Annotated in this window: 438 protein-coding genes, 2 tRNA genes, 3 rRNA genes and 3 pseudogenes (2 of these 446 only partly in view); 196 read left to right on the top strand and 250 right to left on the bottom strand. The window is 73.0% G+C overall.

From position 1 onward, the window contains the following. Nucleotides 1-327, bottom strand: partial view of a polysaccharide deacetylase family protein gene (locus BLASA_RS12695; protein WP_014376560.1) — the beginning only. It extends 546 nt beyond the left edge of the window; only the first 327 of its 873 coding nucleotides appear in the window; its start codon is at nt 325-327; its stop codon lies beyond the left edge, outside the window. A 116-nt stretch (nt 328-443) separates the two neighbouring features. Here BLASA_RS12695 and BLASA_RS12690 point away from each other — a divergent pair, with 116 nt between their 5' ends. Beyond that, entirely contained in the window at nt 444-1,310 is an 867-nt protein-coding gene (locus BLASA_RS12690) for a sulfite exporter TauE/SafE family protein (protein ID WP_231839460.1), read from the top strand. An 89-nt stretch (nt 1,311-1,399) separates the two neighbouring features. Then, the gene (serA, locus tag BLASA_RS12685) at nt 1,400-2,608 is read left to right on the top strand and encodes a phosphoglycerate dehydrogenase (RefSeq protein ID WP_014376558.1); all 1,209 of its coding nucleotides are present in this window, start codon (nt 1,400-1,402) and stop codon (nt 2,606-2,608) included. A gap of 9 nt (nt 2,609-2,617) precedes the next feature. Here the strand turns inward: serA and BLASA_RS12680 are convergent, their stop codons facing one another. From BLASA_RS12680 to BLASA_RS12670, 3 genes are read right to left on the bottom strand one after another with little or no spacing between them, the layout of a single operon-like run. Next, entirely contained in the window at nt 2,618-3,127 is a 510-nt protein-coding gene (locus BLASA_RS12680) for a hypothetical protein (protein ID WP_014376557.1), read from the bottom strand. A gap of 24 nt (nt 3,128-3,151) precedes the next feature. Continuing rightward, nucleotides 3,152-3,790, bottom strand: coding sequence for a response regulator (locus BLASA_RS12675; protein ID WP_014376556.1), 639 nt, complete (start codon nt 3,788-3,790; stop codon nt 3,152-3,154). Beyond that, nucleotides 3,787-4,686 (bottom strand): sensor histidine kinase, encoded by a 900-nt coding sequence (locus BLASA_RS12670; RefSeq protein WP_014376555.1) that lies wholly within the window; start codon nt 4,684-4,686, stop codon nt 3,787-3,789. Before BLASA_RS12670 ends, BLASA_RS12675 begins: the two co-directional genes overlap by 4 nt. A gap of 116 nt (nt 4,687-4,802) precedes the next feature. On the opposite strand from BLASA_RS12670, the gene BLASA_RS26305 reads away from it, so the two are divergent. Together BLASA_RS26305 and BLASA_RS12660 are read left to right on the top strand one after the other, a co-directional pair. After that, nucleotides 4,803-4,934, top strand: a complete 132-nt coding sequence (locus BLASA_RS26305; protein WP_269446672.1) for a hypothetical protein — start codon at nt 4,803-4,805, stop codon at nt 4,932-4,934. A gap of 875 nt (nt 4,935-5,809) precedes the next feature. Then, a complete protein-coding gene (locus tag BLASA_RS12660) occupies nt 5,810-6,985 on the top strand; it encodes a Fic family protein (RefSeq protein ID WP_014376554.1) in 1,176 nt (391 codons plus the stop codon). 86 nt (nt 6,986-7,071) lie between these two features. Here the strand turns inward: BLASA_RS12660 and BLASA_RS12655 are convergent, their stop codons facing one another. Continuing rightward, complete coding sequence (locus BLASA_RS12655; RefSeq protein ID WP_014376553.1) at nt 7,072-8,043, bottom strand: zinc-binding dehydrogenase; 972 nt, start codon at nt 8,041-8,043, stop codon at nt 7,072-7,074. A 116-nt stretch (nt 8,044-8,159) separates the two neighbouring features. Here BLASA_RS12655 and BLASA_RS12650 point away from each other — a divergent pair, with 116 nt between their 5' ends. Then, complete coding sequence (locus tag BLASA_RS12650) at nt 8,160-8,771, top strand: peroxidase-related enzyme (protein ID WP_014376552.1); 612 nt, start codon at nt 8,160-8,162, stop codon at nt 8,769-8,771. 112 nt (nt 8,772-8,883) lie between these two features. Continuing rightward, nucleotides 8,884-9,630: an HpcH/HpaI aldolase family protein gene (locus tag BLASA_RS12645; RefSeq protein ID WP_014376551.1), complete on the top strand. Its 747-nt coding sequence runs from the start codon at nt 8,884-8,886 to the stop codon at nt 9,628-9,630. Nucleotides 9,631-9,651: 21 nt separating this feature from the next. On the opposite strand, the gene BLASA_RS12640 is transcribed toward BLASA_RS12645, so the two are convergent. Beyond that, entirely contained in the window at nt 9,652-10,365 is a 714-nt protein-coding gene (locus BLASA_RS12640) for a DsbA family oxidoreductase (protein WP_197536219.1), read from the bottom strand. Nucleotides 10,366-10,717: 352 nt separating this feature from the next. Between BLASA_RS12640 and BLASA_RS12635 the strand changes: the two genes are divergently transcribed. After that, complete coding sequence (locus tag BLASA_RS12635; protein WP_014376549.1) at nt 10,718-12,847, top strand: DEAD/DEAH box helicase; 2,130 nt, start codon at nt 10,718-10,720, stop codon at nt 12,845-12,847. Nucleotides 12,848-12,895: 48 nt separating this feature from the next. Here BLASA_RS12635 and BLASA_RS12630 read toward each other — a convergent pair whose 3' ends face one another. From BLASA_RS12630 to BLASA_RS12615, 4 genes are all read right to left on the bottom strand, one after another. Further along, complete coding sequence (locus BLASA_RS12630) at nt 12,896-14,206, bottom strand: class I SAM-dependent methyltransferase (RefSeq protein WP_014376548.1); 1,311 nt, start codon at nt 14,204-14,206, stop codon at nt 12,896-12,898. A 52-nt stretch (nt 14,207-14,258) separates the two neighbouring features. Further along, complete coding sequence (locus BLASA_RS12625) at nt 14,259-15,572, bottom strand: D-arabinono-1,4-lactone oxidase (RefSeq protein WP_014376547.1); 1,314 nt, start codon at nt 15,570-15,572, stop codon at nt 14,259-14,261. Between the two features lie 106 nt (nt 15,573-15,678). Beyond that, the gene (locus tag BLASA_RS12620; RefSeq protein WP_014376546.1) at nt 15,679-15,876 is read right to left on the bottom strand and encodes a DUF6186 family protein; all 198 of its coding nucleotides are present in this window, start codon (nt 15,874-15,876) and stop codon (nt 15,679-15,681) included. Next, nucleotides 15,873-16,262 carry a hypothetical protein gene (locus tag BLASA_RS12615; RefSeq protein ID WP_166486543.1) on the bottom strand — a complete coding sequence of 130 codons (390 nt, stop codon included), beginning with the start codon at nt 16,260-16,262 and terminating at the stop codon, nt 15,873-15,875. The genes BLASA_RS12620 and BLASA_RS12615 overlap by 4 nt, the downstream gene beginning before the upstream one ends. Nucleotides 16,263-16,264: 2 nt before the next feature. On the opposite strand from BLASA_RS12615, the gene BLASA_RS12610 reads away from it, so the two are divergent. Then, nucleotides 16,265-16,981, top strand: coding sequence for a CPBP family intramembrane glutamic endopeptidase (locus tag BLASA_RS12610; RefSeq protein WP_041775742.1), 717 nt, complete (start codon nt 16,265-16,267; stop codon nt 16,979-16,981). A gap of 14 nt (nt 16,982-16,995) precedes the next feature. Here BLASA_RS12610 and BLASA_RS12605 read toward each other — a convergent pair whose 3' ends face one another. Continuing rightward, nucleotides 16,996-17,991, bottom strand: coding sequence for a YihY/virulence factor BrkB family protein (locus tag BLASA_RS12605; protein ID WP_014376543.1), 996 nt, complete (start codon nt 17,989-17,991; stop codon nt 16,996-16,998). Nucleotides 17,992-18,133: 142 nt separating this feature from the next. Between BLASA_RS12605 and BLASA_RS12600 the strand changes: the two genes are divergently transcribed. From BLASA_RS12600 to BLASA_RS12580, 6 genes and pseudogenes are all read left to right on the top strand, one after another. Further along, nucleotides 18,134-18,439 (top strand): hypothetical protein, encoded by a 306-nt coding sequence (locus BLASA_RS12600; RefSeq protein WP_014376542.1) that lies wholly within the window; start codon nt 18,134-18,136, stop codon nt 18,437-18,439. A gap of 105 nt (nt 18,440-18,544) precedes the next feature. Then, nucleotides 18,545-18,730: pseudogene (locus tag BLASA_RS26435) on the top strand (patatin-like phospholipase family protein); the annotation flags it as partial. A gap of 88 nt (nt 18,731-18,818) precedes the next feature. Next, nucleotides 18,819-19,433, top strand: coding sequence for a patatin-like phospholipase family protein (locus BLASA_RS25580; RefSeq protein WP_014376540.1), 615 nt, complete (start codon nt 18,819-18,821; stop codon nt 19,431-19,433). Nucleotide 19,434: 1 nt separating this feature from the next. After that, complete coding sequence (locus BLASA_RS12590; RefSeq protein WP_014376539.1) at nt 19,435-20,478, top strand: lysophospholipid acyltransferase family protein; 1,044 nt, start codon at nt 19,435-19,437, stop codon at nt 20,476-20,478. Nucleotides 20,479-20,550: 72 nt separating this feature from the next. Beyond that, entirely contained in the window at nt 20,551-21,834 is a 1,284-nt protein-coding gene (locus BLASA_RS12585; protein WP_014376538.1) for an ATP-grasp domain-containing protein, read from the top strand. Beyond that, nucleotides 21,827-23,866, top strand: coding sequence for a CocE/NonD family hydrolase (locus BLASA_RS12580; protein WP_014376537.1), 2,040 nt, complete (start codon nt 21,827-21,829; stop codon nt 23,864-23,866). The genes BLASA_RS12585 and BLASA_RS12580 overlap by 8 nt, the downstream gene beginning before the upstream one ends. Before the next feature lie 146 nt (nt 23,867-24,012). On the opposite strand, the gene BLASA_RS24585 is transcribed toward BLASA_RS12580, so the two are convergent. Then, nucleotides 24,013-24,687 carry an endonuclease V gene (locus BLASA_RS24585; protein ID WP_014376536.1) on the bottom strand — a complete coding sequence of 225 codons (675 nt, stop codon included), beginning with the start codon at nt 24,685-24,687 and terminating at the stop codon, nt 24,013-24,015. Nucleotides 24,688-24,729: 42 nt separating this feature from the next. Between BLASA_RS24585 and BLASA_RS24580 the strand changes: the two genes are divergently transcribed. The 7 genes from BLASA_RS24580 to BLASA_RS12540 all read left to right on the top strand — a co-directional run bounded on the left by BLASA_RS24580 (nt 24,730) and on the right by BLASA_RS12540 (nt 32,060). Next, complete coding sequence (locus tag BLASA_RS24580; protein ID WP_014376535.1) at nt 24,730-25,518, top strand: hypothetical protein; 789 nt, start codon at nt 24,730-24,732, stop codon at nt 25,516-25,518. A gap of 255 nt (nt 25,519-25,773) precedes the next feature. Beyond that, nucleotides 25,774-26,865: a methionine ABC transporter ATP-binding protein gene (locus BLASA_RS12565; protein WP_014376534.1), complete on the top strand. Its 1,092-nt coding sequence runs from the start codon at nt 25,774-25,776 to the stop codon at nt 26,863-26,865. Further along, nucleotides 26,862-27,521 (top strand): methionine ABC transporter permease, encoded by a 660-nt coding sequence (locus BLASA_RS12560; protein WP_014376533.1) that lies wholly within the window; start codon nt 26,862-26,864, stop codon nt 27,519-27,521. Before BLASA_RS12565 ends, BLASA_RS12560 begins: the two co-directional genes overlap by 4 nt. Before the next feature lie 65 nt (nt 27,522-27,586). Continuing rightward, complete coding sequence (locus tag BLASA_RS12555; protein WP_014376532.1) at nt 27,587-28,411, top strand: MetQ/NlpA family ABC transporter substrate-binding protein; 825 nt, start codon at nt 27,587-27,589, stop codon at nt 28,409-28,411. Between the two features lie 337 nt (nt 28,412-28,748). Next, entirely contained in the window at nt 28,749-29,555 is an 807-nt protein-coding gene (locus tag BLASA_RS12550; RefSeq protein ID WP_014376530.1) for a sulfotransferase family protein, read from the top strand. Between the two features lie 64 nt (nt 29,556-29,619). After that, entirely contained in the window at nt 29,620-31,197 is a 1,578-nt protein-coding gene (locus BLASA_RS12545) for a phospholipase D-like domain-containing protein (protein ID WP_083878167.1), read from the top strand. Nucleotides 31,198-31,265: 68 nt separating this feature from the next. Continuing rightward, nucleotides 31,266-32,060, top strand: coding sequence for a crotonase/enoyl-CoA hydratase family protein (locus tag BLASA_RS12540; protein WP_014376528.1), 795 nt, complete (start codon nt 31,266-31,268; stop codon nt 32,058-32,060). Here the strand turns inward: BLASA_RS12540 and BLASA_RS12535 are convergent. Further along, nucleotides 32,007-33,302, bottom strand: coding sequence for a GAF domain-containing protein (locus BLASA_RS12535; RefSeq protein ID WP_014376527.1), 1,296 nt, complete (start codon nt 33,300-33,302; stop codon nt 32,007-32,009). The genes BLASA_RS12540 and BLASA_RS12535 overlap by 54 nt on opposite strands. A gap of 134 nt (nt 33,303-33,436) precedes the next feature. On the opposite strand from BLASA_RS12535, the gene BLASA_RS12530 reads away from it, so the two are divergent. Together BLASA_RS12530 and BLASA_RS12525 are read left to right on the top strand one after the other, a co-directional pair. After that, on the top strand, nt 33,437-35,260 hold the full coding sequence (locus BLASA_RS12530; RefSeq protein WP_014376526.1) for a flavin-containing monooxygenase: 1,824 nt from the start codon (nt 33,437-33,439) through the stop codon (nt 35,258-35,260). A 55-nt stretch (nt 35,261-35,315) separates the two neighbouring features. Continuing rightward, nucleotides 35,316-35,744, top strand: coding sequence for an SAM-dependent methyltransferase (locus tag BLASA_RS12525; protein WP_166486542.1), 429 nt, complete (start codon nt 35,316-35,318; stop codon nt 35,742-35,744). Between the two features lie 97 nt (nt 35,745-35,841). On the opposite strand, the gene BLASA_RS12520 is transcribed toward BLASA_RS12525, so the two are convergent. Further along, the gene (locus BLASA_RS12520) at nt 35,842-36,210 is read right to left on the bottom strand and encodes a hypothetical protein (RefSeq protein ID WP_231839459.1); all 369 of its coding nucleotides are present in this window, start codon (nt 36,208-36,210) and stop codon (nt 35,842-35,844) included. Nucleotides 36,211-36,436: 226 nt separating this feature from the next. Here BLASA_RS12520 and BLASA_RS12515 point away from each other — a divergent pair, with 226 nt between their 5' ends. After that, the gene (locus BLASA_RS12515; RefSeq protein WP_197536216.1) at nt 36,437-36,694 is read left to right on the top strand and encodes a nickel-binding protein; all 258 of its coding nucleotides are present in this window, start codon (nt 36,437-36,439) and stop codon (nt 36,692-36,694) included. Between the two features lie 11 nt (nt 36,695-36,705). On the opposite strand, the gene BLASA_RS12510 is transcribed toward BLASA_RS12515, so the two are convergent. Then, the gene (locus BLASA_RS12510) at nt 36,706-39,585 is read right to left on the bottom strand and encodes a helix-turn-helix transcriptional regulator (RefSeq protein ID WP_014376522.1); all 2,880 of its coding nucleotides are present in this window, start codon (nt 39,583-39,585) and stop codon (nt 36,706-36,708) included. A 161-nt stretch (nt 39,586-39,746) separates the two neighbouring features. On the opposite strand from BLASA_RS12510, the gene BLASA_RS12505 reads away from it, so the two are divergent. Together BLASA_RS12505 and BLASA_RS12500 are read left to right on the top strand one after the other, a co-directional pair. Continuing rightward, nucleotides 39,747-41,117: an FAD-binding oxidoreductase gene (locus BLASA_RS12505; RefSeq protein ID WP_014376521.1), complete on the top strand. Its 1,371-nt coding sequence runs from the start codon at nt 39,747-39,749 to the stop codon at nt 41,115-41,117. 41 nt (nt 41,118-41,158) lie between these two features. Next, entirely contained in the window at nt 41,159-41,521 is a 363-nt protein-coding gene (locus BLASA_RS12500; protein ID WP_014376520.1) for a hypothetical protein, read from the top strand. A gap of 171 nt (nt 41,522-41,692) precedes the next feature. On the opposite strand, the gene BLASA_RS12495 is transcribed toward BLASA_RS12500, so the two are convergent. Further along, nucleotides 41,693-42,514 (bottom strand): alpha/beta fold hydrolase, encoded by an 822-nt coding sequence (locus BLASA_RS12495; protein ID WP_014376519.1) that lies wholly within the window; start codon nt 42,512-42,514, stop codon nt 41,693-41,695. 72 nt (nt 42,515-42,586) lie between these two features. Beyond that, nucleotides 42,587-44,101, bottom strand: a complete 1,515-nt coding sequence (locus BLASA_RS12490; protein ID WP_014376518.1) for a flavin-containing monooxygenase — start codon at nt 44,099-44,101, stop codon at nt 42,587-42,589. Between the two features lie 197 nt (nt 44,102-44,298). On the opposite strand from BLASA_RS12490, the gene BLASA_RS12485 reads away from it, so the two are divergent. From BLASA_RS12485 to BLASA_RS26295, 14 genes are all read left to right on the top strand, one after another. Then, entirely contained in the window at nt 44,299-45,108 is an 810-nt protein-coding gene (locus tag BLASA_RS12485) for an alpha/beta fold hydrolase (protein ID WP_041776460.1), read from the top strand. A gap of 168 nt (nt 45,109-45,276) precedes the next feature. Beyond that, nucleotides 45,277-46,443 (top strand): MFS transporter, encoded by a 1,167-nt coding sequence (locus BLASA_RS12480; RefSeq protein ID WP_041775741.1) that lies wholly within the window; start codon nt 45,277-45,279, stop codon nt 46,441-46,443. Nucleotides 46,444-47,041: 598 nt separating this feature from the next. After that, complete coding sequence (locus BLASA_RS12470) at nt 47,042-47,824, top strand: AfsR/SARP family transcriptional regulator (protein WP_231839458.1); 783 nt, start codon at nt 47,042-47,044, stop codon at nt 47,822-47,824. 220 nt (nt 47,825-48,044) lie between these two features. Next, a complete protein-coding gene (locus BLASA_RS12465; protein ID WP_014376513.1) occupies nt 48,045-50,336 on the top strand; it encodes a hypothetical protein in 2,292 nt (763 codons plus the stop codon). Nucleotides 50,337-50,520: 184 nt separating this feature from the next. Beyond that, nucleotides 50,521-50,754 (top strand): hypothetical protein, encoded by a 234-nt coding sequence (locus BLASA_RS12460; protein ID WP_014376512.1) that lies wholly within the window; start codon nt 50,521-50,523, stop codon nt 50,752-50,754. A 104-nt stretch (nt 50,755-50,858) separates the two neighbouring features. Next, on the top strand, nt 50,859-52,067 hold the full coding sequence (locus BLASA_RS12455) for a patatin-like phospholipase family protein (RefSeq protein WP_051004977.1): 1,209 nt from the start codon (nt 50,859-50,861) through the stop codon (nt 52,065-52,067). Further along, nucleotides 52,064-53,953, top strand: coding sequence for a hypothetical protein (locus BLASA_RS23490; protein ID WP_014376510.1), 1,890 nt, complete (start codon nt 52,064-52,066; stop codon nt 53,951-53,953). Before BLASA_RS12455 ends, BLASA_RS23490 begins: the two co-directional genes overlap by 4 nt. Beyond that, nucleotides 53,950-55,206 carry a hypothetical protein gene (locus BLASA_RS12445; protein WP_014376509.1) on the top strand — a complete coding sequence of 419 codons (1,257 nt, stop codon included), beginning with the start codon at nt 53,950-53,952 and terminating at the stop codon, nt 55,204-55,206. The genes BLASA_RS23490 and BLASA_RS12445 overlap by 4 nt, the downstream gene beginning before the upstream one ends. A gap of 203 nt (nt 55,207-55,409) precedes the next feature. After that, nucleotides 55,410-57,536, top strand: a complete 2,127-nt coding sequence (locus tag BLASA_RS24575) for a S8 family serine peptidase (RefSeq protein WP_014376508.1) — start codon at nt 55,410-55,412, stop codon at nt 57,534-57,536. A gap of 30 nt (nt 57,537-57,566) precedes the next feature. Then, a complete protein-coding gene (locus BLASA_RS25065; RefSeq protein ID WP_166486541.1) occupies nt 57,567-57,878 on the top strand; it encodes a hypothetical protein in 312 nt (103 codons plus the stop codon). 296 nt (nt 57,879-58,174) lie between these two features. Then, nucleotides 58,175-60,529, top strand: coding sequence for a CHAT domain-containing WD40 repeat protein (locus BLASA_RS12430; RefSeq protein WP_014376506.1), 2,355 nt, complete (start codon nt 58,175-58,177; stop codon nt 60,527-60,529). Beyond that, nucleotides 60,526-61,014: a hypothetical protein gene (locus tag BLASA_RS12425; RefSeq protein WP_014376505.1), complete on the top strand. Its 489-nt coding sequence runs from the start codon at nt 60,526-60,528 to the stop codon at nt 61,012-61,014. Before BLASA_RS12430 ends, BLASA_RS12425 begins: the two co-directional genes overlap by 4 nt. Beyond that, on the top strand, nt 61,011-61,484 hold the full coding sequence (locus tag BLASA_RS23480; protein ID WP_014376504.1) for a CD225/dispanin family protein: 474 nt from the start codon (nt 61,011-61,013) through the stop codon (nt 61,482-61,484). The genes BLASA_RS12425 and BLASA_RS23480 overlap by 4 nt, the downstream gene beginning before the upstream one ends. After that, entirely contained in the window at nt 61,484-61,891 is a 408-nt protein-coding gene (locus BLASA_RS26295; protein ID WP_041775739.1) for a DUF2752 domain-containing protein, read from the top strand. The genes BLASA_RS23480 and BLASA_RS26295 overlap by 1 nt, the downstream gene beginning before the upstream one ends. An 88-nt stretch (nt 61,892-61,979) precedes the next feature. On the opposite strand, the gene BLASA_RS12410 is transcribed toward BLASA_RS26295, so the two are convergent. The 3 genes and pseudogenes from BLASA_RS12410 to BLASA_RS24255 form a co-directional block, all read right to left on the bottom strand. After that, nucleotides 61,980-62,900, bottom strand: a complete 921-nt coding sequence (locus BLASA_RS12410) for a hypothetical protein (RefSeq protein WP_014376502.1) — start codon at nt 62,898-62,900, stop codon at nt 61,980-61,982. A 32-nt stretch (nt 62,901-62,932) separates the two neighbouring features. Then, the gene (locus BLASA_RS12405) at nt 62,933-64,021 is read right to left on the bottom strand and encodes a hypothetical protein (RefSeq protein WP_014376501.1); all 1,089 of its coding nucleotides are present in this window, start codon (nt 64,019-64,021) and stop codon (nt 62,933-62,935) included. Nucleotides 64,022-64,118: 97 nt separating this feature from the next. Then, nucleotides 64,119-64,313 (bottom strand): annotated as a pseudogene (locus BLASA_RS24255) (type II toxin-antitoxin system Phd/YefM family antitoxin); the annotation flags it as partial. Between the two features lie 212 nt (nt 64,314-64,525). On the opposite strand from BLASA_RS24255, the gene BLASA_RS12400 reads away from it, so the two are divergent. Continuing rightward, nucleotides 64,526-65,434 carry an NAD-dependent epimerase/dehydratase family protein gene (locus BLASA_RS12400; protein WP_014376499.1) on the top strand — a complete coding sequence of 303 codons (909 nt, stop codon included), beginning with the start codon at nt 64,526-64,528 and terminating at the stop codon, nt 65,432-65,434. A 280-nt stretch (nt 65,435-65,714) separates the two neighbouring features. On the opposite strand, the gene BLASA_RS24570 is transcribed toward BLASA_RS12400, so the two are convergent. The 3 genes from BLASA_RS24570 to BLASA_RS12385 form a co-directional block, all read right to left on the bottom strand. Next, the gene (locus BLASA_RS24570) at nt 65,715-66,455 is read right to left on the bottom strand and encodes a LuxR C-terminal-related transcriptional regulator (protein ID WP_051004971.1); all 741 of its coding nucleotides are present in this window, start codon (nt 66,453-66,455) and stop codon (nt 65,715-65,717) included. 101 nt (nt 66,456-66,556) lie between these two features. After that, complete coding sequence (locus BLASA_RS12390) at nt 66,557-66,922, bottom strand: DsrE family protein (protein ID WP_014376497.1); 366 nt, start codon at nt 66,920-66,922, stop codon at nt 66,557-66,559. 1,035 nt (nt 66,923-67,957) lie between these two features. Continuing rightward, entirely contained in the window at nt 67,958-69,253 is a 1,296-nt protein-coding gene (locus tag BLASA_RS12385) for an acyl-CoA dehydrogenase family protein (RefSeq protein WP_014376495.1), read from the bottom strand. A 217-nt stretch (nt 69,254-69,470) separates the two neighbouring features. Here BLASA_RS12385 and BLASA_RS25060 point away from each other — a divergent pair, with 217 nt between their 5' ends. The 3 genes from BLASA_RS25060 to BLASA_RS12370 all read left to right on the top strand — a co-directional run bounded on the left by BLASA_RS25060 (nt 69,471) and on the right by BLASA_RS12370 (nt 70,515). After that, nucleotides 69,471-69,608, top strand: coding sequence for a hypothetical protein (locus BLASA_RS25060; RefSeq protein ID WP_166486540.1), 138 nt, complete (start codon nt 69,471-69,473; stop codon nt 69,606-69,608). Between the two features lie 287 nt (nt 69,609-69,895). Beyond that, nucleotides 69,896-70,102 (top strand): hypothetical protein, encoded by a 207-nt coding sequence (locus tag BLASA_RS12375; RefSeq protein WP_014376493.1) that lies wholly within the window; start codon nt 69,896-69,898, stop codon nt 70,100-70,102. Then, nucleotides 70,099-70,515, top strand: coding sequence for a PIN domain-containing protein (locus BLASA_RS12370; protein WP_014376492.1), 417 nt, complete (start codon nt 70,099-70,101; stop codon nt 70,513-70,515). Before BLASA_RS12375 ends, BLASA_RS12370 begins: the two co-directional genes overlap by 4 nt. Nucleotides 70,516-70,733: 218 nt before the next feature. Here BLASA_RS12370 and BLASA_RS12365 read toward each other — a convergent pair whose 3' ends face one another. The 3 genes from BLASA_RS12365 to BLASA_RS12355 form a co-directional block, all read right to left on the bottom strand. Then, nucleotides 70,734-71,789: a DUF2293 domain-containing protein gene (locus BLASA_RS12365; RefSeq protein WP_014376491.1), complete on the bottom strand. Its 1,056-nt coding sequence runs from the start codon at nt 71,787-71,789 to the stop codon at nt 70,734-70,736. A gap of 61 nt (nt 71,790-71,850) precedes the next feature. After that, nucleotides 71,851-72,693: an SWIM zinc finger family protein gene (locus BLASA_RS12360; protein ID WP_014376490.1), complete on the bottom strand. Its 843-nt coding sequence runs from the start codon at nt 72,691-72,693 to the stop codon at nt 71,851-71,853. Next, the gene (locus tag BLASA_RS12355) at nt 72,690-75,755 is read right to left on the bottom strand and encodes a DEAD/DEAH box helicase (RefSeq protein ID WP_014376489.1); all 3,066 of its coding nucleotides are present in this window, start codon (nt 75,753-75,755) and stop codon (nt 72,690-72,692) included. The genes BLASA_RS12360 and BLASA_RS12355 overlap by 4 nt, the downstream gene beginning before the upstream one ends. Before the next feature lie 162 nt (nt 75,756-75,917). Here BLASA_RS12355 and BLASA_RS24245 point away from each other — a divergent pair, with 162 nt between their 5' ends. Further along, on the top strand, nt 75,918-78,488 hold the full coding sequence (locus BLASA_RS24245; RefSeq protein ID WP_014376488.1) for an SEC-C metal-binding domain-containing protein: 2,571 nt from the start codon (nt 75,918-75,920) through the stop codon (nt 78,486-78,488). A gap of 41 nt (nt 78,489-78,529) precedes the next feature. Continuing rightward, nucleotides 78,530-79,285: a hypothetical protein gene (locus tag BLASA_RS12345; RefSeq protein WP_014376487.1), complete on the top strand. Its 756-nt coding sequence runs from the start codon at nt 78,530-78,532 to the stop codon at nt 79,283-79,285. A 145-nt stretch (nt 79,286-79,430) separates the two neighbouring features. Here BLASA_RS12345 and BLASA_RS12340 read toward each other — a convergent pair whose 3' ends face one another. The 5 genes from BLASA_RS12340 to BLASA_RS12315 all read right to left on the bottom strand — a co-directional run bounded on the left by BLASA_RS12340 (nt 79,431) and on the right by BLASA_RS12315 (nt 83,135). Continuing rightward, on the bottom strand, nt 79,431-79,847 hold the full coding sequence (locus BLASA_RS12340; RefSeq protein ID WP_014376486.1) for a hypothetical protein: 417 nt from the start codon (nt 79,845-79,847) through the stop codon (nt 79,431-79,433). Continuing rightward, a complete protein-coding gene (locus BLASA_RS12335; protein ID WP_014376485.1) occupies nt 79,844-80,269 on the bottom strand; it encodes a hypothetical protein in 426 nt (141 codons plus the stop codon). Before BLASA_RS12335 ends, BLASA_RS12340 begins: the two co-directional genes overlap by 4 nt. Before the next feature lie 708 nt (nt 80,270-80,977). Then, nucleotides 80,978-81,964 (bottom strand): NAD(P)-dependent alcohol dehydrogenase, encoded by a 987-nt coding sequence (locus BLASA_RS12330; protein WP_014376483.1) that lies wholly within the window; start codon nt 81,962-81,964, stop codon nt 80,978-80,980. A gap of 616 nt (nt 81,965-82,580) precedes the next feature. Next, the gene (locus tag BLASA_RS12320; protein WP_014376481.1) at nt 82,581-82,859 is read right to left on the bottom strand and encodes a hypothetical protein; all 279 of its coding nucleotides are present in this window, start codon (nt 82,857-82,859) and stop codon (nt 82,581-82,583) included. A 6-nt stretch (nt 82,860-82,865) separates the two neighbouring features. Further along, nucleotides 82,866-83,135: a hypothetical protein gene (locus tag BLASA_RS12315; RefSeq protein WP_014376480.1), complete on the bottom strand. Its 270-nt coding sequence runs from the start codon at nt 83,133-83,135 to the stop codon at nt 82,866-82,868. A gap of 227 nt (nt 83,136-83,362) precedes the next feature. Between BLASA_RS12315 and BLASA_RS12310 the strand changes: the two genes are divergently transcribed. Further along, nucleotides 83,363-84,520, top strand: a complete 1,158-nt coding sequence (locus BLASA_RS12310; protein ID WP_014376478.1) for a hypothetical protein — start codon at nt 83,363-83,365, stop codon at nt 84,518-84,520. 78 nt (nt 84,521-84,598) lie between these two features. Here the strand turns inward: BLASA_RS12310 and BLASA_RS25055 are convergent, their stop codons facing one another. Next, nucleotides 84,599-86,950 carry a TOTE conflict system archaeo-eukaryotic primase domain-containing protein gene (locus BLASA_RS25055; protein ID WP_014376476.1) on the bottom strand — a complete coding sequence of 784 codons (2,352 nt, stop codon included), beginning with the start codon at nt 86,948-86,950 and terminating at the stop codon, nt 84,599-84,601. Between the two features lie 142 nt (nt 86,951-87,092). Between BLASA_RS25055 and BLASA_RS12300 the strand changes: the two genes are divergently transcribed. Further along, entirely contained in the window at nt 87,093-87,410 is a 318-nt protein-coding gene (locus BLASA_RS12300) for a hypothetical protein (protein ID WP_014376475.1), read from the top strand. After that, on the top strand, nt 87,394-87,660 hold the full coding sequence (locus tag BLASA_RS12295) for a hypothetical protein (protein ID WP_014376474.1): 267 nt from the start codon (nt 87,394-87,396) through the stop codon (nt 87,658-87,660). Before BLASA_RS12300 ends, BLASA_RS12295 begins: the two co-directional genes overlap by 17 nt. 43 nt (nt 87,661-87,703) lie before the next feature. Here the strand turns inward: BLASA_RS12295 and BLASA_RS12290 are convergent. Beyond that, nucleotides 87,704-87,791: transfer RNA gene (locus BLASA_RS12290), tRNA-Leu, on the bottom strand. A gap of 67 nt (nt 87,792-87,858) precedes the next feature. Next, nucleotides 87,859-88,896, bottom strand: a complete 1,038-nt coding sequence (locus tag BLASA_RS12285; RefSeq protein ID WP_231839457.1) for a GGDEF domain-containing protein — start codon at nt 88,894-88,896, stop codon at nt 87,859-87,861. Between the two features lie 90 nt (nt 88,897-88,986). On the opposite strand from BLASA_RS12285, the gene BLASA_RS12280 reads away from it, so the two are divergent. Continuing rightward, nucleotides 88,987-90,312 carry a M20/M25/M40 family metallo-hydrolase gene (locus BLASA_RS12280; RefSeq protein ID WP_014376472.1) on the top strand — a complete coding sequence of 442 codons (1,326 nt, stop codon included), beginning with the start codon at nt 88,987-88,989 and terminating at the stop codon, nt 90,310-90,312. Nucleotides 90,313-90,741: 429 nt separating this feature from the next. Next, on the top strand, nt 90,742-91,545 hold the full coding sequence (locus BLASA_RS12275) for an SDR family oxidoreductase (protein ID WP_014376470.1): 804 nt from the start codon (nt 90,742-90,744) through the stop codon (nt 91,543-91,545). Between the two features lie 3 nt (nt 91,546-91,548). On the opposite strand, the gene BLASA_RS12270 is transcribed toward BLASA_RS12275, so the two are convergent. Next, nucleotides 91,549-92,151 (bottom strand): class I SAM-dependent methyltransferase, encoded by a 603-nt coding sequence (locus BLASA_RS12270; RefSeq protein ID WP_231839456.1) that lies wholly within the window; start codon nt 92,149-92,151, stop codon nt 91,549-91,551. A gap of 95 nt (nt 92,152-92,246) precedes the next feature. Between BLASA_RS12270 and BLASA_RS12265 the strand changes: the two genes are divergently transcribed. Then, nucleotides 92,247-93,203 carry an NADPH:quinone oxidoreductase family protein gene (locus BLASA_RS12265; RefSeq protein WP_014376468.1) on the top strand — a complete coding sequence of 319 codons (957 nt, stop codon included), beginning with the start codon at nt 92,247-92,249 and terminating at the stop codon, nt 93,201-93,203. Nucleotides 93,204-93,398: 195 nt separating this feature from the next. Here BLASA_RS12265 and BLASA_RS12260 read toward each other — a convergent pair whose 3' ends face one another. Beyond that, the gene (locus BLASA_RS12260) at nt 93,399-93,602 is read right to left on the bottom strand and encodes a DUF5703 family protein (protein WP_014376466.1); all 204 of its coding nucleotides are present in this window, start codon (nt 93,600-93,602) and stop codon (nt 93,399-93,401) included. Nucleotides 93,603-93,737: 135 nt separating this feature from the next. Here BLASA_RS12260 and BLASA_RS12255 point away from each other — a divergent pair, with 135 nt between their 5' ends. From BLASA_RS12255 to BLASA_RS12230, 6 genes are all read left to right on the top strand, one after another. Then, nucleotides 93,738-94,010, top strand: a complete 273-nt coding sequence (locus BLASA_RS12255; protein ID WP_014376465.1) for a hypothetical protein — start codon at nt 93,738-93,740, stop codon at nt 94,008-94,010. Nucleotides 94,011-94,414: 404 nt separating this feature from the next. Then, entirely contained in the window at nt 94,415-95,512 is a 1,098-nt protein-coding gene (locus BLASA_RS12250) for a quaternary amine ABC transporter ATP-binding protein (protein ID WP_014376464.1), read from the top strand. Beyond that, a complete protein-coding gene (locus BLASA_RS12245) occupies nt 95,505-96,503 on the top strand; it encodes an ABC transporter permease (RefSeq protein ID WP_014376463.1) in 999 nt (332 codons plus the stop codon). The genes BLASA_RS12250 and BLASA_RS12245 overlap by 8 nt, the downstream gene beginning before the upstream one ends. 84 nt (nt 96,504-96,587) lie before the next feature. Next, nucleotides 96,588-97,502 (top strand): glycine betaine ABC transporter substrate-binding protein, encoded by a 915-nt coding sequence (locus BLASA_RS12240; protein ID WP_014376462.1) that lies wholly within the window; start codon nt 96,588-96,590, stop codon nt 97,500-97,502. A gap of 130 nt (nt 97,503-97,632) precedes the next feature. Then, entirely contained in the window at nt 97,633-97,947 is a 315-nt protein-coding gene (locus tag BLASA_RS12235) for a hypothetical protein (RefSeq protein WP_014376461.1), read from the top strand. Between the two features lie 73 nt (nt 97,948-98,020). Further along, nucleotides 98,021-98,806, top strand: coding sequence for a DUF2470 domain-containing protein (locus tag BLASA_RS12230; protein ID WP_014376460.1), 786 nt, complete (start codon nt 98,021-98,023; stop codon nt 98,804-98,806). A gap of 2 nt (nt 98,807-98,808) precedes the next feature. On the opposite strand, the gene BLASA_RS12225 is transcribed toward BLASA_RS12230, so the two are convergent. After that, complete coding sequence (locus BLASA_RS12225) at nt 98,809-100,758, bottom strand: AAA family ATPase (protein ID WP_014376459.1); 1,950 nt, start codon at nt 100,756-100,758, stop codon at nt 98,809-98,811. After that, on the bottom strand, nt 100,758-101,723 hold the full coding sequence (locus BLASA_RS12220; RefSeq protein WP_231839455.1) for an aldo/keto reductase: 966 nt from the start codon (nt 101,721-101,723) through the stop codon (nt 100,758-100,760). The genes BLASA_RS12225 and BLASA_RS12220 overlap by 1 nt, the downstream gene beginning before the upstream one ends. A gap of 176 nt (nt 101,724-101,899) precedes the next feature. Here BLASA_RS12220 and BLASA_RS12215 point away from each other — a divergent pair, with 176 nt between their 5' ends. Further along, on the top strand, nt 101,900-102,760 hold the full coding sequence (locus BLASA_RS12215) for an undecaprenyl-diphosphate phosphatase (protein ID WP_014376457.1): 861 nt from the start codon (nt 101,900-101,902) through the stop codon (nt 102,758-102,760). Between the two features lie 210 nt (nt 102,761-102,970). Here the strand turns inward: BLASA_RS12215 and BLASA_RS23465 are convergent, their stop codons facing one another. Continuing rightward, a complete protein-coding gene (locus BLASA_RS23465) occupies nt 102,971-104,536 on the bottom strand; it encodes an AMIN-like domain-containing (lipo)protein (RefSeq protein ID WP_014376456.1) in 1,566 nt (521 codons plus the stop codon). A gap of 146 nt (nt 104,537-104,682) precedes the next feature. Here BLASA_RS23465 and BLASA_RS25050 point away from each other — a divergent pair, with 146 nt between their 5' ends. The 6 genes from BLASA_RS25050 (at nt 104,683) to BLASA_RS12185 (ending at nt 107,785) form a co-directional block, all read left to right on the top strand. Continuing rightward, a complete protein-coding gene (locus tag BLASA_RS25050; RefSeq protein WP_166486539.1) occupies nt 104,683-104,856 on the top strand; it encodes a hypothetical protein in 174 nt (57 codons plus the stop codon). Further along, nucleotides 104,853-105,551 carry a histidine phosphatase family protein gene (locus BLASA_RS12205; RefSeq protein ID WP_014376455.1) on the top strand — a complete coding sequence of 233 codons (699 nt, stop codon included), beginning with the start codon at nt 104,853-104,855 and terminating at the stop codon, nt 105,549-105,551. Before BLASA_RS25050 ends, BLASA_RS12205 begins: the two co-directional genes overlap by 4 nt. Nucleotides 105,552-105,621: 70 nt before the next feature. After that, on the top strand, nt 105,622-106,173 hold the full coding sequence (locus tag BLASA_RS12200; protein ID WP_041775736.1) for a DUF3090 family protein: 552 nt from the start codon (nt 105,622-105,624) through the stop codon (nt 106,171-106,173). Nucleotides 106,174-106,187: 14 nt separating this feature from the next. Next, on the top strand, nt 106,188-106,937 hold the full coding sequence (locus BLASA_RS12195; RefSeq protein ID WP_014376453.1) for an SCO1664 family protein: 750 nt from the start codon (nt 106,188-106,190) through the stop codon (nt 106,935-106,937). Between the two features lie 129 nt (nt 106,938-107,066). Further along, complete coding sequence (locus BLASA_RS12190; RefSeq protein ID WP_014376452.1) at nt 107,067-107,453, top strand: VOC family protein; 387 nt, start codon at nt 107,067-107,069, stop codon at nt 107,451-107,453. Nucleotides 107,454-107,509: 56 nt separating this feature from the next. After that, the gene (locus tag BLASA_RS12185) at nt 107,510-107,785 is read left to right on the top strand and encodes a hypothetical protein (protein ID WP_014376451.1); all 276 of its coding nucleotides are present in this window, start codon (nt 107,510-107,512) and stop codon (nt 107,783-107,785) included. Nucleotides 107,786-107,822: 37 nt separating this feature from the next. Here the strand turns inward: BLASA_RS12185 and BLASA_RS12180 are convergent, their stop codons facing one another. Beyond that, on the bottom strand, nt 107,823-108,539 hold the full coding sequence (locus tag BLASA_RS12180) for a maleylpyruvate isomerase family mycothiol-dependent enzyme (protein ID WP_014376450.1): 717 nt from the start codon (nt 108,537-108,539) through the stop codon (nt 107,823-107,825). Nucleotides 108,540-108,658: 119 nt separating this feature from the next. Here BLASA_RS12180 and mshC point away from each other — a divergent pair, with 119 nt between their 5' ends. Continuing rightward, on the top strand, nt 108,659-109,909 hold the full coding sequence (mshC, locus tag BLASA_RS12175; RefSeq protein ID WP_014376449.1) for a cysteine--1-D-myo-inosityl 2-amino-2-deoxy-alpha-D-glucopyranoside ligase: 1,251 nt from the start codon (nt 108,659-108,661) through the stop codon (nt 109,907-109,909). After that, entirely contained in the window at nt 109,909-110,955 is a 1,047-nt protein-coding gene (locus tag BLASA_RS12170) for an HD domain-containing protein (protein ID WP_014376448.1), read from the top strand. Before mshC ends, BLASA_RS12170 begins: the two co-directional genes overlap by 1 nt. A 121-nt stretch (nt 110,956-111,076) precedes the next feature. Here the strand turns inward: BLASA_RS12170 and BLASA_RS12165 are convergent, their stop codons facing one another. Continuing rightward, on the bottom strand, nt 111,077-111,946 hold the full coding sequence (locus BLASA_RS12165; protein WP_014376447.1) for a PAC2 family protein: 870 nt from the start codon (nt 111,944-111,946) through the stop codon (nt 111,077-111,079). Between the two features lie 197 nt (nt 111,947-112,143). Between BLASA_RS12165 and metH the strand changes: the two genes are divergently transcribed. Next, a complete protein-coding gene (metH, locus tag BLASA_RS12160) occupies nt 112,144-115,944 on the top strand; it encodes a methionine synthase (RefSeq protein ID WP_014376446.1) in 3,801 nt (1,266 codons plus the stop codon). A 10-nt stretch (nt 115,945-115,954) separates the two neighbouring features. On the opposite strand, the gene BLASA_RS12155 is transcribed toward metH, so the two are convergent. Together BLASA_RS12155 and BLASA_RS12150 are read right to left on the bottom strand one after the other, a co-directional pair. Continuing rightward, nucleotides 115,955-117,253 carry a copper resistance D family protein gene (locus BLASA_RS12155; protein ID WP_051004967.1) on the bottom strand — a complete coding sequence of 433 codons (1,299 nt, stop codon included), beginning with the start codon at nt 117,251-117,253 and terminating at the stop codon, nt 115,955-115,957. 107 nt (nt 117,254-117,360) lie between these two features. After that, nucleotides 117,361-117,978: a copper resistance CopC family protein gene (locus BLASA_RS12150; protein ID WP_014376444.1), complete on the bottom strand. Its 618-nt coding sequence runs from the start codon at nt 117,976-117,978 to the stop codon at nt 117,361-117,363. Nucleotides 117,979-118,346: 368 nt separating this feature from the next. Here BLASA_RS12150 and BLASA_RS12145 point away from each other — a divergent pair, with 368 nt between their 5' ends. The 3 genes from BLASA_RS12145 (at nt 118,347) to BLASA_RS12135 (ending at nt 120,683) form a co-directional block, all read left to right on the top strand. After that, nucleotides 118,347-119,114 carry a hypothetical protein gene (locus BLASA_RS12145; RefSeq protein ID WP_014376443.1) on the top strand — a complete coding sequence of 256 codons (768 nt, stop codon included), beginning with the start codon at nt 118,347-118,349 and terminating at the stop codon, nt 119,112-119,114. Nucleotides 119,115-119,196: 82 nt separating this feature from the next. Continuing rightward, the gene (locus tag BLASA_RS12140; protein WP_014376442.1) at nt 119,197-119,895 is read left to right on the top strand and encodes a class F sortase; all 699 of its coding nucleotides are present in this window, start codon (nt 119,197-119,199) and stop codon (nt 119,893-119,895) included. A gap of 44 nt (nt 119,896-119,939) precedes the next feature. Then, entirely contained in the window at nt 119,940-120,683 is a 744-nt protein-coding gene (locus BLASA_RS12135; RefSeq protein WP_014376441.1) for an HAD family hydrolase, read from the top strand. 18 nt (nt 120,684-120,701) lie between these two features. Here BLASA_RS12135 and BLASA_RS12130 read toward each other — a convergent pair whose 3' ends face one another. Further along, nucleotides 120,702-121,667 (bottom strand): RecB family exonuclease, encoded by a 966-nt coding sequence (locus BLASA_RS12130; RefSeq protein WP_014376440.1) that lies wholly within the window; start codon nt 121,665-121,667, stop codon nt 120,702-120,704. Between the two features lie 194 nt (nt 121,668-121,861). Here BLASA_RS12130 and BLASA_RS12125 point away from each other — a divergent pair, with 194 nt between their 5' ends. Both BLASA_RS12125 and arc read left to right on the top strand, forming a co-directional pair. Continuing rightward, nucleotides 121,862-122,686, top strand: a complete 825-nt coding sequence (locus tag BLASA_RS12125; RefSeq protein WP_041776441.1) for a tRNA (adenine-N1)-methyltransferase — start codon at nt 121,862-121,864, stop codon at nt 122,684-122,686. Between the two features lie 176 nt (nt 122,687-122,862). Next, on the top strand, nt 122,863-124,641 hold the full coding sequence (gene arc, locus BLASA_RS12120) for a proteasome ATPase (protein WP_014376438.1): 1,779 nt from the start codon (nt 122,863-122,865) through the stop codon (nt 124,639-124,641). 179 nt (nt 124,642-124,820) lie between these two features. Here the strand turns inward: arc and BLASA_RS26290 are convergent, their stop codons facing one another. Next, on the bottom strand, nt 124,821-125,669 hold the full coding sequence (locus tag BLASA_RS26290; RefSeq protein WP_014376437.1) for a transglycosylase family protein: 849 nt from the start codon (nt 125,667-125,669) through the stop codon (nt 124,821-124,823). A gap of 289 nt (nt 125,670-125,958) precedes the next feature. On the opposite strand from BLASA_RS26290, the gene dop reads away from it, so the two are divergent. Next, on the top strand, nt 125,959-127,464 hold the full coding sequence (dop, locus tag BLASA_RS12110; RefSeq protein WP_014376436.1) for a depupylase/deamidase Dop: 1,506 nt from the start codon (nt 125,959-125,961) through the stop codon (nt 127,462-127,464). A gap of 76 nt (nt 127,465-127,540) precedes the next feature. On the opposite strand, the gene BLASA_RS12105 is transcribed toward dop, so the two are convergent. After that, nucleotides 127,541-128,569, bottom strand: coding sequence for a hypothetical protein (locus BLASA_RS12105; RefSeq protein WP_041775734.1), 1,029 nt, complete (start codon nt 128,567-128,569; stop codon nt 127,541-127,543). Nucleotides 128,570-128,907: 338 nt separating this feature from the next. Here BLASA_RS12105 and BLASA_RS12100 point away from each other — a divergent pair, with 338 nt between their 5' ends. From BLASA_RS12100 to pafA, 6 genes are all read left to right on the top strand, one after another. Further along, nucleotides 128,908-129,117, top strand: a complete 210-nt coding sequence (locus BLASA_RS12100) for a ubiquitin-like protein Pup (RefSeq protein ID WP_014376434.1) — start codon at nt 128,908-128,910, stop codon at nt 129,115-129,117. 32 nt (nt 129,118-129,149) lie between these two features. Further along, entirely contained in the window at nt 129,150-129,812 is a 663-nt protein-coding gene (locus BLASA_RS12095) for an endonuclease VII domain-containing protein (protein ID WP_014376433.1), read from the top strand. A gap of 97 nt (nt 129,813-129,909) precedes the next feature. Beyond that, the gene (gene prcB, locus BLASA_RS12090) at nt 129,910-130,767 is read left to right on the top strand and encodes a proteasome subunit beta (RefSeq protein ID WP_014376432.1); all 858 of its coding nucleotides are present in this window, start codon (nt 129,910-129,912) and stop codon (nt 130,765-130,767) included. Nucleotides 130,768-130,770: 3 nt separating this feature from the next. Continuing rightward, nucleotides 130,771-131,646, top strand: coding sequence for a proteasome subunit alpha (gene prcA, locus BLASA_RS12085; protein ID WP_014376431.1), 876 nt, complete (start codon nt 130,771-130,773; stop codon nt 131,644-131,646). A gap of 28 nt (nt 131,647-131,674) precedes the next feature. Further along, a complete protein-coding gene (locus BLASA_RS12080) occupies nt 131,675-132,022 on the top strand; it encodes a hypothetical protein (RefSeq protein WP_014376430.1) in 348 nt (115 codons plus the stop codon). A gap of 66 nt (nt 132,023-132,088) precedes the next feature. Further along, nucleotides 132,089-133,447, top strand: coding sequence for a Pup--protein ligase (gene pafA, locus BLASA_RS12075; RefSeq protein WP_014376429.1), 1,359 nt, complete (start codon nt 132,089-132,091; stop codon nt 133,445-133,447). A gap of 125 nt (nt 133,448-133,572) precedes the next feature. Here pafA and BLASA_RS12070 read toward each other — a convergent pair whose 3' ends face one another. Beyond that, the gene (locus tag BLASA_RS12070) at nt 133,573-134,721 is read right to left on the bottom strand and encodes a DUF3866 family protein (protein WP_014376428.1); all 1,149 of its coding nucleotides are present in this window, start codon (nt 134,719-134,721) and stop codon (nt 133,573-133,575) included. Between the two features lie 76 nt (nt 134,722-134,797). Here BLASA_RS12070 and BLASA_RS12065 point away from each other — a divergent pair, with 76 nt between their 5' ends. The 8 genes from BLASA_RS12065 to BLASA_RS12030 all read left to right on the top strand — a co-directional run bounded on the left by BLASA_RS12065 (nt 134,798) and on the right by BLASA_RS12030 (nt 142,909). Continuing rightward, the gene (locus tag BLASA_RS12065) at nt 134,798-135,817 is read left to right on the top strand and encodes a helix-turn-helix transcriptional regulator (RefSeq protein WP_014376427.1); all 1,020 of its coding nucleotides are present in this window, start codon (nt 134,798-134,800) and stop codon (nt 135,815-135,817) included. Continuing rightward, nucleotides 135,814-136,797, top strand: a complete 984-nt coding sequence (locus BLASA_RS12060; protein ID WP_014376426.1) for a helix-turn-helix transcriptional regulator — start codon at nt 135,814-135,816, stop codon at nt 136,795-136,797. The genes BLASA_RS12065 and BLASA_RS12060 overlap by 4 nt, the downstream gene beginning before the upstream one ends. A gap of 9 nt (nt 136,798-136,806) precedes the next feature. Continuing rightward, complete coding sequence (locus BLASA_RS12055; protein WP_014376425.1) at nt 136,807-137,013, top strand: hypothetical protein; 207 nt, start codon at nt 136,807-136,809, stop codon at nt 137,011-137,013. A gap of 89 nt (nt 137,014-137,102) precedes the next feature. Next, the gene (tatA, locus tag BLASA_RS12050; protein ID WP_014376424.1) at nt 137,103-137,429 is read left to right on the top strand and encodes a Sec-independent protein translocase subunit TatA; all 327 of its coding nucleotides are present in this window, start codon (nt 137,103-137,105) and stop codon (nt 137,427-137,429) included. Nucleotides 137,430-137,448: 19 nt separating this feature from the next. Beyond that, nucleotides 137,449-138,363: a twin-arginine translocase subunit TatC gene (gene tatC / locus BLASA_RS12045; protein WP_041775733.1), complete on the top strand. Its 915-nt coding sequence runs from the start codon at nt 137,449-137,451 to the stop codon at nt 138,361-138,363. Between the two features lie 26 nt (nt 138,364-138,389). Continuing rightward, on the top strand, nt 138,390-139,295 hold the full coding sequence (locus BLASA_RS12040; protein WP_231839454.1) for a YegS/Rv2252/BmrU family lipid kinase: 906 nt from the start codon (nt 138,390-138,392) through the stop codon (nt 139,293-139,295). Between the two features lie 94 nt (nt 139,296-139,389). After that, nucleotides 139,390-142,224, top strand: coding sequence for a DEAD/DEAH box helicase (locus BLASA_RS12035; RefSeq protein WP_014376421.1), 2,835 nt, complete (start codon nt 139,390-139,392; stop codon nt 142,222-142,224). Between the two features lie 88 nt (nt 142,225-142,312). Next, nucleotides 142,313-142,909 (top strand): DUF4333 domain-containing protein, encoded by a 597-nt coding sequence (locus BLASA_RS12030; protein WP_014376420.1) that lies wholly within the window; start codon nt 142,313-142,315, stop codon nt 142,907-142,909. A gap of 6 nt (nt 142,910-142,915) precedes the next feature. Here BLASA_RS12030 and BLASA_RS12025 read toward each other — a convergent pair whose 3' ends face one another. Next, nucleotides 142,916-143,833 carry a 5'-3' exonuclease gene (locus BLASA_RS12025; protein ID WP_041776436.1) on the bottom strand — a complete coding sequence of 306 codons (918 nt, stop codon included), beginning with the start codon at nt 143,831-143,833 and terminating at the stop codon, nt 142,916-142,918. Between the two features lie 138 nt (nt 143,834-143,971). Between BLASA_RS12025 and BLASA_RS12020 the strand changes: the two genes are divergently transcribed. Genes BLASA_RS12020 through BLASA_RS12010 form a run of 3 tightly spaced genes read left to right on the top strand, consistent with a single transcriptional unit; the run spans nt 143,972 to nt 146,755 of the window. After that, nucleotides 143,972-145,126, top strand: a complete 1,155-nt coding sequence (locus BLASA_RS12020; protein ID WP_231839453.1) for a M24 family metallopeptidase — start codon at nt 143,972-143,974, stop codon at nt 145,124-145,126. Continuing rightward, the gene (locus tag BLASA_RS12015; protein WP_014376417.1) at nt 145,101-145,574 is read left to right on the top strand and encodes an Lrp/AsnC family transcriptional regulator; all 474 of its coding nucleotides are present in this window, start codon (nt 145,101-145,103) and stop codon (nt 145,572-145,574) included. Before BLASA_RS12020 ends, BLASA_RS12015 begins: the two co-directional genes overlap by 26 nt. A gap of 41 nt (nt 145,575-145,615) precedes the next feature. Continuing rightward, nucleotides 145,616-146,755: an Rv2578c family radical SAM protein gene (locus BLASA_RS12010; RefSeq protein WP_014376416.1), complete on the top strand. Its 1,140-nt coding sequence runs from the start codon at nt 145,616-145,618 to the stop codon at nt 146,753-146,755. Nucleotides 146,756-146,762: 7 nt separating this feature from the next. Here the strand turns inward: BLASA_RS12010 and BLASA_RS12005 are convergent, their stop codons facing one another. Next, complete coding sequence (locus BLASA_RS12005; protein ID WP_014376415.1) at nt 146,763-147,608, bottom strand: hypothetical protein; 846 nt, start codon at nt 147,606-147,608, stop codon at nt 146,763-146,765. A 160-nt stretch (nt 147,609-147,768) separates the two neighbouring features. Here BLASA_RS12005 and BLASA_RS12000 point away from each other — a divergent pair, with 160 nt between their 5' ends. Beyond that, nucleotides 147,769-148,944 carry a carboxylate-amine ligase gene (locus tag BLASA_RS12000; RefSeq protein WP_014376414.1) on the top strand — a complete coding sequence of 392 codons (1,176 nt, stop codon included), beginning with the start codon at nt 147,769-147,771 and terminating at the stop codon, nt 148,942-148,944. Between the two features lie 9 nt (nt 148,945-148,953). Further along, a complete protein-coding gene (locus tag BLASA_RS11995) occupies nt 148,954-149,814 on the top strand; it encodes a lysophospholipid acyltransferase family protein (RefSeq protein WP_014376413.1) in 861 nt (286 codons plus the stop codon). A gap of 3 nt (nt 149,815-149,817) precedes the next feature. Here BLASA_RS11995 and BLASA_RS11990 read toward each other — a convergent pair whose 3' ends face one another. After that, entirely contained in the window at nt 149,818-150,342 is a 525-nt protein-coding gene (locus BLASA_RS11990) for a GNAT family N-acetyltransferase (RefSeq protein WP_014376412.1), read from the bottom strand. A 183-nt stretch (nt 150,343-150,525) separates the two neighbouring features. On the opposite strand from BLASA_RS11990, the gene BLASA_RS11985 reads away from it, so the two are divergent. The 4 genes from BLASA_RS11985 to BLASA_RS11975 all read left to right on the top strand — a co-directional run bounded on the left by BLASA_RS11985 (nt 150,526) and on the right by BLASA_RS11975 (nt 154,914). Then, nucleotides 150,526-152,070: an amidohydrolase gene (locus BLASA_RS11985; protein ID WP_014376411.1), complete on the top strand. Its 1,545-nt coding sequence runs from the start codon at nt 150,526-150,528 to the stop codon at nt 152,068-152,070. Nucleotides 152,071-152,608: 538 nt separating this feature from the next. Then, nucleotides 152,609-154,198, top strand: coding sequence for an apolipoprotein N-acyltransferase (gene lnt / locus BLASA_RS11980; RefSeq protein ID WP_014376409.1), 1,590 nt, complete (start codon nt 152,609-152,611; stop codon nt 154,196-154,198). Further along, the gene (locus tag BLASA_RS26285; protein ID WP_014376408.1) at nt 154,195-154,326 is read left to right on the top strand and encodes a hypothetical protein; all 132 of its coding nucleotides are present in this window, start codon (nt 154,195-154,197) and stop codon (nt 154,324-154,326) included. The genes lnt and BLASA_RS26285 overlap by 4 nt, the downstream gene beginning before the upstream one ends. Before the next feature lie 63 nt (nt 154,327-154,389). After that, entirely contained in the window at nt 154,390-154,914 is a 525-nt protein-coding gene (locus BLASA_RS11975; protein WP_014376407.1) for an FxsA family protein, read from the top strand. Between the two features lie 61 nt (nt 154,915-154,975). On the opposite strand, the gene BLASA_RS11970 is transcribed toward BLASA_RS11975, so the two are convergent. The 6 genes from BLASA_RS11970 to BLASA_RS11945 all read right to left on the bottom strand — a co-directional run bounded on the left by BLASA_RS11970 (nt 154,976) and on the right by BLASA_RS11945 (nt 160,574). Further along, on the bottom strand, nt 154,976-155,320 hold the full coding sequence (locus tag BLASA_RS11970; RefSeq protein ID WP_014376406.1) for an RNA polymerase-binding protein RbpA: 345 nt from the start codon (nt 155,318-155,320) through the stop codon (nt 154,976-154,978). A 189-nt stretch (nt 155,321-155,509) separates the two neighbouring features. Further along, nucleotides 155,510-156,265 carry a thymidine kinase gene (locus BLASA_RS11965; RefSeq protein ID WP_014376405.1) on the bottom strand — a complete coding sequence of 252 codons (756 nt, stop codon included), beginning with the start codon at nt 156,263-156,265 and terminating at the stop codon, nt 155,510-155,512. Then, on the bottom strand, nt 156,262-157,635 hold the full coding sequence (locus BLASA_RS11960) for an MFS transporter (RefSeq protein WP_014376404.1): 1,374 nt from the start codon (nt 157,633-157,635) through the stop codon (nt 156,262-156,264). Before BLASA_RS11960 ends, BLASA_RS11965 begins: the two co-directional genes overlap by 4 nt. 52 nt (nt 157,636-157,687) lie before the next feature. Beyond that, nucleotides 157,688-158,578: a lysophospholipid acyltransferase family protein gene (locus BLASA_RS11955; RefSeq protein WP_014376403.1), complete on the bottom strand. Its 891-nt coding sequence runs from the start codon at nt 158,576-158,578 to the stop codon at nt 157,688-157,690. Beyond that, on the bottom strand, nt 158,575-159,351 hold the full coding sequence (locus tag BLASA_RS11950) for a glycerophosphodiester phosphodiesterase (protein ID WP_014376402.1): 777 nt from the start codon (nt 159,349-159,351) through the stop codon (nt 158,575-158,577). Before BLASA_RS11950 ends, BLASA_RS11955 begins: the two co-directional genes overlap by 4 nt. 44 nt (nt 159,352-159,395) lie before the next feature. Then, entirely contained in the window at nt 159,396-160,574 is a 1,179-nt protein-coding gene (locus BLASA_RS11945) for a MalY/PatB family protein (RefSeq protein ID WP_014376401.1), read from the bottom strand. A gap of 195 nt (nt 160,575-160,769) precedes the next feature. Here BLASA_RS11945 and BLASA_RS11940 point away from each other — a divergent pair, with 195 nt between their 5' ends. Next, a complete protein-coding gene (locus BLASA_RS11940) occupies nt 160,770-161,054 on the top strand; it encodes a hypothetical protein (protein WP_014376400.1) in 285 nt (94 codons plus the stop codon). A 10-nt stretch (nt 161,055-161,064) separates the two neighbouring features. Here the strand turns inward: BLASA_RS11940 and BLASA_RS11935 are convergent, their stop codons facing one another. The 3 genes from BLASA_RS11935 to BLASA_RS25945 form a co-directional block, all read right to left on the bottom strand. After that, nucleotides 161,065-161,295, bottom strand: coding sequence for a hypothetical protein (locus tag BLASA_RS11935; RefSeq protein WP_014376399.1), 231 nt, complete (start codon nt 161,293-161,295; stop codon nt 161,065-161,067). A gap of 488 nt (nt 161,296-161,783) precedes the next feature. After that, nucleotides 161,784-162,158, bottom strand: a complete 375-nt coding sequence (locus BLASA_RS11930; RefSeq protein WP_014376398.1) for a type II toxin-antitoxin system VapC family toxin — start codon at nt 162,156-162,158, stop codon at nt 161,784-161,786. Further along, on the bottom strand, nt 162,155-162,400 hold the full coding sequence (locus BLASA_RS25945) for a type II toxin-antitoxin system Phd/YefM family antitoxin (RefSeq protein ID WP_014376397.1): 246 nt from the start codon (nt 162,398-162,400) through the stop codon (nt 162,155-162,157). Before BLASA_RS25945 ends, BLASA_RS11930 begins: the two co-directional genes overlap by 4 nt. 214 nt (nt 162,401-162,614) lie before the next feature. Here BLASA_RS25945 and BLASA_RS23460 point away from each other — a divergent pair, with 214 nt between their 5' ends. The 5 genes from BLASA_RS23460 to BLASA_RS11905 all read left to right on the top strand — a co-directional run bounded on the left by BLASA_RS23460 (nt 162,615) and on the right by BLASA_RS11905 (nt 164,782). After that, entirely contained in the window at nt 162,615-162,821 is a 207-nt protein-coding gene (locus BLASA_RS23460) for a hypothetical protein (RefSeq protein ID WP_014376396.1), read from the top strand. 49 nt (nt 162,822-162,870) lie between these two features. Next, nucleotides 162,871-163,206 (top strand): hypothetical protein, encoded by a 336-nt coding sequence (locus BLASA_RS23455; protein ID WP_014376395.1) that lies wholly within the window; start codon nt 162,871-162,873, stop codon nt 163,204-163,206. A 72-nt stretch (nt 163,207-163,278) separates the two neighbouring features. Next, on the top strand, nt 163,279-163,674 hold the full coding sequence (locus tag BLASA_RS11915; RefSeq protein ID WP_014376394.1) for a hypothetical protein: 396 nt from the start codon (nt 163,279-163,281) through the stop codon (nt 163,672-163,674). A 38-nt stretch (nt 163,675-163,712) separates the two neighbouring features. After that, on the top strand, nt 163,713-163,907 hold the full coding sequence (locus BLASA_RS11910) for a hypothetical protein (RefSeq protein WP_014376393.1): 195 nt from the start codon (nt 163,713-163,715) through the stop codon (nt 163,905-163,907). A gap of 200 nt (nt 163,908-164,107) precedes the next feature. Further along, on the top strand, nt 164,108-164,782 hold the full coding sequence (locus tag BLASA_RS11905) for a M50 family metallopeptidase (RefSeq protein ID WP_014376392.1): 675 nt from the start codon (nt 164,108-164,110) through the stop codon (nt 164,780-164,782). On the opposite strand, the gene BLASA_RS11900 is transcribed toward BLASA_RS11905, so the two are convergent. Both BLASA_RS11900 and BLASA_RS11895 read right to left on the bottom strand, forming a co-directional pair. Further along, nucleotides 164,775-167,189 carry a glycoside hydrolase family 65 protein gene (locus BLASA_RS11900; RefSeq protein WP_014376391.1) on the bottom strand — a complete coding sequence of 805 codons (2,415 nt, stop codon included), beginning with the start codon at nt 167,187-167,189 and terminating at the stop codon, nt 164,775-164,777. The genes BLASA_RS11905 and BLASA_RS11900 overlap by 8 nt on opposite strands. After that, entirely contained in the window at nt 167,186-167,935 is a 750-nt protein-coding gene (locus BLASA_RS11895; RefSeq protein WP_014376390.1) for an HAD family hydrolase, read from the bottom strand. The genes BLASA_RS11900 and BLASA_RS11895 overlap by 4 nt, the downstream gene beginning before the upstream one ends. Before the next feature lie 181 nt (nt 167,936-168,116). Between BLASA_RS11895 and BLASA_RS11890 the strand changes: the two genes are divergently transcribed. Together BLASA_RS11890 and BLASA_RS11885 are read left to right on the top strand one after the other, a co-directional pair. Further along, nucleotides 168,117-168,662: a YbhB/YbcL family Raf kinase inhibitor-like protein gene (locus BLASA_RS11890; RefSeq protein ID WP_014376389.1), complete on the top strand. Its 546-nt coding sequence runs from the start codon at nt 168,117-168,119 to the stop codon at nt 168,660-168,662. Between the two features lie 110 nt (nt 168,663-168,772). Further along, the gene (locus BLASA_RS11885) at nt 168,773-169,690 is read left to right on the top strand and encodes an LppW family protein (RefSeq protein ID WP_014376388.1); all 918 of its coding nucleotides are present in this window, start codon (nt 168,773-168,775) and stop codon (nt 169,688-169,690) included. 13 nt (nt 169,691-169,703) lie between these two features. Here the strand turns inward: BLASA_RS11885 and BLASA_RS11880 are convergent, their stop codons facing one another. Further along, entirely contained in the window at nt 169,704-170,519 is an 816-nt protein-coding gene (locus tag BLASA_RS11880; protein WP_014376387.1) for a GNAT family N-acetyltransferase, read from the bottom strand. 115 nt (nt 170,520-170,634) lie between these two features. Between BLASA_RS11880 and coaA the strand changes: the two genes are divergently transcribed. Then, complete coding sequence (gene coaA / locus BLASA_RS11875; RefSeq protein ID WP_051005173.1) at nt 170,635-171,597, top strand: type I pantothenate kinase; 963 nt, start codon at nt 170,635-170,637, stop codon at nt 171,595-171,597. Between the two features lie 206 nt (nt 171,598-171,803). Beyond that, nucleotides 171,804-172,007: a DUF5999 family protein gene (locus BLASA_RS11870; RefSeq protein ID WP_041776431.1), complete on the top strand. Its 204-nt coding sequence runs from the start codon at nt 171,804-171,806 to the stop codon at nt 172,005-172,007. 93 nt (nt 172,008-172,100) lie between these two features. On the opposite strand, the gene gcvP is transcribed toward BLASA_RS11870, so the two are convergent. The 12 genes from gcvP to BLASA_RS11810 all read right to left on the bottom strand — a co-directional run bounded on the left by gcvP (nt 172,101) and on the right by BLASA_RS11810 (nt 184,209). Continuing rightward, nucleotides 172,101-175,139 carry an aminomethyl-transferring glycine dehydrogenase gene (gene gcvP / locus BLASA_RS11865; RefSeq protein ID WP_014376384.1) on the bottom strand — a complete coding sequence of 1,013 codons (3,039 nt, stop codon included), beginning with the start codon at nt 175,137-175,139 and terminating at the stop codon, nt 172,101-172,103. Between the two features lie 223 nt (nt 175,140-175,362). After that, nucleotides 175,363-175,899 carry a MerR family transcriptional regulator gene (locus BLASA_RS11860; RefSeq protein WP_051005171.1) on the bottom strand — a complete coding sequence of 179 codons (537 nt, stop codon included), beginning with the start codon at nt 175,897-175,899 and terminating at the stop codon, nt 175,363-175,365. A 234-nt stretch (nt 175,900-176,133) separates the two neighbouring features. Continuing rightward, a complete protein-coding gene (locus tag BLASA_RS11855; protein ID WP_014376382.1) occupies nt 176,134-176,628 on the bottom strand; it encodes a bifunctional nuclease family protein in 495 nt (164 codons plus the stop codon). Nucleotides 176,629-176,744: 116 nt separating this feature from the next. After that, nucleotides 176,745-177,479 carry a MerR family transcriptional regulator gene (locus BLASA_RS11850; protein WP_014376381.1) on the bottom strand — a complete coding sequence of 245 codons (735 nt, stop codon included), beginning with the start codon at nt 177,477-177,479 and terminating at the stop codon, nt 176,745-176,747. Nucleotides 177,480-177,555: 76 nt separating this feature from the next. Further along, a complete protein-coding gene (locus BLASA_RS11845) occupies nt 177,556-178,071 on the bottom strand; it encodes an FHA domain-containing protein (RefSeq protein WP_014376380.1) in 516 nt (171 codons plus the stop codon). Between the two features lie 265 nt (nt 178,072-178,336). Beyond that, a complete protein-coding gene (gcvH, locus tag BLASA_RS11840) occupies nt 178,337-178,741 on the bottom strand; it encodes a glycine cleavage system protein GcvH (protein ID WP_014376379.1) in 405 nt (134 codons plus the stop codon). 82 nt (nt 178,742-178,823) lie between these two features. Next, nucleotides 178,824-179,609 (bottom strand): DUF881 domain-containing protein, encoded by a 786-nt coding sequence (locus tag BLASA_RS11835; protein ID WP_014376378.1) that lies wholly within the window; start codon nt 179,607-179,609, stop codon nt 178,824-178,826. Beyond that, entirely contained in the window at nt 179,606-179,938 is a 333-nt protein-coding gene (locus BLASA_RS11830) for a small basic family protein (protein WP_041775731.1), read from the bottom strand. Before BLASA_RS11830 ends, BLASA_RS11835 begins: the two co-directional genes overlap by 4 nt. Nucleotides 179,939-179,942: 4 nt before the next feature. Further along, nucleotides 179,943-180,848, bottom strand: coding sequence for a DUF881 domain-containing protein (locus BLASA_RS11825; protein WP_041775730.1), 906 nt, complete (start codon nt 180,846-180,848; stop codon nt 179,943-179,945). Next, complete coding sequence (locus tag BLASA_RS11820; protein ID WP_166486536.1) at nt 180,845-181,510, bottom strand: CDP-alcohol phosphatidyltransferase family protein; 666 nt, start codon at nt 181,508-181,510, stop codon at nt 180,845-180,847. Before BLASA_RS11820 ends, BLASA_RS11825 begins: the two co-directional genes overlap by 4 nt. Before the next feature lie 158 nt (nt 181,511-181,668). Continuing rightward, nucleotides 181,669-183,750, bottom strand: coding sequence for an elongation factor G-like protein EF-G2 (locus BLASA_RS11815; protein WP_014376374.1), 2,082 nt, complete (start codon nt 183,748-183,750; stop codon nt 181,669-181,671). A gap of 144 nt (nt 183,751-183,894) precedes the next feature. Beyond that, nucleotides 183,895-184,209, bottom strand: coding sequence for a DUF2243 domain-containing protein (locus BLASA_RS11810; protein ID WP_014376373.1), 315 nt, complete (start codon nt 184,207-184,209; stop codon nt 183,895-183,897). A gap of 54 nt (nt 184,210-184,263) precedes the next feature. Between BLASA_RS11810 and BLASA_RS11805 the strand changes: the two genes are divergently transcribed. Beyond that, nucleotides 184,264-184,464: a hypothetical protein gene (locus BLASA_RS11805; RefSeq protein ID WP_014376372.1), complete on the top strand. Its 201-nt coding sequence runs from the start codon at nt 184,264-184,266 to the stop codon at nt 184,462-184,464. Between the two features lie 201 nt (nt 184,465-184,665). Here BLASA_RS11805 and purU read toward each other — a convergent pair whose 3' ends face one another. Continuing rightward, entirely contained in the window at nt 184,666-185,538 is an 873-nt protein-coding gene (gene purU, locus BLASA_RS11800; protein ID WP_014376371.1) for a formyltetrahydrofolate deformylase, read from the bottom strand. A gap of 241 nt (nt 185,539-185,779) precedes the next feature. Then, a complete protein-coding gene (locus BLASA_RS11795) occupies nt 185,780-186,943 on the bottom strand; it encodes a 5-methyltetrahydropteroyltriglutamate--homocysteine S-methyltransferase (RefSeq protein WP_014376370.1) in 1,164 nt (387 codons plus the stop codon). Between the two features lie 260 nt (nt 186,944-187,203). On the opposite strand from BLASA_RS11795, the gene BLASA_RS11790 reads away from it, so the two are divergent. Next, complete coding sequence (locus BLASA_RS11790; protein ID WP_231839452.1) at nt 187,204-187,833, top strand: antibiotic biosynthesis monooxygenase family protein; 630 nt, start codon at nt 187,204-187,206, stop codon at nt 187,831-187,833. A gap of 18 nt (nt 187,834-187,851) precedes the next feature. Here the strand turns inward: BLASA_RS11790 and BLASA_RS11785 are convergent, their stop codons facing one another. The 7 genes from BLASA_RS11785 to BLASA_RS11755 form a co-directional block, all read right to left on the bottom strand. Beyond that, complete coding sequence (locus BLASA_RS11785) at nt 187,852-188,871, bottom strand: amidohydrolase family protein (protein ID WP_014376368.1); 1,020 nt, start codon at nt 188,869-188,871, stop codon at nt 187,852-187,854. Further along, nucleotides 188,868-189,692 (bottom strand): DUF1932 domain-containing protein, encoded by an 825-nt coding sequence (locus BLASA_RS11780; protein ID WP_014376367.1) that lies wholly within the window; start codon nt 189,690-189,692, stop codon nt 188,868-188,870. The genes BLASA_RS11785 and BLASA_RS11780 overlap by 4 nt, the downstream gene beginning before the upstream one ends. After that, the gene (locus BLASA_RS11775) at nt 189,689-190,687 is read right to left on the bottom strand and encodes a VOC family protein (RefSeq protein WP_014376366.1); all 999 of its coding nucleotides are present in this window, start codon (nt 190,685-190,687) and stop codon (nt 189,689-189,691) included. Before BLASA_RS11775 ends, BLASA_RS11780 begins: the two co-directional genes overlap by 4 nt. 90 nt (nt 190,688-190,777) lie before the next feature. After that, nucleotides 190,778-191,854 carry a 4-oxalomesaconate tautomerase gene (locus tag BLASA_RS11770; RefSeq protein WP_014376365.1) on the bottom strand — a complete coding sequence of 359 codons (1,077 nt, stop codon included), beginning with the start codon at nt 191,852-191,854 and terminating at the stop codon, nt 190,778-190,780. 37 nt (nt 191,855-191,891) lie between these two features. Then, the gene (locus BLASA_RS11765) at nt 191,892-192,593 is read right to left on the bottom strand and encodes a 4-carboxy-4-hydroxy-2-oxoadipate aldolase/oxaloacetate decarboxylase (protein WP_014376364.1); all 702 of its coding nucleotides are present in this window, start codon (nt 192,591-192,593) and stop codon (nt 191,892-191,894) included. Continuing rightward, nucleotides 192,590-193,243, bottom strand: a complete 654-nt coding sequence (locus BLASA_RS11760) for a GntR family transcriptional regulator (RefSeq protein WP_014376363.1) — start codon at nt 193,241-193,243, stop codon at nt 192,590-192,592. The genes BLASA_RS11765 and BLASA_RS11760 overlap by 4 nt, the downstream gene beginning before the upstream one ends. A gap of 107 nt (nt 193,244-193,350) precedes the next feature. Then, nucleotides 193,351-194,625, bottom strand: coding sequence for a CynX/NimT family MFS transporter (locus tag BLASA_RS11755; protein WP_014376362.1), 1,275 nt, complete (start codon nt 194,623-194,625; stop codon nt 193,351-193,353). A gap of 450 nt (nt 194,626-195,075) precedes the next feature. Here BLASA_RS11755 and ligM point away from each other — a divergent pair, with 450 nt between their 5' ends. Further along, nucleotides 195,076-196,476: a vanillate/3-O-methylgallate O-demethylase gene (ligM, locus tag BLASA_RS11750; RefSeq protein ID WP_014376361.1), complete on the top strand. Its 1,401-nt coding sequence runs from the start codon at nt 195,076-195,078 to the stop codon at nt 196,474-196,476. Between the two features lie 251 nt (nt 196,477-196,727). Beyond that, the gene (locus BLASA_RS11745; RefSeq protein ID WP_014376360.1) at nt 196,728-198,089 is read left to right on the top strand and encodes an aminomethyltransferase family protein; all 1,362 of its coding nucleotides are present in this window, start codon (nt 196,728-196,730) and stop codon (nt 198,087-198,089) included. Nucleotides 198,090-198,190: 101 nt separating this feature from the next. On the opposite strand, the gene BLASA_RS11740 is transcribed toward BLASA_RS11745, so the two are convergent. The 7 genes from BLASA_RS11740 to BLASA_RS11710 form a co-directional block, all read right to left on the bottom strand. After that, entirely contained in the window at nt 198,191-199,048 is an 858-nt protein-coding gene (locus BLASA_RS11740) for a class III extradiol dioxygenase subunit beta (protein WP_014376359.1), read from the bottom strand. Further along, on the bottom strand, nt 199,041-199,409 hold the full coding sequence (gene ligA, locus BLASA_RS11735) for a protocatechuate 4,5-dioxygenase subunit alpha (RefSeq protein ID WP_014376358.1): 369 nt from the start codon (nt 199,407-199,409) through the stop codon (nt 199,041-199,043). The genes BLASA_RS11740 and ligA overlap by 8 nt, the downstream gene beginning before the upstream one ends. A gap of 55 nt (nt 199,410-199,464) precedes the next feature. Continuing rightward, nucleotides 199,465-199,743, bottom strand: a complete 279-nt coding sequence (locus tag BLASA_RS11730) for a muconolactone Delta-isomerase family protein (protein ID WP_014376357.1) — start codon at nt 199,741-199,743, stop codon at nt 199,465-199,467. Nucleotide 199,744: 1 nt separating this feature from the next. Then, on the bottom strand, nt 199,745-200,482 hold the full coding sequence (locus BLASA_RS11725; RefSeq protein WP_014376356.1) for an alpha/beta hydrolase: 738 nt from the start codon (nt 200,480-200,482) through the stop codon (nt 199,745-199,747). Nucleotides 200,483-200,703: 221 nt separating this feature from the next. Continuing rightward, the gene (locus BLASA_RS11720) at nt 200,704-201,003 is read right to left on the bottom strand and encodes a 2Fe-2S iron-sulfur cluster-binding protein (protein ID WP_014376355.1); all 300 of its coding nucleotides are present in this window, start codon (nt 201,001-201,003) and stop codon (nt 200,704-200,706) included. 158 nt (nt 201,004-201,161) lie between these two features. Further along, nucleotides 201,162-201,824 (bottom strand): response regulator, encoded by a 663-nt coding sequence (locus tag BLASA_RS11715; RefSeq protein ID WP_014376354.1) that lies wholly within the window; start codon nt 201,822-201,824, stop codon nt 201,162-201,164. Next, complete coding sequence (locus BLASA_RS11710; RefSeq protein ID WP_014376353.1) at nt 201,821-203,407, bottom strand: ATP-binding protein; 1,587 nt, start codon at nt 203,405-203,407, stop codon at nt 201,821-201,823. Before BLASA_RS11710 ends, BLASA_RS11715 begins: the two co-directional genes overlap by 4 nt. A 489-nt stretch (nt 203,408-203,896) precedes the next feature. Here BLASA_RS11710 and BLASA_RS11705 point away from each other — a divergent pair, with 489 nt between their 5' ends. The 6 genes from BLASA_RS11705 to BLASA_RS11685 all read left to right on the top strand — a co-directional run bounded on the left by BLASA_RS11705 (nt 203,897) and on the right by BLASA_RS11685 (nt 208,977). Beyond that, nucleotides 203,897-204,760, top strand: a complete 864-nt coding sequence (locus tag BLASA_RS11705) for a methylenetetrahydrofolate reductase (protein WP_014376352.1) — start codon at nt 203,897-203,899, stop codon at nt 204,758-204,760. Between the two features lie 109 nt (nt 204,761-204,869). Beyond that, nucleotides 204,870-205,730, top strand: a complete 861-nt coding sequence (gene folD, locus BLASA_RS11700) for a bifunctional methylenetetrahydrofolate dehydrogenase/methenyltetrahydrofolate cyclohydrolase FolD (RefSeq protein WP_014376351.1) — start codon at nt 204,870-204,872, stop codon at nt 205,728-205,730. Beyond that, entirely contained in the window at nt 205,730-205,858 is a 129-nt protein-coding gene (locus tag BLASA_RS26280; protein WP_269446669.1) for a hypothetical protein, read from the top strand. The genes folD and BLASA_RS26280 overlap by 1 nt, the downstream gene beginning before the upstream one ends. Beyond that, a complete protein-coding gene (locus tag BLASA_RS11695) occupies nt 205,855-206,496 on the top strand; it encodes a cyclodeaminase/cyclohydrolase family protein (protein ID WP_014376350.1) in 642 nt (213 codons plus the stop codon). Before BLASA_RS26280 ends, BLASA_RS11695 begins: the two co-directional genes overlap by 4 nt. 34 nt (nt 206,497-206,530) lie before the next feature. Further along, on the top strand, nt 206,531-207,403 hold the full coding sequence (gene folP / locus BLASA_RS11690; protein ID WP_041776422.1) for a dihydropteroate synthase: 873 nt from the start codon (nt 206,531-206,533) through the stop codon (nt 207,401-207,403). 80 nt (nt 207,404-207,483) lie between these two features. Next, complete coding sequence (locus BLASA_RS11685) at nt 207,484-208,977, top strand: aldehyde dehydrogenase family protein (protein WP_014376348.1); 1,494 nt, start codon at nt 207,484-207,486, stop codon at nt 208,975-208,977. Between the two features lie 40 nt (nt 208,978-209,017). Here BLASA_RS11685 and BLASA_RS11680 read toward each other — a convergent pair whose 3' ends face one another. Further along, nucleotides 209,018-209,614 (bottom strand): 5-formyltetrahydrofolate cyclo-ligase, encoded by a 597-nt coding sequence (locus BLASA_RS11680; protein WP_014376347.1) that lies wholly within the window; start codon nt 209,612-209,614, stop codon nt 209,018-209,020. A 186-nt stretch (nt 209,615-209,800) separates the two neighbouring features. On the opposite strand from BLASA_RS11680, the gene BLASA_RS11675 reads away from it, so the two are divergent. Further along, nucleotides 209,801-209,980: a hypothetical protein gene (locus BLASA_RS11675; protein ID WP_041775729.1), complete on the top strand. Its 180-nt coding sequence runs from the start codon at nt 209,801-209,803 to the stop codon at nt 209,978-209,980. Nucleotides 209,981-210,080: 100 nt separating this feature from the next. Here the strand turns inward: BLASA_RS11675 and BLASA_RS11670 are convergent, their stop codons facing one another. Next, entirely contained in the window at nt 210,081-210,992 is a 912-nt protein-coding gene (locus tag BLASA_RS11670) for an alpha/beta hydrolase (RefSeq protein ID WP_231839451.1), read from the bottom strand. Between the two features lies 1 nt (nt 210,993). Continuing rightward, on the bottom strand, nt 210,994-212,097 hold the full coding sequence (locus BLASA_RS11665; protein ID WP_014376344.1) for an LLM class flavin-dependent oxidoreductase: 1,104 nt from the start codon (nt 212,095-212,097) through the stop codon (nt 210,994-210,996). Nucleotides 212,098-212,573: 476 nt separating this feature from the next. On the opposite strand from BLASA_RS11665, the gene BLASA_RS11660 reads away from it, so the two are divergent. From BLASA_RS11660 to BLASA_RS11630, 7 genes are all read left to right on the top strand, one after another. Then, nucleotides 212,574-213,332 (top strand): ABC transporter ATP-binding protein, encoded by a 759-nt coding sequence (locus BLASA_RS11660; protein WP_014376342.1) that lies wholly within the window; start codon nt 212,574-212,576, stop codon nt 213,330-213,332. Next, nucleotides 213,319-214,029, top strand: coding sequence for an ABC transporter ATP-binding protein (locus BLASA_RS11655; protein WP_014376341.1), 711 nt, complete (start codon nt 213,319-213,321; stop codon nt 214,027-214,029). Before BLASA_RS11660 ends, BLASA_RS11655 begins: the two co-directional genes overlap by 14 nt. Beyond that, on the top strand, nt 214,030-214,911 hold the full coding sequence (locus tag BLASA_RS11650) for a branched-chain amino acid ABC transporter permease (protein WP_014376340.1): 882 nt from the start codon (nt 214,030-214,032) through the stop codon (nt 214,909-214,911). Continuing rightward, the gene (locus tag BLASA_RS11645; protein ID WP_014376339.1) at nt 214,911-215,972 is read left to right on the top strand and encodes a branched-chain amino acid ABC transporter permease; all 1,062 of its coding nucleotides are present in this window, start codon (nt 214,911-214,913) and stop codon (nt 215,970-215,972) included. The genes BLASA_RS11650 and BLASA_RS11645 overlap by 1 nt, the downstream gene beginning before the upstream one ends. Nucleotides 215,973-215,998: 26 nt before the next feature. After that, nucleotides 215,999-217,261 carry an ABC transporter substrate-binding protein gene (locus BLASA_RS11640; RefSeq protein ID WP_014376338.1) on the top strand — a complete coding sequence of 421 codons (1,263 nt, stop codon included), beginning with the start codon at nt 215,999-216,001 and terminating at the stop codon, nt 217,259-217,261. A gap of 198 nt (nt 217,262-217,459) precedes the next feature. Continuing rightward, nucleotides 217,460-217,873, top strand: coding sequence for a PaaI family thioesterase (locus BLASA_RS11635; RefSeq protein WP_014376337.1), 414 nt, complete (start codon nt 217,460-217,462; stop codon nt 217,871-217,873). A 170-nt stretch (nt 217,874-218,043) separates the two neighbouring features. Further along, on the top strand, nt 218,044-218,970 hold the full coding sequence (locus tag BLASA_RS11630) for a DMT family transporter (RefSeq protein WP_014376336.1): 927 nt from the start codon (nt 218,044-218,046) through the stop codon (nt 218,968-218,970). On the opposite strand, the gene BLASA_RS11625 is transcribed toward BLASA_RS11630, so the two are convergent. Next, nucleotides 218,946-219,806 carry an amidohydrolase family protein gene (locus BLASA_RS11625; protein WP_014376335.1) on the bottom strand — a complete coding sequence of 287 codons (861 nt, stop codon included), beginning with the start codon at nt 219,804-219,806 and terminating at the stop codon, nt 218,946-218,948. The genes BLASA_RS11630 and BLASA_RS11625 overlap by 25 nt on opposite strands. Nucleotides 219,807-219,958: 152 nt before the next feature. Here BLASA_RS11625 and BLASA_RS11620 point away from each other — a divergent pair, with 152 nt between their 5' ends. After that, the gene (locus BLASA_RS11620) at nt 219,959-220,411 is read left to right on the top strand and encodes a MaoC family dehydratase (protein ID WP_014376334.1); all 453 of its coding nucleotides are present in this window, start codon (nt 219,959-219,961) and stop codon (nt 220,409-220,411) included. Here BLASA_RS11620 and BLASA_RS11615 read toward each other — a convergent pair. Both BLASA_RS11615 and BLASA_RS11610 read right to left on the bottom strand, forming a co-directional pair. Continuing rightward, complete coding sequence (locus BLASA_RS11615; protein ID WP_014376333.1) at nt 220,392-220,928, bottom strand: gamma carbonic anhydrase family protein; 537 nt, start codon at nt 220,926-220,928, stop codon at nt 220,392-220,394. The genes BLASA_RS11620 and BLASA_RS11615 overlap by 20 nt on opposite strands. 43 nt (nt 220,929-220,971) lie before the next feature. Continuing rightward, a complete protein-coding gene (locus BLASA_RS11610) occupies nt 220,972-221,769 on the bottom strand; it encodes an enoyl-CoA hydratase-related protein (RefSeq protein WP_014376332.1) in 798 nt (265 codons plus the stop codon). Between the two features lie 128 nt (nt 221,770-221,897). Here BLASA_RS11610 and BLASA_RS11605 point away from each other — a divergent pair, with 128 nt between their 5' ends. Continuing rightward, nucleotides 221,898-222,656: an SDR family NAD(P)-dependent oxidoreductase gene (locus BLASA_RS11605; RefSeq protein WP_014376331.1), complete on the top strand. Its 759-nt coding sequence runs from the start codon at nt 221,898-221,900 to the stop codon at nt 222,654-222,656. After that, nucleotides 222,653-223,210, top strand: coding sequence for a RidA family protein (locus BLASA_RS11600; RefSeq protein ID WP_014376330.1), 558 nt, complete (start codon nt 222,653-222,655; stop codon nt 223,208-223,210). Before BLASA_RS11605 ends, BLASA_RS11600 begins: the two co-directional genes overlap by 4 nt. A 19-nt stretch (nt 223,211-223,229) precedes the next feature. On the opposite strand, the gene BLASA_RS11595 is transcribed toward BLASA_RS11600, so the two are convergent. Next, nucleotides 223,230-224,072 (bottom strand): PaaX family transcriptional regulator C-terminal domain-containing protein, encoded by an 843-nt coding sequence (locus BLASA_RS11595; RefSeq protein WP_014376329.1) that lies wholly within the window; start codon nt 224,070-224,072, stop codon nt 223,230-223,232. Between the two features lie 131 nt (nt 224,073-224,203). Between BLASA_RS11595 and BLASA_RS11590 the strand changes: the two genes are divergently transcribed. From BLASA_RS11590 to BLASA_RS25395, 3 genes are all read left to right on the top strand, one after another. Beyond that, nucleotides 224,204-225,811 carry an AMP-binding protein gene (locus BLASA_RS11590; protein WP_014376328.1) on the top strand — a complete coding sequence of 536 codons (1,608 nt, stop codon included), beginning with the start codon at nt 224,204-224,206 and terminating at the stop codon, nt 225,809-225,811. A gap of 81 nt (nt 225,812-225,892) precedes the next feature. Continuing rightward, nucleotides 225,893-228,247: a bifunctional salicylyl-CoA 5-hydroxylase/oxidoreductase gene (locus BLASA_RS11585; RefSeq protein WP_014376327.1), complete on the top strand. Its 2,355-nt coding sequence runs from the start codon at nt 225,893-225,895 to the stop codon at nt 228,245-228,247. A gap of 156 nt (nt 228,248-228,403) precedes the next feature. Beyond that, a complete protein-coding gene (locus BLASA_RS25395; protein WP_014376326.1) occupies nt 228,404-228,961 on the top strand; it encodes a DUF6158 family protein in 558 nt (185 codons plus the stop codon). A gap of 8 nt (nt 228,962-228,969) precedes the next feature. On the opposite strand, the gene BLASA_RS11575 is transcribed toward BLASA_RS25395, so the two are convergent. After that, on the bottom strand, nt 228,970-229,803 hold the full coding sequence (locus BLASA_RS11575) for a PaaX family transcriptional regulator C-terminal domain-containing protein (RefSeq protein WP_231839450.1): 834 nt from the start codon (nt 229,801-229,803) through the stop codon (nt 228,970-228,972). A gap of 196 nt (nt 229,804-229,999) precedes the next feature. On the opposite strand from BLASA_RS11575, the gene BLASA_RS11570 reads away from it, so the two are divergent. From BLASA_RS11570 to BLASA_RS25570, 5 genes are read left to right on the top strand one after another with little or no spacing between them, the layout of a single operon-like run. Beyond that, the gene (locus BLASA_RS11570) at nt 230,000-231,229 is read left to right on the top strand and encodes an ABC transporter substrate-binding protein (RefSeq protein WP_014376324.1); all 1,230 of its coding nucleotides are present in this window, start codon (nt 230,000-230,002) and stop codon (nt 231,227-231,229) included. Between the two features lie 40 nt (nt 231,230-231,269). Next, complete coding sequence (locus BLASA_RS11565; RefSeq protein ID WP_014376323.1) at nt 231,270-232,151, top strand: branched-chain amino acid ABC transporter permease; 882 nt, start codon at nt 231,270-231,272, stop codon at nt 232,149-232,151. Continuing rightward, a complete protein-coding gene (locus tag BLASA_RS11560; RefSeq protein ID WP_014376322.1) occupies nt 232,151-233,191 on the top strand; it encodes a branched-chain amino acid ABC transporter permease in 1,041 nt (346 codons plus the stop codon). The genes BLASA_RS11565 and BLASA_RS11560 overlap by 1 nt, the downstream gene beginning before the upstream one ends. Then, nucleotides 233,188-233,979 carry an ABC transporter ATP-binding protein gene (locus BLASA_RS25575; RefSeq protein ID WP_014376321.1) on the top strand — a complete coding sequence of 264 codons (792 nt, stop codon included), beginning with the start codon at nt 233,188-233,190 and terminating at the stop codon, nt 233,977-233,979. Before BLASA_RS11560 ends, BLASA_RS25575 begins: the two co-directional genes overlap by 4 nt. A gap of 1 nt (nt 233,980) precedes the next feature. Further along, a complete protein-coding gene (locus tag BLASA_RS25570; RefSeq protein WP_014376320.1) occupies nt 233,981-234,682 on the top strand; it encodes an ABC transporter ATP-binding protein in 702 nt (233 codons plus the stop codon). 92 nt (nt 234,683-234,774) lie between these two features. On the opposite strand, the gene BLASA_RS11545 is transcribed toward BLASA_RS25570, so the two are convergent. Further along, complete coding sequence (locus tag BLASA_RS11545; protein ID WP_014376319.1) at nt 234,775-235,422, bottom strand: GNAT family N-acetyltransferase; 648 nt, start codon at nt 235,420-235,422, stop codon at nt 234,775-234,777. 202 nt (nt 235,423-235,624) lie between these two features. Here BLASA_RS11545 and boxC point away from each other — a divergent pair, with 202 nt between their 5' ends. The 6 genes from boxC to BLASA_RS11515 all read left to right on the top strand — a co-directional run bounded on the left by boxC (nt 235,625) and on the right by BLASA_RS11515 (nt 242,551). Further along, nucleotides 235,625-237,355, top strand: coding sequence for a 2,3-epoxybenzoyl-CoA dihydrolase (boxC, locus tag BLASA_RS11540; RefSeq protein WP_014376318.1), 1,731 nt, complete (start codon nt 235,625-235,627; stop codon nt 237,353-237,355). A gap of 2 nt (nt 237,356-237,357) precedes the next feature. Further along, on the top strand, nt 237,358-238,839 hold the full coding sequence (boxB, locus tag BLASA_RS11535; protein ID WP_014376317.1) for a benzoyl-CoA 2,3-epoxidase subunit BoxB: 1,482 nt from the start codon (nt 237,358-237,360) through the stop codon (nt 238,837-238,839). A gap of 87 nt (nt 238,840-238,926) precedes the next feature. Further along, nucleotides 238,927-240,609, top strand: a complete 1,683-nt coding sequence (locus tag BLASA_RS11530; protein ID WP_197536212.1) for a benzoate-CoA ligase family protein — start codon at nt 238,927-238,929, stop codon at nt 240,607-240,609. Further along, complete coding sequence (locus BLASA_RS11525) at nt 240,606-241,673, top strand: NAD(P)/FAD-dependent oxidoreductase (RefSeq protein ID WP_014376315.1); 1,068 nt, start codon at nt 240,606-240,608, stop codon at nt 241,671-241,673. The genes BLASA_RS11530 and BLASA_RS11525 overlap by 4 nt, the downstream gene beginning before the upstream one ends. A 30-nt stretch (nt 241,674-241,703) precedes the next feature. Continuing rightward, the gene (gene fdxA / locus BLASA_RS11520) at nt 241,704-242,036 is read left to right on the top strand and encodes a ferredoxin (RefSeq protein ID WP_014376314.1); all 333 of its coding nucleotides are present in this window, start codon (nt 241,704-241,706) and stop codon (nt 242,034-242,036) included. Next, entirely contained in the window at nt 242,033-242,551 is a 519-nt protein-coding gene (locus BLASA_RS11515; protein WP_014376313.1) for a gamma carbonic anhydrase family protein, read from the top strand. The genes fdxA and BLASA_RS11515 overlap by 4 nt, the downstream gene beginning before the upstream one ends. 6 nt (nt 242,552-242,557) lie before the next feature. On the opposite strand, the gene BLASA_RS11510 is transcribed toward BLASA_RS11515, so the two are convergent. Beyond that, nucleotides 242,558-243,271: an SDR family NAD(P)-dependent oxidoreductase gene (locus tag BLASA_RS11510; protein ID WP_041775727.1), complete on the bottom strand. Its 714-nt coding sequence runs from the start codon at nt 243,269-243,271 to the stop codon at nt 242,558-242,560. Nucleotides 243,272-243,349: 78 nt separating this feature from the next. On the opposite strand from BLASA_RS11510, the gene BLASA_RS11505 reads away from it, so the two are divergent. From BLASA_RS11505 to BLASA_RS11495, 3 genes are all read left to right on the top strand, one after another. After that, entirely contained in the window at nt 243,350-244,267 is a 918-nt protein-coding gene (locus tag BLASA_RS11505; protein WP_014376311.1) for an LLM class F420-dependent oxidoreductase, read from the top strand. 73 nt (nt 244,268-244,340) lie between these two features. Further along, nucleotides 244,341-245,489 carry an acyl-CoA dehydrogenase family protein gene (locus tag BLASA_RS11500; RefSeq protein ID WP_014376310.1) on the top strand — a complete coding sequence of 383 codons (1,149 nt, stop codon included), beginning with the start codon at nt 244,341-244,343 and terminating at the stop codon, nt 245,487-245,489. 333 nt (nt 245,490-245,822) lie between these two features. Further along, on the top strand, nt 245,823-246,854 hold the full coding sequence (locus BLASA_RS11495) for an ornithine cyclodeaminase (protein ID WP_014376309.1): 1,032 nt from the start codon (nt 245,823-245,825) through the stop codon (nt 246,852-246,854). On the opposite strand, the gene BLASA_RS11490 is transcribed toward BLASA_RS11495, so the two are convergent. Continuing rightward, nucleotides 246,837-247,757: a LysR family transcriptional regulator gene (locus BLASA_RS11490; protein WP_014376308.1), complete on the bottom strand. Its 921-nt coding sequence runs from the start codon at nt 247,755-247,757 to the stop codon at nt 246,837-246,839. The two genes, BLASA_RS11495 and BLASA_RS11490, sit on opposite strands and share 18 nt — an antisense overlap. Before the next feature lie 191 nt (nt 247,758-247,948). Between BLASA_RS11490 and BLASA_RS11485 the strand changes: the two genes are divergently transcribed. Genes BLASA_RS11485 through BLASA_RS11460 form a run of 6 tightly spaced genes read left to right on the top strand, consistent with a single transcriptional unit; the run spans nt 247,949 to nt 255,217 of the window. Continuing rightward, nucleotides 247,949-248,701: an amino acid ABC transporter ATP-binding protein gene (locus tag BLASA_RS11485; RefSeq protein ID WP_041776409.1), complete on the top strand. Its 753-nt coding sequence runs from the start codon at nt 247,949-247,951 to the stop codon at nt 248,699-248,701. Nucleotides 248,702-248,745: 44 nt separating this feature from the next. Next, the gene (locus BLASA_RS11480) at nt 248,746-249,627 is read left to right on the top strand and encodes an amino acid ABC transporter permease (RefSeq protein WP_051004956.1); all 882 of its coding nucleotides are present in this window, start codon (nt 248,746-248,748) and stop codon (nt 249,625-249,627) included. Between the two features lie 55 nt (nt 249,628-249,682). Then, nucleotides 249,683-250,657, top strand: a complete 975-nt coding sequence (locus tag BLASA_RS11475) for a transporter substrate-binding domain-containing protein (RefSeq protein ID WP_014376305.1) — start codon at nt 249,683-249,685, stop codon at nt 250,655-250,657. 2 nt (nt 250,658-250,659) lie between these two features. Next, nucleotides 250,660-251,928 carry an amidohydrolase gene (locus BLASA_RS11470; RefSeq protein WP_014376304.1) on the top strand — a complete coding sequence of 423 codons (1,269 nt, stop codon included), beginning with the start codon at nt 250,660-250,662 and terminating at the stop codon, nt 251,926-251,928. 29 nt (nt 251,929-251,957) lie between these two features. Then, nucleotides 251,958-253,595, top strand: coding sequence for an amidohydrolase (locus BLASA_RS11465; protein ID WP_014376303.1), 1,638 nt, complete (start codon nt 251,958-251,960; stop codon nt 253,593-253,595). Nucleotides 253,596-253,633: 38 nt separating this feature from the next. Next, nucleotides 253,634-255,217, top strand: coding sequence for an amidohydrolase (locus BLASA_RS11460; RefSeq protein ID WP_014376302.1), 1,584 nt, complete (start codon nt 253,634-253,636; stop codon nt 255,215-255,217). Nucleotides 255,218-255,541: 324 nt separating this feature from the next. Here BLASA_RS11460 and BLASA_RS11455 read toward each other — a convergent pair whose 3' ends face one another. The 6 genes from BLASA_RS11455 to BLASA_RS11430 form a co-directional block, all read right to left on the bottom strand. Next, the gene (locus BLASA_RS11455) at nt 255,542-256,810 is read right to left on the bottom strand and encodes an ABC transporter substrate-binding protein (RefSeq protein WP_014376300.1); all 1,269 of its coding nucleotides are present in this window, start codon (nt 256,808-256,810) and stop codon (nt 255,542-255,544) included. Next, on the bottom strand, nt 256,807-257,943 hold the full coding sequence (locus BLASA_RS11450) for a branched-chain amino acid ABC transporter permease (protein ID WP_014376299.1): 1,137 nt from the start codon (nt 257,941-257,943) through the stop codon (nt 256,807-256,809). Before BLASA_RS11450 ends, BLASA_RS11455 begins: the two co-directional genes overlap by 4 nt. After that, on the bottom strand, nt 257,936-258,826 hold the full coding sequence (locus BLASA_RS11445) for a branched-chain amino acid ABC transporter permease (RefSeq protein ID WP_014376298.1): 891 nt from the start codon (nt 258,824-258,826) through the stop codon (nt 257,936-257,938). The genes BLASA_RS11450 and BLASA_RS11445 overlap by 8 nt, the downstream gene beginning before the upstream one ends. Continuing rightward, the gene (locus BLASA_RS26585) at nt 258,823-260,442 is read right to left on the bottom strand and encodes an ATP-binding cassette domain-containing protein (protein ID WP_014376297.1); all 1,620 of its coding nucleotides are present in this window, start codon (nt 260,440-260,442) and stop codon (nt 258,823-258,825) included. The genes BLASA_RS11445 and BLASA_RS26585 overlap by 4 nt, the downstream gene beginning before the upstream one ends. A 138-nt stretch (nt 260,443-260,580) precedes the next feature. Next, nucleotides 260,581-262,359: a feruloyl-CoA synthase gene (locus BLASA_RS11435; protein ID WP_014376296.1), complete on the bottom strand. Its 1,779-nt coding sequence runs from the start codon at nt 262,357-262,359 to the stop codon at nt 260,581-260,583. Between the two features lie 50 nt (nt 262,360-262,409). Beyond that, nucleotides 262,410-263,594 carry a thiolase family protein gene (locus BLASA_RS11430; protein ID WP_014376295.1) on the bottom strand — a complete coding sequence of 395 codons (1,185 nt, stop codon included), beginning with the start codon at nt 263,592-263,594 and terminating at the stop codon, nt 262,410-262,412. A gap of 95 nt (nt 263,595-263,689) precedes the next feature. Here BLASA_RS11430 and BLASA_RS11425 point away from each other — a divergent pair, with 95 nt between their 5' ends. Beyond that, nucleotides 263,690-264,250 (top strand): helix-turn-helix domain-containing protein, encoded by a 561-nt coding sequence (locus tag BLASA_RS11425; RefSeq protein ID WP_014376294.1) that lies wholly within the window; start codon nt 263,690-263,692, stop codon nt 264,248-264,250. A gap of 25 nt (nt 264,251-264,275) precedes the next feature. On the opposite strand, the gene BLASA_RS11420 is transcribed toward BLASA_RS11425, so the two are convergent. Continuing rightward, nucleotides 264,276-264,698, bottom strand: a complete 423-nt coding sequence (locus BLASA_RS11420) for a MarR family winged helix-turn-helix transcriptional regulator (protein ID WP_014376293.1) — start codon at nt 264,696-264,698, stop codon at nt 264,276-264,278. Nucleotides 264,699-264,818: 120 nt separating this feature from the next. Here BLASA_RS11420 and BLASA_RS11415 point away from each other — a divergent pair, with 120 nt between their 5' ends. From BLASA_RS11415 to BLASA_RS11380, 8 genes are all read left to right on the top strand, one after another. Then, a complete protein-coding gene (locus BLASA_RS11415) occupies nt 264,819-265,763 on the top strand; it encodes an SDR family NAD(P)-dependent oxidoreductase (protein ID WP_041775726.1) in 945 nt (314 codons plus the stop codon). Beyond that, on the top strand, nt 265,760-266,638 hold the full coding sequence (locus BLASA_RS11410) for a 4-hydroxyphenyl-beta-ketoacyl-CoA hydrolase (RefSeq protein ID WP_014376291.1): 879 nt from the start codon (nt 265,760-265,762) through the stop codon (nt 266,636-266,638). Before BLASA_RS11415 ends, BLASA_RS11410 begins: the two co-directional genes overlap by 4 nt. Beyond that, the gene (locus BLASA_RS11405; RefSeq protein ID WP_014376290.1) at nt 266,631-268,178 is read left to right on the top strand and encodes an acyl-CoA synthetase; all 1,548 of its coding nucleotides are present in this window, start codon (nt 266,631-266,633) and stop codon (nt 268,176-268,178) included. The genes BLASA_RS11410 and BLASA_RS11405 overlap by 8 nt, the downstream gene beginning before the upstream one ends. Beyond that, a complete protein-coding gene (locus BLASA_RS11400) occupies nt 268,175-268,633 on the top strand; it encodes a MaoC family dehydratase (RefSeq protein ID WP_014376289.1) in 459 nt (152 codons plus the stop codon). Before BLASA_RS11405 ends, BLASA_RS11400 begins: the two co-directional genes overlap by 4 nt. Before the next feature lie 225 nt (nt 268,634-268,858). Next, the gene (locus BLASA_RS25040; protein ID WP_014376288.1) at nt 268,859-269,053 is read left to right on the top strand and encodes a hypothetical protein; all 195 of its coding nucleotides are present in this window, start codon (nt 268,859-268,861) and stop codon (nt 269,051-269,053) included. Nucleotides 269,054-269,055: 2 nt separating this feature from the next. Further along, a complete protein-coding gene (locus tag BLASA_RS11390; RefSeq protein WP_014376287.1) occupies nt 269,056-270,462 on the top strand; it encodes an amidase in 1,407 nt (468 codons plus the stop codon). A 278-nt stretch (nt 270,463-270,740) separates the two neighbouring features. After that, a complete protein-coding gene (locus tag BLASA_RS11385) occupies nt 270,741-271,022 on the top strand; it encodes a type II toxin-antitoxin system Phd/YefM family antitoxin (RefSeq protein WP_041776406.1) in 282 nt (93 codons plus the stop codon). Next, nucleotides 271,019-271,300, top strand: a complete 282-nt coding sequence (locus BLASA_RS11380; protein WP_014376285.1) for a type II toxin-antitoxin system RelE family toxin — start codon at nt 271,019-271,021, stop codon at nt 271,298-271,300. The genes BLASA_RS11385 and BLASA_RS11380 overlap by 4 nt, the downstream gene beginning before the upstream one ends. A gap of 418 nt (nt 271,301-271,718) precedes the next feature. On the opposite strand, the gene BLASA_RS11375 is transcribed toward BLASA_RS11380, so the two are convergent. From BLASA_RS11375 to BLASA_RS11315, 13 genes are all read right to left on the bottom strand, one after another. Further along, entirely contained in the window at nt 271,719-272,615 is an 897-nt protein-coding gene (locus BLASA_RS11375) for a mycofactocin-coupled SDR family oxidoreductase (protein WP_014376284.1), read from the bottom strand. Between the two features lie 194 nt (nt 272,616-272,809). Continuing rightward, complete coding sequence (locus BLASA_RS11370) at nt 272,810-273,196, bottom strand: nuclear transport factor 2 family protein (protein WP_014376283.1); 387 nt, start codon at nt 273,194-273,196, stop codon at nt 272,810-272,812. Beyond that, nucleotides 273,193-274,083 carry an NAD(P)-dependent oxidoreductase gene (locus BLASA_RS11365; protein WP_014376282.1) on the bottom strand — a complete coding sequence of 297 codons (891 nt, stop codon included), beginning with the start codon at nt 274,081-274,083 and terminating at the stop codon, nt 273,193-273,195. The genes BLASA_RS11370 and BLASA_RS11365 overlap by 4 nt, the downstream gene beginning before the upstream one ends. A gap of 139 nt (nt 274,084-274,222) precedes the next feature. Then, nucleotides 274,223-275,299, bottom strand: a complete 1,077-nt coding sequence (locus BLASA_RS11360) for a maleylacetate reductase (protein ID WP_014376281.1) — start codon at nt 275,297-275,299, stop codon at nt 274,223-274,225. Beyond that, nucleotides 275,296-276,234: an intradiol ring-cleavage dioxygenase gene (locus BLASA_RS11355; RefSeq protein ID WP_014376280.1), complete on the bottom strand. Its 939-nt coding sequence runs from the start codon at nt 276,232-276,234 to the stop codon at nt 275,296-275,298. The genes BLASA_RS11360 and BLASA_RS11355 overlap by 4 nt, the downstream gene beginning before the upstream one ends. After that, complete coding sequence (locus BLASA_RS11350; RefSeq protein ID WP_014376279.1) at nt 276,231-277,298, bottom strand: zinc-dependent alcohol dehydrogenase; 1,068 nt, start codon at nt 277,296-277,298, stop codon at nt 276,231-276,233. The genes BLASA_RS11355 and BLASA_RS11350 overlap by 4 nt, the downstream gene beginning before the upstream one ends. Continuing rightward, nucleotides 277,295-278,275 carry a zinc-dependent alcohol dehydrogenase gene (locus BLASA_RS11345; RefSeq protein ID WP_014376278.1) on the bottom strand — a complete coding sequence of 327 codons (981 nt, stop codon included), beginning with the start codon at nt 278,273-278,275 and terminating at the stop codon, nt 277,295-277,297. Before BLASA_RS11345 ends, BLASA_RS11350 begins: the two co-directional genes overlap by 4 nt. Before the next feature lie 134 nt (nt 278,276-278,409). Then, a complete protein-coding gene (locus BLASA_RS11340; protein WP_014376277.1) occupies nt 278,410-279,480 on the bottom strand; it encodes an SDR family oxidoreductase in 1,071 nt (356 codons plus the stop codon). Nucleotides 279,481-279,547: 67 nt separating this feature from the next. Beyond that, nucleotides 279,548-280,003 (bottom strand): VOC family protein, encoded by a 456-nt coding sequence (locus BLASA_RS11335; RefSeq protein WP_014376276.1) that lies wholly within the window; start codon nt 280,001-280,003, stop codon nt 279,548-279,550. 24 nt (nt 280,004-280,027) lie between these two features. Next, nucleotides 280,028-281,092, bottom strand: a complete 1,065-nt coding sequence (locus BLASA_RS11330; RefSeq protein WP_014376275.1) for an alcohol dehydrogenase catalytic domain-containing protein — start codon at nt 281,090-281,092, stop codon at nt 280,028-280,030. Nucleotides 281,093-281,140: 48 nt separating this feature from the next. Further along, the gene (locus BLASA_RS11325) at nt 281,141-283,657 is read right to left on the bottom strand and encodes an ATP-binding cassette domain-containing protein (RefSeq protein WP_014376274.1); all 2,517 of its coding nucleotides are present in this window, start codon (nt 283,655-283,657) and stop codon (nt 281,141-281,143) included. 92 nt (nt 283,658-283,749) lie between these two features. After that, nucleotides 283,750-284,859, bottom strand: coding sequence for a substrate-binding domain-containing protein (locus tag BLASA_RS11320; RefSeq protein ID WP_014376273.1), 1,110 nt, complete (start codon nt 284,857-284,859; stop codon nt 283,750-283,752). 70 nt (nt 284,860-284,929) lie between these two features. Continuing rightward, nucleotides 284,930-285,874, bottom strand: a complete 945-nt coding sequence (locus tag BLASA_RS11315) for an ABC transporter permease (protein WP_197536286.1) — start codon at nt 285,872-285,874, stop codon at nt 284,930-284,932. A 754-nt stretch (nt 285,875-286,628) separates the two neighbouring features. On the opposite strand from BLASA_RS11315, the gene BLASA_RS11310 reads away from it, so the two are divergent. The 4 genes from BLASA_RS11310 to BLASA_RS11295 all read left to right on the top strand — a co-directional run bounded on the left by BLASA_RS11310 (nt 286,629) and on the right by BLASA_RS11295 (nt 290,581). Further along, nucleotides 286,629-287,381 (top strand): helix-turn-helix domain-containing protein, encoded by a 753-nt coding sequence (locus tag BLASA_RS11310; protein ID WP_014376270.1) that lies wholly within the window; start codon nt 286,629-286,631, stop codon nt 287,379-287,381. Nucleotides 287,382-287,547: 166 nt separating this feature from the next. Further along, the gene (locus BLASA_RS11305; RefSeq protein WP_014376269.1) at nt 287,548-288,330 is read left to right on the top strand and encodes an SDR family NAD(P)-dependent oxidoreductase; all 783 of its coding nucleotides are present in this window, start codon (nt 287,548-287,550) and stop codon (nt 288,328-288,330) included. Nucleotides 288,331-288,420: 90 nt separating this feature from the next. Further along, on the top strand, nt 288,421-289,269 hold the full coding sequence (locus tag BLASA_RS11300; RefSeq protein ID WP_014376268.1) for a fumarylacetoacetate hydrolase family protein: 849 nt from the start codon (nt 288,421-288,423) through the stop codon (nt 289,267-289,269). Between the two features lie 4 nt (nt 289,270-289,273). After that, nucleotides 289,274-290,581: a DUF3500 domain-containing protein gene (locus BLASA_RS11295; RefSeq protein WP_014376267.1), complete on the top strand. Its 1,308-nt coding sequence runs from the start codon at nt 289,274-289,276 to the stop codon at nt 290,579-290,581. 265 nt (nt 290,582-290,846) lie between these two features. Here BLASA_RS11295 and BLASA_RS11290 read toward each other — a convergent pair. The 19 genes from BLASA_RS11290 to steA form a co-directional block, all read right to left on the bottom strand. Then, nucleotides 290,847-290,920: transfer RNA gene (locus tag BLASA_RS11290), tRNA-Pro, on the bottom strand. A gap of 86 nt (nt 290,921-291,006) precedes the next feature. After that, nucleotides 291,007-292,353, bottom strand: a complete 1,347-nt coding sequence (gene der / locus BLASA_RS11285) for a ribosome biogenesis GTPase Der (RefSeq protein WP_014376266.1) — start codon at nt 292,351-292,353, stop codon at nt 291,007-291,009. Continuing rightward, complete coding sequence (gene cmk, locus BLASA_RS11280; RefSeq protein WP_231839610.1) at nt 292,350-293,051, bottom strand: (d)CMP kinase; 702 nt, start codon at nt 293,049-293,051, stop codon at nt 292,350-292,352. The genes der and cmk overlap by 4 nt, the downstream gene beginning before the upstream one ends. Before the next feature lie 178 nt (nt 293,052-293,229). After that, a complete protein-coding gene (gene aroH, locus BLASA_RS11275) occupies nt 293,230-293,592 on the bottom strand; it encodes a chorismate mutase (RefSeq protein ID WP_014376264.1) in 363 nt (120 codons plus the stop codon). Between the two features lie 92 nt (nt 293,593-293,684). After that, a complete protein-coding gene (locus tag BLASA_RS11270; RefSeq protein ID WP_014376263.1) occupies nt 293,685-294,530 on the bottom strand; it encodes a pseudouridine synthase in 846 nt (281 codons plus the stop codon). Between the two features lie 50 nt (nt 294,531-294,580). Then, entirely contained in the window at nt 294,581-295,414 is an 834-nt protein-coding gene (gene scpB / locus BLASA_RS25565) for an SMC-Scp complex subunit ScpB (protein WP_014376262.1), read from the bottom strand. Further along, complete coding sequence (locus tag BLASA_RS11260; RefSeq protein ID WP_014376261.1) at nt 295,411-296,253, bottom strand: segregation and condensation protein A; 843 nt, start codon at nt 296,251-296,253, stop codon at nt 295,411-295,413. The genes scpB and BLASA_RS11260 overlap by 4 nt, the downstream gene beginning before the upstream one ends. Nucleotides 296,254-296,372: 119 nt before the next feature. Continuing rightward, nucleotides 296,373-296,891, bottom strand: coding sequence for a hypothetical protein (locus BLASA_RS11255; protein WP_014376260.1), 519 nt, complete (start codon nt 296,889-296,891; stop codon nt 296,373-296,375). Nucleotides 296,892-296,964: 73 nt separating this feature from the next. Further along, nucleotides 296,965-297,870 carry a ParA family protein gene (locus BLASA_RS11250; RefSeq protein ID WP_014376259.1) on the bottom strand — a complete coding sequence of 302 codons (906 nt, stop codon included), beginning with the start codon at nt 297,868-297,870 and terminating at the stop codon, nt 296,965-296,967. Between the two features lie 209 nt (nt 297,871-298,079). Further along, nucleotides 298,080-298,997, bottom strand: coding sequence for a site-specific tyrosine recombinase XerD (locus BLASA_RS11245; protein WP_231839609.1), 918 nt, complete (start codon nt 298,995-298,997; stop codon nt 298,080-298,082). A 38-nt stretch (nt 298,998-299,035) separates the two neighbouring features. Continuing rightward, on the bottom strand, nt 299,036-300,151 hold the full coding sequence (gene ald, locus BLASA_RS11240; protein ID WP_014376257.1) for an alanine dehydrogenase: 1,116 nt from the start codon (nt 300,149-300,151) through the stop codon (nt 299,036-299,038). A gap of 252 nt (nt 300,152-300,403) precedes the next feature. Then, nucleotides 300,404-300,997: an NUDIX domain-containing protein gene (locus BLASA_RS11235; protein ID WP_014376256.1), complete on the bottom strand. Its 594-nt coding sequence runs from the start codon at nt 300,995-300,997 to the stop codon at nt 300,404-300,406. A 154-nt stretch (nt 300,998-301,151) separates the two neighbouring features. Further along, nucleotides 301,152-302,858: a CTP synthase gene (locus tag BLASA_RS11230; protein ID WP_041775724.1), complete on the bottom strand. Its 1,707-nt coding sequence runs from the start codon at nt 302,856-302,858 to the stop codon at nt 301,152-301,154. Next, complete coding sequence (locus BLASA_RS11225) at nt 302,851-305,271, bottom strand: membrane protein (protein ID WP_014376254.1); 2,421 nt, start codon at nt 305,269-305,271, stop codon at nt 302,851-302,853. The genes BLASA_RS11230 and BLASA_RS11225 overlap by 8 nt, the downstream gene beginning before the upstream one ends. Further along, the gene (locus BLASA_RS11220; protein ID WP_014376253.1) at nt 305,268-306,413 is read right to left on the bottom strand and encodes a glycosyltransferase family 4 protein; all 1,146 of its coding nucleotides are present in this window, start codon (nt 306,411-306,413) and stop codon (nt 305,268-305,270) included. Before BLASA_RS11220 ends, BLASA_RS11225 begins: the two co-directional genes overlap by 4 nt. Further along, nucleotides 306,406-308,031 carry a murein biosynthesis integral membrane protein MurJ gene (gene murJ, locus BLASA_RS11215; protein ID WP_014376252.1) on the bottom strand — a complete coding sequence of 542 codons (1,626 nt, stop codon included), beginning with the start codon at nt 308,029-308,031 and terminating at the stop codon, nt 306,406-306,408. Before murJ ends, BLASA_RS11220 begins: the two co-directional genes overlap by 8 nt. A gap of 97 nt (nt 308,032-308,128) precedes the next feature. Continuing rightward, complete coding sequence (locus BLASA_RS11210; RefSeq protein ID WP_014376251.1) at nt 308,129-308,968, bottom strand: hypothetical protein; 840 nt, start codon at nt 308,966-308,968, stop codon at nt 308,129-308,131. Then, nucleotides 308,965-309,912 (bottom strand): copper transporter, encoded by a 948-nt coding sequence (locus BLASA_RS11205; protein WP_014376250.1) that lies wholly within the window; start codon nt 309,910-309,912, stop codon nt 308,965-308,967. Before BLASA_RS11205 ends, BLASA_RS11210 begins: the two co-directional genes overlap by 4 nt. Further along, nucleotides 309,909-311,096, bottom strand: a complete 1,188-nt coding sequence (steA, locus tag BLASA_RS11200) for a putative cytokinetic ring protein SteA (RefSeq protein ID WP_014376249.1) — start codon at nt 311,094-311,096, stop codon at nt 309,909-309,911. Before steA ends, BLASA_RS11205 begins: the two co-directional genes overlap by 4 nt. A 333-nt stretch (nt 311,097-311,429) precedes the next feature. Between steA and BLASA_RS25030 the strand changes: the two genes are divergently transcribed. Continuing rightward, nucleotides 311,430-312,263 (top strand): TetR/AcrR family transcriptional regulator, encoded by an 834-nt coding sequence (locus BLASA_RS25030; protein ID WP_231839608.1) that lies wholly within the window; start codon nt 311,430-311,432, stop codon nt 312,261-312,263. 231 nt (nt 312,264-312,494) lie between these two features. Here BLASA_RS25030 and BLASA_RS11190 read toward each other — a convergent pair whose 3' ends face one another. From BLASA_RS11190 to BLASA_RS11170, 5 genes are all read right to left on the bottom strand, one after another. Continuing rightward, nucleotides 312,495-313,205 (bottom strand): methylase, encoded by a 711-nt coding sequence (locus BLASA_RS11190; RefSeq protein ID WP_014376247.1) that lies wholly within the window; start codon nt 313,203-313,205, stop codon nt 312,495-312,497. Nucleotides 313,206-313,268: 63 nt separating this feature from the next. Further along, nucleotides 313,269-315,053: a DNA repair protein RecN gene (recN, locus tag BLASA_RS11185; RefSeq protein ID WP_014376246.1), complete on the bottom strand. Its 1,785-nt coding sequence runs from the start codon at nt 315,051-315,053 to the stop codon at nt 313,269-313,271. Further along, nucleotides 315,028-316,080, bottom strand: a complete 1,053-nt coding sequence (locus BLASA_RS11180) for an NAD kinase (protein ID WP_014376245.1) — start codon at nt 316,078-316,080, stop codon at nt 315,028-315,030. The genes recN and BLASA_RS11180 overlap by 26 nt, the downstream gene beginning before the upstream one ends. Further along, on the bottom strand, nt 316,077-316,874 hold the full coding sequence (locus BLASA_RS11175) for a TlyA family RNA methyltransferase (RefSeq protein WP_014376244.1): 798 nt from the start codon (nt 316,872-316,874) through the stop codon (nt 316,077-316,079). The genes BLASA_RS11180 and BLASA_RS11175 overlap by 4 nt, the downstream gene beginning before the upstream one ends. After that, the gene (locus BLASA_RS11170; protein ID WP_014376243.1) at nt 316,874-317,161 is read right to left on the bottom strand and encodes a hypothetical protein; all 288 of its coding nucleotides are present in this window, start codon (nt 317,159-317,161) and stop codon (nt 316,874-316,876) included. The genes BLASA_RS11175 and BLASA_RS11170 overlap by 1 nt, the downstream gene beginning before the upstream one ends. Before the next feature lie 207 nt (nt 317,162-317,368). Between BLASA_RS11170 and BLASA_RS11165 the strand changes: the two genes are divergently transcribed. Beyond that, on the top strand, nt 317,369-317,686 hold the full coding sequence (locus tag BLASA_RS11165) for an SCP2 sterol-binding domain-containing protein (protein WP_231839607.1): 318 nt from the start codon (nt 317,369-317,371) through the stop codon (nt 317,684-317,686). Nucleotides 317,687-317,698: 12 nt separating this feature from the next. On the opposite strand, the gene BLASA_RS11160 is transcribed toward BLASA_RS11165, so the two are convergent. Together BLASA_RS11160 and BLASA_RS11155 are read right to left on the bottom strand one after the other, a co-directional pair. Beyond that, nucleotides 317,699-318,817 carry an HAD-IIA family hydrolase gene (locus BLASA_RS11160; RefSeq protein WP_014376241.1) on the bottom strand — a complete coding sequence of 373 codons (1,119 nt, stop codon included), beginning with the start codon at nt 318,815-318,817 and terminating at the stop codon, nt 317,699-317,701. Further along, the gene (locus BLASA_RS11155) at nt 318,814-319,239 is read right to left on the bottom strand and encodes a tetratricopeptide repeat protein (RefSeq protein ID WP_014376240.1); all 426 of its coding nucleotides are present in this window, start codon (nt 319,237-319,239) and stop codon (nt 318,814-318,816) included. The genes BLASA_RS11160 and BLASA_RS11155 overlap by 4 nt, the downstream gene beginning before the upstream one ends. Before the next feature lie 105 nt (nt 319,240-319,344). On the opposite strand from BLASA_RS11155, the gene BLASA_RS11150 reads away from it, so the two are divergent. Continuing rightward, nucleotides 319,345-320,655, top strand: coding sequence for a DUF1015 family protein (locus tag BLASA_RS11150; protein ID WP_014376239.1), 1,311 nt, complete (start codon nt 319,345-319,347; stop codon nt 320,653-320,655). 19 nt (nt 320,656-320,674) lie between these two features. Here the strand turns inward: BLASA_RS11150 and BLASA_RS11145 are convergent, their stop codons facing one another. The 18 genes from BLASA_RS11145 to BLASA_RS11060 all read right to left on the bottom strand — a co-directional run bounded on the left by BLASA_RS11145 (nt 320,675) and on the right by BLASA_RS11060 (nt 344,467). Beyond that, a complete protein-coding gene (locus BLASA_RS11145) occupies nt 320,675-321,034 on the bottom strand; it encodes a single-stranded DNA-binding protein (RefSeq protein WP_014376238.1) in 360 nt (119 codons plus the stop codon). Nucleotides 321,035-321,133: 99 nt separating this feature from the next. Further along, the gene (locus BLASA_RS23450; protein ID WP_014376237.1) at nt 321,134-322,114 is read right to left on the bottom strand and encodes a hypothetical protein; all 981 of its coding nucleotides are present in this window, start codon (nt 322,112-322,114) and stop codon (nt 321,134-321,136) included. A 1,426-nt stretch (nt 322,115-323,540) separates the two neighbouring features. Continuing rightward, a 5S ribosomal RNA gene (gene rrf, locus BLASA_RS11135) occupies nt 323,541-323,657 on the bottom strand. A 112-nt stretch (nt 323,658-323,769) separates the two neighbouring features. Then, nucleotides 323,770-326,896: ribosomal RNA gene (locus BLASA_RS11130) — 23S ribosomal RNA — on the bottom strand. A gap of 491 nt (nt 326,897-327,387) precedes the next feature. Beyond that, nucleotides 327,388-328,906 (bottom strand): 16S ribosomal RNA (locus BLASA_RS11125). The 16S, 23S and 5S rRNA genes sit together here, the layout of an rRNA operon. A 373-nt stretch (nt 328,907-329,279) precedes the next feature. Beyond that, on the bottom strand, nt 329,280-330,557 hold the full coding sequence (gene tyrS, locus BLASA_RS11120) for a tyrosine--tRNA ligase (RefSeq protein WP_014376234.1): 1,278 nt from the start codon (nt 330,555-330,557) through the stop codon (nt 329,280-329,282). Further along, a complete protein-coding gene (locus tag BLASA_RS11115) occupies nt 330,554-331,222 on the bottom strand; it encodes a DNA-3-methyladenine glycosylase (RefSeq protein WP_014376233.1) in 669 nt (222 codons plus the stop codon). The genes tyrS and BLASA_RS11115 overlap by 4 nt, the downstream gene beginning before the upstream one ends. A gap of 7 nt (nt 331,223-331,229) precedes the next feature. Further along, nucleotides 331,230-332,678, bottom strand: a complete 1,449-nt coding sequence (argH, locus tag BLASA_RS11110) for an argininosuccinate lyase (RefSeq protein ID WP_014376232.1) — start codon at nt 332,676-332,678, stop codon at nt 331,230-331,232. Then, nucleotides 332,675-333,211, bottom strand: a complete 537-nt coding sequence (locus tag BLASA_RS11105; RefSeq protein WP_014376231.1) for an arginine repressor — start codon at nt 333,209-333,211, stop codon at nt 332,675-332,677. The genes argH and BLASA_RS11105 overlap by 4 nt, the downstream gene beginning before the upstream one ends. Before the next feature lie 55 nt (nt 333,212-333,266). Beyond that, nucleotides 333,267-334,211 carry an ornithine carbamoyltransferase gene (gene argF, locus BLASA_RS11100; protein WP_014376230.1) on the bottom strand — a complete coding sequence of 315 codons (945 nt, stop codon included), beginning with the start codon at nt 334,209-334,211 and terminating at the stop codon, nt 333,267-333,269. Further along, nucleotides 334,208-335,395, bottom strand: coding sequence for an acetylornithine transaminase (locus BLASA_RS11095; RefSeq protein WP_014376229.1), 1,188 nt, complete (start codon nt 335,393-335,395; stop codon nt 334,208-334,210). The genes argF and BLASA_RS11095 overlap by 4 nt, the downstream gene beginning before the upstream one ends. Next, nucleotides 335,392-336,396 carry an acetylglutamate kinase gene (gene argB, locus BLASA_RS11090; protein ID WP_014376228.1) on the bottom strand — a complete coding sequence of 335 codons (1,005 nt, stop codon included), beginning with the start codon at nt 336,394-336,396 and terminating at the stop codon, nt 335,392-335,394. The genes BLASA_RS11095 and argB overlap by 4 nt, the downstream gene beginning before the upstream one ends. Next, nucleotides 336,393-337,544 (bottom strand): bifunctional glutamate N-acetyltransferase/amino-acid acetyltransferase ArgJ, encoded by a 1,152-nt coding sequence (argJ, locus tag BLASA_RS11085; protein WP_014376227.1) that lies wholly within the window; start codon nt 337,542-337,544, stop codon nt 336,393-336,395. The genes argB and argJ overlap by 4 nt, the downstream gene beginning before the upstream one ends. Further along, complete coding sequence (gene argC, locus BLASA_RS11080; RefSeq protein WP_014376226.1) at nt 337,541-338,581, bottom strand: N-acetyl-gamma-glutamyl-phosphate reductase; 1,041 nt, start codon at nt 338,579-338,581, stop codon at nt 337,541-337,543. The genes argJ and argC overlap by 4 nt, the downstream gene beginning before the upstream one ends. Nucleotides 338,582-338,635: 54 nt before the next feature. Continuing rightward, the gene (locus BLASA_RS11075; RefSeq protein WP_014376225.1) at nt 338,636-339,442 is read right to left on the bottom strand and encodes an SDR family NAD(P)-dependent oxidoreductase; all 807 of its coding nucleotides are present in this window, start codon (nt 339,440-339,442) and stop codon (nt 338,636-338,638) included. Next, on the bottom strand, nt 339,435-341,930 hold the full coding sequence (pheT, locus tag BLASA_RS11070) for a phenylalanine--tRNA ligase subunit beta (protein ID WP_014376224.1): 2,496 nt from the start codon (nt 341,928-341,930) through the stop codon (nt 339,435-339,437). Before pheT ends, BLASA_RS11075 begins: the two co-directional genes overlap by 8 nt. After that, entirely contained in the window at nt 341,927-343,009 is a 1,083-nt protein-coding gene (gene pheS, locus BLASA_RS11065; RefSeq protein ID WP_014376223.1) for a phenylalanine--tRNA ligase subunit alpha, read from the bottom strand. Before pheS ends, pheT begins: the two co-directional genes overlap by 4 nt. 177 nt (nt 343,010-343,186) lie before the next feature. After that, nucleotides 343,187-344,467 carry an IS110 family transposase gene (locus tag BLASA_RS11060; RefSeq protein ID WP_014376222.1) on the bottom strand — a complete coding sequence of 427 codons (1,281 nt, stop codon included), beginning with the start codon at nt 344,465-344,467 and terminating at the stop codon, nt 343,187-343,189. A gap of 313 nt (nt 344,468-344,780) precedes the next feature. Here BLASA_RS11060 and BLASA_RS11055 point away from each other — a divergent pair, with 313 nt between their 5' ends. Together BLASA_RS11055 and BLASA_RS11050 are read left to right on the top strand one after the other, a co-directional pair. Continuing rightward, nucleotides 344,781-345,629 (top strand): EamA family transporter, encoded by an 849-nt coding sequence (locus tag BLASA_RS11055; protein WP_014376221.1) that lies wholly within the window; start codon nt 344,781-344,783, stop codon nt 345,627-345,629. Between the two features lie 78 nt (nt 345,630-345,707). Further along, the gene (locus BLASA_RS11050) at nt 345,708-347,996 is read left to right on the top strand and encodes a diguanylate cyclase domain-containing protein (protein ID WP_014376220.1); all 2,289 of its coding nucleotides are present in this window, start codon (nt 345,708-345,710) and stop codon (nt 347,994-347,996) included. 30 nt (nt 347,997-348,026) lie between these two features. Here BLASA_RS11050 and BLASA_RS25025 read toward each other — a convergent pair whose 3' ends face one another. The 6 genes from BLASA_RS25025 to BLASA_RS11020 form a co-directional block, all read right to left on the bottom strand. Then, a complete protein-coding gene (locus BLASA_RS25025) occupies nt 348,027-348,686 on the bottom strand; it encodes a TetR/AcrR family transcriptional regulator (RefSeq protein ID WP_014376219.1) in 660 nt (219 codons plus the stop codon). A gap of 182 nt (nt 348,687-348,868) precedes the next feature. Next, complete coding sequence (locus BLASA_RS11040) at nt 348,869-349,690, bottom strand: TrmH family RNA methyltransferase (protein ID WP_014376218.1); 822 nt, start codon at nt 349,688-349,690, stop codon at nt 348,869-348,871. Between the two features lie 46 nt (nt 349,691-349,736). Next, nucleotides 349,737-350,126 carry a 50S ribosomal protein L20 gene (gene rplT / locus BLASA_RS11035; RefSeq protein WP_014376217.1) on the bottom strand — a complete coding sequence of 130 codons (390 nt, stop codon included), beginning with the start codon at nt 350,124-350,126 and terminating at the stop codon, nt 349,737-349,739. A 40-nt stretch (nt 350,127-350,166) separates the two neighbouring features. Further along, entirely contained in the window at nt 350,167-350,361 is a 195-nt protein-coding gene (rpmI, locus tag BLASA_RS11030) for a 50S ribosomal protein L35 (RefSeq protein WP_014376216.1), read from the bottom strand. Between the two features lie 100 nt (nt 350,362-350,461). Next, on the bottom strand, nt 350,462-351,100 hold the full coding sequence (infC, locus tag BLASA_RS11025; RefSeq protein ID WP_014376215.1) for a translation initiation factor IF-3: 639 nt from the start codon (nt 351,098-351,100) through the stop codon (nt 350,462-350,464). 360 nt (nt 351,101-351,460) lie between these two features. Continuing rightward, nucleotides 351,461-351,967 (bottom strand): PH domain-containing protein, encoded by a 507-nt coding sequence (locus BLASA_RS11020; RefSeq protein WP_051004952.1) that lies wholly within the window; start codon nt 351,965-351,967, stop codon nt 351,461-351,463. A gap of 44 nt (nt 351,968-352,011) precedes the next feature. Between BLASA_RS11020 and BLASA_RS11015 the strand changes: the two genes are divergently transcribed. The 3 genes from BLASA_RS11015 to BLASA_RS11005 all read left to right on the top strand — a co-directional run bounded on the left by BLASA_RS11015 (nt 352,012) and on the right by BLASA_RS11005 (nt 354,708). Continuing rightward, the gene (locus BLASA_RS11015) at nt 352,012-353,061 is read left to right on the top strand and encodes an MBL fold metallo-hydrolase (RefSeq protein ID WP_014376213.1); all 1,050 of its coding nucleotides are present in this window, start codon (nt 352,012-352,014) and stop codon (nt 353,059-353,061) included. Beyond that, the gene (locus BLASA_RS11010) at nt 353,040-353,600 is read left to right on the top strand and encodes a uridine kinase family protein (protein WP_014376212.1); all 561 of its coding nucleotides are present in this window, start codon (nt 353,040-353,042) and stop codon (nt 353,598-353,600) included. The genes BLASA_RS11015 and BLASA_RS11010 overlap by 22 nt, the downstream gene beginning before the upstream one ends. Nucleotides 353,601-353,667: 67 nt before the next feature. Further along, nucleotides 353,668-354,708 carry a uroporphyrinogen-III synthase gene (locus BLASA_RS11005; protein ID WP_014376211.1) on the top strand — a complete coding sequence of 347 codons (1,041 nt, stop codon included), beginning with the start codon at nt 353,668-353,670 and terminating at the stop codon, nt 354,706-354,708. A 194-nt stretch (nt 354,709-354,902) separates the two neighbouring features. Here BLASA_RS11005 and BLASA_RS11000 read toward each other — a convergent pair whose 3' ends face one another. Beyond that, complete coding sequence (locus tag BLASA_RS11000) at nt 354,903-355,475, bottom strand: GNAT family N-acetyltransferase (RefSeq protein WP_014376209.1); 573 nt, start codon at nt 355,473-355,475, stop codon at nt 354,903-354,905. A gap of 126 nt (nt 355,476-355,601) precedes the next feature. Between BLASA_RS11000 and BLASA_RS10995 the strand changes: the two genes are divergently transcribed. Continuing rightward, entirely contained in the window at nt 355,602-356,420 is an 819-nt protein-coding gene (locus BLASA_RS10995; protein ID WP_014376208.1) for a hypothetical protein, read from the top strand. On the opposite strand, the gene BLASA_RS10990 is transcribed toward BLASA_RS10995, so the two are convergent. Further along, entirely contained in the window at nt 356,406-357,056 is a 651-nt protein-coding gene (locus BLASA_RS10990) for a class I SAM-dependent methyltransferase (RefSeq protein ID WP_014376207.1), read from the bottom strand. The two genes, BLASA_RS10995 and BLASA_RS10990, sit on opposite strands and share 15 nt — an antisense overlap. Before the next feature lie 73 nt (nt 357,057-357,129). Continuing rightward, nucleotides 357,130-358,077 carry an NAD(P)/FAD-dependent oxidoreductase gene (locus BLASA_RS10985; protein WP_014376206.1) on the bottom strand — a complete coding sequence of 316 codons (948 nt, stop codon included), beginning with the start codon at nt 358,075-358,077 and terminating at the stop codon, nt 357,130-357,132. 67 nt (nt 358,078-358,144) lie between these two features. On the opposite strand from BLASA_RS10985, the gene BLASA_RS10980 reads away from it, so the two are divergent. The 5 genes from BLASA_RS10980 to BLASA_RS10960 all read left to right on the top strand — a co-directional run bounded on the left by BLASA_RS10980 (nt 358,145) and on the right by BLASA_RS10960 (nt 362,033). Beyond that, complete coding sequence (locus tag BLASA_RS10980) at nt 358,145-358,735, top strand: helix-turn-helix domain-containing protein (RefSeq protein WP_014376205.1); 591 nt, start codon at nt 358,145-358,147, stop codon at nt 358,733-358,735. A gap of 84 nt (nt 358,736-358,819) precedes the next feature. Further along, nucleotides 358,820-359,614: a TetR/AcrR family transcriptional regulator C-terminal domain-containing protein gene (locus BLASA_RS10975; RefSeq protein ID WP_014376204.1), complete on the top strand. Its 795-nt coding sequence runs from the start codon at nt 358,820-358,822 to the stop codon at nt 359,612-359,614. Nucleotides 359,615-359,753: 139 nt separating this feature from the next. Next, entirely contained in the window at nt 359,754-360,857 is a 1,104-nt protein-coding gene (locus BLASA_RS10970; protein ID WP_014376203.1) for a DUF2382 domain-containing protein, read from the top strand. After that, on the top strand, nt 360,836-361,294 hold the full coding sequence (locus tag BLASA_RS10965) for a hypothetical protein (protein ID WP_231839606.1): 459 nt from the start codon (nt 360,836-360,838) through the stop codon (nt 361,292-361,294). The genes BLASA_RS10970 and BLASA_RS10965 overlap by 22 nt, the downstream gene beginning before the upstream one ends. A gap of 79 nt (nt 361,295-361,373) precedes the next feature. After that, nucleotides 361,374-362,033, top strand: coding sequence for an N-acetyltransferase (locus BLASA_RS10960; protein WP_014376201.1), 660 nt, complete (start codon nt 361,374-361,376; stop codon nt 362,031-362,033). Here BLASA_RS10960 and arfB read toward each other — a convergent pair. Both arfB and yidD read right to left on the bottom strand, forming a co-directional pair. Next, entirely contained in the window at nt 362,030-362,464 is a 435-nt protein-coding gene (arfB, locus tag BLASA_RS10955) for an alternative ribosome rescue aminoacyl-tRNA hydrolase ArfB (RefSeq protein ID WP_041775721.1), read from the bottom strand. The two genes, BLASA_RS10960 and arfB, sit on opposite strands and share 4 nt — an antisense overlap. A 33-nt stretch (nt 362,465-362,497) precedes the next feature. Beyond that, entirely contained in the window at nt 362,498-362,992 is a 495-nt protein-coding gene (yidD, locus tag BLASA_RS26580) for a membrane protein insertion efficiency factor YidD (protein WP_014376199.1), read from the bottom strand. Here yidD and mmuM point away from each other — a divergent pair. Beyond that, nucleotides 362,982-363,920: a homocysteine S-methyltransferase gene (gene mmuM / locus BLASA_RS10945; RefSeq protein ID WP_231839605.1), complete on the top strand. Its 939-nt coding sequence runs from the start codon at nt 362,982-362,984 to the stop codon at nt 363,918-363,920. The genes yidD and mmuM overlap by 11 nt on opposite strands. Nucleotides 363,921-364,000: 80 nt before the next feature. Here the strand turns inward: mmuM and BLASA_RS10940 are convergent, their stop codons facing one another. Both BLASA_RS10940 and BLASA_RS26275 read right to left on the bottom strand, forming a co-directional pair. Continuing rightward, on the bottom strand, nt 364,001-364,858 hold the full coding sequence (locus BLASA_RS10940) for an SDR family oxidoreductase (RefSeq protein WP_014376197.1): 858 nt from the start codon (nt 364,856-364,858) through the stop codon (nt 364,001-364,003). Nucleotides 364,859-364,962: 104 nt separating this feature from the next. Continuing rightward, the gene (locus BLASA_RS26275; RefSeq protein ID WP_269446694.1) at nt 364,963-365,094 is read right to left on the bottom strand and encodes a hypothetical protein; all 132 of its coding nucleotides are present in this window, start codon (nt 365,092-365,094) and stop codon (nt 364,963-364,965) included. Between the two features lie 166 nt (nt 365,095-365,260). On the opposite strand from BLASA_RS26275, the gene BLASA_RS10935 reads away from it, so the two are divergent. Further along, entirely contained in the window at nt 365,261-367,822 is a 2,562-nt protein-coding gene (locus BLASA_RS10935; RefSeq protein ID WP_014376195.1) for a DEAD/DEAH box helicase, read from the top strand. A 128-nt stretch (nt 367,823-367,950) separates the two neighbouring features. Here the strand turns inward: BLASA_RS10935 and BLASA_RS10930 are convergent, their stop codons facing one another. Then, nucleotides 367,951-369,615, bottom strand: a complete 1,665-nt coding sequence (locus BLASA_RS10930; protein WP_014376194.1) for an alpha-amylase family protein — start codon at nt 369,613-369,615, stop codon at nt 367,951-367,953. A 15-nt stretch (nt 369,616-369,630) separates the two neighbouring features. Continuing rightward, the gene (locus tag BLASA_RS10925) at nt 369,631-370,674 is read right to left on the bottom strand and encodes a TIGR03885 family FMN-dependent LLM class oxidoreductase (RefSeq protein WP_014376193.1); all 1,044 of its coding nucleotides are present in this window, start codon (nt 370,672-370,674) and stop codon (nt 369,631-369,633) included. Nucleotides 370,675-370,827: 153 nt separating this feature from the next. Here BLASA_RS10925 and BLASA_RS10920 point away from each other — a divergent pair, with 153 nt between their 5' ends. Together BLASA_RS10920 and BLASA_RS10915 are read left to right on the top strand one after the other, a co-directional pair. Further along, nucleotides 370,828-371,604 carry a sulfite exporter TauE/SafE family protein gene (locus tag BLASA_RS10920; protein ID WP_014376192.1) on the top strand — a complete coding sequence of 259 codons (777 nt, stop codon included), beginning with the start codon at nt 370,828-370,830 and terminating at the stop codon, nt 371,602-371,604. 119 nt (nt 371,605-371,723) lie between these two features. Continuing rightward, the gene (locus BLASA_RS10915; protein ID WP_014376191.1) at nt 371,724-372,497 is read left to right on the top strand and encodes a sulfite exporter TauE/SafE family protein; all 774 of its coding nucleotides are present in this window, start codon (nt 371,724-371,726) and stop codon (nt 372,495-372,497) included. A gap of 22 nt (nt 372,498-372,519) precedes the next feature. Here BLASA_RS10915 and BLASA_RS10910 read toward each other — a convergent pair whose 3' ends face one another. Continuing rightward, complete coding sequence (locus tag BLASA_RS10910) at nt 372,520-373,104, bottom strand: hypothetical protein (protein ID WP_014376190.1); 585 nt, start codon at nt 373,102-373,104, stop codon at nt 372,520-372,522. Nucleotides 373,105-373,346: 242 nt separating this feature from the next. Here BLASA_RS10910 and BLASA_RS10905 point away from each other — a divergent pair, with 242 nt between their 5' ends. After that, nucleotides 373,347-374,264 carry an AEC family transporter gene (locus BLASA_RS10905; protein ID WP_014376189.1) on the top strand — a complete coding sequence of 306 codons (918 nt, stop codon included), beginning with the start codon at nt 373,347-373,349 and terminating at the stop codon, nt 374,262-374,264. A gap of 46 nt (nt 374,265-374,310) precedes the next feature. On the opposite strand, the gene BLASA_RS10900 is transcribed toward BLASA_RS10905, so the two are convergent. The 6 genes from BLASA_RS10900 to BLASA_RS10875 all read right to left on the bottom strand — a co-directional run bounded on the left by BLASA_RS10900 (nt 374,311) and on the right by BLASA_RS10875 (nt 380,722). Continuing rightward, on the bottom strand, nt 374,311-375,816 hold the full coding sequence (locus BLASA_RS10900) for a tripartite tricarboxylate transporter permease (protein WP_014376188.1): 1,506 nt from the start codon (nt 375,814-375,816) through the stop codon (nt 374,311-374,313). 7 nt (nt 375,817-375,823) lie between these two features. Beyond that, nucleotides 375,824-376,279 (bottom strand): tripartite tricarboxylate transporter TctB family protein, encoded by a 456-nt coding sequence (locus tag BLASA_RS10895; RefSeq protein WP_041776391.1) that lies wholly within the window; start codon nt 376,277-376,279, stop codon nt 375,824-375,826. 85 nt (nt 376,280-376,364) lie between these two features. Next, nucleotides 376,365-377,435: a tripartite tricarboxylate transporter substrate-binding protein gene (locus BLASA_RS10890; protein WP_014376186.1), complete on the bottom strand. Its 1,071-nt coding sequence runs from the start codon at nt 377,433-377,435 to the stop codon at nt 376,365-376,367. Between the two features lie 95 nt (nt 377,436-377,530). Then, on the bottom strand, nt 377,531-378,199 hold the full coding sequence (locus tag BLASA_RS10885; protein ID WP_014376185.1) for a response regulator: 669 nt from the start codon (nt 378,197-378,199) through the stop codon (nt 377,531-377,533). Continuing rightward, complete coding sequence (locus tag BLASA_RS10880) at nt 378,196-379,830, bottom strand: ATP-binding protein (RefSeq protein WP_014376184.1); 1,635 nt, start codon at nt 379,828-379,830, stop codon at nt 378,196-378,198. Before BLASA_RS10880 ends, BLASA_RS10885 begins: the two co-directional genes overlap by 4 nt. A 490-nt stretch (nt 379,831-380,320) precedes the next feature. After that, on the bottom strand, nt 380,321-380,722 hold the full coding sequence (locus tag BLASA_RS10875) for a tautomerase family protein (RefSeq protein WP_014376183.1): 402 nt from the start codon (nt 380,720-380,722) through the stop codon (nt 380,321-380,323). A gap of 158 nt (nt 380,723-380,880) precedes the next feature. On the opposite strand from BLASA_RS10875, the gene malQ reads away from it, so the two are divergent. The 4 genes from malQ to BLASA_RS10855 all read left to right on the top strand — a co-directional run bounded on the left by malQ (nt 380,881) and on the right by BLASA_RS10855 (nt 384,348). Then, nucleotides 380,881-382,710 (top strand): 4-alpha-glucanotransferase, encoded by a 1,830-nt coding sequence (malQ, locus tag BLASA_RS10870; protein ID WP_014376182.1) that lies wholly within the window; start codon nt 380,881-380,883, stop codon nt 382,708-382,710. Nucleotides 382,711-382,844: 134 nt separating this feature from the next. Continuing rightward, complete coding sequence (locus tag BLASA_RS10865) at nt 382,845-383,147, top strand: hypothetical protein (RefSeq protein ID WP_014376181.1); 303 nt, start codon at nt 382,845-382,847, stop codon at nt 383,145-383,147. A 79-nt stretch (nt 383,148-383,226) separates the two neighbouring features. Continuing rightward, a complete protein-coding gene (locus BLASA_RS10860) occupies nt 383,227-383,427 on the top strand; it encodes a hypothetical protein (protein ID WP_041776389.1) in 201 nt (66 codons plus the stop codon). 138 nt (nt 383,428-383,565) lie between these two features. Continuing rightward, the gene (locus BLASA_RS10855; RefSeq protein ID WP_051004949.1) at nt 383,566-384,348 is read left to right on the top strand and encodes a DUF998 domain-containing protein; all 783 of its coding nucleotides are present in this window, start codon (nt 383,566-383,568) and stop codon (nt 384,346-384,348) included. A 148-nt stretch (nt 384,349-384,496) separates the two neighbouring features. On the opposite strand, the gene BLASA_RS10850 is transcribed toward BLASA_RS10855, so the two are convergent. Next, on the bottom strand, nt 384,497-385,243 hold the full coding sequence (locus tag BLASA_RS10850) for an SDR family oxidoreductase (protein ID WP_014376178.1): 747 nt from the start codon (nt 385,241-385,243) through the stop codon (nt 384,497-384,499). Nucleotides 385,244-385,374: 131 nt separating this feature from the next. Here BLASA_RS10850 and BLASA_RS10845 point away from each other — a divergent pair, with 131 nt between their 5' ends. Then, entirely contained in the window at nt 385,375-386,919 is a 1,545-nt protein-coding gene (locus BLASA_RS10845; RefSeq protein ID WP_014376177.1) for a helix-turn-helix domain-containing protein, read from the top strand. Between the two features lie 103 nt (nt 386,920-387,022). Here the strand turns inward: BLASA_RS10845 and BLASA_RS10840 are convergent, their stop codons facing one another. The 3 genes from BLASA_RS10840 to BLASA_RS10830 form a co-directional block, all read right to left on the bottom strand. Then, entirely contained in the window at nt 387,023-387,781 is a 759-nt protein-coding gene (locus tag BLASA_RS10840; protein WP_014376176.1) for an SDR family NAD(P)-dependent oxidoreductase, read from the bottom strand. A gap of 103 nt (nt 387,782-387,884) precedes the next feature. After that, on the bottom strand, nt 387,885-388,622 hold the full coding sequence (locus BLASA_RS10835) for a DUF5995 family protein (protein ID WP_014376175.1): 738 nt from the start codon (nt 388,620-388,622) through the stop codon (nt 387,885-387,887). A gap of 8 nt (nt 388,623-388,630) precedes the next feature. Continuing rightward, nucleotides 388,631-390,496, bottom strand: a complete 1,866-nt coding sequence (locus BLASA_RS10830) for a PucR family transcriptional regulator (protein ID WP_014376174.1) — start codon at nt 390,494-390,496, stop codon at nt 388,631-388,633. A gap of 337 nt (nt 390,497-390,833) precedes the next feature. Between BLASA_RS10830 and BLASA_RS26270 the strand changes: the two genes are divergently transcribed. Then, nucleotides 390,834-391,835 carry a DUF2877 domain-containing protein gene (locus BLASA_RS26270; protein ID WP_014376172.1) on the top strand — a complete coding sequence of 334 codons (1,002 nt, stop codon included), beginning with the start codon at nt 390,834-390,836 and terminating at the stop codon, nt 391,833-391,835. 9 nt (nt 391,836-391,844) lie between these two features. On the opposite strand, the gene BLASA_RS10820 is transcribed toward BLASA_RS26270, so the two are convergent. From BLASA_RS10820 to pyrR, 27 genes and pseudogenes are all read right to left on the bottom strand, one after another. Then, nucleotides 391,845-392,333 carry an SSI family serine proteinase inhibitor gene (locus tag BLASA_RS10820; RefSeq protein WP_014376171.1) on the bottom strand — a complete coding sequence of 163 codons (489 nt, stop codon included), beginning with the start codon at nt 392,331-392,333 and terminating at the stop codon, nt 391,845-391,847. 50 nt (nt 392,334-392,383) lie between these two features. Continuing rightward, on the bottom strand, nt 392,384-393,250 hold the full coding sequence (hisG, locus tag BLASA_RS10815) for an ATP phosphoribosyltransferase (protein WP_014376170.1): 867 nt from the start codon (nt 393,248-393,250) through the stop codon (nt 392,384-392,386). 41 nt (nt 393,251-393,291) lie between these two features. Beyond that, on the bottom strand, nt 393,292-393,555 hold the full coding sequence (locus tag BLASA_RS10810; protein ID WP_014376169.1) for a phosphoribosyl-ATP diphosphatase: 264 nt from the start codon (nt 393,553-393,555) through the stop codon (nt 393,292-393,294). Then, nucleotides 393,552-394,082, bottom strand: a complete 531-nt coding sequence (ribH, locus tag BLASA_RS10805) for a 6,7-dimethyl-8-ribityllumazine synthase (RefSeq protein WP_014376168.1) — start codon at nt 394,080-394,082, stop codon at nt 393,552-393,554. The genes BLASA_RS10810 and ribH overlap by 4 nt, the downstream gene beginning before the upstream one ends. Then, on the bottom strand, nt 394,079-395,398 hold the full coding sequence (locus BLASA_RS10800) for a bifunctional 3,4-dihydroxy-2-butanone-4-phosphate synthase/GTP cyclohydrolase II (RefSeq protein ID WP_014376167.1): 1,320 nt from the start codon (nt 395,396-395,398) through the stop codon (nt 394,079-394,081). Before BLASA_RS10800 ends, ribH begins: the two co-directional genes overlap by 4 nt. Further along, the gene (locus BLASA_RS10795) at nt 395,395-396,018 is read right to left on the bottom strand and encodes a riboflavin synthase (protein WP_041775719.1); all 624 of its coding nucleotides are present in this window, start codon (nt 396,016-396,018) and stop codon (nt 395,395-395,397) included. Before BLASA_RS10795 ends, BLASA_RS10800 begins: the two co-directional genes overlap by 4 nt. 1 nt (nt 396,019) lies before the next feature. Further along, entirely contained in the window at nt 396,020-397,204 is a 1,185-nt protein-coding gene (gene ribD / locus BLASA_RS10790; RefSeq protein ID WP_014376165.1) for a bifunctional diaminohydroxyphosphoribosylaminopyrimidine deaminase/5-amino-6-(5-phosphoribosylamino)uracil reductase RibD, read from the bottom strand. After that, on the bottom strand, nt 397,201-397,872 hold the full coding sequence (gene rpe / locus BLASA_RS10785; protein WP_041776385.1) for a ribulose-phosphate 3-epimerase: 672 nt from the start codon (nt 397,870-397,872) through the stop codon (nt 397,201-397,203). The genes ribD and rpe overlap by 4 nt, the downstream gene beginning before the upstream one ends. 195 nt (nt 397,873-398,067) lie before the next feature. Further along, the gene (locus tag BLASA_RS10780; protein WP_014376163.1) at nt 398,068-399,453 is read right to left on the bottom strand and encodes an RsmB/NOP family class I SAM-dependent RNA methyltransferase; all 1,386 of its coding nucleotides are present in this window, start codon (nt 399,451-399,453) and stop codon (nt 398,068-398,070) included. After that, nucleotides 399,450-400,382 (bottom strand): methionyl-tRNA formyltransferase, encoded by a 933-nt coding sequence (gene fmt / locus BLASA_RS10775; RefSeq protein ID WP_014376162.1) that lies wholly within the window; start codon nt 400,380-400,382, stop codon nt 399,450-399,452. The genes BLASA_RS10780 and fmt overlap by 4 nt, the downstream gene beginning before the upstream one ends. After that, entirely contained in the window at nt 400,379-400,924 is a 546-nt protein-coding gene (gene def / locus BLASA_RS10770) for a peptide deformylase (protein ID WP_014376161.1), read from the bottom strand. Before def ends, fmt begins: the two co-directional genes overlap by 4 nt. A 43-nt stretch (nt 400,925-400,967) precedes the next feature. Continuing rightward, nucleotides 400,968-401,645: pseudogene (locus BLASA_RS24220) on the bottom strand (aspartate/glutamate racemase family protein); the annotation flags it as partial. Nucleotides 401,646-401,653: 8 nt separating this feature from the next. Further along, nucleotides 401,654-403,615 carry a primosomal protein N' gene (locus tag BLASA_RS10760; protein ID WP_014376160.1) on the bottom strand — a complete coding sequence of 654 codons (1,962 nt, stop codon included), beginning with the start codon at nt 403,613-403,615 and terminating at the stop codon, nt 401,654-401,656. 80 nt (nt 403,616-403,695) lie between these two features. Further along, entirely contained in the window at nt 403,696-404,892 is a 1,197-nt protein-coding gene (metK, locus tag BLASA_RS10755) for a methionine adenosyltransferase (RefSeq protein ID WP_014376159.1), read from the bottom strand. Nucleotides 404,893-405,038: 146 nt separating this feature from the next. Beyond that, complete coding sequence (gene coaBC / locus BLASA_RS10750) at nt 405,039-406,277, bottom strand: bifunctional phosphopantothenoylcysteine decarboxylase/phosphopantothenate--cysteine ligase CoaBC (RefSeq protein ID WP_014376158.1); 1,239 nt, start codon at nt 406,275-406,277, stop codon at nt 405,039-405,041. A gap of 92 nt (nt 406,278-406,369) precedes the next feature. Next, entirely contained in the window at nt 406,370-406,633 is a 264-nt protein-coding gene (rpoZ, locus tag BLASA_RS10745; protein ID WP_014376157.1) for a DNA-directed RNA polymerase subunit omega, read from the bottom strand. A gap of 60 nt (nt 406,634-406,693) precedes the next feature. Continuing rightward, complete coding sequence (gene gmk / locus BLASA_RS10740) at nt 406,694-407,293, bottom strand: guanylate kinase (RefSeq protein ID WP_014376156.1); 600 nt, start codon at nt 407,291-407,293, stop codon at nt 406,694-406,696. Nucleotides 407,294-407,334: 41 nt separating this feature from the next. Further along, complete coding sequence (gene mihF / locus BLASA_RS10735; protein ID WP_014376155.1) at nt 407,335-407,691, bottom strand: integration host factor, actinobacterial type; 357 nt, start codon at nt 407,689-407,691, stop codon at nt 407,335-407,337. A 344-nt stretch (nt 407,692-408,035) separates the two neighbouring features. Continuing rightward, a complete protein-coding gene (locus BLASA_RS23445) occupies nt 408,036-410,126 on the bottom strand; it encodes a GAF domain-containing SpoIIE family protein phosphatase (RefSeq protein ID WP_014376154.1) in 2,091 nt (696 codons plus the stop codon). Beyond that, nucleotides 410,123-411,289 carry an acyl-CoA dehydrogenase family protein gene (locus BLASA_RS10725; protein WP_014376153.1) on the bottom strand — a complete coding sequence of 389 codons (1,167 nt, stop codon included), beginning with the start codon at nt 411,287-411,289 and terminating at the stop codon, nt 410,123-410,125. Before BLASA_RS10725 ends, BLASA_RS23445 begins: the two co-directional genes overlap by 4 nt. 98 nt (nt 411,290-411,387) lie before the next feature. After that, the gene (gene pyrF, locus BLASA_RS10720; RefSeq protein WP_014376152.1) at nt 411,388-412,278 is read right to left on the bottom strand and encodes an orotidine-5'-phosphate decarboxylase; all 891 of its coding nucleotides are present in this window, start codon (nt 412,276-412,278) and stop codon (nt 411,388-411,390) included. 73 nt (nt 412,279-412,351) lie between these two features. Then, nucleotides 412,352-413,725: a dihydroorotate oxidase gene (locus BLASA_RS10715; RefSeq protein WP_014376151.1), complete on the bottom strand. Its 1,374-nt coding sequence runs from the start codon at nt 413,723-413,725 to the stop codon at nt 412,352-412,354. Further along, complete coding sequence (gene carB, locus BLASA_RS10710; protein WP_014376150.1) at nt 413,722-417,051, bottom strand: carbamoyl-phosphate synthase large subunit; 3,330 nt, start codon at nt 417,049-417,051, stop codon at nt 413,722-413,724. Before carB ends, BLASA_RS10715 begins: the two co-directional genes overlap by 4 nt. Then, a complete protein-coding gene (carA, locus tag BLASA_RS10705) occupies nt 417,051-418,217 on the bottom strand; it encodes a glutamine-hydrolyzing carbamoyl-phosphate synthase small subunit (RefSeq protein ID WP_014376149.1) in 1,167 nt (388 codons plus the stop codon). Before carA ends, carB begins: the two co-directional genes overlap by 1 nt. Nucleotides 418,218-418,314: 97 nt before the next feature. After that, complete coding sequence (locus BLASA_RS10700; protein ID WP_014376148.1) at nt 418,315-419,604, bottom strand: dihydroorotase; 1,290 nt, start codon at nt 419,602-419,604, stop codon at nt 418,315-418,317. Further along, nucleotides 419,601-420,521 carry an aspartate carbamoyltransferase catalytic subunit gene (locus BLASA_RS10695; RefSeq protein WP_014376147.1) on the bottom strand — a complete coding sequence of 307 codons (921 nt, stop codon included), beginning with the start codon at nt 420,519-420,521 and terminating at the stop codon, nt 419,601-419,603. The genes BLASA_RS10700 and BLASA_RS10695 overlap by 4 nt, the downstream gene beginning before the upstream one ends. Next, nucleotides 420,518-421,129, bottom strand: coding sequence for a bifunctional pyr operon transcriptional regulator/uracil phosphoribosyltransferase PyrR (pyrR, locus tag BLASA_RS10690; protein ID WP_014376146.1), 612 nt, complete (start codon nt 421,127-421,129; stop codon nt 420,518-420,520). Before pyrR ends, BLASA_RS10695 begins: the two co-directional genes overlap by 4 nt. 233 nt (nt 421,130-421,362) lie before the next feature. On the opposite strand from pyrR, the gene BLASA_RS10685 reads away from it, so the two are divergent. The 5 genes from BLASA_RS10685 (at nt 421,363) to BLASA_RS10665 (ending at nt 424,843) form a co-directional block, all read left to right on the top strand. Continuing rightward, entirely contained in the window at nt 421,363-421,920 is a 558-nt protein-coding gene (locus BLASA_RS10685) for a transcriptional regulator (protein WP_014376145.1), read from the top strand. A gap of 232 nt (nt 421,921-422,152) precedes the next feature. Beyond that, nucleotides 422,153-423,076 (top strand): ABC transporter ATP-binding protein, encoded by a 924-nt coding sequence (locus BLASA_RS10680; RefSeq protein ID WP_014376144.1) that lies wholly within the window; start codon nt 422,153-422,155, stop codon nt 423,074-423,076. After that, entirely contained in the window at nt 423,073-424,104 is a 1,032-nt protein-coding gene (locus BLASA_RS24565; protein WP_014376143.1) for an ABC transporter permease subunit, read from the top strand. Before BLASA_RS10680 ends, BLASA_RS24565 begins: the two co-directional genes overlap by 4 nt. 65 nt (nt 424,105-424,169) lie before the next feature. After that, nucleotides 424,170-424,406: a ribbon-helix-helix protein, CopG family gene (locus tag BLASA_RS10670; RefSeq protein WP_014376142.1), complete on the top strand. Its 237-nt coding sequence runs from the start codon at nt 424,170-424,172 to the stop codon at nt 424,404-424,406. Then, nucleotides 424,403-424,843, top strand: coding sequence for a TA system VapC family ribonuclease toxin (locus BLASA_RS10665; RefSeq protein WP_014376141.1), 441 nt, complete (start codon nt 424,403-424,405; stop codon nt 424,841-424,843). The genes BLASA_RS10670 and BLASA_RS10665 overlap by 4 nt, the downstream gene beginning before the upstream one ends. A 29-nt stretch (nt 424,844-424,872) precedes the next feature. Here BLASA_RS10665 and nusB read toward each other — a convergent pair whose 3' ends face one another. The 15 genes from nusB to BLASA_RS10590 form a co-directional block, all read right to left on the bottom strand. Further along, nucleotides 424,873-425,280: a transcription antitermination factor NusB gene (gene nusB / locus BLASA_RS10660; protein WP_014376140.1), complete on the bottom strand. Its 408-nt coding sequence runs from the start codon at nt 425,278-425,280 to the stop codon at nt 424,873-424,875. Nucleotides 425,281-425,317: 37 nt separating this feature from the next. Continuing rightward, nucleotides 425,318-425,878, bottom strand: coding sequence for an elongation factor P (efp, locus tag BLASA_RS10655; protein WP_014376139.1), 561 nt, complete (start codon nt 425,876-425,878; stop codon nt 425,318-425,320). Then, on the bottom strand, nt 425,879-427,009 hold the full coding sequence (locus tag BLASA_RS10650; protein WP_231839604.1) for a M24 family metallopeptidase: 1,131 nt from the start codon (nt 427,007-427,009) through the stop codon (nt 425,879-425,881). It abuts the gene before it with no gap. A 23-nt stretch (nt 427,010-427,032) separates the two neighbouring features. Further along, complete coding sequence (aroQ, locus tag BLASA_RS10645; RefSeq protein ID WP_014376137.1) at nt 427,033-427,467, bottom strand: type II 3-dehydroquinate dehydratase; 435 nt, start codon at nt 427,465-427,467, stop codon at nt 427,033-427,035. Next, entirely contained in the window at nt 427,464-428,522 is a 1,059-nt protein-coding gene (aroB, locus tag BLASA_RS10640) for a 3-dehydroquinate synthase (protein WP_014376136.1), read from the bottom strand. Before aroB ends, aroQ begins: the two co-directional genes overlap by 4 nt. Beyond that, nucleotides 428,519-429,052 carry a shikimate kinase gene (locus BLASA_RS10635; protein ID WP_014376135.1) on the bottom strand — a complete coding sequence of 178 codons (534 nt, stop codon included), beginning with the start codon at nt 429,050-429,052 and terminating at the stop codon, nt 428,519-428,521. Before BLASA_RS10635 ends, aroB begins: the two co-directional genes overlap by 4 nt. Then, complete coding sequence (gene aroC / locus BLASA_RS10630; protein ID WP_014376134.1) at nt 429,049-430,233, bottom strand: chorismate synthase; 1,185 nt, start codon at nt 430,231-430,233, stop codon at nt 429,049-429,051. The genes BLASA_RS10635 and aroC overlap by 4 nt, the downstream gene beginning before the upstream one ends. Nucleotides 430,234-430,279: 46 nt before the next feature. After that, nucleotides 430,280-430,942, bottom strand: a complete 663-nt coding sequence (locus BLASA_RS10625) for a prepilin peptidase (protein ID WP_014376133.1) — start codon at nt 430,940-430,942, stop codon at nt 430,280-430,282. Between the two features lie 8 nt (nt 430,943-430,950). Beyond that, on the bottom strand, nt 430,951-431,757 hold the full coding sequence (locus BLASA_RS10620) for a shikimate dehydrogenase (protein ID WP_041776379.1): 807 nt from the start codon (nt 431,755-431,757) through the stop codon (nt 430,951-430,953). Further along, nucleotides 431,750-433,330: an endolytic transglycosylase MltG gene (mltG, locus tag BLASA_RS23440; RefSeq protein ID WP_166486534.1), complete on the bottom strand. Its 1,581-nt coding sequence runs from the start codon at nt 433,328-433,330 to the stop codon at nt 431,750-431,752. Before mltG ends, BLASA_RS10620 begins: the two co-directional genes overlap by 8 nt. Nucleotides 433,331-433,488: 158 nt before the next feature. Next, nucleotides 433,489-434,163 (bottom strand): Holliday junction resolvase RuvX, encoded by a 675-nt coding sequence (gene ruvX / locus BLASA_RS10610; RefSeq protein ID WP_014376130.1) that lies wholly within the window; start codon nt 434,161-434,163, stop codon nt 433,489-433,491. A gap of 6 nt (nt 434,164-434,169) precedes the next feature. After that, on the bottom strand, nt 434,170-436,872 hold the full coding sequence (alaS, locus tag BLASA_RS10605) for an alanine--tRNA ligase (protein ID WP_014376129.1): 2,703 nt from the start codon (nt 436,870-436,872) through the stop codon (nt 434,170-434,172). 51 nt (nt 436,873-436,923) lie between these two features. Beyond that, entirely contained in the window at nt 436,924-437,205 is a 282-nt protein-coding gene (locus tag BLASA_RS10600) for a hypothetical protein (protein ID WP_014376128.1), read from the bottom strand. Continuing rightward, the gene (locus BLASA_RS10595; protein ID WP_014376127.1) at nt 437,205-437,630 is read right to left on the bottom strand and encodes a DUF948 domain-containing protein; all 426 of its coding nucleotides are present in this window, start codon (nt 437,628-437,630) and stop codon (nt 437,205-437,207) included. Before BLASA_RS10595 ends, BLASA_RS10600 begins: the two co-directional genes overlap by 1 nt. 240 nt (nt 437,631-437,870) lie before the next feature. After that, entirely contained in the window at nt 437,871-439,220 is a 1,350-nt protein-coding gene (locus BLASA_RS10590; protein WP_014376126.1) for a replication-associated recombination protein A, read from the bottom strand. A gap of 188 nt (nt 439,221-439,408) precedes the next feature. On the opposite strand from BLASA_RS10590, the gene BLASA_RS10585 reads away from it, so the two are divergent. Beyond that, on the top strand, nt 439,409-440,269 hold the full coding sequence (locus BLASA_RS10585; RefSeq protein ID WP_014376125.1) for an aldo/keto reductase: 861 nt from the start codon (nt 439,409-439,411) through the stop codon (nt 440,267-440,269). 37 nt (nt 440,270-440,306) lie between these two features. On the opposite strand, the gene BLASA_RS10580 is transcribed toward BLASA_RS10585, so the two are convergent. From BLASA_RS10580 to BLASA_RS10555, 6 genes are all read right to left on the bottom strand, one after another. Next, nucleotides 440,307-441,245 (bottom strand): hypothetical protein, encoded by a 939-nt coding sequence (locus tag BLASA_RS10580; RefSeq protein ID WP_014376124.1) that lies wholly within the window; start codon nt 441,243-441,245, stop codon nt 440,307-440,309. Nucleotides 441,246-441,311: 66 nt separating this feature from the next. Then, on the bottom strand, nt 441,312-442,403 hold the full coding sequence (locus tag BLASA_RS10575; protein ID WP_014376123.1) for a pyridoxal-phosphate-dependent aminotransferase family protein: 1,092 nt from the start codon (nt 442,401-442,403) through the stop codon (nt 441,312-441,314). A 129-nt stretch (nt 442,404-442,532) separates the two neighbouring features. Then, entirely contained in the window at nt 442,533-444,308 is a 1,776-nt protein-coding gene (gene aspS, locus BLASA_RS10570) for an aspartate--tRNA ligase (protein WP_014376122.1), read from the bottom strand. 28 nt (nt 444,309-444,336) lie between these two features. Beyond that, nucleotides 444,337-445,320, bottom strand: a complete 984-nt coding sequence (locus tag BLASA_RS10565) for an aldo/keto reductase (RefSeq protein ID WP_041775717.1) — start codon at nt 445,318-445,320, stop codon at nt 444,337-444,339. A gap of 8 nt (nt 445,321-445,328) precedes the next feature. Next, entirely contained in the window at nt 445,329-446,594 is a 1,266-nt protein-coding gene (gene hisS / locus BLASA_RS10560; RefSeq protein ID WP_014376120.1) for a histidine--tRNA ligase, read from the bottom strand. Next, nucleotides 446,591-447,274: an MBL fold metallo-hydrolase gene (locus BLASA_RS10555; RefSeq protein WP_014376119.1), complete on the bottom strand. Its 684-nt coding sequence runs from the start codon at nt 447,272-447,274 to the stop codon at nt 446,591-446,593. Before BLASA_RS10555 ends, hisS begins: the two co-directional genes overlap by 4 nt. A gap of 162 nt (nt 447,275-447,436) precedes the next feature. Between BLASA_RS10555 and BLASA_RS10550 the strand changes: the two genes are divergently transcribed. Beyond that, nucleotides 447,437-448,291 carry a peptidylprolyl isomerase gene (locus tag BLASA_RS10550; protein ID WP_014376118.1) on the top strand — a complete coding sequence of 285 codons (855 nt, stop codon included), beginning with the start codon at nt 447,437-447,439 and terminating at the stop codon, nt 448,289-448,291. Between the two features lie 171 nt (nt 448,292-448,462). Here the strand turns inward: BLASA_RS10550 and BLASA_RS10545 are convergent, their stop codons facing one another. The 11 genes from BLASA_RS10545 to pdxS form a co-directional block, all read right to left on the bottom strand. Continuing rightward, the gene (locus BLASA_RS10545; protein WP_014376117.1) at nt 448,463-450,916 is read right to left on the bottom strand and encodes a RelA/SpoT family protein; all 2,454 of its coding nucleotides are present in this window, start codon (nt 450,914-450,916) and stop codon (nt 448,463-448,465) included. Nucleotides 450,917-451,011: 95 nt separating this feature from the next. Further along, nucleotides 451,012-451,599: an adenine phosphoribosyltransferase gene (locus BLASA_RS10540; RefSeq protein ID WP_014376116.1), complete on the bottom strand. Its 588-nt coding sequence runs from the start codon at nt 451,597-451,599 to the stop codon at nt 451,012-451,014. Further along, nucleotides 451,596-452,930, bottom strand: a complete 1,335-nt coding sequence (gene secF / locus BLASA_RS10535) for a protein translocase subunit SecF (RefSeq protein ID WP_014376115.1) — start codon at nt 452,928-452,930, stop codon at nt 451,596-451,598. Before secF ends, BLASA_RS10540 begins: the two co-directional genes overlap by 4 nt. Then, a complete protein-coding gene (gene secD / locus BLASA_RS10530; protein WP_014376114.1) occupies nt 452,927-454,513 on the bottom strand; it encodes a protein translocase subunit SecD in 1,587 nt (528 codons plus the stop codon). Before secD ends, secF begins: the two co-directional genes overlap by 4 nt. Before the next feature lie 14 nt (nt 454,514-454,527). Beyond that, the gene (gene yajC / locus BLASA_RS10525; RefSeq protein ID WP_014376113.1) at nt 454,528-454,839 is read right to left on the bottom strand and encodes a preprotein translocase subunit YajC; all 312 of its coding nucleotides are present in this window, start codon (nt 454,837-454,839) and stop codon (nt 454,528-454,530) included. A 149-nt stretch (nt 454,840-454,988) separates the two neighbouring features. Beyond that, nucleotides 454,989-456,065 carry a Holliday junction branch migration DNA helicase RuvB gene (gene ruvB, locus BLASA_RS10520; RefSeq protein ID WP_085972538.1) on the bottom strand — a complete coding sequence of 359 codons (1,077 nt, stop codon included), beginning with the start codon at nt 456,063-456,065 and terminating at the stop codon, nt 454,989-454,991. A gap of 44 nt (nt 456,066-456,109) precedes the next feature. Next, entirely contained in the window at nt 456,110-456,742 is a 633-nt protein-coding gene (ruvA, locus tag BLASA_RS10515) for a Holliday junction branch migration protein RuvA (protein WP_014376111.1), read from the bottom strand. A gap of 64 nt (nt 456,743-456,806) precedes the next feature. Further along, nucleotides 456,807-457,376, bottom strand: a complete 570-nt coding sequence (ruvC, locus tag BLASA_RS10510; protein WP_014376110.1) for a crossover junction endodeoxyribonuclease RuvC — start codon at nt 457,374-457,376, stop codon at nt 456,807-456,809. Nucleotides 457,377-457,455: 79 nt separating this feature from the next. Next, a complete protein-coding gene (locus tag BLASA_RS10505; RefSeq protein ID WP_014376109.1) occupies nt 457,456-458,214 on the bottom strand; it encodes a YebC/PmpR family DNA-binding transcriptional regulator in 759 nt (252 codons plus the stop codon). After that, nucleotides 458,211-458,903 (bottom strand): pyridoxal 5'-phosphate synthase glutaminase subunit PdxT, encoded by a 693-nt coding sequence (gene pdxT / locus BLASA_RS10500; RefSeq protein ID WP_014376108.1) that lies wholly within the window; start codon nt 458,901-458,903, stop codon nt 458,211-458,213. The genes BLASA_RS10505 and pdxT overlap by 4 nt, the downstream gene beginning before the upstream one ends. Next, a protein-coding gene (gene pdxS / locus BLASA_RS10495; RefSeq protein WP_014376107.1) for a pyridoxal 5'-phosphate synthase lyase subunit PdxS crosses the window boundary here: on the bottom strand, nt 458,900-459,300 show its final stretch. The gene runs 508 nt beyond the window's last position; the window shows 401 of its 909 coding nt (coding positions 509-909); its start codon lies off the right edge, out of view; the stop codon is at nt 458,900-458,902. The genes pdxT and pdxS overlap by 4 nt, the downstream gene beginning before the upstream one ends.

The raw sequence follows: 459,300 nt of genomic DNA, 5'->3' as shown, positions 1-459,300 counted from the left end.
ACCGCCGTCGCGCAAGGCCTGCAGCTGGGCCCGGAAGACGGACGGCGGGGTGATGATCGTGCGGGCGTACGCGCTGTCCCCGGCGCGGAACTCGCGCAGCTGGTGGAAGCACAGCACCGGCACGGTCGAGCGGGCCAGCACCTCCTCGGCCGTCGCGGGGGTGGGCGGGGCGCTGGTGGCCGGCGGCGTGCTGGGGGAGGGCGACGGGCTCGGCGCCGGCGAACGCGGGCCGCGGGTCGTCGGGGCGGTCGACCGGTCGCTGGTCGGGGCCGAGCAGGCCCCGAGCAGCACCGTCCCGGCTGCGGCGAGGAACGTCCGTCTGCGCATGCCTGCCACCTTCACGGGTGGCCGACGGAGGAGCAAGATCGTCGACCGTCGGCCGCGCGTGTCGGCCGGAACCCGCCGTCCGGCGGGGGGCCGGCGCGTCCTACCGTTCTGCTCGCGTGCCCGGGGCGGGCCGCGGAGACGAGGGGGGCGGCCGCGGGATGGTGGATGCCTTCCCGGCCGACCTGCTGCCCGCCGACCTGAGCGGCGGCGTCCTCCTGCTCCTGCTGCTCGCCGCGCTCGCCGCCGGGTGGATCGACGCCGTCGTCGGGGGCGGCGGGCTCCTCCAGCTGCCCGCGCTGCTGCTGGTCCCGGGGATCGGCCCGGTGCAGGCGCTGGCGACGAACAAGCTCGCGTCCCTCTTCGGCACCACCACGAGCGCGACCACCTTCTACCGCCGGGTCCACCCCGATCTGCGCACCGCCCTCCCGATGGCCGCGGTGGCCCTGGTGGGCAGTTTCGCCGGCGCGTCGGTCGCCGCGGCCCTGCCGGCCAGCGTGTTCAAGCCGATCATCGTCGTCGCGCTCGTCGGCATCGCCCTGTTCACCGCGCTGCGCCCCTCGCTCGGCGAGGTGACGGCGCTGCGCCACAGCGGCCGCCGGCATCACGGCATCGCGGCAGCGCTGGGGGCCGCCATCGGGTTCTACGACGGCATCCTGGGCCCGGGCACGGGGTCGTTCCTGGTGTTCGCCATGGTCTCGTTGCTGGGCTACGACTTCCTGAACGCCAGTGCCAAGGCCAAGATCGTCAACGTCGCCACCAACGTGGGGGCGCTGCTGTTCTTCGTTCCCCACGGCGCGGTGTTCTGGGGCCTCGGGATCCTGATGGGCCTGGCCAACATGCTCGGCGGCTACCTCGGCGCCCGGGCGGCGACCGCGCGCGGGACCCGCTTCATCCGGGTCGTCTTCCTCGTCGTCGTCACCGCGCTGATCTGCCGGCTGGGCTGGGACGTGTGGACGGAGAACCTCCGCCCGCTCCTGTCCTGACAGCGGTCGGGCATGCTGGAGGTGCCTCCGGACGCTGGGCGGGCAGACGCCCACCGTCGATGGAGGTGCGGATCAGCAGGGGAGAACGGGTGAACGACTTGAAGGCACTCCTGGTCGAGGGGATCCATCCCGTCGCCGCGGACGTGCTGGCCTCGTCCGGTATCGAGGTCGACCGGGAGAGCCGGGCCATGGGTGGCGAGGAGCTGGTCTCGCGGCTGGCGGGGGTCCAGGTGCTGGGGCTGCGCTCGGGCACGCACGTGACCGCCGAGGTGCTCGCGCAGGCGCCGGACCTCCGGGTCATCGGCGCCTTCTGCATCGGCACCAACCAGATCGACCTGCGGGCGGCGACCGAGCGCGGCATCGCGGTGTTCAACGCCCCGTTCTCGAACACCCGCAGCGTTGTCGAGCTCGCCATCGCCGAGATCATCGCGCTCACCCGGCGGCTGACCGTCCAGGACGACGCCATGCACGCGGGGCAGTGGCGGAAATCGGCGAAGGGCAGCCACGAGCTGCGCGGCCGGCGGCTGGGCATCGTCGGGTACGGCAAGATCGGCAGCCAGCTCTCCGTGCTGGCCGAGGCGCTCGGCATGCACGTGCGCTTCTTCGACACCGCCGACCGGCTCGCCCTCGGCAACGCCCGCCGGTGCGCCACGCTCGAGGAGTTGCTGGCCGACTCCGACGTCGTGTCCCTGCACGTCGACGGCCGTCCCGGCAACAGCGGCATGTTCGGCGACGCGCAGTTCGGGCTGATGCCCCGGGGCGCGATCTTCCTCAACCTCTCCCGCGGCTTCCTCGTCGACCACTCCGCCCTGCGCGAGCGGATCGTCAGCGATCACCTGGCCGGCGCCGCCGTCGACGTCTTCCCGAACGAGCCGGCCGGGCCGGGTGACCCCTTCGAGTCGGAGCTGCGGGGGCTGCCCAACGTCATCCTCACGCCGCACGTCGGCGGCTCCACCGAGGAGGCGCAGCAGGACATCGGCGACTTCGTCGCCGGCAAGCTGCTGGGCTACCTGCGCGCCGGGGCCACGGGGTTGTCGGTGAACCTCCCCGAGGTGCAGCTGCCCCGGCTGGACGGCGCCACCCGGCTGCTGCTCCTGCACCGGAACCAGCCCGGGGCCCTGGCCCACCTCGCCGGGGTGCTCGCCGACGGCGGGCTCAACGTCGAGCAGCAGCTGCTCACGACCTCCGGGACGGTGGGGTACGCGGTGACCGATGTCCGCGGCACGGTCGGGGACGGCGTGGTGGACCGGCTGCGCGGGCTGCCGGAGACCATCCGGCTCGACCTCCTGACCGGCTGAGGCGCTGGGTCAGACGAGGATGCGGCAGCCGTGCAGGCGGTCCGCGGCCTCGGCGGCGAGCAGGATCCGGCGGGCCGGCCGGTAGCGGCCCTCCCGCAGCGTGCGGGCCTTGTCCGGGTCGTGCTCGGCCAGCGCGGCGCTGGCGGCGAGGTCGTGGCTGTTGGCGACGAGCTTCACCAGGCGGCCCAGCGGATGGGTGGCCGCGCGGCGGATCAGGCCGGACATGTACGGCTCGCCGGGGCGCGGGGTCACCGCGTCGACGGCCTCGACGACGACCTCCGGCACCCCCAGGAGACGCAGCCGGTCGAGGTCGTAGCGCCGGGCGGGGTCCGGGTGGTCCCGGGTGCTGCCGACGATGTCGCGGAGCAGGCCGGCCATCACCGCGTCCGGTCCGTACGGCCGGAGCAGCTCGGCGACGGGACGCAGGTGGGCGAGGTAGTGGTCGCGGCCGTGCTCGTCGAACTGTCCCTCGTGGGCGTCCAACGCGAGCAGGTGCGCGTCGGGAACGGTGAAACCCACGCCCCCGAGGCTAGGCGGTCCGGGTCAGCGCGCGCCCCGGAACCGGAGGGCCAGCTCCACCCGGTTGCGGGCGTCGAGCTTGACCAGCATGCGCGAGACGTGGTTCTGGACCGTCTTGACCGTGAGCCCGAGCCGGCGCGCGATCACGGCGTTGTCGTGGCCGTCCGCCAGCAGGCGCAGCACCTCGCTCTCCCGATCGCTGAGCCCGGGGACGGAGACCGGCCGGGGACGGCCTCCCGCGCGCACGCTGCCGAGAACCCGGGCGGTGAGGCCGCGGCCGAACACCGCGGCTCCGCTGCTGACCGCACGGACCGCGGCCAGGAGCTCCTCCTGGCCGGCTCCCTTGAGGACGTAGCCCCGGGCACCGGCCTCGATCGCGGACACGAGGGCGTCGTCGTCCTCGACCATCGTGATCACGAGGACGGCGGTGTCGGGGCTGGCGCGCAGCACCTGACGGGTGGCCTCGACACCGGACATGCCGGGCAGGTTCAGGTCCATCAGGACGACGTCCGGCCGGTGCTCGGCGGCCAGCCGCACGGCCTCCTCGCCGGAGGCCGCCTCCCCGACCACCGTGGTGTCGCCGACGGACTCGAGCAGACCCCGCAGCCCGCGCCGGAACATCGGGTGGTCGTCCACGACGCCGATGCGGATCGGCGTGGTCATGCGGTGCCGCCGGATGCTGCGGCCAACGGGAGCGTGGCCCGTACGACGGTCCCGCCGCCGGAACGGCGGCCGACGACGAGGGCGCCGCCCAGCTCCTCGGCCCATTCCCGCATCGTGGCCAGTCCGTTGCCGCCGCCCGGTCGTCCGGGTGCCGTCCTGGGGCCGCAGCCGTCGTCCTCGACCACGAGGGTGAGCGACCGATCCGTGTCCGTCCCGACGCGGACCCGGACCTCCGCGGCCGTGGGCCCGGCGTGACGGACGGCGTTGGTCACCGCCTCCTGGGCGATCCGGTACGCCGCCACCTCGGTGGCGGCGGGGAGCGGTGGCAGCAGGCCGTCGGCCTCCACCGCCACCCGCAGGGGGCCGGCGCCCATCCGCCGGGCGAGGGCGTCGATCGCGCCCACCAGGCCCAGATCGTCCAGGGCCGCCGGGCGCAGGTCCTCGACGATGCGGCGCACGTCGGCCACCGCCTCCTGCACGTCGTCGCGCAGTCCCCTCAAGGCCCGGTCGACCGCGGGATCGCGGCCGACGGTGTTGCGCGCGGTGTCCACCCGGAGCGTCAGCCCCGCCAGAGCGGGCCCCAGACCGTCGTGCAGCTCTCGGCGCAGGCGACGCCGTTCCTCCTCGCGGGACAGCACCAGCCGCTCCCGGGAGGCCTGCAGCTCCCGGGACAGGTCCAGCGCGCGGACGACCGGAGCCAGCTGGTGCGCGAGGGCACCGAGCACGGGCCCCACCACGGGGCCGCCGCGGACCCCGGCCAGCCGGAGCACGCCCACCACCAACCGCTGGTGGACCAGGGGGACGTCGTCCACAGGGGTCACGGGGACACCGCGGGACGCCAGGACCGAACCGTCGATCCCCAGCACGGCGACGTAGGGGAGGCGCAGCGACTCCACGAGCGCGTCGACGACCGACGGCAGCGTCTGGTCCGGGGCGGCCGCGCCGGACCAGCCGGTCGCCGAGCCGCCGGCTGATCTCGGTCGGCCGCTCCCAGGCGCCGTAGGTGATCCGGTTGACCGAGCGCTGGACCGCGTCGCGCAGCGGGAGGAAGACCACCGCGACGACGGCCGCGGCCACCAGCGAGAGCCACCCGGAGAGCTCCGCGCTCAGCGCGGCGCCGACCCCGCCCACGATGACCACGTAGACGGTGACCACGACGCCGGTCAGCAGCCCGTAGACGAGGGTGCGGTTCACCGCCCGGCGCAGGTCGTAGAGATCGTGCTGCAGCACGGCGGTGCCGACGGCGAGGGGGACGCCCGCGACCGCCAGGGGGAAGGCGATCGCCGTCTCGCTCAGGTCCACGACGATCCAGACACCGATTAGCAGCGACGCGGCGGCGGCGAGGACGAGTGCGCCGATCTGCTGGCGCGTGAGCGCGTCGGCCCGCCGCCAGCGGTGGGCGACGGCCAGGAGACCGACGAGCGCGCTCAGGACCGACAGGGCCAGACCCGCGACGGGGAGCAGGTCCACGGCCGGGCGCCAGCCGGTCGGCAGGCCGATCGGGTTGCGGACCCCGGCCAGCCGGTAGTCGAGCGGCTAGCAACGACACCATCATCGCGACGGCGATGCGTGTCGAGCCGGCCGAGTAGAAGGCGGCCACGGCTGCGGCGTCCCCGTGCAGGGCGGGGGTGCTGCCCTGGAGGGCGTTGCCCGCCACGGCGAGGACGGCGAAGGCGACGCCGGCGGCGACGGGCATGCGGTCGGTGAGTGGAGTGGACACGGGTCTTCCTCTTCGCTGCGCGGGCGGCGACACGGCGGACCGGTGACCGGGTCGCTGCCACCCGGCTCCGGCCGTGCCTTCTCGGACGCCGCAACGGTCGGCGAGAGAGGTTCCCGTGTCATCCGGCGCCTTCCCGGCCGGACGGGAGGAACTCCCGGGATCCGGACCACCGAGCCGGGCGTTCCGTCGACCGTGCGGCAGCACGGCCGGCCTCGCCAACGACCGCGCATGCGGCAACGTAATATCGAACGGATAGCGCGATATCGGTTCGAAAGGGGAAGTATGTGAAACGGGCCGGCATGGAGGTACCCGTGGTCTGGCGGGGCCGCCGTGTTCACGCGTTCGTTCCCCAACTGCTCGCGGACCGCGATCTGAGCCTCGACCACCAGGCAGCCAGCCGCTGCGGCGCGGCCGGGACGAGCGTGGACCGCGGAGCCGAGGCGTTGCCCGACGACTACGCGCCGCTGGCCCGGCTGCTGCTGCGCGCCGAGGGAGTCGCGTCCAGTTACATCGAAGGAGTCGCGGCGCCGGTCGTCGACGTCATCCTGGCCGAGCACGCCGGCCCCGGTGGGCACACTCCGGCGGCCTGGGTGGCGGCGAACCTCGCCGCCACGGAACAGGCGATCGTCCACGCCGGGGGCACCGAGCGGCTCACCGTCGAGGAGTTGTGCCGCTGGCACGCGGCGCTCATGGCCGGCAGCCCCACGCCGGCGCAGCACGTCGGTCGCCTCCGCGAGGAGCAGGGCTGGATCGGTGGCACCAGTCCCCTGGACGCGCACCTGGTCACCCCGCCGCCCGGAGAGCTGGCCGGGCTGCTGGAGGATCTGGTCGTGTTCGTCAACGACGCGGGCATCTCGCGCAGCGCCGTGGACCCGATCGCGGCGGCCGCGATCGCCCATGCCCAGTTCGAGGTGATCCATCCGTTCGCCGACGGCAATGGCCGGATCGGGCGCGTGCTGGTCTCCTGGCTGCTCACCCGCCGGCTGCGGCTGCTCACCCCACCCCCGGTCAGCGTGCACCTGGCCGCTGACGTCGGCGGGTACACCGCGGGGCTGACCCAGTACCGGTTCGGTCAGACCAGCGCCTGGGTCACGTGGTTCGCCGACGCTGTCTCCGGAGCCGGACGCGCCCAGTCCGAGCTCGTCGGGGCGGTGGACCGCATCCGGGCCGGCTGGCAGACGAAGCTGGCCGCGCACGGCCGGGCGAGGGCGCTGCGCGCGGACGCGGCCGCCTGGCGCGTGCTGGCGCTGCTGCCGCGGCATCTGGTCCTCACCGCGCCGGTTGTTTCCGAGGCGCTCGGGGTGACCGGTAAGGCAGCCCGAGAGGCACTGCGGACGCTGGCCGACGTCGGCGTGCTCACGGCCTACGACTCCGCCTCCGGCACCATCGGTTCCCCCGGGCGGGGGCGGCCGGCGCGCCTGTACGTCAGCGAGGAGCTGCTGGGCCTGGCCGGATCCAGCCCACTGCGCCGCTGACCGGGCCGAACCCGCCCAGCTGCTGATCGTCCGACGGTGCCACGCAGGCGGGGCGTCCCCGCACAGCGGAACCCACGCCCGCCGCATCACGCCATGTCGAGGGCGACCTTGTACTGGCCGGCCCGCGGCTGGATCGCCGCGGTGAAACCCTGCTGCACGTCGCCGGCCCGGTGGACGTCGGTCACGTAGACCTCCCGGAGCGCGGGGTGCGCCGCGAGGTAGCTCCCGGCGTCCCGGAGCACCCGGCGCCGCTCGAGGGTGACCCCCGCGCGCAGCGTGATGTTCTTCCGCAGGAACGTCAGCATGTCCAGCGGGTAGACCGCGTCGTCGGGGATGCCGAAGTAGAGGATCTCCCCGCCGGCGGCGACGCTGTCCAGGCAGTCCTTCAGCGTCGTGACCTGGTGCCCCACCGCCTCGACGACCACGCTGGGGCGGTCGGTCTCGCCGAGGGTGGCCGACCACAGGTTGGCGCTGGCGGTGACGGTCTCGTCCACGCCGAAGACGTCGGCATCCCGGCTCCGGTCGATCCGGTCCACCCCGACGACGTGGCCGGCTCCGCGCTGCTTGAGCACGTGGCTGAACAGCAGCCCGATCGGCCCCTGGCCGACCACCGCCACCGTGCGCCCGCGCACGTCCCCGACCTGCTCGACGGCGTAGAGCACGCACGCCAGCGGTTGCAGCATGACCGCGGTGGTGGGCGCCATCGTGGTGTCGTAGCCGGCCAGCCCCTCGCCGTCGCTGACCACGAGCTCGGCGATCGCGTCGAACGCCGACGCCCAGCCGACGACCAGGTCGCCGGCGGCGTGCGCCGGATGCCGGCTGGCCACGACCTCGCCGACGACCTCGTGCAGGGGGAAGCCCGGCGCGGGCGACGCCGGGGTGCCCCGGTTGGCGGCGTGCAGGAACGGTGCGCCCTTGAAGAACGGCAGGTCGCTGCCGCAGATGCCGCCGGCGCTGGTGGCCAGCAGGACCTGGCCGTCGGCGAGCTGCTCGGCGCGCGGCGCCTCGACCTCGACCTCCCGGAAGGTGAACGGTCCGTCCAGCACCTGGGCCCACATGTCAGTCGTCTCCCGTTTCGATCAGCGGCGTCCCGGAGAGTCTCTCCCGGCGGCCGGGAGTCGCGCGGGCGGGCGCCATGGGTGCGCGCGCGGTCAGCCGCTGCCAGAGTGAGGCGATGACCGAGACACCCCTCAGCCGCTTTCCCCTCCGGCCACCGGACGAGCTGCCGGCCGACCTCGCCGAGCGGTACGCGGAGGTGGCCGAGCGGTCGGGCTTCCTGCCCAACGTCTTCGCGGCGCTGGCCTGGCGGCCGGACGAGGCGCGGGCGTTCTTCGCCATGCACGACGCCCTGATGGACAAGGAGACGCCGGGGCTGTCGAAGGCCGACCGCGAGCTGATCGTGGTCGCGACCAGCGCCGGCAACGACTGCCTGTACTGCGTCGTGGCGCACGGTGCGGTGGCGCGGATCCGCGCCCGCGACCCGTACATCGCCGACCAGGTCGCCGTCGACTGGCGCAAGGCACCGCTGTCGCCGCGGATGCACGCCGTGCTCACCGTGGCGACCCGCCTGGCCGCCGATCCGGCCGCCGTCACCGCGGACGACCTGGCGAGCCTCGCCGAGCACGGCCTCACCGAGGACGACGTCTGGGACGTCGGCATGATCACGTCGTTCTTCGCGCTGTCCAACCGGCTGGCGCACTTCGCCGCGCTCGCGCCCAACCCCGAGTTCTTCCTCATGGGCCGGCTGCCACGGGGCACAGAGGGCGCCGCCGGGTCGGCGGGCTGAGCCGGTGGCGCGCCGGTGCGGTCGCGGGCACCGGGGCTGACGAGCAGGATCGTCGGGCGACGGCTGACGACACCGCCGCGGACGCAGAACTCGACGAAGGGAGCGGCCGGGCATGGCGATCAGCGAGGGCGACCTGCGGCGGCGGTGGTCGGAAGGACAGCCGTGCCACGGCCTGTGGAGCGCCTTGCCGGGCGCCGTGACCGGCGAGATCCTGGCGCGGACCGGCGCCGACTTCGTCGTCGTCGACCTGCAGCACGGGGCCCGGTCCGAGGCCGAGCTGCCGGGGGTGGCGGCGGCGATCACCGCGGCGGGATCGGTGCCGCTCGTCCGGACCCGCAGCTCGCTGTTCCCCGACGTCGGACGGCCGCTGGATCTCGGCGCCTGCGGGGTCATCGTGCCCAACGTGCGCGATGCCGAGCACGCCCGGGAGGTCGTCGCCACCTGCCGGTACGCGCCGGCGGGCAGCCGGTCGATCGGCCGGTTCTCCGGCGGCGCCGAGGACCCGCTCGCGATCGTGATGGTCGAGACCGCGACGGCGCTGGAGGACCTCGACGCCGTCCTGGCCGTCGACGGGCTGGACGGGGTGTTCGTCGGTCCGGGCGACCTCGGGCTGGCGCTCGGCCTGACCGGTGCGGACCGGCGGGCGGAGCTGCGCGGGGTCCTCTCGTCGATCGTCGCCCGGGCCGGCGCCGCCGGCGTACCGGTGGGCGTGTACGCGCACAACGGCGAGGAGGCCGCCGGCTACGCGGCCGAGGGAGCGACGATCGTCACCGCCGCGGCGGACGCCGCCACCCTCGCGCAGGCCATGGCGCAGCACCTACGGGTCGCGCGGGACCGCCCGGGGCCGGAGCGCCCGTGACCGGCGCCGGGCCCGGGGACCTCAGGCGGTGCAGCCGTCCGGTCCGCAGACGGCGCCGTCGCTCGCCACGGAGATCAGCGGGGAGCGCTCCGACCACGCCCGCTCCAGCACCTGGAGCAACGCGTCGGCCGACTGGGCCCCGTTGACGCCGTACTTCCGGTCGACGACGAAGAAGGGCACCCCGCTGATGCCCAGCGCGGCCGCCTCGGCCTCGTCGCCGCGGACTGCACCGGCGTACCGCTGGTCCTCGAGCGCCGCGCGCACCTCGTCAGCGTACAGACCGGCGTCGGCGGCCAGCCGGACCAGGGTCTCGCGGTCGCCGACGGCCTCGCCCTCGCTGAAGTAGGCGGTCAGCAGCCGCTCCTTCACCGCGTCCTGCACCCCGCGCTCGGCGGCCAGGTGGATCACCTGGTGGGCGTCGAAGGTGTTGGCGCGCACCGCCCGGTCGAACCGGAAGTCCAGCCCCTCCGCGGCGGCCTGCTGCGTCATGTGGTCGGTCATCTGCTGCGCGCCGGCGACCGAGGTGCCGTACTTGCGGGCCAGCCGCTCCGCGTAGCCGGTCGCCGAGACCCCGTCCCCGGCAGCGGCCGACCGCGCCCCGGGGTCGAGCTCGAACGCCTTCCACTCCACCTCCACCTGGTCACGGTGGGGGAACCGCGCGAGGGCGGCCCCTAACCGGCGCTTGCCGATGTGGCACCAGGGACAGACGACGTCGGACCAGATCTCGACCTTCACGACCGGCGCAACCACGGCGGCCGGCGGCGGCATTCCCGCACGTTCCGCGGCGCGACGGAGCTCCGTGGGCCGGCAGGGTCTAGCATCGGACCAGCACCGTTCATCGGCAGACGGCGCTCGTCCGGTGACGACGCCCCGTGTGCGCTCGTCGCCCCGGCCATCGACCGGCCGCTCCGGGTTCCTCCCGGAGGGCGGGCTGCCTCGCCCCCGGGCGTGGGTCCCCCAGGGCTCCAGGCGCGCAGTCGCGGCTGGAGCACCCGGCCCGCTGCCCGGGACGTCCGTCGCCCGCGACCGCGGGCCGGTGCGCAGCACTCTGCCCGGCTCCCGTGCCGGGCATCCGGAGGAGGAGTCCGTGGCTCGACCAGGGCAGCGCCAGGGGCGCACCCGCCGCACCGCCCCGCGCAACGAGCGGCGCGGCCGCGGCGCGAACGACGTCAGGTCGGTGATCGCCCGCGCGATCCGCGAGGTCGAGACCGCCGCCCAGCGCGGCCGCGTGACGCCCGCGGTGCGTACGAAGTTCCAGGTGGTCGCCCTGCTGCTGCGCGAGGAGCGCGAGCGGGTGCGGGCGGACGAGACCGGCAGCGCCGCCTCCCGTGCCGACCAGCTCAAGCGCCTGGACGGGTTCGCGACGACGCTGGCGAGGACCGCCGTGCGCGACTCCGGGCTGCTGTCGCTGCTGAGCGAGGACGCCGTCGTCTCCGAGGCCGCCCGGTCGATGAAGCGGGAGATGCTGACGGACCTCGGTATCGAGCCGGAGCCCGAGGAGGAGCCGCCGGCGCAGCCGGCGGTCTTCTCCGCCGCTCCCGAGCGCCGCGTGGTGCCCCAGTCGGTCATCTCCCGGCAGCTGGCCAACCCGTTCCTGGCCCCCGACTTCTCCGCCACCCCGCCGCCCCAGGCCCGCCCGCGGCGGCTGGTCGGCTGGGAGCTGCTCGACCCGCTGCTGAACTCCTTCGAGCGCGCCGGTGGCGGGGTCCCGGCGTGCATGCCCCTGCCCGCGCCGTCCTCCCTGCAGGCGGCGGGCGGCCGGCAGCTGATGCCGCACCAGGCGCAGGTGGTCGCCGCCGCCGCGGCCGGCCACCGGACGTTCCTGCTCGCCGACGAGCCGGGCCTGGGCAAGACGGCGCAGGCGCTGCTCGCCGCGGAGGCGGCGAACGCCTATCCGCTGCTCGTGGTGGTGCCGAGCGTGGTCAAGACCAACTGGGCCCGCGAGGCCGGCATCTGGGTGCCGCACCGCGCGGCCACCGTCGTGCACGGCAACGGGGAGACCGTCGACGGGTTCGCCGACATCGTCGTCGTCAACTACGAGGTGCTCGACCGCCACATCGGCTGGTTCGGCGACTTCGGGTTCCGCGGCATGGTCGTCGACGAGGCGCACTTCATCAAGAACAAGACCTCGCAGCGCTCGCAGCACGTCCTGGAGCTGTCCGACCGCATCCGGTCGCGGTTTCCGCGCCCGCTGCTGATGGCCCTCACCGGCACCCCGCTGATCAACGACATCGACGACTTCCTGGCCATCTGGCAGTTCCTCGGCTGGATCGACGAGAGCAAGCCGCTCGGCGACCTGATGAACGCGCTGGAGGAGACCGGCCTGACGCCGGCGGACCCGGGCTTCTACCCCGCCGCCCGTGGGTGCGTGATCGACCAGGGCATCGTCCGTCGGCGCAAGGTCGACGTGGCCGCCGACATCCCCGCCCGGCGCATCGCCGACCTGCCCGTCGAGCTCGACGACAAGGCCGGCCGGTCGATCCGGGCGGCCGAGCAGGAGCTCGCACGCCGGCTGGTGAAGCGGTACGAGAGCGCGCTCGCCGCCCGCGAGTCCGCCGACGTCGTGGAGGGCGTCGACGCCGACCTGGTGCGCAAGGTGGCCAGGTGGGAGCTGAAGGACGCCACCGCGTCGGCCACCGGCGAGAACGTGTTCAGCATGATGCGGCGCATCGGTCAGGCGAAGGCCGGCCCGGCCGCCGACTACGCGGCACAGCTGGCCCGCAGCGCGGGCAAGGTCGTGTTCTTCGCCAAGCACGTCGACGTGATGGACGCCGCCGAGGAGTCGTTCAGCCGGCAGGGGATCGGCTTCTCCTCGATCCGCGGCGACCAGACGCCGTCGGCGCGGCAGAAGCAGATCGACGCGTTCGTCACCGATCCCGGCGTCGCCGTCGCGGTCTGCTCGCTCACCGCGGCCGGGGTGGGGCTCAACCTGCAGGTCGCCTCCAACATCGTGCTGGCCGAGCTGTCCTGGACCGACGCGGAGCAGACCCAGGCCATCGACCGCAGCCACCGCATCGGGCAGACCGAGCCGGTCACCGCGTGGCGGATCATCGCCGCGCAGACCCTCGACTCCCGGATCGCCGAGCTCATCGACAGCAAGGCCGGGCTGGCCGCCCGCGCGCTCGACGGATCGGACGAGGAGATGTCGTCCTCGGCCGACGTGCAGCACGAGGCGCTCGTCGCGTTGCTGACCGACGCGTTGGCGGCGGCGTCGTAGCGACGGGCGGCCGATCCGCCGGGGGCCGACGCCGGCGGCTCTCCGCGATCAGCCCGCACCGGGCCGCCGGTCGTCCGACGTGGCCTGGCGGCTCCAGTCCGGGCGGAGCAGCGGCAGCGGGTCGGCTCCACGCCGTCCCGGCTTGACGGCCAGGAGCTGGTTCACGCCGGTCCGGTGGCGTTCGAACGCCAGCGCCGAGCCCGCCAGGTAGAGCCGCCACACGCGGGCCCGGCCCGGGGAGGACCAGCGGACCGCGTCGTCCCAGCGCTGCTCGAGGTTGCGCACCCAGGACCGGCAGGTGAGCGCGTAGTGCCGGCGGAGGGCCTCGACGTCGCGGACCTCGAAGCCCGCCTCCTCGAGCACCTGGACGTGGGTGGCCAGCGACTGCAGCTCGCCGTCGGGAAAGACGTACCGCGTGAGGAACGACCCGGGGTCGGGGCGGTCGGGGCCGGCCGCCGGGCCGCGTGCGATGGCGTGGTTGAGCAGCCGGCCGCCGGGGCGCAGGAGCCCGTGGAGCCTGGCGGCGTAGCCCGGCAACGAGGCGTGACCGACGTGCTCGGCCATGCCGATGGAGGCGATCGCGTCGAACGGCCCGTCGTCGACCTCGCGGTAGTCCTGCAGCCGGACCTCGACGCGGTCGGTCAACCCGGCGTCGGCGATGCGCCGGCGGGCCAGTCCGGCCTGGGCATCGGAGATGGTCACGGCGACCACCGAGACGCCGTACCGGGACGCCGCGTGGAGGGCGAACGAGCCCCAGCCGCAGCCGACGTCGAGCAGCCGCATCCCCTGCTCCAGGCCGAGCTTGCGGCAGACCAGGTCGAGCTTGGCCTCCTGCGCCTGCTCCAGCGTCGCGCCCGGCTCCGGGAAGTAGGCGCAGCTGTAGACGAGCGAGGGGCCCAGCAGCAGGCGGTAGAAATCGTTGCCGACGTCGTAGTGGTGGCTGATGGCGCTCCGGTCGCGACCCAGCGAGTGGCGGCTCCCGCGCAGACGCGCCTCCTCCGGCGGGGGCGCCGGTGGGGGTCCCAGGACCCGCAGCCTCAGGAGCGGGCCGGCCAGCCGGGCGAGGGCCCGCCGGTCGAGGGCCAGCTCCGGCCGGGACGGCAGGTCGTCCGGGAAGCCGAGCGCCGCGAAGAGGTCACCCTCGATGTCGAGATCCCCGCTGACGTAGGCACGGGCCAGCCCGAGCTCCCCGGGCGCGTACACCAGGCGGCGGAGGGCCCGCGGGTGGCGGACGACGAGGGTGGGCGCCCCGTCGACGACGGTCCGGGAGCCGTCCCAGCACCGCACGGACATCGGCAGCGGTGCACCCAGCAGGAGCCGACCGAGCTCGCTCACCAGCTCGGCAGCCCTCGGGGTCACCCCGCCACCCTGGCACGGTCGTCCCGGGCGCGGGCCCCTTCGCGCCGCCGGATCAGCCGAACGCCGCCACCGTCCGGTCCAGGAAGTCGTTGCGGAATGCGCCGCGCGGGTCGAAGCGGCGGACGAGGGCCCGGAAGTCCGGGATCCGCGGGTACAGCCGCTCCAGCTCGTCGGCGTCGGCCGTGAAGACCTTGCCCCAGTGCGGGCGGGCGCCGTACGGACGCAGTGCTGCCTCGATCTCCGGGAGCAGCGCGCGCACCCGGGTCTCGTCGCGGAACCAGGTGAAGTGCAGGGCCAGGACGTCGGCGCCGTAGGCCGGACTCAGCCACAGGTCGTCCGCGGCCACGGTGCGCAGCTCGCTGACCTGGAGCAGGGGCGCGATGCGGGGGCCGAGCGAGCGCAGCGCGTCGCAGACCTCCCGCACGTACCGGCGGGGCACGAAGTACTCGGTCTGCAGCTCGTTCCCGTTGCTCGGCGTGAACCCGGTGCGGAAGTGGGGCAGCCGCTCGTGCCACTCACCCGGGACGCCCAGTTGCTCCGTGAGGTTCTCGACCGGGGTGTTCGTCAGCATGTGGGTCGGCACGGTCGCTGCGCGGGCCCCGAAGAACTCCTCCGGGGCCGTGTTCTCCTGCGCGGCGTTGCCGAGCTCGTCGGTGCGCGACTTCACCCAGACCTGGGTGACCTCCTGCCAGTCGGTGAACACGCTGACGCTGTAGGCCGCGTCCGTCACGGCCTGGAAGTCGGTGACGAGCCGGTCCCAGGTCAGCCCCACGTAGACGTTGGTGCGGACCTGGAACGTCGGCTGGAACCGCAGGCCGATCCGGGTGACGACACCCAGGGCGCCGAGGTGGACGACGGCGCCGGGGAAGTCCGGGTCCCCGGGCGTGAGCGTGACGGTCCCGCCGTCGGACCGGACCAGGTCCATGCCCACCACGGACGTGCTGAGCGAGCCGTTCCGGTTGCCGGATCCGTGGGTGCCGGTGGCGGTGGCGCCCGCGACGGTGATGTGCGGCAGGGACGCGAGGTTCGGCAGGCCGTAGCCGCGCGCCGCCAGGTCGGGGACCAGCTGGCTGTACGGCATGCCCGCCGGGATCCACGCGGTCCCGCCGTCCGCACCGGGGGACCCGTCGATCTCGACGTCGGAACCGAGGCCGTCGAGGACCACGAGGTCCCCGGTGGTGTCGGCGATGTCGTTGAAGCAGTGCCGCGAGCCGAGGACCTTGACCCGCTCGCTCCTCGCCACGACGTCCTGGAGCTCGGCGGTGCTCGTCGGCCGGTGCAGCCGCGCCGCCCGGTAGGTGACGTTCCCCGCCCAGTTCGTCGCAGGCCGGGCCCGCGCTGCGGCCTCGGACGTCTTCTGCTGCATGCTCGCTCGCGATCCTGGTCGGGCACGGACCCCGTGCCACCCGTCGTGGTGCCTGTGCCGCGTCGGCTCGCTGCGCGGTCGGAACCTCCGTACCACTCCGCCGGCGTCAGCGCGCCAGGAAGTGGACGCCGAGCCACACCCACGCCGCCAGGACGGCCAGCCGGCCCGGCGTGGTGCGCATGGCGGCGGCCACCGCGTCGGCCGCGGTCACCGGGCCCGTTCCGCGGCGGGCGCGGACCTCGATGACCGTGGCGAGCAGGGCCAGCACCGTGAACCCGGTGATGCTGGTCGCGGTGCCGCTCACGACGCCGTCGTCCGCCGTCGGGGGCGGGCGAGCAACCAGGCACCGACCGCCAGCCAGCCGAGGGTGGCCAGCCCCCGCACGGCGGGGGAGGCGAGCAGGGGATCGGCCAGGTCGCTGACCGTCGGCAGGTCGTCGTCGGCCAAGGTCACCAGCTCCCACCCGAGGACGGCGGCGAACCAGCCCAGCCAGGGCAGCCCCCGCCGGCCGACGGGGGCAGCCGCCCCGCCGGAGCGCCGGGCGACGCCCACGGCGGCCATGGCGGCCCCCGTGAGCCCGACGGCGACCAGGGCGCCGGTGGACAGCTCACCCCAGACCACGACGGCCGTGACGCAGGCCACGGCCAGGGCGGACGACGTGAGCCGGCGCGCGCACGGGGAACACCTCACGGGTGCATGCTCGTCGCTCCGGGCGCCGGAGGGTCGTTCTCCTCACCGGTCCGCTCGTCCTCGTCCTCGTCGCGTGGAACAACGTCGTCGTCCCCCGTCTGCCGGGCTACCCGGGGTCCTACGTGCCGGCCAACGTGGTGGCGACGGCCCTGGTCCTGGCGGCCGCCCGGACCGCGGGCCTGTCCTGGGCCGAGCTCGGTCTGCACCGCCGGGACCTCGGGGCGGGGCTGCGGTGGGGCGGGGCCTGCGCCGCCCTGATGGCGGCCGGGCTGGTCGCCGGCCTCGCGCTCCCGGCGACCCGCCCGCTGTTCGCCGACGCCCGCGCCGCCGGAACCGACGGCGGTGAGCTCGCCTACCAGACGCTGGTCCGCATCCCCCTCGGCACCGTCGTCTGGGAGGAGGTGGCGTTCCGCGGCGTCCTGCTCGCCGGCCTGGCGCGGCTGCTGCCGCTGCGGGCGGCGGTCGGGGTGTCGGCCGTCGTCTTCGGGCTGTGGCACGTCCGACCCACGTTGAGCGCGGCCGCGGCCAACGACCTGTCCGACGGCCTCCTGGGACCGGTCGTGGCGGTGGCCGTCGGCTGCCTGGTCACCGCGGCTGCCGGTGTCCTGTTCACCTGGCTGCGGCTGCGCAGCGGGAGCCTGCTGGCGCCGCTGCTCCTGCACCTGGCGACCAACACCCTGGGCCTGGTCGCCGCCGCGGCGGCCCACCGGCTGGGCTGAGCCGCTCCACGTCCTCATCCATCGGGGTACGGCGGGGTGCTGTCCGCCACGACCGCACCCCGGTCACCCACGGGCCGTTCCGGCCCGACGGTGGAGTCGCACACGGTCTGGCGCTCGGCCTCCGCGTTCACCGCTGCCCCGAGGAAGACCAGGGTGACCGTCGTCCACAGCCAGAACATGCTGATCGCCACCCCGGCGAGCGAGCCGTAGGTGGACTGGTAGTTGCCCAGGTTCTGCACGTAGGCGAAGAAGCCCAGGGTGGTGGCCAGCCAGACGGCCGTCGCGAGCACCGAACCGGCGGTGATCCACCGCCACTGCGCGTGCGTGCGGTCGGGGGCGAACCGGTAGAGGACGGCGAGGGCCACGGCCATGAGGGCCGCCACCGCGACCCACGACCCCACGGTGGCGGCCGCACGGACCGGCCCGGTGGCCCCGGCGAACGCCCCCGCCACGACACCCGACACGGTGATCAGACCGGCGAGCACCCCTGCGCCGCCGAGGACGAACAGCAGGGCGAGCCCGCTGCGCCGCAGGAGGCCGCGCGTCTCCGTCTGGTGGTAGGCGATCCCCACGCCGTCGATGAGGTACGTCATCGCGGTCGTCGCCGTCCAGAGGGCCACGAGCAGCCCGGCGAGCCCGCGCCAGGTCAGCACCTGCGCCGAGGCGGCGGTGATCGACGTGAGCTGGTCGGCCACGACGGACTCGAGATCGGCGGGCAGCATCTCCGCCACCTCCGACAGTTGCCGGCGCGCCGACTCCGGGGTGTTCACGAAGCCGTAGATGGACAGCGCCGTCACCAGCACCGGGGCGACGGACAGGACGGCGAAGAACGCCACCCCGGCGCTCTGCACCATGAGGCGATCGCTGAGCATGTGGCGGACGACGCGCCGCAGCACGTGGCGCCAGCCGGCGGCAGGGATCGCGCGCGGGGAGTCCGCGTCGTTGCCCGCGCTCTCCAGGCCGTGGCCTCCCGGGTCGGCCGGGGGCCGGTCCTCCCGAGCCAGAGCCATGACACATCCCACCCCCGGCGGCGCGGTGCCGCAACGTCGGAGGGAATCCGCGCAAACGGTTTATCGCCAGAAGGTCGCGATCGGGTGACGATGCCCGCACCGCTGTGTAACCGACGCGGGATCGGGCAGCCATCCACCCGTGATGTACCGCGCCGCCGCCGCCGTGCCGTTCGACGACCCGGATCGGGTGACCGCGGGGCTCCGCGGACAGCTGCGCGTGATGGCCGCTGCCGCAGGGGCGGACCCGGACTGGTCGACGCTCCGGGTGCAGGGACCGGTCCGACGGGGCGCGCACCGCGGCACGCGGCTGTCCGAGTGGACGGCGACCGTGGTGGTCACCGGCGCGTCCCCGGCAGTCGACGACCGGTGGATCGATGCGCTCGGGCCGGCCGTTCCGCGGCGGATGGCCGCGACCGCCGAGATGACCTCCCCGCTCGTCGACCGCTGAGCCCGCCCCGCGTCGCGGGAACCGGCGACAGCGCTGCCACCTGATCGCCGGGTACCCGGAGCCGGGGCCGCGCACGTCCTGCCGGGCTCGTCCCGGGTTGGCACGATGCCTCCCATGGCCGCGACAGAGATACCGGGGCAGGGCGGCCGCACGGCGTTCGTCCTCGGTGGCGGGGGAGTGCTCGGCGCCGCCGAGATCGGGATGCTGAGTGCCCTGTTCGAGCGCGGGATCAGGCCGGACGTGATCGTGGGCACCTCGGTGGGCGCGATCAACGGTGCGCTGGTCGCCGCCGATCCGACCCCCCGCGGGGTGGACCGGTTGCGCGCGGTGTGGGCGGAGCTGACCTGTGAGGGCGTCTTCGCCGGGTCCGTGCTCGCCCGTGCGCGGACGCTGGTGCGCACCCGCACCCACCCACCTGCACGCGCGCGAGCCCCTGCGGGACCTGCTGGCGGCGCATCTGCCGGTGCGCACGTTCGCCGAGCTGACCGTGCCGTTCCAGTGCGTCGCGGCCAGCATCGAGCGGGCTGCCGAGCACTGGTTCACCGACGGTGACCTGATCGAGGCGGTGCTCGCCTCCTGCGCCGTCCCCGGGCTGCTGCCCCCGGTGGAGCTCGACGGCGAGCACTACCTGGACGGCGGGCTGGTGCACAGCATCCCGGTCGGCCGGGCGGTGGCGCTCGGTGCGGACACGATCTACGTGCTGCACGTCGGCCGGATCGACCGTCCGCTGCGTCCGCCGGCCCGGCCGTGGGAGGTCGCGCTGGTGGCCTTCGAGATCGCCCGGCGGCACCGGTTCGCCGCCGACCTGGCCGCGCTCCCGTCCGGCGTCACGCTGCACGTGCTGCCGTCCGGGAACGCGGGCCCGGCCGCGGCCGGGGACCTGCGGAACCTGCGCTACCGCGACTTCTCCGCCGTTCCGGGGCGGATCGACCGGGCGTACGTCGCGGCCGGCGACTACCTCGACCGGTCCGGCGGGCCCGAGGGCGGGGCCTGAGGTGCTGCCGCCCCGGCCCGTCCGCCGGCTCACCGGACCGCTGCTGATCGGTGCGCTGGCGGTCGGGGTCGTCCTGCTGCCGGTGCTCGTGATCGTGGCGGCGGTCGTCTCCGCGTGGTTGCCGGGGCGCTGGCGCGCGCTGCGGCTGCTGTGCTTCACGCTGGTGTACCTCGGGCTGGAGGTGGCCGGGCTCGTGGCCGCGGGGGCCCTCTGGGTGCTCAGCGGCTTCGGTCGCCGGCTGGCCGCCCCGAGGTTCCGCGCGGCGCACTACACCCTGCTGCGGCTGCTGCTCGACGTGCTCCTGCGGGTCGCGCGGCGGCTGTTCGTCCTGGAGCTGGTCACCGACGGGGAATCCTGGTCACCGCTGGACGACGGGCAGCCCGGCTCCACGAACGCCATGCTGGTGCTCTCCCGGCACGCCGGTCCGGGTGACTCGTTCCTGCTCGTCCACACCCTCATGAACCGGGATCACCTCCGCCGGCCGCGGATCGTGCTCAAGGACGTGCTGCAGTTCGACCCGCTCATCGACGTCTACCTCAACCGGCTGCCCAACCACTTCGTCAGCCCCGGTGGGCCGGCCGGGTCCAGCTCCGCGGAGGCGATCGCGGAGCTCGCCCGCGACCTGGGCGACGAGGACGCGCTGCTGATCTTCCCGGAGGGCGCCAACTTCACCCCGCGACGCCGGATCCGGGCCATCGCGCGGTTGCGCGACCGGGGGCTGCTGCGCGCGGTCCGCCGGGCCGAGGCGATGCGGCACGTGCTGCCGCCGCGCCCGGCCGGGGTCACCGCGGCGCTGCGGGCGGCCCCCCACGCCGACGTCGTCTTCGTCGCGCACACCGGACTCGAGCACCTGAACACCGTCCGCGACCTGTGGCGGAGCCTGCCGATGGACAAGACGCTGCACCTGCGCTGGTGGAACGTCGCGGCCGCCGACGTGCCGCGCGACGAGAAGGGGCAGACCGAGTGGCTCTACCACTGGTGGGAGACCATCGACGAGTGGATCGAGGCCATGCGGCGGCAGGAGTCGGCGAAGGGCGGTGGGTGACGAGCCGGGGTCGATGCCACCGGTTCCGCGCTCCGCTGTGTGATCCCCGAGGCGGCGGGTAGCGCAGCCGTGATGGCTGCCAACGTGTTCGTACTGGGAATGGACGACCTCAACGCAGAGATCCTCCGGGACCTGCCCGAAGACCGGTACCGGTTCCATCCGCTGCTGAGCAAGGACGAGTTGATCGGGATCGAGGACATCGACCTGCCTGCGCTGCTCGACCGCGCACAGGCGCACCTCGAGGCCTTCGACGGCCCCATCGACGCGATCATCGGCTACTGGGACTTCCCAGTGAGTTCCATGGTTCCGATCCTGTGCCGCCGGTTCGGGGTGCCGGGCCCACCGCTCGAGGCGGTCACGAAGTGCGAGCACAAGTACTGGAGCCGGCTGGAGCAGCGGAAGGCGATCGAGGAGGTGCCCGAGTTCGCCCTCATCGACGTCGACGAGCCGGCGCGGCTGCCTGCCAACCTCCGCTACCCCGTGTGGGTCAAGCCGGTGAAGTCGGTCTCCTCGGAGATGGCCTTCCGGGTGGAGGACGACGACCAGCTCTCGGGGGCGCTCGAGGAGATCCGGGACGGCATCGGGAAGTATGCCGAGCCCTTCGAGTTCGTGATGGACCAGCTCGACGAGCTGCCGCCCGAGATCGCCGAGGTGGGCGCCCGGGTCTGTCTGGCCGAGGAGGCCGCGGTGGGGCGGCAGGTGACAGTGGAGGGCTACCGGACGGCGGGCCGATCGCACGTCTACGGCATCGTCGACTCCCTGCACTACCCGGGTACGTCGAGCTTCCTGCGCTACCAGTACCCCTCCCGGCTGCCGGAGGAGATGCAGAGCCGGCTGGCGACGCTGTCGGAGCGGGTCATCGACCAGATCGGGCTGGACCAGATGACCTTCAACATCGAGTACTTCTGGGACCCGGATACCGACCGCATCCGGCTGCTGGAGGTCAACCCACGACACTCCCAGTCGCATGCGCTGCTGTTCGAGCGGGTCGACGGCGTCTCCAACCACGAGGTACTGGTGAAGCTGGCGCTCGGTGAGGAGCCCACCGAGCCTCGGGGCGACGGCGACTACGGGGTCGCGGGCAAGTGCTTCCTGCGGGCCTTCGACGACGCCCTCGTGGTTCGCGCCCCGTCACCGGAGGACGTCGCGCGCGTCGAGCGAGAGGTGGATGGCGTCACCGTCGAGGTGGTGGCCGAGCAGGGGCACCGGCTGTCGGAGCTGTCGCAGCAGGACAGCTACAGCTACGAGCTCGCGCTGCTGTTCATCGGCGCGCAGGACGAGGCGGAGCTGAACACCAAGTACGACCAGTGCGTGCGGATGCTGCCCTTCGAGTTCGAGGAGGTCTCGCATGGCTGACGCCGGGCTACGCTTCGTGCGGGAGTTCCCGCGCGAGGTCGTCCAGGACGAGCACGTGTGGATCCCGATGTCGGACGGGACCCGGTTGGCCGCCCGGATCTGGCGGCCGAGCGACGGCGAGGAACGGCCGGTGCCGGCGGTGCTCGAGCTGATCCCGTACCGCAACCGGGACCTCACCGCCTACCGCGACTCCATCCACCACACGTACATGGCCGGCCACGGCTACGCCTGCGTGCGGGTGGACCTGCGCGGGAGCGGCGACTCCGAGGGCGTGCTGACCGACGAGTACCTCGAGCAGGAGCTGCAGGACGCGGAGGAGATCCTCGCCTGGCTGGCCGAGCAGCCCTGGTGCGACGGCTCGACCGGCATGATGGGCATCTCCTGGGGCGGCTTCAACGCCCTGCAGGTGGCGGCCCGCCGTCCGCCGGGGCTGGGCGCGGTCGTGACGGTCTGCTCGACCGACGACCGGTACGCCGACGACGTCCACTACATGGGCGGTTGCCTGCTCAGCGACAACCTCTCCTGGGCCTCGACGATGTTCGCCTACAACTCGTGCCCGCCCGACCCCGCAGTGGTGGGGGAGCGGTGGCGCGAGATGTGGCTGGACCGGCTGCACGACAGCGGCCTGTGGCTCGAGGAGTGGCTGCGCCACCAGACCCGGGACGACTACTGGCGGCACGGATCCATCTGCGAGGACTACTCGGACGTCCAGTGCGCCGTCCTGGCGGTAAGCGGCTGGGCCGACGGGTACTCCAACGCCGTCTTCCGGATGATCGAGAGCCTCGAAGGACCGCGCCAGGGGCTGATCGGCCCCTGGTCGCACAAGTACCCGCACCTGGGCCAGCCCGGCCCGGCCATCGGCTTCCTCCAGGAGGTCGTCCGCTGGTGGGACCGCTGGCTGAAGGGCATCGACAACGGGGTTCCCGAACAGCCGGCGCTCCGGGTGTGGATGCAGGACAGCGTGCCGCCGCTGACCGCCTACGAGGAGCGCCCCGGCCGGTGGGTGGGGGAGCCCAGCTGGCCCTCGCCGCACATCCGCCAGGTCGCCCACCCGCTGGCCCGCAACCGGATCGCCGTCGACGGGGAGGTGCTGCCCGAGGAGTCGCTGGGCATCGAGTCGCCGCTGTCGGTGGGGCACTTCGCCGGCAAGTGGTGCTCGTACAACGCGCCGCCGGACCTGCCGTACGACCAGCGCGAGGAGGACGGCGGCTCGCTGGTGTTCGACAGCGACGTCCTGGAGGAGCAGTACGAAATCCTTGGCGCCCCGGCGGTGGACCTGGACGTGACCAGCAGCCACCCGAACGCGATGGTGGCCGTCCGGCTCTCGGACGTCGCCCCGGACGGACGGGCCACCCGGGTCACCTACGGGCTGCTCAACCTCACCCACCGGGACGGGCACGCGGACCCGCGGCCGCTGGTGCCGGGGGAGCGCTACCGCGTGCAGGTCCAGATGAACGGTGTCGCCCACGCCTTCGCGGCCGGTCACCGCATCCGTCTGTCGCTCTCGACGTCGTACTGGCCGCTGGCCTGGCCCTCACCGGAGTCACCACGCCTGGAGGTGACGACCGGTTCGAGCCGGCTGCTCCTGCCGAACCGTCCCCTCGCGGAGTCCGACGAGGTCTCGGTGCAGCCCTTCGGGGAGCCCAAAGGGGCCGAGCCGATCCCGGTGACGAACGTGCAGCCCGGCGAGCACCGCTGGCAGGTCACCCGGGACCTGATCGGCTACGGGTCCGCACTGGAGGTCGTCAACGACCTCGGGGTCGTGCGGTTCGACGACATCGACCTGGAGGTGACCCGTCGGGCCGAGGAGCGGTACAGCTCCGTGGGGGACGACGTGGGGTCGGTCTGCGGGGAGACGACGTGGCAGGTGGCGTTCCGCCGGGGGGACTGGCACGTCCGTACGGTCACGCGGACCGTGCTGACGTCCACCGCGACGGACTTCTGCCTGCATGCGCAGCTGGATGCCTTCGAGGGTGAGCGGCGCGTCGTGTCGCTGAACTGGGACCGGACGGTGCCGCGGCAGCTGGTGTAGTCCCTGGCCGGGGGAGAGCCCTGGCTCTGGACGGAAGAGCGGCCACCTGCGCGGATGTGGGCGATCAGCCCGCCGGAGGCGAGGAGGGCGTGTTCGCGGTGGATACGGGCGTAGCTGCGCGGGGGGTCGGGTCGCCGGCACGACGATCAACCGTCTGCGCGCGCCTGCCGGGCCAGCCGGCGTGCCTCCCGCAGCGGCCACGGCGTCCGCACGCTCGTGGTGGCAGCGAGGACCAGCGCTGCCGCCACGCCTCCGGTGGTGCGCCAGGCGGCATGGGCGACGACCGGCCGGACGCCGGGCGCGGTACGTACCCAGCGAGCCACCTCGGCGCCGTCGAGCACGAGTGCCGACGCGTCGCCGCGCCCGGGACCGGGTGGCGGTCCTGCTGCTCTCAGCGGCCGGTCGGTCACCCCGGCGCTCGGGACGCCGAGCACGGCGCCCACGTGCAGCGCGAGGCCTGCGTGCCGCGGGTGGTCCCGGCCGGCGGCAGCGAGCAGGAGCACGTCGGGGCGCCCCCCGAGGGCCTCCAGAGCGGCGACCAGCAGCGGACCTTCACGGGCGGACAGCTGGGTGGGGACATAGGGAGCGCGCACGGCCCCGACGACGACCTCCGCCGCCAGGACGTGCGGACCCCGCGTGAGCACCGCCCCGGCCCAGGCCCGCTCACCCCGGTCCGGGTCGTGGACGACGGCGGCGGCCGCCAGCTCGGGGGCCGACGTCCCCGGATGCCAGGGCGGCGGCTGGAGCGCCCCGAGCCGCCGTTGGAGGTCGTGCAGCACCTCGGCGTCCGCCGGCCAGGACGGGTCGCAGCTGGGGGACATGGCGCCATCGTGGGCCACCACGACGTGGCAGCATCCGGTGGCATGGAGGCTCCCGCGCCGCACCGCTTCGTCGCCCGAGTCATCGAGGAGGCCGAGAACAAGATCCACGAGGACGGCGTCGCCCGCCGGTTCGGCTTCTCCGGCGCGCTCGTGCCCGGGGTGGAGCTGTTCGCGCGCACCACCACGCCCCTGATGGCGGCGTGGGGGGAGGAGTGGCTGTCCGGCGGGCGGGCCGACGTGCGCTTCCGCCGGCCGGTGTACGACGGCGAGGAGTTGCTCGTCGACCTGACCGACGGCCGGCTGACCGTCACCGGCCCGGACGGCGAGGTGCGCTGCCTGGGCTCGGCCGATCGCACGGGGGACCGGCCCTCCCTCGCCGGTTTCGCGGAGGCGTCGGCTCCCGCCGAGCGGGTGGCCGACCCGGTGCCGGGCCCGTTCGGCAGCGTCCACGAGGCCGGCACCGTCGAGGAGAACGAGTGGTACCTCGACGCCGTCGGGGAGCCACTGCCGCTGTACCGGGAGAACTCGTGGGCGCATCCCGGCCTGCTGCTGCGCCTGGTCAACAGGCTGCTCATGCACAACGTCGCCCTCGGACCGTGGATCCACACCTCCAGCGACTGCCGGTTCCTCGGGGTCGCCCGGTTGCCCGCGCAGATGACGGTGCACGGGCGCGTCACCGACGTCGGTGAGCGTGGCGGGCACGAGGAGGTCCGTTACGACGCACTGGTCCTGGCCGACGCCGAGCCGGTGCTGCACGTCCACCACACCGCGCTCTACCGGCTGGCCACCGGCGACCGAGCACATCGGCGCCCAGCCGCCGGCCCTGGTTGAGCGTTCTCTCACAATCCGCAGGCGAGCTGGCAGGCGGGCCGCCGGCGGGGGATGCTCGAACGGTGCGGAGGAGTGTTGCGTTGACGCGTCGTCGCGCCGTCGACCTGCTGCGCACGGCCAGCCTGCTGTAGCCCGGAGCCGCCGAGCCCGCGCGGATCCACCCGCGCGACGCGACGCCGGTGGCGCGCCACCGGTTCTCCGACCGGGGCTCGCTGCCGCCCGTGCCACCCGCTGCCGAGCCACCCCGAGGTCCCTGTGATCGAGCTGTCCGACGTCCGCAAGGTCTTCCCCGCGCGCCGCGGGGCGGCCGAGGTCGTCGCCGTCGACGGCGTCAGCCTGTCGGTCGCCGACGGCGAGTTCGCCGGTGTCGTCGGCCCCAGCGGCTCGGGCAAGAGCACGCTGGCCCGGCTGGTCAACCTGCTGGAGCGGCCGACCTCGGGCGGGGTGACCGTCGACGGCCAGGTGCTCACCGACCTGGACGCCGACGGCGTGCGCCGCGCCCGCCGCACCGTCGGCATGGTCTTCCAGCACTTCAACCTGCTCGACTCGCGCACCGCGGCCGGAAACGTCGAGCACCCGCTGGAGCTGGCCGGCGTCGGCAAGGCGGAGCGGCGCCGCCGGGTGGCCGAGCTGCTGGACCTGGTCGGGCTGGGGGACCGGCACGCCTCCCGGCCGGCGCAGCTCTCCGGCGGCCAGAAGCAGCGCGTCGCCATCGCCCGCGCCCTGGCCGCGCGGCCGAAGGTGCTGCTCTGCGACGAGGCCACCAGCGCACTGGACCCCACGAGCACCACCGGCGTGCTCGACCTGCTGCGGCAGGTGCGCACCGAGCTCGGCCTCACCGTCCTGCTCATCACCCACGAGATGGCCGTCGTCCGGGCGGTGTGCGACAGCGCCGTGCTGCTGGACCGCGGCCGGGTCGTCGACGGCGGACCCCTCTCCGAGGTGCTCACCCGGCCGCACTCGCCGCTGGCCGCGCAGCTGCTGCCGGCCCCGCCGGTCGCGGGGGCGACCGGCGACCTGATCCGGGTCACCGTCACCGAGTCCGCGCCGGAGGGCCGGGTGCTGCGCACGCTCGCCGGTGACCTGGGGCTGGACGTCGAGGTCGTCGGCGGATCGGTGGAGACCGTGGCCGGCCGGCGCTTCGGTCGCCTGCTGCTGTCGGTGACCGGCGACGACGGCCGGCTGGACGCCGCGCTGCACCGGCTGCGGGACGGCGGGTCGCTGGTCGAACGCGCCGCCTCCGGCGACGAGCCACCGCCCTGGCAGGAGCAGGAGGAGCCGGCGCCGGAGCCGAACCGCGAGCCGGACGAGCCCCGGTTCCTCGACGCCCCGGACGTGCAGCGATGAACGAGTGGTCCCGCATCGCCCCGCAGCTGACCGAGGCCACCTGGGAGACGCTCTACATGGTCGGTGTCAGCACGCTGCTCACCGTGCTGATCGGCGTGCCGCTGGGCGTGCTGCTCACCACCACCGCGCCCGGCGCGCTGTCGCCGAGCCCGGCGGTGCACCGGGTCCTCGGCCTGCTGGTCAACCTCGGCCGGTCGCTGCCGTTCATCATCCTGCTGGTGCTGGTCGCGCCGGTGACCCGCGGGATCGTGGGGACGACGATCGGCTCCACGGCGACGATCGTGCCCCTCACCATCGGCGCCGTCCCGTTCCTCGCCCGGCTGGTGGAGACCAGCCTGCGCGAGGTCGGGCACGGCAAGGTCGAGGCGACGCTGGCCATGGGCGCCCGCCGCCGCGACGTCGTCCGCACCGTGCTGCTGCCCGAGGCGCTGCCGTCCGTGGTCGCCGGCGTCACCGTCACCGTCGTGGCCCTGGTCAGCTACTCGGCGATGGCCGGCGCCATCGGCGGCGGCGGGCTGGGCGACTTCGCCATCCGCTACGGCTACCAGCAGTTCCGCACCGACATCACCGTGGCCACCGTCGTCCTGCTGCTCGTCCTCGTCCAGCTGCTGCAGTGGGCCGGCGACCGCTGGGCGCGCCGGCTCGCGCACGCCTGAGCTGCCTCCCACCCTCCCCCCGAACCTCCCGCACCACCCGACCCATCGCAAGGAGAAATACCCACATGCTTCGCCCCACCCGGTCCACCCTGGCCGCCGTCGCCACCGCCACCCTGCTCGGGCTCACCGCCTGCGGGGGTGGCGAGGCCGAGCTGTCGGCCGCCGACGAGCCGCTGCGCGTCGGCGCCTCCCCGGTGCCGCACGCCGAGATCCTGCGGTTCGTCGACGAGGAGCTCGCCGACGAGGCGGGGCTGGACCTGGAGATCGTCGAGTTCACCGACTACGTCCAGCCCAACGTCGCCCTCGACGACGGCTCGCTGGACGCCAACTACTTCCAGACGGTGCCCTACCTCGAGGAGCAGGAGGCGAGCGCGGGCTACGACTTCACCGCGCTGGATCCCGTGCACATCGAGCCGCTGGGCCTCTACTCCGAGTCGCTCACCGACCTGGCCGACCTGCCCGACGGCGCCACGGTCGCGATCCCGAACGACCCGACCAACGCCGCCCGCGCGCTGCGGCTGCTCGAGGCCAACGACCTGATCACCCTGGCCGACACCGGGGACGCCGCCCCGACGGCCCTGGACATCGACGGCAACCCGAAGAACCTGGAGATCGAGCAGGTGGAGGCCGCCCAGCTGCCCCGCTCGCTGGCCGACGTCGACGCCGCGGTGATCAACGGCAACTACGCCATCGACGCCGACCTCTCCCCGGCCGAGGACGCCCTCGCGCTCGAGGAGGCCGACGGGAACCCGAACGCGAACCTGCTCGTGGTCCGCAGCGGGGACGAGGACGCCGAGCGGATCGGCCAGCTCGAGGAGCTGCTGCACTCCGCCGAGGTCCGCCAGTTCATCGAGGAGAACTACTCCGGCGCCGTCCTGCCGGCGTTCTGAGCCGGTCGCCCGGCTGCGGGCGGTGAACGGTGCGGCCGCACGGCCGGCTCCCGTCACCTCCGGCGAGGGCGATCCGGACATGATCGACGACGGATGTGGGTATGCCTCTCCTTTCGATCCGAGGAGGCAAACCCCATGGGACTCGTGTCCGGGCTCATCAAGTTCAACCTGCTCAAGCGACTGTTCAGCCGTTTCAGCGGCCGTCGCCGCTAGCAGTTCCATCGGACCCGGCCGGGTGCCCGCGTGCTGCGGGCACCCGGCCGGAGCCGGCTGGTGACCATCACCGCCGCCCCGCACGGATCGTCCCGTCACGGCGTCGGCGCGGACGGGAGGTTCGATGCGGCGGATCTTCGTCGTGGGCTGCCCGCGGTCGGGCACCACGCTGCTGCAGTCGTTCCTGGCCGCGCACCCGGACATCCATTCGTTCCCGGAGACGCACGTCTTCCACCGGTTGCGCGCACCGCGGGGCCTGCGACGTGCGGCCGGGCTGGCCGCGGCCGGTGCGACGCAGCGGCTCGACGACGCCGCCGGCTGGCTCGGGGTTCCGCGTGCCCGGCCTCTGCTGCCCACGGTGCGCCGCCACGGAGCGGCGTTCCTCGCCATGGCCGACGCCGCCGCGCGAAAGCACGGCGCCGGTGCCTGGGTCGAGAAGACGCCGGCGAACCTGTACGCGCTGGACCTGATCGAGCGGCTGGTGCCCGGCGCCCTGGTGGTGCACATCGTCCGGGACGGCGCCGACGTCGTCGCCAGCCTGTGCGCCGTCGCCGGCAACTGGGGCACCACCTACTCGGTGGACACCGCCATCGACCAGTGGACCGAGTGCATCGCGATCACCGACCGGTACCGCGGCCGGGAACGGCACTCCGTCGTGGGCTACGACCGGCTGGTCCGTGACCCCGAGGGGACGCTGACCGAGCTGTGCGCCGCCCTCGGCCTGCCCTACACGGAGGCGATGATCACCGGCCGCGAGGCCGCCGCCCGCGACCTGGTCAAGGACTTCGAGCACTGGAAGTCCGACAACGCCGGACCGCTGCGCGACGGGGCGGGACGACGGCTCGACGAGGTCTTCGACGGCGCGACGCGCCGGTACGTCCGCGAGCGGGTCGCCGCGGTACCGGTGCGGGAGGTCGGTTCCGGCGGGTGAGGAGGTGTACCACGGAACGTCGGTCATTGGTTCGGTCGGCGACGACGGGCACACTGCGGATGTGATGGACGGCAGCCAGGTGACGACGGAGCCCGATACCGATCCCGGTATCGCGCTCCCTGCCCCGTGCGACGCCGCTGCGGAGGCCCGGCCGGAGCAGGGCGCGCCGCTGCTCGTTCCCGGGGAGACCTGCTGGCGGATCGAGCGGGCCACCCGTTTCGCGATCTTCGTCGACGCCGCCGGCTACTTTGCCACCCTCAAGCGTGCCGTGCTGCGCGCCGAACGGCGGGTGCTGTTCATCGGCTGGGACTTCGACCCGCGGATCCGGCTGGACCCGCTCGCCCGCGGCCGGCCGAAGGACGACCGGCTCGGCACTGTGCTCGAGCGGGCGGTGGAGCAGAACCCGCGGCTGGAGGTCGGCGTCCTCCAGTGGGATCTCGGCATGCTGCGCGCCCTCGGCCGGGGTCTGCAGCCGATCGTGCTGCTGGACCGGCGCACCCCGGATCGCCTCACCCTGGCGATCGACACCCAGCACCCGCTCGGTGCTGCACACCACCAGAAGATCGTGGTCATCGACGACTGCCTGGCCTTCGCCGGCGGCATCGACGTCACCGCCGACCGGTGGGACACCTCCGACCACGCCGACGGCAACCCGCACCGGCGTCGACCGGCAGCCGGGCGCGCGCAGGGCCGGCTGACCGGGCCGTGGCACGACGCGACCAGCATCATGACCGGGCCCGCCGCCCGTGCGGTCGCCGAGCTCGCCCGCGAGCGGTGGGAGAGCGGCACCGGGGAGCGGCTGCAGCCGCTGTCCGAGGAGCGGGAGTGCTGGCCCGAGGACGTCGAGCCCCTGTTCACCGACGTCGACGTCGCGATCGCCCGAACCCGACCGGAGCACGGCGGCGCGCCCCTCGTGCACGAGGTCGAGCTGCTGTGGCTGGCCGCGATCGCCGCGGCCCGCCGCTCGATCTACCTGGAGAGCCAGTATTTCGCCAGCCGCCGGATCGCCGAGGCGATCGCGGAGCGGCTGCGCGAGCCCGATGGCCCCGACGTGGTTGTGGTCAACCCGCGGACCGCCGACGGCTGGCTCTCGGAGAAGGCCATGGGCACCGCGCGCGCCCGCGTGCTGGAGATCGTCCGCGAGGCGGACGTGCACGACCGGTTCCGGCTCTACACGCCGGTGACCGAGCGGCGCGAGCACATCTACGTGCACGCCAAGGTGACCGTGATCGACGACCGCCTGCTGCGCATCGGTTCCAGCAACGTGAACAACCGCTCGATGGGCCTGGACACCGAGTGCGACCTGGCGATCGAGGCGGTGGAGGGGCGGCCCGGGGCCGGCCGGCTCGCCGCGACCATCGTCGGCATCCGCCACCGTCTGCTCGCCGAGCACCTGGGCTGCACGCCGGACGACGTCGCCGCCGCCATCGCCGACACCGGCTCGCTCGTGCAGGGCATCGAGCGGCTGCGCCGGCCGGCGGGCCGCTCGCTGGTGCCTTTCGAGCCGCCCGAGCTCGGCCCGGCCGACCGGGTGCTCGCCGAGACGGAGGTGATGGACCCGGAGAAGACGCCGAACCGGTGGCGCCGGGTCGAACGGTTCTTCGCCCGCCGCCGGCGGCCGCGGAGCCGGGTCCGCGCCTGACCCGGCGGCCGACGCGGTCCCGCCGCCGTTCGTTGACACGAGCGGCAGCGGGACCGTAGACAGCGCCGGTGACCGATGTCCCGCGCCGGGTGGCGCTCGAGGTGACCGAGGGCGTGGCGACCGTCCGGCTGGACCGCGCGGAGAAGCTCAACGCACTGGATGCGGCGATGTTCGATGCGCTCATCGCCGTCGGCACCGAGTTGATCGACCGCGACGACGTCGGTGCCGTCGTCCTCACCGGGGCAGGCCGTGCCTTCTGCGCGGGGCTCGACCTCGGGTCCTTCGCCGCGCTGGCCGAGGACGGGGCCGGCCGCGTCGTCGCGCCCCGCGAGCCGCTGGGTGCTGCCCGGGCACGTGGCCAGCAGGCCGTGCACGTCTGGTCCCTGGTGCCGGCGCCCGTGATCGCCGCCGTGCACGGCGTCGCTCTCGGTGGCGGCCTGCAGATCGCCCTCGGGGCCGACATCCGGATCGTGGCACCCGATGCGCAGCTGTCGGTCATGGAGGTCCAGTGGGGACTGGTCCCGGACATGTGCGGTACGCAGCTGCTGCCCGAGCTGGTCGGCCGCGACGTCGCCAAGGAGCTCACGCTCACCGGGCGGCGGATCTCGGGCACCGAGGCCGCGCGGCTCGGCCTGGCCACCCGGGAGGCGGACGAACCGCTCGTCCAGGCGCTCGCGCTCGCCGCGGAGATCGCCGGTCACAGCCGCAACGCCACGCGCGCCGGCAAGCGACTGCTCGACCTCGCCGGGCGGGTGCCGTTCGCCGAGGGGCTCCAGGCCGAGCAGGACGAGTTCCGCGCGCTGATCGGGTCATCCGAGCAGGTCGCCGTCGTCCGGCAGCGGCTCGGCGCGCGCGGTCGCTGACCCCGCGTCCAGCGGGAGGTGCGCGTCCGTTCGGTGGACGGTGCGTTCCTCGTCGTCGGGGCGGACCACTCTCAGGGTGACGCCGGCCGCGAGTCGGTAGGGGGTCGTGGTGACGAGGCCGCCGATGACCTTCCGCAGTCGCGACATCTCTGCCCGGACCGTCACGCAGTGCTGCTCGTCGCCGAACAGGGCGGTGCTCAGTTGCGCGGCGCTCAGCCCCGGCCGGCCGGCCTGCTGCAGCAGGCCGAGGACACCGGCATGCCGCCGGCTCAGCGGGGTCACCCACAGGTCGGTGTGCGACTGCAGCCGGAGCACCGGTGGGCCGGTCAGGTCCAGCTCGGCGACGATGTCGTCCCCGGACCCACGCGGCCGGACCAGCCAGCCCTCGCCGACCCGTTCCGGCGCGCACAGCCCCAGGCCCGGGACGGCGAGCAACGTGCCCCCGCGCGGCACCGCGACCCGGTCGCGTGCGGCGATGCCCGCCTGGTGGGCCACCCAGCCGTGGTCGTCGACGAGCAGCAGCGGGCCGGAGACGGTGGCCAGCACACCGCGGGCCGACTGGCGCACGCGCTCCAGCCGCAGCTCGTGGTGCCGCCACAGCTGGGACTCCGCCAGCTTGACGGCGGTCTCGACGAGGGCGCCGATGACGGGGTGCAGGGTCAGCGCAGGCCCGCTGACGTCGACGATGCCCAGCAGGTCCCCGCTGACCGGGTGGTGGATGGGGGCGGCGGTGCAGTACCAGGGGTGCTGGGCCTGCTCGAAGTGCTCGGCGGAGAACAGCTGCACCGGGGCCGCCTCGGCCAGCGCCGTCCCGATGGCGTTGGTGCCCACCGTCCCCTCGGTCCACCGGGCGCCCTCGGTGAAGCCCAGGGCGTCGGCGCGCAGCCGTATCCGGGCCGATCCCTCGCGCCAGAGGATGACGCCGTCGGCGTCGGTGACGACCATGAGGAAGGCCGAGGCGTCGGCGACGCCGCCCAGGACCTGCCGGAGCTCGCCGATCACCGGTAGCAGGGGGGAGCACCGGCGTCGTCGCTCGACCTCGTCGGGGAGCAGCGGCTCGCGGGCGTTCGTGCGGGACGGGTCGAGTCCGAGACCGAGGACGCGTGACCACGAGCGGGCGACGACACCCCGGGGACGCACGGGTGGCCGGCCGCCCCCGAGCACCGCGTCGTGCACGCGCACCAGCACCCGGGCGTACTGCGACAGGTCGGTGCCCGGGGCGATCGCCGAGTAGCCGGTCATGCCGCACCTCCACCTCGGGCCTCCCGCGCCCGGGCCGGCTGCGTGCAACACGCTGCAACGCTTCCCCAGCCGGGCGACGGGCGGTGTGCTCCCCATCACACCACGCCGAACGGTGCCCGCAGGAGGCAGACCGCATGACGCAGACCCTCGACACGACCACGCAGGCCCCGGCGCAGCGGGCGGAGCGCTGGCTCGCCGACTTCGACGACGCGCTGCGCGCCCGCGACGTCGAGCGCGCGGCCGGGATGTTCGCCACCACCAGCTTCTGGCGCGACCTCATCGCCTTCACCTGGAACATCACGACCGTCGAGAACCCGGCCGGGGTGACCGACCTGCTGACCGCGACGCTCGAGCGCACCGATCCGTCGTCCTTCGCTCTGGCGGAGCCGCCCGAGGAGGCCGACGGCGTCACCACCGGGTGGTTCACCTTCGAGACCGCCGTGGGGCGCGGCCGGGGCCTGCTGCGGCTCGTCGAGGAGGACGGCGCGCCGAAGGCGTGGACGTTCCTCACCACGGTGCACGAGCTGAAGGGGTTCGAGGAGCCGCGCGGGCCGGCCCGGCCGATGGGTGCCGTGCACGGCGCCGACAAGCACCGCCGCACCTGGCTGGAACGACGGCAGCAGGAGGAGGCCGAGCTCGGCGTCGGCATCCACCCCGAGGTGCTCGTCATCGGCGGCGGGCAGGGCGGCATCGCGCTCGGGGCCCGGCTGCGCCAGCTCGGCGTCCCGGCCCTCGTCGTCGACAAGCACCCCCGGCCGGGCGACCAGTGGCGCGGGCGGTACAAGTCCCTCTGCCTGCACGACCCGGTCTGGTACGACCACCTGCCGTACCTGAAGTTCCCGGACAACTGGCCGGTGTTCGCCCCCAAGGACAAGATCGGTGACTGGCTCGAGTCCTACGTGCGGGTCATGGAGGTGCCCTACTGGGGCAGCACCACCGCGACCTCGGCCGCCTTCGACCCCGAGCTCGGCGAGTGGAAGGTGGAGGTGGAGCGGGAAGGCACGCCGCTCACCCTGCGCCCGAAGCAGCTGGTCCTGGCGACCGGGATGTCCGGCAAGCCGAGCATCCCGGTCATCCCCGGGCAGGAGGTGTTCCGCGGTGACCAGCAGCACTCCTCGGCGCACCCGGGCCCAGACGCCTACGCGGGCAAGCGGGTCGTCGTCATCGGCAGCAACAACTCCGCCTTCGACATCTGCGGGGCGCTGTGGGAACACGACGCCGACGTCACCATGGTGCAGCGCTCCTCGACCCACATCGTCAAGAGCGACAGCCTCATGGAGATCGGGCTGGGCGCCCTGTACTCGGAGGAGGCGGTGGCCGCCGGGGTGACGACGGAGAAGGCGGACCTGATCTTCGCCTCGCTGCCGTACCGGATCATGCACGAGTTCCAGATCCCGCTGTACGAGCAGATGAAGCAGAAGGATGCCGCCTTCTACGACCGCCTGGAGAAGGCCGGCTTCTGGCTCGACTGGGGCGACGACGGCTCCGGACTGTTCATGAAGTACCTGCGCCGCGGCTCGGGCTACTACATCGACGTCGGCGCAGCGGAGCTCGTGGCCGACGGCCAGGTGAAGCTCGTGCACGGCCAGGTGGTGCGCCTCACCGAGGACGCCGTCGTCCTGGACGACGGCACCGAGCTGCCGGCCGACCTGGTGGTGTACGCGACCGGCTACGGGTCGATGAACGGCTGGGCCGCGGACCTGATCAGCCAGGAGGTGGCGGACAGGATCGGCAAGGTGTGGGGCCTCGGCTCCGACACCACGAAGGACCCGGGGCCGTGGGAGGGGGAGCAGCGCAACATGTGGAAGCCCACTCAGCAGGAGGCGCTGTGGTTCCACGGCGGCAACCTGCACCAGTCACGTCACTACTCGCTCTACCTCGCGCTGCAGCTCAAGGCCCGGTACGAGGAGGTGTCGACCCCGGTGTACCGCCTCCAGGAGGTGCACCACCTGGCGTGATCGGTGCGGACGGGTGCTCCCGCGGCAGCCGACGCAGGATCTCGTCGCTGTCCGCGTGGAGCATCCCCATCCGCGCCGCTTCCTCCAGGATCGGGCCTGCGGTCGCGGGGACGAGGTGCGGTTCATCGAGGGGGACGTCACCCACCTGCGACGGGACGAGGTGGGCGAGACCGACTTCTTCCTCGACGTCGGGTGCTTCCACGGCCTGACGGACGCCCAGCGGGCGGCGATGGGGGAGAGGCTCACCGCCGTCGCGACGCGGGAGGCCACGCTGCTGGTCCTCGCCTTCCGACCCGGACGGCGCCCGCTCCTGCCCCGCGGCGCCAGCCGTACGGACGTCGGGTCGACCTTTCCCGGCTGGGCGGTCACCGATGAGGAGCCCGCCGACGTGACCGGGATGCCCGGCCCGCTCAAGCGGACCGCGCCGCGCTGGTACCGCCTGCGGCGCACGTCACCGACGCGGCCGGCGACTGCTGGGCCATGAGTCCACCAGGGTTTTGTCCGGAGGACGCGGGCACGGTGATCTCCGAGGGGCACGTAGCCCGACGCATCCAGTTGTGGCTGGTCCCAGCCGGATCGGGTCACTGCCCGGCGGTGCCAGCCCCGTCCGGGCCTCGCCCTTTCTGCTCAGGCCCCGCTGCCGAGGCCTGCGGGTCCGTGCGCTCGAGACGCTGACGGATCGCCGCGACGTTGAGCGCCAGGTCCTCGAGCGCCTCGACGGCCCGCGTGGCCAGCGCGAACGTGAGGTTCTCGCGCTGCCGCTCGGCGCTGAGCTCGCGGTTGGCGTGCGGGGTCCCGGCCCGCTCGGGTGGGCGACGCGTCGCCTCCGCCCACGGCTCGTCATCGCTCCCCGGATCGCCGAACAACTCGCGCAGCATCCGCTGCGCCAGGTCGAAGAACTCTCCTGGGTCAGGCCGGTTGCCCGCCATCCGCTTCCCCTCTCGACTCATGTCGTGCACGCCGCGCGGACCCCGGGATGGCTGTTCCGCGGCGACGCGACCAACCTACGGCCAACCGACCGCCCTCGGTGGCCGGGACGACAGGAGGTCAGTGGTGCACCGCGATGTCCGTCGCCCGAACGTCGCAGGCCGGACCCGGAGACGGCGCGCGGTCCGCGACGGGCATTCGCGAGTACGGTCGGAACCCCGTCGAAGGGCCCGCCCGATGCCTGTCTTCATGATCGAACGCCGATACGCCGACGACCTCGAACTCACGGCTGACGACGCGGACGGCGTCAACCGGATCAACTCCGACGAAAGCGTGCAGTGGCTCTACTCGTTCCTGTCCGCCGACAAGCGCAAGACGTACTGCCTCTACGAGGCGCCCTCGGCCGAAGCGATCCGCCGCGCCGCAGCCCGCGCCGGACTGCCCGCCGACGTCATCGTCGAGATGACCGGGACGCTCCGCCCGGACGGCTCGCTGACCCCTATGTGAGCGGGCGTCGGCTACTCCAGCAGTCCGTGAGCCGCGGCGAACATCGCGGCCTGGGTCCGGTTCCCGGACCCGGTCTTGGCCAGGATGCTGCGCACGTGGTTGGCGGCGGTGTTCTCGCTGATGACCAGGCGCCCGGCGATCTCCCGGTTCAGCAGCCCCTCGCCGAGCAGTTGCAGCACCTCGGTCTCCCGAGCGGTCAGGCCGGCGGGACCCCGGGGCGACGGGAGCCGCAGCACCGGCCCCTCGAGGAGCCGAAGGACGCGCCGGAGGTCGAGTAATTCAGCCAGCCGGCGAGCCTGTCCGGCCAGGTCGTCCAGCACCTGGGCGTCGGCACCCGCCCGTCGGCCGTGGACCACCTGTGCCACCAGGGTGTGGGCCTGGTGCAGGGGCGAGCCCATCCGGGCGTCCATCTCCAGGGCCGCGGCCAGTTCCTCCTCCGCGGGGTCGCCCAGCAGTGAGTCGAGGGCCCCGAGGTACCGATCGGCGCTGCCGAACACGGCGACGAACTGACCGGCCACCAGGTTGGTGCCGGCGTACTCGGCCATCATCGGGCGCAGCGCCCGGGCGGCCGCCTCATCCTCGAGGAACAGCGCCGCCTCGACGGCGTACGCCAGGACGCACGGCCACTGCGCCGAGTCCTCGAAACCCGCCAGGCGGCCGTCGAGCAGCCAGGCCAGCAGCCGCGCGGCCGGCCCGGCCAGTTCCAGCTCGGTGTAGAGGGCGAGCAGACCCGGCGCCCAGTGCTCCTCGGGTCGCTCGTCGCCGGTGACCAGACCCCGGACGTGCCCGACCACCCCGCGTTCCCGCCGGATCATGTAGCTCTGCACCGCGCACGGCCCTTCGGTGTCGTCGCTGCCGAAGGACGTGCCCAGGTCCAGCAGGGCCCCGCAGGTGCGGTGCGCCGTGGCGAAGTCCCCGGCGGTGAACTGCCGGGCGTAGCTCACGCAGCCGGCCATGTAGTCGAAGAACGCCTGCCCCGTGCCGCGGGCCATCCGGACCAGGTCGTCATGGGCCTGCGCGAGGGCGACCGGCTCACCCTGCAGATAGGCGATGACGCCGCGGTAGTAGGCGGCGGGGCCGAGATGCCCCAGCGCCCCCGTCCGGTCGGCCAGCCGGGACAGCTCCCCGGCTCGGGCGAGCTTGTCCGGCGCGTCCTTCGGGCGCAGGCCGTTCCAGAGACTGGCCTGCAGGGCGTGGGCGAGCAGTTCGTCGTCCCCGTGTTCCCGGGCCAGGTCGACCGCCCGGCGGCCCAGGGCCCCGGCCTCCTCCGTGGCACCGGTGAAGGCCATGGCCCGGCCGAGGCTGGCCAGGCCCCGGACGTAGCGGGGATCGGCCGGGTCCGGGTGGGTCCCCGCCAGGGCGTCGGTGAGCAGCTGCACCGCCCTGTGCCCGGGGAGCCCGGGGCGCCAGGACGCGTCCTCGTAGGCGATGGCGCCGGCCAGCCGTTCGGCAGATCCGCCGGCGCCGATCGCCACCTGCTCGGCGAGCGCCCGAGCGCGGGCGAAGTCGCCGGCGAGCAGGTGACTGCCCGCCGCCGAGAGCACCAGCCGGCTTCGTTCGGCGTCGTCCTCGCTGAGGGCGGCGGCCTGTTCGAACCATCGCGTGGCGTCCTCGTGGGCGAGGCTCCGCGCCGCGGACCGGGCGGCGTCGGTCAGGTACCGCACCGCTCTGCCCGCGTGGCCGAGGGCCTGCGCCTGCGCGTAGTGGAAGGCCAGTTGCTGGGTTCGCCGCTCGGACGCGGGCACCGTCGACTCGACCGCCTGCGCGACCTCCGCGTGCAGCTGCAGGCGGCGGGAGGCCGGCATGAGGTCCAGGACGGCCTGCCGGGACAGGGCGTGCGGGAAGCGCAGCACGTCGTCCGACGGCGGCACGGGCTCGAGCAGACCGAAGGCGACGGCCTCGTCCAGGCCGGCAAGAGTGGTCTCCCGGCCCCACTGCGCCGCGGCGAGCACCGTCGCGACGTCGACGTCCTCGCCCACGACGGCGGCCAGCTCGGCGGTCTGGCGCCCGGGCAGGGTGAGGCGTTCCAGCCGGGCGAGGATCGTGTCGCGGACCGACGCCGGTGCCTGCCGCCCGATGAGGTCCGCCCCGCCCCGCGCCGAGTGGTCGCGCCACAGCTCACGCAGGAAGAAGGGGTTGCCGCCGGTCTGGTCCCGCAGCACCGTGGCGGCGCTGCGCGCTGCGCGTGGGGAGAGGTGTCCCTCCTGGACCAGGTACTCGGCAATGTCCTCGGCGGCCAGGCCGGCCAGGTCCAGGCGGCGCACCCCGTCGAGCCGGTACAGCTGCGCCACGGCGCGGACGAGCTCCGGTGACCGGTCCGGCGCCGTGGTGCGGTGGGTGCCGAGCAGCAGCATCGGGCAGTCCGCGGTCCGCTCCACGAGGTGCGCGAGCAGCTGCAGCGAGGACGGCCCTGCCCAGTGCAGGTCCTCCAGCGCGAGGACGAGCGGCTGCCGAGCGGCGATCGCGCAGAGCGCGTCGACCGCCGCGTCGTACAGCGCCCGGCGGTGCTCGTGCGAGGGCCCGTCGGCGTCCTCCGGCGAGCCCCGCCCCGCGAGGGTGGACAGCCGCTCGTCCTGGGCGGTGTCGCCCCGGGCGCCGATCAGCGCCTCGAGCGGCTGCCCGAAGGGCTGGTAGGGCGGCCCGAACTCGGCGGCGCAGGTCCCGACCAGGACGGCGGCACCGTGCCGGTGCACCGCCGTCGCGACCTCGGCCAGCAGCCGGGACTTGCCGGCCCCCGGCTCACCGCCGACGAAGACGACCTGCCGGCTCCCGGCGAGGACGGCCGACCAGACCTCCTCGAAGGTGGCCAGCTCCGCCCACCGGCCGACGAAGGACGGACGCGCGGGCGACGACCAGCGCGCCGGCAGCGGTGGTGGCGCCCAGCCGGACACGAACCCGACGCTAGCCCCGTCGCGGCCAGGCGTCGATGACCAGATCTGACCATGCCCGGCCGGCGGGAAGTCGCGCACTTCTGGTCATGTGCCGGCCATCCGGCGGTCCCTAGCGTCGGTTGCGTCCCGCCGGAGCAGCGGACCGATCCCGAGGAGCAGCCATGGTCATGTCAGCACTCGACACCCTCGCCGAGCGGGTGAGCGGGCCTCTGGTCCGCCCCGGGGACGAGGACTACGAGGACGCCCGGCACGTCTACAACGCCATGATCGACGCGCACCCGGCGGCGGTGGTCCGGTGCACGAACACGGCCGATGTGGTGGCCACCGTCCGGTACGCCGCCGACACCGGCAGTCCGCTGGCCGTGCGCGGCGGCGGGCACAGCGTGCCGGGTTTCGGCACGGCGGACGACGCGATCGTGGCCGACCTGTCGGCCATGCAGGCGGTGGACGTCGACGACGACGTCCGTACGGCCACGGCCGGGGGAGGGACCACGTGGGGGCGCTTCAACGACGTCACCGCCGCCCACGGCCTGGCCACGACCGGCGGCATCATCTCCACCACCGGCGTCGGGGGCCTGACCCTCGGCGGTGGCATCGGGTACCTCTGCCGCGGCTACGGGCTCTCCTGCGACAACCTGCTGTCGGCCGAGGTGGTGACCGCCGACGGGTCGGTCGTGACCGCGAGCGATTCCGAGCATCCGGACCTGTTCTGGGCGCTGCGGGGCGGTGGCGGCAACTTCGGTGCGGTCACCCGGTTCACCTACCGGCTGCACCCGGTGACCACCGTCTACGGCGGCCCGATGTTCTTCGAGCTGTCCGACGGCGCGGCGATCCTCACGCACTTCCGGGAGTTCATCCGGACGGCGCCGCGCGAGTACGGGGGCTTCCCGGCCTTCCAGATCGCACCCCCGCTGCCGTTCGTGCCGGAGAACCGGGCCGGGGAGCCGTTCGTGGCCCTGGTGTCCTGCTGGACGGGCAGCCCCGCCGAGGGCGAGCGCATCCTCGACGGCTTCCGGCAGGTGGCCCGCCCGGTCGCCGAGCACATCGGCGAGATGCCGTACGCGGCGCTCAACAGCGCGTTCGACGGCCTGGTACCGCCGGGGCTGCAGCACTACTGGAAGGCCGCCTTCGTGCGCGAGCTGACCGACGAGGCGATCACCGCGCACATGGCGCACGGGCCGAAGGTGCCCACCGTCAACTCCACGGTGCACCTCTACCCGATCAACGGCGCCGTCCACGACGTCGCGGGCGACGCCACGGCGTTCGGGCACCGCGACGCGTCGTTCGCGCCGGTGATCGCCGGGATGTGGCCGGACCCGGCCGACAACGAGCGGAACACCGCGTGGGTCCGCGACTACTACGCAGCGATCGCCCCGCACTCGGAGGCGGGCGGCTACGTCAACTTCGCGTCGGCCGACGACCAGTCGCGGGCCGGCGCCAACTACGGCAGCAACCACGCCCGGCTGCGGGAGGTGAAGCGACGCTACGACCCCGGCAACCTGTTCCACCTGAACCAGAACATCGAGCCCTGATCCGATCAGCGCAGCCGCGCCGCCAGAACCGAGGAGACATCATGCGCGTCATCGACCGCACCGACCTGCCCATGGCGATCGAGGAAGGAGGTGTCGAGTTCCGGACCGACCGGGCCGGCGAGAACAACATCGCCTGGGTTCGCCTGCCTGCGGGAGCGGACCTCCGGCCGGGCCTGGCCGGCCTGCCGGGTGACCTCTGCCCCTGTCCGCACTGGGGCTACATGATCTCCGGCCGACTGGTCATGCACACCAAGGACGGCGACTCGACCTACGAGGCGGGGCAGGCCTTCTACTGGGCCCCCGGGCACGCTCCGGAGGCGCTCGAGGACTGCGAGTACCTCGACGTCTCGCCGACCGCCGAGCTCGAGGAGGTCGTCCGCCACCTGCAGGGCGGCTCCGCATAGGCGTCGCCGTCCCCCCATGGGAGGTAGCGGCCGCACCGCACCAGGGTGCGGCCGCTGCCCCCACCCAGGTGGGGCTCACCTCCGTGTCCGGACGGCGACACGGCGCATGCGCACACGGCTGTGCCCCGGCCGGTCCGAGCACGGCTGACCGTCCCGATGCAAGTCGGGCAGTCAGCTCGACTGCAGCAGGGTGTGCTCGCTCAGGAAGCCGGTCACGATGCGCACCACGTCCTCGGGGCGCTCGACGTGCACGCCGTGGCTCGATCCCGGTCCGGTCAGCAGCTCGAAGCGCGCCCCCGGGACTGCGTCCGCGACCTTCTTCGCCTGCCAGGGCGGCGTCAGCAGATCCTGCTCGCCCACGATCACCAGGGTGGGGGCGGTGATCCCGCCGAGCCGGTCGAGGGTGTCGTGCGCCAGATCGGCGTCCCACTGCTCGACGGTGACCTGCATCTGGTCCTCGGTCTGCGGGAACGCCGGCAGCATCGGCTCCAGCATCTGCTCGAAGTCCGGGTGGTCGAGCAGCTGCGGTGAGAAGGCGATGCCGGCCGCGGCCAGCGCCGCCTCCATGTCCCTCGTGGCGTAGGGGTGCCGCAGCGCGGCGAGGACGGACCGCTGGAAACCGTCGCACCGGCCCCAGCTGGCGTACATGACCGCGGTGGCGACCTGCTCCGGGTGGGCCAGGGCCAGCTCCTGCAGGATCGCGGAGCCGAGCGACCAGCCCATGACGTGCGCGCGAGGGACGTCGAGCGCCTCGAGCAGTGCCGACGCGTCCTCGGCCAGGGAGGCCACGGAGATCGGCCCGTTTCCGCGCTCGCTGCCACCCAACCCCCGGTTGTCGTAGGCGATCACCCGGTACCGCTCGGCCAGCCGGGGGACGATCTCGCCCCAGAGCGGGATCGATCCCGACGTCCCCATGATGAGCAGCAGCGGATCGCCCTCGCCGCTCACCTCGTAGTTCAGCGTGACTCCGGTCCGGACGGCCGTCTGCGGCATGGGGACTCCTCACCTCGTCGGGGCCCGGCGGGCACGGCGCCCGCCGGGAGTTCTTGGGCAGGCCGGACTGGGTCACCGGTAGAGGAGCGAACCGTCCTCGAGGTCGGCCTTCGGCAGGATCTCCATCTCGGCCCCGTGCTCGAGCATGTGCGTCCACGGCTCGCGGTCGCCCTGCTTGAACAGCACGTGCTGGGAGCGCATGACGTAGCCGGCGTTGAAGTCCTCCGGGTCCGACCACGGGCGCAGCTGCATGCCGGCGTCCTCGTCGCGCAGCGTCGGGACGACCATGGTCGCGTCCTTGAGCTGCATGGTCTCCATCAACCGGATCACGAGGTCGCTGACCAGGTCCACGCGCAGCGTCCAGCTGTGCCGGAAGTAGCCGAAGACGTAGGCCATGTTGGGGACCCCGCTGATCATCAGGCCGCGCCACGTGACGCGTTCGGTGAAGTCCACCGCCGCGCCGTCCACGGTGAAGGCGACGTCCCCGAGGACCGACAGGTTGAAGCCCGTGGCGGTGACGACGACGTCGGCCTCGAGCTCCTCCCCGGAGCTGACCCGGATCCCCTTCTCGGTGAAGGTCTCGATGGTGTCGGTGACGATCGAGGCCTTGCCTTCCCGGAGCGCCGCGAAGAGGTCGCCTTCCGGGACGATCGCGATGCGCTGCTGCCACGGGCGGTAGCGGGGGGTGAAGTGCTTGTCGACGTCGAAGTCCTCGGGGAGCAGCGGCTTCATGGACTCCATGAGGAACGCGTGCAGCTCGTCCGGCGCCTCGTGCGCCAGCCGGGCCAGCTCGTTGAACTGGGCGGTGTAGGCGCGGCGGAGGATCTCGTGGGTCCACTCCTCGGGGATCTCCAGCTGGCGCAGCGTCACCGCGAGCTCGTGCGTGAGCGGCGGGGCGAGGAAGTAGGACGGCGAGCGCTGCAGCATGGTCACGTGCGCCGCCTGCTGGGCGATGGCCGGGATCAGCGTCGCAGCGGTGGAGCCCGAACCGATGACGACGACGCGCTTCCCGGTGAGGTCCAGGTCGTCGGGCCACTGCTGCGGGTGCAGGACCTGCCCCTCGAAGCGGTCCATGCCCTCCCAGCGTGGCTGGTAGGGCTGGGCGTGGTTGTAGTAGCCCTGGCACATCCAGAGGAAGTCGGTGGTGAACCGGAGGTCCTCGCCGGTGTCCACCCGGGTGACCTGCACCGTCCACCGCCGGTCCTCGCTCGACCAGCTGGCTGCGGTCACCCGGTGCTGGTAGCGGATGCGCGACGCCAGGTCGTCCTCGGCGATGACCTCGTCCAGGTAGTTGAGGATCTCCTCGCCGGCCGCGATGGAGGGACCGCGCCAGGGCTTGAAGCGGTAGCCGTAGGTGAACAGGTCGCTGTCGGACCGCACGCCTGGGTACCTGTGGGTCCACCACGTGCCGCCGCGGTCGTCCTGCGCGTCGAGGAGCAGGAACGACTTCTCCGGAAAGCGCTCCTGCAGGTGGTGTGCGGCGCCGATACCGGAGACGCCGGCCCCGACGATGAGGACGTCGACGTGCTGCGGGTGGGACGGGTCGTCGCGTCGCTCCGGGGCGGTGCGCTGCTCGGTCACGGTCATGGGCCGACCTCCACAGTGATGCTGTGATGTGAGCCACAGACGGTACCGGTGTGTCGACTGCTGCGGGAAGTCCCTGGCACGGCTGTCCGCACGCGGGCTCGGGATGTGGTCGGGTCCGGGATGGAGTTGTCAGAGCGCACGGTCGCTGAGACAGTGCGGTCTCCTGTCCCACTCTGGATGAGGGAGCTCCTGTGACCATGGTCTCCGTGAACGGCACCGAGCTCTACGTCCAGGACGTCGGTCCGCGCGACGCGCCCGCCCTCGTCTTCTGCCATTCACTGTTCTTCAACGCCGACATGTTCGCCGCCCAGGTCGGGCGCTTCTCCGGTGAGTACCGAGTGGTCACCTACGACAACCGGGGCCAGGGGCGGAGCGCCGCGGCACCGGTCGACCAGCTGGACATGGACACGTTGGCCGACGACGCCGCCGCTCTGATCGAGACCCTCGGCCTCGCGCCCTGCCACTTCATCGGCAACTCGATGGGCGGCTTCGTCGCCCTGCGCCTGGCTGCGCGACGTCCCGAGCTGCTCCGGTCGGCGGTCGCACTGGGGTCCTCCGGCGACGAGGAGGGCAAGAAGGCCGAGTTCGGTCCGCTCGTCGAGCACATGCAGGGACATGGGGCGCGCGACGTCATCGACACGTTGATGTACATCATGTTCGGCGACACCAGCCTGGCGGAGCGTCCGGACCTGACCGGGCCGTGGCGCGAGTACATGGTGGATCTCGGTCCGTCCATCGGCGACGCCGCCCACGGAGTCGTCTACCGCACCGCCGTGCGGGAGGAACTCGCCGGGACGTCGGTGCCGGTGCTCGCCATCGCCGGCGCGGAAGACCACGCCTACGAGGTGCCGCTGTCGGAAGGGATCGCCGCCACCGCGCCGAACGGACGCTGCGTCGTGGTCCAGGGGGTCGGCCACTCCGTCGCCCTCGAGGCGGCCGACGAGGTCAACCGGATCCTCGCCGAGCACGTCGCGAGCGTGGATTCGGGAGTGCCCAGCCGCACCTGAGGTGCCCGTTCAGGCCGGCCTGGGCCGTCCAGCCGGCCGTCACCTCTTCCCGGGCCGGTCGGAGGGTGTGTCCTCGACCGACGGTCCGGGGCGTCCAGGACGCTGAGCGCCGGGATCTGGTTTCGCGGTTCCCGGCGGTCGTGTGCGGGTCTCGTACCCTCCTCCGGCATGCGACCCTCTGCATCGGTCGACTCGATCCGTGGCTGGGTGATGGTCGCCGCGGCGTTCGCCGCGATGTTCGTCTCGTTCGGGATCGCCTACTCCTTCGGCGCGTTCCTCGAGCCGATGGCGGAGGAGTTCGGATCCGGTCGTGGCACGACGTCGGTCTTCTTCGCCCTGACCTCGCTCACGTACTTCGGCCTCGGCGCCCTCAGCGGCGTTGCGGTGGACCGCTACGGCCCTCGGCGGGTGCTGCTGGTCGGTGGCCTCGCCCTCGGCGCCGGACTGGCCGCGACATCGCAAGCCGGTGAGCTGTGGATCGGACTGGTCACCTATGGCCTGGGGGTCGGCATCGGAGTGGCCTGCGCGTATGTCCCGATGGTGGCTGTGGTCAGCGGATGGTTCGAGCGACGTCGCACGCTCGCGATCGGGGTGGCGGTGACCGGGATAGGCCTGGGCACACTCACCGTCGCGCCGCTGGCCGCCGCGCTGATCGGCGAGTTCGGGTGGCGGAACACCCACCTCGTGCTGGGCCTGGCCGGCGCGGTGGTCCTCGTGGCCTGCTCCCTGGTCGTCAGCCGCCCGCCGGTGCAGGCCGGCCCGGCGGCGCTGACGCTGCGCGAGGCCGTGCGCAACCGCGACTACCGCCGGCTGTATCTGGCGTCGGGCCTCATGGCCGTCGCGCTGTTCGTCCCGTTCGTGTACCTGCCCGGATACGCCGAGGAGGCCGGGGTCGACCCGGTCGCGGCGGCGGCGTTGGTCGGCGTGATCGGCGCGGCGAGCACCGCCGGTCGACTGCTGCTCGGGCTGGTGGCGGCGAGGACCGGTACGTTGCGCACCTTCCAGGGCTGCTTCCTGACCATGGGCCTGAGCTTCGTGCTGTGGGGCCTCGGTGGCGGTTACGGCGTGCTGGTCGCCTTCGCCGTCGTGCTGGGTGTCGGCTACGGGGGGTTCGTCGCGATCGGTCCCGCAGTCGTCGCCGAGCGCTTCGGCACCACACGCCTGGGTGGACTGCTGGGGGTGCTCTACACGAGCGCGGGGATCGGGTCGGCGTTGGGCGCTCCGCTCGCAGGTGCGGCTGTCGATGCCTTCGGTTCCTACGTCCCGGCCATCGCCGGATGCCTGGCCCTCGGGCTGGCCGCCTACCTGACCGTGCTCAGCGTCGGTCGCTCATGAGGCCGCGGCGCGCCGTGCTGGGCCCTGGGCGGCGGACGTGCGGCATGCATGACTGATCAGCGAGGGTGCTCAGCTGTGTCCGAGGGGCGACCCGGTCATGCGCATCCGGCTTCGGCCCTGAGGTCGGCCACCGGAGAGGGTTCCCGGCGTCCATTCCGGGATGCCATTGACTTCATCAGGTCGGGGGAGTGCACTCGCGGTTCCTCACGGAACAGCAGGATCATTCTCGGTCGGCGGCGTAGGACGCCCGTGCAAGCCGTGCAGTCCGACGCTGCATGACCGACCATGCGAAGGATGGCCGTGCCCGAGGACCGAAGCGCTGCGCTCCTTCTCCGGGTCTGGCTCGAGGACGGCACTGATCAGTTCCGGGCTCGCGTGACCGCGGTCGGACTCGACGAGTCAGAGGAAGACCGCTTCGTCGCTCTCGCATCGTCACCCCGTGAGGTCGTGGATGCGGTCGGTGATTGGCTGGACGGTTTCGTCCGTCGCGGGACAGCAACGGATTGACACGTGGGGCGAGCGCTCGGAGCATCTCCACTCCGAGGCCTTCGCCTCATCGCCCCACAGCCAGCAGGTGCCCCGGGGGGTGTTCCTCGCCGTGACTGTCGTCCTGACCCCGCGGATCTCGTTGCTCGATGGCTTCTCCGTCCACCTCGGTGAGGGAGCCGGCGGGGGACCGGTGGACAACCTCCCGCGCGGGGTCCAGCGCCTGGTGGCACACGTGTGCCTGGCCGGCCGACCTCCGCGGGCCTCCATCGCCGGGCACCTGTGGCCCGACGTTCCGGAGGAACATGCCCACGGCAGTCTCCGCTCGGCCCTGTGGCGCCTGCACCGGGTGGCTCCGGGCCTGCTGCACGCGTCCGGCAGCGTTCTCACCCTGGCCGCCGGCGTCCGGGTGGACGTGCAGGACCTGGGGGACTGGGCCCGGCGGGTCGGGGACCCCACCTGCTGCCTGGCCGACGTCGACGTCCCCGGTCTGGGGCTGCGCGGCGAGTTGCTGCCCGGTTGGTACGACGACTGGGTCCTGCTCGAGCGTGAACGTCTGCGGCAGCTGCGCATGCACGCGCTGGAGGAGGTCGCCGCCCGGCTTGCCGCGGCGGGGCGGTACGGCGATGCGCTGCAGGCCGCCTACGCAGCCGTCCACGCCGAGCCGTTGCGGGAGAGCGCCCACCGCACTGTCGTCCGTGTGCACCTGGCGGAAGGCAATGCCGCTGAGGCGCTGCGGGCCTACGAGCAGTTCCGGGTCGTCCTCGCCGATGAGCTGGGAGTGCAGCCGAGCCAGCACATGACCCGGCTCGTCGCGGGGCTTCACCCGGCGCCGCGACCTGCGGGCGGCTCCTGGCCGCGCGCCCGTGGCCTATCGGTGACGGCCGCGTCCTAGCGTCAGGGAGACGACCGTCGTCGTCCGCGTCCGCGACGACGCCCCGTTCTCGTGGACGACGCGCACGTCGAGTACTGGCTGGCTCCTCCGGCACTCGCCTCCTGCGTCCCCTCCTGGCTCAGCCATGGCCGGCCCTTCGACGCGCCGATGACGGCGGGGTGACGACGCCGTGACGGCATCCGCAGACGCTGGAACCGTCGCGGAACCAGGGAGGCCCGTCATGACGACGACGCTCGACCCGACCGGCCGCGACGGCGGGGTGGCTGCATCCGAGGACGTCCTCGACCCCGGCGCCCCGGTTCCCCGAGGTGGGGCGTCCGACTCGTCCGGCCCCGAGCTGCCCGCCGAGGACCGCACGGCCATTCCCGAGGGGACCACCGCCCGGACCGCGACCGCGGTGAGCGGCCGCTACCAGGGCTCGGTCACCGGGTGGCAGGTCGAGCTGCGCGTCGACGTGGACGGTGGCCGGCCGACGCACCGGCTGAGCGGCGACCTCTTCGCCACGACGGGTGCGACGACGAGCTACTTCGGCTCCTTCGTCGTGGACACGCCCGAGACCACCGTCACCTCCGCTGAGGTCTCCGTCCGGGGGTGGGGTCGGTTCACCTGGGATGCGACCCCCCATCAGGTCTCGGTCGTCCTGCCTCGTGTCCCGGTCGGGTCCGCCCAGGCGCCGGCGGAGCTGCGGTTCTCCACCGTGGCGCACACCACCGGGGATGCCATGGCCGGCGATGGCGCCACCGACGGCCCGGCCACGTCCTTCCCCTGCACGTACGTGTCGCCCTGGTTCCGCACCGTCGTATGGGAGCAGGACTCGGTCGCGGGAGCCGTGCCGCTCGTCTCCTACGACACCGACCTGCTGCCGTGTCCGCCCGATGTCCCGGCCCGGGGACTCACCGTGTCGCAGGCGTACGCCGACGCCGGGATCCAGCTGCTGTCCTCCGGTGCGGTCAACGTGCTGCCGGTCTCGGACGCCGGGGTCGAGGCGTCCCCCCGGTGGAGCGACAGCGAGTTGCACAACGCGATGGTCAAGCATTCGAGCCTGTTCGCGAACGCACCTCGCTGGCAGGTGTGGCTGCTGGTCGCCACCGCCCACGACCAGGGCTACCGGGGAATCATGTTCGACCATGCGGACGCGTTCCAGCGGCAGGGCTGCGCGGTTTTCTACGACGCCGTCAAGGGGGACGACCCGGCCAGCCGGCGCGCCGCGCTGCGCACCTACGTGCACGAGCTCGGACACGCGTTCAACCTCCTGCACTCCTGGCAGAAGATCGTCCCCAGTCCCCACGGGGGACTGGCCGATCTGTCCTGGATGAACTACCCCTGGCGGTACCAGCCGCCGCCGCCGGCCCCGGGCGGTGAGCAGGCGTACTGGGGTGCCTTTCCCTTTTCCTTCACGGCGAACGAAGTGGTGCACCTGCGACACGGCTTCTACCGGGACGTCGTGATGGGAGCGCACCCGTTCGGCACGGGCGCCGCGGAGACCGAGATGGACCCCGAAGTCTTCGCCGACCCGGTGGTCGACCGGTCCGGTCTCGCGCTGGAGCTGCGGGCCAAGCGCACGTTCGCCTACGGCGAGCCGGTCGTGGTGGAGATCAAGCTCAGCGCGACCGACCTGCGGGGCACGGCCACGCACGGCTACCTGCACCCCAACGACGAGTTCGTGTCCGTCGCCGTCCGCCAGCCCTCGGGCCGAACGGTGCTCTTCCGGCCGCTGCTCCGCCACTGCGTCGACGGCGACCGCCGGGTCCGTCTGGACCCGGACCGACCGGCCGTCTACGACAGCGCCTACATCGGGTTCGGGGGCGATGGTCACCTGTTCGAGCAACCCGGCCGGTACGCGCTCCGCGCCGTCTACCTCGGCGACGACGGGTCCCGTGTCCTCTCCGCCCCGTTGGAGCTGCGCGTCCGCCGGCCGCTGACGGCCGAGGACGAGGAGATCGGCGATCTCCTGCTGGGGGAGGAGCAAGGACAGGTGCTGGCCCTGCTGGGGTCGAGCAGCGACCTGCTGCGGCACGGCAACACCGCGATCGACACCGTGCTCGCGGAGCACGCCGCGCACCCGCTGGCCGTCTACGCCCGGCTGGTGAAGGGCGTCGACGCCCAGCGGGACTTCAAGGACCTCGGCGCGGACGGGATCCTCCGGGTGCGATCTGCTGATCCGCAGGAGAGCATCCGGTTGCTGTCCGAGGTCGAGCAGGCGTCCGTCGGTGAGGGTGGGGTCGACAACATCACCCTGAACACCGCGATGCGGACCCTCGCCCTGGCCGAGGCCAAGGCCGGCAACCCCGACCGAGCCCGGGAGGTCACCGAGCGCATGGTGGGCGTCTTCGAGCAGAAGCACCTCAACTCGGCGGTGCTCCAGACCATCCGGCGGCAGGCCGACGCGACGGCGGTCGCCATCACGGCACTGACCGGCGACGACGGGGGGACGCGGCGGGCGGGGGGCCCGGGTGGACGGGACGGGAAGCCGGCACGCCGCTCGAGGGCGAAGAACTCCGCGAGCCCGTAGGTCCCGCTGGAGGTCCACGATGGCCGGGTGACCGCCCCAGCCGCCACCGGCGGCGCCGGCGTGGCGCTCGCCCTGCACGCCGGCGCGGGGCCACACCGCGTCGGGACCTGTGCGTCCCGAGCACCTCCGGTGGCTGGGACCGGCCAGTCGTTCGAGCCGACCGCCAGTTTCGGCCTGCGGATGCATGCCGTTGTCCACCTTCACCACGTTCCGTCCGGACCGGCCCGGCTCCTATCGCTACACGCTCCTCCTGGACACCACCGGCGGCGCGGAGGAATGGACGGGCCGCTTCGGCCAGGAGCAGTACCGGGACGTCGTGCTGTCGATGCTCTCCGAGGTCCCGGAGGTCGTCCGCCGCGGACGGACTGGGTCGCGTCCCCCGAGGCGGGACAACCGTCGCCGCACCGGGATCCGGTGATGCAGCGGTGACGGTGCTGTGACGGTGTCGCTGACACCGTGGTCGGGGACGCGCGATCGAGGCCGCGTCGAGCGTCGACCATCGGACTGGATCGGGGCTTCCGCATGTCTGACGTGGGGACGAGCACGTCGGCACCGGTGCTCGAGGAGGTCGAACTCGTCGACGAGCCGGTGCGGCGGCTCCCCGGGGAGTCGCCACCCACGACCCGTCGGGGCACCGCCCTGTGCCTGTCGGGCGGCGGATATCGGGCGATGGTCTTCCACGTCGGCGTCCTCTGGCGGCTCAACCAGGCGGGTCTGCTGGCCCGGCTGGACCGGGTCTCCAGTGTCTCCGGCGGCTCGCTCGCCGCCGGCGTGCTCGGGTTGCACTGGTCGCAGCTGAGATTCGACGCGGCCGGGATCGCCCCGGAGGCGGACGTCATCGAGCACGTCGTCGAGCCGGTCCGCCACATGGCGCGCCAGCACGTCGACGTCTCGGCGGTCCTGACCGGCGCGGTGCTGCCGTTCACGTCGATCTCCGACCGCGTCATCAGGGCGTACCAGAAACACCTGTTCGGCGAGGCCACCCTGCAGGACCTGCCCGACGAGCCACGGTTCGTCATCAACGCGACGAACCTCCAGTCCGGCGTGCTCATGCGCTTCAGCAAGCCGTACCTGGGCGACCACCGCGTCGGGCGGGTGGTCGCACCCGACCTGCCACTGGCCGTGGCCGTCGCCGCATCGTCGGCCTTCCCGCCGGTGCTGTCGCCGTGCACGGTCGATCTCGGGCACGAGGAGTGGGTGACCGACGACGGCAACGACCTGGCCCACCCGTCCTTCCGGGGCGAGGTCCGGCTGTCCGACGGCGGGGTCTACGACAACCTCGGTCTGGAGACGGCCTGGAAGCGCTGCGCGCGGGTGCTCATCAGCGACGCCGGCGGGCGCATGGCGGCGGACGACGACCCGCCGGACAACTGGGCCGGGCACATGCACCGGGTGCTCGACGTCATCGACAACCAGGTGCGGTCGCTGCGCAAGCGTCAGGCGATCGCGGCCTTCGCGGCCGGGCGTCGGACGGGCATGTACGTCGGCATCCGCAGCCAGGTGGGCGACTATCCGGTGGCGGAGGCGCTCCAGGCAGCGCCCTCGGTGACCGCCCGGCTGGCCGCCATCCCGACCAGGCTGGACCGGTTGGACGACGACGCGCAGGAACGGCTGATCAACTGGGGTTACGTCATCTGCGACACGGGGCTGCGGTCCTTCGTCGACCGCCACCTGGAGCCCGGCTCCCTGCCGTACCCGGAGCACCCCCTGACCGAGGAGCAGCGGGGATGACGATCGCCACCCGCAACACGCCGTACGTGCGGGCTCCCGACCGCCGCCGGCTGCGCGCCTTCGCGTTCGACCCGATGACCAGCCGGCTGTCGGGGCGGTACCTCACCCTGGACGTACCGTTCGAGCACGACCTGCAACCGGGCCCCTGCGGTGAGCTGGTGCAGGTCGTCGACTTCGACGCCACCCGCGACACCTGGTACCAGCCGCTGGTCCTGGACGACCTCGCCGTGCTGGCGCAGGACGGGCTGCTCCCGATGGAGAGCGATCCGCGGACCCACCAGCAGATCGTCTACGCCGTGGCGATGAGCGTGATCGAGCGGTTCGAGCGGTTCGTCGGCCGGCGCTTCCGGTGGCGGGGCGAGCAGAAGCTGCGGCTGGTGCCGCACGCCTTCGAGGGCCGCAACGCGTTCTTCGACCCGGGCCGCCGGGCGGTGCTCTTCGGCTACTACAAGGCCGACCGGCGCGACCCCGGACCCAACCTGCCGGGCCAGGTCATCTTCACCTGCCTGTCGTCGGACATCGTGGCGCACGAGGTGACGCACGCGATCGTGCACCGCATCCGGCCGTACTTCATGGAGCCGACCAACCCCGACGTGCTGGCCTGGCACGAGGCGTTCGCCGACCTCGTGGCGCTCTTCCAGCACTTCGTGCACCGTGACGTCGTCGTCCGCGCGGTCACCGCGACGTCGGGGGACATCGGCAAGAGCGAAGCCATCGTGGACCTGGCCCGCGAGTTCGGTCAGTCGACCGGCCAGGGTGCCGCGCTGCGGTCGGCCATCGGCACCCCGCGGACGCCGGACCGCTTCCAGACGGCGACCGAGCCGCACGAGCGTGGCGCCTGCTTCGTCGCCGCCGTGTTCGACGCCTACCTCGACCTCCACCAGGCCGCGATCGCCGACCTGCTGCGCATCGCCACCGGTGGCACCGGCGTCCTGCCGGCCGGCCGGCTGCACCCGGATCTGGTGGACCGTGTCGCCGCCGAGGCGGTGAGGATGGCCGACCGCCTCCTCGGGATGGTCGTGCGCGCCTTCGACTACCTGCCGGTCGTCGACGTGACGTTCGGCGACGTGGTGCGGGCCGTCGTCACCGCCGACCGCGCGCTGTTCCCCGACGACACCGACAACCTGCGCGGCACGCTCGTGGAGGCCTTGCGACGCCGCGGCATCTACCCGCCCCGCGTGACCTCGCTGGCGGACTCGGCCCTGTCCTGGCCGTCCCCGGACGGCCTCCACCTGCACGGCCCCGGGACCTCCATCGACCTGCAGGGCTGGATCCTCTCGGCGACGATGGACCTCGATCCCGGGGGCGCGGCAGGCCCCACGCGGTCGGTTCCCCCCGGTGTCGACCCCGACGACCCGGCACCGTCGGTCACCTCGGCCGCGCCGGACGAGGACGAGTCGATGTACGGCCAGGTCGTGGCATGGGCGCGGGAGCACGCCGCCGACATCGGTTTCGACCGCCGGTACCGGATCGCCTTGCGCGGGGTCCACGTCGCCTACCGACGGGCGGCCGACCGGCAGCCCCGGCCGGAGATCATCCTCGTCCTCACCCAGCGCCGCAGGGACCTGGAGGACCAGTCGCTCGACGAGAACCGGCGGCCCGTCTTCCGGGCGGGCACCACCCTGATCGCCGGCGTCGACGGGCGGGTGGAGTTCATGGTCGCCAAGCCGCTGCCGTTGACCCCGGAGACGTTGGCGGGCTTGCCGCCGGAACACGCAGGGCGCAGGCATCACGAGGCCGGGGAGGAACGCCTCCGCGCCCTGTGCGACTGGATCGAGCAGGTCGAGCAGTCGGATGCGCTCAGCGCGTGGACCGACGAGCCGGCGCTCAACCGACTGGACTTCGCCGCGCTGCACGGCGACGAGGCGGGGAGAACGCCGTCATGACGACCACGGTCGCGGTGCGCATGTACAACGTCGGATTCGGCGATGCCTTCCTGGTCACGGTCGACACCGACGGCCGCCCCTGGCGGATGCTCGTCGACTGCGGGGTGCACAGCCAGGGGCAGGTCCGGAGCATCGCGAAGTCGGTCGAGGCGATCATCGGCGACCTGTCCGCGGCCGGCCCCGACGGCGTCCCGCGGCTGGACGTCGTCGTGGCCACGCACCACCACGCCGACCACATCTCCGGCTTCACCCAGGAGGCGTGGGAACAGGTGCACGTCGGCGAGGTCTGGTTGCCGTTCGTCGAGGACCCGCAGGACGAGGACGCGATCGCCCTGCGGCGCAAGCAGTCCGACACCGCCCGCCGGCTGACCGCGCTGATCGACCGCCGCACGCTCGGCGTCGATCCGGGGAGATGGCCGGCCGCCCTCGCGGAGGCCCGATCGTTCGCGCTCAACTCGCTCCGCAACGCCGACGCGGCCGACCGGCTCCTCGGGCGCAACGGCCGACGCTTCGCACAGCCGCACAGCGTGCGCTTCCTGCCCCGGCCGGACCAGCGGCGCAACCGGATCTCCGTGGCAGACGGCGCCGCGGTCGCCCATGTGCTCGGTCCCTCCCGAGACCCCGACGACCTCAAGCGGATGGACCCGCCGAAGAACGCCGGCTGGTTACGACTCGACGACGACGGTGCCGACGACGTCGAGTTGAAGGGCACGCCGCTGTTCGAGCCGCGCTTCGCCGTGCCCGAGGATGGACGGGTGCCGGAGCACCTGGCCGAGGCGAAGCGTTCGCTGCGGCTCGCGAAGATCACCAGCGACGAGGACTTGCTCGGCGCGGCGTCCATCCTGGAGCGGTCGGTCAACAACACGAGCCTGTTCTTCGTGCTCGACGTCCACGGGACGCGGCTGGTCTTCCCGGGCGACGCGCAGGAGGGCGCCTGGCAGCACGTGCTCCGTGATCCGGAGAAGGCGGCTCTCCTCCAGGACGCCGTCCTGTACAAGGTCGGACACCACGGCTCGCACAACGCCACGCCGAAGGCCTTCGTCAACGACGTCTGGCGCGACGGGCACGTCGCCATGCTCCCGTGGGGGCTGGTGAAGCGCTGGCAGGACAGCATCCCGAAGAGGCAGCTCCTCGATGCCCTGGCCGAGCACAACCACACGGTGGTCCGGGCCGACGCCCCGGTCGCGTGTCCGGGGCAGGTCACCGTGCACGGGGACCTGTGGAGCGAGGTGGTCTTCCCCGTTCCCGCCTAGCTGGTGGACGCGCGGCGACAGCCCGGACGTCGCCGCCCCGCCACCGGACCAGCGTCGAGAGGACATGTCGACAGGACGCGGTGGATCGGGGAGTGGTCTGCGCAGGCCCGACCAGCGGCGACGCCACCTGTGACGGCGCGGTGACGCCGCCTGCGGAGGCTGGCGCCGCACCGATGCCCCGATCGGTCGAGGAGGAGCTGACCATGGACGATCGCGAGATGCCGGCTGCGGCCATGAACGCCGGCCGGGACGAGTCGGAGTCGGAGATGCCCCGCAGCACCATGGGGGCGGAGCCTGCCGAGGGGGCGGCCGCGCAGGAGACGGCACCGGCCATGGGGGAGATGCCGATGAGCGGGACCGCCGGCGCCTCGGGAGCCCGGCAGTTCCTGGTCGAGCTGCGGCTGCCGTCCGGGAACGGCGAGCAGGCCACCGCGGACTCGCTCGGGGCGACCGTCGAGTCGCTCGACCTCCCCGGGATGCACGCGGAGCCCGGGTTCCCGCCGGTTCCGCTGACGTCGGCCCCCGGCGGCCTCGCCGGGGACGCCGGAGCGGATCTCGCGGATGCGAACACCGTCGTCGTCCTCGCCACGGTCGACGACGACCGCGTGGCCGAGCTCGAGCAGCACCCCGCCGTCGTGAAGGTGTACGTCAACGGGCCGGTCGCCGCGTTCAGCGTCACGGCCGAGCGGACCGGCACGGCGCCCCCCGCGGAGGCACCGGAGGAGATCCACGGCACCGCGCCTTTCCTGAAGGTGACCGAGGCCATGGCGGCCTGCCCCATCGGCACCTGCGACTACTCTCCGCGCACCGCGAAGGGCACGATCGCCGACGTCGCCACGTACCTGGGTGTGAACGGGATCTGGGGCAAGGGCATCGACGGCAGCGGCATCGTCGTGGGCGTGGTGGACGGCGGCATCCGCGCCGCGGGCCGGCCCATCAAGCAGGGTGAGTCGGGAGCCCAGCTCGCCCGCGTGATCGGCGGGTGGCCGGTGGCCAGCTGGGGCACGACGGCCGCGGCCTGGGGTGACCACGGCATGATGTGCGGCACCGACGTCCTGGGCATGGCGCCGAAGGCGCAGCTGTACGACCTGCGCATCTCCGACGGCGGCGCGCTGTCCGACGCGCTCCAGGCGTTCCAGTGGGCCATCGACCGGCACCGCGCCGACGGCACCCCGCACGTGCTGACCAACAGCTGGGGCATGTTCCAGGAGACCTGGGCACCGGACTACGTGAAGAACCCCACCCACCCGTTCACGCGCAAGGTGCTCGAGGCGATCGACGAGGGGATCCTCGTGCTGTTCGCGGCCGGCAACTGTGGCGGGTCCTGCCCGGACGGCCGCTGCGGTGGCGACACCGGACCGGGCCGCAGCATCTGGGGCGCCAACGGGCACGAACGCGTCATCACGGTGGGGGCGGTCAACCGCAACGAGCAGTTCGTCGGCTACAGCAGCCAGGGACCGGCGGCCCTGCACCCCGACAAGCCCGACTTCTGCTCGGTGACCCACTTCAAGGGATGGTTCGACAGCGACAGCGGCACCTCGGCGGCCACGCCCATCGCGGCCGGCGTGGTGGCGCTGATGAAGCAGGGAGTTCCCGGGCTCACGCAGAGCCAAGCCCTGTCGGCGATCAAGTCCACCGCCAAGGACATCGGGCCGGCCGGCTTCGACCGGCACTCCGGCGCCGGCATCCTGCGGGCCAAGGCCGCCTACGACGAGGTCGCCCGGCCGGCGGCCTGGTCGGGCTGGGAGAGCCTGGGCGGGTTCTGCACCGACGGCGTGGGGGTGTCGTCCTGGGCACCGAACCGGCTGGACTGCTTCGTCGTCGGCAACGACCGGCAGCTGTTCCACAAGTGGTGGGACGGCAGCGTCTGGACGCGGCTGGGAGGGCCTGGGCGGGCACCTGTACAGCAACCCGCGCCGTCTCCGTGGGGGCCCGACCGCATCGACGTCTTCGCCAGTCGGCGGCGACCACGCCATGTGGCACCGGTGGTGGGACGGCAGCGTCTGGCGCGGCTGGGAGAGCCTGGGCGGGTTCTGCACCGACGGCGTGGGGGTGTCGTCCTGGGCACCGAACCGGCTGGACTGCTTCGTCGTCGGCAACGACCGGCAGCTGTTCCACAAGTGGTGGGACGGCAGCGCCTGGCGCGGCTGGGAGGGCCTGGGCGGGCACCTGTACAGCAACCCCGCCGCCGTCTCCTGGGGGCCCGACCGCATCGACGTCTTCGCCATCGGCGGCGACCACGCCATGTGGCACAAGTGGTACGTCTGACGGCCGCTGGGCGGCCCGGTCGGGCCGCCCGGCAGCGCCGGGCGGCCCTCCGGCACGGCTAGGCTCGGCGCGTCGTCCCCCCAGGAGGCACAGTGTCCGCGCCGGGCTCCCCATTGACCGTGATGGTGGAGCTCAGCGCGCCGCCGGTCACCGCGCCGCTGGCCGCGCTGGACCTGGGGGCGTCCCTGCCGGGCTTCACCCGCGATCCGGACTTCGACCCGGTGCCGATGTCCTCCGGGGGCGCAGCCGGTGGCCCGACGGTGGTCATCCGGGGCACGGTCGACACGCAGGACGCCATCGCGTCCATCGAGCAGCGGCCGGGGGTGGTGCAGGTCTGGGCCGAGGGCCGGGTCGATCCCTTCCGTACCTCCACACGGCCACCCCCTCAACCGAGCGCCGGGTGACGGTGCGAGTCGGCTCCTGGCGGGGCTCGGACCGAGATGGCCGCGCCGAGGTGCGGCAGTGCGGCGGCGGTGACGCGGCGGTGACGCGGCCGGTGTTTCCTGTCAGGAACCGGGCCGCCGGACAGCGCCGGCCCGGGTCGTCCAGTGCACCAGCACTGGAGCGGGTCCACGCGTCCTCCGCCGTCCCCACGTGGAGACGCCCGTCCCGATGCGGGTGGCAGTTTCGGGACACCTGTCGCCGTCCCTCCGTCACCGGGCGGCATCGGCACTCCACTGACCGTCGGAGGGGGCATGCGGTGGGGGATATCTCCTTCCGGCTCGACGTCGTCGAGTCCGATGACACCTGGGTCGTCTTCTGCGACTCACCCTTCGGCCGGACCGTGCAGAAGCTGCCCGCGCCCTTCTCCGGCCCCGAGCTGGAGCGGCGGCTCACGGCGGTCGAGAAGTCCCTCGTTCGCTCGTCGGCTCACCTCGTCACCCGCCGGGCCGCCGCACCGGAACGGACGGCGCAGGACTTCGGTGCGGAGCTCTCCCGGGCACTCCTGACGGGCCGGATCCGGATCCTGTTCGCCCGGTGCCGCGAGAAGGCGCGGGAGCAGGGGGTGGACCTGCGGGTGCTGGTGAACCCCGACGGTCCCGGTGTCTCGCGAATCCCCTGGGAGTTCGTGATCGATCCCGACCGGGACGACGACTACCTGGCGCTGCGACTGCCAGTCGCACGCTCCCCGCATCTCATGGAGCCGGTCGCGCCGCTTCCGTTCGCCCCACCCCTCCGAGTCCTCGGCATCCTCTCCCGGCCGGCCGACCTGCCGGCGCTGGATGCGGAACGCGAGCGAGCTGACCTCACCCGCGCACTCAACCGGCTCAGCACCGACATGGTGGAGATCCAGTGGCTGCCGGGAGACCGGTGGAGCGACCTCGCCGAGGCGATCCGCTCCCGGCCCTGGCATGTGCTGCACTTCGTCGGCCACGGCGGCTTCGACGAGGATCAGGAATCCGGATACCTGGAACTCTCCGACGACCAAGGCCACGCCCGTCCCATCCTGGCCACCGACCTCGGGCGACTCCTCGCCGCCAACCACGACCTGCGCCTGGTGGTGCTCAACGCGTGCGAGTCGGCGGTCACCGGTGCCGGGGGCTTCTTCTCCAGTACCGCCGCCAAGCTGATGCGCGAAGGCGTGCCCGCTGTCGTCGCCATGCAGTACGAGATCACCGACGCCGCCGCCTTGGCCTTCTCCAGCTCCTTCTACGAGGGGCTGGCCCGAGGGCTGCCGGTCGACCAGGCCGTCAGACTGGCACGAGAGAGCGTCAAGATGACGATGACCAGTCTCGAGTGGGCCACACCCGTCCTCTTCCTGGCCTCGGAGGAGACCCATCTCTTCAGCCCACCCAGCCGGTCCGACGAACGGGGCGTGGTGCCCGCCGCGACCGGGACGTACGGCGGGAGCGGGATGGTGCAGGCCGGCGCCGACTGGCTCGGCGCCACGCGCATGCGGCTGGCTCAGACCCTGCGGGCCGGCGAAGCCTCCGGCTCCAGGACGGCCACCGGCTCGGGCCCATCGGCGGGACGCGACAGCCCATCCGGCGCCGGCACCGCCGCGGCGCCCTCCCTGCCGCCGCGGCCGGCAGCCGCGCGTGACTGGGTGGATGGCCCGGACCTACGCGGCCGGCCGGAGGCCATGGGGCAGACCGGAGCAGGACGCCTCGGCACTCCGGACGTCCGAGAACCGGACGGGGGAGCCTCTGTACCGGCGGCGGACCGGATCGGGGCGCTGCAGGGCGTGGGCTCGTGCAGCCACGCCGCGGTCGGGCCGCGTGACCTCGTCGCTCTCGCTTGCTCTGACGGCGTCGTCCGGATCGTGTCGCCGCGGTCAGGGCGGTGTCTCGCCCAGTGCGCGCTGCCGGGCAGGGAGCCCGCTCGGCGCGTCGCCTGGGGCCCCTGGCCCCGGCACGTGGCCAGCACCCATGACGGCGGGCTGGTGGTGGTGTGGGATCTGGAGACGGAGGTGCCGGTCCGGGTGCTGCGCGCCGCGAGCCGGCGAGTCGAGGCCGTCGCCTTCAGCGGCGACGGCCGTTGGCTGGCCGCGGCGGGGGAGCGACGGCTACGTGTCTACGACAGCAACGGTGCCCAGGTCCGCGACCTCCCGGTCCCGCCGGACGCCAGCGTGCATGGGGAGTCCCGCGGGCTGCGCGAGATCTCCGCCGTCGCCTTCTCCCCCGACGACCGGCACGTCTGCATGGCCGGCGACGACGGGATGGCTCGCCAGTTCGACGTCCAGGGGCGCGTCACCGCCGTCTGGCGGCATCCGACCGCGCTCCGGTGCATGGACGTCGCTCCCGACCGGCTCGTCACCGGATCGGCAGCCGGGCGGGCCAGCGTCTGGGGGTGGTCCGGCGCTCTGCTGCATCGCACGGAGCAGGGCGCCAGCGTCGACCTGGTTGCCTTCGCGGCAGACGGGGGTCTCCTCGCCACGGCAGGCGCCGACCGCACGCTGTGCGTGTGGGGCCGCCATGGTCAGGCCTTCAGCCGCACCACGCTGTCCCGGTCGCTGAAGGGGCTGCGCTTCCGCGTCGACGGCTCCCTCCTGACGGTCGACTCGGCCGGTCGGCTGGAGATCTGGCGTTCGTCGTCCGAAGGGAGCCCTGCATGACCGCGACGACGCCGACGGTGGAGATCTACTGGCCCGCGAGCCTGTCAGCAGACCCGGCTCTCGACGCGGTCGCCGAACTCGAGCGCGCCGGTCTGGACGTCGAGTGCCGCGTGCAGCCGGTGCGGCGCAGCGCCGACCTGTCGGTCGTCGTCCTGCTCTGCGGCTCGGTGGTGGGCCCGTTTCTGAAGACCGTGTTCGAGCGGTTGGCCGGCGACACCTACGCCGCGCTGCAGTCCTGGGTGCAGCGGCTGCTCGGCCGCGAGCGCGATGGGGTCGGCCGGGCTCCGGCCAGCGTGATCTTCGAGAGCGAGAGCACGGGAGCGCAGTTCGTCTTCACGCCCGGCCTGCCGGACGAGGCGTTCCGGCAGGCCCTCGCCCTGGATCCGGGGGAGGAGCCGGGCCGCTGGGTGTGGGACCCGCAGGAGCGCGCCTGGCTGCGGTTCGAGCCACGGACGGGTGCGCCGGCCAGGGAGGGGACACCGTGACGATCCCGCACGACCCGGATCGGGAGAACGACTGGGGCGGCTCCACCGACTGGCAGCGACCGGCGCAGGAACCGGGGTCCGCCGGTCCTGCGTGGACCACGCCGCACGAGGCCCCGCCACAGCAGGGCTACGGGGGCCAGGGGTATGTGACCCCGCCTGGCTACGGTGGGCCGTCCCCCTACCAACCGGCGCCCCCGTGGCCGCACCACTCCGGCTGGCCGATGGCACCGCCGCCGAACTACCTGGTGCAGGCAGTCCTGGTGACTCTCTTCTGCTTCCTGCCGACCGGAGCGGCCGCGATCTACTTCTCCAGCCAGGTCGCCAACCGGCACAGCGGGGGCGACTACGCGGGCGCGCTGGAGGCGTCCAACAAGGCCAAGATGTGGTGCTGGATCTCCCTGGGCATCGGCGTGGTGGTCTGGCTGATCCTCATAGGGAGCACGGGCACCGATTCGGGCACCTCCTTCTGATGTGCTCGCCCCAGGGCCGCGCCGGGGCGCGCCCGTGGCGGAGAGTTCCGGCTTGGGCGGCGGCGCTCGGTCTCGTGGCGGCGCTCACCGGGCTGGTCGACCCGTCACGGCCCGGGACCTATCCCACCTGTCCGTTCCTGGCGGCGACCGGGCTCGCCTGTCCTGGCTGCGGCAGCCTCCGCGCGATGCACGCCCTGACCCACGGCGACCTCCTGGTCGCGCTGGACCGGAACGCACTGCTCGTCGTGGTGCTCGTGGCCTCCGCCGTCATCGGGATCAGAACTCTGGCCGACCGCCCTGCCACCCGCCCGCGGCGGTGGGCCGGCCCGCTGGCCGGCCTCCTGCTGATCCTCTGGACCGTCGCCCGCAACCTGCCGGTACCGCCGTTCTCCGTGCTGGCGCCGTGACCCGGCGGTCTCGTCCGACCGGTCCTCGGAAGCCGGTGCTCGCACGGGCGTAGTGCCCACGAGCGGTGTCGGCAGCCCGTCGGCTCGTTCAGCCGGAGGCCGTGAAGGCCGCCCGCAGCGGGTCGTGGTCGGAGACGCTCGAGCTCGTCGCATCGCCGGCGTAGTCGGTGGCCAACCGCCGGCCGGGGGCGAAGACCAGGTCGATCTTCGCCGAGCCCAGGGTGTCCTCGTCGTAGACGCCGTCCCCGCCGGAGCGGTAGCGGTCGGCCTCGTGCATGTCTCCGGAGCCGGAGTAGCAGCGGGTCTTGCCGGCACCGAACCGGCCCGCGTACCAGCCCTTCAGACCGGTGGAGACGTTGCTGTTGCGGCACCGGCGCACGTCGAGGTTGAAGTCGCCACCGACGACCACCAGCATCCCGGCGGCGGTCCACTCGTCGACCAGGCGGTCGGCCGTGACGGCCTGCGATGCGGCCCCGCTCTGCGACGACGACGTCAGGTGTGTCGTGCACAGCCGCATCCCGATGCCCACCGTGACGTCGGCGCACAGCAGCGTCCGCTCCTCCCCGCTCGTCTCCACCCCGAGCGTGTGGTGCACCGGACCGGTGAGGACGTCGCTGCGGGCGAAGACGGCGATGCCCCACGCGGGATCGGCGGACTGGCAGCGGGTGTCGGTGGTCGTGTAGGTCGAGTGGAAGGCGCCGACCCACCCGGGCGGGAGGTCCGCGAGGGCCATGTCGAAGGTCGAGCGGCACATCTCCTGGAGGGTCGCGGCGTTCGGTGTCCAGGACGTCGAGCCGAGGCTCGCCGCGATCGCGGCGGCGCGCTGTTCGGGGGTCACCTGGCAGTCGGGGAAGTTGCGCCCGTACTGGTCGCAGGCGTTGAAGTCCCACAGCTGCAGGCGCACCGTCGCCGCCGTGGCCGGCACGGGAGCCAGCAGGGTCAGCCCCAGGGCGAGGGCCAGGGCAACCGCCAGCCCGCGTCCGGATGACCTGCCTGCCCGGGTGGACATGGGGCCCGTCCTCCTCCGCTCCGTTCTGGAGCTCATCGGTAGCTGCACGTCGCGACGGAGATGTCCTGGGCCCCTCGGCCGATGGCCAGCGGACGGCCCGGGCCACCGCCCCGATCCCACGCGACCAGCGCGCGGGACGGATCGTCCTGCCCGGCGGCGGGGACCACGCCGAGCAGCCGGCCGGCGTCCGGGGCCACCGGCGTGACGTCCTGCGCGTAGCCCTCCGAGACCGTCGTCGCACCGCTGGTCACGTCGTGGCGCACCGTCCGGAACCGGGGCGGGGACTCCACGGTGTCGCCCGCGGCCTGGTGCCGCACGGCCGCGACGACCGTGCTGCCGTCGGCCGACCACCCCACGTCGGCGTGGAAGTCGGTCCCGTCCGCCGTGTGGACGACGGCGTCCGCGTTCGTCGCCACGTCGCGGATGCGCAGCGTGTGCGCGACCGAGCCGCGCGCGATCTCGATCACCTGTGCATAGGCCAGGCGGGCGCCATCGGGACTCAGCGCGACGGCGGTGACCGCGCTGAACAGGCCGGCGGCGGCGTCGGGTGCCCGCGGCAGCGTCCGGGTGACGCCCGGCGAGACGAGGTCGACCACGGTGACGCTGTTGACGTCGTGCCCGGCGCCCGGGCGTTCCTCGACGGTGTGCGCCGCGGCCAGCCACCGGCCGTCGGCGGAGACGCCCAGGTCGACGATCCCGCCGAGCTCGACGAGCCGGGTGACCCGCCCGGTGGTGAGGTCGTGGGTCTCGACCAGGCCGGCGGACTCGAGTGACTCGCCGAGGACGCGGCCGCTGCTCCGCAGCTGGTAGACGGTGCGGGCGTCGGGAGCGATCACCGCGCCCGTGTGGACGCCGTCGTCCGTGAGGCGCCGCACGTCACCACCCACCGACAGCGTCCACGTGTCGACGCCCTGCACGGTCGGGCCGTCGCCCGCATCGGCGGTGGGCCCGGCGCCGACGAACACCCCGATGACCGACCCGGCCGCCGGGCAGGCGCGCAGGCCGTCCAGCGGAGCGCCCGGATCGTCGACGGGCCGCGCGCAACCGGCGGTGACCGCCAGCAGCAGGCCGCACCCGGCCAGCGCCCGGCGCGGTCGTCCCCGTCCGTTGCAGCGAAGCACGGGTGCCCCCTCCACCGTGGTGCGGTGCCGGGACGGCGGCCCCCGCGGGGAGCTCCCCGCGTCCACCCGCCGCCCGGTCGGCGTCCCCGGCGAGGCATCACTGTGCCCCTCGTGCCGTCGGCGGGACAGGGGCGATGGTCCTCGCGGCGGACCGGGTGGTCCCCGGATGCCGAGGATCACGTCGTCGTTCGTGGTCCTCGGCAGCGAGGAGTACGGCCACCGGGCTGCCGTGCTTGGTGATCGTCACCCGCTCATGGGTGCCGGAGACCTCGTCCATGACCTGGCTGAAGTGAGCCTTGACCGCGGCACGTCGTCATGACCGCGATCGTGGTCGGGTGAGCCGATCATGGTGAAGGAGTCCGTAGGGGATCCGCCTGCTACTCGTCCGGGGCGACCTTCGTCGAGAAAGCCTCCGGCACGGGGGCGTAGCGCGCTTCTCGCGGGAGGCGCTGCGCCGTACCGCGCAGTGGGCGCCGTCGTGTGGTCGCTGGCAGGGTGGGCGGCATGGTCAGGTCCTCTCCTGTCGTCGTGGTGACCGGTGCGAACGGGTTGGTGGGCACCGCGGTGTGCCGGGCGCTCGTCGAGCGGTCGGCGCAGGTGCGCGCCGTCGTCCGCCGTGCCGCCAGCGCGCCCGCGCTCGACGGAGTCACCGAGCACGTCGGCGACTTCGCCGACGAGGGCCTCGCCCGGGCGGTGACGCAGGGCGCCGACGCGGTCGTCACGACGGTCCACCCGATGGGCTCGTCCCGAGAGGTCCAGCACCGGGTGGGCGTGGAGGGCACGCCGGTCCTCGCTCGGGCTGCCCGGGACGCCGGCGTCGCCCGGCTCGTGCACGTGTCCACGGCCGGGGTCTACGACCGCTCGGCCGGTGTCGGGGACGTGGCCGAGGACGGCGCCCTCCTGCCCGAGGGCAGCGGTGACTACCCCGACACCAAGAACGCCACCGACGCCGCGCTTGCGCAGGTCGGCGGGCTCACGACCGTGCTGGTCCGCCCGCCGGCGATCATGGGCGCCGGCGACACCTCGGTCTGGAACACGCTGCGACCGCAGGAGATCCGGAACGGTGAGCGCCGGGTGAACCCGGCGAAGACCTGGGCCTGGGTGCACGTCGACGACCTGGCGGCCTTGATCGCGGACGTCGCCACGGGCGCCGTCGCGACCGCCGGCGACGCGGAGCGAGGCCCCGTGGCCGGTGGCACGACTCCGGTCATCGTCGCGGGCGAGCCGGCGACGTGGCGGAACTACTTCGGCACGGTGGCCGACGCGCTGGGTGTCGTGCCCGAGTGGACCGACGAGCCGGTCTGGACCGGGCAGTTGCTCACCGACCGGGCGAGCGGGTGGGGTTGGGCGCCGCGGGTGAGCCTCGCGCAGGCCATGGACGAGCTGCGGGAGGGCCTGACGACGCGCGCGTGACGGTTTCGCGGGTTCCTTGAGGCTTCCGACGTTCCCTGGAGGGGGACGCGCTGTCGTCGGCGGAGCGCGAGCAGGGCGTCGCGACGAACATTGCTACGAGCCACCGACGACGGTCACCGGTCGCCGCGTATCGACGTCCAGCGCGCCCCGGCCCGGCCGGCCACCGTCGAGCAGTAGGCATCGCCGATCTGTGGAGCGTGGTCCTGCGGCTGAGCGCGGATGACGGTTCTCCACTACGACAGCGACGTCGACTGGATGCGCAAACCCTGGAGCGAGATTCTCAGCACACGGGATCAATCAGGCCGTGGTGGATGGCGAAGCGTGTCGCCGCAGCACGGCTGGTGACGGCGATCTTGGCGTAGATGCGTTCGATGTGCGTCGCTGCGGTCTTGGGCGTGATGCCAAGCATGCGAGCCACCTGCTTGGCGGACGCTCCTGTGGCGATCAGCACCAGCACTTCGGTCTCCCGCGGAGTCAGGCCCGCCGGTCCGGAGAGCCGTCTCGATCTCCGGCTGACCGCGCTCAGGACGATCTCCACGGCCGCACCGTCGAGCCGACCGGCGCGGGCGTCGGCCCGCAGTTCCGCGACGGCGTCCGTACGGATACCGCGGTGACCGCGGGACGGTCGTGCCGGTTCGGCCATCCGGCGGTAGGCATCACCGGCGGCGATGAGGTGGCTGTAGTCACCGGAGAAGTCCACGAGTGCACACGGGTCGTCGCCCACGGTCCAGGCGTCGTGGCCTGGGGGGATCACGACGGCATCGCCCTCGCCGAGCTTCAGGTCGGCGTCCTCCATCACGACCTGCATCCGTCCGGACACGATGTAGAGCCTGTGGCCGGCTTGGCAGAGGTCGGTGCCGACCACGGGCTTGACGTCGTCCGACCACCGCCAGCCGGGTTGCATCACCTCACGGGTGATCGTCGTCTCGCCGAATGCCACGTCGGTCAGGGCGGTACGCCCGACGAGACGTGTCCGGTCCGGCGTGCCGGGATCGAGGGGACGGACATCGACTTGCCGCACAGAGCCATCGTGGCTGGCGAGGTAGGTGGCAGCGAAGACGGGTCCCCGCCTTGCTGCCACCGCACGCCCCCTCACCGTGTGCCGCGCGGCCCAGTAGCCGCTCAGTAGCTGAAGGTCGTGGCGCCCTCGTCGCCAATCCATGCCCACATGGGCACCGTTCCCTGAACCTCGGCGGCGCCGATGAGGGTCGCCTGGTCGAGCCGCTTGGCGTTGAGGCAGATCGGGCACACGTAGTACCGGCCGCCGGCAACCTCGTAACGCTTCATGAGGTCCGTCAGCGACGGGCAGCCGTCACAGGCAACGGCGACTGCGACACCGTCGACGGCGAGTCGAACGGCCTCCTTGGTGAGGAACATCAGGGTCGGCCGCCCCGACTCGGCGGCCCCGACCGCGACCAGGAACGCGACCGTCACCTTCTCGCTGTCCTCCAGTCCGGTGCTCAGGCTTATCACGGCTTTTCCGCTCATGGCCTTCTCCTGTCCGCTCGTGGTGGCGTTCGCGGCTCCTGTGTGAACGCATCTCGCACGCTAGGGACAGGGCCCGACTGGGACATCCGGTGTTCTCCCTACGACTGCCCGGCTTCGACGTCATGCCCGCCGTGGTTCACGAGCCCGTCGAGGGGGCCTCCGCAGGATGTGGCCGTCCCTCCCCGGCCGTCGACCACCCGCGGGCGCCCAGCGGCATGACCGGTGGCGAGTCCGGCGCGGGCCTTGGTCGGCCCCGGCAGGGAGACGGTGACTACGCCTGACGTCGCGACGCAGAAACAGCAGAACCCCCATCGGCCAGTGGCCGTGGGGGTTCAACTCGGTGTCCGAGGGACGACTCGCTACATGCGCACACGGTTGCACCCGGTCCGCGATGACCGTGCGGCTGAGTGCGAGCAGGGCTGTGATGTGCGCGCTTCAGTGCAGGGGGATGCTCTGGTCGTCGAACTCCGCAACGACACGCAGGTCGACCACGTCGCCCGGTCCGGCCGAGCCCCGCCTCGCGGATGCGCTCGAGGAGTTCATCCGCCAGCACGAGCAGGCGTGGCTGGACGAGTCGATCCCGGCGCTCTCCGGTGTCACGCCACGGCGGGCGGCGGCAGACCCGAGTCGGCGCGAGGTAGATGAATCCCGACCGGCTGCGTGCCGCTCTCGGCCTGTGAGGCGCCGCCACCAGAGACAGAAGAACCCCCGCACGCCGCCGCTGCGCCGCAAACGGCGGGCCGGCGCAGTCCCCCTTACCACCGACGAAAGGGCCCGGCCACCACGGTGACCGGGCCCTTTCGTCGGTGGGCTCGAGAGACGTCCATCGGAAGCGTCTGCCGACCCGTCCGGCCGCGACGCTGCGACTGAGCGTCGGAGACGACGAACTCGGTAGCCGTCTACCGGCCATCCATGCCGAGCGGTCGGCTGGACCGCTCGGCAGCATCGACGCCCCTGCCGGGAACGCGTGCTGGTAGGTGGCCACCGCGACGCCGTGGTCCGCGTGCCCGTGGCGCTCCGCTCGCGGGCCTGTGCTCAGGGGCCGGCGAAGACCCCGTCGCCGAGGGCCTCGGAACGACCAGGGGCGGGTTCGGCGTAGCGACCGGCCTCGTGGCGGGCGACGACGAAGTGGTGCACCTCGTCGGGGCCGTCGGCCAGGCGGAGGGTGCGCTGGCTGGTGTACATGCCGGCCAGCGGCGTCCACTGCGACACCCCGGTGGCGCCGTGGATCTGGATCGCCTGGTCGATGATCTGGCACACCTTCTCCGGCACCATCGCCTTCACCGCCGAGACGTAGACGCGGGCCGAAGAGTTGCCGAGCACGTCCATCGCCTTGGCGGCCTTCAGGACCATGAGCCGGCAGGCATCGAGTTCGATGCGCGCCCGCGACACCAGCTCCATGTTCTTGCCGAGGTTCAGGATGGGCTTGCCGAACGCCTCCCGGAACTTGCCCCGGCGGACCATCAGCTCGAGCGCCTTCTCGCCCTGGCCGATGGCTCGCATGCAGTGGTGGATGCGCCCGGGCCCCAGGCGCACCTGGCTGATCTCGAAGCCACGGCCCTCCCCGAGGAGCATGTTGGAGGCGGGCACGCGCACGTCGGTGAACCGGATGTGCATGTGGCCGTGGGGTGCGTCGTCGCGGCCGAACACCTGCATCGGGCCGAGCACGTCGACGCCGGGGGTGTCCATCGGCACGAGGATCTGCGACTGCTGTGCGTGCGCCGGCGCGTCCGGGTTCGTCTGGCACATGACGATCATGATCTTGCAGCGGGGATCGCCGGCCCCGGAGATGTAGTACTTCTCGCCGTCGAGGACGTACTCGTCGCCGTCGCGTACCGCCTGGAGCCGGACGTTCTTGGCGTCGGAGCTGGCGACGTCGGGCTCGGTCATGGCGTAGGCGGAGCGGATCTCGCCGTTGAGGAGCGGCTCGAGCCACTGGGCCTTCTGCTCGGGGGTCCCGACGCGCTCGAGCACCTCCATGTTGCCGGTGTCGGGGGCCGAGCAGTTGAGCGACTCGGAGCCGAGCGGGTACTTGCCGAGCTCGACGGCGATGTAGGCGTAGTCGAGGTTCGTCAGGCCGCCGACCTCGGAGTCGGGAAGGAAGAAGTTCCAGAGGCCGGCCTCCTTGGCCTTGGCCTTGGCCGCGTCGAGCGCCTCGACCTGACCCGGCGCGTACGTCCACGGGTCGGCGCGCCCCTCGCCGAGCCGGAAGTACTCCTCCTGCATCGGCGCGACCACGTCCTCGAGGAACCGGACGACGCGGTCGTAGAGCGGCCGGGCCTCCTCGCTCATGCGTAGGTCGAACAGCTCCGTTGGCTCAGCGGTCTGCATCAGGTGTCCCTCTCAGCTGGTTCGTTCGACGGCCGGGTGGTCTCCGCCGGGAGTGAGGTGAAAAGCGCGGCACGACATGGTCCCGGTAGGACGGCACTTCGAGCGTGGCATAGCGGCGGTCAGCCGCTCGAACCGGATAGGAGCCTTCGAGCGAGACGGGTCCCGATGCGCCGAGAACCACCTGCCGCCCGATACGCCGCAGTCCCTGCCCCTGCAGGTGTCGGACCAGATCGTCGCCTGCCTGACCGGCTCCGATGCAGCGGAGCCGCAGCAGGTGCGCGGCCCCGCCGCGGCGCCCCGGCTGATTCGCACGCCGCACGAGGCTGTACAGACCGTCGCCGAGTGGATGCGCTGACTCGGCTGCACCAGCGTGGGCGTGACACCCGTCGGCGCGCAGGCCGAATCGACGTGTACTCCGACGAGACGGCTCCGCCGTCGTGACGACGGGAGCGACGCCGTTCCCCGGAACGACGGAAGCCCCACGGGTCCCACCGTGGGCTTCCGTTCCGTGTCCGAGGGCGGACACGCTACATAGGCACACGGCTTCGAGCCTGAGGACGGCTGGTATTCGATTGATTGTGCGGCACTGCCGCTGCATATATATTGCTATAGATCGGTATATACGCGGAGAGGACTTGGCTGATGACGAAGCGCTTGATCGACCTCGACGACGATTTGCTGGCGCTGGCTCAACGGGAGCTGAACACGACCGGAGTGTCGGATACGGTCCGCGCCGCCCTGCGCCAGGCGGCGAGCGCGGCCGCCCGTGCGCGGCAGGTCGCCTGGCTGCGTGAGGGTGGTGTGGAGACGCTGGCAGACCCCGGTCAGCGGGCTGACGTGTGGCGGTGATCGCGCGGTTCCTCATCGACACGAGCGCCGCGGCCAGGATGCGGCTGCCGGCCGTAGCGGATCGGCTGGAGCCCCTCATCATCGGTGGCCTCGTGGCGACCTGCGCCACCCTCGATGCCGAGGCGCTCTACAGCGCCCGCGGTCCGGCGGAGTACGAGCAGGTGCGCTCCGACCGCCGCGACGCGTACGAGTACCTGCCGACCGACGACGTCCACTGGCAGCGCGCCTTCGACGCGCAGCGCTCATTGGCTCTGACCGGGCGCCACCGGGCGGTGGGCATCGCCGATCTGCTGACCGCAGTGCTCGCGGGCGAGCACGGGTCGATGGTCCTGCACTACGACAGCGACTTCGAGATCGCCGCCGAAGTGCTCGACTTCGAACACCGATGGGTTGTGCCACGAGGGTCCGTGTAGGCGCACTCCCACGGGTGCATGAGCTGGTGTCCGAGGGGCGACACGCTACATACGCACACAGCTGCCGCCGTGACACTCTCCGGTGTCGCCTGCTGCTTCTTGCTCTCAGCGGAGTGCGGACCAAGACGCTACCGGGCCGCATGATGCCGCGAAGGTCTCGAAGGCGAGCCTCGCCGGCATCACGTTCCCGCCGGACGCCGGTGTCCGCCTGCCTCTCCTCAGTGCCTGCGCCAGCGGTCGAGGGCAGCGGCAAGGTCTCCGTGGATGCGCTCGCGGGCCTCGTTGCGCGGCACGCCGGCCATGAGCAGCGCGTCGTAGTCGGTGTCGTGGTGGCGAACGGCGGCCACGACCGCCAACTCGACCGCCTGCTCGTCCAGGCGCTGGCCCGCGGCGGTGCGGCCGATTCGCCCGCTGCACCGTGCCGCGGTGTGGGCGGCGATCGCGGCGGCGCGCTCCGGCGGGCATCGCGGAAACAGGCGCCTGATCTCCTCGGCCAATTGCTCGGCGAGCTCGCTGTCCGCTTCGCGCCGTCGCTGCTCATCGCGGGCACGCCGGCGGGCGCGCGCCTCTGCATCGGCCAGGCACGATGACTCGGCCTCGGCCAACGCCTGCTCGTCGACGAGGATCCCCTGGCCCTCGTAGCGCTGCCGGGACCTGCTGAAGCGGACCACCACCGCCGACAGGCGGCTGGCCTTCCTCGCGCGGCGGGTCAGGGTGGCATCGCCGGCGGGCAGGTAGGCCAGGTGGTCGAGGCCGGCGCAAACCAGGCACAGCGGTGCGTCGTCCGCCATCAGCAGCAACTCCCCGGTCCCGCCACACGTCGCGCACGTCCAGTCCTTCAGCGGCGAGACGACGACGAGGTCCGGCGGCCGGCTGGCCTGCTCGGTGACGCGAGTGCGCTTGGCCTCCGACAGGGCCGTGGAAACCCAGTGCGTGCGGTAGGCCCGCTCGATGGACGGGTCACCGCTGGCGGAGAACCGCAGCGTTCTGCGGTCGCGGGTTCGGGCGAGGTAGGCGGTCTCGCTCGGCTGCAGTCCCTGTTCGCGGGCCCAGCGCGGCAACGCCCGCATCGCCGTCGAGGTCTTGCCCAAGCCGGCCTGCACCACCCGCTCGAGGTAGGGCACCCGACCCTGCCGCCACTGATCGCGGTGCACCGGCTGCAGCCAGCCCATGCCGATGAGCACGTCGACGGCGGCCACGTAGTCGTGGTCCTGCAACGCGGCCTCGGCCGCCCGGGCGACCCGCTGCTCGATCGACGTCCCCACAGCGTGCATACCTCCGCGCATCTGTCCGCCGACAGCGGCCCGAAGACGTGAACCGTCTCAGCATCGAGGATCACCGTTCGGCGGGTGGAGGCGCGGTTGCCGCGCGATCGCCCAACGCCCGGTACGCGGGCCGGAGCAGTTCGACGACGTCCCGCCCGCGGACAGCGATCCCGCCCGCGGGTACCTGGTCCAGCAGACTGTCGATGGCGACCGCGGCCGGCGACGGGCCCGCCGGCGGTCGCGGTGCCGTGTAGAAGGTATCCAGGACCTCCGACAGCGGGGGAGGACCCGGCGCCTCGACGGAGCCGGCGCCCGCTGCCGTGCCGCCGCGGCGGGCACCGAGGTTCGCCAGGAGCTCGTCCCGGGACCGGCCGCGCAGCGCGAGGACGGCGAACGGATCGTCATCGAACGATTCGGCGAGCAGGTACAGGGTGGCGGCGAGGTGCTTGCACGGGACCTCGCTGTCCGGGCAGCTGCAATCCATGGCGAGGTCGCGGACCCCCGCCGGGAACAGGTCGAGCCCCGCGGCGGCGAAGACCTCCTCGATGTCCGGCGGCATTTCACCGGCCAGCAGCTTCGCCGTGTACCAGGCGTCGGCGGCGAGGGCCTGCTCGATGCCGGCCCACTCCCTCTTGCCGAAGGCGACGACCCCGACCCGCACCCGGTACGGCCGGGCCCGGCTGCCCTGGACGAGCGCGACCGCGGCCCCGGCATCGATGCGCAGCTCGACCACCTGCCCCGCCCGGGCGTACCGCTTGCCACGGGAGAGCCGGCCGCCCACACCGATCGACTCCAGCCCTTCGATGAACCGCGCCGACCACCAGTGCTGCCCGATGTGGCCGCGCCGGCTGCGGGCCCGCACGCCGCCGTCTACCGGGCGCGGCCGCGAAGGCGGGTACCAGTCGTAGCTCATTCGCCGACCGCCTCGGCACCGAGAGTGAACAGCTGCCGCAGTTCCGCCGAGGACAGCTCGGTCAGCCAGCCCTCGCCGTCACCGACCACGAGATCGGCGAGCGCGCGCTTCCTCTGGATCATCGCGTCGATGCGTTCCTCCAGGGTGCCCGCGCAGCAGAACTTCCGGACCTGGACGGTGCGTCGCTGACCGATGCGGAACGCCCGGTCGGTCGCCTGGTTCTCCACCGCCGGGTTCCACCAGCGGTCCAGGTGGACGACATGGTTGGCAGCGGTGAGGTTCAGCCCGGTGCCGCCGGCCTTGAGCGAGAGGAGAAAGACCGACGGCCCGTCGGCGGACTGGAAGCGGGCCACCATCTCGTCGCGCCGGCGCCGGGAGACGCCGCCGTGCAGGAACAGCACCTCCTGGTCGAATCGGGCCGACAGGTGCGGCACCAGCATGTCGCCGAATTCGGTGAACTGCGTGAAGCAGATGACCTTGTCGCCCTCGGCCAGGATCTCGGTGAGGATCTCCTCGAGCCGGGTCACCTTGCCCGACCGGTTCCCGACCGGCGAGCCGTCGTGCAGCAGCTGCGCTGGGTGGTTGCACACCTGCTTGAGCTTGGCCATTGCGGCCAGTACCCGGCCGCGCCGTTCGATTCCGTCGGAGTCCTCGATCTTCTCCATCATGTCGTCGACGACGGTCTGGTAGAGCGAGGCCTGCTCGGGGGTGAGCCGGTAGTCCTGGACGACCTCGATCTTCTCGGGAAGGTCGTCGATGATCGTCGGGTCGGTCTTCACCCGGCGCAGCAGGTACGGCCGGGTGATCCGCCGCAGCAACTGCGCTGCCTCGTCGTCCCCGTGCCGCTCCACCGGGATCGCGAACCGGGAGCGGAACCGCTCCGGGGCGCCGAGCAGCCCGGGGTTGAGCACGTCCATGATCGACCACAGCTCGGACAGGCGGTTCTCCAGCGGCGTGCCGGTCAGGGCGATCCGGTGGCGTGCGCTGATCCGGCGCACAGCCCGGCTCGCGGTCGCTTGACTGTTCTTGATCGCCTGGGCTTCGTCGAGCGCCAGCCGGTGCCAGTTATGGGCGGCCAGTTCCTCGACATCGCGGACGGCGGTCCCGTAGGTGGTGACCACGAGATCGACCTCGGCGAGCTGGGCCGTCAGTTCCTCGCCGTGCAGGCGGCCGGGGCCGTGGTGTGCGTAGACACGCAGCTCGGGGGCGAATCGGCTCGCTTCCCGCTGCCAGTTGCCGACCAGTGACATGGGGCACAGCAGCAAGGTGGGAGCGGCAGCGCCGGGCGCGGCGCGATCGGTGGCCTCCAAGGCGAGGAGCTGGATCGTCTTGCCCAGCCCCATGTCGTCGGCCAGGCAAGCGCCGAGGCCGAGCGCCGAGAGGAATGCCAGCCACGACAGGCCGCGCCGTTGGTAGGGCCGCAGCTGCGCGGTGAACGTGGCCGGTGGGTCGGCCGGACGGAGGGTGCGGTCGGCGGTGCCGGCCAGCACGTCGCCGACCCAGCCGGTGACGTGGACATCGACGAGGGGGAGCGGCAGGTCGAGGTCGTCGGTGTGGGTCGCGGCGAGCGCCAGCACGTCGGCCGCCGACACGGTGGTCCGGGGTCGGCGGAGGAACTCCAGGCCGCGGCGCAGCCGGTCGGGGTCGACGGCGATCCACCGGCCGCGCAGCCGCACCAGCGGCGCCTTGGCGGCGACCAGTTCGGCGATCTCTTCCTCGTCGAGCACGTCCTCGCCCACGGCCATCGACCAGCGGAAGTCGGCCAGCGCCTCCCGATGCATCCCGCCGGAGACGACAGCGGCGTCGGCGGGGGTGCTCTGCCCGGAGGCGACCAGCCCGATCCTCCGCTTGCGGTCCCACCAGGCCGGCAGCTGCACCCCGAAGCCCGCGGCGTCCAGCAGCTCGGCGCCAGTGGTCAGGAAGTGGTGGGCGGCATCGACGTCGAGATCCCAGCCGGACGGCTCCGGTGCGCGCAGCGCCGCACCCAGGTCCGGGTAGACCGAACTGGCGCGTCCCAGCTCGCCGAGCAGCAGGTGCTGAGGGCGGTCGATCCAGCGCTGCAACCCCGCCGGGGCCGACCACACCTGCTCCGCGCCGACCTGCAGACTCGGGTCGGTGGTCGACTGGAGGACGAACTCCAGCCGCCACGACTCGGGGTGCAGGGCCGTCTCATCCCGTCCGGACGGGTCCACCGGCGGTTCGGTCAGGCGGAAGAGGGCACGCGCCGGGCCGGTGGCTTCGGCGCCGACGGCATCCCAGGCGGACAGCCTCTCGGCCAATGCGGCGACGTCCGCCTCCGAGACGGGCCAATCGGCGGGGAACCGGGCATCGGCGGTGGTCAGGGCGGACAGCCATGCCTCGGCCGCGGGTGCCTGGCGGGGGCGGCGACCGCGACGAGCTGGGAGCAGGGCGAGCGGAGACGCTGACCGGGCGAGGGACTCCCGCACCGCCCGGTCGACGAGGACGGCGAGGGCGTCGGCCACCAGGCGGGACGGATCCTGCCCGGCGGTTCCGTTCGGCCCCTCCTGTTCGGCGCGCGCCACCGGCGGCATCGTGGCGATCAGGCCATGCATCCGCACCGCGTCCGGGCCGGTCACGACCGGCCGCCAGCGCGCCGCGGGCTGCCCCGTCTCGAAGTCGACGGACGGCAGGACGCGGCCCCGCGCGGCAAGGTCGTCGGCGAAGGTCGCCAGTGCCCGGAGATGAACGACCGAGGCTCCGTATCGGACCCGCGGAGATGCCTCGGCGAGATCGGCCACGTCCACCAGCAGCGCCGGCACGACCCATGGCAGCAGGGCAGGAGGCCGCTGCGGCGAGGGACGTGGGGTGCTGCGCACCAGCTCCGGGGAGTCGAGCGGCGCCGTCCGCAGTGACGGAAGCAGCAGCATGGCAGTGGCGGGCTTTCCGGCGTGGACCTCGGTCAGTACCTCCGCAGCCGCCGCGAACGGGTGCGCACGCGCCGACCGGACGGCCTGGCTGGTGCTCTTGACGGCCCGATCGCTGTCCAGGCCCCACATCAGCGGCCCACGGCCGGGCGACCACAGGGCGTGGACGACGAGCATGCGCCGCTTTCCCCTTTCGGCCGGACGTCGCAGCCAGGCTACCGGCAGCCGACGCCGCGACGGGAATGCCGTCGGCCCTCGGGTGCTGTCCGCGACCCTCCGCCCCACGTGCAGTTCACCGCCGGTCCTGCCGGCGAGTGACGGGCAGTAGCGTCAGCTGTCGTGCGCATCCCGACCACGCTGCCCGAGATCGGCGCCGCGATCCGCGAGGTCCTCGGCGACCAGGCGACCATGTCGAGGGAAGGCCTGCTCGCAGAGCTGCAGCGGCGCGGTTTCGACCTGGGTGTCGACCCTGCGGACATGCTCGAGGAGGCCCTGGAATCCGACGAGGCCGGAGTGGTGCTACCGCTCGCCGACGAACGGGTCACCTACCTACCGGCGCTGCTCGACGGCCGCACGTTCACCCACCGGCTCACCGCCCCCGAGGTGGCGCATGGATATCTCCAGCTCGGCGCAGACCTGCGTCCCCTGGAGGCGCTCACCGAGGACCCGCGCTACGAACGTCTGCGCGACGGCTCGCCCGTCATCGAGGTTCTCGCGGGTATGGACGACGAACTCCTGCGGGAGCGCGGCCTCCCCGTGGACGCGATCCCGGACGCCGTCTGGCTGCTCGCCCCCGGGGCGCTCCGTGGGAGGGCCGGAGGCGATCTGGTCGGCGTCGCCGTCCGTCCCGACGGTTTCGAACTGGGCCTGGTGACGTCCACGCAGCCGCCGGCGGATCTCGTCGAGCGCCTCACCGCCGCGATCGCGAGGGCAGGGCACGACGAGCCGGCGATGCTCGACGACGTCGTCTGGGAGCTGTGCGCCGACGACCAGACGCTGTTCACGACTCCGCTCCCGCCGCTGCGTGAGCTGCTCGACGAGCACCTGTTCGTGCACGACGACGATCAGGTCGCTGCGCCCGGCTTCGACCTGCCCGGCTGGCGCGCCGAGCGGCAACGGGAACACATTCAGCGCATCCACGGCATAGACGGGGATGCGGCTCTCGCCGTTCTCGTCCTGAAGCGGTTGCACGAGAACGCCGGCGAGCTCCTGCAGCTTGCGTCGGACATGGCTGACCCGTTTGACGCGGCCGGGCAGGAGCCGCACGAGCCGGAGGTCCGTGAGCCCCAGGCGGAGGACGACGACGGCGAGGTCGTCCACGCCGCGTTGGAGTTCCTGGCCGAGCCGGGCGTCGCCGAGGCGGTTGCCGCCGAGGCGATGGGCACCGGGCGCGCCGGCGCGGCGGCGCTCGGCATGCTGGCCGAGTCGCTGGAAGCCCGCGCGCCACGCCGGGCGCGCCCGGGTTTGCGCTGGCTGAGGGGCAAGGCCCTCGACCGGCTCGGCGACGCCCTCCAGGCGGAGGATGCGTACCACAGCGTGCTGGCGCTGGACCCCGAGTGGCCGCCGGCGCTGTTCGACCTGGCCCGCATCGCGAGCGACCGCGGCGACGCCGGGCGTGGTCTGGCGCTGCTGCGCCGGGCCGACGCTCGTCCCGATGACGAGCTGGTCGTTCTGCTGCAGCACTTCCGTCCGGTCGAGCGCACCGACATCGGCCGCAACGAGCCCTGCTGGTGTGGTTCGGGTCGCAAGTACAAGGTCTGCCACCGCAACCGCGAGCAGCTGCCGCTGGCGGAGCGCGCGGCGTGGCTGTATCAGAAGTCCGGCATGTACGTCTCGGACGGACCCTGGCGTGGCGACGTCCTCGACCTCGCCGCGGTCCGCAGCCGGTACCGGGCCGACGTGCCGCTGTGGCAGGCGACCCAGGACCCGACGGTCATGGACGTGCTGCTGTTCGAGGGCGGCGCCTTCGAAGCGTTCCTCGGCGAGCGCGGCCCGTTGCTGCCCGACGACGAGCGGCTGCTGGGCGAACAGTGGCTGCTCGCCGAACGTTCCCTGTACGAGATCGAGGACGTCACGCCCGGCTCGGGCTTCCGCGCTCGCGACCTGCGCACCGGCGATCGCGTCGACGTCCGCGAACGGGCCGGGAGCACCGCCGTCCGGAAGCACATGCTGGTGTGCGCACGGTTCGTGCCCGCGGGCGAGACGATCCAGTGCTTCGGCGGCATGGAGCCCGTCCAGCTGCACGAGCGCGACGCCCTGCTGGACCTACTCGATCGTGAGCCCGAGCCGCAGGCGCTCGTCGAGTTCCTGTCGGCGCGCTTCGCCCCGCCCGAGCTGCGCAACACCGAGGGCGACCCGATGGTGCAGTGCGAGGCGACGTTGCGCAGCGCCGAGCAGGACGAGCTCGCCGAGGCGCTCGACGAGACCTACGAACGCGACGGGGCCGAGCCGCGCTGGCACGACTTCGTCCGGATGCACGGCATGCAGCGCGTTCGAGGGATCATCACGCTCGACGGCGCGGAGGTGACGGTCGAGGCGAACAGCGAGCGCAGGTTCGACCTCATCCTTGACGTGCTCCGGGCGATGGACCCCGAGCTCCAGGTGCTGCGCGAGACTCGGCAGCCGGTGGCCGACGTGCTCGAGGCAATGGAGCGTGCGCCCGCGCAGCCGGCTGTGCCGTCGCCTCCGGCCGACCCGCGTCTCGCGGCGGCGCTCGAGCAGTTCATCCGCCAGCACGAACAGGCGTGGCTGGACGAGTCGATCCCCGCGCTCTCCGGCGCCACGCCGCGCGAGGCCGCGGCCGACCCGAGCCGGCGCGAGGATCTGGTCCGACTGCTGGCCAGCTTCCCGCCGGCGGGTGGTCCGGGACAGATGGGTCCCGATCGGTTGCGTGCCGCTCTCAGCCTGTAAACCGCGAGACAGCTCCTGTCCGGAGGCTCTACCGTCGCGCTGTGGGAGACCTGTACTTCGTCGACCTCGGGGACGACGAGGAGCGTGCCCGTCACCGTACCGAGCGCGAGGCCGAGCGGGCCCGCGTCCGGCGAGCCTACGTCGAGCGGCTGATCGTCCGCGCCGGTCTGGACGAGGCAACTGCGGAGCGTGCGGTGGCCGCGGTCTTCGACCATTTCGAGGACGACGGGTCCCGGTGCCTGTGCGGCTGCCACCCGCAGCTCACGCCGCAGCACGGCGACGGCATGGACTGCCCGTGCACCTGGGGCCGGCAGCAGCGCGAGGCTACGCGGCGCACGTGGTTGACCGATCTTCGCGACAGCGACTGGGCGAAGGAAGCGCGTGCGCGGCACGCGGCGGAGGAGCGCGAGATCCGCGAATGGCTGGCCGGCCAGGTCGACGTGACGGCGCAGCGCACCACCTCCTACGCGCCGGAGCAGTGGGAAGGGACCGTCGACGGTCACAGCTTCTACTTCCGCGAGCGGCACGGCGAGTGGCGTATCGAGCTGGACCTGCAGCCGTCCGGAAGGTTCGCGGAGCGCGTCGCCGGTGTGGACGAGCGCGGTCGACCCGTCACCGAGCCGGTGGAGCTGACCGAAGGCGGGGTCATCGCCGAGGGCCTCGAGGGAGCGCTGGGCTCGGACCCCGTCGCACACCTCGATGTCATCGTGCGCACCATCCGGGAACATCTGTGGCAGCGGTCCTGCTCGCACAGCGGCGCGTTGCTCTACTGCCCGGGCTGCGGCACGCGGATGTGACCGCGCAGTGAACCAGCCGATGCCCGATAGCTGGACCCAGGGCGCCGGGAGCGCGCTGCTGTCAGCGGCCGGTGGTGACCGGCTTCTCCTTGCCGACCACAGGCATGCTTTCGGCTGCTGGGTGGTGGACAGCCGGGCAGCGGCGTCAGATTCGCACCACGCGGACGCCAGCTGGCCCGGCGGCTCGGGTGATGTCCTGTGGGTCACTGGTCAGCACCAGGACGTCGTCGCCAGAACGGGCCAGCGACCGCACGACAGCGCCGATGTGTGCGTCGGCGACGCTGACGCGGGTGTCAGCCACGATGTGCGCGGCGACATCGGCGGAGGCCCCGTCGAGCAGAACGTCGACGATGCGCAATCGATTGATCACAGCCGCCGTAGGGACAGTGCGGTCCCAGCCGGCCTCGACCCGCACCGCGGTGGGCACGACGACGCCTGTGGCGACCCCTCGCCGGCGGCGGTCGACCACGCCGGCGAGGTGGGCGAGCATCGGGCGGTGCTTGTGATGCCCGGGATCGGACAGCGCGCCGACTGCCTCGTTGTCCAGGACAACCGTCTTCACGCGCTACGCCGCTCGAGCACCAACTGTTGTGCCTCTGCCCACAGCAGCACGTCGTCGGCGTCGGCGTCCGGATGACGTGCGGTGACCTCAGCAGCCGCCTGCTCGAGCAGATCCGGCCGGTCGGCCAGCGGCGAGCCGTCCTGAGCGGCGAGTGCGCGTGCCACCTCGGCGAGTTCGGGCCGGGCGTCGGGATGTGCGCGGTAGTGGGCGCGCAGGGCCGCGTCCATCACCGCTGTCTCGATCGCGGCGCGCAAGGCCGTCGCGGTCAGGATGGTTGTGGACGGCGCAACCCCCAATCCATCGACGGCAAGGGCCGCGGCGTCACGCAGCGCCGTCGGCAGCCGCATGGAGGTGTTCACCGTCGCCTCGCTCGGGGCATCGAGCAGCGCCACGATCCTGTCGACGATCACGCTGGCATCCACGCCGGAGACTGTACCACGCAGACGTGGTACATCAGGATCTCTCGCCGTAGCTGATGTGGAGTCCACTGGCCGCAGGTGACGATCTCCAGCGGATACATTTTCCTGCGATGTCCGGCTGGCCAGTGCTGAATTCGGGTGGGTCTGCGGGCTCTCCGCGATGACAGCATCGAGCCGATCGTGTGGGGCCGGCTGGCAGAGCGCAGCCGTACGAGGGCCAAGTCCAGCCCGGGCGTGGCCGGGCCGGGAACGGCTGCAGGCCCATGTAGTGGCGGTAGGCGGCGTGGACCCAGGCAGCGACCGTGTCCGGTGGAAAGGCGAGGTCGGCGAGAGAGACCTCGCCGACCTCCTGCGGTCCCTGACATATCGCGACCAACCCTCGCGTCGGGGCGATGTAGCGAGAGTGGGTGACCCTGACGGGGATGCCCGGCAGCGTCGCGACGGCCGGGACTGGGCACTCCTCGTCGAGAACAGCGAGGAAGGCTGATTGTGCTCATCTTCGCCGTAAGCGTCGACGAGGATCGTCTCGACGAGATGGTCGAGGTCGCAGCGCTGTTCCATGCAGTGCCGAGTGTGAACGCCGCGACCGCCGGGCGACCGGTGTGCCTATCGCTGGTGTCCGCGGGGCGACACGGTACATACGCACACGCTTGGCTGCGTCCAACCGCCAGCCATGCGGAGATGGCGCGGGGCGGCGCGGGCCGATGACGCTCAGGGGACGGTGACGACGACCTTGGCACGGGCGTGCTCGGTTTCCAGGTAGCGGATCGCGATCGGCACCTCGGCCAGCGAGTAGGCGCGGTCGATCACCGGGCGGACTCGTCCGGACTCAGTCAGCTGAGCCAACGCGGTCAGCCGCTCCGTGGTCGGCGTCGCAGTGAACGGCGCGATCCGCTGACGGACCACTCGGCCGACCAGTCCGCCGCCGATGATCAGTCCCATCGGACCGACCAAGGTGCCGCCGTCGAACACCCCTCCGCCGGCCAGGACCAGGGTTCCGTGCTCGGTGAGCACCCGCCGCAGTTCACCGAGGCCTCGGTTGCCCACCAGATCGAGGACGACGTCGAAGCGCTGACCGGCCGCGAGGATGTCCTCGGTCGTGTAGTCGATGACGGCGTCTGCGCCGAGCGAGCGCACCAGATCCAGGTTCCGGGTGCTGCAGACGGCCGTGACGTGGGCGCCGAGGGCCTTGCCGATCTGGACGGCGAACGTGCCGACCCCACCCGAGGCGCCGTTGACGAGCAGCCGCTGGCCAGGCTGTACGCGCGCGACGTCGCGGAGCCCCTGCAGGGCGGTACAGCCGGCCAGTGGCAGGGCTGCGGCCTGCTCGAACGTCAGGCCGGCGGGCTTGGGCGCCACCTGGCTGGCCGGCGCACAGACGTACTCGGCGAAGGCGCCGTCGATCATGCCCGTCTCGCCGTACACCTCGTCGCCGGGCAGCACGTGGCTCACTCCGGCGCCGGCCTCGACGACCTCGCCGGCGAAGTCTCGGCCGCGGATCGAAGCCTTGGGGCGGCGAAACCCGAGCTGCAGCCGGGCCAGCTTCGGATCACCGCGCATGACGTGCCAGTCAGCCGCGTTCACCGAGGCGGCGCGGACCCGCACCAGGACGCGGCCCGGGGCGGCGTCCGGGCGGTCGACGTCCTCGAGTCGCAGAATGTCGGGGGATCCGTACTCGTGCTGGACGATCGCCTTCATCGCTGCCCCTCGGTGCGTCCTGGTCATTGCGCGGAACGCTAGATCCGGGTGGGGGCACGATCATCAGGGAGGACCCTGAACCGCACCCTGATCACCCGAGTCGGCACGCCCCGGGCCCCAACCGCGCCACTGTCCAGGCCTCGTGCCCCAGGGAGTACGAGCAGCTGGCGGCTGACCCGCCGCGAGGCCCATGAGTACAGGCCCATGAGTAGCTGCCGACGAAAGACGGTCACTGGCAGCGTGCACGCGCAGCGCCGCTTGGCGGGCACCGGGCGGTATCGAGCGGTCGGCATCGCCGTCCTGCTGACCGCCGTGCTGGCAACTGAGCACGAAACGACCGTCCTGTACTCCGACAGCGACTCCGAGATCACTGCCGAGGTTCCCGACCTTCGAGTACCGGTGGGTCCTGCAACGCGGACGGTGTAGAGCGGTACCCATCGGTGTGCATCAGTTGGTGTCCGAGGGGCGACACGCTACTTGCGCACACGGCTTCGGCGGCTCGAGTAGTGAGTCGGTGCACCGGGTTTGTGCGACAGCTCTGCCCGTGCGGGGCGCGTCGCGTCTTGCAAGTTGAGACCTGCCGCCGCGTTCCCGACGTCGTCGACCGCAGCGTTCCTCACGCGGGGCGCTGGCCAACCACCTTGCCGTATCGCTGGCGTGCGGCTTCCCCGGAGGTGCCCACCGCCGCCCCGATCACCCGCCAGGAGTGACCGGCACGAGCAGCCTCACCGACCGCCTCGGCTACGTCGGTCTCGGCCAACGCTCGCCGGTGAGCCGCTGCGCGGAGCTTGGCGATCGCCGGGGGAGTGTCGGAAACGAAGCCGTGCTCGAAGTAGTCGGCGAGTTCCTCCGCCTGGTTGATGATGTCTTGGCTGCTGCGTCGCAAGGTGATCACCGCTCCTCAGAGGTAGCTGTCTCGGGCTCGCATGGCGTGCATGACGAAGGACTGTCCGTCCCGGATCACGACACCGATTTCAAGGATCGTCACGCCGTTGCGGGCGGCCCCGGTCAGCATGATCAATGAGTGGTCGCCGCGGTCTTCAACGGACCGGTAAGCGTTGCGGTACGCGTGCAGGATGTCTGGTTCTTCGATGCCATGGCGGAAGGCGCTCGGGAGGATGATCGGCTCCCGAACCCCTGGCAAGTTACTTTGCAGCCTGCCGAGTGTCAAGGTTACTTGCTTCCTGGAGCGAGAACCCGGTGTGCATCAACTGGTGTCCGAGGGGCGACACGCTACATACGCACACGGTTGCGGCGGTGATCGATACAGTGCTTCCTGCCCGGGCCTACCCGCCCCGTTACCCCCGGCCTCGCGGCCAGAGGCACAGGGGTTCTCAGCGGTGGCCCTGGAACCGATCGTCAATCTGTCAGCCCGGTAGCCCCGGAGGACTGGCTGCGATGAGCGAGTACCAGTACTACGAGTTCGCGGCCATCGACCGGCCGCTGTCCGTCGACGAGCAGGCCGGCCTGCGTGCCATCTCGACACGGGCCCAGATCACGCCGACGAGTTTCGTGAACCACTACGAGTGGCGTGACCTGAAGGCCGATCCGCGCCGGCTGGTCGAGCACCATTTCGACGCGTTCCTCTACCTGGCCAACTGGGGGACGCACCGGTTGATGTTCCGGCTGCCCGCCGAGGTGCTCAGGGCCTCGGTCACGGCCGGGGTGGGGCAGTACCTGGTCGGCGACTGTTCGACCGCGTGGACGGCCGACGGGTTCGTCGTCATCGACCTGCTCGCCGAGGACGAGGACGGCGAGTACGACGCGGAGTGGCTGGACGGCTCCGGCCTGCTGGCCTCGATCGTCCCGGTCCGCGCCGAGCTGATGGCCGGGGATCTCCGACTGCTCTACTTTGCCTGGCTGCTCGCCGTCCAGAATCACGAGGTCGAGGAGGACGCGGTCGAACCGCTCGTCCCACCGGGCCTCGGACAGTTGAGCGCCGCCCTCAGTGCGGTAGCCGGATTCCTGCGCATCGACCCGGATCTGGTCGCTGTCGCAGCAGAGTGCAGTGCGCCGCTGAATGCCGCCGACACGCTCGCGGAGCTGCCCGGCTGGTTGACGCAGCTACCGGCGGAGAACAAGGACGATCTCCTGCTGCGGGTCGCCCGGGGGGACGGGGTGAGGGTGCGCGCCGAACTGTTGGCCGGCTGCCGGCGGGCGGCCGCGCCGATCGAGACCGGCGACGTCTCCGGCCGGTCCGCGGCGGACCTGCTCACGGCCTCCCGGTGGCGCCGTGAAGACCGGCAGCGTGCGGCCGCGGAGCACGCCCAGCGACGGGCAGAGGAGCGCCGTCGCGCCGCTGAGCTCGCCCGCGAGAACCACCTGAGCGAACTCGCGGGGCGCCAGGACCAGGCGTGGCGCGAGGTCGTCGAGCTTGTCGAGCGACGTACGGCGGCCGACTACGACGCGGCGGCGGGTCTGCTCCACGAACTGGCTGAGGTCTGCCGCCGCGAGGGGACGAGCGAGGCATTCGCCGTCCGGGCTCAGCAGCTTCGCCGGGAGCAGCGCCGCAAGATCTCGTTCATCCAGCGGCTCGACCGGCTCGGCATGGTCTGACCCGGCGTGGGGCCGGCTACCGGACGAGGCGGCGCGGGTCCGGAAAGCCGAGGCTGGTGTAGCCGGGGGCGCGCTTGATCAGTGATGAGGCGAGGACGCCGGTCGCGACGTCGTGGTAGTCGTGGACCTCGGCGGTGGTCTTACCGGGGAACGGGCGGAGGATGCGGCCGGTGTACTGCACGAGTCGGCCCTTGAAGGCGATCGGTGCGGCGAGGAAGAGGGTGTCGAGCGCCGGGCAGTCGAAGCCCTCGCCGACGTAGGGACCGGTGGCCACGACGAGCAGTGGCGGCCCGTTCGGCCGTGGCTCGAGTTGTGCGAGGGCGGCGGCGCGGGACTTCGCGCCCATCCCACCACGGAGCACCACCGGCTTGTGGCCCCGCTGGCTGAGTGCGGCGACGAGCCGGTCCAGGTGTGCGGTCCACTGGGTGAGCAGGAGGCATGCCTGCCACGGGAGAGGGCGGCGACGACGTCGTCGGTGATCTGGCCGGTGCGGGCGTCGTCCGCGACCAGGTCGCGGTAGATCGCCGCGATGCCGCCGGGTGCGGCCGGATCTGCGTCGCCGGTGTAACGGTAGTCGGTGGGGTGGAGGTGCAGGACCGGTTCCGGTGTCTGGGCGTTGGGCGACCGGCCGCTGAGAGCGCCGGCGGGTGGGGGCGCGATTGTGTGGCGAATCGGTCCCAGCTGCAGGGTGATGAGGTCGTCGAGCTGGTCGCGCCGGTACGGGGTGGCGGTCAGCCCGAGCCAGCGGCGGGCCGGGATCTGCCGCACAGCCTGCTCGAACGCGGCGGCGGGCACGTGGTGACACTCGTCGACCACCACCAGCCCGTAGTCGCTGGTCCAAGCGGCGACGTCCTCGTCCCGGGCGAGGGTCTGCAGGGTGGCAACGTCGATGATGCCGGTGGTCTTGCCGCGTCCGCCGCCGCGCTGCCCGGCCTTCACGCCGAGCAGTTCGCCGATGCGGGCCCGCCACTGGTCGGCGAGAGCTTTTCGGTCGACGAGCACGAGTGTGGAAACTTCGTGGTGAGCGATCAGTGCGCAGGCCATGACCGTCTTGCCGGCTCCGGGCGGGGCAACCAGCACGCCAGATTCTTGGTCCGCGAGGGCTGTGAAGGCTGGTTGCTGCTCGGGATCGAGTGCTGCGGTGAACTCGAAGGACTGCGTTTTGCCGGCGGTCCGTTCGTCGGTGAGTTCAAGGCGGCTGCCGGCCTGTTCGACGAGTGCGGTGAGCCGGGCCTGCAGTCCACGTGGCAGGAGCAGGTCCCCGGTAAGTGTCTCGTCGTAGTTGCGCAGGAACCGCGGGGTGCCCCAGGTCGAGGCCCGGCGCCGCTGGCGCTCGTAGAAGATGGGGTTGGGCATCGACGCGGCGTGCTTCAGTGTGGCCAGCAACGCGGGGGGCAGTTCTGCCGCGTTGACGGTGATGGTGGCACCGAGCCGGGCCTGCACGACGGCAGGCGGTTGCACAGCGATCTTCGTGGAGGTGGGGGAGCGGAGCCGGTTCACCTCCGCGCCGACGGCGACCTGGCCGAGCCGCTGCGCCAGCCGGTTGACCTCCTTGGGCGTGAGCCGGCCGAGGCTGGACAGGTAGGCCCACTGATCCTCGTGCGGCTCCATGGTGGTGAGGTCGAGGAAGACGGTGGCGCCGCGGCGGCGGGCACGGCCTTGCAGCGGAGCGGCGATCAGGTTGCCGAAGCCGCCGGTTCCGACGACGTCTTGTGAAGGGAAGAGCCGGTCGTAGCTGGCCAGGCTCATCCGCCCGCGCACGGCGATCGCCTCGCGCAGCAGACCGGTACCGACGTGGCGGGCGGTGGCCGCGGGGACGGGGGCGGTGAAGAACAGCCAGACGTGCGCGCCGAGGCCCGAGCGGGACACCTCCAGCGCCGCGGAGGCGCCGACCGTGCGGGCGGCCTTGAGGTAGGCCAGCGCATCTAGCATGGCGGTGGAGCCGTCGAAGTCGGCGGCCAGCCAGTGGCAGCGTCCGCCGTGCAGGAGCGGATACAGGCCCAGCTCCAGCTCGCTGGACAGGTGCGCGGTGATGATCTCGTCGGTCAGCGGCAGGTACTCGCGCTCCGCAGCGGGCGTGCCTTTGCGCCACCCGCCGCGCACGGCGGGGACCCAGCCCGCGCGCCCGGTTCGAGCGTTCTCCCACCGCAGCGCGTACACGTCGGTCCGGGCGGCGAACAGGTTGGCGAAGAAGGCGACCTTCGCCGCCGCCGGGGAGCCGGCGTCTACCAATCCCGGCTCGCCGTCGAAGACGCCGGTCTGCACGGGACCGGGCGGGCGCGCCTGCCGCGGCGTCAGTTCCAGCAGTCGGAGGAGTCGGGCGTTCTCCGTCCGTAGCCGGGCGACCTCTTCACGCAGCGCCAACAGCTCGTCGTCCAGACCGATCAACGGCAGCGTGCCCTGAACAGCGGACCCGGACGGAATCGGCACGACTCCATACTGTCCCGGGAGCGCGACCTCGCGGCAGGGCCCGTAGCTGCCACATGCCGCGGACGGGTCAGTGCCCGGTCGTGAGCAGCTTCTCGCCGTGGAAGGAGGCCCGCTCCGTAAATCGCCGTCTTACACTGCCGCAGTGGGGCTGCACTGGGCGGACGAAGACGCCGCCTACATCCGGTCCCGCTCGACTCGGTACGCGGGCGCGCTCGACATCGAGCCGGCCTGGACGGTGGAGGTGATGGCCGATGCACGGCTTGTCGAACTCTCGCCGTACCCGACGTCTCGGGTTGGCGCGACCGGCTTCATCGGATATTCGCCGTCCGCCGACAAGGTGATCGTCGTCATCGTCTATCGCGATCTCGACGGCGATCTCCACGGCATGAACGCCTGGCCGGCCAGCGGCCGGGATCTCGCGACCTACCTGAAGGAGGGTGACGATGGCGAAGAAGCTTGATCCTCACGAGGCTAGCGCCGCGCGCGAGGACGCTCGGCGACTGGAAGCGGAGGCCGATACCAGGGAGCCGTACCCGGACGGCACGGTCGTCACCCGTCCCAACCAGGCGAGTCGGATGTTCAATGTCCGCCTCTCGGACGAACAGTTCGCTGCAATTCAGGAGATCGCCGAGAGCCAGCACCTGCCGATGTCCACGATGGCCCGAGCGTGGCTCCTGGACCGACTCGACAAGGAACGCCGCGCGTCCTGACGACCGCCACTGGCCGCCTGGGAAGACGCCGGTGTGCATCACATGGTGTCCGAGGGGGGACTTGAACCCCCACGCCCGATAAAGGGCACTAGCACCTCAAGCTAGCGCGTCTGCCATTCCGCCACCCGGACGAGTGCGAGCAGAAGACTACCTGACCGCCCGGCCCTGATCACGCACCCCCCGAGGCGCCGTGGCAGGTCACACGGGAGCCAGCGCTACCTGTCCGCGACCGGCGCGCTTGGCGTCGTAGAGAGCCCCGTCCGCCGAGGTGTACAGCGCCCGCCGGTCTCGCGAGGAGGCCGGCACGTGCGCGACGCCCAGGCTGATCGACAGCGACAGCAGCGTGCCGTCGGGCAGGGGGAGCGGCTCGGCCCGTACCGCGTCGAGCAGCTCCTCGGCCCGGCGGGCGGCGACCTCACGGTCGCACCCGGGCAGCAGGACGGCGATCTCGTCGCCACCGAGCCGGGAGAGGACGGCGTCGTCGGTGCGGATCCGGCCCCGCATGATCCGGGCCAGGTGCACCAGGACGTCGTCGCCGACCGGGTGGCCGTGGGTGTCGTTGATCGACTTGAACGAGTCGACGTCGATGAGCACCAGTGCCGTCCCTCCGGCGATCGACCGGGTCAGCGCGGCCTCCAGTGCGTCGTCGAACGCCCGCCGGGTGGCCAGGCCGGTCAGCGAGTCGACGGTGACCTGCCGCTGGAGGGCGCCGACCAGGCGCTCCTGCACGGTGTTGCTCCGTACCAGTGTCACGGCCATCACGACCAGGACGGCGCCGAAGAAGGCGACGTCGGTCAGCGCCGCGGCCGGCGGCAGGAGATGCAGGAGGGTGGCGCACTGGGCGGCCAGGGCCGTGGCCGTCACGAGCGCGACGGCGGGCGCCCGGAGATTGGACGCCGCCCAGAGGATCGGGAAGGCGAGGAAGGCCTGGGCCGCAACCGAGGTGTCGCGGCTCAGCAGGTTCAAGCCGCAGGTGAGCAGCACGCCCAGCAGCGCCGCGGTGACGCCGAGGCAGAGCCGATCCACCACCCGGGGGTCCGCGGCCCGGCAGGCCAGCGCACCCAGCAGGAGCGCGGCGGCGCCCAGCCAGTGGGCCGCGAGCGTGGCGGTGGCGGTGCCGGCCGGCTGGAACCACGCCCACCCGGCGATCGCGGGCGCGCAGACCAGCATGATCAGCCACATTCCGTGCGCCGCCGCCTGCGGGTCCCGTGCCCGGAGCGACTGTCCGATCGTCACGGGGGTGTCAACGGGAGCCGGAATCGGACGGTGTAGGCACGTTTCACCCGTCCGGGGCATCCGGCCTCGACGTGCGGCACCATCGGACGCATGGCCGACACCCCCGCCCCGCTGGCCGGCGCCCAGGACGAGGTCGCCGAGTTGCTCAGCGACCTCATCCGGATCGACACCACCAACACCGGCAGCACGGCGACCAGTGCCGGGGAGCGGGCCGCCGCCGAGTGGGTCGCCGGCAAGCTGGACGAGGCCGGCATCGGCTCGCAGATCTTCGAGTCGGAGCGGGGGAGGGCCAGCCTGGTCGCCCGCATCCCCGGCGCGGACCGCAGCCGTCCGGCCCTGCTCGTGCACGGCCACCTCGACGTCGTCCCCGCCGACCCCGCCGAGTGGAGCGTGCACCCGTTCTCCGGGGAGGAGCGCGACGGCTACATCTGGGGCCGGGGCGCGGTGGACATGAAGGACATGGACGCCATGGTGCTGGCGCTCGTCCGTGACTGGGCCCGCACCGGTGTCCGGCCGCCGCGGGACATCGTGCTCGCCTACGTCGCGGACGAGGAGGCCGGCGGCACGCTGGGCGCGCACTTCCTGGTCGACGAGCACCCCGACCTGTTCGAGGGCTGCACCGAGGCGATCAGCGAGGTCGGCGGCTTCAGCATCACCGTCCGCGACGACCTGCGCCTCTACCTCGTGCAGACCGCCGAGAAGGGCCTGGCCTGGATGCGGCTGACCGCCGCCGGCAAGCCCGGCCACGGCTCGATGCTGCACGACGACAACGCCGTCACCCGGCTCTGCGAGGCGGTCGCCCGCGTCGGTGCCCACCGCTTCCCGCTGACCCTCACCTCGCCGATGCGCCAGTTCATCGCGGCGGTCGAGGACGCCTACGGCGTCGAGATCGACCCCGCGGAACCCGAGGTGGCGCTCGCCCGCCTGGGCAGCATCAGCCGGATGATCGGCGCGGCGCTGCGCAACACCGCCAACCCCACGATGCTCGACGCCGGCTACAAGGCCAACGTCATCCCGGGGACGGCGAGCGCCACGGTCGACGGCCGTTTCCTCTACGGCCAGGAGGATGAGTTCGAGCGCCAGCTGGTGGCGCTGATCGGCGAGGGCGTGCAGCGCGAGTGGCTGGTGCACGACCAGGCCGTGGAGACGACGTTCGACGGCCCGCTGGTCGACCAGATGGTCACCGCGCTCAAGGCCGAGGACGACGGCGCGCGCCCGGTGCCGTTCACGATGAGCGGCGGCACCGACGCCAAGAGCTTCCAGCGCCTCGGCATGCGCTGCTTCGGCTTCTCCCCGCTGCGGCTGCCGGCGGACCTGGACTTCGCCTCGCTGTTCCACGGGATCGACGAGCGCGTTCCCGTCGAGTCGCTGCGGTTCGGCGTCCGCGTGCTCGACCGGTTCCTCCGTCACTGCTGAACCCACCCGCGGGACGGGCCGCGTGCTCCATGCTGGGCCCCGCCTATCCACCCGCGACCGGGTGGAGCTGCACCTCTGGCCGGCGAACTCGCCCGGCGTGGCGGGAACAGAGCCGCACCTGGCGGGGAGCGCCTCCTTCCGAGTCGCGGTCGCCGACGTGGTGACGCTTACGCGGAGCTGCGCGCCAGCGGGGTGGTGCACCCGGACGGCGGCCTGGACGACGGTCGGTGGGGCCGGGCTTTCACCGCCCTGGACGCCGACCGCAACGCGGTCACCTTCTCGGCCCGAGCGCCCGGGGCCGGGCTGACCCTCGCCGGTTCCGGGGCGGCCGGACGTGATGTGATGCGCCGCGACCGAACGTGCGAGGCTCGCGCAAGGGCAGCGCACCCCGGGGGAGCGCGCCGGACGAGCGCCAGCGAGGATGGGCGCGTGACCGACACCACTCCCGCCCCCGGTTCCGTCGCCCTCGTCACCGGAGGGACCGGTGGCTTCGGCCGCGCGCTGGCCACCAAGCTGCGCGCGCGCGAGGTCACCGTCGTCCTGGCCGACCTCGACAGCGAGCGCAACCGCCAGGTCGCCGCCGATCTCGGCTGCGAGTTCGCCGTTCTCGACGTCACCGACCGCGCGGCCAACGAGGCCCTGGTCGCCCGGATCGAGGCCGACCACGGCCGGTTGGACGCGGCCTACCTCAACGCCGGCATCTCCGCCGCGAAATCCGACGACGCCCTCGACCTGGACGAGTTCATGCGGGTCGTCGACATCGACCTCTTCGGCGTCGTCTACGGCGTCCAGGCCGCTCGCCCGGCGATCAAGCGGGCCGGCGGCGGTGCCATGGTCGTGACGGCGTCGCTGGCCGGGCTCTCCCCGATGGCCGGCGACCCCGGCTACAGCGTGGCCAAGGGCGGTGCCATCGCGTTCGTCCGGTCGATGGCGCCCCGCCTCCAGCGCGAGGGCATCATCATCTCGGCCATCTGCCCGGGCTTCGCCGACACCGCGATCATCGACCGGATCCGCGACCAGTTCACCGCGGCGAACTTCCCCGTGCTCTCCGCCGAGGAGGTCGCCGACGCGATGATCATGGCGTGGGTCTCGGGCGAGCCCGGTGCCGCCTACGTCATCCAGCCCGGCGTCGGTACGGTGCCCTACCGGTTCAAGGGCGTGCCGAGCGCCAAGACGGCGGCCGGTGAGACCGCCGTCGTCCCCGAGGCGCTGCGCCCGCCGTCGATGCGCTGAACGTCAGTCCTGCCGGCAGGCGAACAGGAACGCCGGCGGGACGTTCCACGGGGTCACCCGCCACCGCACCGTGGTGAACCGCTTCCGCAGCTCCGGCAGCAGCAGCGGCGAGTACTGGATGACGACGGTGGTGCCCCCAGGCGCCATCGAGCGGGGGAGCACGTCGAGGATCCGCCGCCGCAGGCCCGGCTCCAGCGAGGTGTAGGGCAGCGCCGAGACGACGACGTCGGCACGCGCCTCGCCCAGGTGGGCGTCGAGGTTCTCCGCGGAGTCGCACACCACCTGGACCCGCGGGTCGTCGAACCGCTCGTCGAGCAGTTTCGCCAGCCGGGGGTCGATCTCCAGCGTGATCAGCCGTGCCGTGGGGCCCAGCCGGGCGAGGATCTCCTGGGTCTGCACCCCGGTGCCCGCTCCCAGCTCGACCACCAGATCGGCGGCCGGCACATCGGCCATGTCCAGCATGTCCCGTACGGCGGCACGCGAGGTGGGCAGCACGGCGCCGACCTGTCGCGGGTTGGCCAGGAATGCGCCCAGGAAGCGCAGCCGGTCGGTCAGGTGCTCGATCATCAGGTCCTCTCTTCGGCCACCGACGCGGAGGGTGGCCACCGCTACGCACCCTGACACGACGTGCCCTCCCGGGGCCAGGGGCACCGGGGAGCCCCCGTGACGGCGGTCACCGGGCATCTGGCAAGGTCGGGCTCATGCGTGCATGGCGGGTCCACGAACTCGGTGATCCCTCGAAGGTCATGAGCCTCGACGAGGTCGACCAGCCCACTCCGGGGGAGGGGCAGGTGCTGGTCAAGGTGAAGGCCGCGGCCCTGAACTTCCCCGACGTGCTCATGGCCATGGGCACATACCAGGAGAAGCCGCCGCTGCCCTACACGCCCGGCGTCGAGCTGTGCGGGGAGATCGTCGGCACCGGACAGCGGGTCATCGGCTCCCCGGCCGGCGGCCCGGGCGCCTTCGCCGAGTACGCGCTGATGGACGCCGCCGCCGCGTTCCCCGCGCCCGAGGGGCTGTCGGACGAGAAGGCCGCCTCGCTCCACCTGACCTACCAGACCGGCTACGTGGGGCTGCACCGCCGCGCGAACATCGCGGCCGGTGACTGGGTGCTCGTGCACGCCGGAGCGGGCGGGGTCGGGACGGCGGCCATCCAGCTGGCCAAGGCCGCCGGAGCGAAGGTCATCGCCACCGCCGGCGGCGGCCGCAAGACCCAGGTGTGCAGCGACCTCGGCGCCGACCACGTCATCGACTACACGGCCGAGGACTTCGTCCCCATCGTCAAGGAGGTCACCGACGGGCACGGCGCGGACATCGTCTACGACCCGGTCGGTGGCGACGTCTTCGACAAGTCGCGCAAGTGCATCGCCTTCGAGGGTCGGATCGTCGTCGTCGGTTTCACCTCCGGACGGATCCCCGACGCGCCGGCCAACCACCTGCTGGTGAAGAACTACAGCGTCGTCGGCCTGCACTGGGGGCTGTACCGGAAACACGACCCGGCGGTGTTCGGCATGGTGCACGAGCAGCTGACCCGGCTGGTCGACGAGGGCCACGTCGACCCGCTGGTCGGGGCGGTGCACCCGCTGAAGGAGGCGCCGCAGGCGCTGGCCCAGCTGGCGTCCCGTGACACCGTGGGCAAGGTCGTTCTCGTCCCGTAGCCGCCGCGAGCGTGTGCGCCGGCGCCCCGTTCCCTGCCGTGGAAGGGGGCATCGGCCACGCGCTCCCGCCTGGGCGTCGCCGTGCCGTCAGCCCCGCTCCCCGTCGTCGACGACCGGTCGCACCTGCGGGCGGACTGCTCGCGGTGCGCGGCGCCGACCCGCGCGCCGCCGACGTCCGGCGCTAGATGACCGGCGCTAGATGACCGGCTTGGGCAGGTAGGACAGCCGCGCGCGGCGGCGGAGGATCACCTTGCGGGTGCCGTCGGCGTGCAGCTGCAGCCGGGCCAGCTCCCACCCCCCGACGTCGGACTGCAGGCTCAGCATGGTGGCGGCGGCGGACCGGGAGGTGCCCGGCGGGATCCGCAGCGGCGCGAACTCGTAGTCCCCGGCGGTGTCCATCGCCAGCGATTGTGCCTGCCGTTCCCCTTCCGGTCACGCGTCCGTCGTCCCCCTCACACCGTTCGCCCTGCCGGGGCGGCGGCGGGGCGGCACGATGGGGACCGACCGGAACCGCCTGCACCAGGGGAGGACGACGTGACCGAACCCGCATCCTCGAGCGACGTGCCCGACGCCGACCGCGCGGAGCAGGAGGCGCTCCTCGAGCCGTCCGCGGTTGTCCGCACCGCGGATGCGACGCCGCCGGCCGGGGACGTGCCCGAGGCCGACGCCCTCGAGCAGCAGCTGGCCGCCCGGCCCGGCGAGGCCGGCGGGCCCCGTGGCCCGGTGGGCTACCGGGAGGCCGACGACGCCGACGTGCTCGAGCAGGAGACCGACGTCCCGATCGAGGACGACCAACCGGGGGAGTGACCTCCGGAGAGCCATCCACCGGCAGCGCCCCGGCCGCGTCCCCGGACGCCGGCCGGGGCGCTGCCGTGTGAGCGATCCCTCAGGAAACCACTCGTCGGGGTCGCCGGGTATGACGGTTCCATGACGAAACCACTCCGGTGACGCCGCTGTGACCGTTTCGTTTTCCGCGGCCGGTTAGGTGGGCGCAGACAGAGACGGATCGAGGGGTGCCCGCGGGCCCGTCCCGGCTGCGTCCCAGCGACGCGGTGGCACTCCTCCCGGGCGGCGCACCACAGCGCCGCACGCGTCCTGACCCCGCCGTGCCCTGCGCCGGTGCGCGGTCGCGACCGGGGCACCGGATGACCAGCACACCTGCTGCGACGGCGCCTGCCCGGGATCCGCACGACGATCGCTGGAGGTAATGCGTGCCTGTCCTGAGAGTGGAAGGCCTCTACAAGGTCTTCGGTCGACGACCGCACGAGGTCGTCGACCAGTTGCGAGCCGGCGCCTCCGCCGCCGAGGTGCAGGCGTCGGGCGCCACGGCAGCGGTCATCGACGCCGCCTTCGACGTCGAACCGGGCGAGATCTTCGTGGTCATGGGGCTGTCCGGTTCGGGCAAGTCGACGCTGATCCGGATGCTCAACGGCCTGGTCACGCCGACCGCCGGGCACGTGCTCGTCGGGGACGAGGACGTCGCCGCGCTCGACCCCAAGGGCCTGCGCGACCTGCGGCAGCGGCGGATCAGCATGGTGTTCCAGCACTTCGCCCTGCTGCCGCACCGCAGCGTCGTCGAGAACACCGCCTACGCACTGGAGGTACGCGGGGTCGACCGCCGGACCCGGCTGGCGGCGGCCCGCGAGGCGCTGGAGATGGTCGGCCTGGAGGCCTGGGCCGACCACCGCCCGGACGAGTTGTCCGGCGGCATGCAGCAGCGGGTCGGGCTGGCCCGCGCGCTGGCGGCCGAGACCGACATCCTGTTGATGGACGAGGCGTTCAGCGCGCTCGACCCGCTCATCCGGCGCGAGATGCAGGACCAGCTCATGGAGCTGCAGTCACGGCTGGGCCGCACCATCGTCTTCATCACCCACGACCTCAACGAGGCCATGCGGCTGGGTGACCGGGTGGCCGTCATGCGCGACGGCCGGATCGTCCGGCTGGACACGCCCGAGGCGATCCTGGCCGACCCGGGCGACGAGTACCTGGAGCGCTTCCTCGCCGATGTCGACCGGTCGCGGGTCTTCACCGCCGGCGACGTCATGAGCGCACCCGTGGACGGCGCCGACGGCCGTCCCGTGGCCACCGCCGTCACCGTCGCCCCCGACACCCCGCTGGCCGACCTGCTCGAGCCCTCCGCGCTGTCCGACGCTCCGCTGCTGGTCGCCGACGACACTGGCGAGGCGCTCGGCGTCGTCACCCGCAGCGACGTGCTCGCCGCACTCGGCGGCCTGAGCAGCGACGACCTCGCCGCCCGCGGCGGGCCGGCCGGCGCTGACACGCACTCCCTGGAGGCGCCCCGTGCCTGAGACCCTGCTCATCACCGCCGCCGAGAACGGCGCGCTGCCCCGCGTGCCGGTCGGCGACTGGATCGACACCGGCTTCGACTGGCTGAAGGAGAACTTCGACCCGTTCTTCGATGCCCTTAGCGACGGCATCGAGACCGTGGTCGAGGGGCTCACCGAGGTGCTGCTCGCCCCGCCGGCCCTGCTGTTCGCCGTCCTGCTGGCGCTGCTCGGGCTGGCCGTGCGCTCGGTGACCTTCGGCATCGGGTCGCTGCTCGGGCTGTTCCTCATCCAGAGCATGGACCTGTGGGGCGCGGCCATGGAGACGCTGTCCCTGCTACTGGTCGCCACCGTCATCGCCGTCCTGATCGCGGTACCGCTGGGCGTGGCTGCGGCCAAGAACGACCGGGTCAGCGCCGCCGTCCGGCCGGTGCTCGACTTCATGCAGACGATGCCGGCGTTCGTCTACCTGGTGCCGGCGGTGATCTTCTTCAGCATCGGGGTGGTCCCCGGCGTGATCACCACGATCGTCTTCGCGCTGCCCCCCGGCGTCCGGCTCACCGAGCTCGGCATCCGGCAGGTCGACGCGGAGACCGTGGAGGCCGGGCACGCCTTCGGCAGCTCGCCGGGGCAGATCCTGCGCGGCATCGAGCTGCCCCTGGCCAGGCCGACGATCATGGCCGGGATCAACCAGGTGATCATGCTCGGCCTGTCGATGGCGGTCATCGCCGGGCTGATCGGCGCCGGGGGGCTGGGCAGCGTCGTGGTCACCAGCATCTCCCGGCTGGACGTCGGCCTCGGCTTCGAGGCCGGCCTGGCGGTCGTCATCCTCGCCATCTACCTCGACCGGCTGACCGGCGCGTTCGGCCGGACCGACCAGAAGTCGCCCCTGTGGCGGCTGCGCCGGCGGCGGACGGCGACCGCCCCCGCCAACGCGGTGCACGGCACCGCCCCCGCACCCGAGACCGACCCGGCCGTGCCGGCTGCGTCGGCTCCCAGGCTCCCGCGCGTCTGATCCGACGGCCCGCAGGGGTCGACCAGGCACGTGGATCCGGTCCGCGACCTTCGTGGGCCAGCAGTAACGAGAGGAGCACCACCTGTGCGCAAGCACGCTTTCCGGCTCGCCGCCGGGCTCGCCGCCGTCTCCCTGAGCGCCACCGCCTGCGGCGGTGACGCGACCGGTGAGGAGACCACCGCCGCGGGCGAGAGCGGCAGCAGCTGCGACTCGGTCACCCTCGGCTTCATCCCCTCCTGGACCGACGGGCTGAGCAACGCCTACCTGTGGCAGAACGTCCTGGAGGACCGGGGCTACGAGGTGGAGTTCGAGGAGATCTCCGACGCCGCGCCGCTCTACACCGGCCTCGCCGAGGGCGACGTGGACGTCTACCCGTCCGCGTGGTCGGAGGTCACCCACGCCCAGTACATGGAGGAGTACGGCGACAGCATCGAGGACCTCGGCGCCTGGTACGAGGGCGCGGTGCTCACCTTCGCCGTCCCCGAGTACACCGAGATCGACTCGATCGCGGACCTGGCCGAGAACCCGGAGATGTTCGACAGCCGGATCGTCGGCATCGAGCCCGGAGCCGGCCTGACCGACACCACCAAGAACAGCGTGATCCCGGCCTACGGGCTGGACGAGGCCGGCTACGAGCTGGTCGAGTCCTCCACCACGGCGATGCTGGCCGAGCTGCAGTCGGCCGTCGACGCGCAGGAGGACATCGTCGTCACCCTGTGGCACCCCTTCTGGGCCTACAGCCAGTTCCCGCTGAAGGACCTCGAGGACCCGGAAGGCGCCCTCGGCGAGCCCGAGGCGCTGCACATCCTCGCGACCGAGGGCTTCAGCGACCGCTGCGCCGAGGTGGCCGATCTCATGGGTGAGCTGCAGCTGACCGACGAGCAGTACGCAGCGCTGGAGAACACGGTCGTCAACGAGTACGGCGAGGGCCAGTACGCCGAGGGCGTCGAGGCCTGGCTCGAGGCCAACCCGGAGGTCGCGGAGACCTTGAAGGGCTGACGCGCGTCGCTCCTGGGAGCGGTTCCCGACGGGGCCCGGCGGTGCATCCGCCGGGCCCCGTCTGCCGTCCGGCTCGTGCCCGCGCGGGTGAATTTCGCCTTCTGTGCTGCCGCGATCGTCACGCTCCGTCATGGTGGTGCAGGTGGAGCGAGCGGCGACGAGCGAGGACAGCCGGAGCGAGCACGGCACCGAGGTGGAGGCCGCCGTCGCGCGCTGGGCAGCCGCCGCCGGCGTGCCCGAATCCGTCGCCCAGGGGTACGAGTCCCGGACGTCGCTCGCCCGGCGCTTCCTGCGCGGCTTCCTGCTGGGGGGCCTGATCGGGGTGCCGATGCTCGTCTTCAGCTCGCTCGACGAACCCGCCGACGGTCTGTGGCTCGTGGTCGCGCTCGCCGTCGTGCTGCTCGTGCGGCGGATCGGCCGGCACCGGACCGGCTCCGCAGGCTGACCGCACCGAGCACATCCCTGGCTCCTCGACGGTTCATATGGTTAGGCTGCCCTAACTGAATCGAGGAGGGGTCATGCCGAGCCACCCTGCGCCGCAGCGCCGCCCCGGGCCGGTGGCCTGCCGGCCGGACCCCGCCGAACGTGCCCGCACGGTCGCCATGCGCCAGGCGGCCACCGTGTGCGCCCCCGGCCTGCAGGGCGGGCGGGTGCTCACGCACACGGTCACGCGCGCCGGGCAGGTGCTGCTCGTGGTGCCGCACGACGGAGACCTGGCCGCCGCCGTCCGCGGCGCCCCGGATCAGGACCTCTCCGCACTGCTGATGGTCAGCGACCACGCCCCGGTGCCGGTGCGCTCACCGGTCCGGGCGCAGCTGTGGCTCTCGGGCTGGGCGACGCCCGTCCGGCCGGCGGACCGGCGCGCCGCCGCCCTCGCCTTCGCCGAGACGCGTCCCGACGCGTCGCTGCTCGACGTCGGGCGGACGGCCGACCTGCTGCGCCTGGACCTGGCCGAGGTGGTGCTCGGGGAGGCCGGGACAGCCGTCGACGTCGGGCTGCAGGAGTTCCTCGCCGCCCGGCCCGACCCGCTGGCCGGCATCGAGTCCGACCACCTGACGCACCTGGCCGCCGACCACGCCGACGTGCTGGCGCTCCTCGCCGCCCGCCTCCCGGCGGACCTGCTCGGCCCGGGCGACGTCGTCCGGCCGCTGGGCCTGGACCGGTTCGGCTTCCGGCTGCGCGTGGAGCGGCGGTTCGGGCACGTCGACGTGCGGGTGCCCTTCGCCCGGCCGCTCACCTGCGCCGGGCAGCTCGGCGCCGCCGTTGCCCGGGTGCTCTGCGCCGCCCGAGCCGCGCCGAGCTGACCTCAGCCCGCAATCTCGCGCAGCAGCTCGGCCAGCCGGGTGCGGCGCGGCCGGACGTCGACGTCGCGTACCGCCCGGGCCAGCGCGGCGCCACTGGCGTGCACGATCGACAGGTGCCGCTGTGCCCGGGTGAGCGCCGTGTAGACCAGCGGCCGGGAGAGCATCCCGCCGGCCTCCGGCGGCAGCACCACCACGACTCCGGGCCACTCCGAGCCTTGCGCCCGGTGCACGGTGATCGCCCAGCCGTGCCGCAGGTCGAACAGCGCCTGCCCGCTGACCGTGACCGGCCCGGAGGCGAATGCCACGTCCATCGACCCGTCGCCGGTCTTGGTGACCACGCCGACCTCGCCGTTGGCGAAGCCGGTCGGCTCCAGATCGAGGTGGTTGGCGGTGGCTACCACCCGGTCGCCCGGGTCGAAGCCGAACACCGCGCCCTCGCCCGGGTTCAGCTGCGCCTTCAGCGCCTTGTTGAGCTCGATGGTCCCGGCCGGCCCGCGGTGCACCGGGGTGACCACCTGCACCGCACCCGGCTCGATACCCAGCGCGCGGGGGATGGAGTCGGTGACCAGCTGCACCACCCGGCGGGCGGCCTCGGCGCTGCCGGTGGCCGGCACCACGACCACCTCTCGGTCGGGGGAGTCGACCGGCGGCAGCTCACCGCTGCGCACCGCCGAGGCCAGCCGGGCGATCGCACCGCCCTCGGCCTGCCGGTACAGGGTGGTCAGCTCGGTCACCGGGACGATGCCGGAGTCGATCAGGTCGCCGAGCACGTGCCCGGGCCCGATCGAGGGCAGCTGCGCCGGGTCGCCCACCAGCAGCAGGTGCGTGCCGTCGGGGCAGGCCTCCAGCAGCGCCGCGGCCAGCTCGACGTCGAGCATCGAGGCCTCGTCGACCACCACCACGTCGGCGTCCAGCGGCCACTCCTCGCCGCGGGCGAAGCCGCCCGAGGCGCCCTGGGCGCCCAGCAGCCGGTGCACCGTTCCCGCCGGGTGGTCGGTGAGTTCCTCCAGCCGCTTGGCCGCCCGCCCGGTGGGCGCCGCCAGCGCCACGTCGGTGCCCTTGGCCTTCAGCAGCTTCACCACCGCAGCCACGGTGCGGCTCTTGCCGGTGCCGGGGCCGCCGGTGAGCAGGCTGACCCCCGCCGTCAGCACCTGGGCCACGGCCTTCTTCTGCGCCTCGTCCAGGCCCTGGGCCACCGTGCGCACCGAGGCGGGGTCGGCGATCTGCTCGGCCGCGGCGGCCAGCCGGGCCACGTTCTCGGCCACGGCCTCCTCGGCCATGCCGAACCTGGCCAGCGACAGCGTGCGCAGCGCCGGATCAGGTTCAGGCGGTTCCTCCGCGTCCTCGTCGAACTCCGGCTCCGGCGGCTCGTGCTCGAGCACCTCCCCGGAGTCGACGGCGGCCACCACGGCGGCCACCGGATCCGCGATCCGCTCGGCCTGCAGCGCGGCGACGACGAGGTCGAGCGGGAGGACGGTGTGCCCGTCGCGGGTCGCGGTGCGCAGGGTGAGCGCCACGATCGCGCGGCCGCGCCGGGTGTCCTGCCGGTCGGCGCCCTTGAGGACGGCGATGGCCAACCGGTCGGCGTCGGCCAGGGTCACCCCGGGCAGCCCCAGCAGCCCCCACGGGTCGTCCCGCAGCCGGCGGGCGGCGTCGGGCCCCAGCCCGTCGGCGACCCCGGAGGCGAGCTTGGCCGGCAGCCCGGCCGCCACCAGCATCTCCACCACCTCGTAGGTGGGGGCGGCGGCGAGGAAGCTCGAGAACAGCCGCTCGGCCCGCTGCCGGCCGACCCTGGGCAGCTTCACGAGCCGGTCGGCCGAGACGTCGTCCGGCGTGGTGATGCCGGCGGCCGGCAGCTCCGCGGCGGTGCGCTTGCCGAGACCGGGCCACAGACCCGCGGTGCAGAACGCCGCGAAGATCAGGTCCGGCCCGGGGGTGGGAGGTTCGCCCATCACCGGTCCGACCGGTGCTCGGGGTAGCTGAACGGGGGCGCGGACACGTCCTCCAGCGCGGTGCGGATCGCCGCGGGCAGCCGGACGATGTCGGCGTCCAGGGACGCCTGCAGCTGCTGCGCCGTCCGGGCGCCCACCACGGGGGCGACGACGCCGGGCCGGTCGCGCACCCAGGCCAGCGCGACGGCGAGCGGGCTGGTGCCGAGCCCGTCGGCCGCGGTGATCACCGCCTCGACGATCCGGTCGGACTTCGCCGACCGGAGCCCGTCGATGAAGCCCTGCCACTGCGCAGAGGCGCCGCGCGACTCCGAGGGCGTGCTGTGCCGGTACTTCCCGGTGAGGATCCCGCGCCCCAGCGGCGACCACGCGAGCACGCCGAGCCCGAGCGCCTCGACGGCGGGCACGACCTCCCGCTCGACGCCGCGCTGCAGCAGCGAGTACTCCACCTGCGTGCTCACCAGCGGGGTGCGGCCGGGCCAGGCCTTCTGCCACGTGGCCGCCTGGGCGGTCTGCCAGCCGGTGAAGTTGCTGATCCCGATGTAGCGGGCCCGGCCCGACCCGACGGCGAGGTCGCAGGCGGCGAGGGTCTCCTCCAGCGGCGTCGTCTCGTCCCAGGCGTGCAGCTGCCAGAGGTCGACGTGGTCCAGGCCCAGCCGCTCCAGCGAGGCGTCCAGCGCGGAGATGAGGTGGCCGCGGGAGGCGCCGCGGCCCATCGGTCCGGGTCCGGTCCGGCCGACGGCCTTCGTGGCCACCAGCACGTCGGATCGGGGGACGACGTCGGCCAGCAGATGCCCGAGGATCCGCTCGCTCTCGCCCTCGCAGTAGACGTCGGCGGTGTCGACGAGCGTGCCGCCGGCGTCGACGAAGGCCGTGAGCTGCATCGCGGCCTCGTCCTCGTCGGTGTCGCGGCCCCACGTCATCGTGCCCAGCGCGAGCCGGGACACGATCAGTCCGCTGCGTCCCAACGCCCGTTGCTCCACGACCGGCCAACCTACCGGCGCCGGCCGGCCGGCACCCGGGAGCGCCGGAACGTTCGGGGTGCCGCACCGGGCGTCACCTGCCCGGCACCTAAGGTCAGCGGTCGTGCCTGCCCGACCCTTCTCCCATTCAGCCGCCCCAGTCCCGCCCGAGGGGTGCTGACGTGGGCTGGGTCGAGGCCGTCGTCCTGGGGCTGGTGCAGGGACTGACCGAGTTCCTGCCGATCTCCTCCAGCGCGCACCTGCGGGTGGTGGGGGAGGCGTTCGGCTGGGGCGACCCCGGCGCGGCGTTCACGGCGATCACCCAGATCGGCACCGAGGCCGCCGTCCTGCTGTACTTCCGGCACGACATCTGGCGGATCATCACCGCCTGGAGCGCCTCCCTCGGCGGCCGCCGGAAGGGCGACCCCGACGCCCGGATGGGCTGGCTGATCATCATCGGCACCCTGCCCATCGTGGTGCTCGGGCTGCTGTTCCAGGACTCGATCGAGACGACGTTCCGCGACCTGCGCATCACGGCCACCGCGCTGATCGTCTTCTCGCTGGTGCTGTTCTGGGCCGACCGGGCCGGTGCCAAGCGTCGTGAGCTCGACCGGCTGACCGTGGGCCACGGCATCGCCTTCGGCTTCGCCCAGGCGATGGCGCTGATCCCCGGCGTCTCGCGGTCCGGCGGCACGATCACCGCGGGGCTGTTCCTCGGCTACACGCGGTCCGCGGCGGCCCGGTACTCGTTCCTGCTCGCCGTCCCCGCCGTCCTCGGTGCCGGTTTCTTCCAGATGTACGAGGCGCTCAGCGGCGACGTCGCCGGGCCACCCCTCGCGTGGGGCCCGACGATCCTGGCCACCGTGCTGGCGTTCGGCGTGGGCCTGGTGGTCATCGCCTGGCTGCTGCGCTACCTCGACCGCGGCAGCTACGTGCCCTTCGTCGTCTACCGGATCGTGCTCGGTGCGCTGATCCTGGCGCTCGTCTTCGCCGGCGTGCTGGATCCGGGAGGGTCGGTCGAGGTCGACCCGGTCCCGCTGTAGCGACGGCCCGCCCCGCAGCAGCCGGCCGGGCCGCACGCCGGTGAAGCAGGCGGTCGGGTCCAGCCCGAGCGTCCCGGCGGCGTTCTCGGAGTGCGCGACGACGACGTTCTTCCGGCTGCGGCCGGCGGCGAGCGCTCCGACACGCCGCCGGAGCAGGGCAGTGGCGACCCGGAGCCGGACCGGCTCCGGGTCGCCACGGGTGCCGGGGGCTCAGCCCTCCGTGCCGGTGTCGAGGTCCAGCGTCCCGATCATGGCGTCGAGCACCGCGACGTTGCGCTGGTAGTCGAACCCCGGCAGGCCGACGGTGTCGGCGACCAGCGTGCGCGGGCCGTCCGCACCGTCCGCGAGCCGGATGGCGTACCGGGTCGAGGGCGTGCCCTCGGCCCAGAGGCCCTCACCGGTGGCGGTCCGCTGGATCCGCACCGACTCCCGGCCGTCCACGGTCAGCTCGCGGCGCGCCTGCTCCCCGGGCTGCTCCTGGGTCACCCGGTCGAAGGCCACCGACTCGATCGAGAAGGCGATCGCGGCCACGCGCACGTCGGTGGCGTCGGGCACGTCGAAGTCCTGCGGGGAGAACCGGCTGCAGGACGGCACGGTCTCACCGGCGTTGACCGACCAGTCCGAGGGATGGTCGACGGCGTACCCGGCCGGGCTGGTGCACGTCTCGCCGAGGGAGACGCCGGTGCCCGGTTCCCGGTTCAGCACGTCGATCACGATCCGCTGTGGATCGGACAGTCGGGTGACGGCGAACGGGCGGCGCTGGTCGAGGCCGGCGAAGAACGAGTACCGCCCCTCGAAGAGGGCATCGGCGACGAGGGCCTGCAGGGTGCTCGTCCCGGCTATCTCGAGCTGCTCCCGGCCCGCCCAGGGCGTGACCGCCTCGGGGGCGTCGCCCGGGAGCAGCAGGTTGGTCAGCGTGATGCCCAGGGTCGCGTCGCCGGGGACCTGCACCGGCTCGCCGGAGCCCTGGCTGCGCGGGTCCTCGGTGTAGCCGACCTCGTAGCCGGCCGTCCCCTCCCCGGCCAGCTCGAACACGATCCGGTCGAAGTCGTCGTGCGCGCCCAGCCGGACGTCGGTCAGCGTGACCGGCGACCCGGTGGCGTCGACGTCGACGTCGGCGGTGCCGCCCTGACCGACCGGCTCGAGGCCGCCGGAGCCGCCGTCCCCACCGGGCTGGTGCAGGACGTCGACGACCAGCCGGGCCGGGTCGGGGAACGTGGTGACCCCGAAGGGCACCCGCTCCTCCAGCCCGATCGTCCAGGCCAGCATCGACTCGAAGTCCCCGGTCTGGACCGCCTCGGTGATCACCTGGCCGCCGGGGGCGGTGAGCTGCTCGCGCCCGGTGTAGGTCTCGCGGGGCTGGTCGCCGGAGAGGTCGACGCCGCTGGCCGGGCTGACCCGCACCTCCAGGAAGGCCGAGCCGTCCACGTCCACCTGCCGGCCCGAGCCGTCCTCGGTGATCGGCGGCTCGACGTAGCCGACCCGGTAGCTGGGCACCTCCTCGCCCTCGAACTCGAGGACGAACCGGTCGAAGCTCTCGTGCCCGGCGGCACGCACGTCGGTCAGGTAGGTCGCGAAGCCACCGGCGGGAAAGTCCTCCGTCTCCACCGCCTCGCTACCCGGGGTCCCGACCGGCGGCAGCGGCTGGTCGACGAGCTGCACCGGCGCGGGTGCGGCTGGTCCGGTCGGGGCGGCGGACGGAGGGGGGACTGTCGGTGCGCCGGTGGTCACCAGCAGCGAGCTGGCGCCCAGCCCGGCGAGGAGGAGACGCATCATCGCGGTCTCGCCTTCCGGTTTCGAGGGTTCCGGTCATCGAGGGCCTGCCCACGACGGGCGGGCGCGAACGTGCTCCGGCGTCCCTTCACCGGATCGTCATGCCCGCCGGTCGCCGGCGCGCCCCGGGTCGGACTCGGCCGGCACCCGTGAGGCCCGGCCCGCTGATCGATGCGACGACCGCCGTCCTGGAGGCCCGGACCGCGGACGAACGAGGGGTGATCGATGCCTTCCTCGACGACATGCTGGCCGCGGTGGGCGGTGTGGCCGGGCAGCCGCAGAACCGGGGAGCGGTGAGGGCACCGCCTAGGCTCGCCCCGTGACCACCGTGATCCTGCTCCGGCACGGCCGGACGACCGCCAACACCGGTGGCGTGCTCGCCGGCTGGACGCCCGGTGTCCAGCTGGACGAGACCGGTCAGGCGCAGGTACGGGCGGTGGGGGAGCGGCTGGCGAAGGTCCCGCTGGCCGCCGTCGTCAGCAGCCCCCTGGAGCGCTGCCGGCAGACCGTCGGCGCCGTCGTCGCCGGCCGGGAGCTGGAGCCGCAGACCGACGACCGGCTGGGCGAGGCGCACTACGGCGACTGGACCGGGCGCAGCATCAAGGAGCTGGTCAAGGAACCGCTGTGGAAGGTGGTTCAGCAGCACCCCTCCGCCGCGGTCTTCCCCGGGCCGGAGGGGGAGGGGCTGGCCCAGACCCAGGCCCGGGCGGTGGCCGCCGTGCGGGCGTGGAACGCCCGACTCGGCCCCGACGCGGTGTGGCTGGCGTGCAGCCACGGCGACGTCATCAAGGCGATCCTCGCCGACGCCTTCGGCCTGCACCTGGACTTCTTCCAGCGCATCGTCGTCGACCCGGCCTCGATCTCGGTGGTGACCTACACCGAGACCCGGCCGTTCGTCGCCCGGATCAACGACACCGGCGGTGACGTGTCCGCCCTCATCCCGCCGCCCCGCAAGGCGCGCCGGCGCAAGGCGTCGTCCGACGCGGTGGTGGGTGGCGGGGCCGGTGCACCGGCCTGAGGCCGTGACGTCGGCTTTTCCGGCCGGGTCGTCCCGGCGGGCCGTCGGCGTCCCCGCGTAACCTGGGCGCGTGCCCCGTCAGCTCCATCTCTTCGATCGCCCCACCCGGTTCGTCACAGGGACGGTGGGTCAGCCCGGGGACCGGACGTTCTACCTGCAGGCCACCGACGACTCCGGCCGCACGGTCAGCGTCGCCCTGGAGAAGACGCAGGTCCAGGTGCTGGCCGACCGGATGGACGATCTGCTCGACGAGATCAGCAACCGGGCGGACGCGGCCATCCCCGCGGAGGCCGACGTCGACGACCTGGAGCCGCTGAGCGCCCCGGTCGACGAGGAGTTCCGGGTCGCCGCGATGGGCCTGGCCTGGGACGGCACGGAGGAGGCCGTGGTCGTGGAGGCCGTCGCCGCCGGCGAGGAGCCGATCGAGGAGGACGCGATCCTCTCCGACAGCGACGAGGGTCCGGACGCGCTGCGGGTCACCATCACGCCGATGGCCGCGCGCGCCTTCGTCGCGCGGGCCCGCCGGGTCGTCGCCGCCGGCCGCCCGGCCTGCCCGCTGTGCTCCCTGCCGCTGGACCCGGTCGGCCACGTGTGCCCGCGGCAGAACGGCTACCGCCGCTGAGCGGCGGCTCCTCGATGAGCGAGCAGCCCGTCGAGCCCGACCTCCGCCCTCCTGCCGACGACGCCGAGGCCGCCCAGCTGCTCACCGAGGGCGTGATCGACCTCGAGGGCCGGATGCTCGAGGCGTCGAACGTGACGCTGGTGGGCGCCATCCGTACCGACGAGCTGGCCGCTGAGTGCGTCTACAAGCCGGTCGCGGGGGAGCGGCCGCTCTGGGACTTCCCCGACGGGACGCTCGCCGGGCGGGAGATCTCCGCCTATCTGGTGTCGGAGGCCACCGGCTGGCACGTCGTGCCGCCGACCGTGCTGCGCGAGGGCCCGTTCGGTCCCGGGATGGTGCAGCTGTGGATCGACGGCGACCCGGAGGTCGACCTCGCCGCGTTCGTCCGCCGGGACGACCCCGCGCTGCAGCGCATGGCGGTGTTCGACGCCGTGGTCAACAACGCCGACCGCAAGGGCGGGCACATCATCCCGATGCCCGACGGCCACGTCTACGGGGTCGACCACGGCATCTGCTTCTCCGTCGACCCGAAGCTGCGCACCCTGCTGTGGCGGTGGGCGGGCACGCCGCTGACCGCGGAGGCGCTGGACGTGCTCGACCGGCTGGCCCACGACTTGCGCGGCGACCTGGGTGAGCAGCTGCACGAGCACCTCACCCGCACCGAGGTGCGCTGCACGCAGCGCCGGGTCGCCGAGCTGCTGCGCACCGGCCGCCACCCGGAACCGAGCGGGGAGTGGCCGGCCCTGCCCTGGCCGCCGTTCTGACCGGCTGTTCCGCGCGATCTTCCCGCGAGTGCGACGAACTCGTGGCCATCGGACGCTGATCGCCACCACGTCGTCGCACTCGCGCCGCTGGCCGGCGCCCTGTCGGTGCCCTGCGCCAGTATCCCGTTCATGCCGCATCGCAGCCGCTTGTCGATCCTGTTGCTGGACCTGCCGCCGGAGCACCATTCCGCGGGTAGCGGGTTCTGGGCCGGCGCCACCGGGCGCACCGCCACCCCTGATGCAGACGACGAGACGTGGGCCTCGCTCGGCTCGTTCACCGACGGCTGGCACGTGGAGATCCAGCGGACCGGCGAGGGGACGCCGCCACGCTGGCACGTCGACATCGAGACCGACGACATCCCGGCCGAGGTCGCCCGCCTGGAGGCGCTGGGAGCGAGGCGGCACCGGGACATGGGCTCGATCTGGCAGCTGCGCGACCCGGCCGGCCTGGTGTTCTGCGTGGTCGGCGTCCAGACCGGCGAGGAGTTCGACCGTCACGCGGTGAGCTGGCCGTGAGCCCGAAAAAGCGCAGCCGCCGCCCGGGTGCCCGACGACCCGCGCCCCGTGGCCACGTGTGTCGACCGACGGACCCGCTGTCGATCGTCTCCACGCGCATCCTCAACGGTTCGGAGCCGCTACGCCTGGTGGTCCGCAATGACGACGGCAGCTGGCAGTTCCTGTGCGGCACTCCGGTCGACGTCGACCACCTCCTCACCACGCACGCCCACCATCTCTTCGACGAGTTGCCCGACGACCTCCGGCCGCTCGCCGGGCTGCCGGTCGGCCACCTCGCCGAGCGCTACGGGCCCGGCTTCCCCTGGCGGATCGAGCCGTACGAGGAGGAGTGACACCGCACCCGCCCGTGCGCCGCCGTGGGCCGGCCCCTCACTCCAGGCGCACGAGGCCGATCATCGCCGCGGCCTGCAGGCCGTCGCCGTCCACGGTGAGCAGGTCCAGGGGCGCCCGGCGCCAGACGGCCAGCAGCAGGTCGCCGGCGGTGCCGGTGAGCGCCGCGATCGGGAACGGTTTCGTCCCGGGGAACAGGGTCCGCTCGGCGTCGGCGTCCACGGCGTGCAGGACGACGGGGTGGGCGTCGGCGGGCGGGCCGTCGGGGAGCGCGGCCGGCACCATGACCTCCAGCCACTCGTCGAGGCCGTCCAGGGCGACCGCCGGCGGGATCGGCCGGACGTCACCGACCACCTGCTCGACGTCGACGGTGTGCACGGTGACCTCCTGCAGCTGGCGGCGCAGCACGAAGGCGACGTCCTGCTGCGGCGCCCAGGTCCACACCCGTTCGGCCGGGCCGGCGCCGGCCAGCGCCGTCTCCAGCTCGGCGCTGCGCGCGGCCACGTAGCCCAGCAGCTCGTCGTCGGGGTGTCGGTGTGGTGGCACGTAGGCGGAGCGGTCCACCGCCCGGGTGCGCACCACCCAGGCCCAGAACCGCTGCACCTCCGCCAGGTGCCACACCAGGTCGGCCAGGCTCCAGCCGGGACAGCCCGGCACGCGGGCGCCCCACCCCGAGGCGAGCACCGCGGCCGCGGCGGCCTCGGCGAACCGGGCGTCGGCCCGCTGCAGGGCCGGCAGGTACTCGTCGAGCTCCATCGCTCCTCCTCCTGCGGCCGGGCCGCGGACGGGGAGGACGGCGGTGCGTCCCCTCCGACGTGATGATCCGCACGGACGTGCGGGACGGCGTCGTCGGACCTCGCCTCTAGGCTCGTGCCGTGCTCTCCTGGCCCGCTCCGCTGCTGCCGACCCTGCCCGGCACCGGCTCCGTCCTCAAGGTCTACGACACCGCCCGTGGCGAGACGGTCGCGACGACACCGGACCGGACCGCGCGCATGTACGTCTGCGGCATCACCCCCTACGACGCCACGCACCTCGGCCACGCCGCCACCTACCTGGCCTTCGACCTCATCAACCGGATGTGGCGCGACGCCGGGCACGCGGTCCACTACGTCCAGAACGTCACCGACATCGACGACCCGCTCCTCGAGCGCGCCGACCGCGACAACGAGGACTGGGTCGTCCTCGGCATGCGGGAGACGGCGCTGTTCCGCGAGGACATGACGGCGCTGCGCGTGCTGCCGCCGGAGAACTACGTGGGCGCGGTCGAGGCGATCCCGCGGATCGTCGGGCACATCGAGCAGCTTCTCGACGCCGGCCTGGCCTATGTGCTCGACGACGGCACCGGCGACGTCTACCACGACGTGGCGCCGGCGCCGGGGTTCGGCTCGGAGTCGGGTTACGACGAGGAGACCATGCTGGGGTTCTTCGCCGAGCGCGGTGGAGACCCCGACCGCGCCGGCAAGCGGAACCGCCTCGACCCGCTGCTGTGGCGCGGGCGGCGCGACGGCGAGCCCTCCTGGCCGGGCCCGCGCGGCGCCGCCGGCCGCCCCGGCTGGCACATCGAGTGCGCCACCATCGCGCTGGACACCATCGGCATGGGTGTCGACGTGCAGGGCGGCGGCAGCGACCTGGTCTTCCCGCACCACGAGTTCTCCGCCGTGCACGCCGAGGCGCTCACCGCCACCAAGCCGTTCGCCAAGGCGTACGTGCACGCGGCGATGATCGGGCTCGACGGCGAGAAGATGAGCAAGAGCCGCGGCAACCTGGTCTTCGTCTCGAAGCTGCGCGGCGAGGGCGTCGACCCGATGGCGATCCGGCTGGCCCTGCTGTCCGGTCACTACCGCACCGACCGCGCCTGGACCGCAGGCCTGCTCAGCGAGGCGGAGCACCGGCTGGCCACCTGGCGCCGGGCGGTCGCCCGCGACGCCGGGGCACCCGCCGGGCCGGTGCTCCACGGTCTGCGTGACCGGCTGGCCGACGACCTGGACAGCCCCGGTGCCATCGCCCTGGTCGATGCGTGGGCGGCGCAGACGCTGGCCGGCGGCGACGACCTCGAGGAGCAGGCGCCGAGCGTCGTCTGCGACGCCATCGACGCGCTGCTGGGCGTGGAGCTGCAGGGCTGCTGATGACCAGTGCGCCCTCCGGCTCGTTCCGGCTGACCGACCGAGCGGCCCGCGAACGGGCCGAGGAGCAGCTCGCGCCCGCGGCCACCCGGTCGGCGACGTCCCGCGGTCGGGCGCGTCCCGAGCCGGAGGACGCGCTGCGCACCGCCTTCGAGCGCGACCGCGACCGGATCCTGCACGCCAAGGCGTTCCGGCGGCTCAAGCACAAGACCCAGGTCTTCCTGAACCCCGAGGGCGACCACTTCGTCACCCGGCTGACCCACACGCTGCAGGTCACGCAGGTGGCGCGGTCGCTGGCCCGGGCGCTCGGCCTCAACGAGCCGCTGGCCGAGGCGATCGCGCTGGCGCACGACGTCGGGCACTCACCGTTCGGGCACATCGGGGAGGAGGCGTTCGACCCCTACGTCCCCGGCGGCTGGCACCACGCGGCGCAGGGCGTGCGGATCGTGGAGATCCTCGAGGACCTCAACCTCACCTGGGAGGTCCGCGACGGCATCCGGGCGCACAGCTGGAAGATCGCCCCGCCGCCGGCCACCCGCGAGGCAGAGTGCGTGCGATACGCCGACCGGATCGGCTACCTCTCGCACGACGCCCTGGACGCCGCCCGCGCCGGCGTCATCCGCACCGCCGACCTGCCGGCGCGCGCCGTCGCCGTGTTCGGGGAGCCCGGCAGCCAGATGGTCGGTGCCATGATCGGCGCCGTCGTCACCGGATCGCTGTCCCCGGCCAACGCCGCGGGCGCCGTGGTGATGGACCCCGAGGCCCTGCAGGCCATGCACGAGCTGCGCGATTTCATGTTCGCCCGCGTCTACGCCTCCGACGTCGCCGCCGGGCAGAAGCACCTGGCGATCGGCGTCATCCGCCGGCTGGTCGACCACCACCTCGCGCACCCCGAGCTCATCCCGGTGTCCTACCGCGACACCGCGGCGGACGAGCTCACCCAGGTCGTCGACTACGTGTCCGGGATGACCGACCGGTTCGCCCTCGCCACCCACGACCGGTTGTTCGACGCCGACGCAGCCGCGAGGATGATCTCCCTGCTGTGTTGAGGCGCGTTGTCGCGAGGAGTGGAGGCCCGGAGGGTCTCCGCGATCGAGCGACGCAGCGGCTCAGCGACGGCCGGGACGGCACCTGGCCGCGGTGCGGTCCGGAGGACCGCGGTGTCGCCGCTCAGGTGCCGCCTGCGGAGCCGCCGCGGCGGCGCAGATACCTTTCGAACTCCCGGGCGATCTGGTCGCCGTTGGCCTGGGAGAGGTCGACCTCGGTGGCCCGCTCCTCGAGGGAGCGCACGTACTCCACGACCTCGGCGTCCTCGTTCGCCATCTCGTCGACGGTCGTCACCCACTCGTCGGCCTGCTGCGGCAGGGCGCCCAGCGGCACGGCGGTCTCCAGCACCTCCTCGACGCGCTGCAGCAGCGCGACGGTGGCCCGCGGGGACGGCGGCTGGGACACGTAGTGCGGGACGGCGGCCCAGAAGCTGATCGCCGGCAGCCCGGCCTGGACGCAGGCGTCCTGGAACACCCCGAGGATGCCCGTGGGGCCCTCGTAGCGCGAGGTCTCCAGGCCGTAGGCCCGGGCGGACTCCTGGTCGTAGGCGGACCCGGTGACCGGTGTGGGCCGGGTGTGCGGGGTGTCGGCCAGCAGGGCACCCAGCCCGACGACCATCGACACGTCGAGCTCGTCGAGGATCTCGAGGAGCTCCTCGCAGAAGCCGCGCCAGCGCATGTTCGGCTCGATGCCGCGGACGAGCACGACGTCGCGGCCCAGGCCCTCGGGGTGCGCCACCGAGATGCGGGTGGTCGGCCACTCGATGCGGCGGCTCACGCCGCCGACCAGCGAGACCGTGGGCCGGTTCACCTGGAAGTCGTAGTAGTCCTCGGGGTCCAGCGCGGCCAGTGGCTTGGCGTCCCAGATCAGCTCCAGGTGCTCCACGGCCCCCGTGGCGGCGTCCCCGGCGTCGTTCCAGCCCTCGAACGCGACCACGACCAGCGGGTCGGTCAGCTGCGGAAGGTCGTCGGCGCCGGACTTCGGATCGATCACCCGTGTCAGCCTACGTCGGTCCGGCCGTCCACCTCGGATGCTCGCGCATGCCCGGGGCACGGCCTTGCTGTGCTCGACGGCGGTGAGGTGAGATGATGACAGGCGACATCGGGAACGCCCAGGCCTGGGCCAGCCCGCCGGGGTGACGGAGCGCGAGGCCCGCACGCCCAATCAAGATGAGCCACTGGGGATCTTCTGTGTCCGAGTCACCCACCCTCCGTCCTGACGTCACGGCCCAGCTGACGGATCTGCTGCGGCAGCGCATCCTGGTGCTCGACGGCGCGATGGGGACGGCCATCCAACGGGACCGCCCCGACGAGGCCGGATACCGCGGGGAGCGGTTCGCCGACTGGCCGAGCGACGTGCAGGGCAACAACGACCTGCTCAGCATCACGCAGCCGCAGATCATCGCCGCGATCCACCGCGAGTACCTCGAGGCCGGCGCCGACCTCATCGAGACCAACACCTTCAACGCCACGACGATCTCGCTGTCGGACTACGGCATGGGGGACCTCGCCTACGAGCTCAACGTCGCCTCGGCCCGGCTGGCCCGCCGCGAGGCGGACGCGATGGCCGCACGCACCCCGGGCAAGCCGCGCTTCGTGGTCGGTGCCATCGGGCCGACCAGCCGGACGGCGTCGATCTCGCCCGACGTCAACGACCCCGGCGCCCGCAACGTCAGCTTCGACGACCTGGTGGCGGCCTACCTCGAGCAGGCCAACGGGCTGGTCGACGGCGGCTCGGACGCACTGCTGGTCGAGACGATCTTCGACACGCTCAACGCCAAGGCGGCGATCTTCGCCCTGGAGACGCTGTTCGAGGAGCGGGGGCGCCGCTGGCCGGTGCTGATCTCCGGCACGATCACCGACGCCTCCGGCCGGACGCTGTCCGGTCAGGTGACCGAGGCGTTCTGGCACTCGGTGCGGCACGTCCACCCCCTGCTGGTGGGGCTCAACTGCGCCCTGGGCGCCAAGGAGATGCGGCCCTACGTCGCGGAGATCTCGCGGGTGGCCGACACCTTCGTGTCCTGCTACCCGAACGCCGGCCTGCCCAACGCGTTCGGTGAGTACGACGAGGCACCCGACGAGACGGCCGCGATCGTCGGTGAGTTCGCCGAGAGCGGGTTCGTGAACATGGTGGGCGGCTGCTGCGGCACCACGCCGGCGCACATCGCCGCGATCGCCCGGGCCGTCGAGGAGCAGGCGCCGCGCACGCCTGCCGAGGTCCGGCCGGCGCTGCGGCTGTCGGGGCTGGAGCCGCTGACGGTCACCGAGGAGTCGCTGTTCGTCAACGTCGGCGAGCGCACCAACATCACCGGCTCGGCCCGCTTCCGGAACCTGATCAAGGCCGGTGACTACCCGACCGCGCTCACGGTCGCGCGTCAGCAGGTCGAGGCGGGCGCGCAGGTCATCGACATCAACATGGACGAGGGGATGATCGACGGCGTCGAGGCGATGGACCGCTTCACCAAGCTGATCGCCGCCGAGCCCGACATCTCCCGCGTGCCGGTCATGGTCGACTCCTCCAAGTGGGAGGTCATGGAGGCCGGCCTCAAGAACATCCAGGGCAAGGCGATCGTCAACTCGATCTCCCTCAAGGAGGGCGAGGAGAAGTTCGTCCACCACGCGCGCCTGTGCCGGAAGTACGGCGCCGCGGTCGTCGTCATGGCGTTCGACGAGGCCGGCCAGGGCGACACCCTGGAGCGTCGCACGCAGATCTGCCGGCGCGCCTACGACATCCTCGTCGAGCAGGTCGGGTTCCCGATCGAGGACATCATCTTCGACCCGAACATCTTCGCCGTCGCCACCGGCATCGAGGAGCACGCGAACTACGGCCTGGACTTCATCGAGGCCACCCGCTGGATCAAGCAGAACCTGCCGGGTGCGCTGGTCTCCGGCGGCGTCTCCAACGTCTCGTTCTCGTTCCGCGGCAACAACCCGGTGCGCGAGGCGATCCACTCGGTCTTCCTCTACCACGCCATCGCGGCCGGGCTGGACATGGCGATCGTCAACGCCGGCCAGCTCGAGGTCTACAGCGAGGTGCCCGAGCTGCTGCGCGAGCGGATCGAGGACGTGATCCTCAACCGCCGTCCGGACAGCACCGAGCGCCTGCTGGAGATCGCCGGGGACTTCGCCGGCGACGGGTCGGTCAAGGAGGTGGCCACCGAGGAGTGGCGGTCGCTGCCGGTGGGGGAGCGGATCACCCACGCCCTGGTGAAGGGCATCGACGAGTTCGCCGAGAGCGACACCGAGGAGCTGCGCGCCGAGATCGCCGCCCGCGGCGGCCGGCCCATCGAGGTGATCGAGGGCCCGCTGATGGACGGCATGAACGTCGTCGGCGACCTGTTCGGCGCGGGCAAGATGTTCCTGCCGCAGGTGGTGAAGTCCGCGCGGGTCATGAAGAAGGCCGTCGCCTACCTGATCCCGTACATCGAGGCGGAGAAGCAGCCGGGCGACGCCGAGCGCACGAACGGCAAGGTCGTCATGGCCACGGCCAAGGGCGACGTCCACGACATCGGCAAGAACATCGTCGGCGTCGTCCTGCAGTGCAACAACTACGACGTCGTCGACCTCGGCGTCATGGTTCCGCCCCAGAAGATCCTGGACGCCGCCAAGGCCGAAGGCGCCGACGTCATCGGGCTGTCCGGGCTGATCACGCCGTCGCTGGACGAGATGGTCACCCTCGCCACGGAGATGGAGCGGCAGGGCTTCGAGGTCCCGCTGCTCATCGGCGGGGCGACGACCTCGCGTGCGCACACGGCGGTCAAGATCGCGCAGAAGTACCACGGGCCGGTCATCTGGGTGAAGGACGCCTCGCGGTCGGTGCCGGTGGTCGCCGCGCTGCTCTCGGACGAGCAGCGCCCCAAGCTGCTGGCCGAGACCGACGCCGACTACGCAGCGCTGCGCGAGCGGCACGCAGCACGCCAGGACAGCCGGAAGCTGCTGCCGATCGCCGCGGCCCGGGCCGCGGCGACCCCGATCGACTGGAGCGACTACCTCCCGCCGCGGCCGCGGATGCTGCTGCAGCAGGCGCTCGACACCTGCTCGGGCGCGGGGTGCGACCACCTGCGGCACACCGCGACCCAGTTCGGGAAGACGTTCCCGGACTACCCGCTGGAGGAGCTGCGCGGCTACATCGACTGGCAGCCGTTCTTCAACGCCTGGGAGATGCGCGGCCGGTTCCCCGACATCCTGCACAACCCGACGACCGGCGAGGCGGCGCGCCGGCTGTACGAGGACGCCCAGGCGATGCTCGACCGGATCGTCGAGGAGCGGTGGCTGCGGGCCAGCGGCGTCTTCGGGCTGTTCCCGGCCAACCAGGTCGAGGGCGACGACATCGAGGTCTACACCGACGAGTCGCGCACCGGGGTCCGGACGGTCCTGCACCAGCTCCGGCAGCAGACGGAGGGACGTGAGGGCTCCCCGCGCAAGTCGCTGGCCGACTTTGTGGCGCCGAAGGAGACGGGGTTGCGCGACTACGTCGGCGCATTCGCCGTCACCGCCGGCCTGGGGTCGACGGAGCGCGTGACGGCGTTCAAGAAGGACAACGACGACTACAGCGCGATCATGCTGGAGGCCCTGGCCGACCGGCTGGCCGAGGCATTCGCCGAGCGGCTGCACGAACGGGTGCGCCGCGAGTTCTGGGGCTACGCCGCCGACGAGACCCTGGACAACCAGGCCCTCATCGCCGAGAAGTACACCGGCATCCGGCCGGCGCCCGGCTATCCGGCCTGCCCGGAGCACACCGAGAAGCGGACCATCTGGGACCTGCTCGACGTCGAGGCGGCCACCGGCATCGAGCTCACGGAGAGCATGGCCATGTGGCCGGGGGCCGCGGTCAGCGGCCTGTACTTCTCCCACCCGCAGTCGCGGTACTTCGTCCTCGGCCGCGTGGGCCGCGACCAGGTCGAGGACTACGCCGGGCGCAAGGGCTGGAGCGTCGGCGAGGCGGAGAGGTGGCTCTCGCCGAACCTCGGGTACCGCACCGAGGACGAATGAGCCGCTGGCCTCACTCGACGACGAGCACATCGCCGAACGTCGTCGAGTGGCGGTTGGTGAACGGGTAGGTCCCCGGCTCGGCCGGGGCCAGGAAGGTGATCAGCGAGCGCCCCGGGACGACGACGTCGAAGGACCCGTCGGCCGCGGTGATGGTCCCCTCCTGCACGGTGCTGTTGTGCACGGTGACCCGCGAACCGGCGGCGACCGGGCCGGCGACGTGGAAGCGCTCGCCGTCGATGAGCACGGCGACCGACAGCTCCCCGTGGTCGTGGCCGGCCATGGGGTCCGCAGCTGTCCCCGGCGCCGCGGCGACCGGGCTGCCCGACCCGGTGGCGGCTGCCGCGGCCGACTGCGGGGGAGGGGAGGAGGCCAGGGCGACGGCCAGCGCGAGGGTCGCCAGCATGACCAGCACCTCGACGGCGGCGAACCGGCGGAAGCTGCCGGGTTCCCCGGCGTGCAGCCGGGGCAGCGTGCGCCGCCGGTGCTGCCACCCGAGCAGGCCCAGGACGACCAGCGCCGCTGTCTTGGCGACCAGCAGCCATCCGTAGCCGCTGTCCAGCGCGCCCAGCAGCGCCGCGGCGCCGCCCAGGACGGCCCCGGCGGCGACCACCCCGGAGAGGGCGGTGACCAGCAGGCACAGCAGCGCTATCGGGCTGAACCGGGCGACGGCTCCTGCCAGTTCCCCGCTGCGCCGGCCGTGGGCGACCAGGGCCAGCAGCCCGCCGACCCATACGCCGGCGGCGACGACGTGCACGGCCAGGGTCGTCGCGGCGAGGGCGTGGTCCCCGGCGCCGGAGGAGTGCCCGGTGAGGACCACCGGCACGATCAGCGCCACGAGGGCGCCGGCCAGCAGGATCCGCGCGACCACCGGGCGGCTGCACCGGCGGGCGCCGAACGCGAGCACCGCGGTCAGCGCGACGACGAGCAGTGCGGCCCGTCCGGCTCCGGTGTCGCCGACGAACACGCGGACCGCGGACCAGGTCAGGGCCGTCGGCGGCGCGCCCACCAGCCGGCTGAGCGTCAGGACCGCGCCGAGCGCGGTCGCCGCGGCCCAGCCGACGGCCCACCAGGACGCCGCCACGGTCGCCCGCCGGCCGGCGGATGACAGGCCCACCCGTCCGCCGGGGAGCAGCACCGCCGCGAAGAGCAGCGTGCCGATGGTGCCCACGGCCGCGATCCGGCCGGCCAGCGTGACGACCGGCAGGCTCCACTCGACCAGCTGGCCGGCACCGGCCAGGCCCGGCGACCCCGCCGCGGAGCCGTCGCGACCCAGCTCGATCGCCCCGAGCAGCAGCGCGGTCAGAGCCACTCCCGCCAGCGCGGCGACGGGTCCCCGGGAGGTGGCCGGACCGGCCGGGGAGACCGCTGCCGGAGCGTGCTCCGGCGACGGCGTGCGAGTCGCCGGGGCGGCGCTGCTCACGCCCGCCCACGCAGACGGCGGGCGAGCAGGACCCCGAGTGCACCGAGCACGACGACACCGGCCGCGACCCAGCCGATCGCCGCGCCGCTGCCGTCCGACCGCTCGGCTGCGGCGGCCTCCACCAGCGGCGCCGCAGGGACCTCCGGGAGGGGGGTGGCGGCAGCAGCCGGGGCCGGCACCGGCGGCGGGCCCGATCCGGTGACGGTGAAGGTGTAGGAGCCCGAGAGCGGGTGCCCGTCGGACGACGTGCTCCGCCACTGCACGGTGTACCGGCCCGGCGCCGGCGTCCCGGCCAGTTGCTGCACCACCGCCGTGTCGCGGATCTCGGCTGGTCCCTCCGCGATGTCCGCGCCGTCGGGGCCGGCCACCACCACCTCCGTGCCGAGGGGGAGCGGGGGCCCGCTGAACCGCAACTGGATCTCCGGCGGTGCCGTGTCCAGCGTGGCATCGGCGGCAGGGGAGGTGCTGACCAGCCCGTCGTGCGCTGCGGCCGGTGCCACGCCCGACCCGAGCAACAGGGCCGTGGCCGCTCCGACGCCGAGCAGCAGCGCCGTCGTCCGTCGCAGGGCGGAGGATCGCTGCCGGCCGGGGAACTCGAGTCCTGAAGCGGTCATGACCATCCTTCGTGCGCGTGGGGGCTGCCGGTTCGGTCGGCCGGGGCAGAGGACGGCGGAGGCGGCGAAGATCCGCTCAGCGTCGAGCGGGACAAGATAGGACGCAACTCGTGGGCACACGATCGGGTGTGTGTGCATGGAAATGAACCGCTCGGGCACCTGGTGCGAATACCGGACGGTCAGCGTGGTCGGCGGGGGAGTCCTCTCCCGCCGGGGGAACCCGCCCGCTGGTCAGGGTCCTCCCGGACCCCGTTCCACGGTGGATGCACCAGTGCGTCCACCGGCACGACGGGCGAACGGTTCCCAATCGCCGCCCGCCGGCACCGCCCCGGGGCGGTGTCGACTCTTCCGACCATGAGGAGCTCACCTTGCGCAAGGCATTCGCACTCCCGACCGTGGCCATCGCTGCCGCGGCCTTCCCGCTGCTGACCATGTCCGCTGCCTCGGCCGCGCACGACGGCAGCTACCAGGGTGACCTGGGCGCGCTGAACGGATCCGGCGTGTCCGGCACCGGGATGGTCACCCTCGAGGGGAACTCGGCCACGGTCATGATCGAGGCCTCGGGTCTCCTGGCGGGTTCCCCGCATGCCCAGCACTTCCACATCGGCGCCAAGGGCGAGTGCCCCACCGACGCCGCTGACACGGACGGCGACGGCTTCCTGAGCACGACCGAGGGCGCGCCCGCCTACGGCGCCATCGGCACGTCGCTGACCACCGAGGGTGACACCAGCCCGGACAGCGGCCTGGCCATCGACCGGTTCCCGACCGCCGAGGGGGGCACGGTCTCCTACGAGCGGACCTTCGAGATCTCCACCGAGGTCCAGGAGTCCTTCGCCGCCGGCACCGCGGTGCTGGTCCTGCACGGCGTCGACAAGAACGGTTCGGGTGCCTACGACGGCGACGTCATGAGCGACCTGGACCCGTCGCTGCCCATGGAGGCGACCGCTCCGGCCGCCTGCGCGCCGCTGACGATGGCCCAGATGGGCACGACTCCTGCGGGCGGCGCCGAGACCGGTGCGGGTAGCACCGCCGGCGTCGAGGAGCAGGCGGCCATGGGCGTCGGCGCGCTGGCGCTCGCCGGTGCCGCCGGTGCCGGTGCGCTCGCGTACCGCCGCCGCCAGGCCGACCAGGCCTGATCCGGCCGCGGAGCCGCGCGGGAGGCATGATCTTCCGCGCGGCTCCGCGCTCGCCCCGCACCCCCCTCGGAAGGAACCTCGCGTGACCGAGCAGAGCAGACGTCGACCGGGCGCGCGGACGTGGACGGCACTGGCCGTTGCGCTCGCCCTCCTGGGGGTCGTGGCCCTCGTGGTGGCGATCACCGGGCAGCAGCAGGCGCCGCGGCCCGCGGCGACCAGCGACCGGATCGAGCCGCCGGCTGAGCAGTCCGCCACCCAGGACCCGGCCGCGGGCGAGGCGGTGGCCCCGGCGACCGCGCCGCCCGCCGAGGTGCAGGTGGCCGAGCCCGTGTCGGTGACCATCCCGGCGATCGACGTCACCAGTGACCTGCTGCGGCTCGGGCTCAACGACGACGGCACGGTGGAGGTGCCGCCCCTGGAGGCGGACGACCGGGCCGGCTGGTACGAGCCCGGCCCGGCACCCGGTGAGGTGGGGCCCGCGGTCCTCCTCGGGCACGTGGACTCCGCCGAGCACGGCCCCGGGATCTTCTTCGACCTCGGCGCCCTGCAGCCCGGCGACGAGGTGACCGTGGCACGCGAGGACGGCACGGTCGCCGTCTTCGCCGTCGACCGCATCGAGGTGCACCCGAAGGACGACTTCCCGACCCTCGAGGTCTACGGCAACACCGACGACGCCCAACTGCGGCTGATCACCTGCGGCGGGGACTTCGACTCCTCGGTCCGCAGCTACGAGGACAACGTCATCGCCTTCGCGTCCCTGGTGGGGACCCGCCCGGCCTGACCGTGCCCCGCGGTCGTCGACGGCCCGCCGACTACGCTGACGGAGTGCCGGTGGAGCCCGTGGGTGGACGCACCGCACCCCCAGCCCCGCAGCTGCGCGCGGTGCTGTTCGACATGGACGGCACGCTGGTGCAGACCGAGGAGTACTGGGGCGAGGCGATGTTCGAGCTCGCCGATGCGCTGGGCGGACAGATGTCGACCGAGGCACGCGCCGCCACCGTCGGCACGAGCATGCGCCACTCGATGCAGGTGCTGTACGCCGACCTGGGGGTCGTGCGCACGGAGGAGCAGCTCCAGGCCGACGCCCGCCGTGTCGAGGACCGGACCGGGGAGCTGATGGCGACCGCCGGCATCCCGTGGCGGCCGGGCGCCCGTGACCTGCTGGCCGACGTGCGCGCGGCCGGGCTCGCCACCGCCCTGGTGACGACGACACCGCGACGCCTGGCCGACATCGTGCTGGCGAGCATCACCGCCGATCTGGGGGCCGATCCGTTCGACGTCACCGTCTGCGGCGACGAGGTGCCGGCCCGCAAGCCCGACCCGGCGCCCTATCTGCAGGCCGCCACCGCGCTCGGTGCCGATGTTCTTTCCTGCGTGGTGGTCGAGGATTCGTTGGTGGGCGTCACCTCGGGGCTGGCCGCCGGGATGGCGGTGCTCGGTGTCCCGGCCCTGCAGCCGGTGCCGCCGGCCCGGGGACTGACGCTGCGCGACAGCCTCGCGGAAATCGGTGCGCCCGAGCTGGCGGCGGTGCTGGCGGCCGGCCCGGCGATGGAGAACGTCGGCCGCTGACCCGGCCGCTGGGCGTCGTCAGGCCGGGGTGACCGGCAGCGTCGTCCGCCAGCCGGCGGCGGCCGCCGCTTCGGCCGGGAACGGCGGGGGAGTGCCACCGAAGGACGGGCACAGGGCCTGGTGGTCGCACCAGCCGCACAGCCGGGTCTTGTTCGGCCGGAACTCACCGGTGGCCACCGCCCGCTCGATGGCCGACCAGATGGCCAGCAGCGTCCGCTCGAACCGGATCAGCTCCTGCTCGTCCGGCGCGTAGGTGAGCGCGTCGCCGTCGCCGAGGTACAGCAGCTTCAGTTGGGCGGCCACGACACCGCGGGTGCGCCAGAGCACCAGGGCGTAGAACTTCATCTGGAACAGCGCCGTGGACTCGAACGCCTCACGGGGCATCGAGCCGGTCTTGTAGTCAACCACCCGCAGCGCGCCGTTCGGGGCGACGTCGAGCCGGTCGACGTACCCGCGCAGCAGCAGCCCGTCGGGCAGGGTGACCTCGACCAGCTGCTCGCGGCCCTCCGGCTCGAGGCGGCGGGGGTCCTCCAGCGTGAAATACCGCTCCACGAGCTTCCCGGCCGAGGCGAGCCACGCCTCCACGGACTCCGGGGCCTTGGCGGCGGTCTCCGCGCCGTCGGCGTGCGCGGTCGCGAACAGCTCCGCGACACCCGGCTCGTCGCGCAGCTCGGCCCAGGCCGGCTCGAGCAGCTTCAGTGCGCTCTCGGCCGTGCGCCGGGCCGCAGGCAGGTCGTACAGCCGTTCCAGCACCGAGTGGACCAGCGTGCCCCGCACCGCGGCGCGGCTCTTGCGCTCGGGCAGCCGGTCGATGGTGCGGAAGCGGTAGAGCAGCGGGCAGGTCTTGAAGTCGGCCGCGCGGCTGGGGGAGAGCGACGGCCGGCGGGGCGCGGACGGGTCCGCCGTGGGCGGGACCACCACGGCGACGGAGTCGTCTGCCACGTCGTCGGTCTGCAGCATGTCGGTCCGCACCATCGCCGTCATGCGCCCGAGGCTAGGTCGCGGCTCCGACAGTTCCGAGCGCCCGCGCCGAGTCGAGGACACGGGTCACAGCAACGCCGTCCGTACGCTGGTCGCCCGTGGAGCATTCGCAGGAACCGGCAACCGACGTCGTCGACGAGGCGCAGCACACGCCGGAGGAGACGCCGCAGGAGCCACCGGCCCAGCGGGCGGAGCCGGTGGAGGGCGCCTTCGTCGCCGGCGACCGGGTGCAGCTCACCGACCCCAAGGGCCGGCTGCACACCGTCGTCCTCACCCCCGGCAAGCAGTTCCACACCCACCGCGGTGCCATCGAGCACGACGACCTGATCGGGGCGCCCGAGGGCTCGGTGGTGCACTCCACGGCGAACACCGGCTACCTGGCGCTCCGCCCGCTGCTGGCCGACTACGTCCTCTCCATGCCGCGCGGCGCCCAGGTCATCTACCCCAAGGACGCCGCCCAGATCGTCGGCTTCGGCGACATCGGCCCCGGCATGCGGGTGCTCGAGGCCGGCGCCGGCTCCGGTGCGCTGAGCTGCTCGCTGCTGCGCGCCGTCGGCTCGGGAGGGTCGCTCACCAGCTACGAGCGGCGGGAGGACTTCCTCGACGTCGCCCGGTCCAACGTGGGCGCTTTCTTCGGGGAGGTGCCGGGCAACTGGACCTTGCGCCTGGGCGACCTGGCCGACCACCCGGCCGAGGAGGTCGTCGACCGAGTCGTCCTCGACATGCTGGAGCCGTGGGCGGTGCTGCCCACCGTCGCCGCGGCGCTGCGCCCCGGCGGCGTCCTGGTCGGCTACGTCGCCACGGTCACCCAGCTGTCCACCTACGTCGAGGCGCTGCGCGCGCAGGGCGTCTGGACCGAGCCCTACGCCTGGGAGTCGCTGTTGCGGCCGTGGCACGCCGTCGGCCTGGCCGTTCGCCCGGAACACCGGATGGTGGCGCACACCGCCTTCCTCGTCACCGCCCGCCGGCTCGCCGAGGGGGCGGTCGCGCCCATCCGCCAGCGGCGCGCGCAGAAGCACTGAACGGACGCTCCTGCCCCCACCGCTCGCACGCTCGCGGCGGGTCCCTGCAGGAGGGCCGCTGCAGCACGTCCCGGGCGTCCTAGCAGCCGCCGACGACCTCCGCGAGCCCACGGCGAACTGTCGCCGCCCGTGTATAGATTTGCGTCCTGGCTCCCCCGACTGTGCGGAGGTGCGTGATGGGCCTGGGTCCTGACGAGCTGAAGGCGCGGCGTGAGCGCGACGTCGCCGCGCTGCTCAGCCAGATCTCCTACCTCGAGGAAGAGATCGGCCTGCTCCGCCGCAAGGTGGCCGACAGCCCGCGCCAGGTGCGCGCGCTGGAGGAGCGGATCGCCGAGGCGGAGGGCCGCGCGGCCTTCCTCTCCGAGCGCAACGACAAGCTCGCCGGCACCCTCCGGGACGCCCGCGAGCAGCTGGTGACACTCAAGGAGGAGGTCGACCGCCTCGGCCAGCCGCCGTCGGGCTACGGGGTCTTCCTCACCGGCTACGCCGACGGCACGGTCGACGTCTTCACCGGCGGGCGCAAGCTGCGTGTCTCGCTGTCGCCGAACGTGCCGGCCGAGGACCTGCGCCCAGGCCAGGAGGTCATGCTCAACGAGGCGATGAACGTCGTCGAGGCGCGCGGCTACGAGAAGCAGGGCGACGTCGTCATGCTCAAGGAGCTGCTCGAGCCGATCGACGGCGTCACCCAGCGCGCCCTGGTCATCGGGCACACCGACGAGGAGCGGGTGGTCTACCTCGCCGACTCGCTCACCGACCAGCCGCTGCGCGTGGGCGACTCGCTGCTGCTGGAGAGCCGCTCGGGCTACGTCTACGAGCGGATCCCCAAGAGCGAGGTCGAGGAGCTCGTCCTCGAAGAGGTCCCCGACATCGACTACACCGACATCGGTGGCCTGTCGCGGCAGATCGAGCAGATCCGCGACGCCGTGGAGCTGCCGTTCCTGCACGCCGACCTGTTCCGCGAGTACGAGCTGCGCCCGCCGAAGGGCATCCTGCTGTACGGCCCGCCCGGGTGCGGGAAGACGCTGATCGCGAAGGCCGTCGCCAACTCGCTGGCGAAGAAGGTCGCCGCGGCCACGGGGGACGGCGACGCGAACCAGGGGAAGTCGTACTTCCTGAACATCAAGGGCCCGGAGCTGCTCAACAAGTACGTCGGCGAGACCGAGCGGCACATCCGGCTGGTGTTCCAGCGGGCGCGGGAGAAGGCCAGCGAGGGCACGCCGGTCATCGTGTTCTTCGACGAGATGGACTCGATCTTCCGGACCCGTGGCTCGGGGGTGTCCTCCGACGTCGAGTCGACGATCGTGCCGCAGCTGCTCAGCGAGATCGACGGCGTCGAGGGGCTCGAGAACGTCATCGTCATCGGTGCCTCGAACCGCGAGGACATGATCGACCCGGCCATCCTGCGGCCCGGCCGGCTGGACGTGAAGATCAAGATCGAGCGTCCGGACGCCGAGGCCGCGCGCGACATCTTCAGCAAGTACCTGAGGACGTCGCTGCCGATCAACCCGGACGACCTCGCCGAGCACGGCGGCAGCCGCGAGGCGACCATCGCCGGGATGATCCAGCGCACCGTCGAGCGCATGTACACCGAGAGCGAGGAGAACCGCTTCCTCGAGGTCACCTACGCCAACGGTGACAAGGAGGTCCTGTACTTCAAGGACTTCAACTCCGGCGCCATGCTGCAGAACATCGTCGACCGGGCGAAGAAGATGGCGATCAAGGAGCACCTGGAGACCGGTACGTCGGGTCTCCGGGTCAGCCACCTGATGCAGGCCTGCCTCGACGAGTTCAAGGAGAACGAGGACCTGCCCAACACCACCAACCCCGACGACTGGGCGCGGATCTCGGGCAAGAAGGGCGAGCGGATCGTCTACATCCGCACGCTCATCAGCGGCAAGGGCAACGAGGCGGGCCGGGCCATCGACACGGCCACCAACACCGGCCAGTACCTGTAGCAGGACGACGAACGGCCCGGCCACGCACGTGGCCGGGCCGTTCGACTGTCGATGGCTCGCTGATGATCAGGTCACCTGATCGAGCGGGGTCCTGGCTCACGGTCGACCGTGAGCCAGGACCCCGTGCGTTGAGCCAGGACGGCGGCGGGGAACGCGCCCCTGTGCGCCGATCGTCCGCGTCAGCCCAGCCGCAGCACCTGGCCGGGCACGATGACGGCGGGGTTCGGCCCGATGACGTCGCGGTTGGCCGCGTAGAGGCTCCGCCACTCGAGGTCGTGCGTCGCCGCGATCCCGGACAGGGTGTCGCCGGGACGCACGGTGTACGACCGGCCCGCGTCGGCGGCGGGGGCCGCTGCGGGGGGAGCCGCCGAGGGGACGCCACCCAGCGTCAGCACCTGGCCGGGGAAGATCACCGCGGGATCGGCGAGCACTGCGCGGTTGGCCGCGAACACCTCTCGCCAGTCGAGGCCGTGCGCCGCGGCGATCCGGGACAGCGTGTCGCCGGAACGCACCGTGTACGACCGGCCCGGAGCAGCCGTCGCAGGCGCCGGGGCCGGGGCGGCAGCGGCGACCCGAGGCGCCGGGGCGGGGGCAGGTGCCGGTGCGGGCGCAGGGGCCGGTGCGGGGGCCGCGGCGCTGCCTGCCTTGTCGGCCTCGCCGAGGCCCAGCTTCGCCGAGCACGCCGGCCAGGCGCCCCAGCCCTGGACGGCCAGCGTCTTCTCGGCGGTGGCGATCTGCTGCTCGCGGGTGGCCAGGTCGGCCCGCGGGGCGTAGGCGGTACCGCCGAAGCCCTCCCAGGTCGACTGGGAGAACTGCAGGCCGCCGTAGTAGCCGTTCCCGGTGTTGATGGACCAGTTGCCGCTGCTCTCGCACTGCGCGAGGCGGTCCCAGGTGGACCCGTCGGCGGCCCCGGCGGTGCCGGCACCGATGAAGGGTGCCAGCAGCACGGCACCGGTAGCGGCGAGTCCCGCGGTGCGGCGCCGGAGAGAGCGGGTGGACGGGCGGGAGGTGGTGCTCGGGTTCGTCATGATCCTCTCGAACGGCGGGCGCCCGCGTGATCGCCGGCCATCGGCGGCAGCACGCTCCGCCCACGGAGCCGGAGAGACGAGAGACGATCACCGCAGGGCGGAACGGGGCGCGCGGCGTGTCCGGTGGGTGCAGGGAGCGACTCGACGGCCGCGGTACCCGTGCGCATCCCGTGGCCATTCTGCTCAGGCCCGGGCAGTCCCGAGGCTACGGAACCGATCCGGTACGTGCCACCCGCCGGCTCCGGTGCCGACGCCCGGGCGGGAGCGGCGGGCCGCCTAGGGTTGGGGCATGAGCGTGCGGCGGGTCATGGGCACCGAGGTGGAGTACGGGATCTCGGTCCCCGGGCAGCCGGGCGCCAACCCGACGACGTTGTCCAGCCAGGTGGTGAACGCCTGGGCGGTGGCCGAGGCACCCATTCCACGCCGGCCGCGCTGGGACTTCGAGGAGGAGTCGCCGTTGCGCGACGCCCGCGGCTTCGACCTCACCCCGGCGCAGGCGCTGGACCACAACGACTTCGACGAGGACCACGGGATGGCCAACGTCATCCTGACCAACGGCGCCCGGCTCTACGTCGACCACGCGCATCCGGAGTACTCGACTCCGGAGGTCACCACGCCGCGGGACATCGTGCTGTGGGACAAGGCGGGGGAGCTGGTGATGGCCGAGGCGGCGCGTCGAGCGGCCCGCATCCCGGGCAGCCAGCCCATCCAGCTGTACAAGAACAACACCGACGGCAAGGGCGCCTCCTACGGCAGCCACGAGAACTACCTGATGGACCGGCGCACCCCGTTCCTCGACATCATCCGCGGGCTGGTGCCCTTCTTCGTGACCCGGCAGGTGTTCGCCGGGTCCGGTCGCGTGGGGATCGGCACGGAGAGCCGCGCCGACGGGTTCCAGCTGTCCCAGCGGGCCGACTTCTTCGAGGTCGAGGTGGGGTTGGAGACGACCCTCAAGCGGCCGATCATCAACACGCGGGACGAGCCGCACGCGGACGCCGACAAGTACCGGCGGCTGCACGTGATCATCGGCGACGCGAACCTCGCCGAGCTCTCGACCTACCTCAAGATCGGGACGACGTCGCTGGTCCTGGCCATGATCGAGGCCCGTGCGCTGCCGCACGACCTCGCCATCGAAGAGCCGGTCCGGGAGCTGCAGGCGATCAGCCACGATCCGACGCTCACGCACCGGGTGCTGCTGCGCGACGGGCGGCGGATGACCGCGGTCGAGGTGCAGCGGAGCTTTCTGGAGAAGGCCGTCCACTTCGTCGAGACGCGCGGGGAGGCCGACGAGCAGACGGCCGACGTCCTGCGCCGCTGGGCCGAGGTGCTCGACGACCTCGAGGCGGATCCGATGCGGCTGGCCGACCGGTTGGACTGGCCGGCCAAGCTGCGGTTGCTCGAGGGATACCGCTCCCGCGACGGGCTGGCCTGGGGCGACTCGCGGCTGCGGCTGGTCGATCTGCAGTACTCCGACGTCCGGCCCGACAAGGGGCTGTACAACCGGCTGGTCGCCCGCGGGGCCATGCAGCGGTTGCTCGGCGACGAGGAGGTGCAGCGGGCGATGGTGACGCCACCGGGCGACACCCGCGCCTTCTTCCGGGGCGAGTGCCTGCGTCGCTTCCCCGGTCAGGTCGCCGCGGCGTCCTGGGACTCGGTGGTGTTCGACCTGGGCCGGGAGAACCTGGTGCGGATCCCGACGATGGAGCCGCTGCGCGGCACCCGGGAACACGTCGGCGCGCTCTTCGAGGCCTCCGCGACGGCGGAGGAACTGGTCGACACCATCACCGGCGGCTGACTGCCGGCCGGTCCGGGCCCTCGCCGGTGGGGCGGTGCGGACACCGTTCCTGGGCGAGGGCCGGCCGGATGATGTGTCAGTTGCTGCCCCCGAGCCGGTTCTGCATCTCTTCCAGGACGTCGTTCGGGATCCGCTGCAGGACGTCCTCGGGGATCCGGTCCATGAGGTTGCCTTGCATGTCGTCCATCATGTCGCCCGGCATGTCCATCGGGACCTCGGACATGTCCATCGGGGCGCCCTGGATGGCGCGGGCCAGGTCCCAGCGCTGCGCGGTCTCCCGCAGCCAGTCGGCCCACTTCTCGGCGTCGGCGCCGTACTCGCCGTCGACGGCGCCCTCGACGATCTGCCGGACATCGGCACGCGCCTCCTCCGGCTCCTGGCCGAAGATGGACTGGATGTCCTGACGCAGGTTCTGCGGCATCGACGAGATCAGACCGCCGATCCGCTCGGTCCAGCTCTCGACCTCGTCCCCGTAGTCCCCGCTGAGGCCGGACTGCACGATGTCCTGCAGCTCCTGGGCCCGCTGTGAAGCCGGCAGGTCCTGCAGGCCCTGCAGATCCTGCTGGAGGTCCTCGGGCAGCCAGTCGCCCATGTCGACCTGGGGCACGTCGCCGAAGACGTCGTCGACCTGCTGCTGCGCCTCGTCGAGCGCCTGCTCGGCCTGCTGCTGGGCCTCCTCCAGCGCCTGCTCGGCTTCCTCGACGGCTTCCTGGGCCTCCTGCTCGGCCTGGTTGCTGCCGTCCTCGGCGGCCTGCTCGGCGGCCTGTCGAGCATCCTCGAGCTCCTGCTCCGCCGCCCGCACCGCCTCCTGGGCCTGCTCCTGGACCGCCACGGTGGCTTGCTGCCGGGTCTCGTCGAGTGCCTGCTCGGCTTCCTCGACGGCTTCCTGGGCCTCCTGCTCGGCCTGGTTGCTGCCGTCCTCGGCGGCCTCCTCAGCTTCCTGCTGGGCGTCCTCGAGGGCCTGCTCCGCCTCGTCGACCGCCTGCTGCGCCTGCTCCTGGACCGCCTCGGCGGCCTCCCGCACCTCGTCGGCCGGGGCGGCGGCCGCGGCCGGGGCCATGAACACCGCCGCAGCGGTCAGGGCCGCGGCGCCGGCCCCGGTCACGGTGCCTCGTCGTCCTCGAAGTCGCAGATTCACGGTGGATCTCCTCGTGTACTGGTCCGGGTTCCTGCCGGCCGCGCCGTCCTTGGCGGGCGCCGCGGTGGAGAGGCCGCCTCCGCGCGGTCCGGGTGGACCGGGGCGGTGGCTGGCGCATCCCTGGTGTTCCCAGCGGGCGACCATCGGACGAGTGCAAACCCGTGACAGTCCCATGACGTCGGCGCAACATGGGCGCCGACGGAGCTCCGCGCAGCCCTGCGGGTGCTCGGTCGGCAGCCGCAGAATGTCGGTGCCGGCGGGTAGCTTTCAGCCAGCAGCGGATCCGAGGAACCGGAGGGCACACCATGGCCACCAGAGACACCGGCGGGCAGCAGAAGGCGACGCGGTCGCGCGAGGAGACGGACGAGGTCGAGGCCTCGGTCGACACCGAGGTCGCCGAGCGGCACAAGGAGATGACTGAGGACGTCGACTCGTTGCTGGACGAGATCGATGGCGTACTTGAGGAGAACAGCGAGGACTTTGTGCGTGCTTACGTACAAAAAGGGGGGGAGTGACCAAGATCATTTAGCCTCGAGGATCGCATGCCGTGAAGACGAAGTTCTGTCGGGACTGCGGGGTGCATCGCCCGGTTGCCGAGTTCAGCAACAACAGAAGGTCGCGTGACGGTCTGGCGTTCTACTGCCGTGAGCACCTCGCCGAGCGCTCCGCGAGAAGCCGTGATGCTCGGCGCCTCCAGCCGCGCAAGAACCGTCTCGCCCCGTCGGAGCTCCGCATCCCGGAGGGGTACAAGTGGTGTCCAGACTGTGCCGAGGTAAAGCCCTTCGAGCAGTTCCCGCGCACGGTGGCTTCACGTTCGGGGCGAGCCACCTATTGTCTTCCGTGTCACAACCTCCGCGGACACAAGTCGAGGGAAAAGGTGGGTGGCGCACGGACGTACCACCTCACGCGGCGCTACGGCATCACCGTCCAGGAAGCCGATGCCATGCTGGCCTCGCAGGACGGGAAGTGCGCCATCTGCCGGACAGCGCCCGCGGCACATGTGGACCATGATCACGCGACCGGCCGTGTGCGAGCCCTCTTGTGTTTCAACTGCAACGGTGGGTTGGGGCAGTTCAAGGACGATCCGTACGTGTTGCGTGCCGCTGCCGATTACGTCGGCTTCCACACGCTGAGTCAGTACCTGGTCACTGCCTTCGAGGCTGTTGGCATAGGACCGGTCCGAGCCATCCGCCCGGGAAGCCACCGGTAGGGTCGCAGCGACGTCCGGAGAACCGCGGCACTGACTCGCGCGGGTCCGGTCGAGGACAGCGGTCACGCCGGCGAAAGACGGCGGGAGAGGTGGATACGTGAACGAATCGTCAGCCGGCCGGAGCGGGTTCGCGCCCGCCTACCTGGACCGGGTGGGCTCCTCGTTCACCGACTTCCTGTCCTCGGCCGCGCCGGATCTGCTGCCCGGCCGGCGCCCGACGCCGCAGCTGCCCGTGGGTGACATCGCGCCGCACGGCACCACGATCGTCGCGGCCGCCTACGACGGCGGCGTGCTCATGGGCGGCGACCGCCGCGCCACCATGGGCAACCTGATCTCCAGCCGCGACATCGAGAAGGTCTACCCGGCCGACTCCTACAGCGTCATCGGCATCGCCGGGGCCGCCGGCATCGCCATCGAGATGGTGAAGCTCTACCAGGTGGAGCTCGAGCACTACGAGAAGATCGAGGGGCTCACCATGTCCCTGGACGGCAAGGCCAACCGGCTGGCCCAGATGATCCGCGGCAACCTCGGCGCGGCCCTGCAGGGTCTCGCCGTGGTCCCGCTGTTCGCCGGCTTCGACCTCGACGCCGTGCCCGGCACCGCCCCGGGGCGGATCTTCAGCTACGACGTCACCGGCGGGAACTACGAGGAGCGCGGCTACGCCGCCGTCGGCTCCGGATCGCTGTTCGCGAAAAACTCGCTGAAGAAGACCTGGCGGTACGGACTCCCCGCCGACGAGGCCACCCGCACCGTCGTCGAAGCGCTCTACGACGCCGCCGACGACGACTCCGCCACGGGTGGTCCCGACCCGGTGCGCCGGCTGTACCCGATCGTCTACCGCGTCGACGCCGAGGGCGCCGTCCGCCTCACCGACGCCGAGGTGGCCGCGGTCGCCGACCAGATCGTCACCGAGCGCGCGGCCGCCGACCGCCAGAACACCCAGCGGGAGGCCTGAGCCATGACCATGCCCTACTACGCCTCCGCCGAGCAGGTCATGCGGGACCGCTCGGAGTACGCCCGCAAGGGCATCTCCCGCGGCCGCAGCGTCGCCGTCCTCACCTACGCCGACGGCGTCCTGCTCATCGCCGAGAACCCCAGCTCCACGCTGCACAAGATCGGTGAGATCTACGACCGGATCGGCTTCGCCGCCGTCGGCCGCTACAGCGAGTTCGAGAGCCTGCGCGTGGCCGGGGTGCGGCTGGCCGACGTCCGCGGCTACTCCTACAACCGTCGCGACGTCACCGGCCGGGTCATCGCGAACGCCTACGCGCAGACACTCGGCGCGATCTTCACCGAGCAGATGAAGCCCTACGAGGTCGAGCTCTGCGTCGCGGAGGTGGGGGAGACCCCGGAGCAGGACCAGCTCTACCGGCTGACCTTCGACGGCTCCGTCGTCGACGAGCCCGACTTCGTCGTCATGGGCGGCCAGGCCGACTCCGTCACCTCGCACCTGCGCGACCACTTCCACGCCGGCATGGGCCTGGCCGACGCGCTGAAGGTCGGGGTCGACGCGCTGTCGGCCGTCAGCCCCGCCACCGCCGGGGCGGGCAACGGCGGCCCCAGCCGGCTGGGGGCCCAGCAGCTCGAGGTCGCCGTCCTCGACCGGCGGCGGCCCAAGCGCGCCTTCCGCCGGATCGTCGGCGCGGCCCTGCACACCCTCCTGGGCGACGGCGAGACCGGCCCGGCGCCGGCACCGGCGCACACGCATCCCCCGAGCCACCCCGCGCCGGGGACGCCCGCGGGTCTCGGCGACCCGGCGGCCCCGGACACGGCCGGCGGTGCCGCCCACACCGGCGAGGCGCATCCGCAGACCGGGGACGACACGGGGGACTGATCCGCGCTCGTGGGGTAGGGGAGCCGGCATGCCGGACTACGAGGTCAACGACGACGCCGTCGCCCATGCCCGGACGCTGATCGGCAACGGCGCCTACGACGACCGGACGGAGTGGTCCGACGCCGCACCCTCGGCCGACGACGGCAACACCGAGATCGAGAAGCACGGCTGGGACGACTACGCCGCCTGGCACCTCGGCGTCGACCCGGAGGCGAACGAGGAGACCAAGAAGCGCTACCACTTCCCGTACGGCGACTTCTCGACGGTGAACCGGGCCGCGCTCATCCACGGCAAGCAGCGGGCGTCCCAGAACGGGCACGACCAGATCGAGCAGGCCTTCGACGACCTGCTGCAGCGGCTCGACGCCCAGCGGTAGCGGGATCCGGGCCGGTCCGCGGTCCGGTGCCGGGCCACTGTCGCTCCCGGCGCCTAGTCTCGGAGCGTGGACCGACGGATCTTCGGGATCGAGACCGAGTACGGCGTCACGTGCACCTTCAAGGGTCAGCGCCGGCTGTCGCCGGACGAGGTCGCCCGGTACCTGTTCCGGCGGGTGGTGTCGTGGGGGCGCAGCTCCAACGTCTTCCTGCGCAACGGCTCCCGGCTCTACCTCGACGTGGGCAGCCACCCGGAGTACGCCACCGCCGAGTGCGACGACCTGGCCGAACTGGTCGTCCACGACAAGGCCGGCGAGCGCATCCTCGAGGGCCTGCTGGTCGACGCCGAGCAGCGGCTGGCCGAAGAGGGCGTCACCGGCGACATCTACCTGTTCAAGAACAACACCGACTCGGCCGGCAACAGCTACGGCTGCCACGAGAACTACCTCGTGGGCCGGCACGGCGAGTTCGCCCGGCTGGCCGACGTGCTCATCCCGTTCCTGGTCAGCCGGCAGATCGTGGTGGGCGCCGGCAAGGTGCTGCAGACGCCGCGCGGCGCCATCTACTGCGTCAGCCAGCGCGCCGAGCACATCTGGGAGGGCGTCTCCAGCGCCACCACCCGGTCCCGGCCGATCATCAACACCCGCGACGAGCCGCATGCCGACGCCGAGCGCTACCGGCGGCTGCACGTCATCGTCGGCGACTCCAACATGAGCGAGACGACGACGCTGCTCAAGGTCACCATGACCGACCTGGTGCTGCGGATGATCGAGTCCGGCGTCCCGATCAGGGACATGACGCTGGAGAACCCGATCCGGGCCATCCGCGAGATCAGCCACGACATCACCGGCCGCCGCAAGGTCCGGCTGTCCAGCGGCCGCGAGATGTCGGCGCTGGAGATCCAGTCCGAGTACCACAGCCGCGCGATGGAGTTCGTCGACCGCGAGGGCTGCACGCCGGTGCACCGGCAGATGCTCGAGCTGTGGGGCCGGGTGCTCAAGGCGGTCGACAGCGAGGACCTGAGCCTCATCGACCGCGAGATCGACTGGGCCATCAAGTACAGCCTGCTCGAGCGGTACCGCGCCAAGCGCGAGCTGCCGCTGAGCTCCCCGCGGATCGCTCAGATGGACCTGGCGTACCACGACATCAGCCGCACCCGCGGGCTGTACTACCTGCTCGAGCGGGCCGGCCAGGTCGAGCGGGTCGCCCACGAGCCCCAGGTGTTCGAGGCGAAGAACGTGCCGCCGCAGACCACCCGGGCCCGCCTGCGCGGGGAGTTCATCCGCAAGGCCCAGGAGAAGCGCCGCGACTTCACCGTCGACTGGGTGCACCTGAAGCTCAACGACCAGGCCCAGCGCACCGTGCTGTGCAAGGACCCGTTCAAGTCCGTCGACGAGCGCGTGGAGAAGCTCATCGCCTCGATGTGAGCTATGACATCGCGGTCCTCCGGACCGCACCGCGGCCAACTGCCGTCCCCGACGGCCGTCGAGCCGCTGCGTCGTGCCTGCGCGGACCCCTCCGGGGCCCACTCGGCACGATCACCGTGGTTGTGTCAGTCACTCGTCCCTAGCGCCGCCGGTTCCTTCTCGGCATCCTCCGGCAGTGGGACTTGCAGAGCTGCGTAGCGGCCCGCCGCCGCCGCGGCCAGGAAGTACGCTCGCTCCTCGGGGTAGCCGCGGCCCATCGTGCGCAGCGGCACGGGCGACAGCCCCAGGGCGGTGTCCAGCCCGTCGGTGTCCACCCAGACGACGACGTTGCGCTCCGGCTGGCCCGCCAGGTCCTCGTCCACCTGGCCACCCAGCTCCGAGGAGAGGCCGCGCGGGGCGACCAGCGAGACCCCGCCCAGCGCCACCCGGCCGAACGCGGTCAGCGAGTGGTGCGAGACGCCACGGTGCCGGGGGCGCGGATCGGCGTCGGAGATGCGCAGCGCGCCCACGGGCAGGCCGCCGAGCACGCTCACGGCGTTGCACGCCTCGCCCGCCGCGACGCCGGAGAAGCCCCACGGCGTCCCGGTGCCCAGGTTGCCGGGCCCCTGCGTGACGATCGCCAGGTCGGCGTTCAACACGTGCTTGGCCGCCAGCAGCCCGGTGTGCAGGGTGACCGCCTCGAGGTCGCCGCCGAACGCCTGCCCGACGGTGACCACCCCGGCCAGCGAGTTCTTCAGCGCACCCACCGCGCGGGAGAACGCCGCGGGCAGCGCGCCGCCGTCGGTCATCACGTAGGCCACCCGCAGGTCCGGGTCGGTGGCGAGCATGCCGATGAGCACCGCCGGCAGCGCCGAGTGGAGGTCGGCCACGACGACGGGCATGCCGGCCAGGTCGTCGGCGGCGGCGATCGCCGCGTGGTGCTCGGTGTCCTGCTCGTCGACGCCCTGCACGGTCACCTGCAGCGGCGTGTACCGCGCCTTGACCAGGTGCCCGGGGATCTCGGGGTCCGGCGGCAGCCGGTCGGGGACGGCGACGACCAGCGCGTAGCCGCCGGTGCCGAGGTTCTGCGCCAGCGCCGTCGTGTTGAGCAGCACGTCGTCGCCGACCTCGGGAACGCCGACCAGCGACGGGTAGGCGAGCGCCTGCAGCTCGCCGTCGCCGGGCACCTCGACGGTCAGCTCGAGGGCGTCGCGCCACGACCGGCCGGTGGCGCTGACCCGCCCGCGGCGCCACCGGATGCGCGAGGTGGGCACGGATCCGGCTGCGCTGCTCATACCGGCAGGCTAGCGAGCGCGCCCGGAGGTGGCCGGGCGACGACGGCGGGCCGGCCGCGGCACTAGCCTGAGGGGCATGGCGGCCAAGCGGGCGGAACGACTGGTCAACCTGGTCATCGCGCTGCTCAGCACCCGGCAGTTCGTCACGGCCGCGCGCATCCGGGCCACCGTGCCCGGTTACGAGGCCGACGACGGCTCCGCCCGCGCCGACGAGGCGTTCAAGCGCATGTTCGAGCGGGACAAGGCCGAGCTGCGGGAGATGGGCGTGCCGCTGGAGACCGGCCGCACCAGCGTCTTCGACACCGAGGACGGCTACCGCATCGCGCGCGCCGACTACGAGCTGCCAGAGATCCACCTGACCGGCGAGGAGGCGGCCGCGGTGGCCCTGGCCCTGCGTCTGTGGGAGTCCGCGCAGCTGGCCGGCGCCGCCCAGAGCGCGCTGGTGAAGCTCCGGGCCGCCGGCGTCGACGTCGACACCTCCGGGACGCTTCCGATCCAGCCGCGGCTGGACCGGGGGGAGGCCGCGTTCGAGCCCTGCTACGCCGCGGCCCGCGACCGCCGCCGGCTGCAGTTCGACTACCGCCGTCCCGACGAGGACACCGCCGTCCGCCGGGACGTGCAGCCGTGGGGAGTCGTCGCCTGGCACGGGCGCTGGTACCTGGTGGGGCACGACCTGGACCGGCAGGCCCCGCGGGTGTTCCGGCTCGGGCGCGTCGTCGGCACCCCGAAGGCCGTCGGGCCGGCCGGAGCGTTCGAGCCCCCCGCCGACCTGGACCTCACCGCGGTCGTGGCGGGTCAGGCCGGGGGAGAGGAGCAGCTGGTCGTGGTGCGGGCACGGCCGGGCACCGCCGTGGGCCTCCGACGGCACGCCACCTCGCTCGGCCCGGCCGACGACGGCGAGGACCGGTTGCAGCTGCGCACCACCGAGCCCTGGGCGCTGGCCGACCAGCTGGCCGCCTACGGGGCCGACGTGGTGGTCGAGGCGCCCACCGGGATGCGCGACGCCGTGATCGCCCGGCTGACCCGCCTGGCCGCGATGGGCGCAGCCCGAGAGAGCGCGCCGGAGCCGGCCGGTTCCCCTGCGGAGCAGCGATGACGACCTCGGGCACCACCGACCGGATGACCCGGCTGCTCGCCCTGGTCCCGTACCTGTCCGCCCGGGCGGGCGGGGTGGCCGTGGCCGAGGCGGCCCGCGACTTCGGCGTGACCGAGCGCCAGCTCCGCAGCGACCTGGAGCTGCTGTGGATGTGCGGCCTCCCCGGCTACGGCCCCGGTGACCTCATCGACGTCGCCTTCGAGGGCGACCGGGTGCGGGTCACCTTCAGCGCCGGCATGGTCCGGCCGCTGCGGCTGACCACCGACGAGGCGGTCGCCCTCGTGGTGGCGCTGCGCACCCTGCTCGAGCTGCCGGGTCTCGCCGAGCGGGATGCGGTCAGCCGGGCCCTGGCGAAGGTCTCGGCGGCGGCCGGCGCGGCGGCCGACCGGGTCACCCCCGTGGCGGTGAGCGTCGACGCCCGCGAGGAGACGCTCGCCGTCGTCCGGACCGCACTGGAGGGCGGCCGCGCCCTCCACCTGCACTACTACGTGCCCACCCGGGACGAGCGGACCGAGCGGACCGTCGACCCGATGCGGCTGCTGCTGGTCGACGGCCGGTGGTACCTGGAGGCCTGGTGCCGCCGGGCGGAAGGGGTCCGGCTGTTCCGCCTGGACCGGGTGGACGACGCCGCCGTGCTCGACGAGCCCGCGGCGCCGCCGCCCCAGGCCACCGGCCGCAACGTCGACAACGGGGTCTACCAGCCCGGCGCCGACGCGCCCCAGGTCCGGCTCCGCCTCGCCCGCAGCGCCCGCTGGGTGGCCGACTACTACCCGGTGGAGGACGTCACCCCGGTCGATGACCCCGCCGGCGGCCTGGCGGTCACCGTGCGCACCGCCGACCTGGCCTGGGCCCGTCGGCTGGTCGCGACGCTCGGCGGGAACGCCGTCGTCGACGAGCCGGCCGAGATCGGCACCCAGGTCGCTGCCGAGGCCCGGGCCGCGCTGGCCCGATACGGCATCGCTCCGGGCGCGGACGGCTAGGGTTCCGCCGTGGTGTTCTGGATCGTGCTCGCCGGAGTCGTCGTCCTGGCGCTGGTCGTCCTCGGCGTCGTCGCGTACGGGGTCCTGGGGGCTTTCGGCCGGCTGGACCGCGAGGTCGCGGCGGCCGAGCGCGACGTGGCGCCGGTGCTCGCCCAGGTGCAACGGGCATCGGACCGGGCCACCCAGCTGCGGGACGGGCGCTCGTCCGGCAGCTGAACGCCGCCCGGACCATCCGCGTGCAGCCCGGGAGCGAACGCTCCGCGGCGTAGCATCGCCGGAGCCACCCGACTTCTGGAGGACGCGCCATGGGACTCGGCCCGCTCGAGATCGGCCTGATCATCCTGGCCATCCTGCTGCTCTTCGGCTACAAGAAGCTGCCCGACGCCTCGCGCTCGCTGGGCCGGTCGCTGCGCATCTTCAAGGGCGAGATGAAGGGCATGAAAGAGGACGACGTCCGCACCCGGGACGCCGCCACCACCACCCCGGTCCGCGGCGAGATCGTCGCCCCCGCGTCCGCCCCGTCGGACGAGCTGAACACGCGCCTGCAGGACGAGGCCCGGGCAGCCGAGGTCCGGGCCGCGGAGCTGCGGGCCCGCGCCGACCAGGCGCGCACGACCGACGGCCCCCGCTGATCTCCCGGGAGTTCGAGCGGTGAGCGAGGCGACCCGCGGGGCACGCCGCCGACGGCGCCCTCCCCGGGACGCCGAGGCGGCGATGACGCTGATCGCGCACCTCACCGAGCTGCGCAACCGGATCGCCAAGGCCCTGCTCGCGCTGGTGGTGGTCACGGCGGTCTGTTTCTGGTGGTACGAGCACGGCCTCGGCGAGTTCATCCGCGCCCCGTACTGCGGGCTGCCGGAGGACCTCCGGTTCACCAACGGCGACCGGTCCGAGTGCGGGCTGCTCATCACCAACGTCCTGGGCGGGGTCTTCATCCGGCTCAAGGTCGCGTTCCTCGCCGGGGCGGTGCTCTCCTCCCCGTTCTGGCTCTACCAGCTGTGGGCGTTCGTGACCCCGGGGCTGAAGAAGAACGAGAAGCGCTACGGCATCGCCTTCGTGGCGGTCTCCTCGACGCTGTTCGGCCTGGGCGCGGCGCTGGCCTACATCTCGCTGTCCGCCGGCCTCGAACTGCTGCTCGGTCTGGCCGGCAGCGGCACGGTCATCGCGCTGACCGCGCAGGACTACATCGGCTTCGCGATCTCCCTGCTGATCGCGTTCGGGGTCAGCTTCGAGGTGCCGCTGATCGCCGTCGCGCTCAACCTGGTCGGCGTCCTGAGCTACGACGTGCTGCGGAGGAGCCGCCGGTGGATCTTCTTCCTCACCATCGTCTTCGCCGCCTTCGTCACGCCCACCCAGGACCCGTTCACCATGCTGGTCATGGCCGGGCCGATGATCGTGCTGTTCGAGTTGGCCATCCAGGTGGCCCGGTTCGTCGACCGGCGGCGCGCCCGGCGGGACGCCCTGGCGCACTTCCACGACCTCGGTGACGACGAGGCCTCGCCGCTGGACACCCGCCCCTCGCCCCTCGACGCGCCGGTCGACTCCTCGCCGTCCCCGCGCGGCTGAGGCTGGCGACGGCTGACCCCGTGGACGTGACCGTCATCATCAGCCCGGTCGCCGGTCGCGGCCGGGCCCGCGCCGTGGCCGCCTCGGCCCTGGACGTCCTGCGGGACGCCGGGCTCACCCCCCGGGTCCTCGGGGCCCTCACCCGTCCCGACGCCGAGCGGCAGGCCACCGAGGCGATCCGCGACGGCGCCGCTGCCGTGGTGGCGGTGGGGGGAGACGGCGTCGCGCACGCCGGCCTGCAGGCGGTGGCCGGCACCGCGACGCCGCTGGCGCTGATCCCGGCCGGCACCGGCAACGACCTGGCGTTCGCCCTGGGCGTGCCGATCGATCCCACGGCGGCTGCGCGTGCCGCTGCCGCCGACCTGCGGGCCGGCCGAGCCCGGACCGTCGACGCCGGACGCACCGCCGGCCGGTGGTGGGCCACGGTCCTCGCCTGCGGATTCGACTCCGCGGTCACCGACCGGGCCAACCGGCTGCGCTGGCCGAAGGGACGACGTCGGTACGACGTCGCCGTCCTGGCCGAGCTGGCCCGGCTGCGCCCCTACGAGGTGACGCTCACGCTGGACGGGGTGGCTCGGACACTTCCGGCGACGATGGTCGCCGTCGGCAACACCGCCTGGTACGGCGGCGGCTTGATGGTCTGCCCGGCCGCCGACCCGGCCGACGGGCTGTTCGACGTCACGGTCGTGGGCGCCACCAGCCGGCTCGAGCTGATCCGCACCAAACCGCGGCTGGCCGACGGCACCCACGTGGCGCACCCGGCGGTGACGGTGCACCGCGCCGCCCGCGTGGACCTGTCCTGCGCCGGCGTCACCGCCTACGCCGACGGGGAGCCGGTGGCACAGCTTCCAGTGCGCAGCGAGTGCGTTTCCGGGGCGCTGCGGGTGGCCGGCGCGAATCCCGCCTCATGCCGCTTTGATCAAGTGACCTGATCATTCGGGGTCCTGGCTCACCACCGGTGCTGAGCCAGGACCCGAAACGATCAGCTGACCTGATCATCGGTCGCCCAGCGCCTAACGTGGGGGCATGTCCAGCCCCGCAGAGCGGTACGCCGCTGCCCGCAGGCGGACCTCCCACCCGACGCTGGCCGACTTCACCGCTGCGCTCGGCTTCGCCCTGGACCCCTTCCAGGTGGCGGCCTGCGAGGCGCTGGAGGACGGCTCCGGCGTCCTGGTCTGCGCGCCTACCGGGGCCGGCAAGACCGTGGTGGGCGAGTTCGCCGTGCACAAGGCTCTCGCCGAGGGGCGCAAGGCGTTCTACACGACGCCGATCAAGGCGCTGTCCAACCAGAAGTACAACGACCTGGTCCAGCGGTACGGGGCCGACCGGGTGGGCCTGCTCACCGGTGACAACGCGGTCAACGGCGACGCCCCCGTGGTGGTCATGACCACCGAGGTCCTGCGCAATATGCTCTACGCCGAGTCCCCGGCGCTGCGCGGTCTGGGCTACGTCGTCATGGACGAGGTCCACTACCTCGCCGACCGCTTCCGCGGCGCCGTGTGGGAGGAGGTGATCATCCACCTCCCACCGTCGGTCACGCTGATCTCACTCTCCGCGACGGTCAGCAACGCCGAGGAGTTCGCCGACTGGCTGGTCACCGTCCGCGGCGACACGAGCGTCGTGGTCAGCGAGGTCCGGCCGATCCCGCTGTGGCAGCACATGCTCGTCGGCAACCGGGTGTTCGACCTGTTCTCGCTGCGCCCGGCCGCGCACGCCGCTGAGCAGGGGGACAGCCCACGGCCGCTGTCCACCCGGGAGCGCGGCGCCTCCGTCGTCGATCCGGAGCTGGTCCGGTACGTGCGCGAGCACGAGCGGCGGATCGACAGCTGGGGCGGCGACCGGCGCCGGGACTCCGGGCACCGGCCCCGGTACCGCCCGCCGGCCCGGTCCGACGTCGTCGAGCGGCTCGACCGCGCAGGGCTCCTGCCGGCGATCACCTTCGTGTTCAGCCGCAACGGCTGCGACGCGGCCGTGCACCAGTGCCTCCTGAGCGGGCTGCGGCTCACCGACGAGGTCGAGCGGGCGGAGATCGCCGCAATCATCGACGAGCGCACCGGCTCGCTGCCGGAGGAGGACCTGCACGTCCTCGGCTTCTGGGAGTGGCGCGAGGGCCTGCTCGCCGGCCTCGCCGCCCACCACGCCGGGCTGGTGCCGGCCTTCAAGGAGACCGTCGAGGAATGCTTCGTCCGCGGCCTGGTCAAGGCCGTCTTCGCCACCGAGACGCTGGCGCTGGGCATCAACATGCCGGCCCGCACGGTCGTCCTCGAGCGGCTGGTGAAGTGGAACGGCGAGGCGCACGTCGACGTCACGCCGGGGGAGTACACCCAGCTCACCGGGCGGGCCGGACGCCGGGGCATCGACGTCGAGGGCCACGCGGTGGTCATCTGGGCGCCGGGCATGGACCCCTCGGTGGTCGCCGGCCTGGCCAGCACCCGCACGTACCCGCTGAAGTCCTCCTTCCGGCCCAGCTACAACATGGCGGTCAACCTGGTCAGCTCGTTCGGTCGGGCGCGGGCCCGGGAGCTGCTGGCCAGCTCGTTCGCGCAGTTCCAGGCCGACCGGTCGGTGGTGGGCCTGGCCCGGGCAGCGGCCCGCCACGAGCGGGACGCCGCACAGTCCGCCGCCGAGATGCGCTCGGACCGGGGGGACGTCGGTGCCTACGCCCAGCTGCGCCGGCAGATCGCCGACCGCGAGAAGGAGCTGTCCCGCGACTCCCAGGCCAAGCGCCGGATGGAGGCCGCCGACGCGCTGGCCGCGCTGCGTCCGGGGGACGTGATCCGGGTGCCGTCGGGCCGGCGGCAGGGGCTGGCGGTCGTCCTCGACCCGGGCATCACCGACCTCGCCGACCCGCGGCCGCTGGTGCTCACCGAGGACAAGTGGGCCGGGCGGCTGGGCTCCGTCGACTTCCCGAGCCCGGTGTCGGCGCTGGCGCGGGTGAAGGTGCCCAAGAACTTCAACCACCGGAGCCCGCACTCCCGCCGCGACCTCGCCTCCACGCTGCGGAACGCCCGCGTCGAGCACGACCTGGGCGCCCGGCGGATCAAGCACCGCTCGGCGGCCGCCGACGACCCGGTGCTCGCCGACCTCCGGCAGGCGCTGCGCAACCACCCGGTGCACCAGCTGCCCGACCGCGAGGAGCGGGTGCGGGTGGCCGAGCGCTGGCTGCGAGCCGTGCGCGAGGCCGAGTCGTTGCAGCGGACCATGGCCGAGCGCACCGGCTCGCTCACCCGGCAGTTCGACCGGACCTGCGACGTGCTCGAGGAGCTCGGCTACCTCGTGCCGGAGCCCGCGCCGCTCGTGCCGGCCGACACGGAGGTCGTCGGCGCGGTCGACGACGTCCCCGTGGTCACCGACGACGGCCGCCGGCTGGCCAGGATTTGGTCGGAGTCGGACCTGCTGGTCGCCGAATGCCTGCGGGCGGGGGTGTGGCGCGGGCTGACCCCACCCGAGCTGGCGGCCGTGGTGTCGACCCTGGTGTTCGAGGCCCGCCGGGACACGCCCGGCCTGCCCGCGGTGCCGGCCGGCACGGTGGCCGCCGCGATCGGTGAGATGCGCGGGATCCGCGCGCGGCTGCTGGACGTCGAGCTCGACCACGGGGTGCCGCCCAGCCGCGACCTCGACCTGGGTTTCGCCTGGGCCGCCTACCGCTGGGCCGACGGGCAGGGCCTGGACCGGGTGCTCGCCGGCGCCGAGCAGGCGGGCACGGAGCTCTCCGGAGGCGACTTCGTCCGCTGGACCCGGCAGCTGCTGGATCTGCTCGACCAGCTCGGGAAGGTCGCCGACGACGCCGTCGCCCGCACCGCCCGGACCACCGTCGAGCGGGTGCGGCGAGGAGTGGTCGCCGTCGCGGTCGGCGGCTGACCGGCGGGTCGCCGCCCGTGGACCGGGCGGTGGGTGCGACAGAATGCCGGCACGTCCCGACGGGGGCGTCAGGCACCCGGGAGCGACGATGACCAACCTGCCGCACGGCGACGCCGAGCCCGATCGCTCGCCGGGGCCGGACGGCCGGCCCCCGGAGGCCGGTCAGCCGCCGGCGGGGCCCCCTTCGTACGGGGCGTCCCTCTGGAGCCAGCAGCCCTGGCCGCAGCCCGGTGCCGCTCCGGGTGGGCCGCCGTTCGGCGCCACCCAGCCCTACGGGCAGCTCCCGGCGAACTTCGGTCCGCCGGGGCAGGTCCCGCGGCCCCCGTGGGGGCAGCAGTACGGCGCGCCACAGCAGTACGGGCAGCCGCCGGCGCGGCGGCGGAGCCGAGCGGGCCTGGTCGCCGCCCTGGCCACCGTCGCGGTCGCCGTGCTCGCGGGCATCGCCGTGCTGGCCCTGTCCACGGGTCCCACGGTGCTGTCCCGGACCGCGGTCGAGCAGGACGTCGCGGCGCAGTTCGAGCGGCGCGAGGGCGTGGCCGTCGATCTCCAGTGCGCGCAGGAGATGCCGGTGGAGGAGGGGGCCGCCTACGAGTGCACCGGCGTCACGTCCGACGACGAGCAGGTCACCCTCCGGATCGAGATCACCGACGAGGACGGCGCCCACTACACCTGGACCGAGCCCTGAGGGCGCTCAGCCCAGGACGTCCTCCGGCCAGCCGAGGGCCGCGCCCAGCCGGCCGAGCGAGGACCGCAGCCCGTGCGCCTCGGCCAGCGCAGCGAGGGCGCCGGCGTCCGCCGGGGTGCGGGGCAGGGGACCCTCGACCGGGGGCAGGTCGATGTCCTTGGCCACGGCTACCACGACCGGCGCCGCGTCGAGGTAGTCCGCCGCCGCGTGCAGCTTCTTCAGGACGGCCGCGGTGAGCGGCGGCTTCGGGACGACCGTCCGCGCGACCGCCGCCCGGATGCCGGCCAGGTCGCCGAACTCGTCGATCAGCGCCGCGGCGGTCTTGGCGCCGACGCCGGCCACGCCGGGCAGCCCGTCGCTGGGGTCCCCGCGCAGCACGGCGAAGTCGGCGTAGGCCCGCCCCGGGATGCCGTACTTGGCGGTGACCGCGGACTCGTCGACGAAATCCAGGTCGGAGATGCCGCGGGCGGTGTAGAGGATCCGCACGCCGCGGGCGTCGTCGACCAGCTGGAACAGGTCCCGGTCACCGGTGACGACGTCGACCGGCCCGCGCGACCGCGTCGCGAGCGTCCCGATCACGTCGTCGGCCTCGTAGCCGGGGGCGCCGACCCGGGCGAGACCGGCCGCGGCCAGCACCTCGACGAGGATCGGCACCTGCGGCCCCAGCTCGTCGGGGGTCTCCTCACCGCCGTCGGGCGCCAGCCGGTGGGCCTTGTAGGACGGCAGCGCCTCGACGCGGAAGGCCGGCCGCCAGTCGTCGTCCCAGCAGGCGACGAGGCGGTCGGGGCCGTGCGCCGTCACCAGGCGGGCGGTCATGTCCAGAAAGCCGCGGACGGCGTTGATCGGCCGCCCGTCGGGGGTGGTGACGCTCGTGGGCACCCCGTAGAACGCGCGGAAGTACAGCGACGCGGCGTCCAGCAGCATGGTGGTCACGAGCGCTGCCCGCGCACGCTCGCCCGTCCCGTGCTCCTGCCTGGCCTCGCCCACTCGCTCACGATGGCGGACGGTAGCGGTCTGGCAACGATTGCGGGCAACGGCGGTCCCCGTCGCTACTCTGCGCTGGTGGGAAACCCGACAGCTCCGCACGGATCCGACCCGCTCGTGACCATCGACCGGGTGCACGCCGCCCGGTCGGTCGCCGCGGAGCTGGGGGTGGACCTGCTCGTGCTCACCCCCGGCGCCGATCTGCGCTACCTGTGCGGGTACGACGCCCACGCGATGGAACGCCTCACCGCGCTGGCCGTGCCGCGCAGCGGGGAGCCGTTCCTGGTGGTGCCGCGGCTGGAGGCACCGATGGTCGACGCCGGCCCGGCCGGCGCGCTGGGGCTGGAACTGCTGGCCTGGGACGAGACCGACGACGCGTTCGCGGTGCTCGCCGGTGCCGCCACCGCACGGCTCGGCACCGCACCCGCGCGGGTCGCCGTCGGTTCGCGGACGTGGGCCGAGCACGCCCTGGGCGTGCACCGGGCGCTCCCCGGCTCGGCCCTGGAGCTGGCCGCACCCGTCGTCGACCGGCTGCGCATGGTGAAGACGCCCGCCGAGATCGAGGAGCTGGCCCTGGCCGGCGCGGCGATCGACCGGGTCCACGCGCGGATGGGGGAGTGGCTGACCGTCGGCCGCACGGAGGCCGACATCGGGGCCGACATCGCCGCGGCGATCCGCGCCGAGGGGCACGTCGGGGTCGACTTCACCATCGTCGGCTCGGGGCCGAACGGGGCCAGCCCGCACCACGAGCTCTCCGACCGCACGGTGCAGGCCGGGGAGCTCGTCGTCGTCGACATCGGTGGGGAGACGGCCACCGGCTACCGGTCGGACTGCACCCGCACCTACGTCGTCGGAGGCAGCGCGTCCGCCGAGGTCGCTGAGTGGTACGGCGTGCTGCACGCCGCGCAGCAGGCCGCGACGGCGGCCGTGCGGCCGGGGGTGACCGCCGAGCAGATCGACGCCGCCGCGCGCGAGGTGATCAGCAGTGCCGGGTGGGGCGAGTACTTCATCCACCGCACCGGCCACGGCATCGGTCTGGACACCCACGAGGCGCCCTACATCGTGGCCGGCAACGACCTGCCGCTGGAGCCGGGCATGGCGTTCTCCGTGGAGCCCGGCATCTACCTGCCCGGCCGCCACGGCGCCCGCATCGAGGACATCGTGGTCTGCACCGACGACGGCGTCCGCGTCCTGAACAACGGTCCCCGTGGGCTCGTCGAACTCCCCGGCTGAGGCCGGCGGCGTCGCCGTGGACGTCGACCACGCGCTGATGGCGGCCCTCGCCCGGGACGGGCGGGCGAGCTACACCGACCTCGCGGAACGGGTCGGGCTGTCGGTCTCGGCGGTGCACCAGCGGGTGCGCCGGCTCGAGCAGCGCGGGCTGATCACCGGCTACCGCGCGACCCTGGACGCCAAGCAGCTGGGGCTGCCGCTGACCGCCTTCGTGTCGATCACCCCGTCCGACGCGCAGACCGACGACGCGCCGGCCCTGCTCGCGCACCTCGACGCGATCGAGGAGTGCCACGCGGTCGCGGGGGTGGAGAGCTACATCCTCAAGGTGCGGGTCGCCTCGCCCGACGCCCTCGAGGTGCTGCTCAAGGAGATCCGGTCCGCGGCGAACGTGACGACCCGGACGACCGTCGTCCTCTCCACCCCCTACGAGGCCCGCCCGCCGCTCTGATCCGCTGGACAGCCGCTCGAACATGTGTTCGGATAGCTGTCGTGCGGTGGGAGGCCCAGCGGATCGACGTCGAGGACCCCTCGGCGCTGCCGGGCATGCCGTCGATCCGCGGTCTGCTGCGCAGCGTGCAGGTGCCGGAGTTCCCGGGGCTGACCTTCCACGAGGTGCGGGCGCGCAGCGCCCTCAACAAGGTGCCCGGCGATTCGGCCGTGCCGTTCCCGTACACGATCAATCCGTACCGGGGGTGCAGTCATTCGTGCCTCTACTGCTATGCGCGCCGGACCCACGAATGGCTCGAGTTCGACTCCGGCCGCGACTTCGACACGCAGGTCGTGGTCAAGACGAATCTCGCCGACGTGCTGGGCAAGGAGCTCACCCGGCCGACGTGGCGGCGCGAGCACGTGGCCCTGGGCACGAACACCGACCCGTACCAGCGCGCGGAGGGGCGGTACCGGCTGATGCCGGGCGTCATCCGCGCCCTCGCCGACTCCGGCACGCCCTTCTCGATCCTGACGAAAGGCACCCTGCTGCGCCGGGACGTGTCGCTGCTGGCCGAGGCCTCGCGCCAGGTGCCGGTCGGGCTCGGTATCTCCATGGCGATCTGGGACGACGCACTGCACGCGGGTCTGGAGCCCGGTGTGCCCACGCCGCGCGCCCGGCTCGACCTCGTCCGCACCCTGGCCGACGCCGGCCTGCGGTGCGGGGTATTCCTGGCCCCGGTCCTGCCCGGACTCACCGACGACGAGGCGAGCCTGGACGCGGCTCTCGGCGCCATCGCGACCGCCGGCGCGACCGGGGTCACCGTCATCCCGCTGCACCTGCGCCCGGGTGCACGGGAGTGGTTCATGGCCTGGCTGGCCGGCGCCCACCCCGGGCTGGTGCCGCGCTACGAGCGGTTGTACGCCCGCCGGGCCTACGTGCCGGCGGAGTACCGCAGCTGGCTGTCGCGGCGGGTGGCCCCGCTGCTGGCGCGGCACGGTCTGGACCGCCGTTCCGGGGGCGCCGCACGGCAAATCGACCGTCCGGTCGCCACCGCGGTGCCCGGCGACGAGGGGGTCGGGTTCCCCGACGGCAGCCTCCCGACGGGCGGCTTGCCCGGCATCCGGCCGCCTGACCCGCCGCGCCCGGCCGGGGTCGCGCCCGAGGACACCGGTGGACCGGAGCAGCTGACCCTGCTGTGAGGACCGGTCAGCCGGCCTCGCGGGCGGCCCGGGCCGTGGCCCGATTCGCCCGGACCACGCCGCGCGCGGCCACCGGCGGAGCGCCCGCGGCCAGCGCCAGCCGGCGGTAGGAGTCGTAGGAGAGCGTCCGGTAGGCGGCGGCCAGCTCCTCGACGGCGTCCCGGCGGGACGGCGGGGCCGCCGCCCGCAGCTCGCGCACCGTGTTCCGCGCGTGCTTGGTGAACGTGACCTGCAGCGCCTGGTTGGAGAGCCGTCCACCGATCCGGGACTCCAGCCCCGGGCCGCGGCGCAGCGCCGGCAGCACCCAGGGGCTGGCCGCCAGCGCGGGATACCGGTTGCGTGCCGCCTCCCACGCGTGCCAGGCGGTGTTGGCACCGGGCACCGCCCAGTCGCCGTCGTCGCTGGAGATCAGCAACCGGCGCGCCGTGGCCCGCACCTGGTCCCGGCGCAGGGACCGGAACATCCCCACCGGGGCGGGCCACCTCAGCGCGAGGGCGCACCAGGCCGCGGAGCGGAGGTGCTCGGGGTCGTCACCGCGCAGCTGGGTGAGCGGCCGCAGGTCCAGCGCCGGCGGATCCGGCTCCGGCGTGGCAGGGAGAGGCAGCGCGAGGCCGCCGTAGCGGGCGACCTTGCTGTACAGCGCCACGGTCGCCGGCTTCCAGCCGCGGGCACCGGCGATGACGTCCAGGCCCACACCCGCCACATCCTCCGGACCGAGCCCCAGCTCCAGGGCCGCATCGGCCAGCCGCCGCCACTGCACGTCGTAGCCGGGAGGCGCGGAGAGCCGCGCCCAGGCACGGGCCGGTGGGATCGGCGGCATGGCGGGCAGCGACTGCTGCCAGGCACGTGGCATGACACCAATCTACCGTTATCCCCAACAATAATACAAATTTTAACTGTCGTCACCTGCCGTTGCCAACCAAAGGCGCCCTCCGGGCGCCAATCGCCGACGCCAAGCCGCACAACCGCTGCCGGCGCTGCGCGGGGACATCTCGGCCCGCATGATGGGTCCGATGCGGACCATGGGCGTCGAGGAAGAACTGCTGGTCGTCGATGCCGACGGTGTGCCCGTACCCGAGGGCCCCGAGGCGCTGGCCGTCGCCGCACGGCGCGGTGACGGGGAGGACGTCGAGCAGCACGACCGCGCCGACCGGGGAGATGCCGACGCCGCCCCGGAGACGGCCCACCTGGCACCCGAGCTCAAGGCGCAGCAGGTCGAACTGGGGACGCCGGTCTGCGAGACGCTCGCCGAGGTGGATGCCCAGCTACGTCACTGGCGCGAGCGCGCCGACGCCGCCGCGCTCGCCGCCGGAGCACGGATCGCGGCGCTCGCCACCTCTCCGGTCGCCGTCGATCCGGTCACGACGGCGGGCGAGCGCTACGGGCGGTTGGTGGACGACTTCGGCCAGACCGCCCGCGACGTGCTCACCTGCGGCTGCCACGTGCACGTCTCGGTCGCCGACGACGAGGAGGGCGTGGCCGTCCTCAACCGGATCCGGCTCTGGCTGCCGGTGCTCACCGCGATGACCGCCAACTCGCCGTACTGGCAGGGGCAGGACACCGCCTACGCCAGCTTCCGGTCGCAGGTGTGGCAGCGGTGGCCCTCGGCCGGCCCCACCGGGCCATTCGCCGACGCCGCGGACTACCACCGGCTCGTCGACGCCATGCTGCAGACCGGGACGGTCCTGGACGCCGGCATGGTCTATTTCGACGCCCGGCTCTCGGCGCGCTGGCCGACCGTCGAGGTGCGTTCGGCCGACGTCGCGCTCAGGGTGGAGGACGCCGTCACGCTGGCCGGCCTGGTGCGGGGTCTGGTCGAGACGGCCGCCCGGGACGCACGCGACGGGGGAGCGGTGCCGGAGATGCGGCCGGAGATCCTCCGCCTGGCCGCCTGGCGGGCGGGGCGGTCCGGTCTGTCCGGGGACCTCGTCCACCCGCGCACCGGCCGCCCGGTCGCGGCCGCCGCCGTCCTCACCGATCTCCTCGAGCACGTCCGCCCCGCACTCGCCGACGCAGGTGACGAGGAGCGCGTCTCCGACGGGGTGGCGGCCCTGCTGTCCCGGGGCACCGGCGCCGATCTCCAGCGCCGCGTGCGCCAGGACACCGGCGACCTCACCGCCGTGGTCCGCGCCGCGGTCGCCGCCACCACGGAAGGGGACCCCCGGGCGGCCGTCGGGGCCAGCAGCTAGATTCCGCGCATGTACACCGCGAGCTGGCGTGACGTCGTCCGTCCGGGGCTGTTCGGTGCCTCACCCGACCCCCGGGACAAGCCCTACCGGTTCGTCATCCGGATCGCGCTGGTGGTCTTCCGGCTCCTGCGCTTCCGGTTCGACGTCCGCGGATCCGAGCACGTCCCCGCGGCCGGCGGCGCGATCATCTGCAGCAACCACGTCAGCTTCTTCGACTTCACCTTCCTCGGCCTCGGTGCGCTGCCCCAGCACCGACTGGTGCGGTTCATGGCGAAGGCAGCGGTGTTCGACCACTGGCTCGCCGGCCCGTTCATGCGGGCCATGAAGCACATCCCGGTCGACCGGAAGGCCGGTTCCGCCGCCTTCGAGGCCGCCGTGCGCGCGCTGAAGGACGGCGAGGTCGTCGGCGTCTTCCCCGAGGCGACGATCAGCACCAGCTTCACGGTGAAGGAGCTCAAGGCCGGCGCGGCGCGCATGGCGATCGACTCCGGTGTGCCGATCATCCCGGCCGCGGTGTGGGGTGGCCACCGGGTGGCCACGAAGAACCACAAGGTCGAGCTGCGTCGCGGCGTTCCGGTGACGATCGTCTTCGGCGAGCCCATCATCGCCGAGCCCGGCGAGCAGATCCCTGCAGTCCTGGCGCGCGTGCGCACCGCCATGGAGACGCTGCTGGACGAGGCCCAGCGCAGCTACCCCGACCAGCCGGCCGGCGACGACGACCGGTGGTGGCAGCCGGCCCACCTCGGGGGAACCGCCCCCACGCCGTCCGAGGCGGCCGCCGCCGACTCGGTGCGTGCCGCCGGGCGGGAGACGCGGACCACCAAGCGGACGCTGGGCCGCCGGATCAGCGGCCTGCTGCGGCGCCGCTGAAGCTCACTCCACCACGACGGGGGCCATGAGCCGGAACGCTTCGAGCTCGACGTCGTACCACCGGGTCATCCGGCCCAGCGGTGTCATCCCCAGCCGCCTGCAGACCGCCATCGACCGCTCGTTGCCGGGTCGTACGACGGCGTAGACCTCCGGCAGGCCGAGCCCGAACGCCCGGTCCACCACCGCCCGCGCGGCTTCGGTGGCGTAGCCGCCGCCCCACGAGTCGGGGTGCAGGTGCCAGCCGACCTCCACCTCCCCGACCCCGTTCGGCAGCGGCTTGAGCAGCACCGTCCCGGCCGGCACGCCGTCGGGCCGCTCGATGGCCCAGCAGAGGAAGCGGGAGTCGAGCTGGTGCACCGCAGACCAGCGGGCGACGAGCTCGGCGGGGGGCACGGACGGACCGCCGCCCAGCCACCGGGTCACCTCGTCCCGGCCGTAGACGTCGGCCAGCCGGGCGAGGTCCGCGGCGCCGGTCGTCCAGGGTCGGAGCCGTAGCCGCCCGGTGCGCACCTGCTCGACCACGTCCATCGCTCCTGCCTACCGTCGCCGTGGTGCGGCGGCCACCCGGGCGAGACGGTGCGTCGCCGGGTACAGCGACAGCAGCGGGGAGCACGACGCCGGCCGCCGGGAAGCGCGCGCGTCGACCGTGGTCTGCTGTGCCGGAGCACCGCCGTCCCCGGGCGGGGCCACGACCCGGGAGGACGGCGGCGGATGTGCGGTTCCGATGGGGACGCGCAGGTGCGCGGATCGCTGCTGCTCACCGACGTGACCATCGGCGACCGGCCGGGCAGGGCGGTGCACGTCGTGGACGGCCGGATCTCCTGGCTGGGTGCGGCCGCCGATGCGCCGGCTGCCGGCCGGGTGATCGGGGGAGAGGGGGCGCTGCTCACACCCGCCTTCGTCGACGCCCACGTGCACGCCACCGCGGCCGGGCTGGCACTCACCGGTCTCGACCTCCACTCGAGCCTGAGCCTTGCCGACGCGCTCGCGTCGTTGCGGGCACACGTCGCAGCGACCCCTGCCGGCATCCTCCTGGGCACCGGCTGGGACGAGACCGGCTGGCCGGAGCGCCGCGGTCTCACCCGCGCCGACCTCGACGCGGTGGCCGGGAGCCGGCCGGTCTACCTCGCGCGCGTCGACGTCCACTCCGCGACGGTCTCGACCGCACTGCTGGACCTCGTCCCGGGGATCACCGACCTACCGGGCTTCTCGCCCGACGGCAGGCTGCGCCTGGACGCCCACCACGTCGCCCGCCAGGCGGCCTACGGCGCGGTCGGGCCCGCCCAGCGCCGCTCCGCCCAGCGGGCCTCCCGGGCGGCCGCCGCCGCGCTGGGCATCGGCACCCTGCACGAGATGGCCGGACCCGAGGTCTCCTCGGCCGACGACCTCGGTGAGCTGCTGCGCCTGGCCGGTGCGGAGCCCGGCCCGCGGGTGCTCGGCTACTGGGGCGAGCTCTCCGAGCGCGGTGGCCTCGAGCTGGTCCGTGAGCTCGGGCTGGCCGGCGCCGGGGGAGACCTCTTCTGCGACGGCGCGCTCGGCTCGCACACCGCGGCCCTCAGCACCCCCTACGACGACCGGGGCGACACGTCCGGCGCGCTGCGGTTCGAGACGGCATCGCTGGTGGCGCACGTGCGGGCCTGCACGGTGGCCGGGATCCAGGCCGGCTTCCACTGCATCGGCGACGCCGCCGTCGCCCAGGTGCTGGACGCGGTGGCCGCGGTCGTCGCCGAGCTGGGGATCGCCGCCGTCCGCGCCTGCCGGCACCGCCTCGAACACCTGGAGATGCCCTCGGCCCAGGTGGTGGGCCGGATGAGCGACTGGCACATGGTGGCCAGCGTCCAGCCGGCCTTCGACGCCGCCTGGGGTGGAGACGCCGGCATGTACGCCGAGCGGCTGGGCGTGGCGCGCGCCCTGGCCACCAACCCGTTCGCCGACCTCGCCGACAGCGGCGTCGCGCTGGCGCTGGGCAGCGACGCACCGGTCACGCCGCTGGACCCGTGGGGAGGCGTGCACGCCGCCGTCGACCACCGCACGCCCGGCTCCGGCCTGCGCCCGTTCGACGCATTCGACGCCGCCACCCACGGCGGCTGGTTCGCCGCCCGCGCCGAGCACCCCGCGGGCCCGCTCGCCGTCGGTGCGCCGGCCGACCTCGCCCTGTGGGAGACCGGGGAAGGGCTGTCCCGGGTTCTCGCCGACCGGTCGCGGCCGGAGTGCCGGCTGCTGGTCGTGGACGGCGTCCCGCTGGGCCGTGCGTGAGCCGGCCGGGACCGCGGCGACAAGGCAACGATCAGTAACGATCCGATCACACTGTGACTCGTAGCCCCCGGGATCTCGATTCCGGGCCGCCGTCGTTCTTACAGTGCCTGCAGTTCCTGACCGGACGCACCGCCGACGTGCACTCCCGGCAGGCGCGCCAGGCCCCCCGGCCGGCGCGGCCGGCAGCCGCCGTCCGTGCCTCCGGGTCGTGGGGGACGGGTGCGCCGCCGGCGGACCCGGAGGCGGGCATCCCGGCGGAGCCCACGCCGACCCGCGCCATCAGACAACGGTCTCGCCCCTCGCCGCCAGCGAGGAGCCGTCCGGCCCGAAGGTGCGTCGCCCGCGTGCGGCGACCGCCGGCGCGACCCGTGCGGGAGATCCGGAGCCCGGACGGGTGGGATGGGGCAAGGCCCGCTCACCCGCCGGGCCGGAATGGGATGCTGGGTCAGGACCGCGCGAATCCGCCGGTCCGGACCCTGCCCGAGCGGTGCGGGGACGTTCCGCCCCTCGGGGCGCCGGCATCTCGCGGAGGCTCTGCGTGCCCGTAGGCGATGGTGGGCCGGCGACGGGCACGCTCGCGCGGTCGCCGGGCCCCGGCACGCCGGGATCCACGGCGCACCCCGGCGCGGGTGGGCGACGCCCGCTGCGGGCGCCGTGGCGCACGCTGCTCGCCGCCGCCGGTGGGCTGGCGATGTTCCTGTCCTTCCCCGGCCACGACCTGACCGCCCTCGCCGTCCTGGGGCCGGCCGCGCTGGCCGTGGCGGTCCGGGGGGTCCGGGTGCGCACCGGGCTCTGGCTGGGCCTGGTCATGGGGCTGGCGTTCTTCGTGCCACTGCTCTCCTGGACCGGCATCTACGTCGGCGCGTTCCCGTGGCTGGCGCTCGCGGTCAGCCAGGCGCTCTTCCTGGCGCTGCTCGGGGGTGCGACCGCGCTCACCTGGCGGCTGCCGGCGTGGCCGGTGTGGGTCGCGGCGCTCTGGGTCGCCGACGAGGCGATCCGGGGCCGGTTCCCCTTCGGTGGCTTCCCGTGGGGCCGGCTCGGGTTCTCCCAGAGCGAGGGACCGCTGCTCGCGCTGGCCGCCTATGGCGGCGTGCCCCTGGTCAGCTTCGCCGTCGCCCTCGTGGGCACCCTGCTGGCCGCCGCCGCGCTAGCCCTCGGGCGGTCCCGGCGTGCCGCCGGCGGTCCGGCGGGGGAGCGGGGCGGCGCCGGCCGTCCGGCGCTGCGGCTGGTCGCCGCCGTGCTGGCCGTGCCGCTGATCGGCGCACTGGCCTGGCTGCCGCTGCCCGGTGCCTCGTTGACCGCGGGCGGGCCGACCGCCACCGTCGCGGTCATCCAGGGCGACGTCCCCCGCGCAGGCCTGGACTTCAACGCCCAGCGCCGCGCCGTGCTGGACAACCACGTCCGGCAGACCCTGCGGCTGGCCGACGACGTGGCAGCGGGGGAGCGGCCGCAGCCCGACGTCGTCCTGTGGCCGGAGAACAGCTCCGACATCGACCCCTACACCAACGCCGACGCCGCCACGCAGATCCAGCGGGCCGCCGACGCCGTCGACGCGCCGATCCTGGTCGGGGCCGTCGTCGACGGCCCGGGGGAGTACATCAGCAACACCGCGATCGTCTGGACGCCGGAGGACGGCGCGGGCGACACCTACGTCAAGCGGCACCCCGTGCCCTTCGCCGAGTACGTGCCGGCGCGGGACTTCTTCCGCTTCTTCAGCGAGAAGGTCGACCTGGTCCGCCGGGACTTCGCCGCGGGCGACGAGGAGGGCCTGCTCGAGGTGGGCGGCATCCGGCTGGGCGACCTGATCTGCTTCGAGGTGGTCTACGACGACCTGGTCCGCGACGTCGTGGACGCGGGCGCCGGCATGCTCGTCGTCCAGACCAACAACGCGACGTTCGGCTACACCGACGAGAGCGCCCAGCAGCTGGCGATGAGCCGGCTGCGCGCCGTCGAGTACGGCCGGACGGTGGCGGTCGCCGCGACCAGCGGCATCTCCGCGATCGTGGCGCCCGACGGCAGCGTCGTCCGCTCATCGGAGCTGTTCGAACCCGCGATCTTCGTGCCGGCGCCCGGGTCACCGAGGTACCGATCACCTTCTCCGAGCGCGTCCTCGGCCGGAGCAAGATGAGCGGCTCGATCGTTGGAGAGGCGTGGGTACGGGTGACGGTGTGGGGGGTGCAGGACCGGCTGGCCGGCTGGCTGCCGAGCCGGGTGCCGCCGCCGCTGCCCCGCCCGGCCGAGGAGCCCGGGCAGTGACCCACAGCCGGCGGGACCACCGCCGGGCCGAGAAGGGGCTCCGGCCCCGGAGGAGGGATCGTCGTGGCTGACCTGCTGCGCCGGCGGCTGCGCCTGGTCGTCGGGTCGACCGCGCTGGCCGAACTGGTCGTCTTCGTGCTCGTGGCCGCCTGGATCGGGGTGGGCTGGACGGTCCTCGCCATGCTGGCCACCAGCGCGCTCGGCTGGATCCTGCTGGCCCGGCAGGGCCGGCGTGCGCTGACCGACCTCCGGGCGCGGGCCGCGTCGCGGCAGGCGCCCGGGAAGGAACTCGGTGACGCCGGCCTGGCCGCCGTCGGCGGCCTGCTGATGGTGCTGCCCGGGTTCATCGGCGACCTGCTGGGCCTGCTGTGCCTGCTGCCCGGCACGCGCGGGCTGCTGCGCCGGGTGCTGTCACGGGTCGTCCTCGCCCGGCTGCCTGATCACGTGCGCGGCCCGGTCCGGGTCGGCAGCACCCGCAGCGGGCACGTGCCGCCGGCCGGCCCGTTCGGGAGCGCCGGGACCGGGGAGCACCTGGTGGTCGAGGGCGAGATCGTCGACGGCCCGACGAGGGATCGCCCGCGGGACTGACCGCAGACGCCGAACGGCCCCGGTGGGGGTTCCACCGGGGCCGTCCGCTGTGGTGCTGGGTTCAGCTGGCGCGCGTACGCCGGCCGCGGAGCACCTCGAGGCGCTCGGCGAGGACCTCCTCGAGATCCTCCACGCTGCGACGCTCGAGCAGCATGTCCCAGTGGGTCCGCGGGGGCTTCACCTTCTTGGGCGCCGGCTCGGCCCCGCCGATCAGCTTCGCCACGCCGCCGTCGAACTTGCACTCCCACGTGTCGGGGAGCTCCGCGTCGTCGGCGAAGGGCACCGTGAACAGGTGGCCGGAAGCGCACCGGTACTCCGCGTACTGCCGCTCAATGGGAGCGGTGTTCCGCTCGGTCTCGTAGCTGACGCTGCCCAGTCGGCTGCCGCGCAAGGAACGCTCACCCATGGCACACCGTCCTCTCGTCTTGTGTCGGTCGGGACTCGACGTCCGATCGCCAGGGCCTTACCCAGCTGATCGGGGAGTCAGAGAGATAAACGACGAAAAAGGCGGAGAGATTCCGCCGAATCGGCTGCTCATCATCGCATGGGGTGGGATCTTGGCTGTCAGCGCCCCTCGCACGGGTGAGAGCGCGGCTCAGGGCAGGGCCAGCTGCCCTGGCCCGGCCGCCGTGGGCCCCAGTTCACCCCGCGCATAGTGCCGTCGGCACAGCACCTGGTACCGGACGGCGGGGGAGGGGCCGGGGGCTTTCCCGGGCAGTTCGGCAGGGGCGGTGTCGGCGACGACGACGGTCTTCCCCGAGCGCACCATGACGCCGTCGACGACGCGGGCGTTGAGCAGCCCGGGCAGGCCGCACCAGCACAGCACCTCGACCTGGATGCGCTGGACGTCGTCGGCCACCTCCAGCAGCCGCTGGGTGCCCGGGAACAGCCGGGTGCGGAAGTCGGTCGTCAGCCCGAACGCGTAGACGTCGACGTGCGACTCGTCCACGAGCTCGGCGAGCTGGTCCACCTGGCCGGGGGAGAGGAACTGCGCCTCGTCGACGATCAGGTAGTCCACCCGGTGGCCGTCCGCCCACCGGTCCCGGACGAGCAGCCGCAGATCGGTACCCCCGTCGATGTCGATGGCGTCGCGGCACAGCCCGACGCGGGAGCTGATCTGCGGCGCGGCGGAGCGGTCGCCCTGGGTGACCAGCAGGCCGTGCCGACCCTGCCGGCTGTGGTTGTGGTCCACCTGCAGCGCCAGCGTCGACTTCCCGCAGTCCATCGGCCCGTGGAAGAACCGCAGGTGCGCCGGAGCGGGGTGCCGGCGCCGGTCCCCGGACGCCGGCACCGCGGCCGGGAACGACAGCGGCTGAGGAGTGGTCGGGGACCCTGATTCGACCGCGGTCACACGCGCTCCGGTGGGGTGTTGCCGGCTTCGACGATCGCCTGGCGCAGATCGAGCTTGGCGAGCAGGTAGAAGCCGGCGACGAAGAAGAAGATCAGGCTGAAGATGGCGTACCGGTAGGAGTCGGTCAGCTGGTAGGTCAGGGCGAACAGGAACGGCCCGAGCCAACTGGTGCCGCGGTCGCTGATCTCGTAGAGACCGAAGTACTCGGCCTCCTTGCCGGGCGGGATCAGCTGGCTGAACATCGACCGGGACAGCGCCTGGCTACCGCCCAGGACGAACCCGATCACCGACGCCAGCACGTAGAACTGGACGGCGGCCCCGGTCTGCAGGAAGTAGGCGGCGACGAGCACGCCGGTCCAGACGACCAGGGCCCCCAGCACGGTCCGCTTGGCCCCGATCAGCGCTGCCGTCCGGCCCAGAGCCAGTGCCCCGAGGAACGCCACGACCTGCACCAGCAGGATCGCCGAGACCAGCGTCGTCTGGCTCAGCTCCAGCTGCTCGGCGCCGTACTGGGCAGAGACGCCGATGACGGTCTGGATGCCGTCGTTGTAGAGCAGGTAGGCCACCAGGAACCAGAGCGTGAGGCGGTAGCGGCGCAGGTCCTTGAGCGTGGCGCCCAACTGCCGGAATCCACCGGACAGCGCGCCCCTCGACCGGCCGGCCGGGACGACGTGCTGGGGCCGGCGGTTGCGCAGCAGCGTGACGCTGACGACGGTGAAGCCCGCCCACCAGACGCCGGCCGAGGCCAGGGAGATCCGCACCGCCTCGCCCTCGGTCAGGCCGAGGCTCTCGTGCTGGGTGAACAGGGCCAGGCTCAGCGCGAGGAGCAGCGCCCCGCCGAGGTAGCCGAAGGCCCAGCCGCGGCTGGAGACCTTGTCCCGCTCGTCGGGGCCGGCGAGGTCGGGCAGCCACGAGTAGTAGACGACCGTCGCGGCGCCGAAGCAGAGGTTGGCCACGATGAACAGCGAGGCGCCGAGGAGGTACCGGTCGTCGGCGACGAAGAACATCGCCATCGTGCACAGCGAGCCCAGGGTGGCGAACCCGGCCAGGAGCTGGCGCTTGCGGCCGCTCCGGTCGGCGATCGCGCCGGTGAGGGGGAGGACCAGCACCTGCAGGAGCACCGACAGCGACAGGACGTAGCCGAAGAAGCTCCCCGCCGGGACGCTGATCCCCAGCGGGTGGATGCGACCGTCGGCGTCCGCGGCGGCCTCGGCGATCGAGGTCAGGTAGGGCGCCAGGAAGACGGTCGTCACCGAGGTGTTGAAGACCGACATCGCCCAGTCGTAGGAGTACCAGCCGAAGCGCTCGCGCCGGAGCGCGCGATCGACCGGCGGCACCGACGGACCGGTGGCGGGCGGGGCAGTGGTCACCGCGGCAGATTTCCAGTCCGTTCCGGCCCGGTCCAGTACCGGGGCGACCCCGTCACGGGATGTCGTCCGGAACGATCCCGCCGGGGAACGCGGCGACGGCCGTCGTCGGGCGCGTCGGGTCGCGGAAGGCCGGGGCGTCCAGCTCGTCGGCGCGCAGCGGGCGCAGGCCGCGGGTCAACGCTGCGGCGATGCGCATGCGCGCCCGGTTGGCGTCCCCGACCCGGCCCATCTGCAGGTCGTCGAAGACGACGGGCGGGCCGACGTGGACCCGCAGCGCCGGACGCCGCACGACGGCCCGCAAGAGCGTGCGCAGCTTTCCCCAGTCGTTGCCGTACTGCAGCACCTCGTGCGCCCCCCACTGGCTCACCGGGATCACCGGGACCCGCAGCCCGAGGGCCAGCCGAGCCATGCCGGTGCGCCCGCGCTCGGGCCAGAAGTCCGGCGCCAGGCCCACCCGCCCCTCCGGATAGGCGACGACGTGCCCGCCGTGGACCAGCGCCACCTCGGTCACCCGCACCGCGTGCCGGGCCAGCTCCGTGCCCCGCTCCACCCGGATGGCGCCGGTGCGCTCGAGGAGTGCACCGGCCACGGGTGCGGAGATGATCCCGCCGGTGGTCATGATCCGCGGCGCCACACCCAGCCTGTGCAGAGCGACGGCGATGACGAACGGATCGAAGTCGCCGATGTGGTTGGCGGCCAGCAGCAGCGGCCCGCGGCGCAGCTCCTCGGGGATGCTGCCGGTCACCTCCACCCGGCCGAAGATGCCCACCACCCAGGAGAAGCGGCGCAGCAGGTGAGTCCACACCCACCACGGCGGCGCGACGGCGATCGCCAGCTCGCGGGCGAACCACTCCGGATCCCCGGCCCGGACGAGGTCGGCGAGGTCCTGCGGCAGCGGCGGAGTGCGCGGGTGCCAGCGGCGCAGCCGCGCGCCGATGCTCACCGCGGCGTCCACTGGCCGCGCTTCTCCAGCAGTTCGCGCAGCATGGCCGGCCGGTCGGTCATGATCCCGTCGACGCCGAGATCGAGCATTGCCTCGGCCTCGACCGGGTCGTCCACGGTCCACACGTGCACCTGCAGACCACGGGCGTGGGCGGCGGCCACGAACCGCTCGTCGACCAGTGCCCGGCCACCGAGTTGCAGGGGGACCTGCGCACACCCGGCCGAGATGCGCACCAGGCCGGCGGCGCGCGGGGAGTAGGACGACAGCCGCAGCGCAGCGACCCCGCGCGGCCCGAGCGAGGTGCACACGGTGGGGCCGAACAGCCGCCGGGCCGCGGCGATCCGTGCGTCGGAGAAGGACCCGAGGCAGATCCGGTCGGTCACCGCCATGCGGCGGGTGAGGCGCACCAGCGGAGCCAGCACGCCGGCCGCCTTGATGTCGAGGTTGAAGCAGACGTCGGGCCAGGCGGCCAGCAGGTCCTCCAGGCGCACGATCGGCTCCCGGCCGCCGATGCGGGCCTCGGACACCTGCGCCCACGTGAGCCCGTCGATCCGCCCGGTGCCGTCGGTGATCCGCTCCAGGGTGGGATCGTGGAAGGCCACGAGCACGCCGTCGGCGGTGACCTGGACATCGGTCTCCAGGTAGCGGTAACCCAGGTCCACGCAGGCCTGGAAGGCCGGCATGGTGTTCTCCAGGTGCTCGATGGCGCCGCCCCGGTGCGCCATGGCCAACGGCGTCGGCGCGTCCAGGAAGGCGAACCGCGCGGCAGGCACGCGTTCACGCTAGTGGCAGCGCACCGGACCCGTGCGGGGCCCTGTCAGGACCGTCCCAGCGCCGCGGCCATCCGCTCGACCATGGCGGTGAGCAGCGGCCGCGACGTCGCGAAGTTCAGCCGCACGTGGCCCGGGGCGCCGCAGTCGGCGCCGTCGACCAGGGCTACCCCCGCCTGCTCCAGGAAGAAGTCGCCGGCGCGCCCGGCCAGGCCCAGCTCGCGGCAGTCCAGCCAGGCCAGGTAGGTGCCCTCAGGGGGTGCGAACCCGATGGCCGGGATCTGCTGGGCCAGCAGCTCGGCCAGGAGCCGGCGGTTGCCGGCCAGGTAGCCGAGCACCCCGTCCAGCCACGGCCCACCCTCGGCGTAGGCGACGGTGGCTGCGAGCACGCCGGGGGTGGCGGCTCCGTGCCCGGCGAGGAAGCCGACCCGCGCCCAGTGCTCGGCGTCGGCGGCGGCGGACACGATCAGCTGGGCGGCCTTCAGGCCCGGCAGGTTCCACGCCTTCGACGCCGACGTCGCCGTGACGGTGTGGCCCGCGGGGACCGGGCCGAGCGAGGCGTAGGGGCGGTGCACCGCTCCCGGCAGGACAAGCGGTGCGTGGATCTCGTCGGAGAACACCCGCGCGCCGGAGCGGTCGACGACGTCGGCCAGCTCGAGCTGCTCGGCCGTGCTGAACACGCGCCCCGTGGGATTGTGCGGATTGCAGTGCACGAACAACCGGCCGCCCTGGTCGAACGCGCGCGCGATCCCGTCCAGGTCGTAGGTCGGGCGGCCGTCGCGCCGCACCATCGGGACCTCGATCAGCTCGCGGCCCAGGAGGCCGGGGACGTTGAGGAAGGGCATGTAGGCGGGCGTGGGCAGGACGACCGGGCTCCCGGCGGGAGTGAAGTGCTCGATGGCGGCCTGGAGCCCGGCCAGGACGTCGGGCAACGGGGTCACCCACTCAGGCGGGACCGCCCAGCCGTACCGGTCGAACTGCCACCGCGCGCAGGCCCGGGCCATGTCGGTGGCGGCAACGGGTGTGAGGTAGCCCAAGCGGCCGGCCTCCACCGCAGCGATCAGCGCGCGGGTGACCACCGGCGCCGTCCCGAAGTCCATCTCGGCCACGAAGGCGCCCAGGGCCCCGGCGTACCTGGTCCACTTGAGGCTGCCGGCGGCGCGGAGCCCCTCCTCACTGAGCGCATCGAAAACCGGGGAGAGGTCCTCCGGGGAGGGATGGGTCATCTCGCACCTTCCGTGCGGTTGTCCTGGCGTGTCACCAGAAGCTGTCGGCGGCGGCGTCTAGCGTGCGCAGTCGTGGCACAGCAGCACGCGTCCGGGAGCGTCACCTCGGCACCCCTCGTTCCTCTCCCCAGCCGGGGGAGTGACGACGAGCGGCGCTGCGGGTGGTGCCGCCGTGTCCTTCCGCAGCAGGGGTCGGTGGGCCGTCCCCGCCTGTACTGCGGCCAGGCGTGCCGGCAACGGGCCTACGAGCAGCGGTCGGCGACCGCCAAGGCGGGGCTGCCGGGCGACGTCGTCCTGGTGTCCCGGGCGGAGCTCGACGGGCTGCAGGACCGGCTGTTCCAGCTGCGCTGCGCACTCGAGGACGTCCAGACCCTGCTCCAGGAGCGGCCGACCAAGGCCGAGTTGGAGCGTTCGCTGGCCGATCTGGTGCACTCGACCGGCCGGCTGGACCGGCTGTGGGTCACCGAACGCTCCAGCTGAGCCGCTGCGCTCAGTCCGGGTCCTGGGTGTCGTCGTCGGTGTCGCTCCCGGGCTCCTTGTTGCTGACGTCCGGCAGGTTCTCCCGGTCCGCCTCCTCCGGGTCGGCCGTCTCGACCACGTCGTCGGTCGAGCCGTCGTTGCGGTCCAGCCCGGCCGGGTCACCGCAGGCGGTCAGCGATGCAGCTCCGCCGAACAGAGCCAGCGAGGTCATCAGTGCGGCGAACGGCCGTCGGGTTCTCATGGTGCGACCCTACGAACGGCGACGGTCGACCGCCCGTCGAACGACGGGCACGGCACTGGTTGCGTCACAGTGACGTATCGAGGGTAGCCCCAGCCTGTAGGGCAGAGCTACCTCCGGAGATTCCCGCCATGCACCACGGGTCGCCCGGACGACGATCCGGCGCCCGGCGGCGGGCACGGACGATCGTGATCGTCGATGATCATGACGGGGGAGTCGCACACCGGCGGGCGAGGTCACCGGTGGCCATCCGCCGTCGCGGCCACGGTCGGACCGGCCGTTGCGGAGATCGTCGCGGACGGCATGGCGCGGTGCGGCGACGAGGACGGTGGCGGTGACTCGTGAACGCCCGCCGGTTCGGCACAGCGATCAGCGAGTCCGCCAAGATCGACAACCCCTTTCCCGCACTCGTGGCTGCGCGCCGATAATCAACGTTATGTCAACTCATCGATGAGAAGCCCCTCTGGAGTCCCCCTCCGACCGTCCGACTACTAGGCCAGAGTCGGGACGTCGTAGTCGGCGAAACGTCGATCCGCCGTCACGAGAACAAGCCCCCGTCGCAGAGCCTGAGCGATCAGCATCCGGTCGAAAGGATTGGCATGGTGTCGCGGTAGCGCGCCGGCCGCCACACCGTCCTCCACGGTTACCGGGATGGCGGCGAAGCCCTGTCGCTGGATCTCCTCGGTCAGGTCATCCGGGATCGCCAGCTTTCCGAGCGCCGCCTTGATCGCCAGCTCCCAGGCGGAGACCGCCGACACCGCGACCGATGTCGCGGGGTCGGAGATCGCTTCCCGCATCGCCGATGTCAGCCGGTCGTCGTCGAACATCCACCACAGCAGGACGTGCGTGTCCAGCAACAGGGTCACGGGTTGATGTCACCGTGGAAGGCGGTGATCAGGTCTTCGGGCGTCTCGTCGAAGTCGTCGGCGACGAAGCCGCACCCCCGCCATGACCCGGGGGTGCGCGGCGCGGTCCGCACGGTGGCGGACACCAATCGGGCGACCGGCTTGCCGGCCCGCGCGATGACGACGTCCTCTCCCGCCTCGACCGCCTCCAGCAGCCGGGACAGGTGCGTCTTCGCCTCGTGCACGTTCACGGTCCGCGTCACCGGATCATCGTCTTGACTAGGTCGGACTAAGTCAAGGGGCCTGGCGGAGGTCCGGTGCGGTGATGGATTCCGTGCAGAAGACTCGGCGCTACTGCTTCCAATACGGAAACGCCCCTCACGCCGGAGGGCACCCGCGCCTACCGCGGTCACGTCCGCGCGCTGCAGAAGATCGTCGCGGCCGACGCGGGCTGAGCCGCTCCGGGAGGATGGCGGCATGCCACCCGCCTGGACGCACGTCGGCCGCTGCTGGACCAACGGCGAGCCCTTCCTCGCCCTGGACGGCGACCTGCTCCCCGCCTGGCGCGGCCTCTCCGACCAGGCCTACGAGGCCCTGGTGCCGCAGCTGGACTACCAACTGACCGGCATCCCGCTGGGATCGGAGCACCGCGGCCGTCGTCCTCACCGACCCGGAGGTCGGTGACGAGGGGTGGCTGGAGGTCTTCCGGGGCGAGGACGGCAGCGTCGCCGTCGTGCAGGCCAGCGCCGGTGACTACCGCGGCACGCTCGACGCCGCCCTGCGGTTCCCGGCGGCCGACGACCAGCTCGGCGACCTGGTGACGGTGCCCAGCGGCCGGCTGGCGTTCATCAGCGCGGCGCTGGACGGGACAGGCGAGGACGGCGCCTTCCTCCTTCCCGAGTCCCCCGGCCCCACGCCGTCGTCGGACCGGCTGGACGACGACGCCGCCACCGACGCCAGCCCGATCCTGGTCGTGCCGCCGGGAACCTTCCGGCTCTCCGTCCTGTGGTGCACGGAGCTCTACCAGGACGCCGTCTTCGCCCGCTGGCTGTTCACCCGTCAGGACTGACCGCTCACTCCCGGCGGCCCGGACGGTCGAAACCGGCAGGACCGATCGGCCATCCCTTCCCCGGAGCCGTGCATGCCCGCCACCGTGCAACCCATCCTGGTCACCCCGGACATCGAGCGGCTGCGCTTCTTTTACGTCGGCCTGCTCGACGCGCAGGAGACCGACCGCTTCCCCGAGGAGGGCCCGCTGTTCTACCTCGGGCTGCGCCTGGGGACCTCCGAGCTCGGGCTCACGGCCGACTCCGCGGTCAGGACGGGCTTCCCGGGCCGGGTGCTGCTCAGCGTCGAGGTGCCCGACGTCGACGCACTCCTCCCCGCGTCGCCGGTCTCGGCGGTACCGCGCCGTCCGGGTCGAACGACATGCCTGGGGGCAGCGAGTCGCTCACGTCACCGAACCCGATGGCAACGCGGTGAACCTGACCCAGCAGCTGTGACCGGTCCGCCGGTTCCCGCGCCGCCCGGCGGGTAGCGCCCCTCGGAGCGAGCAGACCGAGACCAGGAGGACCGATGAGCGAGGCGCGACCGGACACCGACCACAGGGGCGAGCCGGGGGGCACCCCCTCCCCCGGGCCGGACGACCTCATCGACGCGCCGGTCACCCCCGGCGCCGACGACGGCGGGACCGCGACGGCGACACCGGGCGTCTACGAGGCCGACGACGCCGAACGTGAACGCGGCAAGGCGGTCAAGCCCGGCAACTGATCCCGTGGTGTTGCTGCGGTTTTTTCGGTAGTGGGCGTGCCGGCTGCAACAGCGTCTTTTATTTACTTTAATGTTAGGGATAACGGTCGATATTCGCAGTGATGGCCACCGGATGCGGACCGTCCCGTTCGCCCCTGAGCGGCGAGGCGCGGGCGCGAGGAGGGAACACCCTGGATCGGCTGCAGCGCTGGTGGGCGCAGGTGAGCGCGACGGTCCCCGACCTGTCCCCCGCACTGCTCTGGGGCAGCGCCGCCGCGGCGGCCCTCCTGGTCGGCTCTCCCGCGGCGTGGCGGCTGACCCGCAACGTGGTGACGATCGCCCACGAGGGCGCGCACGGCCTGGTGGCCGCAGCCGTAGGCCGCCGGCTGGCCGGCATCAGGCTGCACTCCGACACCTCCGGGCTGACCGTCTCCGCCGGCCGCCCCACCGGGATCGGCATGGTGCTCACCTGCGCGGCCGGCTACACCGGGCCGGCACTGTTCGGCCTGGGCGCGGCCGCGCTCCTGGCCGCGGGCCACGCCGTCGGCCTGCTCTGGGTTCTGCTGACCCTCCTGGCGCTGCTGCTGGTCCAGATCCGCAACTGGTACGGCCTGTGGTCGGTGCTGGCCACCGGCGGGATCGTCTTCGCGGCCACCTGGTGGCTGCCGCCGGCGGGCCAGGCGCTGTTCGGGGCGGTGGCCACCTGGTTCCTGCTGCTGGCCGCGCCGCGCGCGGTGCTGGAGCTGCACGGGGCCCGGCGCCGCCGGGCCGCACCGGACTCCGACGCCGACCAGCTCGCCCGCCTGACCCGTCTCCCGGCTGCGCTCTGGGTCGGCTTCTTCCTCGTCGTCGACGTCGGGGCGCTCGCGCTGGGCGCCCGCTGGCTGATCAGCTGAGCCGCTCGCTGTCCTTCGCCGACGGACGCACGGCCGGTGTGCTCCGGGACCGGGTCCGCCGCCGGGGCTCGCACCCCGGTGGCTGGGAGACCGGCTCGACGTCCGGCGGCGCGGGGATGTCCAGCACGACGTCCTCGTGGTCGACGGTCACCTGCCGCCCGTGGTGGCGGATGTCCAGCGGATCGCCGTCGACCAGCCGGTAGGTGGCCCGTGCCGGCTCCACCGTCACGGTCAGCTTGCGCCCGCGGTAGACCATGCGGAAGCAGAGCCGGGTGATCCGCGGGGGCAGCCGCGGGGCGAACGCCAGTTCCCCGTTGTGGTCGCGCATCCCTCCGAACCCGGCCACGGCGACGGTCCAGGCGCCTGCCAGCGAGGCGATGTGCAGGCCGTGACCGGAGTTGAGGTGCAGGTTCTGCAGGTCGGTCAGCGCCACCTCCGCCCAGTAGTCGTAGGCGAGCTGCAGGTGCCCGGTCTCGGCGGCGACCACGGCCTGCTGGCTCGCCGACAGCGACGAGTCCCGGGTGGTGCGGGCCTCGTAGTAGGCGAAATCGGCGATCTTCTCCTCGAGCGTGAAGGCGTCACCCCGCAGGTGCAGCGCCATCACCAGGTCGGCCTGCTTGGTGACCTGCTTGCGGTAGATGTCGAAGTACGGGTAGTGCAGGAGCAGCGGGTAGTCCGAGCGCGGGGTGTTCTCGAAGTCCCACTCCTCGTGGTGGGTGAAGCCGTCGGACTGCATGTGCACCCCGCGCCGGGTGTCGTACGGCACCGCCATCAGCGAGGCCGCGCGCAGCCACGTCTCCACCTCGTCCTCCGACACCTCGAGCCGGCCGGCCACGTCGGGCTGACGGCGCGCCGCCGCGGCCGCCTCGCGCAGGTTCCGCTGCGCCATCAGGTTCGTGTACACGTTGTTGTCGACCACGGCCGTGTACTCGTCCGGGCCGGTCACGCCGTCGATGCGAAACCCGTGCTCGGTGTCGAAGTGGCCGAGCGAGGCCCACAGCCGGGCGGTCTCGACGAGCAGTTCGGTGCCGAAGTCGCGGTCGAAGTCGTCGTCCAGGGTGGCGTTGAAGTAGCGGACGACCGCGTCGGCGATGTCGGCGTTGATGTGGAAGGCCGCCGTCCCCGCCGGCCAGTAGCCGGAGGTCTCCTCGCCGCGGATGGTGCGCCAGGGGAAGGCCGCCCCCTGCATGCCCAGCACGCGGGCGCGCTCCCGCGCCTTGTCGAGGATCGAGTGCCGCCAGCGCAACGCGTCCCGGACCGCCTGCGGAGCGGTGTAGGTCAGCACCGGCAGCACGTAGGTCTCGGTGTCCCAGAAGGTGTGGCCGTCGTAACCGGGGCCGGTGAGCCCCTTGGCCGGGATCGGCTGCCGCTCCCCGCGCAGGCCGGCCTGCAGCAGGTGGAACATGCCCACCCGTACCGCCTGTTGGAGCTCGTCGTCGCCCTCGATCTCGACGTCGGCGTCCTCCCAGTGCTGGTCCAGCAGCTCGCGCTGCTCGCGCAGCAGGCGCTGGAACCCGGCCAGCTTGGCGGTGGCCAGAGCGCCCTCGACCTGGTCGCGCACCGCCGGGGCCGACCGGCGCGAGGACCAGCCGTAGGCGAGGTACTTGGTCAGCGTCAGCACGCCGTGCGGCGGGATGCGGGCGGCAAGGGCGTAGCGGGCGAGGTCACCGCTGGCCTCGAGGTCCTCGGTGCTGGTGTCGGGGATCTCGATCACGTGGTCCATGCCGGCGGCGACTCGCAGCCGGCTGCGCTTGGTGCGGTGCACGAGGACCGCCCGCCGGCCACGCCCGACGGCCAGCTCGCACTCCAGCGGCTCGGCCAGCGCGGCCGCCGCCCGGGGATCGCCGTCGACGCTGCTCTGGCCGGCGGTCTCGTTGGCCAGCAGGTCCGACTGCAGGGACACGTACAGGTCACCCAGGTCGTCGGTGACCTCGACCTGGTACTGGATGGCCGCGACCGACCGGCGGACCAGGGAGACCAGCCGGGTGCTGGTGATCCGCACCGTCCGCCCGCCCGGGGAGCGCCACTCCGTGGCCCGGCGGAGGACCCCGCCCCGCAGGTCGAGAGTCCGCCGGTGGTCGATGATCTCGCCGTAGTTCAGATCCAGCGGCGAGTCCTTGACGAGCAGCCGGATGAGCTTGCCGTCGGTCACGTTCACGACGGTCTGGCCTTGCTCAGGGAACCCGTAGCCGACCTCGGCGTAGGGCAGCGGCCGCTGCTCGTAGAACCCGTTGAGGTACGTACCGGGGACGGCGACCGGCTCGCCCTCCTCGAACGACCCGCGCATCCCGATGTGCCCGTTGGCCAGCGAGAACACCGACTCGTGCACCGCGAGGGAGGCATGGTCCAGCCCGACCTCGGTCAGCGCCCAGGGCTCGATGGGGAACGAGGCCCGGCCCTCGGTCACCCGCCCTCCTCCCCCAGCAGCTCGGCGAGGTCCTGCACCACGACGTCGGCGCCGGACTCCCGGAGTCCGCCGGCGTGCCCGACCCGGTCGACCCCGACCACGAAGGCGAAGGCACCCGCCCGTCCGGCGGCCACCCCGGCGAGGGCGTCCTCGAACACGACCGCCTCCTCCGGTGGGACGCCGAGGGCTCGGGCACCGGCGAGGAACGTGTCGGGGGCGGGCTTGCCGCGCAGCTGGTCGCGCTTGGCCACGACCCCGTCGATCCGGACGTCGATCAGGTCGGCGAACCCACCGGCCCGCATCACGTGCTCGCCGTTGGCCGAGGCGGTCACCACGGCCGTCGCCAGCCCGGCGTCCCGCACGGCACGCAGGTAGCGGATCGAGCCCGCGTAGACCTCGACCCCGTGCTCGTCGAGCTCGGCCAGCACCAGCTCGTTCTTCCGGCTCGCGACCACCTGGACGGTGGCGGCGTCGGCCGGGTCGTCAGGGCCACCCTCGGGCAGGGTGATGCCCCGGCTGGCGAGGAAGTCCCGCACCCCGTCGGCCCGTGGCTTGCCGTCGACGTGCAGGTTGTAGTCCTCCTGCGAGAACTCCGGCGCCCCGGGGTCGCGCGAGCGCAGGAACTCGTCGAAGGTGCGCTTCCAGGCCGCCATGTGGACCGTCGCGGTGCGGGTGAGGACGCCGTCGAGGTCGAACAGGCAGGCACGGACGCCGTCGGGGAGACCGACCGATCGCGGAGTGGCCACGGTGCGACGCTACCGGCGACGAGCCCGGTCCACGTCTCCGGAACCTGCGGTCCCCCATCCCGGGGTATCTCTGCGGCGGCCCCCGTCGACGGGCGCCGCCGTCCTCGGCTGCCTAGGGTCCGACGGAGGACGGCGCGCGCATCCGACCAGCCGTTCCACCACTACCGAGGAGGCGACCACCATGGCCGACCGGCCCACCCCGCCGAACCCGTACGACTTCCTGCCGCAGGTACCGGGCTTCGACGTCACCAGCAGCGACGTGACCGACGGGCAGGTGCTGCCGATGCCGCACGTCAGCGGCGTCATGGGCGCCGGCGGCGAGGACCGCTCACCGCAGCTGTCCTGGTCGGGCTTCCCCGAGGGCACCAGGAGCTTCGCCGTCACCGTGTACGACCCCGACGCCCCCACCGCCAGCGGCTTCTGGCACTGGGCCGTCGCCAACATCCCGGCCCCCGTCACCGAGCTGTCCTCCGGCGCCGGCGACAAGGACTCCCCGCAGCTGCCCGACGGGGCGCTCCAGCTGCGCAACGACGGCGGCTTCGCCGGCTACGTCGGCGCCGCTCCGCCGGCCGGGCACGGCCCGCACCGGTACTTCGTGGTGGTGCACGCGGTCGACACCGACCGGCTGGACGTCGACGCCGACACCACGCCCGCCGTGCTCGGCTTCAACCTGTTCTTCCACACGCTCGCGCGGGCGACGATGGTCCTCACCTACGAGCAGCCGTGAGATCCTGCCGCTGAGCACCTGCCCGACTGCGCAGCGGCAGGACCGCCCGCCGGCTCCCGACGGCCGGAGCATCGGCGGATGACCTGCTGGCCGCCGGGTAGAAGTCCGGAGTGCCACATCCAGTTGCGTCACGCCGATCCCGGTCCGCGAGGATCGCGCTGCTCGCGGTCCTGCTGACCGGTGTCCACCTGCTCGCCCTGCTGCCGGCCGCCCCTGGGCGCGCCACGGCCGGCGGCCGGCCTCCGGACAGCCTCGTGGCCGACGCGGTGCGCGACTACGGGCGGTCCGGCACACTCGCCGTCGTGGTCGCCCGCCAGCACTCTCGTGCCACCGAGGGCAGCATCCGCGCTGTCGAGGCACGCGCGGCCCGCCGGGCCGCGTACGGCTCCGACAACGGCCCGGTGAGCAGCCGGCCGTTCCCGACCGCATCGATGGTCAAGCTGTTCATGGCCGAGGACATCCTCACCCGGGCGCGCGAGGGCTCGATCGAGCTCACGGCCGACGAGTCCGACCTGCTGCGCGACATGATCCGACGGTCGGACGATCCGGCGGCCTCTCGTCTGTGGGTGTGGTTCGACGGCCCGCAGATGGTGCGCGACGTGGCTGAGCGCTACGACCTGGCGGGCACCGGCCCTCCGCCGGCTGAGATCCCCGGCCAGTGGGGGCAGGCGGTCACGACGGCGCAGGACGTGGCCCGGTTCCTCGCGTTGCTACCGGTGGTCGCCCACCCGGACGACGCGAGGACGCTGCTGGGCTGGATGCGGGGGACGACACCCCGGGCCGCCGACGGCTTCGACCAGCGGTTCGGCCTGTTCGGCACGCTCCCGGGCGATCCGGCCGTGAAGCAGGGGTGGATGTGCTGCGTCGACGGCCAGCGGCATCTGCACTCGGTCGCCGTGGTCGGCTCCCGGGTGGTCGTGCTGCTCAGCGAGGCCCCGCGGTCCGTGGACTACGGCGCCGCGCGCAGGGCCCTCACCGCGGCCGGGGCGGCGATCGCCGCCGGCATCGAGACCCCCGGCGACAGGTGAGCCGCCGGCCGGGTCACTCCCCCGGCGCCTGCAGCTCGGCGACGCCGGTGGTGGCGATGCGGGCGAACCCGATCCGCTCGTAGACCCGCGCGACGTCGTCGTCACCAGCCACCAGGAACACCAGGTCGGCAGTCTCCCGGGCGTGCGCGGCCAGCGCGGAGGCGATGCCGGCGCCCAGGCCCCGCCCGCGGAGCCTCGGCAGGGTCGCGATACCCACGATCTCGCTGACCTCGGTCCCGTCGATGTCGACCGGCTGGTGCCAGCCCACCGCGACCGGCTTGCCGTGCTCGATGGCGACGATCATGACGGTGCGACCGTCGGCGATCCGCTCCCGCAGCACGGCGGTGCGTCGCGCGGCCTCGGCCGAGTCGTCGAGCAGCACCTCCTCGACGTCGGCCGCACCGCCCGGGTGAGCGAACGCGAGCGTGGCCACCTGCTGGTAGTGCGGCAGCTCGGGGTCGTCCCCGCCCACCAGGAACAGCCGGACCCCCGCCGGGAGCACCACGTCGACCGGGTCGTCGGCCACCAGCAGCGGCAGCTCCTCCACCGTCATCCCGGCGGCCCGGGCGGCGGCGCCGACCTCCGGGGCGCACTCGGGCACCCATTCCAGGGCGGCCGGGAGGCCGGCGGCCTGCTGCAGCGCGACGGCGGCGCGGATGTCGTCGACGGTGACCGGATCGCCGTCCCGTCGGGGGCGGGCCGGGAAGGGCCAGGCCGGATCGGCGATCGGGACGTCGAGCGCCCCGGCCGTCTCGATCCGCGCGTCCGGCAACGGTGCAGCGGCGAAGTACCGCTCGATGCACTCGAGCAGCCCCGGGTGGGAAGGCACGCCGACGACCCTAGACGGGTGCCGTCCCGGCCGGGTGCTGCGCCGGCGCTCCAGCGGGCCCTGCCCACCCCCGAGGGTGACCCGCGCGCAGGTCGCTCCCGGGTGGGACGGCACGATGGGCCCTGTGACGGCTGGGACGCGTGGCTCCATCTCGCCCTACGCGGTGTTCGACCGCGACTCGTGGCGGGCGCTCGCGGCCGGGTCCAGCCTGCCGCTGGACGCCGCCGACCTGGACGACCTGGCCTCCCTCGGTGATCGCATCGACCTCGACGAGGTGGCCACGGTCTACCTCCCGCTGGCCCGGCTGCTGAGCCTGCACGTCGCCGCCAGCCGCCGCCTGTGGGCAGCGCAGAGCGACTTCCTCGGCGACACCACGGCCAAGGTTCCCTTCGTCATCGCCGTCGCCGGCAGCGTCGCCGTCGGCAAGAGCACCACGGCCCGCCTCCTGCAGACCCTGCTCGCGGCGACCCCGGGCGCCCACCGGGTCGACCTGATCACCACCGACGGCTTCCTGCTGCCCAACGCGGTGCTGGAGGAGCGTGGCCTGCTCGGGCGCAAGGGCTTCCCGGAGAGCTACGACCGCCGGGCCCTGCTGCGCTTCCTGGCCGACGTGAAGTCCGGCCGGGAGGAGGTGTTCGCGCCGGTGTACGACCACCAGTCCTACGACATCGTGCCCGGGCAGGTGCAGGCGGTCGACCGGCCGGACATCCTCGTGCTGGAGGGGCTCAACGTCCTCCAGGCCGGCCGGCGCACCGACGGATCGGCTCCCGACATCTTCCTGTCGGACTTCTTCGACTTCTCCGTCTACGTCGACGCCGCCGAGGCAGACATCCAACGCTGGTACGTCGAGCGTTTCCTGGCGCTGCGGCGGACCGCGTTCCAGAACCGCGCCGCCTACTTCCACCGCTTCGGCGCGCTCACCGACGAGCAGGCCCACGAGACGGCGCTGGACATCTGGGCCGCGGTGAACGGGCCGAACCTGCGGGACAACATCGCACCGACCCGCTCCCGGGCGCGGCTGGTGCTGCAGAAGTCCGCGGACCACTCGGTGCGGCGGGTCCTGCTCCGCAAGCTGTGATGCCCGGGGAGACGCCGCTCGCACGGCGTCACCCATGCGCCGCCGCGGAGCACCATGGCAGGACCTGACGACCCCTACGGGTGATTCGGTGACCTGCATCACGTGACCTGGGCCCCGGTCGTGCCGACACTGAGGGAGAGTCCGGTAATCGGATGCGTACCACCGGTGACTGCCGGCTTCCTCCCGGCGAAACGGAAGTGACCGCCATGTGCACCCACCGCACCCCCTGCCCCGAGCCCGCCAGCGATACCCGTGACCTGGCCGCTGTAGTGAGCAGCCACCCCGAGCAGGGCTGGCGGCTGCTCTGCAACGGCGTCGTGCTCTTCGACGACGACGGCGCCCTGCTGCCCGACGGCCGCGCCGTCGCCGACCACCACGTCTGGCTGGCCCCCCAGCCGGTCAGCGCCTGAGCGAGGGCCCCTTCGGGGCCCGCTCCCCCACCGCCCGCCGCGCCGCCTGCTCGATGCGGTGGCGACGGCCGGCGTGCCGGTGAACGGCCTCCCTCAGTTCCGGGCGCCGACCACGTCGGCCACCGTGCCCAGATCGTCCGGCGCACCCGCGGTGCGGCCGGCCACCTCCTGCGGCTCCGGGTCGGCGAACGCCTCCGGCGGCGGGCACGAGCAGACCAGGTTGCGGTCGCCGTAGGCCTGGTCGATGCGGCGCACCGGGCTGAGGTAGCCGCGGTCCTTCAACCGCGGCACCGGGTGGACCGCGGTGCTGCGCGGGTACGGCCGGTCCCACTCCCCCGCCACCATGGCCAGGGTGTGCGGCGCGTTGCGCAGCGGGTTGTCGGTGCGGTCGTACTCGCCGGTGGCCACCTTCTCGATCTCACCGCGGATGGCCACCATCGCCTCGACGAACCGGTCGAGCTCGGCCTTGTCCTCGCTCTCGGTCGGCTCGACCATCAGCGTGCCGGCGACCGGGAAGCTCATCGTCGGCGCGTGGAACCCGAAGTCGATCAGCCGCTTGGCGATGTCGTCGTTGGTGACGCCGGTGGCCCTGGTGAGCGGCCGGATGTCGAGGATGCACTCGTGGGCCACCAGCCCGTTCGTGCCCGTGTAGAGCACCGGGTAGTGCTCGCGCAGCCGGGCGGCGAGGTAGTTCGCCGCCAGGATCGCGTGCTCGGTGGCCCTGGTCAGCCCGTCGGGCCCCATCAGCCGCAGGTACGCCCAGGAGATGGGCAGGATGCCCGCCGACCCCCAGGGAGCGGCGGACACGACCGGGCCGGAGGCGCCGGTGTCCACGACCGGGTGGCCGGGGAGGAACGGCACCAGGTGCTCCCGGACGGCGACCGGGCCGACCCCGGGCCCACCGCCGCCGTGCGGGATGCAGAACGTCTTGTGCAGGTTCAGGTGGCTGACGTCGGACCCGAACCGGCCGGGCCGGGCGAGCCCCACCATCGCGTTCAGGTTCGCCCCGTCGACGTACACCTGGCCGCCGGCGTCGTGGACGGCCGCGCAGATGTCCTGGATGTCGGTCTCGAACACGCCGTGGGTCGACGGGTAGGTGATCATCAGCGCGGCCAGCCGCCCGGCGTGCTGGGCGACCTTCGACCGCAGCTCGGCCAGGTCGACGTTGCCCGCCTCGTCGCACGCCACCACGACCACCCGCATGCCGGCCATGACGGCGCTGGCGGCGTTGGTGCCGTGCGCGGAACTCGGGATCAGGCAGACGTCGCGCTCGTCCTCACCCCGGGACCGGTGGTAGCCGCGGATCGCGAGCAGTCCGGCGAACTCGCCCTGCGACCCGGCGTTGGGCTGCACGCTGACCGAGGCGTAGCCGGTGATCTCCGCCAGCCCGGCGCACAGTTCCTCGATCAGCCGGGCGTAGCCGCGGGCCTGCTCGGCCGGCACGAACGGGTGCAGGTCCGCGAACTCCGGCCAGGTGATGGCGGCCATCTCCGCGGCCGCGTTGAGCTTCATCGTGCAGGAGCCCAGCGGGATCATCGTGCGGTCCAGCGCCAGGTCCTTGTCGCTCAGCGAGCGCAGGTAGCGCAGCATCGCCGTCTCCGAGCGGTGCGCGGAGAACACCGGGTGGGTGAGGAACGGCGTCCGGCGGCGCAGCTCCGGGGGCAGCGCTCCGTCGTCGCCCCATCCGGCCAGACCGCCGTCGTCGAGCGATGCGTCGTCGGCGGCGATTCCGAACGAGGCGGCGACGGCCCGCAGGATCGCCGGCGTCGTCGTCTCGTCACAGGCGACGGCGACCGTGTCGGCGTCGACCGGGCGCAGGTTGATCCGGCGCTGCGCCGCGGCGGCCAGCACCTCACGGGCTCGTCCCGGAACCCGCACCTCGATGGTGTCGAAGAAGCGGTCGTGCACCAGCTCGAGCCCGCCCGACCGCAGCCAGCCCGCCAGGGTCGTGGCGCTGCGGTGCACCCGGGCGGCGATCGCGGCCAGCCCCTCGGGCCCGTGGTAGACGGCGTAGGCGCCGGCCATCACGGCCAGCAGGACCTGCGCGGTGCAGATGTTGCTGGTCGCCTTCTCCCGGCGGATGTGCTGCTCACGGGTCTGCAGCGCCAGCCGGTAGGCGACGTCGCCGTCGGCGTCCACGGAGACGCCGACCAGCCGGCCGGGCAGCTGCCGGGCCAGCCCCTCGCGCACCGACAGGTAGCCGGCGTGCGGGCCGCCGTAGCCCATCGGGACGCCGAAGCGCTGCGTCGTGCCGCAGGCGACGTCGGCCCCCCACTCCCCCGGCGCCTCCAGCAGCGTGAGCGCCAGCAGATCGGCCGCGACGACGACCGAGGCGCCCGCCTCGTGCGCCGCGGCGGCCAGGGCCCGGTGGTCGCGGACCGCGCCGCTGGCCCCGGGGTAGGACAGCAGGACGCCGAAAGCACCTGCCTCGGGCAGGTCGGTGGGCCAGCCGTCGGTCAGGTCGGCGACGTGCAGCCGGATGCCGAGGGGCTCGGCGCGGGTCTGCAGGACGCCGAGGGTCTGGGGGAGGGTGTCGGCGTCGACGACGAAGACCGCCTCCGCCTTCGCGCGGCCGGCGCGTCGGACCAGTGTCATGGCCTCGGCCGCGGCGGTCGCCTCGTCGAGCATCGAGGCGCCGGCGACCGGGAGACCGGTGAGGTCGGCGACCGTCGTCTGGAAGTTGATCAGCGCCTCGAGCCGACCCTGGCTGATCTCGGGCTGGTAGGGCGTGTAGGCGGTGTACCAGGCCGGGTTCTCCAGCACCGTGCGCTGGATGACCGGCGGGGTCACCGTGCCGTGGTAGCCCAGGCCGATCATCGAGGTGAAGACCTCGTTGGCCGCGGCGCGCTCGCGCAGCAGCGCCAGGACGGCCGCCTCGCCCTGGGCCGGTGGGAGGGCGAGTGGCTCGCGGTCCCGGACGCCCTCGGGGACGCAGGCGTCCACCAGCGCGTCCAGGGACGGGTGACCGACCACCTCGAGCATCGCGGCGGTGTCCGCGGGTCGGGGGCCGATGTGGCGGCCGGCGAAGGAACCGGCGGGGTCCAGCGACGTCAGCGGAGGAAGCGGCCCGGCCAGCGGCGGAGGGGCGTCGCCGCCCTGCGTGACCCGGGGCTGCGCGGCGCGGTCGCTCACTGCTGCGACGCTACCAGTGCAGCCGGCGACCTCCGGGACGGCTGAGGCGTGCGAGGTCCCGACGAGCGGGGGCCCGGAGGGTCCCCCGAGGAGTGGACGGGATGCACCTCGCGAAGCGGTCCCGACGAGCGGGGGCCCGGAGGGTCCCCCGAGGAGGGACGGAAAGGGCTCAGCGCAGGTTGGGACGGCACCTGGCCGCGGTTGTCGTCCGGAGGACGACAGATCACATGGCGCGGCGGCGACGGCGCATCGACAGCTCGTCGTCGGACGGGACGACCTGCCCACCGTCGATCCGCTCGGCCGGCAGCTCGGCCAGCTCGCCGGAAAGCTCGCGCAGGGCCCCGGAGACGGCGATGCCGAAGACGCCCTGACCGCCGGCGAGCAGGTCGACGACCTCCTCGGCGGAGGTGCACTCGTAGACCGTCGCGCCGTCGGAGAACAGCGTGACGTTGGCCAGCTCCTTCACCCCGCGCTGGCGGAGGTGGTCGACGGCCTTGCGGATGTTCTGCAGCGAGACACCGGTGTCCAGCAACCGCTTGACGACCTTCAGCACCAGGATGTCGCGGAACGAGTAGAGCCGCTGGGTGCCCGACCCGGTGGCGCTGCGCACCGAGGGGGCGACCAGGCCGGTGCGGGCCCAGTAGTCCAGCTGGCGGTAGGTGATCCCGGCAGCGGCGCAGGCGGTCGGGCCCCGGTAGCCGACGAGGTCGGTGTCGACCTCGTCGTACGCGGGGGCTCCGACGGCGGCGTCGCTGAACAGCTGACCCTGCGAGCCGTTGCTCTGGTCGCTCACGTCCAGCGTCCTCCTCTGTCCCGCCACGCCTGCGGCAGGTCGACGGATCGTCACCCGTTGTTCTCAGGTGTCACACCGTTGTTGTTCGCCGACGGTAAGCCGGGCCGGGAGGGCGGTCAACTGAGCGGGGCGGCGTGTCGCCACACCCGCCCCATTTCGGGTGATGTCGCGGCGGTACCTGCCGATAGGAACCTGATGGGCTCAGGTCGCCGGGCCACCGCCGGAGCCGGAACCGGCCCCGAAGTCCTCCGGGGAGATCTGGTCGAGGAACTCGCGGAACTTCTCGACCTCGTCCTCCTGTTCGTCGGGGATCTCGATCCCCGCCTCGTCGAGGAGGTCGTCGGCGCCGAAGATCGGCGCCCCGGTCCGCACCGCGAGGGCCACCGCGTCCGACGGGCGGGCGCTGACGATCCGGTCGTCGCCGAACACCAGCTCGGCGATGTAGATGCCGTCCCGCATCTCGGTGATGTTGACCGCCTCCAGCTCCGCACCCAGCGTCCGGACCACCTCGCGGAGCAGGTCGTGCGTCATGGGGCGGGCCGGGCGCACACCCTGCTGCTCGAACGCGATCGCGGCCGCCTCCACCGCACCGATCCAGATCGGCAGGTAGCGCTCACCCTGCGTCTCCTTCAGGAGCAGGATCGGCTGGTTGCCGGGCAGTTCGACGCGGACGCCGACGACTCGAAGCTCCTGCACGGTGCGGCTCCCTCGGCTGCGGCCCGGGGATCGGGCGGGACGGTGGTGATCGGGCGGCCGGTGACGGGTCGGTGCGTCGATCGGCGCGGCCGGCGACGGCTCCACGGTACGCCGCGTCAGGGGCGCAGGAAGTCGCGCAGGCGCGTCTCGAGCAAGGCGGTGTGCAGCTGCGCCGACAGCGCCGCGAGTTCGGCGAGCTTCTCGGTCGCGCGGGTGCGCGCCTCGTCGGATCGGGCGCGGAGGACCGGCGCCACCAGCTGCTCCACCAGCCCGGCCTCGCGTTCCACCGCGGACCGGTACACCCGCAGGTGCCGCGGCTCGATGCCGTGCCGGGCGAGGCCCGCCGCGGCACGTGCGATCGGCAGGTCGGTGGCCGGGTGCCGGCCCTGCGCGTCGGTGGACAGCAGCCCGAACTGCACGCAGTCGGCCAGCTGGTCCGGCTCGAGGCCCGCAGCCCGGGCGAACTGCTCCGCGGTCAGCGGGGCCGCGGAGCCCTCGTCCGTGGACGCCGGCGGCAGGGGCGCCGACCCGCTGGTGGACCCGGGCAGCGGCTCCCCCCGGTCGAGCGCATCGAGGTGGTCCTTGATCACCCGCAGCGGCAGGTAGTGGTCCCGCTGGGCGGTGAGCACGTATCGCAGCCGGCTGACGTCGGCCCGCGAGAACTTGCGGTACCCCGACGGGGTCCGCTGCGGGTGGACCAGGTCCTCGGACTCCAGGTAGCGGATCTTGCTGATCGTCACGTCGGGGAAGTCGTCGCGAAGAACAGCCAGCACCTCGCCGATGGTCAGGCGTGGCGCGTGCTGGTCGCCGGCGTCCCCGAGCGCACGCTCGCGCTCGGGCACGGCGGTCACGCCCCTTCCCCGCCGGGACCCCGTCGCGGGATCCCGGGCCGCGGTCCCGACCTGCGGAAGATCGCCGGACGGTGCACTAGCGAGCGGCCGGCTCGCCCGTGCGCGGGCCGGTCAGGTACACGAGCCGGAACTTGCCGATCTGCACCTCGTCCCCACCGGCCAGGGTGGCGACGTCGACGGGCTCACGGTTGACGTAGGTGCCGTTCAGGCTGCCGACGTCGTGCACCGAGAAACCGCCGCCCTCGCGGTGGAACTCGACGTGCCGGCGGCTGACCGTCACGTCGTCGAGGAAGATGTCGCTGTCGGGGTGCCGGCCGGCCGTCGTGACGTCCTGGTCGAGCAGGAAGCGGCTGCCCGCGTTGGGGCCGCGCTTGACCACCAGGAGCGCCGAACCCGCCGGCAGCGACTCGACGGCGCCGGCGTGTGCATCCGCGCCGTCGGTGACCTCCGGCTGGTCGCCGGAGTCCTCGCCACCGACCTTGGGGATCACGCTGGTCGCCTCGCCGATCCGCTCGGGGGCGAGCGCCGCACCGCACTGCGCGCAGAAGCGACTGCCCTCGGGGTTCTCGTGGCCACATCGAGTGCAGTGCACGTTGCGTCTCCTCCGGTACGAGGGGCCCGCCGCGGGGCCTCGAACGGGCCGCGGGCGGCCGGCGGACGGTGGGCCGGACGGCCCGCCGTGGGACGACCGCCGCGGGAGGGCGGCGGACCGTGGGTCATGGAACCAGCCGGTCGGCCCGAGGGTCAACCGGACGGGCGGAGCCGGGGCGGGCGGTTTCTCCGCAGGTCCTCCGCCGTTCCCGGTACCAGCGCGATCATAGTGAGCGACGCCGGGAGCAGCCTCCCGGCGGCCCCGGCTACGAGCCCTCGATCAGCGCCTGGTAGGCGGCCGCGTCGAGCAGCAGGCCGATCGGGTCGCCGACCTCCACCGGGACCGCGATGTCGACCAGCCAGCCCGCGCCGTACGGATCGGCGTTGATGGTCTCCGGCGCGTCGGTGAGCCGCTCGTTCACCGCCGCGACCACGCCCTTCACGGGGGCATAGATGTCGGAGACGGACTTCGTCGACTCGACCTCGCCGATGGCCGTCCCGGGGGCCACCTCCGCACCCACCTCGGGCAGCTGGACGAAGACGATGTCGCCCAGCGCGTCCTGGGCGTGGTCGGTGATCCCGACCCGGACGACGGGCGACGTGCCGTCGGTGCCCTGCACCAGCGCCCACTCGTGCTGGTCGGTGTAGCGGCGGTCGTCCGGTGTTGCCATGTGATGCGTCTCCAATGGGTGCTACGGCCTGCCTGCAGGGGCCGCCGCGAGCGTGCGAGCGGTGGGGCAGGGAGGTCCTCGATCAGTCGCCGGTGTCGGGCGCAGCGTATTGAGGGCGGTCAAGCGGCCGCAACGCGTCCACGACCAGCGCGGGCGACTGGGTGATCTCCACGGTGCCGCCCACCCGCTCGATGCTCTGGACGATGCCGCCGGGGATGAACATGGCCGTCTCCATGTTCTGCGGCTCCCCCAGGACGACGAACTCGTAGGGCGCCCGCAGCGGTGTGCCGTCGACCCGGAGCGCACCGGGCCGCCCCGTGACGGCGCTGGACAGCCCGATGCGGACGCCGTCGATCTGCATCGTCTCGGCGCCGGCGCCACGCAGTTCCTGGACGATGTCGATGATGTCGGAGACCCCGACCTCGTCCGAGGGGTCCCGGACAATGAGGGTCAGTCCGGGTCCCTGCGCCGGCAGCGTGCCGCCCAGGATCCCCAGGGTCTCGGCCCGGCGGCGCGCCTCCTGCAGGGCCGTGGCCGTCCGGCTGTCGGAGCCGGTCAGCTCCCGCAGGGCCGCCCGCTGGTCGGCCAGCTGGGACCGCAGCCGGTCCTCCCGGCTGTCGAGCTCGTCGAGGATGCGCACGAGGTCCTCCTCCCGTGCACCGGCGAGCATCTGCGCCTCGTCCGCGTTGCGGACCTGGACGGCGAGCGCGAAACCCAGCAGCAGGGTCAGGACGCCGATCAGCGCAGCGGCCAGCGGGTCACGGCCCCGCCGCCGCACCGTCGCGGTGGCCGGCGGCTCCCCGGGAGGAGCCCCGCCGACCGCATCGTCGGCAGGCGCCGGGGCGTCGGACCGCTCGGCGTCGGTCATGCCCGGAAGACGTGCCGCCGGATGGCCGCGGCGTTGCCGAAGATGCGGATGCCGAGCACGACGACGACCGCCGTCGACAGCTGGGCGCCGACCCCGAGCTGGTCGCCGAGGAAGACGATGAGCGCGGCGACCACGACGTTGGAGACGAACGAGATGACGAAGACCTTGGCGTCGAAGATGCCGTCGAGCCGGGCGCGGAAGCCGCCGAACACCGCGTCCAGCGCGGCGACCACGGCGATCGGCAGGTAGGGCTGCAGCCAGAGCGGGACCGTGGGGTCGAACAGCAGCCCCAGGAGGACGCCTGCCGCCAGTCCGAGGATGGGGATCACGGCGTCAGCCTCCGGGGGTGGGGTCGGCACCGGTGGCCGCGCGGGGACCGACCGGTTCGGCGGAGCGGAGCTCGGGCGGGCTGGCGGCGGGCAGGGACAGCTCGTCCTCCTTGGCGAAGTCGAAACGGAGCCCGAAGTTGAGCGAGTCCTCGGCCAGGGCCTGGACCTGCGGGTTGAGGAGGAAGGCGTTGGCGAGCTCGTCCGGGTCGCCGACGGCACTGATCTCGTACGGGTCGGTGACCGGCCGGAAGTTGACCAGGACCGCCTCTCCGGCGAAGCGGATGGCGCTGGTGGGCCCCAGCCGCTGGCCGTTGATGCTGATCGCCTCCGCGCCGGCGGCCCAGAGGGCGTTGACCACCCGCTGCAGGTCCCCGTCCTGGACCCGGCCGAGGGGGTCGACCACCGCCGAACCGCCGCCCACGAGGTCGTCGTCGGCCTCCGCCTCGGCATTGGCCAGGGTGACGAGCAGCCCGGGGCCGGTGACGGCGACGGCCGCGGTGCCCTGCTCGGCCCGTGCCAGGGCGTCCCGTGCCCGCTGCCCCACCACGGTGGCGTCGAGCAGCTCGTCGCTGGTCCGGCTCACCTCGGTCCGGAACTCGGCGAGCTGGTCGACCAGTTCGTCGCTGACCGACGACGCCTGCTGGATGTCGCGCACCAAGGCGGCGCGGATCTCCTGCCGGCCCTGCGCCCGGTCGGCGGCCTGGTCGTACGTGACCGCGGCGAGCAGGCCGGCCACGGCCATCGTCAAGGCGATCAGCACCCGCCCGCGCCGGCGGCGCGGCGGTTCCCCGCGGGCGTCCCGCGCGGCGGCCGCCTGGGCGTACGCCGGGTCCAGCGTCTCGGCGAGGACGTCGTCGAGCAGCGAGGCGCCCAGCGACCGCACGCCGCCCGCGGGTCGTCGGCCGGTCACGACCGGCGTCCGCGGCCCGCCGACCGCTCGGCGGCCAGCAGTCCGACCACCTGGATGACGTAGAAGACCCCCGCGAGCAGGTACAGCGCGGTGCCCCAGATGGCGAGGGCCCAGGCGAACGGCGCGGCGAGGGTCGCCAGGAGCCCGTCGCCGTCGGCCAGCAGGAGACCCGGGAAGGCGTAGAGCAGCAGCAGCGTGGCCGCCTTGCCCAGGTAGTGCACCTGCAGCGGCGGCCAGCCGTGAGCCCGCAGGACCAGCAGCATGACGCCGAGGACGACCTCCCGGCCCAGGAGCAGCGCCATCATCCAGACCGGCACGACGTCGCGCAGGGCCAGCGCCACCAGCGTCGAGACGATGTAGAGGCGGTCCGCCGCGGGATCCAGGAGGACGCCCAGACGGCTGCCCTGGTCCATCGACCGGGCGATCTTGCCGTCGGCCCAGTCGGTGAAGCCGGAGACCATGAGGACGACGACGGCCCAGCCGTCCTCCTCCGGGCCGAGCAGCAGCCACAGGAACAGCGGGACGCCCAGCAGCCGGAGCACCGACAGCGCGTTCGGCACCGTCCAGATGCGGTCCGGCAGCGCATCCCGGCCGGTTCCCGCGGGGGGCGTCCCGGCGCCGGGTACGGGTGCGGGAGCCGACGGCCCGCTCGACGACGTCACGTTCCCTCCAGCCCCTGCACTCCCGTGCCAGAGGCTAGTCGAAGGACCGGTGTCCCCCTCGCCGCTCGCATGCTCGTGGCGGGCGTGAGGGGCTGGAACGGCCCCGCCCGGGGTCCCGCCCTGAGCCTGCGAGGAGTGGGAAGGACGCCGGTCCTTCGTCAGGCGGGCACCGCCATCCCGGCCGGAGCGGGTTCGTAGCCCAGCGGACGGCGGTCGAAGCTGGCCGTCCCGTGCGTGACCGAGCGGAGGACGCCGGGGTAGCCCAGCAGCTCGACCTCCGGCACCTCCGCACGCACCGTGGTGCGGTCCCGGCCGTCCTGGGCCTCCGAGCCGGTCACCCGGGCGCGCCTGGAGGACAGGTCGCTCATGACGGCGCCCACGTACTCGCTGGGCACCTGCACCTCGATCTGGCACCACGGCTCCAGCACCCGGGTCCCGACCGCGGCCACCAGTTCCCGCAGCGCCAGCGCCCCCGCCGCCTGGAACGCGGCGTCGGAGGAGTCCACCGAGTGCGCCTTGCCGTCGACCAGGGTGACCCGGATGTCCACCAGCGGCCGGTCGCCGTTCACCCCGCGCTCGGCCTGGGCCCGGACGCCCTTCTCCACGCTGCCGTGGAACTGGGTGGGCACCGTCCCGCCGACGATCTGCTGCTGGAACACGATCCCCGAGCCGGGCGGTCCGGGCTCTCCCTCGACCACGACCACGGCGTACTGCCCGTGGCCGCCGGACTGCTTGACGTGCCGGCCGGTCACGCGGGCCGGGCCGCACAGCGTCTCCACCAGCGGCACCCGCACCGGCACGGTGGCGACGGTGACGCCGTGCCGGGCGCTCAGCCGCTCGAGGAGGACCTCGGCATGCGCGTCGCCGACGCACCACAGGAGCAGCTGACCGGTGTCGGCCCGCCGTTCCAGCCGGACCGTGGGGTCCTCGGCGGCCAGCCGGGCCAGCGCGGTGGCCAGGCGGTCCTCGTCGGCCCGCGAGGCCGCCTCCACCGCGACCGGGAGCTGCGGCACGGGCAGCTGCCACGGCGGGACCAGCCGCGGCTCGTCGGGGCTGCTCAGGGTGTCCCCGGTCTCCGCCGTGGTCAGCCGGCTCACCGCGCAGATGTCGCCCGCCGGGCAGGCCGCCACCGGGCGCAGCGCGGCGCCCAGCGGTGCGGACAGGACGCCGATCCGCTCGTCGGCATCGTGGTCGGGGTGGCCCCGCTCGGCCATCCCGTGACCGGAGACGTGCACGGCGGCGTCGGGCTGCAGCGTGCCGGAGAAGACGCGGACCAGGGAGACCCGGCCGACGTAGGGATCGGTGGTCGTCTTGACGATCTCGGCGACCAGCGGGCCGTCGGGGTCGCAGGCCAGCGGTGGCGCCGCCGATCCGTCGAGGTGCGTGACCGGTGGGCAGCCGTGCTCGGTGGGGCAGGGGAACGCGGAGACGAGGAGGTCGAGCAGCTCGCGGACGCCGACGTCGGTCACCGGTGAGGCGCAGAGGACCGGGTGGAAGTGCCCCCGGGCGACGGCGGTCTCCAGGTCGGCCACGAGGTCGTCGACCGCCAGCTCCTCGCCGGCGAGGTAGCGCTCCATCAGCGTCTCGTCCTCGCTGTCGCCGATGATCCCCTCGATCAGCTCGCCGCGGAGCCGGTCGGCGTCCTGGTCCCCGACGGGCACGGAGTCGACGTCCGGCTCCAGCAGCGACACCAGCCCCCGGGCCGCCCCGTCGGGGCCGCGTTCGATCAGGTGCAGGGGGTAGACCCCCTCCCCCAGCATCAGTTGGCAGAGCCGGACGGCCTCGTCGACGTCGGCGCGCGGCCGGTCGATCTGGCTGAGGACGACGGCGCGCGGCATCCCGACCGCGGCGCACTCCTCCCACAGCTGCACGGTCGCGGCATCCACCCCGGCCACCGCGGAGACCACGAAGAGCGCCGAGTCCGCGGCCCGGAGCCCGGCCCGCAGTTCCCCCACGAAGTCCGGTGAGCCGGGAGTGTCGAGCAGGGTCAGCCGGTGGCCGGCGTGCTCGACGGTGGCGACGCCGAGGGAGACCGAGCGCTGCTGGCGGACCTCGACCTCCTCCCCGTCCAGGCACGTGGTCCCGTCCTCCACCCGGCCGGCGCGGGTCACCGCCCCCGTCGCGGCCAGCAGCGCCTCGGCGAGGGTGGTCTTCCCGGCGCCCGCCCGCCCGACGAGCGCGACGTTGCGCACCTTCGCGGCCGGGCGCGGAGCGGGAGCCGGGGGGATGTCCTTGCCCATGGGGCGTCACCTCGGGCCTGGTCGCCGGGGACGGCGGCCCGTGCGCGGTGCACGGCGTCTCCCGGCTGGCGGATGTGTCGTGGATCACAGCCTGCCGTGTCGTCGGTGCCCGGACAAGGCCCACGGGCCTCGCCGGCGCCCCGTTCAGGTCCTGCGGAGTCGGGCCGTGGAGGCGAGGCGACGCACGCCACGGCGGTGGAGGAACCTCCCGCCCACGAGCAGGACCGCTCCGAGCGCCAGGAAGCCGAGGTCCCGGCCCAGCGGGGAACCGAGGTCGTCCCGTACGTGGTGCGCCCCGAGGATCTGGTGGTCGATCAGCCCCTCGACGAGGTCGTACAGCCCCCACCCGGCCAGCACGAGGCCGAAGACGAAGCCGCTGAAGCCCAGCCCGTAGAGCAGTCCGGACGACCTCGTGGGCTTGCGTGCGGCGCTGGGAGTGGTCCCGGGAGCGGTCGTCATGCCGCAGCGCTACCCCCCTGCTGCGGCGGCACGCCGGCGTCGCATGCTGAGGGCATGACGACCGACCACGCCGCGGGCCGCGACCAGGAGACGGGGCGGGCGCACGCCGTCCTGCGCACCACCGCCGACCTGCCGGCCCCGTGGGCCGCGCTGTGCGGCGCCTCGGTCGGGGTGGTGCAGGGGCGCTGGGACGGCCCCCGCGGGACCGGCTCCGCCGACCCCTGCCCGGAGTGCCTCCGCCTCGCCGCCGGCTGACGGCGGACCCGCCCTCTCACGGCGGGTGGTGCCGCCGATCCGACGATCGACCGGTTGTTGGGGATAACGGAAGTGGGACGGCGCGACGCCGCCCGGGTGCCGACGCCGCCACAGGTGTCCGGCCCGGATCATCGCGGCAGCCCCGCCGCGCCACCGGGGCGTCCGCCCGCTCCGGAGCCGGGCTCCCGAGCGGGCGCACGGTCACTCGAAGACGACGGTCCGGTTCCCGTAGATGATGACCCGGTTCTCGGTGTGCCAGCGCACTGCGTGCGCCAGCGCCCGCGTCTCGGCCTCCCGGCCACGGGCGGCGAGCTCCTCCGGGTCCAGCGCGTGGCCGACCCGGAGCATCTCCTGCTCGATGATCGGCCCCTCGTCGAGGTCGGCGGTGACGTAGTGCGCCGTCGCCCCGATGAACTTGACCCCCCGGGCGTGCGCCTGGTGGTACGGACGGGCGCCCTTGAAGCTGGGCAGCATCGAGTGGTGGATGTTGATGGCCTTGCCCCCCAGCTCCCGGCACAGGTCGTCCGAGAGGATCTGCATGTAGCGCGCCAGGACCACCAGGTCGACCCGCTGCTCGCGCACGATGTCCAGCAGTGCGGCCTCGGCCTCCGGCTTGGTGTCACGGGTGACCGGGATGTGCCTGAAGGGGATGCCGTAGAAGTCGGCGATGTGCTCCAGGGTGGGGTGGTTGGAGACGATCGCGACGACGTCGAGGTTGAGCTCGCCGATCGAGTTGCGGAACAGCAGGTCGTTGAGGCAGTGCGCGTACTTGCTCACCATGATCAGCACGCGCTGCCGCTCGGCAGCGTCGGCCAGCCGCCAGGACATCCCGAAACGCTCGGCGGTCCCCTCGAAGGCCCGGCGCAGCGCCGGGAAGTCCAGCGGCGTGCCGTCGACGTGCGAGAACTCGACCCGCATGTAGAACCTGCCGGTCGTGGGGCTGTCGAACTGGTGGCTCTCCAGGATCGTGCACCGCTCCTGCACGAGCAGGCCGGACACCGCGTGCACGATGCCCGGTGCGTCCTCGCAGGACAGCACCAGGACGCCGTGCTGACCGTCGGCGGGTCGCGTCATCACGCCTCCTCTCACGGATCGCTCCCCCGGGGCCGATGCGCCGGCCGCTGTCGGGGCCTTCCGGCCCGTGCCGCTACGCGAGCCCCGGAGCCGGGGCGCCGAGGACGGGCCACTCACTGCCAACCTATGGCGTGGATCACGTCCGCCGAATGCCGCAGATGACCTCCCCTGAACGGCAGGAGGTGTCGGGTCGGCTGCGACAATAGACGTAGCCGCGGCACGGATCGCCGACGGCGGCGGGTCAGCCCCAGACCTCCGCCGCCGTCTCCACGACCAGCTCCAGCTTGGCCCGCTGGTCGTCCAGCGTGAGGGCGTTCCCCTCGACCGTCGAGGAGAAGCCGCACTGCGGCGACAGGCACAGCTGCTCCAGCGGCACGTACCTCGCCGCCTCGTCGATGCGCCGCTTGAGGTCGTCCTTCCGCTCGAGCTCGGCGCGCTTGGTCGTGACCAGACCCAGGACGACCCGCTTGCCCGGCGGCACGAAGCGCAGCGGCTCGAAGCCCCCGGAGCGGGCGTCGTCGTACTCGAGGAAGAACCCGTCGACCTCCAGCCCACCGAAGAGCGACTCGGCGACGAAGTCGTACCCGCCCTCCGCCACCCAGGACGAGCGGAAGTTCCCCCGGCACAGGTGCGTGGTGACGGCGAGCCCCTCCGGCCGACCCGCGAGCGCGGCGTTCACCTGGCGGATGTACCGCTCGTGCAGGTGCTCGGCGTCCCGCCCCTGCGCGGCGATCTCCGCGCGCTGCGCCGGGTCGTTGAGGTAGGCGAGGCTGGTGTCGTCCAGCTGCAGGTACGTGCAGCCGAGCGCGGCGACGCTGCGGATCTGGGACGCGTACGCCGCCGACAGCGCCGCCCAGAACGCGTCCTCGTCGGGGTAGACCTGCGGATCGATGGACGCCGCCCCGCCGCGGTAGTGCACCATCGACGGCGACGGGATCGTCAGCTTCGGCGTCTGCTCCGGGGACGCGACGCTCCGCAGGAAGTCGACGTGGTCTCCGAAGATGGGCTCCTCGATCGCGAGCGGCCCGTCGACGTGCAGCCCGGCCGGAGCCCAGTCGATCGACCCGTCGGCGTTCTTGAAGTGCACCGGGCGGCCTTCGCCCTCCACGCGGCGGATGCCGGAGATCGCGTAGATGAAGTCCATGTGCCAGGTGGCCCGCCGGAACTCCCCGTCGGTCGCGGTGCGCAGGCCGAGGTCCCGCTGCATGCGGACGGCGTCGGCGATCGCGTCGTCCTCGACGACGCGGAGCTCCGCGTCGTCGATGCGGCCCGACGCGCGGTCGGCACGGGCGCGGAGCAGCCGCTCCGGGCGCAGGAGGCTGCCGACGTGGTCGGCGCGGAAGGGTGGCCCGGAGCGATCGGCGGGAGCCTGGTCGGTTCCCGGGCGGTGGGTGGGACCGGACACGTGCGTCTCCTCGTCGTCGTTGCCGTGCGCGGCACGGGTGTCGATGCGCCGGTACCGCGCCCCTCCGGCGCCGTCCGCGATCCGGGAGGCGGGTCGGCACCGGACCTGCCCGGAGCCTACGACCGCCGCGCCGGGCGGACGCCGCCCCTGTCGGGGCAGCCCGGGCCGGCGATCGGTCTCTTCCGCTCGCCGGACCGAGCGGGCACGCTGTGCCGAACGGCGCGCCCGGGACGGCGCCCCTGCCGGCACCCGGAGGACGAGTGGCTCAGCTGCATGCCCGATCGACCAGCATCCAGGGCGACCCCCGGTCGGTGGACGAGGCGACCACCTACGTCCGCGACCACGCCATGCCCGCGCTCGAACGGGTGGACGGCTGCCTCGGCCTGTCGATGCTCGTCGATCCCGGCACCGGCCGGTGCATCGTCACCACCTCCTGGCGGGACGAGGCGGCGATGCGCTCGAGCGAGGAGCACGTGCGAGCCTCCGCGGAGCGCACCGCCGAGATCCTCGGCGGCCGCCCGGAGCTCGAGGAGTGGGAGGTCGCCGCGATGCACCGGGTGCACGAGGCCCACCACGGGTCGTGGTCGCGCGTCACCTGGCTGCGCACCGAGCCGGCCTCGGTCGACCGCGCCGTGGACGCCGTGCGGCTGTCCCTGATGCCGAAGCTGGACGACCTGCCCGGCTTCTGCAGCGTGAGCGTGCTGGTCCGCCGCGCCGACGGGCTCAGCGTGGCCGCGGTCTCCTACGACAGCCGGGAACAGCTGGAGCAGGCGAGCGAGGGCGCGCGCGAGTTCCGGGAGGAGTTCGCGCCCACCATGGGCATCCGGACGGCCGGCACCGGCGAGTTCGGCGTCGCGATCGCGCACCTGCGGGTCCCCGAGACCAGCTGAGCGTCCCGGGGGCTCCAGTCACCGCCCGGCACGCGCCAGAGCCGCACCCAGCCGCGGGTACACCCGGCGGACGTTGCCCTCGAAGACCGCCGCGCGCCCCTCCTCGTCCAGCGCCGAGGCCTCGACGTAGCGGCGGGTGTCGTCGAAGTGGTGGCCGGTGCGCGGATCGATCCCCCGCACCGCGCCCACCATCTCCGAGCCGAACAGGATGTTCCGGGTGTCGATGACCTCCAGCAGCAGGTCGATCCCGGGCTGGTGGTAGACGCAGGTGTCGAAGAAGACGTTGCCCATGACGGTGGTCTCCACCGGCGGCTGCTCCAGCATGTCGGCCAGCCCCCGGTAGCGCCCCCAGTGGTACGGCACCGCTCCCCCACCGTGCGGGACCACCAGGCGCAGGCCGGGCAGGTCGCTGAAGAGGCTGCCCTGCAGCAGCTGCATGAACGCGGTGGTGTCGGCGTTGATGTAGTAGGCGCCGGTGGCGTGGAACGCCGGGGTCGCCGACGCCGACACGTGCACCATCGCCGGCACGTCCAGCTCGACCATCGCCTCGTAGAACGGGTACCAGCTCCGGTCGGTCAGCACCGGTGAGGTCCAGTGGCCGCCGCTGGGGTCGGGGTTGAGGTTGCACCCCACGAACCCGAGCTCCTCGACGCAGCGGCGCAGCTCGGCGATGGAACCGGTGAGGTCCGCACCCGGCGACTGGGGCAGCTGCGCGACCCCCACGAAGCGGTCGGGGAACAGCGTGGCGACGCGGTCGATCAGGTCGTTGCACCGGCGGGCCCACTCCAGGCTCACCGCGGCGTCGCCGACGTGGTGCGCCATCGCCGAGGCCCGGGGTGAGAAGAGGGTGACGTCGATGCCCCGCTCGTCCATCAGCCGCAACTGACCGGCCTCGATCGTCTCGCGGATCTCGTCGTCGCTGATCGAGGGGTACGCCGGCGGGGTCGTCCCGGCCTGCCACGCCGCGACCTGCTGCTCCCGCCAGGCGGTGTGCGCCGCCGGGGCCGTGGTGTAGTGCCCGTGGCAGTCGATGATCACCGGTGCTCCGCTCCCCGGGCGGCCACCGCGGCGGTCCCCACCTGCCCGGCGGCCGCGGCATCGCGCAGCTCGGCCAGGAGATCGCGCGCGGCTGAGGCCACGCGAGCGGGCACCCCCAGCTCCTGCAACTGCTCGGTCGCCGCGGTCATCTCGTCGGCCCGCCTCCGGGCGTGGGTGTGGGTGCCGTCCACGAGCCGGTCGACGGTCCGCTCGTCGAAGCCGGCCAGCTCGGCGGCGATGTTGCCGCGCAGCCAGTCCGCGCAGCCCGCGGTCTCGGCCCCGCGCAGCGCCTCCACGACGGCGGCGGCCAGGCCCTTGTAGAAGACGCTGCGCAGCAGCTTGCGGGAGATCGCCGTCCCGGCCGGCCCCTCCTGGACGGTGACGTCGGCCCCCAGGCCGGCGAACACCTCGCGGAAGCGGGCCGCCCCGTCCCCGGAGACGAGCATCGGCGTACGCAGGCCCTTGCCCGGCACCGGCGACATGAGGGCGACGTCGACCACCGGGACGTCGTGCGGTGCGGCGCGCTCCGCCAGTGCCACCTTGACGCCGGGGCTCGCGGTGTTGAGGTCGGCCCACAACGTGCCCGGGCGCAACGCGGGCAGCGCGTTGCCCAGTGCCGTCACGGCGTCGTGGGAGCTGTTGACGCTCAGCACGACGTCGGCGTCGGCGACCGCCTCGGCCTCGGAGCCCCGCTGCCGTACGCCGTCCACGGCGAGGCCCAGCGGGTCGTACCCCCGGACGTCGGCTCCCGCGGCCACCAGGTCGCGGGCGATCTCCGATCCCGCCTCGCCGAGCCCCAGGACGGCGACGGCGACCGTCACGAGGCCTGGCCCTCGGACCCGACCGGGGCGTCGCCGTCCACCCCCGTGGGCGTCACCGGCGGCGTCCCGTGGGTGTGGAAGGTCTCGATCGTCTTCAGGCCCCACGCCTGGCCCTTGGCGCGCTCGGCCTCGGACCAGTCGATCGGCTGCCAGTCGGGGGCGAAGACCAGCCGGGCGGCAGGGTTGTCCAGCTCGATCCGGTTGCCGGCCGGATCCCAGACGTAGAGGAAGAAGCTCTGCTGGATGGTGTGCTTGTGCGGTCCGGTCTCGATGTGGACACCGTGCTCCAGCGCCAGGTCGGCGGCCCGGATGATGTCGTCCCGGCTGTCGACGGCGAACGACAGGTGGTGCAGCCGGCCCGCGGTGCCGGTGTTGTCCTTGGTCCAGACGACGTCGTAGCCCTTGTTCGTGAACGTCGTCCAGGTGCCGGCGACCGAGCCGTCGTCCAGCACGATCTGCTCGGTGATCATCGCGCCCAGGGTGTCCACGAAGAAGTCGCGGTTCTCCACCGGGGTGACGCCCAGGTAGTTGATGTGGTCGATCCGCCGCACGCTGACCCCGCGGCCGGGGTAGGCCTGCGCCTGGTTCTTCAGCGCCGGCTTGAGCGCGCCCTCGGGCCGGTACCACTCGGTCTCGTAGTAGACGCCCATCTCGTGGCCGTCCGGGTCGGTGAAGACGTAGACCGGCCCGTAGCCGGGGTCCCCGTCCTGCCAGCCCACGCCCTGCCCGGTCTGCTCGATGGCCTCGACCCGCCGCTGCAGCGCCTCGGGGGTGCTCGCCCGGAAGTTGGTCCGGCCCACCCCGGGCCGCGGAGCCGCGGTGAGCTTGATGGTGGTGTTCTCGTAGTCGTCCCAGGCGCGCAGGAACACCGAGTTCCCTGCCGAGCCGTTCTCGGTCATCCCGAGATAGCGGACGTAGAAGTCGAGACACTCCTCGGGCTTGTCGGTCAGCAGTTCGACGTGGGCCAGATGCGCGATGTCGTGCAGGGGTGGCACGGGCTCTCCTAGGAGTCGGATGTCGGTGCGGTACGGCCCCGTCCGGAGGCTCGCCCCCAGCCTGCGAGAGGCGCGGAGGGCGGGGTCCTGCTAGCGGGGGAAGGCGGTCCCCTCGAAGAGCTTGCGGGCGGTGCGGACGACCCCCGAGCGGAGGACGCGGGGCGGTGCCACGGAGCTGTCGACGACGACGTCGACCAGCAGGTGGCCGGTCGGGTGCTCGACGTCGACCTGCGAGGTGTCCCGCGGCCAGTCGGTGGTCAGCTCGTGCCCGACCGCGTCCGGCAGCAGCATCCCGGTCACGACGCTGACGGCGCCGAGCACGCCGATCGAGCTGTGCGGCTGCACCGGGATGAACGACCGGGTGCACACCTGGCCGCCGTCGCGCGCGGGCGCGAGCAGCGCCGTCTTCGGCACCGACGCCGACGAGACGTCCCCCATGCCCATCAGCTCGGCGGCCTTGCGGCGGAACGCGTCGACCCGCTGCAGCAGCGCGGTGTCGGCGGCGAGCTCCTCGTGCGACTCGTAGCCGGTCAGCCCGAACGACCCGGCGAGCGCGAGGACGACCGGCATGCCGTTGTCGACGCACGTCGCCTCGACGCCCTCGATCGTGTCGCGCACGTGCCCGGTCGGCAGCAGGCTCCCGGTGGCGGAGCCCTCGGTGTCGGTGAAGGCGAGCACGACCGGGGCGGCGGTTCCCGGCACGCCGGCGATCTCCACGTCGCCGCGGTACTCCACGCGGCCCTCGGGCGTCGGGAAGGTGGCGACGGCGACGCTGTCGGAGTTGACCATGCGGATCCGCACGCTGGTCTCCGGGTCGCCGGCCGGCACGAGACCGCGCTCCACCGCGAACGGCCCGACGCCGGCCAGGATGTTGCCGCAGTTCTGTCGCTCGCTGACGGTCGCCTCGTCCACGCCGAGCTGCAGGAACAGGTAGTCGACGTCGACGTCGGGGGCCTCGGACGGCGAGACGACCGCCACCTTGCTGGTCAGCGTCGTCGCTCCGCCGAGCCCGTCGATCTGCCGCGGGTCGGGCGTCCCCATGAGCCGCAGCAGCAGGTCGTCGCGCTCGGCCGTGCCGGCCGGCAGGTCGCGCGCCTCGAGGTAGAGGCCGCGCGAGGTGCCGCCGCGCAGCATCGTGCACCGGACGCCGGTCCCGTCGTAGCTCACGTACACACCTCCAGTGGGGAACCGGTGCCTGCGGCGCTCACAGCTCCTCCGCGAACTTCTCGTAGGTGACGTACTCGATGCCGAAGTCGGGCAGCTTCCCCCGCAGGCCGTAGCGGTCCAGCCCCAGCTCCCCCTCCTGGAACGCCGCCCGGGCGCCGGCCTCCTTGTCCAGCCGCGCCTGCGACGCGGCCAGCGCCCGCGGCACGTCGGCGCGCGGCACGACCATGACGCCGTCGTCGTCGGCGACCACGACGTCGCCGGGGTGGACCGGCTGGCCGCCGAGCACGATCGGCACGTTCACCGCACCCGCCGTGGCCTTCACCGAGCCCTGCGCGCTGACCGCGCGGGACCAGGCCGGGAAACCCATCTCGCGCAGCTCGGCGACATCACGCACACCGCTGCCCAGGACGACGCCGCAGACCCCGCGCTGCGCCAGGGCGGTGGCGAACAGCTCGCCGAACAGCCCGTCGGTGGACGGCGAGTTCGTCGCGACGACGAGCACGTCACCCGGCCGGCACTGCTCCACGGCCACGTGGATCATCAGGTTGTCGCCCGGCCAGCACAGCACGGTGACGGCGGTCCCGCCGATGCGCGCCCCCGGCCAGGCCGGGCGGAACTCCGGGCCCAGGTAGCCGACCCGGCCCAGTGCCTCGTGCACGGTGGCGACGCCGAAACCGCCGAGCTGCTCGGCGTCCCCTGCATCGGCGCGCGGCGGATCGGTGACGACGACGTTCCTCATGCAGGATCTCCGGTCTGCGGGACGGGCTCGGTGAGCGCGTCGATGACGCTGCGGACGTGGGCGACGGCCGCCGCCTCGGCGCGGGCGGGGTCGCGGTCGGCGACGGCGTCGACCAGGGCGGTCAGCTCCGCCAGGCTCACCCGCGGTCGCCCGGGCCGCAGGGAGAGCCGGAACCGGTGGCGCACGAGCTGGGCCTGCAACCGGCCGACCAGCTCCGCGGCGATGGGGTGGCGGGCGGCGTCGTGGACCATGCCGTGCAGCTGCTGGATGAGCTCCGAGTACTTGAGCAGGTCACCGGAGTCCACCGCCTCGGCCATCGTCCGCACGTGCGCGCCCAGCCGGGCGATCTCCGCATCGGTGATCCGTTCGGCGGCCTTGCGGGCGAGCAGGCCCTCGAGCGGCATGCGGACCTCGGTGATCGCGACCGCTTCCTCGGTGGAGACCACCCGGACGCGCGCCCCCCGGTGCGGGATCCGCTCGACCAGGCCTTCGGTGATCAGTGCGTCGATCGCCGCGCGGACGCTGCTGCGGTTCACGCCGATGAGTGCGGCCAGGTCGGCCTCGACGAGCCGGTGCCCCGGGGCCAGATCCCCGCGCGAGATCGCCGCACGGAGCGCCTGCTCCGCGGAGGTTCGTGCTGCTGCGCCCACCGGGTCCCCTCTGCTCGCCGGTCCGACCGGGGATGACGCTAGGAGCCTGTCACCAGGATTGTCAACAATCGACCGGGCGGCTGTTCGTGGTCCCGGACCGCCCCTGATCACGGTGACAGGGGCCGCTCGAGCTGCCGGTACAGCAACCCGCCGGCGACGACTCCGGCCGCCAGGAAGAGCAGTGCGACCGGCCGCCCCGTCCACGTGGAGACGGTGGAGCCGACGGCCACGACCAGCGGCGGCCCGAGCAGCTGGCCCAGGCTCGACCCCTGCATGAGCAGGCCGACCGCCGCACCCGCCGAAGCCGTGCCGGCCGACATCCCCACCACCCCGCTGAACAGCGCGGACGGCACGACGCCGACGAGCAGGGAGTAGGCCACGACCGAGCCGATGCGCACCGGCAGCGGCAGCTCCGGGGCGTGCACCGCCCACACCGTGACCGCGACCCACCCCCCGCCGGCCACGATCAGCCACCAGCGGCCGACCCCCCGGTGCAGGAGGAACGCCCCCAGCAGATTGGCCGGGACGTTGGCGAGGAAGACCATGCCCGTCACGAGCCCGGCGGCCTCCAGGGACAGCCCGCCGTCCACCAGCATGGTGGGGAGCAGGCCCACCACGGCCAGGTACTGACCGGCGTAACACCCGAAGACGACGGCCAGGCACAGCACACCCGGAGACCGGACCGCCTGGAGGAGCCCGCCCGTCCCCTGCGGCCTCCGGGCCGGAGTGCTGGGAACCCAACGGCCCACCGCCAGGAGCACCAGGGCCGTCACGCCGGCGTCGATCAGCCAGGCGCTGCGCCAGCTCAGCAGCGTGATCGCCGCGGGCACCAGCAGCGTGGCCAGACCGGCGCCGAGGGGCATGTAGACGCCCCACACCCCCACGACGAGCCGGCGGTGCCCGCGGCCGGCAACCTCGGAGAGCAGCGGCGGGGCGGCCAGGACGACCAGCACGAACCCGAGCCCCTCACCGACGCGTGCGGCCATCAGCCACGCGGCGGAACCGGCGGCAGCGCCGCCGAGGTTCGCCACCACGATCGCGAGCAGCCCCAGCAGGACCTGCCGCCGGAAGCCCACCGCCTGGCCGAGCCAGCCGAGGAGCGCCCCGGCCACGGCGCCGATCGCGCTCACCACGGAGAGGAACCAGGCGGCGCCGGAGGAGCTGAGCCCGAACTCCAGCTGCAGGACCGGCAGCGCGGCCGAGCCCTTGCCGATCTGGGCGGCCCCGATGACCCCGGCCGCCATGAGGCTGAGCACGGCGGCCCACGAGGTGTCCCCGTGCCCGTTCCCGGGCCCGGGCCCCGGCCGGCCGGCCCGGCGGCGCGCGCGGCCGCCGGCGTCCCGCTGCCGCTGCCGCTCCCACGCCGTCGTCCCAGGCCGCACTGCGCCACCTCCCCGTGCCGGGTCATCGACCCCCCTGCCGGAACTCGGCGACCAGGCCGACGGCGGCATCCCCGGACCGCGGCCGGCGCCTCCTCACCCGACCGCCGGAGCGGCGTCGTCGGGTGTGCGACCGGCGGCCGCCGCCGACACGGTAGTGGTCCGACCACGGCGGCGAAGCCGGCGCCGCGACGAGGTACGTCACATGACTCGGCAGGTGAGTCATCCGGCGCGGCACCCTCCTGCCAGACCGGTCGCTGAAGTGCCACCATCCCGCTGTGTCGGGGGCCACATCATGGCCTTACGGTTTCGGAGGGACGTGGCGGGCGCGGTGGCTGGTCCGAGGCACCGTCGCAGTCCGGGCCCGGTCACGGGTCCGGGCAACGCACCGAGACAGTGAGCCGTCTCGATCGGGGGCGGTGTACCGGAGAGATCACACGAGGACGGACGCACATGACCGCGAAGAACCTGCAGGAACTGCTCGACCAGACCGGTGACACCGTCGGCCTGCTGCGCAACTCCCAGCTGGGCACCTACATCTACCCGGTGGTCCCCTCGGAGTTCACCAACTGGCGCCGGGAGCAGAAGGCATGGCAGGAGACCGCCGTGCTCTTCGACCAGACCCACCACATGTTCAACCTGTTCATGCGCGGCCCGGACGCCCTCAAGCTGATCTCGGACACCGGCATCAACAGCGTGGCCAACTTCCCGGTGAACATGGCCAAGCAGTTCGTCCCGGTCACGCCGGCCGGCAACGTGATCGGTGACGGCATCCTCTTCCACCTCGACGAGGACGAGTACGTCTACGTCGGCCGCGCCCCCGGCGCCAGCTGGCTGCAGTTCAAGGGGGAGAACGGCGGCTACGACGTCGAGATCCGCAACGACCCCCGCTCGCCCTCACGGCCGTACGGCAAGGCCGTCACCCGCGATCTGTGGCGCTTCCAGATCCAGGGCCCCAACGCGTGGCCGATCATCGAGAAGCTCCACGGTGGCGACGTCGAGCAGCTGAAGTTCTTCCGGATGGGCAGCATGAAGATCGCCGGCGAGACCGTGCGCACGCTGCGCCACGGCATGGCCGGGGCCCCCGGCCTGGAGATCTGGGGTCCCTACGAGAGCTACGACCGGATCCGCGAGACCATCCTCGAGGTCGGCCAGGAGTTCGGTATCGAGCCGGTGGGTTCGCGCGCCTACTCGACGAACACCCTCGAGTCCGGCTGGATCCCCTCGCCGCTGCCGGCCATCTACACCGGCGAGGAGATGCGTCCCTACCGCGAGTGGCTCGGCGCCGACAGCTACGAGGCCACCAACGCCATCGCCGGCAGCTTCGTCTCCGACGACATCGAGGACTACTACACCAACCCGTGGGAGCTCGGCTACGGCTCCTTCGTGAAGTTCGACCACGACTTCATCGGCCGTGACGCCCTCGAGTCCCTGGACAAGGACGCCCAGCGCCGCAAGGTCACCCTGGAGTGGAACTCCGACGACCTGGCCACGCTGCTCTCCTCGCAGGTCCAGGGCGCGAAGTACCAGTTCTTCGACCTGCCCAACGCCAACTACGGGTCGTCGAACTTCGACAAGGTCATCGACGCCGACGGCACTCTGCTGGGCGTCTCCATGTTCACCGGCATCTCGGCGAACGAGCAGAAGGGCCTCTCGCTGGCCACCGTCAGCCCCGACGTCCCGCACGGCGCCGAGGTCCGCGTGGTGTGGGGCGAGCCCGACGGCGGCAGCGAGAAGACCACGGTCGAGCCGCACGAGCAGTTCGAGGTCCGCGCCATCGTCAGCCCGGTCCCCTACGCCACGATGGCGCGGGAGACCTACCAGGGTGGCTGGCGCACCGTCGGCAAGGCCTGATCTCTGCGACCGTGGCCGGGCGACGAGGACTCGTCGCCCGGCCACGGTCACGTCCGTCCAGGTCGGTCCGCTCCGTCACCTGCCGCGTCCGCCGCGTCTGGTGGGTCGCCAGGGGTGGCCATCCGCGTGGTCGACCCCACGGCCGGGATCCCGGACGTGACGAGGTCCTGCCGGAGGACGGCTGGTCCCGGTCTGCGGCGCGATCCAGACAGCGATCCTCCTGCCCACCCCGCGACGAAAGGTCACTCCCCATGTCCTCCGAGAGTCTGGCCGCGGCCCTCACCCGTGCCGGTAGCCCGGTCGAGCTGCTGAGGAATCTCGCTTCCCCACCGAGCACCTTCCCGGTGAAGCCCGAGTTCACCAACTGGCGCTCAGAACAACGGGCGTGGGTGGAGACCTGCGCCCTGCTCGACCAGTCGCACCACATGACCGATCTCTTCATCGAGGGCCCGGATGCACTACGGCTACTCAGCGACATCGGTGTCAACACCTTCGCGAACTTCGGCGTGGGCAAGGCCAAGCAGTTCGTCGCCGTGAACCCCGAGGGCTACCTCATGGGTGACGCCATCCTCTTCCACCTCGACGAGGAACTGTTCGACCTCGTCGGGCACCCGATGGTCCTCGACTGGGTCACCTTCACCCTCGAACGCGGCGACTACAGGGCAACGGTGGAGCGCGACGACAACTCCGCCGTCCGCCCGTCCGGGCCGCCGAAGTTGTATCGCTACGAGCTCCAAGGCCCCACCGCTGCCGCGCTCATCGAAGAGATGACCAACGCACCCCTGCCGAACGTCAAGTTCTTCAACATGGCGGAGTTCACCATCGCAGGCAGGCGCGTCCGCGGCCTGCGCCACGGCATGGCCGGCCAACCGGGCTTCGAGCTGTTCGGCCCCTGGGAGGACGGCGACGCGGTCCTGCAGGCACTGCTCTCGGCGGGTGCGAACCACGGGCTGGTGCGCGTCGGCGCGAAGGCGTACTCGACGGCCAACCTCGAGTCCGGGTGGGTGCCGGCCCCCATGGCCGCGCTGTTCTCGGACGATCCCCTCATGCAGGAGTACCGGGAGTGGCTCCCGGTGGAGAAGGTCGGCTCCATCGGTGGCAGCCACGACCCGGCCGAGATCCGGGACTACTTCCTGACGCCGTTCGACATCGGGTACGGGAAGACCGTGAAGTTCGACCACGACTTCATCGGCCGCGCGGCGCTCGAGCGGTTGGCCGAGTCGCCGCCGCGCACCAAGGTGACCCTCGTCTGGAACGCCGACGACGTCACCGCCGCCGTCCGCTCCCTGTACCAGCCGGGCCCCGGCGCCAAGTACATCGAGATGCCGAAGGCCCGCTATGCCACCCACCACGAGGACAAGGTTCTCGTGGACGGCCGGCAGGTCGGCATCTCGCTGGACTGCGGCTACCTGGCCAACGAGCGCGCCATGGTCTCGCTCGCCACGGTCGAGAACGAGTACGCCGAGCCCGGCACCGAGGTGACGGTGGTGTGGGGCGAGCAGCCGGTGTCAGCGAAGCCGGCGGTCGAGGAGCACCGGCAGGTGGAGATCCGGGCGACCGTCGCTCCCGTTCCGTTCGTCGACTTCGCCCGGAGCGACTACCGGGCACGGTGACGTCGCCTCCGGGCCTGCGTCGGAGGCGGCCGGCACCTCCGGCGCCGCGAGGAGGACCTCCTCCCCCACCCCTGGCGGCAGTGCCCGTGCGGGCCGGAAAGTCAGGCCGGCTGGGACACCCGGTTGTCGAAGAGCGCGACCCCGGCCGCGGTGTTCGACGCCGGTACGAAGTAGTGCGAGTGGACCTTCGCCACCTCGGCGTTCATCGCGCCGCGCATGATCAGCCACATGATCAGCTCGATGCCCTCCGAGCCGGCCTGCCGGATCAGCTCCTCGCGGCTGAGCGCCGCCAGCCGCGCGGGATCGGTCTGGATGGTCTCCATCCAGAAGGTGTCGAACTCGGGGTTGATGTAGCCGGCGCGGGCACCGGCCAGCTGGTGCGACATCCCCCCGGTGCCGAGGATGCCGACCGTGATGTCCTTCGGGTAGGCGGCGATGGCCCGGCCCAGGGCCTGGCCGAGGGCGTAGCACCGCGCGGCCGTCGGCTGCGGGTACTGGATGACGTTGACCAGGATCGGCACGACGGGGCACGGCCAGGCGTCGCCGGGGTCCGGCGTCCACACCGACAGCGGCACGGTGAGGCCGTGGTCGACCTCGAGCTCCTGGAACACCGTCAGGTCGAAGTTCTCGTCCACCAGCTGCTCGAGCAGGTGCAGCGAGAGCTCCGGGTCACCGATCACGTCCGGCACCGGCCGCTGGCCGAAGCCCTCGTCGGCGACCTGGTAGCGGTCAGCCGTACCGATCCCGAAGGTCGGGATGATGTCCAGGTCGATGCCGTTGGCGTGGTCGTTGTAGACCACGATCGCCACGTCCGGCTCGTGCTCGGCCAGCCACGCCCGGGCCGGGGCGTAGCCGTCGAAGAGGTCCTTCCAGGCCGGGTCCTCGGTCGTGCCACGATCCATCGCCGCGCCGATCGAGGGCACGTGCGACGTCGCCAGGCCCCAGATCACGTCAGCCATCGCGCCGTCCTCCTGCTCGCATCGCGGCCTGGAACTCCTGCTCGGTCATGCCGGTGAAGACGCCGCCGAGGTACTGCATCGACCGGCCGTCCATCATCGCCAGCTTGTAGACGTAGAAGATGCTGCCGCCGAGGTCGATCATCGCCTGCCAGTCGCGGTCGAGGACCGCCTGCTGCTGCTCGGCCGTGAGGCCGAACTCCTGGCAGTACGCGGCTTCGTCGGCGAGGAACCGCTCGCGGTTGTCCGCGGTGCGCAGGCTCATGAACATCTTGTTCATGCGCAGGCCCCGCCGGCTGGCCTCCCCGTCGAACACCGGGGTGCCCGGCAGGTCGAAGCGGCCGGTGGGGGTGTCCGCACTCATCGGTGCCCTTCCTCTTCCCCGGTTCCGGCGACCGGGGTGCTGGCTCCCGGCGTGGTCACGTGCGCTCCTGGGGGTGGGTGGCCAGGGCCTCCACGTGCACGTCGAGCCACGGGGCCATGGGCAGCGACATGAGCGCGTCGTGCAGCGCCGCCGGGTCCTCGGCCTCGTACAGCCCGATCGTCGCGTTGCGGCCGGGCACCCGCCAGAGGCGCTTCAGCACCCCGGCCGCGCGCAGCTCCATCGCGCGGGCGCGCTCACCGGCCCGCAGCTCCTCGCGCCGCTCCGCCGGGGTGTCGGCGGGCAGCCGGTTCTCCGACCGCACCAGGAACTCCACGTCAGATCCCTGTCTCTCCTGATCGGACCGGCCCTCGGCCGGCGAGCTCGAGCAGCACGCCGGCGAGCTCCTCCGGCGCCGTCACCATCGCCTCGTGCCCGGTCCGCAGCTCGCGCACCGGCCAGCCCCTCGCCCGTGCCCGGTCGGCCTGGGCAGCGAACACCCGCATCCAGTCGGTGCACTCGACGAAGGCCGCCGGGACGTCGTCGACGGCGCCGGTCAGCCGCAGCGGGTCGGTGTAGGCCTTCCACGGGTGCGCGGTGAGCTTCGGGCTCAGCCAGTCGACGTCGGCCTGCTCGGTCACCCCGAGGACGGACAGCTTGCGCACCGCCACGAGCCAGCCGAATCCCTGCTCGGCGGCGGACTCCGCCCAGTGGTGCTCGACGGTCCCCGGCAGCAGATCGCGCGCCGCCTCGCCGTCGGATCCCACGAACGCGTCGAGGTAGATCCGCTGGCCGACCGCCTGCGGGCGGCGGTCGGCGACCGCGGTGACGATCTGCCCGGCGTAGCTGTGCCCCACCAGGACGACGTCGGTGAGCCCCAGCACGTCGATCAGCCGGACGATGTCCTCGACGTGGGTCTCCAGCCCGACCAACGGGGAGAGCAGGTGCGCCCGTTCCGACAGCCCGGTGAGCGTGGGTGCGTGCACGTCGTGGCCGGCCTCCCGCAGCCGCGGGGCCACCCGGTCCCAGCACCATCCGCCGTGCCAGGCCCCGTGCACGAGGACGAACGTGGCCATGCTCTCGCCTCCTCGGACGACGTCGGGAAGGGCAGGGCGCGCGGGCTCCTCCCCACGGGGTCACGCTAGGCGCGCCACTGGCGGGCCGGATCGGCCCGATGTCACGACGCAGCCACCGCCGCGACAGGACCGGCCTACGTCATCCGTCGTGGGCTCCACAGCGACGATGGACCCGGGGCCACGGGAGATCCTGTCGACGCGTCAGGCGGCCGCCACTCCGGTCAGAGGTCCAGCACCAGCCGCGGTGTCCGCGCCCGGGAGACGCAGATCATCATCGTCTCGCCGAACGCGCGCTCGTCCGCGGTGAGGATCCCGTCCCGGTGGTCCGGCTCGCCCTGCAGGACCCTGGTCTCGCACGCCCCGCAGCTCCCGTCGGGGCACGCGGCCGGGACCTCGAGCCCCGCTCGTCGCACGGCCTCCAGGATCGACGTGCCCGGCGGGACGACGACGCCCACGGCGGCGACGGCGCACTCGACACGGAGCGGACCGACGTCCCCGGCAGGTTCGGCAGCGGTGGTCACGCGCCCTCCTCGGTGGTGCGGCCGGGGCGGGACGGGTCCCGGGGGGTCCGACGTCCGCCACGCTAGGCCGACCGGCGCACCCGCGGATCGCCCCGTTGACCGAGCGCGGCGGACGCCGCTGTCGCACTGCCGACGAGACATGTGACGGAAGCCGGGAGTCACCGGGGCTGGACGAGGCCCTCCTTGACGGCCATCAGGGCCGCCTGGGTCCGTGAGCTGAGCCCCATCTTCGTGAGCAGGTGGCTGACGTGCGTGCGGGCCGTCCGCTCGCTGATGACCAGGTGCTTGGCGATGTCCTTGTTCGACCTGCCCTCCGCGATGAGGATCAGCACCTCCTTCTCGCGGGCGGTGAGCACCCCCAGGCCGGTGCGCGGCGCCCGCATCTCCTGGGTGAGCCGCCGGGTGACCGCCGCGTCGAGGAACACCTCGTCGCGGACCGCCGCCCGCAGCGCGGCATCGACCTCGGCGGGCCGGGCGTCCTTGAGCAGATAGCCGGAGGCCCCGCTCTCCAGCGCCGCGTGCACCCGCTCGCTCTCGCCGAAGCTGGTGAGGATCACCACCTTGAGGCCGGGAAACCGGCGGAGCACCTCACCGGTCGCCGTCACCCCGTCCATCCCGGGCATCTGCAGGTCCATCAGGACGACGTCGGGGAGCTCGCCGTGCGCCGCGGCCCGGGAGAGCAGGTCCAGCGCCTCCTGCCCGTCGCCGGCCTCGTCGGCCACCTCGACGTCCTCGAGCGCCTCGAGGTAGGCGATCACCCCGCGGCGTACCACCGCGTGGTCGTCCACCACGAGGACCCGGATCGGATCGGCCACGTTCACGGGATCTCCTCCTCGTCGTCCGCCGGCCCCACGGGCAGGGACGTCGGCAGCGGCAGGCTGAGCAGCACGCTCGTCCCACCGCCGGCCGGCTGCCGCACCCGGACGGCGCCGCCCCAGCGGGCCGCCCGTTCGCGCATCACCGTCATGCCGAACCCGCTCGACGCCGACCCGCCGGAGGGGGCGTGCTCGGAGCTCAGCCCACAGCCGTCGTCGGCCACCTCGGCGACGAGGCGCCGGCGGCGTCCGTGGGAGGTCACCGCCACTCGGGCGTGGATCGCCGACGCCCGGGCGTGCTTCACGCTGTTGTGCAGCGCCTCGGCGACGACGCGGTAGACGTCCTCGAGCAGGTCGGGGTCGAGCGTGGCCATCTCGGCGTCGGGATCGTCGATGTCGAGCGACACCGCCAGGTCGGTCCGGGCCCCGGTCGTGTCCACCAGCGACCGCAGCGCCGAGGCCAGGCCGGCCGCCGTGCTCGCCGCCGGCCGCAGCTCCACCACCATGCCGCGCAGATCGGCCAGGACGTCCTCGGCACTGGTGCTCAGGTCGTCGGCCACCTGGGCCACCTTGTCCGGGGTGGGGGGCAGCCCCCGAGCGACCAGCACGCCGAGCGACCGCGCCTGCATCATCATCGAGAAGACCTGCTGCACCACCGAGTCGTGCAGGTCACGGGCGAGTTTCTGCCGCTCCTCCCGCCGGGCGACGTCCCGTTCCCGTTCCATCAGCGCGGCATGGTCCACCGCCATCGCGGCCTGCTCCGCCATGGCGAGGAGGAACTCCAGCTCGGTGTCGCCGACGATCTGGCCGGGCGCGAAGAAGGCGTTCAGGATGCCGACCGGCTCCCCGCGGGCGAGGAGGGGCACGCTGACGAACCAGTCCCACCGGGGATGCCGCATGACCTCGTGCAGGGGCCGCCACGCCGGGTCCCGCATGACGGCCTCGTACCGGTTCGGCGCGACCAGCGGCTCCCGGCTCTCCAGGGCGTCCAGCATCATCAGGCGGGCGCCCAGGGCACGGCATTCCATGAGCTTGTCGAAGAACGGCACCTCGCGGCCGAAGCCGGCGACGCCCATGACGTGCAACCGGTCCCCGGACGAGTTGACGGTCAGGACCTGCACCCCGGCGAGGGCGTCGGTGCGCGCGACCTCCTGAGCCAGCGCCTCCAGGGTGCCGACCAGCGAACGCTTCGACGCCACGTTCGAGGCCGCCTTGGCGATCGCGGCCAGCCGCCGCTCGCGCAACCGGCTGAGGGTGACGTCCCGGAAGGAGACGATCCACCGCGGCTGCCCGGGCACCGCGGCGACCACGTAGGCGAACTCCCGTCGCTGACCGGGCGCGGGTTCCCAGGCCACGGTGAGCTCGCCGGTCCTGGTGGCGGGCGCGTCGTCGGGCACCGGGAACGGTGACCGGTTGCCGGCGACGCGGTCCGGATCCAGGCCGCACAGGAGCACAGCCGCGGGGTTGGCCTCGACGAAGCGCGCCTCGGCGTCGATGACCACCAGCCCGTCCGGCGCGTGCTCCAGGACCTGGGCTGCCGTGGTCCGCGGAACGGCCGACGTGCCGGCGGCCCGTCCTGCTCGCTCCACCGGCCCCTCCTTCCTGTGCCGCCCCGCCGGCGACGGCCCTCACCCGGGCCGTCCCGGGGAGATGCTGACACGCCCCGGGCCGCCGACGTGCAGCGGACGGCCCGGACGAACCCCTCCGGGCGGGGACACGACCTCCCGTCACGACCCGGTCAGGACGTCCGTGCGTCGAGGTGGGCTCTCGACCGCGGAGAAGATGCAGGCCGGCGCTGAACGGGCTCCTGCTCCACGGCCGCCGGCTCCCGGACGGCCGGACCCCGCCAGCGTCCGTGACCACGTGCTCGGCCCCGGGCCCGGCCGGGGCCACCCGCGACGATTGACGTACGGGCGGCCACCGAACCGGCGGACGAGGTGCCGCCATATCACCGTCCCGGTCCGGGGGTGGCGCAGGTCACGATCGACGTGCGCATGGCAGCAGCCGCCCGTCCGGGCACGCCGCCGACGACGCCCGCTGCGGGGACCCGCCGCGGACCTGTGCAGAGGGGACACCAGGTGAAGCGAGCGCTGAAGGTCCGGGACACGGCCACCCGCGCCTCGCTGAGGCGGACGTTCGAGGACCTCGGCTACGAGGTGATCCCGTTCAAGAAGACCGAGGAACAGGTCCTCCAGCACGTGCCCACGGACGTGCGGCTGACCGTCACCGCGTCCCCGGCCAAGGGTCAGGACGCGACCCTCGACCTCACCGTCGCGCTGGCCGGCCACGGCTACGACGTGGCGCCGCACCTGTCGGCCCAGCAGGTCCGCGACCGCGCGCACCTGGCCGACATCGTGGCCCGCTGCCGGGAGGCCGGCATCTCGGACGTGTTCGTCGTCGGCGGCGACCCCACGGACACGCCCACGGAGTTCACCGACGCGCACGCCCTCCTCGTCGCTCTGCACGAACTCGACCACGGCTTCACCGAGATCGGCATCGGCGGCCACCCGGAGGGCCACCCGGCCGTCCCCGAGGACGTGCTGTTCCAGGCGCTGAAGGACAAGGCGGCCCTGGCCACCCACATCAAGACCCAGATCGTGTTCGACCCGGCGGTCATCCTGACGTGGGCCCGCGAGCTCACCCGCCGCGGGATCGACCTCCCCGTCCACGTCGGCGTACCGGGTGCGGTGCACCGCCAGAAGCTGCTGCGGGTCTCCGGTGGGCTCGGGATCGGTGAGTCGGCCAAGTTCCTGAAGAAGCAGCAGACCCTGCTCTGGCGGTTCTTCGTCCCCGGCGGCTACAGCCCGGACAAGATCCTCGAGGGGCTGGCCCCGCACATCGGGAAGCCGGACAACCGCATCGAGGGCTTCCACGTGTTCACGTTCAACGACCTCGGCCCCACCGAGGAGTGGCGGCGGGGGATGCTGCGGAACCTGGCCTGAGATCCTGCCCGTCAGCGCGTCCCCCCGTCCGGCGGAGAAGCCGGCCCTCCCACCACCGGAGAGACATGACGACCACCCGGCCACTCGCCCCTCGTCCTCGGAGCGTCCGATGACCGCGCGGATCATCGACGGGAGCGCCGTCGCCAAGAAGGTGCGTGAGGACGTGGCGGGCGGCGTGGACCGGCTCGTCGCCGCGGGCGGTACCCCTCCCGGCCTGGCCACGATCCTCATCGGGGACGATCCGGCCTCGGAGGTCTACGTCCGCAGCAAGCGCCGCCTGAGCGTCGCCGCCGGCATGCAGGACCTGCACCGCCACCTGCCCGGCGACGTCGACCAGGAGACGGCCGCCGCGCTCGTCGACGAGCTGGCCGCCGACCCGGCGGTGTCGGGCATCCTGCTCCAGCTCCCGACTCCGGGCCACCTGGACTCCGATGCGCTCCTGGCCCGCATCCCCGCGGAGAAGGACGTCGACGGGCTGACCACGCTGAACGCGGGGCGCCTCGCCCAGGGCCGCGCCGCGCTCCGGCCGTGCACGCCGGCCGGGGTGATGCGGCTGCTGGAGGAGTACGAGGTGTCCCTGTCCGGCGCGGAGGCCGTCGTCGTCGGCCGGTCGGTGCTGGTCGGCAAGCCCATGGCGCAGTTGCTGCTGGCCGCCCACGCGACGGTGACCATGGCCCACTCCCGCACGCGGGATCTCGCCGAGGTGTGCCGGCGCGCCGACGTGCTGGTGGTCGCCGCGGGGATCCCCGGCCTGGTCGGTGCCGATGCCGTCAAGCCCGGCGCCACGGTGATCGACGTCGGCATCCACCGCGGCGAGGACGGGCTGCACGGCGACGTCGAGTTCGGCCCGGTCTCCGAGGTGGCCGGCGCGATCACGCCGGTGCCGGGTGGCGTCGGCCCGATGACGATCGCCATGCTGCTGGCCAACACCCTCACCGCGGCCCGGGTCCAGCAGGGCATCGCGGACTGATGAGCCGGCCCTGGGCGCGGCTCGACGACCTGCGCGCGGGCGAGGCCGCCCGGCCGGCCGGCGGACGGGCGTTCGCGCACGCCCGGCCCGAGGCCGCCGTCGACACCTCGCCGGTGGCCGGCCCGTGAGCGGCGGGGGCGACGGGCGGGACGAGGTCGACGGCCAGTCCCTCGGCGAGTTCCTCGGCCAGCTGGCCGCGCGCATGGCCGCGCCGGGGGCGGGTGCCACCGCCGCGGTCGAGGGGGCCCTGTCGGCGTCCCTGGTCGCGATGGTCGGCCGGTTCACCACGGACGAGGAGCACGCCGAGCTGGTCGGCGAGATCGTGGCGGCCGCCGACGCGCAGCGCGACGCCTGTCTCCAGGCCGCCGCCGACGACGAGACAGCGTTCTCGGCCGTCGCCGCGGCGATGAAGCTGCCGCGCGGCACCGCCGACGAGCAGGCGGTACGGCGACGCCGGCTCTCCGAGGCGCAGCTGGACGCCACGCGGCCGCCGCTGGCGATCCTCCGCTCGGCCGCCGAGCTCGTGTCGCTGGCCGAGCGGGTGCTGCCGGTCGCGAACCGCAACCTCGTCAGCGACGTGGCCGCGGCCACCGCAGCCGCCCGGGCCGCCGCCACGACGGCGCGGCTGGCCGTGGAGGCCAACCTGGCCGGCATCGGCGACGAGCGGGCGCGGGACGACCTCGCCGCGGCAGTGGCGGAGGTCGAGGACCTGGCGCGGCGTGCCGACGAGGTGGCGGCCGCGGTACGGGAGCGGATGCGCCGATGACCGTTCCACAGCTGCGGTCGGAGGCCCGGCCGTGATGCTCCGTCCCGGCCGGTGCGTCGTCATGGGGATCCTCGACGTCACCCCCGATTCGTTCTCCGACGGGGGCCGCCACGACACCGTCGACGCGGCCGTCGCGCACGGGCTGGCGATGACCGCCGCGGGCGCCGACTACGTCGACGTCGGCGGGGAGTCGACGCGTCCCGGCGCCGCGCGCGTGGACGCGGCAACGGAGTGCTGCCGCGTGCTGCCCGTGGTCGCCGCACTCTCCCGGCTCGGGGTCGCGGTGAGCGTCGACACCACCCGCGCACAGGTGGCCGCAGCGGCGCTGGACGCCGGTGCGGTCATGGTCGACGACGTCAGCGGCGGCCTCGCGGACCGCGACATGGCGCGGGTGGTCGCCGAGGCCGGCGTTCCCTGGGTGCTCGTGCACCGGCGCGGGCGCATCCGCGACATGTACGCCGCAGCCACCTACGACGACGTGGTGGCCGACGTCCGGCGGGAACTGTGCGAGCGCGTGGACGACGCGCTGGCCGCCGGGGTCTCCCCCGGCCGGCTCGTGATCGACCCGGGCCTGGGCTTCGCGAAGCAGCCCGAGCACGACCTCGCCCTCCTCGCCGGCCTGGAGACGCTCACGGATCTGGGTCTCCCGGTCCTGGTCGGCGCCTCCCGGAAGCGCTTCCTGGGGGCGGTCCTCGCCGACGACGGCGGGCTCCCTCGGCCACCCGACCGACGGGAGGGCGCCACCGTGGCCACCACCGTGCTCGCGGCCCGGGCCGGGGCCTGGGGCGTGCGGGTGCACGACGTGCCGGCCAGCGCCGACGCGGTGCGCGTGGTCGCCGCCGTCGGCTCGGGCGCACCGGCGGGTGTCTCGCGCAGGAAGGTGGTCCCCGGCCTGACGCGTACCTGAGGACTCGCGCTCCGGCGCAGGATCGGGGTGCCACCCGGCATCCCGGGCAGAACGGAACCCACAGAGAGGTGGCGGTCCAGATGACCGACCTGTTGAGCACGACGGCTCCGGTGACGACGGGGCTCTACATCGGCGGGGAGACCCGATCCACCGCGAACGTGCTGGATGTCGTCGACCCGGCCCGGCCGGGCGTCGTCGTGGGGCACGCGGCGGCGGCGACGGAGGACGACGTGGCGGACGCCGTCGCGGCGGCCAAGGAGGCCTATCCGGCCTGGTCGGCCCTGCCCGCCACCGAACGGGCGGCCACGATGGCCGCCGCCATCGAGGGGATCGCCGACGACCGCGACGAGGACGCGCGGGTGCTGGCGCTGGAGAACGGCAAGATCCGCATGGAGTCCTGGATCGATGCCCTGGTCTTCGAGATCCGGTGGCAGCTGGCGCTCTCGCTGGCCGACGAGGTGGACCAGGTGACGGTGCTGCCGCCCGCGCCGGGGATCCCCGTCGAGACCACGGTCGGCTACCAGTCGCTCGGCGTGGTGAGCATCATCGTGCCGTTCAACTGGCCGATCGCCATCCTCGGCGCGGCGCTCCCCCACGCCCTGCTGGCCGGCAACACCGCGGTCATCAAGCCGCCGCCCACCACGCCGCTGGCGATCACCCGCCTGGTGCAGCGCGTCGCCGAGAAGTTGCCCCCGGGCGTGATCAACATCGTGACCGGCAAGGACACCGAGATGGGGCCGCTGGTCGACAACCCCGACGTCGCCAAGATCTGCTTCACCGGCAGCGTGAACGGCGGCAAGCGGATGATGGAGATGGCCTCCCGCAGCCTCACCCGCGTCACCCTGGAGCTGGGCGGGAACGACCCGGCGATCATCCGTGCCGACGCCGTCCTCGACGACGAGCACCTCGACCGGCTGTACGCCGGGATCTACGACACCACCGGCCAGATCTGCATGGCCGCCAAGCGGATCTACGTGCACCGCTCCCGCATGGACGAGGTGGTGGCCGGACTGGCCGCGCGGCTGGAGAAGGTCGTCCTCGGTCACGCCCTGGCCGAGGGCACCACGATGGGGCCGCTGCACCAGTCCGCGCAGAAGGCGTTCGTCACCGAGATCATCGAGGAGGCGCGGGACTCCGGCGCGACCGTGCTGGAGTTCGGCGAGCTGCCCGGTGGGGAGCTCGCCGAGGGCAACTTCGTGCGCCCCGCCATCGTCGTCGAGCCCGCTCCGGCACTCCGGGTGGTCACCCAGGAGCAGTTCGGGCCGGTGATCCCGGTGATCCCGTTCGACGACGACGCCGAGGCGGTGCGGCTGGCGAACGACACCTGGGGTGGGCTGTGCGGCTCGGTCTGGACCGCCGACACCGAGGCCGCCGACCGGCTCGGCGCCCAGCTCGCGGTGGGCTACGTCTGGGTCAACGACCACGGCGCCACCCGGCTGGACCTGCGGGCCCCGTTCGGCGGCATGAAGCAGTCCGGCATGGGGCGCGAGCAGGGCATCGAGGGCGTCCGCGCCTTCCAGGACACCCGCTCGATCGCGCACCTGGTCCCGGGCGCGGGCGAGGGCTCGCACTGACGCACGCAGGCGGCCGGCGGGGGCACTCCCCCGCCGGCCGTCAGCCGCCGCGCGGCGCGAGGTCCGCCCAGCCGCCGGACGGCGTCACCACCGCCGTCACCGGGCGGTCGTGCACCTCGCGCGGCAGCTCGTCCACCCGTTCGTCGTCGAAGACGACCGTGACCAGCACGACGTCCGGCCGCGCGTGCACCAGCGCCCGGTCGTAGTAGCCACCTCCCCGGCCCAGCCGGATCCCGGCGCGGTCCACCGCCAGCGCCGGCACGACGACGGCGTCGGCCTCCCCGATCGCGGTCGGACCGAGCCGCGGACCGGTGGGGTGGGACAGGCCGTAGCGGCCGGGCTCCAGGTCGCCGGTGTAGCGGCCCCAGTCCATCACCCGGCCCCGGTCCGGCACGACCGGCAGCAGGATGCGGGCCCCGAGCTCGGCGTAGGCGTCCGGCAGCCGGCCGCTCCCCGGTTCGGTGGGGTCCGGGACGAAGGCGGCCAGCGTGCGGACGCCGGCGAGCCCGGTGACCAGCGCCGCGGCGACCGCGTCGGCGGCCGCGGTGCGTTCGGCGACCGGGCGGGCCCGCCGCCGGGCGAGGAGGTTCTCGCGCAGCACGACCTTCGCCAGGACCGGGGCAGCCGGTTCGACCATCCCGGCAGCATAGAGAGCAGCGCGGCAGGGCCGAGTCCTCGACGGCGGCCCGGCGGAACTCCCCGCGCCCCTCCCGTTGTCGGTTCGGAGGCGCCGGCGACCGGGTACGGGAGGGGTTCCGCCCGCGACCGCCGGGCCGCTGTGATCCCGACGGGGCCACCGGGGCGGTCTGGCCGAGGAGAACCGATGCGCACCCACTCAGGAACCCGGATCCGTACGTGGCGCCGCGTGGTCGCCGCAGTGAGCGTGGCCTCGGCCCTGGTACTGAGCGCCGCCGGCTGCGGGGACGACGCGGCGGATCAGGAGATCACCGACGTGGACGACACCCAGGCTCCCGTCGACCCGACCGTGGAGCCGGTCGAGTAGGCCCCTGCCGCACGGCGACCCGACGCCGGAGTTGCACCTGTGCTCCCACGGCAGCGGGTCGATCCCGGAGCAGCCGGTGATCGTGGACGGCGTACGACCGTCAGCTGACGCCCGCGGCCTCCGCCCCGCCTTCCGAGGAGTCCGGCCCCGAGAGGAGGACGCTGCGCACGAAGGCGGCCACCGCCGCCAGGCTCGACGGCGCGTCGAAAGCCGGGTCCTCGTGGTTCGCCCCGGCCAGCAGCAGCAGCGACGCATCCACGCCCCGGGCCCGCAGTGCCCGGTGGAGGGTGCGGCTGTGCTCCGATGGAACGAAGCCGTCCCGGTCTCCGTGCATGAGCAGAAAGGGCGGGGCGCCGGGGCGCACGTGGCTGACCGGACTGGCCGCCCGGGCTGCGACCGCCACCTGCTGGACGGACTCCGCACCGAGCAGGCGCGCCTCCGAGGAGGGGCTCGGTGGCGGACCGGTCAGGAACGGTGGCGGTGGCCCCTCCGGCACGTCGGTGTCACGCAGGGTGAGGTCCGTGATCGGGAACCAGCACACGGCGGCCTGGACCGAGCTGTCGCCGAGGTCGCCATCGCACGCGTCCGGGCACAGCGCCAGCAGAGCGGCCAGGTGACCACCCGCCGAGGCGCCCCACACGCCGATGCGCTCGGCGTCCAGGCCCAGGCCCAGGCCCGCCGCGTTCCGGCGCAGCCAGCGGACCGCCGACCGTACGTCGTCGAGCGGTGCCGGGAACGCCGCCTCACCGCTGAGCCGGTACTGCACGGCCGCGACCGCCACCCCGCTCGCGGCCACAGGCACCAGTCGTTCGGCAGCCCGGGCGGTTCGTGATCCGCGCGCCCAGCCGCCGCCGTGCAACCACAGGCACAGCGGTGCCGGCCGGGTCTCCGGCAGGTACAGGTCCAGGTGCAGCTCCACCCCCTGCTCGGAGCCGTACACCAGGTCCGGCTGCACCGTCACGCCCGCAGCAGCGCCGCCGACCGCCGCTCCGACCCCGCGTCCGGCCGTCACGTCAGCTCCCGGCAGCCACTGCGACCCCGCGGACCGCCGGGATCACCTCGTCGCGGAACAGCCGCAGCGAGCGCAGCGACGTCTCCGGCTCCAGCGACCCCCAGGCGAAGGAGCCTGCGACGTAGTTCACCTCGCCGACCGTGACCGCCTCAGCCACCTGCCGGGCGACCGTCTCGGGCGAGCCGACGTAGAGCTTGCCCTCGGCGAGGAGCTGGTCGACGTCCACCGGCCCGCCGCGCCGCTCGTCGCCGTGCCGCCGCCAGAGGTGCGTGAAGCTGCTGTGGTGGTCGGCGAAGGCGGGCCGGAGCAGGGCCAGCGCCTCGTCGTCGGTCGGCGCGACGAGCACGTGCCGCATCAGCCCGAACCGCGGCGTCACCCCCGGCAGGCCGTACCGGACCTCGCCACTCTCGCTGGCTTCCCGGAAGCGTTCGAAGAAGAGCCTGCTCTGCTGCTGGACGACGGCCAGCGGCGGGGAGAAGAACCCGAAACCGAAGATCACGTTGTAGCCCTGCTGTCCCAGCCGCGGGATCGAGTCGGGGTTGGACGTCGGATACCACAGCGGTGGGTGCGGCCGCTGGCGCACCGGAACGTGCAGCGGAACGGGCTCCCCGCCGCCGTCCGGACCCGGGCGCCGGAAGACCCCGGCCTCCAGCGCCTCGAGGATCGCCGGCATCAGCTCCTCGAAACGGTCCGCAGTCTGCGGCGGCGTCAGCCCGTACATCGCGGCCTCGTGCGGGGAGGAACCCTTACCCACCCCGATCTCCAGCCGCCCGCCGCTGAGCTGGTCGAGCATCCCGATCTCCTGCACCAGCCGGAGCGGGTCGTACAGCGGCACGATGAACGTCGTCGGCGCGAGCCGGATCCGTTCGGTGGCCTGTGCGGCCGCGGCCAGGAACAGCGCCGGAGAGGGTGCCAGGCCCAAGGGGGTGCCGTGGTGCTCGGCGAGGTGGTAGGTCGTGAAACCGCCACGGTCGGCTTCGGACAGCAGGCGCAGACGGTCCTCGTACACGTCACCCGGAGACTTCCCGGGCGCTGCGTCGATCCAGTCGAAGAGGCCGAACGCGATGTCGTGCTCGGCGTCCGTTGCCCCCGGATGAGGCGACATGACGTGAGTCCTCCCGTCCTCGAGGGCGCGGCCCGCAGGGTGTCCAGGTCACCGTAGGCCCTGCGCTGGTCCGGTACCGACAGCCTGGTTCCACGCCGGCCGGAACCGCCGGAGCGGTACGAGCGGAGCCCGCCGGCCGAGGGCGAGGCTCCCGCCTCCCGTGGGCTGCGGGCCGAACGGTGACTCCAGCCCGACAGCGACGAGGGTGGGGCCGGTCCACCAGCAGGTCACGGTCTGGGAACGGTCGTGCGGGCGGACGGCGAAGTGATCGACGTCCCGACCGCTCGTGCCGCATCATGGCCCGAGCACAACGCGCCAACAAGATTGTCAACGAACCTGTTGCACCATCAACCACGCGACGTAGCATCGCGCGACCACAGTGACCCCCTTCACCCTGTGGTCGACGACGGCTGAGAGGCAGGATGGGCCCGATTACAGGAACCGATGCGCCGGACCCAGCCCTCAGCGTGCGAGATGTGTCGCTCCACTTCGGCGGCATCTCCGTGCTCGACGCCGTCTCGTTCGATGTGCCCCGCGGCAGCATCTTCGGTCTCGTCGGACCGAACGGCGCGGGCAAGACCTCGCTGTTCAACTGCATCAGCGGGCACTACCAGCCGAGCGCCGGCTCGATCCTGGTCGATGGGACCGAGACCGTCCGCGCTCCCGCCTGGCGCATGGCGAAGTTCGGGCTCGCGCGGACGTTCCAGCACCCGGCGCTCCGGCTCGACGCGTCCGTGCTCGAGAACGTGATGCTCGGGGCGCACTCGTGGATGCCGGGCGGTCCCGTCGCGTGGTCGCTGCGCCTGCCGCCGACCCGGAAACGTGAACGTGAGGCGCGCGCGACGGCTCTCGACCTGCTCGAGCGCACGGGTCTCGGCTGGGCGGCTGCGATGCCCGCCGACGAGCTCTCGCACGGACTGCACAAGGGCGTCGAGCTGTGCCGCGCGCTGCTCTCGCGCCCGCGTCTGCTGCTGCTGGACGAGCCCGCCGCCGGGCTCTCGCACAGCGAGGTCGAGCAGCTCATCGGGACCGTCCGTGAGATGCGCCGGGAGTTCGAGCTCACGGTCGTGGTCGTCGAGCACCACATGGGGCTGATCTCGGCGCTGACCGATCGCGTGGTCGTCCTGGACCACGGCGCCAAGCTCATGGAGGGCACCGCGGCAGAGGCGCAGTCGGACAGCCGGGTGGTCGAGGCCTACCTGGGCAGAGAGGCCGGGGCTGATGAGTCTGCTTGAGCTCGAGGACGTCACCGCTTCCTACGGCCACGCGCAGGTGCTGCACGGCATCTCGCTGTCCCTCCCGGAGAACGGTGCGACGGGACTGCTCGGCGCGAACGGTGCCGGCAAGACGACCACGTTGCGAGCGATCAGCGGAACGGTGAGCACCACCGGCCGGATCCTGTTCGAGGGGCGCGACATCACCGGGCTCGGTCCCGATCGGACGGCGCACCTCGGCATCGCTCACGTGCCGGAGGGCCGGGGCACCATCGGCCAGCTCAGCGTGCGGGACAACTTGCTCGTGGGCGCCTACCAGCGCCGTGACCGCAAGCAGATCGCGACGGACATCGACTACTGCCTCGACCTGTTCCCCAACCTGCAGGACCGGGTGAAGTCGAACGCCGCGGCCCTGTCCGGCGGTGAGCAGCAGATGCTGGCGGTCGCGCGGGCATTCATGGCGAAGCCGCGGGTGATCCTCCTCGACGAGGCGTCCCTCGGGCTCGCGCCGAGCACCGCCCGGCGGGTGTACGACGCGGTCGTGCGACTCCGCCGCGAGGCGCAGGTGTCGATGATCGTCGTCGAGCAGAACGCGAATCTCGCGTTCTCGGTGGTGGACGACGCCACCGTGCTGGAGACGGGTCGTGTCGCACTGAGCGGCAGCAGGGACGAGCTCATGGGCATGGACGCAGTTCGCCGCGCGTACCTGGGGGGTTAGGTGTCGTACTTCATCCAAGTCGTGGTGGACGGACTGTCCAACGGAGCGATCTACGCCGCTCTCGCGCTCGCGATCGTCCTGGTCCACCAGGCCACCGGCCTGATCAACTTCGCGCAGGGCGCCATGGCCGTCTTCGCCACCTTCCTGGCGTACGCACTGACGCGTGCCGGGGTGCCCGTCCTGCTCGCGCTGCTCGCGGCGGTCGTGTTCGGCTTCGTCCTCGGCGCCCTGATCGAGCGGGGGGTGATGCGGCACTTCGAAGGCGGCGACCCCGACACCGCGGTCGTCGCAACCATCGCCCTGCTCGTGCTGCTGTCGGGCGTGTCGGCGCTCTTCTTCGGCTACGAGCCGCACCCGTTCCCCTCGTTGTTCCCCAACGAGACCATCGGCGTGCTCGGGGCCTTCGTGAGCCTGCGTTCCATCGGTACGATCGCTGTGCTGATCGTGATCATGGTGCTGCTGCAACTGCTGTTCCGTACCACCAAGCTCGGGCTGGCCATGCGGGCAGTCGCCGACAACCCGCAGTCGTCCGCACTGTCGGGTCTTCCCGTCAGCCGGTTGCTCATGATCGGCTGGGGCCTGGCCGCGGCGCTGGGCGCGATCGCCGGCGTGCTCGTCGCCCCCCAGCTCTTCATCAGCCCCGGCATGCTCGACTTCGTGCTCGTCTACGCGCTCGCGGCGGCCATTCTCGGCGGCCTCGACTCCCCGATCGGCGCAGTGGTCGCCGCCGCCTTCATCGGCGTCGCCGAGGGTCTCGCCGGCGCCTATGTCGACTTCATCGGTGACGATCTGAAGATCGCGGTGCCGTTCATCGCCGTCATCGTGATCCTCATCGTGCGGCCACAGGGACTGTTCGGACGGAAAGTCACGGTGCGCGTCTGATGGACAAGCTGCTTGCCTCTCGCTCCAGAGCCGTCGCCGGCCTCGTCGTGCTCGCGATCGTGCTCGTCATGGCCCCGCTGGTGTCCAGCCCCTACATCAACTACCAGCTCTCGACGATCGCGGTGTTCGCCGTGGCGATCCTGGGCCTCAACATCGTGATGGGTTACACCGGCCAGGTGTCGCTCGGGCAGAGCGCCTTCCTGGGCCTCGGGGCCTACATCGCGGCATACGGGGTCCTGAACGACTGGCCCGTGGCACTGTCGCTGCTGCTCTGCGCGATCATCCCGGCCGCGGTCGGAATGCTCGTGGCCCTCGCGGCTGCGCGGCTGCGCGGACTCGCACTGGCGATGATCACCCTTGCCCTGCCGATCATCGGAGTTCCGCTCGCTCGGCGGTTCTCGGATTTCACCGGCGGCTCCCAGGGCCAGACCGTCAGGTGGCTCGAGGCCCCGGGGTGGAGCGGCCTGGCGAACGACCAGTGGCGGTACTACGTCGTCGTCGTCATCGCGGTCGTCGCGTTCGCCCTCGCCCGCAACCTGGTCCGGGGGCGCGTCGGCCGGTCCTTCGCCATCGTCAAGGAGAACGAGGCGGTCGCGCTCTCCATGGGGGTCTCGCCGTACCGCACGAAGGTGCTCGCCTTCACGATCGCGTCACTGCTGGGCGGGGTGTCGGGCTTCATGTACCTCGGCGTCGTGCAGTACACCTCGCCCGAAACGCTCAGCTTCTTCACCTCGATCAACCTCGTTGCCGCGATGGTGATCGGCGGCTCCGCGAGCATCGTGGGCACCGCGCTCGGATCGCTCTACTACGTGCTCGTGCCGCTGCTCGCCGGTCAGGTGAACTCGTCGCGCACCGCGCTGATCTCCGGCGTCATCCTGCTGGCGGTGCTGTTCCTCCTGCCCGCCGGCCTCGTGTCCCTGCCGCGCCGGCTCGCCCGGCTGGCCTCCTCCGCCCGTCGTCGCGGGCATCCGACGACCGATCCCCCGGCACCCGAGATCGCGACGCCGCCGGCGTCCGCACCCTCGGACGCCCCCGCCAAGCAGTCCCCCACCGTCAGGTAGACCCGCCCACCGAAAGAGGTACTCCGATGACGAAGAACCGAACCGCGGCGCATGCGAAGGGCGTGGTCGCCACCGTCGGCGTCGCCGCGCTGCTCGTATCCGGCTGCACCCGTGAGGAGGCCCCGGTCGGCGCCGGAGAAGAGGGCGCCGCGAGCCCCGGCATCACCGACGACTCCGTCAGCATCGGCACCAGCAGCCCGCTCAGCGGTCCCACCGCCGGCCCCGGTTCCTGCTCGGTCGCCGGGCTGGCCGCCTACATCGAGGCGAAGAACGCCGCCGGCGGGTTCGAGTTCGGTGACGGCAACACCCGTACCGTCGAGTTCACCTACCTCGATGACGCCTACGACCCCGCCAGGGCCGTGTCGAACTTCCGTCAGCTCGTCGACGACGGCATGTTCGCCTACGTCGGAGCGCTGGGGACGCCGACCAACGCGGCCGTGATGCCGATCGCCGAGCAGCAGGAGGTTCCTCAGGTCCTGCTCATGACCGGCGCCACCATGTTCTCGGAGGACCCGGAGGCGCACCCCTGGACCACGGGCTTCGTGCCGACCTACGCCGCGGAGGGCCGCGCGTTCGGCGAGCTGCTCGCGGACGCCGACCAGCCGGTCACGGTCGCGACGCTCGCCCAGAACGACGACTTCGGCGAGAGCTACCTGAGAGGCTTCGAGGAGGCCATCGAGGGCAGCCAGGTGGAGGTCGTCGCCTCGGCCACGTACGAGCCGACCGACACCACCCTCGACAGCCAGGTGACCGAGCTGGCGGCGAGCAACGCCGACGTACTGCTCAGCGCCGTCTCGGTCACCCCGCTGCAGGTCGGCGTGCTCAGGAAGGCGCAGTCGCTCGGCTGGACGCCGCGCATCTTCCTGCCGTCGAACACGTCGACGCCGGCAGTCATCCTGCAGCCCGGCGGCGCGGCCGCCTACCCCGCGGTCTACACGCCGACCTTCGCGAAGAACCCGAACTCGCCGGCGTTCGCGGAAGACGAGGACGTGCAGGCGTACAACGAGGCGTTCGAGCAGTACGGCGCAGACATCGCTCCCGCGTACACCCCGCACTGCGCGTGGAGCTACGCCGAGGGCGCGGTGCTCGAGGAGGCCTTCGCGAACATGGAGGAGCCGACCCGCGAGTCGTTCATGACCGCGCTGAACTCGATCAGCGGCTTCGAGGCGCCGCTGCTCCTCGACGGTGTCACGGTCGACACCACGCAGGAGGGCGAGGGAGCCGTTTCGACGGTCGAGCTGGTCCAGTACGACGGGGAGAGCGGCTTCACGCCGGTCGACGGATACTGATCTCCCCACTGATCGGGGCCCGGGACTCGTCCCGGGCCCCGATCATCGTGATTTCCGCGTCCGACGTGGGGCGGCCGGAAGACCCGCGGACGGCCATTCCGATCCAGCCTGGCCTTCGGTCGCCAGGGCACCTGGTGCCCCCGCCGTTGCGGACCCGTATGGGCACGTCGTCGCCCGGGACGGCGCTAGGGTGGCCGCGTGATCACCGAAGCCCCGGCCTGGTTCCCCGAGGACATCTCCAGCGCCCTGGACGAGAAGCTGGGCATCGAGATCACCGAGTGGGATCCCCGTCGCGTCGTCGCCCGGATGCCCGTCGAAGGCAACACGCAGCCGTACGGCCTGCTGCACGGAGGAGCGACGTGCAGCCTCGTCGAGGCCGTGGGTTCGTACGCAGCGGCGCTGGGAGCCGGGCCCGGAGCTCATGTGGTGGGCATCGAGCTGAATGCCAGCTACCACCTGTCAGCCACGTCCGGGCACGTCACGGCAGTCTGCACGCCCCTCGGTTCGGAACTTCCCCTGGCCGCCTTCGCGATCGAGGTCTTCGACGACCGGGGACAGCTGACGACCAGCGCCCGCCTCACCTGCATGGTCCGACCGGCCCGTGACGCCTGAGTGCCCTCTCCGCATCACCTGACGCGAGCCGGCGGGTCCTCCCCCGCCCGACAGCGGTCGGCATCACGGGTCGCAGTTGCACGGCAGTGCGCTGAAGCACCCGGTGCCGCGCCGTGCCTTGTCACGGACGCCGCCGCGGTGATCGGTTCGGCACCGTCAGACTGGCACGCGTGACGGCAACGACATCGCGGGTCCAGACGCTCGGCGGGCCGGCGTTGTTCGTACTCCTCTGGAGCACCGGGTTCGTCGGCGCCAAGTACGGGTTGCCCTACGCCCCACCGTTCACCTTCCTCGCCGTGCGGCTGGGCCTCGCGGCGGTGCTGCTCGCGCTCGTCGCCGCAGCGCTCCGGTCGGCCCGGATGCCGGATCGGGCCCAATACGGGCGCGCCTCCGTCGCCGGCCTCCTGCTGCACGCCGGCTACCTCGGCGGCGTCTTCTACGCGATCTCGCTCGGAGTGCCGGCCGGCGTCGCGGCGGTCGTCGTGAGCCTGCAGCCGGTGCTCACCGCCGTCCTCGCATCCCACGTGCTGGGTGAGCGCCCGACCTCGCGGCAGTGGGTCGGGCTGGTCCTGGGGCTGACCGGCGTCGCACTGGTCGTCGGGCCGGGTGTCCTCGCGACCGGCTCGGCCGAGCCGCTGCCGACGGTCGGGTTGATCGCCTGCGTGGTCGCCCTGGTCTCGGGCACCCTCGGCACGGTCTGGCAGAAGCGGCACGGCGACGGGATCCCGCTGGTATGGGGCACCACGGTCCAGTACGCCGCGTCGGCCGCGCTGCTGCTGGTGGTCGCGCTCGTCACCGAGGACCCGTCGATCCGCTGGACCGGGGAGTTCGTCGCGGCGTTCGTCTGGCTGGTGCTCGTGCTGTCGATCGGCGCCGTCCTGCTGCTGCTCCTGTTGCTGCGCCGAGGCACCGCCGCCGGCGTGTCGAGCCTCTACTACCTCGTTCCGCCGGCCACGGCGATCGAGGCATACCTGCTGTTCGGTGAGACCCTCGCCGGGCTGTCGCTCGTCGGCATCGGCGTCACCGCGCTCGGGGTCGCGCTGGTCGTCGTCCCGCAGCGGAAGCGGGTGGATCAGGCCGGGTCGAGCCCGGAGTAGACCTGCAGGGCGTTGCCACCGAGGACCAGGGGGACGACGTCCTCGGGCAACCCGAGGGAGGCGACCGCCCGCGCATTCGCGGCCTGCCCGGGGACGCCGGGCCAGTCGGTGCCGTAGATCCACTTGCGGGACAGGCGGCCGAGGTCGAACCGGCTGTAGTAGTCCGGGAGCCGCTTCGGCGGCAGGCCCGACAGCTCGATCCAGACGTTGGGCCGCGAGACGGCGAGGAACGCTGCCGCGTCGTACCACCAGCCGCGGCCGCCATGCGCCAGGACGACGTCCAGCTCGGGGAAGTCGCGCAGGACGGCGTCGAGCAGCGTCGGGTCGGCGTAGGCATTGGTCGACCCGGGGAAGCTGCTCGTGCCGCAGTGGACGACCAGCGGGACGCCCCGCTCGACCAGCACGCTGTAGGCCGGGTAGAGCGCGGCGTCGTCGGCCCGGAACCCGCCGTGCACCGGGTGGATCTTCAGGGCCGCCGCGCCGTGGTCCAGCTGCCGCACCAGCTCACGGGCGATCGGGAAGTGCAGGTGCGGGTTGACGTTGGCGACCGGCCGGAACCGCCGGGGGTTGTGCTCGACCAGCGGGAGCAGGTCGTCGAAGTGCTGGTAGCCGGTCGCCTTGGGGCTGTACTCGCAGAACAGCAGGGCGACGTCGACTCCCTCGCCGGCCATGAGCCCGTCGAGCTCCGCCGGGTCCGGCGTGCCGTCCGGTCGCCAGATCCGGTCGAGGATGCCGGGCGCGCCGAACTGCCGGGCCCAGTCCACCCACGCCGGCGCCAGCGATGCCAGGTGCGGAACGTGGACGTGCGCATCGACCAGCAGGTGTCCATCGAGCATGTCTCCGACCGTCCTCTCGCCGTGCGCGACGGCTCGGCCGCCATCCATCGCTGTACTACGCCGGGCGGCGCTCGACGCTCATGCTGTGTAGCACATCGGGTGGTTCTCGACCGGGTCGAGGGCGGCGGCTGGTCGGGTCCTACATTCGCCCGATGAGCGAGCGCTGGTTCGAGGACTACGTCGTCGGCACGACGACCGAGCACGGTTCGATTCGGGTCGACGAGGACGAGGTGCTCGACTTCGGACGCCGGTTCGACCCGCAGCCCTTCCACATCGACCCCGATGCCGCGGCGACCGGCCCCTATGGCGGTCTGATCGCCAGCGGCTGGCACACCTGCGCGCTCATGATGCGGCTGCTGGCCCAGGAGTACCTCTCCCCCGCCTCCAGCCTGGGCTCGCCCGGGATCGACGAACTCCGCTGGGTCCGACCGGTCCGCCCGGGCGACGAGCTGCTCCTGCGCACCACCGTCGACGAGGCCCGGCTGTCCCGCAGCAAGCCCGATCGCGGGCTCGTGCGGACCCGCGTCGAGCTGGCCAACGGCGACGGCGACGTCGTCCTCAGCCTCACCGCGATGAACCTGATCCTCACCCGTCCTGCCGGCTGACCTCCACGATCCCGGCGGCATGCCGCCCCGCCAGCTGCCGGTAGGCCGACGGGTTTCCGTCCACCCACCCGGCCGCCGCCTGCGACAGCGGGCCGCGCACCCGGGCCGGCGCGCCGAGAGCCAGGACCTCGTCCGGGATCACCGCTCCCGGCGGCACCAGGCTGTGCGCACCGACCAGGGCACGGGCCCCGACCCGCGCACCGTCCTGCACGGTGGCGCCGTTCCCGATCAGAGCCTCTGCGCCGATGACCGCGCCGTGCACGACGCACAGGTGACCGACCGTCGCGCCGGGACCGACCTCCGTCTCCGGATCGGCGCCACCGTGGAGCACCGAGTTGTCCTGGACGTTCGCGCCGGCACGGATGAGGATGCGGCCGAAGTCGGCCCGCAGCACCACCCCGTACCAGACCGAGGCGCCGGCCTCGACGACGACGTCGCCGATCAGCGTGGCCGTCGGCGCGACCCACGCCTCGGGATGGACCTGCGGCGACCGGCCTTCGAAGGCGAACAGGGGCATGTGCGGCACCCTAGGGACGGCGCCGCAACGGCCGGCCGCCGGGTCAGCGGTACTTCGAGAAGTCCGGCGGCCGCTTCTCGGCGAAGGCCCGCGCCCCCTCCATGCCTTCCTCGCTGGTGGCGTAGTGCGCCAACCCGTCGAAGGCCAGGTGCGAGATGCCGCTCATGTGGTCGCTGTCGGCGTTGAACGAGTGCTTGAGGAACTTGATCGCGGTCGGTGAGTAGGAACCGATCTTCCGGGCCCACTCCCGCGCCTTCTCCACCAGCTGCTCCTGGGGCACGACCTCGTTCACCAGCCCCCAGCGCTCGGCCGTCACCGCGTCGTAGCGGTCGAGGAGGAACCAGATCTGCCGAGCGCGCTTCTCCCCCACGACCCGGGCCAGGTAGGCCGACCCGAAACCGGCGTCGAAGGAGCCGACCCGAGGCCCCGCCTGCGCGAAGGTGGCGTTCTCGGCGGCGACGGTGAGGTCGCAGAGCACGTGCAGCACGTGCCCGCCGCCGATCGCGATGCCGTTGACGGCAGCGATCACCGGCTTCGGGATGTCCCGGATGATGCGGTGCAGCCGCTCGATCTCGAAGGTGCCCCACTCCGTCTCGCCGTAGCCGCCGGTCTCCGCGCGCTCCTTGACGTCACCGCCGGTGCAGAAGGCCCGTTCCCCGGCGGCAGTGAAGATGACGGCGGCGACGCGACGGTCCGCCCAGGCGTACTTGAACGCCGAGATCAGCTCGTCGACCGTGCGGCCACGGAACGAGTTCATCCGCTCGGGCCGGTCGATCGTGATGACCGCGTGGTTGTCCTCCTCCACCTCGTACCGGATGTCGGTGAACTCTTCGATCTTCATCCGTGCGTCCTCTCTCGTCGACGTCCCCGGGCCGCTCGCGGCCGACCTGCGATGGCGCCGAGCCGCTGCCCGATCCGGGGTATGTCGCCATGTTGACGGGCGTCACCGGGAAGTGGCAAGCTCCGGCGGTGCCCGCCCGTCGCTGCCTCGTCACCGGGGCAGGGCGCGGCATCGGTGCCGCCGTGGCGCAACGCCTGTCCGCCGAAGGCCACTCCGTCGCCCTCACCGCACGCAGCGGCGAGGAGCTCAGCGCGCTGGCCGCCCGGCTGCCCGGCCCCTCGCTCGTCGTGCCGGCCGACCTGACCGACCCCACCGCCGCCGACACGGTGATCTCCCGCGTCGAGGCGGAGTGGGGCGGCCCGGTCGAGGTGCTGGTGCTCAACGCCGGGGCCGGCACCTCGGCGCCGCTGGCCCGGACGACCGATGAGGACTGGGCCCGCATGCTCGAGCTCAACCTCACGGCGCCGTTCCGGCTGCTGCGCCGGGCGCTGCCCGGCATGGTCGAGCAGCGCTGGGGGCGGGTGGTCGCCGTGGCGTCGATCGCGGCCAAGGCCGGGGACCCGTACGTCAGCGCCTACACCGCGAGCAAGCACGGGCTGCTCGGACTGGTCCGGTCGGCGGCCGCCGAGGTCGCCACGAAGGGGGTCACGGTCAACGCGGTGTGCCCCGGCTTCGTGGACACCCCGATGACCGCCGACACGGTGGCGACGATCAGCGCCACCACCGGCCGGACCGAGGCCGAGGCGCGGGACACGCTGGCCCGCCGCCAGCCGATCGGGCGGCTGATCGACCCGGAGGAGGTCGCCGACGTGGTGCTGATGTGCGTGCACAGCAGTGCGATCACCGGCCAGGGGCTCAATGTCGACGGAGGAACGGTGCAGTCATGAGCGGACAGGGGCGTGAGCATCGCAGCGAGGCGGCCGCCGACAGGGAGGGAGCATCGCAGCGAGGAACGAGCGAGGAGCGGACCGACCGCGGAGGCGGCCTGGGCATCGGAGCGAGGAGCGGAGCGGCCCGCGGGAGCGAATCAGAGGCGGGGAGCGGTCTCGAACGGATCAACCCGCCCGAGCTGGCCCGGCCGGCCGGCTTCTCGCACGCGGTGCTCGCCCACGGCAACCGGATCGTGTTCCTGGCCGGGCAGACCGCCCTCGACGCCGGGGGCCGGATCGTCGGCGACGGCGTCGTGGCGCAGTTCGAGCAGGCGCTCGGCAACCTGCTGACCGCCCTGCGCGCGGCCGGCGGCGAACCCGAGCACCTCGCGACGCTGACGATCTACGCCGTCGACATCGAGGACTACCGCGCCCACGCCCGGGAAATCGGCGCCGTCTGGCGACGGCTCATGGGCACCGACTACCCGGCGATGGCCGGCATCGGCATCGCCCGCCTGTGGGACGCCGAGGCCCTCGTCGAGGTACAGGGCATCGCCGCCCTTCCCGCCTGAGACATCCGTCCGCCGCCGGTCAGGCGCCGATCAGCCGGCGGGCGTGGTCGTGCGCCGGGCCGGTCAGGCGGCCGCTCAGGTCGGCGAACAGATCCGCGGCCCGGGCTCCGTTCCAGTCGGCGGGCAGCAGGTGCAGCGGCAGACCCGGGTCGGCGTAGGGCAACCCCCGCCAGTCGGTCAGCAGCCGCACGTAGTCGGCGAACGCCTGCTCGGGCGCTGCTCCGTCGTCGGCCGCCCGCCGTTCGCGCACCGGTTCCTGGCGGTCGAGGAACTCCGCGTAGCGGGCGTGCAGGTGGTCCAGGTCCCACCAGCGGGCCACGGTGTCGGGCACCTCGCCGAGAGCCAGGTGGGCACCGCGGAAGAACTCGACGTACCCGGCGAGACCCCGGCGACCGAGCACCTCGGCGGCCTCGTCGGCCAGGTGGTCGGGCGCCACCCAGACGCCCGGGGCGACGGTCCCGAACCCGAGCCGGGTCAGCTGGGAGCGGAGCTGGTGCCGGCGGTCCCGCTCGGACTCGGGGACGGAGAACACGACCAGCAGCCAGCCGTCGGCCTCGTCCGCGCGGCGCCGGCCGAAGATCCGCGCATCGCCGTCGGCCAGGATCTCCTCGGCCACCTCGGTGAGCGCGTAGCCGGCGACCCCGTCCACCCGCCGGGAGTCCAGCAACCCACGCCGCTTGAGCCGGGAGATCGACGACCGCACGGCCGACTCCTCGACACCGAGGTCGGCCATCAGCCGGACGACGGCGGCGACGGACAGCCAGCTGCCGTGCTCGCGGGCGTACAGGCCGTAGAGCGTGACGATCAGCTGCCGGGGCTGGAGGGCGCCGGCCTGGCCGGCCACCTCCTCGACGACGGTCACCGGCTCACGATAGCGACGGCCGGCCGTGATCCCCGCCGTTCATCGCGCGTTGTTGACTCTCGTTAGGTAGACGCAATACCGTGCATCTGCCGGGCTCGCCGTATTCCGAACCCTCCCCGAGAGGCACCTCGATGACGCAGATGACCCCGCTGAGCCACTCCGCCCACCGGGACACGTTCAGCCGGGACAACCTGCCCCCGGCCGACCAGTGGCCGGCGCTCGACCTGGGACCGCTCGACTACGGCGAGCGGCTCAACTGCGCCACCGCCCTGCTGGACGCGACGATCGACCGCCTGGGTCCCGACCGCCCGTGCCTGCGCTCGCCGGACGGGACCGTGTGGAGCTACGGCGACCTGCGCGCGCACGCCAACCGGATCGCCGCCGTCCTCGTCGACGACCTCGGGCTGGTTCCCGGCAATCGCGTGCTGCTGCGCGGCTACAACGAGCCCTGGCTGGTCGCCTGCTGGCTCGGGGTGCTCAAGGCCGGCGGTGTCGCGGTCACCACGATGCCGCTGCTGCGGGCCGGCGAGCTGGCGACGATGGGCGAGATGTGCCGGCCCGCCGTCGCCCTGTGCGACCACAGGCTGACCGAGGATCTCGAGCGCGCGGCGATCCCCGGCCTGACGACGACGGCCTTCGGTGCGACGGGACCCGAGGACCTGTGCGTCCGGGCCGCGGACAAGCCGGCGGAGTTCGCCGATGTCGACACCGCCGCCGACGACGTGGCGCTGCTGGCCTTCACCTCCGGGACGACCGGGCGCCCGAAGGCGACCATGCACTTCCACCGGGACGTGCTCGCCATCGCCGACACCTTCTCCGCCCACGTGCTGCGCCCCGAGCCGGATGACGTCTTCACGGGCTCACCGCCGATCGGCTTCACCTTCGGACTCGGCGGTCTGGTGGTCTTCCCGCTCCGGGTCGGTGCCAGCGTGCTGCTGCTGGAACGGGCGACCCCCGACGTCCTCGCCGATGCCGTGGCCGAGCACTCGGTCACGGTGCTGTTCACCGCCCCCACCGCCTACAAGGCGATCCTCGCCTCCGGCCGGGCCGACCGGCTGGCCGGCGTCCGCCGTGCGGTCTCCGCCGGCGAGGCGCTTCCTGCCGCCGCCTGGCAGGAGATCCACGCCGCGACCGGGCTGCGCATCATCGACGGCATCGGGGCGACCGAGCTGTTGCACATCTTCATCGCCGCCGCCGACGGCGACATCCGCCCCGGCTCGACCGGACGGGCCGTCCCCGGCTACACCGCCGCCGTCCTCGACCACGAGGGCAGGCCGGTCCCGGACGGGACCCCGGGTCACCTGGCGGTACGCGGGCCGACCGGGTGCCGGTACCTCGCCGGAGACCGGCAGGAGATATACGTCCGGAACGGCTGGAACGTCACCGGCGACACCTACGTCCGCGACGCCGACGGCTACTTCTTCTACCAGGCCCGGACCGACGACATGATCGTCTCCGCCGGCTACAACATCGCCGGTCCGGAGGTGGAACAGGCGCTGCTCGGCCACCCCGACGTCGTCGACTGCGCGGTGGTGGGTGCACCCGACCCGGAGCGCGGAATGGTCGTCAAGGCCTTCGTCGTCCTCGGTCCCGCGTGCACCCGACAGGTCACGGCCGAGGAGCTCCAGGACTTCGTCAAGCAGTCGATCGCGCCCTACAAGCGCCCGCGGGTGGTGGAGTTCGTCGAGGAACTGCCCCGGACCAGCACCGGCAAGCTCCAGCGGTACCGGCTGCGCTGACCGCCTCTTCCGTTCCGTTGACGGTCGTCGCGCAGGCGGCATATCCTCGATCCACGGCCCACCCGAGCAGGAGGACGACCCATGCGGATCGCGGTTGTGGGCGGAGGTCCGGGCGGTCTGTACTTCTCCGCGCTGGTCAAGCAGCTCGACCCGACCCACGAGGTGACGGTCTGGGAGCGCAACGCCCCCGACGACACCTTCGGCTTCGGCGTCGTCTTCTCCGACGAGACGCTCGGGGGCATCGAGCACGCCGACCCGGTCGTCTTCCGGGAGATGGAGCGGCACTTCGCCCGGTGGGACGACATCGACGTCCACTTCCGCGGCACGGTGACCACCTCGGGCGGTCACGGCTTCGCGGCGATGAGCCGCAAGGAGCTCCTCGGCATCCTGCAGCGCCGCTGCGCCGACCTCGGCGTCACCGTCCACTTCCGCACGCCGGCGCCGGACCCCGAGGTGCTGCGCGCGGAGTACGACCTCGTACTCGCCGGCGACGGCGCCCGGTCCCAGGTGCGTGCCGCCTACGAGGACGTGTTCCGGCCGACCCTGGAGACGCGGCACAGCAAGTACATGTGGCTGGGCACCGACCTCGTCTTCGAGGCGTTCAAGTTCTACGTCGAGGAGACGCCGCACGGCGTCATGCAGATCCACGGCTATCCCTACGACCGCACCGGCAGCACCTTCATCGTCGAGATGCACGACGACGTGTGGCAGCGGGCCTTCGGCGACATCGCCGTCCCGGACCTCCCTCCGGGTGAGAGCGACACGAAGTCGATCGAGCTGGTCGAGCACCTGTTCGCCGATGTCCTCGGCGGCCACAAGGTCTTCGCCAACAACTCCAAGTGGCTGAACTTCCTGTCGCTGCGCAACGAGACCTGGCGGCACGGCAACCTGGTCCTCATCGGCGACGCCGCGCACACCGCGCACTTCTCCATCGGTTCGGGCACCAAACTGGCGATGGAGGACGCCCTCGCGCTCGCGGCCTGCCTGCACGAGCAGCCCGACCTCGACAGCGCGCTGACCGCCTACGAGGAGGAACGACGCCCCGTCGTCCTCTCCACCCAGCGCGCCGCCCAGGCCAGCCTGGAGTGGTTCGAGGACATCGCCCACTACGTCCACCAGGATCCCGAGCAGTTCGCCTTCAACATCGTCACGCGTAGCCGGCGGGTCACCCACGAGAACCTGCGCCTGCGCGATCCCGAGTTCGTCGCCGGCATCGACGCCTGGTTCGCCGGCAGCCAGCCGGAGCCGGTGGAGCCGCGGCCGCCGATGTTCCACCCCTTCCGGCTGGGCCGGCTCGAGCTGAAGAACCGGATCATCGTCTCGGCGATGGACATGTACTCCGCCGACGACGGGCTGCCGACCGACTTCCACCTGGTCCACCTGGGCAGCAAGGCCCTCGGCGGCGCGGGGTTGGTGATGACCGAGATGGTCTGCACGTCTCCCGAGGGCCGGATCACCCTCGGCTGCACCGGGCTCTACTCGCCCGAGCAGGAGGCGGCCTGGGCCCGCGTCGTCGACTTCGTGCACGGCGCCACCGACGCCAAGATCGGGGTCCAGATCGGGCACTCCGGCCGCAAGGGCTCGACCAGGCTGATGTGGGAGGGCATCGACGCCCCGCTGCCTGACGACAACTGGGAGGTGGTCGGCCCGTCGGCCGTGCCGTACTCCCCCGCCAACCAGGTGCCCCGGGAGCTGACCCAGGACGAACTGGCGGACATCAGGGACGAGTTCGTGCGGAGCGCCGAAGCCGCGGCCCGAGCGGGGTTCGACGTCCTGGAGCTGCACTGCGCGCACGGCTACCTGCTGTCCTCGTTCATCTCCCCGTTGGCGAACCGGCGCACGGACCGGTATGGCGGCTCCCTGGAGAACCGTCTCCGGTTCCCGCTCGAGGTGTTCGACGCCGTCCGCGCGGCCTGGCCGGCCGAGCGGCCGATGACGGTGCGCATCTCCGCGACCGACTGGCACGAGGGCGGCATCCACGTCGACGACGCCGTCCGGGTGGCCCGCGCCTTCGCCGAGCACGGGGCCGCGGCGATCGACGTGTCCACCGGGCAGGTCGTGAAGGCCGAGCGCCCCGCGTTCGGCCGGAGCTACCAGACGCCCTACGCCGACCGGATCCGCAACGAGGTCGGCCGCGAGTTCGGGTGCGCGGTGATCGCCGTAGGGGCGATCTCCAGCTACGACGACGTCAACTCCATCCTGCTCGCCGGCCGGGCCGATCTCTGCGCCCTCGGCCGCCCCCACCTCTACGACCCGCAGTGGACGCTGCACGCGGCCGCCGAGCAGGAGTACACCGGGTCGGGCGCGGCCTGGCCCAAGCCCTTCGCCGCAGGGAGCCGCCGCCCGCAGACGGGGCGCAGCGAGGGGCCCCGCCCGCGCCTCGAACTGGTCCGGCACGGCGAGCCGCGGACCCGCCACGCGCGCTGGCGGCCGTGACGCGCCGGCTCGGGGTGACACCGCCCCGTCCAGCCAGCACCATGACGCAGCGGGGTGAGCCGGCACGGGCACCCCGGGGCGGGGAACTCCGCACCACCGGCCCGGGCGACCGATGCCCGCGAGCGTGTTCCGGCAAGAGCGAGCGAGGGAGCGGCGATGAGCGATCGACAGGGCATTCCGGCCCGCGAGCTGTCCGACGAGGAGCTGGAGCGCCAGGGTGTGCACGCGCATACCATGCGGCACTGGGTCTTCCTGCACGGAACGGCCGAGCAGTTCCGGACGCATACGGAGCGGATGCTCGAGCTGGAGCAGGAGTACCTCCGCCGCCACCCGCAGCGCACCTGGCAGGGCTCGGGCGACGCGCCCGGCGCCCCCTCACGGGACGACCGGATCCGGGACCTCGTGCAGACCTTCTCCCGGGCCGTCACCGCCCTCCTGGAGGAAGAGCCGACGCCCGGCGCGGCCACGGGGACGACGCATCGGCCGGATCCCGCCGAGGCGCAGACGGCCCTGCTGCGGCGCTTCGCCGAGGCACCCGGTGGGCGGCTGCACAAGCTGGAGGCCCATCAGATCGCCCGCCAGCTGACGCCGGACAGCCACCTGGTCGCCAGCCTGTACCGCCAGGACCCGCCGCTGCTGCAGGCCGAGAAGGATGCGCGGGTGATCACCGACGCCGGCCGGGTGTGGCTCCAGAAGCGCGGGGTGCCGGCCTGAGCGATCGCTCAGCCCGGACGGGCGACCTGTTCCCACGCCGCCCGGGCGCGCGGCGCCCAGGAGGCATGCCGCTCGCGGAAAGCCTCCGCCGCGCGGTTGCCGGTCCAGCGTGGCGGCAGCAGCTCGCGGGGCAGCGCGGGGTCGAGCAGGGGGAAGCGCCGCCACTGCTGGACGAGCCGGACCTGTGCGACCAGCGCCTGCCGGTCGGTCCGCGGCCGGCGGCGGCTGACCAGGTCGAGGAAGTCCTCGTACCGGCGCTCGACGTCGTCGAGGTCCCACGCCGCGCGCACCAGGGACCGTTCGTCCCCGATCGCACCGCCGGTGGAGACGAACGACCAGCTACCCGCGAGCAGCTCCAGGTCCTCGAGCACCTTGCGTGCCCGGGCCTCCCGATGAGCCCGGGGAGTCACCCAGACGCCCGGCGACGGGGAGCCCAGTCCCGCCCAGCCCAATTGCGTCCGCAGCCGCTGGCGCAGCGCCCGGTTGTTCTCCGGTACCGCGACGGTGAGCACCAGCCAGCGGCCGTCCCAGGGCCGGCTCTCGGCCGCGAAGTTGTAGATGCGCTCGGTACCCTCGCGCAGCAGCTCGGTACCCGCATCGGTGAGCGACCACCGGGTCTCGCGGCCGATCCGGCTCGGCTGGATCCAGCCCGAGTCGGCCGTGCGCATGATGGCCTGCCGCGCCGCCTTTTCCGCGACATCCAGATCGGCCAGCAGGTCGATGAGCGTGGCCGTCCACACCGGCCGGCCATCGGGCAGCACGAACTCGCCCAGCACGGTGAGCAGCAGGCTCCGCGCGCTCGCTGCGCCGAGCTCCTGCCGCCGGGTCACGACGGGTCCCACGACGGCCTCCACCGGTACATCGTGACACCCGGCCACAAGGGCGCTACCGATCCGTATGGCCGCTGCCTGGGCAGGCGCGCAGGTACCGGTCCGGTCACGGTTGCCTTTGTGGCGCTTGACACATCCGACGGCGTTCTACAGGCTCGCCGAGACGCGACGTGCTGCTGTAGCACGTCCTGGACCTACGGAGATCTCCATGGCAGTGGCCCACCTCTCCCGGCGACGGCTGTCCACGACCTGCGGCGTGGGTGTCCTCGCCCTGACCCTGGCAGCCTGCGGTGGCGGCAGCCTCGGAGGTGACGAGGACGCTAGCGGTGGTGGCGGCGCCGCGGCCGAGGGCGAGGAGACCGTCACGGTCGGCCTGGTCGTCCCGCAGGCCGGCGTCTACACCCCGCTCGGCGAGGACATGCGCCAGGGCTGGGAGCTGTACCTGGAGCAGAACGACGGCATGCTGGGGTGCTACACCGTCGAGACCGAGGTCGCCGACGAGGGCGAGAGCCCCGACACCGGCGTCCCGGCGGTCCAGCGTCTCCTGACCGAGGGCAACGTCGACGCGCTCGTCGGCGTGGTCAGCTCGGCCGTGGCGCTCGGTGTGGCCGACCCGGTCACCGAGGCCCAGGTGCCGCTGATCATCGCGAACGCCGGAGCCGAGGACATCACGAAGGGTGCCGCCAGCGACTACGTGTGGCGAACGTCGTTCACCAACGCCCAGATCGCTGCGGCGATGGGTGAGCATCTCGCCGCGGAGGGCATCGGCCCGGTCTACGTCATGGCCCCGGACTACGCCGCCGGCCAGGAGGCAGTGGAGGGGTTCACGACGGCCTACGAGGAGGGCGGCGGGACGATCGCCGGGCAGGCGCTGACCCCGTTCGGGTCGACCCAGGACTTCCAGCCCTTCCTGTCCGGGGTCGAGTCCTCCGGTGCCGAAGCGGTGTTCGTGTTCTACGCCGGCGGTGAGGCGGTCAGCTTCGTGCAGCAGTACGCCGACTTCGGGCTGAAGGACTCGATCCCGCTGTACGGCTCGGGGTTCCTCACCGAGGGCAGCGTCCTGGACGCCCAGGGTGAAGCGGCGGTCGGCGTACGGACCACGCTGCACTACTCGACCGAACTGGACAACGAGGACAACCAGGCCTTCGTCCAGGCGTACGAGGAGGCCTACGGGGAGCTGCCGACGGTCTACGCGATGCAGACGTACGACGCGGCCAACGTGCTCGACGCCGCGCTCGAGGAGTGTGCGGGCCTGGAGGGGGAGACCATCAACGCCGCTCTGGGTGAACTCGGCACGATCGACGACAGCCCGCGCGGTCCGTGGGAGTTCAACAACCAGACGCCGGAGCAGAGTGTCTACCTGCGGGAGGTCGCCGAGGCGGACGGGACCCTGCTCAACACCGTGGTGAGCGACCTGGGCGTGTACGCCCAGCCCTGATCGCGGCGCGGCCCCAGACCTGCGGAGAGGAGTACCCCACATGGTCGGCTGGTTCGACGCCAACCTCGTCAGCATCCTCAACGGGTTCGCGATCGGCTCATTGCTCTTCATCCTCGCCGTGGGCCTGTCGATCGTCTTCGGGATGATGGACGTCCTGAACCTCGCCCACGGCGCGTTCTTCCTGGTCGGCTCCTACCTCGCCGTGACCTTCGTCGCGGGTGAGTCCTGGGGCGGGTTCTTCACCGCCCTCGCCGTCGCCGCCGTCATCGGGTTGCTGGCGGGCGGAGCGCTCTCCGGCATGACGGAGCCTCTCGCCCGGCGGCCGATCCTCGACCAGGCACTGCTCACCCTCGGCATCTCCCTGATCGTCGCCGAGGTGCTGTCCCTGATCTACGGCAACGACGTGTTCTCCGTCCCCGAGCCCCCCGGGCTCGCCGGCAGCGTCGACGTCGCCGGCAGTGCCTACCCCACCTATCGGCTGATGCTCATCGCGGTGGGCCTGCTGCTGGCCCTCGTCGTCTGGCTGGTGGTGGAGAAGACCTCCATCGGGGCGCTCGTGCGAGCCAGCGTCGCCGACCGGGAGATGGTGTCGGCCCTGGGCATCGACAACCGGAAGGTCAAGTTCGCCGTGCTGGGGGTGGGCTCGCTCCTGGCCTCCGTGGCCGGCGTGCTGGCCGCTCCGGTCTACGGCGCCCGTCCCGGGTTGGACAAGACGATCCTGATCCTCGCGCTCGTCGTCATCGTCATCGGCGGGCTCGGCTCGGTCCGCGGCGCCCTGGTCGGCGCGCTGGTGATCGGCCAGGTGGAGTCCCTGGGCCGCGCACTCGTGCCCGACGTCGCCTCCTTCATCCTGTTCGGCACGCTGGCGCTGGTGCTCATCGTCCGGCCGCGCGGACTCTTCGCCGGGAAGGTGGCCCACTGATGACCGTGCACGCCGACAGGCCGACCGAACCGTCCGTCGCCGGGGCGACGGCGACAGGCCCCGCGGGGCCTCCGTCCCGGCGGTTCAGCCGTCCGCTGCCCGCGGTGGCGGTGCTGGTGCTGCTGGTGGTCCTCGCGGCCGTCCCGCTGTTCCTCGCGCCGTTCGAGACCAACACGCTGTCCCGGATCCTGGTGTTCGCGCTGTTCGCCGTCAGCCTCGACCTGCTCGTCGGTATCACCGGGCTCCCCTCGCTCGGGCACGCCGCGTACTTCGGGGTGGGCGCTTACACGGCAGGGCTGGTGTCGATCCACTGGACCAGTGCGGCGCCCGTTCCCGTCCTGCTCGCCGCGGCGGCCGGCGCCGTGGCCGCGGCGGCGACCGGCTGGCTGGCGGTGCGCAGCGGCGGCGTCTACTTCCTCATGCTGACGCTGGCCATCGGGGAGCTGGTGCACCAGCTCGCGCAGAGCCTCTCCGACGTGACCGGCGGCTCCAACGGCCTCTACGGGATCCCCAGCGTGCGCGTCGCCGGCGAACCTCTGACACTGGCCGGCTACGTGTACTGGTACATCCTGGCCGTCGCGCTGCTGGGCTTCCTCGGGCTGTGGCTGGTGGCGCACTCGCCGTTCGGCAGCGTGCTCCGCGGCATCCGGGACAACGAGCCCCGGATGCGGTCACTGGGCTACTCCCCCTTCGGCTACAAGTTCGCCGCCTTCACGATCGCCGGTGGCTTCGCCGGCCTGGCCGGCGGCCTGCTGGCCGGGCTGGTCCGCATCGTCAACCCGAGCGACGCGGGCTTCACCACCAGCGCGCTCATCCTCCTGGCCGTGATCCTCGGCGGCGCCGGGACGCTGTGGGGTCCAGTCCTCGGCGCGGCGGTCGTCGTGCTGGTCCGCGACACCTTCGGTCCCCAGCTGGACGGACACGGCCCGCTGCTGCTGGGCGTGGTGTTCGTCGTCGCCGTCTACGTGCTGCCCCGCGGCTTTGCCGGGATCGGCGGCCTGGTCAGCCGCCGGCAGCGCTTCCCAGGAGGTCCGGCATGAGTTCGCCGCTGCTGTCCCTGTCCGGCGTCGGCCGGCACTTCGGCGCCCTCAAGGCGGTCGACGACGTGAGCCTGGAGGTTCCCGCGGGCGCGCGCCATGCGCTCATCGGGCCGAACGGGGCGGGCAAGAGCACGCTGTTCAAGCTGATCACCGGCACCCTGCCCTTGTCGGCCGGGACGATCAGCCTGGCCGGCTCCGACGTCTCCCGGCTGCCGGAGCAGCAGCGGGCCCGGCGCGGCATCAGCCAGACCCTGCAGCACTCGAGCCTCTTCCTCACCCAGACGGTGCAGCAGAACGTGCTGCTGGCCGCGCAACGCCACCACAGCAGTCGGCGCTCCCTGGTGCCGCGCCGGCAGGCGGCCGCGCGGGAACGGGTGGCGGCGCTCCTCTCCGATGTCGGCCTGGCCGGGCGTGCCGCGACGCCGGTCGCCGCCCTCTCGCACGGTGAGCGGCGCCAGGTGGAGGTCGCCGTGGCGCTGGCCTGCGAGCCCCGGCTGCTGCTCCTCGACGAGCCGGCCGCCGGCATGTCACCGGCCGAGAGCGCCCAGCTCGTCGGGCTGCTCAAGTCGCTGCCGGAGTCGGTGACGCTGGTCATCGTGGAGCACGACCTCGACGTGGTGTTCGCACTGGCCACGTCCGTCACGGTGCTCCACCTGGGTCAGGTGCTGCTGACCGGAGCCCCGGACGAGGTCCGGGCCAGCGAGGCCGTGCAGGAGGCCTACCTGGGCACCGGCCGTGAGTCGCTGTTCCTCGACGGCAGCGGTCCCGCCCATCTGGAGGTGAGCTGACGTGCTCGAGGTCCGCGACCTGGAGTCCGGTTACAAGCGCAGCACGGTGCTGCAGGGGGTCGACCTCGACGTGGGGGCCGGTCAGGTGCTCGGGCTCCTGGGCCGCAACGGGGTGGGCAAGAGCACGCTGATCAACACGCTGATGGGGCTGGTGCAGCCGACCCGGGGCAGTGTCCGACTCGACGGCGTCGACCTGGCGGGACGCCGTTCGGACGTGATCGCACGGGCGGGTGTCGGTCTGGTGCCGCAGGGACGGCGGGTGTGGGCACCACTCGACGTGACCGAGCACCTGGATCTGGCCGTGCGGCGTGGCCGGGGCCGTGGGCCGTGGGACATCGACCGGGTGCTGGACCTGTTCCCCCGCCTCGGGGAACGCCGGCGGCACGATGCCGGCCAGCTGTCGGGCGGCGAGCAGCAGATGCTGGCCATCGCGCGCGCCCTGCTGACCAATCCACGCCTGGTGCTCATGGACGAGCCCTCGGACGGGCTGGCACCCGCGGTCGTGGACCTGATCGGCGAGGCCATCGGCCGGATGAAGGCCGAGGGGGTCACACTCCTGGTCGTCGAACAGGACCTGCACCTCGCGTTCGCCGTCGCCGACGACATCGCGGTCATGGACAAGGGCGTGATCGCGCACCGGTCCAGCACCCAGGAGTTCCGCAGCGACAGCTCGGTCGCCCACAGCCTCCTCGGCGTCGCCTGACCCCGCCCCGGCGCTTCGGGGGTGTTGTTCGCGCCTCGGGAGTTCTGCTGGACCCCCAAGGCGCGAACAACACCCAGAAAGCGGCGCGCGACTCAGTAGCGGTGGGCGGTCACGTCGACGTAACCGCCGCTCTCCTCGGCCCCGGGGCCGATGTCGGAACCGCCCGGCTGCCCGGACTCGGTCCGGGGGCGCGCCGACGCCCGCTCGCGCTCGGCGTCGTACGCCGCCCGGTGCGCCCCGTCCGGTTCGAACCGGCCGGTTCCCGGACGGCCCTCGTTGCGCTGGCCGATGTCCCGGGTCCGGTCACCCACCCGCTTGCGGAGCCGGCCGTCGTCGGTGCCGGCGAAGCCGTGGGCGAGGAACCACTCGGTGACGGCGGCGCGGTCGGGGTGTGTGTCACGCACCACATTCACCACGTAGTTGAGTCCGCGGGCGACCGCCTCGTCCTCGAGGCGCGCCAGGGTGAAGGCGCCCGCTCCGGTGCCCCGCGCCCTCTCCTCGACGGCGAGCAGGATCTCCGCGTCGCCCCAGACGTCGTCCAGCCAGCCGTAGCCGACCACCCGCCCGCCGTCCTCCACCCGCCACCAGTCACCGGGTAGCTGCTCTTCCTCGCGACGCGGCAACGACGGGAAGACGACCTCGGGAACGGTGGCGAACACGCGTCGGCGGTCGGCATCCCAGCGGGGGTCCTCGTCCTTCACCCAGCTCAGCGTGGCGGCGGTCGCCGCGGTGGTCTCCATGACGGCTCCTGTGCTCGGCGGCCTGCCCGGCCGGCCGGCCGGGAGGTCCCACCAGTGTGACCTGTGCCACGATGCTGGGCGCGGGAAGGCGACGCCGATATCTACACTTGTCGTACACCTTGCGCATTTCGGTGTAGCACGTCACGATGGATGCGGCAGCCGCGGGGATCCCCCGTGCCAGCAATCCCCTGGAGGCAGCAGCGTGACCACCCTCGACGACCGACAGGCGACCGACGCGGCCCAGGCCCCGGCACCCGAGACACCGGCGAGCCCCGTGGAGGTCTCGTTCGACACCTCCCCCGAGGCCTACAAGCACTGGAGCCTCTCGGTCGACGGCGAGGTCGCCACCCTGACGCTCGACGTGGCCGAGGACGGCGGGATCGTCCCGGGCTACGAGCTGAAGATGAACAGCTACGACCTCGGTGTCGACATCGAGCTCCACGACGCGGTGCAGCGGATCCGCTTCGAGCACCCCGAGGTCAAGGCCGTCGTGGTGACCAGCGGCAAGGAGCGCATGTTCTGCGCCGGCGCCAACATCAAGATGCTGGCCGCCTCGCCGCACAGCTGGAAGGTGAACTTCTGCAAGTTCACCAACGAGACCCGCAACGGCATCGAAGACGCCACGGCGAACTCCGGCCTGCCGTTCATCGCCGCCGTCAACGGCACGGCGGCCGGCGGCGGCTACGAACTCGCCCTCGCCTGCGAGCAGATCGTGCTGATCGACGACAACTCCTCGGCGGTCTCGCTGCCGGAGGTGCCGCTGCTCGGCGTGCTGCCCGGCACCGGCGGCCTGACGCGGGTCGTGGACAAGCGCGGCGTCCGTCGCGACCTCGCCGACGTCTTCTCCACCACGTCCGAGGGCATCAAGGGCGATCGGGCCGTGCAGTGGCGGCTGGTCGACGCCGTCGTCAAGGCCCGCGACTTCTCCGACGACATCGCCCGCCGGGCGACCGAGGCCGCCGCGACCTCGTCCCGGCCCGGTGCCGACGCCCACGGGGTGCGGCTCACCCCGCTGACGCGTGAGGTCGACGGGGACACCACCCGCTACGAGCACGTGCGCGTGGTCCTCGACCGCGAGTCGGGTACCGCCACGATCACCGTGCTCGGCCCGACGTCGGTGCCTGGCAGCGTCGCGGAGCTGCACGAGCAGGGCGACCAGGCATGGCTGCTGGCCGCCACCCGCGAGCTGGACGACGCCATCCTCCGGCTGCGCACCAACGAGCTCGCCGTCGGCACCTGGCTGCTGCGCACCGAGGGCGACGTCGACACCGTTGCCGCCTACGACGAGTTCCTGCTGGCCCACCGCGACGACTGGCTGGTCAACGAGACCATCGGCTTCTACAAGCGCACGGTCAAGCGGCTGGACACCACGTCGCGCAGCCTGTTCGCGCTGATCGAGCCGGGCAGCTGCTTCGCCGGCCTGCTCGCCGAGATCGCGTTCGCCGCCGACCGCTCGTTCATGCTCGAGGGGCAGTTCGAGGACGACGACGCCCCGAAGCCCGCGGCGGTGCTCCGGCTCGACGAGTTCAACACCGGCCTGCTGCCCATGGGCAACGACCTCACCCGCCTGCAGGTCCGCTTCCTCGGTTCCGCCTCGGAGCTGGCCGCCGCGGAGGCGGCCGTCGGCCGGGACCTGCCGGCCGCCGACGCCCTCGAGCTCGGCCTGGTCACCAGCGCCCCCGACGACATCGACTGGGAGGACGAGGTCCGGCTGGTCATCGAGGAGCGCCGGAGCTTCTCCCCCGATGCGCTGACCGGCATGGAGGCCAACCTCCGCTTCGCCGGCCAGGAGACGCCGGAGACCAAGGTCTTCGGCCGGCTCACCGCGTGGCAGAACTGGATCTTCCAGCGGCCCAACGCCGCTGGCCCCGAAGGAGCACTGCGCCGGTACGGCACCGGTCAGCGGGCCGACTACGACAGGAAGCGGGTCTGAGCATGACCACCACCGAATCCACACCGCAGTCCGGCACGGTCACCGGCGAGGCACCCAGGCCGACCGGCCCGATGTCGAAGATCGACTACAGCGAGAAGATCCCGAACAACGTCAACCTGGCCGGCGACCGCAAGCTCCAGCGGGCGCTGGAGGGGTGGCAGCCGAAGTTCATCGACTGGTGGAAGAACCTGGGCCCGTCGATCCCCACGCACGACGTCTACCTGCGCACGGCCATCGCGGTCGGCCGCGACGGCTGGGCACACTTCGACCGCGTGCCCATGGAGGAGTACCGCTGGGGCATCTTCCTCGCCGAGCAGGATCCCGACCGCAAGGTCAACTTCGGCGACCGGAAGGGTGAGCCGGCCTGGCAGGAGGTCCCCGGTGAGCACCGGTCGGACCTGCGCCGGCTGATCGTCGTCCAGGGCGACACCGAGCCCGCCTCGGTGGAGCAGCAGCGTCACCTCGGCATGACCGCGCCGTCGCTCTACGACATGCGCAACCTCTTCCAGGTCAACGTGGAGGAGGGCCGTCACCTCTGGGCGATGGTCTACCTGCTGCACGCCTACTTCGGAAAGGACGGCCGCGAGGAGGCCGAGCAGCTGCTCAAGCGCAACTCGGGCGACTTCGACTCGCCGCGCATCCTCGGCGCGTTCAACGAGGAGACGACGGACTGGCTGTCGTTCTTCATGTTCACCTACTTCACCGACCGGGACGGCAAGTACCAGCTCGGGACGCTGAAGGAGAGCGGCTTCGACCCGCTGGCGCGCACCTGCGAGTTCATGCTCAAGGAAGAGGCGCACCACATGTTCGTCGGCACGACCGGCGTGCAGCGCACCGTGCAGCGCACCGCCGAGCTGATGAAGCAGCACGGCACCGACGACATCTGGCAGTACGGCGGCATCCCGCTGTCGGTCATCCAGAAGTACCTCAACTTCCAGTTCTCGGTCTCGATGGACCTCTTCGGGTCCGAGACGTCCTCGAACGTCGCGTCGTACTACACGGCCGGCCTCAAGGGCCGCTGGATGGAGACCCGCCGCAAGGACGACCACCAGCTGCACGACCTCACCATGGACGTGCCGATCATCGAGAACGGGCAGATGAGCACGAAGACCGTGCCGATGCTCACCGCGCTCAACCTCGACCTCCGCAACGAGTACGTCGCCGACTGCGCCAACGGCGTCATGCGGTGGAACCAGGAACTCGAGGACGCCGGGCTCGAGCAGCGGCTCTTCCTGCCGCACCAGGCGTTCAACCGGAAGGTCGGCGCCTTCGCCGGGCACAACGTGACGCCCACCGGCGAGATCGTCGACGACGCCACGTGGGAGCGGAGCGTCGGCGACTACCTGCCCACCCGGGACGACCGCGCCCAGGTGGCCGAGCTGATGGTGCCGCATTACGACACCGGCGAATTCGCCGGCTGGATCTCGCCTCCGTCGGTCGGTATCAATTCGATGCCGGTCGAGTACGACTACGTCCGGTTCTGAGCCGGTCCGGTTCTGACCTCTCCGGAGTCGCCGGGTGATGCGATCGGTCACCCGGCGGCTCCGCCGTCACCAGAAGGGACGGGCAGCGTGGCCACCGTCGACACCGCCCCCGCAGCACCTCCAGCTCCTGCACCCCCCGCGCCGGACGTGTTCAACGCCGCCGAGTGGCTGGTCACCCGGCACGCCCGCGCGACGCCGGAGCGGCGGGCGATCACCGCGATCGGCCTCGACGGCAGCGTGCGCACGTTCAGCTACGGCGAGCTCGACGAGCAGGTCCGCCGGTTCGCCGCGGCCCTGATCGCCTCGGGGGTCCGCCCCGAGGAGCGGCTCGTCCTGTGCATGGGCGACACGCCCGAACTGCTGACGGCGTTCCTCGCCGGTCTGCGGATCGGTGCCGTGCCCGTGCCGGTGAGCACCATGCTGAAGCCCAAGGACATCGCCGTGCTGGCCCGCGACAGCCGCGCCCGCCTGGTCGCCCTCAGCTCGGAGTTCGCCGACCTGGCGCCGGCCGTCGGCGGGCTGCCCGACCTCGCCGACGTCGTCGTCCTCACCGACGACGCCGGGGCGACGCTGCCGGACGTCGAGGCCACCCGGGTCCGCGACTGGGAGTCGTTCGTGGCCGCCGGGGCGGACTTCCTGGAGCAGACGGCCACGCCGTACCCGACGGTGCCCGACTCCCCCGCGTTCTGGCTGTACACGTCCGGCACCACGGGCACGCCCAAGGGGGCGATGCACCGCCACGGCTCGCTGCGCGACACCGCGGAGACCTACGCCCGCGACGTGCTGGCCATCGGCCCGGACGACGTCGCCTTCTCGGTGGCGAAGTTCTTCTTCGCCTACGGCCTCGGCAACACGCTGACCTTCCCGTTCGCGGTGGGTGCCAGCACCGTCCTCGACCGGTCGCGGCCCAGCCCGGCCGGCACCCTGCGAGTGCTGCGGGACTTCCGGCCCACGCTGTTCTTCGGCGGGCCGACCTACTACGCGGCCCTGCTCGCGGCCGGGCTGCCGCAGGACGCCTTCGCCAGCGTGCGCGCCTGCGTCTCGGCCGGCGAGGCCTTCCCCGCGGCGCTGTTCGAGCGGTTCACCTCCACCTTCGACGTCGAGATGCTCGACGGCATCGGCTCGACCGAGATGCTGCACATCTTCATCAGCGGGCGCCCCGGCCGCACCCGCGCCGGCGCCACCGGCGAGATCGTCCCCGGCTACGAGGCCAAGATCGTCGACGACGACGGCAACCCCGTGCCCGACGGGACCCCCGGCAACCTGTTCGTGCGCGGCGCTTCGGCCGCGACCGGCTACTGGTGCCGGACGGAGACGACGCGACTGGTCTTCCAGGGCCACTGGGTGCGCACCGGTGACACCTACGTCCGCAGCGAGGACGGTTACTTCAGCTCGCTGGGCCGTACGGACGACATCATCAAGGCCGGCGGCATCTGGGTGTCCCCCACGGAGGTGGAGGACCGGCTGCGGCAGCACCCCGACGTCATGCAGGTCGTCGTCGTGTCGGTGCCCGACGAGGCCGGCCTGGACAAGCCGGTCGCCTGCACCGTCCTCTCCCCCGGGGCCACCACCACGGCCGACGACCTGGTCGCCTTCTGCCGCGAGGGCCTGGCCGCGTTCAAGCGGCCGCGCAACGTCCTGGTGTTCGACGAGCTGCCGACCACCGCGACCGGGAAGCTGCAGCGCTTCCGCATCCGTGAACTCGCCCTGGAGCGCCTCGGCGGGGCGGCCAAGCCCGACCTGACCCCGATCACCGGAGGACCGGCATGAGCGCGACGGACACCCTGCTGCCGGAGGCCTCGGCCGACGGCGGACGGCGGGTCGACGTCGACCTGCTGGTGGTCGGCGCCGGCCCGGCGGGTCTCTACGCCGCGTACTACGCCGGCTTCCGGGGGCTGCGGACGGCGATCGTCGACAGCCTCCCCGAGCCCGGCGGCCAGGTGACCGCGCTGTACCCGGAGAAGATGGTCTACGACGTCGCCGGCTTCCCGGGGATCAAGGGCCGGAATCTCGTCGCCGGCCTCGTCGAGCAGGCGGCCCGCTTCGACCCGGTCTACGTGCTCGGCGAACGGGCCGAGCACCTCACCAACGAGGCCGGGCACCGCCCGCGAGCCGGTGAGCGGCTCGTGGTCACCACCGACAAGGGCACCCGGATCGGCACCGGAACGGTGGTCATCACCGGCGGCATCGGCACCTTCACCCCCCGCCCGCTGCCGGGGGGCGCCGAGTGGGAGGGGCGCGGGCTGACGTACGTGGTCAAGGAACTCGCCGCGCACGCCGGGCAGGACGTCGTCATCGTCGGCGGCGGCGACAGCGCGGTCGACTGGGCGCTGGCCCTCGACGGGCTCGCCTCCTCGGTCACCTTGGTGCACCGGCGCAAGAACTTCCGGGCTCATGCCGCCAGCGTCGCCGACATGGAGAAGGGTTCGACCGTCATCGTCACCGACGCGCAGGTCGACTCGCTCGAGGGCGACGGTCGGCTGCACACCGTGCACGTCAAGCACAAGGACGGCACGGTGACGCCCTACCAGGCCCAGTCGGTCATCGCCGCGCTCGGCTTCACCGCCGACATCGGCCCATTGGAGACGTGGGGCATCGACATCGTCGACCGCAAGATCATGGTCGACACCGCGATGCGCACGTCCGTGCCCGGCGTGTACTCGGCCGGTGACATCACCGAGTACCCGGGCAAGGTGCGGTTGATCGCCGTAGGTTTCGGGGAGTCCGCGACCGCGGTGAACAACGCCGCCACCTATCTCGACCCCGACCAGCCGCTGTTCCCGGGGCACAGCAGCGACGACCCCGCCGGAATCGGCGCGGCCGCCAGTTCCTGAAACCCGGACAACCCCCGAGGAGACCTCCCCGTGCCCTACGTCATCGGCTCCGAATGCATCGACACCACCGACATGTCCTGCGTGGAGGAGTGCCCGGTCGACTGCATCTACGAGGGCGACCGGAAGCTCTACATCAATCCCAAGGAGTGCATCGACTGCGGCGCCTGCGAGCCGGTGTGCCCGGTCGAGGCCATCGCGCAGGACCGCCGGGTGTCCGACGAGAACGAGCCCCACATCGCCGACAACCGGCGGTTCTTCGTCGAGCCCCTTCCCGGGCGTGACGCGCCGCTCGGCAGCCCGGGCGGGGCGTCGAAGGTCGGCAAGATCGGCGTGGACACCGAACTCGTCGACGAGCATTCGTGAGCGTCTGGGCCCTCGACGGGATCGCCCCCACGATCCACCCCACCGCCTGGGTGCATCCCGACGCCACGGTCATCGGCCGGGTCGAACTCGGGCCGGAGGTGAGCGTCTGGCCACAGGCCGTGCTGCGCGGTGACTACGGGGAAATCCGGATCGGGGCGCGGACGTCGATCCAGGACGGCACGGTGCTACACACCACCGCCGAGCACCCGACGGTCATCGGCGCTGACTGCGTCGTCGGGCACCTGGCCCATCTCGAGGGCTGCACCGTGGGCGATCGCTGCCTGATCGGGTCGAACTCGGTGGTGCTCAATCGCGTTGCCATCGGGGACGGATCACTCGTGGGCGCCGGTGCCCTGGTCCCGGAGGGCACCCTGGTGCCGGCGGACTCCCGGGCGCTCGGTGTTCCCGCGCGCGTCCGCGACGGCGCGGGGATCGCCCAGCAGATCGACCAGGCCGTTCCGCTCTACGTCGAGAACGCCCGGCGGTACCGCGCCCACCTCGTGCAGGTCGGCTGACCGCCGCTACCGCAGCCCGCCGGTCACGTCGATGACCGTGCCGGTGACCCAGCAGGCATCCGGGCCGAGCAGGAACGCGATGACCGAGGCGATGTCGTCGGCCTGGCCGAGGCGACGGAGGGCCGGAGCCTTGGCCATCGCCTCGATGGCCTCCTCCCCCGTGGTCGCGCGCAGCTGCGGGGTGTCGGTGGCGCCCGGCCGGACCGCGGTGACGCGGATGCCCTGACGCCCCAGTTCCTTGGCCGCCACACGGACCGCGGCCTCGGCGGCCGCCTTGGCCATGACGTACGAGGTCTGGCGGGCCGGAGCCAGCTCCGCGGCCACGGAGGAGACCACGACGACCGCGCCGCCGTCGGGAAGCCGGCGCCCGCTCTCCTGCAGGGTCAGCGCCACCGACCGTGCATTGAGGGCCCACGCGTCGTCCAGTTCCTCGACGGTGAGGTCGCGCAGGCGGGTGTACGTCCAGGCCCCGGCACAGTGCACCACTCCGGCGAGCTCGGTGCCGGCGGCCTCGAAGGCCGCCGCGACGTCGTCGGGACGACGGACGTCGCACCGGACCGCCCGGACGCCGGGACCGAGATCGGCGCACATCCACTCGGCTCGCTCGGCACCGGTGTGGTACGTGAACACCACCGGCGTGCCCTCGGCGGCGAGACGACGCACCACCGACCGCCCGATCCCGCTGCTCCCGCCCAGCACGAGCACCGTCCGCTGTCCCATCACGCCAGTCACTCTACTATTTCGCTGGCGAGCTGTAGTCTCTGCGTAGCAAGTTGCCCGCTCGAGGAGACGATGCAGATGCGTGCGGTCCTGACCCTGAGCTTCGACCAGCGCGCCGTCGCCACCGAGGCACGTCACGCCGAGGACGCCGGCTACGACGGTGTCGCCGTGGGCGAGCACCTCTTCTTCCACGGGCCGCACCCGAACGGCTTCATCGCGCTGGCGGCGGCGGCCGGAGCCACGTCCCGCATCCGGTTGCTGAGCTCCCTCACGGTGCTGCCGCTGTATCCCGCCGCGATCGCGGCGAAGCTGGCGACCACCCTCGACCAGGTCTCCGGCGGGCGGTTCGACATGGGCGTCGGCGTGGGCGGTGAATACCCGCCCGAGTTCGTCGCCGCCGGCGTGGACGTGACCGACCGCGGAGCCCGGACCGACGAGGCGCTGGAGCTGCTCGCGGCCCTCTGGAACGGCGGCCCCGTGGAGTTCGACGGCCGGTTCGCCCGCGTGCCCGGCCTGCAGCTGGCACCCGGCCCCGTGCAGCCGGGCGGCCCGCCGATCTGGCTGGGCGGCCGGAGCCCGGCCGCCGTCACCCGGGCCGGCCGCTTCGGCGACGTCTGGATGCCGTACATGTACTCGCCGGAGCAGGTGGCCTCCAGCCTCGCCGAGGTACGCGCGGCCGCCGAGCAGGCGGGGCGGGACCCCGCGGCGGTCCGCGGGGCCATCTTCTGCTGGGGCGGAGTGGATCCGGATCCGGCGCGGTCGCGCCAGGAGGTCGTCGACGGGGTCGGCGCGGTGTACCAGCAGGATTTCGACCGTCTCGCCGACCGGTACCTGCTGCACGGTGACCCGGACCGGGTGGCCGCACGGGCGCGGGAGTACGCCGACGCCGGCGCCGAGACGCTGATCTTCTCCCCCGTCGGCGAGGGCGGCCGCCGGCAGGAGATCGTCGACCTGTTCACCCGGTCCGTGCTGCCGCAGATCCAGCGGCTGCCCTGAGGAGATCCATGCCCGAACCGGACGACACGGGAGCAGCCGTCGCCGTCGTCGGCGGCGGGCAGCGGAGCTGCCCATGAGCATCGCCGCTGACGACCTCGAGGAGATCCGGCAGCTGGCCCGGTCGGTCGCGACCGGGCGCATCGCCCCCTTCGCATCCGCCGTGGACGAAGCAGCCCGCTTCCCGACGGAGGGCTACCAGGCCCTGGTCGAGTCACAACTGCACGCCGTGGTCGTCCCCGAGGCCTACGGCGGCGTCGGCGCCGACGCCCTCACCAGTGCCGTGGTGGCCGAGGAGATCGCCCGGGTCTGCGCCACCACGCAGCAGGTGTCCGGGGCCAACGAGCTGTTCGCCTGGCCCCTGCTGCTCGCCGCCTCGGAGGAGCAGCAGCGGCGCTGGCTGGCGCCGATCGCCGCCGGCGAGGCGCTCGGTGCGTTCGCCCTCTCGGAACCGGACGCGGGGAGCGACGTCGCATCGATGACCACCCGCGCCGAGGCGACGGACGAGGGCTGGCGCGTGCGCGGCACCAAGCGGTGGATCACCAACGGCGGGGTCGCCGACTGCTACGTGCTCTTCGCCGTGACCGACCCCGAGGCCGGCAGCCGCGGGATCTCGGCCTTCGCGCTGGAGAGGACCGACGCCGGGCTGTCCTTCGGCGCCCCCGAGAAGAAGATGGGGCTGAAGGGGTCCCCGACCACGGAGGTCTACCTCGACGATGTGCCGCTGCCGGCCGACCGGCTGATCGGCCGGCCCGGCGAGGGGCTGCGGATCGCACTGGGCACCCTCGACCGCACCCGCACCGGGGTCGCCGCACAGGCGGTCGGCATCGCCCAGGGAGCCCTGGACGTCGCGGTCGACCACGTCTCCCAGCGCCGGCAGTTCGGCAAGGTCCTGGCCGAGTTCCAGGGGCTGCAGTTCATGCTCGCGGACATGGCCGTGGCCGTACGCGCCGCCCGCCTGCTCACGCATGCCGCCGCCGAGGAGATCGAGGCGGGGGCTCCGACGATGGGCGCATCCGGCGCGGCCGCGAAGTTGTTCGCCTCCGACACGGCCATGAAGGTCACCACCGACGCCGTCCAGCTGCTCGGCGGCTCCGGCTACGTCACGGACTTCCCCGTCGAGCGGATGATGCGCGACGCCAAGATCACCCAGATCTACGAGGGCACGAACCAGATCCAGCGCATCGTCATCGCGCGCGATCTGCTGAACCGCACGCAGGGCTGAACGCCGCACGGACCACGCCCGGACGTCCCGGTGACCTCCGGCCCAGGTGGCGAGGTCGTCCGCCGAGTCGACAGCAGGGCATCGCGATACCGATCGTGCATGCCGCCACGGCATGTCCCTGCCAGCAATTCGGCATTGGACTGCCCGGACGCGCCACTCCAAGCTTGCACCTGACACTCCCCCCGTGGTCCGGCCCCTGCTCGGATCGCCGGCACCGATGTACGTCTCGGTTGCGGCCGACAGGGGATCGAACAGGCGGCCCGCGCGCTCCGCTCGGAGCGATGTGCGGCCTTCGGCACGGCCGGCTACGGACGTCCAGAGGAAGGCACTGACATGACCGAGTTCGTCGGCGTCCACGACATGGTGCGGTGGATAGCCGCCGCTGGAGCCGAACCCAACATCGCCGGGATGGCCAGGTACGTCCGGAATGACTTCCGTCGCTGGGAATCGTTCGACAAGACGCCCAGGGTGGCCAGCCACACGCCTTTCGGCGTCATCGAACTGATGCCCACCAGCGACTCGGTGAGCTACGCGTTCAAGTACGTCAACGGTCACCCCTCCAACCCGGCCCGCGGTTTCCAGACCGTCACCGCCTTCGGAGCGCTGGCGGATGTATCCACCGGCTACCCGGTGTTCCTCGCCGAGATGACGCTGCTCACCGCACTGCGGACCGCGGCGACCTCGGCCGTCGCGGCCAAGGCTCTGGCCCGTCCGGACTCGCGGCGCCTGGCACTGATCGGAGCGGGTAGCCAGGCGGAGTTCCAGGCCATGGGGATGCGCAGCGCGCTCGGCATCGACCAGGTCACCGTCTGGGACACCGATCCGCTCGCGATGGACAAGGTCGCGCGGAACCTCGAGCCGCTCGGCTTCGACGTCACCGTCGCGACCTCTGGCCGTGAGGCGGTCCGCGCAGCCGACGTCGTGACCACCTGTACCGCCGACAAGGCGCGGGCGACCGTGCTGCCCCTCGACTGGATCGAGCCGGGCATGCACATCAATGCGGTCGGCGGCGACTGCCCTGGCAAGACCGAACTCGACCCGGAGATCCTGCGTTCCGCGGGGGTGTTCGTCGAGTTCACACCCCAGACCCGGATCGAGGGTGAGATCCAGGCCGTGGAGCCCGAGTTCCCCGTCACGGAGCTCTGGGAGGTGCTCGTCGACCGCCGTCCGGGCCGAGCCTCCCGCGACGAGGTGACCGTCTTCGACTCGGTGGGCTTCGCGATCGAGGACTTCTCGGCGCTGCGATACCTGCGCGACGCCGTGCGCGGAACTGCCTGGGTCACCCACATCGACCTGGTGGCCGAGCCCGAGGATCCCAAGGACCTGTTCGGCATGATCACCGCGCTGTCACCGATCGGGGTGTGAGGTAGGGGTCCAGCGTGCCGCCTGACCCACCGTGGCCAGGAAGGACCCGATCCGGCGGGCCATGGACTCGATGACCTCTGCGGCGAAGTGGGTCGGGTCCCAGGCGGCATGGAGGACGATCTGCAGCGGCTCGCCGGACGCGCCGGGAGGAGCGATCCGCAGGCTCCGAGCTCCGAACCGGGGCAGGTCCGTGGTGACACCGACCCCGCGCCCGGCTGCCGCATGGGCTTGGATGACGCGGCCCACCGCGCACTCCGTCACCTCGCCGAAGGCCAGGCCGGCCCGCGCCACTGCGAGGTCGAGTTCGACGCGGGACACGTTGTCCTGCGGTAGCAGGAACAGGCGTTCTTCGACGAGTTCGGCAAGTTCCACCGTCCCGGACCGCTGCGCCCAGGGATGGTCCGGCGCGACATGGGCACGCAGCGGCACTGCGCCGATGCGGAGATGCGCGAGCGAGCCGGTCACCGACGCCGGTGAGATCGCGAGGTCGGCTCCCGTCTCGAGAGCGGCATAGGCGCGCGTCGTGGACACCTCGCGCACCAGCACCAGGGGTTCCTTCCGGCCGAGGGTGCCGAGGAAGGGCGCCAGCAGCTCGGTGATGGTCGCCGCGGGTGCCGCGACCAGGAGCCGGTCGAGCACACCCTCGGCCAGATGCCGTGCGGCGGCCCGCGTGCGGTCGGCGTGAGCCATGAGCTCTCGGGCGACGGGGACGAACTCCCGCCCGGCGGGGGTGAGCGCCAGCCGTCCGCGCGCCCGGTCGAAGAGCCGGATGCCCAGGTCCCGTTCGAACTGGAGCAGCTGACGGCTGAGCGCTGGCTGCGCGATCCGGATCTGCTCCGCGGCGGCGGTCACCGTGCCGGCGTCGACGACGGCGAGGAAGTGCTCGACACGACGAAGGTCCACGTGACAATCCTATGCCGCATTGGCATGGAGGCGACGCCGAAACAGCATTGGACTGTCTGACGTGTTCGCCATCACTCTTCCTCAACGCAGTCGAGCGGGGCGCCGGCCCCGGTAGGACAGGTGGCATCGTGGTTCAGCCGACAGAGACGAAGGCCCGGCCCGACCGGGCGGAGTCGACCGAGACCGCTCCCATGGTCTCCTTTCGCAACGTCTGGAAGTCCTTCGGGGCCATCGAGGTCCTGCGCGGCATCGACCTCACCATCGAGCGCGGCCAGGTGGTCTGCGTGATCGGCGCATCGGGCTCCGGCAAGTCGACGATGCTCCGCTGCGTCAACGGTCTCGAGGAGACCACCGACGGCGTCATCGAGGTGGGCGGCGAGCTGATCGGCGTCCGGCTGCGCGACGGCCGCCGCTACGAGCTGTCTCCGCGCGAGGCCGCCGCTCAGCGCCGGCACATCGGCATGGTCTTCCAGCAGTTCAACCTGTTCCCCAACCGGACGGCGCTGGAGAACGTCATGGAAGGGCCCGTCGTCGTCGCCGGCGTTCCGCGCGCGCGAGCCCGGCGTCGTGCCGAGGAACTGCTGGCCCGGGTCGGCCTCTCCGACCGCGCCGGCATGTACCCGCGCCAGCTCTCCGGCGGGCAGCAGCAGCGCGTCGCCATCGCCCGCGCCCTGGCGATGGACCCGCAGTTGATGCTCTTCGACGAGCCCACCAGCGCGCTGGACCCCGAGCTCGTCGGCGAGGTGCTCGGCGTCATGAAGCAACTGGCCGAGGCCGGTATGACCATGATCGTGGTCACCCACGAGATGACCTTCGCCCGTGAGGTCGCCGACCGCGTCGCCTTCGTCGACGCCGGCCGCATCGTCGAGTACGGCACGCCCGCCGAGGTCTTCGGGCATCCCACGCACCCCCGCACGCGTGAGTTCCTGGCGCGCGTCCAGTGAGCGCCCGCACCGTTGCCGAGACCCTCCCGTCACCCGGAGCCGCCGTGAGCACCGCCGTCCCCACCGCGACCGCACCCGCCGGCACGGAGCCCACACCCCCGAATCTGGCACTGGTCCGGCGCAAGCACCCGTGGCGGTTGGTCAGCTACGGGCTGCTGGCGGTCATCCTGGCGATGCTGGCCAGCAGCGTCGTCACCAACGAACGCTGGCGCTGGGATGTCGTCGGCGAGTACCTATTCGACGAGATGGTGCTGAGCGGTCTGGTGACGACCATCGTGCTCACGGTCGGTGCCGTCGGCGTGGGCCTGGTCCTCGGCTCTCTCATCGCCGGGATGCGGCTGTCCTCGAGCCGGGTGCTGTCAACGATCGCCGGCTGGTACATCTGGTTCTTCCGTGGCGTGCCGGTCATCGTGCAGGTGATCTTCTGGGTGTACCTCGCCCAGCTCTACCCGGTCATCTCCCTGGGGATTCCGTTCGGTCCCGAGTTCCTCTTCTTCGACACCAACCTGCTGGTCGCGCCCGTCGTGGGCGCAATCATCGGACTGAGCTTCAACGAGTCGGCCTACCTCGCGGAGGTGCTCCGCGGTGGTATCGCTGCAATTCCACCCGGCCAGCTGGAGGCGGCCCGCGCGGTAGGCATGACCCCCGGCCAGATCCGTCGCCGGGTGCTCGCCCCACAGATTCTGCCGGTGGTCATCCCGCCGTTCTTCAACAATGTCATCGCCATGACCAAGACCACGGCCGTGGTCATCCTCGCGTCGGTCACCGACCTGTTCTCCGCTGTCATGGAGATCGGTGCCCGCAACCTGCAGCAGACGCCGCTGCTGCTCGTCGCGACCTTCTGGTACCTCGTGCTGACCGCAGCACTGACCCTGTTGCAGATGGGCATCGAGCGGCTGGTCGCCCGCTCGGCGACCCGCCGCTGACCTCTTCCAGCTCCACGCACCCCTCCCCCCTGCTCCGCTCCCGAGGAGTTCTGCCATGCGCACGTCCCGTACCTTCCTGACCCGTCTCCTGCCGCTCACCCTGGCGGCGGGCCTGGTCGCCGCCTGCGGCGCCCAGGTCGAGGATCCCGAGTCCGCGGCAGCCGCGGCGAACACCTCCGCTGCCTGCGACGACCCGGACATCTCCGGCGACCCGTTCGCCGCACCCGAGCTGCTCTCCCTGCAGGCCGACGAGGCGCTCGCCGACCAGGTGCCGGCCGAGTTCCGGGACGAGCCACTGGTCGTCGGCGTCGCCCCGGACCTGCCGCCGATCAACTTCGGAAAGGACGGCGAGCAGCGCGGCTACGAGGCCGACCTGCTGCGCGCTGCCGGTCAGCTGGCCGGTGTCGAGGTCGTCTTCCAGCAGAGCCAGAACGCACTGCAGGAGTACGGCGCCGGGCAGGTCGACGGCATCGCCGGCGCGTTCACCGACACCCTGGAGCGTCAGGAGCTCGGTGACTTCATCGACTACAGCACCGGCTCGCGTGCCGCGTTGACCCAGAAGTGCAACCCGGAGGGCATCGAGAGCACCGAGGACCTCTGCGGCCTCGAGGTCGTCGCCGCCGTCGGCACCGTGCAGCTCGCTCAGCTGACCGATGTGGAGACCCCGGGTTCGCTGCTCACCCTGTGCGAGGAGGCCGGCCTTCCGGCGCCGATCCCGGTGCAGGCGGACACCAGCGTCTCGGCGATCACGTCCCTGACCGCAGGCCGCGCCGACGCCCTGGTCACCGGTGAGCCGATCGCGATCAACGCCGTCAAGCAGTCGGAAGGAGAGCTCACGATCGCCTACGTCGAGGAGCTCCCGGTTCCGGTCGGCGTGATGCTGAACAAGGACCTCTCCGGGCTCACCGAGGTCCTCGCCCAGGCGTACCAGCAGCTGGTCGACGACGGCACGTACGCCGACATCATGAACAGCTACGGCATCGAGTACGGCCTGCTCGACACGATCACCATCAACGGCGCGACGAGCTGACCGTGACCCACACCCCGCCGGCGGACGGCGCCACCCCGACCGTGAGCGCCGTCGTCCGCGACACGATCGACGGCGCCGCCGCCGGCCTGGTGCGACTCAGCCACCAGGTGCACGCCGCCGCAGAGCTCGGGTTCGCCGAGCACCGCTCGGTGGGGCACGTCCGCGACCTGCTCGCCGCCTCCGGCCTGGATGTGGAGGTCGGCTGCCACGGGCAACCCACCGCCTTCCGGGCGATGGCCGGGTCCGGGATGCCCCGGGTGGCGATCCTGGCCGAGTACGACGCACTTCCCGGTATCGGTCACGGGTGCGGGCACAACGTCATCTGCGCCACGGCTGTCGGCGCGTTCCTCGGGCTCGCGCCGCACATCAAGGGGCTCGGCGGCTCCGTCGTCCTGCTCGGCACCCCGGCCGAGGAGAACGGCTCGGGCAAGGAGCTCATGGCCCGAGCCGGGGCGTTCGACGACGTCGACGCGGTGTTGATGCTGCACCCGTTCGCCGGCCCCGACATCGCGGACTTCACCGCACTCGGCTGCCGGGCGGTCGAGGTGACCTACCGGGGGGTGCCTGCGCACGCCTCCGCCACGCCGCACATGGGGCGTAACGCACTGGACGCAGTCGTGGCCGCATACCAGGGGCTGGCCGCGCTGCGCCAGCACATGCCGCAGACCGATCGGGTGCACGCGATCATCACCGAGGGCGGCACTGCGGTGAACGTGGTGCCGGCCCTCGCCCGTGCCACGGTGATGCTGCGATCGGCCACCGTCGAGGGGCTGCTCGAGCTGACCCATCGGGTGCAGGCGATCCTCGACGGCGCCGCCCAGGTCACCGGCACGGTGCTCGAGGCCGCGTGGGATCCGGTGCCGCCCTACCTGCCGGTGCGCACCAACACGACCCTCGCCGGGCGCTACGCCGCCCACGTCACCGCCCGGGGCCGCACAGTCGTGCACCCCGACGGCCTGCCCAGCGGCGGCGGCGGCTCGACCGACCTCGGCAACATCAGCCTCCGGGTGCCCGCGATCCACCCCATGCTGGGCATCGCACCGGCCGAGGCCGGCATGCACACGGCAGCGTTCGCCGAGCACGCCGCCGCTTCCCCGGCCGATCGGGCCGTGGTCGACGGTGCGATCGGCCTGGCGCTCACCGCCGTCGACTACCTGTCCGACCCCGTCCTGCGCGCCGCCGTGGCGGCCGAGTTCGCCGCCGCCGGCGGCCCGGTGGACGTCGCCGCGCTGCTGGACACCGTTGCCACACCCGCTCCCTCGCCGGCCTGACCCGGCACGACCCCGAGGACTCCGCTTCCGTGCTGCTCGACGCGCTCTACGTCAACGGCCGTTTCACCACGCTGGACCCGCAGCGGCCCACCGCCACCGCCATCGGCGTGGTCGGCGGGGTCATCGTCGGCCTCGACGAGGAGTTGGACGGCTGTCAGGCCGAGCTGACCGTCGACCTCGCCGGCGCGCCGGTCGTCCCCGGGCTGCACGACGCCCACCAGCACCTGTCCGCGCGCGGCCAGGAGTTGCAGATGTGCGACGTGTCGCCGGCGGCGGTGCGCACCCTGGACGACGTCTACGCCGCCGTCGGACGGCACGCCGCCACGCTCGCTCGGGACGCCTGGGTGCTCGCCACCGGCCTGGACGTCGGCAAGCTCGACGACGCCCCCACGCGGGAAGGCCTGGACGCGGTATCCGGCGGGCGGCCGGTCTGGGTGCTGCACGCCTCCCACCACGCCGGCATCGCGAGCACCGGGGCGATCCGCCGGATCGGTTTCGCCGATCCTCGGCAGCTCAGCGACGTCGATGGCGGCTGGATCGAGCGCCGTCCGGACGGCGACCCCACCGGGCTGATCACCGAGCGAGCGATGACGCTGATCTTCGAGCACGTCCGGCCGCAGCCGTTCGAGGAGTTCGTCGAAGCGATAGGTCTGGCCAGCCGGGCCGCGCTGGCCGACGGACTGACCAGCGTGACCGAACCCGGGATCAGCGGCCGGATGATCGGGAACAGCGCCAGCGACCTGGCGGCGTTCATGATCGCCCGTGACCGGGGCCTGCTCGGTGTGCGGATGACCCTCATGCCGGAGATCTCCGCACTGCACGAGGTCGACGGCGACACCCCGCTGGGGCTCGACCTCGGCCTGCGCAGCGGACTCGGCGACGACTGGCTGCGGATCGGAGCCGTCAAGATCATCAGCGATGGGGCGCTCACCGCCCGCACCGCGGCCCTGTGCTGCGACTACGCCGACCGTCCCGGCGGCCGCGGCCTGCTGCTCGACGACGCCGGGGTGCTCACGGAGCGGATCCTGGCCGCCCACCGCGCGGGCTGGCAGATCGGCACCCACGCGATCGGCGACGCCGCCGTCGAAGTCGTCCTCGACGCCTACGAGCGGGCGCAGCAGCTGTACCCGCGCACCGATCCCCGGCACCGGATCGAGCACTGCGGCCTGACCAACGACCGGCAGATCGAGCGGGTCAAGCAGCTCGGCGTCGTACCGGTGCCGCAGGGCCGGTTCGTGACCGAGCTCGGCGACAGCTACGTCACCGCGCTCGGGCGCGAGCGCGCCGAGCTGCTCTACCGGCAGCGCAGCTTCCTCGACGCCGGCATCGAGGTGCCCGGCAGCTCCGACTGCCCCGTCGTCGACGGCTCCCCGCTGCTCGGCATCCACTCACTGGTCAACCGGCAGCTGCCCGACGGGACGGTGCTCAACCCGGCCGAGCGGCTGACTCCCCTGCAGGCGCTGCGGACCTACACCCTGGGCTCGGCGTACGCCGACCACTCCGAGCACCGCAAGGGCACGCTGTCCCGCGGCAAGCTCGCCGACTTCGTCGTCCTCTCCGGCGACCTGCTCGCCGTGGCCCCCGGGACGATCGGCGACCTGTCGGTCGTGGCGACCGTCGTGGGAGGCGTCGTGCGCCACGGCGCGGATCTGCTGACCAGTCGCTGACCGGCGGACACCACCCACCGCCGACCACGAAGGAACGCATGACCACCCGGCTCTTCGTCAACGGCAAGGTCTTCACCGGCACCGGTGAGGACGACTTCGCCTCCGCCTTCCGCATCACCGACGGAGCCTTCAGCTGGGTCGGGGACACCGCCGACGTCACCGGCGAGGAGGCCACCGACCTGGGCGGCGCGACGGTGCTGCCCGGATTCCTCGACGTGCACGCCCACCCGTCGTTCACCGCCACACTGGCCGACGCGGTCCCGCTGCTGCCGCCGGATGTCGACTCGCTGGCGGCTCTTCTCGACCGGCTGCGAGCCCACCCCGACATCGGCACCGACCGGTGGATCGAAGGCTTCGGCTTCGACGAGTCGCGGTATCCGGAGCGGCGCAAGCCCACCGCCTCGGACCTGGACGCCGTCTCCGCCACGCAGCCGATCGTCGTCCGACGCTGCGACGGGCACTCGGTCGTCTGCAACAGCCGTGCCCTGGAACTGGCCGGCATCACTCCGGACACCCCCGATCCGGAGAACGGGCGGATCGGCCGCGACGCGTCCGGCACCCTCACCGGCCTGCTCGCGGAGCGGGCCGCATTCGACGCGGTGCTGGCCCTTCGCCCCCCGCTGAAGCACGAGGAGCTGGTCACCCGTCTGGCCGGGCTGAACCGACGCCTCCTGGCGCGCGGCATCGTCGCCGTCGACGACCTGATGGCGACCTTCGTCCCCGAACCGCTGCGGCTCTACCGCGACGCGGAGCAGGCAAGCCTGGTCCCCCAGTGCGGGCTGTACTACGGCTGGACCGACGTTCGCGACTCCGGCATGCCCGACCTGAGCAACGACGACCGCACCGGACGGATGCGGGTCGCCGGCCTCAAGGTGCTCATGGACGGCGCCTACTCCGACCGCACCGCCTGGACCGACGACGCCTACCCCGGCACATGCGACCACGGCATCCGCACCTGCTCGGACGACGAGCTCCGGGCGGCTGTCGCCTGGGCCCGCCGCAACCGGATTCAGGTCGCGATCCACGCCATGGGCGACCGAGCACTCCATCGGGTCGTCGACGTGGTCGGGGACGAGGAGCCGTGGATGGGCGAGCGCCCGTCGGTCCGGCTCGAGCACGCCACGCTCTTCTCCGCCGAGTTGCTCGACCGGCTCGAAGCATCCCGGATGTCGTTCGGCGTGGTCAGCCATTCCATCTTCTTCTTCGCCGAGTACGACAGCTACGCGCGGAGCCTGTCGCCGCAACAGCTCGCCGTCGCCTATCCGATCCGGTCGTTCTACGAGCGGGTGCCGGCCACCGCGCTGTCGTCCGACCACCCCGCGACGGCCTGGTCGGAAGCGGACGACGTGTTCGTCTCCATCAAGGCGGCGGTGCTACGGCAGGCCCACAACGGCGCGTCGTTCAACCCGGCCGAGGCGGTCACGGTCGCGCAGGCGATCCTGCTCTACACCGGACGCGCAGCAGGGGTATCGCCCATCGAGCCGGTCGGCGTCATCCGGCCTGGCGCCGAGGGCACCTTCGTCGTGCTCGAGCGAGACGTCTTCTCCGTGCCCTCGAGCGAGATCGACCAGGTGCGGGTCGCCGAGACGTGGGTCCGCGGCGAGCGAGCCTTCCGGCGGTGAGCCCGGAAGCAACCGGCCGGACGGTTGCCGTGATGATGAGCGCAACACCCCGGACCGGCGCTCCTGTCATATCCCTGGGCGCCTTGAGGCCGACTCAGCGGATGCGACCCGGGAGCAGCAGCAACGGCACCGACCAGCCGCCCGTCACCGCGAAGAGGCCGCCGACCACCAGGGGGCCTGCGGCGCCGACGGCGTAACCGCGCGGCGAGGAAGACTGCGATCAGCAAGAAGGTCTCCGAGCGGCCCCGGGTCACGGCCTCCCTTCGCCGAGGGGGCGCAGCCCCGCCCGGCCCCGCCGCAGGGCGGGACCGGGCAGGGCGCGGGTCAGCCGGTGAATTCGTACGCCTCCGCGAGATCGGAGGTGAACGACTCACCCACGGCCGTCAGCCCGCCCGGCGCGTTCGGGTCGGCCTTGGAGATGTACACCTCGCGGGTCGGCGGCACCGCGGGGTCGGAGTAGTCCAGGACCCCCGCGACCGTGCCGCCGGACTCGTAGTCGGTGATCGACCGCAGCGCGTCCAGCAGGCCTTCCCGGGTGAGGTCGTCCTCCTCGCAGGCACGCATGAGGACCTCGTGCATGATCTGCGCCGACGCGTAGCCGTACATCGCACCGTTCTGGATCGGCTCCTCGTCGGGGTACTCCGCCTCGTAGGCGGTGAGGAACTCCGTCACGCCCTCCTCGTCGAGGGACGGCGGCGCCATCGACGTCGAGGTGTAGAAGTTCTCCTCCAGCGCCGGTCCGGCCGGCGTGTCCATCAGGTTCGGCGTGAAGGCAGGCGCGTTGCCCACGATGGGCACGTCGAGCCCGATGGACTGCGCCACGCTGGCGATGGAGGCCGTCTGGGGAGACGCCGCCGCGACGATGATCGCGTCGACCCCCTCGTTGGCCATCGCGTTCACCTGTGCCGAGAGGTCGGTGTCGCTGGGCTTGATCTGGTGCGGGACGACGGTCAGCCCCAGCTCCTCCGCGGCGTACTCGGCGCCGCGCAACGAGCTGCCGCCGAAGTCACCCTCGAAGTAGACGACGCCGATCGAATCGCCGCTCTGCAGCCCGTGCTCGCGGGTCAACCAGTCGATCGCGTTGATCGTCTCCACGTCGTACGTCGTCCCGGTGATCTGGAAGCGCGGGTCCGGCAGGACGTCGGAGGTCCACGCCGCCATGCCCACGAGCATGTCGTCCTCCTCGAAGGAGGGGCGCAGCGCCGTGATCACCGACGAACCGAGGACGGGCGCGATGGCGAGCACGTTGTCGGACATGGTCTGGTACAGCGAGACCGCCTGCTGGGGGTCGTACCCGTGGTCCTGGACGTCGAGCTCGACCTCGCGCCCGCAGACACCGCCGTCGGCGTTGACCGAGTCCCAGTAGAGGTTGGCGCCCTGCAGGATCGACCTGCTGTTCGCAGCGAAGACCGCGGTCAGATCCATGAGCGCGCCCAGCGTGATCGTGTCCTCGGTGACGCCCGGTGCTGCGGCGGTGGCACCGCCTTCGCCGCCGCCGCCGACTGCCCCACCCCCCTGCTCCTCGGCCTTCCCGCAGCTGGTGGCGGCCAGCGCGAGCGCCAGGCAGGTGCTCGTGATCAGTGGTCTCTTCATCGGGCCAGCTCCTTGGTCGTGGACGGGTCGGACATCGGTTGGTCGGGATCGGTCGCCGGATCCGCCACGCGACGGGAGCCCCGCAACCGGCGCGCGAGGCCGGCCAGTCCGTCGTGGGCGAAGAGGAGGATGAGGATGATGGCGAGGCCGTAGATGATCCGGCTCAGGTCGGCCGCGCTGAGGCCGCTGGTCCCCGGCTGCGCCAGCAGGGGCAGCAGGTCGCTGTAGCGGTTGAGGACCAGCGGCAGCAGGGTGACGAACACGGCTCCGGCGACCGCTCCCCCGACCGAGCCGATGCCGCCGATGACGATCATCACCAGGAACTCCACGGACATGAGCAACCCGAAGCTCTCCGGGACGATGCGGCCGAAGACCAGGGCCATCAGCACCCCGCCCAGTGCCGCATACATCGACGAGACGATGAAGGCCGCCGCCTTGAACCGGGCCACGTTCACGCCCATCACCCCGGCGGCCACCTCGCTGTCCCGGATGGTGGCCAACGCACGCCCGGGTCGGCTCCGGACGAGGTTGTGCGCACACCACCACGCGACCGCCACGAAGAGCAGCCCGAGGTACCAGAGCCGCTCGAGCTGGCCGTACCGCACGCCGAGGACGACCAGGTCGGCCGGGGCGCTGTCGCCGAAGGTGAAGCCGAAGATGCGGAACGGCTCGGCGTTGCGCCCGTTGTAACCGCCGGTCACCGGGGTGGCGTTGAACAGGATGTGCTGACCGAGGAACACCAGCCCCAGCGAGGCCAGCCCCAGGTAGATCCCGCGCAACCGGCCCGAGATCGGGCTGAACAGGGCGCCGGCGAGAGCGGCGGCCACCACCGCCCCGAGGAGGGCGAGGACCGGCGGCCAGCCCAGTCCGGACGCCAGGGTGGACTCGGGGTCCCCCGCCAGATAGCTGTAGCCGTAGGCCCCGATCGCCACGAAGAACGCGTGGCCCAGCGACAGCTGCCCCGACCGCCCCACCAGCAGCGTCAGGCCGATCGCGCTGATGACCGCGGCCATCGCGAACAGGCCCGACTGCAGCCAGAAGCTGCGCAGGCTCAGCGGAGCGGCGAGAGCGACGAGGACGAGGGCCAGGAGCGCCAGCCGACGCCCCAGCCGGACCGTCTGCGGCCTAGACACGGGCGACCTCCTTCGTGCCGAACAGTCCGGAGGGGCGGATGAGCAGCACGAGCAGCATCACCGCGTACGGGGTCACCTGTGCCAGGTCGCGGCCGAGGAACGTCAGGTCGCCCTGGTAGCCGGCGGACAGCGTCGTCACCACGCCGATGATCAGGCCGCCGACCACCGCGCCCGGGAACGAGTCGAACCCACCGAGCACCCAGGCCGGGATCGCCGCCAGCGCGACCAGCCCCACCGTGGGGCTGATACCGGGCGACGGGAAGGACGTCAGGAAGATCCCCGCCACCGCGGCCAGCGCCCCGGCGACCCCCCAAGCGGTCGCGGCCACCCGGTTGAGCCGGATCCCCATGAGGTCCGCCGTCCCACCGTCCGCGGCCGCCGCCCGCATCGCGATGCCGTAGTTCGTGAACTTGAACACCGCCCAGAGCACCGCGACCACGACCACGGTGACCAGAGCGGCGACGACCCGCGACACCGGGATGTTCGCGCCGGCCACCGTGATCGTGTCGGTTCCCCAGGGCGCTCCGGTGGTCAGGATCGACGTGCCCATCTGCCGGGTCAGCTCGGTCAGCATGAGGACGTCCACGCCGAGGGTCAGGATGGCCAGCGTGCCCAGGTCGGCCGCTCGGACCCTTCGCATGATCACCACGTCGATCAGCACGGCGGCCAGTGCGGCGGCCGCGATACCGAACAGGAGTGCCAGCCAGAAGCCGAAGCGGTCGTGGGTGGTCCCGACCACGAAGGCCCCGAGCAGCAGGACCGAGCCGTGCGCGAAGTTCAGCACGTGGGTGGCCTTGAAGATCATCACGAAGCCGAGCGCGATGAGCGCGTAGATGGCACCCAGCGACAGCCCGTTGAGGACCAGGCCGAAGAGGTTGCTCACCGGCTCTCCTCCTGCTGCTCGCCGAGATAGGCCCGGAGGACCTCGGGATCGCTCTGCACCTCGACCGGTGTGCCGTCGGCGATCCGCCTGCCGAAGTCGAGCACCGTCACCCGGTCGGCCAGCCCCATGACGAACCGCATGTCGTGCTCCACGAGGACGATGGAGATACCCAACTCGTGCTGCACGGTGCCGATCGCCTCCTCCATCGCCATCGACTCGGTGAAGTTCATGCCGGCGACCGGCTCGTCGAGCAGCAGCAGCCCCGGCTCCGCGCAGAGCGCCCGGGCAAGCTCGACCCGCTTCCGGTCGCCGTAGGGCAGCTCGTTGACGAGGTGGTGCAGGACGCGGCTCAGCCCGAGCAGATCGGCGATCCGGACCACCGCCGCCTCGTGCTTCCGCGCTTCGCGGCGCGCCCGGGGCAGGCGCAGTGCCGCTGACACGAAGCCGGTCCGCATGTGCCGGTGCCGGGCGACGAGGAGGTTGTCGAGCACGGTCTCGGTCGGGGAGAGCGCCATGTTCTGGAACGTGCGCGAGATGCCGAGGGCGGCGATCTGGTGGCGGGGCAGGCGGGTCAGGTCGTCGTCGCCGTAGCGAGCGCTGCCCTCCGTGGCGGCGTAGACGCCGCTGAGCACGTTGAGGCAGGTGGACTTGCCCGCCCCGTTCGGCCCGATGAGGGCATGCAGGGACCCGGACGTGACGGTGAAGGAGACGTCGGTCAGGGCGCTGATGCCCCCGAACCGGACGGTCAGGCCCTCGACGACGAGATCCCGCACGGAGGTCCCCGGTGATGCGGTGGGAGTCCGACTCGCGACGGGGGTCGCCGAGGTCTCGGCCCCGACGCCGAGGTAGCGGTCCCGGACCTCGTCGGTCCGGGCGAGCTCCGCGGCCGGGCCCTCCAGCGAGATCCGCCCGACCTCCAGCACGAACGCGTGGGTGGCGACCCGCAGTGCCATGGCCGCGTTCTGCTCGACGAGCACGACGGCGGTCCCGCGCCGATTGATCTCGGTGATCACGTCGCCGATTTGCTCCACGATGAGCGGGGCGAGGCCCAGCGACGGCTCGTCGAGGAGGAGGACCCGGGGACCGCCCATCAGCGCGCGCCCGATGGCGAGCATCTGCTGCTCGCCGCCGGACAGCAGCCCGGCTCGCTGCCGGCGCCGTTCACGCAGGATCGGGAAGAGGTCGTAGACCTGCGCTCGGGCCTCGTCGCGGGTCTTCGGGTCGCGGGCCGCCGTCCCCCCGGCCCGGAGGTTCTCCTCGACGGTCAGGGCCGCGAACACCCGTCGGCCCTCGGGGACCTGCAGCACGCCCTGCGCGACCACGGACGACGCGCTGCGGACATCCAGCGGGCGCCCCTCGAACAGGATGCTGCCGGAGTCGACCGTGCCGCCCTCGCGCCCGAGAGAACCGGAGATCGCCCGCAGCAGGGTGCTCTTCCCGGCCCCGTTGTTGCCCAGCACCGCCACGATGCCGCCGTCGGGGACCCACATGGAGACTCCCCGGAGTGCCTGCACGGAACCGGCGTAGGAGACGTGCAGGTCACGCACCTCGAGGAGGGCGTCGCCTGCGGCGGGCGCAGCCCGGAGCGGCACGTTCGAGCCGGAGACCTCAGCCACGCCCACACCGTGCCAGCGTCCGGGACGGGCAGCGCCCCTCGGCGGCGCACCGTGTCCCTACTGCAACACGCATCGGACGGTCTCCCCCGGACCGGCTCTGCCGCAGGAACGGACGCCGGGCGAGCGGGCGGGAGGCGTTCATGCGCGCACGACCACCCGGGACGGGCGCGGATCGGCCGACAGCAGCGCGACCAGGTCCGCCCGCCGATCGCGGACCGCGGCCTGGTTGACGTAGCCCTTGTCGGTGATCTCCCCGGCGTCGAGCTGCGGCGGCTCGGTCAGGACGAGCAGGCGCTCCACGCACTGCGAGGACCCGCCGCCCTCGGCGGCCAGTCGATGCATCGTGGCGGCGAGGTCGGCGCGCAGCGCGTCATCCGGAACGCCGTCCTCGTCGACCCGGCCGGCGTGGTCGGGATGCACCCACACCATCGCGGTGACGCAGTCCCCGTCCTGCCCGCAGATCACCGCGTCGGTGAGCAGCCCCGAGGACGCCGACAGCAATGCCGGGCGCAGGGTGCCGACGCTGACGAACGTGCCGGTGGAGAGCTTGAAGTCCTCGGCGATCCGGCCACGGAAGAGCAGCCCCGCCGTGACGTCCTCGGCGTCCGCGAGCGCCACGGCGTCCCCGGTGCGGAAGAACCCGTGCTCGTCGAAGGCCGCCTCGGTGAGGTCCGGTCGCTGGTGGTAGCCGGGGGTGACGTTCACGCCGCGGACCCGCACCTCGGTCTTGGCACCCACCGGCACGAGCGCCAGCTCGAGCCCGGGCAGCGGCACCCCGAGCACGTCGCTGCGCGTGATGGGGAAGTGCGCCGAGGTGGCCGCCGGTGAGGTCTCGGTCAGCCCCCAGGACGTCGTCATCTGCATGTCCGAGCCGTGGCGGGCGGCCAGCGTGGTGATCCGGTCCCACAACTGCTGGGGCAGCGCAGCCGCGGCGAAGAAGCCGAGCCGCAGCCGGCTGAAGAAGGCTTCGGCCGCCGGTGGGTCCCGTTCCAGCTCCGGCAGCAGCGCGGCGTAACCGGCGGGCACGTTGAAGTAGACGGTCGGTCGGGCATCCGCCAGGTTGCGTACCGTGCGCGCGACCAGCCCCGGCGCCGGCCGGCCGTCGTCGATCCACAACGTCCCACCGTTGGTCAGGACCATGTTGAGGTCGTGGTTCCCGCCGAAGGTGTGGCTCCACGGCAGCCAGTCCAGGAGCACCGGCGGCTCCTCGGCCAGGAACGGCCACACCTGGCGCATCTGCTGCTGGTTGGCCGACAGCATTCCGTGGGTGTTGAGGACACCCTTCGGGGTCCCCGTCGAGCCGGAGGTGAACAGGATCTTGGCCACGCTCTCGCGGCGCAGCGCTGCACACCGCCGGTCGACCTCCTCGGTCGGCTCGGCGCCGAACTCGGCGAGCGGCACCGAACCGGCCACGTCGCCGTCGCGGCTCAGCACGACCCGGTCGGCACGCACGGAGTCGACGGCACGGGCGAACGAGGCGTCCTCGGCCACGACGAGCCCGGGTGCGGCGGCCTCGGCCATCGCCTTGAGCTTGGCGTGGTCGGCGCTCTGCAGGGAGTAGGCGACGCTCGTCGACACCACGGGGGTGCCCACGGTCATCCCGGCGAGCATCACGGCCAGGTGGAACCGGCTGTTCCCGGACAGCACCATGACCGGCCGGTCGCTCAGCCCGCGGTCGATGAGGCCCTGGGCCAGCCGGTCGACGAGAGCGCGCATCTCGCCCCAGGAGAGCCGGTCCCAGGACTCGCCCGCCCGCTCGGCGACGAGCAGCCGGTCGGGGTGGGCCTGGCTGTGCGCCCGGAAGGAGTGCACGAGGCTGACGGGGTGCTCCGCCAGCGGCTCGGTCGAGCGCAGCAGGAGCCGCCCGTCCGCGGCTTCCTCCGCCTCGATGCGCGGAGTGGAGAAGGTGGTGGTCATGCCGTCTCCTGGAGGGGTGGCGAGACGCCTCGCCGGGTGGGTGGTGGTCATCAGTCGGTGACTTCGAGGACGAGCGCCGCCCCCGTGTCGCCGGCGGCGCAACCGGTGAACAGGCCGATCCCGCCACCGCGCAGGCGCAGGGTCTCGATCAGTTCGGCGACCGATCGCAGCCCGGTCGGCCCCTGCGGGTGGCCGAATACGAGGCTGCAGCCGTAGGTGTTCATGTCCTCGGCCTTCACACCGGTCTCCCGGGCGAAGTACAGGTCGTTGACGGCGAACGGGTTGTGGGTGGTGATCGCCTGGACGTCGCCGAAGTCGAGCCCCGCGGCCTGCAGCGCCGAGCGCGCCGCCGGGACCGGCGCCTGGGGCATGCGGCTCTTGGCCACCCGGGCGAAGCCGCTGCCCAGGATGCGGACGATCCCCTCCCCCGAGAACTCGCGCGCACGGGCGACCGTCGTGACGACCGCGCCGGCACACCCGTCGGCCGGGTGGGTCTGGGAGGCGAACGTGTGCCGCGCCCCCGGCGCGGCCGGGGGCAGGCCGGCGATGCCGTCGCGGGTCTTCGGGCGGATCCCCTCGTCCGCGTCGAGCGTCAGAGAGCCCTCGCGCAGCGGGATCTCCACCGGCACCTGGTAGCGACGCTGGAACGCCCGGTCCTCGGCGAGGCCCGCGGCGTACTGCTCCCAGCGCAGCGCGGTGAGGTCGTCGAGCTCGGAACGGTCGGCGCTCATCTCGGCAGCGACCGCTTCGGCCGCGGCGAGCATCCCGGCGCCCGCCCACGGGTCGCGGGCGAAGCTGTCGAGCACCCAGTGCGAGGTGACCGGCGCCCCACCCATGCCGCTCGGGGCCGGCCAGGACAGCGTGGGGCCGTTCGAGATGCGGTCGGTGGCCACCACCAGCTGCGGGCCGGCGCCGGCGCCCACCGCCCCGGCCGCGGCGTGCAGGGCCGCGACGCTGGTGGCGCAGGCCTGGCTGACCATGGGCCCGGACAACCCGGTCGCGCCGAGGCGCGCGGCCAGCGTGGGGGCACCGTAGAAGATGTCGCGCTGCGGCACCGTCCAGCCGAGGACCACCCCGTCGAACACCGCGGGGGCCAGGCCGCGGTCGGCCAGTGCCCGCTGCGTCACCGCCACCGCCAGGTCCAGGCTCGAGACCTCGGCGAGGGCGCCCTGCCACTTGGCGAACGGTGAGGACCAGGCGTGGCCCAGCGGGATCGCGACGTCGGCGTACTGCACGGAGGCCCCCTCCCAGGGTAGAAATGTGATCCGCATCATCCACTCACGCCAACAAGCTGCGGTCAAGATGGACGGGCGTCTAATACAGTGGACGCATGGGAGACCTGGAGATGCTCGGCCGCAACGTCCGGCGCATCCGCGGCGAACGGCAGCTGAGCCTGGGCGCCCTGGCCGAGAAGTCAGGCCTGGCGAAGCAGACCCTGGCCAACCTCGAGAGCGGCGGCGGCAATCCCACGGTGGACACGCTCCTGCGGGTGGCGCGTGCCCTCGGCGTCGGCGTGAACTGGCTGGTCACCGAGTGGGGCAGCCCGGTCCTCGTCCAACGGCGGAAGGACGGGACCTGGGACCGCGCCGGCTCCGGCCGGCGACGGGTTCTCGACCACATCCACGGCAGTGGCGACGTCAACACCGCGGTGGTGGAACTGAGCGATGCACGGGACGTGGCGCCGCCCCTCTCCCCGGGCACCCTCCACCACGTCTACGTCATCTCGGGGAGCGTCGTCGCCGGCCCGGCCGACGACGCGCACCGTCTCGACTGCGGGGACTTCATCCGCTTCCCCGCGGACATGAAGCACGTGCTGCGAGCGGCGTCCGGCACGGGCCTGGTGCACGTGGTCACCACGGTTCCGCAGGTCCAGCAGTTCAGCCCCGGCTAGGTGTCGCGGGGCGCGAGGCGAGCGATCAGCCGGGGAACTGCACGACGCGGGAGAGCAGCGACCGCAGGGTGGCCTGCTCCTCCGCGCTCAGGCAGCTCAGCTGCTCCTGCTGGCCGGTGGCAGCCAGTGCCGCAGCCTGCTCGAGCACCTGACGGCCCCGCGGGGTGCCGGCCACCAGCTTGGCGCGACCGTCGGTCGGGGACGGGAGCCGCTCGACCAGCCCGGCCGAGCTGAGCTCGTCGACCAGCTGGACGACCTGGCTGGGGTCGAGACCGAGCACCTCGGCGAGGACGCGTTGCGACCTCCCTCCGGGAGGGATGCAGGCCAGCTCCAGCACGGAATAGGCGCGCACCCGGAGCCCACTGTCGGCCAGTGCAGCGTTCGTCGACCGGACGACCAGCCCGCTGGCCCGCGACAGCAGGAAACCCAGGTCCTCGCTCAGAGCCATGATGGTGGCGCCCTTCCCGTTTCGTTGACAATCTCCACGATATCGCCCTAGCGTCGCGGCTGGACGAGCCGCCGCCTGCGCGGCGCGCCCACCGGCCGCCACCGGGACGACGACCCCGATGTGGCCGGCACCCGCACCCAGGAGAAGGAGGTCCCCGTGGACCTGTCCGGCAAGGTCGCGATCGTCACCGGCAGCGGACGGGGGCTCGGGCTGGCCTACGCCACCGAGCTGGCCCGCGCGGGAGCGTCCGTCGTGGTCAACGACGTCGACGCCGCCGTCGCCGAGGAGGCCGTGGAATCCATCACCCGCGCCGGCGGCACCGCCGTCGCCGAGGTCGTGCCCGTCGGCACCAGTGCGGCAGCCCAGTCCCTCGTCGACCGCGCGGTCGCCGAGTTCGGCCGCCTCGACGTGCTGGTGAACAACGCCGGCATCCTCCGCGACACGACGCTGTGGAAGATGAGCGACGACGACTTCGACGCCGTCATCACCACCCACCTGCGCGGCACCTTCACCTGCACCCGCGCCGCCGCCGTCCGCATGCGCGAGCAGGGCGAGGGTGGCCGGATCATCTGCGTCGGCTCCCCCACCGGCCAGGTCGGCAACTTCGGCCAGACGAACTACGCCGCGGCCAAGGCCGGGATCGTCGGGATGGTCCGCACGTGGGCCATGGAGCTGGCCCGGGCCGAGATCACGGTGAACGCGATCGTGCCGGTCGCGGCCACCTCGATGACCGAGACCGTGCCCTTCCTCAAGCCCTACGTGGAGGCGCTCAGGGCGGGCGAACCGCTGCCGACGTTCGCCCGGCAGCAGCTCGGGTTCGGCAGCGCCCAGGACGCGGCAGGCGTGGTCGCCTTCCTCGCCTCCGACGCCGCCGCCGGCATCACCGGGCAGGCCGTCGGCATCGGCGGTGACCGGCTGGCGCTGTGGAGCCACCCGACCGAGGCGGTGGTCGAGTTCGCGGACGGGGCCGGCTGGTCGGCCGACGCGATCGCGGCGGTCTGGTCGGACCGGTTCGCCGCCTCGCAGCAGACCGTGGGGCAGCAGCTGCCGGAGGAGTCGAGATGAGCACGCTGAACCTCGACGAGCTGGTCGCCATCGACGTGCATGTGCACGTCGAGCAGGACCTGCACGGCCACAAGTCCATGGACGACGAGCTGCTCGCCGCCGCGTCCAAGTACTTCAAGGGCGACCCGTACCACCCGACGGTGCCGCAGATCGCCGAGGACTACCGGGCGCAGCGCATGGCCGCGGTGATCTTCACCGTCGACAGCGAACTGGCCACCGGTCACCCGACGCTGTCCAACGAGGAGATCGCCGAGGCCGCCGCCCAGCACGCCGACGTGCTCATCCCCTTCGGCTCGATCGATCCCGCCCGCGGCGCTGCCGGCGTCCGGGCGGCCCGCCGGCTGGTCGAGGAGCACGGGGTGCGCGGCTTCAAGTTCCACCCGACGATCCAGGCCTTCGAGCCCAACGACCGGCGGCACTACCCGCTGTGGGCGGAGCTGGAGAGCCTGGGCGTGCCGGCGCTGTTCCACACCGGCCAGACGGGCATCGGCTCGGGCCTGCCGGGCGGGCGCGGCTTCAAGCTGCGCTACTCCGACCCGATGCTGCTCGATGACGTGGCCGCCGACTTCCCCGGCCTCACGGTGATCATGGCCCACCCGTCGGTGCCGTGGCAGGACGCCGCGATCTCCGTCGCGACGCACAAGGCCAACGTCTACATCGACCTGTCCGGCTGGTCGCCGAAGTACTTCCCGCCGCAGCTGGTCCGGGCCGCCAACACGATGCTCAGGACCAAGGTGCTGTTCGGCTCCGACTATCCCCTGCTGCGCCCGGACCGCTGGCTCCGGGACTTCGAGCAGCTGGAGATCAAGGACGAGGTCCGTCCGCTGATCATGAAGGAGAACGCCGTCCGCGCCCTCGGCCTGCGCGGTGCGTAACGCCGGCGTCGGCTCCTGGCCGGAGCGCCGGCTGCGGAGCTCACCGGAGAGCGACGCGATCTGGTTCGACGGGACGACGACGTCGCACGGGGTGTTCGCCGAACGGGTCCGCCGCGCCGCGGCGGCGCTCGCCGGGCTCGGGGTCCAGGCCGGCGACCGGGTGGCCTGGACCGGCGGCAACCACCCGTCGGCGCTGGAGACGCTCTACGCCTGCGGCCAGCTCGGCGCGGTCTGGGTGCCCTTCAACGCGCGGCTGGCGGTGCCCGAGGCGGAGTACGTGCTGGCCCACTCGGGCAGCACCGTCGTGGTCCACGGCCGCGAGCACGGGCGGCTGGCCGATACGCTGCGCGACCGGCTCGGTGACGTGCGGCACTGGATCGCGGCCGAACCGCCGGTCGACTGCGGGACCGACTGCTTGCCCTATGAGGACCTGCTCGCCGGTGCCGCGCCGCAGCCTCGTGACGAGCCGGTGTCGCTCGAGGACCCGTGTCTGATCATGTACACCTCGGGGACGACGGGGCGCCCCAAGGGCGCGGTGCTCACCCACGGCAACATGACGTGGAACGCCATGAACCAGCTGCTCGGCCTCAACATGGCGAGCGACGAGCGCACCCTGGCGCTGGCCCCGCTGTTCCACATCGGCGGCCTGAACGGCACCGTGAACTCGGCGCTGCTCGCGGGCGGGTGCGCGGTCATCGTCCGACGGTTCGACCCGGCGGAGACGCTGCAGGTCATCGAGGAACAGCGGGTCAACTCGTTCTTCGCCGTCCCCACCATGCTCGACGCGATGTCGCGCGAGCCGGGTTTCGGCACCCGTGACCTGTCCGCGCTGCGGACGATCGGTGCGGCCGGGGCCGCCGTGCCGCTGCCGACGCTGCGCACGTGGCTGGACCGGGGCGTGACCATGCAGCAGTGCTACGGCATGACCGAGGCCGCCCCCGGCTGCACCGTGCTGGCCTCGGCCGACGCCGTCCGCAAGGTCGGATCGGCCGGCAAGCCGGTGTTCTTCACCGACGTCCGCGTACTGCGGCCCGACGGCACGGAGGCGGTGCCGGACGAGGTGGGCGAGATCGTCGTCCAGGGCCCCAACGTCATGGCCGGGTACTGGAACGACCCCGAGCAGACCGCCGTCGCGCTGCGCGACGGCTGGTACCACACCGGTGACGCGGGCAGCCTCGACGACGAGGGGTTCCTCTACGTCCGCGACCGGTACAAGGACATGATCATCTCGGGCGGGGAGAACGTGTACCCGGCCGAGGTCGAGTCCGCCCTGCTGGAGCTCGACGGCGTGCAGGAGGCGGCCGTCATCGGCGTGCCCGACGAGCGGTGGGGCGAGGTCGGGCTGGCGATCGTCGTCCCGGATCCGGGGGCCGCTCTGGACGCCGATGACCTGCGGGCGCGGCTGCGCGATCGCCTGGCCGCGTTCAAGGTGCCCAAGCACGTGGAGCTCGTCGACGAGCTGCCCAAGACCGCCACCGGCAAGGTCCGCAAGCCCGACCTGCGCAGCCGGTACCTACCCACCGAGGAGACCTCCGCATGAGCACCACCACGACCATGGCCGAACTGCCCTCGCTCACGGGCCAGGAGCTCGGCACCAGCAGCTGGGTCCAGATCGCCCAGGAGCGGGTGGACCTGTTCGCCGACGCGACCGGCGACCACCAGTGGATCCACGTCGACGTCGAGCGCGCGAAGGCCGAGAGCCCCTTCGGCGGGCCCATCGCCCACGGCTACCTGACGCTGTCGCTGCTCATTCCGATGTGGTCGGAGGTGCTCACCGTCAGCGACGCGACGATGGCCGTGAACTACGGCCTGAACAAGGTCCGCTTCCCCTCCCCCGTGCCGGTCGGCTCGAAGCTTCGGCTGACCGCCACGTTGAAGGACGTGGAGGAGGTGGCCGGCGGTCTGCAGCTCACCGTCGCCGCGGTCATCGAGGCCGAGGGGATCCCGAAGCCGGTCTGCATCGCCGAGCCGGTCTTCCGCTTCTACGGCGGCTGACGCCCGCACGCTCGGAGAGGTGCTCGGCCCGGGACCGCCGGGCTACTCCCGCCCGTCTGCAGAGGCGACTCTGCAGGCCCATCTGCGGCGACGATGCTGCTAGCTTCGCCGGACCACACCCTGTCGCTCTGGCGCTCCACGGAGCTGGAACCGCCCGCCGTGCATTTCAGCAGACGCAACGTTCCCGTCCAGGTGCGCACCACCCAGTCGATGAGGAGACGCCCGATGGACGTGCGACGTTTTTCTGGTGACGCGATCGGCCACGCTGCCCGCATCGCCCGCCTGGACATCGGTTCGGATCGCGAGGAATCGTTCGGCCAGATGGTGGAGGGGGTCTACGCATTGATCGACCGACTCGACGACGTGCCACTCGGCGAGACCCCGCCGGCGATCGGTTTCGACCCCCGTTGGGAGGCCTGACCGTGCAGCCCTTCGAGTTGTCGCTGACCGCAGCGGCCGGGGAGATCAAGGACGGGAACCTGTCGCCTCGGGAACTCACCGAGTCGGTTCTGGACCGGATCGAACAGACCGAGGACACCCTGGGCGCGTTCGCCCACGTCTGCGGAGACCTCGCCCGCAAGGCCGCGGCCCGGGCCGAGCACGAGATCGCCGGCGGCATGTACCGCGGGCCTCTGCACGGCATTCCCCTGGGGGTCAAGGACCTCTATGACACTGCCGGCGTTCCGTCGACCTCCAGCTCTGCGGTCCGCGCCGGCCGGGTACCGGACACCGATGCCGTAGCGGTCGAGAGGCTGCTGGGTGCCGGGATGGTGATGGTCGGAAAGACCCACACGCACGAGTTCGCCTACGGCGGCCTCACGCCGACGACCCGCAATCCGTGGGACGCCTCCCGTATCCCCGGCGGTTCGAGCGGGGGCTCCGGCGCGGCGGTCGCCGCGGGGAGCTGCATGGTGGGGATGGGCTCCGACACGGCCGGCTCGATTCGGATCCCCGCCAGCCTCTGCGGGACCGTGGGGCTGAAGCCCACCTACGGACGGGTCTCGCGACGTGGTGTGGCGTCACTGTCGTGGTCGTTGGACCACGTCGGTCCCCTGGCCCGGAACGTACGCGACTGCGCCCTCGTGCTCGGCGTGATCGCCGGGTTCGACCGCGCGGACACGGGCTCCGTCGACGTCCCCGTTCCGGACTTCACCGCCGGGCTGGACGGAGGCATCGCCGGGCTGCGCGTGGGTGTGCCGTCGAACTACTTCTTCGACCGCGTGCACGAGGACGTCGACCGCTCGGTCCGGGCGGCGATCAGCGTGCTCGAAGGGTTGGGCGCCGAGCTGCGCGAGGTGTCGATTCCCTACGCCGACCAGGTGCTGGCGGCCGAGTGGGCGATCCTCATGCCCGAGGCCAGCGCATACCACCAGGACGCCCTGCGCGAGAAGGCAGAGTTGTACACGGAGCAGACGAGGGTTCTCCTCGAAGTGGGCGAGCTGGTGCTGGCGACCGACTACATCAAGGCGCTGCGGGTCCGCACCCTGATGCAGCGGGCGTGGGCCGACATGTTCGCCGACATCGACGTGCTGGTCGCTCCCACGGAGCCCTTCGCCGCGCCTCGAGTCGGTGCGATGGAAGCGACCTGGCCCGACGGCCTCGCCGAGGACATCACCATGGCCTTGGTGCGGCTCACGTCGCCGGCCGACCTGACCGGCATGCCGAGCCTGACCCTGCCGGTCGGTTTCGACGACGCCGGCCTGCCGCTCGGCATGCAGGTGATCGGCCGCCCCTTCGACGAGGCGACGGTGCTGCGGGTAGGCCGGGCGTACGAACAGGTCTCGGACGCGGTGGGGCGGGTGGCTCCCGTCGTCCCACCGAAGGGGTAGCAGCCGGAGAACCGGCCGGCGCGCGGACTCCCACGTCGCATCCGCGTCGCTGGCACACGGAGCCCTGCGCCGGCCGAGTGAGCTCGGCGGAACAGGTTCCCGACCTCGCGCCGATGTGCGCCCGACCTCGCGGGGTGACCTGCGGCAGACCGCGCCCGGTCTGGTCAGGCGTTGCAGCCGGCGATCCGGTGCTGCAGTGCCAGCGCCGAGAGATGCGCCAGTGCCCCGCCAGCTCGCAGCGCTGGACGATGCAGCCCACTCTGGTCATACTTCTGACCATGACGACGTTCTCGCTGGCCGATGCGAAGACGCATCTGTCCAGGTTGGTCGCCCAGGTGAGTGGACAGCACGAACGCGTCTACGTGACCGTGCACGGCAGACCATCCGCTGTCCTCCTGGCGACGGAGGACCTCGAGTCCCTCGAAGAGACCATCGAGATCCTCGCCGACGCGGACGCCATGCGAAGGCTGCGCGCCTCGGACACCGAGATCGCCCGCGGTGAAGCGGAAACGCAGGAAGACCTCGCCGCCGCCATGCAGCGCCGGCACGCCAAGGGTTGACCGAGCACCAGGCGCGCCACGTCCTGGCCATCACCCCCACCGCGCGCCGGCAACTCACCGAGCATCTCCCGGAAGCGGTCGCGACCGCCGCCTACCAGTTCATCGTCGGACCACTTCTCGACAACCCCTATCGGGTCGGGAAGCAACTCCGCCCCCCGCTGGACGACCGTCACAGCGCACGTCGCGGCACCTACCGCGTCGTCTACCGATTCGACGACCACGACCGAACGGTGACCGTGGTCGACGTGGCTCATCGCCGAGACGCCTACCGTCCGTGACAGTCGGGCGGGCCCGCTGCGGCGAGCGTTGTTCACCCGACGTCGTGCGGCCCTGCTCGCCACGGATGTGCCAGTGCGGCTGAGAGCCACTCGAGCCCGGTAGACGTACGGCGGCCGAGGTCCAGAGGCGAGAAGGCACTGCCACAGATCGCCGCGATCCCCTGGAACACGGCCCTGTGGCCACCACGCTGGCACCAGGACGTGGGAGGCGGGCCGGCCTTCACGGCCGACCCGCCTTCACCTGCGGTTTCACTGTCGGGCTGACTAGATGTGAACCTGCGACCCCTTGACTTCCAGTCACGTTCGACGGGTTGGCCACCGTTCACCACCGTTCCGCGCGAACCCGGGCCGGGCGGTCATACGCCGAGGGTGGCGACCGAGATGCTCAGCCTGGCCTCGGCCGTCCGGGCTGCCGTGGTCAGTGGCCCGCCGAGGTGATGGCCGGCCAGGACAGCGGACTCAGGACAGGGGCGGTGTTGAAGCTCGGCAGGACCATGTGGCCGCCGTCGACGGGCAGTGCGATGCCGGTGATGTCAGCAGCGTCGTCCGATGCCAGGAAGACGACGGCCCGGCTGATCGTCTCGGGCGACAGCATGGCGCGGCCGGCGAGTGCACTCCAGTTGCGGCTACTTGCCTCGCGATCTGCCGGCGTACCGCCGGGATGGCCGGCCATCATGTCGTAGCAGCCCTGCCAGTCGTTCATCTTCGTGTCGACGAAGCCCGGGCAGATGGCGTTGCACCGTACGCCGTATGGCGCCATCTCCACGGCAAGGCTCTTCATCAAGCCGATGACGCCGTGTTTGGCCGCCGTGTAGTGCGCGAAGTTGGGCCCCGCCTCGAGTCCGTTGACCGACGACGTCAGGATAACCGAGCCGCTGCCCTGGGCGAGCAGGTGCGGCGCGGCCGCCTTCACCGTTCGCCAAGGACCGGACAGGACGACGTCCACCATCTCGGACCACTGCTGCTCGCTGATCTCCCATGCCGGGGTGAGGCCCCAGATGCCGGCGTTGGCCACCACGATGTCCAGGCCGCCCAGCTCGCCGACGGCGCGCTCGACGGCGGCATCGAGGTCCTCCTGCCGGCGGACGTCGCCGTGCACGGCGATGGCACGGCGGTCCAGGGCCTCGACGGCGGCCACCGTCTCCGCGAGATCCTCCGCCGTACCCGGCGAATAGGGCAACGTCTCCAGGTCGCCCGGCACGTCCAGGCACACGACGTCGGCACCTTCACGGGCCAGCGCGATGGCATGCGCTCTGCCCTGGCCACGGGCTGCGCCGGTGATGAATGCGACGCGACCAGCGAGTCGACCGCTCATGTTCGCTTCCTTCCACTTCCAGTCCCTGAGGGCGCGCCTGTCAGGCGGGCAAGGGCGCCTCGTGCGTTGAATTGCGCCAGTTCGAAATTTCGGATCAGCCTGGAGACGCCCTCATCACTTCCTCGAGGACATCGGCCCTGGTGCGACAGTCGGGCATGCTGCTCCGGCCCCGCAATCTCCCCAAGCCGTACAGCTCACGAGGGAAGAGGTGTGGGCTGGAATGCGAGCAGGCGCCACCGCTCCCCTTCGGCCACCCACACTGCGGCGACCCGGCTGTTGAGCGTCTTGGCCGCCCCGTTCATGTGGATCGATCCAGACATCGTGCCGCCGACGATCACGACGCCGGGTCGGCTCACGACCGCCTCGGTGGTGTGCTCAAGGTTGTGGTAGACCAGCGTCCCGTTGCGCAGCAGTTCCAGGTAGGAAGCCTTGCTGTCGACCGATGCGTTCGAGTGGGCATACCGCACGTCGTCGCTGAGCAGCTCTTCCAGCGCGTCGAGGTCGGCGTCGACCATCGCCGCGTACCGCCGGTCCTCGAGTTCGTCGATCTCGCTGGTCGAGAGCGTGTCGGGCAGGGTCATGGTTCCTCCAATTGGTTGGTGTCCCGGAGCAGGAGCAGGACCTCGGCCATGTCCCGCTCGGCCAGCCCGGCTCGGCGGGCGTCCTCGAGGACGTGACCGACCGTGGCCGCGACGGGCAGGTTCAGGTTGTGCTCGCGGGCGAGCTCCAGGCCCAACCCGACGTCCTTCTGCAGCAGGGAGATCGGGAAGGCGACGTCGACGCTCTCCGGCCGCAGGAACGTCTCGCGCTTGTAGGACACGTACGGCGCGGCCACGGCGCTCTCCTGGAGGACGTCGTAGAACACGTCGGAGTCCAGCCCATCGGCCTTCGCGACGACGAGTGCCTCCGCCACGGCCTGGTTCAGCGACGCGAGCGCGAGGTTCACGGCGAGTTTGGCGGCCGATCCCGAGCCGACCGGCCCGGTGTGGAACTGCGCCCGCGTCATGGCGGCCAGAAGAGGCCGGACGGTCGCGAACACCGCGGGGTCCGCGCCGACCATCGCCGTGATGGTGGCCGTCTCCGCCATGCTCACGCTGCCGGACACCGGTGCATCGACGAGCACGACGCCGGCCGCGCGCGTCTTCTCGGCGAGTGCCCGGACGGCGGCCGCTCCCACGGTTCCCATGACCACGTGCACGTGCGAGGGCCCGCAGTGGGCGAGGAACCCGCGGTCCCCGACGAGCAGCGCTTCGGTGGCTGCGGCATCCGGGAGCATGCTCACCGAGACCTCGGTCCCGGCCAGCCGGGTCGAGTCCCCGACCACCTCGACGCCGTCGACCTCCAGCTCCTGAGGTACGGCGCCGGCGGGGACCGCAGGGTCGTACCCGACGACGCGGTGACCGGCGAGCGCCAGATGACGCACCATCGGGCGCCCCATCCGGCCCAGACCGGCAAACCCGACCTCCATGACGGAACCTCCTAGATCCGAACTTCGCCCCGCTGCTGTCAGCGGGACGCTGGTACGACGCCCGGGGACGACTGGCTCGTCCGCGGGAAGGACCGGGCGTCGGTGCGGCCGGAGTGACGCCCGGCCGCACCTCGCCGCCCTACTGCCGCAGCGCGGGCGGCGGTTGCCCGGCCCACGCGGCACGCAGCAGGGACTCGACGCCGTCGCGGGTGACCGGCCGGGGGTTGCCGTAGGGGTTCGCGACGGCGAGCTCGACGACCCGTCCGACGTCCGCTTCCCGCATGCCGAGCTCGGCCAGTGACCGTGGTGCGCCCAGCCGGCCGGCGAGCTCCCACAGCTCCCGGGCCGGGTCCGGCGCGCCGCCGAGAGCACGGGAGAGCGCAGCGACCGCGTCCGGGGCGGCCGGCTGGTTGTAGGCGAGCGCGTGCGGCAGCACCACGGTGTGCGTCTGCGCGTGCGGCAGGTCGAGGGTGCCGCCGAGGGTGTGGCAGAGCTTGTGGTGCAAGGACATCGTCGTGGCGGCGAGCACCGCGCCGCACAACCACGCGCCGTACTGCGCTTCTCCACGGGCCTCGAGATCGCCGCCGTCGGCGACCACCCGGGGCAGAGCCGCGGTCAGCGCCCGAGCGCCCTCCTCGGCCATCAAAGAGATGATTGGGGACGCGTCCGGTGCGTACAGGCCCTCGACGGCGTGCGCGATGGCGTTCATCCCGCTGGTGGCGGACATGCCGGCAGGCAGGGTCAGCGTCAGCTCCGGGTCGTAGACGACGGTGCGCGGCAGGACGCGGACGTCGCGCCCGGTGCGTTTCTGCCCACCCTCCGTCAGCCCCCACACCGGGGTCATCTCCGAGCCGGCATAGGTCGTCGGCACGGCGATCACCGGTAGGCCGTGCTCGAGCGCGATCGCCTTGCCCAGGCCGACCGCCGACCCGCCCCCCACGGCCACGCACCCGTCAGCACCCAGATCCCGGGCGACGCCCCGAGCGCGAGTGGCGACCTCGACCGGCACGTGCATCCGCGCCTCGGGCAGCACGCCCGCCGCTCGCTTCCCCAGGGCGGCGGCGACAGCCCGGCCGGTCGCCTCCTGCTCCGGCGAGCAGAGCACCAGGACCCCGGTCAGGCCGAGCGCCTCGACTTCCTCCGGCAAGGAGGCCAGGGCCCCTGCGCCGAACACCACGCGCATCGGCAGCGCCTGGTACGTGAACGGCCAGATCACGACGGCGCTCCTCGCACCACGGTCGGCTGCGCCTGGGCAGGCTGAGCCGCCGGCGGAGCCTGGTCCGCCCGCAGCAGAGTGAGGTCGAAGGTCAGGGTCCGGAACGGGTTGGGCAGCCCTGCTTCCGCGGCCCGCGCCGGGTCGTCGACCTCCGGCACATCCCGGATGAGGCTTTCCTTCACGCCGAAGACCGCGTCGGAGTCCAGGTACGGGCTGTCGGCGACGAACACGTGCGTCGTCACCGGCCGATAGCCGGGCGCCGCGACGATGAAGTGCAGGTGCGCCGGCCGGTTGGGATGCCGGCCGGTGGCAGCCAGTAGTTGCCCGACCGGCCCGTCGTCGGGGATCGGATAGTACCGCGGCACCACCGACCGGAACCAGAAGCGCCCGTCGGCGTCGGCGGTGAACAGCCCGCGCAGATTGCCGGCCGGCTGGATGTCCGGCTGCTGGACGTCGTAGAAGCCGTCTTCGTTGGTCTGCCACACATCCACCGAGGCACCGGCCAACGGTTCGCCGTCCGGGCCGGTCACTCTCCCGGACACCAGGCACGGGGTGCCCTTGCCGTCCAGCGCGATGTCGTCCCCCAGCTGCCGCTCCGGGGACTCCACCATGTGGAAGGGGCCCAGCACCGTGGACTCGGTCGACGTCCCGCCGGTCCGGTGATTGATCGTCTCCACCAGCATCGAGATCCCGAGTACGTCGGAGAGCAGGATGAACTCCTGTCGCACGTCGTTGCTCATGTGCCCGGTGCGGGTGAGGAAGTCGATCGCGAAGCCCCACTCCTCCTCGGTGAGCTCGACGTCCTTCACGAATGCGTGCAGGTGATGGGCGAGCGAGGTCAAGATCTGCCGCAGCCGCGGCTCCGGGGTCTTGTCGAAGCTGGCGGCCACGACTTCGGCCGACCGTTCCTCGCTGAAGAGCTGTCCGTTGCTCATGCCGTCACCTCGGTGTCGACCAGGAGCTTTCCTCGCGAGGCGCCCTCTGCCATGGGGACGAGAGCGTCCTCCACGGCGTGTTCCAGCGGGACGACCTTCTCGACCAGCAACGACGCCAGGTCGCGTTGGGCCAGCAGGTCCAGCGCTGCGGGCAGGTTGGTGTCGCAGACGTGCGCGACAGTGGTCATCACGTCGATCTCCCGCAGGATCAGGTCGACGGCGTTGAAGGACACCTCCTTCTTGGGCAGCCCGACGAGCAGCACGGTGCCCCCTCGCCGGGTGAGCCGCTGCACCCGGGACAGGCCGTCGGCCAGTCCGCTCGCCTCGACGGTGACGTCGGCCAGGGAGGACCCGGTCAGCTCCCGCACGGCCTCCAGCGGGTCCGCCTCGGTCGCGTCGACCGTGTGGGTGGCACCCAGTTGGGTCGCCACCTGCAAACGGCCGGCGTCCACATCCACGGCGACCACCGCGCCGGCGCCGGCCGCCACGGCGCCGGCGACGATGAAGGAGCCGATCGCGCCGACCCCATGCACCACGACGACATCCCCCTGCCGGATGCGGCTGCGGTCCACCGCGTGGATGCCGACGGCGAGCGGCTGCGCGAGAGCGGCATTGTCGTCGGACACGTGCGGCGCGATCGGGTGCAGCATCGCGGCCGGCACGGTGATGCGTTCGGTGAGACCGCCGTCGGCGGACAGGCCGTAGGTCCAGTAGGACGCGCAGAGATTCGTCTGCCCGCGCCGGCACCAGTCGCAGCGGCCGCACCACACGCCGGCGCCGGCAGCCACGCGGTCGCCGACGGCGAACCGGTCGACGGCGGACCCGACCTCGTCGACGACACCGATGAACTCGTGTCCGAGCACGACCGGCCCCTGCACGCCGCTGGCCGGGTGGCGTCTCTCCAACGGGGTCATCACCGGGCCGGCCGCGAACTCGGTGGCGTCCGTACCGCACAAGCCCGCTCGCACGACCCTGAGCCTCACGTCGCCGAGGCCCGGGGCCGGCGGCTCGGGGCGCTCCTCGATCCGGGCGTCTCCCGCGGCGTGCAGGACGAGGGCCTTCACCGCTGACTCCGGTTCTCGATGTGCACCTTGATGTTCTCCCCGGTCTGCCGGGCGGCGGCGTAGGCGTCGGGGGCCTCGTCCAAACCGAAACGACGCGTCACCATGGGGGAGAGGTCGATCCCGGTGCGGGCGAGGAAGCGCAGCGTCTGCGGCCACACCCCCGGGGAACCGATGCTGCCCCGGATCTGCAGCTGCTTGGACTGGATGAGACCGAGCTGCGCCGGCGCGCTGCGGCCGACGTCGATGCCGATGTTGACCAGTCGCGCGTTGAGACCGGCCACCTCCAGCGTCGCGGCCATGGCGGCCGGCTGTCCGGAGGCCTCCAGCACCACGTCGGCTCCCTGGCCCCGGGTCAGCTCCTGCATCGCGTCGAGGAAGCCGTCGGCCGTCGGATCGACGACCTCGTCGGCGCCGAGCCGCCGCGCCAGATCCGCCCGGGAGGCGTTGGGTTCGGCGACGATGACCCGGGCACCCAGCGCCGAGGCGACGGCCACGCAGCTCAGCCCGATCGGGCCGGCACCGAAGACGACGGCCGTGTCGCTGGCGTTGAGGTTGTCCGCCCGCATGGCCGCGAAATAGGCACAGCTGAACGGCTCGACGAGCGCGGCCTGGGTGTCGGTCAGCTCCTCCGGCACGCGGTGCAGCCACTCCGGCCGGGCCACGAAGTACTCGGCCGCAGCACCGGAGATGGAGAACCCGAAGTGGTCCTCCCCGATGACGCACTCCCCCACCACGCGGTCACCGGGCTTGAAGTCGGTGACGGCGCGGCCGACCTCGACGATCTCGCCGGCCCACTCGTGGCCCGGGACGATCGGGTAGTCGAACGGGATGATGTAGCGCCCCTCGAGCAGCTCGAAGTCGGAGTGGCAGATCCCCACCGCCCGCGAGGTCACGAGCACCTCGTCTTCCGAGATCGACGGGGTGTCGGTCTCCGCGAGCGCCAGCTTGTCGACGTCTTGGAACTGGACGGCCTTCATGGGTTCGGTCCTCTCAGTGAGAGCAGGGGTCAGAAGTTGTGGGGCGACGTGGGATCAGCACCGGATCTCGCCGCCGCTGACTGCGATGACGACGTACGAGAGAGCCGTCAGTGCCTTCGACGTTCATTGCGGGCTCACCGAGCCGGGATGATCCGCGCCTTGCGGAGCCGGTCAAACAGGTCCAGGAACGAGCGCTCGCTGTCCTGGACGTCGGAAAAGCCGGCCTCCCGGCTCTTCGTCATGTCGGCGTACGTCTCGACGGTGCGACCGAGGTCGCTGTCGGTGTGCCACCACGGGGCGAGCCGGTCCACGTTGGGCTCGGCCAGGTCGTACTTCTCGGCGATGCCGCGCCAGACCGCCGGCGCGTCGGCCATCTGCTCGACCAGGGGCGAGGGGTGGCCGAAGTAGGGCGCGGCCTCCACGCCGAGCCCCTCGGCCACGACCTCCCACATCCGGCGCCACTGGAAGGTGTCGCCGTTGACGGTGTTGAACGCCTCGTTCGCCCCTGCCGGTGACGTGGCAGCCCAGGCGAGGTGACGGGCCAGCAGCCGCGCGTCGGTGATGTCCGTCGTCCCGTCGTACTGCTCCGGGGACCCCGGGAAGACGAACGGCCGCCCGGTCTCCCGGGCGATCGTCGCGTAGACGGCGAGTGTGACGCCCATGTTCATCGCGTTGCCGAGGGCATACCCGACGACGGTATGCGGCCGGTGCACCGACCAGCGGAAGCCGTACCTCTCCGCGGCCGCGAAGATGATGTCCTCCTGGTCGTAGTAGAAGTTCTTGTACTCCAGGCGCGGCTGGCTCTCCCGGAACGGCGGCTGCGCGGGGTTCTGGGCGTAGGCCTCGAACGGCCCGAGGTAGTGCTTGAGCCCGGTCACCAGCGCGACGTGCTCCAGCGTGCCGACCCGACCTGCCGCGTCGAGGGTGTTCCGGGTCATGGCGCCGTTGACCTCGATGTTGAGGTCCTCCGTGTCCTGCCGGAGCCAGGTGCAGTAGAAGAGGTGGGTGGCCCGGACCTCCTCGGCCACGGCGCCGACGGACGCCGGATCAAGCGCGTCACCGGCCACCGGGCGGACGTCGGCGGCCTCCGTGCCCGGATGGCGGGACATGCCGTAGACCTCCCAGCCGGTGGCGGCCAGGTGCTCGGCGGTGTTGCGACCGGTCAGGCCGGTGGCGCCCACCACCAGCGCTCTGTGGTTGTTCATCGGTTCTCGCTCTCTCGGCCAGTGCCACCAGGTGAGGCGGAGCGGCTCGTCGACGTGGGGACTGCGGTCACGGGTGACCGTGCGCGGCGCTCTGGAAGAGCTCGAGCGTCACGCCGTTCGGGTCCTTGAAGTAGGCGAAGGCGCACCCCTCGAGTGGCCCGTCCTCGATGGGAAGCGGAGGCGCAAGGAACTCCACGCCCTTGGCCCGCAGGTTCTCGTAGGCCCGCTGCAGGTCCGGGACGTCGATGCACACGTGCGCGCTGCCGACGTCGGCGTTGGACCTATCGAAGGTCTCCTGGCGCTCGTTGGCGTAGCAGAGCAGCTCGATGACGCAGCTGCCGAAGCGGAGAAACGCGAAGCTCAGGTCGGCGTCCGGCACCCCCACCGCCCGGGACAGCTCGGGCCCCGAGCCGGTCGCGACGAATTCCCGTTGCACGTCGAAGACCCGCTCGTACCACTGGAGCGACTCCTCGAGGTCTCGGACGGTGATCCCGACGTGGTGCATGTCGCCGAAGGACGTCATGGCGGTGCATCCCTTCTCTGCTGGTCAGGAACCGGCGCGGACGAGCACCTTGAGCTCGTTGCCGTGCGGGTCGATGAGGGCGTCGAAGCCCCGGGGCACGACGTCGTCGAGCGCGATCTCGGTCGTGACGGCCTTGGCCACCGGGTACTGGCCGGTGGCGATGAGCCGGATGATCCGCGGCCAGTCGGTGGTGTTCCAGCACCAGCTGCCGTAGAGGGTCAGGTCCTTCTCGGCCAACGCCATCGCGTCGAGGGTGGCCGGTCTGGTGTGCAGGCCCGTCTGCACGATCGCCGCCCGCTTGCGGGTCAGCGTCACGCAGCTGGCGAGTCCCGGTGAGCTGCCCGAGCACTCCACAGCCAGGTCGACGCCGTCGCCATGGGTCAGTTCGCCGACCAGGTCCGCTAGCTCACCCTTGGTCGGATCGACGACGTGCCCGATGTCGAGCCGTGCGGCCAGCGCCGCCCGGTTCTCGTTCGGCTCCGAGATGATCACCGAGGACGCGCCCGCCGCGCCGGCGTACATCGCGGTCAGCACACCGATCGGCCCGGCTCCCGTGACGAGCACGACGTCGCCACCGGTGACGCCGGCGCGCTCGACGCCGTACGCAGCCACGGCCGCGGGCTCGACGACGGCGCCCTCGAGGTCGGACACCTCGTCAGGCAGCATTGCGACCTGGTACTCCTTGACGACCGCGAGCTCGGCCATCCCGCCGGTCTCGGCGCTCAGGCCGGTACAGGCGAACTGCACGCAGAGATGACCCTGGCCGCGCCGGCAGTACCGGCACCGGCCGCAGACGATGGCCGGCATGATCGCGACCCGGTCTCCGGGCCGCACGTCCCGGACCGCCGGACCGACCTCGATGACCCGGGCCGAGAACTCGTGACCGAGGATCTGCGGGTTCGTGACACCGGTCAACGGGTGCGGCGTGGTCGGGGTGACGATCGGCCCGACCGCGTACTCGTGCAAATCGGTCCCGCAGATGCCGCAGTAGGACGGTGCGATGAGGACGTCGTCGGGCTCGCGGATCTGCGCCTCGGTGACGTCCTCGACTCGGATGTCGCCCTTGCCGTAGTAGCGGGCAGCACGCACAGGACTGCTCCCTTCTCTGTCGGGTGGAACGGGTGAGCGGTCGCCGTGTCAGTGGGCGACGCTGCGGCGGGTACCGCGGATCTGGCTGTAGACGACGGCGGCGATGACGATGAGCCCTCCTTGGAAGATGTACTGCCAGGTCTGCGTGAGGCCGAGGAAGGTCGTCGCGTTGAGCAGCTGGACGATGAGCCCGGCTCCCAGGAGGGTGCCGATGAAGCTGCCCCGGCCCCCGAGCAGGCTGGTGCCACCCAGGACCACCGCCGTGATGCTGCTGAGCGTGTAGCCGACGCCCTGGGCGGGGTCCCCGATGCCCAGCTGGGCCAGCAGGACCAGCGCCCCGAGGAACGTGAACAGGGACACCGCCACGAACGCCAGCACCACGGTGCGGGTGGTGGCCACGCCGAGGCGGCGGGACGACTCTTCGTTCGAGCCGACGGCCCGCAGCTGCATCCCCCAGCGACTGCGTCGCAGGAGGTACTCCATGGCGACGGCGATCAGGACGAGCAGGATGAAGGCCACCGGCACCGGGCCGACGGTGTACGTGATGACGTCGGTCACCGAGCGGCTGATCAGCCCCTCGGGCCGGTCGCGCAGCAGGAAGCTGAAGCCCTGGAGCGCGATGTAGGTGGCCAGTGTCGCGGCGACGGCGGTGAACTTGCCGAACCGGATCAGCGACCCGTTGACCGCTCCCGTCAGCGCCGCGGCACCCAGCATGAGCAGGAGTCCCAGAACCATGGTGGCGCCCGAGGACTCGTCGAGCAGGAAGAACGAGCCCACCACGACCAGGAAGCCGGCCAGCGGCCCCACCGAGAGGTCGATGCCCCCGACCATCAGCGCGATCGTCTGGCCCAGTGCGATGAAGCCGAGAGCACTGACGAGCAACGTCACCGAGGTGATGTTGAAGGGAAGGAAGTACCGGTCGTTCTGCGAGTAGATGTAGGCGGCGAGGACGACCATGACGGCGGCCAGGATCGCCACCGGGGCGTAGTCCCCCTCGAGCCGGCGGCGGAGGGAGGAGAAGCGCGCCGAGCTGGCCTCCCGCTCCTGGTCCTCCTTCTTGAGGGTGGTGGATGCGACTGCGGCGTGCACCATGCGCTCCTCGGTGACCTCCTCGCCGCTGAGGGTCGCCACCACGTGCCCGCGGGAGAGCACGATCACGCGATCGCAGAGCCCCTCGAGCTCCTTGGCGTCCGACGACGCCACCACCACCGGCACACCTGCGCCGGAGACCTCGCGGAGGATCCGGTAGATCTCCGACCGCGCACCCACGTCGACGCCCTGGGTGGGTTCGTCGGCGAGCAGGATGGCCGGCTGGGACAGCAGCGCGCGGGCCATCACGACCTTCTGCTGGTTGCCACCGGAGAGCGCGGTGACCGGGGCCTCCATCGACGGCGCCTTGACGTTGAGGCCGGTCAATTCCGCGCCGACGAGTTCCGCCTCGCGGCGGCGGCTGACGAACCGACCGATGCGGAACCGCTCGAGCCCGGCGACGGCGGCGTTCTCCCGCACCGACATCGTCATCATCAGGCCCTCGTGGTGCCGGTCAGCCGGCATGTAAGCCGAGGAGTCGTGCAGGCGCCGCACCGAGAAGTCGTCCTCCCCGATCCGGACGTCGCCGTCGAACCGGGACAGGCCGGCCAAGGCCCGGAGCAGGCCCTCCTGTCCATTCCCGACGACACCGGCGATGCCGATGATCTCGCCGCGGCCGGCACTGAACGAGACATCGGAGAAGCCGTCCCCGGTGAGACCGCGCACGTCGAGGACCGGCCTTTCGTCCTCGCGGATGCGGTGCTTGGGCGGGAACGTGTACTCCAGCTCCCGGCCCACGATCATGGCGAGCAGTTCGTCGTCGGTGACGTCCCCGACCGCGACCGTTCCGCGGTTGCGGCCGTCCCGGAGCACAGTCACCCGATCGGCCAGCTCCCGGACCTCGGCCAGACGGTGGGTGATGTAGACGACCGCCGTGCCCGACCGCGCAGCGGTCCGGACCCGGTCGAAGAGCAGGTCGACCGCATCCTGACCGAGCGGGGCGGTCGGCTCGTCGAGGATCAGCAGCTTCGGACGCAGGGCGAGCGCCTTGGCGAGCTCGAGCAGGTGCTTCTGCGCGACGCTCAGACCGGCGACGCGGTCCTCCAGGTGAGCGGTGGACCCCACGTCGGAGAGCAGCTGCCTCATTGCCGACGCCTCGTCCCCGGCGAACTGCAGGTGTTCTCGCGGGACGGCGACCCGGATGTTCTCCGCAACCGTGAGATCGGGTAGCACGGCTGGGTGCTGGTGGACGATCGCGATGCCGAGCCGGCCGGCCATCGCCGGGTCGAGGGCGGAGATCACATCGCCGCCCACCTCGACCGTCCCCGTGTCGGGCTGGGTCGTACCGGAGGCCACGCCCATGAGCGTGGACTTCCCCGCGCCGTTCTCGCCGAGGAGCGCGTGGACCTCTCCCGGCAGGAGCTCGATCGAGACGTCGCTGAGGGCGGAGACGGCGCCGTAGCTTTTCGAGATCCCGGAAAGGATCATCGTCGGCCGCGCCAGCGCGACAGGCGCCTGCTCCTTCTGCTCTGTCACCAGGGGTCCTTCGGGGTCGAGGGGGTGGAGTCCAGCCCGGCCGGTGCACCGGCGACGCGGATTCCGCGACCGGTGCACCGGGCCGTTTCGGGTCATTCGATGACGTCTGCCTGCTCCTCGGCCGGCATCTCCGCAGACAGGTAGATGTCGCCCGGCAGCTCCGGCTCGCAGGTCACCGGGTTGGGGCTGCCGGTGAGCGAGTTCTCGAAGGCCGTGGACGGATAGACGTCATCCGCCGGCACCTCTCCGCCCGTCGCACGGGCGACGGCGTGCTGGATGGCCAGCCGCGAGTGGTCGTTCTGCGTGGAGACGGTGAAGAGCTCGAAGTCGGGGTTGGCCTCCTGGTTCTCCTCCCAGAAGCACGCGAGGGCGTTGCCGTCCGATGTCGCGATGGCCGGAATGGACCGACCGCTCCGTTCGAACACGGGGAGCGCGCCGACCAGCGAGGGGCCGAAGTCGGAGACGATCACGTCGATCTCCGGATTCTGCGCGATCGCGGAGGTCAGCACCTGCTGCGTCTCTGCAGGGTCCCAGTTGGTCACCTCGAACGGCTGCTCGCCGATGAACGTGTACTTGCCCGTCGGGTCCAGCACCTCGTGGAGGCCTTCTGCCTCGGCCAGGCTCTGGCTGTTCCCGGGAGGGCCACCGAGGAAGAGGACGTTGCCTCCCTCTGGGAGGACTTCCTTGATCCATTCACCCCAGAGCCGGCCCGCCTCCTCGAAATCGCTGCCGATGAAGGCGTCGTAGTCCTCTCCCGGCTCGCCTCCCGGGTCCACCCGGTACGGCACGGTGACGACGCCGGCATTCTTGGCGGACCGGAGAGCGGGCAGCATCGCCTCACCGGCGTCCGGGAAAGAGACGAGGGCGTCGACGCCGGTCGCGACCATGCCTTGGATGTCGGCGATGGCCTTCTGGGTGTCGCCCTGGCCGTCCGCGTACTGGAACTCGGCCACGCTCGGGCACTTGGCTGCCTCGGCGCGGGCCGATGCAGTAGTGATCAGCCGCCAGCTGTTGCCGCCGAAGCCATCGGTCATGCCGAGGACGATCTCGTCGGGGCCGCACCAGGACGGCACGTCGCCGTTGGCGGCAGCGCCGCCGGATGCGGCCTGCGTGTCGTCGGAGCCACCACCGCAGGCGGCGAGTGTCAGGACACCCACGCTGAGCAGCGTGAGGGGCTTGGCAGGGAACTTGGGTCGGTTCACAGGAGGATTCCTCTCCGAGTCGTGCGAGGGACGGCGGACGGTCGTGCAGTGGTGCGGTGGGTCAGGCGGTTCAGGCGGAGATAGGTCTTCTCTGCCCGAACCGGTTGCGGAGGCCCCGCCAGTCGAGGCTGTACAGAGCGACCCCGACCGTCAGGGCCGCCGCCTCCACGAGGGTGCGAAAGGCGAACGAGACGCCGAGCGCCAGGACGAACTGGCCCAGCTGGCTGAGGAATAGTGCGGCAACCGCCGTCGCCACGAGGTATCCGCGGCCGCCGAGCAGCGATGTCCCACCGAGCACCACGGCCGCGACGGAGGGCAGCAGGTAGCTGTCGCCCTGGAAGGCCGTCGGCTGGGCGATGATGCCGGCGAGCATCACGCCGGCCATCCAGTACAGGATCTGCGCCCACACGTACGCGCCGGCTCGGTGCCGGGTCACCGGCAGAGCCGTGGCCCGGGCCGCATGCGGATTGGCTCCGATCGCCTCGAACCGACGTCCAGCGGCGGTCTTCTTCATCGCGACCGCGGCCACGACCACGACCACGACCGCCACGTAGACGGAGTTCGGGATGCCGAGGGTCAGACCGCCGGTCGCGCTGCGGAGCAGCTCGGTGGTGCGTCGGGGAGCGCCGCCGGATATGCCGAGCACGCCGGCGTACAGGAGCGCGTTCATCCCGAGTGTCGCAACGATCGGGTTCAGGCCCAGGCGCCCGATGAGGAGACCGTTGCCGATCCCCGCCGCGACCGCCACGACGAGACCGAGGCCGAGGGCCGGAAGCAGCCCGCTGTCGTCGCCGTTCGGAAGGTGCGTCGAAATGACGACGGCCAGTGAGATCGCTCCGGGTACCGAGAGGTCGAAGCCCCCTTGCTGGACCACCAGTGTCTGCCCGATCGCGGCGACCGCCAGCACGGCGGCGAAGGGCAGCATGCCGAGCAGTGCGCCGCGGCTGATGCTCGTCGGCGCCACGAGAGCGCTCGCAAAAAAGAGGAACGCGACCGCGACGGTGACGGTGAGCATGCCGCGGGACACGGTGAATCGAGGCCCCGCCTTGACGGCGGGCCGCGCTGGTGCGTCGAGGGCCATTGCCTCCGCCTCCTCCGGTGATGTGGATGTAACCGGTGCGTAGTGACCGGCGTCACGCAGTGATGTCCGACCGTACAGACGAAGACGAGTGTTCACAAGCACTTCACAAACATCTTTTCGGGCCCCATGATGTGGCACATTCAGGTGATACAGGCCCCCTGAAGGAGCCCGCCGTCGCGCCAGGGGGGTCGGTTGACCGTTAAGCAGCGCATCCCAGTGTTAAGCAGCAGACTGGCACGAGGCCAACCGGAGGATTGGGGGGACGAGGAGTGGGTGGTCCTCATGGGTGCCATGACCACAGCTGCTCAGCGGTCTCGCCGAACGGGGCAGCGAAGATCCACAGGGCCGGTGCTTCCCGTGTCGGTCGGCCCGCGGACCGGAGGCATGACATAGACGCCGGGCTTGGGCCGCCCTCCGGCGACGTCCGCATCTACAGCAAGCGAGGAGAAGGGTCGGTGGAAACAGGCGCCATGAGGGCCACGGAGCGTTGCGGCGGCGAACCTGCTTGCGTTCCGGCTACGGCGCGCAGCAACTGCAGTGCCACCGACGCGTTTCCACTTCCGCCACAGATCCCAGCTGCCGACCGCCATCTCCCCATGGGGATGAGCTGGGGCCTCCCGTGACTGGCGCGAGCGTCACGAATGCGATGGATAATCGAAAAATCACCGTCAGCGACAGGGGAACCAGCATGAGCACCAGCGCGGGACCGGATGCCCCGGCGGAGATGGATCCCGCGGAAACGTTGGGTGGTCGGCTGCGGCACGCACGGCTACAGGCGAACCTGTCACTCCGGGAGGTGGCTCGACAGCTCGGCGTCTCGGCGTCCTTCGTGTCGCAACTCGAGAACGGCAAGTCTCAGCCATCCGTCGCCACACTGTTCTCGTTGGCTCGCCTGCTCGGGGTATCCATCGACCGGCTCTTCGATGAGCATGGCGGCGCCACGCTCCCGGCAGAAGCCGCCCCTGTGACGCGGCAGCCCGAAGAGCGCTCACCCGCTTCGACACGGTCATCCGACCTCTCCTCGGAGGAGGCTGGGCTGCTTCCCCGCGGCAAGCCGGGCTTCCCGGCTGTCACCTGGGGGGAGCAATCCCCTGAGCCACTACGGTTCTCCGTCACGACGCCCGGTCAGCGAAGTCGGCTGGTGCTCGAGTCCGGCGTCTCCTGGGAGCAGCTCGTCCGCAAGTCCGACGAGCTGGACTTCATCGAGCTCGTCTATCCCCCGGGCAGCAGCTCCACCATGGACGGCCGCATGCTCCGTCACGACGACTACGAGTACGGCATCCTGCTGGAGGGCGAGCTGGAGGTGACTCTCGGATTCGATGTCTTCGTCCTGCACGCGGGCGAAGCGATCGGGTTCGACTCGACGGTCCCCCATCTCTTCAGGAACCCTGGAACGACGCCTGCCCGCGGCATTTGGGTCATGCATCACGGGCGCAAGTAGGCAGGGCTTCGGTGCATCGCGTAAGCCGATCGCTTGGGTGGCCGCTCGGCTACACGCCAGCCCTACATGATTACTGCGGCGCTGAGTCAGCAGAAGCACCATCCGGTCGAACGGGATTCGAAGGGGTGGCCGCGTCGGTCACACCAGTTCCTACCAAGGAGAAACCATGGACGCCCTGAAGGACCGAGTCGCCGTCATCACCGGGGCCGCACAGGGCCAAGGCGCAGCTGAGGCGCGCCTCCTGGCCGCACACGGCGCCCACGTAGTCATCACCGACCTGCAGGAAGCGGGACGGGCATTGGCCGAGGACATCGGCGCTTCTGCACCCGGTAGCGCCGAGTTCATCCGGCTTGACGTCACCGACGAGCAGGCGTGGGGAGCTCTGGCCGACGACCTACGCGATCGTCACGGGCGCCTGGACGTCCTCGTCAACAATGCTGGAGTGGCATTCCGCTTCGGGATGATGGAGACCACGCGCGACGACTTCGAGCACGTCCTGGCCGTTAACCTTGTGGGCCCGTTCCTGGCCATGCGAGCTTTGGCGCCACTGATGCGGGACAGCGGCGGCGGTTCGATCGTCAACGTGGGGTCGGCCGCCGGGATGACGGGGCACTTCTCCGCGGCCTACTCCACGAGCAAGTGGGGGCTGCGGGGGGTCACGAAGGTGGCGGCCATGGAGTTCGCGTCTTGGAACATCCGGGTAAACGCGATCCACCCTGGCATCGTCAACACAGCGTTGGTCCCGGGAGACACCGCCTTCCCTCAGGCCATGACTCGCTTCACCCCCCTGGGACGTGCTGCGGAGGTCGAGGACGTCGCACCCCTGGTGTTTTTCCTCGCCGGTGACGGATCTCGCTTCATCACCGGATCGGACTTCCCCGTCGACGGCGGGCTCGTGGACCTCGGCGTCTACGACGCTGTGGCCAAGGAGTACCAGAACCTCAAGTAACCCGTCAGGCGGGCTACGGGCTCGTCCGCCCGGCTTGCACGCGACGGTAGCCCGCCTGAAGCGCCATCCAACACTTGAGGGAGTCCAGCCATGAGGATCGCCGGCATCCGCCGGGACGGCGGCGCGATCGAGGTCGCATCGCTGTCCGAGGACGGCGCACAGATCACCGTCGTCGCCGGGCTCGAGGAGTTCTGGACCGACGCACCGGGCTTCCTGTCCCGCGAGCCCGCCGGGGCGACGGTGCCGGCGACCGACGTCGAGTTCGCACCCCCGGTGCTGCCCGGCGCCCGCGTGATCTGCATCGGGCTGAACTACCTCAAGCACGTCGCCGAGGGCTCCTTCGCCGGGGAGGGCGTACCGCCGTACCCGACGCTCTTCGCGCGCTGGACGCAGTCGCTGACCGTGGGCGGCGCAGAGGTGCCTGTCCCCTCGGAGGAGGACGGCCTGGACTGGGAGGGCGAGGTGATGGCCTACGTCGGCGCCCCCCTGGTCGACGCCACCCCGGAGGAAGCACTGGCCGCCGTCGTCGGCTACTCGGCGTTCAACGACCTGACCTGCCGCCGCGCGCAGAAGCTGACCAGCCAGTGGATCCTCGGCAAGAACGGCGACCGCTCCGGCCCGCTCGGCCCGATCGTGCCCGCCGCGGAGGTCGGCGACCTCCGCGACGGGCTGCGCGTGCAGACCCGCGTCAACGGCCAGACGGTGCAGGACGCACGCACCGACGAGATGGTCTACACCGTCGGCGACACGCTCGCCCTCATCTCGCGGACGTTCACCCTGCGTCCCGGAGACCTGCTGGCCACCGGCACGCCGGCCGGCGTGGGCTACGGCCGGACGCCACCGTGGCTGCTGCAGCCCGGGGACGTCGTCGAGGTCGAGGTCGACCGGCTCGGCGTCCTCACCAACTCCATCGTCGCGAACGACGCCCGGAAGGCCTGACACGATGCCCGGCGAGTACCGCCAGTACCTCTTCCCGCACGACCACCCGCGGCTGGCCGGGGTCCGCGGCATGGGCCCCTACGTCTACCGGGAGCACGCCCGGACGCCGGACACGTTCACCGGCGGGCTCGTCGAGGGCTGGACCCCGCTGTACCGGAACGAGTTCCGGGGCGTCACCGAGGACGGGACGCTTCGTGAGGGGCTGTACCCGTTCGAGCCGGCCCGTCCCGGCGAGGAGGCGCCGGTCGAGGCCATGGTTGCAGCGGCGCACGACCTGCTCGCCGTCCTGGACGACGAGGGCCGGCAGCGGATCTGCTTCGCTGTCGACGCCGTCGAATGGCAGACCTGGGCCAACCCGGAGTTCATGCAGTTCGACACCGGCCTGCGGCTGGACCTGCAGCCGGCCGAGGTGCGGGAGAAGGCGCTGGCGCTGATGCGCGCCTCCCTCTCCCCCGAGGGCTACGAGCTCGCCCACGCCATGATGCTGATCAACGGGTTCCTCGGCGGGATCGTCGACCTGGAGACGGTGCTCAACGAGTTCAGCTACAACATCGCCCTCTACGGCGTCCCCGACGCCCGTGCCCCGTGGGGCTGGCAGCTGTTCGGCCACCACTGCGCACTCAACTGCCTCGTGGTCGAGGGCCGGATGGCCGTCTCCCCCGTGTTCCTGGGCGCCGAGCCCGACCAGATCGACGAGGGCCCGCACGCCGGCCTCGCCGACGTCTTCGCCGACCGCATCACCCTCGGCACCGCGCTGATGGCCGCCCTGCCCGAGGAGCAGCGGCAAGCCGCCACCGTGTACGAGCAGATGGTCGACCCAGCCATGCCACTGGGGCGGGTGCACCCCGGTGACGAGCGGCACCTGGCCGGCGCCTTCCAGGACAACCGCGTGATCCCCTTCGAGGGAATCCGGGTCGCCGACATGCCGCCCCCGGCGCGGAAGACGGCGCTGGCGATCGCAGAGACGTTCGTCCGGCTGCTCCCCGAGGGGCCGCGACAGGCCCGCATGCGGGAGATCGAGCAGCACCTCGACGAGGCGTGGTTCGCCTGGATCGGCGGGTCCGAGCCAGGAGACGTCTTCTACTACCGGCTCCAGTCACCGGTCCTTATCGCCGAACTAGACCACCACTGCGGCGTATTCCTGGACTACGACACCCCACAGCCCTTCCACATCCACACCGTGCTGCGCACCCCGCACGGCAACGACTACGGCCGCGCCTGGGTGCAGCAGTGGCACCGGGCACATGCGGCTGCCGTGAACGGACCCGGCGCGCCGGACACAGGCCGTACCGAACGGGCCAGGACCGGCTGACCGACTACACGCAGGTCCGCGGCAGCGGCAAGTGAGTGAGCCCGGGTGACCGAGACACCGGGAGCGCTCGACCGCGGGTCGGCACGGCCCGCTCGCGGCCGGGCCGGAGCGACGTCGTGCAGAGCTCGACGCAGAGACGGCTGATCAGGGCGCTGCGAGGGCGGCCGTTGCTGTACCGCAGCCGCGTTGCTGTGTCCGTTGCTGTACTCACGCGAAAGGCGGGCCGACCTTACCGGCCGACCCGCCTTCACCTGCGGCTCCACTGTCGGGCTGACAGGATTTGAACCTGCGACCCCCTGACCCCCAGTCAGGTGCGCTACCAAGCTGCGCTACAGCCCGCGTGCCGCCCGCCTGTCCGGAGTTCCGGGCCGCGCGACGACCGCCCGGGAAGATTACCGCACCGCCCCGGCCGGGTCCGACGGTGGTCAGCCGCGCTTGCCGTCCTTGTCCCGGCCCTCGCGCACCTTCACCGAGATCTCGATCGGGGTGCCGTGGAAGCCGAACTGCTCGCGCAGCTTCCGCTCCAGGAACCGGCGGTAGCCGGCCTCCAGGAAGCCGGTGGAGAAGACGACGAACCGCGGCGGGCGGATGTCCGCCTGGGTCACGTACTTGATCTTCGGGGCACGGCCGCCACGGGCCGGCGGCGGCGTCTCCTGCACCAGGGACCGCACGAAGGTGTTCAACTCGGCGGTGGGCACCCGGGTCTCCCACGAGGCCAGCGCCGCGCGCAGGTGGTCGGCGAGCTTGCTGACGCCCCGGCCGGTGGCGGCGGAGATGTTGACCCGCGTGGCCCACTTGACCCGCGACAGCTCCCGCTCGATCTCCCGCTTCAGCTGGTAGTGGCGGTCCTCGTCGAGGGTGTCCCACTTGTTGATCGCGATGACCAGCGCCCGCCCGGCGTCCACGACCTGGCTGATCACCCGCTGGTCCTGCTCGCTGATGACCTCGTCGGCGGCCAGCAGGACGACCGCGACCTCCGCGGCCTGGATGGCACCCTCGGTGCGCAGGCTGGCGTAGTACTCCATCCCGCTGGCGGTGTTCACCTTGCGGCGCAGCCCGGCGGTGTCGACGAACCGCCATTCCTCGCCACCGAGGCTCACGAGCGAGTCGACCGGGTCGACGGTGGTGCCCGCGACGGAGTCGACGACGGAGCGCTCCTCCTTGGCCAGCCGGTTGATCAGGCTCGACTTGCCGACGTTCGGCCGGCCGACCAGGGCCACCCGCCGGGGTCCGCCCTCCTCGTCCTGCTCGCGCGGCGCCTCGGGCATCGCGTCGAGGACCAGGTCGAGCAGGTCACCGCTGGCCCGGCCGTGCAGGGCGCTGACCGCGTGCGGCTCCCCCAGGCCCAGCGACCACAGCTCGGCCGCGTTGGCCTCGCTGCGCTCGTCGTCGACCTTGTTGGCCACCAGGATCACCGGGCGGTCACTGCGCCGGAGCACCCGCGCGGCGGCCAGGTCGGTCTCGGTGGCGCCCACCTGGCTGTCGACGACGAGCACGATGACGTCGGCCGTCTTCATGGCGTACTCGGCCTGGCGGGTGATCGAGGCACCCAGCCCCTCGGCCTGAGGGTCCCATCCCCCGGTGTCCACGACCGTGAACCGCTTGCCGTTCCACAGCGCCTCGTAGGCGATCCGGTCCCGGGTCACGCCGGGGGTGTCCTGGACGACGGCGGCGCGCCGGCCCAGGAAGCGGTTCACCAGGGTCGACTTGCCCACGTTCGGCCGCCCCACGATGGCGACGACGGGCAGTGGCCCGGTGTGCTCGTCGGTCACGCCCGCTCCCCCACACCCACGGCCGACTCGGCGAGCGCGACCACCCGGTCGACGACACCCTGCTGGTCCAGCTCCGTGCTGTCGACGACGATGGCCTCGGCAGCCGGGCGCAGCGGGCTGTCGGCCCGACTGCTGTCGAACTCGTCACGGCGGCGGAGGTCGGCGGCGAGCTCGACGATCTCCGACTGCTCGCGGATGCCCAACTGCGCGGCCCGGCGCTGGGCACGGGCCTCGGGCGCGGCGGTGAGGTAGATCTTCAGCGTCGCGTCGGGCAGGACGACGGTCCCGATGTCCCGCCCCTCCACCACCACGGTGCCGGCCGCGGCGACGAGGGCACGCTGCTGGTCGACCAGCCGGCGGCGCACCGCCGGCACGGCGGAGACGGCGGAGACGGCACGGGTCACCTCGGCGCCCCGGATGCGGGCGGCGACGTCGACACCGTCGACCCGCACCGTCTCGGTGGCTGCGTCGGTGCCCACCTCGATGCGGGCCCCGGCGACCGTGCGCGCCACCCCGTCGGCGTCGGCCGGGTCGACGCCGGCGTCGAGCACCGCGACGGTGGCCGCCCGGTACATGGCGCCGGTGTCGAGATAGGCGGCACCCAGGCGGGCGGCCACGCCACGCGCCACGCTGGACTTGCCGGTCCCCGACGGTCCGTCCAGGGTCACCTGGCCGCGGAAGGTCATCTGCTCACTCACTGCTCTCTGCGCCCACTCGTTCACTGGGCACTGCCATTGTCCTGCTGCGCAGCCCGCTCGCTCCGCTCCTCGCTCGCTCTGGAACGGGTCGCCTCCGCGGTCGCTCCGCTCCTCGCTCGCTGGCGCTCGCTGCGATGCTCACTCTCCTGTCGGCTCCGTCGCTCGCTGCGATGCTCACTCACTGGGCGATGTCCCGCCGGAGCGCGACCGCGCCCCGGAGGTAGACGTGCTGGATGTCGGCGCGGTCCTTGGGCGTCTCGGCGTGCGCCATGAGCCGGAGCACCCGCGGCAGCGCGTGCGGCACCGCGATCTCGGTGGCGCACATCAGCGGCACGTCCCCGAGACCGAGTTCGCGCGCCGCCAGGGCGGGGAACTCCGACACCAGATCGGGCGTGGCCGTGAACAGGATGCTGATCAGGTCCTCGGAGCGCAGGTCGTTGCGCGCCATGACCGCGTGGACCAGCTCACGGGTGGCCTCGAGCACCTGGTTCCGGTCGTCGGCCTCGACCTGTGTCGCGCCCCGGACGGCTCGGACGGCCATGCACTCTCCTCGATCGGTGTCGGCCCGCGGATCGCCGCACGCCCCTGCCGAGTCTAGGGAAGCCGCGCCACCGTCCTGCGGGGTCGCCGGCCTCACAGGCCGACGAGCTCCTGCAGCGCACCGAGCTCCTGGCGGCTGAGCTTGCGGATGGTGCCCGAGCGCATGGCCCGCAGCTCGATCGGGCCGACGGCCGTGCGGGTCAGCCGCGACACCGGCAGCCCGACCGCGGCCAGCAGCCGGCGGACGATGTGCTTCCGCCCCTCGTGCAGGACCACCTCCACGACCGACTGCCCGGCGTGGGTGTCGACCACCCGAAAGGAGTCGACCTTCACCGGGCCGTCGTCCAGGTCGATCCCGGTCCGGAGCCGGCGCGCGAGGTCGCGCGGCACCGATCCCGAGACCTGGGCCAGGTAGGTCTTGCGCACCTCGTAGCGCGGGTGCGCCAGGCGGTGGGCCAGCTCGCCGTCGTTGGTGACCAGCAGCAGGCCCTCGGTGTCCTGGTCCAGCCGGCCCACGTGGACCAGCCCGGGGGCGAGGTCACCCACCATGTCGCCGACGGTCGGGCGGTTGCGGTCGTCGCTCATCGCGGTGAGGACACCCGGCGGCTTGTTCATCGCATAGCTGACGCGGTCGTCCCGGATCTCCAGACGGACGCCGTCGACGGCGATCTTGTCGCGCATCGGGTCCACCCGCATGCCCTGCACGCGCACCTGCGCGCCGTTCACGCTGATCCGCCCGGCGTCGATCATGTCCTCGACCACGCGGCGCGAGGCGACTCCGGCCCGGGCCAGGACCTTCTGCAGCCGCTCCCCCTGCCGGTCGTCGCCGGTGTCGGCCGCCGGCCGCTCGCCCGGGTGCACCGGGGCCAGCTCCATGTCGTCGGACCAGCCCTCGCCGGCCGCGGTGGTGCTGTCGTCGTTCGGGGTCGCGGTGTTCATCGCGTCCAGTCTCCCACCTGCCGGAAGTGGCCCGTCCGCCCGGAACCGGTTCAGGCGTCGGGGTGCTCCTGGAGCATCGTGGCCGTCTCCGGGAGCAGCGGTGCCAGCTCCGGCAGCTCGGCCAGGCTGCTGAGCCCGAGCCGCTCCAGGAACAGCGGCGTCGTGGCGTACAGCCCGCCCCCGCTGTCGGGGTCGCTACCCACCTCGTGCACGAGGCCCCGGCTGAGCAGGGTGCGCATCACCCCGTCCACACCGACGCCACGGATCGCCGACACCCGGGCGCGGGTCACCGGCTGCCGGTAGGCGATGACCGCGAGGGTCTCCAGGGCGGCCTGCGTGAGGCGGCTGCGCTGCCCCTCCACCAGGTGGCGCTCGACGACGCCCGCGTACTCCTCACGGGTGTAGATCCGCCACCCCTCCCCCGCCCGGCGGAGCGTGATGCCCGCCGACCGCTCGTCGTACCCCGCGGCCAGGTCGGCCAGCCCGGCACGCAGCTGGTCCACCGGGCAGCGCAGCGCCGCGGCCAGCGTCGCCTCGTCCACGGGGTCGTCCATGACGAACAGCAGCGCCTCCAGCCCACCCCGCAGCTCTCCGGGGTCCAGCTGCTCCAGCGGCTCGGGCTCGGGCTCGGGCTGCGGCTGCGGCTCCACCTCGGTGGCCCGGGAGGCCAGCGGCAGTTCGTCCTCGTCCGGCACCAGCGGGACCGGTCCGTCGGTGACCGGGCGCTCACCGACGCGGGAGGCCAGCGCCGAGGCGACGGCGTCCCATGTCGCCGGATCGGCGTCCCCCCGCTCCTCGGCCTGCTCGCGGGTGGCAGCCAGCTCGGCGGCCAGCGCGTCCCAGGAGATGGGCGCACGCTCCTGGTCGGGGCGCTCGTCGGTCACCGGTACTCCTCGTCGGGGTCGTCGGACGCCACGGCGGCCGGGTCGGGCACCGCCTCACCGGTCCAGCGGACGTGCAGCTCCCCCAGTGGGGTCAACTGCTCGAACACCACCCGCTGCTGGCGGTACAGCTCCAGGAGCGCCAGGAACCGCGCGACCACCTCGCGGGTGTGCCCGCAGTCGGCGGTCAGGGCCCGAAAGCTGGTCGTGCCCGAGCGCACCAGCTGGTTGCGGACCAGCAGCAGCTGCTCGGCGACGCTCACCGCCGGCGCGTGCAGGTGCGCGACGCTGACCTGCTCCGGGACCTTCGGCGCCAGCGCCCGGGCAGCGAGCGCGGCGAACTGGGCGGGCGTGAGGTCCAGCGACACGTCGGGGGCGAGGTCGGCGAAGCGCGGCTCCAGCGTCACCTGGCGCGGGAACCGCCGGACCGCGTCGGCCTCGCGCTCGCGGAGGAACGCGGCGGCCTGCTTGTAGGCCTTGTACTGCAGCAACCGGGCGAACAGCAGGTCCCGGGCCTCCAGCAGCTCGAGGTCCTCCTCGTCGTCGACCTCCGCCGTGGGCAGCAGCCGCGCGGCCTTGAGGTCCAGCAACGTGGAGGCGACCACGAGGAACTCGCTGGCCTGGTCCAGGTCGAGCTCGTCGCCCAGGGCCCGCAGGTGGGCGATGAACTCGTCGGTGACCGTGGACAGCGCGATCTCGGTGACGTCGAGCTTGTGCTTGCCGATCAGCTGCAGCAGCAGGTCGAACGGACCCTCGAAGTTGGTCAGCCTGACCGTGAAGCGGCCAGGAGCGGCCCCGGCGGCCGGCTCGGCCGCCGGAACCGCTCCGGCGTTCTCGCTCACGGACGCCGAGGGTAAGCCTGCACGCCCACACCGGCGTCCAGGCAGAGGAGGCTATGCATGTGGGTGCGGGGCTGCGTCCACATGCATAGCTTCCTCTGCCCTGTCGACGGAGGACGACGTCATCGCCCCCGGAGCCGGCGGACCAGCACGGCGTCCTCACCGCGCTCGGTCAGGTCGGCCAGCAGGACCGAGATGGCCTCGCGGACGATCCGACCGCGGTCGGCAGCCAGCCCGTGGTGGGCGCGGAGCGTCAGCCGCGCGGACTCCAGCGCCAGTAGCTCGTCGGCGGAGATGTAGACGGTGATCTTCTCGTCGTGCTTGGTGCGCTCCGTCCGGCGCGCAGGGCGTCCGCGGGTGGCGACCCTCGACTGCAGCACCGGCGCGGGGCCCGGCTGATCCGCCGAGCCACGGAAGGCCGCGAGGTCGTCGGCGAGCTCGGCGCCGCCGGGCACGAGGGTCAGCGGCGCCGCCGTCTCGGCCGGGTCGCCGGACCGGCGGGCACCTGTGCCGCTGCGCAGCGCCGGGGAGCTCGCCGGCGTCGGCAGGCTCGGCAGCTCGGTGACCTCCGAGGCCGACGGCGTGGTGTCGGTGCGCCGGAACAGCTCCGAGGCGCCGGGGAGAACCGGTCGACGCGTCACGACTGCTCCTCACTGGCGCTCGTCGCGGACGTGCCGCCGCGTGCTGTGCTCATCGGTGATCTCCCGGGCTCGATCACAGTGCGAGCACCTCCTTGGCGAGGTCGCGGTACGCCGCGGCGCCCGAGGACGTGGGCGCCCACGTGGTGATCGGCTGCCCGGCGACCGTGGTCTCCGGGAACCGCACGGTCCGCTGGATGACGGTCTGGAACACGGTGTCGCCGAAGGCCTCGACGACCCGGCTGAAGACCTCCCGGCAGTGCACGGTCCGGGAGTCGTACATGGTGGCGAGGATGCCGTTGATCTCCAGCGAGGGGTTCAGCCGCTCCTTGACCTTGTCGATCGTGTCGACCAGCAGTGCGACGCCGCGCAGCGAGAAGAACTCGCACTCCAGCGGGATCACCACGCCCTGGGCGGCGGTGAGCGCGTTGACCGTCAGCAGCCCGAGGGAGGGCTGGCAGTCGATGAGGATGTAGTCGTACTCGTCCTGGATGTCGGCCAGCACGCGCAGCAGGGTCTGCTCGCGCGCCACCTCGCTGACCAGCTGCACCTCGGCGGCGGACAGGTCGATGTTGCTGGGGACCAGGTCCAGACCGGGGATGTCGGTGGGCACCCGCACGTCACGCAGGCTGGTCCGCCGCTCCATGAGGACGTTGTAGATGGTCCGGTCCATGTTCTGCGCCGGCACACCCAGGCCCACCGACAGGGCGCCCTGCGGGTCGAGGTCGATGAGCAGCACCTTGCGGCCGAACTCCACCAGCGCGGCACCCAGGTTGATCGTCGACGTGGTCTTGCCGACGCCGCCCTTCTGGTTGCACATCGCGATGACGCGGGCGGGCCCGTGCTGGGTCAGGGGCTTGGGGTCCGGCAGACGACGCTGACGCGCCTTCGCCGGGTCCTGTCGCAGCGCGGCCGCCCCCATCTCGGGGTCGGTGTCGTGCGGCCGCGCGACGGCAGAGGCCGCGTCCGCTCGGATCGCCATGGGTAGTCGCCTCCAGCTCGTGCCCGTCCGGACGTTCCGGGTGCGGCCAGCCGTCCTGTCCGCTCGGGTGATGAGGACGCTAGGGAGCCGGAAACTTCTTCCCAAGGCGGCACGCCGTCGACGTGTCGACATGGCGACGAATGCCAACCAGTGTGACCGCTCAAGCCGAGCTGCCCGCAATTTCTGACGAACCATGCCGCCTTAAACTGTCAGGTCAGCGCGCGAGGATGGCTCGTGGCGTAGACCTCGCGCAGCCGGTCGACGGTGACCAGGGTGTACACCTGCGTGGTGGTCACCGAGGCGTGCCCGAGCAGCTCCTGGACGACGCGCACGTCGGCACCACCGTCGATCAGGTGGGTGGCGAAGCAGTGCCGCAGGGTGTGCGGCGAGATCGTGGACGGCTCGATCCCGCCGACCCGCTCGGCCGCCGTCCGCAGGATGGACCAGGCGCTCTGCCGGGACAGCGGGCCGCCGCGCACGTTCAGGAACAGCGCGCCGCCACGGACGCCGCCCGTCCCGTTCGCCGCCAGCGCCGGGCGGGCCCGCACCAGGTAGTCCTCGATGGCCCGCAGCGCGTAGCTGCCCACCGGGACCACCCGCTCCTTGCCGCCCTTGCCGGCCAGCCGCACGGTGCTCTGCCCGCGGTCCAGGTCGTCGACGGCCAGCCCGACCGCCTCCGAGATGCGGGCGCCGGTGCCGTAGAGCAGCTCCAGCAGCGCCCGGTCCCGCACTCCCCGGGGGCCCTCCAGGGAGCCCGCCGCCTCGATCAGCGCGACCACCGACTCGACCGGGATCGCCTTGGGCAGCCGCCGGGCCGGTGTCGGGGGGCGCACCTCGTGCGCGACGTCGTTCCCCACCAGGCCGTCGAGGAGGGCGAACCGGTGCAGGCCCCGGACGGCGACCACCGCCCGCGCCGCTGAGGTCGCCGACAGCGGCGGATGGTCGTCGTCCCCGCGCCGCAGCGCGGCCGGGAAGCCGGCGACGTCGGACTCGGCGACCTCCCGCAGCCCCCGCACCCCGGCCGCCGCCAGGTACTCGGTGTAGCGCCGAAGGTCGCGCCGGTAGGAGGCGATGGTGTTCTGCGCCAGGCCCCGCTCGACGGTCAGGTGGTCCAGGTAGCCGGTCACCACCCGCTCGACGTCGGGACCGGCGGACAGCGCGCTGGTCAGAGGAGGACCTCCTGGAGCGGTACGGCGTCCATCCCGTGCGCCTCGGCCACCTCGGGGAGCACCACGCCGCCGGCGACGACGTTGACGCCGTGGGCCAGCGCCGGGTTGCGCTGCACGGCCGCCGCCGTGCCCTCGGCCGCCAGCGCCATCACGTAGGGCAGCGTGACGTTGGTGAGGGCGTGCGTGGAGGTGTTGGGCACCGCGCCCGGCATGTTGGCCACGCAGTAGAAGACCGACTCGTGCACCCGGAAGGTGGGGTCGTCGTGGGTGGTGGGCCGGGTGTCCTCGAAGCAGCCGCCCTGGTCCACGGCGATGTCCACGAGCACCGATCCGGACTTCATCCGCGAGACCAGCTCGTTGCTCACCAGGGTCGGCGCCTTGGCACCGGGGACGAGCACCGCCCCGATCACCAGGTCGGCGTCGAGCACGGCGCGCTCCACCTCGTAGGCGTTCGACGCCACGGTCTGCAGGTGCCCCTGGTAGATCCGGTCGGCGGCCCGCAGCTTGTCGATGTCGCGGTCCATGACGACGACCTCGGCCTGCATGCCCAGGGCGATGGCGGCGGCGTTCATCCCCGAGACACCGGCCCCGATGACCACGACCTTCGCCGCGTAGACGCCCGAGACCCCGCCCAGCAGGACCCCGCGCCCGCCGTGGGCGCGCTCGAGGCAGTGCGCCCCCACCTGCGGCGCCATCCGTCCGGCGACCTCCGACATCGGGGCCAGCAGCGGCAGCGCGCCATCGGCGGCCTGCACCGTCTCGTAGGCGATCGCGGTGGTACCCGAGGCCACCAGGGCCTCCGTGCACTCGCGGGAGGCGGCCAGGTGCAGGTAGGTGAACAGCGTCTGCCCGGCCCGCAGCCGGCCGTACTCCTCGGCGACCGGTTCCTTGACCTTGAGCAGCAGGTCGGCGTCGGCCCACACGTCGTCGGCGGACGCCACGATGCGGGCCCCGGCCGCGGTGAAGTCCGCATCGGGGATCGAGGAGCCCTCCCCCGCGCCCTGCTCGACCAGCACCGAGTGCCCGGCCCGCGTCAGCTCGGTCACCCCGGCCGGCGTCAGCGCCACCCGGTACTCCCGGTTCTTCACCTCTCGGGGGACCCCGACCTGCATCTCGCACACTCCCGGTCTGTCTGGCGGGCAGGGCCCCGAGGGTGACGGGGCTCCTTCCCGCGCGGCACGGACGGCCCGGTCGGGGCGCGCCTCGCGCGGAGTGTAGGCATCCGCACCGCCACGTCCCGCCTCCAGCGCCGATTCGTGACATTCCGGGTGGTGCCGCCCGCATGCGCGACGGCGGTCATGGGGCTGGTCACGAGCGCCCGCATGCGCGAGAAGGCGGTTATCGGTGGGGCGATGCCGCCGGGCTCAGCCGGCGTCGACCGGCCGCAGCCGCGGGCTCGCCGTCCGGGCCTGGGCGGCGGCCAGCACCCCGACCACCGCGGCGACGTTGCGGATGCCGCCGTCGAAGACCCGCTGCACCGCGTCGGCGAGCGGCACCCGCTCGACGGTGAGGTCTGCCTCCTCGTGCTCAACGGTGAACCCGTCCGGGCGCGACACGTCGGTCAGCTCCTCGGCCAGGTAGACCAGCACCATCTCGTCGCAGAATCCGGGGCTGCTGTAGTGGGTGGTCAGCAGCGACCACCGCTGCGCGGCGAGCTGCACCTCCTCGGCCAGCTCCCGCTTCGCCGTCTCCAAGGGCGGCTCGCCGTCGGTGTCCCGCAGCCCGGCCGGCAGCTCCCACAGGTAGCCGCCCACGGGGTGGCGGTACTGCCGGAGCAGCACCACGTTCCCCTGGTCGTCGAGGGCGACGACGGCGACCGCACCCACGTGCCGGACGACGTCCCGGGTGCTCTCGTTCCCGCCCGGCATCGCGACGGTGTCGCGGTAGAGGGAGATGATCGGCCCCTCGTAGACCGTCTCGCTGCCCAGCACCCGGTAGTCGTGCCCGTCGGTGCTCATTGCTCGACTCCGGACTCGTTCCGCTCCTCGCTCGGAGCCGTAGGCCGCCTCCGCGGTCGCTCCGCTCCTCGCTCGCTGGCGCTCGCTGCGATGCTCACTCCCTGTCGGCGGCCGCCTCTCTGCATGCTCGCTCGCCCGTCGTCTTCGACGGCCATCAGACGCCGACCTGCTGGCCCTCGTCCACCGGGACCGGCAGCCGCGCGGCCTCCTGGTAGTCGACGGCCGCCTGCACGAAGGCGGCGAACAGCGGGTGCGGCCGGGTGGGCCGGCTCTTCAGCTCGGGATGGGCCTGGGTGCCGACGAAGAACGGGTGCGTCCCGCGGGGCAGCTCGGCGAACTCCACCAGCGTCCCGTCGGGCGAGGTGCCGGAGAAGACGAGGCCGGCCTCGCTCAGCCGGTCGCGGTAGGCGTTGGCGACCTCGTAGCGGTGCCGGTGCCGCTCGGTGATCTCCGTCGCGCCGTAGGCGGCCGCGGCGACCGAGCCCTTCTGCAGGTGCGCCGGGTAGCTGCCCAGCCGCATGGTGCCGCCCATGTCGCCCCGGCCGGCGACCACGTCGAGCTGGGTGGCCATGGTGGAGATGACCGCGGCGGGGGTCTCGGGGTCGAACTCGGTGGAGTTCGCACCGTCGATGCCGGCCAGGTTCCGGGCGGTCTCGATGACCATGCACTGCAGCCCCAGGCACAGGCCGAGCGTCGGGATGCCGTTGACCCGGGCGTGCCGGATCGCGCCCAGCTTGCCCTCGATCCCGCGCACCCCGAACCCGCCGGGGATGCAGACGCCGTCGACGCCGGCCAGCGTCTTCTCCGCGCCCTCCGGGGTCTCGCAGTCGTCGGAGGGCACCCAGCGGATCTGCACCCGGCTGCGGTGGGCGAAGCCGCCGGCGCGCAGCGCCTCGGTGACCGACAGGTAGGCGTCGGGCAGATCGATGTACTTGCCGACCAGCGCGATGGTGACGGTCTGCTTCGGGTCGTGGACCCGGGCGAGCAGGTCACCCCAGACGGTCCAGTCGACGTCACGGAAGGGGAGCCCGAGCCGGCGGACGACGTAGGCGTCGAGGCCTTCGCGGTGCAGCACCTTCGGGATGTCGTAGATCGACGGCGCGTCGGGGCAGGAGATGACCCCCTCGGGGTCGGTGTCGCACATCAGGCTGATCTTGCGTTTGAGGCCCTCGTTGATCTCCCGGTCCGACCGGCAGACCAACGCGTCGGGCTGGATACCGATGCTGCGCAGCGCGGCCACGGAGTGCTGCGTCGGCTTGGTCTTCAGCTCACCGGAGGGGGCGATGTAGGGCACCAGCGAGATGTGCAGGAAGAAGCAGTTGTCCCGGCCGATCTCGTGGCGCACCTGGCGAGCGGCCTCGAGGAAGGGCAGCGACTCGATGTCGCCGACCGTGCCGCCGATCTCGGTGATGACCACGTCCACGCGCTCGGCGCTGTCGGCGCCATCCAGGATGCGCGCCTTGATCTCGTTGGTGATGTGCGGGATGACCTGCACGGTGTCGCCGAGGTACTCGCCGCGGCGCTCCTTGGCGATGACGTCCGAGTAGACCTGGCCGGTGGTGACGTTGGCGCGGCCGGAGAGGTCGATGTCGAGGAACCGCTCGTAGTGACCGACGTCGAGGTCGGTCTCCGCGCCGTCCTCGGTGACGAACACCTCGCCGTGCTGGAACGGGTTCATCGTGCCCGGGTCCACGTTGAGGTAGGGGTCGAGCTTCTGCATCGTGACGCGCAGGCCACGGCTGGAGAGCAAGGCGCCCAGCGAACTCGCTGTCAGCCCCTTGCCGAGAGAGGACACAACACCGCCGGTGACGAAGACGAACTTCGTCGGCTGGGAGTTGTGCAGAAGGCCGTGATCACGCATTCCAGACGGTCGATCCACGGGAGACGACCGTAACACGGCCGGCGCCGTCAGCCGGGTCGGAGTGGGCAGCGCCATCCGCGGACTCCCCGCCCCCGGGCGTGCCTTCCCCCGGGGCGGCCACCAGCCAGACCAACAAGGGTACGAGCAGCGCGGCGGCGGTCGCCGGGAGGGCGACGCCGGAGTCGTTGACCGCGGCGCCGATCGCCAGGCTGAGCGCGCTGGCCAGCAGTGCGGCCCGCAGGACGGCGGTGTCCGCCGGGCTCAGCCCACCCGGCCCGCGGAGCGTGTCATCCGCACCGCTGCGGAGGGGGCCGCCCGGACGCAGCAACCAGACCGCGGCCACGAGCGCCACCGGCAGCATCCACGCCAGCGGGCTGCCCAGCAGGATGCCGACGTTGGCCTGGGCCTTGCGGCTGATGACCGTCAGGGCCTCACCGCTGAGCAGCTGCTCGACGAAGCGCCCGAGGTGGGTCCGCTCCCCCGCCGGCCGCAGCCAGTCGAGCACGGCGACGGTCCCGACGGCGACGACGGCTGCGGCGAGGATCCCGGCCAGCCGGACCACGGTCACCCGCACCTGGGTCAGCAGCATCGCCAGCAGCAGGAAGCCGGGCAGGGCGGCGAGCACCCCGCCGAAGTCGCGGCCGAGCGTAGGGGCCCCGACGACGGCGACGGTCAGCAGGCCGGCGCCGAGCACCACGGCCGCGACCCGGCCGCGCCGGCGCTCGGGGGCGACCCGCCGGCCGGCCGCCGTGGCCAGCGCCGCGGTCACCGTCAGCGCGCTCACCGACAGCAGCCCGAAACTCAGGTTGCCGTAGCCGGTGAACCGCCCGGCCACGATCGCGTCGTACCCGAGGGGTGCGTTCAGCTCGAGCCGCGAACCGGAGAGCACGTCGGCGAGCAGGGTGACCAGCGTGACCGTCAGGACGGCGAGCGGCGGACCGAGCCGGCGCCGCCGCCACGGCCCGCCCGCGGCCACCACGGTGACGAGGACGTCGGCGACCACCACCGAGGCGATCAGCGTGCCCAACGGCGCGCCGGTGCGCTCCCACGGCACGATCCCCGCCAGGTAGGTCGCCACCGGGAGTGCGGCGGCCGCGAGGCACAGCAGCCGCAGCGCGGGCCGGGCCCACGGCCAGGAGCGCAGGCGGTGCAGCCGCCGGCCGCCGCTGACCACCATCGCCCCGAGGAGGACGACGACCGCGCCGACTGCCACGAAGGTCCAGAAGAACCCCCCGGTGTTGCGGTAGTGGGTGTACGCGGCGACGTTCACCCGCTCCAGCTCCGCCACGGCCCGGGCCAGCTGCGGCCGCTCGTCCGTGCTGCGCATCGGCTGCCCGTTCATCGACGCGGGCGGATCGATGCCCAGCGCCCGCAGCACGGTCGGCGCCACGTCGATCAGCTGCACGAACGGCGCCCGGCCCGTGCTCGCCGAGGTCAGCCAGCCGTCGGAGAGACCCGGGCCCTGCGCGATGCCCACGTGCAGCTGCGGCCGGCCGTCGTTGACCTCGGAGATCCCGGCGAGCACGAACAGGGTCTCCCCCGGCAGACCCTCCACGGCGGCCCGCAGCCGGCCGAGGGACTCGTCGATCCGGGTCAGCGCCGCAGCCCGGGGCTCGGGCCGGGTGCCGTCGTCGGTGGGCACGGGGCCGGGCACGCCGGCGTCGGTGAGCTGGTCCAGCGAGACGAGGGTCAGCGGACAACCGGTCAGCAGGTCGGCGAGTTCCGCCCCGTCGGTGGGCAGCGTGCGCTCCGTGGTCAGCCGCACCCCGGGCGCGGCCACCGCCAGGGCGGCGGCCCGGCCCACGACCCCGGCGCAGCCGACGGCTGCACCGAGCGCTCCTGGCTCGGCACCGAAACGCACGGTGCCCGGGTCCTCCGCGATCCGGGCGACGGTGGCCAGCGGCTCTCCCAGGGCGACCCCGGCGACCCGCTCCTGGAGGCCGCAGCGCGTCAGCGAGGTGTCCAGCCGCGGTTCCTCGGCCGCCGCCTCCCCTGCGCCGTCCCCGCCGTCCTCCTCCTGTCCGGTCGCCGGGTCGCCGCCGGGCGCCGCGCCGCCGTCGGGCAGCGGCACGGTGGGGAGCGGCACGGGGGGCAGCCCCTCGTCCGTGCCGGGGAACCGCGCCCGGTTCCCCGCGCCGAGGGTGGCCCAGCCGTCGAGCAGGCAGCTGGTGGAGCGGGCGGCCCGCACCGACATGGCACCGATCGCCGCCTCCTCCGCCAGCGCCCACAGCTGCGGCGTGGCCTGCGGGTCGACGTCGGCCCAGGTGAGCCCCGGTACGCCGACCACGACGACGCGGTCGGCGGCGAACGGCTCGTCGGCGCCGGCGGTGGCCGGCAGACCGACCAGGGCGGTGAGTGCCAGCAGAAGCAGGGCCACCGCCCGGTGCAGCGCCCGCACGGCCGGGCCGGTCATGGGCCCGGTCGGGCCGGTGGCCCCAGCAGCTCGCGGTAGATCGCCACCAGCTGGGCGGCCGTGGCCTCCTCGTCGGGCCAGGTGGCCGCCTGCCGCCGTCCGGCCTCGACCAGGTCGGCGGCGTGCGCGCTGTCGCAGAGGACCCGCACCACCGCCTCGGCCAGCGCACCGGCATCGCCCACCGGGACCAGCTCGGCGGCCGTGCCCAGCAGCTCCGGCAGGCCACCGGTGCGGGTGGCCACGAGCGGGACGCCGGACCGGAGCGCCTCCTGAGCGGTGAGCGACCGGGCCTCCCAGCGGGACGGCAGCACGCAGAGGTCGGCGGCGCCCAGCAGGTCCGCGACGTCGTCGCGGCGGCCGAGCAGGGTCACCGGCAGGGCATCGGTGCGGATGCGGTCGGCCAGCTCGTCGTGCAGCGGACCGTCGCCGGCGACGACCACCAACGGTGCCGGGCGCAGCCGCTGGTCGGCCGACCAGCGGGCGACCGCATCCAGGAGCACGTCGTACCCCTTCTGCGGGTGCAGCCGCCCGACCGCGACCACCAGGGCCCGGTCGTCGACGATGCCCAGCTCCTCGCGCACCTCGACGCGGGTCCGCGTCGCCGCCGGCAGCGGGGGCGCCGAGACCGGCGCCGGCCGCACGTCCCGGGCACCCTGCCGGCGGGCGTTCCCGGCGAGGTCCCCTGATGCGGCGAGAACGACGTCGGCGGCCCGCACGGTGGCCCGTTCGGCCTGCGCGAGCAGCCGCCGGCGCAGCCCCCCGCCCTCGGGCAGGGCGTTGTGCAGGGTGAGGACCAGCCGGGTGGACCGGTTCCCGAGGCGGCGCGCCGCGGCGGCGACCAGACCGGCCCGCAGCCCGTGGGCGTGCACCAGATCGCTGCCGGCGACCGCGCGCCGGAGGGCCTGCACGGCCCGGACGTCGGCGACCGGCGAGAGGCCGGCGGAGATCTCCACCGCCGTGAAGGACGCGCCGCGCCCGGAGAAGCCGAACAGGTCGTCGGTGGCCCGTGGCCCGCACACCTGGACGGCGGCCCCGGAGTCGACGAGCGAGGGCAGCAGCGAGCGCACGTGGGTACCGACCCCGCCGGTGCTGGTCGCCAGCACCTCGCTGATCCGGCGGTCCCGCAGGGGCGGCTCAGCCACCGCGCACCTCCTGCTCGCCCGTCGACCGCAACTCCCGGAACGCACCCACGAGCTGCGCGCGGGCCGTCCCCATCATGACCGCCACAGCCACGAGGAGCACGGTGCCCCCGACCAGGACACCGGTGGCCACCGTGGCCAGGACGCTGCCCTCGGGCACCGGGTCCGCGCCCAGCGCCCGCGCCAGCCAGCTGCCGGCGCCGCCGGCCAGCACGGCGGCCAGCAGGGCTGCCGGGCCGCTGCGGCCCAGTCCGTGCAGCGCCGCCGGACCGGCGACCCGCGTCACCACGCAGAGCAGGCCCACCCCGGCGACGGTGACCCCGAGCGTGTGCCCCGCCGCCAGCGCCAGCGCGCGGTCGGCTGCAGGCAGGGCCCGGGCGAGGACGACGTCGGCGGCGACGGCGAGCAGCCAGCCGCCCAGCACGCACGCCGTCGGGGACCGCCACAGGCCCCGGGCGTACAGCGCCCGGGTCAGCACGGCCACGAGGCCGTAGCCCAGCAGGCCGGGGGCGAAGGCGACGACGGTGTCCCGCAGCGCCGAGACCTCCCGGGCCGACTCCGCCGACAGGAAGACGCGGGCAATCGGGCCGGCCGCGGCGACGAGGGCGGCCGTCGCGACGGCCGAGGCGGCGACCGTCAGCACCACGACCGGCGCGAGGACGCGGCGGTAGCCGGCCTCGTCCCGGCCGTCCGCGCGCTCGGCGAGCGCCGGGTAGACCGACGTCGCCAGCGGCACGGCCAGCGCGGCCCACGGCAGCAGGAAGACGGTGAGCCCGGCGGCGTAGACCACCTGGGTGCCGTCCGGTGCGCCGTCGTTGGCCAGCCGGATGGCGACCGCCGCGAGCAGCTGCTGCCCGGCCAGGGTCAGGACGCCGGCCAGGGCCAGCCGCCGGACGCGCGGTGCGGCACCCACCGGGAAGCGCAGCGCCGGCCGCAGCCCGAGCCGCAGCCCGCGCATCGGTACCAGCAGGCTGAGGCTGAGCACGACGACGCCGAGCGTCGTCCCGATCCCGAGCACCAGCTCGGCCGGCGTCGACAGGTCGGTGGTGTCCCGGGCCCCGCCCATGGCCGCGAAGAGCAGGTACGCCGCCGCGACGACGAGGCTGGACAGCAGCGGCGCGACCGCCGGACCGGCGAAGCGCCGGTGGGCCTGGAGCACGCCGGCGAGCACGATGCCGATCCCGTAGAGGACGACCTGCGGCGCGAACACCAGGAGGAAGCGGGCGGCGAGCTGGACCTCGGCCTCGTCGCCGCCGCCGAGGAGCAGCCGCGCGATCGGCTCGGCGAGCAGCGCGAGCAGCGCCGCGAGCGGCACGAGCAGCAGCAGCGTCCAGCCGAGCAGGGCCGATGCGGTGCGCCGGACCTGGTCCCGGTCGCCGGCGGAGATGCCGCCCGCCAGCATGGGGACGACGAGGCTGGCCAGTGCGCCGCCGGCGACGACCTCGAACACGATGTTCGGGACGTTGTTGGCCGCGAGGTAGACGTCACCGGTGCTGTCCGCGCCGACGGTGTTGGTGAAGACCAGCGTGCGGCCGAACCCCGCCGTCCGGGCGAGCACGGTCAGCACCGCGATCAGCGCGGCAGCCCCGGCCACCCCGCCCGCCACCCGCCGGGCGTTCACGGACTCTCCTCGCTGTCCCCCGCAAGCGGGAGGTGTCCCCAGCTCGTCGGCCGTGTCCGCGGCGTTGCTCTGCCTTTTGGTGAGCTCGCGAGGTCGCTCACGGGGACAGGCGACCGAGGCGGTCCAGTTCCCTCAGGCCGGGCGTGGCCTCGATGACGCGGGTGAAGCTCACCCGTTCGCTGGCCAGCGTCAGCCCGGTGACCACGGCCAGTGCGGCGGCCCGCGCCGGCCGGGACGGCAGCTCGGTGAGCCGGAGTCCGAGCAGCGCGCCGAGTGCGTTGGCGCCGCAGTCACCCAGCATGATCCGCTCCCCCAGGTCGTCGGGCAGCACCGCGAGCGTGGCGCCCAGCGGCCCCGCGACCAGCCCGCCGGCGGGTCCGCCGAGACCGGCGAGGCCGGCGAGGGCCCCGACCTTGGCCGCGCGGCCCGGACGCAGGTCCAGGAGGTTGAGCAGGTTGGCGCAGCCGGCCACCAGCCCGGTGGTGAGCACGCCGTCGATCAGCGCACCGGCGCCGCGGTCGCGGCTCCGGGTGAGGAGGGCGGCGACGGCGGCGGCGGTGCCGATCCCGGCGACCTTGACGGCGCCGGCGGAGACCCGGCCCTCCCGCAGGGCACGCAGATGGCCGGCCAGGCCCTTGTCGCGGGCCTGCTCCGGACGGGCGCCGGCGAGGTCGTCGTAGCCGCCGACCAGACCGGAGACGGTGCCGACGACCGCCGCCGCGGCACGGGTCCCGGCCGGCGCACCCAGCACCGCCGTCGCGGTGGCCGACAGCGCCAGCGCGGGGCCACCGAGCAGGCTGACCGGCCGGCCCGCGTAGTTGGTGCGTCGCCACGGCCGGCCGGCCGGCCGCGCGGTGAGCGCGGTGGCCGCGGCCAGGGCGACCCGGCCCAGGACGGCGCCGGTCAGTGCGGTGCGCGCGAGGTGCCGGGACCTCACGGCGCGGCGGCGGGCAGCGGCGGGACCGGCTGGGTGTCCTCGCCGGTCCCGTACATCCCGGACGTGCCGAGCGACTCCTGGCCCAGCGCCAGCACGGTGCTGATCCGGCCGAGGACGGTGCCGACGTTGTCGACGGTGGAGATGGCCGCGGCCAGGGCCGGGTCGGCCCGGAGCACGCCGATCAGGCCGTTCTCGCGGGCCGACGGGGCGTCCCCGGCGACGACCGCACCGGCTCCGCGCGCGTCCAGCGCCGTCGCCAGCTCGACGAGCGCGGCGTTGCGCTGGTCGGCGTTGTCCCCGGTGAACCCGCTGCCGGTGAGCACGATCGCGTGCTCGGCCGGCGCCACCGAGGCCCCCTCGGGGACCAGGACGTCGAGGGCGGTCAGCCCGGCGAGCACCGAGGACAGGGCGGCGGTGTCGGGAACCGGACCACCCGGCGGGATCATGAGCACCTGCGACAGCAGCGACGCCACGAGGGTCGCGGCGTCGCCGCTCTCGGGCAGCTGGATGCCCGCGGGCAGCCCGGAGCCGGTCACGTAGCTCTGCAGCGCTGACGCGGTGGCCGGGTCGCTGTACTCCGGCTGCAGGCGGACCACACCGGTGACCGAACCGCCGGCCTGGTCCACCAGCGCGGTCATCTCCTCGACCGTCTCGGCGGTGACGCTCTCGTTGGTGGGCACGAGCACGACGCTGCGGTCGGCGAGGGTGCCGTCGACCAGCACCGGGCCGACGGCCTCCTCGAACGCCTGGCTGCTCTCCAGCTGGCCTTCGAGCTCCTGGGTGCGGTCCTCGAGGGCTCGCTTGTCCTGCTCGAGGTCGGCGACCTGTCCCTCGATGTCTGCCTGGATCGGCTCGTTGAGGGCGGTGGTGCCGATCACGATGCCCAGCGCCACGGCCAGGAAGACGGCGATCAGCGACACCAGGTGGTAGCGGAAGTCGATCACGAGAAGAGGTTCTCCAGCCAGAAGACGAAGCTGTTCCATTGGTCGAGCAGCAGGTCGACGTACACCCGGCCGACGGCGGAGACGGCGAGCGCGGCGCCGATCGCCAGGAGGGCGGCCAGCACCATGATCACCAGGACGGTGGTGGAGATGCGGCTGCGGTAGAGACGGCTGACGCCCTTGGCGTCGACGAGCTTGCCGCCCAGGCGCAGGCGGGTGAGGAAGGTCGAGGCCATGCCCCCGCGGCCCTTGTCGAGGAACTCGACGAGCGTGGCGTGGGTGCCGACGGCGACGATGAGCGTGGCGCCCTTCTCGTCGGCCAGGAGCATGGCGATGTCCTCGCTGGTGGCCGCCGCGGGGAACGTGATGGCCTCCACGCCGAGGTCCTGCACGCGGGCCAGTCCCGGGGCGCGACCGTCGGCGTAGGCGTGGACGACCACCTCGGCGCCGCACCGGAGGACGTCGTCGCTCACCGAGTCCATGTCGCCGATGATCATGTCCGGCGAGTAGCCGGCGTCGACCAGCGCATCCGCGCCGCCGTCGACGCCGATGAGGACCGGGCGGTAGTCGCGGATGTAGGAGCGGAGGGCGTGCAGGTCTTCCTTGTAGTCGTAGCCGCGGACGACGACGAGGACGTGCCGGCCCTCGATCGACGTGGCGACGTCGGGGACGCCGACACCGTCGAGCAGGAGCGCGCGCTCGCGCTTCATGTACTCCATGGTGTTGGCGGCGAACGCCTCCAACTGCACGGAGAGACCGGCCTTGGCATCGGCCATGGCGGCGGCCACCGTCTCGGCGTCGTGGGCGGTGCCCTCGGCGACGACGGTGCCCTGCTCGTCGAGGAGCCGGTTGCCGTCCAGCCGGACCTCGGCGCCCTCCTTGATCTTGGCGAAGACGTCCCGGCCGACGTCGTCGAGCAGCGGGATGCCCGCGTCGAGGAGGATCCCCGGACCCAGGTTGGGGTACCGGCCGGAGATGCTGGGTGCGGCGTTGACCACCCCCGCGACCCGGCAGCCGACGAGCGCGTCGGCGCTGACCCGGTCGATGTCGACGTGGTCGATGACGGCGATGTCACCGGGGCGCAGTCGCTTCGTCAAGTTCTTGGTGCGGCGGTCCAGACGGACGGTGCCGGCGACGCCGGGCCCCGTGTCCTGTGCCCGGCCGCGGCGAACGGTGCCGATGCGCATGACACCGCATGCTGCCACGCGCGCGGAGCCGCCCGGCCCTCCGACGCGCCTCGGCGACGCTCCGGTCACGCACCGTGTCCGACACCACGTTCGGCCGACACGCCGGCAGCCACCGGTTCAGCGCGTCGGCCGGACCGTTACCGAGTTGTGACTAACGTTGCGCGTGTGACTGGAGTGGCCGGGGCCCTGACGACCGCAGCATCCCTTCCGGCGCCGGAGGCGGACGCCCCGGCGCCCGTCGGCGGTGCCGTGATCCGCGCAGTTCCCCACCCCGAGCTGGGCCGTTCCGCGCCCCCGGTGGACGCCGAACCGGTTCCGCCGGCCGCGCCTCCCGTGGCTCCGCCCGTCACCCGGGCCGCGCCCCCGCCGCCGGTCCCGCTGCCGGTGCACCGCGAACCCCGCCGCGACGAGGAGCCGGGGGCCGCCGACTCCCCCGCCCCCGGCGCTCGGCCCACCGGTCGCGCCGAGGCGCCGGTCGCCGACGGCGTGACCGAGGGTGACGCGGCCGGGCCGGGCCGGGGCCGACGGGCACGGCGGGGCTCCGGCATCCGCGAGCGCCGCCGCCAGCAGACCCGCGACCGGATCGTCGATGCCGCCAGCGACCTGTTCACCGAGCGGGGCTTCGACGCGGTGAGCGTCGTGGAGATCGCCCAGCGGGCCGGCGTGGTCGAGAAGACGGTCTTCAACCACTTCCCGGTCAAGGAAGGGCTGGTCTTCGAGGCCGACCCGCCCATGCGGGCGGCGCTGCTGGACGCGGTGCGCCGGCGCCCGGCCGGGGAGTCGGTTTCCGCGGCGGCCGGCAGCTTCGTCGTCGGCGCGGTGAGCCTGCTGGGTTCGCCCGCGGCGGCCGACGGTGTGGCGGCGATGGCCCAGGTCATCCGGGGCAGCCGGACGCTGCAGATCCGCGAGCGGGAAATCCTCGGCGAGCTGACCGGCTCACTTGCCGAGCTCATCGCCGAGGAGACCGGCGCTCAGCCCGGGCAGATCGAGCCGTGGCTGGCCGCACACGCCGTGCTCGGCCTGTACGCGTCGCTCCTGGAGCTGGCGCGGGACCGGGTGCTGGCCGGCGTGAGCGGACCGGAGCTGTCGGCCGAACTCCGCCGCCAGGGCCGCCGCGGCCTGGCGCTGCTGCAGTTCGGCCTCGCCGGCTATGCCAAAAAGCGATAACTCTGTCGTCCTCCGGACGACGACCGCGGCCAGGAGCCGTTCCCCTGATGCGTTGAGCCCCTCCCTGTTCCTCCTCGGGGAGCCCTCCGGGCCCCCACTCGTCGGAACGCCTCGCGGGGCGGCTCGCGTCTCGTTCCGCGGCACCCGGCCTGGTCCCGTTCGTGCCGCGGCCTTCCTGCCCTTCCTCGGGGACCCTCCGGGCCCCGCTCGTCAGGGCAGCCGTTCGTCGGGTCAGAGCTGCAGCGAGTGCAACAGCTGGTCGGCGCGGTCACCAAGGAGGTGCGGGTCCCGGGTGACGAGCGCGACGGCCACCATGTAGCCGTCCTCCCCGGCCCAGCCGTGCCCCTCGCGACAGAGGTGGCGGATGTGCTCAGCCACCTTGGGCTCGGAGCTGTAGGGCCCGAAGTCCAGCCCCATGGCCAGGAAGTTGACCACCCGGTACCCGAGGTCCTGGGCCGTGCGCACGGTCGCCTCCGGGTCGGAGTAGCTGGCCAGCGCGCAGACGACGTTGGTGTAGCCGGCTTTGAGCAACTGCAGCACCAGGTCGTTGCCCCGCACGCCGCCCCACAGCTCCGGCATGAGGATGTCCCGGTCCGGCGCGGGGATGTAGGGCGGGTTGGAGATGACCGTCGACGCCTGTGGCCCGCCGGCGGAATCCGCCTGGTCGAAGAAGTCACCGAGCTCGACCGTGTAGCGGTCGGCCACGCCCCGGTCGGCGATGTTCGCGCGCGCAACCCCCACCGACGAAGCGCTGACGTCGTAGCTGCGCACCCGCAGGCCGGGCAGCGCCCGCACGACGTCGGCGATGGCGGTCGCGTCACCGGTACCCAGTTCGTCGACGCCCTCCTCCAGCCATCCCAGCTGGTCGCGGTACTGGCTGAGCAGCATGCACACCGACAGGCCGTAGTGCGCGGACTCGTCGGTGGAGGAGAAGCAAGTCACCGACGATCCTTACCCCGGCACCGACCGCGGCACTCCCCTGTCACCCGACCTGGCGACCAGCGGTCAGCGACCGGCCGCGGCGACGGCCAGCAGTTCGCGGGCGTGCGCCTGACCGGTGTCGCTGTCGGCCAGTCCGGAGAGCATCCGGGCGAGTTCCCGGACCCGGTCCTCGCCCTCCACCGAGCGGATGTCGGTGGCGGTGACGCCCGCGCCGGTGTCCGGCGACTTGTCGACGACCAGGTGGGTGTCGGCGAACGCCGCCACCTGCGCCAGGTGGGTGACGACGACGACCTGGTGGTCACGGGCCAGCCGGGCCAGCCGCCGGCCGATCTCCCCCGCCGCCTGCCCACCGACACCCGCGTCGACCTCGTCGAACACCATGACCGGCACCGGGTCGGCTCCGGCGAAGACGACCTCGATCGCCAGCATCACCCGGGACAGCTCGCCTCCCGACGCCCCCTTGTGGACGGGGCGGGACGGGGCACCGAGGTGCGCCGCCAGCAGCAGCGCCACCTCGTCGATGCCCTCGGGGCCGGGCTCGTCGGGATGGCTGTCGATGCTGAACGAGACCCGCGCGCTCTTCATCGCCAGCCCGGCCAGCTCGCGGCCGACCTCGGCGGCGAAACCGTCGGCGGCCGCCCGGCGTCCTGCGGAGACCTCGGCGCCCAGCCGTTCCACCTCGGCGCGAGCGGCGTCCCGCTCGGCGGTGAGGGCCTCGAGCGCTTCGTCGGACACGTCCAGCTCCGCGAGCCGGCGCTGGGCGTCCTCCGCCCACGCCAGCACCCCGGCCGCCCCGGCCCCGGCGTCGGCGTACTTCCGGACCAGCGCGGTGATCGCGGCCCGGCGGTCGAGGACCTCGGCGAGCCGGCCGGGGTCGGCGTCGAGGTCGGCGACGTAGCCGGCCAGCTGCCCGGCGACGTCGGAGACGACGGCCACGGCGTCGGCGAGGTCCTGCGCCAGCAGGATCAGCGTCGGGTCGTCGGAGCCGGCCAGCGCCCGTTCGGCGATCGCCAGCGCCGCGGTCGCGTCCTGCGGGAGGTCGCCGCCGCCGAGGTCGCCGGTGACGTCACCGATCAGCGCCGCGCGGGCCTCGTCGGCCGAGGCGCGCAGGGCGTCGGCGTCGGCGAGCCGCTTGGCCTGGGTGTCGAGCGCCTCGTCCTCCCCCGGTTCCGGCGCGACGGCGGCGATCTCCTCGAGCCCGTGCCGGAGCACGTCAGCGGCCTGCGCCAGCTCCCGCGCCTGACCGTGCCGGCGCTCCAGGTCGGCGGCCAGTGCCCGCCAGCGTTGGTACGCCTCCCGGTAGCCCTCCAGGAGGGCCAGGTGCACCGGCCCGGCGTAGCGGTCGAGCGCCCGGCGCTGCTCGGCCGGGCGCGACAGCCGCAACTGGTCGGTCTGGCCGTGCACGGCCAGCAGGCTCTCGGCCAGCTCCGCGACGACGCCGACGGGCACGCTGCGTCCACCGAGGAAGGCGCGGGACCGGCCCTCCGCGCTCACCGTGCGGGCCAGGATGAGGCTGCCGTCGTCGTCCGGATCGGCTCCGGCGTCGGTCGCGCGCGCCCAGGCCGGGGAATCCGGCGGCAGCTCGAGGCGGCCCTCCACCCCCGCGCGCCCGCTCGCCCGCACCCGCCCGGGATCCGCGCGGCCGCCGAAGAGCAGCGTCAGCCCGGTGACGACCATGGTCTTGCCGGCGCCGGTCTCCCCGGTGACCACCGTCAGGCCGCGGCCCAGCTCCAGGGTGACGTCGTCGATGGCTCCCAGGCCGCGGATGCGCAGTTCGGACAGCCGCCCCGCAGGCGCCGTGCCGGTCGGCGCGGAGGAGCGCTCAGGCGTCGTCGTACGTGCCGCCACCGCTCACCTCCCGGGTCGTCCCGCCTGCGTCCAGACCGTCGACGTCCACGACCTCGCGGTCGAGCACGTTGCGGCTGGTGAACAGCTCGTGGCCAGGCCCGGCGTGCCGGGCGTCGCGGAAACCGCGCACCGGGAGCCCGAACTTGGCCACCAGCCGGTCGCCGAAGGTCGCGGAGTGCACCCGCGCGATCCGTACCGGCCGGCCGGCGCGGCGGACGTCGACCCGTCCGCCGTCGGGCACCTCCACGGTCCGCCGCCCGTCCGCCGACACCCGGGCGCGGTTGCCGTCGGCGGGGACCGCGACCGTGAGGACCGAGTTCGGCGAGGTCACCAACGGGCGGGCGAACAGCGCGTGGGCGTTGGTCGGCACCAGCAGCAGCGCCTCGACGTCGGGCCACACGACCGGTCCCCCGGCGGAGAAGGCGTAGGCCGTCGACCCGGTGGGCGTCGCGCAGAGCACGCCGTCGCAGCCGAAACTGGTCAGCGGCCGGCCGTCGATCGCGATGACGACGTCGAGCACGCGGGACCGCTCGGCCTTCTCCACCGACACCTCGTTGAGCGCCCACGTGCCACCGACCACCGTGCCGGCACGGTCCAGGACGTCGACCCGGATGGCCAGCCGCTCCTCGACGGAGTACTCGCAGTCCTCGATCGCGGAGAGGGTCTCCTCCACCGCCTCGGGTTCCGTCTCGGCGAGGAAGCCGACCCGCCCGAGGTTGACCCCCATGAGCGCGGCGTCGGTGTAGCGAGCCAGCTCGGCGGCGCGCAGGAAGGTCCCGTCGCCGCCGAAGACCATGACGATCTCGGCATCCTTGGCCGCGGACTCGTCGCAGGGCACCACCTCGGCGCCGGGGATGTCGAGATCCGGCGCCTCGTCCTCGAGGATCTTCACCCCGATCCCGCCGCGGATCAGCCGGGCGGCCGAGGTCTGGGCGAGTGCCACGACGTCCCGCCGTCCGGTGTGCACGGTCAGCAGGACCCGCCGGTCCCGCTGCTCCTCCGGCGTACCGGTGCTCGGCTTGCTCACTGCGGTCCCTCCTGGACTGCTCGACGAACGGTGTCCTCCTCGATCGGCCCGGCGTCGGACCGCAACCAGAGGAAGAACTCGACGTTCCCGGCGGGACCCGGCAGGGGGCTGGCCACCACCCCGGCGGTGCCCCAGCCCAGGGCCTGGGCGGCACGTCCCACCTCCAGCACTGCCTGCGCCCGGTGCTCCGGGTCCCGCACCACTCCCCCGGCGCCCAGCCGCTCGCGGCCCACCTCGAACTGCGGTTTGACCATCGGCAGGAGATCGGCATCGGGCCCGGCGCAGGCGGCCAGCGCGGGCAGCACCAGGCGCAGCGAGATGAAGGACAGGTCGGCGACAACGAGGTCGACCGGCCCGTCGATCGCCTCGGGGGTGAGCGTCCGGACGTTGGTGCGCTCGTGCACCCGCACCCGGTCGTCGGTGCGCAGCGACCAGGCGAGCTCCCCGTAGCCGACGTCGACGGCGACCACCTCCGCCGCGCCGCGGCGCAGCAGCACCTCGGTGAAGCCGCCCGTGGACGCCCCGGCGTCCAGCGCGCGCCGCCCCTCGACTGCGACGGGGAAGGCCTCCAGCGCGCCGAGGAGCTTGTGGGCCCCGCGGGAGACCCACGACGGCTGGTCGGAGTCGGTGCGGACGACCACGGGAGTCCCCGGCTCGACCCCGGTGGCCGGCTTGGTCGCCGCCTGCCCGGCGATCGCGACGCGTCCTTCGGCGATCAGGGACACCGCGTGCTCACGGGACCGGGCCAGGCCGCGCCGGACGAGCTCGGCGTCCAGTCGGCTGCGACGGGCCATCAGAGTCGGTCGATCGTGCCGAGCTCACGCTGCAGGCGCGCGTGCTCGGTCTCGAAGACGGCGACGTGCTCGGCCACCGGAAGCCCGCCCAGGTCGGCCAACGGGGTCTCGCTGCCCGCGTCTCGCTCCGGGTCACCGGGGTCGGCCGGTGCGGAGTCGGCCGCGGCAGCGGGCGGGCGCACATCGGGCGTGGGATCGGGCGCCGCGTCACGACCTGGGACCGGCGGCGGCACGGGTGCGGGCCGGTAGGGCCCCGGCACCGGTCGCGACGCGCTCGGCTCGGTCATGTGCGCCTCTCGGGGTCGGCGGGACATCGGGAGCCGGGACGGGTGGCCCGGCGCGGGCAGGACTGGTGCCCGTTGCGGCGTCTCCTGCGGAGGTTACCGGCCGGGGCGGACGCGGACGGCCCGGACGGATCAGCGCGATAGCGTCGGGACGTCCGGACCGCTGCCGACCCCAGGGAGACCGCCCGCGTGGCCACGATGGATCAGTGCATGACCGCCCTGAAGGGAATCCTCGGCGATCTCGCCGCCAACCCCGCGGCGGCGGGGCTGGACCGCAGTCTGTCGTGCCGGCTCACCGACCTCGACCAGGTGGTCCTCGGCCGGCTGAGATCGGGCTCCGTGCGGGATCTGCACGCCGTCGACGACAGCCCGGGTGTCCCGAAGGCCGACATCCGGCTGACGATGGCCAGCGATGACCTGGTCGCGCTCACCGACGGCCGGCTGGCATTCGGACCAGCGTGGGCGAGTGGCCGGGTGAAGCTCGAGGCGGGGCTGCGGGACCTGTTGCGGCTGCGCAAGCTGCTGTGACCGCGCAGCCGGTCAGCATGCAGCCGGCCGGTCCAGCTCCCAGCGCCTGAGCGCCCCTGCCGCCGCTGCGCCCGTGGCGACCACCCGGGCGGGGGCGCCGCCGTCGGGGTGTGCCGTCCAGTGGGCGACGCAGAGCGCACGCAGACCGTCGAGTCCGTCCGTCGGGCTCTCGTCGGCTGCGGTCCCGTCCCCGTCCGGTCCGGCGAGCTGGAGCGCGCCGGCGCCCTCGGCGAGGCGGGCCGACCACCGCCCGCACCGCCATGTCCGGTTGCCCGCCGTCACGGCCGGGTGAGGCTGCAGCACCCCCGCCGCATCCGGGGCGAGCAGGTCGGGCCGGTGCGCCGGGCCTGCGGCCAGCAGTGTGGCCGGGTCGGTCACGCCGGTGAGGACCAGCAGGCTGGCGGCACCCGCGCGACGGGCACCCTCGATGTCCGTGTCGAGCCGGTCGCCCACCACGAGGGGCCGACGGGCTCCGGTGCGGCGGACGCACTCGGCGTGCATGGCCGGATCCGGCTTACCGGTGACCAGCGGCTCGATCCCGGTGACGCCACGGACGACGCCCACCATGGCGCCGTTCCCCGGCAACGGGCCGCGCGGCGACGGGATGGTGGCGTCGGCGTTGGTGGCCACGTGCCGGGCACCGGCGCGGACGGCGACCACCGCCTCGGCGAGCTGCCCCCAGCCGACCTCGCGCCCATACCCCTGGACGACCGCCTCCGGCTCGTCCCCGGCGCCGGCCACGACGGTGAGACCCGCCGCTGCCAGGGCGGCGGCCACGCCGGGGCCCCCGACCGGGAGCACCCGCGCGCCGGGGCCGAGCAGCCCGGCCACCACGGTGGCGGCCGCCTGGGAACTCGTGATGACGTCCGCGGGTCCGGCCGGCACGCCCAGTTCGGTCAGGTGAGCGGCGACCTCCTCGGGCGTGCGCGCCGCGTTGTTTGTCACGAACCCCAGACGCATGCCGGCCGACCGCGCGGCGGCCAGCGCTGCGGGCACCCCCGGAACCGCCGCGGGGCCGACGTAGACGACACCGTCGAGGTCGAGCAGCGCCACGTCGTACCGCGCGCTGGGCGGCTCGGGGCAACCAGCCGCCAGGCCCTGATCCGCCGCGGTGGGGGCCTGACCGCTCACGCCGATCTCCTGTTCTGGCGGGCGCGCACCTCGCGCAGCGCCCGGCCGTAGTGGGCCAGCTCGGGGCGCATCGCGGCCGCGAGCGCCAGGTGCTCGGCGGCAACCGGGAGGTCGCCTGCGCGGCCCGCGGCCAGTCCGAGGCCGTACTGCGCGTAGTCGTCGGTCGGGTTGGCGGCGATGAGAGCGGCGAAGCTGGCCATCGCCTCGCCGTACCGGCCCGCGTCGTACTGGGCCCGGGCCAGCGCCTCGCGGATGCTGCGCGACGCCGGCTCGGCCTCCGCCGCGCGGGCGAGCAGGGTGGCAGCCGCGTCGGGGTGCCGCTCCTCCAGCAGGGCCAAACCGCGCCGGTACCACTCGTAGACACCGCCGTCGGGAGCGCCGGAACTCCCGGGGCGATCCTCGGGACGTCTGGCCTCGGACACCGCTCCCCCTTTTCGTCGCTCGGCCGCGGCCCGGTGCGCCGGGTCGGTGGCATCTCCGGACGGTGCCCGGACGCCGACGCCAGGGCCGCTCCTACGATTCTCGTCGTGCTCCCGTCGTCGGCAGGCCTTCGAGCTCCTCGGTCCGGCCCAGGGCTGGAGGTCCGGCCTTTCCGGGCGCTGACCTATCGAGAGCACGACCACGACCACCTGGCGCGGGTCAGCTCGCCAGCCTACGACCTGGTGACCCCGGCCGGTCGCGAGCAGTTGGCCGAGGCCCACCCGCACAACATCGTGCGTCTGATCCTGCCCCGGGTGGATGCAGCGGACAGCGCCGCGGGCGCCACGGCGAAGCTTGCCGCGGAGACGTTGCGGGCCTGGGAGCGCGACGACGTCCTCGAGCGGGACGACCAGGCGGCGCTGTGGCTGTACGAACTGCAGCCGCCGAACGGGGTCCCGGCCACCGTGGGCTGGCTGGGCGCGGTGACACTGCCGTCGGAGGGCTCCGCGGCGGTCCTTCCGCACGAGGACACCTATCCCCGGGCGGTGGACGACCGGCGTGCGCTCCTCGCGGCCACACGCACCGATCTCGAGCCGATCGTGCTGGCGCACGATCCCGAGCCCTCGGTCGTGCTGGTCGCGGATGCCCTCCGGCAGGCGCCGGCGACGATGGAGGTCCGAGACGCCGACGGGGTGGTGCACCGGCTCTGGCGAGCCACCGACCCCGTCGTCATCGATGCCGTGGTGGAGGCCCTGAGCCGGACGGGCGCGGTGATCGCCGACGGGCACCACCGGTTCGCCGCGGCGCGGGCCAACGCCCGCGCACGGGGATGCGCGTCGGGCACCGACGCTGTCCTGGCGCTGGTCACGCCGATGGGACCCGGCGGCCTACGGGTGCAGCCGATCCACCGGGTGGTTCCCGCGCTGCCCTTCCCGACCGCCGTCGAGGCCGCACGCCGAGGTTTCGTCACAGCCGAGATACCCGTCGACGGAACCGGACCGGCGGCGGTCGTCGCGGCCGCGAGGTCGTGGCTCGATGACCCGGCCGAGCGCGGACTGCTCCTGACCGATGGCCGGCGCCTGGTGCGGCTGACCGGAGCGTCCGCCGACGTCCGTGCCGCCGTCCCGGCCGGGGCCCCGCCGGCCTGGCAGGACCTCGACGTGGTGCTCGCCCACCACGGGCTGATCGAGCACCTGTGGGGGCGCCCCGACACCGTCGACTCCGTGCTCATCGCACACGGCCTCGAAGAGGCGGTGGAGACCGCGGTGGCGCAGGCGGGGGTGGCGGTGCTGCTCCGCGCGCCGTCCCCCACCGACGTCGCCACCGTCGCCCGTGCCGGCGCACGGATGCCGCGGAAGTCGACGCTGTTCGTCCCGAAGCCCCGCACCGGGTTGGTGCTCCGGCCGCTCGACGGGTGATCGGCTCACCGGACGCCGCTCACGCCGTCTCCTCCGCCGTCCGCGCGGCGGATCGAGGGACCTTCCGACCACGCCGGCAGTTGACCTCGCAGATCGAGGCCGTGCCGGAGCCGGTCCGCCAGAAACGTCGCTGGAGGGCCCCTTCGACTTCCACGACGTCACCGGGCTGCCACACCGCGACCCGCCGTTGCAGACCACGGTCGTAGGTGATGCAGGTGAGCACGTCGACCGACTGGCCGCGGGCCCGCGGGACGGGCCGGCGAACCACCAGCCGGAAGGTCAGGAGCGGGTCACCACTGGGCAGGGTCCGCAGTTCCGCCGGCGCGGACATCCGCCCCCGCAGAACCACGTCGTTGCGATCGATCACAGCCACGGTCATGCCTGCAGCCTTGCTCGTCCGGGGAGCACCGGGGGCACTCCGGCCCCATCTGTGGACGCCGCGCCCGCATGTGGATGGGCGCGGCGTCCCTGTCAGAGGTCAGTTCCCAGGATCTCCGGCTGAGGTGCCCGAGGGCCCGGATTCGCCCAGCAACTCGGCGACCTCTGCCTCGACCTCCTCGTCGAAGCTGGCGGAGGACTCCCCATCCGCCTCGTGAGCGGATCCGGCGGCGCTCCCCTCGTCACTGTCAGGCGCCCTGTCCGGGGCCTCAGTGGCCGCCCCTTCGTCGTTCGCGCCCTCGAGGACCGTGCCGTCGTCGACGGGGCCCTCGAGCTCAGGATCCTCGACGAACGACCCCTCCGGCTCGCGGCCGGTCGGGTCGTCCAGCTCCTCCTCCAGCATGTCGCTGAACTCGACGCCGAGCTCCTCGCCGGCCAGCTCGGGGTCGACCGCTGCCACGGCCGCCAGCCAGTGGTCGGCGCGCTCAGTGTCGCCCTGGGCCCGGAGCAGTTCGGCGTAGGCAGCCGCCAACCGCAGCTGACCGGCGTCATCCGTGTCCAGGCGCTCCGAATCCGGCCGCCCGCCCAGGGCCGACTCCAGGACGAGCCGCGCAGCCGCGTCTTCTCCAAGGTCACTGCGCGCACCGGCCTCCACCATGCGGAGCTCGACCACCTCCTCGGCGTCCACCCCATCGGCGAGCGCTTCCGCGACGAGCCGGAGCGCTACCTCGGGCCGGCCCAGCGCACGCTCGCAGTCGGCAAGGACCGCGCGGTAACCGTCGTCGCCGCTCATGCGTCGGTAGGCACGGATCTCTCGGGCCGCTTCGGCGAAGTCCCCGGCGTGGTACGCGGCCACTCCGACTGCTTCCCGCACCACGGCGAGCCGCGATGCGCGGTCCCGTGCGGCCCGAGCATGCACGAGGGCCGTCTCTGGATCCTCGTCGACCAGGCTGCCGGCGACCACGAGGTGCCCCGCGACCTGCGCCGAGTTCCGCGCGTCCAGGCCACGCAGGGCGGCTCGAATCGACGCGTCGAGCTGCCGTGGATCGGCCCACTCGGGAATTTCCGGCCCGGGTGACACCGGCGGCCGGCGGTCCTGCCAGCCGGGACGCTCACCCTGCGGCCGATCCGACCGCTGCGGACGGTCACCGGACGGCTGGCGGTCCTGCCAGCCGGGACGCTCCCCCTGCGGCCGATCCGACCGCTGCGGACGGTCACCGGACGGCCGGCGGTCCTGCCAGCCGGGACGCTCCCCCTGCGGCCGATCCGACCGCTGCGGACGGTCGCCCGAGGGACGGCGGTCCTGCCAGCTCGCCTGCGGACGGTCCGACCGCTGGGGACGGTCACCCTGCGAACGGTCCGAACGCTGGGGACGGTCACCGGACGGGCGGCGGTCCCGCCAGTTGGGGCGGTCACCCTGCGGCCGGTCCGACCGCTGCGGGCGGTCGCCCCGCGGCCGACGATCCTGCCCACTTCCGTGTGGGCGGTCATCCGACGGACGGTTGGGACGCTCCCCCTGCGGCCGATCCGACCGCTGCGGACGGTCGCCCGAGGGCCGGCGGTCCTGCCAGCTCGCCTGCGGACGGTCCGACCGATGGGGACGGTCACCCTGCGGCCGGTCCGACCGCGGCGGGCGGTCGCCCCGCGGCCGACGATCCTGCCCACTTCCGTGTGGGCGGTCACCCGACGGACGGTTGGGACGCTCTCCCTGCGGCCGATCCGACCGCTGCGGACGGTCGCCGGACGGGCAGCGGTCCTGCCAACCACCTTGGGGACGGTCACCTTGCGGACGACGGTCCTGCCAACCGGGACGCTCCCCCTGCGGCCGATCCGACCGCTGCGGACGGTCACCGGACGGGCGGCGGTCCTGCCAACCACCTTGGGGACGGTCACCTTGCGGACGACGGTCCCGCCAACCGGGACGCTCCCCCTGCGGCCGATCCGACCGCTGCGGACGGTCGCCCGAGGGCCGGCGGTCCTGCCAACCACCTTGGGGACGGTCACCTTGCGGACGACGGTCCTGCCAACCGGGGCGGTCACCCTGCGGCCGATCCGACCGCTGCGGACGGTCGCCCTGCGGCCGACGACCCTGCCAACTTCCTTGTGGGCGGTCACCCGACGGACGGTCGGGACGCTCCCCCTGCGGCCGGTCGGAACGCTGCGGGCGCTCTCCGGAGGGACGGCGGTCCTGCCAGTCTCCGCGCGGACGGTCACCCTGCGGTCGACGGCTCTGCCACTCACCGCCGGGTCGGTCGGTGTTCGACCCGCCGCGGCGGCCCCCGGCCGGTGTCGAGCCACGGGCGCCCTGTGGACGCGCCCCTCGGGATGCCTGGCTTCCATCGCCGGAACCCCGGCGTGAACCGGCGTCGCCGGAACCGCGTCGCGGACCAGTCATGTGTTTCGGTACCTCTTCGCTCGACGCCGCACGCGACCACACAGGCCGGCAGCAAAATGGAAAAACGAACGGGGGTCAGAGCGTGTGCTCTGACCCCCGTTCGGTGAAGTATGTCCGGCGGCGTCCTACTCTCCCACCCCGTCTCCAGGGCAGTACCATCGGCGCTGAGAGGCTTAGCTTCCGGGTTCGGAATGTTGCCGGGCGTTTCCCTCTCGCCATGGCCGCCGTAACTCTGTGAACCTGTACGAACCGGTCTGGTTCGTGCGTTCAGAACCGCACAGTGGACGCGTGACATCTTCGTGTTGACCCGTTGTCACAGAGCACCTGAGTGTAGGTGTTGTGTGGTCAAGCCCTCGGCCTGTTAGTACCGGTCAGCTGCACACCTTGCGGTGCTTCCACTTCCGGCCTATCAACCCGCTGGTCTGGGCGGGGGCCTTACCCGGTTGACCCGGTGAGAGACCTCATCTTGAAGCGAGCTTCCCGCTTAGATGCTTTCAGCGGTTATCCCTGCCGAACGTAGCTAACCAGCAGTGCACCTGGCGGTACAACTGGCACACCAGAGGTTCGTCCGTCCCGGTCCTCTCGTACTAGGGACAGCTCTTCTCAAGTCTCTTACGCGCGCGGCGGATAGGGACCGAACTGTCTCACGACGTTCTAAACCCAGCTCGCGTACCGCTTTAATGGGCGAACAGCCCAACCCTTGGGACCTACTCCAGCCCCAGGATGCGACGAGCCGACATCGAGGTGCCAAACCATCCCGTCGATATGGACTCTTGGGGAAGATCAGCCTGTTATCCCCGGGGTACCTTTTATCCGTTGAGCGACACCGCTTCCACATGCCGGTGCCGGGTCACTAGTCCCAGCTTTCGCTCCTGCTCGACCCGTCGGTCTCGCAGTCAAGCTCCCTTGTGCACTTGCACTCGACACCTGATTGCCAACCAGGCTGAGGGAACCTTTGGGCGCCTCCGTTACATTTTGGGAGGCAACCGCCCCAGTTAAACTACCCACCTGACACTGTCCCTGATCCGGATCACGGACCGAGGTTAGACATCCAATTCGACCAGAGTGGTATTTCAACGGCGACTCCACGAACACTGGCGTGCCCGCTTCGCAGTCTCCCACCTATCCTACACAAGCCGAACCGAACACCAATATCAAGCTATAGTAAAGGTCCCGGGGTCTTTCCGTCCTGCCGCGCGTAACGAGCATCTTTACTCGTAGTGCAATTTCGCCGAGCCTGTGGTTGAGACAGCTGAGAAGTCGTTACGCCATTCGTGCAGGTCGGAACTTACCCGACAAGGAATTTCGCTACCTTAGGATGGTTATAGTTACCACCGCCGTTTACTGGCGCTTGAGTTCTGAGCTTCGCCTTGCGGCTAACCCGTCCCCTTAACGTTCCAGCACCGGGCAGGCGTCAGTCCGTATACATCGTCTTACGACTTCGCACGGACCTGTGTTTTTAGTAAACAGTCGCTTCTCACTGGTCTCTGCGGCCACCCACCGCTCCCCACTGCAAGAGCGGTTCACGATCGATGGCCCCCCTTCTCCCGAAGTTACGGGGGCATTTTGCCGAGTTCCTTAACCACAGTTCGCTCGATCGCCTCGGTATTCTCTACCTGACCACCTGAGTTGGTTTGGGGTACGGGCCGCTCGGAACTCGCTAGAGGCTTTTCTCGGCAGCATAGGATCATCCAATTCGCCTCAATCGGCTATGCATCAGGTCTCACCCTCGTGTGGAACGGATTTACCTATCCCACGGGCCACACCCTTGCCCCGGTACTACCACTCACCGGTAGGACTACCTTCCTGCGTCACCCCATCGCTTGCCTACTACCAGTCCGGGTCCCCAGCTTCCCCGGCGTGCCCACAAGTGGGCGCACCGGCGTCGGTGGGTTAGCATCGCTGGGTTCAGCATGGGCGTTCCTTCGCGGGTACGGGAATATCAACCCGTTGTCCATCGACTACGCCTGTCGGCCTCGCCTTAGGTCCCGACTCACCCTGGGCGGATTAGCCTGGCCCAGGAACCCTTGGTCTTCCGGCGGGGGAGGTTCTCACTCCCCTCTCGCTACTCATGCCTGCATTCTCACTCGTGTGGCGTCCACGGCTGGATCACTCCGCCGCTTCCACCGCCACACGACGCTCCCCTACCCATCCACACACCTGGCCGGCACCTTCGAGAGGTACCGGCGGGCGATCATGTGAATGCCACGGCTTCGGCGGTGTGCTTGAGCCCCGCTACATTGTCGGCGCGGAACCACTTGACCAGTGAGCTATTACGCACTCTTTCAAGGGTGGCTGCTTCTAAGCCAACCTCCTGGTTGTCTCTGCGATCCCACATCCTTTTCCACTTAGCACACGCTTAGGGGCCTTAGCCGATGATCTGGGCTGTTTCCCTCTCGACTACGAACCTTATCGCCCGCAGTCTCACTGCCACGCTCTCACTTACCGGCATTCGGAGTTTGGTTGACGTCAGTAACCTTGTGGGGCCCATCGGCCATCCAGTGCTCTACCTCCGGCAAGAAACACGTGACGCTGCACCTAAATGCATTTCGGGGAGAACCAGCTATCACCGAGTTTGATTGGCCTTTCACCCCTACCCACAGCTCATCCCCCAGGTTTTCAACCCTGGTGGGTTCGGTCCTCCACGCGGTCTTACCCGCGCTTCAACCTGGCCATGGGTAGATCACTCGGCTTCGGGTCTAGAGCACGCGACTGAAGATCGCCCTGTTCGGACTCGCTTTCGCTACGGCTACCCCACACGGGTTAACCTCGCCACGTACCACTAACTCGCAGGCTCATTCTTCAAAAGGCACGCAATCACCCCCACCCCGAAGGGCATAAGGCTCTCACGGCTTGTAGGCACACGGTTTCAGGTACTATTTCACTCCCCTCCCGGGGTACTTTTCACCTTTCCCTCACGGTACTTGTCCGCTATCGGTCACCAGGGAGTATTCAGGCTTAGCGGGTGGTCCCGCCAGATTCACACCGAATTTCACGGGCTCGGTGCTACTTGGGAACAAGCTCGGGAGAGACTCGGTTTTCGTGTACGGGGCTCTCACCCTCTACGGCGACCCCTTCCAGAGGCCTTCCACTAACACAAGTCTTTTATGACTCCCCGCCACCCCGGCAGGAGTGACTGAACTGTCCCACGACCCCGCCTCCACAACGCCTGCCGGCTATCACATGGAAACGGTTTAGCCTCTTCCGCTTTCGCTCGCCACTACTCACGGAATCACTGTTGTTTTCTCTTCCTGTGGGTACTGAGATGTTTCACTTCCCCACGTTCCCTCCACACGCCCTATGTGTTCAGGCGCGGGTCACACCACATGACTGGTGCGGGGTTCCCCCATTCGGACATCCTCGGATCAACGCTCGGTTGACAGCTCCCCGAGGCTTATCGCAGCCTCCTACGTCCTTCATCGGCTCCTGGTGCCCAGGCATCCACCGTGTGCCCTTAACAACTTGGCCACACAAAAATCCCACCCACCACACGCCCGGAAGGACATCGATGAGCGGGCCTACACACTCGAAACTCTGCTAATCAGAGTCAAAAGATGCTCGCGTCCACTGTGCAGTTCTCAACGTACGACCAGCCACCGGTCACCCGACCCCGCCGAACCCGACCCACCCCGCAAGGGGCATCGGTGGTACGAGATGCAGACCGGCCCTGACACAAGGACAACAACCCGACCCCGCACGCGGGGCGGCCCGTTCCCTCAGGACCCAACAGCGTGCCTACGACCGGACCCACCCACCGACACCCCGCTCCACACGCCACCGCAAGGTGACGCCGTACTAGGGGCAGCAGCAGCTGCCGGCCGAACTGGTCAGCGTTCCACCCTCGAGCACCACCCCACACACACGCCGGCACCCGCAGATGGGCACCGATCACGATGTGGGCGCAGCTCTGGACCACCCACTACCCCAGCGGAGCTGAGTGGGCGGCCAGTGCTCCTTAGAAAGGAGGTGATCCAGCCGCACCTTCCGGTACGGCTACCTTGTTACGACTTCGTCCCAATCGCCGATCCCGCCTTCGACGGCTCCCTCCACAAGGGTTGGGCCACCGGCTTCGGGCGTTACCGACTTTCGTGACGTGACGGGCGGTGTGTACAAGGCCCGGGAACGTATTCACCGCAGCGTTGCTGATCTGCGATTACTAGCGACTCCAACTTCATGGGGTCGAGTTGCAGACCCCAATCCGAACTGAGACCGGCTTTTTGGGATTCGCTCCACCTCGCGGTATCGCAGCCCTTTGTACCAGCCATTGTAGCATGTTTGCAGCCCTAGACATAAGGGGCATGATGATTTGACGTCATCCCCACCTTCCTCCGAGTTGACCCCGGCAGTCTCCTATGAGTCCCCACCATGACGTGCTGGCAACATAGAACGAGGGTTGCGCTCGTTGCGGGACTTAACCCAACATCTCACGACACGAGCTGACGACAACCATGCACCACCTGTGCACGGCCCTTACGGACCCACCATCTCTGGAGGATTTCCGTGCATGTCAAGCCTAGGTAAGGTTCTTCGCGTTGCATCGAATTAAGCAACATGCTCCGCCGCTTGTGCGGGCCCCCGTCAATTCCTTTGAGTTTTAGCCTTGCGGCCGTACTCCCCAGGCGGGGCGCTTAATGCGTTAGCTGCGGCACGGAACTCGTGGAATGAGCCCCACACCTAGCGCCCAACGTTTACGGCGTGGACTACCAGGGTATCTAATCCTGTTCGCTCCCCACGCTTTCGCTCCTCAGCGTCAGTTTCGGCCCAGAGACCCGCCTTCGCCACCGGTGTTCCTCCTGATATCTGCGCATTTCACCGCTACACCAGGAATTCCAGTCTCCCCTGCCGAACTCAAGTCCGCCCGTATCGACTGCAGACCCGAGGTTGAGCCTCGGGATTTCACAGCCGACGCGACGAACCGCCTACGAGCTCTTTACGCCCAATAATTCCGGACAACGCTTGCACCCTACGTATTACCGCGGCTGCTGGCACGTAGTTGGCCGGTGCTTCTTCTGCAGGTACCGTCACTCTCGCTTCGTCCCTGCTGAAAGAGGTTTACAACCCGAAGGCCGTCATCCCCCACGCGGCGTCGCTGCGTCAGGCTTCCGCCCATTGCGCAATATTCCCCACTGCTGCCTCCCGTAGGAGTCTGGGCCGTGTCTCAGTCCCAGTGTGGCCGGTCACCCTCTCAGGCCGGCTACCCGTCGTCGCCTTGGTAGGCCACTACCCCACCAACAAGCTGATAGGCCGCGGGCCCATCCCCAGCCGATAAATCTTTCCACCACCAGACCATGCGGTCAGCGGTCATATCCGGTATTAGCCCCAATTTCTTGGAGTTATCCCAGAGCCGGGGGCAGGTTGCCCACGTGTTACTCACCCGTTCGCCACTGATCCCCCCGCAAGCGGAGTTCACCGTTCGACTTGCATGTGTTAAGCACGCCGCCAGCGTTCGTCCTGAGCCAGGATCAAACTCTCCGTAGATGATTTGATCGCAGCTGAGAACCGCGAGCTGACACTCACGATATCAATCAACCAAAGGAATCCCTGCCACAACCACAAGAGCCATGGCACGGGGTATTACTTGGCACTGACTTTCGGCACGCTGTTGAGTTCTCAAGGAGCGGACGCGCAGAAAATCGGCCCTTCCGGGCTTCATCCCTGGCTGGCTGTCCAACTCTACGCCGGTTTCCAGCAGCCCGTCTACCGGGGGCTGGTCCGGCGGCCCTTGCGGGCCGCGCGGCGCAAAGAGAAAGTTACACCGCCCCCCAGGCCCGGTCAAACCCACCCCCCGTGACGCCCGCCACGCCCCCCACGACGGGGCAGGGGCGGACGGCCACCTGTCTGCGCGCCGAGGTCAGTCGGCCCGCTGCACGCCCGCGATCGAGCGCCGCCCCCGGCGCAGGACGAGCCAGCCACCGGGCAGCCACACATCGGCGGCAGGCACGGCCTCGGCGTCGGTCACCCGCTCGTTGTTGAGGTAGGCCCCGCCCTCCTTCACCGTCCGGCGGGCCTCCGACAGGCTGCTGACCAGGCCGGTCTGCTGCAGCAACTGGGCGATGGTCGGCAACTCGCCGTGCACGGTGACGCTGCCGGCCTCCCGCAGCGCGGCCGCCAGCGTGCCGGCGTCCAGGGAGGCCAGCTCCTCCCTGCCGAACAGTGCCCGTCCCGCGGCCTCTGCCTGGCGGAGCTGGTCGGGTCCGTGCACCAGCCGGGTCAGATCCTCGGCGAGCGCACGCTGCGCCGTCCGGGCCGCCGGTCGCTCGACGCTCTCGGCGATCAGCGCCTCGATCTCGTCGGCCGGCCGCTCCGAGAACAGCGGCAGCCACGTGCGGGCGTCGGCGTCGTCGGCGTTGAGCCAGAACTGGAAGAACGCGTACGGCGACGTGAGCACGGGGTCCAGCCAGACCGTGCCGCCCTCGGACTTCCCGAACTTCGTGCCGTCGGACTTGGTCACCAGCGGGGTGGAGAGGGCGTGCACGGCGACGGCCTCGGTCCGGCGGATCAGGTCGATGCCGGCCGTGAGGTTCCCCCACTGGTCCGAGCCGCCGGTCTGCAGCGTCACCCCGCGCCTGCGGAACAGTTCCAGGTAGTCGTTGGCCTGGAGGATCTGGTAGCTGAACTCGGTGTAGCTGATGCCGGCCTCGGAGTTCAGCCGGGCGGAGACGGCCTCCTTGGCCAGCATCTTGCCGACCCGGAAGTGCTTGCCCAGGCCCCGCAGGAAGTCGATGGCCGACAGCTGCACGGTCCAGTCGAGGTTGTCGACGTAGACGGGGGCGCGGAGCCCGTCGGCTTCGGCCGGCAGCTCCAGGAAGGGCGCCACCTGGCGGCGGATGCTCTCGACCCACCCGGCGACGACGGCCGGGTCGTTGAGCTGGCGTTCCGCCGACGGCCGGGGGTCCCCGATCAGCCCGGTGGCCCCACCGACCAGGACGACCGGCTGGTGACCGGCGCGCTGCAGAGCCCGCAGCACCATGAACTGCACGAGGTGGCCCACGTGCAGGCTCTGGGCGGTGGGGTCGAAGCCGCAGTAGTAGGTGATCGGCCCGTCGGCGAGGTGGTCCCGCAGGGCGGACTCGTCGGTGCTCTGGGCGATCAGCCCACGGCGGTGCAGGTCCTCGATCACGTCGGTCACGAGGGTCCATCCTGCCCGGCGCGCCTGCGCCGCGGCTTGCCGCCTGCCCGGAACGGACTGATCGACGGGGCGTCGGTCTGCCAGAACCGCCACGGCAGCTCCGTCGCCTTGGTGATGCCGACCCGCGGGCCCGCCGACACGCCGGCCGGCGGCTCGCCCCGGTGCAGCCGGACGCTGCTCCCGGCGTCGAGCAGATCGGTTCCCCGGTCGTCCGGGCCGATGCCGAGGGCCTGGGTGAGCCGGGCCGGCCCCCGGGCCAGGTCGCGGGCGGCGCGGGCGGCGGGTCGGCGCCGGCGGGCCAGCTCCTCCCCCACCACGACCTCGCCGGCCCGCAGAAGCACCGCCGACCCGCGCCCTTCCGGGCCGACCACGACGTTCGCGCACCAGTGCACGCCGTAGCTGAAGTAGACGTAGAGCCGGCCGGGCGGGCCGAACATGATCTCCGAGCGGGGGGTCGGCCCGCCGTGCGAGTGCGCCGCGGGGTCCATACCCTCGCCGGAGTAGGCCTCGACCTCGGTCAGCCGCAGCGCCACGCGGCCGTCCGGCCGGTCGGTGACCACCCAGCAGCCCAGCAGCGCCGACGCCACGACGTCGACCGGCCCGAGCAGGTCCTCCCCGCGGACGAGGGGACCCGGCTCCGGCACGGACGACGGGACGGAGCTCATCCGCGGCTCAGAGCGCCGCCGCCACCGGCGACGCCGACGCCCACCGGGTGTGCTGCCGCGCCAGCTCCGTCAGCGACTCGAGCTGCTCGGCCACCCGCTCGGGCGCCGTCCCCCCGCGGGCCTGGCGGGCGGCCAGGGCACCACGGACGGAGAGCACCGAGCGCACCTCCGGGGTCAGCTCGGGCGCCACCTCGGTCAGCTGCTCGTCGGTGAGCTCGTCGAGCTCCAGCCCGCGCTGCTCGCAGTAGGCCACCATCGCGCCGGAGATCTCGTGGGCCGACCGGAAGGGCACTCCCTGCCGGACGAGCCACTCCGCAACGTCGGTCGCCAGGGCGAACCCCTGCGGCGCCGCGGCCTCGAGCACCTCCGGACGGAGGGTCAGCGTCGCCATCATCCCGGTGACCGCCGGCAGCAGGAGGAGCAGCTGCTCCATGGAGTCGAAGACCGGCTCCTTGTCCTCCTGCAGGTCGCGGTCGTAGGCCAGCGGCAGCCCCTTGAGCATCGTCAGCAGCCCGGTGAGGTTGCCGACGAACCGGCCGGACTTGCCGCGGGCGAGCTCGGCGATGTCGGGGTTCTTCTTCTGCGGCATGATCGACGACCCGGTCGCCCACGCGTCGTCGAGCGTGGCCCAGCCGAACTCGGTCGACGTCCACAGCACGACCTCCTCCCCCAGCCGGGAGAGGTGGACCCCGATCAGCGCAGCGACGAAGCAGAACTCGGCGGCGAAGTCGCGGTCGCTGACCCCGTCGATCGAGTTGTCCGTCGCCCGGTCGAAGCCGAGCTCGGCGGCGACGGCGTCGGGGTCCAGCGGCAGTGACGAGCCGGCCAGCGCCCCGGAGCCGTACGGGCTGACGGCGGTCCGCCGGTCCCAGTCCTGCAGCCGGTCCACGTCGCGGGCGATCGAGTGTGCGTGCGCCAGCAGCTGGTGGGCGAAGAGCACCGGCTGGGCGTGCTGCAGGTGGGTCATACCCGGGGCTGCGACGTCGCGGTAGCGCTCGGCGAGCCCGACGAGCGCTTCCTGGAGGGAGGCCAGCTCCCCGACCAGCGTGCGCACGTGGTGGCGCAGGTACAGCCGCAGGTCGGTGGCGATCTGATCGTTGCGGCTGCGCCCGGCCCGCAGCTTGCCGCCCAGGCCCCCGAGCTTCTCGGTGAGGCCCCGCTCGAGCGCCTCGTGCACGTCCTCGTCGGCCTGGACTGCCGTGAAGGTGCCGGCGGCGACCTCGGCGGACAGCTCGGTGAGGGCCCCGACCATCGAGGTCAGCTCGTCGTCGGTCAGCAGTCCCGCCCGGTGCAGCACGCGGGCGTGCGCCCGGGAGCCGGCCAGGTCGAACGGTGCGAGCGCCCAGTCGAAGTGGGTGGACTTCGATAATGCTGTCAGCGCTTCCGAAGGACCGCCGCCGAATCGGCCACCCCACAGCCGGGTCTGCGAGGCCGGGGTGGGGTCGGCGGGGCTCACGGTGAACTCTCCTCCAGGTCGGACTTCAGCTCGGGGTAGATCGCGGGGGTGCGCTGGGCGAGCGCGCGGAGGCGGGCGGCGAGCGCCGGACCGCCGTCGGGCTCGCGGGAGACGACCAGGAGAGTGTCGTCCCCCGCGATCGTGCCGAGGACGTCGGGGAGGCCGACCTTGTCCAGCGCCGAGGCCAGGAACTGGGCGGCGCCGGGGGGCGTGCGCAGCACCGCGAGGTTGGCGCTCCCCTCCGAGCCGGTCAGCAGGTCGGCCAGCAGCCGGGTCAGCCGGGCCGGCGCGGTCTGCGCCGGGCGCAGCGGGGCGTTCTCCGGCGGCACCACGTAGGACGCCGGAGCGCCGTCCGAACCACGCAGCTTCACCGCGCCCAGCTCGTCCAGGTCTCGGGAGAGCGTCGCCTGGGTGACCTCGACGCCGGACTCGGCCAGCAGCGCGGCGAGCTGGGTCTGCGAGGTGACCGGCTGGGCCTCGATCAGCTCGCGGATGCGGGCCTGGCGGGCCGAGCGGCTGAGCGCGGAGCTCACGATCGCCGCCGGCGCCGCGGGAGCGCTGCGCGGCGGTGAGCGGGCCGGCCGACGGTCACGAGTTCTCCAGCAGCCACACGAGCACGGCCTTCTGAGCGTGCAGCCGGTTCTCGGCCTCGTCCCACACCGCGCTCTGCGGGCCGTCGATCACCTCGGCCGCGATCTCCTTGCCGCGGTAGGCGGGCAGGCAGTGCAGGACGACGGCGTCGCCGGCGGCGCGGGCCAGCGCGCCCTCGTCGACCGCGTAGGGCCGGAAGGGCGCGATCCGCGCCTCGTACTCCTCCTCCTGGCCCATCGACACCCAGGTGTCGGTGACCAGCACGTCGGCGCCGTCGGCGGCGGCCGCCGCGTCGGCGGTCCACTCCACCGATCCTCCGGTCTGGGCCGCGATGCCCGCCGCCCGCAGGAAGATCTCGGGGTCGGGAGAGAACGCCTCCGGGCAGCCGATCCGCACGTGCATGCCGGCCGTGGCGCCGCCGAGCAGGTAGGAGTGCGCCATGTTGTTGGCGCCGTCGCCGAGGTAGGTCATCGCCCGGCCGGCCAGCGAGCCCTTGTGCTCGATCACCGTCTGCAGGTCGGCCAGGATCTGGCAGGGGTGGTACTCGTCGGTCAGGGCGTTGACCACCGGGACCCGGCTCACCGCCGCCATGGCGTCGATGCGCTCCTGGCCGAAGGTCCGCCAGACGATCGCGGCGACCTGGCGGTCGAGCACGCGGGTGGTGTCCTCGATCGACTCACCACGGCCGAGCTGGCTGCTGCCGGCGTCGATGACCAGCGGGTAGCCACCGAGCTCCGCCACACCGATCGAGAAGGACACCCGGGTGCGGGTCGAGGGCTTGTCGAACAGCACCGCCACTCCGCGTGGTGCGCCGTTGGCCGCGCGCAACGGGGTGGGGGCCTCCGCGGTGTGCCGGCTCCGCTTGAGCGCGGCGGCCAGCGCCAGGACCTCGGCCTGCTCGTCGGGGGTGAGGTCGTCGTCCTTGAGGAAGTGCCGGGTCACGGAGCCGTCTCCAGAGCGGTGTCGAGGGCCGCAGGGAGAGCCGCCACGAAGGCGTCCACCTGGGCGTCGGTGAGGACGAGGGGCGGGGCCAGGCGCAGCACGTCGGGGGCGACGGCGTTGGTGAGGAAGCCGGCGGCGCGCAGGATCGACTCGAGCGCGGCGGCGACGTCCGACGTGAGGACGACACCGAGCAGCGCGCCCCTCCCCCGGACTCCGCTGATGCCGGCGTGGCCGAGCCCTTCGATGCCGGCGGCGAACCGGTGCTCGAGCTCCTTGGCGCGTTCCAGCAGGCCCTCGTCGCGGATGGTGTCCAGCACCGCCAGCGCCGCGGCGGCCGCGATCGGATTGCCGCCGAAGGTCGAGCCGTGGGAGCCGGCCGTCAGCAGGTCCGCGGCGTCGCCGAAGGCGAGCATCGCCCCGATGGGCAGCCCGCCGCCGAGCGCCTTGGCCAGGGTGATGACGTCGGGCTGCAGGCCGTCGGCCTGGGAGGCGAACCAGTGGCCGGTGCGGCCGATGCCGGTCTGCACCTCGTCGACGGCGAACAGCGCGCCGGCGCCGGCGGCCGCCGACGCTGCGCCGGCGAGGTAGCCGGCGGGGGCGGGCAGCACGCCACCCTCCCCGAGCATCGGCTCGAGCAGCACCATCGCGGTGCTCTCCCCCACCGCCCCGGCCAGCGCCCCGCCGTCCCCGTAGGGCACGTAGGAGACCCCGCCGGGCAGCGGCGCGAACGCGGCGGCCTTCGACGGCTGGCCGGTGAGGGCCAGCGCCCCCATGGTCCGGCCGTGGAACGCGCCCTCGGCGGTGATCACCTGGGTGCGGCCGGTGAGCCGGCTCAGCTTGAAGGCCGCCTCGTTGGCTTCGGCGCCGGAGTTGCAGAAGAAGACCCGGCCGGGCCGGCCGGCGAGCTCCAGCAACCGCTCGGCGAGCAGCACCCCCGGCTCGTGCATCGCCAGGTTGGAGACGTGCCCGAGCTTCTGCGCCTGGGTGGTGATGGCCTCGACGACCGTGGGGTGCGCGTGGCCGAGGATCGTCGTCGCGATCCCGCCGAGCAGGTCGGTGTACTCCCGGCCGTCGATGTCGGTGACGGTGGCACCGGCGCCGGACTCGAGCGCGACCGGCGGCGCCTTGTAGTTGTTCATCATGACCGCCGACCAGCGGCGGGCCAGCTCCTCCGTGCGCGTCATGGTGCGGTGCCCTCCTTCGGGATCGGCGAGGCAGGGACGACCATCGTCCCGGTGCCCTCGGTCGTGAACATCTCCAGCAGCAGGGCGTGCGGCGTCCGGCCGTCGATGACGGTCGCCCGCTTGACCCCGCTCTCGACCGCCCGCAGGCAGGCGGCCATCTTCGGCACCATCCCGGAGTCCAGTTCCGGAAGGACCTCCGAGAGTTCCCGGGCGTCGATCTGCTGGACCAGCGAGTCGCGGTCGGGCCAGTTCGCGTAGAGCCCCTCGACGTCGGTGAGCACGACGAGCTTCACCGCGTCGAGCGCCGCGGCCAGCGCCGCCGCCGCGGTGTCGGCGTTGACGTTGTGCACGACGCCGTCCGCGTCCGGGGCGACGCTGGCCACGACCGGGATCTGGCCGGCGTCCAGCAGCGCGGCGACCGGTGTGGTGTCGACGGCGACGACGTCCCCGACCAGGCCGACGTCGACCGGCTCTCCGTCGACCACCGCCGTCGTCCGCTCCGCGGTGAACAGCCCGCCGTCCTCGCCGGAGAGGTGGACCGCCATCGGGCCGTGCTGGTTGATCAGCCCGACGATGTCGGGGCCGACCTGGCCGGTGAGCACCATGCGGACGACGTCGATGGTCTCCGGGGTGGTCACCCGCAGCCCCCCGCGGAACTCGCTGGGAATGCCGAGCCGGGTGAGCATGGCGCTGATCTGCGGGCCGCCGCCGTGCACGACGACCGGCAGGATGCCGCAGGTCCGCAGGAAGACCATGTCCTCGGCGAAGGCCCGGCGGCAGGCGTCGTCGACCATGGCGTGCCCGCCGTACTTGATGACGACGACATGGGAGTGGAACTCCTTGAGCCAGGGCAGCGCCCCGGTGAGGACGGCGACCTTCGCGGCGTCGCCCTCGGGGTCGTTCCGCCGCATGACCCGCCGGGTGCCGACCGTGCGCGGCAGCCGCGGCTGGGGCGTGGGCTCGTCGATCCGGACGTCGGGGGGCGTCGGGTCCTGGTTCATGTCGAGTAGGCCGAGTTCTCGTGCACGTAGGTGATGGACAGGTCGTTGGTCCAGATCGTGGCCTGCTCGGCGCCGGCCCTCAGGTCGACGTCGATGGTGATCTCCCGGCCGGTGAGGTCGACGCCTTCCCGCGGATCGCCGATCGCGCCGCCGCGGCAGACGGTGACGCCGTTGATGGTGACGTCGACCTGGTCGGCCTCGAAGGCGGCGTCGGTGGTGCCGATGGCGGCGAGCACCCGGCCCCAGTTGGGGTCGTTGCCGAACAGCGCCGTCTTGAGCAGGTTGTTGCGGGCGCAGGCCCGGCCGGAGGTGAGCGCGTCCTCGACCGTGGCGGCGTTGCGGACCGTGATCGCGATGTCCTTGGTGGAGCCCTCGGCGTCGGCGAGCAGCTGCATGGCCAGATCGGTCGCCGCCGCGGTGAGGGCCTCGGTGAGCTCCTCCTCCGTCGGCGTGGCGCCGCTCGCGCCGTTGGCCAGCACGATGACCGTGTCGTTGGTGGACAGGCAGCCGTCGGAGTCCACCCGCTCGAAGCTGACGCTCGTGGCCTGCTTCAGCGCCCGCTGCAGGACGTCCGGGTCCGCGGCGGCGTCGGTGGTGAGGACGACGAGCATCGTGGCCAGGCTGGGCGCGAGCATGCCGGCGCCCTTGGCCATGCCGCCCACGGTCCAGCCGTCCCGCTGCTGCGCCGTCGTCTTCGGCACCGAGTCGGTGGTCATGATCGCGCGGGCGGCGTCGGCTCCGCCCTCCTCGGAGAGGGCCTCCGCCGCCGCGGTGACGCCCGCGGTCAGCTTCGCCATCGGCAGGCGGACGCCGATCAGACCGGTGCTCGCCACCGCCACGTCGATCGCGCCGATGCCCAGCTGCGCGGCGGCGTGCTCGGCGGTGGCGTGGGTGTCGGAGAAGCCCTCGGGGCCGGTGCAGGCGTTGGCGCCGCCGGAGTTGAGGACGACCGCGCGGGCCCGCCGGCCCGCGAGGACCTGGCGGCTCCAGAGCACCGGCGCGGCCGGGAAGCGGTTGGTGGTGAAGACGGCGGCCGCGGCGTCGTCCGGCCCCGTGTTCAGGACGACGGCGACGTCGGGGGCGCCCGAGGACTTGAGCCCGGCGGCCACGCCGGCGGCGGAGAACCCCTCGGGGGCGGTGGTGCTCACGGCGCGACTCCTACGACCGGCAGGCCGGTGGTCTCGGGCAGGCCGAGGGCGAGGTTGGCGCACTGGATCGCCGCTCCCCCGGTGCCCTTGGTGAGGTTGTCGACGGCGGCGACGACGACCAGCCGGTCGGCGTCGGCGTCGACGGCGATCTGCAGCGCGACGGTGTTGGCGCCGAGCACCTGGGCGGTGGTGGGCCACTGGCCCTCGGGCAGCAGGTGCACGAACGGCTCGTCGGCGTAGGCCTTCGCGTAGGCGGCCCGGGCGGCCTCGGCGTCCACGCCCGGCTTCAGCTTCGCCGAGCAGGTGGCGAGGATGCCGCGGCTCATGGGCACCAGGGTCGGCGTGAAGCTCACGCCCACCGGCTCGCCGGCGACCTGGGACAGCCCCTGGATCATCTCCGGCGTGTGCCGGTGCACCCCGCCGACGCCGTACGCGCTGGCCGAGCCCATGACCTCGCTGCCGAGCAGGTGCGGCTTGGGCGACTTGCCGGCGCCCGAGGTCCCGCTCGCGGCGACCACGACGACGTCCGGCTCGATGAGACCCGCCGCGACCGCCGGGGCCATCGCGAGGGTGACCGAGGTCGGGTAGCAGCCGGGGACGGCGATCCGCGTGGCGCCGGACAGCTGCTCCCGCTGGCCGGGCAGCTCCGGCAGCCCGTACGGCCAGCTGCCGGAGTGCTCGCCGCCGTACCAGCGCACCCAGGCCGCCGGGTCGTTCAACCGGTGGTCGGCACCGCAGTCGATGACCAGGGTGTCGGCCGGGAGCTGGGCCGCGATGGCCGCCGACTCCCCGTGCGGCAGCGCCAGGACGACGACGTCGTAGCCGGCGAGGCTCGCCGCGTCGCTCGGCTGCACCTCCAGGTCGGCGAAGGGCAGCAGGTGGGGCTGCAGCTCACCCAGGCGTCGGCCGGCGCTCGAGTTGGCGTGCACCCCGGCCAGCTGGAGGTTCGGGTGCCCGGCCAGCAGCCGGCACACCTCTCCTCCCGCGTAACCGGTGGCGCCGGTGACCCCGACCGTCCACGTCTGCCCTGCGCTCATGATGCATGACCATACACGGGTATGCATGATTGCTCATCCGGATATCCGACGGGGTCAGCCGAGCGGGTCCGTGTCGCCGTGGGGACGCAGGCGGAGCTGACGGGCGGCACCCTCGGGCGGCACTGCGCGGAGGTCCTCCAGGTCGTCGGCGCCGGCGCGCAGGAACCGGCCGGACCACTGGTCCAGCTCCCCGGCGGCGATCGCGGCGACCAGCTCGACCACCCGCTCCGGTGGAGTCCAGTCGGTGAAGCCCTGCCACATGTGCATGGAGCGGGTCATCGGGGTGTCGACGACGCCGGGGGCGACGTCGAAGGCCCGCACGTCCGAGCCCTCCAACGCGGTGGCCAGCGACTCGGTGAGCCGCAGAAGCCCCGTCTTGGCCACCGAGTAGGCCGAGTAGTCGGGGTTGGCCCGGGTGCTCATGCCGCTGGCGATGTTGACCACCCGGCCGCGGTTGCGCAGCACCATCCACGGCACCAGCGCGCGAATGGTCAGCTGGGCGCCGCGGATGTGGCTGGACACGACCTCCCACCACTGGTCGGCGTCGGCCTCCCACACCGGCACCTCGAACTCGTCGATCAGCCCGGCGTTGTTGACCAGCAGGTCCACCTGGCCCAGCTCGGCGACGACCTCGGCCACGGCGGCCTCCACCGACGCACGGCCGGTGACGTCAGCGGCCACGGCGAGGGTGCGGGCGCCGGTGGCCTCGGCGACCTCTGCCATCGCGGTGCGCAGCCGGTCCTCGGTGCGGGCCACGCCGGCGACCGCCATGCCGCGGGCGGCCAGCCCCTCGACCAGGTGCCGGCCGATCCCGGTCGAGGCGCCGGTGACCAGGGCGACCTGACCGGACAGGCTAGCCACGGAGCTCGGCCCCCGTCGCCGCGGCGGCCGCGGCGACGGCGGCGTCGCGCACGGCGGTCGCCTCCTCGCTGGTGAGCGTCCGGTCCGGCGCCCGCAGGGTGAACGCGTACGCCAGCGAGCGCGACCCCGCCGGCACCGGTGCGCCGGTGTAGACGTCGAACAGCCGCAGCGACTCCAGCAGCTCCCCCGCCCCGGCCCGCAGTGCGGCGGCCACCTCGGCGGCCGGGACGTCGTCCTCCACGACGAGCGCGAGGTCGAGAAGCACCGGGGGGAACGCCGAGATCGGCGGGCCCACCGGCACCTCGGCCGGCGGCAGCGCGTCGAGGTCCAGCTCCATCGCCGAGGTCCGGGGCGGCAGGTCGAGCGCGGCGCACACCCGCGGGTGCAGCTCGCCGGCGTGGCCGACCACCGTCTCACCCACGAGCAGCTCCGCGCACCGGCCCGGGTGCCACGGCGCACGCTCCCCCGCGCGCACGGCCAGCTCCGCACCGGCGGCGGCGGCGACCAGGCGGGCCGCCTGCACGGCGTCGGCCCACACCGCCGGACGGCCCGCGCCCCACCAGCCGCGCGGCTCCCGGTTGCCGGCCAGCGCCACGGCGACGTGCCAGGGCTGGTCCGGCACGGCACCCAGCAGCGCGGCGAGCTCGCCCGCGGCCGGACGCCGCTCGACGCCGGGCAGCGGGGCGGAGGAACGGACACCCCCGGGGAAGACGGCGCCGTGCTCGAAGAGCGCGACGTCGCGCTGCCCGCGGGACAGGTTGCGGGCGAGCGTGGTGAGCAGGCCGGGCAGCAGCGTGGTGCGCAGCGCCGGCTCCTCCTCGGACAGCGGGTTGCGCACCAGCACCACCTGGCGGCGCGGGTCGTCATCGGCGACACCGAGGATGTCCAGCGCCGCAGCCCCGATGAACGGGTAGGACGGCGCCTCGACGTAGCCGTTCTCGGCCAGCGCCCGGCCGACGCTGCGGCGGCGGCGCTGGGTGTCGGTGAGCCCCCGCCCGGGCGGCGCCGTCGGCAGCACCGACGGGATCTCGTCGTAGCCGCCGAGCCGGACGACCTCCTCGACCAGGTCGGCCGGGTCGGTCAGGTCGGGGCGCCACGGCGGCGGGGTCACCCGGAGGGCGTCACCGTCGCCGTCGACCGTGCAGCCGACCGCCTCGAGCAGCTCCAGCACCCGCGGGCGCGGGTACGCCACGCCGGCGACCCGCGATGGCTTGCCGGCGTCCAGCGGGATCGGCGGGACCGGCCCGCGGGTGTCGACGTCGACCAGCCCGCCGACCACCCGCGCACCGCCGTACTCGGCGAGCAGCTCGGCGGCGCGGGCCAGCGCGACGACAGTCATCTCCGGGTCGACCCCGCGCTCGAACCGCTTCGCCGCCTCGCTGGGCAGCCGGTGCCGGCGCGCGGTGCGGGCGACGCCGGTGGGCTCCCAGTGCGCGGCCTCCAGCAGCACCGAGGTGGTGCCGTCGCCGATCTCGGTGGATGCCCCGCCCATGACGGCGGCCAGGCCGATCGGCCCGGTCTTGTCGGTGATCAGCAGGTCGTCGGCCGAGAGGGCGCGGACGGTGCCGTCGAGAGTGGTGAGCTGCTCGTCCTCGCGGGCCAGCCGCACGGTGATCGGGCCGGTGACGGCGTCGCGATCGAACGCGTGCATCGGCTGGCCCAGCTCGAGCATCACGTAGTTGGTGACGTCGACGGCCAGCGAGATGCTGCGGACACCGGCCTGGGCGAGGCGGCGGCGCATCCACCACGGGCTCGGCGCGGTCGGGTCCAGCCCCTCCATCGCCAGCATCGAGAACCGGTCGCAGCGGTCGGTGTCGGCCACGGTCACCTGCCACGCGGGTTCGCCCGACCAGGCCGGCAGCGAGACCGACCCCGGGTCGCGCCACGTCGTCGCCAGGCCGGTGCCCATCTCGCGGGCGATGCCGCGCATGGCCAGGCAGTAGCCGCGGTCCGGCGTCACGGCCAGCTCGACGACGACGTCGTCCAGCCCGGTGACCGGGCCGGCCGGCGTGCCGGGGGCGGGGACGTCGGCGCCGTCGCCGCCCAGCACGAGGATGCCCGCGTGGTCCTCGCCGATGCCGAGTTCGCGGACCGAGCAGATCATCCCGTCGGAGATGTGGTCGTAGGTCTTTCGCGCGGCGATCGCGAAGCCGCCGGGCAGCACCGCACCCGGCAGCGCGACCACGACGGTGTCACCGACGGCGAAGTTGGTCGCGCCGCAGACGATGCCGACTACTCCGCCCCGCCCACCATCCCCGGCAACGGCCTCCCCCACCTCGACCCGGCAGTAGCGGATCGGCTTCTTGAAGCCGGTCAGCTCCTCGATCACCAGGACCTTGCCGACGACGAGCGGGCCGGTGACCTGCTCGGGGCGGTGGACTCCCTCGACCTCGAGGCCCTGACGCACGAAGGTCGCGTCGAGCTCCTCGACGGACGTTCCCGCGGGAACGTCGACGTACTCGGCCAGCCAGCCGATGGGGACTCTCACTGATCGACTCCGAATGCCTTCGTGAAGCGGATGTCGCCCTCGACGATGTCGCGCATGTCGCCGACGCCGGAGCGGAACTGCAGGGCGCGTTCGATGCCCAGGCCGAACGCGAAGCCGGAGAACTCCTCCGGGTCGACACCGCAGGCCACGAGGACCCGCGGGTTGACCATCCCGCAGCCGCCCCACTCGACCCAGCGCGGGCCGTCGCGGTGCTCGGGGAACCAGACGTCGAACTCCGCCGAGGGCTCGGTGAACGGGAAGTACGACGGCCGCCAGCGGGTGATGGCGTCGGCCCCGAACAGCAGGCGGGCCAGGTGGTCGAGCGTGCCGCGCAGGTGCGCCATGGTGAGCCCGCGGTCGACGGCCAGCCCCTCGACCTGGTGGAAGACCGGGGTGTGCGTCGCGTCGAGCTCGTCGGTCCGGTACACCCGCCCCGGCGCCACGACGTAGATCGGCGGCCTGCGCGACAGCATCGTGCGCGCCTGCACCGGGCTGGTGTGCGTGCGCAGGACCAGGCCCGAATCCTCGTCCTGGTCCCGCCCACCCGCGACGAAGAAGGTGTCCATCATCGTGCGCGCGGGGTGGTCGCGGCCGATGTTGAGCGCGTCGAAGTTGAGCCACTCGGCCTCGAGCTCCGGGCCGTCGGCGACCTCGTAGCCCATGCCCACGAACACGTCGCCGATCCGCTCCATGAGCGTGGTCACCGGATGCCGGGCCCCGCGCGGGTGGCGGTCCCAGGGCAGCGTGACGTCGACCCGCTCCTCGGCCAGCACGCGGGCGTCGCGCTCGGCCTCCAGCTCGGCCAGCCGCGCCGCGTAGGCGTCGGTGATCGCGACCCGGGCCGCGTTCACCCGCTTGCCGGCGTCGGACCGGGCGGCCGGCGGCAGCGCACCGAGCTCCCGGCGGGCCAGGAGCACCGGCGCGCGGTCACCGAGGTGCGCCGGGCGGACGGCGGCCAGCGCCTCGAGGTTCCCGGCGGCCGTGAACGCCTCGAGCGCGGCGCGCACCGCGTCGTCGAGGGCCTCGGGAGAGAGCGCGGCGACCTGCTTGGGGTCGTAGGGATCGTTGGCGCCAGACACGGGACGCCATTCTGCCCGGCCACCCGCCCCGCCCGCGCCCGGGTTCCCGGTGCGACGATGGCGCGGCGTCGCCGGCAACCGCGTCCTGACCCGAAAATGACTGGGGTACGGGCGAACGGAACCGACGGCTCGGCCTTGGGGCTGCGCCGAGTCGGGGACGGGCGAACGCTTGTGGGGTTAGGCGGCTGGGGTGAGGGTGACGGTGTAGCCGAGGGCTTCGAGCTGGTGAACGTGAGCGCGGCGTCGCCGGTCGGGGTCGGTTCGTTTGGCGTGGAAGTCCGAGCCGAGGTCGACGAATCGGGCGTCGGGATCAGACAGCAGATGCCAGATGATCACCAGCATGGAGCGGCCGACGGCGACCATGGCCTTCTTCCCGCCGCGGCGGCGGGCCAGGCGGCGATATCGCTCGCCGAGGAAGGTGTCGGTCTTCGCCGCGCCGGCGACGGCCTCGCCGATGACTTTGGCCAGGTAGCGGTTTCCGTGGCCGGTGCTGCCGGCGCCCTTCTTCTTGCCGGCCGATTCCTTGGTGCCGGGGGCGAAGCGGGCCCAGGCGCACAGGTGCCCGTCGGTGGGGAACCGACTCATGTCCAGGCCGATCTCGGCCAGGATTGCGCTGGCGGCGACGCGGCCGATGCCGGGGATCTCATCGAGCTTCGCCACCGCGTCGGTGAAAGGGGCGACCATCCCCTCGATCATCACCTCGAGCTCGGCGATGTCGGCTGAGAGGCCGTCGATGCGGGCCAGCATCGTGGTCAGCAGCCGGGCGTGGTGATCGGTGAAGTAGCCGGTGAACGCCTCTTCCAGGTCGGTGAGCTTGGCGCGCATCCGGCCCCGGGCCAGCGCGGCGAGCACCTTGGGGTCGCGGGTGCCGGCGATCAGCGCGGCCAGCATGTCCCGCCCGGAGGCGCCGAAGATGTCGCTGGCCACCACCGACAGCTTGATCTGTGCGTCTTCGAGCAGCTTCTCCACCCGCTGCTTCTCCGCGGTACGCACCTCGACCAGATCGGCGCGGTAGCGGGTGACATCGCGCAGCCGGCGGATCTCCGGCGGAGGCACGAAGCTGGGCCGCAGCATGCCGCGCTCGGCCAGCTTGGCCAGCTTGGCCAGCCACACCGCGTCCAGCTTGTCGGTCTTGGGCCGGCCGGGCAGGTGCTTGACGTCGCGGGCGTTGACCAGCTTCGGGTTCAATCCGCGGGCCTCGAGCAGGTAGTACGGCGGCTTCCAGTAGTCGCTGGTGGCCTCCATGACCACCTCGCTGACGCCCAGCCCGGCCAGCCGGTCGGCCATCACCAGCAGTGAGCGGGTCATCGTGCGATAGGTGACCACCTCCTGCATCCGCTTGCCCGGCCGGGTCGGATGCGGCACCCGCACACAGCACACCAGCTCGGCCTTGCCGATATCCAGCGCCGCCACCCGGGCGACGATCTCCTCGACCTGTTGATCTTCCTGAAGCACCATGACCTCCTCGCTCTCACCGACCCCTCGGGGGGCCGCCCGCGAGGACTGCTGGGCAGGACGAGCAATCTGATCCGCGTGCTCGAAGCGACAAGGAAGCGCCCACGGCGCAGCCCTCGGCACCCTGCTGGCTCACGACCTCCCACGATCAGGGACAACCGGCGTCGGCGGGCGACCCGACACACATTTTCAGCGCGGAACGCGCGGCCGCCAAGGCCAAGGATGCTGGCTCACCTCACGGGGTCCTGGCTCACGGTCGACGCCGAGCCAGGATCCCTGTTGATCAGGTGACCTGATCAACAGGGAGCAGGCGGGGGTGCGCGTGGCGGTCGTGCTGGCCCTGGCGTCGGCGGTCGTCTACGGCGCCGCGGACTTCCTCGGCGGACTGGCCAGCCGCAGGACCTCGGTGTTCGGCGTCGTCGCCCTGTCGCAGCTGGCCGGCCTCGTCGCGCTGCTGGTCCTGCTCCCCTGGGTCGGCGGCCCGGTGTCCGCGGCGGACGTCGGGTGGGGCGGTGTCGCCGGGCTGGCCGGGGCGGCCGGCCTGCTGATGTACTTCCGCGCGCTCGCCGACGGGGTGATGAGCGTGGTCGCGCCGGTCACCGCCGTCACCGCCGCCGCCGTGCCGGTGCTGGTGGGCTTTCTGGGCGGCGACCGGATCGGCCCGTGGGCGACAGCGGGTATCGCGCTGGCCCTGGTCGCCATCGCCCTGGTGTCCGCCGAGGGCGGTCTCGCCGCGCTGCAAGCCGCCCGCCCGTCGAGCATGGTCCCGGCGCTGCTCGCCGGCGTCGCGTTCGGCTTCTTCTTCGTGCTGCTCGACCGGACCTCCGCCGTTGCGGGGCTGACCCCGCTGGTGGCGGCGCGGGTCGCCTCGGTGCTGCTCGTGGTCTCCGTCGCACTGGGCCGGCGCGAGTCGCTGAGCGCGAACCGGGCTGCGCTCCCCCTGGTGCTGGTGTCCGGCCTCGGCGACATGACGGCCAACGCGCTGTTCCTGCTGGCCACCCAGGAAGGCGGCCGGCTGGCCATCACCGGCGTGCTCGCCTCCCTGTACCCGGTGAGCACGGTGCTGCTGGCCCAGCTGGTGCTCCGCGAGCGCCTCGTGCCCGCCCAGCTGACCGGCCTGGCGGCCGCGGCGGGCGCCGTCGTCCTCATCACGCTGCCGGGCTGACCTCCCCCGGAGGAGTGGAGATCCCCGCTCCGGCTCACGCCGCCCGGCTCCCCGGCCGATCCCCGTGCCGTGGACCCCGTGCGCCCGACGCCCGACCCCGCCCTGACCGCAGCCCTGCTGCCTGGCGGGGTGCGCAGCGTCTTCCAGCCCATCGTCGAGCTCGACACCGGCGACGTGGTCGCCTACGAGGCGCTCGCCCGCGGGCCGGAGGGGCCGCTGGAGCGGCCCGATCTGCTCTTCGCCGCCGCGCGGGAGGCCGGCCTGCTCGCCGAGCTGGACGGCGTCTGTCGCATCGCCGCCTTCACCGGCGCGGCGACGCACGGTCTGCCCGCCCCGCTGGCGCTGTTCGTCAACGTGGAACCCGAGGTGCTGGACACCGCGCCGCTGGACGACCTGCTGGCGATCGCCGACTCGGCGCCCGGCGGCCTGCGCGTGGTCCTGGAGATCACCGAGCGGGCGCTGGCCACCCGCCCCGCGGAGCTGCTGCGCACCGTCGCCCGGGTGCGGGAGCTGGGCTGGGGCATCGCCCTGGACGACGTCGGCGCCGACGCCATGTCGCTGGCGTTCATGCCCCTGCTGCGCCCGGACGTGGTCAAGCTCGACCTGCGGCTGGTGCAGGAGCGCCCCGGCCCGGCGATCGCGCAGATCATGAACGCCGTCAACGCCTACGCCCAGGCCACCGGCGCCGCCGTGCTCGCCGAGGGGATCGAGGACGAGAACCACCTGGCGATGGCACGGGCGCTCGGGGCCACCCTCGGGCAGGGGTGGCTGTTCGGCCGCCCGGCGCCGACGCCCGCGGCCGCCCGGACGGCGGGGTCGCTGCCACCGCCGGTGGCGGACCGCACCGTCGACGGCTCCCCCGCCTCGCCGTTCGGCTGCCTGCCCGCAGGGACGATCCTGCGCCAGGCCCCCAAGGCGCTGCTGATCGAGCTGAGCAAGCAGCTGGAGCGCGAGGCGATGCGCCTCGGCGAGACCTGCGTGGTCACCGCGACGTTCCAGGAGGGGCGCCACTTCACCCCCTCCACCATGCAGCGCTACCGCGACCTGGTGGAGCGCACCGGCTTCGTGTGCGCCCTCGGCGAGGGACTCCCGGCCGAGCCGCTGCCCGGACTGCGGGGCACCGACCTGTCCGCGGACGACCCGGTCCGAGGCGAGTGGGACGTCGTCGTCCTGGCCCCGCACTTCAGCGTCGCTCTCCTGGCCCGCGACCTCGGGACCACCGGGCCGGACCTGCAGCGGCAGTTCGAGTACGCCCTCACCTACGACCGCGACGTCGCCGTCCGCGCCGCCCGCATCCTGCTCGGCCGGGTCGCCCCGCGCACTGCCGTACCCGCGTCAGCCGCTCCCGCACGCCCGGCCCGGCCGGCTCCCCGGCCGGAGGGCCGGACGCCGGTGGACGCCGACGCCGACGCCCTGCTGCGCAGCGCGATGGCCGCCACCACGAGCGGGGTCACGATCGCCGACATGCGGCTGCCCGACCAGCCGCTGGTCTACGTCAACGAGGCGTTCGAGCAGCTCGCCGGCCTCCCGAGGGCAGCGGTGCTGGGCCGCAACTGCCGCTTCCTGCAGTCGCCGGACACCGACCCCGCGGCGGTCACCCGGATCCGTGCGGCCATCGACCGGGGCGAGGAGTGCCGGGAGACCGTCCTCAACGTCCGCGGTCCGGACCGGCAGCCGTGGTGGAACGAGGTCCACCTGGCCCCGGTGTTCGACACCGACGGCACCCTGGCGCACTACATCGGGGTCCAGCACGACGTGACGGCGCGGATCGAGGCCGAGCGGGCGCTGCTCCAGGAGCGGGACCGCAACCGGGCGTGCCTGACCCGCATCGAGGAGCTGGCCTACACCGACCCCTTGACCGGGCTGCCCAACCGTCGCCGGCTGGAGGAGCAGGTGGAGACCGCCATCTGGAACGCTCGCAGCCGCTCGGACACGGTGGCGCTGCTGTTCGTCGACCTGGACGGGTTCAAGGTGGTCAACGACCGACTGGGGCACGCAGCCGGCGACGAGCTGCTGCAGGTGGTCGCCCGGACACTGCGCGGGCGGTTGCGTCGGGGTGACCTGCTGGCCCGGCTCGGCGGTGACGAGTTCCTCGTCGCCCTGACCGGGCTGGACCCCGACAGCGCCGCGACCGAAGCGCGGCGGGTGGCCGACGATCTGTCGGCCGCGGTCGGCGCCGGGATCGAGCTGCACGGCCGGGAGGTCGTCGTCCGGGCGAGCGTCGGGGTGGGCGTCTACCCCCGTGATGGCGAGGAGTTCGCGGCCCTGCTGCACAGCGCCGATGTCGACATGTACGCACGGAAGTCGGCGGCGCGCGCGGGGCGTGCCTCCGCGCCGTCGACCGTGCCGGTGACCTCGCCCTCCTAGCCCTCGGGTTCGCTCAGGGAGCCTCCTCGGTCAACTCCGCGGTGGGAGCAGCATGCCCAGGCCGCCGTCGGCGAGCACGGTGAGCTGGTCGACCAGGTCGGCGGCGGAGACGGTCCGTGCGGCCGACCACCAGTGGGTGGCCAGCTGCACCATGCCGACGACCCCGTACGCCCACGTCATCGCCCCGTCCGCCGGCCGGCCGGCGGCGACGAGCCGCCGGGTCAGCATGCCGCCCAGGGCGGTGGCGACGGCGTGCTCGGTGGCCGCCACGAGGTCGGCCCGTCCGGTGCGACCGGCCTGCGCATAGGCGAACCGGTAGAGCGCCGGCTCGTCCTCGATCAGCGAGACGAAGGCGGCGATGACCGCCCGCAGCTGCGCCCGGTCGTCGGTGCGGTCCGCAGCCAGCTCACCGAGCAGCCGGGGCAGCAGGACGGCCTGCGAGATGCGGTCGAGCACCGCGTCGATCAGCTCGTCCTTGTCGCTGAAGTAGCGGTAGATCACCGTCTTCGAGACGCCGGCGCTGCGGGCGACGTCGTCGACGGAGAATTCCGGGCCGGCGAGCCGGACGGCCTCCACCGCCGCGCCCACGAGGTCCTCCCGCCGGGCACGGCGGTGCTCGGTCCACCGGGAGCGGCGTCCGTCGGTCGGTGCCGGCGCCGGCGCTTCGACGACTCGTTGGGTGTCTTTCACGGTGACAGTTACCTTCTCTTTCCAGCCGCGCTCGACGTCCTGGGGAGTTCGCCGGTGACCACCATCCTTCCGTCTGGCCCCGACCGGCTCACCTCCAAGGCGCCCGTCGACCGCCAGGCGCTGCCGGCGCGCCTGCTCGGCTCGGCCGCCAGGAAGGTCTGCGACCCGGTCGGACGCACGCCTCAGCCCTGGGCGAGCTGGGTGGTGTAGAGGCAGATCGCGGCGGCCGCGGCGAGGTTCAGGCTCTCCGCCCGGCCCCGCATCGGGATGCGCACCCGCGCGTCGGCCAGGGCGGCCAGCTCCGCCGGCACCCCACGGGCCTCGTTGCCGAACAGCCACAGGACCGGTCCGGCGAGACGGCCGTCATCGGCCAGCTCGGGCAGCTGCGCCTCTCCCCCGCCGTCGGCGGCGAGCACGGTGACCCCGGCGGCGCGGAGCGCCGGCAGCAGGGCCTCCAGCGGGGCGCCGCGGACGACGTCGACGTGGAACAGGCTCCCGGCGCTCGAGCGCACCGCCTTCCCGCCGTAGGGGTCGGCCGAACCCGCGCCGAAGACGACCGCGCCGGCCCCGCAGGCATCCGCCGTCCGGAGCACCGTTCCCGCGTTACCAGGGTCGGCGAGCTCGGCGAGTGCCACGGCCAGCCGCGGCGGCGCCGCCGTCAGGGAGCCGGCGGGGACGTCGCGCAGCGTGCACACGGCCACCAGCCCCTGCGGGGTCACCGTCTCCGACAGCCCGGCGGCCGCCTTCTCGGTGACCAGCCGGACCGGCACCGTCGTCCCGGCCAGCAGATCGCGGTGACCGACCGCGGCGGCCTCGGTGGCGAACACTTCGCGGACGCCGTCGGGTCGAACCAATGCCTCCACCACGGCCTGCCGGCCCTCGGCGAGGAACAGCCCGGCGGCCTCCCGCCCGGCGCGGCGGGTGAGCTTCCGAGCGGCGGCCACGCGGCCGGACCGCTCGGTCAGCAGGTCCCCGTGCGCCGAATGCGACGAACTCGTGGCCATCAGCGCGCGATGACCACGAGTTCGTCGCACTCGGGGGTGGCCGGGATCAGGCGGCCTGAGAGCCGGTCGCCTGCGGGTTCGCGGCGAGCGCTGCCCGGGCGGATTCGACCAGCGTGGCGAAGGCGGCCGGCTCGTTGACGGCCAGCTCGGCCAGGACACGACGGTCCAGCTCGATGCCGGCGAGCTTGAGCCCCTGCATGAACCGGTTGTAGGTCATGTCGTTCAGGCGGGCCGCGGCGTTGATCCGGGTGATCCACAGCTTGCGGAAGTCACCCTTGCGGGCCTTCCGGTCGCGGTAGTTGTAGGTGGCCGAGTGGAGGATCTGCTCCTTGGCCTTGCGGTACAGCCGCGACCGCTGACCGCGGTAGCCGCTGGCTGCCTCCAGCGTCGTCCGGCGCTTCTTCTGGGCGTTGACCGCCCGCTTCACGCGTGCCACGGAAGTGCTCCTGTCTTTCTCAAGGTCAGTGGAGGGACGCTCAGATGCCCAGGAGCTTCTTGAGGTTCTTGGCGTCGGCCGGGGAGACGACCTGGTCGCGGTCGAGCCGGCGCTTGCGGGTCCCGGACTTGTGCTCGAACTTGTGCTGGTTGTTCGCCTGCTCGCGCATGAGCTTCCCGGTGCCCGTGACGCGCACCCGCTTGGCGGTGCCCTTGTGGGTCTTCTGCTTCGGCATGTCCTCGCCTGTCCTGGTCGTCTTCATGCGGGTCGTGCGGCAGCACGGGGCTGCCGCACGCACCCGGTGGTCTCGGTGGTGCGGTCCTGCGGAAGGGAGGTCAGGCGCTGGGCGCCTGCTCCGTCTCCTGCTCGCTGGCCTTGGCCTCCCGGCCCTTGGCGGACTGCGCCGCCTGCTGCAGGGCCTGAGCGTTCCGATGTGGAGCGATCACCATGACCATGTTCCGGCCGTCCTGCTTCGGGTTGGACTCGACGACGCCCAGCTCGCTGACGTCGGCGGCCAGCCGCTGAAGGAGGCGGTAGCCCATCTCCGGGCGCGACTGCTCGCGGCCACGGAACATCACGGTGATCTTGACCTTGTCGCCGCTCTTGAGGAAGCGCTCGACGTGGCCCTTCTTGGTCTCGTAGTCGTGCGGGTCGATCTTCAGGCGCAGCCGCATCTCCTTGATGACGGTGAGCGCCTGGTTCCGCCGGGCCTCGCGGGCCTTCTGGGCGGACTCGTACTTGAACTTCCCGTAGTCCATGAGCTTGGCGACGGGCGGCCGGGCCATGGGGGCGACCTCGACCAGGTCGAGCTCGGAGTCTTGGGCCAGGCGCAGCGCCTCGCCGATCGACACGATGCCGACCTGCTCGCCCTCGGGACCGACCAGGCGGACCTCGGGGACGCGGATGCGGTCGTTGATGCGGGGCTCGGTGATGGCCTCTCCTCTGCTGCTGCATGGGAGGAGTCGCTGGCCCATCCGGGTACCGACGCACAGAAGGCCCCGCGAGCGTCTGCTCACGGGGCCCACTCGCCGGTGGTGCACGACCCCGGTCAGGGTTCGTGCGTACGCGATTCCCGGCCGGTGGCCGGTTCTCGCGAACCGGGACCTGGGCGCCTGGACGGCGTCAGGTGGGAGCGGGCTCCTCTTGGATCAACGGCCCGGGGCGGGGCCGCTGGTGGTTCACGCGCCTCGATGTAGCGGGAGGCACGCCCATGGTACAGCGCTGCGGGCCCGCGAGTCATTCCCCCCTCCCCGAGCCTGGTGACGTACTGGAGCGGCCTCGCCCCGGGGCCCTCCCCGAGCGTGCGAGGGGGGTGAGGAGGACGAGGTCCTTCTTCAGTCGTCGTAGAGCAGCGGCGGCCGGACGGGGTCGTTCGCCCGGGCGGCGGCGTGCAGCGCGCGCAGCCCCTCCACGGCGCGCACCGCCCGCTCGCCGTCGACGGCCTGCAGGGCGTGCAGCGAGGTCTCGTCGCCGTTCTCCAGCAGCAGCGAACCCCAGGCGGCCTTCCGATCGAACCGGACCGCCCGCACCGACGTCCACGGCACCTCGTGGTGGACGACGAGGTTGCGGACGCGGACGCCGGCGGCATCGGCGTCCAGCCGGGACCGGCCGAGGAACACCACACCGGCGGCGAGCGCGAGACCCAGGCCGACGATCGCGACCTGGTCGACGATCCCGTAGTCGACCACGGTGTTCTGCGTCGAGGGCAGGGAGAGCGCCACCACGACCGCCACGACCAGGACCACACCCGCGAGCACCACGAGCAGCCGGCGCAGCCGGCGGGGCACGGCGGAGACCGCGGGGACGGGGTCGGGATCGGGGGAACCGCTCACGCACCCCATGGTGTCAGCACCGGCGCCGCGCCCGGCTGGCAGAGTGCGGGACCGTGGAGATCACCGGCACCGCCCAGCACGCCGCCTGGCAGTCACGCACCCTCCCACCGGTGGAACGGCTGCGGGACGGCCTGTGGTCGGTGCCGGTCCCGATCCCGCACAACCCGCTGCGCTACGTCAGCGTCTACGCGTTCGCCCTGGACGGCGGCGGGCTGGGGCTGATCGACACCGGCTGGGAGAGCGACGCGAGCTGGACCGCCCTGACCGACGGCCTGGCGGCGATCGGCGGCGGGGTCGACGACGTCCGCGGCGTGCTGGTGACCCACCTGCACTTCGACCACCTCGGCCTGGCAGCCCGGGTACGGGAGGCCAGCGGCGCCTGGGTGGCGATGCACCCGGCCGACGCCTCCGCCGTCCAGAAGCTCAGCCGCACGTCGGCCGAGGACGCCGTCGCCGCCGAGATCGAGTTCCTGGTGGGGCTCGGCGCACCCCGCGCGGACGCCCTGGCCGACGTCGGCGGGGCGGAGAACCTGTCCGGCTTCCTGCGCATGGCGGTACCCGACCGGCTGCTGGAGGACGGCGACCACGCCGCCTTCCCCGGCTGGTCGCTGCGCGCCGTCCACACCCCCGGGCACACCCCGGGCCACCTCTGCTTCGCCGAGGAGCGCACCGGGCTGTTCTTCTCCGGGGACCACGTGCTGCCCCGGATCAGCCCGAACGTGTCGAGCACGAACCGGGGCGAGCCCGATCCGCTCCGTTCCTTCCTGGACTCGCTGGCCGGCGTCCGGGACCTCGAGCCGACCGAGGTCCTGCCGGCGCACGAGTGGCGGTTCCGGGGGCTGGCCGACCGCGTCGACTCGCTGACCGCCCACCACGAGACGCGGCTCACCGAGCTGCTCGCGGCGATCGGCGAGCACCCCGGCTCGACGCCGTGGGACCTGGCCGCCCACCTCACGTGGTCCCGGCCGTGGGAGCAGTACGAGCGGCGGATGCGGATCTTCGCCGTCACCGAGACCGACGCCCACCTGCGGCTGCTCGCCAGCCGCGGGCTGGTCCGGAGCGACGGCGGAGCCGTCCCGACGTGGACGCTCCGACCCCGCTGACCGCAGCCGCACTGGCCCGGCGGGTGCTCGCCGCCTCCCCCCGCCTGGGCGGCACGCGGTTGGTGTGCGTGGACGGGCCGGCCGGCTCGGGCAAGACCACGCTCGCCGCACGGCTGACCGAGGCGCTGCCCGGTGCCGTCGCGGTGCACATGGACGACCTGTATGCCGGCTGGACGCTCACCGGTGCGACGGCCCGCCTGGCCGCCGGGGTGCTCCGACCGCTCAGCGAAGGCATGCCGGGCGCCTACCACCGGTTCGACTGGGTGGCGGGCCGGTTCTCCCCCGACGTGACGGCCCTCCCGGTTCCCGAGGTCCTCGTGGTCGAGGGCTGCGGCAGCGCCTCGCGCAGCGTGGACCCGTGGGCCGGCCTGCGCGTATGGGTGGACGCCGACCCGGCGCTGCGGCTGGCCCGCGGCATCGCGCGCGACGGCGCCCACCTGGCCGGCGAGTGGCACCGGTGGCAGCGCACGGAGTCCGCGCACTTCGGGCGCGACGGCACCCGCGGCCGGGCCGACGTCCTGGTGGACGGTGGCGTGTGAGCGCGGCGACCCGCCCGGGTGCCGCGGGAGCGCCGACCATGGGACCGAGCGCACCCGAGGGGGACACGTGAGCGACACCGGCGAGGAACCGGCGATCGACCTGCCGCTGGCGGGCTACACAGTCGCGGTGACGGCCGCCCGGCGCAAGGAGGAGCTGGGGGCGCTCCTCGACCGCCGCGGCGCCCGTGTGGTCTACGCGCCGGCGATCCGCATCGTGCCGCTGGCCGACGACTCCGAGCTGCTCGCGGCCACCGGTCGGGTGCTCACCGCCCCGGTCGACCTCGTCGTCGCCACCACCGCTGTCGGCTTCCGGGGCTGGCTCGAGGCCGCCGACGCCTGGGACCTGCCCCTCGTGCAGCACCTGTCGGGGTCCCGTGTGCTCGCCCGCGGCCCGAAAGCGCGCGGCGCCGTCCGGAGCGCCGGTCTCGTCGACGCCTGGTCGCCGGAGTCGGAGTCCTCCGCCGGGGTGCTGGAACACCTGCTGTCCGGGACCGAGGGCCCCCTGGAGGGGCGGCGCGTCGCCGTCCAGTTGCACGGCGACCCGCTGCGCGAGCTCGTGGCCGGCCTGCGGGACGCCGGCGCGGAGGTGCTGCCGGTGCCGGTCTACCGCTGGCTGCCGCCCGAGGACGTCGCCCCGCTGCACCGCCTCGTCGGGATGGTCGTCGCCGGCGAGGTCGACGCGGTGACCTTCACCAGCGCCCCGGCCGCCGCGAGCCTCCTCCGGACGGCCGAGGACCTGGGGCAGCGGGCGGCCCTCGTCGCCGCGTTCGACGGCCGGGTGCTCGCGGTCGCCGTCGGCACGGTCACCGGCGGCCCGCTCGAGGCGGCCGGCATCCCCTACGCCCACCCGGAGCGGGGGCGGCTGGGGCCGCTCGCCGTGAGGTCGTCGCGCGGCTGTCCGGCCGGGACCCGGTGCTGCGGATCGGTGCGCACACCCTCCAGGTGCGCGGCCACGCCGCCGTCGTCGACGGGCACCTGGTGGAACTCGCCCCCGGACCGCTGGCCGTGCTGCGCGAGCTGGCCCGGCAGCCCGGCCGGGTCATCGCCGGGCCCGACCTCGGCACCGCGCGGCCCGGCGGCGACGGCCACGAGCTCGATTCGACGGTGAGCCGGCTGCGCGCCGCCCTCGGGGTCCCGCTGGTGGAGACCGTCGGTGAGCGCGGCTACCGCCTCGACGCTCGGTGATCCGTCGGCCTCCGGCCGACACCGCGGCCACGTGCCTTCCCGGCCCGCGCTGAGCCCATCCGCGTCCTCCTCGCGGAGCCCTCCGGGCCCCACTCGAGGACGCCGATCGCCCGTGCCTCAGCGCAGGTCGAGCCGCATGAGCACGCGAGGGAAGCCGTTGAGCACGGAGGTGGTGTCGGCCGCCTTCTGGAACCCGGCCCGCTCGAACAGCTTCCGCGTGCCCACGTAGGCCATCGTGAGGTCGACCTTCGCGCCGTCGTTGTCGACCGGGTAGCCCTCGATCGCCGGTGCGCCGCGCTCCCGGGCGAACTCGACGGCGCCCTCGACCAGGGAGTGGGCGATCCCCCGTCCGCGGTGCCCGGACCGCACCCGGACGCACCACAGCGACCACACCGCCAGGTCGTCGATCCGCGGGATCTTCCGGTTGCGGGCGAAGGTCGTGCCCGCCCGCGGATGGACCGCGGCCCAGCCGACCACCTCGGCGCCGTCGTGGGCGAGGACGCCGGGCGGCGGGTCCTCCCGCAGGAGCTGTCGGACCCGTTCCCCGCGGGCCGGGCCGGCGAGCGCCAGGTTCTCCTTCGACGGGATCCGGTAGCTCAGGCACCAGCACACGTTCGCGTCCGGCCGCTTGGGCCCGACCATCGTCGCGACGTCGCCGAAGTCGTTCGCCGGACGCACCTCGATCGCCATGCGCCGATCGTGGCACCGCCCTCCGACAGCGGGGAGCGCGAGCGTCCTGGGCCCGGGTGCCCCGCTGTGGTGAGGCCGCGGCCGACCCGCTCGCACCACGGCCGGGGAACCGGCGAAGATCGCCGGGTGACTGCCGCCGAGGAACCTGCCGAGCAGCCCGCCGTCGGGACGCCGTCCGCCGGACGCGCCCTGATCGAGGCCGGCACCCCGGTCGCCGGGTCGATGAGCCAGGCCGCCGCCGGGGTGGTCTTCGAGCCGGCGACGGCGCGGGTGCAGGTGGACGAGCGGTTCGTCGCCGTCCTCCGCACGGCCGCCGAGGACGCCGCCGGGATCTCCGTCGGCCGCGAGCGGGTCCGCGCGGGCGCCGCGCTCGCCTTCGCCGTGGAGTACGCCGCCACCGCGCACCGCGCAGGTCGGCCGGTGCGCATCGACCGCTACTTCACCCCGCGACCGGGGAGCCGGCCGGCGGCCGAGGCGCTGACCGAGGCGGTGGTGGCCGCGGCACGGCGGTCCACCGACGAGCGACGGGTGCGGCACCTGGGCTACCTCCTGGCCGAGGTCGCGGTCTCCCCCGACCTCGACGCCGAGCTCGTCGGCCGGGCGCTGCGGCTCACCGACGGCCTGAGCTGGCGGCAACTGGCGCTGCTGGCCGCCGTCGGCCGTCGCGACCGGATCTCGCTGCCCATGGCGCCGCTGGACGACGAACCACGCGCCTGGACGGCGTGGGGCGCCCGGGAGGACGTCGCCGAGCTGCAGCGGGCCGGGCTGCTCGACCCGCCGCCGGCCCAGCCCCGTCCGGGCGGTGCGGCGCTCCCCCGGCTGCGCCCCGCCGACCTCCGGCTGACCCGCCGCGGGGTGCTGCTGCACCGGCTGCTGGTGCTGGAGGTCCTGCGGGACGAGGCCGTCGCTGCCGCACTGGGCGACCTGGGGCTACCGCGCTCCTGACCGCCGCGCGACCAGCACGGTGTCCGGCACCGGGTTGCCCGTCCGCTCCACCGCCCCCGGGTCACGGTCCCGGTTCTCCGTGACGACGTCGGCCCACTCCCCCGGCTCGAGCACCGCCGCGACGTCCTCGGCGGTGTAGAACAGGTCGGGGTCGTGCTGGTGGTGGGCCTCGGCCTGGTGCTGGTGTCCGGAGCCGGTGGCCGCGGTGATCAGGTGACCGACCACGAGGAGCGTGCCACCCGGCGCGACCGCGGCGGCGAGCCGGCGGAACAGCGCCGTGCGGTCGGCTCCGCGCGCGTGCAGGTAGTGCGCCGTCACGAGGTCGAAGCTACCCGCCGGGGGCACCCACTCGTCGAGGTCGACGTGCCGCCACCCGATCCGGTCGGCGAGCCCCCGCACGTTCGCCTGCGCGGCGCCGCGCTCGAGCGCGACGGGCGAGAAGTCGACGGCGGTCACCCGCCAGCCCCGCTCGGCGAGCCACAGGGCGTCGGCGCCCTCCCCGCAGCCGGCGTCCAGCGCGGTGCCGGGCTGCAGATCGCTCCCCTCGACGACGAGCTGCCGGTTGGGCCGGCCGCTCCAGACCGCCGGGGCCGACCGGTACATCTCGTCGTAGGACTCCCGGTCCGACGCGCTCACGAGCCCTCCTCGCCGGCACCCGTCGGCCGCGTTCGCGCGGGCGGCTGTGTTCCTGGTGCGCTCGCAGGCTCGCTCATGCCGCCACGCTGGGCTTCGCGGCCACGGCTGCCCGGGTGTCCTCGGCGGTCAGGTCGGCGTTGATCATGGCGCCGGCCCGGAGCCCCTCGGCCGCCGCGACGATCACCTGCGCGCTGAGGTCACCGGCGTTGCCGGCCACCCAGACGCCGGGGACGTCGGTGCGCCCGGTCGGATCGGCGGGCAGGTGGGTACCCATCACCGTGCCCTGCATCTCCAGCGGCACCGTTGTCGCGCCCAGGCCGGACAGCAGGTCGGCGTTGGCGGTGAACAGCGGAGCGACGACGACCGCGTCGCGCTCGACCACCTCCCCGGAGGCCAACCGGACGGCGGCGCTCCCATCGAGGGCGGCCACCTCGCCGCGGACGATGCGGACGCCCCGGGCCGCCAGCTGCTCGAGCTCCTCGGCCGTCGGCTCCGCACCGGTGTGCAGGAAGAGGACGACGTCCTCGGTCCACTGCCGCCACATCAGCGCGCCGTGGACCCCGAGCGTCCCGCGGGCCACCACGCCGACGGCCCGGTCGCGGACCTCCCAGCCGTGGCAGTACGGGCAGTGCAGCACCGCGCTTCCCCACCGCTCGGCCACGCCCGGGATGTCGGGCAGCTCGTCGGTGAGGCCGGTGGCCAGCAGCAGCCGCCGGGCGCGTACCGAGGCGCCGCCGTCCAGCTCGACGCGGAACCCGTCGTCCTCCCGGTGCACCGCGCTCACCCGCCCGGCGACCACCCTGCCGCCGTAGCTGTCCACCTCGCCGCGCCCGATGGCCACCAGCTCGGCCGGCGGGGTGCCCTCCCGGCTCAGGTAGTTGTGCACGTGCCCGGCCGGGGCGTTGCGGGGCTCACCCGCGTCCACCACCAGCACCCTCCGCCGCGCCCGGGCCAGGGTGAGCGCCCCGCTCAGCCCCCCCGCGCCGCCTCCGATGACCACCACGTCGTACCGCTCGTCCATGCGGGCACTGTCGACCTAGAGCCGCGACCCCGGCAACTGCCCTTGCCGGGATGGCAAACTGGGCGCCATGGCCGACGAGGACGTCCTGCAGAACGTGGGCCCCCGCCTGCGGGCGCTGCGCACCGAACGCGGGGCCACCCTGACCGACGTCGCCAGGGAGACCGGCATCTCGGTGAGCACGCTGTCCCGGCTCGAGTCCGGCGGTCGCCGTCCCGCCCTGGAGTTGCTGCTGCCGCTGGCCCGGACCTACGGCGTGGCCCTGGACGAGCTCGTCGACGTCCCGGCGCCGACCGATCCACGGGTGCACGGGCACCCGATCGAGCACGACGGCATGACGATGGTGCCGCTGACCCGCCAGGCCGGCGGACTGCAGGCCTACAAGCAGCTGTTCCCGCCGCGCTGGCAGGTCGGCAACACCGAGCAGAAGGTCCACGAGGGACATGAGTGGCTGTACGTGCTCTCCGGCCGCATCCGGCTGCTGCTCGGCCCCCGCGATTTCGTGCTCAGCCCCGGCGAGGTGGTCGAGTTCGACACCCGCGTGCCGCACGCCTTCTCCAATCCCTTCGCCGAGCCCGCGGAGACCCTGATCCTGGTCGGCCCCCAGGGTGAGCGGATGCACGTCCGCGCCCGCCCGGCCGAGCGACCCTCGTCGCAGTAGAGGCCGGATGGGCCGGTACCGACGTCGGCCGAACCCGCGGGGAGCATGCTCACCTGCAGATCGCGCCGACGGAGGGAGAGGACGATGACCGAGCCGGACCCGACCGCCGATCCCGACAGCCCCGAGGGCCGCGGTGGAGCGGCCGCCACCATCCCGGCCGCACCGCCGGGAGCCGGCCGGGCCGGACTCGACCGACGCCGCATCCTCGGCGCGGCGATCGAGTTCATCGACGGCAACGGGCTAAACGCGCTGACCATGCGCCGGCTCGGTGCCCACCTCGGCGTCGAGGCCATGGCCCTCTACCGCTACGTGCCGGGCCGGGAGCAGCTGCTCGACGGGGTGGTCGAGGCCGTCATCGACGAGCTGTACGGCGATCCCGACGTGCACCTGTCGGCCTCGCACGGATGGCAGGACTACCTGCAGCGGCTGGCCCACGGCCTGCGGCGGATCGCCCTGGCCCACCCGGAGGTCTTCCCGCTGGTCGCGACCCGTCCTCCGGCGGCCCCGTGGGTGCGCCCGCCGCTGCGCAGCCTGCGCTGGGTCGAGTCCTTCCTCGACGCGATGATCGACAGCGGCTTCACCGAGGAGGCGGCCGTCTCCGCGTATCGCGCCTACTCCAGCTTCCTGCTCGGCCACCTGCTGCTGGAGGTCTCCCAGAAGGGCGTGAAGATCGGCCCCGAGGACCATCCCGACGGCGTGCACGACTCCGCGGAGGCCACCGACCTCGGCGACTACCCGACCGTGGTGCGGCTGGAGGCACTCCTCTCGCTGGACGAGTCCGCCGCCGAGTTCGAGGAGGCCCTGGAGAACCTGCTCGGGCGCCTCGAGGTGGTCCTCCGGGAGTCGCGCACCCCCCGCCGCGGGGATCCGCGCGCCTGACGGCCACGCTCGCCGAGCTCATCGGCGCGGCTTGTCCACGGCGTAAATCCGCGGGCACCGATGTGGAGGCCACGTCCCCGAAGCACCTGCCGGGGACGGCGCCCCCCTCCACATCACCCATCCCCGGGAGCCATTGCGCATGATCACCGAGCAGCAGCTGAACGCCGTCATCGGCAGCACCGCCGTCGGCCCGGACGGCAAGCTGGGCACCGTCGGCGAGGTCTACCTCGACGACGAGACCGGCCGCCCCGAGTGGGCCACCGTCCGCACCGGCCTGTTCGGCACCAAGGAGGCCTTCGTGCCCCTGGCCAGCGCGGACATCTCCGGCGGCGAGCTGCGCATGCCCTACGACAAGGACAAGGTCAAGAACGCGCCGCACATCGACTCGGAGGGCCACCTCTCACCCGCCGAGGAGAGCGAGCTCTACCGCTACTACGGGCTGGAGACCGCCGAGACCGCCACCCCGGTCATCACCGACACCTCGACCGACACCCCGACCGACACCAGCGCACGCGGCGCGGTCGGTCACAACACCTCCGGCCCCACCACGGACAACGCGATGACCCGCTCGGAGGAGCAGCTCCGGGTCGGCACCGAGCGCGTGGAGAGCGGTCGCGCCCGGCTGCGCAAGCACGTCGTCTCGCAGACCGTCTCGCAGACCGTCCCGGTGACCCACGAGGAGGTCCGGGTCGAGCGCGAGCCGATCACCGACGCCGACGTCGGCAACGCCCTGGACGGCCCGGCGATCTCGGAGGAGGAGCACGAGGTCGTCCTGCACGGTGAGCGGCCGGTCGTGCAGAAGGAGGCCGTGCCGGTGGAGCGCGTCCGCCTCGACACCGAGACCGTCACCGAGCAGGCCACGGTCGACGAGCAGGTGCGCAAGGAGCAGATCGAGCTGGACGGTGACGGCACCGCACCGCGTCGCCTGACCCGCCGGCACTCCCTGGCCGCGCATCCGGGCGCACCTGCGCGAACCGGATGCGCGGCCCCGGCGCACCCCCACCCCAGTCGGCGTCCGCCGCCTGCCCAGCCCCGCTCCGAGGAGTTCCCGCCATGTCCGCACCAGCTTCCGCATCCGGTGACGACGCCGGCCTCCGCCCCGACGGGGCGCACTTCACCCAGGGGGTTGCCCGTGACGCGGTCGACGCACAGCACTCCCGCTACGGCGGCATCAAGTGGGGAGCGGCGTTCTTCGGCTGGCTCTCCGCCAACGGCCTGGCGGTGCTGCTCATCGCCCTGCTGAGCGCCGCCGGCGTCGCCCTCGGCCTCACCCAGGGCGTCCCGTCCACCGACGAGGCCGCCGCGGAGGCGAGCACCATCGGCATCGTCGGCGGGATCGTGCTGCTGGTGGTCCTCTTCCTCGCCTACCTCGCCGGCGGCTACGTCGCCGGCCGTATGGCGCGCTTCGACGGCGTCCGGCAGGGCATCCCCGTCTTCGTCACCGGGCTGCTCGTCGTTCTCGCGCTCGCGATCCTCGGGCTGGTCCTCGGCTCGGGGTACAACGTGCTGCAGCAGCTGAACCTGCCGCGCATCCCGATCGACGAGGGCACCGCCACCACCGCCGGCATCATCACGCTGGTCGCCGTCCTGCTGCTCACGCTGCTCGGCGCGATCCTGGGTGGCAAGCTCGGTGAGCGGTATCACCGCAAGGTAGACCGCGCCGGGTTCGACGTCGTCTGAACCGCCACGCACCCCGACGGGGGCCGCCCTGCCCGGGGCGCCCCCCGTTCGCGTGCCGGGACCGTGGTCGAATGCCGGGGTGACCCAGGGACCCACCATCCGGCGGATCGACGATCCGGACGATCCGGGGCCCGACGTCCGGCTCGCCGAGACGCGGGACGTCCCGCGGATCGCCGCCACCCTCACGGTGGCGCTGGCCGACTCGCGCTGGACCCGCTGGGCCCTGCCCGACGACGGCCGGATGCAGCGGCTGACCCGGCTGCACGAACTGGACGCGGGGCACCGCGGGGTTTCCACGGGCACGGCCTGGGTGACCGAGGACCTCAGCGCGGTCGCGGTGTGGGAGCCCCCGACCGGGGTGCCCGCTACCCGCCCCCTGCCCGACGACGTCCGGGCGGCGCTGGCCCGGGAACTGCCGTACCTGGCCGCCTCCCGGGCCCGCGTGGTCGCCGAGACCGAGGCGTTCGTGACCGCCGCCCGGCCCGACGGCCCGCACTGGTGGCTCCGCCACCTCGGGGTCCGCCCCTCGGCCCGGCGCCGGGGAATGGCCGCAGCCGTGCTGGCGCCCGTGCTCGTCCGCTGCGACACCGAGAAGACACCGGCCGCCGCCGCCGTGTTCAGCTGGGCGAACGTGCGGTTCCTGCGGGGGTTCGGCTTCCAGGTGACCGAGACGACGCGCACCACCGACGACGAGCTGCCGCTGTGGGTGCTGGTGCGCGAGCCGCTCTCGCTCAGTTAGTCCCAGGAGCCGCGCTGCTTCTTCAGCTGGCCCCGCTGCTTCTTGGCCTGGATCCGCCGTTCCTGCGAGCCGCGCGTGGGTCTGGTGCGGCGGCGGGCCGGGGCGGGCGGGGCCAGGGCGGCGCGCAGCACCGCGGCCATCCGCTCGCGGGCGGCCTGCCGGTTGCGCAGCTGCTGGCGGTGCTCGCTCGCGGCGATGGTCAGGACGCCGTCGACCAACCGGTCACCCAGCCGCGCGGCCAGGCGGGCGCGGTGCGGGTCGCTGAGGCCCGGGAGCTCGAGCGGGGCCACCGACAGCTCCACCCGTGAATCCGCGGTGTTCACGCCCTGGCCGCCGGGCCCCGACGAGCGGGAGAACCGCCACGACAGGGCTCCCGCGGGCACGACGACGGAGCCGGTGACGGGCAGGTCACCGGAGGCGTCGTCGGTCATGGGCACCGGCACAGTCTGCCCGGTGGGCAGCGTTCAGCCGGCCGGGACCGGGTCCGGGCCACCCCGCGCACCCGGGCGGCAGCGGAGGAGCCGCCGCAGCGTCAGCCAGGAGCCACGCCGGGCACCGTGGGTCTCCAACGCCTCCACCGCGTAGGTCGAGCACGTCGGCGTGAACGGGCAGCACGGTCGGCGCTTCGGGCTGATCTCCCGCTGGTAGAAGCGGACCGCGGAGGCCAGGCCGGCCCCGAGCCCGCGCCCCCGGGCACCGGCCCGGACGGCGGGCAGCGACCGCGGGGCCACGTAGAGCAGCTCCATCCCGCAGCCCACCGCGTTGGCCAGGCAGCAACCGGTGTTGAGGAAGAGCAGGTCGCGCAGGCAGGAGTCGTTCCTCCGGCCGTAGCCGTAACCGGCCGGCGGCCCGTACCCGCGGCGGTCGTGGCCGGCGTAGTGCCCGCGGTAACCACCGCCGTAGCGGGGACGCCGCCGTCGACGCCGCGGACCCCAGCCACTGCGCCAGATGAACACCATGGGCCTGCAGTACCGCGGGATGATCGGCGGCATGCCTTCCCTCGCGGACGCTCTCGCCACCGGGCCCGTCGTCCTCGACGGTGGCCTGTCCACCGAGCTCGAGTCGCGGGGCCACGACGTCTCCTCCGCCCTGTGGTCGGCGCGGCTGCTGCGCGACGACCCGGCGGCCATCGTGTCCGCGCACGCGGCCTTCGCCGCGGCGGGCGCCCAGGTGGCCACGACCGCCAGCTACCAGGCGACCGTCGAGGGCTTCGCCGCCGTCGGCGTGGACGCCGACGTTGCCCGGCGGCTGATCGCGTCCTCGGTCGCGCTCGCCCGGGACGGGCAGGGAACCGGGTGGGTGGCGGGGTCGGTCGGCCCGTACGGCGCGATGCTGGCCGACGGTTCCGAGTACACGGGCGGCTACGTGGCCGAGATGGACGTCGCCGCACTGTGCGCCTTCCACCGGCCCCGGATGGAGCTGCTCGCGCAGGCGGGCGCGGACGTCCTGGCCTGCGAGACGGTGCCTGCCGCGGCGGAGGCCGAGGCGCTGCTGCTCGCGGCGCAGGAACTGGGCGTCCCGGTGTGGCTCTCGCTCACCACGGTCGTCGACGCCGCCGGAGTGGCGCGGACCCGGCGCGGCGAGCTCGCGGCCGACGTCTTCGCCATGGCCGCGGACGTCGCCGAGGTGGTCGCCGTCGGGGTGAACTGCACCGCGCCCGACGCCGTCCGGCCGGCCGTGCTGGCCGCCGGCACGAGCGGCAAGCCGGTGGTGGCCTACCCGAACAGCGGCGAGACCTGGGACGCGGGCGCCCGCCGGTGGGCCGGGCCCCCCGGGGTCGCCGCCGACGACGCCGTCGCCTGGACCACCGCCGGGGCACGGCTGGTCGGCGGCTGCTGTCGCGTCCGCCCCGCAGACATCGCCGCGATCACGATGATGATCAGGTGACCTGATCGTTCCGGGTCCTGGCTCACCACCGGTAGTGAGCCAGGACCCCCGATGACCAGGTCACCTGATCATCGGGGCGGTCAGAGGATGGGCCGGCCGCCGGTGACGGCGACGCGGGCGCCGGACACGTAGGAGGCCTCGTCGCTGGCGAGGAGGACGTAGACCGGCGCCAGCTCGGCGGGCTGGCCGGCCCGGCCCAGGGGCGTGTTGCCGCCGAAGCTCTCCACCTTCTCCCCGGGCATGGTGGACGGGATCAGCGGCGTCCAGATCGGGCCGGGCGCGACGCTGTTGGCGCGAATGCCCTTCTCGCCGTACATCTGCGCCAGGCTGGCGGTGAAGTTGGCGATGCCCGCCTTGGTCATCGCGTAGGCGATGAGGTTCGGGCTCGGGTTGTCGGAGTTGACCGACGACGAGTTGATGATCGAGGCCCCCGGCTGCATGTGCGGGATCGCGTCCTTGGTGAGGGTGAACATCGCGGAGAGGTTCGTCGCCAGGGTGTGGTCCCACTCCTCGTCGGAGATCTCCTCGAGCGACGGGTGCGACATCTGGAAGGCCGCGTTGTTGACCAGGATGTCGACGCGGCCGAACTCCTCGACGGCCCTGGGGATGATCGTCCTGGCGTGCGAGCGGTCGGCGAGGTCGCCGGGCACCAGCACGCATGTCCGCCCGGCCTGCTCGACGTACTTGGCGGTGTCCTGCGCGTCCGCGTGTTCGTCCAGGTACGAGATGAGGACGTCGGCGCCCTCGCGGGCGAACGCGATGGCCACGGCGCGGCCGATGCCGCTGTCGCCGCCGGTGATGACGGCGGCCTTGCCGGTGAGCCGGCCGGAGCCCTGGTAGCTCTCCTCGCCGTGGTCGGGCTTGGGGTCCATCTCCCCGAGGGCGCCGGGAACGCTCTGCTGCTGGGCGGGCTGGGACTCGGGACGGGGTGACGACATGGTTCTCCTCCGGTGCGCTTTCCGAGGCGGCCCGGGCTGTGCTCACCGGGACCGTCCTCCGCGCGCCTACCCCGGCGGGACGGCGGGGAACCTGCGTCGTGCGGTCAGGCGGCGCGGACCAGCGTCGACGCCGCGGGCGGCGCCACCGGCAGCTCCCAGCGCATCTCCAGCCGACGCCGACCGGACGCGTCCACCACCGGAACCCACCGGCACTCCGGGCACTCGCTACCGCGCATCGACCTGCCACCTCTCGTTCACCTGTTGTTCACCTTCTCCCTGCATCGACTTGTGTTCCACAGCACACGAGTGTCCGTTACCGGATCGTTATCTTCGCGGGACACGGAGCGGTTGACAGCCGCGGTCGCGGGAAGGTGAGCGGCGTCAGGCACGCTGGTAGGCCTGATGACGACGGCACCGCGGGCCAGCACCGCTCTTCCCCTGCTCGGCGACCCCGCCGACCTCACCGCGCTGCGTGCGGTGGGCGGCGATCCCGACGAGCTGTTCGCCTCCTTCGCCGCGTGGGCCGAGGAGAGCGGCACGGCGCTGTACCCGGCGCAGGAGGAGGCGCTGATCGAACTGGTCAGCGGTGCCAACGTCGTCCTGGCGACGCCGACCGGCTCGGGCAAGTCGCTGGTGGCCACCGGAGCGCAGTACGCGGCGCTGGCCGCCGGGCGGCGCGGCTACTACACCGCGCCGATCAAGGCCCTGGTGAGCGAGAAGTTCTTCGCGCTCTGCGGGATCTTCGGCGCCGCGAACGTCGGCATGCTGACCGGCGACGCGTCGGTCAACGCCGGTGCACCGATCATCGCCTGCACCGCCGAGGTCCTGGCGAACATCGCGCTGCGCGAAGGAGCGGACGCCGACATCGGTCTCGTGGTCATGGACGAGTTCCACTTCTACGGCGACCCCGACCGCGGCTGGGCCTGGCAGGTGCCGCTGCTGGAGCTGCCGAAGGCGCAGTTCCTGCTGATGAGCGCCACCCTCGGCGACGTCACGTCGCTGCGGGAGGACCTCACCCGCCGCACCGGCCGGCCGACCGCGCTGGTCGCCAACGCCGTCCGCCCGGTGCCCCTGCACCACTACTACGCGACGACGCCGATGCACGAGACGATCCAGGAGCTGTTGGACACCCAGCAGGCACCGGTCTACGTCGTCCACTTCACGCAGGCCTCGGCGCTGGAACGCGCCCAGGCGCTGATGAGCGTCAACGTGGCGACCAAGGAGCAGAAGGCCGCGATCGCCGAGATGATCGGCGGCTTCCGGTTCTCCTCCGCCTTCGGGACGACGCTGTCGCGGCTGGTCCGCCACGGCATCGGCGTCCACCACGCCGGCATGCTGCCCAAGTACCGGCGGCTGGTGGAGCAGCTGGCGCAGGCCGGTCTGCTCAAGGTCATCTGCGGCACCGACACCCTCGGCGTCGGCATCAACGTGCCGATCCGCACGGTCGTCTTCTCCGCGCTGTCGAAGTACGACGGGACGCGCACCCGGCTGCTGCAGGTACGCGAGTTCCACCAGATCGCCGGCCGCGCCGGCCGCGCGGGCTACGACACCGCCGGCACGGTCATGGTCGAGGCGCCGGAGCACGAGGTGGAGAACCTCAAGCAGTTCGCGAAGGTCGCCGACGACCCGAAGAAGCGGCGCAAGCTCGTGCGCAAGAAGGTCCCCGACGGCATGGTGCCGTGGAGCGAGTCGACGATGAACCGGCTGGTCGAGGGGGAACCCGAGAAGCTGACCAGCCACATGCGGGTCACGACGGCGATGGTCCTCGACGTCGTGGACCGGCCCGGCGACCCGTTCGTGGCCATGCGCCGGCTGCTCACCGAGAACCACGAGCCGCGGAAGAAGCAGCTGAAGCTGATCCGCGACGCCATCGGCATCGCGCGGTCACTGCTGCAGGCCGGCGTGCTGGAGCGGCTGCCCGAGCCCGAGCCCGACGGCCGCCGCTACGACCTGACGCTGGACCTGCCGCCGGACTTCGCGCTCAACCAGCCGCTGTCGACGTTCGCGCTGGCCGCGATCGACCTGCTCGACCCCGAGTCGGACACGTACGCGCTCGACGTCGTGTCGGTGATCGAGGCGACCCTCGACGACCCGCGGCAGATCCTGGCCGCGCAGCTGAACAAGGCCAAGGGCGAGGCCGTCGCGCAGATGAAGGCCGAGGGCATCGAGTACGACCAGCGGATGGAGCTGCTCGAGGAGATCAGCTACCCCAAGCCGCTGGAGGAGCTGCTCGGCCACGCGTTCGAGGTGTACCGGCAGAGCAACCCGTGGGCCGCCGACGGGCAGCTGTCGCCGAAGTCGGTCGTCCGGGAGATGTGGGAGCGCGCCTTCACCTTCCGCGAGTTCGTGAACACCTACGGGCTGACCCGCGCCGAGGGGGCTGTGCTGCGGTACCTCTCCGACGCGTTCAAGGCGCTGCGCTCCGGCGTGCCCGCGGCCGCGCGGACCGAGGAGGTCAGCGACCTCGTCGAGTGGCTCGGCGAGCTGGTGCGCCAGGTCGACTCCTCGCTGCTCGACGAGTGGGAGCAGCTCACCTCGCCCGACCAGCCGCTCGACCAGCCGGTGTCGGTCCCCGCCCGGCCCCGGCCGCTCACCGGCAACGAGCGCGCGTTCACCGCGATGGTGCGCAACGCGCTCTTCCGCCGGGTGGAGCTGTGGGGCCGGCGGCGCTGGTACGACCTCGGCGAGCTCGACGCCGGCGCCGGCTGGGACGCCGACCGCTGGGGCGAGGTGGTGCAGGCCTACTTCGCCGAGCACGACGCGGTGAACACCGGCGCCGACGCCCGCGGACCGGCGCTGCTGATCTGGGACAAGGCGGACCCGCGGCTGTGGCGGGTGCGGCAGATCGTCGACGACCCCGACGGCAACCACGACTGGGGCTTCGACGCCGAGGTCGACCTGGAGGCCTCCGACGAGGAGGGCACGGCGGTGATCCGCCTCCTGGACGCCGGCCGGAAGGACTGACGGGCTGGATTCCGGCACGTCGAGACTCCGTCCGCCTGGTCTACCGCGACCGCCCGCCCGACGACGACGTCCTCGCCCGCGTCACCGCCATCGCCTGACCTGCGCCCGCCGCGGGGAGCACCACGGCGTCAGACCAGCCGGCGGCTGTCCTGCGCCACCACGCGCAGCCACCGGTAGCCGTAGCCCTCGAGCGGGATCTCCACCGTGCCCCGGTCGGAGACCGGCGCGCCGCCCGGTTGCAACAGGTCGACCAGTCGGTGCGAGGAGTCGCATCCCGCCAGCGTCAGCGGCACCGTTCGGGCCTCCGGGGAGAGGTTGTGGAGGGCCACCAGTGAGCCGTCGTCCCAGCTGCACCGGTGGGCCAGGACCTCGGGGCAGGGCTGCTCCAGCACCTGGAAGCCGCCCCAGCCCAGCTCCGGGGACTCGCGGTACCGGCGGATCAGCAGCTTCATGAACGACAGCAGCGAGTCGGGGTCGTTGCGCTGGTCGGCGACGTTGACGTACTCCGGCGCGAAACCGCCGTCGACCACCGGGCCGGGCAGCTTCCCCGGGTCGGCCACCGAGAACCCGCCGTTGCGCCCGGAGGTCCACTGCATCGGCGTCCGGACGGCGAGCCGCCCCTCGGCATCGAGGTCCTCCCCCATCCCGATCTCCTCCCCGTAGAAGAGCACCGGCGTGCCCGGCAGCGAGAACAGCAGGCTGTAGACCATCCGCACCCGCCGCGGGTCGCCGTCCAGCATCGGTGGCAGCCGGCGCCGCAGCCCGCGGTCGTAGACCTGCATCCGCTTCTCCGGACCGAACGCGGCGAACACCTCGGCCCGTTCGTCGTCGGAGAGCTTGTCGAGGGTGAGCTCGTCGTGGTTGCGCACGAAGGTGGCCCACTGCGAGTCCGGCGACAGCGCCGGCCGGTCGTGCAGCGCGGTGGCCAGCGGCCCGGCGTCGCGCCGGGCCAGCGCCAGGTAGAGCGCCTGCATGCCGATGAAGTCGAACTGCATGGTCAGCTCGTCGCCGTCCGTCCCGCCGAAGAACTCCAGCTGCTGCTCGAACGGCAGGTTCACCTCGCCGAGCAGGATGCCGCTGCCCGACCGGCGGCCGACCAGCGAGCGCAGCGACCGCAGGTAGCCGTGTGGATCGGGCAACGCGCCGTCGTCGGCCCGGGCGGTCTCCAGGAAGAACGGGACGGCGTCGACCCGGAAGCCGTCGAGCCCGAGCTGCAGCCAGAAGCCCATGATCTTGGCGACCTCGTCGCGCACCCGCGGATTCGTCACGTCGAGGTCGGGCTGCTCCTTGTAGAAGCGGTGCAGGTACCACTCCCCCGTCTTCTCCGACAGCGTCCAGATGCTGTCCTCCTGGTCGGGGAACACGACCTCCTTGCTGGTGTCCGGCGGTGGATCGGACCGCCAGACGTAGAAGTCGCGGAACGGTGAGTCCTTGGACGCCTCCGCGGACCGGAACCACGGGTGCTTGCGGGAGGTGTGGTTGACCACGAGGTCGACGATGACCCGCATGCCGCGGTCCTTGGCCGTGCGGATGACCTCGACCAGGTCGCCGTGGGTGCCCAGCCGCGGGTCGACGCCGTAGAAGTCGGTGATGTCGTAGCCGTCGTCCCGCTCGGCGGTCGGGTAGAAGGGCATCAGCCACAGGCAGGTGACGCCGAGGTCGGCGAGGTGGTCGATACGTTGCGCGAGCCCCTCGAAGTCGCCGATGCCGTCGCCGTTCCAGTCCATGAAGGTCTCGACGTCCAGGCAGTAGACGACCGCGTTCTTCCACCACAGGTCACTCGTGTCGCCCATTCTCATGTCATCGCCTCACGGCGCCGGCACCGGGTCGACGTGCGGACGACGGTTGGCCGCCGGTCCGGGTGGATCGATCGCCGCCACGGGGCCGGGTCGCGCCAGGTCGAACTGCGGCAGCACGCGGTTCCCGAACGCATCGAGGAACGGGCGCTGCTCCACGCCGACGTGGTGCAGGTAGACCTCGTCGAACCCCAGGTCGAGGTACTCGGAGATCCAGGCGGCGTGCTGCCCGAGGTCTGCGGAGATCCGGACCACGGCATGCATGTCCTGGGGCGTCACGTGCGCGCTCGCCTGCTCGAACGCCTCCGGGCTGTCCAGGTCCCAGCACAACGGCGGCGGGAAGACGTTGCTGCGCCACTGCTCGTGCGCGAGGCCGAGCGCGCGGTCGGGGTCGGGGTCCCAGGACACGTGCACCTGGATGGCGAGCGTGCCCTGCCCGCCGGCGTCACGGTAGGCGGCGATCATCTCGCGCAGCTTCTCGTGCGGCTGGTTGACGGTGACCAGCCCGTCGGCCCAGTCGGCGCCGTTGCGGGCGGTGGCCACGCTGACCGCGGGACAGACGAGCGCCGGCTGGGGATCGGCCAGCGTGTAGATCGCCGCCCGGTCGACGGTGACCAGCCCGTCGTGACTGACCTCCTCGCCGGCCAGCAGCCGCCGGATCACGTCGACGCACTCGCGAAGCCGGGCGTCACGGACGTCCTTGCGGGGCCACACGTCACCGGTGACGTGCTCGTTCATCGCCTCCCCGCTGCCCAGCGCCACCCAGAACCGGCCGGGGAACATGGCGCCGAGGGTCGCGATGGCCTGGGCGACGATCACCGGGTGGTACCGCTGGCCCGGTGCGTTCACCGCGCCGAAGGGCAGGGACGTCGTCGCCATGGCCGCACCCAGCCAGGACCACGCGAAGCCCGACTCCCCCTGGCGCGGATTCCAGGGCGTGAGGTGGTCGGAGCACATCGCCGCGGTGAAGCCGACCTGCTCGGCGTGCTGGACCGCTGCCAGCAGCTCCGCGGGGTGGACCTGCTCGTGCGAGTTGTGGAACCCGAGGACGGTCATGGGGTTCTGCCTACCCAGTTTCCGTCGCCACGGCGACCCCAGCCGGCCCCCCGGCCCTGGTCGGAACGGCGGGATCGCCGGGTGTGAGCTGATCGACACGCCTGCAGCGGCGGCCCGGGCCGCCGGCGTGCGACGCTTCCGGGCGATGTCCACATGACCGGCTGGGAGATGCTCGCGGTGGCCGCGGCCGGCTTCGCGGCGGGTGGCATCAACGCCGTCGTCGGGTCCGGCACCCTGGTCAGCTTCCCGGTGCTGCTGGCCGTCGGGCTCCCGCCGGTGCCGGCCACCATCAGCAACTCCCTGGGCCTGGTCGCCGGGAACCTCAGCGGCTCGATCGGCTACCGCCGGGAGCTGCGCGGCCAGCGGCGTCTGCTCCTGCGGTTGCTGCCCGCCTCGATCCTCGGCGCGCTCACCGGGGCCTTCCTGCTGCTGAACCTGCCCGCCGCGGCCTTCGAGGCGATCGTTCCGGTCCTCATCGGGCTCGCCGTCCTGCTGGTGGTCCTGCAGCCGCTGGTCCAGCGCAGCCTTCCGGCGCGGCCGGCCGGCGGCACCGCTCCGCCGGTCCGGGGTGGCCGGCTCGCCGCCTGCTTCGCCGGCGCGTACTTCACCGGGACCTACGGCGGCTACTTCGCCGCCAGCCAGGGCGTGCTGCAGATCGGCATCTTCGGCCTGCTCCTGCGCGAGCCGCTGCAGCGGCTGAACGCGCTCAAGAACGTCCTCACGCTGGCCGTCAACACCGTCGCCGCCGGTACCTACGTGGTCGTCGCCAGCGACCGCATCAACTGGTGGGCCGCCGCGCTGCTGTCCGTGGGCTCGCTGACCGGCGGCGCGGTCAGCTCCCGCTACGGCCGGCGGCTGCCCGCCGCGGTGCTGCGGACGGCGATCGTCGCCCTCGGGCTGGTCGCGATCGTGGTGCTGGTGACCGGGTGAGCGCCGAAGGCCCGGGTTCCCCTGCGGAGCAGCGAGGGTGAGCGCCGAAGGCCCGGGTTCCCCTGCGGAGCAGCGAGGGTGAGCGCCGAAGGCCCGGGTTCCCCTGCGGAGCAGCGAAGGTGAGCCCCTGGGAGTTCGTCTTCCTGGTGCTCGCCGGCGTCGGGGCGGGGCTCACCGGCAGCATCGCCGGGCTGGCCTCGCTGATCAGCTACCCGGCCCTGCTGGCCACCGGGGTGCCGCCGGTGACGGCGAACATCACGAACACCGTCGCGCTGGTCAGCAACGCCGTCGGGTCGGTCAGCGCCTCGCGGCCGGAGCTCGCCGGGCAGGGACGACGGCTCCTGCCCCTGATGCTGGCCGCGGCGCTGGGCGGGGCGACGGGCGCCGTGCTGCTCCTGCGCACGCCGCCCGAGGCCTTCGAGCTGATCGTGCCGTGGCTGATCGGCGGTGCCTCTGCGGCCATCCTGATCCAGCGGCCGCCCCGCGAACTGGCCGCCGAGGGCGCCCGGGAGCGGCAGCTGCGGCCGCACCGGGACGGTTGGTGGCTCTCGCTGGGCACCTTCGCGGTGGCGGTGTACGGCGGCTATTTCGGCGCCGCGGCCGGTGTGCTGATCCTGTCGATGTACCTGCTCGCCACGGGAGAGGGCCTGCCGCGCGGCAATGCCATGAAGAACGTCGTGCTGGGCGTCGCGAACGCCGTGGCCGCGCTCGGGTACGTCCTCTTCGCCTCGGTGGCGTGGTCGGCGGCACTGCCCCTGGCGGTGGGCTTCCTGCTCGGTGGCCGACTGGGGCCCCGCATCGTGCGCGTGGCACCCCAGACGGCGCTGCGGCGGGTCATCGCCCTCGCCGGGCTCGGGCTGGCCGTCTACCTCGCGGTCGACGCCTACGCCTGACCCACCCGGCGAGGGCGCCGGCTCACCGGCTGACGTAGGCCGCCAGGAAGAACACGAACCCGCTGGCCAGCAGGAGCAGGCGACCGGGCGTCAGGCCGTTGAGCAGGCCCGCCGTGACCTCCACGTACGCCGGCCGGACCACGGCGTCGCGGGCCCGCTGCCGCATCATCCGCACCTCGTCGGCCAAGAGGACCCCTGCGCTGCCGAGCATGCCCAGACCGAGCACGACGAAGACCAGGGCCAGCCGGTCCTCGAAGCCCGTCGCCGCACCGGCGAGCACGAGGACGGCGATCATCCCCAGAAGGATGCCGAGCAGCCCCCCGGCGACCGGAGCCCACGGGCCCATGACCGTCAGCGGTCCGCGGCGCGGCATGCGCGGCTTGGGCCGGACGCTCACCGGCGCGGTGGCGTGCATGCCGGGGACGACGTCGCCCTCGCCGGCGGGCGCCTCCCCCGCCTTCTCGGCCTCCGGTGCCGCTGCCGGCGCGGCGACCGGCTCGGCCGCAGGGGGCGTCGCCGTCATTGCCGTCTCCGGGCCGGCGGGCCGCACGATCGGGATCTCCGCGGTCCCCGTGCCGGCGGCCGTGCTTCCGTTGCGTTCACTCATGACTCATCACCTCGCCCGCCACGCTAGGCGCACCGTCCCCGCATGCCCGGGACGCCGCCCCGGCGAGCTCGTCACGCACGGTGATGCCGCGCCGCGTCCTCCGGCTGTGGGCGACCGCGATGTGCCGAGGGACACCGTTCCGGGTGGTCCCGGCCGGTCAGCGGCGGCCGGTCGTCCGTGGCGCCGGTCCGGGCACCGGCGGGCGTCCGGGGCCGCCCGTTGCGGCTGGCTACGCTCCAGCGGTGAACGCGGCTGCGCTGGTCCTGCCGGAGTTCGCCCTCCTCCTCATCGGCCTGCTGCTGCGCCGGTTCGCCTGGCGGTCACCGGAGTTCTGGGTCGACCTCGAGCGCCTGGTCTACTTCGTCCTCTTCCCGGTCCTTCTCTTCCGCACCACGCTGTCGGCGGACCTCGCCGCCGCCGGTTCCGGCGGGGTCGTCCTGGCCGCGCTGGGCGCCACGGCAGCCGGTGCCCTCCTCGGAGCGGTGGTCCGGTGGCTGCCGGGCGTCGACCGGATGACGGCGGCCTCGGGGTGGCAGACGGCGTTCCGGTTCAACACGTTCATCGCCCTGGCGCTGGTCGACGACCTCGGGGTGGCCGCCCTGGCGCTCATGGGGGTCCTGCTCGGCGTCACCGTCCCGCTGGTGAACGTCCTGGCGGTGACGGCGCTGGCCCGGAGCGCGCCCGGTGGTGCCGGCGGCGGACGCGGTCTCGGCGTCCTGGGTGCGGTCGTCCGCAATCCGTTGATCATCGCCACCGTGGCCGGCCTGAGCGGCAACCTGCTCGGGCTGACGCTCCCCGATCCGGTCGACGCGACGCTCTCCCGGCTGGCCGCCGCGGCGGTGCCGCTGGGACTGCTGGCGGTCGGCGCCGCGCTTCGCCTGAGCGGCCTGCCGCGCGGACAGCGGCTCATGGCCGGCTACCTGGGGGCGGTCAAGCTTCTCGCCGTGCCGGCGGTGGCTTTCGGGCTCTGCGCACTCCTCGGCGTGGACGGCGAGCAGCGGTTCGTCGTCCTCGCCTTCGCCGCCGTCCCGCCCGCCACGGCGTCGTACGTGCTGGCCGCGCGCATGAACGGCAACGGCACCTTCGTGGCCGCCCAGGTGTCCGCGGCGACGACGGCCGCGCTGCTCACCCTGCCGCTCTGGCTGGCGCTGATCACCTGACCCCGCGGCCGCAGCGGGCAGGTCGCCGGCGACCTGCCGGAAGCGATCAGTCCTCTTCCTCGAACACCTCTTCGCGCTTGCGGCGCACCGACGGGAGCACGGCCAGCGCGAAGGCGCCTACGGCGAGGAGCAGGAGCACCAGGGAGATCGGCCGGGTGACGAGGACGGTCGGGTCCCCGTCGGAGATGATCAGCGCGCGGCGCAGGTAGGTCTCCAGCAGCGGCCCGAGCACGAAGCCCAGCAGCAGCGGAGCCGGCTCGTTGCCGAGCTTGATCAGGATGTACCCCAGGACGCCGAAGAACGCGATCGCGTAGACGTCGAAGGGGTTGCGGTTGATGGAGAAGGTGCCGATCGACGCGAACGCGATGATCGCCGGGAAGAGGATCCGGTAGGGGATCGTCAGCATCTTCACCCACAGCCCGATGAGCGGCAGGTTCAGCAGGACGAGGAAGAAGTTGCCGATCCACATCGACGCGATGAGGCCCCAGACCAGCTCGGGTTCGTCGGTGATGACGTTCGGGCCGGGCACGATCCCCTGGATGATGAAGGCGCCGAGCAGCAGCGCCATGATCGGGCTGACCGGCAGCCCGAGGGTCAGCAGCGGCACGAACTGGGTCTGCGCAGCGGCGTTGTTCGCCGACTCCGGGCCGGCGACGCCCTCGATGGCGCCGGTGCCGAACTCCTCCGGGCGCTTGGACACCCGCTTCTCCACCGAGTAGGAGACGAACGAGGCGAGCACGTGCCCTGCGCCCGGGAGCACGCCCAGCACGGTGCCCAGGCCGGTGCCGCGCAGCACCGGGCCCCGGATCCGGCGGAAGTCGTCCTTGGTGAGCCAGAGGTTCTTGACCTTCTTGACCATGACGCTGCGGGTGATGTCCCCCTCGAGGTTGCGGAGGATCTCCGCGACGCCGAACAGGCCGACGGCCAGGGCCACGAAGTCGAGGCCGGCGTACAGCTCGCGAAGGCCGAAGGTGAACCGCGGGGTGCCGGAGCCGAGGTCCTGACCCACCGTGCCGAGCAGCAGCCCGAGCACGATCATCGCCAAGGCCTTGAGCACCGACCCGCGCGCGAGGGCGATCGAGGCGATGAGCCCCAGGACCACCAGCGAGAAGTACTCCGGCGCCCCGAACAACAGGGCGGCCTTGGAAATCGGGACCGCGAACAGGGCCAGGGCGAGCGTGCCCACCGTCCCGGCGAAGAAGGAGCCCAGCGCGGCCGTGGCCAGCGCCGGGCCGGCCCGGCCCTGCTTGGCCATCTGGTGCCCGTCGATCGCGGTCACCGCCGCCGAGGACTCACCCGGCAGGTTGATCAGGATGGCGGTGGTCGACCCGCCGTACTGGGCGCCGTAGTAGATGCCGGCCAGCATGATCAGCGAGGTGACCGGCTCGAAGCCGAAGGTGATCGGCAGCAGCATGGCGATGGTCGCCGTCGGACCGATGCCCGGCAGCACTCCCACCGCGGTGCCGAGCGCGACCCCGATGAACGCGAAGAGCAAGTTGATCGGCGTGAACGCCGTCTCGAACCCGAGGCCGAGGTTCTGCAGGATGTCCATCGGCCGATCAGCCCTGCAGCCAGAAGCCGAAGTACGGCAGCCGCAGCTGCAGCGCGATGACGAAGATCAGGATGCTCAGGGCGGTCAGGGCGGCGGCGACCACCGCGGACGGGATCACGCGGGCGTTGCGCCCGGCCATCGCCGTCAGGAAAACCGTCACCAGCATCGACGGGATCAGCCCCAGCCCCCGCACGGTGTAGCCGAAGAAGAGGAGAGCGGCTACCAGCAGGACCAGTGCCCTCCACGGCACGGGTCCGAGGTCGTCGCCCTCACGGGCGACGAACGCCTTGACGGCGATGGCGATGCCGAGCAGCACCAGCACGCTGCCCAGCACGAGCGGGAAGTAGCCCGGCCCCATGCGCAGTGCGCTGCCGACCTCGTAGGTGCTGGCGGTGATGGCGAACGCCAACCCGAAGCCGACGAACACCGCGCCCGCAAGGAGGTCCTTGCGGGCCCCGTGCATGTTCACAGCGAGGTCCCTCCTGGATCCAGGACGGCGGTGGGGCGGCCGCGGCCGCCCCACCGCCACCAGTGGGTCAGTTCGTCGGTCAGTCCGCCGAGACGCCGGCCGCCTCGATGATCGGCTGCCAGAGCTCGATCTGGTTCTCGAGGAGCTGACGGTGCGCCTCGGGAGTGGCCTCCTCCTGGCTGTACGGAGCAGCACCGAGCTCACCGAGCTGGCTGATCACGTTCTCGTCCTCCAGGGCCGTCAGGATCGCCGCGGAGAGCTTCTCCTGGATCCCTTCCGGCGTCCCGGCCGGGGCGTAGAAGCCGTGCCAGACGCCGACCTGGAGCTCCTCGAGCCCGGCCTCCTCGGTGGTGGGCAGGTCGGGGAGGGCCTCGACGCGCTCGGGCGTGGTGACGGCGTAGGCCTTGATCTGGCCGGCCTGGATCTGCCCGGTCGTGTTGGTGGTCTGGTCGCACATCAGGTCGACCTCGCCGGCCACCAGGTCCTGCAGCGCCGGGCCGGTGCCCTCGTAGGGGACCTCGGTCAGCTCCACGCCCAGGGCCTCCTGCAGGAGCAGACCGCACAGGTGGGAGGCGGCACCGATGCCGGCGTTGGCCAGCGTGATGTCGCCGGCGTTCGCCTGGACGTACTCGACGAGCTCTTCCATCGTCTGCGGCTCGAAGTCGCTGCGCGCCACGATCGTCATCGGCACCTGGGTGACCAGGCCCAGCGGCTCGAAGTCCTCGAGCGGCGCGTACGGCAGGTCGGCGTACAGGGAGGGCGCGGTCGACATGCCGATGTGGTGCATCAGCACCGTGTAGCCGTCCGGGTTCGCCGCCGCGACCTGGCCGGCCGCGATGGTGCCGCCGGCACCCTCGACGTTCTGGACGACCACGTTGCCGCCCAGCTCCTCGGCGATCGGCTCGGCGACCAGGCGGGTCACCGTGTCGGTCGGCCCACCGGCCGAGAACGGCACGACGAAGGTGATGTCGTCCTCCGGGAAGGCCTCCGCGGCCGCGGGGTCCTCCTCACCGCCGGCACCGCCCCCACCGCCGCAGGCGGCGAGCACCAGGGAGGCAGTGGCCAGGCCGGCCAGGCGGGAGTACCGGCCGACGCCGGGTCGAGCCGAGCGCGGGCGCGCGAGGGCGTCGTTGAGGTGGTGCAGGGACATGGAGGGAACCCTTCGAGATCGCGGACCGGTTCCGGACGCGTGAACCTTGCACCACCCGTGTGACCTGAACGACATTTCGTCCATTCTGTACACGGCTACCGCCAGCGATACTCGGTCTCCGGCCGTCCTGCTCCGCCGTAGCGGGGGGTGCGGGTGGCCAGCCCGGTCTCGGCGAGGTACTCGAGGTAGCGGCGGGCGGTGATCCGGGAGGTGCCCGTCTCGGCGGCCGTCTCGGCGGCGGACCGCCCGCCGGCGGCGCGGAGCACGGCCACCACGGCATCGAGGGTCTGGGGATGCATGCCCTTCGGGAGCGACGCCTGCCGCTGCGGTCGGGGGCCCTCCAGTGCCCGGTCGACGTCCTCCTGGCCCGTCGCGTCGCCGTCCGCGGGCAGCCGGTCGCGGTAGTCGGCGTAGGCCCGCAGCCGGTCGCGCAGCGCCGCGTACGTGAACGGCTTGAGCAGGTAGCCGACGACTCCGTGCGCCGCGGCAGCGCGCACGGTGGCCAGCTCCCGCGCCGAGGTCACGGCGAGGACGTCGACGTCGAGGCGGGCGGCCCGGATCCGCCGGCAGAGCTCGACGCCGTGCGTGTCGGGCAGGTTCATGTCCAGCAGCACCAGGTCCACCGGCATGCGGGCCAGCGCGTCGAGGGCGCGCGCCCCCGTGCCGGCGACCGCGGCGGTGCTGAACCCGGCCGTGCGGTCGACGTAGGTGCGGTGCGCCTCGGCGGCGACCGGCTCGTCCTCCACCACCAGGACCCGGATCACGCCGTGCTCTCCGCGGGGGTGCGGACCGGCAACGAGACGGCGAACTGCGCTCCGGGTCCCGGCCGCACGGTGACCGACCCTCCGTTGCGACGGACCGCCTGGGCGACGAGCGCCAGGCCGAGACCCCGTCCGGGCCCCCCGGCAGGCATGTCGCCGCCCTCCTTGGTCGTCCACCCCCGCTCGAACACCCGCGGCACCTGTTGCTCGGTGAGACCCGGACCGCTGTCCTCCACGCGGATCTCGAGGCGGTCGTGGTCGACCCAGGCGGCGAACTGGACCTCGCGCGGAGGCTCGCCGGCGAGCGCGGCGTCGATGGCGTTGTCGAGCAGGTTCCCGACGATGGTGACCAGCTCGCCGCTGGGGATGCCGGTCGCCGCCACGGCGGTGCCCGGGTCGATCTCGAGCCGCACCCCCCGCTCGTGCGCCGTCGCGGACTTGCCCAGCAGCAGCGCCGCGAGCACCGGTTCCTCGACGGCGTCGACCACCCGGTCGGTCAGCCGCTGGGCCGATGCGAGTTCGGCGGTGGCGAACTCCACGGCGTCCTGCTCCCGGCCCAGTTCGATCAGGGAGACCGTGGTGTGCAGCCGGTTTCCCGCCTCGTGGGCCTGCGCCCGCAGGGATTCCGCGAACGCACGCACACTGTCCAGCTCGCCGGTGAGCGCTTGCAGCTCGGTGTGGTCGCGCAGGGTCACCACGACGCCGGCCGAGGTCCCCGAGGCGCGGGCCGGCACCTGGTTGACCACCAGCACCCGGCCCCCGCTCACGTGCACCTCGTCGACCGTCTGCTGCTGCCGCCACAGCGTCTCCGTGAGGTCCTCGGACAGGCCCAGCTCGCCGACGTGCCGCCCGCTCGTGTCGGCGTCGAGGGACAGCAGGCGGCGCGCCTCGTCGTTGACCAGCTGCACCCGCCGGTCCCCGTCGACGACCAGCAGCCCTTCGCGCACCGCGTGCAGGACGGCCTGGTAGTAGTCGAGCATCCGGGCGAGGGCGGGGGCCCCCAGACCGCGCGTCTGCCGCCGGAGCCGCCGGCTGATCAGCCAGCTGCCAGTACCCCCGACGGCGAGGGTGACCAGCCCGGTGCCGAGGATCCCGGGCAGCGCACGGGCGAGATCCACCCCGATCTCGTCCAGCGTGATCCCTGCCGAGACCAGCCCGACGATGTCGCCGTCCCGATCGATGATCGGTCCCGTGGCCCGCACCGACGGCCCCAGGGTGCCGGTGTACGTCTCGGTGAAGGTCCGGCCGGCCAGCGCCGGCTCGATCGTGCCGATGAACGACCGGCCGATCTGGGACGGGTCGGGATGGGTGTAGCGCGTCCGGTCCGGGGCGAACACGGTGATGAACGAGGTGCCGGTGTCCCTGCGCACCGCCTCCACGTAGGGCTGCAGCACCTCGGTCGGCCGCGGACCGGTCACCTCGTCGATCACCAGGGGCGAGTTGGCCAGTGCGGCCACGATCGCCGTCGCCTGCACCTCGGCGTCGTGCTGCGCCGTTCGCTGCGCGTTGACGTAGGCGATGGCCGTCGCCGTGAGGACGATGACGGCGACCACCAGGCCCTGCAGGACCAGCAGCTGGCGGGCCAGGCTCGTCGGCCGGGAACGCCGCCGCAGCGGGAGGTCGGGCCTGCTCACGCGGCCAGTGTGCCCCGCAGGGAGCCGGTGCCAGCCGTCCGGTCGCCGAGTGGGTCACGAATTGACCGCATCCGTCCCCGGCGCCCCGCCAGCCTTCGTCGTGGGCTCGCCGTCCACGCCGCGGGCCACGCACCGACGGCCCCGTCGTCCAGAGAGGTCGGAGTCCGTGCGCATCGTCGACGTCCGCGAGAAAGACCGTCCCCATCGAAGCGGACATGTCCGACGCGTTCATCAACTTCTCGAAGATGACCGTCAGCGTCCTGGCGCTCTCCCCCACGAGATCCGCGACGGGAAGCAGGTGGTCGGGTACGGCTTCACCTCCACCGGGCGGTACGCACAGGGCGGCCTGCTCCGGGAGCGGATCATCCCGCAGGTGCTGGTGGCTGCTCCCGACAGCCTGGTACGAGGAGGCCGTGCGGGAGGTCGTGGCCTGATCCCGCACGCCCGGGGCGGCCGTCGCCCTCGGGGCGCGCGTCCGGTGGCGGTCCGCTCAGCCGGCTCCCTGCCCCGCGTCGGGCGCCCAGTCCGGGGCGAATCCACCGAACTGGGGGTGGAACATCTCGTCCCCGGAGTGCTGGGTGAACTCCACCTTGAGCCGGCGCTCCTCCAGACCGCAGATCCGGACGCACACGTCGACGATCCGGCGGGCGAGGATCTCCCGCGTCGCGACCGGCCGGCCGGCGCGGACGTCGCACATCACCAGTCCCGCCGGTTCGGGATCCTCCGGCCCGCACCGCCACACGCCACCGGGCCCGAGGTCGTGGATCGAGACGGTGATGAACTCGGGCCGGACCTCCATCACCTCGGCGTAGACCGATCCGATCTGCCTGGCCAGGGACCTCTTGGTGTCGAGGTCCATGCGGAGCGGGAGGTCGAGCTGCAGCGACGGCACACCGCCTCCTTTCCCGGTCGAGGAGCGCACCACCCGCGAGGCGCGGTCCCAGGCAGACCCGCAGCATCCCCCACCGCGGTGGCGGGAGCCCACCGGAGGAGACCTGGACCACGCCGGCCCGAACTGCGGGCGCACCGCACCCCGGCGAGGATCGACCGGTGAATGCGAAGCCGACCACCGACGACTGGGGCATCGATGCGAGCTGGATCGATGCGCTCGACGCGGAGCACCAGGTAGCCCAGACGACCATCGACACGCTGCGGGCGGTCATCGGGGAGCCACCCGCGGATCTGGACGACCGGGCGCCCATCGTCGCCCGGCCCGGCGACGCGCTGGAGGTCGACGAGGCCGACGTCGTCTGCGAGGACGGCGAGGTGCGGCACATCGACGGCGAGCTGCCCGCGGGCTTCCCGCTCGGCTACCACTGGCTGCAGTCGCCCGAGGGCCGGCGGCGGCGGCTGATCGTCTCGCCGGGCCGCTGCTGGCTGCCCGAGGACCGCGCGTGGGGCTGGACCGTGCAGCTCTACGCCGCCCGTGGCCGGGACAGCTGGGGCATCGGCGATCTCGGCGATCTCCGGACCATCCGGCGGATGGCCGCCGACCAGGGCGCCGGGTTCGTGCTGATCAACCCGTTGCACGCCGTCGCACCGATCCAGGAGCAGGAGGCGAGCCCCTACCTGCCGGCCACCCGCCGGTTCCAGAACCCGATCTACCTGCGGGTGAGCGAGGTACCCGGTGCCGACGCCGTGGACCTGGAGGAGGACGCCGGCCGCGCGCTCTCCGACGGGCCGCTGATCGACCGGGACGCGATCTGGGCCCGCAAGCGCGAAGTGCTCATGCGGATCTTCTTCGCCCACGGCGGTGGGGAGGCGTTCGTGCGCTGGCGCGAGGCGCAGGGGCAGACGCTGCAGGACTGGGCGACCTGGGCCGCGATCACCGAGGCGCACGGCGCCGACTGGCACACCTGGCCGGCCGAGCTGCGCCGGCCCGACGGCCCCGGCGTCACCACCTATGCCGAGCAGCACGGCGCTGTCGTCGCGTTCCACGCCTGGCTGCAGTGGGCGCTGGAGCTGCAGTTCACCGCCGCCACCGACGGCATGACCGTCATCCAGGACCTGCCGATCGGCTTCGCCGGCGGCGGCGCCGACGCCTGGGCGTGGCAGGAGGTGCTGGCCGACGGCGTGAGCGTCGGCGCACCGCCGGACGCGTTCAACTCGGCCGGTCAGGACTGGGGGTCCCCGCCGCTGATCCCGTGGCGGCTGCGCGACGCGGACTACGAGCCGTTCATCCAGTCCATCCGCGCCACCATGGCCGGCGCCGGCGGGCTGCGGATCGACCACGTCATGGGCCTGTTCCGGCTGTGGTGGGTGCCCGCCGACAGCGGCGCCGCCGACGGTGCCTACGTCCGCTATCCCGCCGAGGACCTGCTGAACATCGTCGCCCTGGAGAGCCACCGGGCGCAGGCCCTGGTGGTCGGGGAGGACCTCGGCACCGTCGAGGAGGGGGTCCGCGAGGCGATGGCCGAGCACGGGGTGCTCTCCTACCGGCTGCTGTGGTTCGAGGACGACGAGCCCTCGGAGTGGCCGGCCGAGGCGATGGCCGCGATCACCACCCACGACCTGCCGACCGTGGCCGGGCTGTGGACCGAGGCCGACGTCGACGAGCAGCGCGAGCACGGCACGGGCACCGACGACGAGCTCGAGCGGGGCCGCACCTCACTGCTGGAGCACCTCCCGGGGCTCTCCGACGACGCGACGGTGGAGCAGGCGGTGGAGGAGGCGCATGCGCTGCTGGCGACCGCGCCGTCCCTGTTGCTGTCGGCCACGCTCGACGACGCGGTCGGCGAGCAACGGCGGCCCAACATGCCCGGCGCCGGCGACCGACCCAACTGGTCGCTGCCGCTGCCCGTGCTGGTCGAGGACCTGCCGGCGCACCCGCTGCTGGAGACGGTGGCCCGCACCCTGACGGAAGGCCTGGACAGCGACTGACCACGGATTCCCGCCTCGGGACGCGACCGGCACGGCACCCCGAGCGGGGTGCCGCGGCCGAGCGGGCCTGCAGCGGATCAGCCCACGACGTGTCGACCCGAACATATGTTCGATCGCGTGGCAGACTGCCCGTCATGGCCGGCGGTATGCACCCAGGACGTTCCGGCCGCCGGTCGCTGGGCGAGCGCGCGCTCGACTCGGGCGTCCGGCAAACGGTTTCCGATCCCGTTCCCCGGCCGGCCGGCGAGGCGACCGAGGGGCGGCACTGCTGGGTGCACGACCCACCCGAGGCCCCGGGCACGTGGCCCGGCCTGCTGGTGGAGTGGCAGCAGCGCGAGGGCGGCTGGCAGGGCCGGGTGACCTACGCCGTGGCCGGTCCGCACGGGCCGGCACTGGTCGAGTCCTGGCTGCCGGCGGCCCGGCTCGAGCCGAGGTGATCAACCGCCCGGTTAGGGGGCGCCGCGTACGGCTATGGCCTCTGTCGACCGCATCCCGATCGACCCGGAGGACGCCACCATGACCGAGTCCCACGACCGCCCGACCCTCGACGACGTCATCGAGCCGCAGGAGTCGGCCCCGCGCGACCGGCAGGAGCACGCCAAGGACCCGCACCTCAGCGACGAGGCCCTCGAGCACCGCACGGAGCACGAGCGCCAGGCCGTGGGGTCCGACGACGCGAACCCGGCCGGCGCCGACCAGCACTCGGCCACCGACTGACCGCCGTGGCCCGCGGGCGGCGCGCTCCCGACGGAACCGCTCCGGGAGCGGGCCGCCCGAGGTGCCCGTCGTGCCCCGGCTGACCGCCGGCCAGTTCGCCGCCGTCCTCGCCCGGGTCCCCGGGGACGACCTGGGACCATGGGTGCCGTGACTGCCACTCGTCTCCGCTGGGGTGCCCTGGCCTGGCTGCTGACCCTGCAGTTCTTCGTGGTGGAAGCGCTGGCCGAGGCCCGCTACACCGCCCGGTACTCGCGGGTCGGCGACGTGATCAGCACTCTGGGTGCGAGCGACTCCCCCGCCCGGCAGCTGATGAACGCCTCGTTCGTGGTGCAGGCCGTGCTGATCCTCGGCGGCGCCCTGCTGCTGCGCCCGGCGCTGCGCGGTGGCGCGGGCCGGGCGGTGTCGGCACTGCTCGGCGCGGCCGCCCTGGGAGTGCTGCTGGTCGGGGTCTTCCCCACCGACGGCAACGGCACGATGCACGCCATCGGCGCCGTCCTCTACCTCCTGGGAGGCGGGCTCGGTCTGGTGGCCCTCGCCTACGCCGTCCGACCGCACTCGGAGGCGCTCGGCACGGCCGTGGTGTTGCTGGGCATGGTCGCGATCGCGGGGACGATCTTCTTCCTGGCCGGTGTGACCGGTTACCTGGGCGAGGGCGGCACCGAGCGGGCCGCGGCCTATCCCCTCCCCCTCGCCCTCGCACTCACCGGGATCGCGCTGTGGTGGGTCGACCGCCGTGGCGAGGAGGCCCCCGACTCGACGTCGCTGCGGGCCGAGCGCGCACGGGAGCAGGCGCGCCGCGCCGAGCAGGCCCGTGCGCGCGACACTGCCCTGGAGACGGCCACCCGGCGGCACGACGGCGCCGGAGAGAGCGACGGCATCGACCCCGAGGATCCCTGGGCCACCACGAGCCGACGCGACTGACGGCCCCTCAGCCGCCGGTCCCGACGCGCAGCACGTCGGGCACCGGACGCCGGCCGCTGCGCGCCGTCCCTGTCGCGACGAGGTCCGACGGCCGCGGACACCCCATCCGCAGGAGCATCTGCGGATGCCCCAGGAGGGACAGCCCTCCTCAACCGCGCAGGTACTCCGCCCAGGTGCGCCGGCCGTGCTCGCCACGGACCGGGAGGGCACCCCCGTCCCGCAGCGCCGACCCCAGCCGGCCCGGCACGGGGGTGGCGAGCACGTGGGCGCCGGGCGCCCGCACAGCCGCCCACGACCTGGCCAGATCGGCCACCGAGAGCTCCTCGGGGCCGCTGAACTCCACGACCCCGCCGGTGGGCGGGGCGTCCACCAGCCCGGTGAGATGCGCGGCGGCGTCCGCGACGTCCACCGGCCGCGCGCGCCATCCCATGGGCACCGGGAGGAGTCGCCCGCGCCGGGCGGTGTCCAGCAGCTCGTCGACGAAGTCGTGGAACTGGGTGATGCGGACGACGGTGAGCGGAAGACCGGAGGCCAGCAGTACCTGCTCGGCGGCGTACTTGGCCCGGTAGTAGCTCAGCGGGACGCGGTCGACCCCGACGATCGAGACGTGCACCAGGTGCCGCAGCCGGGTCCGGTCGACGGCCTCCACCAACCGCCGGGCACCGGCGACGTCGACCTCCCAGGGGTTCCCGCGCGGATCGCTCGCCGCGTGGACGACCACCTCCGCACCGGCCAGCGCGGGTCCCAGGTCCCGGCCGGTGGCGAGGTCGCCGCGGACCCCGCCGGGCCCGGCGCCCCGGCGGGACAGCTGCCGCACCCCGTGCCCGGCGTCCCGCAGCTGCGGTACCAGCACCCGTCCCAGCCGGCCGGTAGCGCCGGTGACCAGTACCTCCATGCGTGCAGTGTGCCCGGGCCGGCTCCCCGGCGCACCAGTCCTCGCCGGCCACCACCTCCGGGCGGGACGGTCCCCGGTGCGCGCGCAGTGTGGCGTCGGCCACCATCTCACATGTGAGATAGCGTGGACCGGTGACGCTGACCGACCTGCCGACCGATGACGCGATGCGACGGATCGGAGCCCTCGTCCGGGACGCGCGGCGGCACCGCGGGCTGACCCAGCAGCAGCTGGCCGAGCGGCTGGCCACCAGCCAGAGCGCCGTCGCCCGGATCGAGCAGGGCAGCCAGAACCTCACCCTCGAATTCCTCGGCCGGCTGTCGGCCGCACTGGACAGCGAGCTGATCAGCCTCGGCCCGGCGGGGCCGGCGCACCTGCGCGTCACCGGCGGGCACCCACTGCGCGGCCGAGTGGCGGTGAAGTCGTCGAAGAACGCCGCGGTCGCGCTGCTGTGCGCGGCGCTGCTCAACCGCGGCCGGACCACCCTGCGCAACGTGTCGCGCATCGTGGAGGTCGAACGGATCCTCGACGTGCTGCGGTCGATCGGCGTGGCGGCGACCTGGGACGAGCACGGCCACGACCTCACTCTCGTCGTCCCCGACGAGCTGGACCTGGACGGCGTCGACGCCGATGCCGCCCGGCGCACCCGCAGCATCATCATGTTCCTGGGTCCGCTGCTGCACCGGGCCCGAACCTTCCGGCTGCCCTACGCAGGCGGCTGCGACCTGGGCACCCGGACCGTGCAGCCGCACATGATCGCGCTGCGCCCGTTCGGTCTCGACGTGGAGGCGCACGCCGGGGAGTACCGGGCGACCGTCGACGGTCCGGCCGCCGCCGACCGCACGATCGTGCTCACCGAGCGCGGGGACACCGTCACCGAGAACGCGCTGCTGGCGGCCGCCCGCACCAATGGCACGACGACCATCCGCAACGCCAGCTCCAACTACATGGTGCAGGACCTGTGTCTCTACCTGCAGCTGCTCGGGGTCGGCATCGAGGGCCTGGGGACGACGACGCTGGTCGTGCACGGCCGCCCGGTCCTCGAGGCCGACGTCGACTACACCATCAGCGAGGACCCGGTGGAGGCGATGAGCCTGCTGACCGCCGGCATCGTCACCGGCTCCGAGCTGACCGTGGACCGGGCGCCGGTGGAGTTCCTCCAGGTGGAGCTGGCGGTGCTCGCCGAGATGGGGCTGCGCTTCGAGCTGTCGCCGGAGTACCTGGCCGCCAACGGGCACACCCGGCTGGCCGACGTCACCATCCGGCCGTCGGAGCTGCACGCGCCGATCGACAAGGTCCACCCGATGCCGTTCCCGGGCCTGAACATCGACAACCTGCCGTTCTTCGCGGTGATCGCCGCGCAGGCGCAGGGGGCGACGCTCATCCACGACTGGGTGTACGACAACCGGGCGATCCACCTCTCCGACCTCACCCGGCTCGGTGCCGACGTGCGGCTGCTCGACCCGCACCGCGTGCTGGTCACCGGCCCCACCCGGTGGTCGAGCGCCGAGGTGGTCTGCCCGCCGGCCCTGCGCCCCGCGGTCTGCATCCTGCTGGCCATGCTCGCGGCGAAGGGCACGTCGGTGCTGCGCAACGTCGACATCATCGCCCGCGGCTACGAGCAGCTCTACGAGCGGCTGGTCGAGATGGGCGCCGACATCGAGGTCTTCCGCGACTGAGCCCCGCGACGATCAGGTGACCTGGTCATCAGGGGTCCTGGCTCACCGTCGGAGCTGAGCCAGGACCCCACCAGGTGAGCCAGGACGGCGCCCGGGCCGAGACTCAGCGCTCCTGGTCGGTGGGGCGGACGAGCACCTCGTTGACCGCGACGTGCGGCGGCTGGCTGACGACGTAGCAGACCGCCCGGGCGATGTCGTCGGCGTGCAGCGGGCGCATGCTCGCGTGCATCTTCTCCGAGGCGGCCTTCGCCTCGGGCTGGGTGATGTGCGAGGTGAGCTCGGTGGTGACCGCGCCGGGTTCGACGAGGGAGATCCGCACTCCCCGGCCGGTGACCTCCTGGCGCAGCGACTCGCTGAAGGCGTTCACCGCCCACTTGCTGGCGTTGTAGACGCCGGCCCCCTTGCGGGCGGTCCGGCCGGCGACGCTGGACATGTTCACGACGTCGCCGGAGCCCTGCTCGAGCATCCCGTCGATCGCCGCGGAGGTCATGTACAGGACGCCCATGACGTTCGTCTGGATCATCCGCCGCCAGTCCTCGGGGTCGGCGCCGGTGATGGTGCCCAGCAGCATGACCCCGGCGTTGTTCACCAGGATGTCCAGGCTCCCCAGCTCCTGCCGGGTGCGGGCGACGGCGTCGGCGCAGGCCTGCTCGTCGGTGACGTCGAGGGCCAGCTGCAGCACCGTGGCGCCGCTGTCCCGCAGCGTGCCGGCGAGCGCGTCCAGCCGGTCGGTGCGCCGGGCGCCGATGGCGACGGCGGCGCCCGCCGCGGCCAGCGCGACGGCGGTGGCCTCACCGATGCCCGAGGACGCCCCGGTCACCAGGGCGACCTTCCCGGCGAGTGGACGAGCGGGCTCGGTCATGCGGATCCTCCTTCGCGCCGCCCGGTGCGGCGCACCGCCCCACCCTCTCCCCCGAGGCACGCCCCCGCCTCCGGAAACGGCGCCTCCCGCTCGCGACGGCGCCTCACCCGAGGGTGACCCCGAAGCCGTGGACGGCCAGCCGGACGAGCACCGGGCCGGGCCGCAGCAGGTCCCGCACCCGGTCGGTGGCCGCCCGTTCGAGCTCGGCGAGCCGGCGCGCGTAGGCCTCGGCCCCCTCCACCCGGGCCGCATGCAGCGCGGAGGCGTTGGCCCAGACCTTGCGCCGGGACTCCCGCAGGAACAGCCGGCTCGCCCGGCGGTTGACCGGGCCCAGCACGCGGTCGAACCGGGTCCGGCGACCACCCGCCCGCTCCAGCGCCAGGTCCTCCGCGGCCACCCGGGCGGCCAGGACGCCGTCGATGCGCTCGTGGTCCCGGTGCCGGCGCGCGAGCACCCCTGCGTCGGCGAAGTCCCGCGGTGGGATGACCCGCAGCAGCGACTGCGGCAGATCCAGGTTGATGTGCGCGTTCATGCCCAGGAGCACGTGCGCCTCGGGCGGGAGCGCGGGGTCGGCCCCGAAGGCCAGCCGCCACGGCCCGGGCACCTCGGCCGGGTCGTGCCGGTGCGCCTCCAGCGCATCGAGGTACAGCTCGGCGAAGTCGACGTCCCAGTCCGACACCCACCCGGGATCCTCGAACACCCCGGCGTCCAGAGCCGCTCCGACCGCGCGCGTCGTCCGCAGATAGGTACCGAGGAAGTGCCGGGCCGGGTCGGCGGCACGCTGGAGCGGGTCGAGCAGGTCGGTCATCCGGGCGACGAGCGCGTCGACGGCAGCAGTCACGCCGGTGCTCAGAGCAGCGCGTCGAGCCCGTCGTCCGGACCCAGGGCCATGCCCGCGTCCAGGGGCGGCCGCGCCGGCTGGTCGAGCCCGCGCATGCGGGCGGCGTGCAGGGCGAGCAGCAGGTTCAGCCGGAGCGTCGGATCGGTGGTGAACGGCCCGAGCATCCGCTCCAGCTTGCCGATCCGGTACCGCATGGTGTTGTAGTGGAAGTGCAGCCGGCGGGCGGACTCGGCGACGTTGAGGTTGGTCTCCAGCAGCACGCGCAAGGTCTCGCGCAGGTCGGCGGAGTCGGCGTCGACCGCGTCGGCCAGCGGGCCGAGCACCTCGTCGACGTAGGAGCGCAGCTCGGAGCTGTCCGGGATCAACGACAGCAGCCGGAAGACCCCGAGCTGGTCGAAGTGCGTCACCGCCGTCCCGCCGTGGATCTCCTGCCCGACGCCCAGCGCGCGCTGTGCCTGGCGGTGGGCCTCGGCCAGCTCGGACAGCGAGCCGGCGGGACGGCCGATGCCGGTGCCGAGCAGCCGGCCCACCCGGCGCAGCCGGCCGTTGACCCGTGAGGTGACGGCGGCCACCAGCGCGGAGAGCTCCTCGGGCGTGCGCCCGTCCAGCGGCAGCAGCGTCACGATCTCGGTGGCGAGCCCCGCCACGGCGGCGCCGGCCACCTCGGACTCCAGCGCGGCCCGCCACCCGTCGGCCAGCCGGTCCAGCACGTCCAGGGCCCGCGTGGGGGTGGCCACGGCGTCGGCGACCGTCTCGGTGGCGGTCACCAGCACCGCCACCGGGCCGTCCAGCCGCCAGCCGAACGAGCGGGTGTAGGCCAGCGTCCGCTCGGTGTGCCCGACGGCTCCGCCGACCAGCCGGCGCACCAGGTCGCCCTGGAAGCGCAGCTCGACCGAGTGCACCGCCTGCAGCCGGATCACCGACAGCGCGGCGATCACCGCGGCGCGCTCCAGCACACCGCCGGCACCCAGGAGCATCGCGCCGGTCCGGTGGACGGCGACCAGCCAGCCGTGCCGCTGGTCACCGGCCATGATCGGCGCCACGGCGTACTCCCCCACGCCACCGGGCAGCTCGTGGTGCCCGGGGACCAGCAGGATGCCGTCCGCGGGCGAGAGGTCGGCGTCGAGGTCGGCGGGTGTCACGACGGTCTGGTCGGCACGGACCCCGGAGAGCCGGAGCGAGGGCGCCATGGTGGCGAGGGCGTCGTCGGCGGCGGCGTCCAGCAGCCACAACCAGTCGCTGATCTCGGCGACGTCGTCCGCGGGCCCGGCACTGGTGACGACCTCGCGATCAGGCCCCAGACCCAGGACGGCGGCCCCCTCCAGCATCACCGCCAGCCGCTGGGTCACCTCGGCCAGGCCGCCACCGGTGAGGGCGACCCCGATGAACTCGTCGTCCATGCGGGAGGACAGCTCGAGCGCCTGGCCCTGCTTGGCGACGACGGTGCCGAGGACCTCGGAGACGATCTCGTCGAGCCGGGTGGTCGGCGGCAGCGCGAGCACCGGGAGGCCCCGCCGGTCGGCCTCGGCCAGCACTTCGCCGGGCACGGCCGGCGGCCCGTCGGTGCGCCGGAAGGCGAGCGCCGCCGTGCCCAGGGAGTCCAGCCGGTCGACCAGTGCCCGGTAGCTGGCCGGATCGGCCGGCGGGAGGCGCGCACCGAGCACGACCAGGACGCCGGGCCCGGCGGCCGCCAACGGCTCGGCCGGGTCGTCGACCACCATGTGCCGGATGGTCCGGGCCAGCCCGGCCGCTCCGGCCGCCACGGTGCAGCCGGACAGCGCGGGCAGTCCGAGGGCTTCCTCCACGGTCAGGCCGAGGCGCTGCTGCCAGCTGGTCCGGTCGTCGCGGGGCTCGGCGCGGGGCGACTCGTCCATGGCCCAATTGCGACGGAACGGCGCGGTTCCATTACCGTGAGTAGAGGCAACGAGCGCCGAGTCACTCTGGGTCACGAGGCATCCCCTTCTCCGTCGTCATCCAGGGTGCCATACCGCAGGATCCTGTCAGGTGTCCCTGGACGCCGCACCCTATTCTTGGCGACATCCGCCATAAGAGGGCGTGCGACGCGCCGCTTAGGTTCGACCCGATCCACCCGCTCGCTGGATGGTAGGCGCTCCCCCGGGACGCCGCGCACCGTCCCCGTGAGGGGGTGGATCGAGCGACGGAGCGTCGATCCGCCGGCGTCCGTTCGTTCCGACGGGTGGAGGGCGACCCATGCGCGCGATCGACGACACCGAAGTCCGGATCAGCCGCGGCGAGGCTGCACTGCACGGCCACGCCGCCCGAGCCGGCGTCCCCACGATCCCGCTCCCCCGCGAATCGGCCCGGGCCACCGCCCGGACCGCCCCCGCCGCGAAGTGCGCGTCCGCCGTACCGGCCGCGGCGAGCACCGGCGTCGCCGACCTCCTGCGCGGGCCCGTCCGCCCGGCGCGCGTCCTGCTCACCGGGCCGGCCGCGGTCTACGTCCAGGTCACCGGCGAGCGGGGCGGCGACGTCGTCGGTGTGCTGACCAGCGACGCCGCCCGTCTGCCGCTGGGCTGTGTCCTCTTCCGGCCCAGCAACGGTCGCCCGCTGGTGGGGCTGCCCCCCGGTGCGCCCGCGGAGGTGGGCGGCGGCCGGATCGTCATCGGTGAACTGGCCGTCAGCGCGGCTGCCTGGTGGAACCCCCGTCCCCGGCTGCCCGGGGGACGCCCGGCGCTGCTGCCCGAGGGCGTCCGGCAGCTGCGGAACACGCTCTACGGGGACGGCATGCCGCACAGCGCCTTCACCCTGCCCGGACTGCCCACCGGTCCCGGCGGCCCGCTGGCCGCGCTGCGCGGAGCGGTGCGCCGGGCCGACCTGGAGGCGGCGCTGCGGACCGCCACCCGGCTCATCGGGCTGGGCCCCGGGCTCACCCCGGCCGGGGACGACGTCATGGCCGGCACCATCGCGGGGCTGGTGCTGCTCGGGCATCCGGCCGCGGAGCGGTTCGCCGCCGGCGTCTGCTCGCTGGCGGCCGGCCGCACCACCGAGCTGTCCCGGGCGCTGCTCCGGCACGCGTCCGCCGGCCGGGTGAGCGGCGAGTACGCCGGGGTGCTGCAGGGACTGGTCGGCGAGCGACCGCTGGCGCCGGCGATCGAGCGGCTGCTGGCCACCGGCTCGACCAGCGGCCGGGCGATGGCCCTGGGCCTGTCCACGGCGATCGACCTCGTGGACCGCACGGCGCGCGAGCGCTGACTCCGCGGCTCAGCCCAGCGGTTCCACGCCCACGGGCACCGGCAGGACGGGACCGAACGAGTCCCACTGGGAGATCCGGCAGCCGTCCACCCGGGACAGCTCCAGGTCGACCGGCTCGCCGCGCCACCGACCGGTGATGTGCGCGGTCTGCGGGCCGCCGTACTGCTCGGTGCACACCAGATCCTCGGGCAGCGGCGCGAAGGGCTCGGTCATGCCGTCCAGGTGCGCGCAGGCGTCTGCGGCCCGGGGGTGGGTGCCCTCGACGGACCCGACGCAGGTGAGCGTCCAGGTCTGCGGGGCCACTCCGTCGCCGAGGTCGACCTCGATCCGCAGGTCGTTCTCCGCCTGGGAGATCCCCGAGCCGCTCCCGGTGTCGGGGACGGCGCCGCCGGATCCCGCCACCGCACCGCCGGTCCCGTCAGGCTCGGGGTCGGCCGAGGCACAGCCACCGAGCACGACCGCCGACGCGAACAGCAGCAGGGGCAGCAGACGTCGCATGACGGTCCGACGAACGGAGGCGGCGAAAAGTTGCCCGGCGGGCACGGCGTTCAGATCCGCGAGGCGTGGATGCTCGTGACCAGGATCGCGCGGGCGCCGAGCTCCCACAGCTCGTCCATCACCCGGTTGGTCTCCGTGCGCGCGATCATCGCCCGCACCGCCGACCACCCCGGCGTCTGCAGCGGGCTCACCGTCGGCCCCTCGATCCCGGGGGTGACGGCGGTGGCCTTCTCCAGCAGGTCGTTGGGGCAGTCGTAGTCCAGCATCACGTACTGCCGGGCCACCAGGACGCCCCGCAGCCGACGCCGGAGCTGGGCGACGGCGGGGATCTCCTCGGCGCCCTGCCTCCGCACCAGGACGGCCTCGCTGGTGAGCACCGGGTCGCCGATGATGTGCAGCCCGGCGGCCCGCAGCGTCGTCCCGGTCTCCACCACGTCGCAGACCGCGTCGGCGACCCCGAGCCGGCAGGCGGTCTCCACCGCGCCGTCGAGCTTCACCACGCCCGCGCTGATCCCGGCGTCGTCGAGGAAGCGCTGGAGCAGCACCGGGTACGCGGTGGCGATCCGCTTGCCGGCCAGCTGGTCGACCCGCTCGATGTCCGACTCCACCGGGCTGGCGAAGCGGAACGACGAGTGGCCGAAGCCCAGCGGCATGACCTCGACGGCGGCCGGCCCCTCGCCGTCGGCCGGGGCGGTCTCCAGGAGCATGTCGCGGCCGGTGATGCCGACGTCCAGCGTGCCGGCGGCCACGTACACCGCGATGTCCCGCGGCCGCAGGTAGAAGAACTCGGTGTCGTTCTCCGGGTCGAGGACGGCGAGGTCCTTGGTGCTACGGCGCTGGCGGTAGCCGCTCTCGGCGAGCATCTCCGCCGCCGGCTCGCTCAGGACGCCCTTGTTGGGCACGGCGATGCGCAGCACGGTGCGGGAACTCCTCGGGTCGGGGTGCGGGGTCGGGAAGATCAGAGGTGAGCGTAGACGTCGTCGAGCGTCAGGCCCCGGGCCAGCATGAGCACCTGCACCCGGTAGAGCAGCTGGCTGATCTCCTCGGCGGTGCGGTCGGCGCCCTCGTGCTCGGCGGCCATCCAGGACTCGGCGGCCTCCTCGACGACCTTCTTGCCGGCCGCGTGCACCCCGTCGCGGACGGCGGTGACGGTGCCCGAGGCCGGGTCACCTGCCGCCACCTTCTCGGCCAGCTCGGCGAACAGCGTGTCGAAGGTCTTCACGAACGGGCCTCCCGGCCGGCGGGGGTCACGGAGAAGCCGGTCTGCCGCTGCTGGGGTCCCCGCAGCTCGCGCAGGGTGAGGGCCGTGGCCAGGGCGGCGATCGCCGCCTCCCAGCCCTTGTCCTCGGCCGACCCCGGGAGGCCGGCCCGGTCGCGGGCCTGCTCCTGGGTGTCGCAGGTCAGGACGCCGTTGCCGACCGGCTTGCCGGCGTCCAGCGCCACCCGGGTGAGCCCCGCGGTGACGGCGTCGCAGACGTACTCGAAGTGCGGGGTGCCGCCGCGGACGACGACCCCGAGGGCCACCACCGCGTCGTGCCGCTCGGCCAGTGCCTGGGCGACCACCGGCAGCTCGACGGCGCCGGGCGCCCGCACGACGGTCGGGGCCGGGATCCCGCTGGCCTTCGCCGCCTCGACGGCCCGGGCCAGCAGCGTGTCGGTGAGCTCCGCGTGCCAGGTGGTCGCGACGATGCCGAGCGTCAGCCCGGCCGCGTCGACCGCGCCGACCTGCGGCGCACCCGCGCCGCTCATGCCGGCTGCTCGTCCTGGCCGAGCGGGACGTCCGTGCCGGGCACCGTCGTGGCCCCCGGGGCGTCGGCCGGGCCCGACTCGGTCTCCGGCTCGATGATGTCCAGCAGGTGGCCCATGCGGTCGCGCTTGGTGCGCAGGTAGCCCAGGTTCTCCGCGGTCACGTGGCTGGGCAGCGGCACCCGGCCGAGCACCCGCAGCCCGTAGCCCTCCAGCCCGGCGCGCTTGGCCGGGTTGTTGGTGAGCAGCCGCATGGTGTGCACGCCGAGGTCGACCAGGATCTGCGCGCCGGTGCCGTAGTCCCGGGCGTCGGCGGGCAGCCCGAGGTCGAGGTTGGCGTCGACGGTGTCGGCGCCCATGTCCTGCAGCTGGTAGGCCTGCAGCTTGTGCAGCAGCCCGATCCCCCGGCCCTCGTGCCCGCGGATGTAGAGCACGATCCCGCGGCCCTCCTGGGCGACGGCGGCGAGCGCCGCCTGCAGCTGCGGGCCGCAGTCGCAGCGCAGCGAGCCGAACACGTCGCCGGTGAGGCACTCGGAGTGCACCCGCACGAGCACGTCCTCGCCGGCGCCGATCTCGCCGTAGACGAAGGCGACGTGCTCCCGCTCGTCGTAGGAGCTCGAGTAGCCGACGGCGGTGAAGGTGCCGGGGGCCAGCGGCACGATGGCCTCGGCCACCCGCTCCACCAGCTTGTCGAAGCGCTTCCGGTAGGCGATCAGGTCGGCGATGGAGACCAGGCAGAGGTCGTGCTCGTCGGCGAAGACCCGCAGCTCCTCGCTCCGGGCCATCCCGATTGGGTCCTTCTCGCTGACGATCTCGCAGAGCACGCCGGAGGGACGCATCCCGGCCAGGAGCGCCAGGTCGACGGCGGCCTCGGTGTGGCCGGGGCGGCGCAGCACGCCGCCGTCGCGGGCCCGCAGGGGCACGACGTGGCCGGGCCGGGCGAGGTCGACCGAGGTGGTCTCGGCGGCGGCCAGGGTGCGGATGGTGTGCGCGCGGTCGGCGGCGGAGATGCCGGTGGTGACTCCCTCGCGGGCGTCGACGGTGACCGTGTAGGCGGTGCCGAGCCGATCCTGGTTCACCCGGTGCATGGGCGGCAGGTCGAGCCGGTCGGCGTCGGCCTCGGTGACGGCCACGCAGACGTAGCCGGAGGTGTACCGGACCATGAACGCGACCAGCTCGGGGGTCGCCAGCTCGGAGGCGAAGATCAGGTCGCCCTCGTTCTCGCGGTCCTCGTCGTCGATGACGACGACCGGCCGACCGTCCTTGATGGCGGCGATGGCGCTCTCGATGGAGTCCAGCCGGGTACGGGGCTCACTCATCGACGTGCCTCCAGCAGACGTTCCACGTATTTGGCGATCACGTCGACCTCCAGGTTGACGGGCTCCCCCGTGGCGCGCGCGCCGAGCGTGGTCTCGCGGAGGGTGGTGGGGATGAGGCTGACCTCGAACCAGGGCTCGGGGTCGGCCACGGCGCTGACCGCGCTGACCGTCAGGGAGACGCCGTCGACGGCGACGGAGCCCTTCTCGACGACGTAGTGGGCGAGCTCGGCCGGCAGCGCGACGCGCACGACCTCCCAGTGCTCGCCGGGCGTGCGGGAGACGATCCGGCCTACGCCGTCGACGTGCCCCTGCACCATGTGCCCGCCGAGCCGGGTGTGCGGGCTGACCGCGCGCTCGAGGTTGACCGGGGCGCCGTCGGTGACCGAGCCGAGGCTGCTGCGGCGCAGCGTCTCGGCCATCACGTCGGTGGTCCAGATCCCGGCGCCGTCGGCGTCGGGCTGCACCCCGGTGACGGTGAGGCAGACGCCGTTGACGGCGATGGAGTCGCCCAGCGAGACGTCCTGCAGGACGGTGCGGGCGCGGATGCGGAGGACGGCGGAGTCGCCCTGCTCCTCCCGGCCGGCCAGGGTGCCCACCTCTTCGACGATGCCGGTGAACACCTCAGCTGCCTCCGTCCGTGCCGTCCCCGCCGGTGCGGGTGCCCCCACCAGTGTGCCGGGTGGGGCGCAGCCGGATCTGCACGTCCCCGCCCAGGGGGGTGAGATCGGCGACCGACAAGGACAGCGCCGAGCCGATCCCGCTGATTCCCAGGTCGCCGACCAGGGAGGGCCCGGCACCCAGCAGCTTCGGGGCGAGGTGGACGACGGCCTCGTCCACCAGCCCGTCCCGCAGGAAGGCCGCGGCCAGGGTGGGGCCGCCCTCGAGCAGCACCCGGCGGACGTCGCGGGCGAACAGCTCGGTCAGCAGCTCCGCCGGCGTCGCGGCGTGGCTCACCAGGGTGGGCGCGGCGTCGTCCAGCATCCGGGCGGTGGCCGGCAGCCGGTCCCGGCGGTCGACGACCACCCGCAGCGGCTGACGGTCGGCGTCCCGGCCGTCGGCGTCGCGGACGGTGAGCTGCGGGTCGTCGGTGAGCGCGGTGCCCGCGCCGACCACGACGGCATCGCAGCCCGCCCGCAGCCGGTGCACCTCGGCGCGCGCCTCCGGGCCGGTGACCCAGCGGCTGCTGCCGTCGGCCGCGGCGACCCGCCCGTCGAGGGTGGCCGCGACCTTCCAGACCACGTACGGGCGCTGCTCGCGGACACCGGTCAGCCAGCCGGCCAGCGCACCGCGCTCGGCGGCCTCCTGCTCGACGCCCACGACGACGTCGACGCCGGCGGCCCGGAGCCGGTCGGCTCCCCCGCCGGCGAGCTCGGTCGGCTCGGGCACGGCGACGACGACGCGCGCGATGCCGGCGGCCAGCAGAGCGTCGGCGCACGGGCCGGTGCGGCCGGTGTGCGCGCACGGCTCGAGGGTGACGACGGCGGTGCCGCCGCGGGCCCGCTCCCCGGCCCGGGCCAGCGCGCGCACCTCGGCGTGCGGACCGCCGGGCGGGGCGGTCGCACCCTCGCCCGCAACGGTGCCGTCGGCGGCGAGGACCACCGCGCCGACCGCGGGGTTGGGGCTGGTCGTGCCGAGCACCGTCGTCGCGAGCTCGCGGGCACGGGCCATGGCGCTGGACTCGTGCGCCGGGACGCTGGCGCTGGACTCGTGCGCCGGGACGCCGGCGCTGGACTCGTGCGCCGGGACGCCGGCGCTGGACTCGTGCGCCGGGACGCTGGCACGGGCCTCCGCGGCGGTGCCGGTCATCCCGGCATCGCCGCGGCGGCCTGCGCCCGCAGGGCGGCGATCGCGGTCGCCGGGTCGTCGGCCCCGTAGACGGCGGACCCGGCGACGAACATGTCGACGCCGGCCTCGGCGGCCTGCTCGATGGTGTCGGCGTTGATGCCGCCGTCGATCTCGACCAGCAGGGTCAGTTCACCGCTGTCGACCAGCCGTCGGGCCTCCCGCACCTTGGGGAGCACGTCGGCGATGAAGGACTGGCCGCCGAAACCGGGCTCGACGCTCATCACCAGGAGCGTGTCGAAGTCGCGCAGCACGTCGAGGTGGTCGGCCAGCGGGGTGCCTGGCTTGATCGCCAGGCCGGCCAGGGCGCCGGCGGCCCGGATGTCGCGGGCGACGGCACGCGGATCGGTGCAGGCCTCGGCGTGCACGGTCACGTTCCGCGCCCCTGCCTCGGCGTACCCGGGAGCCCACCGCTCGGGGTCCTCGATCATCAGGTGGCAGTCCAGCGGCACCGGGCTCACCCGCTGGATCGCCCGGACGACCGGCAGGCCCAGCGTCAGGTTGGGGACGAAGTGCGCGTCCATGACATCGACGTGCAGCCAGTCGGCGTCGGCCACGCGGACCACCTCGTCGGCGAGGCGGGCGAAGTCCGCCGACAGCAGGCTGGGCGCGATCAACGGTTGCCGGGACACGTCCGCGGAGTCTAGGCGGATCGCGATCACCGGCGTGCCGCCTCCCGGCCGGGGCCCCGGGGCAGGCAACCGGCCCGCCGTCCTCGCCGCGGGGTCGCCGACCTCACGCTGCAGCACGAGGTCGGCGACCGTACCGCGCGGGTCGCGCGTCGTCAGGAACCCGGACCGACACGTGCGGATCGGCGGACCAGCGGATCAGCGGGTGCGGCGGAGCAGCGCCATGAACATGGCATCGGTGCCGTGCCGGTGCGGCCACAGCTGCCCGTGGTCACCCCGCGCGATGTCCGGTACCTCGGGGAAGAGCGGGGCCACCGGCAGCACCTCGACGTCGTCACGCCGCGCCGCCCGCTCCACCACGTCGGTGGTCTCGGCGGTGTGCGGCGAGCAGGTCACGTAGGCGACGACGCCCCCCACACGGGCCGATCGCAGCGCGCTGTCCAGCAGCCGGGTCTGCAGCTCGGCCAGCGGAGCGACGTCGTCGGCCGTCCGTCGCCAGCGCACCTCCGGGCGCCGACGGAGCGCGCCCAGACCGGTGCAAGGTGCGTCCAGGAGCACCCGGTCGAACGAGCCGGGCGCCCACGGCGGCTGCGTGCCGTCGGCGGCCAGCACCTCGGTGTCCTGCTCGTCGCCCAGCGTCTGGCGAACCAGCTCCGCGCGGTGCGGCGCCCGGTCGGCGGCGGTGAGACGCACACCCTCGGGGCGCGTCGCGGCCAGCAGTCCGGCCTTGCCCCCCGGACCGGCGCACATGTCCAGCCACGCCGTCTCCCGGCCCTCGATCGGCGCACGGAGGAGCAGCAGTGCGGCGAGCTGGCTGCCCTCGTCCTGCACGGCCGCGCGGCCGGACCGCACCGACGCCAGCCGGCCGGGGTCTCCCCCGCCCAGCCGGACGGCGTACGGCGACCAGGGGCCGGGCTCGCCCCCCGACTCGGCCACCAGCTCACCGCGGTCCATGCGCCGTGCCACGAGGTGCACCTCCGGCGCGGCGAAGTCGGCCAGCAGCGCCGACTCCAGGTCGTCGTCCCCGCCGAGCGCGTCCCGCCAGGCGTCGACGATCCACCGCGGGTGATCGGTGGCCAGCGCCAGTCGCTCGTCGCCCTCGGCCCCCAGGGCCTCGAGCCACGCGGCTCGGTCCCCGCCGGCGGCCACCTTGCGCAGCACCGCGTTGACCAGGCCCGAGGCGCCGGTACCGACGATCCCGCGGGTGAGGTCCACCGTGGTGTCGACGGCCGCGTGCGAGGGCACCCGCAGGTCGATCAGCTGATAGGCGCCCAGCCGGAGCAGGTCCAGCACCCGCGGGTCGAGCTCGGCCAGCGGGCGGGACACCAGCCCGGTCAGGATCGCGTCGAGCGTGCCCTGCGCACGAAGCGCGCCGTAGGCCAGCTGGGTGGCGAAGCCGGCGTCCCGCGGGTCGAGCTGCCGCTCGCGCAGCAGCTGCGGCAGGAGCAGGTTGGCGAACGCCTCCCGGGAGGTGACGGCGTCGAGGACGTCGTAGGCGGTCAGCCGGGCACCGTCGAGGACCGGACGCCGCGTCGCGGGATGCCGGCGCCGGCCCTGGCCGCCCTTCCGGGGTGCGGGGGTCACTCGCCCCCCAGCCGCTCGCCCGGCGCCGGTCGCGCGCCGCGGGCCCAGTCGGCGGCGGGGATCATCCGCTTGCCCGCCGGCTGCACGAGGTCCAGCAGCACGCCACCGCTCCCCGTCCCGACGTAGACCTTGCCGGAGTCGACCAGCACCTCGCCGGCGGCCGGCGACGGGCCGCCGGGCAGCGGCGAGACCGGCCCCAGCCGCAAGCGCTCCCCCCGCCACGTCGTCCACGCCCCGGGCGCCGGCGTCACGCCGCGGACCCGCCGGTCGACGACGTGCGCGGGCAGCGCCCAGTCGACGCGGGCGTCGGCGGCCTCGACCTTCGGTGCCAGGCTGATGCCGTCGGCCGGCTGCGGCCGTGGCTCGACCACGCCGGCGGCGATGCCGTCCAGCGTGGCCACGAGCAGGCCGGCGCCGCTGCGGGCCAGCCGGTCGAGCAGGTCTCCCGCGGTGTCGCGGGGCCCGATGGCCTCGGTGAGGGTGCCGAACACCGGACCGGTGTCCAGCCCCGCCTCCAGGAGGAAGGTGGACGCCCCGGTGACCTCGTCGCCGGCCATGATCGCGTGCTGCACGGGTGCCGCGCCGCGCCAGGCGGGCAGCAGGGAGAAGTGCAGGTTGACCCAGCCGTGCCGCGGCAGGTCCAGGGCGGCCTGCGGCACCAGCGCGCCGTAGGCGACGACCGGCGCGCAGTCGACGGCGAGGTCGGCCAGCTGCTGGAGGAACTCCGGCTCCCGCGGTGACCGCGGCTGCAGCACCGGGATGCCCGCCACGTCGGCGCGCTCGGCCACCGGGGAACGGCTCACCTTCCGGCCACGGCCGGAGCGGGCATCGGGACGGGTGAGCACGGCGACGACCTCGTGGTCGGACGCCAGCAGCGCCTCCAGCGAGGGCAGGGCGGGGGCCGGGGTGCCGGCGAACAGCAGCCTCAATGCGGACTGACCTTCACGACCGGGGCCGGGACGGGCAGGTAGGCGCCCATGCCGGCCCCCGCGGCTTCGGCGATCTCGCCCAGCGCCGCCGCCCGGGCCACCTCGTCGAGCCGGTCGACGAACAGGACGCCGTCGAGGTGGTCCGTCTCGTGCTGGATGGCGCGGGCCAGCAGTTCCGACCCTTCGACGCGGACGGGGTCGCCGTGCAGGTTCCAGCCGGAGGCGACCACGTGCAGGTGCCGGCGGCAGTCGTACCGCAGGCCGGGGATGGACAGGCACCCCTCGGGCCCGTCCTGCTCCTCCTCCCCCACCGCAGCGACGTCGGGGTTCACCAGGTGGCCGACCTCGCCGTCCACGTACCAGGTGAAGACGCGCAGCGCGACGCCGATCTGCGGCGCGGCCAGACCAGCGCCACCGGCGGCCAGCATGGTGTCGGTCAGGTCGGTGACGAGCTGTCCGAGCTCCCTGTCGAAGTCGACGACCGGCGCCGCCGGCCGGTGCAGCACCGGGTCGCCGTACAGCCGGATCGGGGTCACGCTCACCCGTCGATCGTAGGCGGGCCGCCGGCCCGCCTCCCGCCAGCGCGGCCCGGACGGCCGCGGCCACGTGCAACGCCGTCGTCGGAAAGGTTGGGACGTCGACGTCGTCCGGCCCGATGAGCAGCTCGATCTCGGTGCAGCCGAGCACCACGCCCTGGGCCCCGCGGGCGACCAGCCGGTCGACCACCTCCCGGTAGGCCCCCCGGGACTCGTCCCGGACGACTCCGCGGACGAGCTCCTCGTAGATGACCCGGTGCACCAGCTCCCGGTCCGCCGCGCCCGGGACGAGCACCTCCAGGCCGGCAGCGGCCAGCCGGTCCACCATGAACGGCTGCTCCATCGTGTAGCGCGTGCCCAGCAGGCCGACGCGGGTGAGCCCCGCGTCGGTGACCGCCTCGGCGGTGCTGTCCCCGATGTGGAGGAACGGCACGTCGACCGCGTCCGCCACCGCGCCGGCCACGGTGTGCATCGTGTTGGTGCAGAGGACGACCACATCGGCTCCGGCTGCCTGCAGCGCGCGGGCGTCGGCCGCCAGCAGAGCGCCCGCCTCGATCCACCTCCCCGCCGCCTGGAGCCGTTCGATCTCGGCGAAGTCCACCGACAGCAGGATGCAGCGCGCCGAGTGCAGCCCGCCCAGCCGCTCGCGCACGGACTCGTTGAGCAGCCGGTAGTACAGCGCGCTGCTCTCCCAGCTCATCCCGCCCAGCAGGCCGATCGTCTTCACGCGGGTCCTCACACCAGGTCGAGCGGGTCGAGCTGCACCCGCACGTGCTCGGGAGTCTTCTTCGCACTCCGTACGCCCTGCACCTCTGCCAGCGCGTGCGCCAGGGCAGCCCCCTCGGTGCGCGGCACCCGCACCAGGTAGCGCTCCCGCTCACCGTCCTGGCCGGGCCGGGGTCGCTCCGGCACAGGGCCGAGCAGGTCGGCGTCGGCGGGCAGCCGGGCGGCCGCGAGGAACTCGGCCAGCGCGGCCGGCGACCCGACCAGCGACGCCATCCGGGTGACGGGCGGGAAGCCGAGCTCCCGCCGGTCGGCCAGCTCGCGCTCGGCCAGCCAGGCCGGATCCCAGCGCACCAGCGCCTGGACGACGGGATGCGCGGCGTCGGCGGCCACGACGACCAGCCCTCCGGCGGACGCCGGACGCACGAGGGCGGCAGCGTTCGTCCACCGGCGCAGGGTCTCCTCCCCCGCGCGCAGGTCAGCGCGGCCCAGCAGCGCCCACGAGTCCAGCAGGAGCGCGGCGCCGTAGCCGCCGTCGGCCACGGGTTCGGCGCCGGGGGTGGCCACGACCAGCGCGGGGCCGGCCGGAACGGAGGCGAGCACGCCGGAGGTGCTTCCTGAGGTCCGGACGGTCGTGCCCGCGAAGGCGCGGGCCAGCTCCTCGGCGGTGCGCGACTCCCCCACCACCGCGGCGCGCAGCTTCGTCCCGTGGCAGTGCGGGCAGTCGAAGGTGGCCGCCGGGCGGGCGCACCAGCGGCAGGCCGGGATCCGGGCTCCACCCGGGCCCGGCCGCGGCGAGATGCCCAGCGGTCCCGCGCACTGCCCGCAGCGGGCGGGCGCCCGGCAGCGGGCGCAGGACAGGGACGGCACGTATCCCCGGCGCGGCACCTGCACGAGCACGGGCGCGCCGGCGGCCAGCGCCTTGCGGGCCGCCTCGTACGCCAGCGACGGAAGGCGGGCGGTGCGGGCGGCCGGGTCGCGGGCCAGTTCGAAGTCGTCCCCGAGCGCCTGCACGCGGGGCGCCGCGCTCCGCAGCACCGCACGGTCGGCGACGAGCTCGTGCGCCCACCCCGACTCGACCAGCAGCGCGGCCTCGGCGGTGCGCGTGGTGCCGGCGACCACCGCGGCGCAGGAGTCCAGCCAGGCGCGCTGGACGAGCACGTCGCGGGCGTGCGGGTAGGGCGCGTGGTCGTCGGAGTGCAGGTCGTCGCCGTCGTCCCAGACGATCACCAGTCCCAGGTCCCGGACCGGCGCGAACATCGCTGCCCGGGTGCCCAGCACGACCTGCGCGGCCCCCCGCGAGGCGGCCAGGAAGCGGCGGTAGCGCTTCTCGGGCGAGTCGTCGGCACGCAGCACGGTGAACGAGTCGGCGGGCAGCAGCCGCTCGGCCGCCGCCGTGAGCCGGTCGAGGTCCTTGCCGTCGGGCACGACCACCAGGGCGCCGCGCCGGCCGGAGAGCGCGGCGCGGCACAGCTCGACGAGCCGGGTGGGCCAGTCCTCGCCGGGCAGGGCGGTCCACACCGCCCGCCCGGGACGACCCTCGGCCAGCGCGGTCAGCAGCGCCGGCCCGGCCTGGTACCGGGCGAATCCGGCGGGGTCCGGCGGACCGGGTAGCTCACCGGGCGTCGGCGAGAGCCGCTTCTCCGCGGCGGCCCGGCGCGGCGGCAGGGCGAGGCGGAGGACGTCGCTCGCGGTGCCCGCGTACCGGTCGGCGACGGCCCGCACCAGACGGGCGACCTGCGGCGTGAGCACCGGTTCCCCGGAGGGCACGTGCGAGAGCAGCTGCAGGGTGCCGGTGAAGTCGGTGGTGTCGCCCAGCTCCCAGACCACGCCGTCGACCAGCCGGCCGTGGAACCGGACCCGCACCCGGCAGCCGGCCTGCACGGTGCCGGCGAACTTCTCCGGCACCGCGTAGTCGAACGGCCGGTCGAGGTGGGCCAGCGGGACATCGACGACGACCCGGGCGACCTGCACCGGACCAGTCTCCCCGCTCCCACCGACAGTCCCGCGGCCCCGTCCCGGATCCGGCCCCGAGCCCGCGGCGGACGAGCCCGTTACACCCCTACGGCGGAGCGCAGCGCCTCGATGCGGTCGAGGCGCTCCCACGGCAGGTCGAGGTCGGCGCGGCCGAAGTGCCCGTAGGCGGCGGTGGGCCGGTAGATGGGCCGCAGCAGGTCGAGGTCGCGCACGATCGCACCCGGCCGGAGGTCGAACACCGAGGTGATCGCCTTCTCCAGGACCTCGTCGGCGACCGTGCCGGTGCCGAACGTCTCCACGAACAGGCCGACCGGGTGGGCGGCGCCGATCGCGTAGGCCACCTGGACCTCGCAGCGGCGGGCCAGGCCGGCCGCGACGACGTTCTTGGCCACCCAGCGCATGGCGTACGCGCCGGAGCGGTCGACCTTCGACGGGTCCTTGCCGGAGAACGCGCCGCCACCGTGCCGGGCCATGCCGCCGTAGGTGTCGACGATGATCTTGCGGCCGGTGAGGCCGGCATCCCCCATGGGGCCGCCGATGACGAACTTGCCGGTCGGGTTCACCAGCAGCCGGTGGCCGGTGGTGGGCAGGCCCAGCGCCGCGAGCTCCGGCTCGACGACGAGTTCCTCGATGTCGGGGGTCAGCAGCGTCTCGATCGAGATGTCCTCGGCGTGCTGCGAGGAGACGACCACCGTGTCGACGGCGACCGGCCGGTCGTCCTCGTAGACGACGGTGACCTGGGTCTTGCCGTCGGGCCGCAGGTAGGGCACCGAGCCGTCCTTGCGCACCGCCGACAGCCGGCGGGACAGCCGGTGCGCCAGCGCGATGGGCAGCGGCATCAGCTCGGGGGTCTCGTCGCTGGCGTAGCCGAACATCAGGCCCTGGTCGCCGGCACCCTGGCGCTCGATCGCGTCGTCGGGACTGGCGCCCGTGCGGGCCTCGTACCCGGTGTCGACGCCCTGGGCGATGTCCGGCGACTGGGCGCCGATCGACACGCTGACGCCGCACGAGGCGCCGTCGAAGCCCTTGCGCGAGGAGTCGTAGCCGATGCCGAGGACGGTCTCCCGGACGATCGCCGGGATGTCGACGTAGCCGGCGGTGGTCACCTCACCGGCGATGTGCACCTGGCCGGTGGTGATGAGGGTCTCGACCGCGACCCGGCTGCGCGGGTCCTCGGTGAGCATCGCGTCCAGGATCGAGTCGCTGATCTGGTCGGCGATCTTGTCCGGGTGGCCCTCGGTGACCGACTCGGAGGTGAAGAGACGGCGTGGCACTCGGAACTCCCTGGGACGGTGGGTGGGTGAGCGGTGGCCGGGTGGCGGCAGCGCGACGGTGGACGACGGGGTGCTGCGCGACGTCCGTGCGGAGCACCTGGGTGCACGTTACCGGCGGGCTCCGGCGGACGGCACCGCGGCGTCCGTCATGCGCCGGCCGGCGGGGCCAGCCGGGCGCTCACGGCGGTCCAGATGCCGGCGGCCACGGCGTCCTTGCTGCCGTGCGGCACCTCGGTGTCCGGGCCCTCGGCACCGAGCACGACGACGGCGTTGTCGGCTCGGCCGAACACCTGCCCGGCCGAGACGTCGTTGACGACCAGCAGGTCGCAGCCCTTGCGGGCCAGCTTGGCGCGGGCATGGGTGAGCACGTCGGCGTCGTCGTCGCCGGTCTCGGCGGCGAAGCCCACGACCAGTTGACCGGGCGGCCGCTTCGTCACCAGCTCGGCCAGCACGTCGGAGTTGCGGGCGAGCTCGATCGCGCTCGGCTCGCTGGCCGCGCCCTTCTTCAGCTTGGTGGCGGCGACGCTGACCGGCCGGAAGTCGGCGACCGCGGCGCTCATCACCACGACGTCGGCGACCGCCTCCCCTGCCCCTGCCTCGGCGAGCATGGCGGCCCGCAGCTCCTCGGCCGTCCCCACCGGGGCGACGCGGACGCCGAAGGGCGCCGGTAGCTCCACGTTCGCCGCCACCAGCACCACCTCGGCCCCGCGGGCGGCGGCGACCCGCGCCAGCGCCCACCCCTGCTTGCCCGAGGAGCGGTTCCCCAGGTAGCGCACCGGGTCCAGCGGTTCGCGTGTTCCGCCGGCGCTGATCACCACCCGCCGCCCGGTGAGGTCGCTCGGCAGCGCCGCGGCACCCCCGGCGAGCACGACGCCGGCCAGCGCGGCGATGTCGGCGGGCTCCGGCAGCCGGCCGGGACCGGAGTCGGGTCCGGTCAGCCGGCCGATCGCCGGGGGCAGCACGACCGCCCCCCGCCGGCGCAGCGTGGCGACGTTGTCCTGGGTGGCCGGATGCAGCCACATCTCGGTGTGCATCGCCGGGACGAAGACCACCGGGCAGTGCGCGGTGAGCAGCGTGGCGGTGAGCAGGTCGTCCGCGCGCCCCGTGGCGGCCCGGGCCAGCAGGTCGGCGGTGGCCGGGGCGACGACGACGAGGTCGGCCTCCTGGCCGATCCGGACGTGCGCCACCTCCGGGACGTCGGACCACACGTCGGTGGTGACCGGGTTGCCCGACAGCGCCTCGAAGGTCGCGGCGCCGACGAAGTGCAGCGCCCCGGGCGTGGGGACGACGCGGACGTCGTGCCCTGCCTCGGTGAAGGCCCGCAGCAGCAGCGCCGCCTTGTAGGCGGCGACGCCACCACTGACGCCCAGGACGATCCGACTCATGCGGTCATCCTGCCGCAGACACGACGACGCCCCCGGTACGGACCGGGGGCGTCATCACAAAGCGGGTGCCCGCCGGCCGGCGGACGGGCGTTTCAGTTCTCGCCGGCGGTGTGGGCCAGCAGGCCCTCGTTGATCTCGCGCAGCGCGATCGACAGGGGCTTCTCCTGCGGCGCGGTGTCGACCAGCGGGCCGACGTACTCCAGCAGGCCCTCGGAGAGCTGGCTGTAGTAGGCGTTGATCTGGCGCGCGCGCTTGGCGGCGAAGATGACCAGCCCGTACTTGCTGCTGGTGCGCTCGAGGAGCTCGTCGATCGGCGGGTTGGTGATGCCCTCGGGGGCGGGTGCGACTCCGGACACGGGCGGGCGGGTCTCCTCGATCGTTCGGCGGGAGTGGGCGGCGGCCGGCCGGCCGGCCGCTCACTCGTGGGCGCTGCCGCCCGGACAGAGGCTGGGTGACGGCGCAGTCAGCAAGCCTACCAACTCGTCCGCAGCGCGGGCCACGTCGTCGTTGACGACGACCACGTCGAACTCCCCGGACGAGACGAGCTCGGCCTGCGCGATGGCCAGCCGGCGCTCCTGGACGGCCGCCGGCTCCGACCCGCGGCCGGCCAGCCGGCTGACCAGTTCCCCCCAGGAAGGCGGGGCGAGGAAGACCAGCTGCGCCTCCTGTGCCCGGGCCCGCACCTGCCGGGCGCCCTGCAGCTCGATCTCCAGCAGCGCCGGCCGGCCGGTGGCCAGCTGCGCCGCCACGGGAGCGACCGGGGTGCCGTAGCGGTTGCCGGCGTACTCGGCCCACTCCAGCAGCCCGTCGGTGGCGATCAGGCGATCGAACTCGGCGTCCTCGACGAAGTGGTAGTGGACGCCGTCGACCTCACCGACGCGAGGACGACGAGTGGTCACCGACACCGACACCCACACATCGGGGTGCCGCTGCCGGACCGCGGCGACCACGGTGCCCTTGCCCACCCCGGAGGGTCCGGAGAGCACGGTCAGCCGTGCCGATGTCGCTGCAGCCACTCGTCGTCCTCGCCCGGGTCGTCAGCGGTGCCGGCGGCTCCTCAGACGGCGCCGTCGACGGGGACCTGTTCGGCGACCACCTGGTCGCTGCCGAACTCGGCCTCCAGGGCCCGCCGCTGGTTGGCGCCCAGACCCCGCACGCGCCGCGTCGGGGAGATCTCCAGGCGTTCCATGATCTTCGCAGCCCGCGCCTTGCCGACTCCCGGCAGGGACTCCAGGACGGCGGAGACGCGCATCTTGCCGATCACTTCGTCGGTCTCGCCCTGCTTGAGGACGTCGCCGACCGTGGCGCCCTTGCTCTTGAGTCGCTCACGCAGTTCAGCACGCGCCTTGCGGGCTGCGGCCGCCTTCTCCAGGGCGGCGGCCCGCTGTTCCGGGGACAGGTCAGGCAGGGGCATGGTGCAACCCAATCGTGTCGTCGCCGGCCGTGCGAGGGCCGGCGCTCGTTCGGTACGTCGAGACGTGGTGCGCCTCGCGACCGAGCCTCTCGGTCACGGTGGTCCAGGGCAAATCCGCTGGTCACACACCCCCTGCGGGGCCGCACGCCGGACCCGGGGAGGCACCGTCACACTCAGGTGATCCGGCTGACCACTCCGCGTGATCGCCGCAGGTCAGAGTCGGTATGTAGACGGACCCGTTCCGTGGCCACACCTGCCTGCCCAGCTGCGGGAACCCGCCCCGACACGCCGACGAGACGACACGCCGACCGCTGGGCCGCGGGGCTCACGTCGTCCGATCCGCCTCAGCCGCAGGGCCCCGCCTCGGCCGGCCGTGGGCGCACGGCGACGACGGCCACGTCGTCCTGCCCGCCCTGCGGCACCATCCGGCCGAGCACCGCGTCGCAGAGGTCGTCGAGCCCGTCGCGCGCGTGGCGCTCCAGGATCTCCAGCAGCAGCGCCAGCCCGTCGTCGATGGTGTGGTCGCGGGCCTCGATCAGCCCGTCGGTGTAGAGCAGCAGGGTCGCGCCGGCCGGCACCGTGGTCTCCTCGGTGTGCCGCGCGCTGGTCGCATCCACCCCCAGCAGCAGGTCCGCCCGCCCCGTGCCGTAGTCGAGCAGCCGCGCCCGCCCGTCGGGGCCCAGCAGCGCCGGCGGCGGATGGCCGGCGTTCGACCAGCGCAGCACGGCCCCGCCGTCCTCCCGCGGTGACAGCTCGGCCAGGACGGCGGTCGCGATGGTGGACAGCTCGAGGCCGTCGACGGCCTCGTCGACGGCGGTGAGCACCTGCGCCGGCGTCCCGGCGGTGGTGAAGCCGATGCCGCGCACGAGTGATCGCAGCTGTCCCATGGCCGCCGCCGCACGGGTGTCGTGACCGACGACGTCGCCGATGACGACCGTGAGGTCGCCACGTCGCTGCCGGAAGGCGTCGTACCAGTCGCCCCCGACCTGCGCCTCCCGCGCGGCGGCCACGTAACGCACCGCGATGTCGGCGAAGGGCAGCTCCGGCGGCTCGGTCAGCAGGCTCTGCTGGAGCCCGGTGGCCACGTGGCGCTGTGCGGCGTAGAGCCGGGCGTTGTCCAGCGCGATCCCGGCCCGGCGCCCGATCTCGGTCGCCAGGGACATGTCGTCGCGCACGAAGCCCGGGCTGCCGGGGGCCCGTGCGAGCAGCAGCGAGCCCAGCACTCCACCCCGGCCGGGGACGGGGACGGCGAGCACGCTGCCCGTCCCCAGCTGGGTCACGAGCGACCGCAGGTCGGCGTCGGGCACCTGGTCGTCGAGGGTGGCCGGGGCGACGGCTGGGAACAGGACCGCTTCCCCGGCGGCCGCGCGCCGGCTGGCCTCGCTGCCGACCCCGCTACGCGCGATGAGGGCCTCGACGCGGCGGGCGACGGCCGCGAGGGAGGCATCACGGTGCCGGACGGCGAGGGCGGCGAGCTGGTCCCGCTCCGGACGGAACTGGATGCTCGTCCAGTCCGCCAGCGCGGGGACCAGCACGTCGGCCAGCCGGGACAGCGACTCGGCGACGTCCAGCGACCCGACGAGGGTCTCGGAGACGCGGGCGAGCAACTGGACCTGGGACGCGAGCCGGTCCCGCTCCCGCTCCGCCTGCCGGTGCGCGGTCACGTCGGTGGCGAGGAGGAGCACCACCGGCCGCCCGTCGTCGGTCTGGCTGCGCACGGCGGTCAGCTCGACGTCGACCCTCCCGGCGATCCGCACCTCGAGCGGAGCCGGCGCGGCATCCGCACCCCCAGCAGCCCCGGCCCCGGACACCAGCGGAGCCATGAAAGCGACCGCGCCGGGGATGACGGTGTCCACCGAACGGCCGGTGCGCGCCTCCCGCAGGTCGAGGAGGTGCTCGCCGCGACGGTTCCACCCCAGCAGCTCACCCGAGGGGGCGGCCACGAGCACCGCGATCGGCGCGTGCTCGAGCAGCGACCCGACGGCCGCCGGGATGGTGGGAGCACGGCCGTCGGCGGCAGCGGCACGGCGCACCACCGCGGCCAGGACGGCGGCGTGCCGGCGTCGGTCGCCCGTGGACCGCCGGAGCCGGTCCAGCTGCTCCACCAGGTCGTCCTCGGCGGCGGAGACGACCAGCAGGTCGAGGGGCACGCCGGGGGCGTAGGAGGCCTGCCCGCGGATGCCGGCGACGTCGTCGGTGAGCAGGGCGACGCCGGCGTCGGGCACCAGCCGGTGCACCCGCTGGACCAGCGCCAGGGGCGCGGTGGCCAGCGAGCCGATCACCACCAGGTCCACCGGCTCCGCAACGCCGGTCAGCCGGGCGTCCAGCTCGACCACCGAGGCGCTGTCCTGCCCCGGCAGCCTCCGCAGCAGCGCCGCCTCGGCCGCCGAGAGGTCGACGAGGAGGCAGCGGCCGGGTTCGCCGTGGCCGCTCACTCGCCCAGCAGCGGCAGGCCCAGCACGGCCCGGCCCGTCCACGTGCGCAGGATGTCGGTCGTCGGGCTCATGACGTCGGCCGCCCGGGCGTCGCGCAGGTGCCGCTCCAGCGGTGACCGGTCGCGGTAGCCGATGCCGCCCACCAGGGTCATGGCCTCGTTGGTCACCTCCACGGCGCACTGCGCCACCTCGGCCTTGGCCGACGTGAGCGCTGGGAGCGCCGTCGGGCCGCCGGAGTCGCCCTCCTCGGCGGCCCAGTGCACCAGGCGGCGGGTGCGCTCCACCTGCGCCCACAGCACCCCCAGCCGGTGCTGCAGGATCGGCTCACCGGCCAGTCGTCGCCCGGTGTGCGCGTGCGCCCGGCGGGACAGGTGGCCGGTCGCCTCGTCCAGCGAGGCCTGCGCCACGCCCACGTACGTGCCCGCCATGGCCATCAGGAAGTAGGGCGCCACGACCTCGAAGACGTACCAGATCTGGTCGCCCTCGGCACCGAGCAGGTGGTCGGGCCCCAGTACGACGTCGTCCAGGCGCAGGCCCCGGGAGGAGTTGCCCCGCATCCCGATGCCGGTCCACTCGCCGCCCCACGTCAGGCCGTCGGCCCCCGCCGGCACCACGACGCAGGAGAACTGCCCCATGGGCGCCTCGGGATCGGCCGCCACGGTGCTGAGGACGTAGGAGTCGGCGTGCGAGCCGTTGGTGATGAACGACTTCTCACCGGTGATCCGCAGCCCCGCCGCATCGCGCGTCATCCGGGTCTGCGGCAGCCAGAACTGGGCACCGGTGCCCGGCTCGGACACGGCCAGGGTGGTCAGGTGCTCCCCTGCCACGATCGCGCCGAGGAACTCCGTGCGCTGCCGTTCGGTCGGCTTCGCGGCGAGCACCGCGGTGGCCACGCAGTGCATCCCGAAGCAGAGCGCGGTCGAGGCGCACACCCGGCCCAGCACCTCGCACACCGCCGCGACGCCGCGCAGTCCGAGACCCGCTCCGCCGACCGAGCGGGGCGCGGCCAGGCCACCGAGCCCGGCGGCCTGCAGGGCCCGGATCGCCTCGGCCGGCCAGACGCCCGAGTCGGTGCGGTCCGCGAGCGGACCCGCGACCGTCTGCGCCACCTCGTCGGCACGGGCCACGGCGTCCGCCACGCTCGTCGGCCCCGTCGTCGTCACGATGGCCCAGCATAGGGGCCCGGAAACGGGTCTTGCCCCACGCCGGTCGGGTGGTCAGTCGGTCGTGGGCGTCGCACGCCGACCGGACCGGCGGCGGCTCACGTCGCCAGCGCCTCCGCCCAGCGCGCGGCGGCCGTCCGCAGCGCGGCCGGGTCGGGGCCGGCGCCGAGGACGTCGCGGGAGACGGTCGCGACGACGGCCGTGCCCGCGCCGAACAGTCGGCGCAGATCACTCACCGAGCCGCCCTGCGCGCCGAGACCGGGGGCGAGGACCGGCCCACCGAGACCGTCGAGGTCGACGTCGAGCGCGTCCAGCGTGGCACCCACGACGACGCCGAACGACCCCGTGGACGGGCCCCACCCGCTGCGGGCGTCCACGGACGGCGCCAGGGCCGTCGGCGGATCGCCGACGAACCCGTCCGCGGCGTTCCAGCCGCGGACCGTGTCGACGACGACCTGCGCGACCGACCGCTGACGGGCCCCGTCGGACAGCACGGCGTGCTGGAAGGCGCCCGCATCCGGGTTCGAGGTGCGGGCCAGGACGAACAGGCCCCCGCCGAACCTCGTCGCGGTGCTGACGGCGGGCCGCAGCGACTCCGGCCCGAGATAGGGGCTGACGGTCATGGCGTCCACCTGCATCGGGTGGTCGCTGCGCAGGTAGTCGGCGTAGGCGGCCATGGTCGAGCCGATGTCGCCACGCTTGGCGTCCAGCAGCACGAGGGCGCCCGCCTCGTGGGCCCTCACCACCGCGTCCTCGAGCACCGCCAGCCCGCGCGAGCCGAACCGTTCGTAGAAGGCCAGCTGCGGCTTCAGCACGGCCACCGATCCGGCGAGCGCGTCGACCACCGCATCGGTGAAGCGGCGCAGCCCGTCGACGTCGTCACCGACGCCCCAGTCGAGGAGGAGCTCCCGGTGCGGGTCGATGCCCACGCACAGCGGGCCCCGCTCGGCGACCGCGGCCGCCAGGCGCTGCCCGAAGGGGACGATCACGAGTCCTCCTCGCTGACGCTCGTCGAACCCGCGCCCGGCGGTGCTGTGCCCATGCGTGACCTCGCAAGCTCGGTCACGGGACCTCCACGGCACGCGGCAGGGTTTCCCCCAGCGCGGCGATGCAGCGCCGGGCGAGGAACGGATCGGCGAACGCTCCGGAGGCCGATTGCACGGCGTCGGCGCCGAGGGCGAACAGCGCCTCGAACGACGCCGGGTCGGTGACGCCGCCCATCGCGAGGACGTCGAAGTGCACGCCGCCGGCCGCGCGGAGAGCGACCAGCCGCCGGGTGAAGTCGAGCGCGGAGTCGCGCACGGCGACGCCGGACAGCCCGGCCAGCTCGCGGCCGGGAAAGGTGGGTGCGCCGTCGCTGCGGCGGACCCGGCTCTGCAGGGTGTTGATCCCGGCGATGCCGTCGACCAGCGGCGCCAGGCGCGGGACGAGCGCGGCCAGCTGCTGCTCGTCGAGCCAGGACAGCTTGGCGACCACCCCGGTGCGGTCGTCCAGCGCCCGCCGCACGGCCTCCACCACGGCCACGGTCGCGTCGGCGTCCAGGCACAGCGGGGGTTTCACCCCGCCCGCGGAGGCGCTGAGCGTGTTCGGGCACGACAGGTTCAGCTCGATCACCGGGGCACCGGCCTCCTCCGCCATCCGTGCGGTGCGGCAGAAGTCGTCGACCAGGTCGGTGCCGTTCCCCTCGCCCATGACGCTCACCAGGAGCAGCCCGTCCTCGCCGGCCGCGACCAGCGAGCGCTCCAGGTCACCCAGCCACTCCTCCGGCGCCGGCGAGGGGACCCCGAACGAGTTCACCGTGCTCACCTCCGGCGTCCCCGGCGCCACCCAGTCCCACGGGTCGGAGACCACGTCGGCCACCGCACCGGGCGGCAGGCTCGCGGTCTCCCGGGGCGCGAACGTCCAGTTCGGCTGCTCGTTCGGCGGGTGCTCGCGACCGCGGACGGTCTTGTAGGTGAGCACGGACCAGCCGTTGGCCACGTTGTGCCGCACCCACGCCTCGCTGCCGTTGAGCACGCAGGCCGGTACGCCGATCGGGAAGCCGACCGAGCGGCCGAGCACCCGCCAGCGCCGTCCGTCCGCCGTCGGTCGCTCGGGCAGCCGCGGACCCAGCGGGCGGGCGAGGTTCTCCCGGAAGCCGCCGAGGACGTCGTACCCGGGCACCGGCAGGCCCGCCCCGGCGAGCACGTCGGCGTGCCCGGCGAAGTACAGCACCCGGGTGAGCAGCGGCAGGTCGCCATCCCCGGCGTTCCCGCCGGCCAGCCGGGCCGCCAGTCCGTCGGCTGCCGTCGCGAGCGAGTCGAGCTCCGGCTGCGGCGGCCGGGCGAACCGGGTGACGCCGGCGACGAAGGCCGCCGGCAGGTCCGCCAGGAGGCCCCGGGCGGCCAGGTCCGCTCCCAGCCCCCGGACGGTGTCCTGCGCCGACGCCACGGTCACGCCGGGGTGCCGGCGAACGTGCTGGGCCCCCCGTGCGTGCCGCCGGCCAGCGCCGCGTGCACCTCCTGCAGGCTGCGGACGCCGACGTCCCCGCGCCGCAGCGCCTCGATCCCCTGGACGGCGGCGGCGAGGCCCTGCACCGTGGTGATGCACGGGATGCCGGAGCTCACCGCGGCGGTCCGGATCTCGTACCCGTCCAGCCGGGGGCCGCTGTTCCCCGGTGAGCCGAACGGCGTGTTGACCACCATGTCGACGTCCCCGGCGAGGATCGCCTCGACGACGTTCCCCGGCCCCTCGCTGAACTTGCCGACCATCTCGCAGACGACCCCGTGGCGACGCAGCACCTGCGCGGTGCCGGCGGTGGCGAGCACCCGGAAGCCGAGGTCGGCCAGCCGCTTGACCGGGAAGACCGCCGAGCGCTTGTCCCGGTTGGCCAGCGACACGAACACCGTGCCCTCGACCGGCAGCGAGCCGTAGGCCGCCGCCTGCGACTTGGCGAACGCGGTGCCGAACTCGTCGTCCAGCCCCATGACCTCGCCGGTGCTCTTCATCTCCGGGGAGAGGACGGTGTCGACGCCGTGACCCTCGACGGTGCGGAAGCGGTGGAAGGGCAGGACCGCCTCCTTCACCGCGATCGGCGCGTCCGCGGGCAGGTCGGTCCCGTCGCCGGTCGCGGGCAGCACGCCGGCCCCGCGCAGGCCGGCGATCGTCTCCCCGACGGCGATGCGGGCCGCGGCCTTGGCCAGCTGCACCGCCGTCGCCTTGGAGACGAACGGCACCGTCCGGCTGGCCCGCGGGTTCGCCTCGATGACGTAGAGGATGTCGTCCTTGATCGCGTACTGGACGTTCACCAGGCCCCGCACGCCGATCCGCCCGGCCAGCTTCTCGGTGGCGGCGCGGATCTTCAGCAGGTCCGCCGAGCCCAGCGTGATCGGCGGCAGGGCGCAGGCGGAGTCACCGGAGTGGATGCCGGCCTCCTCGATGTGCTCCATGACGCCGCCGAGGTACAGCTCCGTGCCGTCGTAGAGCGCGTCGACGTCGATCTCCACCGCGTCCTCGAGGAACCGGTCGACCAGCACCGGGTGGGCGACGCTGACGTCGGTGGCCTTGGCGATGTAGGCCTCGAGCGTGGCGTCGTCGTAGACGATCTCCATGCCGCGGCCACCGAGCACGTAGGACGGCCGGACCAGCACCGGGTAGCCGATGCCTGCGGCGATCTCCTGCGCCTCGGCGTACGTGGTCGCCGTCCCGTGCTTGGGCGCCAGCAGGCCGGTGTCGGCGAGCACGCGGGAGAAGGCCCCCCGGTGCTCGGCGTCGTCGATCGCCTCCGGCGAGGTGCCCAGCACCGGCACGCCGGCGTCCTTGAGCCGCTGGGCCAGGCCCAGCGGGGTCTGCCCGCCGAGGGTGCAGATGACCCCGGCGACCGGACCGGCCGCGCGCTCGGCCTCGACCACCTCGAGGACGTCCTCGAAGGTCAGCGGCTCGAAGTACAGCCGGTCGGCGGTGTCGTAGTCGGTGGAGACGGTCTCCGGGTTGCAGTTGACCATCACCGCCTCGTAGCCGGCGTCCTGCAGCGCCATCACCGCGTGCACGCACGAGTAGTCGAACTCGATCCCCTGCCCGATCCGGTTGGGTCCCGAGCCCAGGATCAGCACCGCCGGCCTCTCGCGGGGTTGCACCTCGGTCTCCTCGTCGTAGGACGAGTAGTGGTAGGGCGTGCGCGCGGCGAACTCCGCGGCGCAGGTGTCGACGGTCTTGTAGACCGGCCGTACCCCCAGCCGCCAGCGCAGCGTGCGGACGCCGTCCTCCCCGGCCAGCTCCGGCCGCAGCGCCGCGATCTGCCGGTCGGACAGCCCGTGCCGCTTGGCCCGCCGGAGCAGCGGCTCGGTCAGCGACGGCGCCTCCTGCACGGCCTCGCCCACCTCGCGGACCAGGGCGATCTGGTCGACGAACCATGGATCGAAATCACTTGCCGCCGCTACGTCTTCGACCGTCGCGCCGGTGGCGAGGGCTTGCTCGGCCAGGTACAGCCGGCCGTCGACCGGGGTGCGCAGCGCCTCCAGCAGCTCCTCGGCCGACCGGGTCTCCACTTCCCCGGTCCAGAAGCCGGCCACCTTCGTCTCGGTGGAACGCATGGCCTTGCCGAGCGCCTCGGTGAAGTTGCGGCCCATGGCCATGACCTCGCCGACGCTCTTCATCGTCGTGGTGAGCCGCGGGTCGGCGCCGGGGAACTTCTCGAAGGCGAACCGCGGGATCTTCACCACGACGTAGTCCAGGGTCGGCTCGAACGCCGCGGGGGTGACGCCGGTGATGTCGTTGGTGATCTCGTCGAGCGTGTAGCCGATGGCCAGCTTCGCGGCGATCTTGGCGATCGGGAAGCCGGTGGCCTTCGACGCCAGCGCGCTGGACCGGGAGACCCGGGGGTTCATCTCGATGACGACCAGCCGCCCGGTCCCGGGGTGGACGGCGAACTGGATGTTGCAGCCGCCGGTGTCGACGCCCACCTCGCGCAGCACCGCGATCCCGACGTCGCGCATCCGCTGGTACTCGACGTCGGTCAGCGTCATCGCCGGGGCGACGGTCACCGAGTCGCCGGTGTGCACGCCCATCGCGTCGATGTTCTCGATCGAGCAGATGACGACCACGTTGTCGCCGCGGTCGCGCATCAGCTCCAGCTCGTACTCCTTCCAGCCCAGCACCGACTCCTCGATGAGGACGGTGTGCACCGGGGAGTCGGCCAGCCCGTGGGCGGCCATGCGGCGCAGCATCGACTCGTCGGTGGCGATGCCGGAACCCAACCCGCCCATGGTGAAGCTGGGGCGGATGACGACCGGGTAGCCGACCTCCTCGGCGGTGGCGAGCGCCTCGTCGACGGTCCCGCAGACCGTGGAGCGCGGGGCGTCGGCGCCGATGGACCGGACGATGTCCTTGAACAGCTGCCGGTCCTCGCCGCGGTTGATCGCGTCGACGTCGGCGCCGATGAGCTGGACGCCGTACTTCTCCAGGACGCCGTTCTCGTACAGCCCGATGGCGATGTTGAGCGCCGTCTGACCGCCGAGCGTGGCCAGCAGCGCGTCCGGGCGCTCCTTGGCGATGACCTTCTCGACGAACTCCGGCGTCAGCGGCTCGATGTAGGTGGCGTCGGCGATCTCCGGGTCGGTCATGATCGTGGCCGGGTTGCTGTTGACCAGGCTGACCCGCAGGCCCTCGGCGCGCAGCACCCGGCAGGCCTGGGTGCCGGAGTAGTCGAACTCCGCGGCCTGCCCGATCAGGATCGGCCCCGAGCCGATCACCAGCACGTGCTCGATGTCGGTGCGCTTGGGCATCAGATCTTCTCCCCGGTGCTGTCCTGGACCTGCGGTGCCGGTCCACCGGCGTGCGCGTCCCCGCGGCGAGCCGATTCCATGAGGTCGACGAACCGCTGGAACAGTGGCGCGGCGTCGTGCGGCCCGGCCGCCGACTCCGGGTGGAACTGCACGCTGAACGCGGGCGCCTCCAGGCAGCGCAGCCCCTCGACGACGTCGTCGTTGAGCCCGACGTGGCTGACCTCGACCTGGCCGTAGGGCGTGTCGGTGGGCCGGTCCAGCGGGGCGTCGACGGCGAAGCCGTGGTTGTGGCTGGTCACCCGCACCGTGCCGCTCACCCGGTCGAGCACCGGCTGGTTGAGGCCGCGGTGGCCGAAGCGCAGCTTGTAGGTGCCCAGGCCCAGCGCGCGGCCGAGGATCTGGTTGCCGAAGCAGATGCCGAACAGCGGCCGGCGGGCGTCGAGCACGCCCTGCACCGCGGCGACGGCGTAGTCGGCGGCGGCCGGGTCGCCCGGGCCGTTGGAGAGGAAGACGCCGTCCGGGCCGGCGGCGAGCAGCTCCTCGGCGGTGGCCGTCGAGGGCAGCACGTGCGTCTCGACGCCGAGGGCGGCCAGGTGCCGCGGCGTGGCGGTCTTGATGCCCAGGTCCAGGGCGGCGATGGTGAACCGCTTCTCCCCCACCGCCGGGACGACGTAGGGCTGCTGCGTGCTCACCGTCGGCGCCAGGTCGGCCCCGGTCATGCGCTCGGCGGCGGTGACCCTGACCAGCAGTGCGTCGGCGTCCAGCTCGCTGCTGATCCCGGCCCGCATCGCGCCGCGGTCGCGCAGGTGCCGGGTGAGCGCGCGGGTGTCGATGCCGCTGACGCCGACGACTCCGTGGGCCCTGAGCTCCTCGTCGAGGGTGCCGGTCGCCCGCCAGTTGGCCGGGCGGCGGGCGGGGTCGCGGACGACGAAGCCGGCCACCCACATGCGGCGGCTCTCGTCGTCCTCGTCGTTGACGCCGGTGTTGCCGATGTGCGGCGCCGTCATGGCCACGATCTGACCGGCGTAGCTGGGGTCGGTCAGCGTCTCCTGGTAGCCGGTCATCCCGGTGGCGAAGACCGCCTCCCCGACCGTCGTCCCGGTCGCACCGTAGGCATCGCCCCGGAACGTCCTGCCGTCCTCGAGCACGAGGATCGCGCCGGTCACCGGGCCACCCCGCTCTCCTGCGAGATCTGCACAGTGGTCCCCCTCGGGGCGCTGGTGGGGGCGAGCGTGCAGATCTCGCCGCCGGGAAGCGGGTGCGTCAACGAACTGCCTTTCCGTCCAGGACGGTCGGCGTCCCGCGCAGGAACGTCGCGACCACCCGGCCGGGGAGTTCCCGGCCGGCGTAAGGGCTGTTGCGGCTGCGGCTGGCCAGCGCCGCCGGGTCGACGGTGGCGCGGGCCACCGGGTCGACGAGGACCAGGTTGGCCGGCTCCCCGGGGGCCAGCGGACGGCCGTGCCCGTCCAGCCGGCCGATGGCCGCCGGGCGCACCGACATGCGGTCGGCGACGCCGGTCCAGTCCAGCCGGCCCGGCTCGACCATCGTCTCGATGACCACCGAGAGCGCCTGCTCCAGCCCGAGCATGCCGGGCCGGGCCTCCGCCCACTCGCTCTCCTTGTCCTCCACCGCGTGGGGGGCGTGGTCGGTGCCCACGGCGTCGATCGTGCCGTCGGCCAGACCCGCCCGCAGTGCCTCGACGTCGGCATCGGTCCGCAGCGGCGGGTTGACCTTGAACACCGGGTCGTAGCTCTCCGCGCAGGCGTCGGTGAGCAGCAGGTGGTGCGGGGTGACCTCGGCGGTCACCTGGACGCCGCGGGACTTCGCCCACCGCAGGATCTCCACCGACCCCGCCGTCGACACGTGGCAGACGTGCAGCCGCGCGCCGACGTGCTCGGCGATCAGCACGTCGCGGGCGATGATCGCCTCCTCCGCAGCGGCCGGCCAGCCGGTGAGGCCGAGGCGGGCCGATCGGTCGCCCTCGTGCATCTGGGCGCCGACGGTCAGCCGCGGCTCCTCGGCGTGCTGGGCGACGACGCCGTCGAGGGCCTTCACGTACTCCAGCGCCCGGCGCATGAGCGCTGGGTCCGCGACGCAGTGCCCGTCGTCGGAGAAGACCCGTACGCGGGCGGCGGAGTCGGCCATCGCGCCGAGCTCTGCCAGCCGCTCGCCCTTCAGCCCGACGGTCACCGCCCCGACGGGGACGACGTCGACCAGCCCGGCCTCCTGGCCCAGCCGCCAGACCTGCTCCACCACACCGGCGGTGTCGGCGACCGGGTCGGTGTTGGCCATCGCGTGCACCGCGGTGAAGCCGCCGAGGGCGGCGGCCCGGCTGCCGGTCTCGACCGTCTCGGCGTCCTCGCGGCCGGGCTCGCGCAGGTGGGTGTGCAGGTCCACCAGCCCGGGCAGCGCCACCAGGCCCGCGGCCTCGACGACCTCGGCGCCCGTGGTGGGCAGCGGCCCACCGACGGCGGCGATCCGGCCGTCCTCGATCAGGATGTCGACGGACTCCCCGCCGTAGGGCTTCGCGCCCTTGATCAGGTAGTTCGTCATGCGGGTGAGCCTCCGAGCAGCAGGTAGAGCACGGCCATCCGGATCGAGACCCCGTTGGCGACCTGCTCGACGATCGTGGAGCGGACGGAGTCGGCCACCTCGGCGGCGATCTCCATGCCGCGGTTCATCGGGCCCGGGTGCATGACGATCGCGTCGTCGGGCAGCACGGCCATGCGCCGGGCGTCGAGTCCGTAGCGGCGGCTGTACTCGCGGGCGCTGGGGAAGAACGAGGCGTTCATCCGCTCGGCCTGCACCCGCAGCATCATCACGACGTCGCTCTTGGGCAGGACGGCGTCCAGGTCGTAGCCGACCTCGGCCGGCCAGCTGCCCACGCCCACCGGCAGCAGCGTCGGGGGCGCCACCAGGGTGACCTCGGCACCGAGGGTGTGCAGCAGGCCGACGTTGGACCGGGCCACCCGGCTGTGCAGCACGTCACCGACGATCGTCACCCGCACGCCGTCGAGGCGGCCCAGCCGCTGCCGGATCGTGTAGGCGTCCAGCAGCGCCTGCGTGGGGTGCTCGTGGGTGCCGTCACCGGCGTTGACCACGCTGCCGCGCACCCAGTGCGCCAGCCGGTGCGGCGCCCCGGAGGCCCAGTGCCGGACCACGACGGCGTCGGCGCCCATGGCCTCCAGCGTCAGCGCGGTGTCCTTGAGGCTCTCGCCCTTGGAGACGCTGCTGCCCTTGGCCGAGAAGTTGATGACGTCGGCCGAGAGCCGCTTCGCCGCCAGCTCGAAGGAGATGCGGGTGCGCGTGGAGTCCTCGTAGAAGAGGTTGACCACGGTGCGGCCGCGCAGGGTGGGGAGCTTCTTGACCTCGCGGCCGGCCAGCGCCTGGTCGATCTGCGCCGCGGTGTCCAGCACGAGCGTCGCGTCGGCCCGGTCGAGGTCGGCGGCCTCCAGCAGGTGCCGCCTCATGCTCGGTCCCCGTCCAGGACGACGACCTCGTCGCTCCCGTCGATCTCGGCCAGGTGCACCTTCACCTGCTGGCTCCGCGAGGTCGGCACGTTCTTCCCGACGAAGTCGGCACGGATGGGCAGTTCCCGGTGACCGCGGTCGACCAGCACGGCCAGCTGCACGCTGCGCGGGCGGCCCAGGTCCCGGAGCGCGTCCAGCGCGGCGCGCACGGACCGGCCGGAGAAGAGGACGTCGTCGACGAGGACGACCAGCCGGTCGTCGATGCCTGTGGGCGGCACGACCGTGGGCTCGAGCGCCCGGACGCCGCGCAGCCGCAGGTCGTCCCGGTACAGGGTGATGTCGACGGTGCCGGCGTCGACCGCCGTGCCGGTGAAGGCCTCGATGCGGGCCGCCAGCCGGCGGGCCAGCGGGGCACCCCGCGTCGGGATGCCCACGAGGACGAGATCGGAGAGTCCGCCGTCCGCCGATCCCGGATCGATCGTCGCGGCCCGCTCGATGAGCTGGTGTGCCATGCGGTCGACGACGCGGGCGACGTCGGCGGAGGAGAGCAGGGTGCCGGGGGTGCCGCCGGGAGTCGTGCTCCGGGCAGGCTCGGACGTGCGGGCCATGAGGCCTCCTTCCCCGCCTCACTGGACGGGTCGTTAAAGGAGTGGTCGGACCGGGCTCGACGGTACTGCACCGCGCCGGACCCCCCACGCGGCGGGGCGTCGCACACCCACCGTGGTGGCCGAGCACCGGCGTCCACCGCTCGTGTCAGCCCGTCTGTTGGAATCCCGGCTCGGCAAGTACGCTGCGTGACGACCAGCCCCCATCCGAGACGACGGACAGTGAGCAGACAGCGATGAGCACCGACTACTCACGGGCCCTCGGCGCCCGGCTCCGCGCGATCCGCAACCAGCAGGGTCTGTCCCTGCAGGGTGTGGAGGACAAGTCGCACGGCCGCTGGAAGGCGGTCGTCGTCGGCTCCTACGAACGAGGCGACCGCGCCGTCACCGTGCAGCGCCTCTCCGAACTGGCCGTCTTCTACGGCGTCCCGGTGTCGGAGCTGCTGCCCGACCCCCGGCCGAGCTCCGCGGTCACCTCGACGAACAAGATCGTGCTGAACCTGGAGTCGCTGGGCTCGCTGCCCGCCGACGAGGCCGGGCCCCTGGCCCGCTACGCCTCGACCATCCAGGCCCAGCGGCACGACTACAACGGCAAGGTGCTCTCGATCCGGGCCGAGGACCTCAAGTCGCTGGCGATCATCTACGACATGAGCCCCGACGAGCTGACCACCCGGCTCATCGAGTGGGGCGTCCTCTCCCCCGGCATGGAGGGGATCATCAGCAGCGGTGGTGACGAGGACCTCGAGGAGGACGTCGACGACTCGTGGGGCGACCGCCGGCGCTCGCCGCGCTGAAGAAGGCCCCAGCTCGCTCGCGACGGGCCCCTGCCGATCCGGCAGGGGCCCGTCGTCGTTCCCGGGCCGGACGCCCGGTGCCCCGAGCTGGGTTTCGTGGCGTCGTCCGGAACCGGTAGCAAGTTACGGGGCCGCACGGTTCCGACACGCGCGCCAGAATCTGTTCCGCCGATGCCGGCTGTGCCAGGGTGCTCGCACCCGGGCGCCTGATCCGGAACCCAGGGAGGTCCGCATGCCGGCGGTGGAGATGGTGGGGGTCTCGAAGACCTACCGCGGACGGGGCGGCCAGTCGCTCAAGGCCCTCGACGGCCTGGACATGACGGTCGAGTCCGGCGGCGTCCACGGCCTCCTCGGCCCGAACGGCTCGGGCAAGACCACCTCCATCCGGGCACTCCTGGGGCTCGTCGGCATCGACGGCGGTGCCGGCCAGATGCGGTTGCTGGACGAGCCGGTGCCCGCGGGCCTCCCAGGGGTGGTCGGGCACGTGGGCGCGCTCGTGGAGACGCCGCTGTTCTTCCCCGGCTTCTCCGGGCGACGCAACCTCCGGCTGCTGGCCGAGACCGCCGGGGTTCCCCGGGAGCGCGTCGAGGAGTGCCTGGAACTGGTCGACCTGCGTGAGCGCGCCGATGACCGGTTCAAGGGCTACTCCCTCGGCATGAAGCAGCGGCTCGGCATCGCCGCGGCGCTGCTCAAGTCCCCCCGGCTGCTCATCCTCGACGAGCCCAGCAACGGCCTCGACCCGGCCGGCATCCGCGACGTCCGCGAACTCATCCGGCGGCTCGGTGCCGACGGCCGGACGACCGTGCTCGTGTCCTCGCACCTGCTGGCCGAGATCCAGCAGGTCTGCGACTCGGTGACGATCCTCGCCCGCGGCCGCCGGGTCGCCGCGGGGCCGGTGTCGTCGGTGCTGACGCAGGCCGGGGCCGCCGACGTACGCGTGGTGGTGCCGGATCCGGCGGCCGCGGCCGCCGTCCTCGCCGGCGGCGGCTTCTCCGTCTCGCCGGCGCCCGACGGGCAGATCCTGGTGCACGGAGCACCGGCGCCCGGCGACATCACCCGCCTGCTGGCCGAGCACGGCCACTACCTCGAGGAGCTGGTCCGCGTGACCCCCGACCTGGAGAGCGCGTTCCTCGCCATCACCGGGGAGCGGGCATGAGCGCGATGACCCAGGAGCCGACCGTCGCGCCCGAGCCCGGAGCGGCCCACCGGTCCGGCAGCCTGTTCCGCGCGGAGCTGCACCGCTTCCGTGCGCGTCGGTTCATCCAGGTGCTCCTCGGGCTGTCGGTCATCGGCTGGCTGGCCGCCGTCTGCATCGGCCTGCTCACCTTCGGCGCCCCCACCGAGGCCGACTACGCCGACGCCCGGGAGCGGATGCAGGAGTTCATCGCCGGCGAGGAGGCCTGGCGGGCGGACTGCGCGAGGGATGCCGAGGACGCCGGGCAGGACCCCGAGGTCTTCTGCGGACCACCCCTCGACACATCCACCTGGCGGGTCGAGGACTACCTCGACACCGCGCCCTTCGATTTCGCGGCGACCGGCCCGGCCGGCGCCATGGCCTTCGCGGCGGCCGCCGCCGTGCTGGCCTTCCTGATCGGGGCGACGTGGATCGGGGCCGAGTGGTCGCACCGGACCATCGTGGCGCTGCTCTTCTGGGTGCCGAGCCGGCTGCGGGTGATGGGCACCAAGATCGGCGTCCTCGCGCTGGCGGCGGCGGCCATCGGGGTCGCCGCACAGGCCGGCTGGCTGCTCATGGCGTGGATCCTGAGCACTCTCGTGGGCAACGATCAGGAGCCGCAGGACGGCTTCTGGGCCGACCTGCTGGCCGCGCAGGGCCGATCGGTGCTCCTCGTGGTGCTGATCTCGCTGATCGGTTTCGGGCTGGCCAACCTCGTGCGCAACACCGGGGCGTCGCTGGGGGTCGGTTTCGTCTACTTCGCGATCCTGGAGAACGCGCTGCGGATCTACGACCCGACGCTGGACCGGTGGCTGCTGTCCATCAATGCGATCGCCCTGGTCCTCCCCGACGGCCTCCGGGTGTACGACTACAGCGCCATGGGGTCGGGGATGAGCGAACCGCCGTCCTACCTGGTCACCAACCTGCAGGGTGGCCTGGTGGTCGGTGCGTTCGCCGCGGTGATCGTCGGTGTCGGCGTCTGGCTGTTCGCCCGACGCGACCTGCACTGACACCGTCATCCTCCGGGCACACCGTGCGGGCGCATATCCATGACCTGACTCGTATGCTCGTATGCATGCGAACCTCGATGAACCTTCCCGACGGGTTGCTCGAGGAGGTGCGGGCCCGGGCCGCCGCAAGCGGGCGGACGACGACCAGCCTGGTGGAGGAGGCCTTGCGCCTTCTTCTGGACAGCCGCCCGTGTTCCGCACCACGCAGCCCGCTACCGGCTTACGGCAGCCCGGACGGCGAGTTCCTGGTCGACCTCGGGGATCGTGACGCGGTGTGGGCCGCGCTGGACGAATCTCGATGATCCTTCCGGACGTCAACGTGCTGGTGTATGCCTTCCGCCGGGAGGCCGAACAGCACGAGGTCTACGCGCACTGGCTCGGGCGAGTGGTCGATGGCGCCGACGAACTGGCGCTGCACGACCCCGTACTCGCCGGCTTCCTCCGGATCGTCACCAACCCACGATTCCTGACCGACCCGGCTCCTGTGGATGTGGCCCTGGACTTCGTGGCCCGGCTCCGGCAGGGCGCGCGCGCCCGCTGGATACGTCCGGGTCACCAGACCTGGGAGCTGCTCGCTCGCCTCGCCGGCGAGGACCGCGGGATTCGGGGCAACCTGGTCCCGGATGCCCATCTGGCCGCAGTCGCCCTCACCCATGGCGCCCAGCTCGCCACCGCCGATCGGGGCTTCAGCCGCTTCCCGGGCCTCCGCTGGTTCGACCCGGCCGTCACACCGGGCTGAGTGACGTCCCCGGAAGGCGTCGCCGGTCGTCAGGCCGTGGGGACCTCAGCGGCGAGGATCGCGCCGAGCACGCCGTTGACGTAACCCGGCGAGTCGTCGGTGGAGAGGGCCTTGGCCAGCTCGACCGCCTCGTCGATGACCACCGCGTCGGGGACGTCGTCGGCCCAGAGCAGCTCGTAGGTGGCCATCCGGAGGATGGCGCGGTCGACGTCGGGCAGCCGGTCCAGCGACCAGTTGGCGGCGTGCGCCTCGATCAGCTCGTCGATGCGCGCAGCCTCCTGGTCGACTCCCTCGACCAGCCGGACGGCGTGGTCGGGCACCGGCGGGTTCCCGTCGGCGACCCGCTCCCGCAGCAGCTCGAGCCGGTCGCGACCGCGGACGTCGGCCTCGTAGAGGACGTCGACGGCCCGCTTGCGCGCCTTGCTCCGTGCGGCCATCAGCGGAGGGGTCGGATGGAGATCATCGGAACGGCGCTCAGTTGGCGCGGCCGAGGTACCGGCCGTCGCGGGTGTCGACCTTCAGCTTCTCGCCGGTGCTGATGAACAACGGCACCTGGATCTGCGCGCCGGTCTCGAGCGTCGCCGGCTTGGTGCCACCGGTGGAGCGGTCGCCCTGCAGCCCCGGGTCGGTGTGCTCGACGACGAGCTCCATCGTGACCGGCAGCTCGACGTAGAGCGGGTTCCCGTCATGCATGGCGACGGTGACCTCGGTGTTCTCCAGCAGGTAGTCCGCGCCGCCACCGAGGGTCTGGTCCGGAACCGGGATCTGGTCGAACGTGTCGCCGTCCATGAAGACGAAGTCGGCGCCGTCCTTGTAGAGGTAGGTCATCGACCGCTTGTCGACGTTCGCCGTCTCCACCTTGGTGCCGGCGTTGAAGGTCTTGTCGACGACCTTGCCCGAGAGGACGTTCTTCAGCGTGGTACGCACGAAGGCGCCGCCCTTGCCCGGCTTGACGTGCTGGAACTCGGTGACGGCCCAGAGCTGGCCGTCCAGGTTGAGGACCATGCCGTTCTTGAGATCGTTGGTGGTAGCCATCTAGAGAACCAGCAGTTCCTTGCTCGTGAGGGTCAACAACTCGGGCGCGTCGTCGGTGACGATCAGGGTGTCCTCGATCCGGACACCGCCGTGGCCGGGTAGGTACACCCCCGGCTCCACGGTGACGGCCATGCCGGCGGCCAGCGTACCTGCGCCCAGCTGGCCGATGCCCGGCGCCTCGTGGATCTCCAGGCCGACACCGTGCCCCAGACCGTGCGTGAAGTGGTCGCCGTGACCTGCCCCGACGATGACGTCCCGGGCGGCGGAGTCGACCGCGACCACGTCTGCGCCCACGACCAGCGCGGCCCGGCCGGCCGCCTGCGACGCCGCGACCAGCTCGTAGACCTCCCGCTGCCAGTCGGCCGCGTGGCCGAGCACCAGCGTGCGGGTCATGTCGGAGTGGTAGCCGTCGACGGTCGCGCCGAAGTCGAGCTTGAGGAAGTTCCCCTCGCACAGCACCGTCGAGTCGGGCCGGTGGTGCGGGATGGCGGAGTTGGCGCCGGTGGCGACGATCGTCTCGAACGACGGCGCCTCGGCGCCGAGCCGCAGCATCCGGGCGTCGAGCTCCCGGCCGACCTCCAGCTCCGTGCGGCCCGGCCGCAGCGCCCCCTCGCCCGCGAGCTCGGCGAGCGCCTGGTCGGCGACGGCGCACGCGCGGCGCAGCGCCGCGATCTCGCCGTCGTCCTTGATCGCGCGCTGGGCCTCGACCGCCCGGCGCACCGAGGCGAGTTCGGGCACGGGTCGGCCGGCCGCGGCATCGGCGAGCACCCGCTCCAGCCCGTGCAGCCCGTCGACGGTGAGGTCGTGCGACTCGTAGCCCAGCCGGGCCACCCCCCGACGCACGGCGGCACGGGCCAGCGCCGGCACGGTCCCCCGGTCGATGACCAGCTCGAGGTCGGGCACCTGCGCGCCCGCCTGGGTGGTGTACCGGCCGTCGGTGCCCAGCAGGTCGCCGCTGCCGTCGGCGCGCACCAGCAGGGCGCCGTTGGAACCGGTGAAGCCGGTCAGGTACCGCACGTTGAGCAGGTGGGTGACCAGGACGGCGTCCAGCCCCCGCTCGGCCGCCGTGGCGCGGAGCGCGTCCCGCCGCGCCGCTGCGCTGGCCACCCGCTCCTCCACCCTGCTGGCCACCCGCCCCTCCGCCCCGGCCGGGGTCACGACAGGCCCCGGAGGACCAGCCACTGGAGCGCCAGCACGTAGCCGTGCACGCCGAGCCCGACGATGGCGCCGTCGGCGACCCGGGACACGTAGGAGTGCCGGCGGAACTCCTCGCGGCGGTGGATGTTGCTGATGTGCACCTCGATCACCGGCGCGCTCACCGCGGCGATCGCGTCGTGCAGGACCACCGAGGTGTGCGTCCAGCCGCCCGGGTTGATCACGATCGGGTGCCCGGCGTCCGTGGCCTCGTGGATCCAGCGCAGCAGCTCGCCCTCGTCGTCGGTCTGGCGCACCTGCACCTCGACGCCGAGCTCGCGGCCGGCCGTCCCCAGCAGCTCGACCAGCTGGGCGTGGGTCGTCGTTCCGTAGATCTCCGGCTCGCGGGTGCCGAGCCGGCCGAGGTTGGCGCCGTTGAACACCTGGATGGTCATGCCGTCTCCGATACTGCGGCCCACGCCGCGTCGAGCCAGGCCTGGTCGGGGTCGGTCAGGATCCTGGGGTTGCCCAGGCCCTCGAGGACGACGAACCGCAGCGACGCGCCACGCGCCTTCTTGTCCACGCGCATCACCTGCTGCAGCCGGCCCCAGTCGCCGGCGTACCGGGTCGGCAGGCCCATGGCGGCGACCAGGCCGTGGTGCCGCGCCACCTCGGCGGCGGGCAGCAGGCCGGCCTGCCCGGCGAGCTCGGCGGCGAAGACCAGGCCGACCGCGACCGCCTCGCCGTGCCGCCAGCCGAAGTCCTCCACCCGCTCGATCGCGTGGGCCAGCGTGTGCCCGTAGTTGAGGAACTCGCGCACACCGGTGTCGTAGAGGTCCTCCCCCACCGCGTCGGCCTTGACCCGGACCGCGCGCTCGATCAGCTCCTCGATGTCCCGGCGGCCCGTGGGGTCGGCGTCCAGGAGCCGCAGGATCTCGCCGTCGGCGATGAAGCCGCACTTCACGACCTCGGCCATCCCGGACCGGAACTCCGCCTCCGGCAACCCGGCCAGCAGGTCGGTGTCGGCGAGCACGGCGGCGGGAGGGTGGAAGGCACCGACGAGGTTCTTGCCGGCCGCGGTGTTGATGCCGGTCTTCCCGCCCACGGCCGCGTCGACCATGCCCAGCACGCTGGTGGGCACCGTCACGAACCGCACGCCACGCGTCCAGGTGGCGGCCAGGAAGCCGGCGAGGTCGGTGACCGCGCCCCCACCGATCCCGACGACGGCGTCGGAGCGGGTCAGCCCGAGCCGGCCGAACTCGTCCCACATCGCGGCGGCGACCTGTGCGGTCTTCGCCGCCTCGCCGTCGGGGACGACGAGCGCCTCGGCGGCCACGCCCGCGGTCTGCAGGATCTCGACGGCGGACCCGGCGGCGGCGGCCAGCGGCGGCGCGTGGACGACGACGGCCCGGGGAGTGCCGGCCAGCACCAGCGCGAGCTCCCGCTGCGCGCCGGCGCCGATGGTCACCTCGTAGGGCTTCTCCCCCGCGACGGGGACGCGCCGGGTCACCGGGCGGTCTCCTGCGTCAGGACGGCGAGCACGTCGGCGACGACCTCCTCCGGCGCGCGCCCGGCGGTGGTGACCGGGTGGGTGGCCACCTCCGCGTAGAGCGGGGCACGCTGTTCGAGCATGGCGCGCAGCATGGCGCGGGGGTTCACGGCCAGCAGCGGCCGGTCCCGGGACAGCCCGACCCGGCGGGCCGCCGAGGAGACGTCCACGTCCAGCCAGACCACGGTGCCGCCGGCGCCGCCGTAGGCGATCAGCAGTTCCCGGGTGGCGGCGCTGGTCACGGCCCCGCCGCCGAGAGCGAGCACGCCGGCGTGCTCGGCGAGCGCGCGGGCCACGGCACGCTCCTCGAGCGCCCGGAAGTGCGGCTCGCCCTGCTGCACGAACAGGTCGGCGATCGTCGTGCCGGTCTCGACCTCGACGTCCCGGTCGGTGTCCCGGAACGGGAGGCTCCGCGCGGCGGCGACGGCCGTACCGACCGTCGTCTTGCCGGACGCCGGGGGGCCGACCAGGACCAGTGCCGGGGAGCTCATCGGTAGGGCAGCGCGTCGAGGTAGGCCTGCACGTTGCGGCAGGTCTCGGCCACGGAGTCGCCGCCGAACTTCTCCAGCACCACGTCGGCCAGCACGAGCGCGACCATCGCCTCCATCACCACGCTGCCGCGGGGCACTGCGCAGGCGTCGCTGCGCTGGTTGATGGCCACCGCCGCCTCACCGGTGGCGACGTCGACGGTCTGCAGCGCCCGGGGCACGGTGCTGATCGGCTTCATGGCGGCGCGGACGCGCAGCACCTCGCCGTTGGTCATGCCGCCCTCGATGCCGCCGGCGCGGTCGGTGAGCCGCTGCACCCGCGTGCCGCCGTCGGCCAGCACGATCTCGTCGTGGGCCACCGAGCCCCGGCGGCGGGCGGTCTCCAGCCCGTCGCCGACCTCGACCGCCTTGACCGACTGCACGCCCATGAGCGCGGCGGCGAGGCGGGCGTCGAGCCGGCGGTCCCAGTGCACGTGGGTGCCCAGCCCCGGGGGCAGTCCGTGGACGACGACCTCGATGACCCCGCCGAGGGTGTCCCCGGTCCTCCGGGCGTCGTCGATCTCGGCGACCATGCGTTCGCTGGTGGCCGGGTCGGCGCAGCGCACCGGGTCCTCGTCCAGCCGCGGGTTGTCGTCCGGACCGGGCACGATCCCGTCGGGGGCCGCGACCGGACCGATGCCCACCACGTGGCTGACCACCGAGACGCCGACGGTCTGGCGCAGGAACGCCTGGGCGATCGCGCCGAGCGCCACCCGGGCCGCCGTCTCCCGCGCACTGGCCCGCTCGAGGACGGGTCGTGCGTCGTCGAACCCGTACTTCTGCATGCCGGCGAGGTCGGCGTGACCGGGGCGCGGCCGGGTCAGGGGGGCGTTGCGAGCCTGGCCGGCGAGCACCTCGGCGTCGACCGGGTCCGCGGACATCACGGTCTGCCACTTGGGCCACTCGGTGTTGCCCACCTGCACCGCGATGGGACCGCCCTGGGTACGGCCGTGCCGGACGCCGCCGGTGAGGGCGACCACGTCCTGCTCGAAGGACATGCGGGCGCCCCGCCCGTGCCCCAGCCGGCGACGGGCCAGCTGCAGGTCCAGGTCGGAGGTCTGCACCTCGACCCCGGCCGGGAGGCCCTCGAGGATGGCGGTGAGCTGCTGGCCGTGCGACTCACCGGCGGTCAGCCAGCGCAACATGCGGGGGATTCTGCCAGGCGACCGGGAGCCGCTCCGCCGGCATGGCTCAAGGGGGTGGGACGCCGCCCACCAGGAGGCCGAGGACGGCACCGAGGAGCAGCGGCGGACCGAAGGGGACGGCGCTCCGCCAGCCGGCCCGGCCGCCGGCCACGAGGGCGACCGAGGCGAGCGCACCGGTGAGCAGCCCCAGGAAGAGCCCGGCCAGCAGGATCCCCCAGCCGAACCAGCCCAGCACCAGGCCGATCAGCCCCAGCAGCTTGACGTCGCCGAAGCCGAGGCCCGCCGGAGCGAGCAGCCGGGCCCCGCCGGCGACGACGACCGCCGCCGCACCGGCCGCGACCGCCCGCGCGAGTGCCGTCCAGGTGCCCAGGACGACGGCGTCCACCAGCAGCGCCGCGGTGCAGACCGCCAGCGCCGGCAGGACGACCCGGTCGGGCAGCCGGTGGACGGCGAGGTCGACCAGCGCGAGGACGACCGCAGCGCCGGCCCCCCAGGCGAGTGCGAGGGTCGCCGGGCGCAGCCCGCCGAGCAGCAGGGCACCGGCCATGCCGGCGGCGAACAGCACCGTCGCCAGTGCGGCGGCGGCGGGGGGCGCGGTCGCCCTGGCGTCGCGGGCGGCGAGCCGCGCGGCGGTCCGCGCGAGCCAGGGGCCGAGCGCCAGCCCACCGATCAGCGCGGCGCTGACCAGGACCGGTCGGGCGACGTCCACGGCGGCCCTCAGCGGGCGTCGAGGGCGGCGCGCATCGCGCCGAGGGGCGCGGACTGCCCCGTCATGAGCTCCACCTGGACGGTGGCCTGCCAGAACAGCACCTCGAGGCCGCCGATGACCGTGCCGCCCGCCGCGGTGACCCGTTCGGCCAGCGGGGTGGGCCACGGCGCGTAGAGCACGTCGAGCACCGTCTGCCCGCTGTGCCAGTCCAGCGCCGCCACGGCCGGCTGACCACCGACCGGCACGGTGCTCACCACGACCGGGGCGTCGACGCGGGCCCCGTCCAGCGGGAAGACGCGGGTCCGCACCCCCAGGGTGTCCAGCACCCGCCGCACGTCACCGGCCCGCGCCGGATCCCGGACGACCAGGTCGACCTGCTCCGCCCCCAGCGACGCCAGGGCCACGGCAGCCGCGGCCGCCGTCCCCCCGGCCCCGAGGATCGCCGCGTGGTCCACCTGCTCCACGCCGGCGACCTGCAACGCCATGCCGACGCCGGTCACGTCGGTGTTCTCGGCTCGCCAGCCGGCGTCGGTGCGGACCAGGGTGTTGGCCGCCTGCAGCAGCCGCGGCAGCGGTTCCACCACGTCGGCGACGTCGACGGCCGCCCGCTTGCACGGCATGGTCACCGAGAAACCGCGCCACTCCTCGCCGAGACCGGCGAGCAGCGGAGCGACGTCCTCGGCGCCGACGTCGAGCGCGTCGTAGGTCCAGTCGGGAAGCCCCAGCCCTGCGTAGGCCGCGCGGTGCAGCAGCGGGGAGAGGGAGTGGGTCACCGGCCGGCCGAGGACCGCCGCCCGCTGCCGCGGCTCAGCCACCGCATCCGAGTCCGGCGTCGGCACACCGCTGGCGGGCCTGCTGGAACTCGGCGTAGTCGCTGGTGAAGAAGTGGGATCCCTCCTGGGACTCCAGCACGTAGTACAGGAGGTCGCCGCTCGTCGGGGCCAGGGCCGCCTCCAGGCTGGCCTCGCCGGGCGAGCTGATCGGCGTCGGCGGCAGCCCGGCGCGGGTCCGGGTGTTGTACGGGCTGTCGGTCTCCAGGTCCGTCACGGTCAGCTCGTTGCCGCTCTTGTCCAGCCCGTAGGCCAGCGTGGCGTCGATTCCCAGCCGGATGCCCTGCTCGAGCCGGTTGTAGATCACCTGGGCGACGTCGGCCCGCTCCTCGTCCAGCCGCGTCTCCGACTGCACCATCGACGCGACCGTGACCACCTCGTAGGGGCTCAGGCCCAGCGCCGCGGCGCGCTCCTCCAGCCGGAGCCGGCCGGCCACCTCGGTGAACGTGTCCACCATCCGCTGCAGCATCTGCTGCGGCGTGGTGCCGGGCTCGAAGTCGTACGTCGCCGGGAAGAGGAAGCCCTCGAGCTGGCCACCCGCGTACGCGGGCAGCCTCAGCACGGCCGGGTCGGCCGCCGCCTGCAGCTCCTCGAGCGGGGTCCCGGTCTCCTCCGCGAGCCGGGCGAGGATCTGCTCCACCGTGAACCCCTCGGGCACGGTGACCCGCGAGACCTGGCGCGAGGCCGGGTCGAGCAGCATCTCCAGGGCCGACTCGCCGCTCATCTGAAGCCGCAGCGTGTAGACGCCGGGCTGGATTCCGGTGGCCTCGGGGTTGGCCTCCGCCGCGCTCACGAACGGTCCCGTGGAGGCGATGACGTCGGCGTCGGCGAGCGTCCGGGCGATGTCGCTGAGCGTGTCGCCCTCCTGGACGCGCACGTCGATGCTGCCGGTGCCGGCGCCGGTGTAGTCCTGCGCGGCGGGGTTGATCAGGGAGAGCAGCTGCTGCCCGCCGATCACGATCCCCGCGACCAGGGCGCCGAGCACCAACAGGGCCAGGACCACCGCGAACGGCCGCCGGCGCCGGCGCCGGTCGCTGCGCGAGTCGTAGGGCTCCACCGGGATCTCGTCGTCGGCGACCGGGTCGTGCCCGCCCGCGCCGGAGGTGTCCAGCAGGTCGCCGTCGTGTCCGGCCGGGGCGTCCGCCACCCCGGGTTCCGGAGCGGCTGCCCCGTCCACCACCGGCGCCGGCGGCACGGCCGCGCCAGGGCCGCGGCGGAACCCGCGGCGGCGCGGTCGGTCCTCGTCGACGTTGGCGCCGATGACGTCCAGCCCGCCGGTCTCCTCGTCCCAGAGGGGCCCACCGGTCGTGGGGGCGTCGTCCTCGGGGAACTCGTCGTCGGGCTTCCCGGCGAACCGCGGCGCGGCCACGGTCGCGTCGTCATCACCCGGTTCCGGTCGCGGGCGCAGCCGGTCCCAGGCACCCGTGGGCAGCGGCGGGAGCGGTGCCGAGGGGTGCTGCCTGCCGTAGCCGTGCTCGTCCCCGCCGCCGTGCCGCGCGGTGAGCGGGGAACCGGGGTCGTCGGTCGAGCCGAAAGACCACCAGGCCGGTTCCACCATCGGACCGGTGGCGTCCTCGTGTGCGGTCCCACGCCCGAGACCCGGCGGGAAGCCGTGGCCGGCGGAGGCACCGGGGCCCGTCCGGAACGACGAGGAACCCCCACCGAGGGCCCCGTCGAAGGAGTGCCTGCCTCGCCGCGGCAGCCCGCCGGGCGCGGTCATGAGCTCGCCCGCCGGCTGTCCAGATACTGCTGGAGGATGACCACGGCCGCCGCCTGGTCGATCACTCCGCGCTGGCGCCGGCTGTCGATGCCGCCCTCGCGGAGCTGGCTGGCTGCGGTCACGGTGGAGAGCCTCTCGTCGATCAGGTTCACCGGCACGTCCGGGATGCGGTCGGCCAGTTCCTGTGCGTAATCGGCAGCATCCTGGGCAGACGTGCCGGCGGCACCCGACAGATGCACCGGCTCTCCCACCACCACCTCTGTCACCTCGTGTTCCGCGACGAGCGCGACGAGCTGGTCCAGGTCCGTCCTGCTCTTCGCCCGGCGGAGGGTCTCCAGCGGGCTGGCGAGGGTGCGGGTCACGTCGGACAGCGCGACGCCGACCCGCACGGTACCCACGTCGATGCCGAGCACCCGCCCTCGCCGCGAGGTCGCGCCGGGGCGGCGCGGCGGCACCTTGAGGTGCTGCGGCCAGCCACCGCTCAGGTCGATCTCCGTGGTCTCGTGCTTGACCGGCGGGAAGCCCTGGCTGAGGTCGATCTCGGTGGTCGGGTGGTAGGTCGGCTGCTCACCGGTGGACGGCCGGGGACGCGCCGGCGGCACGGCCGGCAGCTCCCGGCGCCGCCGGCCGACGGGGCCGGTGTCCTCGGGGTTGTGCTCGGATCCGGACACGATGGTCTACCTCCCAGTGGCGGTCGCGACCGCCTGGACGCCTGCCTGCAACGCAGCGGGGATACCCGCGGGATCGGTGCCGCCCCCCTGGGCGACGTCGGACTTGCCGCCCCCGCGACCGCCGACGGGAGCCGAGGCCGCCTTCAGGACGTCGTTGGCCGACAGCCCCTGCGCGACCGCGGCCGGGTTGAGCGCGGCAACGAGTGCCACCTTGCCACCGGACTCCGAGGCCAGCAGCACGACCGCCGGCCGGTCGGCGGCCAGCCGGCCCCGGACGTCGAGCGCGAGGGACCGCAGCTCACCGCCGCCCAGCCCGGCCGGCGACCCGGTGACGACGGCGACCCCGCCCACGTCCTCGGCCGAGGCGGCCAGGTCCCCCGCCGCGGCGAGGTTCTGCTGGGCCCGCAGGTCGGCGAGCTCCCGGTCGAGGTCGCGCAGGCGGGCGACCATGCCGCTCACCCGGTCGACCAGACCGTCCTGCGGCGACTTGAGGAGCTCGGCGAGCTGGCGGACCAGGTCGCGCTCGCGGGCCAGGTAGCGGAAGCCCTCGAGCCCGACGACCGCCTCCACGCGCCGTGAGCCGGAGCCGACCGAGGACTCGCCGGTCAGGGCGAGCGTGCCGATCTGCGCGCTGCCGCGCACGTGCGTGCCACCGCAGAGCTCGCGCGACCAGGGGCCGCCGATCTCCACGACGCGCACCTGCTCGCCGTAGGTCTCGCCGAACAGCGCGAGCGCGCCGAAGGCCTGGGCCTCGGGCAGCGTCATCCAGGAGGCGGACACGGCGTGGTCGGCGCGGACGGCGGCGTTGGCGACGTCCTCGATGTCGGCGCGCTGCTGCCGGGTGAGCGCGCCCTGCCAGGCGAAGTCCAGCCGCAGGTACCCGGGCCGGTTGTACGAGCCGGACTGCAGCGCCTGCGGGCCGAGCACCTGCCGCAGCGCGGCGTGCACCACGTGCGTGCCCGAGTGGGCCTGGCAGGCGGAGAGGCGCCACTCCCGGTCCACCTCGGCGGTGAGCTCGGCGCCATCCCGGAGCTCCCCCTCGAGGATTCGCACCTGGTGCGCGACCAGCCCCTTCACCGGTCGCTGGACGTCGATCACCTCGGCGCGCCCGCCGTCCCAGGTCAGGATGCCCGCGTCGGCGACCTGGCCGCCGGACTCCGCGTAGAACGGCGTGCGGTCCAGGACCACGCGGGTGATGTCGCCCGGACCGGCCGGGCGGACCCCCTCGTCCTCGCCCTCGGAGACGACCCCGAGCACGCGCGAGTCGGTGTGCAAGGTCTCGTAGGCGCGCCAGTCGGTCGGGCCGTGCTCGGCCAGCAGCCGGCGGTAGGCCAGGACGTCGACCGACCCGGTGCGCTTGGCGCGCGCGTCGGCGCGGGCCCGGTCGCGCTGCTCCTTCATGAGCGCGCGGAAGCCCTCCTCGTCGACGGTCACGCCCTGCTCGGCGGCCATCTCGAGGGTGACGTCGATGGGGAAGCCGTAGGTGTCGTGCAGCGAGAAGGCCTGGTTGCCGGACAGCTTGGGCGTGCCGGCCTGCTTCGCCTGCGACACCGCGGTGTCGAACAGCGCCGTCCCCGAGGCGAGGGTGCGGCGGAACGCCTCCTCCTCGGCGTAGGCGACGGCGGAGATGCGGGCGAAGTCGGTGGCCAGCTCGGGGTAGCTGGCGCTCATCGCGTCGCGGGAGACCGGCAGGAGCTCGGGCAGCGTCGCCGCGTCGACGCCGAGCAGCTTCATCGAGCGGACGGCGCGGCGCAGCAGCCGGCGGAGGATGTAGCCGCGGCCCTCGTTGCCCGGGGTGACGCCGTCGCCGATCAGCATGAGGCCGCTGCGCACGTGGTCGGCGACCACGCGCAGCCGCACGTCGCGCTCTTGACTCCCCCGCCCATCCCGCCCGTCGCCGTAGACGACACCGGCGAGGTCGGCGGCCCGGCGCAGCACCGGCGCGACCTCGTCGATCTCGTACATGTTGTCGACGCCCTGCAGCAGGTAGGCCACCCGCTCCAGGCCCATGCCGGTGTCGATGTTCTTCTTCGGCAGCTCGCCGACGACCGTGAACTCCTCCTTGCTGCGGACGTCGGTGAGCTCGTACTGCATGAAGACGAGGTTCCAGATCTCCAGGAACCGGTCGCCGGCGGTGTCGACCAGCGGGCCGCCGTCCGGACCGAACTCCGGACCGCGGTCGAAGTAGATCTCCGAGCACGGCCCCCCCGGGCCGGGAGCGCCGGTGTGCCAGTAGTTGTCCTTCTTGCCCAACCGCTGGATGCGCTCCACGGGCAGGCCCGCGATCCGGTGCCAGGCGTCGGCGGCCTCGTCGTCGTCGAGGTAGACGGTGACCCACATGCGGTCCGGGTCGAAACCCAGCCCGCCGTCCTCCACCCGCCCGGTGATCAGCTCCCAGGCGTGCCGGACGGCGCCTTCCTTGAAGTAGTCGCCGAAGGAGAAGTTGCCGTTCATCTGGAAGAACGTGCCGTGCCGGGTGGTCTTGCCCACCTCCTCGATGTCGAGGGTGCGGACGCACTTCTGCACGCTCGTGGCCCGCGGGAACGGCGCGGGCTCCCGGCCGGTCAGGTACGGGATGAACGGCACCATGCCGGCGACGGTGAACAGCAGCGACGGGTCCGGGGACACCAGTGAGGCACTGGGGACGACGGTGTGCCCGCGTTCGGCGAAGTGCTCGAGGAAGCGGCGGCGGATCTCGGCGGTCTGCATCGTCTACTCAGTTCTGCGGGGCCGGGCGGCCTGCGGTGCCCGGCCGGGGGGTCAGAGGTCGGCGGCGTGCGCGCCGCGCCGCAGCGAGGCATCGCCCGGCGCGGGCAGCGGCGCGTCCAGCCCGGTGCCCGCGCGCAGCTCCAGCTCGCGCTCGGACATCGCCTCGCGGACGTCGGCGCCGAAGTCGCCGATGGCATCGGCCAGGTCGCGCAGACCCTCGGCGATCGAGGCGCCGATGCCGGCCGGGTTCATCTTCTCGGCGGCCGCGGAGAGCTTGCGGACGACCAGGGCGCCGATGGTGATGCCCATCGCCAGCCAGAACAGCCGGCGCATCAGGCGGCCCGCCGGGCGGCCCGGCGCGAGCGACGCGCCTCCTTGTCGCGGCGGGCGGCGTCAGCGAGCGCCTGCCCCTCCCGCTTCTTCTTCGCGGCGCTGCGCACGCCGTAGCTGAACGCGGCCACCTTGATCAGCGGGCTGCCCAGGGTGGCGGCCACCACGCTGGTGAGGGCGGCGACGTTGCTGGAGACGTTCGCGGCGTTGCCGGTGATGTCGTCGACCCGCTCCAGGTTGCTGTTCACGTGGGCGACCGTGGTGCTGGCCTGGCCGAGGATCGGAGCGCTCTGCTCCCGCACCTGGCGGATGGTCAGCGTCGTCTCGTCCAGCGTGCGCCCCAGCTTGAGCAGCGGAATGGCCACGAGCACCACCAGCAGCACGAAGGCCAGGGCGGCGATCAGTCCGGCCCACTCTCCTGCGGACACGCGGGTCTCCTGTTCTCGATGACGTGCGATGACCGGGCGGCGGCCCGGAGTGGTCACAGTAGTCGCGGGCCCGGGCCGACGTCCGCCGCCCGGCGGGGAGTCACCGGGAGCGCCTGACGATGTCCTCGGTCAGGCTCCGCGCCCCGGTCCGCTCCTCGCTCGCTGCCCAGGGCACCTCCGCGGTCGCTCCGCTCCTCGCTCGTTCCTCGCTGCGATGCTCACTCCCTGTCGGCGCCCGCCTCACCGCGATCGCTCCCGGAGCTGTCGCCTGACGATCTCCCGCAGCCGGCCCAGCCGCGCGGCGATCGGGCCCTCCGCACCCCGGGCCGTCGGCCGGTAGTAGTCCTTCCCGACCAGCGCGTCGGGTGGGTACTGCTGCGGGACGACGCCGTCGGGGTGCGCGTGCGGATAGACGTAGGTCTTCCCGTGGCCGAGCTTCTTCGCCCCGGCGTAGTGGGCGTCGCGCAGACCGGGCGGGACCGGCCCGCCCAGGCCGGCCCGGACGTCGGCCATGGAGTCGCCGATGGCCGTGGTCACCGCGTTCGACTTCGGGGCCGTGGCCAGGTGGACGACGGCCTGGGCCAGCGGGAAGTGCCCCTCGGGCATGCCGATGAAGGCGACGGCGTCGGCGGCGGCGACCGCGGTGAGCAGCGCCGTCGGGTCCGCCATGCCGATGTCCTCGCTGGCGGAGATGACCAGCCGCCGGGCGATGAACCGCGGGTCCTCCCCCGCGGTGACCATGCGGGCCAGGTAGTGCAGTGCGGCGTCGACGTCGCTGCCGCGGATGCTCTTGATCAGGGCGCTGGCGATGTCGTAGTGCATGTCGCCCTGCCGGTCGTAGCGGACCGCGGCCTGCGCCACCGCCGTCTCCAGGGTGGCGAGGTCGATCTCCGGGGCGCCGGCCGCCTGGGCCGCCCCGGCGCCGGACTCCAGCGCGGTCAGCGCCTTGCGCGCGTCGCCGCCGGCCACCCGCACCAGGTGGTCCTCGGCCTCGGCGCTGAGGGTGAGCGTGCCGCCCAGCCCGCGCTCGCTGGCCAGCGCCCGGTGCAGCACGGAGCGGACGTCGTCGTCGGTGAGCGGCTGCAGGGCCAGCACGAGGCTGCGGGACAGCAGCGGGCTGACCACGGAGAAGAAGGGGTTCTCGGTGGTGGCCGCGATCAGGCTGACGATCCGGTCCTCGACCGCGCTGAGCAGCGAGTCCTGCTGGGTCTTGGAGAAGCGGTGCACCTCGTCGATGAACAGGACGGTCCGGCGGCCGGCGTAAGTCAGCTCGCGCCTGGCGCTCTGGATGACCGCGCGGACCTCCTTGACCCCCGCGTCGAGGGCGGAGAGTTGCACGAACTGCCGCTTGGTGGCCAGCGAGATGACGTGCGCCAGCGTGGTCTTCCCGGTGCCGGGCGGGCCGTAGAGCACCAGCGACATCGGCTCGTCGGACTCGACCAGCCTCCGCAGCGGGGCGCGGTCACCGAGCAGGTGCTGCTGGCCGACGACCTCCCCGAGCGAGCGCGGCCGCATGCGCACCGCCAGCGGCGCGCCGGGGTCGACGGCGGTGGGGCCGTCGTCGCCCGGCTCGTCGAACAACGAAGTCATACCGCCGGTTCACTCCCGCGGCGCGCTCCGCTCCTCGCTCCCATGCCCAGGCCGCCTCCGCGGTCAGTCCGCTCCTCGTTCGTTCCTCGCTGCGATGCTCCCTCCCTGTCGCCGGCCGCCTCGCTGCGATGCTCACGCGCCTGTCCGTTCACGGTTCGTGACGCTACCCGCGGGGCACGACGGTCCCCGTGCAGCAGCGACGCATCGGGAACCTGACCGTCAGCGCGATCGGACTCGGCGCGATGCCGCTGTCCACGAAGGAGGACCGGCCCACCCCCGAGGACGCCGTCGCCGTCGTCCACGCCGCCCTCGACGCCGGGGTCACGCTGGTCGACACCGCCGACGCGTACTCGCGGGACGAGGCGGAGTTCGGGCACAACGAGACGCTGGTGGCCGACGCCCTGCGGTCCTACGGCTCGGGTGCCGCCGACGTGCTGGTCGCCACCAAGGGCGGGCACACCCGGCGCGGCACCGACTGGGAGCTGGACGGGTCGGCCGCCTACCTGCGGCGAGCCTGCGAGGCCTCGCTGCGCCGGCTCGGCGTGGACGCCATCGGGCTCTACCAGTTCCACCGCCCCGACCCGGCCACGCCGTGGGAGGACTCGATGGGGGCGCTGCGCACGCTGGCCGACGACGGGCTGGTGCGGATGGTCGGCATCTCCAACGCCGACATCGCGCAGATCGACGTCGCCCGGTCCATCGTGGGCGACGCGCTGGTCAGCGTGCAGAACCAGTTCTCCCCCGGCTGGCGGCACTCCGCCGACGAGCTCGCCCACTGCGCGCAGCACGAGCTGGCCTTCCTCCCGTGGAGCCCGTTCGGCGGGGTGAGCGCCGCCGGGTCGCTGGGGTCGAGCTCCCCCGCGTTCGCCGAGGCGGCCGACGAGCTGGGCGTGTCGGTGTACCGCCTGACGCTCGCCTGGCACCTGGCGCAGAACGACGTCGTCGTCCCGATCCCCGGCGCCTCCCAGCGGGAGTCGATCGTCGACTCCGCTGCCGCCGCGGACCTGGAGCTGTCCCCCGAACAGCTCGCCCGGCTGGACGCCGCCTGACCGCTACTCCCCCTCGGCCGGGGGGCCGACGACGTGCTCAGGTGGTCGTCGCCCGGCCGGCGGAGAGGCGCGGCCGCACGGCGCACACCAGGGCCGCGACGACGACGGCGGCGATCCAGGGGGCGACCAGCTGCTGGTGGCCCGGCTGCGCGACCTGCCAGAAGGTCTGCGCCGCCGCGGCCAGGGCCTCGGGCAGCGTCTCGGGGAAGCCGGGCATGCCGGGCACGGCCCCCCGGAGGTAGATCTCCAGGTGGACCGCCGCGGTCGACGCCGGTTCCACGAACCAGGCGCCCACCAGCACCACCGCCCACCACGCCAGCCTCGCCGCCGGACGGGCGCCGATCACCACGAGGGCCGCCGCGAGCACCACCACCCCCGCCCACTGGCTCCAGCGCCAGTCGAGGGCGAGCAGGTGGTCGGCCTGGGTCGCATTCAGCAGCGCGAGCTGCAGCCCGCTGAGCCAGCCGGTCACGGCAGTGGCCAGCGCGGCCAGGCCGACGCCCAGCCCGATCCGACCGAACACCCAGGCCGAGCCGAGCGCCCAGCCGACGCAGCCTGCGACGACCGTGAGCAAGCCCAGGCCGGCGATCACCCGGTCGGCGCCGAAGGGTATCGGCTGGCCGGCGATGAACAGCCCCACCTGCAGCAGCGTCAGCGCCATCGCCGAGGCCACGCCGGCGCCCGTAGCGGCCACCGCGGTCCGACGTCGCCCCGGGCGGGCGAGCCGGCCGAGCAGTCCGGCCACGATCCCGCCCCAGAACGCCCCCATCCACAGGATGCCGGAGTGGGAGGCCAGCAGGTACACCACCGGCCAGCCCTGGGCCGGGTGGTCGGTGAGGACGTCCTCGAGCAGCGACGGGAAGAACCCGACCAGCCACCACCCGAGCGCCGCCACGGGGCCCAGCGCCCACGGCGGCAGCGTCCGGAACGACCGGCCGGCCGACGCCTCTCGGTGCGGAACTCCTGCGTACAGCATGTGCGGGAGTGTGCCGCACGCCACGTCGTTCCGGGGCGCCGCGCGGGCCGGCGTGGCGCCCCGGCATCAGCGGGCGAGGGTCTCCTTCAGCGCGGCGAGGACGAGCGCCACCTTGTCCGGCGTCGCGTTGGCACCCATCAGCCCGATCCGCCAGACGGTCGCCGCGTAGGCGCCCACTCCCCCGCCGATCTCGAGGTCGTAGCGCTCGAGCAGCTCCTTGCGGACGGCGGCCGAGTCGACACCCTCGGGCACCGTCACCGTGGTCAGCTCCGGCAGCCGGTGCCCCTCGGCCGCGAACAACTCCAGGCCGAGCTCGGCGAGGCCCTCGTGCAGCAGCCGGCCGGCCTCGGCGTGCCGGGCGTGGACCGCGTCCAGCCCCTCCTCGAGGATCCGGCCGAGCCCGGCGTGCAGCGACACGACCATCCCGGTCGGCGCCGTGTGGTGGTAGGTGCGGCCACCCGACCCGGCGGCCTCACCCGCGTACCCGCCGAGCATGCCGAGGTCGAGGTACCAGCTCTGCGGCTTCTCGATCCGCCGCTCCCAGGCCCGGTCGCTGATCGTGAACGGCGCGAGCCCGGGCGCGACGCCGAGGCACTTCTGCGAGCCCGAGTAGGCGAGGTCCACGCCCCACTCGTCCAGCTCCACGGGGATCCCGCCGAGCGAGGTGACGCAGTCGGCCAGCAGCAGCGCGTCGCCCTTTCCGGCGGCCAGGGGCGCCAGGTCCGAGAGCACACCGGTGGAGGTCTCGGCGTGCACCGCGGCGATCAGCTTCGGCGACGGGTGCGCCTCCAGGACACGGCCGGCGTCGACCGGCTGACCCCACTCGTGGTCGACGGGGACCACCTCGGCGCCGCAGCGGCCGGCGACGTCGACCATCCGCTGCCCGAACAGGCCGTTCACCGCGACGACGACGACGTCGCCCGGGCCCACGGTGTTGACGAACGCCGCCTCCATGCCGGCCGAGCCGGTGGCCGACAGCGGCAGCGTGCGCCGGTTCGCCGTCCCGAAGACCTGGCGCAGCCGGTCCGAGGTCTCGTCCAAGATCTGGAGGAACACCGGGTCGAGGTGTCCCAGCAGCGGCCGGGCCAGCGCGACCTGCGCCTCCGGGTACGGGTTCGAGGGGCCGGGACCGAGGAGGGTGCGGGCACGCAATGGCATACCCGGCAACCTACCGGCGAGGCCGTCGACCGAGCACTGCGACGGTGTGCGCCGATGGGCAACCCGAGAGGCTTCCTGCACATTGCTGCACACCGTCGAGCCGTCGCACATGCTCGACGACGGGCCGGCTCAGCGCGTCGGGTCGGTGGGCCCCGGGGCACCGGGCTCGCCGGGGAGCGCCGGCTCGTCGGGCTTCGCGTCGATGCCGGACTCCGTCCGCTGCGCCTCGGTGATCGGCGTCGGCGCACCGGTCAGCGGGTCGTAGCCGGCCCCGGTCTTCGGGAACGCGATGACCTCGCGGATGGAGTCCACCCCCGAGAGCAGGGCGGACAGCCGGTCCCAGCCCAGCGCGGCGCCGGCGTGCGGCGGCGGGCCGTAGGCGAACGCCTCGAGGAAGAAGCCGAACCGCTCGCGGGCCTCCTCGCGGGACATCCCGAGGGTCTCGAACACCCGCTCCTGCAGGTCGGCGTCGTGGATACGCACCGAGCCGCTCATGACCTCGTTGCCGTTGATCACCATGTCGTAGGCGTCGGACAGCGCCGCGCCCTTGTCCTCGGCGAACCGCTCCCGCCACTCGGGCGTGGGCGAGGTGAACGGGTGGTGCATGAAGGTCCAGTCGCCGTCCTCGGTCTCCTCGAACATCGGGAAGTCGACGACGAACAGGAACGACCAGGTGCCCGGCTCGATGAGCTCCAGTCGCCGGGCGATCTCGTTCCGCGCGGCACCCAGCAGCTCCTGCGACGTCCGCCGTGCGCCGGCGGCGAAGAAGACGCAGTCACCGGGCTTCGCGCCGACGGCCTCCACCAGGCCCGCGCGCTCGGCGTCGGAGATGTTCTTGGCGACCGGACCGCCCAGGGTGCCGTCCTCGGCGATGGTCACGTAGGCCAGGCCCTTGGCGCCGCGCGACTTCGCCCAGTCCTGCCAGGCGTCGAACGCCCGGCGCGGCTGCGACCCGCCGCCGGGCATGACCACGGCGCCGACGTAGGGCGACTGGAAGACACGGAACGGCGTGCTCGCGAAGTACTCGGTGAGCTCGGTGAGCTCGATGCCGAAGCGCAGGTCGGGCTTGTCGGAGCCGAACCGGTCCATGGCCTCGCGGTAGGTCATCCGCGGGATCTCGGGCACCTCGTAGGAGGCCAGCTCGCGCCACAGCGACCGGACGACGTCCTCGGCGATCGCCAGCACGTCGTCGCGCTCGACGAAACTCATCTCGAAGTCCAGCTGGGTGAACTCCGGCTGCCGGTCGGCCCGGAAGTCCTCGTCCCGGAAGCAGCGCGCGATCTGGTAGTAGCGCTCCAGCCCACCGATCATCAGCAGCTGCTTGAACAGCTGCGGGGACTGCGGCAGGGCGTACCACTTGCCCGGCTGCAGCCGGACGGGGACGACGAAGTCGCGGGCGCCCTCCGGGGTCGAGCGGGTCAGCGACGGCGTCTCCACCTCGACGAACCCGTGCTCTGCCATGACGCCCCGCGCGATCCGGTTCACCTCCGACCGCAGCCGGATGGCCTTCGCCGGGCCCTGGCGGCGCAGGTCGAGGTAGCGGTACTTGTAGCGGACGTCGTCCCCGGCGGCCTGGTCGGTCTCGATGGGGAACGGCAACGGCGCCGAGGCCGACAGCACCTGCAGCGACGAGGTGGCGACCTCGATCTCGCCGGAGGGCAGCTCCGGGTTCTCGTTGCCCTCCGGGCGGCGGCGCACCTCGCCGGTCACCAGCACGCAGTACTCGTTGCGCAGGTGGTGGGCCTCCTCCTCGCGGACGACGACCTGCACGTACCCGGAGGCGTCGCGCAGGTCGAGGAAGACCACACCCCCGTGGTCGCGGCGGCGGGCGACCCAGCCGGCGAGGGTGACGGTGGTGCCGGCGTCGGACGCGCGCAGCGTTCCGGCGTCGTGGGTGCGGAGCACGGTCAGTGCCTTTCGTAGGAGAAGGAGTTCACCAGCGGTCGTGCACGTGCGCGCGGATGCGCTCGTCGTACAGCCGCTCGAGGTCGGAGAGCTGGGAGTCGGACAGCGGCGCCATCGTCGCCGCGGCGACGTTGCCGCGGACCTGGGTGACGTTGCGCGCCCCGGGGATGACGGTGGTGACGCCGGGCTGGTCGATGACCCAGCGCAGCGCGAACGCGGCGGTCGGCACGGCGTCGCCGGCGATCGCCGCGACCTCGCGGGCGGCCTCGACGCCGATCTCGAACGGCACCCCGGCGAAGGTCTCCCCGACGTCGAAGGCCTCGCCGTTGCGGTTGAAGTTCCGGTGGTCGTCGGCCGGGAAGGTCGTCGACTCGTCGTACTTCCCGGTCAGCAGCCCGCTGGCCAGCGGCACGCGGGCGAGGATGCCGACGCCGGCCTGCTGCGCGGCGGGCAGCAGCTCCTCCAGCGGCTTGCGCCGAAAGATGTTGAGGATGACCTGGATGGTGGCCACGCCCTCGTGCTGCAGGGCGGTCAGCCCCTCCTGCACCGTCTCCACCGAGACGCCGTAGGCCGCAACCGAGCCGTCGGCCACGAACCCGTCAAGGGTGTCGTAGACCCGCTGGTCGGAGTAGACGGCGGTCGGCGGGCAGTGCAGCTGCACCAGGTCGAGGGTGTCCACGCCGAGGTTGCGGCGCGAGCGGTCCACCCACGCCCGCAGGTTCGCAGGCGTGTACTGCGCGGCCTCGAACGGGTCGGCGCGCCGGCCGGCCTTGGTGGCGACGAAGGGCCGCTCCGACCGCGGGGCCAGTGCCTTGCGGATCCGGACCTCCGACCGCCCGTCGCCGTAGACGTCCGCGGTGTCGAGCAGGGTCACCCCGGCGTCGAGCGCGGCGTCGAGGACCTCACCGGCCGCCTCGTCATCGACGTCGCCCCAGTCACCGCCGAGCTGCCACGTGCCCAGGCCGATCACGCTGACGTCGGCCCCGGTCCGACCGAGCGGTCGCTGCTCCATCGAAGAACTCATCCCTCCACACTCGCACGCACCGTCTCGAACAGCTCGGCCACGGGAACGGCCCGCTGGTCGCCGGTGCGCAGGTCCTTGAGCTGGCCGACGCCCTCGGCGAGGTCCCGCTCGCCGACGACGACGACGTGCGAGGCCCCGGACCGGTCGGCGGCCTTCATGGCGCCCTTGAGTCCCCGGTCGCCGTAGACGGTGTCGGCCGCGACGCCGGCCTGGCGCAGCTGCCCGACCAGCCGGACGGCCAGCCGCTTGGCCTCGGCGCCCAGCGGCACGACGAAGGCCTGCACGCCGGCGACCGCGCCGATGTCAAGACCCTCGGCCTGCACGGCCAGCAGCGTGCGGTCCACGCCGACGGCGTAGCCGATGCCCGAGACGTCCGGCCCGCCGAGTGCGGCGGACAGCCCGTCGTAGCGGCCGCCGCCCCCGATGGCCGACTGTGCGCCGAGCCCGTCGTGCACGAACTCGAAGGTCGTCTTCGTGTAGTAGTCCAGCCCGCGCACCAGCTTCGGCGCCTCGGTCCACGTCACCCCGAGGTCGGTGAGGTGCTGCCGGACGGCGTCGTAGTGCGCCCTGGTCGAGTCCGAGAGGTGGTCGACCATCAGCGGGGCGTCGTGGAGCTGGGCCTGCACCTCGGGCCGCTTGTCGTCGAGCACCCGCAGCGGGTTGATCGCCGCCCGGCGCCGGGTCTCCTCGTCGAGGTCCAGCTTGTCCAGGTAGGCGACGAGCAGCTCGCGGTACTGCGGCCGGCAGGTCGTGTCGCCCAGCGAGGTGAGCAGCAGCTCGAAGTCGGTGAGCCCCAGGTCGCGGAAGCCCTGCACTCCCAGCGCCACCACCTCGGCGTCCAGCGCCGGGTCGTCGACGCCCAGCGCCTCCATGTCCACCTGGGTGAAGTGCCGGTACCGCCCGGCCTGGGGGCGCTCGTAGCGGAACGCAGAGCCCACCGTCCAGAGCTTCACCGGCAGCGCGCCGCCGTGCATCCGGTGCTCGATGAACGCCCGCATCAGCCCCGCCGTGAGCTCCGGGCGCAGCGTGAGGGACCGGCCGCCACGGTCGGAGAAGCTGTACATCTCCTTCGTCACCACGTCCGTGGACTCGCCCACCCCGCGGGAGAAGACCGCGGTCTCCTCGAACACCGGCGTCTCGACGTAGCCGTACCCGGCCCGCCGCAGCGGTGCGGTCAGGGTGTCGCGGACGGCCAGGAACCGCGCGGAGTCCGGCGGCAGGGTGTCGAAGGTGCCCTTCGGCGCGGTCAGCCCGCCGCTCACAGCCCGCGCCCCTTCGGCGCCTGGGCCGCCTCGGCCAGGTACGGGTTGGTGGCTCGCTCGCGGCCGATCGTCGTCGCCGGGCCGTGGCCGGGCAGCACGACGGTCTCGTCGTCCAGCGGGAGGACGACGTCGCGCAAGGAGGTGAGCATCGCGTCCCACGACCCGCCGGGCAGGTCCACCCGGCCGACCGACCCGGCGAACAGCACGTCGCCGGCCAGCAGGCCCGGGGCCTCCCCGAGGTCGACGGAGAACATCACCGACCCCTGGGTGTGCCCGGGGGCGTGCCGGACGGTGAGGTCGACCCCGGCCAGCGACAGCACGGCGCCGTCGTCGAGCGGCCTGACCTCCGAGGGGTCGGGCAGCTGCACGCCGGTGATCAGCGGGGCGAGCTGGGGCCCGTGCCAGCGACCCGGGTCGGCGAGCATGCCGAAGTCCTGCGGGTGCAGGTACGCGGGGATGTCGTAGCCCTCACAGACCGGAAGCACCGAGAAGGTGTGGTCGAGGTGGCCGTGGGTGAGCACCACCGCCACCGGCTTGAGACCGTCCTCGGCGAGCATGCGGGCCAGCGGCTCGACGGCGTCCATGCCGGGGTCGACGACGACGCACTCCTGCCCGGGGCCGGAGGCGACGGCGTAGCAGTTGGTGCCGAAGGCGCCGGCGGGGAACGAGCGGATGAGCACCCGTGCAGGCTACGCGGCGCCACCCGGAGCATCCGGCGCTGCCAGGGAACTCCCAGCGCCGCCGCCTAGACTCCCTCCCCGACCGGACCGGACCGGCCGGACGCGGCACGCCCGCGTCCCTGTCCGGCCGCCACCGCCGCCCGCCCGAGGAGTCCGCCCCCCGTGCCCACGAACAAGCAGCGTCGCGAAGCCGCGCAGCGCCACCTGCAGCGTCAGCTGGAGCGCCGCGCCGAGCTGGCCAAGAAGCGGCGACGCAACCTGGGCATCCTCCTCACCGCGCTCGCCGTCGTCGTCGTGGCGGGAGCCGCACTGCTGATCACCGGCGTCCTCGGTGGGGACGACGGCGGCGACGACCAGGCCGCCGGTACCACCACGCCGACGGCGGAGACGCCGGCGACCAGCTCGCCGGCGGCGCGGACCACCAACGCCGACGGGACCGTCACCTGCGAGTACCTGCCCGACGAGTCGGGGAACCCGAACCTGACCGACGTCGGCACCCCGCCGAACCCCGAGGCCACCCCGACCCAGGGCACCGCCGCCCTGCTGATGAGCACGAACCAGGGCGACCTGACGCTCACCCTGGACCGGGCGACGGCGCCCTGCGCGGCGGCCAGCTTCACCTACCTCACCGAGCAGGGCTTCTACGACGGCACCTCCTGCCACCGGCTGGTCGACTCCGAGACCTTCGGCGTGCTGCAGTGCGGCGACCCGACCGGCACCGGTTCGGGTGGCCCCACCTACAAGTACGCCGAGGAGGTCACCCCGGACACCACCTACCCGCGGGGCACGATCGCCATGGCGAAGACGGCGGCCCCCAACAGCACCGGCGGCCAGTTCTTCCTGACCTTCGTCGACACCGAGCTGCCGCCCGAGTACACCGTCGTCGGGACCGTGGACGAGGCCGGCCTCGCGGTCCTGGACGAGGTCGCCGCGGGCGGGGTCCAGGGCGCCGAAGGCCCCGGTGACGGCGCCCCGAACATCCCGGTGACGATCGAGGACATGGCCGTCGTCGGCTGACCGGCGACGCCCTTCCCGCCCCGTCGCCGCGCGGGCCGCCGCCCCTCCTGGCTCACCTGCAGGGGTCCTGGCTCACCACCGGACGTGAGCCAGGAGCCCTGATGACCAGGTGACCTGATCGTCAGGGGGTGATGCGGGAGGGCGTGCGCCGCCCAGGGCCCGCGACTGTCGTCACGCGGTGACGCGCTCCACGTCGAAGACGCCGTCGACGTTGCGCACCGTCTGCAGCACCGCGCCGAGGTGCGCCGGATCGGCCAGCTCGAAGGTGAACCGGCTGATGGCCACGCGGTCGCGACTGGTCTGCACCGACGCCGACAGGATGTTGACCCGCTCGTCGGCGAGCGCCTTGGTGACGTCGGAGAGCAGCCGGTGCCGGTCGAGCGCCTCCACCTGGATGGCGACCAGGAACACCGAGCCCGGCGACGACGCCCACCCGACCTCGACCAGACGTTCGGGCTTGCGCTGCAGGTCGGCGGCGTTCGTGCAGTCGGTGCGGTGCACGCTGACCCCGCCGCCGCGGGTCACGAAGCCGAGGATGTCGTCGCCGGGAACCGGCGTGCAGCACTTCGCCAGCTTGGCCCAGACGTCGGTCATGCCGTGGACGATGACGCCCGGATCACCGCTGGCCGAGCGCCGCGCCACCGGGCGCCGGGTGGGGATCGCGGTCTCGGCGATGTCCTCGGCCGCGCCCTCGCTCCCACCGAGGGCCGCCATGAGCTTCTCCACCACGGAGGCGGCCGAGAGCTGGCTCTCCCCCACCGCCGCGTAGAGGGCGGTGACGTCGGCGAAGTGCAGATCCTTGGCGAGGGTGGACAGCGCCTCCCCACCGAGGAGCCGCTGCAGCGGCAGGCCGGCCTTGCGCATCGCGCGGGTCAGCGCTTCCTTGCCCGCGTCGACGGCGTCCTCGCGACGCTCCTTGGTGAACCACTGCCGGATCTTGGTACGCGCCCGGGACGAGCCGACGAACGACAGCCAGTCCTGCGACGGGCCGGCGTTGGGCGACCGGGAGGTGAAGATCTCGACGACGTCACCGTTGCTCAGCTTGCTGTCCAGGGACACCAGCGAGCCGTTCACCCGCGCCCCGATGCAGCGGTATCCGACCTCCGTGTGCACCGCGAAGGCGAAGTCCACCGGCGTCGACTCACCGGGGAGGCTGACGACGTCGCCCTTCGGCGTGAAGACGAACACCTCCTGCGGACCCAGGTCGTACCGCAGCGTCTCCAGGAACTCGCCGGGTTCCTGGGCCTCGCGCTGCCAGTCCAGCAGCTGCCGCAGCCAGAGCATGTCGTCGGGGGTGCCTGCCTTGGGCGGCGCTCCGAACTCCCCGGCGCTCGGCTTGCCGCCGGCCCGCGCCTTCTCCTTGTACTTCCAGTGCGCCGCGATGCCGTACTCGGCGGTGCGGTGCATGTCGTGCGTACGGATCTGCAGCTCGACCGGCTTGCCCTGCGGACCGATCACCGTGGTGTGCAGCGACTGGTACATGTTGAACTTCGGCATGGCGACGAAGTCCTTGAAGCGGCCGGGGACCGGCTGCCAGTGCGCGTGCATGATCCCCAGCGCCGCGTAGCAGTCCCGCACCGAGTCGACCAGGATCCGGATGCCCACCAGGTCCCAGATGTCGGTGAAGTCGCGGCCGCGGACGATCATCTTCTGGTAGATCGAGTAGTAGTGCTTCGGCCGGCCGGTGACGACCGCCTCGATCTTGGCCGCCTTCAGCTGGTCGTTGACGGTGGTGGTGACCTCGGCCAGGTAGGTGTCGCGCGAGGGTGCGCGCTCGGCGACCAGCCGCACGATCTCGTCGTACCGCTTGGGGTACAGCGTGGCGAACGCGAGGTCCTCCAGCTCCCACTTGATCGTGTTCATCCCGAGCCGGTGGGCCAGCGGAGCGAGGATCTCCAGCGTCTCGCGCGCCTTCCTCTCCTGCTTCTCCGGCGGGAGGAAGCGCAGCGTGCGCATGTTGTGCAGCCGGTCGGCCAGCTTGATGACCAGCACCCGCGGGTCGCGGGACATCGCCACGATCATCTTGCGGATCGTCTCGGCCTGGGCGGCGTCGCCCAGCTTCACCTTGTCGATCTTGGTGACGCCGTCGACGAGGTGGGCGACCTCCGAGCCGAAGTCGGTGGTGATCGTCTCCAGGGTGACGCCGGTGTCCTCCACCGTGTCGTGCAGCAGGGCCGCGATCAGCGTGGTCGTGTCCATGCCGAGCCCGGCGAGGATCGTGGCGACGGCGAGCGGGTGGGTGATGTACGGGTCGCCGCTCTTGCGCTTCTGCGCGGCGTGCGCCGTCTCGGCGACGTCGTAGGCCCGCTGCAGCAGCACCAGATCGGCCTTCGGGTGGCTCTGCCGGTGCAGCGCTGCCAGCGGTTCGAGAACCGGCCGGACCAGCCCGCTGCGCTGCCCCGCGACGATCCGCCGGGCCAGGCGGTCGCGCACCCGGCGCCGCGGCGCGCCGGACTCGGGGTCGAGCGGTTCGGCGGCGACGTCGTCGGGCCGGCGCACCACGGGGCGCTCGGGCAGCGGGCTGCGCACCGGGGCGTCACCCGGTGGACCGTCGTCGGTTCCCGGCGGCCCGGTGACCGTGCCAGGCCGCGCGGGAGCCGCGTCTGCGGCTACATCGGAGGCCACGGCGACTCCTGCGGGCTCGAGGAGGGAAGAACCCTCCCCATGCTAGCCGCCAGGTGCGCCACCCGGCGCCCCGCCGGCCGGTCGGCCTCCCTCGGTCAGGTGGTCCAGAGGGCGTGCACGGTGTGCGGCGCCAGCCGCTCCCGACCACCGAGGGCGGCCAGCTCGACGACCACGGCCACGGCCGCGACCACCCCGCCCAGCTGTTCCACGAGCGCGATCGCCGCCGTGAGGGTGCCGCCGGTGGCCAGCACGTCGTCGACGACCAGCACCCGCTGGCCGGGACGGACGGAGTCGGTGTGCAGCTCCAGCGTCGCGATGCCGTACTCCAGCGCGTAATCGGCGGCGATGCGCTCGCGCGGCAGCTTCCCGGCCTTGCGCACCGGCACCACGCCCACCCCGGCGTCCAGGGCGACCGCAGCGGCGAGGAGGAAGCCTCGGGCCTCCACACCGGCGACGACGTCGAACGCCCGCTCCCCCGCTCGGGCGTCGGCCAGCGCCGCGGCCCGCGGATCCGAGTGCGCCGGCGCGGCGAGGCCGTCGACCACCCGGCGGAAGGCCGGCCCGTCGGCGAAGACCGGGGTGAGGTCCCGGAACACGATGCCGGGCTCGGGATGGTCGGGGACGTCGACCGTGAGGCCGGCGATGAGCTCGTCGATCGGTTGCCGGGCCGGGATGCCGGTCACCGGCGCCGCTTGCCGGCGGGCCCGGTCCGGCCGACGGGCCGGTTCGGACGGGCGCCCGGGCGGGGTGCGGCGGTGGCGCCCCGCACCGGCTCCGGCCGCACGGTGTCCGGGGACTCGACGACCACGTCGGCGGCCACGCTCTCCGGCAGGTCGGCCAGAGCCACCCCACCGGCCGGACGGCGCCGGCGGGCGCTGGCCACCGGGCCGGCCGGTGCCGACCCACCGCCGGCGCGCGCGGCCGACGACCGGCGGGCCTGCACCCGGCGGCGCAACGCCTCCTGGGCGGGCTCGCGTTCCTTGAGGTCGGCGACGATCGGCGTGGCCAGGAAGATCGACGAGTAGGTGCCGGCGGCCAGGCCGACGAAGAGCACCAGCGCGAGGTCCTTGAGCGTGCCGACCCCGAGGATGCCCGCGCCGACGAACAGCAGCCCGGCCACCGGCAGCAGCGCGATCACCGAGGTGTTGATCGACCGCATCAGCGTCTGGTTCACCGCGAGGTTGGCTGCCTCACCCCACGTCATGCGGGCGCTGTCCTCCAGGTCGCGGACGTTCTCGTCGACCTTGTCGAACACCACCACGGTGTCGTAGAGGGAGAACCCCAGGATGGTGAGGAAGCCGATCACCGTCGACGGGGTGACCTCGAAGCCGATCAGCGAGTAGACGCCGGCGGTGACCACGATGTCGTGCACCAACGCCGCCATGGCGCCGACCGCCATCTTCGGCTGGAAGCGCACCGCCAGGAACAGCACGACGGCGACGAGGAAGACGGCCAGCGCCACGAGCGCCTGCTGGGTGATGTCGCCACCCCACTCGGCGCTCACCGACTCGGGGCTCACGTCGTCCGGCGCGATGCCTGCCGCCTCGGCGAGCGCGTTCACCACGACGCGCTCGGCGTCGTTGTCGAGCTGCTCGGTACGCAGCAGCAGCGTGTTGCCACCGACCACCTGGGCGGTGGCGACCTCGGCGCCGGCGTCCTCCGCCGCCGTGCGGGCCTCCTCGAGCTGCGCCTCGGTGCCGGGCAACCGGAAACTGCTCCCGCCCTCGAAGTCGATCCCGAAGTTGAACCCGCGGAACACCATCGAGGCGATGCAGAGCAGCACCACGACCGCGGTGACCTTGTAGATCAGGCGGCTGCGGCCCACGACGTCGAGACCGGCCTCGCCGTTGTAGAGGCGGTGCGCCAGCCCGGCGCGGCGGCCACCGGCCCGAGCCGGGTCCGCGGGCGCGCCGTCGTCACCCGGGTCGTCCAGCAACCCGACGTCGGCCAGCGCCTCCTCGCCGGTGCCGCCCTGCTCCGGCGCCAGGTCCTCGGAGTCGGTCGGGCGGGTCATGAGGTGCTCCTGTCCTGGCGGCCGTTGCCGCTGGTGGCGCCGACGAGTTCCCGGCCGCGGTCCGGCGCCCCCGCGGGGCGGCGGGTGTGCTCGACGCGCCCCAGCCCGGAGAACCGGTTCCTGCCGAAGCCCTTGACCCGGGACAGCACGGCCATGAGCGGGTGGGTGAAGAGGAAGACGACGATCAGGTCGAGCACGGTCGACATGCCGAGGGTGAAGGCGAAGCCCTTCACGTCGCCGATCGCCAGCACGTACAGGATCGCCGCCGCCAGGAAGCTGACCGCGTCGGCGGACAGGATCGTGCGCCGCGCGCGGACCCAGGCCCGCGGAACGGCCGACCGCAGCGAGCGGCCTTCGCGGATCTCGTCTTTGAGTCGTTCGAAGTAGACGACGAAGGAGTCGGCGGTGATGCCGATGGAGACGATGAACCCGGCGATGCCGGCGAGGCTCAGCGTGAACCCGATCTCCCGGCCCAGGATGATCAGGCAGGCGTACACGACCACCGCCGACAGCGCGAGGCTGGCGATCATCACCAGCCCCAGCAGCCGGTAGTAGATCAGCGCGTACACGAAGACCAGGGCGATGCCGAGGGCACCGGCGATCAGGCCGGCCTGCAGCTGCTCCTCGCCCAGCTCGGTGGAGATCGACTGCGCCGTCGCCTGGGTGAAGGACAGCGGCAGCGCGCCGTAGCGCAGCTGGTTGGCCAGCTCGGTGGCCGACTCCTGGTCGAAGTCACCCGAGATGGTGGTCTGACCGTTGATGGCGGCCTGGATGGTCGGCGCGGAGATGACCCGGCCGTCCAGGGTGAAGGCGACGTTGGAGCCGATGTTCGCGGCGGTGTAGGCCGCCCAGGTCGCGCGCCCTTCGGACCGGAAGTCCAGCAGGACCACCCAGCTGCCGTCGGTGGGGTCGGTGGCGGCGCCGGCGTCATCGATCTCGGTGCCCTCGATGAGCGTGGGACCGAGCAGGTACTTGACGGTGCCGTCGGTGCTGCACGCCGCCACGAAGGAGTCCGGCCGGGCGACGTCGCCGGTGATGTTCTCCGCCGCGCAGGTCAGGGAGGCGAAGGCCGCGGCGGCCTCTTCCTGGGTGACCACGGGGGCGTTCTCGTCGGGCAGCGCCGGATCCTCCACGGGCCCGTCGGTGTCCGTGGGCTCCTCGCCCTCGGCCGGCTCCTCGCCCTCGGCCGGCTCCTCGGCCGGCGCGGCCGGGGCGGGACCCTGGACCACCGGCCGGAGACGCAGTTGGGCGGTGGCACCCAGTTCCCGGGCCTGCTCGCCGTCGTCGCCGGGGACGGAGATGACGATGTTGGAGTCACCTTCGGTGACCACCTCGGCCTCGGCGACGCCGAGGCCGTTGACCCGCTGCTCGATGATGCGGCGGGCCAGCTCGAGGTCCTCGGGGGCCGGCGCCGCACCGTCGGGCGTCCGTGCGGTGAGGGTCACCGTCGTGCCACCCCGCAGGTCGAGTCCGAGCTGTGGGGTGCGGGTGTCTCCGGTGAAGAAGACGAGCCCGTAGAGCAGGGCGAGGATCAGCGCGAAGGCGCCGAAGTAGCGCCCCGCGGGGAGCGAGCGGTTGGCCACCGAGGTCCTCCGGCTCAGACGGTGCCGTCGGCCGGGCGCGAGGGGTCGTCGACCGCCGTCGCCGCGTCGGCCGGGCGGCGGATCTCGAGGATCGCCTGGCGGGCGAAGGTCACGACGACGCCGGGAGCGATCTCCAGGTCGATCGTCTTCTCGGCCAGCCCGGCGACCGTCGCGTGCAGACCGCTCGTCGTCATGACCGGCGTGCCGATCTCGAGGGAGGCCTGCATGGCGGCGGTCTGCGCCTGCACCTTCTTGCGCTGCCGGGCGGGCAGCACGAAGAGGACGACGGCCAGCACGGCCAGCATGATCAGCGGGAAGTACTCCACGACAGGTGTGCCTCTCTTCCGCGTCTGGTGCTCCGCGGTGGGGTTCGGTCCGGGACGGGACCGCTCGGGTACGTCGGTGCCGGCACGCGCGGCCACCAGGCGGGACGCGCACGGCCCGGCCTGCGAGTTGCGCGCCAGCGGTCAGGAGTCTAGGCGTCGAACAGAGCTTGTGACGACGACCCCGGGACCGGTGGGTCTGCTGTGACCCGACCGAGGGGGACGCCGCCCCGCGGCACCGGGCGGCCCAGGTGCTGCCACGCCGCCTCGGTGGCCACCCGGCCGCGGGGCGTCCGGGCCAGGAGCCCGGCGCGCACGAGGAACGGCTCGCACACCTCCTCGACGGTGTGCGGCTCCTCCCCCACCGCGACGGCGAGGGTGGCGACGCCGACCGGACCGCCGCCGAACTTTCCGACCAGCGCCTCGAGCACCGCCCGGTCCAGCCGGTCCAGGCCCAGGTGGTCGACGTCGTAGAGCGCCAGCGCCGCCTCGGCCACCGCCCGGGTGACCCGGCCGTCGGCCTCCACCTCGGCGTAGTCGCGCACCCGCCGCAGCAGCCGGTTGGCGATCCGCGGGGTGCCGCGGGACCGCCCGGCGATCTCGACAGACCCCTCGTCGGTCAGCTCCACCCCGAGGAGGGCCGCGCTGCGGGCGAGCACCCGCTGCAGGTCGGCCGGCTCGTAGAACTCCATCTGCCCGACGAAGCCGAACCGGTCGCGCAGCGGGCCGGTGAGCAGCCCGGCGCGGGTGGTGGCACCGACGAGCGTGAACGGGTTGATCTCCAGCGGGATCGCCGTCGCCCCCGGGCCCTTCCCGACGACGACGTCGACCCGGAAGTCCTCCATCGCCATGTAGAGCAGTTCCTCGGCCGGGCGGGCGATGCGGTGGATCTCGTCGATGAACAGCACGTCACCGGGTGCGAGGTTGGACAGCATCGCCGCCAGGTCGCCCGACCGCTCGATGGCCGGACCGCTGGTGATCTTCACCGAGGTGCCCAGCTCCGAGCCGATGATCAGCGCCAGGCTCGTCTTGCCGAGCCCCGGCGGGCCGGAGAGCAGGACGTGGTCGGGGGTGCGGCCCCGCCGCTTGGCCCCCTCGAGCACCAGCGCGAGCTGACGGGCCACCTTGGGCTGGCCGATGAAGTCGTCCAGCGAGTGCGGTCGGAGGGCCGATTCGACCACCCGCTCCTCGTCACCGGCCTGCGGCGAGACCGACCACTCCGGCGCCAGGTCATCGGCGAGCTCGCCGGTCAGGGACCGGTCGAACGGCGCGCTCATGACCTGCCCAGCAGCTGGAGCGCCTGCCGCAGCAGGACGGCCACCTCGACACCGCCGGTGGCGGCGATCTGCGCGTCGGCCACCGGGGCGAGCTCGGCCACTGCGCCCTCCGCTTCCTTGGCCGACCACCCGAGACCCGCCAGGGCGGAGGAGAGCTGGTCCCGCCACGGGGCGACCGGCGTCACCTGCGACAGCCCGGCGGGCGCGTCCAGCGTGGTGTCGGTGCTGGTGGACCCGAGCCGGTCGCGCAGCTCCAGGATCAGCCGCTCGGCGCCCTTCTTCCCGATGCCGGACACCTGCATGAGCGCCTTGACGTCGGCCGTCGAGACGGCGCGGCGGACCTCCCGCGGCGGGTGGATGGCCAGGACGGCCTGGGCCAGCCGCGGGCCCACGCCGTTCGCCGTCTGCAGCAGTTCGAACAGCTGGCGCTCGTCGTCGTCGGCGAAGCCGTAGAGGGTGAGCGAGTCCTCCCGCACCACGAGGCTGGTGGCCAGCCGGGCAGCCTCGCCCACCCGCAGCCGGGCGATCGTGCCGGGGGTGCACTGCACCGCGAGGCCGATCCCCCCGACCTCGACCACCGCGCCGTCCGGGCTGACCGCGGCGACCCGGCCACTCACACTGGCGATCACGGGGCCACCTCCGTGCACCCTTGCCGGTTGCGGCCGCGTAGGGGCACGCCTGACACCAGGGTGGTCATCGGGCCGCCACCCCCTGCCAGCGCGGCAGCGTCCGCTGCACGACGGGGGCCCCGAGGCCGCCGGCGATCGCGGCGCTGCGCAGCCGCTGCTGCGCGGGCCCGCGCCAGGCGTGGCAGACCGCCAGTGCCAGCGCATCGGCGGCGTCGGCCGGCTTGGGCGCGGCGGCGAGACCGAGGACCCGGGTGACCATGAGCGTGACCTGCTCCTTGTCCGCGCGGCCGTTGCCGGAGATGGCTGCCTTGACCTCGCTGGGGGTGTGCCAGGCGACCGGCCGGTCGGCCTGGGCCGCGGCGAGGGCGGCGACCCCCGCGGCCTGGGCGGTGCCGGTGGCGGTGCCCCGGTTGTTCTGGGTGAACACCCGCTCGATGGCCACGACGTCGGGGCGGTGCTCGCGCAGCAGCGCGGTGACCGCGGTGTGCAGCTCCAGCAGCCGCAGCTCGACGTCGAGCTCCGGCATGGTGCGGACGACGCCCACGCCCACCGCCGTCGGCCGCGCGCCGGGACGACCGTCGACCACTCCCCACCCGCATCGGGTGAGGCCCGGGTCGATACCGAGCACCCGCATGGTCACTCTCCCGTCAGCCGAACTGGTGTTCGACCGAGGCTAACCGGCAGCGCCGACGCGCGGGCACCGCAACACGCCGTCAGGCGTCGGCGGTGACCTGCTCCATGACCTCGTCGGACACGTCGTAGTTCGCGTAGACGTTCTGCACGTCGTCGAGGTCCTCGAGGGCGTCGATCAGCTTGAACACCTTGGCCGCGCCGTCGGCGTCCAGCTCCACCTGCACGCTGGGCAGGAAACCCATGTCGGCCGAGTCGTACTCGATGCCGGCCTCCTGCAGGGCGGTCCGCACCGCCACCATGTCGCCGGGCTCGCTGACCACCTCGAAGGTGTCCCCCAGGTCCCGGACCTCCTCGGCGCCGGCATCGAGCACGGCCATCAGCACGTCGTCCTCGGTGTGGCCGGCGGCCGGCACCACGACGACGCCCTTGCGGGAGAAGAGGTAGGAGACCGAGCCCGGGTCCGCCATCGAGCCGCCGTTGCGCGTCATGGCGGTGCGGACCTCCATGGCCGACCGGTTCTTGTTGTCGGTGAGGCACTCGACGAGGACGGCGACACCACCCGCGGCATAGCCCTCGTAGGTGATGCCCTGGTAGTCGACGCCGCCGGCCTCGAGCCCGGCGCCGCGCTTGACCGCCCGGTCGATGTTGTCGTTGGGCACCGAGCTCTTCTTGGCCTTCTGGATGGCGTCGAAGAGCGTCGGGTTGCCGGCCGGGTCGCCGCCGCCGGTGCGGGCCGCGACCTCGATGTTCTTGATCAGCTTGGCGAAGAGCTTGCCGCGCTTGGCGTCGATCCCGGCCTTCTTGTGCTTGGTCGTCGCCCACTTGGAATGGCCGCTCACGGCGTATATCCCCTCTCGTCCCCGGCGTGCTCGCTCTGAACGCTGCCGGCCTGCTCGGCCAGATGTCGACGCACGACGTCGACGAACAGCGCGTGCACCCGGCGGTCCCCGGTCAGTTCGGGGTGGAAGCTGGTGGCCACCACGTTCCCCTGGCGGACCGCGACGATCCTACCGTCGGCCGCACCGCCGACGACCCGGCCGAGGACCTCGACCCCGGGTCCGGCCTCCTCGACCCACGGCGCCCGGATGAAGACCGCCTGCAACGGGCCACCGTCGACGCCCGCCAGCTCGACCCCCGACTCGAACGAGTCCACCTGCCGGCCGAAGGCGTTGCGGCGCACCGTGATGTCCAGGCCTCCCACCGTCGGCTGCCCGGGCGGGGCGTCGACCAGGCGGTCGGCCAGCAGGATCATGCCGGCGCACGTGCCGTAGGCCGGCAGGCCCGCCCGCAGCGCCTCGCGCAGCGGCTCGAGGAGCCCGGAGCGGGCGGCGAGCTTGGCCATGGTGGTCGACTCACCACCGGGCAGCACGATCCCGTCGACGTCGGCCAGTTCCTCCGGACGCCGGACGGGACGGGCGTCGGCGCCTTCGGCGCGCAGCGCGGACACATGCTCGCGGACGTCGCCCTGGAGGGCGAGCACCCCGACGACAGGGACGCCGACCGTGCCGTCCCCCACCCGCCCGGTCACCACCCGCGGGTGGCGTACCGCTCGCTCTCGGGCAGCGTCGAGACGTTGATGCCGACCATGGCCTCGCCCAGGCCGCGGGACACCTTGGCGATCACGTCGGGGTCGTCGAAGAAGGTCGTCGCCTGCACGATGGCCGCCGCGCGCTGGGCCGGGTCGCCGGACTTGAAGATGCCGGAGCCCACGAACACGCCCTGGGCGCCGAGCTGCATCATCATCGCCGCGTCCGCCGGGGTGGCGATGCCGCCGGCGGTGAAGAGCACGACCGGCAGCGCACCGAGCCGGGCCACCTCGACCACCAGGTCGTGGGGGGCGCGCAGCTCCTTGGCCGCGACGAAGAGCTCGGTCTCGTCCAGGGTGCCCAGCCGCTTGATGCCGGCGCGCAGCGCCCGCATGTGCC

The organism is Blastococcus saxobsidens DD2 (assembly GCF_000284015.1).
Classification (GTDB): Bacteria; Actinomycetota; Actinomycetes; order Mycobacteriales; family Geodermatophilaceae; genus Blastococcus; species Blastococcus saxobsidens_A.
This window is presented reverse-complemented; position numbering and strand designations above follow the sequence as displayed.

Coding starts and splice junctions, on each gene's coding strand:
- BLASA_RS12485 (WP_041776460.1), top strand. CDS start 44,299: ATGGTCTCCGTGAACGGCACCGAGCTCTACGTCCAGGACGTCGGTCCG.
- arfB (WP_041775721.1), bottom strand. CDS start 362,464: ATGACCGACGACGCCTCCGGTGACCTGCCCGTCACCGGCTCCGTCGTC.
- BLASA_RS10830 (WP_014376174.1), bottom strand. CDS start 390,496: ATGGACGAGTCGCCCCGCGCCGAGCCCCGCGACGACCGGACCAGCTGG.
- infC (WP_014376215.1), bottom strand. CDS start 351,100: ATGGGCCAGCGACTCCTCCCATGCAGCAGCAGAGGAGAGGCCATCACC.
- BLASA_RS10890 (WP_014376186.1), bottom strand. CDS start 377,435: ATGTCCCTGCACCACCTCAACGACGCCCTCGCGCGCCCGCGCTCGGCT.
- BLASA_RS11725 (WP_014376356.1), bottom strand. CDS start 200,482: ATGGCCACGTTCGTCCTCGTGCACGGGGCCTGGCACGGCGGATGGTGC.
- BLASA_RS11175 (WP_014376244.1), bottom strand. CDS start 316,874: ATGGCCCGTCGCAGCCGACTGGACGCCGAGCTCGTCCGGCGCGGCCTG.
- BLASA_RS12515 (WP_197536216.1), top strand. CDS start 36,437: ATGATCGAACGCCGATACGCCGACGACCTCGAACTCACGGCTGACGAC.
- BLASA_RS11585 (WP_014376327.1), top strand. CDS start 225,893: ATGCGGATCGCGGTTGTGGGCGGAGGTCCGGGCGGTCTGTACTTCTCC.
- ribH (WP_014376168.1), bottom strand. CDS start 394,082: ATGAGCGGCGCGGGTGCGCCGCAGGTCGGCGCGGTCGACGCGGCCGGG.
- BLASA_RS12065 (WP_014376427.1), top strand. CDS start 134,798: ATGGCGGCCAAGCGGGCGGAACGACTGGTCAACCTGGTCATCGCGCTG.
- BLASA_RS11495 (WP_014376309.1), top strand. CDS start 245,823: ATGACCGAGTTCGTCGGCGTCCACGACATGGTGCGGTGGATAGCCGCC.
- BLASA_RS11020 (WP_051004952.1), bottom strand. CDS start 351,967: ATGGGGTGCGTGAGCGGTTCCCCCGATCCCGACCCCGTCCCCGCGGTC.
- BLASA_RS12500 (WP_014376520.1), top strand. CDS start 41,159: ATGCGCGTCATCGACCGCACCGACCTGCCCATGGCGATCGAGGAAGGA.
- BLASA_RS11645 (WP_014376339.1), top strand. CDS start 214,911: ATGGACAAGCTGCTTGCCTCTCGCTCCAGAGCCGTCGCCGGCCTCGTC.
- BLASA_RS11665 (WP_014376344.1), bottom strand. CDS start 212,097: ATGTCGCCTCATCCGGGGGCAACGGACGCCGAGCACGACATCGCGTTC.
- BLASA_RS12230 (WP_014376460.1), top strand. CDS start 98,021: ATGCCGAGCCACCCTGCGCCGCAGCGCCGCCCCGGGCCGGTGGCCTGC.
- BLASA_RS11970 (WP_014376406.1), bottom strand. CDS start 155,320: ATGGGTGAGCGTTCCTTGCGCGGCAGCCGACTGGGCAGCGTCAGCTAC.
- BLASA_RS11985 (WP_014376411.1), top strand. CDS start 150,526: ATGTGCGGTTCCGATGGGGACGCGCAGGTGCGCGGATCGCTGCTGCTC.
- BLASA_RS12530 (WP_014376526.1), top strand. CDS start 33,437: ATGACGCAGACCCTCGACACGACCACGCAGGCCCCGGCGCAGCGGGCG.
- BLASA_RS12080 (WP_014376430.1), top strand. CDS start 131,675: ATGCCGGACTACGAGGTCAACGACGACGCCGTCGCCCATGCCCGGACG.
- BLASA_RS11165 (WP_231839607.1), top strand. CDS start 317,369: ATGACCGCCCTGAAGGGAATCCTCGGCGATCTCGCCGCCAACCCCGCG.
- BLASA_RS12365 (WP_014376491.1), bottom strand. CDS start 71,789: ATGCACGCTGTGGGGACGTCGATCGAGCAGCGGGTCGCCCGGGCGGCC.
- BLASA_RS11815 (WP_014376374.1), bottom strand. CDS start 183,750: ATGGGCAAGGACATCCCCCCGGCTCCCGCTCCGCGCCCGGCCGCGAAG.
- BLASA_RS12355 (WP_014376489.1), bottom strand. CDS start 75,755: ATGCTCGTCGTCCACGCCCTGTGGTCGCCCGGCCGTGGGCCGCTGATG.
- BLASA_RS10980 (WP_014376205.1), top strand. CDS start 358,145: ATGGCCGACGAGGACGTCCTGCAGAACGTGGGCCCCCGCCTGCGGGCG.
- BLASA_RS12645 (WP_014376551.1), top strand. CDS start 8,884: ATGGCGATCAGCGAGGGCGACCTGCGGCGGCGGTGGTCGGAAGGACAG.
- BLASA_RS11365 (WP_014376282.1), bottom strand. CDS start 274,083: ATGGAGGTCGGGTTTGCCGGTCTGGGCCGGATGGGGCGCCCGATGGTG.
- BLASA_RS12400 (WP_014376499.1), top strand. CDS start 64,526: ATGGTCAGGTCCTCTCCTGTCGTCGTGGTGACCGGTGCGAACGGGTTG.
- BLASA_RS10940 (WP_014376197.1), bottom strand. CDS start 364,858: ATGTCGTCACCCCGTCCCGAGTCCCAGCCCGCCCAGCAGCAGAGCGTT.
- BLASA_RS10580 (WP_014376124.1), bottom strand. CDS start 441,245: ATGCTGTACGCAGGAGTTCCGCACCGAGAGGCGTCGGCCGGCCGGTCG.
- BLASA_RS12445 (WP_014376509.1), top strand. CDS start 53,950: ATGACGACCACGGTCGCGGTGCGCATGTACAACGTCGGATTCGGCGAT.
- BLASA_RS12375 (WP_014376493.1), top strand. CDS start 69,896: ATGACGAAGCGCTTGATCGACCTCGACGACGATTTGCTGGCGCTGGCT.
- BLASA_RS12560 (WP_014376533.1), top strand. CDS start 26,862: ATGAACGAGTGGTCCCGCATCGCCCCGCAGCTGACCGAGGCCACCTGG.
- BLASA_RS12385 (WP_014376495.1), bottom strand. CDS start 69,253: ATGCAGACCGCTGAGCCAACGGAGCTGTTCGACCTACGCATGAGCGAG.
- BLASA_RS10975 (WP_014376204.1), top strand. CDS start 358,820: ATGACCGAGCCGGACCCGACCGCCGATCCCGACAGCCCCGAGGGCCGC.
- prcA (WP_014376431.1), top strand. CDS start 130,771: ATGACCATGCCCTACTACGCCTCCGCCGAGCAGGTCATGCGGGACCGC.
- BLASA_RS12100 (WP_014376434.1), top strand. CDS start 128,908: ATGGCCACCAGAGACACCGGCGGGCAGCAGAAGGCGACGCGGTCGCGC.
- BLASA_RS11400 (WP_014376289.1), top strand. CDS start 268,175: ATGAGCACCACCACGACCATGGCCGAACTGCCCTCGCTCACGGGCCAG.
- purU (WP_014376371.1), bottom strand. CDS start 185,538: ATGACGCGACCCGCCGACGGTCAGCACGGCGTCCTGGTGCTGTCCTGC.
- BLASA_RS10900 (WP_014376188.1), bottom strand. CDS start 375,816: ATGGACATCCTGCAGAACCTCGGCCTCGGGTTCGAGACGGCGTTCACG.
- BLASA_RS10865 (WP_014376181.1), top strand. CDS start 382,845: ATGGCCGGCGGTATGCACCCAGGACGTTCCGGCCGCCGGTCGCTGGGC.
- steA (WP_014376249.1), bottom strand. CDS start 311,096: ATGCGCATCGGCACCGTTCGCCGCGGCCGGGCACAGGACACGGGGCCC.
- BLASA_RS12555 (WP_014376532.1), top strand. CDS start 27,587: ATGCTTCGCCCCACCCGGTCCACCCTGGCCGCCGTCGCCACCGCCACC.
- BLASA_RS26280 (WP_269446669.1), top strand. CDS start 205,730: ATGAGCCGGCCCTGGGCGCGGCTCGACGACCTGCGCGCGGGCGAGGCC.
- BLASA_RS11305 (WP_014376269.1), top strand. CDS start 287,548: ATGGACGCCCTGAAGGACCGAGTCGCCGTCATCACCGGGGCCGCACAG.
- BLASA_RS10895 (WP_041776391.1), bottom strand. CDS start 376,279: ATGCACGGGGCCCGCAAGGACCTCCTTGCGGGCGCGGTGTTCGTCGGC.
- BLASA_RS11235 (WP_014376256.1), bottom strand. CDS start 300,997: ATGAGCACCGACGGGCACGACTACCGGGTGCTGGGCAGCGAGACGGTC.
- BLASA_RS12295 (WP_014376474.1), top strand. CDS start 87,394: ATGGCGAAGAAGCTTGATCCTCACGAGGCTAGCGCCGCGCGCGAGGAC.
- BLASA_RS12060 (WP_014376426.1), top strand. CDS start 135,814: ATGACGACCTCGGGCACCACCGACCGGATGACCCGGCTGCTCGCCCTG.
- BLASA_RS11805 (WP_014376372.1), top strand. CDS start 184,264: ATGACGACCGACCACGCCGCGGGCCGCGACCAGGAGACGGGGCGGGCG.
- BLASA_RS11500 (WP_014376310.1), top strand. CDS start 244,341: ATGAGCATCGCCGCTGACGACCTCGAGGAGATCCGGCAGCTGGCCCGG.
- BLASA_RS11765 (WP_014376364.1), bottom strand. CDS start 192,593: ATGAGGAACGTCGTCGTCACCGATCCGCCGCGCGCCGATGCAGGGGAC.
- BLASA_RS26295 (WP_041775739.1), top strand. CDS start 61,484: ATGTGCTCGCCCCAGGGCCGCGCCGGGGCGCGCCCGTGGCGGAGAGTT.
- ald (WP_014376257.1), bottom strand. CDS start 300,151: ATGCAGGTCGGGGTCCCCCGAGAGGTGAAGAACCGGGAGTACCGGGTG.
- BLASA_RS12580 (WP_014376537.1), top strand. CDS start 21,827: ATGGCTGACGCCGGGCTACGCTTCGTGCGGGAGTTCCCGCGCGAGGTC.
- BLASA_RS10565 (WP_041775717.1), bottom strand. CDS start 445,320: ATGGAGCAGCGACCGCTCGGTCGGACCGGGGCCGACGTCAGCGTGATC.
- BLASA_RS12655 (WP_014376553.1), bottom strand. CDS start 8,043: ATGTGGGCCCAGGTGCTGGACGGACCGTTCACCTTCCGGGAGGTCGAG.
- BLASA_RS12000 (WP_014376414.1), top strand. CDS start 147,769: ATGCGGACCATGGGCGTCGAGGAAGAACTGCTGGTCGTCGATGCCGAC.
- argB (WP_014376228.1), bottom strand. CDS start 336,396: ATGAACCAGGACCCGACGCCCCCCGACGTCCGGATCGACGAGCCCACG.
- BLASA_RS26285 (WP_014376408.1), top strand. CDS start 154,195: ATGAGCGGCTCGATCGTTGGAGAGGCGTGGGTACGGGTGACGGTGTGG.
- BLASA_RS26275 (WP_269446694.1), bottom strand. CDS start 365,094: ATGCGCGGTAGCGAGTGCCCGGAGTGCCGGTGGGTTCCGGTGGTGGAC.
- BLASA_RS23460 (WP_014376396.1), top strand. CDS start 162,615: ATGCCACCCGCCTGGACGCACGTCGGCCGCTGCTGGACCAACGGCGAG.
- BLASA_RS12460 (WP_014376512.1), top strand. CDS start 50,521: ATGCCGTTGTCCACCTTCACCACGTTCCGTCCGGACCGGCCCGGCTCC.
- BLASA_RS12480 (WP_041775741.1), top strand. CDS start 45,277: ATGCGACCCTCTGCATCGGTCGACTCGATCCGTGGCTGGGTGATGGTC.
- BLASA_RS11425 (WP_014376294.1), top strand. CDS start 263,690: ATGGGAGACCTGGAGATGCTCGGCCGCAACGTCCGGCGCATCCGCGGC.
- ligM (WP_014376361.1), top strand. CDS start 195,076: ATGACCGCGAAGAACCTGCAGGAACTGCTCGACCAGACCGGTGACACC.
- BLASA_RS11870 (WP_041776431.1), top strand. CDS start 171,804: ATGTGCACCCACCGCACCCCCTGCCCCGAGCCCGCCAGCGATACCCGT.
- argC (WP_014376226.1), bottom strand. CDS start 338,581: ATGAGCGCAGGGCAGACGTGGACGGTCGGGGTCACCGGCGCCACCGGT.
- BLASA_RS11300 (WP_014376268.1), top strand. CDS start 288,421: ATGAGGATCGCCGGCATCCGCCGGGACGGCGGCGCGATCGAGGTCGCA.
- BLASA_RS10860 (WP_041776389.1), top strand. CDS start 383,227: ATGACCGAGTCCCACGACCGCCCGACCCTCGACGACGTCATCGAGCCG.
- BLASA_RS12035 (WP_014376421.1), top strand. CDS start 139,390: ATGTCCAGCCCCGCAGAGCGGTACGCCGCTGCCCGCAGGCGGACCTCC.
- BLASA_RS11610 (WP_014376332.1), bottom strand. CDS start 221,769: ATGAAGATCGAAGAGTTCACCGACATCCGGTACGAGGTGGAGGAGGAC.
- BLASA_RS24575 (WP_014376508.1), top strand. CDS start 55,410: ATGGACGATCGCGAGATGCCGGCTGCGGCCATGAACGCCGGCCGGGAC.
- BLASA_RS10680 (WP_014376144.1), top strand. CDS start 422,153: ATGCCGGCGGTGGAGATGGTGGGGGTCTCGAAGACCTACCGCGGACGG.
- BLASA_RS11685 (WP_014376348.1), top strand. CDS start 207,484: ATGACCGACCTGTTGAGCACGACGGCTCCGGTGACGACGGGGCTCTAC.
- BLASA_RS11590 (WP_014376328.1), top strand. CDS start 224,204: ATGACGCAGATGACCCCGCTGAGCCACTCCGCCCACCGGGACACGTTC.
- secF (WP_014376115.1), bottom strand. CDS start 452,930: ATGACCCGCCCGACCGACTCCGAGGACCTGGCGCCGGAGCAGGGCGGC.
- alaS (WP_014376129.1), bottom strand. CDS start 436,872: ATGCAGACCGCCGAGATCCGCCGCCGCTTCCTCGAGCACTTCGCCGAA.
- BLASA_RS12070 (WP_014376428.1), bottom strand. CDS start 134,721: ATGAGCAGCGCAGCCGGATCCGTGCCCACCTCGCGCATCCGGTGGCGC.
- BLASA_RS10700 (WP_014376148.1), bottom strand. CDS start 419,604: ATGACGAACTACCTGATCAAGGGCGCGAAGCCCTACGGCGGGGAGTCC.
- BLASA_RS10985 (WP_014376206.1), bottom strand. CDS start 358,077: ATGGACGAGCGGTACGACGTGGTGGTCATCGGAGGCGGCGCGGGGGGG.
- BLASA_RS11040 (WP_014376218.1), bottom strand. CDS start 349,690: ATGGCCACGAGTTCGTCGCATTCGGCGCACGGGGACCTGCTGACCGAG.
- BLASA_RS10925 (WP_014376193.1), bottom strand. CDS start 370,674: ATGACCGTCCTCGGGTTCCACAACTCGCACGAGCAGGTCCACCCCGCG.
- BLASA_RS12225 (WP_014376459.1), bottom strand. CDS start 100,758: ATGGGCGAACCTCCCACCCCCGGGCCGGACCTGATCTTCGCGGCGTTC.
- BLASA_RS11435 (WP_014376296.1), bottom strand. CDS start 262,359: ATGACCACCACCTTCTCCACTCCGCGCATCGAGGCGGAGGAAGCCGCG.
- aroC (WP_014376134.1), bottom strand. CDS start 430,233: ATGTTGCGCTGGCTGACCGCCGGTGAGTCGCACGGCCAGCAGCTCACC.
- BLASA_RS12600 (WP_014376542.1), top strand. CDS start 18,134: ATGTACCGCGCCGCCGCCGCCGTGCCGTTCGACGACCCGGATCGGGTG.
- BLASA_RS12545 (WP_083878167.1), top strand. CDS start 29,620: ATGGACGGCAGCCAGGTGACGACGGAGCCCGATACCGATCCCGGTATC.
- BLASA_RS12585 (WP_014376538.1), top strand. CDS start 20,551: ATGGCTGCCAACGTGTTCGTACTGGGAATGGACGACCTCAACGCAGAG.
- yidD (WP_014376199.1), bottom strand. CDS start 362,992: ATGGTGTTCATCTGGCGCAGTGGCTGGGGTCCGCGGCGTCGACGGCGG.
- mihF (WP_014376155.1), bottom strand. CDS start 407,691: ATGCCCCTGCCTGACCTGTCCCCGGAACAGCGGGCCGCCGCCCTGGAG.
- BLASA_RS24580 (WP_014376535.1), top strand. CDS start 24,730: ATGGAGGCTCCCGCGCCGCACCGCTTCGTCGCCCGAGTCATCGAGGAG.
- BLASA_RS26290 (WP_014376437.1), bottom strand. CDS start 125,669: ATGACGAACCCGAGCACCACCTCCCGCCCGTCCACCCGCTCTCTCCGG.
- folD (WP_014376351.1), top strand. CDS start 204,870: ATGACCGCGCGGATCATCGACGGGAGCGCCGTCGCCAAGAAGGTGCGT.
- BLASA_RS23465 (WP_014376456.1), bottom strand. CDS start 104,536: ATGATGCGTCTCCTCCTCGCCGGGCTGGGCGCCAGCTCGCTGCTGGTG.
- BLASA_RS10840 (WP_014376176.1), bottom strand. CDS start 387,781: ATGACCGAGCCCGCTCGTCCACTCGCCGGGAAGGTCGCCCTGGTGACC.
- BLASA_RS12030 (WP_014376420.1), top strand. CDS start 142,313: ATGACCAACCTGCCGCACGGCGACGCCGAGCCCGATCGCTCGCCGGGG.
- BLASA_RS11740 (WP_014376359.1), bottom strand. CDS start 199,048: ATGGCTGACGTGATCTGGGGCCTGGCGACGTCGCACGTGCCCTCGATC.
- BLASA_RS11455 (WP_014376300.1), bottom strand. CDS start 256,810: ATGAAGAGACCACTGATCACGAGCACCTGCCTGGCGCTCGCGCTGGCC.
- BLASA_RS10935 (WP_014376195.1), top strand. CDS start 365,261: ATGACGACGGCACCGCGGGCCAGCACCGCTCTTCCCCTGCTCGGCGAC.
- ruvC (WP_014376110.1), bottom strand. CDS start 457,376: ATGCGGGTGCTCGGTATCGACCCGGGCCTCACCCGATGCGGGTGGGGA.
- BLASA_RS11890 (WP_014376389.1), top strand. CDS start 168,117: ATGGCCGACCGGCCCACCCCGCCGAACCCGTACGACTTCCTGCCGCAG.
- BLASA_RS12520 (WP_231839459.1), bottom strand. CDS start 36,210: ATGAGTCGAGAGGGGAAGCGGATGGCGGGCAACCGGCCTGACCCAGGA.
- arc (WP_014376438.1), top strand. CDS start 122,863: ATGGGCCTGGGTCCTGACGAGCTGAAGGCGCGGCGTGAGCGCGACGTC.
- BLASA_RS11170 (WP_014376243.1), bottom strand. CDS start 317,161: ATGACCGAGCCGAGCGCGTCGCGACCGGTGCCGGGGCCCTACCGGCCC.
- BLASA_RS12005 (WP_014376415.1), bottom strand. CDS start 147,608: ATGCCACGTGCCTGGCAGCAGTCGCTGCCCGCCATGCCGCCGATCCCA.
- BLASA_RS11640 (WP_014376338.1), top strand. CDS start 215,999: ATGACGAAGAACCGAACCGCGGCGCATGCGAAGGGCGTGGTCGCCACC.
- BLASA_RS10850 (WP_014376178.1), bottom strand. CDS start 385,243: ATGGAGGTACTGGTCACCGGCGCTACCGGCCGGCTGGGACGGGTGCTG.
- ligA (WP_014376358.1), bottom strand. CDS start 199,409: ATGAGTGCGGACACCCCCACCGGCCGCTTCGACCTGCCGGGCACCCCG.
- rpmI (WP_014376216.1), bottom strand. CDS start 350,361: ATGCCGAAGCAGAAGACCCACAAGGGCACCGCCAAGCGGGTGCGCGTC.
- BLASA_RS12650 (WP_014376552.1), top strand. CDS start 8,160: ATGACCGAGACACCCCTCAGCCGCTTTCCCCTCCGGCCACCGGACGAG.
- BLASA_RS12150 (WP_014376444.1), bottom strand. CDS start 117,978: ATGACCGCTTCAGGACTCGAGTTCCCCGGCCGGCAGCGATCCTCCGCC.
- BLASA_RS11460 (WP_014376302.1), top strand. CDS start 253,634: ATGACCACCCGGCTCTTCGTCAACGGCAAGGTCTTCACCGGCACCGGT.
- BLASA_RS10910 (WP_014376190.1), bottom strand. CDS start 373,104: ATGAGTGAACGCAACGGAAGCACGGCCGCCGGCACGGGGACCGCGGAG.
- aroQ (WP_014376137.1), bottom strand. CDS start 427,467: ATGACCATCCAGGTGTTCAACGGCGCCAACCTCGGCCGGCTCGGCACC.
- BLASA_RS10855 (WP_051004949.1), top strand. CDS start 383,566: ATGGGTGCCGTGACTGCCACTCGTCTCCGCTGGGGTGCCCTGGCCTGG.
- BLASA_RS11115 (WP_014376233.1), bottom strand. CDS start 331,222: ATGAGCTCCGTCCCGTCGTCCGTGCCGGAGCCGGGTCCCCTCGTCCGC.
- BLASA_RS11060 (WP_014376222.1), bottom strand. CDS start 344,467: ATGGTGCTTCAGGAAGATCAACAGGTCGAGGAGATCGTCGCCCGGGTG.
- BLASA_RS11625 (WP_014376335.1), bottom strand. CDS start 219,806: ATGCTCGATGGACACCTGCTGGTCGATGCGCACGTCCACGTTCCGCAC.
- coaA (WP_051005173.1), top strand. CDS start 170,635: ATGGGCCCTGTGACGGCTGGGACGCGTGGCTCCATCTCGCCCTACGCG.
- BLASA_RS12490 (WP_014376518.1), bottom strand. CDS start 44,101: ATGACCGTGACCGAGCAGCGCACCGCCCCGGAGCGACGCGACGACCCG.
- BLASA_RS11485 (WP_041776409.1), top strand. CDS start 247,949: ATGGTCTCCTTTCGCAACGTCTGGAAGTCCTTCGGGGCCATCGAGGTC.
- BLASA_RS11410 (WP_014376291.1), top strand. CDS start 265,760: ATGAGCACGCTGAACCTCGACGAGCTGGTCGCCATCGACGTGCATGTG.
- BLASA_RS11315 (WP_197536286.1), bottom strand. CDS start 285,874: ATGCTCACCGTCACCGTCGCGGTCGCGTTCCTCTTTTTTGCGAGCGCT.
- BLASA_RS10590 (WP_014376126.1), bottom strand. CDS start 439,220: ATGACTTCGTTGTTCGACGAGCCGGGCGACGACGGCCCCACCGCCGTC.
- BLASA_RS10930 (WP_014376194.1), bottom strand. CDS start 369,615: ATGGGCGACACGAGTGACCTGTGGTGGAAGAACGCGGTCGTCTACTGC.
- BLASA_RS10600 (WP_014376128.1), bottom strand. CDS start 437,205: ATGCGCCGGCTGTTCTGGCTGGCGATGGGCATCACCATCGGCGCCCTG.
- efp (WP_014376139.1), bottom strand. CDS start 425,878: ATGGCTACCACCAACGATCTCAAGAACGGCATGGTCCTCAACCTGGAC.
- BLASA_RS11525 (WP_014376315.1), top strand. CDS start 240,606: ATGAGCGCGACGGACACCCTGCTGCCGGAGGCCTCGGCCGACGGCGGA.
- pyrR (WP_014376146.1), bottom strand. CDS start 421,129: ATGGCCCGCACGTCCGAGCCTGCCCGGAGCACGACTCCCGGCGGCACC.
- BLASA_RS10635 (WP_014376135.1), bottom strand. CDS start 429,052: ATGAGCTCCCCGGCACTGGTCCTGGTCGGCCCCCCGGCGTCCGGCAAG.
- BLASA_RS12660 (WP_014376554.1), top strand. CDS start 5,810: ATGGAGGTACCCGTGGTCTGGCGGGGCCGCCGTGTTCACGCGTTCGTT.
- BLASA_RS12310 (WP_014376478.1), top strand. CDS start 83,363: ATGAGCGAGTACCAGTACTACGAGTTCGCGGCCATCGACCGGCCGCTG.
- BLASA_RS11420 (WP_014376293.1), bottom strand. CDS start 264,698: ATGGCTCTGAGCGAGGACCTGGGTTTCCTGCTGTCGCGGGCCAGCGGG.
- BLASA_RS11945 (WP_014376401.1), bottom strand. CDS start 160,574: ATGACCCATCCCTCCCCGGAGGACCTCTCCCCGGTTTTCGATGCGCTC.
- nusB (WP_014376140.1), bottom strand. CDS start 425,280: ATGGCCGCACGGAGCAAGGCGCGCAAGCGGGCCGTCGACGTCCTCTAC.
- BLASA_RS12625 (WP_014376547.1), bottom strand. CDS start 15,572: ATGCAGCAGAAGACGTCCGAGGCCGCAGCGCGGGCCCGGCCTGCGACG.
- BLASA_RS26270 (WP_014376172.1), top strand. CDS start 390,834: ATGCGCGCGATCGACGACACCGAAGTCCGGATCAGCCGCGGCGAGGCT.
- tatA (WP_014376424.1), top strand. CDS start 137,103: ATGGGACTCGGCCCGCTCGAGATCGGCCTGATCATCCTGGCCATCCTG.
- BLASA_RS11990 (WP_014376412.1), bottom strand. CDS start 150,342: ATGGACGTGGTCGAGCAGGTGCGCACCGGGCGGCTACGGCTCCGACCC.
- BLASA_RS12330 (WP_014376483.1), bottom strand. CDS start 81,964: ATGAAGGCGATCGTCCAGCACGAGTACGGATCCCCCGACATTCTGCGA.
- BLASA_RS10800 (WP_014376167.1), bottom strand. CDS start 395,398: ATGAGTGAGCCCCGTACCCGGCTGGACTCCATCGAGAGCGCCATCGCC.
- BLASA_RS11565 (WP_014376323.1), top strand. CDS start 231,270: ATGGTCGGCTGGTTCGACGCCAACCTCGTCAGCATCCTCAACGGGTTC.
- BLASA_RS12190 (WP_014376452.1), top strand. CDS start 107,067: ATGCCGCATCGCAGCCGCTTGTCGATCCTGTTGCTGGACCTGCCGCCG.
- BLASA_RS11000 (WP_014376209.1), bottom strand. CDS start 355,475: ATGGCGATCGAGGTGCGTCCGGCGAACGACTTCGGCGACGTCGCGACG.
- BLASA_RS11570 (WP_014376324.1), top strand. CDS start 230,000: ATGGCAGTGGCCCACCTCTCCCGGCGACGGCTGTCCACGACCTGCGGC.
- BLASA_RS11810 (WP_014376373.1), bottom strand. CDS start 184,209: ATGACGACCGCTCCCGGGACCACTCCCAGCGCCGCACGCAAGCCCACG.
- BLASA_RS12280 (WP_014376472.1), top strand. CDS start 88,987: ATGGCCGACACCCCCGCCCCGCTGGCCGGCGCCCAGGACGAGGTCGCC.
- BLASA_RS11270 (WP_014376263.1), bottom strand. CDS start 294,530: ATGAACACCGCGACCCCGAACGACGACAGCACCACCGCGGCCGGCGAG.
- BLASA_RS11675 (WP_041775729.1), top strand. CDS start 209,801: ATGCGCACCCACTCAGGAACCCGGATCCGTACGTGGCGCCGCGTGGTC.
- ribD (WP_014376165.1), bottom strand. CDS start 397,204: ATGACCGGCACCGCCGCGGAGGCCCGTGCCAGCGTCCCGGCGCACGAG.
- BLASA_RS12550 (WP_014376530.1), top strand. CDS start 28,749: ATGCGGCGGATCTTCGTCGTGGGCTGCCCGCGGTCGGGCACCACGCTG.
- dop (WP_014376436.1), top strand. CDS start 125,959: ATGAGCGTGCGGCGGGTCATGGGCACCGAGGTGGAGTACGGGATCTCG.
- BLASA_RS25395 (WP_014376326.1), top strand. CDS start 228,404: ATGAGCGATCGACAGGGCATTCCGGCCCGCGAGCTGTCCGACGAGGAG.
- BLASA_RS11745 (WP_014376360.1), top strand. CDS start 196,728: ATGTCCTCCGAGAGTCTGGCCGCGGCCCTCACCCGTGCCGGTAGCCCG.
- BLASA_RS11340 (WP_014376277.1), bottom strand. CDS start 279,480: ATGAACAACCACAGAGCGCTGGTGGTGGGCGCCACCGGCCTGACCGGT.
- BLASA_RS12180 (WP_014376450.1), bottom strand. CDS start 108,539: ATGGAGCTCGACGAGTACCTGCCGGCCCTGCAGCGGGCCGACGCCCGG.
- BLASA_RS11615 (WP_014376333.1), bottom strand. CDS start 220,928: ATGCCCCTGTTCGCCTTCGAAGGCCGGTCGCCGCAGGTCCATCCCGAG.
- BLASA_RS11250 (WP_014376259.1), bottom strand. CDS start 297,870: ATGGCGATCCGAGCGGACGCGGCCTCTGCCGTCGCGCGGCCGCACGAC.
- gcvH (WP_014376379.1), bottom strand. CDS start 178,741: ATGGCAACACCGGACGACCGCCGCTACACCGACCAGCACGAGTGGGCG.
- BLASA_RS12195 (WP_014376453.1), top strand. CDS start 106,188: ATGAGCGAGCAGCCCGTCGAGCCCGACCTCCGCCCTCCTGCCGACGAC.
- BLASA_RS23490 (WP_014376510.1), top strand. CDS start 52,064: ATGACGATCGCCACCCGCAACACGCCGTACGTGCGGGCTCCCGACCGC.
- BLASA_RS10920 (WP_014376192.1), top strand. CDS start 370,828: ATGACCGGCTGGGAGATGCTCGCGGTGGCCGCGGCCGGCTTCGCGGCG.
- BLASA_RS11355 (WP_014376280.1), bottom strand. CDS start 276,234: ATGAGCAACGGACAGCTCTTCAGCGAGGAACGGTCGGCCGAAGTCGTG.
- BLASA_RS11680 (WP_014376347.1), bottom strand. CDS start 209,614: ATGGTCGAACCGGCTGCCCCGGTCCTGGCGAAGGTCGTGCTGCGCGAG.
- BLASA_RS12390 (WP_014376497.1), bottom strand. CDS start 66,922: ATGAGCGGAAAAGCCGTGATAAGCCTGAGCACCGGACTGGAGGACAGC.
- BLASA_RS11335 (WP_014376276.1), bottom strand. CDS start 280,003: ATGACGTCCTTCGGCGACATGCACCACGTCGGGATCACCGTCCGAGAC.
- BLASA_RS11370 (WP_014376283.1), bottom strand. CDS start 273,196: ATGACCCTGCCCGACACGCTCTCGACCAGCGAGATCGACGAACTCGAG.
- BLASA_RS11915 (WP_014376394.1), top strand. CDS start 163,279: ATGCCCGCCACCGTGCAACCCATCCTGGTCACCCCGGACATCGAGCGG.
- BLASA_RS11475 (WP_014376305.1), top strand. CDS start 249,683: ATGCGCACGTCCCGTACCTTCCTGACCCGTCTCCTGCCGCTCACCCTG.
- mltG (WP_166486534.1), bottom strand. CDS start 433,330: ATGGTGGAACCGGCCTGGTGGTCTTTCGGCTCGACCGACGACCCCGGT.
- BLASA_RS12025 (WP_041776436.1), bottom strand. CDS start 143,833: ATGCTGCTGGACGCCGCGTCGCTGTACTTCCGCGCGTTCTACGGGGTG.
- folP (WP_041776422.1), top strand. CDS start 206,531: ATGCTCCGTCCCGGCCGGTGCGTCGTCATGGGGATCCTCGACGTCACC.
- BLASA_RS11295 (WP_014376267.1), top strand. CDS start 289,274: ATGCCCGGCGAGTACCGCCAGTACCTCTTCCCGCACGACCACCCGCGG.
- BLASA_RS11345 (WP_014376278.1), bottom strand. CDS start 278,275: ATGAAGGCCGTCCAGTTCCAAGACGTCGACAAGCTGGCGCTCGCGGAG.
- BLASA_RS12495 (WP_014376519.1), bottom strand. CDS start 42,514: ATGCCGCAGACGGCCGTCCGGACCGGAGTCACGCTGAACTACGAGGTG.
- BLASA_RS12235 (WP_014376461.1), top strand. CDS start 97,633: ATGGTGGTGCAGGTGGAGCGAGCGGCGACGAGCGAGGACAGCCGGAGC.
- BLASA_RS12465 (WP_014376513.1), top strand. CDS start 48,045: ATGACGACGACGCTCGACCCGACCGGCCGCGACGGCGGGGTGGCTGCA.
- BLASA_RS24565 (WP_014376143.1), top strand. CDS start 423,073: ATGAGCGCGATGACCCAGGAGCCGACCGTCGCGCCCGAGCCCGGAGCG.
- BLASA_RS11560 (WP_014376322.1), top strand. CDS start 232,151: ATGACCGTGCACGCCGACAGGCCGACCGAACCGTCCGTCGCCGGGGCG.
- BLASA_RS11375 (WP_014376284.1), bottom strand. CDS start 272,615: ATGAGCGGTCGACTCGCTGGTCGCGTCGCATTCATCACCGGCGCAGCC.
- BLASA_RS11910 (WP_014376393.1), top strand. CDS start 163,713: ATGAGCGAGGCGCGACCGGACACCGACCACAGGGGCGAGCCGGGGGGC.
- BLASA_RS10665 (WP_014376141.1), top strand. CDS start 424,403: ATGATCCTTCCGGACGTCAACGTGCTGGTGTATGCCTTCCGCCGGGAG.
- BLASA_RS11995 (WP_014376413.1), top strand. CDS start 148,954: ATGTACACCGCGAGCTGGCGTGACGTCGTCCGTCCGGGGCTGTTCGGT.
- BLASA_RS10670 (WP_014376142.1), top strand. CDS start 424,170: ATGCGAACCTCGATGAACCTTCCCGACGGGTTGCTCGAGGAGGTGCGG.
- BLASA_RS11835 (WP_014376378.1), bottom strand. CDS start 179,609: ATGACCGACGCCGAGCGGTCCGACGCCCCGGCGCCTGCCGACGATGCG.
- boxB (WP_014376317.1), top strand. CDS start 237,358: ATGACCACCACCGAATCCACACCGCAGTCCGGCACGGTCACCGGCGAG.
- BLASA_RS12410 (WP_014376502.1), bottom strand. CDS start 62,900: ATGTCCACCCGGGCAGGCAGGTCATCCGGACGCGGGCTGGCGGTTGCC.
- carB (WP_014376150.1), bottom strand. CDS start 417,051: ATGCCCAAGCGCACCGACATCGAGCACGTGCTGGTGATCGGCTCGGGG.
- BLASA_RS12535 (WP_014376527.1), bottom strand. CDS start 33,302: ATGACCGGCTACTCGGCGATCGCCCCGGGCACCGACCTGTCGCAGTAC.
- aroH (WP_014376264.1), bottom strand. CDS start 293,592: ATGGCCGTCCGAGCCGTCCGGGGCGCGACACAGGTCGAGGCCGACGAC.
- BLASA_RS12505 (WP_014376521.1), top strand. CDS start 39,747: ATGGTCATGTCAGCACTCGACACCCTCGCCGAGCGGGTGAGCGGGCCT.
- BLASA_RS25575 (WP_014376321.1), top strand. CDS start 233,188: ATGAGTTCGCCGCTGCTGTCCCTGTCCGGCGTCGGCCGGCACTTCGGC.
- BLASA_RS25040 (WP_014376288.1), top strand. CDS start 268,859: ATGGACGTGCGACGTTTTTCTGGTGACGCGATCGGCCACGCTGCCCGC.
- mmuM (WP_231839605.1), top strand. CDS start 362,982: ATGAACACCATGGGCCTGCAGTACCGCGGGATGATCGGCGGCATGCCT.
- BLASA_RS11600 (WP_014376330.1), top strand. CDS start 222,653: ATGAGCGGACAGGGGCGTGAGCATCGCAGCGAGGCGGCCGCCGACAGG.
- BLASA_RS12130 (WP_014376440.1), bottom strand. CDS start 121,667: ATGACGGCGATGGTGCGGACCGACATGCTGCAGACCGACGACGTGGCA.
- BLASA_RS11505 (WP_014376311.1), top strand. CDS start 243,350: ATGCGTGCGGTCCTGACCCTGAGCTTCGACCAGCGCGCCGTCGCCACC.
- BLASA_RS11935 (WP_014376399.1), bottom strand. CDS start 161,295: ATGAGAACCCGACGGCCGTTCGCCGCACTGATGACCTCGCTGGCTCTG.
- BLASA_RS12675 (WP_014376556.1), bottom strand. CDS start 3,790: ATGACCACGCCGATCCGCATCGGCGTCGTGGACGACCACCCGATGTTC.
- BLASA_RS11385 (WP_041776406.1), top strand. CDS start 270,741: ATGACGACGTTCTCGCTGGCCGATGCGAAGACGCATCTGTCCAGGTTG.
- BLASA_RS10695 (WP_014376147.1), bottom strand. CDS start 420,521: ATGAGGCGGCACCTGCTGGAGGCCGCCGACCTCGACCGGGCCGACGCG.
- BLASA_RS12360 (WP_014376490.1), bottom strand. CDS start 72,693: ATGAGCTACGACTGGTACCCGCCTTCGCGGCCGCGCCCGGTAGACGGC.
- BLASA_RS11230 (WP_041775724.1), bottom strand. CDS start 302,858: ATGCGTGATCACGGCCTTCTGCACAACTCCCAGCCGACGAAGTTCGTC.
- BLASA_RS11620 (WP_014376334.1), top strand. CDS start 219,959: ATGAGCGAGCGCTGGTTCGAGGACTACGTCGTCGGCACGACGACCGAG.
- BLASA_RS10685 (WP_014376145.1), top strand. CDS start 421,363: ATGAGCACCGACTACTCACGGGCCCTCGGCGCCCGGCTCCGCGCGATC.
- BLASA_RS11310 (WP_014376270.1), top strand. CDS start 286,629: ATGAGCACCAGCGCGGGACCGGATGCCCCGGCGGAGATGGATCCCGCG.
- BLASA_RS12605 (WP_014376543.1), bottom strand. CDS start 17,991: ATGGCTCTGGCTCGGGAGGACCGGCCCCCGGCCGACCCGGGAGGCCAC.
- BLASA_RS12265 (WP_014376468.1), top strand. CDS start 92,247: ATGCGTGCATGGCGGGTCCACGAACTCGGTGATCCCTCGAAGGTCATG.
- BLASA_RS10575 (WP_014376123.1), bottom strand. CDS start 442,403: ATGCCATTGCGTGCCCGCACCCTCCTCGGTCCCGGCCCCTCGAACCCG.
- BLASA_RS11225 (WP_014376254.1), bottom strand. CDS start 305,271: ATGACCGGCCCGGCCGTGCGGGCGCTGCACCGGGCGGTGGCCCTGCTT.
- BLASA_RS11145 (WP_014376238.1), bottom strand. CDS start 321,034: ATGACCGTGGCTGTGATCGATCGCAACGACGTGGTTCTGCGGGGGCGG.
- BLASA_RS12260 (WP_014376466.1), bottom strand. CDS start 93,602: ATGGACACCGCCGGGGACTACGAGTTCGCGCCGCTGCGGATCCCGCCG.
- coaBC (WP_014376158.1), bottom strand. CDS start 406,277: ATGAGTCGGATCGTCCTGGGCGTCAGTGGTGGCGTCGCCGCCTACAAG.
- BLASA_RS10820 (WP_014376171.1), bottom strand. CDS start 392,333: ATGCGACGTCTGCTGCCCCTGCTGCTGTTCGCGTCGGCGGTCGTGCTC.
- BLASA_RS24585 (WP_014376536.1), bottom strand. CDS start 24,687: ATGTCCCCCAGCTGCGACCCGTCCTGGCCGGCGGACGCCGAGGTGCTG.
- BLASA_RS11510 (WP_041775727.1), bottom strand. CDS start 243,271: ATGGGACAGCGGACGGTGCTCGTGCTGGGCGGGAGCAGCGGGATCGGG.
- BLASA_RS12455 (WP_051004977.1), top strand. CDS start 50,859: ATGTCTGACGTGGGGACGAGCACGTCGGCACCGGTGCTCGAGGAGGTC.
- BLASA_RS11545 (WP_014376319.1), bottom strand. CDS start 235,422: ATGGAGACCACCGCGGCGACCGCCGCCACGCTGAGCTGGGTGAAGGAC.
- BLASA_RS12170 (WP_014376448.1), top strand. CDS start 109,909: ATGACCAGTGCGCCCTCCGGCTCGTTCCGGCTGACCGACCGAGCGGCC.
- BLASA_RS11655 (WP_014376341.1), top strand. CDS start 213,319: ATGAGTCTGCTTGAGCTCGAGGACGTCACCGCTTCCTACGGCCACGCG.
- BLASA_RS11095 (WP_014376229.1), bottom strand. CDS start 335,395: ATGACGCGCACGGAGGAGCTGGCCCGCCGCTGGTCGGCGGTCATGATG.
- BLASA_RS10970 (WP_014376203.1), top strand. CDS start 359,754: ATGATCACCGAGCAGCAGCTGAACGCCGTCATCGGCAGCACCGCCGTC.
- BLASA_RS12425 (WP_014376505.1), top strand. CDS start 60,526: ATGACCGCGACGACGCCGACGGTGGAGATCTACTGGCCCGCGAGCCTG.